This is a genomic window from Bradyrhizobium sp. 1200_D9_N1_1 (assembly GCF_052075915.1).
Taxonomy (GTDB): Bacteria; Pseudomonadota; Alphaproteobacteria; order Rhizobiales; family Xanthobacteraceae; genus Bradyrhizobium; species Bradyrhizobium diazoefficiens.
In genome coordinates this window covers 3,113,101-3,569,262 of record NZ_CP197226.1, presented here as the reverse complement: position 1 = coordinate 3,569,262, position 456,162 = coordinate 3,113,101, and the positions used below count along the sequence as shown (strand labels likewise).

The window sequence follows — 456,162 nt, the reverse complement described above, 5'->3', positions numbered from 1 at the left end:
ATGACGAAACCTGACGCCTTTACGCGTGAGACGCACCGTCGCGGTCCTTCCGAGCAGAGCGTCCAGACTGTGGTTGTCCGAGATGATGCGACGCGTCTTGAGCAAGCGTTTCCATGCGGAAGCTGGCGTCTCGCCGAGCGTCGAGTGCTCTTCGAGATGATACGTCTGGATCGCTTCGTGGATAAGCTCGTCGAGCATCCCCAATGAGATGGTCGCCTCCTTCCGCGGTTCGTGATCGACGAGGCGCGCCTCGCTCGGACCGAACGGGACGGCGCCGGGGATCTTGTGGAATAATTTCTGGTTCAAGGTTTTGAAAAACCTTTCGCCGATAGCCTTATAGGTGGGCCGCCGGACCGGCGACCAGATCGGCTCGATGCCGATGTCGCGCAGCGAATCCTGGAACGAAGGGCTTTTGAATTCCCACGCGCTGTCGACGAGCAAGATTCCGGGGAGACCCCAGCCGTCCCACGCGTCCGGTTCGTAGCCGATATCCGGAAACACATGTCTGACGTAGGATTTGGATCGGACGACGCGCTTGAGAGTCGTGATCACGCTGTAGATGGACGCATCTTCGTAGCTGATGAGATAGCCGAGGATCACCCGCGTGCAGACGTCGATCGCAACCGTCAGCGTCGGCCGGCGCAGCGGCAGGCCGGTCGCCGTGTCGAGGACCGTCCAGGCGTCGGCCCGCGTATGGTCCATGATGACGATCTCGAGCGGCGTGTCGGCCGTCGGGCTGTCCTTGATGCCGGCGAACTTCATCGTCGCTTCGTGGACGCTGTACTTCCTGGCCCAGTTCTCGCGGTTGATCGTCTTGTTGATGCGTCGGCGGATCGTCTCCGGTCGGCGCGGATATTTGTCGATCTCCGCCTCTCCGGCCTCTCGCCTGCGGGCGTTCTCCGCGGCGATCTTGGCCCGGAAAAATGCATGGGCGTCGTCGAAGGTGCGGGGCCGCAGCGCCCAATAGAAGGCGATGGTTTCGAGAAAGGCGTTGTCCACGAAGCGACCGAAGCGCTTGCGCGGGGTCTTGCCGCGGCGCGACCGGAACAGTCGGAGCGGCCTGTTGCCGGGCTCCCCGCACTTCGTGATCGCTTCGTAGAGGCGCTCCGGTTTGACCGGCCAGTCGAGATGGGCGGGCCGGCCCCTCTTCGCCTCGAGGATGAATTTCGCGAGTCCTTTCTTGCCGAGCGTCGCGCCCGGCGTGTTGTCCCAGCGACGGACGAACCACTGAAACGTCAGAGCCCTGACCGCGTCGGGCGAGTGCTCCTCGTTCGGACCGAACTCGGCGTTGTCGTTGCACGACTGCGGCCGGCCGTCCTTGCAAAGGAAGAGGTCGATCCTGCTTGCTGTGCCGAGATCGAGCATCTCGACGAGCTGCTGCTCGGTGAGAGGAAAGCGTCGTTTTGTGCTTTCCTTCACGAACCACAACGTTCCGTCTTCGAACCATTCCTCGTCGAAGCGAGCAGGTCCGTCCGGCATATTAAAGCGGGCGCCAACTTTGAGATCGAGAGTGGTCACGGCTAGGTCCCCGCTGTCCGCTTGCGCGAGCCGACCGTGGGGTCGGGCTTGGTAACGGCGCTGTCGTTGAGGATGCGGCGGCGAGGATCGACGGCGACTCGACGGGTGCACATCATGGCGCGCAGGATCGCGGTCGCACAATCAAGTGGAACGCGCGCCGCTTCCGCCACAATCTCTTCGGCCTTCCCGAGCGCGATCTCGCTTTCAACGTGGAATGCTTCCTCGATCGCGAGCACGGCCGGGCGAACGATGAGCGAGAAACGGTCCGAGCAGACCATCTTTGCGTTCGAGTAGACCGGGTCGACCTCGATTTCCTCTTCCGCGATGGCGACGCGGAAACGCCAGCCGATCGCCTTGTAGACGGCCGCGGCGCCGGCCAGTTTCTCGAGGTAGTCCGGATCTTCCAGTTCCTCCTCGATCTTCTTCACCTCCACGATCTCGGTGGTGCCGTCGGCGTAGTCGACCCGGACGTCGGGAAAGTAAACAAGCGGCCGCGGGCCGCCCGCCATCATCTCGAGGCGATGGGGCTGCGCAAGGAAGCGCTGGACTTTCGGATCCACCTCGCAACACCTGAAAAGATGCCGCTCGGCATAGGACTCCCAAGGAAGAGCGCGCCTGGACTTCCGCGACGTCCAGCGGCCGACGGGTTTCGAGTGCGCGGCCTCCACGAAAGTCCGGATCGGCCTGAATCCTTCCGCTTGCACGATGACGGCTTTCGCGGGCGCGAGGATTTCGGCGCGCAGGCTGATGTCGCTCATCGGCCTGCGCTCCCGATCTTTCCGGCCTTGCGCGCGGGCCTGGCGGAATCGAAGATCCGCTTGAGCTCGGCACCGCTCATGTAGCGGGAGCTTTTCATAGCCTGCGCGATGGCGATGACGGCGCCTAGATGCTCGGCGACGATCGCGTCGGCCCGCTTCTGCAGCCGCCGCAGGTCCTCTTCCACCAGCCGGCGCAGATGCGGATCGCAGCGGGCCGCTTCCACGGCCTCCTGCGGGGTACCGTGAAAGAACATCTCGTCGGCGACGCAGTAGGACAGCCGCAACGCCGAGATGACCTTGGTGGCGAGCCCGACGTCGGACTGCTCGTCGCCGCCGGCGCCGATGGAGCAGTCGCCGTAAAGCGCCATCTCCGCCGCCCGCCCACCGAGCGTCATGGTGACGCCGTCCTCGAGGGTGCTGCGGGTCGCGAGGCTTCCTTCGGGGACTTCGATCAGCGTACGGTTCGACGGCCCGACGCGGGCGCCGATCGCGCAATGACGGACCCGTCCGTAGGAAAGCGCCAGCGCCAGCACGACGTGGCCGGCTTCATGCGCGAAGACGCGGTCGTCGACGGCTGCTCCGTCGCCGAGCAGCGCCGACTTGAGATCGGCAGCTTCGAGCGGCCGCCCGGCCCGGCGCGCGATGGCCCGCCCCTCGCGCACCGTCGCCATGACTTCCGCGGCCGTGGCCCGTCCCATCAACTGGGCGACCTCTAGGAGATCGCTATCGCCGACCTCGCCGTTCACCTGGAATTTCAGCATGGAAAGGATGCCGGGCGCAGTTGCCGGCCCCAGCACGACCATGCGCTCCAGCCTTCCCGGACGCAGCAGGGCATCGTCCAGCGCCGACGGCCTGTTGGTCGCCGAGATCACGATGACGCCGGTGCGACTCGACGAGATCCCGCTATCCAGCCTCAGGAGCACCTCGGCCAGGATCGCAGACCAAAAGTCTGAATTGCGGCCGGTCGAAGCTCGGCTCGGGAGCGCATCAACCTCGTCGAGCATGAGAATCGCGACGCCATGTGCGAGCGCCGCGGCCGCTGCGGCGTTGAAGGTCTTCCGGACTGCGCGGAGGCAATCATCCAAATATCCGGTTTTTCCGGCCAGAAACCACTCGGGCACACTGCTGTAGATGATGGGGCAGTTGCAAAGACGCGCGAGAGCCCGAGCCCAGACCGACTTGCCGGTGCCGGGTGGGCCCGCCACGCAGATTCCATGGGGTAGGTCTGCCCAGGACGCCTCCTGCTGCCGGTACAATTGGACCAATTCTGCGAGCTGCACGGACCATCGTTGTAGCTCGCCGTACTCGACCGCATGGGCGAGGTCCGGCAGCCGCTCATCGGACTGCTCCGTCAGCATTTTCGTGGCTTGCGACAGGCGATCGACAATGCGCTGACAGCCCTGGCCTGGCCGGAAGGCCGCGACGAGATGGTGAAAGCTCAAGCCTTGGCCGGTGCCTTCTTCGACTTCGACGGACTCGCCGGCAAAGCGTGCGATGGCCCTGCGCAGAACTTGGGCGTTCGGCGGCGCGATGCGGACGGTGAGATCGGCGGTCAGGCGCAGCGACTGCGGAACGTCGGTCTCACCGACGCAGACCGCCGCGACGCAGCGTCCCTCGCTCAGGTGGTCGGCCGCCTGGGACGAGAGGTCGGGTCTATAGGGCATCAAACCTGAGGTGCTGCGGCCAATCATCACCCAGCGCGGGCCGAAAGCAGACCGGAACGCGCGCTCCACCGGCTCGACCCAGTCCGGGCCGGGCACCTGCACGACCACCGCGAGCGCCTGGACATGGCGCAATTGCCGCCGGAGATTTCGCGGGATGGAGGCATCCAGGACGGCGCTCATGATCGCTGCACCTGCGGACACCGGCCCCTTTCGGCTTTTCGAGGACGTATTCTCGTCGTCATGCTCGCCATCGAGTTCGAATGCGGGCGGGACCGAAAGTACCGAGGGAGCCGAGCGTTCGTACTTGTCGCACACGCGCTCGACGGCGCGCCGGAATGCTTCGCGAGACAGCGGCCTTGGTCTTTCCGATGAACCTAGAGACTTCTGCTTTTTGCTCATTGTTCTTCACCTCTTGCGTCGTCACTGGGAGCCGGCGCGCAGAGGGCTAGACCGCCCGACAGCCGGCAAAGCTCCTCCGGCCGCCGAAAACAGGCGTTTCCGGCGTCGGTATTGATCGATGGATTGTGATGAAGAGCTGGTAGGCGCGCGCTTGCGTTCCCCGAGTGCAGGTGTTTTGCTCGGAGCCGCACTTTGCGGTGCACGCGCCTACCAGAGAGAGCGGCCGCTGATCACGTCCGCTCTCTCGCTCTCACTTTCCTCCGCGTATGCGGGTAATCCCTTCCGATCCTCCATTTCCTTCTGCGGGTAGACCGGGGGTAGACCGCCGACGGGCCAGTGGACATCCAGCAAGTGTCGGCTCGTCCGTGTCCCGCGGGTGAATTCCACAATTCCACGACCTCGCTCTCGCGAAAAGGCCCACCTGGTTCCGCAGGGACGATCGTAAGTTGAGACGATCCGTCCCGCATGACGTGGTCGGCGTTCTCCTCGACTCACGCTCCTCCAAATCGAATCCTTTCGCATCGACGGCGCCGACCGGCTTCGCGAAGCGCGATCCGAATCTCGGGACGAGGCCGCGAGATTTGAGTCCGTCGACGGTGCGCAAAGGACTCGCCCTGTGCGGATTCCGCTCCGCCCCGCGGATTTTGAATCCTTTCTCGCGCACTCCGAGTCGATTGCGTCATCGCAACCTGAACGGGGATTCTCAACTTGGCGTGAGCGGGCTTCTGCGGGGGCGCCTGATCCGATCCTTGGGCCCCGTTCGAGGGCGAAGGATTGCTGAGGATGGATTCCCGTGCCGTTCCGGTCGTCATGTCCGCGCCCTCACCATGCTGCCAGGCCCCAGCCGCTGCGAGATGAGGTCGATCTCGATCAGGTCGTCGCAGGCCATAGCCAAGACGGCGGGGGCCGGATCGTGGTCGGCCTGCGATCCTTCGAGCAGGCGCCCCAGCTCCATAGGGCCGTCGTCTCGCAGCGCCTGAAGGACGCGCATCCGAATGCCGACCGGCACCGCCCGCTCTTTGTAGCTCCAGACGAACGCGCAATTTCCGCGACGCGGCTGCGCCCGCAGCTCTTCCATAGTGACAGTCCTCACCTGCAGGCCGAGGTCGCGCAACGCCAGGCGGACGAGACCCTCCTCCTCCAGGTCGCGCAACTGGCGCGCGGGGACGACGTCGAGCAGATACCGGCCGAGTCCTGCTGGATGATCACGGCATCGATGGTCACTTCAGCGGCACCCACGATCGCTTTCGCTTGGTAGCCGATCGAGCGCACCGAAGGATCAAGCGTAGCCTGCACCAAGGCTTCGTGCAGCGCGGGGTGGCGCGCGCGGATGGCGCACGCCGTCTTCGCGGACGTGAAGAGATCGAAGCGGCGGAGCAACCGGCTGTCGGACATCGGTGGGCCTCCTTAGATCTCGATCACGAAATCGGGCCTGAAGAAAGGATTCTCCCAGGTGTCGCCGGGGACACCGTATGGGCCATACCCCTTCGAACACGACACCACCCGGGTCTGACCGATGAAAATGTCGGTCGTTTCGTGGGTGTGCCCGAAGATCCATGCCTGTGCGGGCCGCAATGCGCCCTTCTCGTCGGTTGCCGGCTGCGGGTGCATCAGTGCCGTCAGGTCCGACCGGAAGGCCGCGCCCAGCATCGTCTCGTCGCTGATCGCCTCGCCAGGCTGATTCGGCGCGATTCGGAAACCGATTTCCGGCATCGGCGCGTGGTGAGTGACCACCACGAATTTCTGGCTGTCGTCGCGGGCCTTGCGCAGCTCGGCCTCTAAAAAGGCGCGCGAGGCGATGTGCCTGGCGAGCGCATCGGCGGGCCTGAAGCGTCGCGTGTAGCCGTTCGTCCTGATCCGCTTGTAGTCGTTCATCCGGTCGCCGGCGACCATGAGCGCCCGCCGCTGGTCGCCGAATAGATTGAAGTCGGTCCAGCCGCAGCAGCCGCCGAACACGGTGTCGCCGATGGTGACCGTCCGGTTCTGCAGCACGTGCACGTGGGTGCCCTCGGCGGCGGCCATGGCCTTCTCGACGGTCCGATCGAGATCGACGCCGTAGCTCTCATGGTTGCCGTGGACGTAAACGACTGGCCGGTCCGTCAGTCGCTCGCGGATCCACTTCACGCCGCGTTCCATGCGCACGTGGAGATCGCCGGGAATGACGACGACGTCGTGGTCCGGACGTTGCGAGGGCGGCGGCAGGTCCCATCCCCGCGTCGCCTCCATGTGAAGATCGCCCAGGACCCAGAGCCGCATGTCAGCGATCCTCCCCCTTCGAATGGTCCTCTAGGAGCTGATAAGGCGATACCGTCGCTAGGCTGCGCTTCGACATCAGGCTTTCACCACGGTCTGCGGACCAAGAGGCGCATCTCGGAGACCGAGCTGCACAAGATTTTCGCAGGCGAGGACGCAAACTGCGGCAACAATGTCCCAACCCGGACCAATTCGGGCCTCGAGCTCGATGATGCGGTGGGGCCCCTGTTCGAGAGCCATCGAGAGCCTGAGCCTCTCGGAAAGCGACACGCTCTGGCCAGAGTAAGACCAGACTTTGCGTACGTTCGAGAACATGGGTTCGCGGAAAATGTCCTGTGCACTTCTCTCGAGCAACTGCAATCCGTGACGCTTAAGCACAAACTTTAGGTGCGCTTCGTCCTCTGCGTTAACTTCAGAGCGGGTTTCGTGGACGCGAAGGAGAAACGCGCCGCCTTGCGTCCGAAGAACAGCGCCCGCCAGCGAAACGGATGGACAGTCTACGCGAGGACCAGTCTGATATCGGATCTCACGCACCGAGGGATCCAACGAAGCCTGTTCCAACGCGTGCAGCTCAAGGACATCGCGCACCGGGATTCCAACTCGGCACTTTCCCGATCTGAAGATCGAAGGTCGAGCATCACGATGAGTAGATGTTGAGAACCGAACAACCATCATCACAATCCTGAGGAGTGTATTGAAAAACCCGGCTGCTCCCGAGGCGAACCACCGCGCGTCCGGTCGCATTTCCGTTTGAGCGCCTAACGCCCGGCGATGTACGGTTTACCGTACATTCTGTTTTTCGTCAAAACACTCTTCAGCTTTCCATTCGAGGCTATCGGAAGTTGTCAAACTGATGGGAATATCTTTGGAGGTAGGCTCAGCGATCGTGAACCAGCAACTCGGAGGCGTTCACATGGAGCGCAATCGCGATGCGCACTATCGTGTCGAGAGTGGGATTGGCCCCTCCTCGTTCGATCTCAATCACTGACGCGCGGCGGATACCCGCCTTGCTGGCCAAGTCGGCTTGCGTAAGCTCGAGGGAACGCCTGAGGTCTCTGACCTTCCGCCCGAGGGCGGCTCGGATCTCCTCTTGAGTTTTCGCTAAGGACTTAGACCCGGCCACGGCTTCCCCGAAAATCCTTGCCCTTTCGTGGAGCAGATGCGCCCGGCCAGGAAATGAAGACAATCAATGCCACGGCTCTGTCACGCGCACCACAGCGAAATCGCGATATTCAAGGATTCGAATGCGCTCACATCAAACTTGCGCAATTTGGCTCCTCCTTACGACGGCATATATTATACGTATTTTCCGAATAACGATACACCGGTAACATTTTGGGAGCGCTCCCTTTGATGAAGATCGCCTTTGATTTCACGCGCGCTCCCCCGCCCCATCGCTCATGAGCCGCACAAGAAGTGCGCGCATCATCGGAATCATATCGAAAGTGCGGAGTTGCAACCGCTTGCGAGCTACAGGCGTAGGGGGAGCATTCTTCGAGGTGTGGAGGCAAGGTGATCACGGCGTCGCGAGTGCGAGGAGCACGGTTGGATGCAGGATCGTGCGGACCCGCACGCTCGCAAGCGGGTCTTCGACGTCGCCCGTCAGGGTTCTCCGCTCGGCTTCTCTCCGGAAGAGGCTGTCTGACCTCGGCTCTATCAAGGCTCTGGCGTCGCAAACAGCCGCTTTGGCAGCCACAACTGGTATCTGCCCCTTGGCACAAGCCACGCGTGCCGATACCCTCGCGCCGGGGCGACTCGCTGCGCTCCAAAATTTATTTCCAAGGTGATTCCGTTTTTTCTGCTCGCCTCCGATTAGCCCTTCATAAGGCGCCCTCACGAAGGAGACGGCCATGGCAAATTCGGGGGAGACCGATGACCCCAGCCACCTTGTGGCGGCGGACATCGCGGCACCCGCCCGTCCGACAAACGGCGCTGTGGAGTTAACCGGCGTACCGCCTCTCGTGAAATACAAGCGGCGCTCCGAGCTCACCGATGAGTTGCGCCGCTGGTACGCGTTGGAGGATGCGGCGCGACGCGACGAGCTCAGGCATGCCGCCGCCGGTGCGAAGCGATGGACCATCGAGGCACTCATGCACGCGGTCCGACAAGCGCACGCCAGCGGCGACCGTCGGTCCTATATTGAAGCTTTCAACGCCTTCGCTACGCGGGCCACGCCGCTGCTGATGCGTCAAGCCGTGAAGTACGACGCCGGCGAAGACGAAGACCATGCCCAGGACGTGCTGTTGCGAATCGCGAAGGAGGTTCAAGCCGGGAAGGCCGAGTACGCCGAGGTCAATTTTGCGCACTACGCCATGCGCAAGGCAATCGATGCTCACCGCCACAAGGATTCATCTATCGAAAGCAAGCGCGAGCGGGCCCAGCCGAGCTCCGCTAACGATGGCGATGAAAGCGATGCGGTGGATCCGCTCAATGAGATCGAAGATCGCATGGCGAGCCCCGAAGTGCAGGGTCTCTTGCGCCACGCGATCGGAAGACTTGAAGGTAAATTTCGCGACATCCTCATACAACGTTACATCGCCCGCCTGACGTACGAAGAGCTTGCCGAGCACTACGAGGTAGATGCGACCACCATCAGCAATTGGGTGCAGCAGGCCTTGAAAATCGCCGGGCGCCAGGGAGACAACGATGACGAAAATTGAGCCGCAACCGGACCTTGACGACGTGCTGACTGAGCTCGGGACGCTCGGCAAGCCTCCGACCGGTGACGGCCTCCGCATTTGGCTCGACCGGTATCCGGCATTCAGGAGCGAAATCATCCGGTATGTCACCGCCTGGATCGATGTCGAAACGCGCTCGGATTCGCCTGAGCCGGCGCCGGAAGCGGTCAACCGGGTCGTCAGCCGAACCATGAGCCGCGTGCAGCAGCTCCTCGATGAAGGCGATCGTCAGCAGACAATTCACGACCTTTCGGCCGAGATCACCAGGGCGGGGCATAGCCTTGAATCCTTCCAGCGCACGCTCGGAATCGACCAATCGATCTTGGCTTCGCTTGCCGCTCGGTTGGTCCGGCCCGCTACGATTCCGGCGCGTCTCGTGCGAGAGATTGCGGCAGCGCTGCACCGTCAGCTCGACGGCGTGCGAGAATTCTTCCGGTTGCCGCCGCAGATGGCGACCGCACACAAAGCGCGAAAGCGGCCGACCGCCAAGCAGGTCGACTTCGCCTACCTCGTCGAACATGCCGAATTACCCGAACCCGAGAAGAAGCAGTGGCTCTCGGAAGAGCCCGATCCCGTTTTGCAGGAATAGCGATGGACAGTTTCGGCGCCGTCAGGGCACTTGCCCGCGAGAAATATGCGTTGCTTCGCGCAAAGGCGGGCGGCAATGCCGCCGCTCTATTGCTCGCAGCGGCGCGCAAGGAGGCTGGCATCAAGGTACAAAGCCTGCCGCCCGACCATCCGCTGTTGGGTGGCGGAGACGGCGCGTTGCACCGCGCATCTAAGGCGATCTACATTTCCAACGAACTTTCGCCGGAAAGCGCGGCCTACGTCGAAGCGCATGAGTTCGGCCATTATTGGATCGAGACGCCGACCGACCCCGCGATCACGCCGCGCGGATCAGATCCGGGCGCTCCGGAAGAGGGCACATCGCTCGGCCTCAAGCGCGTCGAAGCTTATAGCCCCGAAGAACTGCGCGAGCGCCTCGCCAACGTTTTCGCTCGGGAGTTCCTGCTGCCGTGCCACGAGGCGCATAGGCTCTTCGTCGATCTGGAGCACTCAGCGCCAAGGATTGCTGAAGATCTGACGATCCCCCTGGGCCTTGTCCATCAGCAATTGGCCGCATCACTGCTTCTCCCGAATCCCCAGGCGACCGCCGCCGAAGAACCGATGCCCGCCGAGCGCCCGAGCCTTGATGACTCGCAGCGGGAGGCCGCGCATCATGAGGGCTCGCCCCTGCTGATCGAAGCAGGGCCCGGCACCGGCAAGACGCGAACCCTCATCGCTCGTCTTGAGTTTCTCGTTGGCAAAAAGCACCCGCCGGCGTCGATTCTTGCACTTACCTTCTCCAACAAGGCCGCCCGGGAAGTCCGCGAGCGGGTCACCTCCACGATGCCCGAGGCTGCCGCTGAAATCTGGACCGGTACTTTTCACGCTTTCGGCCTCGAACTACTTCGCAAATACGGTGAGCTAATTGGCATCGCCCAACCGGTCCGCCTTCTGGACCAAGCCGACATCTTGGCTCTTCTTGAAGAAGACCTTCTGGCGCTTGGACTCGACCACTACCTCCGTCTCCACGAGCCCTTATCCGACCTTCGCTTCGTACTCGGTGCCATAAGCCGCGCAAAAGATGAGGTGAAGTCTCCGGCCGACTATGCCGAGGCGGTCCGTCGCATGGCGGCCAGCGTGGCGAAAGGCGACGAAGAAGCGGAACTCAAGGTCTCCAAAGCACAAGAGGTGGCGCGCGTCTTCAAGCACTATGACGATAAGATGCGCGGGGCTGGCTGGGTCGACTTTGCCGATCTGATCAATCGACCGGTCGAGCTCTTGCGGGCGCGCCCAGAGGTACGCGATGAACTCCGGGGCCAGTATCAACACCTGCTCGTCGACGAATATCAGGACGTCAATCGCGCGAGCGCCTTGCTCGTAAAGGAGTTGGCGGGTGACGGCGAGCGGCTCTGGGTCGTCGGCGATGCGCGCCAATCAATCTACCGCTTCCGCGGCGCCGCGCCACAGAATGCGCTCGACTTCGAGAAGGATTATCCCAAGGGACAGCGTAAGCCCCTCACGGTGAACTACCGCTCACGCCAGCAGATCGTCGACACCTTCGACGGTTACGCCGGCCATATGCACGTTGGCGACATGAAGGCCGTGAAGCTCAATGCCTATCGCGGCCGGGGACCCGAAGCCGTCGACTGCAACGTCGCCTTGGACCGCGATGCCGAGATCCGGGGCATCGCGGATGCCATCATGAAACACCGCGCGAACGGCATCGACTTCCGGGAGCAAGCCGTGCTCTGCCGCGTGCACAGCAATCTTGAGCGGGTCGCGCTCGGTTTGGAGGCCGCCGGCGTGCCGGTCCTCTATCTCGGCGATCTTTTCGAGCGCCCCGAAGTGAGCGATCTTCTTTCGCTCGTCTCCTTCGTCGCCGAACCTCACCGTGGTGGCTTGCTTCGGGTCGCGGACCTCCCGCCCTACCGCACGTCGCTTGCCGACGTGCAGGCGTTCTTGGCCAACGCCCGTTATCACGAGAGGCGACCAGCCGAGGCGCTGGCGGATCTGGCAAACGTTCCAGGCCTGTCTCCGGACGGCAAAGCGAGCCTTGGCCGCCTGGCGGCCGACCTCAACGGCATCGGCTTCCGCACGGGACCCGGCGCGTTTCTATGTCATGTGCTCTTCGATCGCGGCATACTCCTGCGAAACTATCTCGGCGGCGACACCCCTGCCGATCAGCAGCGTCGCCTGGCGATTCATCAACTCATTCAGTTCGCGATCGAGAACAACAGCGGTGCGGGCGATCCAAAGCGCGCAATGCTGCAATGGATACGGCGACTTGAGGTATTCGGTGACGAGCGCGCGCTGCGCGAGCCACCTAACGCCGTCGACGGCATTGATGCGGTCCGTCTCATGACTGTCCATGCGAGCAAGGGTCTTGAGTTCAAGGTCGTGCATCTGCCGATGCTGGGTTCGGGCATGTTCCCGCTGCGGCGACAAGGCGACCGCTGTCCGCCGCCGGACGGCCTGCTTCCCACCTCGCCGATCACCGATCACGAGGAGGAGGAGGAGTGTCTATTCTACGTGGCGCTCTCGCGCGCCCGCGACCATCTTTCTCTATCTCGCGCGGAGCGCTATTCCGAGAAGCAGAGGTCCAATGCAGCGACGCCTTTTCTCCAGATCGCGCGTTTCCTCCCGCGCGAGCCGGACGGCGATCCGACTTGGGTCAAAAAATTGCCGCTGGCACCACCTGACGACCACCGCCCCGACCTCGCGCGAGACATGCCGGAGCACGATGGCCGCGACATCGAACTCTATATCGATTGCCCACGGCGCTATCTCTACCAACTCGTGCTCGGTCTCAGCGGCGGTCGCGACGACACGGCGTATGTCCGGTTCCACCGCGCTGTCTACCGCGTGCTCGATTGGCTGCGAGCACAGACCGGCTCCGTCGAGGCCGCGGCTCTCGCCGATGCGCTGGATGCGGCGTGGAACGACATAGGTCCGACCGGAGACCCGCTCGAGCCACTATACAAAACCTCGGCCACGAGCATCCTCGAGAACGCCAGGGGCCGTCAACGCGAATGCATCACGTTCGGGAGCACGGTGCCGCTCGAGCGTGGCGGCCGAACGATCAACGTGCCGATCGACGAGATCGACCGCAGCGGCGGACGTCTCGTCGTGCGGCGCGTTCGGACCGGGCGCGAGCCGTCGCGTCCCGATCAGCGTCATTTGCACGCGCTTATGCTCCAAGCGGTTCGTGACGCAATGGGCGGAAGCGCCACCTTCGAGGTGCAGTACCTCACGACGAACGAACCGTTTCCGGTCGCTCTCGACGGTGTCATGAAGGCGCGCCTCGCAGACACCGAAAACGCACTCGGTCGAATCGCGAAGGGCTTCTATCCGGCTCAGCCGAAGGACAAGGGCGAGAATTGTCCGCGCTGCCCACATTACTTCATCTGCGCGAGCGTTCCTTGCCGCCCCTAGCGATTCCGGTTTTTCGCGAAGTCTGCGACTTACCCTTTAGAGCGCAGGTTCTCAATCACGAGAGCCGCTTACTGAAAGGGTTGGTAGCATGAAGATCATTGACGTCCTGCTCCAGAGCCACGGGCTCGCCGACATCGCGGTCCTCGAGGCGAAGCCGGAAGAGACGCTCGCGGCAATCTTGTCCAAGATCGACTTGCCCGGCGAAAAGGAAGGCCGCCTCGTGTTCCTTGAAGATATCGACGGGGCCATCGACGGCCACGCCGTGATCGAGGAGCTGCTGCCGCTGCCGTCCGACGACGTCGCCACGGGTCCGCTGCGCGTGCACGTCTCGCATTGTCGCCATGTGGAGGTGTCGGTCCGCTTCAACGGCGAGACCGAGAAGCGTCCTTTCGCGCCCGGCGCCACCGTGGAACGCGTGAAGCGCTGGGCGGCTCGCCGCGCCTTTCACCTGTCACCGCGCGACGCCGCCGAGCACGTGCTCCAGATCAAGGACACGACCACGCGGCCGGACCGCGATGTACACGTCGGAACGCTCACGCAGCACCATACCTGCGCTGTCGCATTCGACCTCGTGCCCTGTCAGCGCGTGGAGGGATAAGTTGAGCACCTCCATGACCCCGGCAGAAGCGGTGTTCCGCGCACACCTCGCCGCCGGCCGCTATCGCAGCGGCGAGGCGGCGAGGCGGTGGCGCCTAGTCGCACACGCGTGGCCGCATGCCGAGTTTGCGGTCCGCGCACGCGACGGGCTGGAGTACGGGCTCCGCTTCGAACTCCACGACTACCCGCGCACGCCACCGACGGCGCGGCCGTGGGATCTTGACCTCGGCGGCCCGCTGGCCGCGAACAAGTGGCCGGCCGGGCAGAACCGTGTTTCGCTTGCGTTCAATCCCGACTGGAAGAACGGCGCATGCCTCTATCTGCCGTGCGACCGCGTATCCATTGAAGGGCACGCGAACTGGCACCAGCAGCATCCGAGCCTGATCTGGGATCCGGTGATCGGCATCGTGCACTACCTCCGCGTGGTGCATGACCTCCTGAACTCCGGCGACTACGGAGGTCGCCGTGCAGCCTGATCCGACCCTTCGCATGCGTCGCAACCTTTGGCTCGCTCTCGGTGCAGAACTGCACCGGCGCACCGAAGGACGGCACGAATCCGGCGCGTTTCTGCTCGGAACGCGCGCCGCAGCCGAACGTGAAGCGACCGCCCTCGTCTACTACGACGACCTCGACCCGCGCGCATATTCTACGGGAATTTGCGTGCTGCATGCCGATGCCTTCGGTCGGCTCTGGGACCGCTGCGCCGAGATGTCGCTGGTGGTGGTCGCGGACGCGCACGTGCATCCGCGGGGCGCCCGGCAGAGCTTGTCCGACCGCGACAACCCCATGATCGCACGACCTGGCCACCTTGCGCTCATACTGCCGCTATTGGCGCGGCCGCCGGTGCGCCGCTGGTCGATCGGTCTCTACGAATATCTAGGAGATCACCGCTGGCGCTCCCACGGAGGTCGTCAGGTTGACCGCGTACTCAAGATTGAGGATGAACAATGACGGGCCTTGAACAGATTGCCGATGAATTGCATCGCACGGCCAAGATCGCGCTCGACACCGGCGAGGTCGTGTCGATCGACGACGCGATGCGCATCTTCGCCGGCTATCAAGCGCAATTCGTTCTCGGCCCCGAGGTAGCCGACAGCGCCAGCCTGCAGGCGGCTATTCTCACCGCGGTAAACTGCGCCACGCGAACATTGCTGGGGGGCGTAACGGTCATCGGGGTGGACACGCCGTTGCGGGTCGCGCTGCCGCCCTTTGACAGTCTCATGGCCGCTCTGAAAGCATACGGTGCGAAGGTCGCTGAACGGCCTCAGATTGGCGTGCCGACGGCGGCTTTCGGCGCGCCTAACATCGATGATCTCGACCGGCTCGGTATTCGCGTCGTGCTGCGAGGATGGAGCGGTGGCGTCGTTCCGGCGGGGCAGAATGTTCCCGTATCGGCCGGTGCGGAAGTGACCCCGGCCGGGGTGCTCGCGGGGGCCCTAGCGGTCTCGGAGATATTCCAGCGCCTGCGCGGCCACCGGCTGGCGTGTCGCCGGACGATCGGGCTCAACCTCTGGCGTCCCGAACAGGATTGGCTCGGCGGCGGCGACGGGCCGGCCCTTGCTCGTTTGCCCTCATCCGCTTGGCTCGTCGGCCTTGGCAATCTCGGCCAGGCCTATCTCTGGACACTGGGACTTCTGCCCTATCGGTCCGGCGCGCTCGAGGTCGTGCTGCATGACTTCGACGTTATCGCAACGTCGAACGTTAGCACGTCGCTGCTTACGACGCCGAAGCTCGTCGGCCGTTACAAGTCGCGCGCGATGGCGGACTGGGCCGAAGAGCGCGGTTTCCGGACGTCGATCATTGAGCGCCGCTTCGCGAATGACTTTCGCGTGAGCCCGCGCGAACCGGTGGTCGCACTGATCGGGGTCGACAACGCGCTCGCGCGGCAAGCGATTGAGGATGTCGGATTCGAGCGCGTCATCGAGGCGGGCCTGGGCAAAGGCCCGCAGGACTATCTCGGCATCGACATGCACACTTTCCCCGGCGCGCGCGACGCGCGCTCGACTTGGCAGAGCACCGCGGCCGATGACGCAACCGTTTCTCAACCGGCCTATCGTTGTTTGCTTGAGAAGAGCGGCGACCAATGCGGAACCGTTCGCCTAGCGGGTCGGAGCATCGGCGCGCCATTTGTCGGTGCGATTGCCGCGACGCTCGTGATCGCCGAGTTCATGCGCCTCGCCATGGGTGCGCATCGGCACGAACTCATCTCGTGCCATTTGCGCGACCTCGGTAGCCGCACCATACTTAGCGGCGCGGCGTGGCTCCCCTGCAACCCAGGTACCATTTCGATCGTCGGCTGCGAAGATCGAGGATATCGCCAACCCTGCTCCCGCTGAACGTCCGACGCTTCCCAAGTGCGGTAAACTCCGCTGATTCGAAAAGATGCGAGTTGTTAGATGACTGCCTACCGTTTCGTCCATGCGGCGGATATCCACCTCGACTCGCCGCTGCGCTCGCTCGCGCTGCGGGATCGCGAACTGGCCGATTTCATCGGCAACGCCAGCCGGCAGGTCTTCGCGCGCATCATCGATCTCTGCCTCAATGAACGGGTACAAGCGCTCTTGCTCGCCGGCGATCTCTACGACGGCGATCAGACCTCGATGAAGACCGCGCGCTTTCTCGGCGAGCAACTTCGGCGCCTCGACGCTGCGGGCATCCGAATCTTCATCATCCGAGGCAACCATGACGCGTTGGCCAGGATCACGAAGGAGCTCGTCTTTCCGCCGAACGTGCATCTTTTCGGCGGACGTGCCGAAGCCGTCGAGGTAGAGCGGGACCGCGGAGAGCGATCGATCGTGATACACGGGCTCAGCTTCGCGAAACCGCACGCCCCCGAGGGGCTCCTCGCCAAGTACCGGCCACCGCTCCAGGACGCGATCAACATCGGAATGATGCATACCAGCCTGGGCGGTTCGCCCTCTCACGACGTGTATGCGCCATGCTCCACGAGCGACCTCCTCGCATCCGGCTTCCGCTATTGGGCGCTGGGGCACATCCACAAGCGATCGATGATCGAAGGACCTTGCGCCATCGTGATGCCCGGAATCCCGCAGGGACGGGACATCGGCGAAAGCGGACCCAAGTCCGTGACGTTGGCGAGCGTGCTAGACGACGGCTCCATTGCACTTGAAGAGCGGATCGTGAGCCTGGCCCAGTTCGAGCGGGTCGGACTCGATGCTTCCGGAACGGCAACTTGGCACGATCTGGTCGCGCGGCTCGATACGTCGCTTCAGGACGCTGCGACCCGATCCGTCAGCGATCATCTCGTCGTGCGGCTCGCGGTGTCCGGAACGACGCCGTTGGCGTGGAATATGAGACGGGACGCCGATCTCCTGCGGACCGAGGCCGAAACTCGCGCGAAATCGCTGGGCGACGTATGGATCGACAAACTCGAAATCGACTGCCGGCGCGCGCCAGCAGGCGCAACCGCGAGCACCGACCAACTAGATGCTCTTCGAAGGACGATGAACGACGAGGTCGTCGCGTCAGAAGGCTTCCGAACCGAGGCGACCGACACGGTCAAGGAGCTGCTGGCGCAGTTGCCGCCTGAGTGCCGGCGAACCATCGCTCCGGACGAGGCCGCCCTCGAGGATCTTGTCGCGCGGCTCGCGGGAGAGGGTGCGGAAGAGGTCCTGGCGCGCCTCTCGATCGGCGACTCGGACGGAGCGCGCTGATGCGCATCCGTAAACTCGGACTTCGTCGCTACGGCAAGTTCACGGACGCTTTCATCGACTTCGGTGAGCGGGTCGCGGGTTGCGCCGACCTGCACATCGTCTATGGACCGAACGAGGCCGGGAAATCCACCGCGATGTCGGCGTGCACGGATCTGATCTTCGGCATCCCAGCGCAGAGCAGGTTCAACTTCCTTCATCCCTACGCGGCCATGCGTATCGAAGCCGAAGTGGAGACCTCGGGCGGGACTCGCAGGTTCTGCCGCATCAAGCGTCCTCATAACAGCCTGCTGGACGAGGCCGACAATCCGGTTCCCGATACGCTGCTTCCCGGAGAACTGGGAGGCCTCGATCGCGGCGCCTACCACACCATGTTCTGTCTCGACGACGAGACCCTAGAGGCCGGTGGGGAAAGCATACTCGCCAGCAAGGGCGATCTCGGTCATCTGCTGTTTTCCGCAACCGCCGGTCTGGCCGATCTCAGCGCCCGTCTCGGGTCCGTGCAGGCGGAAGCGGAGGCGTTCTTCCGTCCAGGGAAGCGATCGGGAGGTCTCCTCGAGCTCAAGAAGAATCTGGCGGCTCTCAACGAGGAGCGAGAGCGCATAGATACCCTCGCTACCGAATACGCCCGCCTCGTGATCCAGCGCGACGACGCGGCCGCGGCCTACGCCGATGCCATCGCGCAACGTAGCCGCACGCAGGCACGGATGGATCAAGTGCAGAGCTTCATCAACGGCTTGCCGCGGTTGCGGAGCTTGCGCGTCCTCCGCACCGAACTGTCTCCGCTCGCACGGTTGCCCGTCGCACCGTCGTCGTGGGGGCGCGATCTTCCGGCGCTGACGAGCCGCCAGGCGGCCTTGGCGGTGCAGATGCGGTCGGCGACCGAGACAATAGTCGCTCTGCAGCGTGAGCTCGATGGGCTTGTCGTAAACGCCTCGACTTGCGCCCTGAACAGCCGCATGGAATTGCTGACGGACCTACGGGCACGGTACGTCACGGCGACGAAGGACCTTCCGGATCGTCGCCTCGCCCTTGGACTTGCCGAGCAGAAGATCGCGCATGTTTTGACGCTGCTCGATCGGGGGACCGAGCAGGATCCCGCGCGGCTCCTCCTCTCCACCGGCGTAACGGGAACTCTCCGAGACCTTATGGAGCGACGCTCTGGCGTCGAGGCGGCTCTTGCATCCGCCGAGGCCGAGTTCGCCAAAGCCGAGGGGGCGCTCGCGGAGGCCGAAGCGAGGTTATGTGAACACGGGGCGGGTCTGGACGATGCGACGACAGCCTTCCTGACAGCGACCATCGCGAGCGCCCGACAATCGGACGACGCGGCTCGGCTGCGGGAAGCCGACCGGTTGCGCCGCGAGCGTGCGGACGAATTCGCGGATCGCCTGCGCGAATTGTTTCCGTGGACCGGCGGCAGGGACGATCTATTCGCGGTTGTGGCGCCCGCGCCCGACCAGCTTCAACGTTGGGCATCGGCCGAAACGCAGCTTTCTCGCGAGATCGACGCTCGGCAGGTAGAATTCGAACGTATCGACACAGAAGCGAAGCGCCTCGAGGCGAAGATCGGGGCTCTCGGCGCCGCCACAGCCGTCGTCAGCGACCGAGAAACTGCGGAGGCCTGGTCCGCCCGCGAAGCCGCTTGGGCCGCGCACAAGAATGCGCTCGACGCAAGGACGGCCGCCGAGTTCGAGACCGCGATGCGGAAACTGGACCTGATGACGGAACAGCGATCTCGTCATGCCTCCGCAATCGCGGACCTCAATCGCGCGCTTCTGGACAGTGCCGATGTCCGCACGCGCCGGGAGCAGGTCCAGCGGCACCTGGAAGAGAGTCTCGCAAGACGTGCGACGTTGATCATGGACGTCGAAAAGGCGCTTCGCGCCATAGGTCACGGGCTGGACCACACGGTCGGTCTGAGCGGTTTGAATCTTTGGCTGCAGAAGCTAGACCGCGCGATCGGGGCCGAAGGAAAACTCGCGGCGGCCGAACGAGAATGGGAGCTAGTGCGGGACTCAGCCGCTTCTTCCTGCGAGCGCGTTGCCGAGACGCTCCACAGGTCGGGGGTGGAGCTTCCGCGGAGCGACGACCTAGCGGCGATGCTGTCCGCGGGACAAGCCGCTCTGGATCGCGCAGCGGGCGCCAAGAACCTACGAGCGATCCTCGAGGATCGAAAGCGGGACCTGAAGTTCCGCGAGACGCAGCTCGAGGGCGCGAGGATCGCAGACCGATCATGGAGCGAGGCTTGGCAAGAGGCTTGCGCAGCGTGCTGGCTGGGCGAGCGCGGCAGAGCGTCTACGACGGCGGTCGTGCGAGAAACGCTGGAGGCCCTTGCCGAATTGGGGTCGGCGCTGGAAAGGAAAGCAGAACTTGCCGATCGTATCGCTAAGATGCAGCGCGACCAAACCCAGTTCGAGGCCGAGGTGGAAGCGCTTGCTGGAGTGATCGGCCTCGCCGGAGGTCGCTCCGACGTTCTGGCGGTCTGCGAAGAAGTCGTGAACTCCGTCGCCTCCGCAACGAAGGCGCTGGACCGTCGGCAAGAACTCGAGGAGCGGCTCGGCACAGAGCAGGACAAGGCCCGTTCGCTCGAAAATGACGTGGCGGAGGTGCGAAGCCGAGCGGATCTCATGATGAAGCACTTCGATGTCGGTTCCCTTGCGGAAGTTGAAGGTTGTCTGCGCTCGCTCGAACGCAGGTCCGACCTCCAAACGCGTCTAGAGCAGACGCAGAGAGAGATAGTCGAGGTGATGAAGGTCGAAAAGATCGAGCAGGCCGAGGACGCGCTCGATGCGCTACAACAAGGTTCGCTGGAAAGTGAACTGATCGAACTGAAAGCTCGGTTCGAGGACGAGGACAGCCGAACCCGCGATCGCTTCGCCGCACTCGACAGGGCAGAAGCCGGCATAGCCGGGGTTGGCGGCGATGCGGCGGTGGCGGTCCTTGAATCCAAGCGACGCACGATATTGCTTACCATCGAAGAGCAGGCGCTCGAGTATCTCAAACTGAAGCTTGGGATGGCCGGCGCCGAGAGGGCCCTGCGCGCCTATCGCGAGCGTCATCGAAGTTCGATGATGGCACGGGCATCAGGGGCATTCGTGCTGATCAGCCGTGGCGCCTACTCCGGACTGGCCACTCAGCCCTCGAACGGCAGCGAACTGCTGATCGCCAAGGGATCCGACGGTGGGTCGAAGCTCGCTTCCGAGCTGTCGAAAGGAACGCGATTTCAGCTATACTTGGCCCTAAGGGTCGCCGGCTATCACGAGATCGCGCAAGCCCGCTCGCCAGCCCCCTTTCTTGCCGACGATATCATGGAGACATTCGACGACTTCCGGGCGGAGGAGGCCTTTCGGTTGCTCGCCGCGATGGCGCGCAGAGGTCAGGTAGTCTACTTCACCCATCACCGTCATCTCTGCGATATCGCGAAGGTCGTTGAGCCTTCCGTGAAGATCCACGTCCTAAAGACCGAGTCCCTTAGGGGGTGGGCCGTGTCTGTTCTCAGGGAGGCCGGCGCGATCCGCGAGTGCGAGGAGCATGGTTGGATGCAAGACCTCGGCGACCCGCATGCCCGCGAGCGAGCTTTGGATACCGCGCGTCGGGAGCCGCCGGCCGGTTTTTCCGACAGCGCAACCATGGCTCTGATCGAAGAGGTTCTGGACGATTTCGGCGACAGTTGCCCCGAGTGCAGCCGAGCATCGGGGTGATCATCCCTGTTCCGGCTATCCGGCGAGGCACGGTTCCGCCAAGTTATCGGAGGTTAGGACTTGCCGGCGCTGCGGCCGGACCGTCGAGATCCAAAAGGCCGATGCCATCCGGCTGTAGGGGCAGGTCGCGATCTGGCGAGGCTTGGGGCATCGGGGGGTCTCTTCGGTGGCGAGCCGCTCGTGTGGATCTTCCTCAGCGCGCCATCGGCAAGCGGCCGCTGCAGCCCCTTGGCTTGGTCCCGAGGCGCGCAGCCGCCGACGGTGTCTAACTTCTCGCGACTTGTCCGACCCGCGAAGCCGGAAGGCGCGAAATGAACGCTGTTTCATCTCGCAACCTGCCGACGATGTCGCAGACGCGTTCCAGGTATCGGCTCTTTTCGATGGGGTTCGTGCCTTGGCGTAGATAGCCCGGAATCTTGCCGAACCACTGGTCCGGATCGGTGATCCGCTGCCGAACGAACGTTTCGATCATGGCATCCCGCAGCAGCGATCTGTGCGATTCCCAGTCCGCGACTTCGACCGCGATTACGCCGTCGCGCAGACGCCGCAACGCCTCGAAACATTCCGCTTCCGAAAGGGCGCCATCTGCGAGCGGCCCGTCTGCATCCGGTTCGGCGAACGAGACGATGTGGGCGTTAGGCGGTCGGTGCTCGACCGGAAGGTCCTGAGCGGGCGTCGGCAAATCCTCGACGCGAGCTTCCGGCTCCGATCCCTTGGCGATGACGTAGTCGTCCTCGACGGCCGTCGGTCTGGCGCGCAGCGCCTCGAGCTTTGACGCGAGCCGATCGGTCTGCAGCGCCGGGTCGTCGAACCAATCGGTCGACCATACCCTGAGTATCTGCCAGCCTTTGTCGTTCAGAACCTCCTCTCTGAGCCGGTCGCGGTCCCGGGCGCTCTTGCTGCTGTGATACGCAGCTCCGTCGCATTCGATGCCGGCGAGGTAGCGTTCCGCAAAATCGGGATGGCGCACGCCGAGATCTATCTTGTAGCCCGACGCTCCCACCTGATAGTCGACGGTGAAGCCGCGCGCGCGGAGACGATCGGCGACCTCCGTCTCGAAGTCGCTGTCCGGCTCTCCGTCGCCCCCTGGATTCGTCGTCATCCTTCCCCGCGTTTCCGCGTATTCGAGGTACTTCTGAAGGACATGCACGCCTTCGGCGCTGTCCGACGTCGGTCTGACGTCGGAGGACGAGAAAGAGGTGAACAGGCCGATCCGCGTGCGCGCCCGCGAGAACAACACGTTCAGCCGGCGATGGCCTTGCTTGCGGTTGATGGGCCCGAAGCGCTGCTTCAGGACCGTGCTGCCCGGCTCGGGTCCGTAGGTCATCGATATGAATACGAAGTCGCGTTCGTCGCCCTGCACGTTTTCGAGGTTCTTGATGAAGAATTCTTCGCCCCTGCTGGCAACCTTCTCCCGATACTGCTCGACCAGGACATCGTCGGCGATCAGCCTGTTGAATTCTTCCTGTATGAGATCGCGCTGCTGGATGTTCAACGCGACGATGCCGAGCGAGGGGACTTCGTTTTCGTTCAGCGCCGCATGATGCCGCATGAAAGTGATCGCCTCTTCCGCGACCCGGCTCGCTTCGACGGGATTGCATCTGGCCTGGAACGTGCCCGTGACCCGAACCAGATCGATCGAGAAGGACGAGGGTTTCGACGCCGGAAAAGTGATCAGCTCGCGCTTGTAGAACCGCTCGTTGGAGAAGCGGATGAGGCTTTCGCATCGGCTGCGGTAATGCCACCGCAACGGGCGGCGAAGACCGAAGGTCTTTTGGCAGCTTTCGAGGATGGATTCGTCGTCGTAGTCGTCGAGGTCCTCGTCGTCGCCTCCCCCGTCTCCGGATCGCGCGAAGAAGTCCGTCGGGGGCAATTGCTTCTGGTCGCCCACGACCACGATCTGCTTCGACCTGAGCATCGCCCCGAGGGCGTCCTCCGATCGCATCTGAGAAGCTTCGTCGATGACGAGCATGTCGAAGGAAAGCGACCCTGCCTTCATGAACTTCGCGAGCGAGAGCGGCGACATCATGAAGCAAGGTTTGAGCGCCTGGACCGACTTGCCCGCTTGGGCCAGCAAGGTACGTACCGGAACGAAGCCTCTTTCCTTGCCGATCTCGTTGGCTATCAGGGCCATTTCGGTCCATGTTCGCCGTCTGCCGACGTTCGAGCCTGGTGAGGGCTTCTTCGTCATCAATTTCGCCTTGATGCGGATCCTATCGTCGCGGATCTTCGCCCGATCCTTCTCGGCGAATTGTCGCCTCCGCGCTTCCAGAGAGGCGCCGGTGTTGTTCTGAAGCGTTTGAGCCGACCGCCTGGCCAACGTCGCGCCGCGGCGCGAAATGGCACCTTCGAGCAGCTGCGGCAATCGGGAGGGAGCGATGCGTGCCGCGTCTGCCCGCTTCAGAAAATCGCCCAGACCGAGCTCTTCCAGTCCGCGTCGCTCGTGGCGCAAACCCAGGAATTCCGGCAATTCCTGCTTACGATCCAGAAGCGGCCGCAACTTCTCCGCGACCGAGGCCGGTTGGGCATCGTCAAGGTCGACGAAGCCGAACCCTGATCGCAGGGCCTGTATCTTGTCCGCGTACTGCCGAAGATACGGTGTCGCCTGTTCAGAGAGCAATGAAAGACGTTTGAATTCCTCCTCCGCGTCCGGCGAGCTCAGTTGTTGCAACAAAGACGACGCCGGGGCGACTTCTCTTAGAGTCTTGAGCCATTCGACGGCGACGGACATTTCGTCGACGCCGGCTTGCGCAGCGTCGAGGCGAGCCAGGTCGGCAGACAAGGGCGACTTCGCGAGTGCGTTGACTAAGGCCCGTCTATCGCTCTCGAGCTTCGCGGCCCCGGCAAGTTCCCGCACGGTGATGTCGAAAGTCTTGAGCAATCCGCGGGGATCGGCGGCAGCGACGCGTTCCATGCTCGCTATGCTGTCGGCCAGCATCGCCCCGGTGAGATTCACGAATCTTCCGACCAGACCGCCAGGCCTCGATGACACTTCGCGAACCAACGAAGCTGCTGCCGACTCGAAGCTCTGAAGACGCGGCGCGTCCTGGGCAGTAATCCCCATCAGGCGGGCAGCTATGTCGCCGCCGGCGTGGTCGGTGAGATATTTCCGCGCCCGGATGCCATACTCGATCATACGAAACTTGGTCTCCAGACCGAGCCAGCTCGCGCCGAGCAGGCTGGAGGCCTCGTCGTCCGATTCAAATTCTTCGAGCGCGTCGACATGACCGGCCAGGGCTACTAGCCGCGAGGAAGGATCCTGAGCTGCGGTCAGGCCCATGCGGGCAAGGAGCTCGTGGACCGGCTTGGTCCTGCCCTTCATCGCCTCGATGGCGAAGCCGACCTTGCCTTTCTTAAGCAGTTCGGAGGCGCTCCGCAGCGTGGCCGCCGTCGGCCAGGCCTGGTCGCCGTATACTGAGAGGCTGCGGCGCCACTCGGCCTCCTTCGCCAGGAGATCGTTCCAGCGCTTGAAGAGCCGGCCGAATGCGGCCTCGTCGATGCCCTGGTTCAAGAGCAGCGCCGGCCTATGTTCCGGCTGAATCTTCGCCCAAGCCACGATAGCCCTTGCGGCCGAGACGAACGTGTCTGTCGTGCATGCGCCGTCGAGACCGAAGAGTTCGAGCACTGGGCAGAACCGGTCGATGGCGTCCTTGAGACGTCGGTCGTTCTGGACGGTCTCGCTCGCTATCGAAATCAATTCGGACGGCGTGTTGTCCCGATAGATCTCCAACAATGGAAGCCTGCCGAGGGCGCTGGCCGTCATCAGCGTGTCGGCGCTCAACGTTCCGAAGGTCGGGTAGCTGGTCAGCTCCCGCTCCGTCTCGCGGAGGGTTCGTCGATCGTTCAAGTCTTTGCGAAGCTGATCCTGGTCCAGATGAGCGATGGCTGCGACCTTGGCGGGCGGAGGAGACTTTATCGCGCTTGCGATCCGCAAGGCCTCGTTCAACATGCTTAGCGACCGGACCCCTAGAGCGTTGCCCTGCAGGCAGGCGGACAAATGGGTGGCTGCTGTGGTGAGTTCGTACAGGACGGCGGGCAGTTCTTCGACATCGCCGCGTCCGACGTCCGAGAGCCCAGCACTTGCCCACGGCGAGTCGGCAGGATGCCCGAAGGTTTTCTCGAAATTGTCGCTCGCTTCGGCAAACCTGGCCAGACGCTCGTCGGCCTCTACGAGACGCTCGGAATCGCGCATGAGTTCGTCCGGAAACTGCATGCCTGCGAAAACGGCGGAGGCGTCTTGAGCTTCCGCTAGGCCGCGGATCGACCTCCAGATCAGGTCGAACGTCGTTTTTCCGCCCGGCTGGACCGCATGCAACGCCTGGAGGTATTTCGCGATCTCCGCACGATTCTCGTGGAGTGACCGGCCGGCATCCGCGGGCGGCGCTACGGGCGACATCTTCAGGCGTTCGGCCAGGCTCTCCAGAACGGCTCTCGGAGAAGCCTTTTCGGAGTGCAGTTCGAGGCAAAACCGTCCGAGATCGGCGCGCTCGAGCCTGCGTTTGACGACCTCGAGGGCGGCCTGCTTTTCCGCCACGAACAGGACCGTCTTATCCAACGCCAGTGCGTTTGCGATGATGTTCGAAATCGTTTGCGATTTTCCCGTGCCGGGCGGCCCCTGAATGACGAGGTTTTGGCCCTTCATCGCGTCGATCAGCGCGCTGTGCTGGGATGCGTCGGCGTCCTGTATGAGGAACGGCGCCACCGTCTCGAACTGCGCCTCGTCGATCGGGTAGTCGGAAGGATCGCCGAGCATGAGCGCCCCGTCGCCGCCCGAATTGTCGGTGCCTCGCAGGATGGCCCCAACCAACGAGTGGTCGACCGGATCCTGTACCCAGTTCTCAGGATTGAGGTCCGAATAGACGGCGAAGCGGCCGAAAGCGAAATGACCCAGGACCATCCAACGATGGATCTGCCACCGGTTCAATCCTTGGACCGCTTCCTTCACGCCTTCGAAATAATTTTCGATCGAAGCGACGCTCTCGTCTTCCCCGGTTTCGAACGAGGGCAGCTTGCGGTGAAACGCAGCATTGGTTTCTAGCAGCTTCTGCAGGCTCAGGTTCGTCTCGGCCGCGCCTTCGCTCGCCGCAAGCGAGTAGACGTTCTTGCCGTATTGCTTCTTGACCTCGACCTTGACCGGCAGCAGTAGGAGCGGCGCGAAGGCCTTCTTGTCCGATATGTCGGATTCGTACCACTCCAGGAATCCGAACGACAGGAACAGAGTCGAGATGCCCATTTCCTGCTCGGCAAGTCTCGCGTCCGCCACGAGCTTTCCCATGATCCGGTCCAGTTCGTCCGGAAACTTGAGCGTCTGAAGCGCGGCATCGCTGTGAGACGGTTTGGTTTTGGCGGGTCCGAGAGCGAAGTTCGGCTCGATGCCGATGCTTCGTGCGTGCTCCGCCCGGTTCAATTCGGCCCTTTTCGGCCTTGGTGCGAGCCCTAGCGTTTCCCGTACGCGATCCCGCAATTCCCGTTCGAGCTTCAGCAGTTCCGACTCGTCGTCGCGCCCGGAGCTTTCGAGCGCTTCCAGCTTCGTCAGATATTCGAGATTGGAGACTTTCGCATGGTCGAGAGCGGCGGCAAATTCCTCCGCCTTTTCTTCGGGAGGAGTGTCGTCCGGCTCTTGCAGAGCATCGATCCGGAGGGAGACTTCCTCCTTCACCAGCTTTCTGTAAGTTTCGTCGATGACCTCGTCGACGATCTGCAGGTGCCTCTTCGATCTGCTGCCCAAGCTGTAGTTCAGCATCCGGTTCTTTTTGGATAGATCGAGCAGCTTGAGCCGGAGTCGCCCGTACGCCTCGGTCAGCCGACCGTGTTCATCCAAAAGATCCATCCCGAAGGTACCCCCTACATCTCGAACGGAGTTCGAGCCCGCTGCCGCGCCGCCCTTGCGGTCTTCTCAGCCTGCTTTGACCTCTTCCGGACCTCGATAGGCGGCACTCGCGGCCGCCATCACATTCGAGGGTTGTCCTCAGAACTCAAGCTAACCAAGGCTGTAGGAGCATCGCAATAGCGTGCTGACTACAATACACGGCCAGGTTCTGCTGCGCCGGCGACCGAGCTGGGGTAGACGGCCGCCTCACCGAAATCCGACTCGACTCCTTTGTTCACGATATGTTCTAATTGGGCATGACCGACCGCTCCGCATCCTGGCGTATGCCGACCCGCAAGCAGATGGACGTGTTGGCCCGCCACGTCGGCAGAAACGCGCCTCCCGGGAGCGGATTGGCTCCGGACGACGACCTGCCGCCCGAATACTGGCAGGCGCTCCTGCACGACCCTCGCGTCGACCGAGCCAATTTAGCAGGCCGTCAGCCCGAGCGCTCGCTGCGGCTGGACCAAATTCCGAGGCACCTGCTGAGGGTGGGCTGCAGTCGCTGCGGAAGAGTGGTCGAGATCCAGAAAGTCGATGCCGTCCGCCTGCACGGTCCAGACGCGGCCTGGCGGGACGTCGGCCAGCGCCTGCTGGACAAAACCTGCACGAACCGGACCGGCCGCTATGAGGAAGACGGCTGCTGGCCGCAATTTGAGTAGGCGCCGGCGATGGCGCCGAAGCACCACCCGCCCCCCTTGTCCGGAGGCGACCGCAAGGCCCTTGCCAAAGAACTCGGTCGCGCTCGCGCTATGACTTCGATCCTGGCCGCGCAGTCCGCCGAGGCACGGGCGAAGGGCGAGGCCTTGATCCGCCAGGCCGACAAGCTCCTGTGCGAATCTTGGAACGAGCGGATTTGGAGCGACGGCGAGCCGATCGACCCGTCGCCGACGATCGATCAGGCTCTGAATGGTGGCTACCCATGGATCGAGATCGAGTGCTCCCGCTGCAGGACCAAGCGGGACGTCGACTTGGCCGCGCTGCCCCATCCGCCGACAACCTTCGTCCATGACTTGGCGAGCCGACTTCGCTGCAGCAAATGCGCCAAGGCTAATCGCCGGCCCGCTGCCACGCTGCTACAGTTGGCGCAGCGCCCTCGCCAGGCCGCTCCGGAGACCTGACGATGTGCAACCTCTACAGCATCACGACCAACCAGGCCGCGATCAGCGCGCTCTTCCGCGTCGTCAATCGGTACGTCGGCAACCTTGCGCCGATGCCCGGCGTCTTTCCGGACTATAAGGCGCCGATCGTGTGGAATGGCGCCGATGGCCGGGAGCTCGCGACCGCGCGCTGGGGCATGCCGTCGTCGTCGAAGGCGCTCATGGACGCGACGAAGAAGCGCGCAGAGAAACTGCAGGCCAAGGGCAAGGCCGTGGATTTCAAGGAATTGCTCCGGATGGAGCCCGACGGCGGCACGACCAACATCCGGAACGTGACGTCGAAGCATTGGACTCGCTGGCTAGGGCCGGAGCACCGCTGCGTCGTCCCCTTCAACTCGTTCAGCGAGTTCAATAAGGCCGAGGGCGGCGATATCTGGTTCGCGCTCGACGAGAGCCGTCCGCTCGTCTGCTTCGCCGGCATCTGGACCAACTGGACCTCGGTCCGGAAGGTCAAGGAAGGCGAGACCACCAACGACCTCTACGCGTTCCTGACGACGGAGACGAACGCGGAGGTCGGTGCAATCCATCCGAAGGCGATGCCGGTGATCTTGACGACGCCGGACGAGGTCGAGACCTGGATGACCGCGCCGGCCGACGAGGCCTTGAAGCTGCAGCGCCCGCTTCCGGACGGGACGCTTAAGATCGTTGCCCGCGGCGTCAAGGAAGATCAGGCCCTGACGCAATATGCATAAATAAAAAATAAATCGCATATTCCTCTTGCCTCAGGTCGATTTCTCGTTCATACAGACCATGCACAATGATTTGCATATTTGCATGGAGCTGAAATGGCCGAATTTACCAAGGAGCAGATGCTCGACGAGCTGCGGACGATCTTCCTGTTCGAAGCCGACCACGTCCTGATCAGTTCGGGCGCCGCCAAAGCGGCGGCGTTCATCGGCTTTCCGCCCGGCGACAAGGGCGAGTACGTCCACGAACCAGCCTCGAAGGTCGACCTTTCGCTGTTCGCCGACATCACGGCCTCGTTCGAGCGGGCCTACGAATTCGTGTTCAATCGCAGTCGCCTGAACACGTTCGGCGAGCACGAAGTGCAGGATCTCCAGGTCTTCATGGAAGGCACGCCTCGCGTCGGAGGCATCTCGTCGGGTGGCGAGATGCACCGGTTCATGACGCCGGAGGGCTGCTGCCGCGCCGTCGCGGACGCCGCTCTCGCCAGATGGAAGCTCGAATGGGCGGGCGACGAATCCGCGAAGTTCACGACCCGCGAGCTGGCCTTGCTCGCCAACATGAGCGAGGGCGCCGTGCGCATGGCGATCTCGGACAAGACCGAGGCACGTCTGAAGACCATTCCGGGATCGAAGCCGGTGGCGGTCGACTTCGCGGAAGCCAAGCGGTGGTTGTCCGGACGCCGCGGATTCGTGCCTTGGCCCGAGCGTGCTGCGGACGATCGCTTCCTGGCACGTGCGATCCGGGACGCCGAAACGCCGAAGGAGTTCGCGCGTCTCGTCGAAAGCATCGCAGGCGGCGGTGCCGCCGCTCGACTTGCGGCAGATCTGGGCTGGGCGGCGACGGATGTGCAGCCTTGGTTGGACGGGTCCTTCGACTTCGACGCCGATCGCGCCGGCCGGATCGCCAAGGCTCTGGATCTGGATGTCCCGTTGTTCGTCGGCAAGGCCCTAGAAGTCACCCTCCGCTCTTCGAAGGGAGGCTGCTGATGCATGCCGAGGCAATCAGCGATTTGCCGCTGACCGTGCATTCGCGGGCGCGCCTGCAGCAGCGCGCCATTCCGCCGCTCGTCGTCGACCTGTTGATGCAGTTCGGGTCGGCTTCGCGCGCCAACGGAGCGGAGCGGCTGATGTTCGACAAGACGGCAATCAAGCGGCTCCGCCATCACCTGGGCGGAGACCGCGGCTTGAAGCTCGTCGAGCGCTGGCTCGGCGTGTACGCGGTCGTCGGCGACAACGGTCTCCTGGTGACCGCCGCGCACAAGCAGGAACGCTTCCGGCGCCGCTGACAGGATCATCGCAACCAAGGGGGGCTCGAAATGGAAATCGCCGCCACATTCAAAAACGCCATCGCGAAATCCGGCAAAGACGCCGCGCCGCTGCTCATCGGCTCGGAGGGGCGCTACTCTCTCGAATACGTGCCGTTCGAGCACGTAAACACCGAGGCGCGGTTGGTGATCGTGGGCATCACGCCCGGACCGAAGCAGCGCGACGACGCCTACGTGGAGGCGAAGCTGCTGCTGCGCCGAGGACTGACAGACGAGGAAATCCTCCGCAGAACGAAGAAGCATGCGGCCTTCGGCGGACCGGCCATGCGTCCAAATCTCGAGCGCATGCTCGATGCGATGGGTGTCATGGACCTCGTCGCAGGCGGCCGGGCCGCCGAACTCTGGGCGGGCCGAGCCGATTTGCTTCACGCGACGTCGGTCGTCCCGCATGCGGCCTTCGTAGGCGGCAAGCCGTTCGCCGGATCGTTCGAGGAAATCCTGCGTGTCGAACTGCTGCGCCGTTGCTTCGAGCGGGACTTCCTGCCGACCTTGTCCCGCCTCGCCCGCGATGCGCACTACATCGCGCTCGGGCCGACGCCGTCCGCGGCGCTGTCGTTCGCCGCCGACAAGGGACTGATCGACCGAAGTCAGATACTCGGATGGTTGGCGCATCCGTCGAAGCGGGGCGGCAGCCAGGTTTCGGTCTATCTCGGCGAGAAGAAGATCTCGGAACTCGACCCGAAGGATCCCGTCCGACATCGCGCCGGTGCGCTCGTCGCCGCAGCGGAGGAATTGCGAAAGCGCTTGGGCGCAAGCCTCGAGGCGCGGGCGGTCGCATGAACCGATGCCGCGGCGCCTTTCCGCGCGAGGAGTTCTAGATCGAAGACCATGCGCTCGCCGTCCCCGATGGCGCCGATCATCATCGAGGGCCTCCTGTATGCGAACGGAACACGTGGACAAGCCGAAGCTCTGTCGATTGCGAATCCCTGACCCGTGCCAACCGCCCGGAACGAGCAGGAGGGCGGAAGGATTCGTCCAGGCAGGAGCGCTCTCGATGATGACGACGAAGGAACGACGACCGCCGATCCGGACGCTGCCCGGCTGGGCGATCTCCGTGCTGCAGGAGACCGGGTCATCCACGGGTGCGAGCAACACGGCCGAATGCAGGATCGTTCCGACCCGCACGCCGGGAGCGCGGCGTGGATATCGCACGGCAGCATCAGCCGTCCGGCGTTTCTCCGGAGGAGGCCGTGGCCGAGGTGCCCGATGTCCTGGATTCGATCGGCGACATCTGTCCGGAATGCGCACCCAAGCTATGATCCCGCAACGGCGGGAGGTGCGGGTTCCTCGGTGTCCACATAACGATCGAGAACCTGTTTGATGATCTTCCCGTCGTAAACCATGTACCTGCCTCGCCGAGCGTCGGTGATGATGCCGGCGAAGCCAACGTAGGCGAAGTTGCCGTCATCCAAGCCGATGAAGAAGACCGGTGCTCCACTGAAGCCATTCGGATCGTCTGGCTCCGCAGGATCGCGACGGTCTGGCACCATTGGACGTCGATTTTCCGTATCCATGAGCGCCGGTCCGTCCAACTGCAGGTAAACCCTCATCCAGCGCGCGACCACGTCCGCAGCCACGGCTACGTGCTCTTCATCGAAGACGATGTCGTAGGCGGCCTCATCAAGCGGATACCCGAACGTAAACATCAGCTTCAATCGATCGGGCGGACATGTGTCCAACGTACGCTCCAGGTCGAGCGACAGCGCTGCGCCCCTTATGTTGAACTCACCCCGCACATCTTCAAATTCGGCAAGGAACAGATCGCCGAAGTTCGCATGCTCTTCGGCTTTGAAGCTCAATTTGGTGATCCGATTGGGGTTCAACCCGTGAAGCTGCCCTTTGACGTCGCGGAACGTCAGCGTGAAATCCTCGCCACGCCTCTGCAGGGATCCTTTTCCGAATTGATGGCGAGTACAGAGGGCGAAATTCCGTCCACGGTACCTGAACACGAATGCAGAGCCGAACACCGCAAGATCAACAGGCCCCTCCTCGGAATGAACAAAAGCAGGCACACAAAAGCGCCTCAGCGCATCTGGCGCGCTTTTGAACGGCACCAGGACGCCGTTTATCTCGATAGCCAACTTCGCTGTTGCCGGCAGCATTCTGTCGCTCGATTTCAAACCAACTCCCATACGGCAATCGAGCAAAGGCAATCAAGCCGACTTCCGTTGGGGCCTCGCCGTCGTCTTCTTTGCCGCCAACCTTGCGCGTTACGAATTGCTCGGCGGCCGCAGCGGGCTCTCGGCCCAGCCGCGGGCGCCCGGATCATGGAGCGGGTCGATCCCGTCGCACTCTGCGCAAACATAGCGCTCCCGCCGGCCGTCTTCAGTCTCGTCCGCGACGCGCCTCATCGGGGCGCCGCAGACCGGACACGTCTTTCGCATCGCGTTCAGCATCGCCATGGCTGCGTCCCCTGCCGCCGAATTATTTATCCGGCGGTCGGCCCAGCACCTGCCCCTCGCCTTCGCTTAGGGCTAATGCCTGACCCTGGAGCCGACAGCCATCTTCACCGGCTCGCGAGACACCTGAAACTCCCCTTCGCCATCGAAGCGGAGGCCCATCGTGCCGAGCAGCGCCCGGCCGTGTTCGGCACTCACCGGATAGGCAGCCATCGGCTCCGGATCTTCCGGGAAGTCAGTGCCGACCACAGCGCGGGCGGCTTCGACGCTCAGCGTCTGGCTCGCGCCTTCGAAGAGGAGTTCGTCGGTCTCGGGATGCCAAACGCAAACCACCGTAGCGAGATATCGCATCAAGTTTCTCTTTCTGCCGCGGCCGCCGTCCACCGATCGTCGTCACGCCCCGTGCCTGGATGTCGAGCATTCCGTAGTGATGCCGCCGCGTTCTCCCGAGCCAACGAGGCATTTCAACGGCCCTTTGGGGACGGCGCCATCAACTCCGCGAAAGCGGCTAAAAGGGCGAACCGGATTCGCGCCTCGCGCGCTAATACCCGACCGCGGGGTCCGCGATGAAGAATAGCCCCACTGCGTTCTTCATCAGCAGAAAGTGGACCCGATCGAACTCGGCCTCGCTCTCCGTCTTGTCCTTCAGGCCATTGAGCAACGAAATCACCAACTCGCCCTGCTTCTGGCGGTCACCCGTCGGGTTCAGCATCCGTGCTACGATCATGAAGGTCGTCACCGCCTGTACCGTGGCCACCGAGACGGTGCCGTCCGGATTGTGCAGAACGGTGATTTCGGTTGCCAGCGGATCGTCGTTCTCCGATGCCGTGGTCACGAAAATCCGTTCGTTCACCTTGAAGCGGCACGCGGTCTTCACCATGGCGGCGCAGCCCAGGCTCGTGGCCCGCAGGTCAAAATTCATGGAAGCCGCCATCTCGTTGAACCTGAGATGAAAGTCGCCGGCGACGATTCCCAGCTTTGCGCTTTTGGCGCCGCCACCGAGCTCCTTCCGCTGAGAGAGCTCCGCGGCCCGCTGCCCGGCAATCGCCTCGCGGCGCGCCTTCTCCTGCACATCCACGCGACCTCTGATCTCCGCAAGCCGCTGCTCGGCCGCCTGTCGCGCTTGCCTGGCCGCCTCGGCCTCCTTCGCCACTTCGGCGATCTTCGGCTCCTCGACCTCGGCCCGCCGCAGCGCCTCCTCGGCGGCCTCACGGTCGCGCTTGGCCTGTTCCTGCAGCCGCTCTCGTTCCCGACGGGCACGATCTTCGGCGAGCCGACGAGCTTCCGCGGCCGCCTCCCTGTCACGCTCAGCCTGCTTCGCGAGCTGTTCCTGCTCCCGGAGGACCTGCTCCTCCGCAAGCTTGCGCTTCGCCTCCATCCCCGCCCGCTCGGCCGTCGCTTGGGCCCGCGCCGGTTCGATGAAGTTCCGCTTCAGGCGCGAAACCGTCTGCGAGATGTGCGCTTCGATCTTCTCGGGAGTCGGGTTTGCCGTACCGAGAGCGAATATCGCATTCCGTCGAACGCATGCCGAATAGACGCTCACGAATTCGTCGAGGTCTTCATCGGTCCATGCGTCCGCCGGACGCCCGAGGAAGGCTCTATCTCCCGGCCGCACGTAACCTTCCATGAGCTGCAACGGCCCGGGCTGGCAGCCGCCCTTGGAATCCAGCCACGACTGGACGTAGCCGGCGTCGGCGACGCCGGCTACGAAGAGCACGCCCAACGCCGCGCCCGACAAGATCATCAAATTCCGAAAGCTCATCCGAATCCCCGCACTTCCCGAGGCGAAGCCCAATCACGATTTGCGCGGGATGTCATCAGCTAGACGAATAGACGAGATCGAGGACGCCTTACGGATCGGACCCTTCGGGCCTTGCCTGCGCGAAGGCGCGGAACACACACGAACGGATCGGTGGCGGCGGCTCGCATTCGAGCCCACATCGATGACGACGAAAAAGGAAAAGCGAGACTCTGCGTCGTATCGTCAGGGTCCGGACGCAAAATGGCCGCAGACGCACGGCCTGCGGCCCACCGGAAAAATATGAACAGCGATGAAATGCGCCAGCCCCGGTGCTACAAGGACAAATAGCTCGTCCGCGCTTTTTTTGGATTCCGTGAATCTACGGATCACGGCGCTGCCATCACGGCGGCTCCAAGCTCGCGGTCACTCTCGTTGGTGCCCGAACCCGACGGCGCCCTGAAGATCGTCGCGACAGGCGAAAAGGAGGATCCCGCCTTTGACCGCCTAGGAGCCGCTGCGTGCAGGTCGGCGGAACACGTGGACAGCCGGAGCTACCGCGATCGCGAATCCCTGGCCCGTGCTAACCGCCCGGAACGAGCGGGCGGGCTGAAGGATTCGTCCCGGCAGGAGCGATCTCGATGCTGATGACGAAGGAACGACAACGGCCGGCGATCCGGACGCTGCGCGGGTGGGCGATCAACGTGCTGCAGGAGGCCGGCGCCATCCACGAATGCGAGGAGCACGGGTGGATGCGGGACCGGGCCGATCCGCATGCCCGCCAGCGTGCGCTCGATCTCGCCCGCCGGGAGCCGCCGCGGGGCGTCTCTCCGGAAGAGGCGCTCGCCGAGGTTCGCGACGTGCTGGACTCGATCGGCGATACCTGTCCCGACTGCCCGCCGGAATAGGCCGCGGCTTCAGCGACCGAGACGCTTCTCGACCCGCTTCCTGGAGCTTCTGACCTTCTTGACGGCCTTCTTCACCGCCGGAGCGGAACGGCCCGTCTTCTTCGCTTCGTACCGACCTCGTAGTCCTGCCCGCCGGCCACCCGAGCCCGGTCCTGCTTGCGCCCGCGCGCCGTCTTCTTCGCTGTCGCCATTTAGTCCTCCTTGCCGTTGAGTCGATGAAGGTCCAACGCGGCATAGGATTCACATGTTCCGGAACGAACGCAGCTGTGCCAGTTTGAATCACCGTTGGTGTTGCGTGGAGTTCGCGAGTGGCGTTGCCGCGAGGAAAACCGGCGATCGGTGTCAAGGCGCCTTTCCCGGGCTTCGTCGAACCGGCCCTGGCATCCTCGATCGAGAAGGTGCCGTCCGGAGCGCGGTGGATTCACGAAATCAAGTTTCGACGGCTACCGCGTCCAGGTCCACCTGGCCAACCAGGCGATCACGATCTTCACCCGGCGCGGGCACGACTGGACGAATCGCTTTCGCAAAGCGGCGGATGATGCCTGGCACATTAAGGCCGGATCGGCCATCATCGACGGCGAAATCGTGGTGCCGGCAGCAGACGGCAGCACCGACTTCTCCGTACTGCAGAACGAGCTCTAGGGCTCCTCGAAGAGCATCGTCCTGGTGGCGTTCGACCTGCTCTACCTGAACGGCCGCGACATCCGGAAGGAGCCGCTGCTCCGTCGCAAGGCCGAGCTCAAGAAGATCATCGCTGGCACCGACGTGCAATTCAGCGAAAGCTTTGAGATCGACGGGAAGGCGATGTTCGCGCACGCCTGCAAGCTCGGCCTCGAAGGCGTGGTTTCGAAGGTGCGCGACAGCGCTTATGCGAGCGGGCGCGGCAACGCTTGGGTCAAGAAGACGTGCGCCCAGCGGGAGACGCTGGCCATCGCCGGCTTCGCTCTCGACGAGGGCAAGTGGGACGGCATCTACCTTGGCCGGCGCAAGGGCGGCGACCTGGTCTACGCCGGCAAAGTCGACCACGGCTTCGACAAGGCTTCCGCCGCCGACCTGCAGAAGCGACTGAGACCCCTGATCCGGAAGACGCAGCCCTACGCCAAGCGCATTGCCCACAAGGGCGTCTGGGTCGAGCCAAAGCTGCTCGCCGAAATTGAGTACCGCGCAAAGTCTGCGGAAGGAAAGGTCCGCCACCCCTTTTTCAAGGGTTTGCGCGAAGATCTGTGATGTATTGACTTCGATTCGGTTCTGGAAGCGGACGACGGGATCAACGCAACGAGGTGGCGCCTCCCGGCCGGCCTCTAGCGGGCGGCGGCAGGGCAGGCGACGACAGCCATCGATCGATGCTGGCTGCCTTTTCGATGGCGCGATTTTTTGCTGCCGAAATCGGGATGGTTAATCCTTCGATGCCAGCCCAGAACTAGCCGGCGGCCGCGAAAAGATCCCACTTACCCGGCAGCCCCTTCAGCTCATACGAACCGCGTTCGCTGAACCGCAGTCCTGCACCCGCGACGAGGTCGGTCACTACGCGCGAGACCAGCACCTCGTCAGGGCCGGACTGGGACATGACGCGGGCCGCGGCATGGACCGCGATGCCGCCGATGTCGCCCCCTCTCATCTCGATCTCTCCGGTATGCAGACCCGCCCGCACCGGAAGACCGATCTGCCGGGCAGCATTGCTGAACGACAACGCGCAGCGGATAGCCCGGCCCGGCCCATCGAACGTCGCGAGCACCCCATCGCCGGTGGTCTTCACCAGATTGCCGCGATGTCGCTCGATCAACTGTCGGGCGAGCGCGTCATGCTGGTCCAGCCGGCTTCGCCACCGCTGGTCGCCGACCTCGGCTGCCTGCCGCGTCGAATCTACGATGTCCGTGAACATGACGGTCGCGAGGATGCGCTCCAGGTCGGCAGCTCCCGCATCGCGGTGGCCTGTCACGAACTCCTCGATATCGCCGACCACTGTCTCGGTATCGCCGGTCCAGAACGCGTGATCGCCGGTCGGATATTCGATGTACTTCGCGCCGGGGATTCCCGCCGCCATACGACGGCCCAGGGCGACCGGCACCTGCGCGTCCGTCGCCCGGTGCGGCGCCCGGACTGCTCGCCAGCTTCTCGAACTTGGCGATGCGCGCGACAGCCTCCGGATTGGAGGCGTCGCTCGCGAAGACGTTTCCCAGAAACGCTCCATTCCCCCAACGTTTCACAAGATTTGCCAGCCTTTCCTCGGCGGCCGACGGGGTCAGGTTGGGCGGAAAAAGATCGGCGACGCGAGCAAGCCCGCCGAACAGAACCAGGTGAGATACACGGTCCGGGTAGGTGGTCGCGAACAGAACGCTCATGGAGGCGCCCTCGGAGAATCCGACCAGCGCGGCACGCTGAGAGCCGACCGCATCCATGACCGCGCGGACATCATCAATACGCTCATCGAGAGAGGGTACGTCGGCCAGCCTGTCCGAGAGGCCCTGCCCTCTTTTGTCGAAGGCGATGACCCTGGAGAACTTGGCCAACCGGCGAAGAACCTGCGTGTAGCCCGGCAGCTCATGTTGATAGTCGATATGCGAGATGATGCCGGGGACCAGGACTATGTCGATCGGCCCGTTACCCATCACCTGGTAGGCGATGCTGAAATCGCCACTCTGCGCATATTGCGTCTCGGGCAATCCTAGTTCAGCCACGGCCAGCCCCGCTGCTCCCTGGTTCTGGCCGAACTATCGAGCATATCGCATAGAAGATCAACGGAGCTGTCGGATCTCCGCGTTCGATCAAAAGAGAGGGGACGGAAGCGGGCCCGTTCTAAGCGGACCTGCGTTGCGGCCGGGCCGACGCCTTCTTCGCCGCCGTCTCCTTCGGCTTTTTGCCCTCGATCGGCATCAGCATTTCCTTCTGGCCGCTCGACGCCTTGCGCGCGTTCTTGGCGGGCTTGCCGGCCTTCGCCGGCGCGGCCTCCTGGCCCACGCTTCGGCGCAGCGCCTCCATGAGATCGACGACGTTGCGGGCGGCGGGCCGCTCCTTCGGCGTGATCGGCTTGCCGGCGCGCTTCTGGTTGATGAGGTCGATCAGCGCGGTTTCGTAGTGGTCCTCGAATTTCTCCGGCTCGAACCGACCCGTCTTCTGGTTCACGATGTGCTTGGCGAGATCGAGCATGTCCTTCGTCAGCTTCACCTGCTGGATATCCTCGAAATACTCCTGCTCCGAACGTACTTCGTAGGGGTAGCGCAGCAGCGTGCCGACAAGTCCCTTGTCCAGCGGCTCGAGTGCGATGATGTGCTCGCGGTTGGTCAGCACGACCCTGCCGATCGCGATCTTGTCCATATCGCGGATGGTCTCGCGGATCACCGCGAAGGCGTCATGGCCGACCTTGCCGTCGGGACGCAGGTAGTAGGGGCGGATCAAGTATCTCGGGTCGATGTCCGCCTTGTCGACGAACTCGTCGATCTCGATCGTCCTGGTCGACTCCAGCGCGATCTCTTCGAGCTCCTCCTTGGTGACCTCGATGAACTGGTCCTTCTCGAGCTGATAGCCCTTGACGATGTCCTCGTTCGGCACCTCGTCGCCGGTGTCGGCGTCGACCTTCAGGTACTTGATGCGGTGGCCGGTCTGCCGGTTGAGCTGATTGAACGAGATCTTCTCGGACTCGGAGGTGGCCGGATAGAGCGCCACCGGACAGGTCACCAGGGACAGACGCAGGAAACCTTTCCAGTTGGCACGCGGGGCCATGTACGCAGAACTCCGTTGGGGAAGGCCTGGATTCAAGACGAACGGGCGGGGCCAGTTCCGACAAGGACACCTTCCCCGGCGAAGATTCATCCGCACGGACGGCCAGCGCCAGCGGAAATCCAGCGCACACCCGTTGACTCTCGTGGAACAAATCAAGAACATAGAGGCATGTCCGCCGCTGCCGAACCCGCCGCGCCCGCCGAGGGCGACCTTGAGATCGCCGCCGACCAGGCCATCGAGGCCTGCGGCGGAGACGTCCGGGAGGCGGTGAAGGCGCTGCTGGTGACCGTAAATTTTCTCGAGGCCGAGCTCGACGCGCTTCGGGCATCGGTCTCTACCGGCTATGCGCGAGGCCGGTTCGATCGGTCGCGCGATCGCAAGGAGTAACTGCGATGGACGTCACCTACTACGTCGCCCTGCCCTTCATGGCCGCCGACGACGGATTCGCCGCCGGCGAGGCGACCGAGTGCCTCTCGGCGAACGCCGCCGTGATGCGCGCCGAGGCGCTCTCGCGCAAGCCCGGCATCATGGGCGCGGTCGCCTTCTCGCGGACCGGCGACCCGTCGAGCGGCGAGTTCGGCGACGCCAAAGTGATCCGGAAGTTCGGCGAAGTGCCGGACGATCTCAGCGCCTTGTGACCTGCGGGTACGGCGGAGCGCAGACGCCTCAATCCCGGGCGCGAGTGCGCGCCCGATTTCGTGCTCCAGCGCGTCCAGCACTTCGACGCTTCCCTGTGCCCAATTGGGCTAGTTTTCCAGGGTAATCGAAACCTTTACGCCGAGACGCGTGAGGTAGCGGTAGAGGCGGTCGATGCTGTAGGTACCGAACCCTCCGTTGAGAAGTTCGGAAACTTTAGGCTGCGCCAGCCCCATGATTTCGCCGGCCTTTGCTTGCGTCAGCCCGCGGGCGTCAATCACATCGGAGAGTTTGCCGACGAGCGTGGACTTGAGCATCTCCTCATCTGGGTTCGGAAGCCCTAGATCGGCGAACACGTTACCGGATCCGATGGTCCAGTCGGATTCTTTCTTGCGCTCAGTGCGGTTCATGGTTCTTAGCCTTCTTTCGGTCTGTCTCCGCTTGCCCAAGCATCCAGCGCGCCCCCACGGCAGCGCTTTCGACAATCTACCTCCGAGCCCCCTCGAATACCGGTGCCGATTTCGTTCGGGCGCTACTTGGCCGGCGGGCGCAGCGGGCCGTCCGCCCACTTGCGGGCCGTCGGATCGTGCAGCGGGTCGTCGTCGCAATTGGTGCAAACGCGTAGCGCAAGCGCCTCTCGACGGCTTCGTCGGGCAAAGCCGTCATCGGCTTGCCGCATGCGGGCAGGCCTTCCTGACCGGATAGAGCACCGCCATCTGATTTCCCCTGCGATGGCCACTCTAGTTCCGGCAGCCTCGCCGGCACAAGCGGATCGCGCAAAGTTGTCCGAGACCGCCATGGCGCTCGCGCTGCTTGACTCCCCGGACACGGGCCACTCAACTCGCCGCAGCGATGTCGTGTGGGGTGCGTCATGGAGCAGGAGTTCTATCGGGGTCTCGCGCATCGGGTCCGGACTCTTGCCGAGAAGGCCGACCCGTTCACCAGGCGGCGCCTGCTGGAGCTGGCCAAGCGGTACGATGCGAAGGGCGGTCAGGAATCGCGACCCACGCCGCCCGAGCGTCCACTGCCCGCACCGCGCACCACGCCGCCGGCCTCGATCTTCTCCGGACCGGGCGAGGCCTGACCGGCCCTCGCAACGGAAGCCGCATCCCTGTCGGACGCATAGCCGTCAGGTCGTCGGCTCCTCTTCGAGCGGCACGTCGTCCTCGGTCAGCTTGGTCTCGATCCGCAGGCTGTTCAGCCTGGCGCTACGATGCCGAAACCGGGTGCCCCGCATCAGGACGAACTTGAACCGGCCGGCGATCAGCATCTGCAGGATCGGCGTCAGCGCGTCCCACGGGATTCCGATGTTGCCCAAGATGGCGTCCTCGGTGGCACTGAGCGACCCGAGCGCGATCGGCTTCAGGTCCTTGCGCCGCTCCTCTTCGAGGTCGGACGAAGGCAGCAGCGAGATCTCCGCCCTGTCGGTCTTCAGTCCCGCCGGCCGTAGCAGCCGCCCCTTGATCTGGAGATGGCGGAATTCGTGGTAGGGATCGATCGGCTGGCGCTCCATGTTGAGCGAAAACGAGTAGCCCCAGTCCCAACCGTCGATCTCGACGACGTAGTCGACGAACTCCTCCGGCAGCCGGCGCCGGCGCTCCTTCTTCGCAGGTCTCGTCGGCTTCGGCTCGGCGGTCATCCGCTTGGTCCGCGCTTCCTCGTCCGGCGCCAGGCTATCCGAGTCGGGCCCGGGCGTCGAAATCGGCTACGACGGCCCCGCACCCGCCGCCGCGACCTTGCGCAGCGTCGCGACCCACCTCTTCAGATCGGCGGCTCGGGTCTCGAACGCCGGACCGTCCATGCCGGCGAACTCGGCCCACCACCGCGACGCCTGCGGTTCGTAAAGCTGTTCGTCGAAGACCACCATGAACTGCGCTTGCACCGGCTCGTTCTCGCGCAGGCGGCCGCGCAGCACGGGGACGGCGCCTGCGGCCTCGGCCACCGCCCCTCTCCGCGAGGTATCGTTCTCGAGAGCCTCGTCGACTTTCTCCTCGATGAAATCGAGAAGGTCGAGGACGAATGCGGCGAAGTCGCTACGTCGGGGTGTCATTGCAGTTGCTCCGTTCGATGAAGGTACGGGACGGAGTAGCCGCCGAAGGTTTCACATGGGTCTCATTCGCAGTCGGCCTGCAAAGATTCTCGATTATCGGCGACCCCCATCCAGACCGGACCGGACCGGGACGAGTCGAAAACGCCGTGAATCGCCTGTTTTTCTGGTACCTCATGCAGCTGTCTTATGTCACACCGCTGTTGGACAGCCGAAATCCCGAGCACCGATGCTTCACGAGCCGACCGATCTGGCAGCGATGGCCCAGGCCTTGAGCCTGTCGCCCGACTACCGCGTGCTTCGTCGCCTCGTCGCCCGGCCGACGTACGTCCCAACCATCGGCCAAGAGGTCAGGACCGGCATTCTGCTCGACACCGAGACGACGGGCCTCGATCACGCCAAGGACGAGATTATTGAGCTCGGCATGGTCAAGTTCGACTACATGCAGGACGGGCGGATCGTCGGCGTCAGAGACACGTTTTCCGCCTTCAACGAGCCGAGTGCCCCGATTTCAGAGGAAGTGACAGCACTCACCGGCATCACCAACGAAATGGTTGCTGGCCACAAATTCGATGATGCCGCCGTAACGGCCTTCGCCGAAAGCGGGGTCATTACGATCGCGCATAACAGCGCTTTCGATAGGAGGTTCGCGGAGCGCTACTGGCCCGTGTTCGAGCACAAGGCCTGGGGCTGCAGCATGAGCGAGATCGACTGGCGCAAACATGGTTTCGCCGGATCGCAGCTCGGCTATCTGCTGCACGGCGCGGGCTTCTTCCATCAGGCGCACCGCGCCGTCGACGACTGCCACGCGCTGCTGGAAGTCCTCGCCTTCGAGCTTCCGACCACGGGCTCGACCGCGCTCGCGCTCCTGCTAGAGACCGCGCGCAAGGCGACCCTGCGGGTCTGGGCGGAGCAGACCGCGTTCGAGCTCAAGGATTCCTTGAAGCGCAGGGGCTATCGCTGGAACGACGGCAGCGACGGACGACCCAAGTCCTGGTTCATAGACGTCGACGAGACCGCTCTCGACGACGAGATCGCGTTCCTGCGGACGGAGATCTACATGCGGGACGTCGAGCCCAGCGTGCAGCGGTTGACCGCCTTCACTCGGTTCTCCGGGCGGATCTGAGCAGGCAAACCTCCGCCGTCAGGTAGCCAGGCATCCAAGTGCGCCGTATCAAGCCACCGGCACGCCGTAGTAGGCGTTCACGGAGCGCGTGGTGGCGGGGTCGCTCCAATTCCAACTGCTCTCGTCGGCATATTTGGGGGCGCCGCGGAGCTGGTCCTGGGTGATGCCGGTGACATAGCCGCCGAGGTTGGTGTCGTACTTCAGCGCCTGCCAGGGCAGCGGATAGTGATCGTCGCCGATGCCGAGCAGGCCGCCGAAGCTCAGCACCGCGTACGACACCTTGCCGCTGATCTTGTCGATCATGACGCGCTCGACGTAGCCGACCTTTTCGCCGTCGACCCCGTAGACATTCGTGCCCTCGACCTTGTCGCTTCCGATCAGGCTGAAGGTCTCGCGATCTTCCATGGTCATGTTGACCTCCCGGATGTTGTCTTCTGGAGTCAACGGGAGGACGATGGCCCCGTTCCTGGCTGAAAGCGTCGGTGGCCTTGTTCTGGATGAGCGGAGTTCGAGGATGGAGCTGGCCGAGCTGGAGCGCGAATTTTTGAGGAAGCTGCTCGGCGAATCCTGGGTCAGCCCGCCGATGTTCGACCATGAGATCGTGGCACGGCTGGTGGAGCTGGGTCTCGTGGAAACCGAGCCGCTTCCATCTGGCGATATCGAATACCGGATCACTGACGCGGGCCGAGCGGCGGCTACCGCGTAAACGTAGATCGGCAGATGCAGCAGGTCCTGAAGGGCATCGGCCGGTGATCAAAAGGGTGGAACGGAGGCAAGGCTGGGGCGGCATCGTCGGAGCTTGCACGGCACTAGGCCGCACACGCCTCAGGACCAGCCACGGGGAGTGCGGATCTTAGCGCCCTGTGATGGCGATCGCCGGACAAGGACGCCGACGGAATTCAGGCCTCCAGCCCCAGGCTCGCGCCACATCCTGAAGTTCGTTTTTGCTTCGCCCCCGCTGCGCCCTTCCGACGACCTTCTTCGGGTCGCATGATGACCTGTTCAAGCGCATCCAGCCGACCTATCGCGGGCGACCCTTCCAAACTACGCGCGGCCTTCGCGGATAAGGCGGCAACGGCCGAAATCTTGGTCTGCCGCGCAGCGTGGCTACGGAGAATGGAGTGGTAAATTTTCACGTAGTCCGATGCCATGCGACGGGAGGAGAACCGCTCCTCGAAGCGCATCCGGATCGCTTTCCGGTCCAACGCCAACAGCTCTGGAATGGCCTGCACCGCCTCATCGAGGCTTGAGACGATGCGCCCGGTCAGCCCGTCCTCGACGATCTCCGGGACCGATCCGCAGCGGAAGGCAAGCACCGGCGTTCCGCAGGCCATGGCCTCGATCATGACCAGCCCGAACGGCTCGGGCCAATCGATGGGGAAAAGCAATCCGGCCGCCCGGCCGAGAAACTCGGTCTTGGCGCTCTCGTTGATCTCGCCAACGAACTCGACGTCCGTCCCGTTCAAGAGTGGCGCGATGACCTGCTGGAAGTAGGCCTCGTCGACCTTATCAACCTTCGCCGCAATCTTAAGCGGCACGCCCGCAGCCCGCGCAATGGCAATGGCGCGGTCGGGCCGTTTCTCGGGCGAGATGCGACCAAGAAACGCAAGGTAGCCGCCCGCCGACGTCCAGGTCGACTTGTGAAGATCGACCGGGATGCCGTGATATACGGTTCCGACGAATTTCGCGCTGGGCAATGGCGCCCGTTGCGCGTTGGAGATGGAGATCAGCGGCATCTCCGAAAACCAGCGATAGAACGGCATGTGATCGGCAAGGTCCTGCCGGCCATGCAGCGTCGTCACTGCCCGTCCGGACTCCGATCGGAACAGAGGAAAGTGCAAGTAGTCGACGTGAAAGTGCAGGATGTCGAAATCGTCAGCGCGCTCCCGCACCTTGTCGAGCATCAGCGCGTGATGCGGGATCGGGTCGCGGGCGTCCGGATCGAGGCGCAACGCCCGGGGCACGCACGGAACGAGTTCGGCGGAGGTGATGGAATCGCCGCTGGCGAAAAGCGTGACCTGATGACCTTGCCTGATCAGCTCCTCGGTCAAATATGAAACGACCCGCTCCGTTCCGCCATACAGCCGTGGCGGGACGCTCTCGAAGAGCGGCGCAATCTGCGCGATCCTCATTCATTCCTCCCGTACAGCCAGTCACACCCGTTAAAGGCCGACGCCAGTTCAGTGGCCCCGAGCGCGGGGATGACCCGCGAGCCGTCGGTCTGGACGTGGCGCGCCTGCACGGGCTTCTTTCTGTCGATGCTCCAGGTCTTCGCATCCTGTTGCAACCGGCTCGTCCAGCGCTGCTCCAGACGGTCGATTACGTAACGGGGTAGACGGATATCTTCCATGGGATCCTCCTCACGCCGCCAGCACCCGCGACGTGGAAAACCGTCGCTTTGGCTTTCCGCCGGGCGGATTGCGCGGATTGCGTGGGCCGCCATCCAGATCGCATAATGCATCCAGGATGGCATCGATGCTGACAGGCGCCTTCAGTCCATGGGGCGCACGAAGCCCCGGACATGACGCAATCGCCGAAGCGTCGGAAGCCCAGGAGGCGAGGATCGCCCGCTTCTCGGCCAGCGAAAGCGACGGATGCCTAACCACGTCCTTGGGATGCTCGAAGACGGTGCCGGGGTGCAGGAGCGCTTGGAAGTCGAAGACGTTGTCGGTGGCGGTCGTCGGCCGCATGTTTTCCTCCCTTCGAAGACGAGTGGATGGACGGCCCGTAGACCGGGCCGCCGCAATACGTACTGGTTCAAGCCGCCCTGGATTCGAGCTTGTGCAGGTTGTCCGGCGTCGCTCCATTGATGGCGATCCGTCGCGGCTTCATGGCCTCGGGAATCTCCCGGACGAGTTCGATCTTGAGCAGACCGTTGTCGAAGGACGCGTTCTTGACCTGAACGTAGTCGGCCAGGTTGAACTGGCGCTTGAACGCGCGGGTCGAGATGCCGCGGTACATAAATTCGCGTTCAGTCTTGTCCGTCTTGTTGCCCTCGATCGTCACGACGTTCTGCTCGGCCGTCACCGAGATTTCGTCGGGAGAGAAGCCGGCCACCGCGAGCGAAATCTGGTAGCGATCGTCGCCGAGCCGTTCGATGTTGTAGGGCGGGTAATTGTCCTCGGTCGCGCGCTGGGCGGATTCAGCGAGGTCGAAAAGGCGGTCGAAACCGATGGTCGAACGCCAGAGCGGTGAGAAGTCGTAACTGCCATAGCCAGATCCTCCACGGAGCAAAATGGTTACGAGCGGCACCGGACACGACCGGTGCCCGTCTCTGGATTCGCCGAGCCCGTCAGGCGCCCGGAGAGCCGCCCTGCGGCGGCGACTCGAAAATTAGAGAAACCGAGTTTGGTTTCAAGGGAGGGCCGGAAAATTTTCAGCCATCCGGGGCCGTCTAGATAACGGGCTTCCGCAGTGCCACCAGGGCGGGGCTACATGAGGCCCGCTCCGAGTCTTTGCCCGTCGTCGGCCGACGCGGCGATGTTCGACTTTCCAGGAGCCTTCGTGTGGCATGACCGGTCCGTCGGCCGGTCGCTTCTCTGTCCTACACTCCTCTTGAAACAAAATCGCCCCATCCTAGTTTTTGTGCAGCCACGCGGGAGCGTGGCGCCGGATGCCTCTCGGGTCCGGCAGACGCCATCGGGCAGAATCCGATGTTGCTCCTATCCATATTGCTCAGAGGAGGATGTGGTTATGAGAACCTACGATCTATCACCCTTCTGGCGTTCGACCATCGGGTTCGACCGCCTCTTAAATCTGGTGAACGATACGGTAGACAACGGCGACACTTACCCGCCGTATGATATCGAGCGCACCAGCGAGGACCAGTACCGGATTTCGCTGGCGCTGGTCGGCTTCACCCCGGACGACGTGGCGATCACCGCAGAGCGCTCGACGCTCACGGTCGAAGGCCGCAAGACCGACGAGGATGAACGCGACTACCTGTATCGTGGAATCTCCGTCCGGCCCTTCCGGCGCGTATTCAACCTGGCCGACTACGTCCAGGTCAAGGACGCGACGTTCGAAGACGGCCTGCTCAGGATTGCCCTGACTCGGGAAATGCCGGAGGCGCTGAAGCCGCGTCAAATCGCGATCGACGTTGCCGGCAACGACCACCAGAGGAGCGATCGGACGCAGGCGGCCTGACACTGGCTGCTGCCCATCGAACCGCTGCGCGGCTAGGTCCGCGCTGCGGACTGCTGGCCCATTGACGACCAAACCCAAGAAAGGAGGACCACAATGGCACTACGCGAACTCATTCCGTGGAACAACGGCTCCCGCAATCTGCCTGCGCGACGCACCGAGGTAGACAACCCGTTTCTCTCGCTGCATCGCGAGATGAATCGGCTGTTCGACGACGTGTTTCGCGGCGTCGATATCGGCCAGTTCGCCCCGCCGGCGACAATGGGGTGGCCGAGCGTCGAGTTCAACGAGACCGACAAGGAAGTGAAAGTTATCGCCGAGCTTCCCGGCATCGAACAGAAAGACGTCGAGGTCGAACTTGCCGACGGCGTGCTGACGATCAGCGGCGAGAAGAAGAGCGAAACGAAAGACAAGGAGCGTCGCTTCAGCGAGCGCTACTACGGACGTTTCGAGCGGCGCATTCCCGTCGACGACGTCGACCAGGATAAAGTCGCCGCGTCCTTCAAGGACGGGATCCTCACCGTCACGCTGCCGAAGTCGCCTACGGAACAGCGGAAGGTGAAAAGGATCGCAATCAATGGAAAGTAAGACGAAGCGGACGGGAGCCCAGCTCCCGCCCGCCCGGCTCGAAGGAGGCGTTCATGAACGTCACGCCTTTATCGGCACATTCGGACTTTACGGCGCGCCGGCCCGTCCCGGAGCCGGTGGTGACGAAGTCGGTATTTCCGGCGGATGCGCAGGCCGTGATCTACAAGCCTACCCCCTCGCCGATGACTTCGGGACGTGCGCGCGCCCAGCGCTGGACGCTGCGTTTCGAGCGCCGCTCGGCCCCGTACATCGAACCCCTGATGGGTTGGACCGGCGACGACGATCCCCTCTCGCAGGTCGAACTTTCGTTCCCGTCCGCCGAAGCCGCCATCGCATATGCGCGCCGCCAAGGTCTGCAATACTCAGTGGAGGGCTTGCCGGCGCAGGGGGCGAAGCCGCGCCTGATTTCGGACAATCCCGACGTTGAGGGCCCAGCCGCCAGCCAGCAGCGCCGCCGGCGGCTGGAATGGATTGAGCGGACCCTTGGGCGGGAGGTGATCCGCCACGGGTTCGGGCCTGGGGCTGAACCTGCCGAGAGCTACGCGGATCCGCACCAGGTGCTGCTGGACAGCAATCTGTCGCCAACGCGAAAGCGCGACATCCTGCGGCGCTGGGCTCTTCATGCCTCTCAGATTGAGACGGAGCACTCGAAAGGCAACTTGCTGGCGACGCCTTCCCATCTCCAGGAGGTGATCGACGCGCTACTCGATCTCGAGGAGCCGCAGATTACGGAAGCATCCTTCGAGCATGTCGACAGAAAGGCAAGCTGACTTCGAGCGCAGGTGGTCGGCCCGCTCACGGCGGGGCGCCTAACTTGGCAAAGGCCTATCGCACTCAAGCGGACGTGTTGAAGGCTAAGCGAAAGCAGGAAAAGAAGCGACGACGACCCAGGCATCTGAAATTGGCCTTTGATCTTCAAGCCGCAGGATCGGCAACAATGGCGCGCTTTCTGATTACTCTCGGCATTGTAAGTCTAATGGCCGGCCTGCTGTGGCCTTATCTCAGCCGGATCGGTCTGGGTCGGTTGCCCGGCGACGTCGTGATCGAACGGGAGAGTATGACGTTCTATTTCCCTTTGATGACATGTTTGCTTTTGAGCGCAGTGCTCAGCCTGGTCTATTGGGTCCTGAACCGCTGAAGAGCGCAGCCCAAGCGGAGCTTGGTCTGGCCATGCGTGCACCTCGCCGGTGCTTCTGGCACCGCGCCTCAGTTTGCCTTCATCTGAAATTGGCGATCGAATGGTGCTTCGCCGGCGCCATCTCCAAAGGACTCGATGCAGCGACTTGCGGGCTTGGCGGCTCAATCTCCGCCGGTTTTGACCCGTCGGACGAACCCAGAATGTACAGGAGGCCGGCGACCAACATGAGACCTGCGCACAGCACCGCCAGACCAGCAGTCACCACGTCGCGATAGTCGTCCATGTTCGTCGTTCTTGGCGGGTTCTACATTCGCTGAAGCCTCAATCCGCAGTCAGCTCCGGAGCGAGGGCGATGAATGGAAGATCTCTTTCCAATTAACTGGTCGAGCCAAATCCGCCGTTCAAGACCGCGGTTGGCAGTCAGACGGCCGGGGTGACAAAAATTTTTAAAAGACCTCTTGAACGGCCGTTTTTCGGATCCTAGGTCGTTTTCGCCCGGGGGCCGGTTGCCCGGACCCGGTTTTTGGACATCGCTGAACTGACATGGAGGATGTGTATGCATTTCCGCCCGCTGCACGACCGCGTGCTTGTGCGCCGCATTGATGCCGAGGAAAAGACCGCCGGCGGCATCATCATTCCCGACACCGCAAAGGAGAAGCCGCAGGAAGGCGAGATCATCGCCGCGGGCTCCGGTGGCAGAAACGAGCAAGGCCAGTTGATCCCGATCGATGTCAAGCCGGGAGACCGCGTTTTGTTCGGCAAATGGTCGGGTACTGAAGTGAAGATCGACGGCCAGGACTACTTGATCATGAAGGAGAGCGATCTTCTGGGCGTGGTCGACAAGACCGGCTCGGTCAAAAAGGCCGCCTGAGCACAACTTGCGAAGCCGACAGTCATTGAGGAGAGAGGAGCAACGAACATGGCTGCCAAGGAAGTGAAATTCTCCACAGACGCCCGTGACCGGGTGTTGCGGGGAGTGGATACGCTGGCGAATGCGGTCAAGGTCACGCTCGGCCCCAAGGGGCGGAATGTCGTGATCGAGAAATCCTTCGGTGCGCCGCGCATCACCAAGGATGGCGTGACCGTCGCCAAGGAGATCGAACTGGAGGACAAGTTCGAGAACATGGGCGCGCAGATGGTGCGGGAGGTCGCCTCCAAGACGAGTGACCTCGCAGGCGACGGGACGACCACCGCGACCGTACTGGCCCAGGCCATCGTCAAGGAAGGCGCGAAATCCGTCGCCGCCGGCATGAACCCGATGGACCTCAAGCGCGGCATCGATCTGGCCGTAGAAGCCATCGTCAATGATTTGAAGGCGCACGCCAAGAAAGTCACCACCAACGAGGAGATCGCCCAGATCGCGACCATCTCGGCCAATGGCGATATTGAGATCGGCCGCTTTCTCGCCGACGCCATGCAGAAGGTCGGTAACGACGGGGTCATCACCGTCGAGGAGGCCAAGAGCCTCGATACCGAGCTCGAGGTGGTCGAAGGCATGCAGTTCGATCGCGGCTATGCGTCACCCTACTTCGTCACCAATGCCGAGAAGATGCGGGTCGAGTTCGAAGACCCCTACATCCTCATCCATGAGAAGAAGCTGTCGACCCTGCAGTCCATGCTGCCGCTGCTCGAAGCCGTCGTGCAGTCCGGCAAGCCGCTGCTCGTCGTTGCCGAGGATGTCGAAGGTGAAGCGCTCGCGACCCTCGTCGTCAACCGGCTGCGCGGCGGGTTGAAGGTCGCGGCCGTGAAGGCGCCCGGCTTCGGCGATCGCCGCAAAGCCATGCTGGAGGACATCGCGATCCTGACGGGTGGCCAGGCGATCTCGGAGGATCTCGGCATCAAGCTCGAGAACGTCACGCTCAAGATGCTCGGCCGCGCCAAGAAGGTCGTCATCGACAAGGAGAACACGACCATCGTCAACGGTGCGGGGTCCAAGAAGGACATCGAGGCCCGCGTCACCCAGATCAAGATGCAGATCGAGGAGACTACCTCCGACTACGATCGCGAGAAGTTGCAGGAGCGGCTTGCGAAGCTCGCCGGCGGCGTCGCGGTGATCCGCGTTGGTGGCGCGACCGAAGTCGAGGTCAAGGAACGCAAGGATCGCGTCGATGACGCGATGCACGCGACCAGGGCGGCAGTCGAGGAAGGCATCCTGCCCGGCGGCGGCGTCGCGCTGCTGCGCGGCCTGAAGGCGCTCGATGCCATCAAGACCGTGAATGCCGACCAGAAGGCCGGCGTCGACATCGTGCGCCGCGCGATCCAGGTGCCGGCGCGGCAGATTGTGCAGAACGCCGGCGAAGACGGCTCGCTGGTGGTCGGTAAGCTGCTGGAGAACTCCAGCTACAATTGGGGCTTCAATGCCGCCAGCGGCGAATACCAGGACCTGGCGAAGGCAGGCGTGATCGATCCCGCCAAGGTCGTTCGCACCGCGTTGCAGGATGCGGCTTCCGTCGCCGCGCTGCTGATCACGACGGAAGCGCTGATCGCCGAGAAGCCGAAGAAGTCCGAGCCGGCGCCCGCAGCGCCGCCGATGGACTTCTAGTCAAGATCGAGCCCGGCCGCCACCGGCCGGGCTCAACCACTAACCAAAAGAGAAAGGAACGCAAAGCACAAGGAGACCCAGATGAGCACACGCATGCAATCTCGATCGCGCAAGAGCGGGGCGACTGTAATGCATTGGCTCATGTTCGCCCTCAGCCTTCTCACGATCGCCTGGATCAGTTTTCGACCGATTGGAGGATGAGATGATCAGAGATCAAGCCATTGTCTCCGCTCATGCGGACCGCAAACAAGCCTTCGGACAGCGCGTGGTCCGCGGGATTCTAACGGCCTCGATGACAGCGGTCCTGGTCCTGCCGTCGCTGGCGGCTTGGGGGGTGGATGGCCCGCGCAGCAAGCCGGAGTCGGGGCAGGTTTTCGGGACGATCGCGCTGCCGCCGATCCCGTATCTGGATTCGATGCCCTGGTTGACGTGGGGCGCCGGCGTGAACACGTTGAAGGTCGACATGCTCCTTTCACCGATCCTGGACCCATCGGGAATCAAGCTTATGCCGGAAGACCGCAATAGGGAGAGACCAGCGATCGGCTAGTTTCATTCACTCACCGGGATGCGATCTCGACCGATTGCGCTGATCGCATCCCCCGGCCGGCTCCCCCCTCGCTATTCGATCATGTCGGACGTACTGACCAGCGTCCGGTTTCCGCCTGAGACGCTCGTATTTGAGCGGGCCGCCCCGATCCTTCGTGGTTGAGGGCCAACGCAGAGCAATCGAGCATTGCGGCGACTTCTCAAAGCACAGGATCTCGCTGCAGAACATCGCCAAAGGCTCACCCGGTTGGTCGAACTGGCCGAAGCGGAATTGCAGCGTTTACACGCCTGACGATCGAACTCAGTACGATATTGCCGCATCGCTTACCGACGCAGGGGCGTCTGGTAAGGCCCCTGAAGACCCCTCGATGGCTTTGCCTAATTTTGAAGACGTGCTCCGTGGCTCGGTAACATTGGGTTAGTTTTCGGACAAAAATTCTCCGCTCTCTACTTGAAACCGAAAGGCGATTTGCTAGTTTTCTGCTCGCCGCGACAAGCGGTCCGGGCGCCCTAGGGGCCCGGCGGAGACGGGCGCCGGAGGTGTCCGACGCCTGCTCGTACCCATCTTGCTCCTTGGAGGATTTGGCTATGAGGACTTACAACATCAGCCCCCTGTGGCGATCAACTATCGGCTTCGACCGCGTGTTCGATCTGGTCGACGCGGCCCGGCACACCGCCGGCGAAGCCAACTACCCACCCTGCAATGTAGAACGCCTGTCTGACGACCGGTATCGGATTTCGCTGGCTTTGGCCGGTTTCTCCCCCGATGAAATCACCGTGACGGCCGAACAGAGCGTGCTCACCATCGAAGGTCGCAAGGGCGAAAAAGGACGGCGGGACTTCGTCTATCGAGGCATCTCGTCGCGACCTTTCAAGCGGCAGTTCGGTCTGGCTGCCCACGTCCGGGTCGAGGGAGCACGGTTCGACAACGGCCTGCTGCAGATCGAGTTGGTTCGCGAGATTCCGGACGCCATGAAGCCTCGCCGGATCCCGATTGACAATCTGGCCGCATCCGACGTCCAGCAGATCGAGCGCGAAGCGGCCTGACGGCTTGGTTGTTCGACGGGCTCACCACAAGGCCGAGCCGCTTACCGGCCGCCGCACCTGTGCCGGCGTGTCCGTGCGCGTGCCCCTCGATCAAGCGAGATCGAGCCGGTCGATTGAGGCCCGATGAAACGAGTCCAATTCCTTAGCTCTAATGGGGGTTTGCAAGATGTTTAACAATGCCGCTCTACCTGCCCCGTCTGTCGACGCTGGGCTGTCGAAATATCTAGTCGAGATCCGTAAGTTTCCCTTGCTCACGCCCGAGCAGGAGCTCGCCTACGCAAGGCGCTGGCGCGAGCACCGGGATCGCGACGCAGCGTACCACCTGGTGACCAGTCATCTCAGGCTCGTCGCCAAGATAGCGATGCGCTATCGCGGTTACGGCCTCCCGATCGCGGAAATTGTCTCGGAAGGAAACATTGGCTTGATGCAGGCTGTGAGGCGGTTTGATCCGGATCGGGGCGTTCGCCTTGCCACCTATGCGATGTGGTGGATCAGGGCCTCCATCCAGGAGTACATCCTGCGGTCCTGGTCGCTGGTCAAGATCGCCGCGAGCGCCAGCCAGAAAAAGCTTTTCTTCAAACTGCGGAGGGCCAAAAGCGCGATCTCTGCGCTACAGGACGGCGATTTGCGTCCGGAGCAGGTCAGGCTAATTGCTGAGCGTCTCAAGGTGGCTGAACGAGACGTTGTCGCCATGGACCGCCGCCTGCGTGGAGACGCTTCCTTGAATGTACCGATCCACGACGAGGATGAGGGCGGACAAACGTTGGATTGGCTTGTCGATCCCGCGCCGACTTGTGAAATCACGTTGGCCGAGGAGCAGGAGGCCAAGCAGCGTCGTCTGGCCCTCGCTAACGCCCTCGCCAACCTCAACGCTCGCGAACGCAACATCTTCACCGCGCGCTGGCTGAACGAGGAGTCGACGACCCTTGAAGAACTTGCCGCGGAATATGGAGTATCCCGCGAACGGGTTCGCCAGATCGAGGAGCGAGCGTTTCAAAAGGTAAAGGCTGCGATGCTGACAAGTCGACATGAGGCCAATGGCCCGCCGTCTTCCCGCGCGAAAGAAATGAAGCAGGGGGTGGCGCGGGCCTAAGCCCGCAAAAAGATCACTGGACCGATCGCCATGTTTACTCCGTTGGTCATTCTTCTCGTGATGGCAAACACAGCCGCAGCGACTGGAGCAGTCGTTGTCGCCTTGCAGGCCGCGATGTTCGAGACAGGTTGTGCGGCTCGCCGGCGTTGACGGTGGAGGGAGCCGGCATCGCCAACACCGACTTGTCTTGACAACAGGTGGGATTGCGGGCGCAGCATGAGAGGCGGATCCCGTATCCTCTCCAATTCGCGGACGTCGAAAGCCAGACACGCGGTAGTTATGACTTGGTGAGGCCGGAAGGTGATCGCTCTTCGCGAGAATCCGGGCGACCGCGAGCAAAACCATATCGGCGGATTCCCCGGTCGCTGAAAATCGTTGATCGCCCACTTGAAATCGAATCGGCTTTTTCTAATTTTTAGCGTGCCGCGACAAGCGGTCCGGGCGCCCTTCGGGGGCCCGGCGGAGACGGGCGCCGGAGGTGTCCGACGCCTGCTCGTACCCATCTTGCTCAGTGGAGGATTTGGCTATGAGGACCACCTACGATTTCGCTCCCCTTTGGCGGTCGACCATCGGCTTTGACCGTCTGTTCGATCTTGTGGACGCCGCGCAACAGGCCGGCACGGAGGATAACTATCCCCCATGCAACGTCGAGCGACTGAGCGAAGACCGCTACCAGATTTCGCTGGCGGTGGCTGGCTTCTCGGCCGATGAAATCGCGATCACCGCAGAACAAAGCGTGTTGACGGTCGAAGGCCGGAAGTCGGAAAAACAGCAGCGCGAGTTCCTGTACCAGGGAATTTCGTCTCGGCCCTTTAAGCGGCAGTTCAATCTGGCGGACTATGTCCAGGTCAAGGGAGCCTCGTTCGACAACGGCTTGCTGCAGATCGAACTGGTGCGCGAGATCCCCGAGGCCATGAAGCCGCGCCGGATTTCGATCAGCGGTTCGTCCGCTTCGAACGTCCGGCAGATCGACGGCAAGGCGGCCTGACCGCCACGCAACGCGCACATCAGCGAAGAACAGACTTCCGCGGCGATTCGCGGCGGAAGTCGCCTGAATTGAGGAGAACACACCATGGGTATCAAGGACCTCATTCCGTGGAATAACGGCGGACGAGAGGTCGGCATTCACCGCGGAGCCGATGTGAATCCGTTTCTTACATTGCATCGCGAGATGAACCGGATGTTCGACGAGGTATTCCGCGGCTTTGATCTTGCGCCGTTCGGATCGAGCCGGGGACTGAGCGGGCTCGGCTGGCCCCAGATCGACATCGATGAAACGGACAAGGAGGTGCGCATCACCGCTGAGCTGCCCGGCCTGGAGGAGAAGGACGTCAGTCTCGAAATCGCGAATGGAGTTCTTTCGATCTCCGGCGAGAAAAAATCCGAATCGGAAGACAAGGCACGTCGTTTCAGCGAACGATACTACGGCCGATTCGAACGGCGTATCCCGCTGGAGGGCATCGACGAGGACAAAGTCTCGGCCGCGTTCAAGAACGGCGTCCTGACCATAACCGTGCCGAAATCCGCCGAAGCCAAAAATGTCCGCCGCATCGCGATCAATCGCAATGGCTGACACTTTCCAACGTCCGGGCGTGCGATCGTCGGGACGTTGGAATTCCCCCTCTACAAAACTCGTTTACTCACCATGTCGAAGAACTCATCAGTAATAAAGGATCGACGGTTCGCCGCTGTCTTGCTCCTTTGCGCCTCTATCGCGTGGTCGCCCGTGCTCGCACAGGTTCCGGACATCAGGGGCGGCCAAATCCCGACCCTTGCGCCTGTGGTAAGGGAAACCACCCCTTCGGTCGTCAACATTTCGGTGCACGCCCGGGTCAAGGAGGACAATCCGCTCTACCGCGATCCCGTCTTTCGAGAGTTTTTTGATCTTCCCAAGCAGCTTGAAAAGGAAGTCCAGGCAACCGGCTCGGGCGTAATCGTCGACGCCGAACGCGGCTATGTACTCACCGCCAATCACGTCGTTGCGCAGATCTCTAAGGCCCAAGTCACGACCAAAGACGGACGAAAGTTCGACGCGAAATTGGTTGGGCGTGACCCTGCAACCGACGTTGCCGTTCTTCAACTGCAAGGACTAAGAGGTAACCTCAAGGCCATCCCGTTGGGTGACAGCGATCGGATCGAGGTCGGTGATTTCGTGATCGCGATCGGGAACCCCTTCGGCTTGGGTCAGACCGTAACTTCGGGAATTGTCAGCGCCCTCGGCCGAACCGGCCTTGGCAAGCAAGGGTATGAGGACTTCATCCAGACCGACGCATCCATTAATCCCGGAAATTCGGGCGGCGCCCTGATTAACCTGAGGGGACAACTTGTCGGGATCAATACGGCGATCATTTCTCCGGGCGGGGGTAACGTCGGAATCGGATTCGCTGTGCCGATCAACATGGCCCGCCGCGTCATGGAGCAGCTTGTTCAATACGGCGAAGTTCGTCGCGGCCAGATCGGCATATCCATCCGCGATCTTGGAGTCGATCTTGCGGCCAAGGAGAGCTATCAAGGGGCGCTGATCGCGGAGATTGCCAGTGGTTCGCCGGCGGAGCAAGCGGGGCTGCAAAAGGGCGACATCGTGAAGGCTGTCGATGGCACGCCGATCCGGAGCGCGTCCCAGCTTCGCAATTTGATTGGCCTTACCCCAGTCGGTAGCCGCGTCGAGCTTCGGTTCGAACGCAATGGCGCTGCTCGCAGCGCGAGCGTCGAGGTGGGTCCAGCAAAAGCTGTGCCCGTGAGACGCACGGCCGATCAATGATAACGAATGGCGCGGCGACGGGTTTTCAAAGCAGTACGGCATGAGTACTCGGGGGAGATGTAGGTGGTCAAGGATCGCAAGAGTGAAGAAGAACTGCGCCAGATGATGCTGGCGGCCGCTCGCAAGCACGAAGAGTGCGGCGAGTTGGAGGATCTTTTCATATTTGGTCCTACGCCGCGCCCCGATGCAAATTGGGGCTTTGGGATCGCCGGAAAGGACAACAAGGTATCCGTGGCCTGTTATGCGCGCCTCGACCAGAGTGCCAGTGACCTGCAGGCTAAATACGAACTGCATCCGGTTAGGGCGAGCCGACGCGACATCGAAGCAAGGGTTTGGTCCCTGGTGCGTGACCATCCAACGCTCGGGGCGTCACTGTCGCGCACCGGAGGCGCTTACGAAGTCGCCACGTTCAGGGAACTGGAGGGTCGACCGAATTGGACAATGGAATGGCTCACTGATGATCGGCTGGCTAAAGCTGCCTTCGAACGGGTCGTCAGGTCCGTTCAAACGCAAATTGAGCTGGAATAAGCTGTTGCTCCTACGGTTTGAGGCGCTGGAGACCATTTGCCGGAAGCTCCCCGCGGCGTCGATCAAGAAACCCGCAAATACGTTGTCCAAGCGCTCCTGCGGGCCGCGAACGGCCATGCCAATCTGGGCGAGGTGGAGGCCGTCGCCCGGGAGGGCGTTGCGGGAAGCTGACGGCAAATCGGTGACGGACGACGCCTTCTTACGCTGGCCTGAGATGGGCTCCGTTACGAAGCCTTGGCCCTTGCCCGCGCTGCGACCAGATCGCGTCGACGCCGCTTCTGGTCCCGCTTGCGTCGGCCCGTCGCGACGGGGGATGCCGCCGGTGTCGCCGCAGGCGTCGAGGCATCGGTCGCCCGGATGGGAGGCTGCTCGGTAGCCGGCACGGCAACCGGCCGCGCCTCCATGATCTCGAGAACGGCGCGGCCTTTCTCGGTGATACGCCAGCCGCCGTCGAGCCTCTCGACGAGACCTTGCGAGAAGATGTCCAGCTCGGGCACGCGCGCAGCCAGCCGCTTGGTGCGTTCGGCCCAGTCACGTCCGCTGGTCGCCAGAATCGCCATGTCGCGCTTGAGGTCGGCCATGACGGCGAAGCCGTCCGGATAGCTCACCAGGATTTTCAGGACCGTGACCTGAAAATTCATCCCCGCCCCCTGCGCTCAGCGCCATATGGTTGGCGCCCAGGGCTTTGCGCCCGGCTCGCCTCAATCGTTCGTGGGAGATTTCGCCCTTCGTTGCGGCTTCCAAAATCTTCGAAGCGAGGTGCGCGCGCATCCCGATCTCGCACCCCGAGATGCTCTTGCAGACTTCATCGAGGACCGCACGCAAGAGTGCTGTGGTAGGCGCGTCGAACATTAGGCGACCTCCTACTTCGGAGGCGGCGGCTTGGGCATCGCCGACAGCAAACGAATCTTGAGCTTGCCGCCCTCGGTCACGTAGGTCGCCGTCCAGATACCTCCCGTCTCGATGGGCGCGCCGTTCTGATTTTTGCCTGCGAGGCGGTACGCCCCTATGGCAAGCGCCATGTCCGACCCCAGCGGCCATGCCTGGTCGACCGTGATCTCCTCGTGGTCGAACCCAGCCTTGAACGCGCCTTGGTAGAATTCCGCGATGTCGGAACGCGGACCGGCCGGATTGACGTGGATCCCGCCCGCCGCGAACAGGGCGGCAATTCCCGCACCGTCCTGCTTGTTGAAGCTTGCAGCATATTCCGAAGCGATCGCTTCGACCTTCTGCTTCGGATCACCGTCAGCGGCCATTGCTGACAGCGAAACGATCGCAACGAAGAGGCATGAGAAGCAGGCCCGCAGCATCGCAATTCCTCCCTGAAAATGGACATCAAAAAAGCTCGACCCAGAACAAGGATCAATTTGACATCAAATACGGATGGTCGGCAATCGTCGAGACCGCTGCGGTGCAGCATCAACGCCCATCCGTGGCGCCTCGATCTGGATTGGCGCTGGCACCAGGCCGCCCTCGACTTCGGCTGCATGCTCAGCATCAATCCGGACGCGCACTCGATCCCGGAGCTCGACCACATGCACTGGGGCGTCGAGATGACCCGCAAGGGCGGTGTCCCCGCCGCCAGGGTCTTGAACGCGATGCCTCTCTCGGACCTCACGCGCTACCTTCGGCAGAAGCGGCGCTCGCTCGCCCGGGCGGCCTGATGCAGCAGGCGCACGCGCTCTCGCTGGGGGGCACCGTGGTCGCGGTCGCCGCCGATCGCGGCCACCACTTCAGCAAGCCGCCTCAGGATCGGATCGTGCTGGTAGAGGGCCATGGTGTTGAATGCGATGCCCATGCCGGCCCGTTTGTCCGGCACCGCTATCTCGCCCGTCGCCGGCCTCGGCTTCCCAATCTGCGCCAGGTTCACCTGATCCGATCCGAGCTGTTCGCCTCGCTCTCGGAGGCTGGCTTCGAGGTCGCAGCGGGAGAGCTCGGCGAGAATATCACGACTGCCGGCCTGGACCTCGAGCTGCTGCCGCTCGGAACGCTCATCCAGCTCGGACCCGCGGCGATCGTAGAGCTGACCGGCCTCCGGACACCCTGCGTCCTCATCGACCGCTTCCGGACCGGCCTGAAACGGCAGGTGCTCTCGTCGGCGGAAACGGGCCCTCCATTCAAAAGTGGGGTGCTGGGCGTGGTTCGGGCCGGCGGACCGGTCGCGGCCGGCGACACCGCGCGGATTCTGCTCCCGTCCACCTCGGCTCGCGCCTTGCCGGCCTTGTAAGGACCTGGTGCACAACGCACCCCACCGCGGAATCGAAACACACTCGGTAGATCGGGCCGGCATGGCCGCAAACAAGGCGACGGCGGTACGCTTGGGGCTGGGGAGGCAATCGACAGTCCGGGACTAGCCAGGCCGCCGCGCCCAGCCGGCGCTTCTTCTTTGGTCTCGATGTCACCTCAAGAGGCGTTCGCTCTCGCGCGTTCGCGCGCCTCGCGACGACGTTCGCGCCGCCGCTTGGCACGGTCAACGGGCTGCCGCAGCGGACAGTTGTTCCCGCTCAGGTGCCGGACACGGAATACGACTCTCGCGGGCGCCTCCGGTCGTCTCGTCGCAACCAGATAAGAGCAGGCGGGGAATCTTCGGCTCGACGTCATTCCTGAGCCGCTTCGAAATCACCTGAAATTCGAGTCCTTGTCTGCCCCGTAAGGTGGTACACAGCGGTGGTCACAAAACTCGGCCGGGCGTTATAGGAATCCTTATTTTTCGGGGGGTTTTGCGCATCCGCGGCATCGGGGGAGAGAGTCCCACTTTCTCCGCCACTCCCGACCTCGGCAAGTGCTCGCTCGCGCCGACTGTTTGTGGAAGGACTCGACAGCAGCGACTTGTTGGCTTCGCCTTTCACCTCACACCGTGAAAGGCGTGCCTCACTCTAACGCTTCCAAATAAGTTGTGGCGCAGATGCAAGCGAATCCTTTCGGATGGACTCGTGATCTGAAACGACGTGTCGTCGATAGCCTATCTGCCTTTCGGTCCCAATCGAGTCCCTGATCGAGTCGAAGCGACGGCTCGTTTCACTCGTTCGCCGATTTCAACAGACTGCAAGCCGCGAACGAGGAACGATGCGCCTTCGAATAGCCTCGCACCAAGCTGCTCCGACGGCAGGCTCGCGAGAAACTATCGGGTCGACGCCCTTCGCGCAAAATGCTATCTTTTCAGGCCTAAACCCTTGTCTCTGAGAGAATCTTCGAGTCCCAGGTCGCATCCAGCGACCGGATGATGAGATCGCGTGAATGAATATTCGAACAAAGGCGGGTGGAGAGGATCCGCTTGTCGTAACGCAGTTCTACTACTCGCAGACGTTTCCGTATCTGATGTTCAAACATCACGCGGAAATTCGTCGGCGGCTCGTCGACGTTCCTCGCGAACTGCGACAACGGGAGTTGGCACCTCAGCTCATCCCGCTGGGCGAAGCCGCGGGCGATCAGGTGTGGCTCGTCTTCCGCGCGTATCTGGACAAAGTCGAGGCGGAGATCGCAGCGCTCGTTCGAGGTCACTCTCCTGGATTTTGGTTTCATCTCCATCGGCGTCTGCGCCCCATGCTCGCGGAGGCGCACGGGTTCAACAACGACGATGCCACCGTGATGTTGGTGCGCGGCATCGCCGAGCTCGCATACGCGAAGCACGGTGCGCTTAACAAAACCGATGACCTTGGTCCTGTCCGCCGGACGCGATTACAGACCCTACTCGACGGCGCCTGGTATGAAGCCATGGCCGAAGCGTATGGAGGGAAATTGAAGGCGAAGAAGGCCTACCAGGCTTTGCGCGAAACAGACCAGATCGTGATGACCGACTTCCGCCGGTCTGACTTGATAGACGTGTTCGCCATCGAGGGGCTTTGCTACGAATACTGGCGGGCATCGGCCGCGATGCGATGCATCGGCAAGGGATCGTTGATCAAGTGGGATCCTGCACTAGGGTCGCACCGCTACAAGGATAGCGTCGTCAACCCTCTCACGTTCGAGCTTCACGACGCGAGGAACGCCGAAACCTTTGGCTTTCATACGCGGCTTGGCACCTGGCTCGACGAAGAAAATGCCGGCGAGACTGAAGCCGAAGGTGGCGACACGATCAAGTTCGCCCAGTTGAAGCCGAACCCGAAGACGGAAGAGTATCCCGCCTGGAACAGCGTCGCGGGTCGCATCGGACGCGGGTACGGCGCCACCAACTTCGAGATCGGCACGTTCTCCTTGGCGCAGTTCCGAAAGGAGAATGCATTTATGGGCGAACCGTTCAGGCTGAAGTACGGGATCGATTTCGACGCGGTACTGTTCGCGGTGTGGGCTGCCGCGTTCTTTGGCACCTACGTCGGCATCACGATGCATCATTCGACGTGGGCGCAGCGCCGCGACCGGACGATGAACAACTTTACTAACCTGATGTTCCGCGGCTACACGATGGTCAGCTTCGACCTCGACGAATTCGCGAGTGAAGCGGTTTGGTTCGCAAAGCAACTAGGACACGAAAAGGTATTCACTGTCGAAGAGGTGCGCAAAGCCGTCGAGTTCATATCCTTGAGCGAAGAAGCTCAGAAGAACATTGGTCTCTGGAGTGGCGGTAAGCGCCCAATCCTTCTTCCATCGATGGGCAAGGTAATGATCGATCTGGCGGCGATCCTACCTGCCCTGCATACGATCTTCGTGGGTCTGCGCAAGGCGGCCGGCGGCGGCGAAAGCTTTGAGAACTCCGTACGCAGCGCGATCCGGGCTCGAGGACTTGACCTCTGCCTCGAAGGCGACCTCAAGTGGACAAGCGGCAATCCGCGCGAGGTCGACGCCGCCGTCCGGCTGAACGACCGGTTTATCTTGATCGAATGTTTCTCCTACGAGCTGCCTCTCGACTTCGAACTTGGAAAGCCGAGCGTCTTCGAGAAGAGAAAGAAGTTCATCCTGGAGAAGGTCGACCAGGCGCGGTCACTTGCAGACCGGGTCGCGAAGGAGCCAAAAGGCACAAACTTCGACGTGTCCTGGGCCAAATCGATCGAATGGCGTGTCGTGTCGCCATTCGTTGAGTTCGCGTGGCTGATCGACGAGCCACTTTACGACGAAGCGGGAATGCCGCGTGTTCTTCAAGTCCACGAGCTATTGGACCACCTGACAGATGGAAGGGTGCCGACCGAAGGCATGATCCCAATGATCAAGGAACTAAGAGGGGTCGAACTTCAAGGTAACTGGTACTGAAAGATCGACGCCCTGCACCGTCGCCCCTGCAGGTCCTGCTCGCGCTAATTCATTCTTAGCAAAAAATTCTTCGGCGCGCGCCCAACCGAGCGCGACCTAGAACGTTCCTCTAGGCGCGCGCCAACTGTCGGTTGAAGAGATGCCTTGGCACCAACCGACTCGTTCTTAATGCGCTACCGACTCGTTCTTTCGGTGGCGGCATAGTCCAAAAACAAAGAGCCGCATCGCTGCGGCTCTGACTCTATTCGTCGCGATAGACCTTCTCGCGTTTCTCGTGGCGCTCCTGCGCTTCCACCGAGAGTGTTGCGATGGGCCGGGCCTCGAGCCGTTTCAACGAGATCGGCTCGCCGGTGTCCTCGCAATAACCGTAGGTGTTGTCCTCGATACGCTGAAGCGCGGCGTCGATCTTGGCGATCAACTTGCGCTGGCGGTCGCGGGCGCGGAGTTCGATGGCGCGGTCGGTTTCGGACGATGCCCGATCAGCGAGATCGGGGTGGTTCACGTTCTCCTCCTGCAGGGCTTGCAGGGTGAGCTTGGACTCTTTGAGGATCTCATCCTTCCAGGCAAGGAGCTTCAACCGGAAGTACTCCTTCTGCCGGTCGTTCATGAAAGGCTCTTTTTCGGTCGGTCGGTAGTTTTTCAACTTTTCCAAGGGCGGCCTATCTGTCTAAGCAACGACTCGCAAACGGAACGGGGTCCGTTGAGCGGGGCGTTATATAGCGGCCTCCTGTGACAGACAATATTTCCCTGATCGCCCAGCCGGCGCCCCCAAGCCCTTGCACAGGAAGGTTTATCCGCAAGGGCCCGGGAGCGGCCGAAGGCCTAGTATCCGACCGTGAAACGCTGCCTCAAATGGGCCGGCCGCTCGACCTCGTCGGCAAGCGCAATGGCGTAGTCGGCGAAGCTGATCCAGCTCTTGCCGTTCGCATCTGCGAGAAGCTGATCGGTCCCGAGCCGGAACTTGGCCGTGCGCTCGCCCTCGACGAACAGCGCCGATGGCGAGATGAAGGTCCAGTTCAGTTCCTTTTCCTGCCGCAGCAGGTCGAGAAAGGCGGAGCCAGCCTCCGCCTCGGCCTTGTATTGGGCCGGAAAACCGGGAGTTGTGACCAGCTTCACGCCTGGTGCAACCTCCAGGCTGCCAGCCCCGCCAACGACGAGGTAGCGGCCGACCTTGGAGTCCTTGGCTGCCCCGATCAGCTTGAGCGCGTCGCTGGTCAGGAAGTGCACGGAACTCACGGCGACGTCGTGCCCGGCCCACAGCCTTGCGAGACCCGCCTGATCGAGCACATCCCCCTTGGTGGGTGTGACGTTCGGCAGGGCCGCGATCTTCTCGGGGTTCCGGGCGATGGCCGTGACGCTATGGCCGCGGCGGGACAGTTCCTTGGTGATCTCCGACCCGGCCCGGCCCGAGGCGCCGGCGACTGCGATTTTCATGGAAGGCTCCTTTGCTTCTGTGGTAACTAGCAGCGACTAGATATCTCAAAGAAAGCTGGTGTTAAGAGAGCACTTTGTGCTCACCTGATTACGCAGGAGTAACCGGCAAGCGAGCCGGCAAGCGACTTCAATGGATCGAGGACCCGAAGATGAAGCCCGACGTCTATGCAGCGAACTGCCCCACGCGCCAGATTCTCGATCGCGTCGGCGACAAATGGGCGGTGCTGATCCTCCTGCTGCTGCGCGAGGAGCCGATGCGCTTCAATCAGTTGCGTCGCACGATTGAAGGCATTTCGCAGAAGATGCTGAGCCAGGTTCTCAAATCGCTCGAACGCGACGGCCTGATCAAGCGCCGCGCCATCGCGACCGTACCGGTGACGGTGGAATATTCGATCACGCAGCTCGGGCTGACACTCGCCGCGGCCGTCGATCCGTTGCGCGATTGGGCCGAGCAGAACCTGAAGGACGTGCTCGCCGCCCAGCGCCGCTACGACGCGCAGAAGGAGGAGGAAGCGGCGTAAGCCCTTTCTCAAACGTACGCGGCGCGCTCACACGAAATTCCGCTGTCATGCCCCGGCTTGACCGGGGCATCCAGTACGCCGCGGCGTCTCGATTCAAAACTACTGTCTCTGGAATACTGGGTCGCCCGGTCAAGCCGGGCGACGACAGCCTGCCCGACTACGCCTGTCCCGCCTTCGCCAGCTCGACCTCGACGCGCAGCTCGATCTCGGAGAGCACGGAGTCCAGCCCGGGATCGCCCGAGGACGATTTCAGGTTCGCCGCAGCATCGCGCAGCCGCATCACGGTGGACGCGTCGAGATTGCCGGACAAGAGGCCCATCTTGAGATCGTCGAGCACGTCGAGCGCGGTCCTGCCGCGCGCGACCGAGCGCTTGCGGCGCTCGACCGGATCCTCCTCGATGCCTTGCAACGCGAGCAGGGCATCGATGTTGGCCGCTGCTTTCGGCGCCGCAGCCGCTCGCGTCTCCTGCGCCGACGAGGTGTCGGGCAAGACGAAGGTGCCGGAGCCCGTCCGCCTGGCCTGGCTGGCCGGCGTTCCAAGCGTGGTGCCGTTCGGTCCGTAGATGCGCATCGCAGCAATCCGGGTGATCGATGCCTCACCTTCGCTGTTTTATGGTTAACGGCGCGTAAACAGCCCGGCAAAATCTGCCGACGGGCGGCAGTTTCGCTCCTCAGGGACAACGCCCGCTGACACCGGTCGAAACAGATTTATTCAACCTATTCAGCGACCTACGCCCACTGCCCCGCGTTGGCACAGCACTCGCAAGGAAAGCGTCGGACCAGCTCGTCATGGGAGTGTCGAGGATGGTCCGAGATTTGAGGAGCCTCGGGGAGCAGAGGATGCCAGGCGTTCGTTGGGTGAGGATTGTTGGGGTGGCCTGCGCCGCGCTGTCAGCGCTGGCACTGTCGGTCACGTCCGCAAGCGCGACCTCGCGCATCAAGGACCTCGCCAATATCGAGGGCGTGCGGCAGAACCAGCTCATCGGCTACGGCCTCGTCGTCGGCCTCAACGGCACCGGCGACACGCTCAACAACATCCCCTTCACCAAGCAGTCGCTGCAAGCGATGCTCGAGCGCATGGGCGTCAACATCCGCGGCGCCACCATCCGCACCGGCAACGTCGCCGCCGTGATGGTGACAGGCAATCTGCCGGCCTTCGCCACCCAAGGCACGCGCATGGACGTCACCGTTTCCGCGCTCGGCGATGCCAAGAACCTCCAGGGCGGCACCCTGCTCGTCACGCCCCTCCTCGGCGCCGACGGCAACGTTTATGCGGTTGCGCAGGGTTCGCTCGCGATCTCCGGCTTCCAGGCCGAGGGCGAAGCGGCGAAGATCGTGCGCGGCGTTCCGACCGTGGGGCGCATCGCCAACGGCGCCATCATCGAGCGCGAGATCGAGTTCGCGCTCAACCGGCTGCCGAACGTGCGCCTGGCGCTCCGCAATGCCGACTTCACCACCGCCAAACGCATCGCGGCGGCTGTCAACGACTATCTCGGCGTCAAGACCGCCGAGCCGATCGATCCATCGACGGTGCAGCTTTCGATTCCGCCGGAGTTCAAGGGCAACGTCGTCGCCTTCCTCACCGAGATCGAGCAGCTCCAGGTCGACCCCGATCTCGCCGCCAAGATCGTCATCGACGAGCGCAGCGGCATCATCGTGATGGGCCGCGACGTTCGCGTCGCCACCGTCGCGGTGGCACAAGGCAACCTCACCGTCACGATCTCCGAAAGCCCGCAGGTGAGCCAGCCCAATCCGCTGTCCCGAGGGCGGACCGTGGTCGCACCGCGCAGCAGCGTCAGCGTCACCGAGGACGGCAGGAAGTTGGCACTCGTCAAGGATGGCGTCTCGCTCCAGCAGCTCGTCGACGGCCTCAACGGCCTCGGCATCGGCCCCCGCGACATGATCAGCATCCTCCAGGCGATCAAGGCCGCCGGCGCGATCGAAGCCGATATCGAGGTGATGTGATGCAGACGAGCATGATCAACACCCCGCGCGCCGCCGCCTCCTCGGCCTTCTCGGTGGAAAGCCGCAACGGCCGGCCCGACTTCGAGCTCGCCGCCGCGCTGCAAAAGGTCTCGCCGCAGCAGCAGGCCAAGGCGCAGAAGACCGCCACCGATTTCGAGGCGATGTTCCTCAACAGCATGTTCTCGCAGATGACCTCGGGCCTGAAGGGCGAAGGCCCGTTCGGCGACACGACGGGCACCGGCGTATGGCGCTCGATGCTGACCGAGCAGTATTCCAAGAACTTCGCCAAGGCCGGCGGCGTCGGCGTCGCCACCGAGGTCTACCGCACTCTCATCATGCAGCAGGCGAAAACCGTCCGCACGGCATAAGGTCAAACGAGATGAACCAGTTCACCGCCTCACGCCAGCCGATGCAAGCGCAGCGCCCGAACACCGCGCCCGGCAACGCCCAGGCGCGCAAGCTCGCCGAAGACCTGATGGATGCGATGAGCGCCCTGCTCGGACTGATCGAGCGTGAGACCGAACTCGTTCGCGCCGGCAACGTCCGCGAAGCGATGATGCTCGAGAGCAGGAAACAGGAGCTGTCGCGAAACTATGTCGGCGCCGTCAGCCAGTTGAAGGCCAACCAGGCCCAGCTCGCGAAATCGGCGCCCGAGCTGCTTTCGACGCTGCATCGGCATCACGATGCGTTCCGCGCGATGCTCCAGGTCAATCTCACCGTGCTCGCGACCGCGCACGCGGTCTCCGAGAGCGTCGTGCGCGGCGTCAATGCCGAGATCCAGAAGCGCAACGTGCCGAACACCTATACGGCCGCGGGACGCCGCGCCACTCCGGGCCCGCGCCACATCACCCCGCTCACCGTCAGCCGCTCGCTCTGAACGCGCAGAAAACAAGCGACAATTTTACGAAAAACCGCGCGGCGATATCGTCGCGCGGTTAGTCACGTTTCCTTACCGGGTCTTCAATCCTGGTGTTCCATGGTTGCGCATTGAGAGGGGTTGGGATTTGACTCGGACGAGGCAACCAGGAGGCTGCCATGAGTACAGATTTCAGCATCAGGCCGGTGGGGATACCGGCCCCCGCGCAGATCATAACGACGTCGAATGCGGCGGCGAACGAGGCCGTGCAAACCGATTTGCCGGTGAGCCAGACGGTCGCCGCGAGCGATACGAGCGCGCCCGTGCGCAATGATTTGCCGAACAGCGAGAACATCTCGCGGCAGGTGGTGTTCGACCAGGCCGCCGCATCCTTCGTCTTCCAGGTCGTCAACGACAGGACCGACGCCGTGGTCAATCAGTTCCCCGACGAAGCGATGCTGCGCCGGCGAGCTTATTTCCATGCAGAGGATCTGAAGTCCAAACCCTCGCGTCCGCTCAATACGGATGTCAGCGCCTGACGCTCAGGTATCGAGCGTGGCAACCGCGGTCTCGAGATAAGTCGAGTCCGTCGCAGGATCAGTGACGACGTTCTTGATCTGGGCCTTGCGCGCGTCAGTCAGCGTGAATTTGCTATTCCCGAAACGGAACGAGCCGTCTGGAAAGAACGTTCGGCTTATACGCGGTCGACAAAATGCTCATGATGTCGGCCACGACGGGCCTCCATCACGGCCGTCCGGACAGACCGGCAGCGATATTGCGATTGATCTCGATCAGCGGGCGGAAGTGATCGAACTGCGGGCTCATCTGCAGCGCCGCGGTCTGGCTCAGCACGAACACGCTGATGTTGGCGATCTTCTGGCGAACGTCAATCGGCTGCGGATTGTTGTCGCGCATCGCCTCGCTCAGGAAGATCGTCCAGAGCTTGCGGTTGAACATCAGCGCCTGCATGGTCTGCTCGCTGAGCGGATCGGCGTTGTTCACCGCATCCTGGAGCTTGTTGGCGGCCTTGAGCAGGGTCTGCGCCTCGATGTCGCGAGGAGATGCGGTGGTCGTTGCAACACGCGCGTAAGCCGAGGCAGCGGAATTCGACATCAATCACACCCTGGAGGTTACCTAGCCCGTTGAACGCGCTTAAGGATTTCTTTCCCAACCCTAGGCAGCACCGCTTAAGATTTGCTTACGTGTGCGCTTGGAAGCACTCCGGATAATTACGGGTCGCGGAGTTTCTTCGTCAGCGCAAAGCTAGATGCACGCACACACGCTGTAAACTTGCTTCGCGTGATGGGCATCAATCTCAGCTAATCCTGCCTTAGCGATCTCCGTAAAAAGAACGGCGGAGCGTTAGCCCCGCCGCGATATCTCGAGTAGCGGTCTTGCGCTGCGAAATTAGCGGAGCAGCTGCAGCACGCTCTGCTGCGACTGGTTGGCGAGCGACAGCGCGGAGACCGCGATCGACTGGCGGGTCGACAGCGCCTGGCTGTTGGCCGCTTCCTCATTGGTGTCGGCGAGCGTCAGGTTCGATGAGCCGGTCTGCAGCACGTTGATCAGGTTCTTGGAGAAGTCCTGACGCACCTGCACGATCGAGAGGTTCGAACCGAGCGCCGAACCTTCCGAGCGCAGCGTGCTCGAGGCCGCGTTCAGGCTGGTCAGCACCTTGTTGGTGGCGCCGTTGTCGATGAAGTCGACGCCGTTGACGAGGTTGCTGAGGCCGAGACCTGCCGCGTTGAACACCACGCCGTTGATGCCGAGCGTGGAGCTGCCGGTCTCGTTGAAGACGAGCTTCAGCGTGTCGCCGTTGAGCAGGTTGACGCCGTTGAACGAGGAGTCCTGCGACGTCGTGTCGATCTGCGCCAGAATGTTGTTGAACTGGTTGACCAGGTTCGAGCGCGCGGTCTGCGCGACGGGATCCTGGACCGGCGGCTGCGCGGTGGTGAAGGCCAGAATGCCGGTGATCGTGCCGCCGACCGTGCCGCCCGCAGCTGTCGAACCGAGCGTCGAGGAGGCATATTCATTGACGGTGGTCACCGTCAGCAAGCCATTGGCGTCGATCGTCGCCGTCAAATGGTTCGCCTGAAGCTGCGCGTTGAGCTGGTCGAGCGTCTTGACGGTGCCGTTGGTGCCGTCGCCGAAGGTGACGTTCACCGGCGTGCCGCCGTTGAAGGAGGTAAAGGTCAGGGTCTTGCCGCTGACACCGCCAACACCGGAGGTGCGCGCCGCGGTGAAGGCGGTCGCCGTTCCCGTGTTGCCGCTGAGGCCGAACGCGTGGAGCGCGTTGCCGGTGCCGGTGATCGACAAGTCGGCGTTGATGCCGGTGGAGAGCGCAAGTTGGCCGCTGCTGTTGACGGACGACGGGATCTGGCCCGCAGTGGTCGTCAGCGACGCCGCGCCGTTGAAGATGCTGGCGGTCTTGACGCCGGTGGCAAGGTCGATCGAGTTGAGCAGGTCGGTGAGCGTCGCGCTCTGGATATAGACGGTCGAGTTGCCGTTGCCGTCCGTGACGATGTTGCCGTTGACGCCACCCGAGGTCACGCTGGCCGCCGACTGTGGCGTCTGGGCGTTCTTGAAGGTGATGGTGTGACCATCGATGTTCAGCGTCGAGCCGTCCTGGACCAGGGTGCCGAGCGAGCCCGCGGTCGTCGACCGGTTCGCGGTCACGTTCGCATTGCCTGCGCCGGTCGCCGTGGTCAGACCGAGCTTATTGAGGAAATCAGCCTTGCCGGTCACGCTCAGATCGGCGCCGGTCGAGCTCTTCAGCGTGACCTGGCCGCCGCCCGAGATGGACGATGCCACCTGAAGCGTACCGATGGGACCGGTCGAACCGCTGACAGCGATGGCCGCCGCGCCTGCGCTGATCGTTGCGGTCTTGACGCCGCTGGCGAGGTCAATCGCGCTGAGGACGTCGTTGACGGTCGCCCTGGGCGCAACCGCGGTTCCCTCATAGACGATCGAGTTGCCATTGCCGTCGGTGGCGATGTGTCCACTGGCGTCGAGACCCCAGCCGGTCGGCTGCGTCGTCGGCGGGATACCGGTGCGGAAGGTGATGGTCTTGCCGTTCACCGTGATGGTGTCGCCGTCCGCGGGGGGCGCGCCGAAGGTGGTGGATGCCGTGGTGCCGAGCAGCGTGGCGGTACCTGACAGTACGGTGGTGCCGTCGGCGGCGGTCGCGGCAAAACCGACCGCCGAGCCGGCGTTCGAACCCAGTGAGGCGCCGAGCGCGGCAGTCCCCGTCACCGGGGTCACGCCACCGGCTGCACCGGTATAGAGCACGTTGCTGTTGGCGGTTGCGCTCGCGTAGGAGGTCGTTCCGCGCAGATCGGCGGGTGTCGCACCGGGAATCGTGGTGGAGACGTTCGATTTGGTGGAGTAACCGACCGTGGTCTGCAGCGCCTGATTGGCGATCGATTTCGCGCTGTCGATCAACTTTTGCAGCGAGGTGATGCCGGTGTTGGCGGCCTGGAGCACCTGCACACCGTTGTTGATGCCGTCGAGCAGGTTGCTGATGTCGCTCGCCCGGTTGTCCAACCCCTGCGCGGTGAAGAAGTTGGTGGGATTGTCGAGCGCCGTGTTGACCTTCTTGCCGGTTGACAGCCGCTCCTGCGTCGTGGCCAGCAAGTCGGCCGTCGACTGCAGCGACAACAGGTTCTGGCGAACTGACGCCGAGAGAACGATGTTGGACATTGGCGAGTCTTCCTCTTGAACCGGATACGAATCGGCCGCGCGGTCTCGAAAGCGGGCTTTGGTCCAGTTTTAGGAGGTGTCCTTTAAAGTATGGTTAACGCCGGTTTAAGCGATAGGGTTAATGGCGAATGAACGCCCCTGCCCGCCTCCGGACGCAAAAAAGCGGCGGGGCCAAGTGTCCCGCCGCCAGATTTTACTCAGTTATTTCAAATACTTGTTAGCGGAGCAGCTGGAGCACGCTCTGCTGCGACTGGTTGGCGAGCGACAGCGCGGAGACCGCGATCGACTGGCGGGTCGAGAGCGCCTGGCTGTTGGCCGCCTCGACGTTGGTGTCTGCCAGCGTCAGGTTGGACGAGCCGGTCTGCAGCACGTTGATCAGGTTCTTGTTGAAGTCCTGACGGATCTGCACCACCGAGAGGTTCGAGCCGAGGCTGGACGCCTCCGAGCGCAGCGTGCTCGACGCGGCGTTCAAATTGGTCAGCACCTTGTTGGCTGCGGCGTTGTCGATGAAGTCGACGCCGACGGTCAGCGCGGCGAGGCCCAGACCCTTGGAGTTGTAGGTCACGCCGGTGATGTTCAGGCTCGACTTGCCGGTCTCGTCGAACACCAGCTTGAGCTGATCGCCATTGAGCAGGTTGACACCGTTGAACGAGGAGTCCTGCGAGGTCGTGTCGATCTGGTTCAGGATGTTGTTGTACTGAGACACCAGGTTGGCACGGGCCGTCTGCGCAACGCCATCCTGGACGGGGTTGGAAGCCGTCGAGAACGTCAGTGCCGACGTCAGCGTGCCGCCGATCGCTCCGCCGGCGGTCGTCGAGCCGAGCGTCGAGGATGCGTAGTCGTTGGAGGCCGTGATGGTCAGCAGGCCGTTGGCGTCGATCGTCGCTGCCAGGTTATTGGCCTGAAGCTTGGTGTTGAGCTGATCGAGCGTCTTGACCGTACCGTTGGTGCCGTCGCCGAAGGTGACGTTGACCGCCGTGCCGCCGTTGAAGGAGGTGAAGGTCAAGGTCTTGCCGGCGATGCCGCCGATCCCGGAGGTGCGCGCCGCCGAGAACGCGGTCGCAGTCCCGGTGTTGCCGGCGAGGCCGAGCACGTTCAGCGCATTGCCGGTGCCGGTGATCGACAGGTCGGCATTGATGCCGGTCGAGAGCTTGAGCTGACCAGACGTATTGATCGTCGATGCAGCCTGCCCGACCGCGGTCGCGAGCGTGCCGCCACCGCTGCCGTTCAGCGAGAAGGTCTGCACGCCGGTGGCAAAGTCGATCGCTTTCAGCACGTCGGCAATGGTTCCGGTCTGCAGATAGACCGTCGAGTTGCCGTTGCCGTCGGTCAGGACATTGCCGCTGACACCGAAGCCGCTCGGAACTGCGGGGGCGTTGCTCGAGCCAGGGACCGGCGCGTTCTTGAAGGTGATGACGTGGCCATCGACATTCAGCGACGAGCCATCTTGCAGCAGCGAGCCGAGTGAGGAGGCACTGGTCGTGCGGGTCGCAGTCACGGTGGCATTGCCACCACCCGTCGCCCCCGTCAGACCGAGCTCAAACAGGAAGTCGGCTTTGCCCGTCACGGACAGATCGGCACCGACCGAGCTCTTGAGCGTCACGACGCCCGCAGCGGCAGTCGACGGCGATGCGCCGGAGGCGGCACCGATGGTCGCAGCACCGGCGGAGATCGTCGCGGTCTTGACACCGCTGGCGAGGTCGACCGCGGCCAGAATGTCGCCCACGGTCGCCAGCGTCGAAGTCGTGGCGGTGTCACCGAGATAGATCGTGGTGTTGCCGCTGCCGTCGGTGACGAGATGACCGCTGACGCCCGAACCGGTCGGAACGGCGCTTGAAGCCGGCGCAGTGCCGGTGCGGAAGGTGATGGTCTTGCCGTTCACCGTCAACGTGTCGCCGTCGCTGGGAGCGGTGGTCAGCTTGCCGCTGGCGGTGGTGCCGAGCAGCGTGGTGGCCGACGAGATGCCGGTCGTACCGTCAGCCGCAAGACCCCCGGTGCCCGCGAACGAGCCCTGGCTCGCACCGAGAGTGGCGGACGAACCTGCCGCGGTGGTGCCGCCGGCCGTGCCGTTGTACAGCACGTTACTGCTCGCCGTCGCGCTGGCGAAGCTCGTCGTGCCGCGCAAATCGGCCGCCGTCGCACCCGCGATCGTGGTGGAGACGTTGGACTTGGTGGAGTAGCCGACGGTGGTCTGCAGCGCCTGATTGGCGATCGACTTCGCGGAGTCGATCAGCTTCTGCAGCGAGGTCAGGCCGGTGTTGGCCGCCTGCAGCACCTGCACGCCGTTGGCAATGCCATCAAGCAGGTTGTTGATGTCGCTGGCGCGGTTGTCGAGCGACTGCGCGGTGAAGAAGTTGGTGGGATTGTCCAGGGCCGAGTTGACGCTCTTGCCGGTCGACAGACGGTTCTGTGTGGTGGCGAGAAGATCAGCGGTGGACTGGAGAGACAGGAGGTTCTGACGAACCGACGCAGAGAGAACAATACCGGACATGACTCTTACCCTTCTGGCTTACGCGTCTTCGTTCGATCGCTTCTGGATCGAGTGACGGGGCCAGCGTGCCGTGACATGGCTAACAAAGGGTGAAACGAACATCGCCTGCATAAGCGCCGGTTCACCATAGGAGGGTGGGAAGCTCAGAGTGAGATGGCAATCAGCCTGAAATCATTGGCAATTTTTTGCGCTTACGTTCCATTAACCATAACCGCTGGTTACTTTTCGGAGTGTCGCCTGCCCTCTCAAAATCTCGAGCGATAAAAGAAAAACGGCGGGGCCGAAGCCCCGCCGCCGGATCTTGCCTGCGATGTCTGCCGCTTGTTAGCGGAGCAACTGCAGCACGCTCTGCTGCGACTGGTTGGCCAGCGACAGCGCGGAGACTGCGATCGACTGGCGGGTCGACAGCGCCTGGCTGTTGGCGGCCTCGACGTTGGTGTCGGCCAGGGTCAGGTTGGACGAGCCGGTCTGCAGCACGTTGATCAGGTTCTTGTTGAAGTCCTGACGAACCTGCACGATCGTCAGGTTCGAACCCAGAGCCGAAGCTTCCGAGCGCAGCGTGCTCGACGCCGAGTTCAGGTTGGTCAGCACCTTGTTGGTGGCAGCGTTGTCGATGAAGTCGACACCGCTGGTCAGCGCAGCAAGGCCGAGACCCTTGGAGTTGTAGGTCACGCCCGTGATGCTCAGGCTGGACTTTGCAGTCTCGTCGAACACCAGCTTGAGCTGATCGCCGTTCAAGAGGTTGACACCGTTGAACGAGGAGTCCTGCGCAGTCGAGTCGATCTGGTTCAGGATGTTGTTGTACTGGTTGACCAGGTTGGCACGAGAGGTCTGCGCAACCGTGTCCTGGACGGGGGTGGAAGCCGTCGAGAAGGTCAGCGCCGTCGTCAGCGTACCGCCGATCGCACCACCCGCGGCGCTCGAACCGATGGTCGAGGACGCGTAGTCGTTGGTGGTGGAAACCGTCAGCAGGCCGTTGGCGTCGATCGTCGCCGTCAGGTTGTTGGCCTGAAGCTTCGAGTTGAGCTGATCGAGCGTCTTAACCGTGCCGTTGGTGCCGTCGCCGAAGGTGACATTGACCGCCGTGCCGCCGTTGAAGGAGGAGAAGGTCAAGGTCTTGCCGGTGAGACCGCCGACACCCGAGGTGCGTGCCGCCGAGAATGCGGAGGCCGTGCCGGTGTTGCCGGCAAGTCCAAGCACGTTCAGCGCATTGCCGGTGCCGGTGATCGACAGGTCGGCGTTGACGCCGGTGGACAGCTTGAGCTGGCCGGAGGCGTTGATCGACGAGGCGATCTGACCGGTTGCGGGGCTCAGCGTCGCCGTACCGTTGGCCGCGATCGAGGAGGTCTGCACGCCGGTGGCAAGGTCGATTGCGTTCAGCACGTCGGCAACCGTGCCGGACTGCAGATAGACCGTCGAGTTGCCGGCGCCATCGGTCAGGACGTTGCCGCTGACACCGAAGCCGCTCGGGATCGCCGGAGCGTTGCTCGATCCCGGAACCGGGGCGTTCTTGAAGGTGATGACGTGGCCATCGACATTCAGCGAGGAGCCGTCCGAGATCAGCGTGCTCAGGGAGCCCGAACTGGTCGTGCGGGTCGCAGTCACCGTGACATTTCCGCCTCCCGTCGCACCCGTCAGACCGAGCTCCTTCAGGAAGTCAGCCTTGCCCGTCAGGGACAGATCGGCACCAGCCGAGCTCTTGAGCGTCACAACGCCCGCGGCGGCAGTCGACGGCGATGCGCCGGAGGCGGCACCGATGGTCGCAGCACCGGCGGAGATCGTCGCGGTCTTGACACCGCTGGCGAGGTCGATCGCGGCCAGAATGTCGCCCACGGTCGCCAGCGTCGAAGTCGTGGCGGTGTCACCGAGATAGATCGTGGTGTTGCCGCCGCCGTCGGTGACGAGATGACCGCTGACACCAGAACCGCTCGGAACGGCGCTCGAAGCCGGCGCAGTGCCGGAACGGAAGGTGATGGTCTTGCCGTTCACCGTCAGCGTGTCGCCATCGGTCGGAGCGGTGGTCAGCTTGCCGCTGGCGGTGGTGCCGAGCAGCGTGGTGGCCGACGAGATGCCGGTCGTACCGTCAGCCGCAAGACCCCCGGTGCCCGCGAACGAGCCCTGGCTCGCACCGAGCGTGGCGGACGAACCTGCCGCGGTGGTGCCGCCGGCCGTGCCGTTGTACAGCACATTGCCGAGCGCCGTCGCGCTGGCAAAGGACGTCGTGCCGCGCAAATCGGCCGCCGTCGCACCCGAGATGGTGGTGGAGACGTTGGACTTCGTGGAATAGCCGACGGTGGTCTGCAGCGCCTGGTTGGCGATCGACTTCGCGGAATCGATCAGCTTCTGCAGCGAGGTGATGCCGGTGTTGGCGGCCTGCAGCACCTGCACGCCGTTGGCAATGCCGTCGAGCAGATTGTTGATGTCGCTGGCGCGGTTGTCGAGCGACTGTGCGGTGAAGAAGTTGGTGGGATTGTCCAGGGCCGAGTTGACGCTCTTGCCGGTCGACAGGCGGCTCTGCGTGGTGGCGAGAAGATCAGCGGTGGACTGGAGGGAGAGCAGGTTCTGACGAACCGAGGAAGAGAGAACGATACCGGACATTGAGTGTTACCCTTCTGGTACGCAACGCAACAAAACTTCGATTAGGATTAATCGATGCTCGGGACGGTGAACGCGGAGGGCTAACAAAGCATGAAGCGTGTCGCGGCAGTCCTTGTCGGGATTCACCATATGGGCGATCGACGCAGCATCTGGCTTCGCCGTATCGTCATGATCGGATGATGCTTTTTGATACACCGATGAAGCGTTTGCCACTTGTCAACCATAACTCAGAGTGAGCAATTCGCTGTACCGGAATGCATCGCTTTCATCAGCCGAGCGGCAGTCTGATGCCGGCACAAAAGAAAGCGGCGGGGCCGAAGCCCCGCCGCCATATTGGTTTTGCGATGTCTGCCGCTTGTTAGCGGAGCAGCTGCAGCACGCTCTGCTGCGACTGGTTGGCCAGCGACAGCGCGGAGACCGCGATCGACTGGCGGGTCGACAGCGCCTGGCTGTTGGCCGCTTCGGTATTGGTGTCGGCCAGCGTCAGGTTGGACGAGCCGGTCTGCAGCACGTTGATCAGGCTCTTGTTGAAGTCCTGACGCACCTGCACCACGGACAGGTTCGAACCGAGCGCCGAAGCTTCCGAGCGCAGCGTGCTCGACGCGGCGTTCAGGTTGGTCAGCACCTTGTTGGTGGCAGCGTTGTCGATGAAGTCGACACCGCTGGTCAGCGCAGCAAGGCCGAGACCCTTGGAGTTGTAGGTCACGCCCGTGATGCTGAGGTTCGACTTGCCGGTCTCGTCGAACACCAGCTTGAGCTGATCGCCGTTCAAGAGGTTGACGCCGTTGAACGAGGAGTCCTGCGAGGTCGTGTCGATCTGGTTCAGGATGTTGTTGTACTGGTTGACGAGGTTGGCACGAGAGGTCTGCGCAACCGTGTCCTGGACGGGGGTGGAAGCCGTCGAGAAGGTCAGCGCCGTCGTCAGCGTACCGCCGATCGCACCACCCGCGGCGCTCGAACCGATGGTCGAGGACGCGTAGTCGTTGGTGGTGGAAACCGTCAGCAGGCCGTTGGCGTCGATCGTCGCCGTCAGGTTGTTGGCCTGAAGCGCGGAGTTGAGCTGATCGAGCGTCTTGACCGTGCCGTTGGTGCCGTCGCCGAAGGTGACGTTGACCGCCGTGCCGCCGTTGAAGGAGGAGAAGGTCAGGGTCTTGCCGCTGATGCCGCCGATGCCGGAGGTGCGAGCCGCGGTGAAGGCGGTTGCCGTGCCGGTGTTGCCGGCAAGTCCAAGCACGTTCAGCGCATTGCCGGTGCCGGTGATCGACAGGTCGGCGTTGACGCCGGTGGACAGCTTGAGCTGGCCGGAGGCGTTGATCGACGAGGCGATCTGACCGGTTGCGGGGCTCAGCGTCGCCGTGCCGTTGGCCGCGATCGAGGAGGTCTGCACGCCGGTGGCAAGGTCGATTGCGTTCAGCACGTCGGCAACCGTGCCGGACTGCAGATAGACCGTCGAGTTGCCGTTGCCGTCGGTCAGGACATTGCCACTGACACCGAAGCCGCTCGGGATCGCCGGAGCGTTGCTCGATCCCGGAACCGGGGCGTTCTTGAAGGTGATGACGTGGCCATCGACATTCAGCGAGGAGCCGTCCGAGATCAGCGTGCTCAGGGAGCCCGAACTGGTCGTGCGGGTCGCAGTCACCGTGACATTTCCGCCGCCCGTCGCACCCGTCAGACCGAGCTCCTTCAGGAAGTCAGCCTTGCCCGTCAGGGACAGATCGGCACCAGCCGAGCTCTTGAGCGTCACAACGCCCGCGGCGGCAGTCGACGGCGATGCGCCGGAGGCGGCACCGATGGTCGCAGCACCGGCGGAGATCGTCGCGGTCTTGACACCGCTGGCGAGGTCGATCGCGGCCAGAATGTCGCCCACGGTCGCCAGCGTCGAAGTCGTGGCGGTGTCACCGAGATAGATCGTGGTGTTGCCGCCGCCGTCGGTGACGAGATGACCGCTGACACCAGAACCGCTCGGAACGGCGCTCGAAGCCGGCGCAGTGCCGGAACGGAAGGTGATGGTCTTGCCGTTCACCGTCAGCGTGTCGCCATCGGTCGGAGCGGTGGTCAGCTTGCCGCTGGCGGTGGTGCCGAGCAGCGTGGTGGCCGACGAGATGCCGGTCGTACCGTCAGCCGCAAGACCCCCGGTGCCCGCGAACGAGCCCTGGCTTGCGCCGAGCGTGGCGGACGAACCTGCCGCGGTGGTGCCGCCGGCCGTGCCGTTGTACAGCACATTGCCGAGCGCCGTCGCGCTGGCAAAGGACGTCGTGCCGCGCAAATCGGCCGCGGTCGCACCGGAGATCGTGGCGGAGACGTTCGACTTGGTGGAGTAACCGACGGTCGTCTGCAGCGCCTGGTTGGCGATCGACTTGGCGCTGTCGATCAGCTTCTGCAGCGAGGTGATGCCGGTGTTGGCAGCCTGCAGCACCTGCACGCCGTTGGCGATGCCATCGAGCAGGTTGTTGATGTCGCTGGCGCGGTTGTCGAGCGACTGTGCCGTGAAGAAGTTGGTGGGATTGTCCAGGGCCGAGTTGACGCTCTTGCCGGTCGACAGACGGTTCTGCGTGGTGGCGAGGAGGTCGGCGGTGGACTGGAGGGAGAGGAGGTTCTGACGAACCGACGCGGAGAGGACGATGCCTGACATGACGCTGTTACCCTTCTGGTAAACGACGCTACTGTTACGCGTCTGCTTGGATCGAGATTGACCCAGCGACCGGCGGACCCTGGCGTCGAGACCTCTAACGAAACATGAAATGAAACCCGTGCTTTTGCCGAACGCCGCGTGATTCGGCCGGGGGAAGCCCCGCACGTCGCCGCGCCGCCGCACGGACATGGCGTTGGGAAGATTGAGTTTTTTCGCGCAAATGCGGGAGATTTACAGCTCGTTAACTAATTCCGAGCGAGAATCACGCCCTGATAAGCCGCAACGAGCGCTCGGTTACGAAAGCGTTGATGGAGAACAGGCATGGCTCTCAAGGTCGAGCTCAAACCGCACGAACGCATCATCGTCGGCAACTCGGTGATCACTAATACGGACCAGCGCGCCCGCCTCCTGATCGACGGCGAGAACGTGCCGATCCTGCGCGAGCGCGACATCCTCACGCCGGAGACCGCAAACACGCCCGCCAAGCTCGTCTATCTGGCCGTCCAGCTCATGTATATCTCGCCGGATCCGCAGACCCAGCACGGCACCTATTTCAACCTCGTGCGGGACATCGTCACAGCGGTGCCGAGCTCCTGGCCGATCATCGAAGCCATCAACAACAACATCCTGAACGGCGACCTCTACCGGGCGCTGAAGGATGCCCGCAAGCTGATCGCCTATGAGGAGAAGCTGCGAGGCCAGTACGAGGCCACGCATCCCAAGGCGGAAGCGGACAAGGACGACGTCAGCACCGCCGCCTGATCACGGCGTTCACGCGGCCGAGCCGCGCGAACGACAACGCTGCCCAACGACAACGGCCCCGGATCGCCTCCGGGGCCGTTGTCGTTTCGGCCATGCATCGATGCTACTGCGCCGCGAGCGGCGGCGCCTCGACCTCGATCACTCCCTCGCCAACCCGCCGTGCGCCAAAATCCAGCACGGCCGCAATCAGCGCATCGATGTCCGTCTCGTCGGTGCGGTGATTGACGATCGCGGCGCGGATCGCGAACTTGCCGTCCAGCGTGGTGCTCGATGGCGCAGCGATGCCGGATTCCTGGACATCAGCGACGATCTCGCGATTGACCGTATCATTGGCGCGGTAACGGAAGCAGACGATGTTGAGGTTCACCGGCGCCAGCAACTCCAGCCGCGGCTCGACCAGCACGCGCGCTTCCAGATATTTTGCCAGTGCGCAGCTTCGCGCGATCACCGTGCCCAGCCGGTCGGTGCCGAACGTCTTCAGCGTGAACCAGGTCTTCAGCGCGCGGAAGCCGCGCGACAGATCGGGGCCGAGATCGCAGGGCCAGACCGTGCCCGCCGCAAGCCCCCTCGCCTCGCGGCTCAGATAGGCCGCCGGCTGCCCAAAGGCCTGCCGGTGCTGCTCGCCGTCGCGCACCAGCAGGAAGCCGGCGTCGTAGGGCACCTGTCCCCATTTGTGGAAATCGAGCGCAATGGAATCCGCAAGCTCGATGCCGCCGAGCAGCGGCGCGAGCTCGGGCGCCAGGATCGCGAGCGCACCGAACGCGCCGTCGACGTGAAACCAGATTCCTTCCTCGCGGCACAGCTCCGCGACGGCCTTGAGGTCGTCGATCGCGCCGATATCGACCGTGCCTGCGGAGGCGACGACGAGGAACGGCTTGAAGCCAACCTCGCGATCGACGGCGATCTGCGCACGCAGCGCGGCGACATCGATGCGATGATCGGCATCGACGTCGATCTTGCGCAGCGCATCGGTGCCGAGACCGGCAATGTCCATCGCCCGCGAAATACAGCCATGCGCGGCACGCGACGTGTAGGCGGTGAGCAGCGCGCCGTCATTGCCGATGCCGTACTGCCGCGCCAGTGTACCGAGTGCGCTGGTACGCGCCACCAGCACCGCCATCAGATTGGCCATCGACGTGCCCGTGACGAAGATGCCGCTCGCACTCTCCGGGAAGGCGAACAGGCGGCGCATCCAGTCGACGATCTGGCGCTCGACCTCGATGGGCATGTGGTCGCGGCCGCCGAGATTGGCGTTGAGGCCAGCGGCGAGCATTTCCGCGAGCATGCCGACCGCAGTGCCGCCGCCATGCACCCAGCCCATGAAGCCGGGGTGGACGTTGCCGGTCGCATAGGGCGCGACATGCTCGACGAATTCGCGATAGACATCGGCGAGATCGCTTGCCTCGCGTGGCACGTCGGCCTTGAATGCCGCGCGGGCGTCATCGGGGATCGGCTGCCACACCGGACGCGCACGAATGTTGGCGATGCCGTCGATCGTCTCGTCCAGCATGCGATGGGCGAGCGCACGAAACGCGCTCCAGTCCTGCGGATCGAGCGAGGTGTCAGTGGCGGCGGCTTGCGTCTTGCGGACGATCTCGTTCATGCTGCACTCTCCTCGCCGGCCCTTGCGTGCCGCGACAGCATTGCCGTGAACGCGGCAAAGATCTTGCGCATCTGCGGCGGCTTGTATGGAAACACGGCCGGCGGATCCATGTTGTGCACGACGGCGGTGTTGTCGGCCTCGAACACCAGCAGCTCGCCGTCCTGATTCTCGGCGCAATCGACGATGAAATAGTCGAGGCCGACGCGCCGGCTCATCTCGTCGAGCGCGTTGCGATGACGCGCGGCAAATGCATGATCGAACTCGAGCATGAAGGCGGCTTCTTCAGCTCGCTTCTCTTCACTGAACGCCATGTAGGCGTTGAGATACCAGATGTCCCAGCGGTCGGCGATCGCCATGTGGCAGGCGTAGGGTTTGCCGTCGACCATGGTAAGACGGTATTTGCGGTAAAGCCCGTCGGGGCTCGCGTAGTTGACGAAGCGCGCGACGAAGAAGTCCTGCTCCTGCCGATCAGAGAGATAGGCCGCGAGCGCCGCAGCATCGTCGATCTTCGCGAGCCCGACACCGGCATGCGTGCCACGCGGCCGCACGATCATCGGAAAGTGCAGTTCGCTCACGATGTCCTTGCAGGCGATCTTCCCTTCCGAAAGATCCGACAATTGCGCGCGCGTCACATGGACGGTCGCGGGAATGTCGAGACGGGGAATGCCCGCCAACAGCCGGTACAGCTTGTCGCGATCGAGATTGCCGATGAGCTCGGGGCGATTGAGCAACGGCCGCGGCCAGTGCGGCGCGGCCCGTTCGATGACGGCGAGCGCCTCCCGGCATTCCTCGGAATCGGATGCGACCACGATGGCGACGTCGTGATCAGGCAATGTCTCCGGCAGGCCGACGCCTTTGACCACGTAGAGCGTCAACAGCTCGATGTCGGAGCCTTCGAGCAGAAACTCGATCGGCGTGTTGCCGCCCATGTCGATATCGGCCGCCAGCGCGAGCACGCGCAGGCGGGGCTTCGCAACCGCGCAAGGCGTACGAAACAATTGGTGGAAGGCGAGCACCTCGGTCTGGATCACGAGCCCGGCCTCCTTCTCGCCGAGGAGCTGGGCGATCAGCGACAGATCCAGGCCTTCGCCCGCCTCCGCCGTCCCTTCCGCGATCCGCGCCAGAAGCCGCTCGCGCAACGGATGCAGATCGCCGCCCTCGAAGGCCCGGCGCGTCAACTGCGCAAAGCCGATGCGGTCGGAATAGTCCGGCGCCGTCGCGCCGTTCGGCGCTGAAACAGGATGCAACATCTTAGACCTCGAACACAGGCTTTCCCGGCGCAGCCGCGGCACTGTCAAGCAGCAGCTCGATCTTCACCACAGCGTGGGCGATGCGATCGAGGATATGCTGCAAATTGCGTTGCGCTTGCGCGGCGTCCGCGGACCAGGATTCGGTGACGAGCCGCGCGCCGACGCACAGCCGCAGCGCGGCCTGCGGCTTGCCGTCCGGCTGGTCAAACCGTACTGGCTGGCCGACGAGGCAGCGTTGCGCGGCAACCTGCCGATCCGCCGCACTGCCGTCGATGTCGCCGTTCATGTCACGGGCCAGGGCGCGATGCACGGCGCCGGTCTCGGCGATGGAGACCGGCTTGCCGTCGCGCAGCAGCGTGAACGGAAAGATCGTGGCTTGCGCGAATTCCTCGTCGTCCGTCCCGGACATCCCGATCGCGGCCGGAACGGCCCGAAGCGACGGGGACAGCGCGATCATGCTGTCGATGCCGGCCGCGAGCTCGGCCAGCGCCTTGGCGCGGAATGCGCCGGGCACGGCATAGTAGCTGCCGATCTCGCTGAGCGCCGCCTCCCAGCGCAGCCATTGACCGAAATTCGGCCGGCGCTCGAAGCGCGAGCGCAGCCCCGTCCAGGCCTTCGGCCAGTCGCTGCGGCCGGCATAATCGAAGAAGCCCGGCGCGATCTCGCCGATCCGGCCGAGCGAGCGCGACAGGCCTTTCGGCACCAGCAGCGCACCGCTGAAGGCGGGGCCGCCGAAAAATTTCGAGCCTGTCATCAGCACCATATAGCCGCGGTCGAGATAGGCGCGCAGCCGGCGACGGCCGAGCCGCGCCTGACAGGCATCGACGACGATTTGGACCTTGCCGGGCCAGCGTCGCGCAATCTCGTCGAGGCAGGCCACGCTCGGCGCGCGCCAGCCGAGTTTTGAAGAATCCATGATCTGCAACAGAACGCGCCGACCTTGCGCGAGGCTGGTCTCGACCGCGCGCAGCACCGCTTCATCCGCATCCGGGCGCATCGCAATGCCGGGCGCCGTGTCGAGCAGCGGCACCGCGACGCTGTCGCCGGCGAGCCCCGCCACCGCACCGTCCTTGCGGACCGAAAAGCCGCTCGCCGTCATCGTGCTGAAATGGTGCCCGCGTGCGGTATGGGGCGTCCCGCTTCCGGTCTGATCAGTGCCGACCACGATCGTCACCGGAGAGGCGCCGAGCACCGCGCGTGCCAGAAACAGGGCGTGGAGCTGGGAGTCGGTGCCGGACGGCGAGAACACGACGTCGACGCGCGGCGAGACCTGGAGGTGTCCGCGCAGCTCTTCGCGCATGTCCTCGCAGCGCGCATCGAAGGCGACCTCGACCTCGTCGAACAGGCACTTGTGCATCAGCTCTTCGCGCGCCAGCGCAGCGCGGTCATAGGCCGATTGCGAGATCACCGACGCGGTCGAGGAGGCGAAATTCCAGATCTCCGGCTCCGGAGAGGCCGCGCAGCCATAGGCGTTGACGCGGTCCTTCGGATCGAGCGTCAGGCGCGGATCTCCGCCGCAGACCAGCAGCGTGTCGAGCGGCGTGAACAGATCGCGCAAGCGGTAGCGCGAGCCGCCGTCGGAGGCTCGCTCCAGGTCTGCCAGACGGGATGCGCCGACGCTCATCCCGAGAGGCTCACGCCGCATCGGCCGCCGCCGCGGGCGCCGGCGCGAATTGCGAGGCAATGTCGCCGTGGAACACCGATGGCCCAACATGGTCGAGCGAGCTCTGGATGTCGGCCCAGATCTCGCCGCCGATATCGGTCCAGCGCTTGCAAAAGGCGAAGTCCTCGGAGAGATACGTGCCGGTGGCCGGATCGATCATGCATTCGAACAGCGCGAACCGGTTCTGGCTCGCCGCCAGCGTATCGTGCGAGTGCTCGCGGAAGAATTGCAGGCCGGCGTAATTCGGATGGCGGCACATCGCCTCCAGCACGTGGCGCCGGATCATCAGGAAGCCGGTGCCGGCGTAGCGCACGCGGGTGAAGCCGTTGACCACGACGATGCGGTCGGGGTCCTCGATCTCGAGCACGTAGTCGAGCGAAGCCGCCGGCACGTCGGCGCGGCCCGCCTCGACCGCGCGTTTCGCCTTGTCCCAGTTGACCCGCTTGATCGGATAGCAGCCCGCGACGACGTCGGCGCCGCATTCGATCAGCCGGAATACCTGCTCCGGCTTGAAGCCGATATCGGCATCGATGAACAGGAAATGCGTCGCCTTGGGATCGTCCAGGAACATCGCGGCCAGGTTGGCCCGCGCGCGCGTGATCAGGGCGTCGCCGTCGCGCAGCAGCACCTTGAGCTCGAGATTGGACATACCGTGCACGGCGCGCTGGAGCGCGAAGATCGAGCTCGCATAGATGCTCGACACCTGCCCGCCGAAGCAAGGCGTTGCCACCACCAGCTGCATCTTGTCCGACATCGAAAGCCCCGCCCCGCTCCAATCCTCACCAAGAGGTAAACAGGCATGGTTAACGGCGCCTTAACGCATCCTTACAGGAACTTGACGAGCGAGAGCTGCGCCAGCTTCGAGGTCACCTGGTAGGAGGCCTGGAGCGCGTTCTGGAGCGCCAGAATCTCGCTCGCGACCTGGTCCGGCGGGGCCGATTCCGCCTGGTCGATGATGGTCTGGAGCTGCGCCTTGGCCTGGGTCTGGCGCGTGCTCGCGTCCTTCATCGTGTTCTGGGCCATCGCGATGTCGGTCTGGATGTCCTCGATACGCTGCTGGCCCGGCTGCTGGGTCAGCGCCTGCGTCACCCGCAGGCTCAGCGCCGAGACCTGCCCGCCCGAATACTGCCCGGTCGGCGAGGTCGAGAACGTCCCGAACACGGCGATCGCCTGCAACTGCCGCCGGATCGCATCCTCGTCGGCCTGCGCGCCATATTGCACCGTGACGGAATCGTCGACCCGCGCCATCGCGGTGGAGCGCGGCGAACCCGGCCCGTCATTGCCGAGATACCATTTCACCGTCGTGGCCGAGCCGTTCACCAGCGTCGTCGCCGAGCTCGCGGGCGAGGAGCCGACGCGCAGCGGCGGCTGCGTCGCGGTGACCGGCGTCGCGCTGAAACCGAGCGAACCCAGCGCCCCGGTATTCGAGCTCGTGATGTTCAGGGTCGCCGCATCGTCCGTGTTGATCGTGATCGAACCGCCGTGGATCGTCGAGGGCTTCGAAGTCCCCGTGATCTGATCGATCTTGCTCATCAGGGTCTGGATGCTGTCGCCGACATTGAGCTGGTTGCCGGTCGCGCCCGAGCTGACGAAAGTGAGCGTGGTTCCGTTGACGGTGATGGTGTCGCCGGCGACGAAGCCCGGCGAGATCGAATCCGAGGGGCTCGTGCCGGACAGCGCCGTTGCCCCACTGATCGGTGCGGGTGGAGCCGCCTGGTTGCTCTTCGGAGTACCGATCGCAGAGCTGGCCGTGTTGAAGAAATTGTCGCCGGCGGTCACGGCCGACGCTGCCACAAGCGAGGTGTTGGAAAGCTTCTTGATCGCGGTGTTCAGCGCGTTGTTGAGGTTCGCCGCGGTATTGTTCGGGTTAACCGGGACGCTTGCATCGATCGCAAAGCTGCCGAGCGGCGTCGGCGTCGCCGTCGACGCCGTCAGGTCGATCTGCTCGGTCGTACCATCAGGCAGCGTGAACTGGACGCTCAGCTTGTCGCCGTTGCTGGGATTGGTTCCGTTGAGATCGACGGAGAACGACACCGGCGAGCCGCTCGGGCCGGTGACGGTCGCGCCCGTCAACGTCGAGGAGACCGCCTTGATCTTGAGCCCGAACGGCGATCCCGCGACGTCCTCCGATACCTGCACCGAGCTTGGCGTCGGCTGCGTCTGCACCAGCCGGCCCATGCCGGTGGCGCCGAGATCGGCGGCCTGGCGCTCCGCCATGACGGCTTTGAAACCCGCCTGCGTCGTGGTCCCGTTGATGATGTCGCCGGCATCCGCGACCGACTGCGTGTTGACGGCGGTTCCGGAGAACAGATAGCGGTTGCCCGTCTGCGTGTTGAGCACGCCGACCATCGAGCCAAACTGGGCGGCAGCGGTGTTCTGCGCGACCGTCTGTCCGTTGACGTTGAGATCCTGCGCGGTGTTGGCGGAGCCCGTCTGCACCGTGTTGCGGATCTTGGTCAGCGACTGCAGCGCGGTATTGGCGAGGTTGATGCTGACGTTGACGTTGGTGATGGTGTCGGTATAGGCGGCGATGTTGGAGAGCTGCGCGCGCCCGGCGATCGCAAAGCCCTCGTTGGTGCCCATGCCGGAATAGTTCTGCGACAGCTTGCCGGTCGAGAGCTGCGTCGACAGGTCGGTGAGCTGCTGATTGATGTTGCGGATCTGCGAGCCGAGAACCGACGAGGAGTAGTTGATGCTGCTGATCGACATGTTTCAGAGCCCTGTTACTTGTTACACTTGAGCCTGGATCAACGTGTTCATCATGCTCTGCACCACCGACATCACGTGAGCGTTGGCGGCATAGGCATTCTGGAGCTGGATCAGGTTCGACATCTCCGAGTCCAGGTTGACGCTGGAGGTCGAGTTGAATTTCGCTTGCAGCGTCGAGACCACGACGCTCTGGCCCTGCTGGAGCTGGGTCGCCTGGGTCGCGGCGTTGCCCTGGATGCTCAGGAACTGCTGGAGGTAGTTCGAAACGCTGCCGGTGAAGGGCTGGTTGGCCGAGCCGAGGCCGGTCGTCGGCGAATAGGAGAACACCGCGTTGGTGAGCTGCGAATAAAGATAGTCCGAACGCGTGGTGTCGCCCGCGGGCGTCACCGGCGAGGTGTTGTAGACCGACAGCCGCGTGGGATCGCTGACCAGCTGCGTGTTCACCGCGATGCGCCCGGCAAGGCCGGTCATCTGCGAGCCTGATGCGGTGATCGCGCCGGTGTAGAGCGCCTGCCCGCCGTCGGTGAAAACCGCCAGTTGCGGGTTGCCCGAGGTCAACGACGAGATCGTCTTGCTGATCGAGGACGAGTTGACCTTGGCGAGGCCGGTGTTGTCGTCGGTCACCCGCAGCGTCGTGGCGGTTGCCGGCGACGGGGCGGCGGAGAACGACAGGTGCGAGCCCGACAGCGCGGTGTTGAGCGCCGAGGCGATCGCGCCCATGCCGCCGGAGAAGTTGACGCCGATCCGCATCGGATTGGCGTTGGTCGCATTCTGAAGCGGCAGCGCCGCCGGGTCGGTCACGTTGACGAGCGTGACCTGGCGCTGCGTGTTGGTCGTCGTGTCCGTGTAGGTGATGTTGACCGTGTTGCCCGGCGCCGCCCCGGCAAGGTCCATGTCGAACCCGGCCGGCGGGCCGGAGACGGTGCTGCCGGCCGTGGTCTTGTCGGACAGCGCGCTCGACATCGTGGCGGCGAGCTGGTCGATCTGGTTCTGCGCCTGCACCAGCGTCTGGTCGCGCAGCTTGAGGTCGGCCGCGATCTGGCCCGAGGAAACCACGTTGTTGGCGACGACGTCGACCTGCGAGCCGTTCGGAAGCCTGATGTTCAACGCGCCGACACCGGACTTGGCCGGATCCATGTTGTAGAGCGAGGTCGCCGACAGCGCGCCGGCAGACGCAAAAGTAAATTGCGAGGCGAGCCCGGCGCCGACGAGCTGGATGCCTGTCGTGGTGTAGATGTTGGCCTGGTTCGAGCCGTCGGTGGTGACGCGGACGTCGACATATTTCGACAGCGTGTTGATGGCCTGGTCGCGCTGGTCCATCAGCGTCGCGGCCGAGGGGTCGTTTGCCGACAGGCCCTGGAGCTTGGTGTTGATGTCGGCGATCTGCTGCATCGACGCGTTGGCCTGCTGCGCCGAGGTGCCGAGATCCTGCTCGACGTTGGAGCGCAGCGACTGGATGCCCTTGGTGGTGACGTTGAGCTGCTGCGCCAGCGCCTGCGCCGCGCCCAGCGCAACGGTCTGCGCCGACGACGCACCCGCGCTGGTCGACAGCGCCTGCAGCGCGGTGGTGAACTTGTTCAGCGCGGTTTCGAGCGTGCCGCTGTTGCCGGGCGTGCCATAGACACTCTGAAGCTGCTTCAGGATGTTGGCCATCTGGTCGGCGTAACCGCTGCCGCCGGTCTCGGTGCGCAGCTGGTTCAGCACGTAGCTGTCGAGCTCCCGGCTGACGCCGGTCGTCATCGCCGTCGAGCCGAAGTCGCCGGTGGTGACCTCGATCTGGTTCGGCGTCTGGACGACGTAACCCGGCGTCTGCGAGTTGGCGACGTTCGAGGAGACGATCGAGAGCGCGGCCTGGTTGGCACGCAGACCACTCATCGCACTGGCGAGGGCTGAACTCAAACCCATGTGTACTGCCGCCTTTGGTTACGTCACGCGCCGATCAGCGCAATACGTTCAGGAGGTCCTGCACCATCGAATTCGCGGTCGTGATCACCTTGGTGTTGGCCGAATAGGCCTGCTGGGTCACGATCAGCTTGGTGAATTCGTCGGCGATGTCCGTGTTGGAGCCTTCCAGCGACGAGCCGCTGATGGTGCCCGAAGCGCCATCGATTGCCGGTCCCGACTGTTCGGTCGCGGCATAGGCGCCGCCGTCGAGCGCCTTCAGGTAGTTGGTGCCGTTGAAGTGCGACAGCGATACCTGTGCGAGGTCAAGGTTCTGGCCGTTGGAGAAGGTTCCGACCACGAGGCCGTTGTTGTTGACGGCGACCGAGCGGAGCTGACCAGCGGCGTAGCCGTTCTGGGTGATGGTGTTGATGGTCACTGCGCCGCTGGTGCTGGCATATTGCGTCAGCCCGCCCGAGGAGATGTTGAAGGCGACCGAGCCGAGCGCCTGTCCGCCGACGCTGACATTGTTGATGGTGATGCCCGAACCGCTCGGCGAGGTCAGCGAGCCGTCGGCGGCGAAGGTGAAGGCCTGCCCGGTGTTGACCCAGCCGACCGTCGTGCCGGTCGCATTCGGATCGGTCTGGTAGAACAGGTTCCAGGTATCGGAATGACCCGTGCCCAGCGACGCGCTGTCGGTCTTGGCCCAGCGCAATTGCAGGTTCACCGGCGTGCCCGCGGCGTTGTAGGCGGTGACCGCACCGCCGCTGATCGATTCCTTGGTGAAGGTCGCGATGTCGTTGCCGATCACGCCGCCGGTGCCGGCGGTGCCGCCACCGTCGCGGTTCTTGGTGATGGTCGAGGTGAAGCCGAGCGCGGCGAAAGCCGCACTGTTGGAGCTGGACACCGACAGGTTGGAAACGGTGCCGGTGTTCAGCGTGATCACGCCGCCGGGGCTGATCGAAGACCCCGAGGCGCCGGAGAGCGCGTCGATCTTGCCGAGCAGGGTCGTGATGTTGTCGGTGATGTTGATCTGGTTCGGACCGGAGGCACCCGAGGCCATGAAAGTCAGCGTCTGGCCGTTGACGGTGATGGTGTCGGCGGGCGGGCCTGCCGAAAAGCCGGACGAGAGCACCTCGGCGCCGCCGGCGGTCGCGCTGCCGCTCAGCACCGTGGCGCCGGTGAGCGCGGGCGAGGACAGCACGTTGCCGCCGCGCGTCACGCTGCTGATGCCGAGCGCCGTGGCTGCCGTGCCGCTGCCGATCGACACGTCGGTGCCGGTGCCGGTCGAGATCTGGATGTTGCCGCTGGCGGAGAGCGAGGCCGTAACGCCGGCGCCGCCGGCGGTCTGGATCGCGTTCAGGATGCTGGCCACCGTGGCCGTCGTGCCTGCGCCGAGACCGATCGTGGTGTTGTTGCCGACCGTCGAGACGGTGGTACCACCGTTGAAGGTGATCGTGTTGCTGCCGTTGATCGTCAGGACCTGGCCGCTCAGCGCGGTGAGAATGCTGGAGGCGAGATGCGTGCCCACGGTGTTGTCAAGGGACGTGGAGGTCGAAGCCACTGCGGACGAGTTGTTCTGGAGCGGAACCGTGCCCGTCCCCGTCGTCGACGAATAGGCCGAGCGGATGTTGCCGGTGGCGGCTGCACCGGACACCGTCGCGCTGGTATAGGGCGCGGGCGGCGTGCCCACCGGCAGCGGGTTGGCCTGGAAGTCCGACGGGTTCAGGCCGCCAGCCGCCAGCAGCGTCTTGCTGGCTGCGGTCGAGCTCGCCGCCGTGTTCGGCTGGGTCGGCAGGTTCGCCGCGTACTGGATCGAAGTGGTCGCCTGCGCCGGAATGAAGTTGTTCTGGAATTTCAGGACCGTCGCCACGTTGCCCTGAGGGTTGCCGGTCTTCGGGTCGACCGTGACGCCCATCAGGTAGTAGCCGGCGCCGTTGACCAGATTGCCGTTGGAATTGAGCTGGAAGTCGCCGCGGCGGGTGTAGTAGGTGACGCCGCCGAACTGCGGCAGGTTGTCGACGACGCTAGTCGCCTTCTGGATCGAGAAGAAGCCGTCGCCGGTGATCGCCATGTTGGTCGCGACGGAGGAGGACGAGATCGTGCCCTGGGTGGTGATGGTCGCTTTCGCGTTGGCCGTCACACCGCCCGCGACCTGCTTGCTCGGGACCGAGGCGTCCGGGATGAGATCGACGAAGCTGGTCCCGATGCCCTTGTAACCGGTGGTGGATGAGTTCGCGATGTTGCCGGAAATGTTCTGAAGCGCGTAGGACTGCGCCTGCAGACCACCCACAGAGGTGTTCATTGCATCGAAGATACCCATAACTTTGTCTCCAAATCCGATCTCGGCGGCCGGTCGACCAGGGCCGCAGTCGGGAGAGACAGTCGCAAGGGCTATGCCAAGGCGGGTATTTCTATGAAATCAATGGCTTAAATGAATGGACCCCGGTCGGATGACCGGGGCACAATTGCCGGGCCGGCAACAATTGCCGGGGCATCGGGTCATTCCGGGGCGGTCCGTAGGACCGAACCCGGAATCTCGAGATTCCGGATTCGATGCTCACGCATCGCTCCGGAATGACTCCAGCGAGTGCTATGTCGCGGACGCGGCGGCCGGGTGGAAAACCAGCCCGAAACCGTCGATGCAGTAGCGCAATCCAGTGGGCTTCGGACCGTCGTCGAAGACGTGGCCGAGATGGCCGCCGCAGCGCCGGCAATGCACCTCGGTGCGGAGCATGCCGTAGGTGCGGTCCTCGGTCTTGCCGACATTGCCCTCGATCGGCTGATAGAAGCTCGGCCAACCGGTGCCGCTCTCGAACTTGGTGTCGGACGCAAACAGCGGCAGGTCGCAGCCGGCGCAGGCGAAAACGCCCTTGCGGTGCTCCTTGAGCAGCGGGCTGGAGCCCGGCCGCTCGGTGCCGTGATTGCGCAAAATCTCGTATTGCTGCGGCGTGAGCTGGGCACGCCATTCGGCCTCGGTCTTCGTGATCTCGAACGTTTCCGCGGCCTTCTCGCCGGCCTCGGCAGGTGTCCCTCTCAGCCAGCGGAAGGCGGAAAGGCCGAACAGGCCGGCGACAGTCGTTAGCAGGATGCGGCGGTCAAACATCTCATTCTCCGTGCGCGAGTCCACGCCCTGAGATACGGGTTCTAGCGGCCGACGTTACACGTCCAGGCGCGATTTTTCTCAACTTATTGCGAGACGCTGTCGTCGTGCGAGGCCGGTTCCAAGGCTTCAGTCGCGGGTTTCCGCGGCGGGGCCGGCCGCGGCCGTACACCCGGCGGCGGACGGCGCGGACCGGTGCCGGCAGCCCGGTTGGCTTCGGCCAGCCGCGCCTCGCGTTCCCTGTCCTTGACCCGCGCCCGCTCGCGGTAGCGGGCGAGCGTACCTGCGGCGGCGGAGCTCGTCCTGCCCCAGATCCCGACCACTTGACCCGCGACCCGTCCGGTCGCGCCGCCCGCCCAGACCAGCTCGAACGGCGAAAACAGCCGCCAGCGCTCGTCGCCCCACAGGATGCTGCGCGCGATCATCTGCCCGGCCATGGCCGAGGTGTTCATGCCCTGGCGGCCGAACCCGCTCGCCACCCACAGGCCTTTGCGCAACTGGCCGATCTGCGGCATGCCGTGCACGGTCTGGCCGGTCGCGCCGCCGAACATATCGGTGATCTCGACATTGCCGAACTGGGGGAAGATCGTCCGGATCCGCCGCCTGACGCTGCCTGCAAAGCGCTGCGGCCGTGCGGCCCAGGTGGTCTCCGGGCTCTCCCACATCAGCCGGTCGCCGTCGACGATACGGAAATGATCGACGCCGTCGGAATCCATCACCGATCCCTTGAAGGCGATGATCTCGTGCACGCGCTCGCCGAGTGGCGCGGTGATGCCGGCATAGCGCCAGACCGGCAGCAGCGTCTCCGACAGGCGCCTCAAGGGCGCGCCGAGATGGATGTTGCCGGCGAGCACGATGTGCGTCGCGCGCAGCCGCGCCGACGGCGTGACGATCCGCTTGCGGATGCCGGAATGGTCGATGCTGACCACCGGCGTATCCTCGAAGATGCGGGCGCCAGCCCGCCGCGCCAGCGCCGCAAGACCATGCACGTATTTGCGGCCGTCGACCTGGAATGCCCTCGGATAGTACACGCCGTGGAAGTAATGATCGGTCTTGAGCACCTCGCGGACGCGATCGACCTGCCAGCCCTCGACCTCGGTGTCGAAATCCTCGTGCAGCATCTGCAACCGGCTGATCAACCTGTCGCCGGTGTCGACGTTGGAGACCTCGAGCACGCCGTCGCTCGGGGCGATCCCCGGCATGTTCTCTTCGGTGGCGTTGGCGCGGACGAACTCGGCTCCCTCCTTCGACAGCGTCCACAATTCGCGCGCGTCCTCGAAGCCGATGCGCTCGATCAGCTCGGTGAGCGGCAGCGCAAAGCCCGGCATCACGGTGCCGAGCTGGTTGCCGGAGGCGTTCCAGCCGATATGGCGGCCCTCGAGCACCGCGACACTGGCCCCGAGCCGGGCCGCCTCCAGTGCAATGGAGAGCCCGGCAAGCCCTGCCCCGATCACGCAGATATCGGCGTCGAGATCGAACGACAGCCGCGCGCGCTCGCGAAAGCCGGCTTCTTCCTGGGACACGCTTGTGAAAGTCTCGCTCATATCGTTTTCTTAGAGCATGATCCGGAAAAGTGTGCAGCGGTTTTCCGAAAAGATCATGCTCAGAACAAAAATTTAAAGCGCGATGAGGGTTTGTCCAAATCTCATCGCGCTTTAAAGGACCGATCGGGCGCTTGTCACCTTGTCCTCAACCGGCGCCTGTAGATTATTCTGGACGTGCAACGATTCGAGAGTGCCATGCGCCGTTTGATGCTGCTGCGTCACGCCAAGACCGAGACTGACGCGCCGAGCGGCCGTGACCAGGATCGCCGGCTCGACGACCGCGGCCACAGGGATGCCGCCGAAATCGGCGACTGGATCGCCTCCCATCCCCCCTTCCCCGATACCGTGCTGGTGTCGCATGCCGTCCGCGCCCGGCAGACCTGGGACATCGCCTGGGCGACGATGAAGGGCCGCGTCCCCGCGCCTGAGGTCGAGGTCCTGCCGGAACTCTACGGCGCCGATCCCGCGCAGATCCTAAAATCCATTCGCACTGCAACCAACCCGGGCAACCCGAAGCGGCTGCTGCTGGTCGGTCACAATCCCGGCATGCACGAGATCGCCTTGATGCTGATGGGCGGCGGCGATCCGGCCGGCGCCAAGGCGCTCACCCACAACCTGCCCACCGCGGGGCTTGCGATCTTCGACTTTGACGTCAAGGATTGGGGGGACGTGGCCTACCGCCGCGGCAAGCTGGTGCTGTTCGTCAGCCCCAAGCTGCTTCGATCGGGATGAGACCCGCGGGTCTCGACCGGTTGATGCAGCTGATCGAGAGCTGACTGGAAGATTTGGAGGCGCAGATGTTCAAGTCCATCCTCGTGCCCATCGACCTCGCCGACACCGATCTCGCCAAGCCGGCGATCGCGACCGCGGCAACGCTGTCGCAGACCTGGAGCGGCACGGTGCGCCTGCTCAACGTGCTGCCGATGACGCCGGTGATGCTGGCAGAATACGTGCCGGCCGATTTCGACGAACAGCAGCGCCAGACCTCGGAGGAAGCGCTCGCCATCGTCGCGCGCGAATCCGGCATCGAGGCCTCCCACATCTCCAGCGTGGTCCGCCAGGGCGGCATCTACCACGAGATTCTGGAGGAAGCCGTGCACATGAAGGCCGATCTGATCGTGATGACCTCGCACCGGCCGGCGATGCGCACCTACTTCCTCGGCTCCAATGCCGGGCACGTGGTGCGCTACGCGAAGTGCTCGGTGCTGGTGGTCAGGCACTGAGGGCTGCTCCGTAGCCTGTTGTTCCGGGCTACAAGCCCTTGCGTTGCCCGTCGGGCAAAACACCCAAACGGCAGGTCAATTCCCGCCGCCCAAAATATTCCACTTTACCGAAATTCGGAAACGGCGTATGTGTCGCCTCACTCCGGCCCAAGGAAGAGGGGCGTATCGCGATCGTCACGAACGCGGGCCGGGCGGCGGTGGACGCTAGTTGCATCGGCGCGAAGGGTTTCGCAGGGCGGGCAACCGTGAGCGAGGACGTCGCGCGCACGACCGGTGTGATCGGCGTACGGCCAAATCGTGTCGTCCTGGCGCCCGGGGTCTGTGCGCCAAGTCTTGCGGTGATGTGTGCGGCCCGACCGGACCGCGCGCGTCAGCCATCCGCAAGGCGACGGGGGCAATAGTGCATCGCTCCCCGGGGAGAGCACGACATAAGCCGTTCCAACCACTGCGCAGGGAAGGCCGGGATGTCTCCGGTTGCCCTGTTTCCCGCTGTGCATCGTAGCGCAATCCGCTTCTCGCATGGCGGTCAATGGGAGCCAGCCGGCTCCCGGTCTTCCCTGCGCCCTCTTTCGTTGGGCGTGACGCGACGAAGCAAAGCTCGGGCGAAACAAGCCGCGAGGATGCGAAAGTGTGTCTGCGAGTGAGATATCAGTTGATAGAGCGATGCCCGTGCCCGCACTCCGTCATTGCGAGGTCACCGCGCCCAGATCTACCGGGCACGGCGGACGTCAAAGCACGTTACAGATACCGCGTCATCTCGGCTTTGAACTGCCCGTAGACCGCGTCCTCGATCTGGCTGCGCGTGATCCCGATGTCGCGCAGGGCGTGGTCGTCGAGTTCGCTCAGCGTCTTGACGGCGGAGCGGCGCTCCAGGCGGTCGAACAGCGCATGGATGGCGCTGGCGAGAGCGCGGAAAAATCCGCTCGACGAGGATGGGCGTAAACTCCGCCCGGCAGCTTGCGAGATCGTGGTCATTTTTCTTCTCCGGCCTATTGTCCACGCGGCGAAGCGGGCGCCGTTGGCGCAGACGCTGGAGCGCCTGCACCTCATTTGCCATAGGATTGCTCTCGCTCTCCTCAGCTCAACGCGGACCTTGATGGAACTTAAATGCTCCAGTACACTTCTCGGAGCAAGGAAAACATTGCTCTCGGTGCAATAATGTCCAAGTTCGAGTATGTGAAGCTTGCCGATGCCATTGCCTCGGATATCTCTAATGGCACGTTAAGGCCCGGCGACCGGCTGCCTCCGCAGCGCAATTTTGCCTATGACCGTGGCATTGCGGTCTCGACCGCGAGCCGGGTTTATACGGAATTGCTCCGCCGCGGCCTCGTGGTCGGCGAAGTCGGCCGCGGCACCTTCATCTCCGGCGACATCAGGCGCGAAGTCGAGGCGCTGAGCGAGCCGCGCGACGCGCGGATCGACTTCGAGGTCAATTATCCGTTATTGCCGCAGCAATGGGCCATGATCGCCAAGAGCCTTGCCGGGCTCGAGCGCGTCGACGCGCTGGAATCCGCGCTGCGCGTCTCGACCAGCACCGGCACCAAGAGCGCGCGCAATGCGGCGGCCGCCTATCTCGGGCGCAAGGACTTTGCGCCGCAGGCCGAGCAGATCATCTTCACCGCCAACGGCAAGCAGTCGCTCGCGGCCGCGCTCACAGCGCTCGTCCCCACCGGCGGCCGCTGCGGCGTCGAGGCGCTCACCTACCCTTACGTCAAGAGCATCGCGGCGCGGCTCGGCGTGACGCTGGTCCCGATTTCGATGGACGAGCATGGCGCGCGGCCCGACGCCATCCAGAAGGCGCATCGCGAGGCACACCTGTCGGCGCTCTATCTCCAGCCCATCATCCAGAACCCGCTCGGCGTCACCATGAACGCGACGCGGCGCGCCGACATCATGCGCGTCGCCGAGAAGCTCGATCTGACCATCATCGAGGACGCCGTCTACGGCTTCCTCGCCGACGACACGCCGCTGGCCGCGCTCGGGCCGGACCGCTGCATCGTGATCGACAGCCTGTCGAAGAAGGTCGCGCCGGGCCTTGCGCTCGGCATCCTCGTCACCCCGCCGCGTCTGCGCGAGAGCGTGATGAGCGCGGTTCGCACCGGCGGCTGGATCGCCTCCGGCCATGCGCTCGCATCCGGGCAGCGGCTGATGGCCGACGGCACCGTCGCCGAGCTGACGCGCCTGAAGCGCATCGACGCCGCGCGCCGCCAGCAGACCGCGGCCAGGCTGCTGGCCGGCTACCAGTTCGCCGCCGACCCGCGCTCCTATCATCTCTGGCTCACGCTACCGCCGCACTGGCGTTCGCAGACCTTCGTTGCCGCAGCCGCCAGGCGCGGCATCGCGCTGACGCCGTCCTCGACTTTTGCAATCGCGCATGGTCACGCGCCGAATGCGGTGCGTCTCGCGCTCGCCCCGCCCACGTTCGAGCAGCTAGATTCAGGCCTGCGCACGCTCGTCTCGCTGCTCGGCACCAAGGAAGAGGACTTTGACTCGACGGAGTAACCTGAGCGTTTTCGAGCGAAGTGGATACCGGTTCGCGTAAAGAAAACGCGTCAAAACTAGAATCTTGCCCGTCAGCCCTCCGGCCATTCCGCGATAAAGCCCCTCGCCTTGTACGGCTCGATCTTGTCCCATTCATGCAGGACACGACGGCGAAATTCGACATCGGTGTGCCAGAGCGCGCGCGGCGTCGCAAAGCTGTCGACGGTGAGCAGCATCTTCTCGACCTCGGGCCAGTGCCGGTGCAGCGTCATCGGGTAGCGACGCGCGGTCCAGGTGTTGCCGAGGCAGATCACGCTGCGGATATTTTGCAGCCCAAGCGCCGCGTCGATGACCGGCAGCGAGAAGATCACGTTCTCGCCGGTATTCGTCGCGCCATGCTCCTCGAGGATCCGGTCCGCCGGAATGCCCGCCGCGACCATCGCCGCCTTGATGATGGTGCACTCGGATTGCTCCGAGCCCGGCGTCACGCCGCCGCTGACAATCGACCAGCGGAACAAGCCCTCGCGCCACAGCCTTGCGGCGGTGTCGGCGCGGAGTGCGGTGTCCTCGCGGGTGCCGAACATGAACAAGAGGTCGGCCGGCCGGAGCGGCGTGTCGATCAGATGCGTGCGGTTGATCCTGGCGATCTCATCCGCCGCAGGCCGGCGCGTGCTGCAATCCATCGCTGACATGGCAGCACGATGCGACACCGGCACCGGGGCGCGAAGTCACGTTTGATTGCGGCCGATTGCAGCTAAGGCAACAAGGCCTTCGGCACGCGATCGAAGCTGTAGCTCTGCGGCTGGTTGCGCCGCACGAAGCCGCCGACCTGCCAGGCGAACAGCGCGGCAAAGCCGAGGATGAACAACGCGCCGGCGAAGGCGTCGATCATGAGCGCGCGGATCAGGAGCCCAGTCATCGCCACCGTCAGCACCGCCATGAACGCCAGCACCGCGGCATAGGTGTTGCGGCCGAGGCCTGCCGTCAGCACCGCGCGGCTGCCTGCTTTCGCCATCCGCGCATGGAGCTCGACGATGAAGTCGCGAAAGCCATTGTCCTGCGGCGCCATCAGCGCCGCAGTCTGCCAGCTCGTCGACAGGATCGCGATGCGGCCGCCACCGCTGCGGCTGACATCGGCGCGAAAGCGGTGCTGCTGCATCGACACCGGGCGGAACGACAACCGGATTGCGCTGATCTCGTCGTAGCGCCACAGGCCGGAACGGCCGCCGATGTGCCAGGACAGCCCCGCGTCGGTCAGCTCGAAACGATGCGCCGAGCCGATCAGCGACGCCTTGTAGGCATAGCTCGCGCCTGGGGCGCCCTGCGCGTCCGAAACCCGCATCTCGACAATCGATCCCGTCTGCAATCCCGACCGCGCAATCCGGTCTGCGACCCGCTTGCGCGGTCGCCCTCGCCCATCCTACAAGCGGGGCATGGCTGAGACGACCTTTTTTCCGCGCCGCCTGATTCTCGGGGCTGCCGTGATCTGCGGCGTGCTGCTCGCGCTCGCGGTGCACATGCTGGGCGCGCGCTACGGGCTCGACCTCGGCGGCCTCTGGCGCTCCGACACGCATGAGTTCATTCCGGCGGGCGCTGCGATCGCCTGGTGGCTGATCGCCACGGTCGGCTTTTCCGGCGGGTATTTCACGGCGACATTGATGCAGAGCGCCGCCCACGGCCAGATCCCGCAACGGATGCGGCAATTCCTGATCGCGGTCGGCGTGCTCCTGCTTGCGGGCGCCGGCCAGGTGGCCTCGGCCCCGAGCCCGATCCCGACGGTCTCGGGCGTGCTTGCCGGGCTCGCCGCGCTGTGCCTTGGCGCCGTGATGGCATTCTGCGGCGCGCATTTCGCGCTGCGCCGCGGCTAGCCTTTCTAGGCCGAGGCGCGCAGCCGCGGGCGCTCCAGCATCAACGCCACATCCGAGGCAGGCCGCGGCTTGCTGAACAGATAGCCCTGCGCCTGGGTGCAGCCCTCGCGCCTGAGCAGCTCGAGCTGCGCGTCGTTCTCGACACCTTCCGCGGTGGTCACGATGCCGAGGCTGCGGCCGAGCCCGGTCACGGCGCGGATGATCGCCATGGAATCCTCCCGCGTCGCGAGCTCCGACACGAAGGAGCGGTCGATCTTGATCTTGTCGAACGGGAAGCTGCGCAAATAGCTCAGCGACGAATAGCCGGTGCCGAAATCGTCGAGCGAGATCCGCACCCCCATGGCGCGCAGCTCGTGCAGGGTGGTCAGCGTCGCCTCGCTATTCTGAAGCAGCACGGATTCGGTGATCTCGAGCTCGAGCCGGCGCGCCGGCAGTCCCGAGACGGTCAGCGCCGCGGTCACGGATGCGATCAGGTTCGGATTCCTGAACTGCACCGGCGACAGGTTGACCGCGACATCGACATCGTCGGGCCAGGTGGCCGCGTCGGTGCAGGCGGAACGCAGCACGAATTCGCCGAGCTGGACGATGAGTCCGGTCTCCTCGGCCAGCGGAATGAAGTTGATGGGGGCGATCAGGCCGCGCTGCGGATGGTTCCAGCGCAGCAACGCCTCGAAGACGACGACGCGACCACTGGCGACGTCGCGGATCGGCTGATAGTACGGCTGGAACTCGTCGCGTTGCAGCGCTGCGCGGAGATCCATCTCCAACAGACGGCGCGCCTGTGCGCGCGCATCCATGCCGGTCTCGAAGAAGCGGTAGGTGCCGCGGCCGTCCGCCTTTGCGCGGTACAGCGCAAGGTCGGCGTTCTTCAGAAGCTCGTCCGCGTTGCTGCCGTCCTGCGGCGACAGCGAGATGCCGATCGAGACACCGATGACGATCTGATGGTCGTCGATCTCGTAAGGCGCCGAGATCACCTCGACGAGGCGGCCGGCAAGGCACCTCGCTGCGGCTTCCTCCGACCGTCCGATCTGGACCACTGCGAATTCGTCGCCGCCAAGCCGCGCCACCGTGTCGCTCTCGCCGACGGTGGCCTTCAGCCTGCGGCCGACCTCCTTGAGCAGCGCGTCGCCGATGGGATGGCCGAGCGAGTCGTTGATGTCCTTGAAGTGATCGAGATCGAGGCAGAGCACCGCGAGCTGGTCGCCCGAACCCGTCCGGCGCAGTCCCTGCTCGAGCTGCTCGTGGAACAGCACGCGGTTCGGCAGACCGGTCAGCGCGTCATGACGCGCCATGTGCGAGATCTTCGCCTGCGCCTCCAGCCATTCGGTGATGTCCTCGAAGGTCGCGACCCAGCCGCCGCCCTGCATCGGCTGGTTGACGACCCGGATGGAGCGGCCAAACCGGTTGACGACCTGGCTGGTCGTGCGGCCCTCGCGCGCGTCGACCACGAGGCGCGCAAAGAATTCATCCGCATCGCCCTGCCACTGGCCCTTGGCCTGCTCTTCCCGCAGCACGTCGACCAAGAGGCGGCCGGTCAGCGCGATATCGGTGCGACGAAGCATCGCCGCGTAGCGCTCGTTGAACAGCATGATCTTGCCGTCCGCGTCGAACATGCACAGCCCCTGCGACATGTTCTCGAGCGCGGTATCGAGCACGACCTGCTGGCGTCCCAATTCGCCCTTGGCGCGGCGGTCGAGCACAGCCGCTGCGAGCGCGATCGCGATGATCGCGACGGCCGCGCTGGCGGTAAGGACCGACAAGGAGGCCGGCGGGATCGACATGCCGCTGATGACGATCGAAGGATCCGGCGTCAGCTCCACGGCGCCCATGGCGGTGAAATGATGCGAGACGATGGCGACGGTCAGCAGCACCGTCGCACCGAGCGCATTCGCCACGCCGTCGCGCCGCCCCGCGACGACCAGCGCAAGCGATCCAAAGACGATACCGAGAACGATCGAGACCGCCACGGTGTCGGTCGCCCAGCCGATGCGCGCGGGAATCTCGAGCGCCATCATGCCGGTGTAATGCATTGCGGCAACGCCGCCGCCAACGACGGCGCCACCGAGCGCGACCGGAATCGTCCGCGTCGCTGACACCGAGATGCTCAGCCCGACGAAGGTGACCGCAATCGCGAAGATCAGCGACAGAACGGTCACGGGGATGTTGTAGGCGCCGCCGGCGCCCGGCCCGTAGGCCTGCATCGCAATGAAATGGGTTGCCCAGATGCCGCAGCCTGCGACGACGGCGTCCAGCGCGATCCACGATACGCGAGCACCGCCGCTTGCCGCACGCGCGCGCTGGAACAGGCTGATCGCCGCCGCGCTCGCGAGCAGGCACACTGCGCCGCCGAGTGCGACGAGGCGCCAGTCATGCTGGTCCGTGAGACAGTAAAGAACTTGATACATTGCCGGCCCCTATCCGACCCGCACTAGAGCGGGCAGAGATGGACAGTCGGTAACCGGCTATGTGCTGGGTTCGGCGATGGTGAACGGAAGATGTGTGCGTTTGCTCACATTGTTCATCTTCGCGAAGGCGCGCCGATCCCGATCACGGCGGCGGCGAGCAGCAGGACGGTGGCCGATACCACCAGCGATGCGTGCAGGCCGGTCATGAATGCACCTTTCGAGGCCACCAGCGAGCCGAACAGCGCAACGCCGAGCACGCTGCCGGTCTGCCGCGTCGCGTTCAGGACGCCCGCCGCGATGCCGGAGCGCGCCTTCTCGACGCTGCCCAGCAGGGTCGAGGTCAGCGGCGGCACCAGCAGCCCAAGTCCGCCGCTGATCGCGATCATCTGCGCGCAGATCATCCAATAGCTCGTATCAGCCTCGATCCAGATCAGGCCGAGACAGCCGAGCGCCGAGATAAAGGCGCCGACGACAATGGTCGGGCACGGACCGACGCGCTCGGCGAGGCGCGGCGCCAGCAGATTGACCGGGAGCACCGCGGCCATCATCGGCACGAAGGCAAGTCCGGTCCACCACGCCGACAGCCCGTTGATCCTCTGGAAGTACAGGCTGAGCACGAAGATCAGGCCGTAGATCGCGATGTTCACGAGCAGGCCGACGAGCGCGGTCAAGGTAAACAGCCGGTGACCGAACAGGGACAAGGGCAGCATCGGCTGCGCCGCGCGGCTCTCCCGCCAGACGAACAGCACGGCGAGGACGAGGGCTGAAGCGAAGGCCGCGAGCACGGCCGGATGGTCCCAGCCAAGCGCGCCGCCCTCGATGATCGCGCCGGCGAGCGCCCCCAGCGCGCCGATTGCCGTAAGCTGGCCGGGCAGATCGATCTCGCGCGAGGGCGCGCGCGTGGTCTCCGTCGCATAACGCCAGCTCAGCCAAAGGCCCATGAGGCCGATCGGAAGGTTGACGAGAAAGATCGCGCGCCACCCGACCAGCGTGATCAGCGCGCCGCCGACGAAGGGGCCCGCGGTCAGCGCTAGGCTCGCTCCGGCAGCCCAGATCGCGACGGCGCGGCCGCGCGCGCGGTCGTCGGCATAGGCATGATTGAGCAACGCCAGCGAATTCGGCACCAGGATCGCCGCCGCTAGGCCCTGGACCAGTCGTGCCGCGATCAGCACGATTGCATTGGGGGACGACGCACAGGCGAGCGAGGCCGCAGTGAAGATAGCGAACCCGGCCATGAAGACGCGCTTGGCGCCGATCCGGTCGCCGAGTGCGCCGGCCGTCAGGATGAAGGCGGCAAAGGCAATGGTATAGGCGCTGACGACCCATTGCAGCTCGGCGACACCGCCGCCGAGCGCCCTGCCCATCGCGTCGAGCGCGGTGTTGACGATGGTGACGTCCAGCTGCACCACGCCATAGCCGAGACTCATCGCGGCCAACGTCAGGGAGGTCGCAGGACGCGATGAGGCGCGCGGCGCGCCGGCTCCGTCGTCGAAGGCTTCGTATTTGATGGTGCTTGCTCGCATGCTGCCACCTCGGTTGCAGCCCCACGCGACATATAGGCTTCCGGCCTGCCGTCATGTTTCGACAATGGCCGAAGGATGGATGTGTGGCGAGCGTGCCCACCCGAAACTCGGCGTCGTCGCCCGCGCAGGCGGGGAATGACGACGGCCGTGGCAAGCAAGGGCAAAAGCGCCGCGCGAACCACCGCGCGGCGCTTTCCAGGCTACACCAGCGCTAGCTCGCCGCGCGCAGATTCACCTTGCTCTCGGCGAGCGCCGTGAGCTTCTTGTCGGTCGCCTTCTCTTCCTCGAGCGTCTTGGCGAGCACGGCGGCGCAGTCGCTCCGGCCGAGCTGCTTGGCCCAGGCGATCAGGCTGCCGTAACGCACGATCTCGTAATGCTCGGCGGCCTGCGCCGCATTGATCAGCGCAGCGTCCAGCACCGCCTTGTCGGCGACCTCGCCGGCGGTCTCGTCGGCCTCCTCGATGATGCCGTCGATCGCCGGGCAGTCGACCGCCTTCACCTGTGCGCCGTGCATCTTGAACACTTCCTCGAGCCGCTTGACGTGCTGCTTCGTTTCCTCGAGGTGCGTCAAAAAGCCCTTTTTCAGCTGCGGGTCGGTGGCCTTGTCGGCCATCTTCGGCAGCGCCTTGGTGAGCTGCTGCTCGGCATAGTAGATGTCCTGGAGCTGGTGCACGAACAGGTCGTTCATGGTCTTGATGTCTTTTGTGAACAGTCCCATCGTTCCGATCCTCTTGGGTTTCGGGAACACGGGGGCACCGGCTCGCACGAATAGCCGCATATTCCCGCCATGTTCGATTGCTGATGGGGCGCTAACGGGCACGCGGCATCGACGTTCCAAAAAAGCCGGCATCGCTTGCGCTGGAACAATGCCGCGGACGGCACGATATGAAAGCATGCCAATATACGAACGCGCGGGCCTGGCCGGTTTGGCGACTCATATGCTTAACGCGCGTCCGATGTGAACCACATATGACAAAAGTCGCCGGTTCGGCACAGAACCTATCCTTGTCAAGGGCTGCACAAGTCACCGTTTTTGTCTTAAATGAACTGGATCATGCCTAGCGATCGACGCCTGCCTTTGGCAACCATCGCGCCCGACTGGCCAATGCCTGGCCTTGTCGGTCTTGCCCCCTGCCGGGAGGATGAATGCACGGACTGCTGCCCGCGTTGAAACGCGGCTTCAAGAGATGGATTGGCTGGCGACGGCTCGGAATTGCCGCGAGCGTCTTCATCATCGCCTTCGCAATCACCACGCTGGTGCGGACCCTCAAAGGTATCGATACCGGCGTCATCCTGACCGCATTGACCGAGATTCCCCGCGGGAATATCGGGCTGGCGGCGATCTGCGTCTTCTTCGCGTTCTGTACGCTGACCTTCTACGATTTTTTTGCACTGCGAACGATCGGCAAGAAGCACGTGCCCTATCGCATTGCAGCGCTCTCCAGCTTCACGTCCTATTCGATCGGCCACAACATCGGCGCCACCGTCTTTACCGGCGGCGCGATCCGCTTCCGGATCTATTCGGATTACGGGCTGAACGCGATCGACGTCGCAAAGATCTGCTTCCTGTCGGGCCTGACCTTCTGGCTCGGTAACATCTTCGTGCTCTCGATCGGCATGGCCGTCCATCCCGATGCCGCCTCCTACATGGATCAGCTGCCCTCGTCGATCAACCGGCTGATCGCGCTCGGCGGCCTCGCCTCGATCGGCGCCTATCTGGTCTGGCTCTGCATGGGCGAGAAACGCCGCGAGCTCGGCCAGAAGGGCTGGAAGGTGGTGTTGCCTTCGGCGCCGCTGACGCTGGTGCAGATCCTGATCGGCGTGGTCGATCTCGGCTTCTGCGCCACGGCAATGTACCTCTTGATACCGGCCACTCCGCCGATCGACTTCCTGTCGCTGGCGGTCGTGTTCATCCTGGCGACGCTGCTCGGCTTTGCCAGCCATGCCCCCGGCTCGATCGGCGTATTCGATGCCGCCATGCTGGTGGCGCTGCCGGAATTCGGCCGCGAGCAGCTTCTGGCGACGCTGCTGGTGTTCCGCCTGCTCTATTTCGTGATCCCGTTCGGCCTCGCCATCTCCATCATGGGCACGCGCGAGCTCTGGATGAACGTGGTCGAGCCCTGGCAGGAGCGACGGCGGCTGGCGGAGGCCTGCGCCCAGGCCAACCTGCCCAAGCAGGTGGCGGCAATGGAGCGCGAGCGGTCGCTGCGACAGGCCAGCAAGCGCTAGGGCGCTGGACGGCGCCCGCAAAAATCGTCAGACAAGGTTGCGGGCGGGGGGAGCAATCCTCTCTTATTTCCGCCTCAACTTTGCCGTTGAACACGCGGGCCATGATCCGACCATCTCTTCGCACCTTCTTCGCGGGCGCCCTGCTGCTTGCCGGGATTTTGACCGCTTTGCCGCCCGAGCGCGCAGTGGCGCAGGACGCCGGCGCCATGCAGATCAATTGGGAGGTGCGCAACCGCTTCCGCCTGTTCCGCGAGGAGCGCGACTTTCTGCTTCATGTGGAGAACGCGCGTAACCGCAGCATCCTCGCCGCCGAACAGTCGCTGGAGCTCCAGAGCGAGGGCCGCGGCTGGGCTCGCAACATGGTCAACCGGCTCTGCATCGACCTCCAGGGCCGGGTCAACCAGCCCTGCACCCGCGACAACGTCAAAGAGAATTACCTCACCCCGATCGACCATCCGGTGACCGTGCGCCTGACCGGCGCGGTGCCGGTCGGCGCCACCTGCGCCTGGTCGTTCGACGACGGCGACGGGCCGCAGACCTCGACCTTCGACTGTGCCGAGCCGGTCAATCTGCGCGTCCGCTACCTCCGGCAGACGGTCGCGAGCGTCGACGTCTCCTCCGGCTCCGATCCGACCCAGCGCGTTCAGACCGAGATCCAGGTCCGCGACATCTTCGTCGCCGGCCTCGGCGACAGCATCGCCTCGGGCGAAGGCAATCCCGACCGGCCGCTGGCGCTGTCGGACGAAGGTTTCTGCTTCCGCTCCTATCTCGGCACCGCCGGCGCGCAGTACTACCGGCCGAGCCGCGCCGGCTATAAAGGCGGCCGCGCCTGCGAGGCGCCGGATACGCTCGCCAACTGGCAGCGCTACGGCGCGCTCTGGTTCAACTCCCCCTGCCACCGCTCGCTCTACAGTTACCAGGCCCGCACCGCGCTGGCGCTCGCGGTGCGCTACACCCACATCGCGGTGACCTTTCTGCCGCTCGCCTGCACCGGCGCCAGCATCGGCGACGGGCTGCTCGGCTCGCAGCGCGCCCGCGAATGCGCGCCCAGCAAGAACGGCAATTGCCAGACCAGCGTGAACGCGCAGGTCGCCGAGCTTCGCGAGGCGATCACCGCGGCGAAGAAGCGCCAGCCGGACCGCACGCTCGATCTCGTGCTGCTCTCGGTCGGTGCCAATGATGTCTACTTCTCCGGTCTCGTCGCCGACGTCATCGTCGACACCGCGACCGAGCGCGCGCTGTTCCGCCGCTCCGGCGTGATGGCGAGCGTCGACGATTCCCGCGATGCGCTGGCGCGCGAGCTGCCGCAGAATTTCGTCAAGCTGCGCGAGGCGCTGAAGCCGCTGGTCGGCGGCGACCTCTCGCATGTGGTCTATGTCTCCTACGCCAATCCGGCGCTTGCCGATGGCGGCGTGCCCTGCCGCGGCGGCCGCGCCGGCTTCGACATTCATCCGTCCTTCAACGCCGATCCGCAGCGCCTCGCCCGCGTCTCGACCTTCGTCGACACCGAATTCCTGCCGCAGCTGAAGGGGCTCGCCACCTGCACCCGCGGCGCGCTGTGCCGCGATCCCGAAGCCGACCGCATGACCTTCGTCGATGCGCATCAGGCAGCGTTCGCCGATCACGGCTTCTGCGCGCATGCGGGCAACGATCCCGAATTCGACCGCACGTGTTTTGCCGAGAACGGCCAGAGCTTCAATCCCGATATCGTGAGCGCGGCGAGCCAGCCGATGCTGTGCGGCCGCGGCGCCTCCGAGTATCGCGCCTATCTGCCGCGCGCGCGCTGGATCCGCGACGCCAATGACAGCTACTTCGCCGCGATGACCTATCCGCAAGGCCTGCCGGCCGCGAGCCAGCCGACCGACATCCACGACGCCACCTGGGGCGTGCTCTCCGCCGTCTATGGCGGCGCCGTGCATCCAAGCGCCGAAGGCCACGCCGCGATGGCGGATGCGGCGCTGCCGGCCGCAAGCAGCGTGCTCGGGCTGGACGCAGTACCGCCGCCCGTGACGCGGGGACTGCTGCCGCAGCTGCTACCGAGCGCGCGGCAATAGAAGCAAGAGCGAGCGCTCTCCACACCGTCATTGCGAGCGCAGCGAAGCAATCCAGAGTCCATCCGCCGAAAGATTCTGGATTGCTTCGCTGCGCTCGCAATGACGCGCTGTGAGTACGAATACTATCTCCCCGAGTCGTCCTGGCTTTCGCCAGAACGACGATTGGGACGAGCGCGGTCTCCATCCTCACGATCGTTCCCTCCCACCTGCCGTTCCATCAATCCAAAAACGGCATCGATCGATACTCCCTTGAACTTGGACACTTTGCCGCGCGCGCCTCTAGGAGTCGTGGTGAGGAAACATTTCGAGTTCTAAGGAGGCGCGTGATGAGCGCAGTGGTGTCCGCAGCGGACGTGAGGAGGTCTCGCGTCAGGCTGTTCATCGTGACCATGTTGTTCCTGGTCACGACCGTCAACTACGCCGACCGCGCCACGCTCTCGATCGCGGGCCCCGCGCTCTCCAAGGAGCTGCATCTCGATCCCGTCGCGATGGGCTGGATCTTCTCGGCCTTCGGGTGGTCCTATGTGATCGCCCAAGTGCCGGGCGGCTGGCTGCTCGACCGCTGCGGCTCGCGCCTCGTCTATGCCTTCAGCATCATCGTCTGGTCGCTGTTCACGCTGATGCAGGGCTGGGTCGGCTTCCTCAGCGCCGGCGCTGCCATCGTCGTGCTGTTCGCACTCCGCCTCCTTGTCGGCGTCGCGGAAGCGCCGTCCTTCCCCGCCAATGCCCGCATCGTCGCCGCCTGGTTTCCCGGCAACGAGCGCGGCACCGCGTCCGCCTTCTTCAATTCGGGACAATATTTCGCGACCGTGATCTTCGCACCGCTGATGGGCTGGATCGCGCATGACTACGGCTGGCGCTACGTGTTCTTCGTGATGGGCGCGCTCGGCGTGATCATGGGTCTGGTCTGGATCAAGACCATCTACGGCCCGAAAGAGCACCCTGGGATCAACGAGGCGGAGTTCGACTACATCAAGGAGGGCGGCGCGCTGGTCGATCTCGACGCGCCCAAGGAAGAACGTGCGCCTCAGTCCGGCTCCGGGTGGGACCACATCCGCCAGCTGCTCTCCAACCGCATGATGCTCGGCGTCTATCTGGGCCAGTACTGCATCAACACGCTGACCTATTTCTTCCTGACCTGGTTCCCGGTCTACCTCGTCAAGGAGCGCGGCCTGTCGATCCTGCAAGCCGGCTTCGTCGCGACGCTGCCGGCGCTGTGCGGCTTCATCGGCGGTGTGCTCGGCGGCATCATCTCGGACGCGATCCTGCGCAGCACCGGTTCGCTGACCATGGCGCGCAAGATTCCGATCGTCGGCGGCATGCTGCTGTCGATGTCGATCATCGCCTGCAACTATGTCGACGGACATGCACTGGTGGTCGGCTTCATGGCGCTCGCCTTCTTCGGCAAGGGCATCGGCGCGCTCGGCTGGGCTGTCGTCTCCGACACCTCGCCGAAGGAAGCCGGCGGCGTCTCCGGCGGCCTGTTCAACACCTTCGGCAACCTCTCCTCGATCACCACCCCGATCGTGATCGGCTACATCCTGGCCGCGACCGGCTCCTTCAATGGCGCGCTGCTGTTCGTCGGCGCCAATGCGCTGGTCGCCGCGTTCGCCTATCTCGTCGTGGTGGGCAAGATCGAGCGGGTGGTGCTCAAACGTTCCTCCTGAGGGCTCCCGCGGGAGCTTGACCAGGCAACTCAACGGCGGCTCAAAAGCCGCCGTCTTTGTTTTGGGGATGATCGATGCTAGAAGTGCCGGGGAAACGCCTTATTCATCTAAGGCATGTATCGATGTTCGACCTCAACCAGCTCCGCTGTTTCGTCACGGTGGCGGAGGAACTGCATTTCGGCCGCGCCGCCGCGCGGCTGAACATGACCCAGCCGCCGTTGTCGCGGCAGATCCAGGTGCTCGAGCACATCATCGACGCGCCGCTGCTGGAGCGCACCAGCCGTTCGGTGCGCCTGACGCCGGCCGGCCGCAGCTTCCTGCCGGAGGCGCGCCGCATCCTGAAGCTTGCGGAAAGCGCCTCGCAGGTCGCCCGCCGCATCGCGCTGGGCAAGACCGGCTCGCTCAAGATCGGCTTTACGGCGGCGGCCGCCTACGGCTTCCTCCCCGAGCTGGTCGCGGCCTGCCGCGCCAAGCTGCCCGAAGTCGATTTCTCGCTGAAGGAGATGGTCTCCGGCGACCAGTTCGAGGCGCTCAGCTCCGGCCAGATCGACGCCGGCCTGCTCAGGCCGCCGATCGCGCGCCCCGAAGTGGCCAGCCGCCGCGTCGTCGCCGAGCCCCTGCTTGCCGCGATCCCGAAGAAGCATCCGCTGGCGAGCGCCGACAGCATCACCATCAAGGATTTCGACGACCAGCCGTTCGTGATGTACTCGCCCTATGAGAGCCGCTACTTCCACGATCTCCTGGTGGCGCTGTTCACCCGCGCCGACGTGCTGCCGCGCTATGTCCAGCATCTGAGCCAGATCCACTCGATCCTCGCCATGGTCCGGGCCGGCCTTGGCCTTGCCATCGTGCCGGCCGCGGCCGCAAGCCTGAAGATCTCCGACGTGCGGCTGCGGCCGCTCAAATTGCGCACGCGCGTCCCGGTCGAGCTGTTCATGGTCTGGCGCCGCGATGACGAGAATCCGCTGCTGTCGGCGCTGGTCAAAATCGCCGGTGAATTGTCCTCCGCGGAGACCATGGAAGATTGATGCTGATTTCGCATCGGTCGATATAGGCTTTGGCTTGGACGCGCATCGAACGGTCTCCTAAACCACGGCGCATGGACGCGCAGGCTTGCGTCCTCGACAACACGCAATTAGGGAGCCGCGCCCATGAGCAAGATGACCCCGCAGGAAATGGCCCAGACGATCGGATCGGGCCTCCTGTCCTTCCCCGTCACGCCGTTCAAGGCGGACTACTCCTTCGACGAGGCGACCTACCGCGCCAACATGGACTGGCTGTGCGGCTATGACGTCGCGGGCCTGTTCGCCGCAGGCGGCACCGGCGAGTTCTTCTCGCTGACGCCGACCGAGGTCCCGCAGATCGTCAAGATCGCCGTCGAGGAGACCAAGGGCCGCGTGCCCGTGCTCGCCGGCACCGGCTACGGCACGGCGATCGCCCGCGAGATCGCTGTTGGCGCCGAGAAGGCCGGCGCCGACGGCCTGTTGCTGCTGCCGCCCTATCTCACCCATTCCGAGCAGGACGGCCTTGCCGCCCATGTCGAGGCGGTCTGCGCCGCCGTGAAGATCGGCGTCATCGTCTACAACCGCGACAACGCCATCCTTCAGCCCGACACGCTCGCCCGTCTCGCCGAGCGCTGCCCGAACCTCGTCGGCTACAAGGACGGCATCGGCGACATCGAGCTGATGACCCGCGTCTACACCAAGCTCGGCGACCGCCTCACCTATATCGGCGGCCTGCCGACCGCGGAAACCTTCGCGCTGCCCTATCTCGACATGGGCGTGACGACCTACTCCTCGGCCGTGTTCAACTTCGTTCCGGAATTCGCGACCAACTTCTACGCCGCGGTGCGCAAGCGCGATCACGCCACGATCCATGCCGGGCTGAAGGATTTCATCCTGCCGCTGATCGCGATCCGCAACCGCAAGAAGGGCTATGCGGTCTCGATCATCAAGGCCGGCATGAAGGTGATCGGCCGCGACTCCGGCCCGGTCCGCCCGCCGCTGACCGATCTCACCGAGCAGGAGATTGCGGAGCTGACCGCGCTGGTCAAGAAGCTGCCCGCCATCCGATCGTCACAACAGGCTGCAGAATAACAAGACAACAGGGAGGAGCGTGCGATGGCCCAGACTGACATCTCCGGCGCGCCAGTCGCCGGCGCACCGGTCGTCACGGCGATGCAGGTGATCCCGGTCGCGGGCCGCGACAGCATGCTCCTCAACTTAAGCGGCGCGCACGCGCCGTTCTTCACCCGCAACATCGTCATCCTCACCGACAATGCCGGCCACACCGGCGTCGGCGAGGTGCCGGGCGGCCAGAAGATCTGGCAGACGCTCCAGGACGCGCGCGATCTCGTGATCGGCAAGACCGTCGGCGCGATGAACAACATCCTCGCCGACGTCCGCACCGCCTTCGCCGATCGTGACGCCGGCGGCCGCGGCAAGCAGACGTTCGACCTGCGCGTCATGATCCATGCGGTCACGGCGATCGAGTCCGCGCTGCTCGACCTGCTCGGTCAGCATCTCAACCTGCCGGTCGCCGCGCTGCTCGGCGAAGGCCAGCAGCGCAAGAGCGTCGAGACGCTCGGCTACCTCTTCTTCGTCGGCGATATCAGCAAGTCCAGGCTCGACTACGTCACGGGCGAGACCGGCAAGGCGGAGTGGTTCAACCTCCGCCATCAGGAGGCGATGACGCCGGAGACCGTGGTGCGGCTCGCGGAAGCCACCCACGATCATTACGGCTTCGCCGATTTCAAGCTCAAGGGCGGCGTGCTCCGCGGCGAGCAGGAGATCGAGGCCGTCACCGCGATCGCCAAGCGCTTCCCCAACGCGCGTGTCACGCTGGACCCGAACGGCGCCTGGTCGCTCGACGAGGCTGTCAGCCTCTGCAAGGACATGCACGGCATCCTCGCCTATGCCGAGGACCCCTGCGGCGCCGAGGCCGGCTTCTCCGGCCGCGAGATCATGGCCGAGTTCCGCCGCGCCACGGGTCTGCCCACAGCGACCAACATGATCGCCACCGACTGGCGCCAGCTCTCCCATGCGCTGCGTCTCGGCGCGGTGGACATTCCGCTGGCCGATCCCCACTTCTGGACCATGCAGGGCTCGGTGCGCGTGGCCCAGACCTGCCGCGACAACGGCCTGACCTGGGGCTCGCACTCCAACAACCATTTCGACATCTCGCTCGCGATGTTCACCCATGTCGGCGCCGCCGCCCCCGGCAAGGTCACCGCGATCGACACCCACTGGATCTGGCAGGATGGCCAGGCGCTGACCAGGGAGCCGCTCCGGATCAAGGGCGGCAAGATTGCGGTCCCCGACAGGCCGGGCCTGGGTATCGAAATCGACAGGGCGGCCATCGACGCCGCGCATGACCTCTACAAGCAGCATGGACTCGGCGCCCGCGATGACGCTATTGCCATGCAGGACCTGATCCCCGGCTGGACCTTCGACGACAAGCGTCCCTGCCTCGTTCGGTAAGAAACTTTCCCTGGAGGAATGATATGACTGCGATCCTGAAAAACTTCATCGGCGGCGAATGGGTCGACGGCTCCGGCGTCACCAGGAACATCAACCCCTCCAACACCAACGACCTCGTCGGCGAATACGCCAAGGCCGACAAGGCGCAGACCGAGAAGGCGATCGCGGCCGCCAAGGCCGCCTTCCCCGCCTGGGCGCAGTCGACCCCGCAGGTGCGCTACGACGCGCTGAACAAGATTTCTCTCGAAATCCTCTCCCGTAAGGAAGAGCTCGGCCGCCTGCTCGCCCGCGAGGAAGGCAAGACCCTGCCCGAAGGCATCGGCGAGGTCGCGCGTGCCGGCCAGATCTTTGCGTTCTTCGCCGGCGAAGCGCTGCGGCTGATCGGCGAGAAGGGCGCATCCGTCCGCCCCGGCCTCGACGTCGAGCTCACCCGCGAGCCGATGGGCGTCGTCGGCATGATCACGCCCTGGAATTTCCCGATCGCGATCCCGGCCTGGAAGATCGCGCCGGCGCTTTGCTACGGCAACACGGTCGTGTTCAAGCCTGCCGAGCTGGTGCCGGGCTCGGCGCATGCGCTGTCCGAGATCATCACCCGCTCCGGCATTCCGGCGGGTGTGTTCAACCTCGTCGTCGGCTCCGGCTCCGTGGTCGGCCAGACCCTGCTCGATCACCCCGACGTCGCCGCGATCTCCTTCACCGGCTCGGTGCAGACCGGCCGCAAGATCGCGCAGGCCTGCGTGCTGTCGAACCCGATGAAGAAATTCCAGCTCGAGATGGGCGGCAAGAATCCGCTGGTCGTGCTCGACGATGCGGACCTCAAGACCGCCGTCGAGGTCGCCGTCAACGGCTCCTACTTCTCGACTGGCCAGCGCTGCACCGCCTCCTCGCGTCTGATCGTCACCGAAGGCATCCATGACCGCTTCGTCGCCGCGATGGCCGAGCGCCTGAAGGGCCTGTCGGTGGACGACGCGCTCAAGGCCGGCGTGCATATCGGCCCCGTCGTCGACCAGAGCCAGCTCGACCAGGACCTGCGCTACATCAAGATCGGCCAGGACGAAGGCGCAAAGCTCGCCTTCGGCGGCGAGCTGCTCCAGCGCGAGACGCCCGGCCACTACCTCCAGCCGGCGCTGTTCACCGAAGCCAACAACAACATGCGCATTGCGCGCGAAGAGATCTTCGGCCCGGTCGCCGCCGTCATTCGCGCCAAGAACTACGAGGAAGCGCTCGCGATCTCGAACGACACCGAGTTCGGCCTCGCTTCCGGCATCTGCACCACCAGCCTGAAATACGCCTCGCACTACAAGCGCAACAGCGAGTCCGGCATGGTGATGGTCAACCTGCCGACCGCCGGCGTCGACTATCACGTGCCGTTCGGCGGCCGGAAGGGCTCGAGCTACGGCGCCCGCGAGCAGGGCTCCTATGCCCGCGAGTTCTACACGACGGTGAAGACCGCTTATACCTATCCGGGTTGAGACATCGTAGGGTGGGCAAAGCGAAGCGTGCCCACCACTTACGCTCGGTGTGAAGACGGTGGGCACGGCGCGTTGCGCCTTTGCCCACCCTACGATTTCGGAGGCAAGCGCAGATGGACCAGTCAGTCGCAGCGAAAGAGCAGCCCCGCTACATCAAGCTCAACGAGCGCGACAATGTCGCGATCGTGGTCAATGATTTCGGGCTTCCCGCCGGCTCCCGCTTCGCCTGCGGCCTGACACTGCGCGCCTTCGTGCCGCAGGGGCACAAGACGGCGCTGGTCGACATCGCGGAAGGCACACCGATCATCCGCTACGGCGAGGTGATCGGCTACGCGCTCTCGCCGATCCTGGCCGGCGAATGGGTGGATGAGGCGCGCATTCGCATGCCGGAGGCCCCTGCCCTCGACAAGCTGGAAATCTCGACCGCCGTGCCCGCTCCGCTGCCGCCGCTCGAAGGCTTCACCTTCGAGGGCTACCGCAATCCGGACGGCTCGGTCGGCACCAAGAGCATCCTCGGCATCTCCTCCTCCGTGCAATGCGTCAAGGGCACGATGGAATATGCGGTGAAGCGCATCCGCGCCGAGCTCTTGCCGAAATACCCGAACGTCGACGACGTCGTGCCGCTGACGCACGCCTATGGCTGCGGCGTCGCCATTAACGCGCCCGACGCGGTGGTGCCGATCCGCACGCTGCAGAACCTCGCGCTCAACCCCAATTTCGGCGGCGAAATTCTGGTCATCAGCCTCGGCTGCGAGAAGCTCGCGCCCGAGCGGCTGGTGCCGGAAGGCATCAGCGATGCCATCGTCCGCATGCAGGACGAAGCCTTCGACGGTTTTGGCGCGATCGTCGATGCGATCATGACACAGGCCGAAGCGCGCCTGAAGATTCTCAACAAGCGCACCCGCGAGACCTGCCCGGCCTCCGATCTCGTCATCGGCCTGCAATGCGGCGGCAGCGACGCGTTCTCCGGCGTCACCGCGAACCCCGCGGTCGGCTTTGCCGCCGACCTCCTAGTGCGCGCCGGCGCCACCGTGATGTTCTCGGAAGTCACCGAGGTGCGCGACGCGATTCAGCTCCTGACGCGACGCGCCATCAACGAGGATGTCGGGCGTGCCTTGGTGCGCGAGATGGCCTGGTACGATTCCTACCTAGCCCGCGGCGGCGCCGACCGCAGCGCCAACACCACGCCCGGCAACAAGAAGGGCGGCCTCGCCAACATCGTCGAGAAATCATTGGGCTCGATCGTGAAGTCCGGCTCGTCCGCGATCACCGGCGTGCTCTCGCCCGGCGAGAAGGCGACGCAGAAGGGCATGCTGTTCGCGGCAACGCCTGCCTCCGACTTCATCTGCGGCACGCTCCAGCTCGCCTCCGGCATGACCTTGCAGGTGTTCACCACCGGCCGCGGCACGCCCTACGGCCTTGCGGCAGCGCCTGTGATCAAGGTCGCGACCCGCAGCGAGCTCGCGCGGCGCTGGAAGGACCTGATCGACTTCGATTCAGGCAGCATCGCCACCGGCGAGAAGACCATCGAGGAATGCGGCTGGGACCTGTTCCGCCTGATCCTCGACGTCGCCTCCGGCCGCACAAAACCGTGGTCGGATCGCTGGGGCATCCACAACGACCTCACGCTGTTCAATCCGGCGCCGGTGACCTGAGAGTCACGGACTGTCGGTCAGGTGCATGTCGCCCAGCGTGATGGGCAGGCTGCGCGTGATGAGGTCCGCAATCGCCGCGCGCAGCCGTTCGCCCGAAGCCGAACCGCCGAACGTCTCGTCAACCGGCCCGCTCGGGCCGGCGAGCCGGAGGGTGCCGGTGTTGTCGAGCGGCGCAGCCGCCCGCTTCTCGATCACGTCGAATGACTTGCCGTCGATGACACGCACCTCGTACAGCGCGTGGATCAAACCGTAATCCGCAAGCAGCGTCCGGTATTCGGCGAGCCCGACACCCTCGACGTTGCGGCCGTTTCCAAGCTTCGATCTTGCCCTTGTGATGACGATGTACGCATCCAGCCCCTGTGGCGTGACATCGCTGCGAACCAGCTCCTTGAACGGATCGCTGCGCAGGAGATTGACGGGCGCGACCGCCGAATCCCTGATCGCGGCGAACGCGGCGCGCCTGTAGCTCACGGCCTGCACGCGGAAGCGTGGGCTCAGCAGCCTCGTCGCCTGCTGGACGATCATCTCGTCCAGCCCCCACGCGCTGATCGAGGTGCTTTGCCCGGTGTTGCCGAGCGCGGTCAGGCCGGCCTGCGTCAGGCTCATCTCCTCGCCGACGGCCGAGACGATGCCGACGGTCTTGATCGCCTGGAGCCGGCTCGCGCGCGTCTCGAACGCCGCGGCGGCACTGAGGACGACGGAAGTCACCGCAAGGGCGATCCATAGAACAACATGACGGCGCATGACGACTATCGAATCCTGAAGTCGAACGAATAGGACGCACCGAGGCCGATCGTGGTCTGGTTCGACGATCCACGCAGCCTCACCAGCGGACTGTCCGCGGCGTCGCCAAGCAGCTTCTCGTATTCGACATAGGCATGGACCTCCCACTGGGGATTGATGCGATAGGAGATCTGGCTGCCGAAGCCGACCGAGTGCGCACCGCCCCTGGCATCGTACGTCGGCAGTCCCGACGCCAGCGCCCGCGCCGCGTCGACGCCGAAATACGGCGCGGTCGCCTTGGTGCTCTTCCAGGTGAAGCGCGGGCCCGCCGAGATCGTGAGCCTTTGAATCAGCGGCACGATGACGTCGGCGGAAACGTCGGCCACCGTGCCGGTATGGCCACCCACGCCCTGACGCAGTTCGCTGCGCAGACGCAACCAGTCGACCGGATAGTATTCGACGAAGCCGCCGAGCTCGTATGCGGCCTTGACGTCGCCGAGACCTGTCAGCTCGGAATATTTGTCGCTCTTGCGCGACGAGACGTATTTGAACGCAGGCCCTGCGCGAAAATTGCCGACGTCGAGCAGCGCAATGCTGGCGCTGTCGCGGGGGCCGCGAAACTGGTCGAACGATCCGGCGCGGCGAATCGAGAAGATTGGAATCGGGCGGAATTTTCCGTTGTTCGACCCGACGAAGTCCGGCGTGTATTCGCCGCCGATGCCAACCATGACGGTCCAGTTGCCGGAGGGCGAGGGCAGCATCGGTACATCGAACGGCGGAGCCGGGAGCGTAAACGCGGTCTGCGCCGATGCAGACTGAGGGATCGCCATGATCGCGCCGAGTGCGGCAAGGAATACGCTCAGCAAGCTTTGCTGCGCGCGCGCGGCACGATCGAGAGCGGCTTCGTCAAGATGCTTCATTACTGGGCCCCGGACCGGCCCTGCTGGCCGGTCGACTGGTGTGGTCAGGAGCCCAGCATGTGATCCGGCAAAATTGCCCCAAGATTGCAACGGGCAACCGTCCCTGCGACATTCCGCGCGCCAGATGCGCCGCCGGATCAACATTGCCCGAACATTGCCCGGGCCACGTTCACGCTCCTAACTTTGACCGCGCGCGAAGTGAGCGCTCTCGTCCCTGCCTTTTATTCGCCAAGCTCGCTGCCTTAAAGGGAACCTCGCGCACGAACCGAACTGCCGGAATTCGGCCAGCGAGCGTCAAGGTCGGGGTTTTGTTGCCCCAGCAGAGTCAAGGACGACCCGCGTGCGCTCCCTCGTGATCGAAGACGAACCGCAGATCGGCGCCTATGTCAGCCGCCTGCTCGGGCAATTGCACGGCGTCGTCGACCTTGTCGGCTCGATTGCCGATGCCCGGCAGGCGCTGGACAACTTCAAATACGATCTCGCCATCGTCGACCGAATGCTGCCGGACGGCGATGCGCTCGAGGTGGTCACGGCGCTGAGCCGGTCGCCGGAACGCCCCGCCATCATCATGCTGACGTCCAAGGACGCCAAGGAGGATGTCGTCGACGGCCTCAACGGCGGCGCCGACGACTATCTCGGCAAGCCGTTCGAGCCGCAGGAGCTGATTGCGCGGGTGCGCGCCGTCTTGCGCCGGCCTCGCCTGCTCGCACCCGCGGTGCTGTCGCTCGGCAATGTCGAGCTGCATCTCGGCAGCAACGAGGCGGTGGTCGCCGACACCAAAATCCTGCTGCGGCGGCGCGAGGCGCTGATCCTCGGAGCGCTCCTCATGCGCCGCGACCGCGTCATCACCCGCTCCGCCCTGATCGAGGAGATCTACGGCTTCGACGACGAGATCGAATCCAACACGCTCGAAGCGCAGGTCTCGCGCCTCAGGAAGAAGCTGGCCGCGCTCGGCGGCGACGTCGAGATCCGCAGCATGCGCGGCATCGGCTACATCCTGCGGCTGGCAACGCCGCGATGACGTCGATCGCCCGGACCTTTGCGCTGTCGCTCGGCATCGCCGCGACGACGATTTTCCTGATCATGCTCGGCCTCTTCATCTGGCGCTATCCGATGGAGGAACGCGAGTTCAGGGCTTGCCGGGTCGTGGCCGCCGTTCTCGATCGCGCCACCATGGTCGAAGGGCAAAACCTGACGGTGCGCCCGACGCCCGCCCTCGAAGAGCTGAAGGCGGACAGCCCGAACCTCTGGTACGTCGTGTCCGCAGGCGACATGGTCAGCGAGTACGGCAGCGAACGCCGGCCGGCCCTCCCCTTCGCGTTTCCCTATCACGGGCCCGTCGGCTCATCGGTCTTCAGCACGCTCGACCAGAAGAGCACCTTCTGCCTCGCCGTCGTGCAAAGGGGTTCGCTGCAGCTCGCGATGATGGTCGGCGAGCCTCACGTCCGTTTCGCCCGGCTTGCAAGAAACTTTCTCATCCGCAGCGTCTTTTCGATCACGCTGCTGGCGCTGGCCTTTGCCGCGACCGTTGCCGTCGGCGCGGCGCTGGCCGCGCGTTTCGTCTCACGCGGTATCGAACGGGTGGCGCTTCGCGCGCTCGCAATCGACCCTGCAGCACCGCAAGGTCTGATCTCCCTGTGCGAGGTCCCTCGCGAGCTGAAGCCGCTGGTCGAGGCGCTGAACCGCGCCTTCGGCGAGATCGACGCCTATATCAGGATGCAGCGCCGCTTTCTCGGCAATGCTGCCCATCAGCTCCGCACGCCGCTCACACTGCTGCGCGCGAAGATCGACGACGTGCCCGATCCGGCACTGAAGGTCGAGCTGGTGCGGGATGTTCGCCGCCTCACCTCGCTGGTCTCCGCCATGCTCGACCTCGCGCGCCTGCAAAATCACGCGATCGAGAAGCGGCCGATCGATCTTGCGGAGATCACGCTGGACGTGCTGGCCGATTTCGGCCCCTCGGCGCTGGACGCCGGCATAGAGCTTGCGCTGGAGCGGGCCGACCAGGGACCGCTGCTGGTGCAGGGCGTGGACGCAGCCATTCGCAGCGCGCTCGCCAATCTCGTCGGCAACGCGCTCATCCACGCCCGTGGCGCGCGACGCATCACCGCCACGCTCGATCGCGGCAGCATCTCGATCCACGATGACGGCGCGGGCCTGCCCGACGATGCGGAGCACAAGCTGCTCGAGCCGTTTCAGACCGGCAACAGCGCGGGCGACGGCGCCGGCCTCGGCCTGTCGATCGTCCGCGAGATCATGGCCGCCCACGGCGGCGAGCTGGTCATCTCCTCCGAGCCCGGCCGCGGCACGACGATGCGCCTGTGCTTTCCCGAGGCCACAGCGACGACCAGATCCCGGCAGCTCGATCTGCAAACGCGCTAGCAAATCGCCTCGGCCTCCGTGAAACCGTCCGGAAACATTGGCGCGGAAAACTTCTTCCGCGTTTCGCGCCTGTCGCATCACGCAATCAAATAGAGCGCCGGCGGCGATCGAATGTTCGCACACCAGCGAACCTGTTGCGGCATCGATGCGACCAAACCTCCGATTGCCATCTTTCACGGAGATTTTCCAATGCGTGTTCTCTCGATGATTGCCATTGCCGGCGCGATGATTGCGAGCTCGGCCGGGGCGTTCGCCGGCGAGCTTCCTTCTTACGAAATCAAGTCGTTTCCGATCTCGGCAACGCAGGTGCAGGTGCTCGGCGGCGCCGGCGTCGAGGAGCAGTCGGCTTCGCCTGCGATGACCGTCGCCGGCATGCCCGCCTCGCCCGCGCAAGTCTCGGTGCTGTCGCCGCGGGTCAAACGGCTCGCGAGCGCCGGTTCGGCGAGCGAGGCGCGCTAAGCGTCCGTCACCGGACAACGATCGCATCGTTGAGCTGAAGTTTCCACAACGTCATGGCCGGGCTCGTCCCGGCCATGCACGTCTTGCCGAGGCCACTCAGAACGTGGATGCCCGGGACGAGCCCCCGGGCATGACGAACCTCTTCCGCGCCGTCAGGAGTTCGGCGCTCGCACGTTTCTACGTCATGCTGCCCGGCATGAAGCAGCGCACGCGCGGATGGCCGTCGATATAGTGCTTCCACACCATGGTGCGGCCGATCTTGTTCGGCTCGGTGATCACGGCACCGTCGGGCACGACCACCCATTCGTCGTCGAGATGCACACGGTAACGCCCCTTGTCGGATTCCCAATCGACATCGGCGACCACGTAGCCGTCGGCATCCGAGCAGCATTGTCCGTATTCGCTGCGCAGGCTCTCGAACCAGGGCTTGAGCGGCGAGTTGGCGTAGCGGCCGTCGTCGCGCGCCAGCGCCGAGGTCGCAAGCAGCGCCATCAGCCCCAGCGGCGCCGCCGCACATAGTCTGGCAAGTCGCATGTCGTCTTCCCGCAGATCGCAATCAGCGCCGCGAGGGATAGGCGCCGCCGTCGGCCCTCCGCACAGTGGCGGCAGGCGTGGAGACGGCGACTCGCTCCCCAGCGGCTTTGCGACAGCTATGCAAATCCGGCGCCAGCGCGCATTCCGGAGAACTACTGCTCGCACGGTGTTGCCCATGTCGGCACGCACGTCCTGCATGCTCCGGGTGCCGGCGATTTGTCGCGCATTTTCGAGGCTTTCCTTGTCGCACCTCAACGTGTACGAACGTGGCCGCGAAACCTATCGCATTTATTTAACCGGCTGTTTCGATTAGAGAAATCAGGTGACGGCGTGACTGGCATTGGACCGGCAGCGCTATGAGTTCGAGAGAGTTGCTCCCTGGCCAGCAGGACGCGACCGATTTGCCCGCAAACGAGGTGCAGTTTGCGCTGGTGATTTCGCGCATGCTGGAGACGGTGAAGGATGATCCGGAGTTCAGGCGGCAGCTCGTCTACGATCTTGCCCGCTACAAGCTCCAGGAGCAGTTCACCTACGCCGACGCCAAGAACATCGACCAGATGAAGCGGGCGCTCGAGGTCGCAATCGAGGAGGTCGAGAAGTTCTCGCGTGAAGAGGCGCCGCTGGAGCGGTTGCCGCAACATCAACTCACATCGTCGAAGGCGGGTGAGACAGGCGGCCCACTTCTGTCCGCCGACGCTCCCGTCCTGCGATCGGCGATCGAGACATCCAGGCGGCCTGCGATCTCAGGTCCGCTCTGGCCGGTGATGAAGCGTACGGGGGCCGTCCTGCTTGCCGCCGGCGCCATCGTTCTTCTCATCTCGCAGCGAGACCATATCGCCGCGCTGCGCCGGCTGGTTTCGTCCCAAGCCCAGGAGATCGCGCTGGTCCCGCCCAGACCGGAGACGACGATCACGGTCAGCAAGCCGGAAATGGTGACCGCCGTCGCACCGCCGTTGAAACCGACGCGCGTGCTTCCAGCCGACTACGGCGTCTACGCCTTGATCGACGACAAATCGCTGGCGGAGTTGAATGCGACCGGCGTCATGGCGCCGGACATGCGCGTCGCGATTTCACCGGAGTTCAAGAAGCCCGACCGGCCGCATCTGCCGAACGGCCGCGTCAAATTCATCGTGTTCCGCCGCGACGCCGCACACGCGATTCCCGAACGCGTCGAGGTTCGGGTCGTGGCGAAGATCGCCAGGGAGTTTTCGACCGACGCCGCAGGCAAGACGCTGAATGGCGGAGACGACGTCGGCGTCATCCGCAACTTCGCCTATCCGTTCCGGGTGTCACCGATTCCAGGGACACCCGAGATGCACGAGCTTCACACCGGCGATTCAGAGCTCGAACTTGCGCCCGGACATTACGTCCTGAGCCTGGGCACGCAGGCCTATTATTTCCAGGTCGACGGCGAGATCACCGATCCCCGGCAATGCCTCGAGCGGGTCGTTGCCGGCAACGGCACCTTCTATGCGCCGTGCAAGAAGGCGCGGACGTATTGACAATTCCGTAGCCCGGGTGAGCGCAGCGATATCAGGGACAAGTGGTCCCGCATATCCCTTCGCTCATGCGGGCGACAAGAGAATGCGGAAGCAACCTTACTGGATTGCTTCGCTACGCTCGCAATGACGAGATGAGGCGCGCACGTGCCACGCACTCAGCTGTCATCGCCCGCGAAGGCGGGCGATCCAGTACTCCGTGACGGACGTGATTGAATCGAGAGGCTGCGGCGTACTGGATTCCCCGCCTGCGCGGGGAATGACAGCGGCATGTGAAACAACGACTGTAGAGCCTACTGCTTCGGCGCCGGCGCCATCATTGCGCCGCCCTTCTTCGCCGCGGGCGCGGGTGCGGGCTTGGTCGCTGCGGCCTGTGCGGGCAGATATTTGGCAACGATGGCGGGATCGACCTGCGCGATGTTGGCGTCCGGCAGGCGCGTCCAGGTCTCGTCCTTGCCGAACAGGGAGATGCCGAGGAAGCCGCGCATGGTCAGGGTCTGGCCATCGGGGCTCACCGTCATCTTGGCCTTCCAGATATTGCCGTCGCGCGGATTGACCACGTTACCGCCATCATACTTCAACCCGTCGCGCTTCATGTCGCGGATGAAGGAAAGGCCTAGCACCGGCGCGTTCTTGCGATCGTCCGTGCACTTCGCACAGACCTCGTTCGGATCGTCGCCGGGCCGCGGGAACGTCTTGGCGATCACGCCTTCGAACACACCGTTGTGGTCGACGAAGAGGAACCATCCCACCGTCTTGCCGTCTTCGACCTTCTGCCAGAGCCCTGCGGCGGTTGGCTGGGCCGACGTCGCAACCGGGGCTTGCGCCGCAGCCGGGCTCACCGCGCCGAGCGACAGCGCGAGCGTGAGGAGCGAGAGCAGCCGAAAGCTGGGAAACGGATTCCGCATTATGATCACCTTGCTATTCCACGACTGGAATGGCCGCAGACTACGGCGATTTCGCGAACGGTTCCAGCACCAGAAACATGGGGCATCCTTCCCGCCCCGCTCGCGGTCAGCTGACCCCGAGCTTCTTTTGCAGGCTGGAGGACGAGGTCGTGTACTGGAACACGAGCCGCTTCTCCGGATAGACGTAGCGATGGGCTTTTTGCGACATCAGCGCGCCCTCGTGGAAGCCGCACAGGATCAGCTTGATCTTGCCGGGATAGGTGTTGATGTCGCCGATGGCGAAGATGCCTGATATGTTGGTCTCGAACGCGGATGTCTCGACCGGCACCAGATTGTTCTCCAGCGCAATGCCCCAGTTCGCGACCGGACCGAGCTTCATGGTCAGCCCGAAGAACGGCAGCATGGCGTCGCAGGCGATCTCGGTGACGTTGTTGTCGTTGCCCTTGATCGTCGCGCCGGTCAGCTTGCCGTCAGTGCCGGCGAGCGAAGTGACCTGGCCGAGCCGGAGATCCATCTTGCCGGCTGCGACCAGCGCGCGCATCTGCTCGACGCTGTGAGGGGCTGCGCGAAATTCGTCGCGACGGTGCAGAAGCGTGATGCGCTTGGCCACCGGATGCAGATTGAGCGTCCAGTCGAGCGCGGAATCGCCGCCGCCGACGATCAGCACGTTCTTGTCGCGGAACGTCTCCATCTTGCGCACGGCGTAATGCACCGAGGTGCCTTCATAGGCTTCGATGCCCGGCACCGGCGGACGCTTGGGCTGGAACGAGCCGCCGCCGGCCGCGATCACCAGCACCTTGCATTCGAACACCTTGCCGGCATCGGTGGTGCAGCGAAATGCGGGATCGCCGATCTTCTCCACCGTCTCGACCATCTCGCCGAGATGGAAGGTCGGATGGAACGGCTTGATCTGCTCCATCAGCGCGTCGGTGAGCCCCTGCCCCGAAACATGCGGAATGCCGGGAATGTCGTAGATCGGCTTTTCCGGATAGAGCTCGGCGCACTGGCCGCCGACCTTGTCGAGGATGTCGACGAAATGGGCCTTCATATCGAGAAGGCCGAGCTCGAAGGCGGCGAACAGACCGCAGGGGCCGGCGCCAATAATCAGCACATCGGTTTTGATCACGTCGCTCATGTCGTCTCTTTATCGTTATCGGTTGGACGGCGCCCTTTGGGCCGAGGTGACCCTGCCTGTCTAGCCAACGGGGATGGATCAGGGAAGGCATAAAAGCGGGAGCGCCCCGCAACCGCGCCCACTTGCCGGGTCAAAATAACTGGGCTGTAACGAGGCTGGATATGACGGAGATCAATCGGTGAACGCACCAAGCCGCCTCGATACGACGCCGCGCCTGGAGGACTACCCCTACCGCCTCAGCGACAACGTCCGCTTCGGCGATCTCGATCCCAACCAGCACGTCAACAACGCGGTCTATGCCACCTATTTCGAGACCGGCCGTGTCACCCTGATGAAGAGCCCGGACTACGGGCTGACGCCGCCGGGCCTCGCCTGGATCATGGTGCGGCTCGACATCCATTTCCGCGCCGAGCTGCACTGGCCGAACACGATCGAGCTCGGCCTCGGCGTGGTGAAACTGGGACGGACGTCAGTGACCTTCGAGCAGGTCGTGTTCTCGCAGGGAAAATGCATCGCCTCGGCGACGTCGGTCGGCGTCATGCTCGACGAGGCGACGCGGCGGCCGGCGCCGCTGGCCGCGGAGATCGTCGAGAAGCTCAGACCCTGGCACAAGCGCGGCATCGAGGTCGCGCCGCCTGGCACCTGATGCAGGGGGACGGTCGGATCAGGCCTGGCGTTCCGGCGTCGACACGACCAGCCCGTCGAGCTCGTCGGAGACCTTGATCTGGCAGGACAGGCGCGAGTTCGGGCGCACGTCGAAACCGAAGTCGAGCATGTCCTCTTCCATCGGCGTCGGGCTGCCGACCTTCTCGCGCCAGGCTTCGTCGACATAGACATGGCAGGTCGCGCAGGCACATGCGCCGCCGCATTCGGCCTCGATGCCGGGAATGCTGTTGCGGATGGCGGCTTCCATCACGGTTGCGCCGTTCTCGATTTCCACCGTACGGGTTTCGCCCTTGTGGTCGACAAAGTGAATCTTGGCCATGTGTGCTCGTGCTGCCGCGATGTTGGGAATGAAGGAGGGTCCGGGCTGTCCTATAACGGGTCGGTTAGCCCGGCGCCATAGCGTTTTGATGCGAGCTGGATCCCGGTTTGCGGGCAGAAAACGCGTCAAAACAAAAGACTAGAGACACCGCCGTTTGCGGGGGTCGCCGGCCTAGTGCTTCAGGATCGCCTCGATGGCGGCGCGGGCCTCGGCCACGGCCTCCTTCAGCGCGGCGAAGGCGTGGTGCCGGTCGTGGCCGGTCCGGATCGCGGTCTCCAGGTGAGCGGCGGCATCCGCTACCGCAAAGGCGCCGATTCCGCGGGCCGAGCCCTTGAGCTTGTGCGCGAGCGCGCCGGCCTCGGCCGGCAAATTGGTCATCGCGGCGAGCAGGCGAACCGCCTGCTCGGCGAACATTGCGAGCACTTCCTGCTCCAGCTCGGCGTCGCCGAGCGTCATGCGGGAGAGGTGGTCGAGATCGAGCGCGCTGTCGACGGGCGCAAGCGGGGGCGAGGGCATCCATTCCATCCGTTGCAGTTCAGGCGTCATGGCGCAGGACCCCGGCATCGCGCGACGGTTCCGCCGGTTCGGCGGTGCGGTTCCTCCCAGCCAAGCATGGAAGTGGTTAACGAAATGTTTGGGCCGCCTTACGTAAATCCGCCCGTTTATTGACGAAAAGTTGCCGCAATCGGCCGAGTCCGGTGGAGAATTGCATTTATTGCTAAGGCGTTACGGCCCGATCCTGTTAACGATGATTAAGATTGTCTTAATCGCGGGCATTTCATTCGCGACGCTCTGCCAATAGGATGTTGGAGAAATTGGCGGACAAGCCGTCCGGGTGGGGACGGCTGAAAGATCCGCGCAAGCGGCATGATCCGGTCTGTGGGCTTGCGTAGCGCGCGGGGCTCGCGGGGGGACGCGTACAAGTAACGAGGGCTCGGACTGAACATGGCGAACACTCCGAAAAAGGTCAAAGACCCGACAGAAGTTGCGCTTTCTGCGATCCAGGAAGCTCTGAACATCAGCGACACCGCTGCGGACACCAGCCGCAACGCCTCGATGCGCAACGAAACGGCGTCTTCGGTGGCGCCCCCGGAGCCCCCGATCTTTGACGAGCCGAGCTTCGAGCCGCGCCCTGCCGCGAACGAGCGGGCCACCGTGTTCGATACGATCGAGGAGCCGCGCTCGACGCGCCGCGCCGCCAATGACGACCGCGAGACCATCGGCCAGCTGCTCCAGGCGCTCCAGAAGGGCCGCCCTGCCCGCAGCGTCTATACCTTCGCCACCATCTTCGCCGGCGTCTGGCTCGCGGCCTGCGCCGCGCTGACCGTCGGCTTCCTGCCCTCGATCCAGGCCGCCATGGGCCAGAGCGGCGGCGTGCTCGTCATCGCCGGCCTGATCGCGATGTTCTTCGCGCCGATCATGCTGTTCTATTTCCTCGCGAGCCTGGTCTGGCGCGGCCAGGAAATGCGCATGATCGCACAGGCGATGGCGCAGGTTGCGATCCGCTTCTCCGAGCCGGAAGGCTCGGCCTCCGATTCCATGGTCACCGTCGGCCAGGCCATCCGCCGCGAGGTTGCGGCGATGGGCGACGGCATCGAGCGCGCGATCGCGCGCGCCGGCGAGCTCGAGACGCTGGTCGCCAACGAGGTCGCAGCGCTGGAGCGCGCCTACTCCGACAACGAGGTGCGTATCCGCGCCCTGCTCCAGGACATCGCGCATCAGCGCGACAACCTGGTCGGCCAGGCCGAGCAGGTCCGCAGCGCCATCTCCGGCGTGCAGATCGACCTGCGCCACGACATCGCGCTGATCTCGGACGCGATCGCCTCGCGCGTCGACGAGGTCGCCAAGAGCATCACCGGCGCTCTCGAAGAGCGCGGCGCCCACATCACCGGCGCCTTGAGCAATGCCGGCGACAACATGATCCTCGCGCTCGGCGAGCGCGGCGGCGACCTGCTCGACCGCCTCGAGGAAGCCAGCAACGAGACCACGCGCGCCGTGCTCGACGCCAGCGAGCGGCTGACCACCAGCCTCAACTTCAAGACCGGCCACGTCCACGACGAGTTCGTCGACCTCGCCGACCGCGTCCACGAGATGCTGAATGAGCGCATCGACCGCATCACCGGCGAGTTCGAGCAGCGCTCCGCCGCGATCGTCGACGGCATCTCCGAGCGCACCGAGCAGGTGCACGACAGCCTGAAGAATTCGTCGGACTCCCTGCTGCTCGAGCTCGAGCTGCGCTCCAACGACCTCTCTGCCAAGATCGACGATGCCGGCAACCGGCTCGCCAACCAGATCATGACCTCCGGCGACAAGGCGAGCGACGCGCTCGACGCCACCGTCAACACCCTGGTCGCCAAGGTCGTCAGCCAGACCGAGACCGCGCACGACTCGCTGTCGCTCCAGATGAGCGCGTTCGACGAACTGGTGAAGAACCAGGGCACCGAGCTGGTCGAGAAGTTCGCCCGCGATTCCGGCACGCTGGGCGCGCTGATCACCCGTCACATCTCCGAGTTCGACCGCACCGTGAAGACGTTCGGCGGCGAGGTCGTGGAGCGCATGGGCCAGCGCACGCAGGACATTGCCGAGACGCTGAAGACCTATGTCGACAATTTCGACACCCGCTTCACCTCGCACGGCGGCCGGATCACGGCCGTGCTAGACCAGCGCCTGATGCAGTTCGAGACCACGGTCGGCGAACGCGTCGCCAACCTCGATGACTCGCTGAACGGCAAGATCACCAGCCTCGACAGCACGATCGACGGCCACATCAAGACCTTCGACCAGCAGCTCGGCGGCCGCGTCACCGCGCTCGAACAGTCGTTCGACACCCGCGCGAGGTCCGTCACCGAGACCATCGACGGACGTCTCAACACGCTCGCCGCGTCACTGACCGACGGTGCCGCGCAGGCGATCCAGTCGATCGACTCCCGCCTCACCCATCTGACGACGTCGCTGACCGGAGGCGCCTCGCAGGCGCTCGAGTCCATCGACTCCCGCCTGACCAGCCTCACGACGACGCTGACCGACGGCGCATCCCAGACGATCCAGACGATCGATACGCGCCTGACGCACCTCACGACCACGCTCACCGGCGGCGCCTCGCAGGCGCTCGAATCCATCGACTCCCGCCTCACCTACCTGACCAGCGCAGTGACGAACGGCGCCTCGCAGGCCGTGCAGTCGATCGACTCGCGCCTCAGCCTCCTGACCTCGACCCTCACGGACGGCACCGCGCAGGCGATCGAGGCGGTCGACCGCCGCATCACCGGCGTCACCGAGATCATCGACGGTCGCAGCATGCACCTGACCGACACGGTCACGGCGCGCTTCCAGGACATCCACCAGGCCATCGAGACCAAGGTCGGCTCGGTCGCCAGCGACATCGACGTGCGCGTGGCGCAGTTCGAGGACCTGCTCGGCTCGCGCGTCGAGGCAGTCGCCGGCCGCATCGAGAGCAGCGGCCGCCAGGCCAGCGAGGACATGATGTCCCGCGCCGAGATGATCTCGACCGCGATCCGCTCGCATGTCGAGGACGCCGAGCGTTCGCTCACCAACCTCGTGGTCAACACCAGCGAGACCATCCAGACCGGGGCGCGCACGGCGCAGCAGTCGCTGATGACGGTCTCCTCCGACGTCAACGCCCAGCTCAAGATGACCTCCTCCGAGGTCGAGCGCGCGCTGACCGCGGTCGGCACCGGCGCCGCGAACTCGATCCTGACCAGCGCCCGCGAAGCGCAGTCGACGCTGGTTGCCGCCTCGGGCGATGCCTCCAACCAGATCAAGGGGCTCGCGGCCGACGTCGAACGCACGCTGTCGGCGGCCGGTTCTGCGACCGCAGCCTCGATCCTGGCCGGCGCCCGCGAGGTGCAGACCACGCTCGTCACCGCCTCCTCGGATGCCGCCACCCACGTCAAGACGCTCACCGCCGACGTGCAGCGCTCGCTGTCGCTGGCCGGCGCCACCACGGCGGAATCCATCACCGCCGGCGCCCGCGATGCGCAGAGCGCGCTGATCGCGGCCTCCAGCGAGACCGCCAACCAGATCAAGGCGCTGTCGTCGGACCTGCAGCGTTCGCTCTCGATGGCCGGCACCGCGACGGCCGAGACCATCACGACCGGCGCCCGCGAGGCGCAGAACACCCTGGTCACGGCGTCCTCGGATGCGGCGAGCCAGGTCAAGTCGCTCGCGGCCGAAGTGCACCGTTCGCTCTCGCAGGTCGGCCAGTCGACCGCCGAGACGATCACGACCAGCGCCCGCGACGCCCAGAGCACCCTGCTCGCGGTCTCGGCCGAACAGACCAGCCAGGTCCGTTCGCTCGCGGCCGAGATGCAGCGCGCGCTGGCGACCGCCGGCGGCGCCACCATCGAGGCGCTCACCAGCGGCGTGCGCGAGGCCCAGGGCACGCTGATCTCCGCTTCGACGGACGCGGCAGGCCAGATCAAGTCGCTGACCACGGACATCGAGCGCACGCTGACCGCGGTCGGCGCCGACACCGCCTCGACCATCCTCAACAGCGCGCGTGAGGCCCAGACCTCGCTGACCTCGACCTCGGCGGATGCCGCGAGCCAGATCCGCACGATCTCGACCGAGATCGAGCGCGCGCTGAGCGCGGCCACCGCGAACGCGACCAACGACATCCAGACCAGCGCGCTCAACGCCCAGAACGCGCTGATCTCCGCCTCCAACGAGGCGAGCTCGCGGGTCAAGTCGAGTTCGGCCGACGTCGAGCGCTCCGTGCTCGCCGCCAGCAGCAGCTTCGGCCAGGCCATGACCGGTAAGACCGACGAGATCGTCACCTATGTGCAGCAGCAGGCCGACCGTCTGTCGAACATGATCGACGCCAAGCGCGGCGCCCTGGTCGATGCGATCGGCTCCAAGACCAGCCAGCTCACGCTCGACATCGACCGCGTCACCTCGGACGCGCTGAAGTCGATCGAGACGCGCGGCCATGCGTTCTCGCAGACGATGATGGGCAACGGCTCCGAAGTCGCCCGCACCATCAATGCGGCGAGCGAGATGGCCACCGGCGCGGTCGGCAAGTCGCTCAAGGACCTCGAGCAGGCTTCGCGCGCGGCGATCGACCAGTCGCGCCAGGTCTCGATCGCGGCCGTCACCGAGATGCAGGAGACCAGCAAGATCCTGCGCACCGACACGGTCGCCCTGTTCGAGCGTCTGCGCGAAGGCAACATCCTCCTCCAGGAGGTGCTGACCGGTGCGCACGACAACCTCAACTCGCTCGAGCGGGCGCTGGTGACGCGTGTCGCCGACTTCGTCTCGGCGATGAACGACGTCACCTCGCGCAACGGCGCTGCGACGCAGAACCTGGAAGACCAGCTCAACGTCTTCAACACGAAGACCACGCGGGCGCTCCAGGATCTCGGCGAGCTGTCTACCCAGTTCGACGCGCACGGCAAGGCGCTCGTCGAAGCCGCCCAGGTCGTCGAGCTGAGCAACAAGAACACCACCGCCTCGCTCGCTGAACGCAAGCAGGCGCTGGAATCGCTCGTCACCACGATCGACCTGCGCACGGCCGATCTCGACCAGCGCCTGTCGCGCTTCACCGGCCTGCTCGATGAATCGCTGGCCGCGGCCGAAGAGCGCGCCCGCGACATCGCCCGCGTCGTCGCGGAGACCGCCGGCGCAGGTTCCGCCGCAATCACCCGCCAGTTCGAGGCGGTGCGCGCGGCCTCCGAGGAAGAGCACCGGCAGACCCTCGACGCCATGCACGACATCTACCGCCAGACCACGGACGAGGCGGATGCGATGTTCAAGCAGTCGACGGAGAAGTTCTCCAACCTCGTCTCCAGCATGAAGCAGATGGCCTTGGAGATGCACAACGAGCTCGAAGCCACCCGCAACGAGCTGCGCCGCGGCGTGCTCGAGATGCCGCAGGAGGCCGCCGAGAGCACTGCGCAGATGCGCAAGGTGATCGTCGACCAGATCGAGGCCCTCGCCGAGCTCAACCGCATCGTGGCCCAGCATGGCCGTGGCCTCGACGTCTCGACGGCGGGCCGCGCCAGCGTGCAGCGCCAGGAAGAGCCGTTGCTGGCGGCCGTCGGCGCTCGCAGCACCGAGACCCGCCTGCGCGACACCGGCAGCGCCTCGACGCTGCCGCCGCCGGACCTCGGCATGCCGGCCACTTCGCGCCGCACCGAAGCTCCGCCGGTTGCGCCGGCCGGCAACGACCAGGGCCGCGACGGCTGGCTGTCGGACCTCTTGAACCGCACGGACGCCAACCAGGGCGCTCCGAACGGCCGCGAGGCCCCGCGCGGCCGCCAGCCTGCACCGGCTCCGCAGCCGCAGGCTCCGCAAGGTAGCAGCAATCCGCTGGAATCGCTGTCGCTCGACATCGGCCGGCTGATGGACCGCAACCTCGCCGCCGAGATGTGGGACCGCTACCAGCGCGGCGAGAACAAGGCCTTCACCAAGCGCCTCTACACGCCCGCCGGCCAGAAGGCCTTCGACGAGGTCGCCCGCAAGTATCGCGCCGACCGCAACTTCAAGGGCACGGTCGACCGCTATGTCGCTGAGTTCGAACGCCTGCTCGACGAAGTCGCCCGCGACGGCCGCGGCCCGCAGGAGCTGCGCAGCCACCTGACCTCGGAGACCGGCCTGGTGTACACGCTGCTCGCGCACGCGGCGGGACGGCTGGGGTAACACTCAAGCCAATCGCGAATAAAAAACGGAGGCCTCGCGGCCTCCGTTTTCGTTTGGATGTCCTGGGCTCAATTGCCGCCGGGCTGGCCGAACGACAGCCGCTCGGCCAGGACGGCGGCCTGCGTGCGTGAGCCGACGCCGAGCTTGCGCAGGATGGTCGAGACATGGCCCTTCACCGTCTGCTCGGCAATGTCGAGCTCGCCCGCGATCTGCTTGTTGAGCTTGCCCTCGACGATCATCGCGAGAATGCGGAGCTGCTGCGCCGACAGCGTGGCCATGCGCGCGGCCAGCTCGACATCGGCGCTCTGGATCGAGCCCCGTCCCCCGACATTGGGCGGCATCCAGATTTCACCGGCGAGGATTTTTGTGATCGCGTCGGCCATCTCCGGCAGGCTGAGCGATTTCGGGATATAGCCGGACGCGCCGTAGGCAATAGCGCGGCGGATCGTGGCGGCATCCTGCCGCGCCGAGATGATCGCGACCGGCACCGTCGGGAACTGCGCCGACAAGATGAACAGCGCGGCAAATCCCTGAATGCCCGGCATCGTCAGGTCCCACAGGATCAGGTCGATCTCGTCGGACTGGGATGACAGCACGCTCAGCGCCTCGTCGAGCGACTGGCAGGCGACGATGTCGAGATCGGGCAGCACGGTCGAAAGCGCGCTGCGCAAAGCGGCCTGTACCAGCGGGTGATCGTCACCGATGAGGATGCGCATGGTCACGCCGGGGAAGTCCTCTGTTTCGCTCCGAACTGCCGGCTCAGGGCTTCGCCGCCGAGGAAGCGCCGCAGCGCCGCCGGTTTGACCGGCTTCGACAGGATCGCGCAGCCGCGTGCCCCCGCCTCCTTGCGCACCGCCTCACTGCGATCGGCGGTGACGACCAGCGCGCGGACGTCGCGACCCGACTTCTGCCTGAGATCATCGAGAAAGTCCAAGCCGCTGCGGCCGCCATCGAGGTGATAATCGAGCAGCACGATATCCGGCGGACTGGCCGCGGCAGCGAGCATCGCTCCGTCAGCGTCCGCAGCGACCAGCACATGGTGCCCCCATCCGCCGAGCAGTGCCGTCAGGCCATCGAGAATGGTCACATCATTGTCGAGGCACAGGATCGTCATCGCGCGCTCGGCGGCCGCGGGCGCCGGGCTTGCCGGCTTGCGCTGAAGCGATGTCCCCGCGCCGCGCGCCAGCGGCACCGTGACGGCAAAGCCGGAACCGCGTCCCGGCCGCGATCGGACGTCGACGGCATGGCCCAGCAGCCGGGAGACACGATCCACGATCGCAAGGCCGAGGCCCAGGCCCTTCTCCGGTCCGGGCGCGAGACGCTGAAACTCCTCGAAGATCCGCTTCTGATCCTCCGCCGCGATCCCGACGCCGGTGTCCCACACTTCGATGCGCAGGTCGCCGCCGCGCCGCCGGCAGCCGAGCAGGATACGGCCCTTGGGCGTGTAGCGCAGCGCGTTCGACAGCAGGTTCTGGAGGATCCGCCGCAACAGATGCGGGTCGCTGCGCACCGCGAGCCCGCAATCGACGACGCGCAGGACAAGCCCGCGCTCCCGCGCCATCGCCGAGAACTCCACCTTCAGCTGCACGAGCAGATCCGCGATCGGGAATTCGAACGGCTCGGCACGAACGGCGCCGGCATCATAGGAGGAGATGTCGAGCAGCCTGTCGAGCACATGTTCGGTCGAACGTAGCGCCGTGATCGCGCTGCTCGCCAGGTTGCGCTCCTTGTCGACTCCGCCCGATGACGCGGAGATGTGCAGACTCTCGTCGAGCGCGGACAGGAACAACCGCGCCGCGTTCAGCGGTTGCAGCAGATCGTGGCTGGCCGCCGCCAGGAAGCGGGTCTTGCCGAGATTGGCCTGCTCGGCCTCCGCCTTGGCCCGCTCGAGCGCCTCGGTCCGCTCACGGACACGCAGCTCGAGATCCTCGTTGGCCCGCCGCAGGGCTTCCGCCGCGCGGTGACGCTCGGTTACGTCGGTATAGGTCGAGACGTAGCCGCCCTCCGCGATGCGATCGTAGACGATCTCGAGCACGGTGCCATCCGGCCGCTTGCGCTCGTACAGATAGGGCCAGCTCTGCGTGGCGACGTCACGATTGACCAGGAGTGCGGCGAATTCGGATGCGGCATATTCGCCGCGCTCGACGTTGAAGGCGATCAGGTCCGCCAGCGGGAGGCCGACACGCACGAAGTCCGGAGGCAGGTCCAACAGCGCGATGAAGCGGCCGTTCCAGGCCGTGATGTTGAAATCGGCATCGAACGCGCAGATGCCCTGCGGTACGCTTTCGAGCGTGCTCTGCAAAAGCGTGCGGTTGAAGCGCAACGCCTCGGAGGCCTCGTCCAGCATCGCCATCGCCTCCCGCCGCGACAGCGAGTGCCCTTCCAGCGAAGCTGCGATCACCACGCGCGCCGACGCCGCGCCGATTGCGCCGGCGAGAAGGTTCTCCGTGAATCGGATCGAGTCGAGATCGACGAGACCCGATGGGTCGAGACGCGGCCCGGTACCGGTCGTGCGGGAGGCGAGATAGCCGTCGAAAGCCGCCGAGCCCCGCTCCACGCCGACAAAACGCAGCGTCAGCGCGCGGAGATCGTCGAGGCGAACCACCACGCGCGAGGACAGCTTCGGGACCATCTCGCGGACGACGCCGTCGGCGAATGCGGCGGCCTGGTTGCGCTCGACGGTCGACTGCCGTCCGAGCGTCGAGAATGCCAGAAAACAGACGAGGTTGGCCGCAAGGCTCCACAGCGTCGCATGCGAGATCGGATCGAGCCCGTCGATACCGAACAGCGCGTTTGGCTTGAGCCAGGCGAGCTGCCATGGGCCCAGGCGAACGATCTCTCCGACCGCGGGCCAGAGCGGCGCGGCCGAGGGAAGCAGCAGCGTATAGGCCCAGATGCAGAATCCGGCCGCGATCCCGACCGACGCGCCGACCTTGTTGGCGCGCGGCCAGTACAAGCCACCGACGAATGCCGGTCCGAACTGTGCGACGGCGACGAACGACAACAGACCGATCACGGTCAACGGATAGGCCTGGTTGACCAGGCGGTGCGTCAGATAGGCGAGCAGCAGGATGCCGAGGATCGAGAGCCGGCGCACCGCCACCAGCACGGAGGTCATCGGCCGGCTCTGCGCACGCAGGCCGAAGAACCGCGAGCGCAGCAGCAGCGGCATGATGACATCGTTGCAGAGCATGGTGCTGAGCGCGACGGATGTCATGATCACCATGCCGGTGGCGGCCGACAGACCGCCCAGGAAGGCGATCAGGCTGACGGTGCTCGCGTCCGCCGCGATCGGCAGCGAGATGACGTAGGTGTCGGGGTCCATCATGGCGCCGAACCTGGTCAGCCCCGCCGCAGCGATCGGCAGGATCAGCAGGCTGAACAGCGCAAGATAGGCCGGATAGAGCCACGCCGCGGTGCGCGTATGCGCCGGCGCCTCGTTCTCGACCACGGCCACGTGAAATGCCTGCGGCAGGCACAGGAAGGCGATAGCCGAGATGATGATCGTCGAAGGCCAGACCGGCTGCATCGGGTCGAAGCTCAGGATTCCCGTCAGTTGCGGATCCGATTGAAACTGCGACAGCAGGGCGCCCGGCCCGCCGGACAGCCCGAACAGCACGAACAGCGCGACAATCAGGAACGCGATCAGCTTGACGACGCTCTCGAACGCGATCGCGAGCATCAGCCCGCGATGATGCTCGCTGGCGTGGACATGCCGGACGCCGAACACGATCGCGAACAGCGCCATCGAGGCGGCGACGCCGAATGCGGAGTCCTGCCAGAACCGCAGCGCCTCGCCGCCCGCCCGCTCCGGCTGGAGGATCAGATAATCGAAGCTCTTGCCGACGGCCTTGAGCTGAAGCGCGATATAGGGAAGCACGCCAAGCAGCGATGCGAGCGTCACGAAGGCCGCGAGTACCTGGCTCTTGCCGTAGCGCGCGGCGATGAAGTCCGAAACGGAGGTGACGTTCTGCGCCTTCGCGATCGCGATGACCTTGGACAGGAGCGTCTGGCCGAACAACAGCACCAGGGTCGGGCCGATGTAGATCGTGGCGAAGTCCAGTCCGCTGGTGGCGGCACGCCCGACCGATCCGTAGAAGCTCCAGGAGGTGTTGTAGACCGCAAGCGTCAGGCAATAGCTGATCGCGGCCGCCCAGGAATTTGGCGAGACCAGCGGCCCACCTGCGCTCCGCCGATCGCCCCACCAGGCCACCAGGAACAGCGTGGTCACATAGCCGGCAGCGACCGCAAGAACGAACCACGCCTGCAAGACATCCTCACCCGAGACCATCCGATCCGCCCCCGACGAGCGGCCGGAGCGCCGGGGCGGATACTAGAGCGTTTTCAATCGCATGGAAGGCTATTCATGCCGGAGGGATTGGCGGCCGGAGATCTCCGGCCGCCGGTGAGGCCAACCTCAGGCTGCCTCGCGGGACAGCCGCTCCTGCGGCATGCGCTTGAGCACCAGGTTGACCACGACGGCAACCACGATGTTGAGGGCGAGCGCCAACAGACCGGTGTAGATCGCAACCGGGCCAGCCCCGAGGTCAATGCCGTGCAGCGGCTTCAACCCGTCCGACCAGGCCAGCCACGATCCGCCTGCGAGGCCGACGGCCCAGCCGGCCAGGAGCGCGGTGCTCGAGAACCAGTTCAGATAGAGGCCGAACACCAGCGCCGGCAGCGTCTGGAGGATCCAGAGCCCCCCGAGCAGCTGCAGGTCGAGCGCGAACTGCGTCGGCATCAGCAGGATGGCGAGCAGCGCGCCGACCTTCACCAGCATGGAAGTGATCTTGGCGACCTTCGCCTCGCCCGACGGCGTCACCTTCGGATCGATCCACACCTTCCAGAAGTTGCGGGTGAACAGGTTGGCCGCGCCGATGCTCATCACGGCCGCCGGCACCAGCGCGCCGATGGCGATGGCGGCGAAGGCAAAGCCCGCGAACCAGCTCGGAAACAGCGTCTTGAACAGCGCGGGCACGACGTCGTTGTTGCTCGCGAGCTTCAGTCCCGCCGCATGTCCCATGTAACCCAGCAGCGCAAGCAGGCCGAGCAGCAGCGTATAGGCCGGAAGCAGCATCGCATTCTTGCGAATGGTGTTGCCGCCGGACGAGGCAAAGATGCCGGTCAGCGTGTGCGGGTACATGAAGGCGGCGAGCGCCGAGCCGAGCGCCAGCGAGGCGTAGGGCACGACCTGTGCCGGTGACAGCAGGATGCCGCCCGAGCCCTTGGCGGCGAATGCCGCATCCGCCGCGGTGAAGATCGCGCCGTAGCCGCCGAGCTTCGACGGCACGATCGCGATCGCGGCGATCACCACGATGTAGATCATGATGTCCTTGACGAAGGCGATCAGCGCCGGCGCGCGCAGGCCCGACGAATAGGTGTAGAGCGCCAGCACCAGGAAGGCGAGGACGAGCGGCACCTCGCCGCTCAGCCCCAGCGCCTTGATCGCCACCTCCATGCCGATGAGCTGGAGTGCGATGTAAGGCATCGTCGCAAGCACGCCCGTCGCCGCAACGGCGAGCTCGAGCCCACGCGAGCCGTAAGCACCGCGAACCACGTCGCCTGCGGTGACGTAGCCGCGCTCCTTGGCGACCTTCCACAACACCGGCATCACCGCGAATACGAAGGGATAGACGATGATGGTGTAGGGAAGCGCGAAAAAGCCGTAGGCGCCGACCGCATAGACCAGAGCCGGAACGGCGATCACCGTGTAGGCGGTGTAGAAGTCGCCGCCGACCAGGAACCAGGTGATCCAGGTCCCGAACTTGCGGCCGCCGAGGCCCCACTCGTCGAGATGGGCGAGCGTCTCTGGCTTGCGCCAGCGCGCTGCGACGAAGCCCATGCCGGTGACGAGGACGAACAGTGCGAGGAAAACGGCGAACGCCGCGCTATCGACATTAGTCAGCACGACGCACGCTCCTGTAGACGATGTAGGTGAGCAGCGAGGTCAGCGGCACCCAGGCGAGCTGGTACCAGTAGAAGAACGGGAAGCCGAGCAGCTGGGGCTCCCGGATATTGTAGAACGGCACGATCATCAGGCCGACGAACGGCAACAACAGCAATAGGCGTACCACGCGCTCTCCTCCCCTGTGAGTGAAACGACGCGCGTCCTTGGCGCGCGACTTGAGCGCGATATAGCTGACATCGCCGCCGGCCCCGCCCCCTACCTTGGCTCGGCCAGACCCCCATACTTTCGTATCGTCACCGGACTCTCGCCGTCCTGAGCAGCGCGCACGCCGCGGTCATCGCGCGACGCCGATGCGTGTCGCGCGTGAGACGAATGATGGACGGAGGGACCGCTACTGCCGCTTGCGCTCGCTCGCCGCCGGCTTCGGCGGCTCGGCTGGCGGCGGGGCGGCTGCCGGCGCGCTGTTGCTGGCGCCGAACAGCACGCGGGTCGGGTTGCGGTCGAAATTGTTCACGGCGCGGCTGATGTCGCCGAGGGTGCGGCGGCCGTCCGAGATCAGCAATCCGGAGCGCTTGTCGAAATCGTCGGCGAGTTCGCGGATCGACTTCACCGCCTGGAACAGCTCGCCGCCGTCCTTGCCGCCGGCGAGCGTGTTGAGGCCGAGCATGAGGCTGTCGGCCTTGAGCATCACGCCGTCGACCTTGGCCATCACGCCGTCGATCTTCTCGGAGTTGCGCGCGAGCGAGTTGGTGAATGTCTCGAGGTTCTTCAGCGAGTTCTTCACCGATTCCTGATTGTCGGCGACGATCTTGTTGATGTTCTGGAGCGTGCCGCGGATCGCCTCGGTGACGTCCTGGAGCTTGTTGGGATCGGCCGTCAGCGTCGGGATGCCGTCCTCGTCGAGCGGCGGCGGGGGCGCTGCCTCCTCGCCGCCCTTGAGCGAGATTGCGGCGACGCCCGTCAGGCCCTGGAATTCGAGGCCGACCAGGGTGTCCTTGCGGATCGGGGCGTTGTTCTCGACCATGGCGAGTGCGACAACCCGCCGCGGGTTATCGAGCTTCACCGAGACCACTTCACCCACCCGGATACCGTTGAAATTGACACTGCCGCCGTTGCGCAGGCCCGCCGCCGGGCCTTCGAACACCACGCGCAGGGGACTGCGCTGCTTGGTGGTGTGCAGCGACTGGAACCACAGCACGAAGCCGATCGCCGCGGCAATCACTGCCAGCGTGAACGATCCGATCAATACGTAATTCGCCCGCGTTTCCATCAGGTACTCCGGCTACCACTCAGCCCATGACCGCGCGGGCGCGCTTGCCATGGAAATATTGCCTCAGCCAGGGATGCTGCGAGGCCTGCATGTCGGCGATCGACCCTGCCGCAATGATCTTACCGTTCCCTAAAACGGCGATGCGGTCGCAAGCGGTGTAAAGGCTGTCGAGGTCGTGCGTTACCATGAAAACGGTCAGGCCCAAAGTGCGCTGGAGCGTCCTGACCAGCTCGTCGAAGTCGCCGGCGCCGATCGGGTCGAGGCCCGAGGTCGGCTCGTCGAGGAAAACGAGGTCCGGATCGAGCGAAAGCGCGCGTGCGAGCGCCACACGCTTGATCATGCCGCCCGAGAGCTCCGACGGGAAACGCTCGGCGACCTCGGGCTTCAGGCCCACCATGGTCAGCTTGGCCATGGTGATCTCGTCCATCAGCCGCTGCGAGACGCGCAAGTATTCGCGCATCGGGAACTGGATGTTCTGCCGCACGGTCAGCGAGGAGAACAGCGCGCCCTGCTGGAACAGCACGCCCCAGCGCCGCTCGACGTTGCGGCGCTGCGAGGTGTTGGAGGAATCGAGGTCGACGCCGAATACCTCGATGGAGCCTGCGACCTTCGGCACGAGGCCGATGATGGTGCGCGTCAGCACCGACTTGCCCGCGCCCGATGGGCCGACGAAGCCGAGGATCTCACCGCGCTTGACGTCGAGGTTGAGGCCGTCGAGCACGCGCGTCGCGCCGAACTGCACGGTGATGTCGCGGACGCGGATGATGGGATTTTGGATCCCGTTTTGAGTTTCCTGGGCCATCGTCACATCCCGATCGAGGCGAAGAAGATGGCGAACACGCCGTCCATGACGATGACGAAGAAGATGCCCTTCACCACCGACGCGGTGGTGTGCTGTCCCAGCGATTCCGCGCTGCCCTGCACGGCGAGCCCTTCGACGCAGGCGACGATGCCGATCACGGCGGCCATGACCGGCGCCTTGACGATGCCGACGATGAAATGGTCGATCGAGATGGCATCGCGCAGCCGAAGCAGGAAGGCTTCGGGATCGACGCCGCCATAGAGCCAGGCGACGAGCCCGCCACCATAGAGCGCGGCCATGGCGCCGAGGAAGGCGAGGATCGGCAGCGCCAGCACCAGGGCCAGCATGCGCGGCAGCACCAGCACCTCGATCGGGTCGAAGCCCATGGTGCGCAGCGCGTCGATCTCCTCGCGCATCTTCATCGAGCCGAGCTCGGCGGTGTAGGCGCTGCCCGAGCGGCCCGCGACCATGATGGCGACCAGGAGCACGCCGATCTCGCGCAGCACCAGCACGCCGAGCATGTCGACGACGAAGATGTCGGCGCCGAACCTGCGGAAATGGAAGATGCCCTGCTGGGCGATGATGCAGCCGATCAGGAAGGTGATCAGCACGATGATCGGCACCGCGCGCCAGCAGACCTGCTCCATGTGGTGCACGGTCGAGGTCAGGCGGAACGAGCGCGGATGGATCAGCACGCGGCCGCCCGCCGCGAGCACCGCGCCGAGCATGTCGATCAGGCCCGCAACCGTTCCGGCGACACCGGCCACGGCCCGACCGATCTGCTCCAACATGCCGGTGATGGTGATCGTGCCGGCGTCGACCACCGGCGTCGCCCTCACCCGCCGGACCTCGTCGACGAGGCTCGAATAATTGGCCGAGAGACCCGCGATCTGCGCCTCGACGGTGCTGCCCTGGGTCAGGCTGCGGCGCAGCCGCTCGATCAGCCACGCACCGAAGGTGTCGAGCTTGGCGACCTCGGAGACGTCGATGAAGATGCTCTGGGGGCTGCCGGCCAACTTCTCGGCATCCGCCACCATCCGCTCCAGGACCGGCGCGAAGCTCGCGGTCCAGGTTCCGGTGGCGCAGAGTGCCAGCGCATTGCCCTTCGCAATCCGTTCCAGCTTCGGATCGCTGCTCAAGATGTCCGCTCCCGTGCCGGGGCGGAGGAAATCAGATAGTTGCGCACGCGCCCTTACCCGGAGAAGGTATCCCCAACTGGTTAATGTTAGTTGCTAGAGGTAACTAGCAGGTTCAGATTTCGCCAGAGTTCAAAATGACTTCCAGCAAAGTTCCGGCACTTCGGGCGCGAATCGAGCGCTTTCCCATCGCCGGCAGTTTCACCATCAGCCGGGGTGCCAAGACCGAGGCCGTGACCGTTGTGGCCGAAGTGAGCCAGAACGGCCTCACCGGCCGCGGCGAATGCGTGCCCTATCCCCGCTATGGCGAGACCCCCGAGGCAACCCTGGCCGCCGTCCAGGCCATGCAGGCAGCCGTGGCAGGCGGTATCACCCGGCAGGCGCTGCAAGCCGCCATGCCGCCGGGCGCCGCCCGCAACGCGCTGGATTGCGCCCTGATCGACCTCGAGGCCAAGGCGGCGGGCCTGCGGGCCTGGAGCCTGCTGGACCGCCCGATCCCGGGCGAGCGTACCACCGCCTACACGATCTCGCTGGGCACCCCTGAAGCCATGGCCGCGGCAACCGCGAAAGCGGCGCACCGGCCGCTGCTCAAGATCAAGCTCGGCGGCGACGGCGACGACGCCCGCATCGCAGCGGTGCGCAAGGCCGCCCCAGAGTCCGAGCTGATCGTGGATGCCAACGAGTCCTGGACCGAGGCCAATCTGGAGCACAATCTCGCCGCCTGCGACGCCGTCGGCGTCACCCTGGTCGAGCAGCCGCTGCCGGCCGGGAAGGACGACGCGCTGGCGCGGATCAGGCGGCCGCTCGTGGTCTGCGCCGACGAGAGCGTGCACGACCGCAGCTCCCTCGCTCCCCTGCGCGAGCGCTACGACGCCGTGAACATCAAGCTCGACAAGACCGGCGGCCTCACCGAGGCGCTTGCGATGGCGGATGCGGCGCAGTCGCTCGGCTTCGAGATCATGATCGGCTGCATGGTCGCAACCTCGCTGTCGATGGCCCCCGCGATGCTGGTGACGCCGCAGGCGCGCTTCGTCGATCTCGACGGCCCGCTGCTGCTGGCGCGCGACCGCGATCACGGCCTGCGCTATGACGACAGCCTGGTCTATCCGCCCTCCCCCTCGCTGTGGGGATGAGCCTTGAGCCGGTGCCGCGCCGACCAGATGACAAGCGCGCCGGCCGCGGCCATCGCCGCCATCACGTAATACAGGCCCTCGCCGATGCGGGCGTAGATCGCGCCTGACGCGATCGAGGTCGTCGCGCCCAGCAGCCCGTTGCAGGCGGCGTAGTAGCCCTGCCCCCGCGCGATCTGATGCGACGGCACGCGCTGCACCAAGAGATTCATGGTGCCGACCATGGTCAGGCCGAAGGAGAGGCCGTGGCCGAGCTGCACGATCGCGAGCAGCGGCAGCGACGGCTCGCTGGCGGTGACGATCCAGCGCACCACGGCGCTCAGTCCCCCGATCACCATCAGCGAGGACGGATGCAGCGAGAAGCGCGGCGACAGCGCGAACACGACGATCTCGGCGATCACACCCAGCGTCCACAGCCCCGCGATCGTCAGCCCGCCGTAACCATGGAGCTGCCAGGTGATGGCCGAGAACGTGTAGAAGGCGATATGGCTGCTCTGGATCAGCGCCGCCGAGGCGATCACGGCCCAGAAGCCGGCATCGTGCAGCAGCGCCTTGCCGGCATGCGTCTCCGTCGTCCTCCGCCTGAGATCGTCGAGCGGCTGAAGCCGCAGGCTGGCGAGAACCGCAACGAGGGCCCACGCGACGATCACCCAGATCAGGTCGCGCGCCGCGATGCTGTCGACGAGATAGCCGCAGGCGAGCGAGCCGGCGGCGAACGCCGCCGAGCCCCACAACCGCAAGGGTCCGTAATCGAGTCCGTAACGGGCGACACCGCGCAGCGCATAGGCGTCGGTCAGCGGCATCGTCGGCGTCCACATCATGCAGGTCAGCGCGTAGATCAGGAACAGCGCCAGCGGCTGCTGCTGCAGGCCGACGGCCGCAAATCCGATCGCGGTCGCCAGCACCGACACCATGATGCCGGCGCGAATGGCATGTCGCTTTTCGGCGAAGGCCGCGACCTGCGGCAGCGTGGTGAAGCGCGTGATCGCCGGCAGCGCGTTGATGAGGCCGATCCAGGCCGCGTCGATACCGATCGCCTTCAGCCAAACCGGGAAGAAGGGCATATGCGTGCCCAGGACCGCGAAGAAGGCCGAGTAGAACAGGGCAAGGCTCACGGCGAATCGCCGCTTCACGGCGGCTTGCGTGGGGATTTGTGATTCGCCTGCCATCAAACCAATTGCGATTCGGTCGATATCGTGGTGATCGTTACAGTAACGCGCGGTGATTTGCGCGACGAGATTGTCATGGCCAACGAAGCATTCGCCCTCTCGCCCATGTCTGCCCGCGCGGCCGAGCCGAACGAGCAGGATTACGACGCGATCCGCGAAGCCTTCATGGAGACCGCGCGCGGCCGCTGGTTCCTCGGCGAATATGCCAAGCGCAACCGCAATGCCGACACGAGCATGGTGCTCGATGCGGTCGCCAAAATCGAAGAAACCCTTGCGGCACAGCGACAACCCGTCGTCGAGGACCGTCTGCCCGAGGCGCTGGTCGAGATCCGCCGAGCGATCCGGGAAGCCGAGACGATCGCGATCGCGGCGTTCGACCCCGCGGCGATCGAGGCGAGCCTTGCCCCGATCCCGCGCGGCGTGCGCATCATCAAGGAGATCTCCTGGCGCTGGCGCGAGATCGGCGCCGACGGGCGAATCTGCGACCTCATTGATTCGCAGCTCGCCTCGATCGAGGCCGCCTGCGGACAGGTTTCGACCCTCGACCCCCGCGTCGAGCTCAAGGCCGCATTCGATCTGCTCAGGGATCGGGTCGAGCAGCTCGATGCCGACGGCGACGCAACGCCGCAGGCGACGGCAGTGCGTTCCTCGGCAGCTCCGGTGCGGGAAGCACCGCCGTCCGTCGCAGAAGCTTCGCCTCTCGAGGCTGCGCCCGCCGCGATGGCGAGCGAAACCGCCGTGGCTTTTACGGAGACGCCGCAGGACATCACGGTGGCTGCCGAGCCCGAAGCCGCCGCTGAGACGGCCGGCGACGCTGAAGCGTTCGCAATTGCCGAGCAGGCAATGGATGCCGCCGTCGAGCCGGAGATTGCAGCCGAAAGCCCGATCGCGCTCGAAGATGCCGCCCCGGAAGACGCCGCTTTCGAAGAGCCCGCGTTCGCGGAAGTCGCCGACGAGTTTTCACTCGACGCCGCCGCGGAAGCCGAGGACGACGCCGTGCTCGCAGCCATCGCGCTGGAGATGGCCGCGCCCGATCCTGATTTCGACGAGATCATCGAGCCGGTCGAGATGGCAGCGGCCATTCCCGAGCCGATGATCGCGGAGGTCGCCGCGCCAATTGCTGCCGTGCTTCGGGAGCCGGCCGCGCCGGAACCCGCCGCCGCGCCGATCGCGGAGGCGCACGCAGAAGAAGCGCCGATCGCGATGGAATCGCTGGCGCGCCTTACCAATGCCATCGCGGAAGCCGCCGCCGAAGTGATGGAGCAACCCGCCCCGGCCATGGCGGCCACGGCCTCATTCGCAGCCGCGCCGACCGCGCCGCTGCCGATGCCCTCGCCCTTGTCGGCGTCCTTGTCCGAGTCCTCGCTTGGCGCCACCATCCTCGCCAGCGGCATCCTGCAAAAACCCCGCGCGCCCGCCAACGACCCGCTCGCGCCGATCCGCCGCATGACCCAGGCCGAGAAGATCGCGTTCTTCTCGTAAGGCGGGCGCACTGGCTCTATCGTCATCGCGAGCGCAGCGAAGCAACCCAGAGTCTTTCCGCGGCGACCGACAGGATTGCTACGCTCGCGATGACCGTACGATCAGCCCATCACCCGCAATTCCACACCGCGCCGATCGGTGTCCGCGTCCAGCACGGGCCAAAGCTGCCGCCATTGTAGCGGCCGCCGCCGAAGCCGGGGCGGCCGAAATAATGCCACTCGCCGTCCCAGCGATAATATTGGGGAACCGGATCGATGTACCAGTGGCGCCGGTCGTTGCGCGCAAGGCGGCGCATCGCGTCCTTCTGCTTGTAGAGCGGAATGCTGTTGCTCAGCGGCTGGCGATAGCCCGGCAGGAAGCCGTAGCCGTGCCAGACCGGCTTGGGGCGCTTTTGAGCGGGCTCGGCGGGCGCAACGGCCGGCAGCAGAGACAGGATGACAGCAACGAATAGACACATAAGGCGCGACATGGATCGACCATAGACAGCCGGTTGCGAGATGACCATTCAAATTCGAGTGCAGAACTGTTTGCAGCCATGCGCAGGATATCGCAGACGGGAATTGCGTCACACCCTGCGTGAGGAGCGGCGATCTGTTGATCGAACGCAAGGCGTCCGCTAACCGATCACGCCCTTGCGGATCAGGAAGCATCCATAGCCCCTGCTGTCCCCGACCTGCACGACGCCAAAGCCCGCCGCCGCCGCGCGATAGAAATCCGGACGCGCCAGCTTGCCGGGAGCGACAGTGCGGCCGGCGGCGCGCTCGATTTCCGCGAGCACCGCACGCTGCACGTCGGGCACGCTATTGGGATCGTCCACCGGCATCATCACGCGCACCGGATCGGGATCGAAATCGTCGAGCGGATAGACCGACATGATGGCGCGGGCGGCGGTCTCCATGCGCATGCCCGGCAGCTGGATCAGGCGCAGCGAGGATGTCGCAGCGGCGATACGCGTTGCCGGATGATTGGCGTCGACGAAAACGAGGTCGTCGCCATGGCCCATCGAGGCCAGGAGCCAGAGCAGGTCGGGCGTCAGGATCGGATCGATCGATTTCAGCATGTGACGGCATTTCCCCTGAAGGCTTGTCTTTCGCCGGCGAAACCGGTCATTCACCATAGCAGGTTCCAAGCGTGATTCAGATCACGCTGCCACCCATGGTGACAGGGATCACGGACCCCGGGCCCGAACGCGGCCAGGCTTCCTCGCAACCAATCTCGCATCGAGATCAGTGCCAGAGGAGCACGCCATGTTCCGCCTAAAGCCTTTCCTGATGACTGCAGGCCTCCTGGGAAGCCTGCTCGGCTTTGCCTGCGGGCCTGTTTCCGCGCAAGTCGCCCCGGTCGAGCCGACCCCCACCGCGCTGCAAGGCCCGGAGCAGCGGGTGGCGCTGGTGATCGGCAATTCGAACTACCAGAACGCGCCGCAGCTCCAAAACCCCGACAACGACGCCGAGTCGATGGCGAAGTTCCTGAATTCGGCCGGCTTCGAGGTGGTCGCCGCGACCGACCTCACGCAGAACGACATGCTCCGCGTGGTGCAGGACTTTTCCGCCAAAGTCTCCGCGCGCGGTCCGAACACGGTGGCGATGGTCTATTACGCCGGTCACGGCGTGCAGCTCGCCGGCGAGAACTATCTCGTTCCCGTGGACGCCAGGGTCTCAAGCCCGACCGAGCTCGTCAACAATTCGGTGCGTCTGGTCGACGTGATGTCGACGCTGGAGACGATCCCGAGCCGCATGCGCATCGTCATCCTCGATGCCTGCCGCAACAACCCCTTCCCCTCCGTGAACGATGCCGGCCGCGGCTTGGCAATCGTCGATGCGCCGAACGGCTCGATCGTGGGTTACTCGACCGCGCCGGGCGCCGAGGCGCTCGACGGCACCGGCGGCCACAGCCCCTACACCCAGGCCTTCCTGAGCGTCGCGCGCGAGCCCAACGTGCCGATCGAGCAGCTGTTCAAGCGCGTGCGCCTCGCAGTGAACCAGACCACCAGCGGCGCACAGATCCCGTGGGAAAGCTCCTCGCTGACGAGCGACTTCACCTTCTTCGGCGACACGGCTGTCGCCGCCAACCGCGCGCCGGTGAATGCGCCGGTCGTGCAGATGGCCTCCAACCTGCCGAGCCGCTCGACCCGCCAGGCCTATGACTACGTCGTGTCGGAGGGACGGCCGGAGTACTATCAGGAGTTCATCCAGATGTATCCGCACGACCCTCTGTGCGACCACATCCGCTGGCTGCTGAACAACCTCCTGCTCACGCAGGCCTGGCACAAGGCGGTGCTCGCGAACTCGCCGCTCGGCTACCAGACCTTCTACGACAGCTATGGCAACAGCCCCTACGCCGTGTCCGCGCTGAAGCTCGCAGCGCAGCCGAAGCTGATCCCGCTGATGCAGGCGACGAAGTTCCTGGCGCCGCAGAACATTGCGCCGACCTTCAAGATCGGCAATCTCGGCCAGCCCAAATACATGCCGCTGCAGCAGGGCAATGGCGGTGGTCAGATGAATGGAAATCTGCCGGTCGTGCAGAAGCCCGTGGACGGCAACGTCATCGGCAAGCTCGGCAATGGCGGCCAGGTCGTCAACCTGCCGGCGGGCAACAACCAGCCGAGCCAGCCGAACGGCACGCCCTCGCAGACCCCGGGCAAGATCGTCACCCTGCCTGCACCGACCAACACCACCAACAACAATGGCGGCATCGGCAAGATCGTGACGCTGCCCGCGACCAACAACACGCCGAACCCCGGCAATGGCACCGGCACCCCCGGCAAGATCGTGAGCATGCCGGTGAATGTCGGCAAGGCCGGTTCAACTGTCGAGACCAAGCCTGTCAATGTTCAGACGCAGAACAACCCGAGCCGCGTCAACAACGGCAACACCGGCATCGTGAAGCTCAACAACAACCCGGTGAACAAGGTGCAGGTCCAGAACACCCAGCAGAACAACCACCCGCAGTTCAATGCGACCAACCGCATGGTCAACAACGGCGGCAACAACTTCCGGCAGTCGATGAACCAGGCGCCCGCCATGGGCGGCGGCAACAATCACCGCGGCCTCATGCACTGATCGCGGCAAGCGAAACGACAAAAGGGCAGAGCGGAAACGCTCTGCCCCTTTGTCATGTTCGCGGCACGAACTCTACGGGCTGGCTAGACGCGCACCGCTGCGATAGTCAAAAAGGTACACCGACTGATTGAAATCGATAACCTCGATGCCACTAGCTAGGCACCTGAACCCTTCGGAGAAAGTGTCTGCGCCTGTCGCACTCCAAATCTCTTCGCCCGTCAGGGAAAGACGAGAAATCTGCAGCTCACCGTGGGATATGAGAGCTTCGTGAGCGCAATCCCAATAGACGCCGAAGCACGTCGCCGGATCAACGCGTCGTGACCATTCCCTCGAACCTGTCGCAAGGTCTAAGCAGACGACTTGATCACCCACCGCGAGATATAGATGGCGGTCCACTTCGATGGCAGAGTGTTGATGGACGCCAGAACACCCTCCACTGGCGCCAAAGACCGCGGACCACTTCCCGTCCGCGCGGACTCCGTGAACGGAGTTTAGATGAGCGTTATCAAGACGGATTTCCGTACCGTACTTTCGCAGATTGTCCGCGGAGCCAAACGAATACGTCGGCTCATCGACGATCTCTACCTGGCCCTCGCGGGTTTCAAGAACGATGCTACGTCGCAGTAGCAGACTCTCCAAAAATCAAGCCACCAGCTCGGCAAACAAATCCGCATCGACGTTGCCGCCGGAGAGCACGATGACGACGTTCTTGCCGGCGACGTCGAGACGTCCCGCAAGCAGCGCGGCAAGGCCGACGGCACCGCCCGGCTCCACCACCAGCTTCAGCTCGCGATAGGCGAACGCGACCGCCGCACCGACTTCCTTGTCGGATGCGGTGACGCCGCGCGCGAGCAGCTTGCTGTTGATCGCAAACGTCATCTCGCCGGGGATCAGCGCCATCAGCGCGTCGCAGATGGTGCGGCCTGCCGGCCCATGCGGCTCGCGATGGCCTGCAGTCAGCGAAATGCCGTGATCGTCGAACGCCTCCGGCTCGGCCACCACGATCTGCGCCAGCGGATATCGCGCCTTCACGGCGGTCGCGACGCCGGCGATCAGGCCGCCGCCGGAGGCCGGTGCCACCACGATGTCGGGGCTGAGGCCCAGCGCTGCCATGTCGTCCGCGATCTCGCGGCCGGCGGTGCCTTGGCCAGCGATCACGAAGGGATCGTCATACGGCCTGACCAGCGTCGCGCCGCGCTTCTCGGCGATGCCGCGCGAGATCGCCTCGCGGTCGTCGCGGTCGCGGTCGTACAGCACGACCTCGGCGCCGTAGGATTTAGTGCGCTCGCGCTTGGACAGCGGCGCGTCCGCGGGCATCACGATGGTCGCCTGCATGTCGAGGATCTTGGCCGCCGCCGCCACGCCCTGGGCGTGGTTGCCGGAAGAGAATGCCACGACGCCGCCGGCGCGCTTGTCCTGCGGGATCGAGGCGACCTTGTTGAAGGCGCCGCGGAACTTGAAGGAGCCGGTGCGCTGGAGCATCTCCGGCTTCAGGAACACTTTTGCGCCGACGCGCTCGTTGAGCACGGGAAAGGACAACAGCGGGGTGCGGATGGCGAAGGGGGCGATCACCCGCGCTGCGGCATCGATATCGGCAGGGCCGATCGGAAGGGGCTGTTCGGTCATGGCCGACCTTATCGCGGCGGATGAGGCCCGGGCAAGACACCTCCGCGCGAGGGTTTTTCTTCTTCAGGCGACGAAGCGTGGCTGCTCCGCCCCGTTCCGGCCCGGCAGCACCGCACCGACCGCCCTTATGCTGTCGATAAAGGCCCTCGCCGAGGCCTCCCAGGTGTAATTGGCGGCGAATTCGACGCAATCCTGCCGGGAGATGCTGAGCGCGGTGAAGCAGGCGCTGCGCAGATCATGATCGAGGGCCCCGACCGGTGCATCGCCGATCACGTCGCGGGGGCCCTTCACCGGGAAGGCCGCGACCGGCAGGCCGCTTGCGAGCGCTTCCAGCAGGACCAGGCCGAACGTGTCGGTCTTGCTGGGGAACACGAAGACGTCGGCGGCCGCGTAGATTTCCGCCAGCGCCTCGCCGTGCTTCTCGCCGAGGAAGATCGCGTCGGGATAGGCCTCTTCGAGCGAAGCCCGCGCCGGGCCGTCGCCGACGACCACCTTGGTGCCGGGCAGCTTGAGGTCGAGGAACGCCTCGAGATTCTTCTCCACCGCGACGCGGCCGACCGAGAGGAACACCGGAGCCGGCAGGCAGAGATCGATCGCGCGGGGATGGAACAAGTGCGTGTCGACACCGCGCGGCCAGAGCACGACATTGTCAAAGCCGCGCTCGGTCAGCTCGCGGGCGAGCGCCGGGGTCGCCGCCATCACGGCGCGGCTGGGCGCATGGAAGCGACGCAGCGCCCGCCAGATCAGCGAGCCCGGAACCGGCACACGGGCGCGGACATACTCAGGGAAGCGGGTGTGGAAGCTGGTCGTGAACGGCAGCTTGCGCTGGCGGCAATAGCGGCGGACCATCAGGCCGATCGGCCCTTCGGTCGCGATATGGATGCTGTCGGGACGGGCTTCCGCGATCAGCTTCGCGATTCGCGCCGGGCGCGGCATCGCGAGCCGCACGTCGCGATAGCTCGGCATCGCGAAGGTGCGGAACGATTGCGGCGTCAGGAACGTGAACTCGACGCCAAGACCTTCAATGCCAAGACCTTCAACGCTAAGCCCTTTGGCGGCGTCAGCAAGCTTGGTCAGCGTCCGAACCACACCGTTGACTTGCGGGTGCCAGGCGTCGGTCGCGACCAGGATGCGCATCAGGCAGCCCTTGCTGCCACTTGCGGCACCTGCGCGGGCTTCTGCAACTGATCCGCCCAGGTGATGATCTCGAAATGGCCGTCGTCGTGCTCGACCAGCGCGGTGCAGCTCTCCACCCAGTCGCCGCAGTTCATGTAGCGGATGCCGGCCTCGTCGCGGATCACGGCATAGTGGATGTGGCCGCAGATCACGCCGTCGGCGTCGTGACGGCGCGCTTCTGCGGCGAGCGCCTGCTCGAACGCGCCGATATAGTTGACGGCGTTCTTGACCTTCTGCTTGGCCCATTGCGACAGCGACCAATAGGGCACCTTGAACATGCGCCGGAAGAAGTTGACGAAGCGATTCATCTGGATCGCGAAGTCGTAGGCCTTGTCGCCGAGATGGGCGAGCCAGCGCGCGTTCTGCACCACGAGGTCGAAGATGTCGCCGTGGATGACGAGATAGCGCTTGCCGTCCACGCCGGTGTGGACGGTGTTCTCGACCACGTCGATGCCGCCGAAATGCGTGCCGTAATAGTTGCGCAGAAACTCGTCGTGATTGCCGGGGATGTAGATCACCTTGGCACCCTTGCGCGCCTTGCGCAAAAGCTTCTGCACGAGGTCGTTATGCGATTGCGGCCAGTGCCAGCTCGATTTCAGCGCCCAGCCGTCGACGATGTCGCCGACGAGATAGATCGTCTCGGCGTCATGGTAGCGCAGGAAGTCCAACAGAAGGTCGGCTTGTGAACCGCGGGCTCCGAGATGAACGTCGGAGATGAACAAGGTGCGAAAGCGCCTTTCAGGGCTTTCGTCACTCACATCGTAGCTTCCCATGCGACAGCCTGTAACAATATCCCGTGACAGGGGGATGACCGATTGAACCTTTGAGGCACCCTCAGATACGAATCAAACCTCGCCTCGCCCTCCCCGCGAATATCAGTCGCATGCGACAATCAGGCGACACGAAGCGGCCATGGCTGTCCGCAAAAGCCCGGTCCCCGTCGCCTTGTTGGTTAACGGCCGGGGCCGGCGCGCAGCTCGAAGCCGGCGTCAGTAAAATTTGTGGAAATGATGGATCGGCCCGTGGCCGTGGCCGACGCCGAAGCGGTCGGCAGCGGCAATCGCGGCGCTGATCCAGGCCTTGGCGTTGCGCACCGCCTGCTCGAGAGTCTCGCCCTTGGCGAGACCCGCTGCCACGGCGGAGGACAGCGAACAGCCGGTGCCATGGGTGTTTTTGGTCGCGACGCGGGGCGCGGCGAGCGCGATCGTGCTTTCGGACGTGACGAGATAGTCGATGCTCTCGGCGCCCTCGCCGTGTCCGCCCTTGATCAGGACCGCACGGCAGCCGAGCGCCAGCAGCCGGCGCCCCTGGCCTTCGATCCCGGCCTCGCTGGCCGCGGCGGGCTCGCCGAGGAGAGCTGCCGCCTCCGGCAGGTTCGGCGTGATCACCGAGGCCAGCGGCATCAGTCGCATGCGCAGGGCTTCCACGGCTTCGGACGCCAGCAGGCGGTCGCCCGATGTCGCGACCATCACGGGATCGAGCACCACATGGCGCGGCTTCCAGTGCGCCAGCGCGGCTGCGATCGCATCGATGCTGGCGGCCTGGGCCACCATGCCGATCTTCACCGCGCCGACGTCGAGATCGGAGAACACCGCATCGATCTGCGCGGTGACGAAATCAGCCGGCACCGCATGAATGCCGGTGACGCCGCGCGTGTTCTGCGCCGTCAGCGCCGTGATCGCGGAGGCGCCGTAGACGCCGAGCGCCGCGAAGGTCTTCAGATCCGCCTGGATGCCGGCGCCGCCGCTTGAATCGGAACCGGCAATGGTGAGAGCCACGGGCGTCGTCATCGCTGGATACATTGGTTTGAGAGGGACACCGCCATGCCTTGTCCTAGCGTGCCGCGGATGCGCCAGCAAGCCGGGCCGGCCGCGGGCGCCGCGACGAGCTAACCCATGCCGGTCCGGCCCCGGCGAATCAGCCGGATAAGGGCCCGGCCCGCCTTGTCGTCCCGCGAGTGTGCACATCCCGCGAAAATATGCCCTCGGCATAGCCCGGCCTTGGCGCCCATCCCGGTGAGTGAGACGTTTATTGGCGGATTCGTCCAGCGATGCCATGTTGCGGGCCGGCCCCGGCCGCAATCCTCTCGGGAAGCAATCACATGTTGGCCTACCTCGAACGTATCCTCGACTCCTCGATGCTCTCCCCGCACGGCATCTGCCTGCTCTGGGAGCCCGAGCTGATATGGCTGCATGTCGTTTCGGATGCCTGCATTGCGCTTGCGTATTTCTCGATCCCGTTTGCACTCGCGATCCTCGTCACCAAGCGGCGCGACCTCGAATTCGGGTGGGTCTTCTGGGCGTTCGCCGTCTTCATCATGGCGTGCGGCCTGACGCATGTGCTGTCGATCTACACGCTCTGGGTGCCCGTCTACGGCGTCGAGGGCATCGTCAAGGCGCTCACCGCCGTGGCGTCGGTCATCACCGCGGGAGCGCTCTGGCCGCTTCTGCCGAAGATCCTGACCATCCCCTCGCCGTTCGAGCTCCGGCAGGTCCGGGCCGCGCTCGAGGAGGAGGAGACCAAGAACCGGGATGCGGCCCAGCTCCTCGGCCAGGTCCGTGAAGCCCAGCGCGCGCTGCGCGAGAGCATGACGCGCCTCACCGCCGTGGTCGAGACCGCGGTCGACGGCGTCATCCTGTTCGACGCGCAAGCCCGCATTCTCCTGTTCAATCCCGCCTGCGAACGGTTGTTCGGCTATCGCGCCGACGAGGTCATGAATCTCGACATCGGTATGCTGATGTCCAATGAGGAGAGGCCCTCACCCACGGGTCATACGCTGCGCATCGCAACCGGGGAAGCCGCCGGTGTGCGCAAGGACGGATCGACCTTTCCGATGGATCTGTCGGTGGGCCAGGCGTGGCAGGACGGCGAGCTGATCTACGTCGGCATCGTCCACGACCTGACCACGCGCAAGCTGACCGAGCAGCAGCTCCAGCAGGCGCAGAAGATGGAGACGGTCGGCCAGCTCTCCGGCGGCATCGCCCACGACTTCAACAATCTGCTCACCGTCATCATCGGCAACGCGGAGTTTCTCAGCGAGCAGCTCAGGTCCCGTCCCGACCTCAGGCGCTTCGCCGACGACATCTGCCAGTCGGGCGAACGCGGCGCGGAGCTGACGCAGCGGCTGCTGGCGTTCAGCCGGCGCCAATTGCTGCAACCCCGCGCGATCGAGTGCCGCGAGCTCTTGACCTCCATGCACAAGCTGCTCAAGCGCACCTTGCGCGAAAACATCGAGATCACGACGGCGTTCGGCGCCGGCTCCATCCTCGCCTTCGCCGACCGCGCCCAGCTCGAATCCGCCGTGCTCAATCTCGCGCTCAACGCGCAGGACGCCATGCCGGCGGGCGGGCATCTCACCCTCAGCACCGAGCTCACCGCGATCGACGAGCACTATCGCGTCCAGCATCCGGAGGTGGAGTCCGGCAGCTACGCCCTGATCTCGATCACCGATGACGGCGAGGGCATGACGCCTGACGTCATCGAGCGCGCCTTCGAGCCGTTCTTCACCACCAAGGAGGTCGGCAAGGGCTCGGGCCTCGGCCTCAGCATGGTCTACGGCTTCGCCAAGCAATCAGGCGGACACGTCTCGATCTACAGCGAGCCGGGCCTCGGCACGACGGTCCGCATCTACCTGCCGCATGCCGGCGGCGAGCAGTCGCTCGCCGACATCGAGGCGCGCGAGGAGGCTGCGCCCCGGGGCCACGAAACGATCCTGGTCGCCGAGGACGATCCGTTCGTCCGCTCCTCCGTCACGCTGCGCGTGGAGGCGCTGGGATATCGCGTGGTCGCGGCCGTCAACGGCAAGGAGGCCTTGCAGCAGCTTCGCACCAACCCGGCCATCGACCTGTTGTTCACCGACATCGTGATGCCCGGCGGAATGAGCGGCTGGGAGCTCGCCGACCAGGCCCGGCGCATCCGGCCCGGACTCCCGGTCGTGTTCTCCTCCGGCTATGCCCTGGAGACCCTGGTCGAGCAGGGTCGCGCGCACGCGCAATCGATCGTCCTGACCAAGCCCTATCGCAATGCCGAGCTGGCCCGGCGGCTGAGGGAGGCGTTTGCCGGCGCGCCCCTGCCCTCCTAGAGGGCCTTGTAGAGGGGCTTGGCCAGGACCAATCCCTCGGGCAGCCGCGAGGCGGCAAGTTCGCTTGCCAAGCCCCCCCGGTTTTGGCCTATTAGCCGCCAGATATGCCTTCGGAGTGACTGCAATGGTTCCCTTTTTCGTCCAGATCAAATGCAAGCTCGGCCAGTCCTATACGGTCGCCAATGCGCTCGCCGAAGCCGAGATCGCCTCCGAGATCTACTCCACGGCCGGCCATTACGACCTGCTGGTGAAGTTCTACGTCGACAAGGACACCGACATCGGCCACTTCATCAACGAAAAGGTGCAGGTGCTGCCCGGCATCCAGGACACGCTCACCATCATCACCTTCAAGGCGTTCGGCGCGAGCTAGCCTCTAACCAGCATCCTTGCGTTTCGGGCGCGGCGGTCCGTCCACCGGCGGCAGCGACTTGAGGTAATCCGCCATCGCCGCAATGTCCTCATCCGACAATTGCGAGGTGTTCTTGATCACGCGCGCCATCGCGCCGCCGGCGCTGTCGCCCTCGGGCAATTCGCCGGTCTTCAGGAAATTGGCGATATCCTTCACGCTCCATTCGCCAATGCCCTTTTGCGTGATGTTCGGCACCCACCCCTCGCCTTCCGGATTGGGCCCGCCGGCGAAACGCTGCGCGGTGATGATGCCGCCGAGCAGATTGCGCGGGCTGTGACACTCCGCGCAATGGCCGAAGCCGTTGACGAGATAGGCGCCGCGATTCCATTGCGGCGAGTGCGTCGCGTCCGCGACGAACGGCCCGCTCTGCATGAACAGCAATTTCCAGATGCCGACATTGCGGCGGATGTTGAAGGGAAACGGCAGGTCGTGGTCGCGCACCCTGCCGGACACCGGCGGCAGCGTCTTCAGATAGGCGAAGAGATCGCGAACGTCCTCCACCTTAGCCAGATGATAGGACGTGTAGGGAAATGCCGGGAAGTAGTGCTGGCCCTCGGGCGACACGCCGCGCATCACGGCGCTGACGAATTCGGTCTCGCTCCAGCGCCCGATGCCGTCGGCGGCATCGGGGGAAATGTTGGGCACGTAGAACGTGCCGAATGGCGAGCCGAGCGCCAGGCCCCCGCCGAGCCGCAAGCGGTCGGGCTGGTTGGGCACGGCATGGCAGGAGGAGCATCCGCCGGCATTGAAGATCTCCTGCCCGTTGGCAAGATCCGGCGCCCGGGATGGCAACGGCACGGCCGATGCGGCCGGCGCCGTCAACCACCAATAGACGCCGAAGCCTGCAACGGCAGCGATCAGCATGACAAGAATTGTTCGTCGCAGCATCGAGGTATCCCATGGAGATCGGCCGAACTTACGGATTCGCCGGTGGCCGCTCCAGCCACGAATAATTTAGATGGTTTGAGCTTGATCCGGGAATAAACTCCTGCGCGCACTGTTTGCAAGTTGACCGCAATCAGACGTCAACAGGGAGAGACCCATGAACAAAGCAATTTTTGCCACGCTGGCACTCGGAGCTGCCGTCGCGTTCGCCGCCCCGGCCAGCGCGGAGAAACTGAAGGCGACGCTGGACGGCAAGTCCGAGGTGCCCGCCACCACCACCAGCGGCACCGGAACGGCCGATCTCGACTATGACGCCGCCAGCAAGAAGCTCTCCTGGAAGGTGACCTATTCCGGCCTCTCCGGCCCCGCCACCGCCGCTCATTTCCACGGGCCCGCCGAGGCCGGCAAGAACGCCGGCGTAGCGATCGCGATCCCGAATGCGACGTCGAGCCCGGTCGAGGGCTCTGCGATGCTGACCGACGCGCAGGCCGCCGATCTGCTGGCCGGCAAGCTCTACGTCAACATCCACACGGCGGCGAATCCGGGCGGCGAGATCCGCGGCCAGGTGACGAAGTAAGCGAAAACGCGGCTTCGTCGCGGAAAGGCCGGACGCAAGGAGGGAGCGTCCGGCCTTTTCGATTCGGGCGAGGACCTTAACGTGCGGTAATGTCCGGACCTCGTGCCTTGCCAGCCTCGCGCGTTCCGCCGTAAACTTCGGCCTCACCAATCTCCAGAGTGGCACCGTGCGGCTCGTTTCCAGCGTTCTCGATCGGCCCGGCGACGCCGGCATCAGAAGATCGGCGCGGGCGCCGTGGCACGTTGTGCCAGGCCTCGTCGCCGCCGGAGCGCTTCTTTGCTTCTCCGGACCGGTGCTCGCGCAGAGCGACATGGAAAAGCAAGCTCAATGCGAGCTGTCCGCAATCCGCGATACACGATCGCCCCTTGCCGTGCAGTACATCCGCTCCGCCTGCAACTGGCTCGTCGTCAACGGCGATTCCCTGTTGAACGCATCCAGCAAGGGCTATTACGTCTGCCTCGTGCGGCAGCTCTCGGGCGCGCAGAGCAACGAGGCTGCCGCGGCGATCATGTCGGCATGCCGCGCGTCCAATCCGCTTTGATCCCCCCGTTCAAGCCGCATTCAGCGCCTGCGCGAGGTCCGCGATCAGATCCGACGGGTTCTCGATGCCGATCGACAACCGGATCGTGGAATCGAGCACGCCGATCTTCTGGCGGATGTCGGCGGGAACGCCGGAATGGGTCATCGTCGCCGGCAGGCTGGCCAGCGACTCCGTGCCGCCGAGGCTCACCGCCAGCTTGAGGATTTGCAGCGCGTTGAGGAATTTGACCGCGGCCTCCTTGCCGCCGGCGATGTCGAACGAGAACGTCGATCCCGCCCCCAGGCACTGCCTCGCAAACACACGCCCCGCCGGCGATGCCTCCTCGTGATGACCGAGATAGTGGACCTTGGCCACCTTGGGATGATCGCGCAAATAAGCCGCCACGAGGCGCGCATTCGCATCGGCTTTTTCCATGCGCAGGCTCAGCGTCTCGAGCGAGCGGTTGATCATCCAGCAGGAATGCGGATCGAGCTGGGTGCCGATGGCGCCGCGCAGCGCCTTGATGCCCTTCATGATCGCCTTCGCGCCGAGCGCGGCGCCCGCGATCAGGTCGGAGTGACCGCCGACATATTTGGTCAGCGAGTACAGCGAAAGGTCCGCGCCATGCTCGATCGGCCGCTGAAACACCGGCCCGAGCAGCGTATTGTCGCAGGCGATGATCGGCGTATGCCCCTGGGCCTTTCCGATCGCGTCGGCGATGCGGCGGATCATCGCGACGTCGACGAGGCCATTGGTCGGGTTGGCCGGGGTCTCGATCAGGATCATCGAAACCCGGCCCTTGCCCATCGCCTCCTCCGAGGCCTGCTTGACCGCCGCCTCGTCGATGCCGTCGGCAAAGCCGATAGCGCCGATCGACAGGCGCGCAAGCGTGTTGGTCAGCAGGGTTTCCGTCCCGCCATAGAGCGGCTGGGAGTGCAGGATGACGTCGCCGGGGCGCACGAAGGCGAGGATCGTGGTTGCGATGGCCGCCATGCCGGAGGAGAACAGCGCGCAGCTCTCGGTGCGCTCATAGACCGCGAGCCTGTCCTCGACGATTTCGCTGTTGGGGTGGTTGAAGCGCGAATAGACCAGGCCCGCGCCCATCCCCTCCGGCGGCTCGCGCCGGCCGGCGACGTAGTCGAAGAAGTCCTGCCCGTCTTCGGCGGTCTTGAACACGAAGGTCGAGGTCAGGAACACCGGCGGCTTGATGGCGCCTTCCGACAGTTGCGGATCATAGCCATAGGTCAGCATCAGCGTTTCCGGATGCAGCATATGGTTGCCGATGTGGGTCTTCGACGGAAAGGGTTTTACCATGGCCAGTCTCGCTGTTGACTAGGATCCGCGCCGCGCGTTGGAACTCCAAACATCGTGAGGCAATCGGGAGCGAGATGCGCCGGCATCCAGCAGGTCGAATCAACGCCGCGGCGGCTCGACCGAAGATAACCACTCTGAGAACGATCCGTCAGGCCTTCGGAACAGAATTTGCTCCGGACACCACGCCCGGAACAGGAAAAGCCCGGCACATCTCGACGCACTCTGACCTGAGGCGCGCGACGACCACATCGTTGCCGTTCGCCTGCAAAGCCGCCGCAATGAACTCGCCGATACGACGCATTTCGGGTTCTGCCATGCCACGCGTAGTCGCCGCCGGTGTCCCAAGGCGAATACCGCTCGGCCTGAGCGGCGGGCGCGGATCGTCCGGAATCACTTGCTTGTTCGTGGTGATGGCTATGGCATCAAGCACATCCTCGGCTGCCCGCCCGTCCAGTCCGACGGACGCTGCCGTATCGACGACCATCATGTGATTGTCCGTTCCGTCCGTGACCAGCTTCATCCCGCGCTCCATCAGCGCTCCGGCAAGAACCTTCGCGTTGCGCAAGACCTGCCGCGCGTAAACCTTGAAATCCGGGGTCGCCGCCTTCTTGAGCGTCACGGCAATCCCGGCCACGACGTTCATGTGAGGTCCGCCCTGCAAACCGGGAAATACGGAAGCATCGATCCGAGCGGCATTTTCTTTCCGGCATAGGATGATCCCGCCCCGGGGGCCGCGCAGTGTCTTGTGGGATGTCGTCGTCATGACGTCGAAGCCGGCATCAAGCGGATTGCGCATGACATTCGCGGCAACCAATCCGCCATAGTGGCTCACGTCAGCCATCGTGAGCGCGCCAACTTCGTCGGCAATACTCTTGAATGCCGCATAGTCCAGGTCGCGCGGATAGGAGCTGTAACCGCACAACACCATCTTCGGACGCGCTTCACGCGCAATCGCGCGCAATTCGTCGAAATCTATCGCGCCGCCGTTTGACGGGGCCGTCTTGTAGCGAATGAAGTTGAACAAACGCCCCATGTGGGATACCGGCGCGCCGTGGGTGAGATGACCGCCATGGGACAGGTCCATGGCGAGAATGGTGTCGCCGGGCTCCAACAGGCCGAGATAGACGGCCTGATTCATCGGTGATCCGGAAAGAGGCTGAACGTTGGCGTGCTCAGCACGAAAAAGCGAGCAAGCCCGCTCGCGTGCGAGGCTCTCGATTTCGTCCGTATACTGCTGGCCGCCGTAGTATCTGCGTCCCGGATATCCCTCGGAATATTTATTGGTGAAGACCGATCCGAGCAGCTCAAGCACCTCCGGGTAGGTGTAATTCTCGGACGGAATCAGCTCGACGCCGTCCTGTTGGCGGCGCTCTTCCCCCACAAGGGCAGCGGCGATCTCTTGATCGTTGATGGACAGTTCGTTGCGAAATGACGGCATGCTCGGGCTCCTCAACACGCTGTTTTTCCAGCAGATTGGTTGCCCAGGCGATCGGCGTCGGAACCCTTCGCGCTTCACCGTGGTCGATTCCACGTTAGCTCGCCAGTCGCGCGATAGGACGAATGAGCACGGAGGCTCTTCGTGAAGTACAACCTAGCTGACCTGCGCACCTGCCGCAACTACCAGGTCCGGCAGGCCGTGCTGATTGAAGCAACGCTCGGAGCCGCATGAGCGAAGCGACATGCGGGGTCGCCTTCCCCGGATATCGCTGCGCTCATCCGGGCTACGAGGTCGAGCGTGGAAAAAATTCAGGTGGCTACTTCAACTTCAGCCGATACGTCTCGTGGCAGTCGGTGCAACGATCGTTGATCGCGGTATAGGCGGCCTTGAGGCTCGCGACGTCGGTGATCTTGCCCTTGACCTGCGCGATCGCCTTCTGCACCGGCGGGATCTTGGAGTCGAAATCGGCCTTGTTCTTCCAGACCTTCGGCGATGCCCCGTAGGTCGCGTTCACCACGTCCTGCTTGGGATTGACCTCGAAGGTCTTGGCGATCTTGGCGACGTCGGTCTCGAGATTGGCGATCGCCTCGTCGGCGGCCTTCTGGTCGTAGGGGATATCGCCCTTGGTCATCTTCAGGATGACCGTATAGAGGCTCTTGGCCTGCGAGCGCATCAGATTATCCTGTTGAACCGCGACCTCCTGCTGCGCCATCACGGCGCCCGCGCCCAATAGCAGGGTCGTCACGACAATCATCGTCCGTTTCATTGGTTAGTTTCTCCGACTCGCAGATGCCTTGGGATTGGACCCGCCACCCGCTTCACGGGAGTCGCGATCCATCCATGGATAGAACCCCGCGCGGGGCGTTTATTCCCGCGCGGCAGGATTGTGGCTTACAGGCTGTGACGGCGACGGTGCTCGCTGATGGCGATCCACACCCGTTCCGGGGTCGCCGGCATGTCGATGTGGTCGATCTTGTACTCGCGCCAGAGCCCGTCGACGATGGCGTTGACGACGGCCGGACAGGAGCCGATCGCGCCGGCCTCGCCCGCCCCCTTCACGCCCATGGGATTGGTCTTGCATGGAACGTTGGCGGTCTCGAACACGAAGTCCGGACCATCAGCCGCCCGCGGCAGCGCGTAGTCCATGAACGTCGCGGTGATCAGCTGGCCGTCACCGGCGCCGTAGACCACCTGCTCCATCAAGGCCTGGCCGATGCCCTGCATGGCGCCGCCATGCACCTGCCCGGCGAGCAGCAGCGGGTTGAGCGTCTTGCCGAAATCGTCGACGATCACGTAGTTGACGATCTTGATGATGCCGGTCGCCGGATCGATCTCGACCTCCGCGACATGGGTGCCGTTGGGATAGGTGCCGTCGGCGCTGGCGAAGGTGGCGCTGCCGTTCAGCTTCGACGGATCGGCGCCCGGCCGCTTGGCGAGATCGGCGAACGAGATCGAACGGTCGGTGCCGGCGATGCGCAGCACGCCCTCCGATATCTCGAGGTCGCCGGCGCTGGCTTCCAGCGCCTGCGCCGCGATCTCCTTCAGCTTCTGCCCGAGCTCGCGCGTGGCGCGCTCGACGCTGACGCCGCCTGACGGGATCGAAGCCGAGCCGCCGGTGCCGAGACCGGTCGCGATCTCGTCGGTATCGCCCTGACGGACGTGGACGCGCTCCGGCGCCACGCCGAACTGCTCGGCGACGATCTGCGCATAGGCGGTCTGGTGCCCCTGTCCGCTCGACTGCGTGCCGATCAGGACGGTGACGTCGCCATTGGGATCGAGGCGGACGTTGGCCGTCTCCTCACCCATCACGCCGCAAATCTCGACATAGCTCGCAAGGCCGATGCCGCGAATGAGCCCCTGCTTCTTGGCCGCCTTGGCGCGCTTGGGAAACTCCTTCCACTCGGCGATCTCCATGGCGCGCTTGAGATGCGCGGCGAAGTCGCCGGAATCATAGACCTTGCCCGTGGCCGTCTTGTACGGCAGCGCCTTTGGCTGGATGAAGTTCTTGCGGCGGATGGCGTCCGGCGTCATGTCGAGCTTGCGGGCGCAGGCATCGACGAGGCGCTCGATCACATAGGCCGCCTCGGGCCGGCCCGCGCCGCGATAGGCGTCGACCGGCACGCTGTGGGTGAAGATGGTGCGCACCCGGCAGTGGAAGGCCTGGATGTCGTAGAGCCCCGGCAGCATGCCGGCGCCGCCATGCGGGATATAGGGCCCGAAGGTCGACAGATACGCGCCCATGTCGCCCATCAAGTCGCAATCCATGGCGAGGAACTTGCCGTCTTCAGTCAGCGCCATCTTCGCGGTGGTGACGTTGTCGCGGCCCTGCGCGTCGCCCATGAAATGCTCGGAGCGGTCGGCTGCCCATTTCACCGCCTTCTTCAGTTGCCGCGCGGCAACCGCCATCAGGGCGTATTCGCGGTACGGAAACAGTTTTGTGCCGAAGCCGCCGCCGACGTCGGGGCAGATCACCCGCATCTTCTCGGTCGGGATGTTCAGCACGTTCTGGCAGAGGATGTCGCGCAGACGATGGCTGCCCTGGCTGCCGACCGTCAGCGTCAGATGGTCGCGCTTGGCGTCATATTCGCAGACCGCCGCGCGCGTCTCCATGAAGCTTGCGACCACGCGCGGATTGACGATGGCGATCTCGGCGACCGCATGCGCCTTGGCAAAGGCAGCTTCGGTCGCGGCTTTGTCACCAATCGAAACATCGAACAGCACGTTGCCGGCCTTGTCCGGCCAGACCTGCGGCGCGCCCTTCTTCACGGCGTTGACGACGCCGGTCACCGCCGGCAGCGGGCTCCATTTGACCTCGATCGCCTCGATCGCGTCGCGGGCCTGGTCGATGGTCTCGGCGACCACGAAGGCGATGGAATCGCCGACATGGCGCACTTCATCCTTCGCGAGGATCGGGTATGGCGGGCCGGTGAAGGGATCGGTCTCGAGATTGAACAGGCAGGGCAGATTGCCGAGATCCCCAACGTCGGCGGCGGTCAGGATCAGTGCGACGCCGGGCAGCGTACGGGCGCGGCTCGCATCGATGGTGTATTTAGCATGCGCGTGCGGCGAGCGCAGCATCAAGCAGCGGAGCGCAGCCTGCGGCGCGTAATCGTCGGTATAGCGGCCCTTGCCGCGGATGAGCGCGTCATCCTCCTTGCGCAGCACACTTTGGCCAACGCCGAACTTGATGGGAGCAGCCATTTTTTATCCCGTTCTCATGGTTGTTTTGCCGGCATATTGCCGTGGAAAAAGTGGCAAGGCAAATGGGTTTAGACAGGCACATGGGTCGCAGGCGGCGAAAGCGTCGCGCCCCCGTCACCATGGCGTCCAGATTGCGCCGCGAAACAAGGCCTCACCCTGAAGAGCCCGCCAAAAGCGGGCGCCCCCGAAGGATCGGTCGCGAAGACGCAGCCCACCAAGCCCTTTGACTTAGCTACATCCCACCGCGCCGCCACGGATCCATCGCGCGATCTCTCAGCTTGTCGAGAGCCCTTGCGGACGTGAAGTAGTCGATCTCGCCGCGCGTCAGGCCGATATCCATCAGCTCCCTGTCGCTCAGGTCGTGCAAGGCAACCCGTCGGCTCCGGGACTGCTCCCAAAACGCGCGACAGTAGCGCTTGAGCAGGCTCAAGACGGCAGAGGGGTCGAGGCGAAGCCTCGCGGCATCACCCCCCGTCTCGGAGGTGATGTTAGTCTGTTGCGGTGGCATGGGACGCTCCTGCTGTTGTGCCGGCAGGGAGCGTGGCCAAACAAAAGGCCCCGTCCGATGCCGGCGGGGCCTGGTGGAAAAGATGTCGTCGTCGAATTCCTAGCGCGCGACTCCTCCCACGGCCCAGCCGAAGCGGGTCATGTGCATCGAGTTGGTGTTGCGCACTGATTTGATCATGAGGCGACACTACCACGGCAATCGCATAAAATCAAGGGATGTGCGGAGGCTGTCTGCATCCTGGAGGCGAGCCCTTCGCGCTGCCACTTTCGGAGGCTGTGCGGCACTCTCTTGACCGCCTCGGCATTGCCAGATGGAAATGAGCCGGAACGATTGATACGGTGGCGCGATGTTCACTGACGCAGATATGGATCGAGCCGATTGGGATTTTCTGCAAAACGGAGCTGTTACGTTATTTTGGAATCCGGCCGTTCTCGGCGCAGCAAAAGAAGACCTAAGGCAACTGGGTTATGAAGTTGCCGAGGTTGCTTGCGACAATGGTCTGCCGAACTTTCTTATGCAGCTATCGGAGGTGCTCCATTGGAGGGAGCAATTCGGCTACGGTCCATGGCGAGGCAACCTAGACGCGCTGAATGATGGCTTCGGGGAGTATCCATTCGCCAATACTGGTCGAAGCGTTCTTGCTCTAGAAGGCTTTCACGGGCTCGTCTCGATTGACCGCGACTTTGCTCATGGGGTTCTAGACATCATTGAGTCGCGAGCGAGATATCATTTGCTCTTGGGCAAAGTCCTGATCTGCTTGGTTCAAACAGACGACAATCGATACTATTGCGCTCCAATCGGCTGCCGCAGCGCCAATTGGAATCGTCGCGAATGGCTTCATGCGGCTCGCGGTCTTTGAACCAATCTCCCGTAAAGGCTCAGCTTCGGCTGCTCAGTCACTGATGCCCGCTTATGGCTCCGCAGTCGACGCGCACTCTGGCTTGCCGCAGGTCTGCCCTTACAGGCGGAGCGGACGAACCTACCGATCTCGCCTAGCCGCGCACCAGCGACATCAGCCACTTGCGGCCGAACAGGATGAGGATCGCGAGCGCGTAGACGATCGTGCCTCCGACGGCGAGCAGAGCCAACGTCGCTTCGTCCCGGAAGGCATGCACGGAGGCAAGAGCGGCCGGGCTGAAGCGCGCGATCAGCCAGAAGGCTGCGGCGAGGATCAATCCGGTCAGCAGGAACTTCGCGAGCGACAGCAGCCACGCGCGGTCCAGCACCAGAAAGCCACGCCGCACGGCGAAGAACAGCACCAGCAAGAGATTGGTCCAGACGCCGACGGCGGTCGCCAGCGCGAGGCCGATCTGGGCGAGCGATCCCATCAGGGCGAGCTTCAGCGCGACGTTGACGGCGATGCCGGTCAGCGACGCCCGCACCGGCGTCGCGGTGTCCTTGCGCGCGTAGAAAGTCGCGACCGCGCTGCGGATCAGCACGAAGGGGATCAGGCCGATGGCGTAGGCGGCGAGCGTGCTGCCTGCGGCAACCGCATCGGCCTTCGAGAACGCGCCGCGGGCGAACAGCGCGCGCATGATCTCGTCGGGCACGGTGAGGAAGGCCGCGACGAACGGGATCGAGAACAGCAGCGTGAAGTCGAACGCGCGGCGTTGCGCCTTCATCGCGCCGTCATGGTCGTTGGCGGTGATGCGCCGCGACATCTCCGGCAGCAGCACCGTGCCGATGGCGATGCCGATGACGCCGATCGGCAGCTGGTTGAGACGGTCGGCATAATACAGCGCCGACAGCGCGCCCGCGGGCAGGAAGGTCGCGATGATGGTGTCGGCAAACAGCGCGACCTGCGTGCCCATCGAGCCCAGCGTCGCAGGCCCCAGCGCCTTGAAGAAGCCGCGGACGTCTTCGTCGAGCTTCAAGGGCGCAAAGCGCGGCAGGCCGCCATGGCGGGCGAGATCGCCGGCGAGCAGGAAATATTGCAGGAAGCCCGAGATCAGGACGCCCCAGGCCGCGGCGTGGCCCGCGGTCGGAAACCAGACGGCAACTGCCAGCGTCATCATCATCGCGACGTTGAGGAAGATCGACGCGGCCGCGGCGCTGGCAAAGCGCTGCATCACGTTGAGCATGCCGCCATAGAGCGTCACCAGCGTGATCAGCAGCAGATAGGGAAAGGTGATCCGGGTCAGCTCGATCGCAAGCTTGCGCTGCTCGGCATCCTCACTGAAGCCGGGCGCCAAAATGCTCATGGCCTGCGGCATGAACAGCCAGGCGGCGATGAGCAGCACGACTTGCGAAGCCAAGAGCAGCGTGAAGATGCGGTCGGCGAACAATTTGGCCGCCCCCTCCCCGCGCTCGCCATGGACATGCGCATAGGCCGGCACCCAGGCGGCGTTGAACGCGCCCTCGGCGAAGATCGCGCGGAAATGGTTCGGCAACCGCAGCGCCACGAAAAAGGCGTCGGCCACCGGGCCGGCGCCGAGGATCGCCGCGAGCATGATGTCGCGGGCAAATCCCGTCAGCCGCGAAAGCAGCGTGTAACCACCGACCGTGAAGATGCGTCCGAGCATGCGTCTGTTTTAGAGCATGGCGAGATCAGGTCTAGGTGCAAACCGCGGGGACGGTCTGCTCCCTCCCCCGCTCGCGGGGGAGGGTTGGGGAGAGGGTGTCTCAACAAGAAAGACTCCCCCAGAGGAGAGAACCCTCACCCGGCGCTTCGCGCCGACCTCTCCCGCGAGCGGGAGAGGTGAACCAAGATCAACCCGCAATCGCCCCGCGCACGGCGGCGATGATTCGCTCCTGGTCGGCTTCGGTCAGGTAGGCGTGCATCGGCAGGCTGATGACGTCCTGCGACAGGCTCTCGCAACCCGGCAACCCGCCCTCGGCGACCGGATACTGCTTGTAGGCGGTCTGCTGATGCATCGACTTGCCGTAATAGATCGCGGTCGGCACGCCCTGGGCCTTCAGCGCCGCGGCAAAGCCGTCACGGTCGGTCCCCTCGGGCAGGCGGATGGTGTACTGCGCCCAGACCGAGGTGTTGCCGGGGCTAAGGCGCGGCACGGTGACCACGTTGCTGAGCCCGCGCTCATAGCGTTCGGCAACCCGGTTGCGAGCAGCGATCTCGTCGTCAAAAATCTTCAGCTTCTCGATCAGGACCGCAGCCTGCATGGTGTCGAGCCGGCCGGTGAGGCCAAGACGGACGTTGTCGTATTTGTCGATGCCCTGCCCGTGCACGCGGATGCTGCGCAGCGTCGCCGCGAGTTCGTCGTCATCGGTGAAGATCGCGCCGCCGTCGCCAAAGCAGCCGAGCGGTTTTGCGGGGAAGAAGCTGGTGGCGGTAGCAAGCGCAAGGGTGCCGAGCTTGCGGCCCTTGTAGCTCGCGCCAAACCCCTGGGCGGCGTCGTCGAGCACGAACAGGCCTTCGGCCTTTGCGATCTCGGCGATGGCGTCGTGATCGGCGGGCTGGCCGAACAGGTCGACCGGAATGACCGCTGCCGGCTTGAGGCCGGCCTTGCGGGCGGACGCGATGCCGCGCTTGAGCGATTCCGGGCTCATGTTGAAGGTCGCCTCGTCCACGTCGACATAAACAGGCGTCGCGCCGGTCCGCGCCACCGGTGAGGCGGTCGCGATGAAGGTGAAGGACGGACACAGCACGGCATCGCCGGGCCCGACATTCTTCGCCATCATCACCATCAGGATCGCGTCGGTGCCGCTGGCGCAGCCGATGACGTGCTTGGCGCCGCAATAGGCCGCGAGCTGCTTCTCGAGCTCGGCGACCTCAGGGCCGTTGACGAACTGGCAATGGTCGAGCACGCGCTTGACGGCCGCATCGAGCGAGGCGCCGAGCCGGCGGCGCTGCGAGCCGACGTCGATGAAGGGAATGGGTTCGGACCGCAGATGCTGGTTCATGGCGCCTTGCTGATTGTCTTGCGAAGTTTGGGAAGCCGACATGGATGGAGATCAGCCGGCGACGCGGCGCGGACCCTTGCGGGCGGGCGACGTCGCGGCGGGACGCGACGGCGTCTCCAGGCACTGCGTGGCGATCTCGAGGCTGGCAACGCCCTCATCGCCCGTGACCGCCGGCGTCTCGCCGTGGCGTACGGCCTTGAGGAACGCGATCAGCTCGGCGCGCAGCGGCTCGTCATGGCCGACAGGCAGATGCCGCATCGAGTAGCTGCCGTCGGGCTTGAAGCCGAAGCACTCGGTGACCTGGCGCGTCAACAGATCGCCCATCACGTATTTGCCGCGGGTCGCGACCGTGACGCTGCGTGCCTTGAACGGCGTCAGCCAGTTGGTGTTGATGTGGGCGAGCACGCCGTTGGCGGTGCGGAACTGGAGCAGCGCGATGTCCTCGCGCTCGGCGACCGCGCTCGACAATTGCGGCTGCACCTCAACGATGTCGGATTCGGTGAACCAGCGGATCAGGTCGATGTCGTGCACGGCGAGGTCGATGACGACGCCGACATTGGACATGCGCGGCGGGAACGGACCGACGCGGGTGATCGCGATCGAGAGGATGTCCTCGCCCGCGATCGCCTGCTTGACCGCGGCGACCGCCGGATTGAAGCGCTCGACATGGCCGACCATCAGCGTGACGCCAGCCTTTTGCGCGGCGGCGACGATCTCGCGGCCTTCGGCGACCGTGGAGGCGATCGGCTTCTCGACCAGTACGTGGATGTTCTTGGCGATGCAGGCGAGCGCAACCTCGTGATGCAGATGGGTGGGCGCTGCGATGGTGACGGCATCGACGCCGGCGGCCAGGAGCTGGTCGAGCGTCTCGAAGCCCTGGCAGTTGGCAAGCTCGGTGGTGCGCGTCAGGTGCGTCGGCGAGGGATCGACCACGCCGACGAGGGTGACGCCGGGAAGACCCGCGAGCACGCGCGCATGGTTGCTGCCCATCACGCCCGCGCCCACGACACCGACGCGCAAGCCTGCTTTGGCAGGTGCTGACCCTTTGGAACTCATCTGAGCAAACCCCGATTCAACCGCAAATCCCCGGGCCGCTTCTAGCACGGGCGCCACATTTGTGGCGAATGCAGAGCTTCCGGCCCGGACACGATTTGATTCAAAAAGTTACACGTTCCCCGGGCCTTAAGCCGCTGAAAGATACTGCTCTTTCGGCCCGGGTCGCGTGATTCGGAGCCTGCTGGTTACGACCTTTGATAGTCGTCTTCAATCCGGATGATGTCGTCTTCCCCGAGATAGCTGCCGGTCTGGACCTCGATGAGTTCCAGCATGATTTTACCGGGATTCTCCATCCGGTGCACCGCGCCCATCGGGATGTAGATCGACTCGTTCTCGTGCACCGTCTTCACGGTCTCGTTGACGGTGACCCGCGCCGCGCCGCGAACCACGATCCAGTGCTCGGCACGGTGATGGTGCTTCTGCAGCGACAGCCGCCCGCCGGGCTTGACCACGATGCGCTTGACCTGGTGACGCTCGCCATTGTCCACCGACTGGTAGCTGCCCCAGGGCCGGTGCACCTTGAGATGCTCCTCGGTGACCTTCGGCGCGACCGCCTTGAGCTTGGTCACTAGGCGCTTCAGGCCGTTGGCATCCTTCTGGCGCGAGACCAGGACCGCATCGGCGGTCGCGACCACGACGAGATCGTCGACGCCTTCGAGCGCGACCAGCGCGGAATCGGTGGTGACGTTGCAGTTGCGCGAATCCTCGAACACGGCGGCGCCGTGCGCGGCGTTGCCCTGCGCGTCCTTCTCCGACAATTCCCACACCGCGTGCCACGAGCCGACGTCGGACCAGCCGCATGACACCGGCACGACGGCCGCGCGCGAGGTCTTCTCCATCACCGCGTAGTCGATCGAGATCGCCTTCGCCGAACCGAACGCCTCGGGCTCCAGCGTCACGAAGCCGAGATCGCGGCCGGCGTTGGTGACCGCATTGGAGACCGCCTCCACGCTCGCCGCATCGACCTTGCGGTATTCGTCGAGCAGGACGGTCGCCGGGAACATGAAGTTGCCGCTGTTCCACAGGTAGCCCGAATTGACGTAGTCGGCCGCCTTCACCGCGTCCGGCTTCTCGACGAAGCGTGCGACTGCGTGCACCTCACCGGAGATCACCTCGCCCAGGCTGATATAGCCGTATTCGGTCGCCGGCCGCTCCGGCTTGACGCCGAAGGTGACGATGCGCCCGGCGCTCGCGGCGGTGAGGCCTTCGCGGCAGGCCGCGACGAAGGCGGCCTTGTCCTGCACCACGTGGTCGGCGGCGAGCGCGAGCACGATCGCTTCACTGGCGCGGTTCTGCGCGAACACCGCGCCGGCGGCGATCGCAGGGCCGGAGTCGCGGCGCATCGGCTCGAGGATCACGTCGGCCTCGATGCCGATCTCGGCGAGCTGCTCCAGCACCATGAAGCGATAGGACGCATTGGTGATGACGATCGGACGATCGAACAGCGAGGCGTCCGAGACGCGCAGCAGCGTGTCCTGGAAGGTCGAGCGCGAACCGAACAGCGGCAGGAACTGCTTGGGGCGCACCTCGCGCGAGGCCGGCCACAGCCGCGTGCCGGCACCGCCGCACATGATCAGGGGGATAATGCGTTTGTCCATCGTCATCTCAAACCTTGAAGTAGTCCCGATACCAGGTGACAAAATTACGAACCCCGTGCTCGATCGGCGTTGACGGTGCAAAGCCGGTGTCGCGCATCAGGTCCTCGACATCCGCGAACGTTTCCAAAACGTCTCCCGGCTGCATCGGCAGCAATTCTTTGATCGCCGTCCGACCCAGCTCCTGCTCCAGAAGTCCGACGACATGCATCAGCTCCTCGGGGCGGTGGTTGCCGACATTGTAGACCTTAGACGGCGCATTTGCGGCAGCCGGGTCATCGGCGGGCACCCGATCGATCAGCTTGGACACGACACGGGTTACGTCGTCAATATAGGTGAAGTCGCGTCGCATCCTGCCATGGTTAAAGAGCCGGATCGGCATCCCCGCCATGATGGCGTTCACGAACAGAAACATGGCCATATCGGGCCGTCCCCACGGGCCGTATATGGTAAAGAATCGCAAGGCCGTGACCGGCAGCCGGTAGAGATGGCTGTAGGACTGCGCCATCACTTCGTTGGCCTTCTTGGTCGCGGCGTAGAAGCTCACCGGATGATCGGTCCGGTCCTGCACGGCAAATGGCAGTTTTGTGTTGGCGCCGTAAACGGAGGATGACGAGGCGTAGACCAGATGACGACAGCCGTTGTTGCGGCAGCCCTCCAGCACGTTGAGAAAGCCCTGGAGATTGGAATCGGCGTAAGCCTGCGGATGCTCGATCGAGTAGCGCACGCCGGCCTGGGCGGCCAGATGCACGACCTTGGCAAACGCGTGTTGTCCAAACAACGCCGCAATGGTCTCGCGGTCGGCCAGATCGGCCTTGACGAACGAGAAGCGGGAATCGCTGCGCAACAGCTCGAGCCGCGCCTGCTTCAGCGCCGGGTCGTAATAGCTGTTGAGATTGTCGAGCCCGATCACGGGCCGACCTTCGGCGAGCAGCTGCCGGGCGACGTGAAAGCCGATGAAGCCGGCGGCACCCGTGACCAAAATCGCCTGATCCATCATCCTGTTCCCAAGGGATCCCTAGCTCGATCACCTGCGGCGCTTCTTTAGCCGCCGCATCGAGGGGGTCGCAATAGCCCCGCCGCCCGCCATGACGGGTCGCGATAACCGCTCATGATAACCGCTATTGCAAGATCGGCGCCAAGACCATACCAAAGCGGCCTAATTCGGCGCCTCGCGTCGGGTTGCCTCAAATCTTCGCAAACCCTGTTCATGCGGGCGAGATGCGCCGAATCCTGCTGTCGACGGCCAAGATCCTGATTTCCGCAGCGCTGCTCTACCTGGCGCTGCGCAAGGTCGATCTGTCCGAACTTTTGTCGCGCTTCACCGTAACCAGCCTGTTCTGGATCGGCATCGCGATCGCCGTCACGTTCCTGCAAATCTTCGTCGGCGTGCTGCGCTGGCGCCAGATCAGCGCCGAATGCGGTGCGCCGCTCGAGCTCGGCCGGGCCATGCGCTACAACGTGATCGGATCCTTCTTCAACCAAACCCTGCCGTCCGCGATCGGCGGCGATGCGGTCCGGCTGTGGCTGGTCGCGCGCGCCGGCGCCGGATGGCGAGCGGCCACCTACTCCATCTTCGTCGATCGCGCGATCGGCCTCGTCGCACTCGCGATCCTCATCGTCGCGAGCCTGCCGTGGAGCTACACCCTCATCACCGATCCGCACGGACGCTCGGCATTGCTGCTCGTCGACCTTGCCGCGCTCGCGGGCGGCCTCGGCTTCCTGGTCTTCGGCGCGCTGAAATGGCAATGGCTGAAGAGGTGGTGGGCCACCCACCACATCCACGCCTGCGCGGTGATCGCGAACCGCGTGATCTTCAGCCGCAGGCGCGGACCGATCGTTGCGATCCTGTCGCTGACCGTGCATGGGCTCGCCGCCGTCGTCGCCTGGTGCGTCGTGCAGTCGATCGCCGCTCCGGTCCGCTTCAGCGACGTCTTCCTGCTCGTGCCGCCGGTGATGCTGATCACGATGATGCCGATCTCGATCGCCGGCTGGGGCCTGCGTGAAGCCACGATGGGCCTGGCGTTTGGCTTCGCGGGACTGGCCGCAAGCGAGGGCGTCAACGTCTCGCTGCTGTTCGGCGCCGTGTATTTCATCGTCGGCGCGATCGGCGGCCTGGTCTGGATCGTCAGCGCGGAGAAAGCCGCGCAAGGGTCGGCTCCGATCGGAGTGCCGGAGTGAACCCGGCCGCCGATACGCTCGCCGCCGTCCCCTCGCTGCTTGCCGTTGCGATCGCCGCGCTGGTGTCGGCCGTCATCACCTGGACCAGCCGTCCCCTGCTCCAGCGCTACGCACTGGCGCGGCCGAACGCGCGGTCCTCGCATCGCGTTCCGACTCCGCAGGGCGCGGGCATCGCGGTGATATCAGCGACGCTGCTGGTCGCATCGGCCTGGGCAGCCTGGGCAAATGTCGCGATCCCGCCGGCGCTGATCGCTGCGACGGTCCTGATCGCCCTGGTGGGATTTGCCGACGACATCGTCTCGCTGCCGGTGCTGGTTCGGCTCGTGCTGCAAGCCGCCGCCGTCGGAGCCGTCGTGTTCACCGCGCCCGAAACGGCGCGCATCGTCCCGGCGCTGCCGCTCGCGCTGGAGCGCGGCCTCGTCCTGCTCGCCGGAATCTGGTTCGTGAACCTCGTCAATTTCATGGACGGGCTCGACCTGATGACGGTCGTGGAAGTGGTGCCGATCACCGCGGCGCTGCTGCTGCTGGGATGGCTCGGCGACCTGTCCTGGCCCGCCGCCCTGCTCGCCACCACCCTGTGCGGCGCAACGCTCGGCTTTGCGCCGTTCAATCGTCCCGTCGCCAAGGTGTTTCTCGGCGATGTCGGCAGCCTGCCGATCGGCCTTCTGCTCGGCTGGTGCCTGCTGGAGCTCGCCTGGCACGGGCAGCCGGTCGCGGCGCTGCTGCTGCCGGCCTATTACCTCGCGGATGCCACCATCACGCTGTTTCGCCGCATCGTCCGCCGCGAACAATTCTGGTCGGCGCACCGCTCGCACTTTTACCAGCGCGCGACCGACCATGGCTTCAAGGTCCGGCGGGTGGTCGGCGAGGTGTTCGCGCTCAATCTCGTGCTGGCACTGCTGGCGATCCTCACCGTTCGCGCCGGTTCGATCACGGTCACGATCGCCTGCCTGCTCGCAGGCGCGATCGCCGTCGGCTTCGTCCTGCGGCGCTTCTCCCACCCTCAGGCGTCCTGAGCCGACAGCGCGAGCTGCAAGCCCCCGTCGAGGGAGACCTGCGGCTCCCAGCCGGACAAGTTCTGCACGGCCGGGAAGGCGCGGTGATTGCGAATCGCGGCAAAGGGCAGCCGCAGTTCCAGGCTCACCGCGCGCGTTAGCAGCGCGAAATTGCCCTTGGCGTCTGCGCCATAGATCAGCGGCGGCCTGATTCCCAAGATCTCATGTCGTTGGCGCGCTAGCGTCCTCAAGCCCGCCTCGGCGTGGCCTTGGACATGCCGTAGAGACCGCGCGGCGTCACAATGTCTTCTCGCTGAATGGGGTGCAGCCGTCATTGCTACGGCCGTGCACGAGCACCGTGCTGATGAAGATGAACTGGCGGACGCCGGCCATCGCCGCGCAGCGAGTCGGGTGCAGCGTGCCGGCAATGTTGATGTTGCGGATAGAGCTGGACCGAGTGCTTCTCCCGCTTGTGATGCACGTGCGCGGCGACTGCGTCGACGCCTTCGAGTGCGGTCTGCCAATGGGTTTCAGGACCGGTCGATTTGATCACGACCTCGTCGACGCTCCCCTTCCGGGCTGAGCACGGCACGGCGGACCGACCAGCCCTCGCGCGCTAGCGCCGCGGTTGTGCTAAGGTAAGGCGGCAACAATGCTGCCAACTATATGGTCAGGCAGCGGTGGACCCGAATTCCGGAACTGCATCCTTCAGGATGGTCCTGATGGTGGCGCGATCGTCGCGCGCGATCGCCTGCTCGAGCGCCGCAATCCACTTACGCAGCGTCTGCATCGGCGGCTCGTTCGGCTGCGCGGCCATGATGCCGGCGACGCCGATCTCGCGGGTCGGCTCCTCGGAGGCGAACAGGATCTCGTGCAGGCGCTCGCCGGGCCGCATGCCCGTGAATACGATCTCGATGTCGTAGCCGGGTTGGAGGCCGGAGAGACGGATCATGCGCTCGGCGAGATCGACGATCTTCACCGGCTGACCCATGTTGAGCACGTAGACCGAGACGTCCGAACGCTGCGTTCCGAACGCGTGCGCCGCCGCCGTAATGACGAGATCGCAGGCCTCGCGGATGGTCATGAAGTAGCGGACCATGTCGGGATGCGTCACCGTCACGGGGCCGCCGGCCTCGATCTGGGCCTTGAACTTCGGCACCACTGACCCGTTCGACGCGAGCACATTGCCGAACCGGACCGAGATAAGCCGCATCGGCGGCTTGGCGCCGCCGCTGCCTGCGGCGAGATCATGGTCGAGCGCCTGGCAGTACATCTCGGCGAAGCGCTTGGTCAGGCCGAGCATCGACACCGGCTCGATCGCCTTGTCGGTCGAGATCATCACCATGGCTTCGGCGCCGGCGTTGTGCGCGGCATCGGCAACGTTGATCGAGCCGAAGATGTTGGTCTTGACGCCCTCGCTCCAGTCGCGCTCCAGGATCGGCACGTGCTTGAGCGCTGCGGCGTGAAACACGATGTCCGGCTTGAACTCGGCCATCAGGCGCATGATGCGCTCGCGGTCGCGGATGTCGGCTATGCGCCCTTCGATCGCGGCAGCCGAGCCCTGCACGGCCAGCGCCTCCGTCACCGCGTAGAGCGCCGGCTCGGAATTTTCAACGATCAGGAGGCGCGCGGCGCCGAACGCGACGACGCGCTCGCAGATCTCGGAACCGATCGACCCGCCGCCGCCGGTGACGATCACTGCCTTGCCCCTGATCAGGGCTTCGAGCCGCGCATAGTCGATTGTCTCGCTCGGCCGCAGCAGCAGGTCCTCGACCGCGACGGCGGTGAGGCGCGGCGTATCGCCGCTCTCCAGCGACGGCATGCGGTTGACGATCACCCCTAACTTGCGCGCCCGCATCAGGATCGATTCCGGGTGCGCCTCCGGCTCGAACGCCGACGGCATCATGACGAGGCGCGCAATTGCCTTGTTGCGCTTGGCAAAGTCGCCGATGACGTCCTCGATATCATCGATGCCGCCCAGCACCGGAACGTTGCGGATGAGCTGCCCGCGATCCGAGCTTGACGGCGACAGCATGCCGACCGGCCAGATCCGCTTGGTCGCTCCGCTCTCGATGCCGCGGAGCAGCACCTCGGCATCCGCAGCGCGGCCGATCAGCAGCGTCGGCGCGGTATCCTGGGTCCTCGCGTGGCGCCGCACCCGCGTATAGCGGAAGTAGCGGTAAGTCACGCGCAACGCGCTGAGGAAGGAGATCTCAAGGAACCAGTAGAGGACGATCGTCACCTTGCCGAGGAAGAAGGCACCGCGCACATTGGGGGCGACGAAGATGTAGTCGAGCACCAGGAGGGCAACCGTCAGCACGCTCGCGACGCGGATGATGTTCAGCGCGTCGGGCAGCGAGATGAAGCGCCATTTCGTCGTGGTCAGGTTGAAGACGAAGAAGACGACCACGCTGAAGGCGAGGAAATAGGGCAGGATCTGGAACAGCAGCGGCAGGCGGTCGTAGAAGCCATCGCCGCCCTCGAAGCGCAGGTAGAATGCTGCGAACAGCGCCGCGGTGGTCGCCAGCAGGTCGTGGAGCGCGATCAGGAAATTGCGCAAGGTGAGATGCGAAAGACGCGTCATCCGCCGACCGATGAATATCCCGTTAGGTGCAACCTGACCGCGCTGATAGCTCATCTCGACAAGACTTGCCAGCCGCCCGGGCCGTTCAGGAACCAGCTTCTCCTACATTTGCGGCTGGCGGTTGAGCCCGGATCACCATGCCGGCGGCGACCCCGACGCCGATGACGTACATCCAGCCCTCGTGGAAGTCGAACAGATGGGAGTTGAACAGCGAGGTGAAGATATTCTGCACGACGACGAGCAGGCCGACCCAGCTGGCAAGCCCGTCGCCACGAAACAGGAGAAGATGGAGGATCCAGATCGCGTAGAGGACGACGACGCCGATGACACCCCATTGCACGGCGACGTTCAGCGTCTGGTTGTGCGGATTGCCGATCACCTCTGCGGAAGCCAGGTACTGTCCGCTGGGTGTCGCGGCGCGCTCGAACAATCCGCGCGTTGAACCCGTGCCGTGTCCCACGATCGGCGCCTCAACGAAGAAGCCGAGAGATTTGCGCCAGAACTCGAGCCGCAAGCCCGCCGAGGTCGGCTCGCCCTTCTCAACATAGCGCGTGTACTCGTCGGCAAACCTGTCGGCGGTCTTGCGCAATTGCGTCGAGGCCTGCCAGGCGAGAACGGCGCTGGCGAGCAGGATGGCGGGGATGATCGCGATGCCGCGCCCCTTCAGGTGAAGCAGCGCGAATACGCCGACCATGATCGGAACGGTGACGAGCGCGGTGCGCGACACCACCACGAAGGCCATGTTGACGAAGAAGCTCAGCGCCAGCGCCGCGAGCAGCCCGGCGAACCAGTAGCGCTTCTGGCGCAGCAGCATCACGATCGGATAGGCAAGCGCCACCGCGCAAAGCGTGAATTCCTGGCTCTGGTCGATGTAGTTCTTGACGAAGATGCCGCGCTCCATGGGGTCGGTCTTTAGCGCGAGGCTCGGGTAGAAAACGACCAGCCACGACATCACCGACAACAACCCGCAAGACACCAGGAAAGCGATGAACACCCATTGTCCGCGCCGCGAGCGCTCGAAATGATAGAGCAGGACCGGAAGCACGAGCAGCTTGACGGTCGGATTGACAGCATAGAAACGCGCGCCCCAGGCCGCGTCCGACCACAGCGTTCCCACCAGCGCGAGCAGAACCAGCGCGATCGGCGCAACGCAGATCGGACGCTTGAGCGATTGCACGAACGCACGGACGTCGAAGAACGGCACCATGCACAGCAGCATCAGGGCGTTGAAGATGCCCGCAAGCGACGTCGACCAGGGCAGCGAGGCCGCGGTGAGGATGGCGAACAGATCGACGGTCTCGCTCCAGGCCGCCGGGCTGCGCAGGCGCCGCCACAGCATCTGGCTCGCCGTCTCGCGGGCAAGTGCCGTCACTTCGTCCCTCCCCGGGCGCGATGCACCAGCGCCGTGGTGCTGAAACCCTGGAGGATGTCGACCAGCACGACCACCCCGCCGGCGGCCTCGACGACCTCATGGCCGACCACCTGCTCGCGGGTGTAGTCGCCGCCCTTCACCAGTGCAGCGGGCTTGATCCGGGTGATCAGGTCGATCGGCGTGTCCTCCTCGAAGATGACGACGAGATCGACCGCTTCGAGCGCGGCCAGCACCTCGGCACGGGCGCGCTCGTCCTGGACCGGACGGTCGGCGCCCTTCAGCCGCCGCACCGAGGCGTCGCTGTTGAGGCCAACGACCAGGCGGTCGCAGGCGCCGCGCGCCGCGGTCAGCACCTTGACGTGGCCGGGATGCAGGATGTCGAAGCAGCCATTGGTGAAACCGACCCGCAAGCCCTGCGTGCGCCATTCCGCGAGCTGCGCGTCGAGCGCCGCCGGCTCGAGCACGATCTTCTCCTCGGCCGCGAGATAGGCGTGCGGCAGGATCTTTCGCCGCAGCTCGGCCGTGCTCACAATGGCGGTGCCCAGCTTGCTGACGGCGACGGAAGCGGCGGCATTGGCCACGCGCAGCGCCGTGTCCCAGTCCGCGCCCGCCGCGAGCGAGACCGCGAGCGCGGCGGCGACGGTGTCACCGGCGCCGGAGACGTCGCGCACCTTCACCGGGACGGCCGGAACGTGAACGGCCGCGCCGTTGCGCGGCACCAGCGTCATGCCGTGCTCGCCTTGCGTGACCAGGATCGCCTCGCAATCGGCGAGCCGCATCACGTCCTCGCTGGCATCGACGATGCTCTGCGGCGTGTCGGCGCGGCTGCGGGTGGCTTCGGCAAATTCCTTGCGATTGGGCGTGAGCAGCGTCGCGCCGCGATAGATCGCCCAGTTCAGGCTCTTGGGATCGACGATCACCGGCTTGCCGAGCTTTCGTGCGGCGTCGATGGTGTGGCGGATCACCCGCGCCGTCAGCACGCCCTTGGCGTAGTCGGACAGCAGCACGATGTCGGCGCGCGCGATCTGCGGCAGGATCGCCTCGATCAGCTTCGCCTCGACCTCGTCGGAAGCAGGCTGCGCCTGCTCCCAATCCGCGCGCAGCATGTGGGTGGAGAAATGCTCGGAAACGAAGCGGACTTTTCGCGTGGTCGGCCGCGACGGGTCGCACACCAGCACGCTTTCGATGGCAGCCTGGTCGGCAAGCGCAGCCGCGAGCCGCTTGCCCGCATCGTCCTCGCCGACGAGGCCGACGAAGATGCAGCGCGCACCGAGCGAGGCGACATTGCGCGCGACGTTGCCGGCGCCGCCGATATGGATCTCGCTGCGCTGGGCAACGATGACCGGCGTCGGCGCTTCAGGCGAGATCCGCGACACCTCGCCATAGACGAACTCGTCCAGCATGATGTCGCCGATACAGAGCACCGTGCGGCCTGAGATCGTTTGCGCGAGGGCGTCGAAATCGAGAATGGGCGTCGGCATGATCCTGGAGCCTCAGCGGAAGCGGTCGGGCCGGTCGAGATAATCCCCGACATAGGCCTTCACCGCATCCTCGAGCGTCGTGAAGCCGCCGTTATAGCCGGCGCGGCAGAGGCGATCGACCTCGCTCTGGGTGAAGTATTGATAGTTGTTGCGGATCTGTTCGGGCATGTCGATATATTCGATGTTGGGCCTCGCCCCGAGCGCCGCATAGGCAGCCAGCATCAGATCCCTGAAGCTGCGCGCCTTGCCGGTGCCGACGTTGAACAGCCCGGACACCGAGGGCGTTGCCAGCAGCCACATGATGACGCGCACGACGTCGTCGACATAGATGAAATCGCGGCGCTGGTCGCCGTCGGCAATGCCTTCGCGATGCGACTTGAACAATTGCACGACGCGGCCCGCCTTGACGTCGTCGAAGCGCCGCGCCAGCACGCTCATCATCGAGCCCTTGTGGTACTCGTTGGGGCCGAACACGTTGAAGAATTTCAGGCCGGCCCATTGCGGCGGGAGCTTCTCGCCGCGCGCGACGCGCTCGGCAACAGCGAGATCGAACATGTGCTTGCTCCAGCCGTAGAGATTCATCGGCCGCAGTTTTTTCAGCGCAGGGACCGACGCGTCGTCGTCAAAGCCTGCCTCGCCGTCGCCATAGGTGGCGGCCGAGGAGGCGTAGATCAGCGGCACCGCATTCGCCGTGCACCAGTCGAGCAGGCGCATGGAGAGGCGGAAATTGGTTTCGAACACGAGGTCGCCGTCGGTCGCGGTGGTCGCGGAAATCGCCCCGAGATGGATCACGGCGTCGAGCCTGCGGCCCTTCAGCCAGTCGGGCAGCTCGGCCGGGGGGACGATATCCACAAGCTGGCGCTTGGCGAGATTGCGCCACTTGCCGTCGGTACCGAGGAAATCACAGACGGCGACGTCGCTGCGGCCGGCGTCGTTCAACGCAGCCACGACATTCGACCCGATAAAACCGGCTCCGCCGGTCACCAGCAACATTCCAACTACCCTGCCCGATGTTTGCGGCCCGATCCCTGCCGTAGCGCATCATTTGCCAAAGTGTAAGCATTTTGGGACCAGCGCTCTCCCGGCTTTACCTACCGGCCCGGAGCGGCTAACCGAACCGCCACATCAGCTCGCCTTCGGTCCTATTAACGAATGAACATAGATTCGCAACTTAGTGGAAGCGCAGATCGGAGCGACACCCGCCCGATCCTGATCGTTCCCTACATGTGGATCGGCGATTTCGTCCGGAATCACACCGTGGTGCGGGTCCTGAAGCAGCGCTGGCCGAACCGGCCGGTCGATCTGCTGACCACGTCCCTGTGCGCGCCGCTGGTCGATTACATGCCCGGCGTGCGCGCAGGGATCGTCTGGGACTTGCCGCGCAGCCGGCTCGCCGTCGGCCGCCAGCTCGGCCTGGCAAAGCTCCTGCGCGAGCGGAACTACGGCACGGCCCTGGTGCTGCCCCGGACCTGGAAGGCCGCCATCGCGCCCGCGCTGGCCGGCATCCCGGAGCGGGTCGGCTTCGTCGGCGAGTTCCGGTTCGGCCTCCTCAACCGCTGGCGCTGGGGCGAAAAAAAGCTGCCCCGCTTCATCGACAAGAACGCCGCCCTCGCCCAGCCCGACGGCGCGCCCCTGCCCCCGGAATGGCCGGTGCCGCAATTGCGGGTCCCGGCCGAGGACATCGTCCGTTGGCGGCAGGCCAATGGTCTCAGCGCCGGGGCAGCCGTGGCGCTTGCCCCCGGCTCGGTCGGCGTCTCAAAGCGCTGGACCTACTATCCGGAGGCCGCCCGCTTGCTGGTCGAGCGCGGCCTGGAGGTCTGGGTGGTCGGCGGGCCCGCCGAAAAGGGCCTCGCCCAGGAGATCGTCGCGGCCGGCGGCCCTGATGTCCGCGACCTCACCGGCACCGATTTGCGCAACGGCGTGCTGGCCATGGCGGCCGCCGGCGTCGCGATCTCCAACGATTCCGGCCTGATGCACATCGCGGCCGCGCTCGGCACGCCCACCATGGGCATCTTCGGCCCGACCAGCCCCTACCTCTGGGCCCCCCTCAACGGCCTTGCCGCGACCGTGGTCCAGGACAAGAGCGTGCTGTCCTGCCAGCCTTGCCAGAGCACCATATGCAGGATGAACGACCACCGCTGCATGCGGGATATCGCGGCGTCGGAGGTGGTGGCGATCGCGCAAAGGGTGCTGAGTGAGGCGGGCGCGCGCGTTACGACTTGAGGCCATTGGGGCTGCGCCGATGATGACATCCTGCCAGTGTCTTGCCCGACGAGTCAAATCGGCTTCGTAAAATCCGCAGCGCGGCGACCCCGCCGCCAAGCCATTGATTCTGCTGGCACCGGCTACTGTGCATGGGGTTGTTTTCGCGGTTTTTGTTTGGGGACGCGACAGCGGCGCCTCAGAGCAGCGGCCGATAGACCTCGCCGATCCGCGCCGCTTCGGCATCGAGACTGAACTTTGCGAGCACCCGCGCCCGTCCGCGCTCGCCCATCGCAGTGGCCGCAGTGACGTCCTGCATCAGCGGCTCGAGCGCCGCCGCGAGCGCATCGGCATCGCCCGTCGGGATCAGCACGCCCGTCACGCCATTCTCCACCACGAGCTCGGCCGCACCGGCGCGCGCGGCGACCAGCGCGCTGCCGGCCGCCATCGCCTCGATCAGCGTGAGGCCAAAGCCCTCGTTGCGCGAGGTGAAGGCGTAGATCGTCAGCCGCTGGTACCAGCGCTGCACCGCTTCGATCGGCAGCTCGCCGGTGATGACGATGCGCGACTGAAGGTTGGCTGCCTCGATGCGCTTCTTCAGGTCGTTCGCGAAGGGCGTCTGCTCGGGCGTGACCTGACCGACGATGACGGCGGTGAAATCCGGATAGCGCGGCAGCAACCGGCACATCGCATCGACGAACACGTCAGTACCCTTCTGCGCGCGCACCCGGCCAAAGCAGCCGATCGCGTAGCGGCCCGGCAGCGCGGCTTCCGCGAAGGCAGCCGTGCGATCGGTCGGCGGCGCATAGACGTCGGTGTCGACGCCATGCGGGATCACGGTGGCCTTCACCTTCAGGAACGAGGCCGAGATGTCCGAAGTCGCGATGATCGCGTCCATCCGCCGGATCAGCCATCGCGTGATCCAGCTGTGGTGCCGCTGCGCCGCCGAGGTGAAGACGAGTTTCAACGGCCAGCCGAGCGCGCGCAGCACGACGCCGGCGATCATCTCGTTGTTGCGGCGCGCATGCCAGATCAGAGGCGTCTTGCGGCGCCATAGCTTGAGGAAATCGGCACCGCTCAGGCGCGCGATCCCCTCCGGCGCGTCGGAGCCGAACCACGCCGCGCGATACAGTCTTGCCAGCCGCGGCGCCACCATCCGGTTGGTCGCGGTGACCCCGGAATAGCGCCTGTGCAGATTTGGCACGATCACTTGCAGATCGTCCGGGGGATTCGCCACGTCACGCTCCGTTTAGCGGACCCCCTATACGCAACATTAAGCATAGTGACCAGTTCAGCCGCGCCGAAACCCCCTCTTCACCGCGCAAACGTTAACTTGGCGCGTTGCTCGAAGACGGGTGAGATCAATGACTGTTCTAGTCACCGGCGGCGCCGGCTATATCGGAAGTCACACGGTCCTGGCGCTGGCGGAAGCCGGCGAGGACGTCGTCGTGATCGACGATCTCTCCACCGGTTTCTCCGCCTATCTGCCGGAGGGCGTGCCGCTGTTCATTGGCGATGCCGGCGACGAGAACCTGCTCGAGGGTGTGATCGCCCAGCACAACATCGAGAGCATCATCCATTTCGCCGGTTCGGTGGTCGTGCCGGATTCGATGCGCGATCCGCTCGGCTACTACCGCAACAACTTCATGACTGCGCGCAACCTGCTCAACGTCGCGGTCAAGCGCGGCATTGGCCGCTTCATCTTCTCCTCGACCGCCGCCGTCTACGGCGATCCGGACCAGGTGCCGGTGCCCGAGCACGCGCCGACGCGGCCGCTGTCGCCCTACGGCTCGTCCAAGCTGATGACCGAGATCATGCTGCACGACGTCGCCGCCGCCTACGGCATGCAGTACGTGACCTTGCGTTATTTCAACGTCGCGGGCGCCGATCCGCAGGCCCGCATCGGTCTAGCCACCGTCGGCGCCACGCATCTGCTCAAGATCGCAGTCGAGGCTGCGACTGGCCAGCGCGCCAAGATCGACGTGTTCGGCACCGACTATCCGACCCCGGACGGAAGCTGCATCCGGGACTTCATCCACGTCACGGACCTCTCGCAGGCGCACCGCTCGGCGCTGGCTTACCTGCGCAATGGCGGCGCCTCGACGACGCTGAATTGCGGCTATGGCCGCGGCTATTCGGTGCTGGAGACCATCGACGCGGTGCGCCGGGTGTCCGGGCGCAGCTTCGCCGTGCAATACGCCCCGCGCCGGCCCGGCGACATCATGACCATGGTCGCCGACACCAGCCGCATCCGCGGCCTGCTCGACTGGAAGCCGCAATATGACGACCTCGAGACCATCGCAGCCCATGCGCTGGCCTGGGAGGACAAGCTGTACCGCGAGCGCCATGGCGAGCTCCGCCACGCCGTCTCGGCCTAGATTCCATCCGGACGCAAGCCCTTAATTGGGCTTGAAAAACCCCGCTTTAGCGGGCACAGAGGCCCTTCGATCCCTGACGCGCGGGCAGGCTTTGTCCTGCGCCGTCAATGGACTACGGATGGCCCAGTTTCCAAAGAAAATCACCGACGATCCCTATACGGCCGCGGTCCTGATTCGCCGCCTGGTCACGGAACAGGGGATCGTCTATTGGCGGCGTTACCTTGCCGCCTTCGCGCTGATGGCGCTTGCCGCCGGATCGACCGCGGGCGCGACCTACGTGCTCGGCCAGGTCATCAACCAGGCCTATGTCGACAAGAACATCCCGGGCATCGCGATGTTCTCGGGCATCACGGTGATCCTGCTGTTCATCAAGGGCGTGGCGACCTACGGCCACATGGTGATCCTGACCAAGATCTCCAACGCGATCCTCGCCACCAACCAGCGCCAGCTGTTCGCCAAGCTGATGCGCGAGAGCATCGGTTTCTTCTCCGAGCGGCACTCCTCGGAATTCCTGGCGCGGCTGACGGCTGGCGCCAAGTCCATCACCGACGTGCTCAACATGCTGGTCAACGCCATCGGGCGTGACCTCTTGATGCTGCTCGCCATGATCGGCGTGATGGTGTGGCAGGACCCGCTGATGTCGTTCATCGGCCTCGTCGCAGTTCCGCCGGCGATGCTGGTGCTGCGCAAGTTGGTCAAGCGCATCAAGGGCCTCGCCTTCAACCAGTTCACCGGCACCGCCGACATCATGGAGACGATGCAGGAATCGCTGCAAGGCATCCGCACCGTCAAGGCCTTCACGCTCGAAGAGACCATGCAGAAGCGCATCGACGAGAACATCGCGATCGTCGAGCGCAACGCCAACAAGATGGCCCGCGTCGCCAACCGGTCGAATCCGCTGATGGAGATGCTCGGCGGCTTCGCGGTCGCCGGCTGTCTCCTTTACGGCGGCTACAGCGTGGTCGCGCTCAACGCCACGCCCGGCGCGTTCTTCTCCTTCATGACCGCCTTCCTGATGGCGACCGAGCCGGCCAAGCGGCTGGCGCGGCTCAACATCGACCTCAACAGCCAGCTCGTCGGCGCGCGCATGCTGCTGGAGGTCGTCGACAGCCCGGCGAGCGAGCACTCCGACGACGACAAGCCGGCGCTGAAGCTGTCGGACGCGCGGATCGAGCTGCGCGACGTCAGCTTTTCTTATCGCGCTGGCGAGACCGTCCTCAACCGCATGAGCTTCACCGCCGAGCCCGGCAAGGTCACCGCGCTGGTTGGCCCCTCCGGCGGCGGCAAGTCGACCGTGCTGGGGCTGCTGTTGCGCTTCTACGAGGTGACGCAGGGCGACATCGTCATCGACGGCCAGTCGATCGGCGCGGTCTCGCGCAAGTCGCTGCGGGCTCAGACCGCCTATGTCGGCCAGGACGTCTATCTGTTCCGCGACACCATCCGCAACAACATCGCCTTCGGCAAGCCGGGCGCGACCGAAGACCAGATCATCGACGCCGCGAAAGCGGCCTGCGCGCATGATTTCATCATGAGCTTCCCGCTCGGCTACGACACGCCGGTCGGCGAGCACGGCACGCAGCTTTCGGGCGGTCAGCGCCAGCGCATCGCGGTCGCGCGCGCGCTGGTCAAGAACGCACCGATCATCCTGCTGGACGAAGCCACCGCCGCGCTCGATTCCGAGTCCGAGAAGCAGGTGCAGGAAGCGATCGAGCATCTCTGCCAGAACCGCACCACCATCGTGATCGCGCACCGCCTGCACACCATCATGCACGCAGATAGCATCCTGGTGGTCGAGGGCGGCGAGATCGTCGAGCGGGGCCGGCACGACGAGTTGCTGCGCCGCTCGGGCCGCTACGCCTCGTTCTTCCGGTTGCAACATCACGACGCCGGCACTCTGGCGCCGATCAGCGCAACCGCATAGAGTTCCCTTTACCCCAAGAGCAGCGAGACCGCTTCATGAACGCCGCCTCCTACGTCATCCCGCTTCCGCCCCAGGCTTCGCTTCCCGTCGTCGGTGAAAGCGGCCGCTATCCGGTGCGCCGCATCTGGTGCGTCGGCCGCAACTATCTCGAGCACATCCGCGAGATGGGCAATGACGAGCGCGCGCCGCCGTTCTTCTTCGCCAAGCACGCCGACATGCTGGTGCCCGATGGCGCCACCATCCCCTATCCGCCGCTAACCAAGGACCTGCATCACGAGGTCGAACTGATCGTCGCGATGAAGAGCGGCGGGCTGAACATTCCCGCCGACAAGGCGCTCGACCATGTCTACGGCTACGCCGTCGGCATCGACCTCACCCGCCGCGACCTCCAGATAGCCTCGCGCAAGAAGGAGCGTCCGTGGGAGATCGGCAAGTCGTTCGACTATTCCGCGCCCTGCTCCGCCGTGCAGCCGGCCGCGAAGATCGGCCATCCCGCCAAGGGCAAGATCTGGCTCACGGTCAACGGCAAGGAGGCGCAAAAGGGCGACCTCACCGAGCTGATCTGGAACGTGCCTGAAATCATCTGGCAGCTCTCGCAGCAGGTGAAGCTCGCCGCCGGCGACATCATCATGACGGGCACGCCGGCCGGCGTGTCGCAACTCCAGCCCGGCGACAAGCTCGAATGCGGCGTCGACGGCGTCGGCACCCTGAAGGTCTCGATCGGTCAGCCGGAATAGGCTGCACGACATCTCGAAATCGAAAAGGCCCCGGACATGTCCGGGGCCTTTTCTGTTCGGATCGCATCTACCGGGCCTTCACCGGCCGATTGGCGTGGCTCGCCTGCGGCACACCGCGATTGAGCGACATGTGGGAATGCACGCACAGCCAGCCGTCGGCGGTTTTGGAGAACACCATCGTCGCCCGGCCCGGACGCGGAAACGCGCTGCCGTCGGGATGATAGCCCGTGCTCGTCCACGGCGCGATCACGGTTGCCATCGCGCCGTCGGGGGATGCCAGAACCGAGGTCTGCTCGAGCACGAAACGGAAGTCGGCCGTCTTCGGCCAGACGTTGTCCCATTGCGTTGAGACCCATTGGTCGAGGCCCGGGATGACATCGTTGTGCGTGCCGAAAGCAAGCACCTCGGGATGAAACAGCGGCCTCGCCGAAGCGTAGTCGACCTCACGGACATAGCCCGCGAAGGTTTCCAGCCACTGGCGGAAGAATTGCACTATCTCGGTGTTCGCGGTCGGCAAGGGGACCATTCGCACCTCGGTTTACCGCAACGCCGACATCACGATCAGACCGAGGATCAGCGCCGTCAGCGAGTATTTCAGCGTGTAGTAGACGTTGCGGTTCCACTCCTTGACCTTGCGGCTGGCGAGATGGATCTCGTAAAGCTTGCCGAACACCTTGTTGAGCACGCCGACGCTTTCGCCGTCGACGTTCTGGGTCGCCGATGCCTTGACGATGTGATGGCTGACCCAGCGGTTGATCGCGGTCATGAAGCCGAACTTCATCGGGCGCTCGACGTCGCAGAACAGGATGATGCGATTGACGTCGGTCGCGTTCTCCGCGCTGTGGATGAAGGTCTCGTCGAACATGAAGGCCTCGCCGTCACGCCAGACGCATTCGACGCCATCGACCAGGATGCGGCACTTGTTCGAGTTCGGCGTGACGAGGCCGAGGTGATAGCGCAGCGAGCCGGCAAAGGGATCGCGGTGCGCGCCCAGCCTGCCGCCGGGCGGCAGCATCGCGAACATCGCGCCGTGCACGCTCGGAATCGAATTGAGCAGCTCCACCGTCTTCGGGCACAGCGTGCGCGCCGACGGCAGGAAGTCGTCGTACCATTTCAGGTAAAACCGCTTCCAGCCGCTCTTGAAAAACGAGTAGAAACCCCAGTCGTTGTTCTTGGCGGCTGCGCGGATGAAGCCTTCGTCGAACAGGCGCACGGCCTCGTCGCGGATGGTCTCCCAATTCTCGCTGAGCGGCTTGAGTTCGGGAAACTGCTCGACCGGGATCACCGGCTTGTTCGGCACCGCCGAGCCCGCATACATCAGCAAATTGTAGGGGGCGAGATAGGTCGAGTGATCGCCAAGCTGGCGCGCGAAGCGCAGCCGTTGCTTGCCGCGGAAGTGAACGTAGATTGTCGATGCCGCGAGTACATACAGAATGACGAGTTGCGGCGCAAAAAGCTGTTTCAGCATTTCCCCAGTTCCCGAGTGACCCAGCCGGGGACGTGATCTACTCCGAGCCGGCCCGAGCGGCAAGATATTCGCCGGTAGGTTGCAATCACGCTGGGGAGAGCGGGGGTACGGAACCTGGGGCTGAAACCGGCCGAAACGAGCCGAATTACGCCCGCGCCAGTGCCTGGAGACCCTTGAAGGTCAGGCGCTTGGGGTCGGTTACGCCGGCGAGATAGAGCCGGCGGATGAACGCGATGACGGCGTCGCGGTCGCAATCGGTCAGCGCGACGACGGCGTCGACCGCGATCTTCTGGGCTTCCATTGGGCTCACCTCGGCCTTGCGAGTAACCCCGGCCGAGACAGGCTAGGACTCATCCGTTAAATCCGCGTTAACCGTCAGGGCAGCATCGCCGATTCAGCCCGGCAGCCGTATACGCAAAACAACGCATTGCCGGGCGCGCAGCGGCTCAGCGCGCATTGATGCTCTTCTTCAGCAGCGCGAACTGCTTCTTCAGCCGAGGCACGGCAAAGTCGGTGAACGCCCGCACCTTGGGCACCGAGAGCCGCCCCTGCGGGCAGATCAAATGCGCGGGCATCTCCGGATCCCGGTCGGCGGCCAGTACGATCTCGAGCTCGCCGCGCGCGACCTGCTCGGCGACTTGGTACGAATACATCCGCGCGACGCCGCGCCCGGCGACCGCGGACGCCACGGCCGCATAGGTGCTGTTGACGACGAGCCGCGGCGTGAATTGAACCGTGCGGGCTGCCGACGAGCCCGCCTGTGGCGCGAAGGTCCAGGAATTGGGCAGATGCGCCATCGCCACGATCTGATGCTTGGCGAGATCGCCGGGCTCGGTGATGCGCGGATGCTGCTTCAGATAGCGGGGAGCAGCCACCACGACACGGCTGATCTCGCCGATCCGCATCGCCACCATCGCCGAATCCGCGAGATGGCCAATGCGAAGCGCGATGTCGACGCCCTCCTCGATCAGGTTGACCGCGCGGTCGAACAGCAGGAGCTTTGCCGACACGGTCGGATAGGCGTCGAGAAACGCATCGAGGATCGGCCGCAGCACCATCTCCCCCGAGACCACCGGCGCCGTGATCGTGAGCAGGCCACGAGGCGCCGCGCGCGGTCCGGCCGCGATGTCGTCGGCCTCCTCCAGCTCGGTGAGCACGCGGCGGCAGATCGCGACATAGCGCTCGCCTTCCTCGCTCAACTTGATCGACCGCGTCGTCCGGTGCAGCAGCTCGGCGCCGACCCGCTCCTCCAGGAAGGCGATGGCGCGGCTGACCGCCGCCGGCGAGCGGCCGAGCTTGCGCCCCGCGGCGGCGAGGCTGCCCTCGTCCACCGCAAGGACGAACACCTTCATCGCATCCAGACGATCCATACGCTTCCCGCCGCACCATCAAATTCCGGTGACAAGCTAGGCGTTCGCCCGTGCCGCGACAACCGCCGCCGCGGCCGATCCGGCATTCGTTCGCGCCGCGTAACAGTGTCTGCCGGACAACGTGTATTCGCAGCCGGGCCGCCGCGGCGTACCTCAGCGCCCAGGCCAGCAGCCGCTGGCACAGGTTCTGAAACCCAACAACAGGAGTCCGTCATGGGTATCGAGCAGAAGGTCGCCATCATCACCGGTGCATCGCAGGGCATCGGCGCCGCCCTGGTCCAGGGTTTTCGCGATCGCAATTATCGCGTCGTCGCAACGGCGCGCTCCATCAAGCCGTCGGGCGACGACGACGTCCTCGCCGTTCCCGGCGACATCGCCGACCGGGCCACCGCCGAGCGCGTGGTTTCGCAAGCCGTCGCCCGCTTCGGCCGCGTCGACACGCTGGTCAACAATGCCGGCATCTTCGTCGCAAAGCCGTTCACGCAGTACACCGCCGAGGACTACGCGGCGGTGATGGGCACCAACGTCGCCGGGTTCTTCAACATCACGCAGCTCGCCATCGCCGAGATGGAGAAGCAGGGTTCTGGCCATATCGTGCAGATCACGACGACCCTGGTCGATCACGCCAATTCCAACGTGCCCTCGGTGCTGGCCTCACTGAGCAAGGGCGGCCTCAACGCCGCGACCAAGTCGCTCGCGATCGAATACGCGAGGCGCGGCATCCGCGTGAACGCAGTGGCGCCCGGCGTCATCAGGTCGCCGATGCATCCGGTTTCGACGCATGCCGAGCTCAGCGCGCTGCATCCGGTCGGCCACATGGGCGAGATGTCCGACATCGTCGATGCCGTGCTCTATCTCGAGGGTGCGTCCTTCGTCACCGGCGAGATCCTGCATGTCGACGGCGGCCAGAGCGCCGGCCACTGAGCGCGAGAGGAGAGACACCATGCCCATCGTCACCATTCAAGTGACCCGCGAAGGAACGACGCCGGGCGCGGCGTCGCTCACGGCGGAAGAGAAGGCCGCGCTGATCAAGGGATCGAGCCAGCTCCTGCTCGACGTGCTCGGCAAGCCGCTCGATTCCACCTTCGTCGTGATCGAGGAAGTCGACACCGACAATTGGGGCTGGGGCGGCCTGCCCGTGCCCGAATTCCGGCGTCGCCGCGCCGCGCAGACTGGATGATCCGCGCGCGATCGAGCGCGCAGGAGGATGACATGACCAACGCAGATACGAAGCAGCACGCCCAGACCCGGCCGCATCAGCGGCCGGGATCGGAATCATGGCAGATTTGGCGATATGCGGTGGCGGGCTTGTCCGCCTCGCTGGTCGGACTTGGCCTCGCCCGCTTCTCCTACACGCCTCTGATCCCGGCGCTGATCGCGGCAAAGTGGTTCAGCGCGTCGGATGTCGTCTATCTCGGCGCGGCGAATCTTGCCGGTTACCTTGCGGGCGCACTCGCGGCCCGGGCCGTCGCCACCCGCGTCGGCGCGGTCGGCGCGTTGCGTGCGATGATGCTGCTCGCAACGCTCTCTTTCTTTGCCAGCTCCGCCCCGGTGTCGTTCTCCTGGTTCTTCGCCTGGCGCTTCCTGTCGGGTCTCACCGGCGGCGTCATCATGGTGCTGGCGGCGTCCGTCATCCTGCCGCACATTTCTGCCGCGAGGCGCGGCATCGTCGGCGGCGTGATCTTCGCGGGTGTCGGCCTTGGCGTCGCCGCGTCGGGCACGCTGGTGCCGCTGCTGCTGCAACAAGGCTTGCAGCAGAGCTGGTATGGTCTCGGCGCCCTCTCCGCCCTGCTCACCCTCGCAAGCTGGTGGAACTGGCCTGCGGAAACGAAGGCTAGTGCTGCGCCTTTGCATCACGCGAAGCACCACCATGCATCGACGGCGGCCCGCGCGCTGCTGGTCCAATACGGCCTCAACGCGGTGGCGCTGGTGCCGCACATGGTGTTCATCGTCGATTTCGTGGCGCGCGGGCTCGGCCAGGGCATTGCCGCGGGATCGCGCTACTGGGTGCTGTATGGTCTCGGCGCGATCGTCGGCCCGCTCGTCACCGGCCATCTTGGCGACCGGTCAGGCTTCGGTCCGGCGCTGCGCGCAGCCTTCCTGATCGAGGCGGCGGCCGTGCTGCTGCCGACCGTCAGCACCGCGCCGGTTTCGCTGATCGTGTCGAGCGTCGTGGTCGGCGGCTTCACGCCCGGCATCGTGCCGCTGGTGCTCGGACGAATCCACGAGCTAGTCCCGCACGCAACCGAGCAGCAGCGCGCGACATGGAGCCATGCCACCACCAGCTTTGCGCTGTTCCAGGCGGCCGCGGCTTACGGCTTCTCCTGGATCTATGCGCAGACCGGGGGCGACTATCTCGTGCTGTTCGGTTTAGGCGGCGGCGCAGCGGTCCTGGCGCTCGCGATTGATCTCGGCCTCGCACTGATCGTCCCGCGCAGATCCTGAGCGCGATGACGGCAGGCGAGCGGTGCTACCCGGCACCGGGCTTTGTCATGATTTGAGCAAGCGATCGCAGCAGCTCGGTTTGCTTCAGGACCAACTCACATTGCTGTCGCGCATGCGTGCTCGACAGCTCAACCAACTCCGCCAGGGTTCTCGCACGGCCCAACTCCCGCGCATACTCCAAGGTCGCGCCCGCATTGACTTTCATCAGTTCGAGCACGACGACGCGACACTCAGCCGCCGTTCCAATTGCCTCGATGAGGTGGCCTTCTCCGGCGGCGATTCCATTGGCCTCCGATGCCACATCGGCCAGCCGTGGCTTGGCGAGGTCCCTGGCATAATCCAGCGCAGCGTGAGCACCAGTCTTCATGCCGTCCAAAGCACGCGCCTGACAATCCTTGGCGATGTCCACGATGAGATCAATGGTGGTAGTGCCCGGAGGTTCAGGTCTTGCAGCGATGACGCCGGCCGCTTCTTGTACCGGAACAGTCATCGGAGCGGGCGCAGCTTGCGCGATCTGCGGCGCATCTTGCAGGACGGCGGAGACCGAGCCCGGCGGCATCGCCAAGCCCTCGTCGACGGCGCGGCTCACTTCGGCCGCCAGCTCCACCAGCGAGCGACGCCCGGCGCGTGCAACGTCAGCAGGCTGTCTTGAGCGCGGCTTGCCCATGATCATTCGACTCCACGATAAGGCGCTCCGAGATCCAACCCCACAGGGCCGCAATTTCCTCCGAGGCTTTTCCCTCCGGCGCGTACTCGGTTACGCCCAGCCCTGCCCCGAGCGCATCCTGGTGGTCGTTGCGCTGCCCAATGAAGGGGAGCGCAAGCAAGCCGAGCGAGTTGAGCGACGTGGCAGCTTCGCTCAACCGGCCCCCCCGTGTGGGCGCCTGATTGAGGATGAAGGCAAACCGGCGATCGAGCCTGCGGGTAGCGATCAGCGTTGGTATTGCGGCTTCGATATCGGCCGGGCTCGGACGAGCCGGGATGAGACAAAGATCGGCACTGGCAATGGCGCGCGTCGCCAAGGCATTGTTCGTGGCAGCTGTGTCGATGATTGCGAGCCAAACCCCTTCGGCCTTGAGGCGGGATATCACCGGCTCGATTTCGCTGGGATCGGTGACGCAATCGACGCGAGGATAGGGCTTCTCACGGCGCCCTTTCCATCTCGAGATCGTACCTTGCGCATCCGCCTCAATGAGAGCGACGCGCTCGCCGCGCTGCATCGCTGCCACCGCCAGCCCAACGGACAGCGTACTCTTGCCGCTTCCGCCTTTCTGCGTGACCAGAGCAAGGATGTACATGTTCCGCGTTCTCCTCAGGACGGCAACAACGTGGAACTCAGACACCGCCGGAAATAAACTTCTTGCAGCGCAAAAATTCTACCCCAAGTCGCGATTCGTCTCAAGCGATCGCGAGCCTCTCCCGGTAATTTACGTAGCAAGATCAGGAGTATTGCATCACACCGTCGTCGATCCGGCCGAAGCGCAAGGAGACGATGTCGAGGGCATAGTTCTGGTACAGCCGCCACGGCTGCTTCGAGCCCTGCTTCGGCATCTTGGCGACCGAGCGCTGCACGTAACCCGAGGTGAAATCGAGCGACGGCTGCGCGGTGATCGTCGGATCGTCATTGTGCGGCATGCACTGGCGGAAATTGTGCCGGTCCATGTAGTTGATGAGCCGGCAGACATATTCGCAGGTGAGATCGCATTTCAGCGTCCAGGACGCGTTGGTGTAGCCGAAAGCCGACGCCATGTTGGGCACGTCGGCATACATCATGCCCTTGTAAGTCAGCGTATTGGCGAAATCGACAGCGCGGCCGTCGACGCTGATCTCGAGACCGCCGACGACCTGGAGCACCAGCCCCGTCGCGGTGACGATGATATCGGCCGCGAGCTCCCGGCCGTCCTTCAGGCGGATCCCGTCGCGGGTAAAATTGTCGATCTCGCTCGTGACGACGGAAGCCCGCTGCTCGCGGATCGCCTTGAACAGGTCGCCATCCGGCACGAGGCACAGCCGCTGGTCCCAGGGATTGTAGCGCGGCGTGAAATGGGTCGCGACGTCGTAGTCCGGGCCGAGCGCCATCTGCACGCCTTTGAGAATGAGGTCCTTCACCTTCGCGGGCTTGCGCCGGCTGAGCTGGAAGAAGAACATCCCCCACATCACGTTGCGCCAGCGGATCAGATGATAGGCAAGCCGCGCCGGCAGGTTGCGGCGCAATTTGTTGGCGACGGGGTCCTGCGCCGGACGCGACACCACATAGGTCGGCGAGCGCTGGAGCATGGTGACCTGCGCCGCCTTCTTGGCGAGCTCCGGCACCAGCGTCACCGCGGTCGCGCCCGAGCCGATCACGACGACGCGCTTGCCAGCGTAGTCGATGTCCTCGGTCCATTTCTGCGGATGCACGATGCGGCCGGCGAAATCCGCCGCGCCCTTGAACTCCGGCGTATAGCCCGCCTCGTATTTGTAATAGCCCGAGCACATGAACAGGAAATTGCAGGTGAAGCGCACCAGCTCGGTCGCGCCCTCGCCCGTGATGCGCTCGGCCTCCACGGTCCAGCGCGCGTCCGGCGTCGACCACGCCGCACGCTTGACGCGATGGCGGAAGCGGATGTGCTTCGCGATGCCGTTCTCGGCCGCGGTTTCGCGCACATAGTTCAGGATCTGCGGCCCGTCGGCGATCGCCTTCGGATCAGTCCAAGGCTTGAACGAATAGCCGAGCGTGAACATGTCGCTGTCCGAACGGATGCCGGGATAGCGGAACAGATCCCAGGTGCCGCCGATGCAGTCGCGGCCCTCGAGAATGACGTAGCTCTTGCCCGGGCACTTCGCCTGAAGATGATAGCCCGCGCCGATGCCGGACAGGCCGGCACCGACGATCAGCACGTCGACATGTTCTTTGGCTTCGGCCATCGCGTTTCTCCCTCCACACAGGATGGGCGGCGCCGCGCCGAATCGCAACCGTCAGGTCGCTGCGGCGACTACGCAGGCCGTATCGAAATACTCGTAGAATTCGATCGCCTTGCCGTCCTTGAAGCGCCAGAAATCGAGCTTGGGCGTTTCGGCGAGTTTTCCGGTCCGCTTGTTGATCCAGGCGCAGGAGCCTCGCGCGACGACCGCGTCGCCCTGCGCCACGTATTCATTTATCGTGTAATGCTGCATGCTCCACTCGGACAGCAGCGTGTCGAAATAATCGCGGAGCTTCACGCTGTCGTGGTATTCCGTGGCAAATGCCAGCGGCTCGACGCCGCGCGGGATCGAGGCAAAGTTGATCTTCGGAGCAACGACGACGTCGAACCAATGGTCGACGCTACCTCCCTTGCTCTCGTTCCACCGGTGATAGGCGTCCTGCAAGATCTTGACGTTAGCGGCCTCGTTGGACATCGCACTTCCTCCACAATGCTTTCGGTGTCAGACAATATGTGCCGGGCAATGGGCCGCCCGCTGCGAAGGTGGCAGGCTTTTTCTGGCTCTACCTGAGAGCGTATCAGACGGGTGGGCAACAAAAAAGCCCCGGATCGCTCCGGGGCTTTGATGTTTCGATGAGGTCGGATCAGTAGCGGTAGTGATCGCTCTTGTACGGGCCTTCCTGCTTCACGCCGATATAGTCGGCCTGATCCTTGCGCAGCTCGGTGAGCTTGACGCCGATCTTGGCGAGGTGCAGGCGCGCGACCTTCTCGTCGAGGGTCTTCGGCAGCACGTAGACTTCCTTCTTGTACTTGCCGTCCTTGTTGTTGGCGAACAGCTCGATCTGCGCCAGCGTCTGGTTGGTGAAGGACGCCGACATCACGAAGGACGGATGCCCCATCGCGTTGCCGAGGTTCACGAGGCGCCCCTCCGACAGCATGATGATGCGGTGCTTGTCGGGGAATTCGATCTCGTCGACCTGCGGCTTGATGTTGGTCCACTTCAGGTTACGCAGACCCGCGATCTGGATCTCGTTGTCGAAGTGGCCGATGTTGCAGACGATGGCGCGATCCTTCATCGCGCGCATGTGCTCGATGGTGATGATGTCCTTGTTGCCGGTCGCGGTGACGAAGATGTCGGCGCGCGGGGCAGCGTCCTCCATGGTCACGACCTCGTAGCCTTCCATCGCGGCCTGGAGCGCGCAGATCGGATCGACTTCGGAGACCATCACGCGGCAGCCGGCCTGGCGCAGCGAGGCGGCCGAGCCCTTGCCGACGTCGCCGAAGCCCGCGACCATCGCGACCTTGCCCGACATCATCACGTCGGTGCCGCGGCGGATGCCGTCGACCAGCGATTCACGGCAGCCATAGAGGTTGTCGAACTTGGACTTGGTGACGCTGTCGTTGACGTTGATCGCCGGCCACAGCAGCGTGCCGGCCTTCTGCATGTCATAGAGACGATGCACGCCCGTGGTGGTCTCTTCGGAAACGCCCTTGATGCTCTTGGCGATCTCGGCGAAGTAGCCCTTCGGCTTTTCCTTGAGCTGCTTCTTCAGAAGCGCGAAGAAGACTTCCTCTTCCTCGGAGCCGGGCTTGTCGAGGAAGGCGGTGTCGCCGTTCTCGGCACGCAGACCGAGATGGACGTACATGGTGGCATCACCGCCGTCATCGAGGATCATGTTCGGATGACCGCCGCCGTGCCAGTCGAACAGCTTGGCGGTGTAGTCCCAGTATTCGGTCAGCGTCTCGCCCTTGACGGCGAAGACGGGAATGCCAGCGGCCGCGATCGCGGCGGCAGCGTGGTCCTGCGTCGAATAGATGTTGCAGGAGACCCAGCGAATGTCGGCGCCGAGTGCTGCCAGCGTCTCGATCAGCACCCCGGTCTGGATCGTCATGTGCAGCGAGCCGGCGATGCGCGCGCCCTTCAGCGGCTGCTTCGGGCCGAACTCCTCGCGGGTGGCCATCAGGCCGGGCATCTCGGTCTCGGCGAGCGAGAGTTCCTTGCGGCCGAAATCGGCGAGCGAAATGTCCTTGACGATGTAATCGGTGAAGCCGGGCTTCGCGTTCATAGGGGGTTCCTGTTTGTTTGACTCGTCATTCCGGGGCGCTCGCGAAAAGAGCGAACCCGGAATCCGGAGGATCGAGATTCCGGGTTCGCCGCTGTCGCGGCGCCCCGGAATGACGCAAGTGAACTAGAGCGCGCGCTTCAGCTGCTCGACGAGATCGGTCTTCTCCCAGGAGAAGCCGCCCTCGTTGTCGGGCGTGCGGCCGAAATGGCCGTAGGCCGAGGTGCGCGCGTAGATCGGGCGGTTGAGGTCGAGATGGCTGCGGATGCCGCGGGGCGTGAGATCCATCGCCTGCGCCGCCGCCTTCTCGAGCTGTTCCTCCGGCACTTTGCCGGTGCCGTGGGTGTCGATGTAGATCGACAGCGGCCGCGCCACGCCGATGGCATAGGCAAGCTGCAGCGTGCAGCGGTCGGCAAGACCGGCGGCAACGATGTTCTTGGCGACGTAGCGCGCGGCGTAGGCCGCAGAACGGTCGACCTTGGTCGGATCCTTGCCGGAGAACGCACCGCCGCCATGCGGGGCCGCGCCACCATAGGTGTCGACGATGATCTTGCGGCCGGTCAGGCCGGCGTCGCCGTCGGGACCGCCGATGTAGAACTTGCCGGTCGGGTTGATGTGCCAGATGGTCTTCGGCGTGATCCAGTCCTTCGGCAGCGCCTCGCGCACATAGGGCTCGACGATGTCGCGCACCTGGCTGGAGGTGAGGTCCGGCACCAGATGCTGGTGGGAGACCACGATCTCGCGCACGCCAACCGGCTTGCCGTTCTCGTACTGCACGGTGACCTGGCTCTTGGAATCCGGGCCCAGCACCTTCTCGCGGCCGGAGTGGCGCGCTTCGGAGATGAGGCGCAGGATCTTGTGGGCGTAGAAGATCGGCGCCGGCATCAAGTCAGGCGTCTCGTTGGTGGCGTAACCGAACATGATGCCCTGGTCGCCCGCGCCTTCTTCCTTGACCTCACCCGGCTGAAGCGCATCGACGCCCTGGGCGATGTCGGCCGACTGCGGATGCAGCAGAATCTCGATGTCGCAGGTCTTCCAGTGGAAACCTTCCTGCTCGTAGCCGATGTCCTTGATCGCGGCGCGCACGACGCCCTCGATCTGCTCGTTCGTGACGGACTTCGGGCCGCGGGTCTCGCCGGCGATCACGACCTTGTTGGTGGTCGCAAGCGTTTCGCAGGCGGCGCGGATTTGCCACGGGTCGATGCCGGCTTTCGGCCCCTCGCGGTAGAACAGATCGACGATTTCATCGGAGATCCGGTCGCAGACCTTGTCCGGATGGCCCTCGGACACGGACTCGCTGGTGAAGAGATAGGACGCGCGCATCAAGAAACCCCTTGTTCCGCCACTGCACGGCGGTTCGTTTGCGATGTTTACCTTTGGATTATGTCAATCACGCCGGCGCGAGATGACGTAGGATTCGTCAAGAAACCAGAGCCCGTTGTACTTTCTCAGCACGTCCCTGGCGGCATCCAGAGTGCGGCCGTTTTGAGTCATTTCTGCCAACCGGTCGTCCTCGATCTGAGCGACATACACCGCCGCATTCCACGCTGCAAAGGCCGTCGAGGTTCCGATAGTACCCGTCACCTCGTTGGGCAGCGCTTCCATATCATACCTGAAGATCGAGCGGTTGTCCGCGTAGGCATTAAAATTTAGGTCGCGGCCCAACGATCCGAGCTCGTACTTAACTGCGCGCAATAGCTCATGACGACTGACCGCGAAAGGATTTTCTCCGGGCCAGATTGCCTGGATCATTTCCATGCCCGGATCGTGACCATGGGAGTGAATACCGATCAGGCGCCCCCCCGGCCGCAATGCCCGCGCCAGAGGCGCAATGATCCGCTTTGCCCGGAAATTGACCGAGGACAGCGCACGGTATGGCTGGGATGCAATAACGAGGTCGAAATTGGCCTCGGTCTGGCCCGGCCGCGGAATGGTCGAATCCAGCAGGAACCGGTGATCCTCGCGATAGAGCACCAGGACGACCGGCCGCTCGTAGAGCGGCATGGCCGTGCGCGGGCTGATCGCGGCGCGCCAGTTCTGCTCCAGGAACGGCCGCAGCTCTGCGATCTGCTGCTCGAACTCGCCCGACGAGGCGCCACGTAGCGGAACCTCGTGCCAGACGGTGGCGGCCGCCGCTGCGGGCGATGCCGGCGTGAGCCAGGGCGCCTCCGAATAGAACATGTTGGTGAAGACGAACACCGACGCAGGATGCTCGAAAATGCGATCCGGCACCTTCTCCAGCGTCAGGCGCAGGTCCTCGAGACTGAGCTCCTTGCCGGCGACATAGAACGGCATGTGCGGAAAGCGCTGGTGCGTCGCGCGCAGCACCCGCGCCAGCACCGTGCCGTCGCCGACGCCGGCGTCGAACAGGCGCAGCGCCGGCGGGCGCGGATGGATGGCGGCCAGTTCCAGCGCAACCCGGTCCGCGATCACCCGCTTTTCGCTACAGGTGTGGACGAACAGCAGATATTTCTGCCGGTTCTCGAAGAAACGGAAATTACCACGCGGATCGCGCTTTTCCGGAGGCACCTGAAGGCCTCGTGGCGGCGGCACGCCGCCGGCCATCGACGCCGCCATATAGGCCTGGATCCGCTCCAGCGTGTCGATGGTGATGCGCTTTCCCTCGCGCAGGCGATGCACCAGCTTCCCATCGTTCACCGCGCGCCGGCCAAACGTCGATTCCGCCATATCCGCCTTGCGGCAGAACTCGGTGATCTGGCTCAGGATTTCGTCGTTTTTCATGAGTGGGAAGGTGGTGGGCAGCGATGTTGGGTCCCACCTCTTAGCAAAGTCTGCCCACCGGGGGAATACCCTCGCTTGCTTTACCCCAGGTCCAACGACGGGAGCGTGAACCCCGGCGTACCGCCGGGCAACAAACAAGCACTTCTCCTCTTACGGGACGACCGCCATGCGCCGCCTGCTCGTCGCGCTCTGCCTGCTCACCGTCGTGCTGGGGTCAACGTCGGCCCAGGCGCAGGCGCGCAACCAGCTCGGGCCGCTCTGCACCACCGAGACCACCCCGGCGGACAAGATGGTCGACGCCTGCACCAAGATCATCGCGCTGAAGGTGTTCAAGGGCGAACAGCTCGCGACCGTCTATTTCTGGCGCGCGGTGGGCTGGAACAAGAAGGGCGACTACGCCAAGGTCATCACTGATGCCACGGAGGCGATCCGGCTGCAGCCGAGCCAGGCGGTCTATAACCTCAGGGGCTCGGCCTATTACGACAAGGGCGACTACGACATCGCGATCGCCGATTTCGACGATGCGCTGAAGCTCGGACCTCCCAGCGGCATCATCTTCCACAATCGCGGCAACGCCTGGCGGGGCAAGCACGACTACACCAAGGCGATCGCCGACTACGACATGTCGATCAAAGCCGATCCGAAATCGGCGTTCTCGTTCCAGAACCGCGGCATCTCGAAAGAAGCACTCGGCGATCTCGACGGCGCCCTCGCCGACATCAACCAAGCGATCCGGCTCGACCCGACGCTGCCGCAGCCGCTGATCAACCGTACTTCGATCTGGCGCGCCAAGGGCGATCTCGATCGCGCCATCGCCGATGGCAGCGAGGCGATCCGGCTCGCCAAGGAAAAGCCGCCGGCCAACATCATGACGCCGCCGAACAGCGTGCTGATCTCGGGCTATACCCATCGCGCGATGGCCTATGAAGCGAAAGGCGACTACGCCCGCGCACGCGACGACTACAAGGCGACGCTGGCGATCGTGGCGTCGGACGCCGGCAGCAAGGCCAACCAGGCGACCGCAAAAGTGCGGCTGTCGCTGGTGAGCGATGCAGCTGTGCCGATCCCGCGCGATGCGCCCTCGCCCACGACGCAGCCGACAGCGGCCCCTGCCCCGCAGCAGACCGGCGCGGCATCCGCGCCCTCGCCTGCTCCGGCCGTGCGCGGCACGCGCATGGCGCTGATTATCGGCAACGGCGCCTATGCGCATGTGAAGGCGCTGCCCAATCCACCCAACGACGCCCGCGCTGTCGCCAAGAGCCTGCGCGACATCGGCTTCACCGTGTCGGAGGGCGTCGACCTCGACCGCGCAGCGATGCAGAAGATGACGCGCGACTTCCTGCGCGATGCGGCCCGGGCGCAAGTCGCCGTGGTCTACTATGCCGGCCATGGCGTGCAGGTGGACGGCCGCAACTATCTCATTCCCGTCGACGTCGAACTCAAGCCGGGCACGGCCATGACAGAGGCGATGATCGACATGGACACGATCATGGCCGGCCTCGACGATCAGGTCCGCACCAACATTTTGATTTTCGATGCCTGCCGCAACAACCCGATGGCACAGCAGGTGGCTTCAGCCTCTGCCAATCGCGGCATCGAGGGCGCCTCGGGCCTCGCAGCTCCGACGAGCCTCGGCGCCGGGGCGACACTCGGCGCCGGCACGCTGATCGCTTTCGCCACCGCACCGGGCCAGGTCGCGCTCGACGGCGACGGCGCCAACTCGCCGTTCTCCGCCGCGCTGTCCCGTCACATCGGCACGCCCGGGCTGGAGGTGCAGCAGATGCTCACGCGGGTGCGGGCGGAAGTGGTGTCGACTACGAAGAACAAGCAGGTGCCGTGGTCGAACTCGTCGCTGCTGGGTGAGGTTTACCTGGCGGAGAAGTGACGACGCGCTTGCGCGTCGTCATCCCGGGGTGGTGCGCAAGCACCAGACCCGGGATCTCGAGATCCTCAGGTGCGCAAGCGCGCACCATAGTTCGCGCTACGCGCGCCCCGGGATGACGCTGTGCCTCAGTTGCCCCACACTTCCTTCGCGATCTCCACCGCAAGGCTCAGCTTGGCCCACTGCTCTTCCTCGGAGAGGATGTTGCCTTCCTCGGTCGAGGCGAAGCCGCATTGCGGGGACAGTGCGAGCTGCTCAAGCGGCGCGAACTTGGCGGCCTCTTCCAGACGGCGCTTGATGTCGTCCTTCTTCTCGAGCTCACCGAACTTCGAGGTGATGACGCCGACCACGACGACCTTGTTGCCCTTGGGCAGGAAGCGCAGCGGCTCGAAACCGCCGGCGCGGTCGCTGTCGTACTCCAGGAAGTAGCCGTCGTAATTGGTGCCGGCGAGCATGGTCTCGGCCACCGGCTCGTAGCCGCCCGAGGAGATCCAGGTCGAGCGGAAATTGCCGCGGCAGACATGTGTCGTCACCACCATGTCGGCGGGCTTCTCGGCCAGCGCGTAGTTGATGATGCGCGCATAGATCTGCTGGAGACCATCCGGATTGTCGCCGCGCTCGCGCGCCTTCTGCAATTCGTCCGGCGAGCAGAGATAGGCCCACACGGTGTCGTCGAACTGGAGATAGCGGCAGCCGGCGTCATAGAACGCGTTCACGGCCTTCCGATAGGTCTTGCCGAGGTCCTCGTAGAAGGCATCGAGATCGGGATAGACGTCCTTGGAGATCGACTTGCGGCCACCGCGGAAGTGCAGCACCGCCGGCGAGGGGATCGTCATCTTGGCGGTGACGTGGGCCTGGTCGGCGCACTTCTTCAGGAAGCGGAAATGGTCCAGCATCGGGTGGTCGTCGGGGAAGTCGAGCTTGCTGATCACGCGGACCGCATCGTGACGGGTCTGCACGCCGGCGAACTGGATGCCGGTGTCGGGGTGAAACAGCTCGCAGCCGGTGAGCTTGGCCAGAAAGTCGAAATGCCACCAGGAGCGGCGGAATTCGCCGTCGGTCGCAAGCTTCAGCCCGACCGAGGCCTGCTTGTGCACGACCTTCTCGATCTCCATGTCCTCGATCTTGCGCAGATCGTCGGCCGAGATCTCTCCCTTCTCAAGCCTGGCGCGGGCTTCCTTGATCTTGGCGGGGCGCAGGAGGCTGCCGACCTCATCGGCACGGAAGGGGGCTTTGGTTCGCTGCATTCTTGAACTCCCGAGGATTTTTTAGTGGGCCGCCGCCCCTGCGACTCCGAGGTGGCGCTCCAGGACCGAGGGGTCGGCCTTCAGCGCGGCGCTCGGGGCGTCGTGGACGATCGTTCCGCGTTCCAATATCACAACACGGTCGGCGAGCCCCAGAATCTTTTGCGCATTCTGCTCGACGATGATCGAGCAGATGCCGCCGGCGCGGGTGATGGCCCCGATCGCCTTCAACAGCTCCTCGACGATGATGGGGGCAAGGCCCTCGGTCGGCTCGTCCAGCAGCAGGACCTTCGGGTTGAGGGTCAGCGCGCGGCCGATCGCCAGCATCTGCTGCTCGCCGCCGGAGAGCTGGTTGCCAAAATTGCCCCGCCGCTCCTTCAGCCGCGGAAACATCTCGTAGACCTTCTCGACCGTCCAGGGACCGGGCTGGGCCACCGCGGTCATGTTCTCCTCGACCGTGAGCGAGCGGAAGATATTGCGCTCCTGCGGCACCCAGCCGATGCCAGCGCGCGCCCGCTGGTCGGGTCGGAGTGTGGTGACATCCGTGCCGGCGAGCGCGACGGTGCCGGAGAAGCGGCGGGTGACGCCGACGATGGAGTTGATCAGCGTGGTCTTGCCGGTGCCGTTGCGTCCGAGCAGCGCCAGCACCTGCCCTTCGGCGAGGCGCAGGGACATCTTCGGCAACACCACCGCCTCGCCATAGCCCGCGCGCAAGGCTTCGATCTCGAGCAGGTCAGACATTGACCGCCTCCTCGCCGAGATAGACCGCCTTGACCTGCGGGTCGCGCGCAACCTGCTCGGGCGGGCCTTCTGTGAGCAGCGCGCCGGAGACCAGAACCGAAATCCGGTCGGCGAAGGAGAACACCAGATCCATGTCGTGCTCGATCAGCAGCACCGTGACGTCGCGCGGCAACGCGCCGACCACGGCGAGAATGTCGTGGCGCTCGCTCTCGGGCACGCCGGCGGCGGGCTCGTCGAGCAGCAGCACGCGCGGCTTGGCCGCGATCGCGACCGCGATCTCGAGCAGGCGCTGCTTGCCGTAAGGCAGGGTCACGGTCTCTTCGTTCATCACATCGAGAAGATGGAAGCGCGTCAGGAGATCGGCGATCTCGCCATTGACCTCGCTGCGCGTGCCCATCCGCCGCCACCAGTCGCCGCCATGGCCGAGGCGCTCGGAGACGGCAAGGCCGATGGTCTCGAGCGGGGTCAGGTCGGGATAGAGCTGGTTGATCTGGAACGTGCGCGACAGGCCGCGCAGCACGCGCTTGTGCACCGGCACGTCCGTGATGTCCTGGCCTTCCAGCAGGATGCGCCCGGAGTTCGGCTTCAGCACGCCGGTGAGCTGGTTGATGACAGTGGTCTTGCCGGCGCCGTTCGGGCCGATCAGCGCGTGGCGGGCGCCCTGCTCGATTCTGAGCGAGAGATCGCGGGTGACGCGCAGGCCGCCGAACTGCTTTTCGAGGTTCTGGGTTTCGAGCGCGATGGTCATGCGTCGCTCTCCGGCACGGCGACGACCGCTTTACGGCCCGCGACCTGCTTGATGATCAGGTTCGGCACATACAGCACGCAGCGATGCAGGCGCTGGCGGCCGACCAGCACAATCACGACCAGCACGAGGCCGATCCAGAACTGCCAGTATTGCGGGGTGATGGTGGAGAACAATTCCTGGAGCATACGGAACACCACCGCGCCGACCAGCCCGCCATAGAGATAGCCGGTGCCGCCGATGACGAGCACCAGCATCAGGTCGGCGGAGCGCTCGAAGGCGAACACGTCGAGCGAGGCGATCGCGGTGGTCTGGGTGAACAGCGCGCCTGCGATGCCGGCATAGAACGCCGCCAGCGTATAGATCGCGATCAGGCGGCGGTTGACGGGGATGCCGATCGCCGCGGCCCGCAGCGGATTGTTCTTGATCGCACGCAGCGACAGGCCGAACGGCGAATGCACGACGCGGCGGGCGAACAGGAACAACACGAACAGCACGGCCAATGAATAGAAGAAGCCGGCCTTGCCGAACATGTCGAACGGAATCTCGCCAAAGATCGGCTGCATCTCGATGCCCTGAAGGCCGTCGGTCCCGCCGGTGATGTTGGAGAAGCGCTCGGCGAGCGCCTCCAGCAGCAGCGCGATGCCGAGCGTCACCATCAGCCGGGTGAGATCGACGCCGCGGATCACGAGGAAGCTGGTGGCGAAGCCCAGCACCATCGCGGCAAGGCCGGCCACGATCAGCGCGAGCACGGGCTCGTTGATGATCCCGTGAAGAGCAAGCAGCCCCGACGCATAGGCACCGACGCCGAAGAAGGCGGCGTGGCCGAGCGAGACGATGCCGGCATAGCCGAGGATGAGATCGAGCGACATCGCAAACAGCGCCAGCCGCAGGATGTCGGTCATGATCAGATAGCGCGTGGGAAATGCAAAGCCGCAGGCCAGCACGATCAGCCAGAACGCGACTTCGCCATAGTGCCAGCGCGCATGCCGCTGGGCGTGATAACCGACGTCGGAGGAAGCGCTCATCGGCAAACTCAACGCGCGGCCGCGCGGCCGAACAGGCCGTTCGGGCGCCAGATCAGGATCACGATCATCATGGTGTAGATCACGAAGGGGCCCATCTTCGGCACGTAGTACTTGCCGGCGACGTCGCCGATGCCGAGCAGGAGCGAGGCCAGGAACGGGCCGGTGATCGAGGACGAGCCGCCGACGGTGACCACGATCAGGAAGTAGATCATGAACTTCAGCGGGAAATACGGGTCGAGGCCGAGGATCTCGGCGCTGAGCGCGCCACCGAGGCCGGCGAGCCCGCAACCGAATGCAAACGTGAAAGCGAACACCTGCGGCACGTTGATGCCGAGGCCGCTGGCGGCGCGCGGATCGTCAACGGCGGCGCGCAGCCGGCTGCCGAAACGGGTCTTGGCCAGCACCATCTGGAGCGCGATGGTGAGCAGGCCGCAGATCACGATGATCATCAGCCGGTAGCGGCCGATGCCGACGCCGAACAGGTCGAACTGGCCCTGGAGCGCGGCCGGCAGGTTGATGAAGACCCGCGACGAGCCCTGGATGTAGTCGACCGCCGCGACCGACATGAAGGTCAGGCCGATGGTGAACAGCACCTGGTCGAGATGGCTGCGCGTATAGAGATGGCGGTAGAGCGTACGCTCGAGCACGATGCCGATCGCCGCCGACGAGACGAAAGCGAGCGGCAGCGCGGCGAAGAACGGCCAGCCCATCCGGTTGACCAGCACCATGCAGACATAGCCGCCGGTCATGGCGAAGGCGCCGTGAGCGAGGTTGACGAAGTTCATCAGGCCGAGCGTGACCGCGAGCCCGCAAGCGAGCACGAACAGCAGCATGCCGTAGGCAACGCCATCGAACAGGTTGGTGAGGATAGAGGTCATCGTCTCAGCTTGGTGTTATCGGTCATGGCCGGGCAAAAGCACGAAGTGCGTCTTCAAACAAATGTCCCGGCCATCCACGTTCCTGTTTCGGCTCTCGCGTGGATGCACCGGTCAAGCCCGGGCATGACGAGAGCGGGGCGCGAGATCCCGGGCTCGCGCCAATGCGCGCCCCGGGATGACGCGCTTTCGCGCGTCACTTCTTGGTCTTGCCGAGGTCCTTGACGGCTTCGAAGGTCGCGAACTCGACGTTGTAGAGCTCGCCGTCGACCTTCTCGACCTTGCGGATGTAGATGTTCTGCACGATGTCGCGCGTCTCGGGGTCGATCGAGATCGGGCCGCGCGGGCTCTCCCACTTCTGGCCCTTCATCGCCTCGACCAGCTTGGTGCCGTCGGTGTCGCCACCGGTCTTCTTCAGCGCCTCGTAGATGAGGTGGATGCCGTCATAGCCGCTCACCGCCATGAAGCCCGGACGAGTGCCGAAGGCCTTCTTGTAGGCCGCGACAAAATCCTTGTTCATCGCGGACGGATGCGCCGCCGAATAAAGGTGCGCGGTGACCGTGCCGAGCACGGCATCGCCCATGTTGTTGAGGAGATCGTCGTCGGTGACGTCGCCCGGTCCGATCACCTTGATGCCGGCCTTGTCGAGGCCACGCTCGGCATACTGCTTCATGAAGTTGCCGCCCTGACCGGCCGGCACGAACACGAAGATTGCGTCGGGCTTGGCGTCCTTCATGCGCTGAAGGAACGGCGCGAAATCGGGATTCGCGAGCGGCGTCTTGACCTCTTCGACCACCTCACCGCCGCCGGCGGTGAAATTCTGCTTGAAGAAGTTCAGCGCGTCGTTGCCCGGCGCGTAGTCCGAGGTCAGCGTCGCCACCTTCTTGATGCCGTTCTTCACCGCCCAGTCGGCGATGATGGTCGAGGACTGCGCCAGGGTGAAGCTGGTGCGCACGATGTAGGGCGAGCGCTCGGTGATGATGGAGGTGCCGGCCGCCATCACGACTTCCGGAATCTTGGCCTGCGTTGCCAGCGGCGCGGCGGCGAGGGCTGCCGGCGTCACGCCGAAGCCGGCGATGAAATTGACCTTGTCGTTGACGATCAGCTCTTGCGCAGCGGTCTTGGTCTTGTCGGGAATCGCGGCGTCGTCCTTGAGGATGATCTCGATCTTCTTGCCAGCGACGGTGTCGCCCTTCTGCTGCATGTAGAGCTTGATCGCGTTCTCGATCTGCTTGCCGGTCGAGGCCTGGCCGCCGGTCATCGGCAGGATCAGGCCGACCTTGACGGTGTCCTCGGCCCTGGCCGGCGCGACGGCCACAAAGCCTGCGACGGCGGCCACCGCGGCTGCCCAAGAAAGTTGTTTGCGTTCGAACATCAGAGTGTCCCTCCCCTTGATTCCTGACCTCTTGTGCGGCGAACCGAGTGCCCGGTCCTTGCCTCACTCTAGCTCACGCGCGAGCCTTATCGCGCGCCACATGGCGTCCTTGGCGCCCCCCTTGTCAATCGGACGTTTGGCGACCATTCGGCGCAAGCCGAGCGTCCCGATTTCCGACGGCGGGGAGTGATGTCGCGGTTACGTCGAGGTGACCCGAACGCCCCGACCTTGGCTGCTTTTATTTGTACGATTGTACAAATAAAATGGACCTGTCAACGAAAAAGCCCCCTCGCCGGGCCAAGCCACGTTGTCGCGAGGCCGGCGCCGCAGTCTAGAAACGCGACGGGCCGCGTGGATGGAAGATTTCGTCTTTCTTTTGCAGAATTGGTACATCCGGGGCCTCGCGCCGGCTCCAACCCGGTAACTGATTACCTACCTCGAATAAGTCTATTTTACCTTGTTGAAGGCTACTCTCGCGGCGCCAGCCTGACCCGGCGTCCAACCAGACCGAACCAGCGCGCCCCCACAATGCCCAAGCCTTTCCGCTCCCTCCTGCCCCTCCTCGCGCTTGCCGTGGGGCTGTCCGGCTGCGGCACGGTCAATGAGAAGCTGTCGGCCGGCGTCGGCGATTACGTCCCGCAATGGGCCGGCGGCCTACCGGCCGACGCCCCGCCGCGGGCAGGCACGCCGCAATACGACGCCTACATGAAGGAGCGCGAGCGCAAGCGGCTGCTGCCGGCGGCCGATCGCGAGAAGGAAGAGCAGGCGCAGAAGGGCGCGACGGGCACTCCGTCGAGCGGCGCGGTGCGCTAGGTCGGTGCGCTCCCTCGCCCGCTTGCGGGGAGAGGGTTGGGGTGAGGGGGAGTCTCCACGGGGACGGTGACAGTTGGAGTCGCGGAGAGTCCCCCTCACCCGGATTGCATCGTCGATGCAATCCGACCTCTCCCCGCAAGCGGGGAGAGGTGAAACAACATCAATCCATAAACACCACGGTCTTGCGGCCGTTGGGGATGACGCGGTCGTCGAGATGGTAGCGGATCGCGCGCGCCAGCACGCGGCGCTCGATGTCGCGGCCCTTGCGGACGAGATCTTCGGGCGTGTCGCGGTGGCTGATGCGCTCGACGTCCTGGTCGATGATCGGGCCCTCGTCGAGATCGCGCGTGACGTAATGCGCGGTGGCGCCGATCAGCTTCACGCCGCGCTCATGGGCCTGGTGATAGGGTTTTGCGCCCTTGAAGCCGGGCAGGAACGAGTGGTGGATGTTGATGCAGCGCCCCGACAGTTTGGCCGACAGATCGTCCGACAGGATCTGCATGTAGCGCGCGAGCACGACGAGATCAGTTCCGGTCTTGGCGACGAGATCGAGGATCTGCGTCTCCTGCTCGCGCTTGCTCTCCTTGGTCACAGGCAGATGATGGAACGGGATGCCGCCGAAATCGAGCCCGGCATAGACCTCGCGCGGATGGTTGGAGACGATCGCGGTCGGGACCATCGGCAATTCGCCGGTGCGCCAGCGATAGAGGATGTCGACCAGGCAATGGTCGGACTTCGACACCAGCAACATCACCTTGCGATGCGCGGCGCGGTCGCGCATCTGCCACTCCATGCCGAAGCGCTCCGCGATCGCGGCAAAGCCGGTCTGGAGCGCGGTAAGCTCCACGGCGAGATCGGCCGCGGTGAACACCACCCGCATGAAGAACTTCTTGGTCTCGACGTCGTCGAACTGCTGGGCGTCGAGAATGTTCTGTCCGTTATGGGCCAGGAAGGTCGACACCGCCGAGACGATGCCGGGGCGATCCGGACAGGACAGGGTCAGGACATATTGGTGATCGGGCATGGCTCTTGATGAAGGTTTGGGCAAATGATGCGGAACAACTCGCGATTTGCGCCCTGCTCTATCACCGACCCCGCCCTTGCGCCAATCCCAAGACTTGCTTCTACGTAAAGTGCAGAGTCAGGATGAACGGACCATTGCGATTTGTACTGGAGCACGCCCATGGCCGACCGCTTGAACGGCTACCGCATCCTGATCCTGGAAACGCGCGAGGAGGCGCAGTTCTCAAAGCTCCTCGCCGAGCAAGGCGCCGATGTCGTGCAGTGCCCGATGTTCACCATCCACGATGCGCCGGACCCAGCCCCGGTCGAGGCCTGGATCCGCCGCGCCATCGACAGGCCCTTCGACGATCTCGTGCTGATGACCGGCGAAGGCCTGCGGCGGATCATGAAGCTCGCGCGGACCCGTGGTCTCGACCAGGCTCTGGTCGCGGCCCTCGCCAAATCGCGAAAATTCACCCGCGGGCCGAAGCCCGGCAAGGCGCTGCGCGAGATCTCGCTCGAGGCGCAGCAGACCACGGAGAAGCCGACCACCGAGGGCGTGATCGAGATGCTGGGCAAGCTCGACCTGAAGGGGCGGCGCCTCGGCCTCCAGCTTTATCCGGACAAGGACCACAGCACCCTGACCGGCGCACTCTCGGCGCAAGGCGCCGAGGTCGATACCGTGCTGCCCTATGTCTACGATTCAAAGGCGGCGGATGCCAACATCGTCGCCGCCATCGACGACATGGCGGAGGGACGGATCGATTCCATCGCGCTGACCAATCTCGGCCAGGTCCGCCGCCTGATCGAAGCCGCAAAGGCACATGGCAGCGAAGCGAAGTTGCGCGCAGGGTTGGAGCGGACGCTGATTGCGTCGGTGGGCCCTGCGGTGTCGGGGGAGCTCGCCGCGCATGGCCTGCGCACGGACATCGCACCGGCGGAAGATGCGTATTTCATGCGGCCGCTGATTTCGGCGATGGCCGCAGCGCTCGCCGAGAAACGGCCGAAGGTGGCGGGTTAATCACCAGGCGACGATGCCTAGCTTGCCACCTGCGAGGCGGCCGACATCAACTCCTGGGGGCTCGGAGCCCCGAACATGCGCTGGCCGCCTTCAGGAACCTCGGTAAAGGTCCAGCGCACGATCCCCTCGCGATCGAGCAGGAACTGGCCGAACAGCTGGCCCTGGCCGGTTGCCGCCATGCGCTGATCGGCCTCCATCATCTCGTAGCCGTCCTTGTTGTTGAGGTATTCGGCAGCCGCCAGCCGATTCATCGGCCCCGGCGTTTCGCCGGGCATATCGACCTGCATGCTCATGACGACGTCCATACCCACCTTGCGCGGCCACTCGGTCTCGTGGTCCGTAAACTCGAGATTGGGCAGGCCGAACGCGCGGTGCGAGACCCGCTCGGGGTCGGACGCGGCGAGCAGATTGGGCAAGGGATGATAGCGGAAGTAGAGCCGCGCGCGTTCGATGGGCGTGTTCACGACCGTGAGACTTTCGACGCCCTTGTCGCGCAGCGCTGCGCCAAGTTGCGCCTGTGCCGCGATATGGCGCCGACAGAACGGGCAGTGCAGCCCTCGAAACAAGCCGATCAATATCGGGCTATGCCCGCGAAAATCCTGGAGCGCGATCGTTCCATCGCGGGTGATGGCGTCCAGCACGACGTTCGGTGCGCGATCGCCCGGTTGAAGCGGTCCGTCGACATGAAGTTCTGACATGGTTGAACTCCTTCATATGACCTAGTCGAGAAACGGCAGTACGATCAGCCCGGCGGGATCAAGCCCGTGGCGGGCGCAGACATCATGGGCCAGCGCGAAATATCGGTCGGCCTCGGGCATGTGGCCTCGATCAAGGCTCAGCGTGGCGAGACCATCATAGCATGGAAAAAGCTGCTGCGGTTCGCCGGTTTCGTTCGCCACCTCGATTGCCTCGTTGTAGCAGAGGGCGGCCAGATCGGGGCGGAAATGGCATTGATGGATTTGCCCGAGCACGATCAAGGGCACGGCGAGATGCTCGCGCTGATCGAGCGCGCGGTCGATTTCGATCGCCTTTTCGGCAGCCGGCACCCCTTCTTCGGTACATCTGTCCGTGAAGGTGCAACAGGCAACGGCAAAATTGGCAAGAAGACGCGCCTGGAAGCCGAGATCCCCGATCCGACGCGCGACATCGAGTCCACGCCGGCAGACCTCCACGGCTTTCGCCGGGTCGACAATCGTGTAGAGCACACCGAGATTGGTGTAGCCGCGGCAGGCTACGTTGAGGAGGCCGGCTGTTTCGGCGGCTGCAACACTCTGCTCCACCTCGCGCACCGCCTCCTCGTGTCGTCCAAGCCGCGCCAGCGCAACCCCCTTGGTGTTGAGGGCCTCCGCAATGGCACGTGCCGCCTCGAGCCCTCCCTGCTTGTCCGCGTCCGCCGGTACGGACCGTGCATAGCCGAGCGCCTCGTCTGCCCATCTTGCGGCGGCCACGTGATCGCCCGTCCGAAACGCGAGACGGCCGCGCTCCTGCAAGAGATGCGCCCACTCGATGGGCGCGTCGATCCCTCCAAGCAGGTTGGCCGCCTCGGCGTAACGCGTCTCTGCCTTGATCCGCTTGCCGGCGTCCCACAGCAATCGGCCAAGCTTGCGAAGAATTCGCGCTTCGCTGATCCGGTCCTGTAGGGCGCGGTGCCCCTCCAACGCGCTCTGATAGTGCTCCTCGGCCGTATTCCGGCGGCCAGCCGCGCCACAGAGGTCCGCGATCCGCTCGTATAGGACCAGACGTTCCGGCTCCCGTTCGCCGCCGGCCAACAGCACGGCGAGGGCCTGCTGGTAGAGACGGATGGCATCGTCATTGGCATAGCTGGCGCGTGCGCGATCGCCTGCCGCGCGCAGATAGCGCGCGCCTTTCGGCTTGCTCGCGCTCAGACTGAAGTGATGTCCGAGCAGTATGAGATCTTCGAGGCGCTCGGGCTCATGGCCATACAGCCTCTCGAGCGCCCCACCAATCCGTCCATGAAGCTCGATCCGGCGCTGCAGAAGCAGGTTTTGATAGATCACGTCCTGAAGCATGGTTTGCGTGAAGCGGTAGGTCCGCAGCGAAATCGAATTCGAGCCCGCGATCTCCTCGACGATTTCCGCGTCGCACAGAAGTTCGAGCCCTGCTTCGACCCTTGCCGGCTCGGTTGCCGCCGCACCGAGAGCAGCCGCATCAAAACGCGGGCCGATCACTGCGGCCTCCTGTGCCAGGCGGCGCACCTGATGCGGCAACCGGTCGAGACGCGCCAGCAACAACGCCTGAATGCTTGCCGGAATATCGGCGGCGGCTTCATCCGACGTCATCCGCCACTGCACGCCGTCGCGCTCCAGGGTGCCGGCTTCGATCAGGCCGCGTATGATCTCCTCGAGGAAAAGCGGATTGCCGCCGGCGCGATCGAGGATTCGACTGAACAGACGTCCCGGTGGTTCACGCCAACCGTGACTGAAATAGGCCGCGAGCAGCCTTTGTCCGTCGGCGTCCCCAAGCGGGGGCAGCCGGAGGGTTGCGTGACTGATCCTGCTCGAACCGAACTGGTCCAGTTCCAGCATCGGCCGATGCGTAAACAACAGCATCAGCCGCGTCCGCTCCAGTCGGTCCATCAGGAAGCGCAACGCTTCAAGCGACACCGCATCGGCCCAATGCAGATCCTCGACGATGATCAGCAGTGGCGACAGTGCCAGGCGGCGTTCGAAGACGGTGCGGATCGCGAAGAATATCTGGCGGCGGAGCTGTTCGGGCTCGACATGCCTGAGCACGGCGTTGGGGTCGCCGAGGCCGAGTACGTGCAGATAGAGGGGCATCAGGCGGTCGGCCTCGTCAGTCGCGAGGCCAAGCTCCGACAGCGCTTCGGCGACCTTCGCCTCCGCCTCGGTGGCGCCCGCCTTCTGCGCGATGCCATAGGCGCTGCGCAGCACGGCGGCGAGTGTGCCGTAGGACTGTTCGCCGAGCGGCGAGCACGCCGCCTGCCGGATCGCCACGCCTGCGAATCGATCCTGATCGCGCATGCGGGCGACGAACTCCCTGACCAGGCGCGTCTTCCCGATGCCGGCCTCACCGACCAGCCGCACCAGTTGAGCCGCGCCGCCGCACGCGAGATCAAGGCTGCCGATCATGCGCGCAAGCTCGGCGTCGCGCCCGATCAACGGCGCATTGAGGCCCAGCGTGTCGAGACCTCGCGCCGCACGGGGCGTGTCGAGCGGCTCCTTCAGACGGTGGACCAGTACGCTGCCCATCTTGCCCTTGAGCGAGACCTCGCCAAGCGAGTCATAGGAGAACGCATGCCGCGTCAGACGGTGGGTCAACGGCCCGACCAGCACCTCGCCCGGAGCCGCCATCGATTGTAGTCGCTGGGCGGTATTCACCGTGTCGCCGGTCACCGAATAGGATTTGGCAACGCCCGCACCGAGCCCGCCCGCGACGACGTGCCCGGTGTTGATGCCGACATGGAGCAGCAGCGGTGAACCTGCATACGCCTTCGCGCGTTCGCTGAGGCGCGCCGTCCGGTCGATCATGTCGAGAGCAGCGCGCACCGCCCGCTCTGGGTCGTCCTCGTGCGCCGCTGGCGCACCAAACAGAGCAAGCAGCGCATCGCCGATGAATTTGTCCACGAAGCCGCCGAAGCTTTGCACCGCGGCCGTCAACTCCTCGAACAACCCGTTTTGAAGCGTCTGCATGACCTCGGGGTCGAGCCGCTCGCTCATCGCAGTGAAGCCGCTGAGGTCGGCAAACAGCACGGTGATGGTGCGGCGGTTCGCCTCGCTGTCGATCTTGTCCAACTGAGGTCGAAATGCGGCTTGAGCCTCCTCCGCCGGCGCGAGCGGCGGAGAGGAGGACCGGATCGGGAACGTCGTCGGGCTCGTCCGCGCCGATGCCTGCCCGCCTGTGGGGGTCTCAGAGACGAAGGCGCCGCATTTCGGGCAATAGGCGAAATCCGGCGCGCATGGAAAGCCGCAGCCAGGGCACACGTTCGGCTGCTTCGTGCCGCACTTCGGGCAGAAGGCAAAGCCGCTCTGGACCTCTAAACCACAGCAAGAGCAGTTCATGGGTCAAGACCTCGCGGAAGCCGCGATGGTGCAATCTCCTGGACCTGCCGGACGGGCCCAGGAACCGGGCAAGCATGGGCTCGTCGCACGGGAAGAGCAAGCGGTGGTCGGTTAACGGCCGCGCGCGCGGCCTCACCCCTCCCCGCAACCGGACCGTCTTTCGGTGCTGAGGATAGACACCCCCGGCGATCGTCGCCCGCACTTATCTCGGCCTCTCCGACGAGCTTTCGCGCAAGCCACACCGCCTCGCCATAGCGGTCTCCTTCGCGAGCGACGTAGTGCGCTGCATCAAGGCGAGCATGTCCTGCGGACCCGCCTGGGAAGGCGACACGACGACGCTCACGAGAAACAGCGCCCCCAGAAGCCGCGCGGCAAACCTTGTGGCGTTCGAGCGGGTTGGTATGCGGCAGCGCTGATTGACACGAGCAGTGTCAGCGCTACGTTGCCGGATTAGAAAGAACAAGAATAAGGGCAGGGAATCGCCGTGAAACCCGTCATTGCATCTTGAGCACATCCGCGCTCGCGCCATTCCGCATCCGCAACTATCGCTTCCAGTGGCCGTCCGACCTGCTCACCTCCTGGGCCTTCGAGATCGAAACGCTGGTGCTCGGCTGGTACATCCTGGTCGAGACCGGATCGGTGCTGCTGCTGACCATTCTCGCCTCGCTGCAATATGTGGGAACGCTGGTCGCACCGGTGCTCGGGATGATCGGCGACCGCATGGGTCATCGCGATCTCCTTGTCGTGCTGCGCCTCACCTATACGGCGCTCGCCTCGACCATCATGGTGCTGGCACTGACCGGCCGTCTGGCGCCACTCAACGTCATGATCATCGTTGCAATCATGGGCCTGATCCGCTCCTCCGATCTCGGCATTCGCAGCGCGCTGCTCGCCGACATCATGCCGGCCAAGCAGTTGGTGGGCGCGATCGGCCTGTCACGGACGACCCAGGACAGCGCCCGCATTGCCGGAGCGCTGACAGGCGCCGGCCTCTTCGCCGTGCTCGGCATTGGGTTGGTGTATGCGGCAGTCGCCAGCCTCTACCTCGTGGCCGCGATTCTCATGTCCTGCCTGACCCGACCGGAAAGGACCGTTGCCACGATGGACCTGCCGGCGAACAGCCGCGCCGTTTCAAAACTGCTCGACGAGCTGAAGGAAGGGATTGTCTACGCCTGGAATGGCCCCGGAATGGGCGCCGCGCTGTGTGTCGCCTTCCTCGCCAATCTCACCGCATTTCCCTTCACGGGCGGATTGCTGCCCTACATCGCGCGCGAAATCTTTCACACCGACCAGACCGGGCTCGGCTATCTCTCGGCCAGCTTCGCCGTCGGCTCGCTGATCGGCTCCATCACGCTCAGCCTGGTCGGCGGCCTGCGCATTGCCCGGCTTCTGATCGGCGCGACGCTGGCCTGGTACGCCATGCTGCTGGTGTTCGTCGAAATCAGGACCATGCCCGTCGCCATGGCCTGCCTCGCTCTCGCCGGCATCGCCCAGAGCATGTCGATGATATCGGCCGCCGTGATCCTGATGCGCACGGCGAGCGCGCATCTGCGCGGCCGTGTCATGGGCGTCCGCATGATGGTGATCTACGGCTTGCCGCTCGGATTGCTCGCGGCCGGCAGCCTGATCGACCTCATCGGCTACTCCGCGACGGGCTCGCTCTATGCCCTCTCGGGGTTCATCGCGATGGCGGCGATCGCGGTGCGCTGGCGCGCCGATCTCTGGCCCCTGCACGCCCCCGCCAATGCGCGATGACGGGGCGCCCTAGTCCCCGTACCCGCGCAGCCGCTCGATATCGAGGATGGTGACGCCGCCATATTCGAGTCGCAGCAGGCCCTCCTTCTCCAGCCGGTTCAGCGCGCGATTGGCGTTCTGGCGGGACATGCCGGAGAGCGCCCCGATCTCCTCCTGGGTGATCTCCAGATGCGCGGTCGATTCCGGATAGAGGATCGGGTTGAACAGCGAGGCGATGCCGCGCGCGAGGCGCGAGGTCGCATCGAGCGTACGGTTGACCTCGAGCATGCCGATGAACTGGCCGAGCCGCTCGTTGAGCTGGCGGACCAGGAAGCGGTTGAAGCCGACGCTGTTCTCGAACAGCCACATGAAGGCGCTGCGCTCCATCAGCGCGACACGGCTGTTGCGCAGCGCGACCACGTCGTAGCGGCGCGGCTCGTTCTTGAGCACGCTGCCCTCGCCGAACCAGGCCCCCGCAGTCAGCCCGGCAAGGCTCGCCTCCTTGCCGTCGCGCGACACCCCGCCCATCCGGGCAAGGCCAAAAACCATGCCGGCCCAATAGCCGAACGTGTCGCCGCGCATGAACACAGCCTCGCCGATGCCGTAGGACCGCTCCGTGATTCCGGCGCGAGCGACCTCGATCTCCGCTTGCGTGAGCTCGCGCGACCAAGCGGCGATGCGCTTCAGTTGATCCTCTGAAATCATGATCCCGAAGCCAGCCGCACCGTTTCGTCACTCCGCCCTTCTGTTGCACTGCAACACGACCGCATCGACCGCCATCCGACGAAAGATAAAGGCCGCCTCGCCTGAAAAACTTTGTCGCAGAATTGTCAGGCCGGAGACATTTCAAAATAGCGCTTTCCCCTATTGAGGGCCACCTCGGGCGATGCGGCTTTTGATCCCTAACGGGAGCGAGAGCCTCGCGGGTCCGGTCGAGACCAATAGCTGCATGGTCTGGCCGGCACGACCGTACTAGGATCGCCCGACAGGAACCGACGAAGAGCGCCACAGAAAGCGCCATCACCGGGGAGGGACTTGTTTGGTGGCTACCAGTCTTGAAGTGCGCGGCGTGTCTTTGCGGTTCGGCGGCGTCCGTGCGCTGACCGATGTCGGCTTCGCCATCAAGGAGGGCGAGCTATTCTCGATCATCGGCCCCAACGGGGCCGGCAAGACCTCGATCGTGAACTGTATTTCCGGCCGCTACAAGCCGACCGAGGGCCAGCTGTTCTATCAGGGCCGCGACATCACCGGCCTGACGCCGAACGCCCGCGCCTCACTCGGCATCGGCCGCACCTTCCAGAACCTAGCCCTGTTCCACCACATGAGCGTGCTCGACAACATCATGGTCGGCCGCCATCACCTGTTGAAGAACAATTTCCTCACGGGCTCGCTCTACTGGCTCACCGGCGCGCGCAAGGAAGAGCTCGCGCATCGCCGCAAGGTCGAGGAGATCATCGACTTCCTCGACCTCCAGTCGGTGCGGAAAGCGCAAGCCGGCACCCTCTCCTATGGCCTGCGCAAGCGCGTCGAGCTCGCCCGCGCCATGGCGCTGGAGCCGCGCCTCATCCTCCTCGACGAGCCGATGGCAGGCATGAACTTCGAGGAGAAGGAGGACATGGCCCGCTACATCGTCGATCTCAACGAGGAATTCGGGATGACGGTGGTGATGATCGAGCACGACATGGGCGTGGTGATGGACATCTCCCACCGCGTCATGGTGCTGGATTTCGGCCGCAAGATCGCCGAGGGCGATCCGGGTGCGGTGCTCGCCGATCCCCACGTCAGGCGCGCCTATCTCGGCGAGGAGGACGAGGTGCTGGTCGATCCGGACGATGCGCCGCCGGCGCAGGAGAGCGCGGCATGATGGATTATGCAGGCCGCGTCGCGCAGGCCGATACCTATCCCAAAATGCTCCGGCTCAACGCCAGGGAGCATGGCAACGAGATTGCGCTGCGCGAAAAGGATCTCGGGCTGTGGCGTGTCTTCACCTGGAACGATTACCAGACGCGCGTGCGCGATTTCGCGCTCGGCCTCGTCGAGCTCGGCCTTGGCCACAACGACGTCATCGGCATCATCGGCGACAACCGGCCGGACTGGGTCGCCGCGGAAATCGCCACCCACGCGATCGGCGGCCTGAGCCTCGGGCTCTACCGCGACGTACTGGACGAAGAGGCCTCCTATCTCCTCAATTACGGCGAGGCGCAGCTGGTCTTCGCCGAGGATGAGGAGCAGGTCGACAAGCTGCTCACCCTTGCCGACCGCGTGCCGCGGCTGAAGCACATCGTCTATTCCGACCCGCGCGGGATGCGGAAATATGACGATCCCAGGCTGCTGTCGGCAGAGAAATTCGCCGAACTCGGCCGCGCCCGCGCTGCGCGCGAGCCTGGGCTTTACGACAAGCTCGTCGACGCGACCAAGGGCGAGGATGTCGCGATCCTCTGCACCACGTCAGGCACCACCTCGCATCCAAAACTCGCAATGCTCGCCGCCGGCCGCGTGCTCGGCCATTGCGCGACCTATCTCACCTTCGATCCGAAGGGACCCGACGACGAATACGTCTCGGTGCTGCCGCTGCCGTGGATCATGGAGCAAGTCTATGTGCTCGGCAAAGGCCTCTTGTGCCGGATGAAGATCAACTTCGTCGAAGAGCCCGACACGATGATGAACGATCTGCGCGAGATCGCGCCGACCTTCGTGCTGTTCGCCCCGCGCGTCTGGGAATCCATCGCCGCCGACGTCCGCGCCAAGGTGATGGACGCCACGCCCTTCAAGCAGCGCCTGTTCGATATCGGGATGAAGTCGGGCCTGGCCGCGCTTGCCGACGGCAAGCGCTCGGGTTTTGCCGACGCCATCCTGTTTCGCGCGCTGCGCGACCGGCTCGGCTTCACCCGCCTGCGCTCGGCTGCGACGGGCGGCGCGGCGCTCGGGCCCGATACCTTCAAGTTCTTCCAGGCGATGGGCGTGCCGCTGCGCACGCTCTACGGCCAGACCGAACTGTTGGGGGCCTATACGCTGCATCCCGAGGGCAAGGTCGATCCTGACACGACGGGCGTGCCGATGGCCGACAGCGTCGAGATTCGCATCGACAATGCCGACGTCCACGGCGTCGGCGAGATCGTGGTGCGGCATCCCAACATGTTCCTCGGCTATTACAAGAACCCGGAGGCAAGCGTTGCCGACATCAAGGACGGCTGGATGCTGTCGGGCGATGCCGGCTATTTCAACTCCAACCGGCAGCTCGTCGTCATCGACCGCATCAAGGATCTCGCCGAGACCTCGCGCGGCGAGCGCTTCTCGCCGCAATTCATCGAGAACAAGCTGAAGTTCTCGCCCTATATCGCCGAAGCCGTGGTGCTCGGCGCGGGCCGCGACGCGCTCGCGGCGATGATCTGCATCCGCTACTCCATCATCTCGAAATGGGCGGAGAAGAACCGCCTCTCCTTCACGACCTACAGCGACCTCGCCTCGCGGCCCGAGGTTTACACGCTGCTCCAGAAGGAGGTCGAGACCGTCAACGCCACGCTGCCGCCGGCGCAACGCATCTCGCGCTTCCTGCTGCTCTACAAGGAGCTCGATGCCGATGACGGCGAACTCACCCGCACGCGAAAAGTGCGGCGCAGCGTCATCAACGAGAAATACGCCGGCATCATCGACGCGATCTACCGCGGCGATGCCGTCATCCCCGTCGACACCGTGATCCGCTTCCAGGACGGCACCACGCAGAGGGTGCGCACCGCGCTGCGGGTGGTGGATCTGGGCCGACCCGGGCAATTGGCGGAGGCGGCGGAGTGATGCAGTCGGTTACTCGGCGCGCCGCTGCCCTTCGCCTCTCCCCGCTTGCGGGGAGAGGCCGGAGCGCGTCAGCGATCCGGGTGAGGGGGAGCCTCCGCGAGGGCGGTGACAATCATCTCAAGGACGCCTGCCAGGTTGCGGGACACATCGTTGTTCCAGAAGCGCAAGATCCGATAGTTGCGGTCGGCAAGCCATTTGTCGCGAACGGCGTCACGCGGGTTGTCTGCATGCTGCCCACCATCCACCTCAATGATCAGGCGGGCTTCGCGGCAAATGAAGTCTACGGTGTACGGGCCGATCGGCTCTTGCCGGATGAACTTGTAGCCATTCAGCCTGCGGGCGCGCAGGCGATACCAGAGCGTACCCTCCGCGTCCGTCGAAGCGGCTCGCAGACTTCTGGCGCGCTCTGTCTTGGACTCATCAGCACCGCGCATGCGGAGACTCCCCCTCACCCGCCGCGCGTTCCGCGCGTCGGCCTCTCCCCGCAAGCGGGGAGAGGCGAAGGACAGCATATAACATGAACACCGCCTTCCTCATCCAGCTCCTGGTTAACGGCCTCGTGGTCGGCACGCTCTATGGCGTGGTCGCAATGTCATTCGTGCTGATCTACAAGGCGACGCAGGTCGTCAATTTCGCGCAAGGCGAGCTGCTGCTGGTCGGCGCCTGGGTGTGCTGGGCCCTGCTTGCGAAATACCAGGTGCCGTTCTGGATCGGCATGCCGATGACGCTGGTGTTCATGTTCGTGTTCGGCATCGCCATCCAGGTCCTGATCCTGCGGCCGATGATCGGCGAGCCCATCATCTCGGTGATCATGGTGACGATCGGCCTCTCGACGGTGCTCCAGGCCACGCTGAAATGGATGTTCGGCGTCAACCCGCAGCCGTTCCCGCGCGTGTTCGAGAGCCAGTCCGTCAGCTTGTTCGGGCTTCAGATCCAGACCGTCTATGTCATGAGCCTGGTGGTCTCGGTCGCCATGATGATCGGCATGGCCTGGTTCTTCCGCGCATCCAAATACGGCCTTGCGATGCGCGCCACCGCGTTCAACCAGCAGGTCGCGCAGTCGCTCGGCATTTCCGTGAAAAGCGTGTTCGCGATGGCCTGGGCGATCTCGGCAACGGTGTCAGCGGTCGCCGGTGTGGTGGTCGCCGTGGTGAACGGGGTGTCCTCGGGCCTCGCCGCCTACGGCATCAAGGTGTTTCCGGCGGCGATCCTCGGCGGGCTCGATTCCGTCGGCGGCGCCGTGCTCGGCGGCATCATCATCGGCTTGCTCGAGAACGTCGCGCAATATGTCGACAGCGAGTATCTGCACTGGGGCAATCTCTACGAGATCGCACCGTTCTACGTCCTCATCATCGTGCTGATGATCAAGCCCTACGGCTTGTTCGGCACCCACGACATCGAGCGGATCTGATCCATGGCCGGCCCTGCCCTCATCCCTGCTGGTGATTTCCGCACCTCCTATGCGGCCGACACCACGATCTTCCCGACGGCGACCAGCCGCAATTTTGCGATCGTAGGCGTGCTGCTGCTCTGCCTCGTGCCGCAATTCCTTGGCGGCTACTGGCTCAGCATTCTGATCCAGATCGGCATCTTCTCGATCGCGGCGCTCGGGTTGAACATCCTGGTCGGCTTCACCGGCCAGATCTCGATCGGGCATGCCGCCTTCTTCCTGCTCGGTGCCTTCACCTCGGCCTACATCTCCAACAATGCGCCGATCCCGGTGTTTTTCGCGATTCCGCTCGCAGGCGTCGTCACCGCGCTGGTCGGGCTGGTCTTCGGCATTCCGGCGGCGCGGCTGAAGGGCCTTTACCTCGTCATCGCGACGCTCGCCGCGCAATATATCCTGCTCGACTTCTTCTCGCGCGCCGAATGGTTCACCGGCGGCTCGGTGCCGGCCAGCGCCAATCCGTTCTCGATCTTTGGCTTCACGTTGCGCGGCGACAAGCAGTACTTCTACGTCGTGCTGGCCTATGTGCTGGCGAGCTACATCCTCGTCACCAATCTGATGCGCACGCGCGACGGCCGCGCGCTGGTGGCGATCCGCGACCATTATCTCTCCGCGGAGATCATGGGCATCAACCTCACCAAATACCGCACGCTGTCGTTCGGCCTCGCCGCCTTCTTCGCCGGCATCGCCGGCGCGCTCTATGCGCACTACCAGCTCGTGGTCTCCCAGGAAGGTTTCGGCATCGAGCGCTCGATCCTGTTCCTAGCGATGATCATCATCGGCGGCACCGGCTCTATCATGGGCACGCTGATGGGTACCGCCTTCGTGGTGCTGCTGCCGGAGTCGATGGAATTCCTCAGCATCTATTTGAAGGGCGGCGCGATCGACAAGGCGCTGTCGCTCAACAACAACATCACCTTCCTGCGCGAGATCGCGATCGGGGTGATCATCATCGCGTTCCTGATGTTCGAGCCTGACGGGCTCGCGCATCGCTGGCGGCAGATCAAGGCGTACTGGAAACTCTACCCGTTCTCGCATTGAGAACGGGCAACTTACTAACCAACGAATAAACAGGAGGAGGCAACCAATGAAGACAAAATCCCTTTTGAGCACTGCATCGCTCGCGCTGGTGATCGCCGCATTCTCGGCGAGCGCGCAGGCGCAGATCGCGATCGGGCATCTTGCCGACTATTCCGGCGGCACCTCCGACGTCGGCACGCCCTACGGCCAGGCGGTCGCCGACACCTTCGCCTGGGTCAACAAGAACGGCGGCGTCGGCGGCAAGCAGCTCAACGTCGACACCAACGACTACGGCTACCAGGTGCCGCGCGCGATCGCGCTCTACAAGAAATGGTCGGCTCCGGACAGCAAGGTCGCAGCGATCATGGGCTGGGGCACCGCCGACACCGAGGCGCTGACCGGCTTCCTCGCCCAGGACAAGATCCCCGATCTCTCCGGCTCCTATGCCGCCGCGCTGACCGATCCCGAAGGCGTCAGCGGCAAGGCCAAACCCGCTCCTTACAATTTCTTCTACGGCCCAAGCTATTCGGACTCGCTGCGCGCGATGCTGATGTGGGCGGCCGAGGACTGGAAGGCCAAGGGCAAGCCCGGCAAGCCGAAATTCGTGCACATGGGCGCCAACCATCCTTATCCGAACGCGCCGAAGGCCGCAGGCGAAGCCATGGCGCAGGAGCTCGGCTTCGAGGTGCTGCCGCCGCTGGTGTTCGCGCTCACACCGGGTGACTACAGCGCGCAGTGCCTGAGCCTGAAATCCTCCGGTGCCAACTACGCCTATCTCGGCAACACCGCGGCTTCCAACATCTCCGTCCTGAAGGCTTGCAAGACCGCCGGCGTCGAGATTCAGTTCCTCGGCAATGTCTGGGGCATGGACGAGAACGCCGCCAAGACCGCCGGAGACGCCGCCAACGGCGTGATCTTCCCGCTGCGCACCGCGGTGAGCTGGGGCGGCGATGCGCCCGGCATGAAGACGGTGATGGAGATCTCCAAGATATCCGACCCCACCGGCAAGGTCTACCGGCCCGTGCATTACGTCGCGGCGGTCTGCTCGGCGCTCTACATGAGGGAGGCGCTCGATTGGGCTGCCAAGAACGGCGGCGCCACCGGTGAGAACGTCGCCAAGGGCTTCTATCAGAAGAAGGATTGGGTGCCCGCCGGAATGGAAGGCGTCTGCAATCCCTCGACCTGGACCGACAAGGACCATCGCGGCACCCTGAAGGTCGATCTCTATCGCACCAAGATCTCGGGCGCGACCGACGGCGACCTCAACGATCTCATGGCCAAGGGCACGATCAAGCTCGAGAAGGTCAAGACCGTCGAGCTGCCGCGCAAACCGGAACTGCTGGGCTGGTGAGCCTCGCTGTTCCCCCACACACAACGGTCATCCCCCGCCTTGTGCGCAACGCGCACTGGAGCGGGGGATCCAGTACGCCGCGGCTTCTCAGTAATGCTTCGGTGTCTCTGGAATACTGGGTCGCCCGGTCAAGCCGGGCGACGACAGCGGAGTAACAAAGCATGACCGAAACCGCAGAAGCCGTTCGTCTCTCCCCCAGCATCGTGCCCGCGCCTCCCCTCCTCGCCGTGCGCAACATCGAGGTCGTCTATGACGACGTCATCCTGGTGCTGCGCGGCCTCAGCTTAGAGGTGCCCAAGGGAGCGATCGTGGCGCTGCTGGGCGCCAACGGCGCCGGCAAGTCGACGACACTGAAGGCGATCTCGGGGCTACTCAAGACCGAGGACGGCGAGGTCACGCGTGGCGAAATCCTGTTCGAAGGCGAGCGGATCAACGGCATCGACCCCGACAAGATCGTCCGCCGCGGCATCTTCCAGGTGATGGAGGGACGGCGCATCGTCGCCGACATGACCTCGCTGGAGAACCTCAGGCTGGGCGCGTTCACGCGACGGGACCGCGAGGTCGATGCCGACCTCGACATGGTCTTCAGCTACTTCCCGCGCCTGAAGGAGCGCACCGGTCTCGCCGGCTATCTCTCCGGCGGCGAGCAGCAGATGCTCGCGATCGGCCGCGCGCTGATGGCCCGCCCGAAGATGATCCTGATGGATGAACCCTCGATGGGCCTGTCGCCGCTGCTGGTGAAAGAGGTGTTCTCGATCATCCAGAAGATCAACCGCGACCTCGGCGTCACCATCCTCCTGGTGGAGCAGAACGCGCGCGCCGCGCTGTCGGTGGCGAGCCACGGCTACATCATGGAGCAGGGCAAGGTCGTGCTCGACGGCAGCGCCGACGAATTGCGCGACAACGAGGACGTCAAGGAATTCTATCTCGGCGGCGCCGGCGACCAGCGCAAGAGCTTCAAGAACCTCAAGAGCTTCAAGCGGCGCAAGCGGTGGCTATAGCGTTTTCAAGCGAAGTGGAAACCGGTTCGCGTGAAGAAAACGCTTCAAAGCAAGATGGCTCTAACCCAACACCTGCTCCGCTTCCGTGACCGCGCAGAGAACATGATAGAACGACGACGCAGGAATGGTGTCGATCAGCGATTTGCCGTCGCGATCGAACTGGTCGTACCAGCCGCCCCTCACGGGATGGCTGAGATAATGCCGTTCGAGCCGCGCCAGCGCCGCGCGCGCTTCGTCGGCCGCGCCGGTCTCGCCGGATTCGGCCTGCGCGATCCACGCCTTTGCGATCTCTGTCTGCGGCCACAGCCGGCGCGAGTGACGGCGGATGTTGCCGCTGTCGTCCCCCTCGTCGATCAGGCAGCCCGTCGCCTCGTCGCGATAGCGCAGCGCGGTCGCCAGCAGTTCCGCACGCCGCTGCCCGGTCGGGCAGCCCGTGATGCGCTCAAATCCCTTCAGCAGCCAGACCCACTCCGCCTGATGGCCAGGCTCGACGCTGACCGGCTCGATCTTCGACCAGTCCTCCTCGAAATACTCCGACAACACGTGCTTCTGCTTGTCGTAGAGGTTGGCGAGGAACAGCGCGAAGAACTCGCCGGCGCGATTCTGGAACGACAGATCGTGGGTCGCGTCGAAGCACGCGATCATCGCCTCGAACAGGTGCATGTGCGGGTTCTGCCGTCGCGGCAGCGAGACCGGCAGCCCCTCGTGCACGCCCCCATGCGGCGAACGGAGATGGCCGTCGAGGAAAGCGAGCAGCGCGTCGATCTCGGCTCGAACCTGCGCGTCCTGGTCGAGCGCGTAGACGGTCGCGAGAGCAAACAGGATGAAGGCGTGGTCGTAGGCATCGCGCCGGCCGTCCAGCACGGTCCCCTCCGGCGACAGCCGGTGCACGAAGCCCGGCCGGCCGTCGGGCGCTTTGGCTTTGACCAGCAGATGTTCCAGTCCCTTCAGCGCGATGGCACGCGCCTCAGGATACCAGCCCATCTGTGCCGCCTTGGCGTAGCAATAGATCTGGCGGGCCTGCACGAACACGCGCCGCGGCGCGGCTGTATCGGCGGTACCGTCGCGGTGCAGCCGGTCGATGAAGCTGCCCGTGGCCTGATCCCAGCCGACCGTCGACCACAGCGGCAGCGCCTCGTCGATCATGCGGCGCTTCAGGCGCGCGACGACGTCCGCAGCTTCATCCGCCGCAATGTTTCCCATGTCCTCCATCGGGTCCACTCCAAGCCTCACCAATGGCGGTCTGATACCCATGCCGGTGGCGGTGCGCAACGGATGCCAACACGGAAAGAACAGCCATGACCGCCCATTACGACGCCCGCGAGACGCGTGACCCGACAGCCCGCGAGGCCGATCTGTTCTCCCGCCTGCCGGAGATCCTGCGAGCCGCGATGGCCGCACCGGCCTACGCCGAGCGGTTGAGCGGTCTTGATCCCGCCTCCGTGACCTCCAGGACCGCGCTGGCGGGCCTGCCGGTGTTGCGCAAATCGGAACTGCCCGCTCTGCACAAGGCCTCTACGCCCTTCGGTGGCTTCGTGGCGGCGGCCCCCGGCTCATTTGCCCGCCTCTTCACCTCGCCCGGCCCCATCTTCGAGCCGGAGGGACGGCAGGCCGATCCCTGGCGCGGCGCAAGGGCGCTGTTCGCGGCCGGATTCCGGCCCGATGACATCGTCCTCAACACCTTCAGCTACCATCTCACCCCCGGCGGCTTCATCTTCGACGCGTCCGCGCGAGCGCTCGGCTGCGCCGTGATCCCGGCGGGCCCCGGCAATACCGAGCAGCAATTCGAGCTGATCGAGGCCTACCGCCCGGTTGGCTATAGCGGTACGCCGGACTTCCTCAAGATATTGCTCGATGCCGCAGCAAGCTCGGGCCGCGACGTCTCCTCGATCAAGTGCGCATTGGTTTCGGGTGCCGCGTTCCCGCCGTCGCTCCAGGCCGAGATCAAGGCGCGCGGCATCGACGCCTACCAGGCCTTTGGCACCGCCGATCTCGGCCTCATTGCGTTCGAGACCGGCGCGCGCGAGGGCATGGTCGTGAACGAGGACCTGATCCTGGAGATCGTCAAGCCCGGCACCGGCGATCCCGTGGCGCCCGGCGACGTCGGCGAGATCGTGGTGACGTCGCTCGACCCGCATCATCCCTGGATCCGTCTTGCGCTCGGCGACCTCACCGCCGCTGTGCCAGGGCCAAGCAAATGCGGACGCACCAATATGCGCATCAAGGGCTGGATGGGCCGTGCCGACCAGTCCACCAAGGTCAAGGGCATGTTCGTCCGTCCCGAGCAGATCGCTGAGATCGGCAAGCGTCATTCCTCCCTCGGAAGACTGCGCCTCGTCGTCACACGACAGGGCGAGACCGACGCGATGACGTTGAGAGCGGAAACGTCGACCGCGAGCGACGCGCTCCGCGAAGAGATCGCCGGTACTTTGCGCGCCGTGACGAAGCTCGGTGGCACCGTCGAACTGCTCAGCCCCGGCGTGCTGCCGAATGACGGCAAGGTGATCGCGGACGAACGGTGAGGAGACTTGCTTTGAAAACGCCTCCAGAGATGGTCCAGGATCGGCTCAACGGCGAAGTAGAGCGTACGACAGAGCGGGCGGACCTCCCAGCCGGCAACCAGGGGCCCCCAAGGAGCGTGAGAAGCGCCTACTCGACCCTAACATTCGTCGTCGCGCTGGGCGGTTTCGCCATTGCGATTTGGGTGCTCGGCAAACTTTGGCAGATCTTGCTCGCTCTCGGCGGCTGAACTCATTTATAAGATAACAAGAGCCGTGGCGACTTTGTGAGCCTTCGGAAGGCCCTGCCGAGCGTATCCTGCGTTCAGGTCCAGCGCACTGCCGGAACTTTGGTCAAAGGGGGGAGCCGGATCGGTGGGTCTTAACCAAATTTTAAGATCTACTGTGCGGCGGCATCCCTTCTGGGTAAAAGGGGGCAGCTTCAAAGTCAGTTGCGTTCAAGGGTCATGATTACGTACAAGCAGTACCACATCCAGCGAGTTGAGCACGGCCATAGGCGCTGGACTGCCCGTATCACGCGAGCCGATGGCCAGAACATCCGCACCATCTTACCGGCTTCCGAACGTCCCTACCTTGATACGAAGCCGGCCGCGTCCGCCGAGGAAGCCGAGGAGCTCGCCAAGGAAGGCATAGACTTCGGCGGAATGGTTTAGGCCGGCCGCGCCATCGATACGATGCTTCCGTAAGTTGCGCGCGAGAACTAGCCGCAGCGAAAAAATTGTTCAGGCCTCGTGAGGCCCAGTAGCCTTTGCGATTTTTCAAGAACGGCGGGAACGCTGCAGAAGTCATGCGCGTCGATACGGCCAATTGCCTTCCGATCTGTCGTCTGCAGTTCACAACGATACACCCCGCCTACCCAGCCACGCCAGCGCTGCGGAGCAAGCAGCTGAAAGCAAGGTAGTCCAAAGCCAGGGTCGTCCACGGACGGCGCTAATAGAGCGCAGATACAAGAATGCTCCGAGAAGCGTCCCGTAGTTCCTTCGAAATTCTCCATTGAGCTTAGCTATTTCCGGCAGATCGGAAGAAAAAGCCTTGCATTCCTTGGCCATAGGCTCGGCTCCATCTGAGGCTGGACGAGCATCCCAGAAACTACTGTTTTGCCCGACAATGCAAGCTTCCATTTCGGTTTTTCAGACGACCGAATGCACATGCAGAATCCGGCGCCAAGTATCGACGTGCCTACCTCAGGTTCGCATCCGGCCAGAGAGGACCCCTGTCGGCGGCGCTGTACGCAAATTCTGTCGCACCATTGGTTAGACGCACAAATGCCGATCGCGACACAGCAAGCGATGGGAGATGAAATTTTATCCTGTCATTGAACTCGGGCCCGCTATCAGCGTCTCCTGAACCGTCCCATCGACGCAACACGCACCGCGGTTTGAGCCCTCCGCTTGAGGTCCCGGTTCCACGAGCCACTCAGCTTGTGGTCCTCGTCAGTTGTTGAGCTTCACGCGTTTCAACCCTCGCCGCTGCCGGGATAGGGCAGCCTTCTCATAACGCTCCAAGCTCGACAGAAATCTCAATTGCTTTGGCTCAGCATCTTCAATCACGGACAAGATCAGAGCAAGCTTGAGGCTTCGCAAACGATCCCGACGAATCCTGGCCTGAGCCAGATCCTGAAGCACGATCTCCATCCCCGCGCCATTGAACTCCCCCGCAAAAGCCGCAGCGAACCTTGCGCAAGCAGAACCTGAGGCTTCCTCCCAGCGAGACAAACCATGCCGATAGGCGTTGCGGCTCGATACTGTTTTCCCAGCGTTTGTTCGCGGACCGGTACTCTTCGCTGCGTTTGCTCGATTGGCTTCGATTTGTCGCTTTGACGCCAACTTGCCTCCTCGATCCTCTACTCAGCGATCTAGCGATCCGTTGGTCGCGACTATCACGGACTCAGTCCTGCTTTCCCGCGCCTCCGGGATGCCGCCGTAACTGATCCGGAGGATGAGACCGATCCGCCAACAACTGGGCAATGAACGTATGGAGGTTTGCTCCACCAAACAAATAGGCCGCCATTCCGGCCGCTTGCGCCGCAGCAAGGTCGCTCTGCTTGTCGCCGATCATGAAGCTAGCATCGAGATCCACTGGGTACCGTTCAAGCAGGGCTCTAATCATCCCCGGCTGCGGCTTGCGGCAGTTGCAGAGGACACGGTATCGCTCGATCAGTCCATCGGGGTGATGTGGGCAGAACTCAAACGCATCGATATGCGCACCCACGACAGCAAGTTCACGCGACATCCAATCGTGCAAATTGCGAACGTGTCGTTCCTCATAAAACCCCCTCGCGATTCCTGATTGGTTCGTCACGACAAAGGCAAGATAACCGGCGTCATTGACTGCCTTTACGGCTTGTTGCGCTCCTTCTACCCACCGGATCTTGTCCGGATCAAAAGCATAGCCATCGTCCTCGTTGAGGACGCCATCGCGATCAAAAAACACTGCCGGACGCATCAAGCTCTTCAGCCCGCGCTGGAGGGATATTGCCGATCTTCCGACAATCGCTGCCCCATTTCAACAAGTCGCGGTCGGACAAGATCCTCCTCTGCGCCCGCGCCTTGCATCCAGCTGTTTGCTGTTGAAGCGTAAATTGGCTTCGTTTTGTCGCTTTGATGCTGGGCCGCCTCCCGTCACCCCCGCCCCAAACGCGTGAGAACAAGAGCCATTCTTCCCCCTAAAGGGAGCAACAATGTTGCTGCTGAAAGGACTGGCATTCCGGTGCGATTGGAGCGTTACTGAGTCGGCTGGCCTCCGCGAGTTTGGTCTTCTGGCTGATCAGACCAAGCTTGGCGCGCAGCCAGAGTTCGAACTCGTCGACGATCGGCGGCTCTTCTATTGGCGGACGGCGCGACGCTCGTCGGCGGTGCGGCCGCGGATCTCGGCTTCGATGACGTAGAGCCCGGCGATACGTTCGAGCGCCTCGCTGGCGATCGGTGCGGGACCGGCCGCGGCGAGTTCGTAGAAGCGCCGGCGCACATGGGACCAGCAGAACGCCAGTTCAACGTCACCGCGCTCGGCCAGGACCCGATAGCCGGCATAGCCGTCGACCTGGAGGATGCCGGCAAAACCCGCGAGGTGGACGATCGGCCGTTCGGCCTTGCGATCGGGGGCGTAGACATAGGCGACGGCGGGCGGGTCCGTGCCGCCCCAGGGCCGGTCGTCGCGGGCATAGGCCCAGAGCTGGCCGGTCTTGGTGCGGCCGCGTCCGGGATCGAGCACCGGGGCGGTGGTCTCGTCGGCAAATAGTTTTGTCGAATGCTTCAGCAGAACGAACCGGTCTCAAGCCGCTTGGCGAACAAGCACACACCCGTGCCGTCCCAATAGATCAGCTTCACCCGGTCGGCGCGCTTGGCGCGGAACACATACACGGCGCCGGAGAACGGATCGGCCTGGATGCTCTCACGCACCAGGGCCGCGAGCCCTTCGGCACCCGGCCTGGTCGCCACCATCACCCGCACCGCGCCCGTCGGTCCGATCACGTGCAGGTCTTCAGCGCATGGATCACGGCCGCAACCGTCACGGCATCCGCGCCGCGGCCGACCCGGACCGCGACGCCGTTGATCTCGAGCTCGATGATGCCGCTGTTCTCGGCGCCCTCGGGCGCCTTCCGGAGGCGTCGGCGCTGCCGCGGTGAGCACTCCGGCGGCATGGACGATGGGGTAACGACAGCGGGCACGAACGTCTGCGGCTCGGGAGCCACAGGGATCGCAACCGGCTGTCGCATTTGCCGGCGCCACGTAAACAGCTGTTGCGGCGACAATCCGTGCCGCCGCGCGACCTCCGATACCACGGCTCCCGGGGCCAGCGTCTCCTCGACGAACCGAGCCTTCTCGTCGGCCGAGAACTGCCGGCGTCGGCCGGTCTCGGTGATGACCTCGACCCGACGAACCGAGGTCCTAGGCTCAAGCATATGGTCAAGCTTAGACACAAGCCGATCTCCAATCAGAGATCGATCATTCCTCGCTCGACGCCTTCAATGGAAGATGGGGCCGAAACAGCGCTTACGTTACGGGGCCTCTAGCAGCCATCGAACCCCGGACCGCAGGACCGAAAAGAAGGCCGCCTGGCGGCGTCCTAAACTGGCCCCGGTGTTGCCACCTGAAAGCTCCGCCGATCTCCTGGACAGGCTCCTGAGCGAGCTGGCCCTACAGGAGGACCACGACGGACTGCTCTGAGGCGGACGCTCGGGTGCTCGAGGCCGCCTACCAAAGGAGGGTCGAGGATGCCCCTCTGCCCGACATCCATTCGGCGGACCAGCAGCCTGCGTCCTCCACACGCGTTCCATCCGATGAAGGCCTTACGACGGCATCCAGCGACACCGATGTGGCTGCTGCCCTCGCTCGGCGAGAGCAAGCCGGCCTCGCCTTTCCGAAAGAGCCGCCTCGAAGACGGAGCAAGGATCACCTGGCCTTCATCCGCAGCCAGGGGTGTCTCGTCTGCCAGAAGACCCCCGCCGACGCGCATCACCTTAAGTTCGCCCAGCCACGAACATTGGGACGCAAAGTCAGCGACGAGTTCACCGTCCCGCTTTGCCGATCCCATCATCAATCTCTGCACCGACACGGCAACGAAAGGGCCTGGTGGACCAACCTGCAAATTGCGCCCCTTCCTATCGCGAAGGAGCTTTGGGATGCCAGCCCTGTCCATGTGATAAACGGGGAAACGGTTGTTGCACCGCCCTCGCGTCCGCTATCGGAGGGGCAAGGTCAATGAATGGTCCTGTCGACCTCCGTAAATCGCAACAGGCGAGCGTCTTGCCGCCTCAATTCGAAGCGTTGTGTCCTCCGCCCCAACTGCTTCCTGGAGAAAGGATCGATCACTATCAGGCTCTTCAAACCGTGATCTTCCGCGACCTCAATCCTCAATCCGCCATCGAGTGGCTGCTCGCCATCGACATCGCAGAACTCTCTTGGGAGATGCAACGCTACCGGGTTTTGCGGCATAGGCTCTTGAACACCTATCGCCAAAAGGCGGTCGAGATGACGCTTCGCCGCGTCGATCTAGCTGGCATTGCTCCAGACTTTCAGGATGTAGCCGAAATCTACACCATCAATAACGCCCTGGATTGGCAAATGGATGCTTCGGCCGCGCACGATATCGAAGCCCGTCTCAGATCGCACGGCTTCGATCAGCACGCTATCAGCATGGAGGTTTACGTTCAGGCGCACGAGATCCTGACGCTATTTGAATCACTCCTGAACGGAGCGCGGCTTCGGCGCCTACTACTGATAAGAGAATTCAATGCTTCGCGGAACCCAGCCAGACGGCACCCAATCCGCGGTGCGCATCGAACCGCTTTGCAGCAGGGCGGAGCGTAAAGAAGGCCGTAAGCGATGACACCAATATAGACCTCCCGCGAAGTGATCGATGCAGACCAACGCGAGCGCCGCTCTGCTTTCGGGGACGAGGCAAACATCGCCAAGGCAATTTGAGTATTGCAGGATCTGATCGGATCGTATTTGAAGTAACAACCTTCAAACGATCACAGCTCCCTTGGACAGCTTACGATGGATTAAGCGAGAGTAACCGCTCTATCAGCCGAGCGACAGATATGCCGCGTACGCCTGTTTCAGACCGTCCGCGAGAGCGGTCTTCGCACGCCAGCCGAGCCCTTCGAGGCAACTGACGTCAAGTAGCTTGCGCGGCGTGCCGTCCGGCCTTGATGTGTCGAAAGCGATTTCACCCTTGTAGTCAATGACGTCTGCGACGAGCCGGGCGAACTCAGCAACGGCGATGTCCTTTCCGGTGCCGATATTGACCAGCCCGGCGCCGGAATAGGTCTTCATGAGGTACACGCAGGCATCTGCCATGTCGTCGACATAGAGGAACTCGCGCCGCGGCGTGCCGGTGCCCCAAACCTCGACGGTCTTTGCGCCCGACAGCTTGGCCTCATGAAAGCGGCGGATGAGCGCGGCAACGACGTGGCTCAATTCAGGATGATAATTGTCGCCGGGCCCGTAGAGGTTGGTCGGCATCACGCTGATGAAGTCGCTGCCATACTGGCTGCGATAGGCTTCCGCCATCTTTATGCCAGCGATCTTGGAAATGGCATAGGGCTCGTTGGTCGGCTCCAGCGGGCCCGTCAGCACCGAGTGTTCCCGCAGCGGCTGCGACGCCAGCTTGGGATAGATGCAGGACGAGCCGAGGAACATCAGCTTCTCGGCATGGTTCACATGCGCAGCATGGATCACATTGGTGGCCATCGCGATGTTGTCGTAGATGAACTCGGCGCGCAGCGTGTTGTTGGCGACGATCCCCCCGACCTTGGCGGCGGCGAGGAAGATCACTTGCGGCCGCACTTTCGCGAACCAGTCGAATACTTGCGCCTGGTTGCAGAGATCGAGCTCGCGACGCTCGACGGTGACGAGATTCACATCCTCCCGCGCCAGCCGGCGCACGATCGCGCTGCCGACCATGCCGCGATGGCCGGCGACGTAGACGCTTTTGCCCTTCAGCTCAAACGGTATGCTTGCCATGAGCTGCTTCCTGTTTCGCCTCGGCCAGATCGCCCGTCATCATCTCGTCGACGAGCTGCGCAAAAGTCCGCCTCGGCTTCCAGCCGAGCACCTTCTGGGCCTTGCTGGCATCGCCGACGAGCAGATCGACCTCGGTCGGGCGGAAATAGGTTGGATCGATCTTCACCACCGTCTTGCCGCTGATGGCATCGACGCCGGTCTCGTCGACGCCCTTCCCGCGCCATTCGATGCGGCGGCCGACATGGGCGAAGGACAGCTCCACCATCTCGCGCACCGAGCGCGTCTCGCCGGTGGCGAGTACGAAGTCGTCGGGCTTGTCGGCCTGCAGGATCATGTGCATGCCCTCAACGTAATCCCTGGCATGGCCCCAGTCGCGCTTAGCCTCGAGATTGCCGAGATAGAGCGTCTGCTCCAGCCCAACCTCGATCCGCGAGACGCCGCGGGTGATCTTGCGGGTGACGAAGGTCTCGCCGCGGATCGGGCTCTCGTGGTTGAACAGGATTCCGTTGGAAGCGAACATGCCGTAGGCTTCGCGGTAGTTCACCGTGATCCAGTAGCCGTAGAGCTTGGCGACGCCATAGGGCGAGCGCGGATAGAACGGCGTGGTCTCCTTCTGCGGGATCTCCTGCACGAGGCCGTAGAGCTCGGAAGTCGAGGCCTGGTAGAACCGCGTCTCTTTCTCCATGCCCAGGATGCGGATCGCCTCCAACAGGCGCAGCACGCCGACGGCATCGGCGTTAGCAGTGTATTCCGGGCTTTCGAAGCTGACGGCGACGTGGCTCTGGGCGGCGAGATTGTAGATCTCGGTCGGCCTTATCTGCTGCACCAAGCGAATCAGGTTGGTCGAATCCGTCATGTCACCGTAGTGCATCAGGAAAGGCACGTATCCGACATGCGGGTCTTTGTAGAGATGGTCCACGCGCGCGGTGTTGAAGGACGACGAGCGCCGCTTGATGCCGTGCACGGTATAGCCTAACGACAGCAGATACTCGGCGAGATAGGCCCCGTCCTGACCCGTCACGCCGGTGATTAAAGCGACTCGTTTGGTCATGGCCTACCTTGTTCCCGCGCATCTCAGATAAAACAGGCGCGACGAGGCGCCAGCGAAGCATGTTCACGCATGTCTTCTTGGACAGATCACCATTCGCACGTCAACCCCCTGGTCCCGGCGCCTGTCAAACGACTGCAAGCTGATCGGAAACGGTGACATGGCCAACCGACGGGACATTGGCCAGGTGGTCGCAGCCCGCCTTTCCCACTCGGCCTCCACACGACTTCAGTTCCTCAACCTGCTATGGATGCACAGTTCCTCGTTCGTCGTCCCGGCCTAGAGGTTGCGTGAACCGCCGCGTTGTACCTACTTCGATATACCTTGAATTGATGGCATTTGTGGTTCCGCTAACTCTCCCCATTCCGGACTAGATACTGGTTCGCAGCCGAGAGAAGATTGGTTACGGCAAGAGGATCGTGGCCGCACTAGCTGTAAGCAGCAAGTGAGTCTCGCCACCATCTAGATCACCCCGATCGAGCAGCGCACCGGTCACACCATCTTACCACCCTGCTTACCCCGCCTCCGGAGAGTTGATCTCCTCCGACCTGCTGGTCTGAGCCTCCAAGGCAGTCGAGGCGCGGCACCGGATGGGCTCGGCTGACCTATGCCCGCCGGTATGCCTTGTTCACATTGGATCTTGCCGGAGCGGCGATGGATGCGCCTGAGGTGGCCACAGCTGCGCCAGGAGCGAACGGAAGGCCTACGGTCATTTCTGAACCGGCCTCCGTCGAGCTCCTGGAACGGCTCCGGGGCGAGCTGGCCGCCCAGCAGGACAGTGACCGGTTACTTGCCTGGGCCAGGGTTGGCCTGCCGCTCAAGAACATTCTTCTGGAGGTCGACGCCCGTACCGTTGACGCGGCCTACAGAAGCGCATGTAGGAAGCTGTCCTCACCAATCTAGCCGAAGCAGACCAGCCGCCCGACCCAGTGAACGTTCCACTTATGGCCACCCAGCTTCCCGGCCCGGCATCCGACGAAGTTCACCCAGCTGATACTCAGCTTCAAAAGCGTGCCGAGCTCGCCATCCCAAAGGAGCCGCCCGCCGGCGAAGCAAGAGCCCTTGCTCATCCGCAGAAGGCTGCGTTGTTGTCTGCCTATCTTGGAAATCGAACGGGCAGTCGGAGTCGGCAACGTGAGCCGGCTCTTCATCGAATTGATCAACGGGCATTTCGACTTCGCGAGCTAGACTCCGTTGAGCCGTATTCATGAGCCGCTTCCGCATTTCATTTGACGACTTCAGCAAGCTGTTTGACCAACTCGGCCGAATAAACCTGCTGCCCCCAGCGGTTGAGATGCGTGAGGCTGGCGAAATATGCCGCAAACATTGTCGCCGGAGTGCCGAGAATGCGGTTACTTCCGATCCCAAGCGCGAGGGCAATTTCTAGTGCTCGCTCAGAGCGCTGGTCCACCGAACCCGGACCGGAAGTGTAGTCGGCCAAAGGCGAAACGACTAGATAGACCGGTGTTGATTGGGGCAGCTTTTGGACGGTCTCACCTAGTACCTAGAGGGCGTCTCGGTAGGCCTGATTGATGTTCAAATCGAATGCCGTGCCAGAGGGCGGCGTTGGAACCCCGACGGATAGCCCGTGAAGATTACCTTCGGCCTGATCCGCGAGATGGGCGTGCGCGGCGTCCTGGTCTACTGCCATTGTGGCCATGACGTTGCTCCGGCCGCCGACCGCTGTCCGGCTGTCCGAGGTCGAGCCGCGGCTCGTCTGTTGATCCTGGGATCGCGGTGCGAAACATCGCGGATGCGGTTTCCGACCAGTTGTCGAGCTTGCCGCTGAGTTTGCGGAAAAAGCGTTCCGGAAGACCCGCGCGTCCTGTGAGGCCCTGCAAAGCCCTGGCGTGCCGGAAGGAGTGAACATTGCCAACGCTATAAGGTTTGGCAAGACATCAATCGCTCAAGCATTTCAAGCGCCATCGCTCCCCGACATGGTGCCCTCCTCTTGCGTATGTCCAAACTACGGGCAATAAACCACGGAGGCGCCACACAAGCCGAAACCACAATGACTTAGCAATCCGAGTTGAGCAGCCCCAAGAGTTTCCTGTAAGTCGAAGGAAAAGCAATTGCGTTGCCCGGTCCTACCTCGGTCGAGTTGGCAACCTTTCTAAGGTGCACGACAGCTATAGAAGGAAACAGAAGTGCGTGATGAAATTAGGATTGGCGTCGTTGGACTCGGCTACGTCGGGCTACCGATTGCTGTTGCGTTCGCACGCGCGGGATTTCAAACTGTAGGCTTCGATATAAACCCGCAACGCATAGATGAGCTCGTCAGAGGTTACGACCGGACCAGGGAAGTTGAGTCAGGCGATCTCAAAGAAGCCGATGTGGTCTATTCGAACAACGTTCGGAGTCTAGCGGCGATAAACTTTTTCATCGTGACTGTTCCAACTCCCTTGGATCACGCCAAGCGGCCTGATCTTAGTATGTTGTTTAGCGCTTCGGAGTTGGTCGGCTCGGTGCTTTCCCGGGGCGATATCGTTGTTTACGAGTCAACTGTGTATCCTGGTGTCACGGAGAATGAATGTGCGCCCTATCTGGAGAAAGCATCCGGGTTGGTAGCAGGTAGAGATTTCTTTCTTGGCTACTCGCCTGAGCGGATAAATCCTGGCGATAAAGAGCATCGCTTCGAAAACATCGCCAAGATAGTTGCCGGTCAGAATAAAAAGACGCTGGAAACGATGACGCGGGTCTATGGCGCGGTCATTAACGCACCTATCCATGAAGCGCCAAACATCATGACCGCCGAAGCGGCAAAGGTCATTGAGAACACACAACGCGACTTGAACATCGCGTTGATCAACGAACTGTCGCTGATCTTTAAACGCCTTGGTATCGACACGGGCGACGTGCTGGCGGCCGCAAAAACAAAATGGAATTTCCTGCCCTTCTCGCCAGGCCTGGTCGGCGGGCACTGCATCGGCGTCGATCCGTACTATTTGACCCATATGGCAGAGCAGATCGGATACCACCCGGAAGTCATACTTGCAGGGCGCCGCGTAAACGATTCCATGAGTAAGTCCGTAGCTGACGAATGCGCTCGTGTGATGATGATGAAGAAACTTGGGCAGCCGCTGACAGTGACGATCTTGGGATTGGCATTCAAAGAGAACGTGCCTGACATACGAAACAGTCGCGTTGGAGATACGGTGAAAGAGCTTGAAAAATACGGGATCAACGTTCAGGTGCATGACCCCGTTGTAGATCGGCTCGAGGCAATGAAGGAATACGGCTTGAGTCTTTTTGAGTTTGATGATCTTGCCCCGGCCGATGCGGTGATCATTGCTGTCCCGCACAAGATCTTCAGTGAGTATGGATGGCGTCGCGTCTCCGGCTTGCTCAAGCTGGCCGATCAAGGCATTGTTTTCGATTTAAAGGGCATGTTGCCGCGGAGTGATGTGCCTAGCGGAGTCCATCTCTCCCGCCTTTGACGGATGAACTGGTTGACTGTCTGTGCAGTCTGAGATGGATATTGGACGTCTAATGCAGTTGGGGCGACTTGGAAAAAACTGCGTGCCTGTTTCTTTCTCTCCGGGAGAGCAGAGCCTGAATTGTTTGAGCCCGGAGAAGCGATCTTTCATTTTTTTGATAGTGCTTCTGCACCTCTTCTTCTTCTGGTTGCAGGGTGCGGTCATATGGGCGGATGCGTCAAGCTACATCAATATATCTGATGCGCTCTTAACCTCACAGCGTGGCGTCGGCATCATCACGGGGGAGCCCCTTTGGTGGCACAATTACGTCCCATTGGGCTTGCCGTTGCTTTGGAACGCCTTGACGTTGTTGCCTATCAAGCTGATCTGGCCTTGCCTTGCGGTCGGACAACATGCAATTGCCGCTTCTGCACTCGTCTATTGCACCCGATGCTTTTACTCTGCTTGGCCGTCAAGATGGTTTGCGGTTGCGGCGGTGGCGCTTTGTCTCATTCCATTCTATCAATCGATGCATAATGCGCTTTTGACGGAGTCGCTATCTTCGTCGTTTTTGCTGATATCCTTGGGAACATCGGTCGCTGCAATCAATAGCCGAAACATGAGCGCTCGAGCTTCGGTTCTCTTTTGCATTTGCATCTTCTTCGCAACTCAATTGAGAAGCACGGTAGCAGTATTCTGTCTTGGCATCGCTTGCGCGACGCTTATTCGGCAAGGCCGGCTGCTCTCCGGGTATCTTGCGGCATTCAGCTTGGTTTTCATCTTCGGCATTTTGCTTTTCCCGTCCATCAGAGCACTTGATGGAGGCGAGTTCATTTGGCCCCGACTGGGTCCGAGCAAGTTGTGGGCGGGGCTGTATGCAAATCCCAATCCGAGCCCGGAATTGACCGAGACATTTAGAAGCTACCAGTTGCCCCCCTCGATCAGTGCGGAAAGGCTGCTCAAGCAGGGAGCTTCGTTTGGCGACGTTACGACCGTCATGCGCTTCTGGATTGATGCCGGCGCCTCCAACACAGAAGGCATCGGCAGAATCGAGGACATGGGCCGGGCGCTGATTGCCGACGGCTATCGACCTCGACTGAACTCGATCGGCTACGGTCTTTCTTCGAGCGGTTTCAATTTTTATCTTTTAGCTCTTCCAGCCGACTATGAGATTTTCCGCGGCTTCAATGGCAGGAAGCTCTTTGCGCATGAACGTAATCACTATCTTTACCTGTCCTGGGTTCGGCCAAACGTTGGCGCCTTCGACAGTCAAATCGCCGAATTCTTTGAGAAGGATGGCAAGTCCGAACTTCATCGGCTATTTGCTGCATCGATGAAACCATACTTCAGAAGCCAGCCGACTTACCTTCATTTTATCATGGGGTTGGTCGCCTATATTCCGCTTGACCTCTTATTTCTTCTTTCATTAGCGGCATCGGCGGTTCTCCTGAGAAAGGACGTTCTGCTTGGCTCGATATTTCTCGGGATACCCCTGATCAATATCTACATCACGGGAAGCTCGTTGTTCGCGGACGTCCGCTATAGTTACGCTTTGCTCGGGACGTTTCTTTTTTCCATAGCAACTTGCGTTGCCCTTTTGCCTCTGCCTCCAAGCCCGGTTCTTCTTCAGATCTCCGCGATCGTTAAGAGGAACCTTTCATTCGCGAGGAAGGGGGTGGAATTGCGGAAATAGTCCAATTCCGACTGAAGGCGCTCGCTCGCTGGAGCCTTCGGGCATGACTCGAACACCGTGTACAGGCCGCCGATCGTCCGTTGCTCCACCCGCGCCATTTGGCGTACAACACTGAAGGACTCTAACTGGCTCTGGATGAACGTTCAGGGCGCCCCAAAGCAAAGTTATGCTCGGGGCCGGCTTTGGAAGCCAAGACCATATCGAGGGCACGAACCCTGAGTTCGTGAAGTCAAAGATGCCGACGCTGATAACCGGCGCAGCTGGTTTCATTGGATATCACACCGCCCACCGTCTGTTGGAGGCAGGTCACGACGTCGTTACGATCGATAATATTTGCGATTATTATGATGTGAATTTGAAAAGAGCCAGACTAAGCCGGCTTTCTGCCTTTCGGAATTTTCACTTTGTAGAAGCGAATATCGAAGATTGCGCCGCCGTTTCGGGCTTGTTTTCAAAGTTCAAGCCGGAGAAGGTCATCCATTTGGCGGCCCAGGCTGGCGTACGCTATTCGCTGGAAGCGCCACATGCTTACATCAACTCAAATATCATAGGCTTCTTGAACATATTGGAGGGCTGTCGCCACAACGGCGTCAAGCATCTCGTCTTTGCGTCGTCTTCGTCGGTATACGGCGCAAATACCAAGATGCCGTTTTCTGTCAGTCATAACGTTGATCATCCTCTCAGCCTCTACGCGGCGACCAAAAAATCCAATGAGCTAATGGCGCACTCGTATGCCCATTTATACAACCTGCCTGTAAGTGGATTGCGATTCTTCACCGTGTACGGTCCTTGGGGTCGGCCAGATATGGCTCTGTTTCTCTTTACGCGCAGTATTATTTCCGGAACCCCCATCGACGTATTCAACAACGGGCAGCATGAGCGAGACTTCACCTATATTGATGATATTGTCGAAGGCGTCGTTCGGGTTGCAGACAAGATTGCAACGCCCAGCGCGGTCCGAAATTACGAGGCGCCCGATCCGGCAACTTCATCGGCGCCCTACCGAATTTACAATATTGGGAACAGAAATCCGATTAAGCTGACTTCATTTATCGAGTGTATCGAGGCGAAAATCGGCAGGAAGGCCATTAAACGATTTCTTCCGATGCAGCCGGGCGACGTAGCCAGCACATATGCCGACGTTGATAGTCTCGTTGAAGCCGTTGAGTTTCAACCGAAGACCTCGATTGAAGAGGGAGTCGGGAAGTTCGTCGATTGGTATTTAAGCTACTACAAGCCCGACCAGTCCGCCTAACCACGTTGCGAGGGGCCGCCAGGAGTTTTCATCGTACCCCGGTCACACTCCAGCTGTAGCCGTGCCGGTGATGGGTACGAACGTTCGTGAAGCCGTTATTCTCCAACAGGCTCCGCGCCTCGTCTTCGTTATAATACTTGGCGTATGCTGGATTGAGCTGGTCATAGATCACCAGGCGTCGCTTATCTGGGGGCAGCCGGCGATAGACCTTTTGCAAATATTGGCGCATCGGAAGCGGCAGGATTCGCGAAGCCGCGGTGTACGACATCGCAATGAAGTCCAAGACGTGGCACAGAATGGCTAGCAGGCGATGCGGCATTCGCTTGGTGACGGCTCGCAAGGGCTCAAACAGCGCCAGGTATATGCCATTGCCTTCCCGACCGTAGAGCCAAATGAAAATCACGCCTCCCGGTCTTAGCGCGCATCTCGCCGCCTTGACGATCGGTGCGGGATCTTCGACGTGATGCAGCACGCCGATCGATACCACGAGGTCGAAATCACGATCCTGCGGAATGGCCGTCCCATCGCAGCGTATCACCTCGACCCGGCTGGCGCGATCCGCGGTGTTGGCAGCGACAACAGAGAAGGATTCCGAGGGCTCAAGTGCGGTCACGTGCGCGGCGCCCGCATCCAGCAGCATATTTACTATTCGGCCAGTACCGGATCCGATATCCGCAACAGTGCGTCCGCGCACATTGTCGAGGCTCAGTAGCGGCTCGCAGATATCGGCAAAGAGTCCGAGCGAGCCATAGTAGCCGGAATTGTCCGTGTAACGGGTCCATTGATCGCCGAAATCGGCAATCGTCCGCTGACCGACGTCCGACTTGGATGTTGCTGAATGCGAGGATGTCATTGCCCGTTTCCCGCTTCCGGCGCGCGCCGCGCTTTCTGGATCAGGTGCGCGTAGCCAGATAGAGATAGTTCATTCCATAGACAAACCGCTTTACCGAAACCTGCCTGAAGCCGGCTTGCTCAAGAAGCCGTAGCATCTCAGTCTTGTCTATTCCCATGACCTCGCCTTCGGCAACGTCGCGGTGCTTGTCTTCGCTGTACCACCAGATGGCATGTCCAACATCGCCGATCAGCCGCCCGATCATCGTCGCTACCAGCAAACCGCCGGGCTTGAGCACACGATGCGCTTCCTTCAGAGCACCGATCCGCTCAGGGATATGATTGAGGCATGCGACAAAGGCGACCGTATCGAAGCTTTCCGCTTCGAACGGAAGACTGTCCGAGGATGCGATCTTTAGTGTATCCCCGCCCCAATCGACGACATCGACGCCGACGCTGTCGTCCGCGCCGGCGTCATCCTTGCCTGAGCGGAGCAGCCTTTGTCGATAGAGACGTATCAGCGCATTGTCGCCGGCGCCGATGTCGAGAACCCGTCCCCTGAGCTGCGGCAACACGGCGGCATAGCGCTCGGCTCGCAGCGATGTCAGGTGCAGCCGCTCGTTCCGTGAATCTGGCAGCAGCACCATCCGCAGGGGGGCACCGGCTAGGTCCCAGGCCGACTGCAGCAGGCTCTTGCGCGGGGCGAGCGCCCAGTTGGGCGGGAGAGTTCCATCATGTGTCGTCGCATTGGGATTCATGGCTGAACCCGTGTCCCTTTCGCTATCAGGGGAGGCAATGGGCGATCATTTCACCGCCGGCGCGATCGCCTTCCCCCGCAACGCCTGCAGCAGCGGCCAGGCGAAAATCACTCCTGGGACACTGGCCGCCAGATTGCAAAGACCTATGCTCAAGCTGAGGGCGACCGCATCCGAGTCGACCAGAACGCCACTAGGCACGAGCAAAGCGGCGAACGCAATCTCGCGCGAGCCAAATCCAGCATAAAAGATCGGAACAACCTGCGAAAGATAGATGGCCGGCGTCGTCGTGAACGCGACCCAGAGCGGAATGCGCAAGCCGAGCCCGAGCCCGAGCAGCACCAGCATCGCTGCGAACAGGCCGGTGCTGACGGCCCCGAGGCCAAGCTGCCAGCCGAAGCTATGGCACGTCGCGATATGTCCCAAAAACCGTCGCGCGGCTTCTGCTGCGGACTTGAAGAACCGCACGTGCAAGGTCAAGCCGAAGGCTGCGACTCCGAGGAGCACGAGCAGCCCGCCAAAGGTCGCGGCCTGAGCCATGACGATCCGCCAGGGCCAGTGCATCGAGATCTGCAGCGGAAGCAACAGCAGTCCAAAAAGCGCAAATCCGGCCACCGCCAGTGAGCGATCTGCGATCACGCCCTCCACCGCCTTGCCGACCGGCATTTTTAGGAGCTTGCGCGAAACCAGCGCGCGCATGCCATCCGCCAGCGCGCCGAAGGGGACAAAATGCGCGCTGAAGAGCGTCAGGAGGTTGAGCTTGAGCAACGGGAAGTAATGCACCGGACCGTCAGGACAAAGGGTTTGAAGCACCGACCGATAGCGCAAGGTTCCGACTGCGATGCTCAGCAACATCAGCATCACGGCGGCGACGAAGAAGCCCGGCCGCATCGCCGACAATTGCCGCAACACCTGGCTCGAATCGACCGCGTATGACACCAGCCAGAGCAGCAACGAGGTCAATAGCAGCGGCGCGGCGGATCGGCCGACCTTCAAGGCATGGCTTCTCAAGACAGTCCCGGCGGTAATTTCGCTTCGCGGTCCTTTGCAAGCGGCAGCGCGCGATAGGGTGTGATGGTCTCGTATTGTACGAGCCGCATCTGGCTGAGCTGGTCGGCGATCAGCCCCAGCATGCCGATGAGAAGGCTGGCGAGCATCAGGAAGATGCCGAACGTGGGAAACCCTTCGCCGTGCAGGATTGCCAGGGTCGCGCCGTAGACCGCGCCGATGCTGAACATTGCCAATGCGAAGGGCAGGAAAATCCGCATCGGGGCGAACATCATGATCACCCGCATCACCAGCAGCAGACTCGCAAAGCCCGCGCGGAGGGTGACCTTGCTGGTTCCGATGCGGGCGGCGAGCTCCACGGGATGGTATCCGATGGGATAACCACGCTCGAGCATCACCAGCAGGCTCGTCATCGACGCGCTGTAACCATTCGGAAGCAGCGGCAAATATCGACAGATCACCTCAGTGCGGAACACGCGAAGCCCGCAGTTCATGTCGCGACCGCCGCGGAACCCAAGCGACCGGGCGAGCATCAGGATCACCGCCTTGCCGACGCCGCGGACCGCGGAGGCGCCGCCCGATATTCGCTGGCCGATCACCGCCGCCAGACCACCCTGGCGAATGGCACCTATCATCGAAACCAGATCGCTGACGCGATGCTCGTTATCGGCGTCGAACCAGGCGACCAGCGGACGGCTGGCGTGGGCCATGCCGGTTTTCAACGCCGCTCCGTATCCCCGGTTGAAGCCATGCCGCATCAGGGTCACGTTCGGATATTTTTCGACAATCTCGGCGGTGCTGTCGGTCGAGCCATCATCGACGACGATGATCTCGGCGCCCGGCACAGCAAGCGAAAGCTGCTCCAGAGTCGGACCAATCCCGCCCGCTTCATTGAACGCCGGAATGACGACTGAAACGTCTTCGAACGGTCCCAAAATTGTTTCCTAAATTAGGCTCGGAAAGCACTGCTAGACATTGGCCGTTGTTCGCCACGTCGCCAAGGTCAGCAAGGTCCAGAGGGTGTAACTATAACGGGAATTTCCGTCAACGTGCTCTCGCCAGAGTCGCCGCACGGCATCCGGCTGCAGGAAGGGCGCCAGACAATCAGCCTCCCTGTCCAGCAGCCTTTCTCCAAGCGACCTCAGGCCATGGCGGAGATAGCTTGCCACCGGAATATTGAAGCCCTTTTTAGTCCCCTGTGTCAGGTCCTTTGGCAGACCGTGTCTCTCGAGATAGGCGCGCAGAATGCGCTTGTCCGGACCGCGAAGCGGGCTGATCACCGCCACGTCGAGGCCATTGGCGAATTCCATGATGCGCCGGTCGAGGAACGGCACCCGCACCTCAACGCCGTGCGCCATGCTCATCGAATCGGTCTTCATCAGCATATCGCCAGGAAGATAGTAACGCTGATCCGCTTCTAGGGCCCGGTCCGCCGCGGAGCCTTCGGTGCCGAGTGCCGCGGCATATTCGTCGAGGGCGTCAGCCTCGCGATCGACGTCCTTCATCCCGGTGCCATAGAGGGTATGGATCTGTTCGGGAAATAGATATCGCCGCCATTGCGGGTGTGGCCGCGCGCCGCCGTTCGCCATGCCGGCGAGCAATCGCGCGAATTTTTCCGCGGCTCCCACCTTGGCCTGGCTCGCCGCCGCTTTCGCAAACAGCGCGTCTGAAAGATGTCGCATCGCGAATTTCGGAAACAAAGGCCCCACGGCCGTTGCAAGGCGGGTGGCGCGATAGGTTTCATAGCCGGCGAAGAACTCGTCGGCGCCATCACCGGTCAGCAGGACGCGGACTTCCTGGCCGGCCTTCTGGCAAAGCGAATAAAATGCCAAAGCGCTCGAATCGGCCAGCTGGCCATCGACCTTGGCGACAACGTCCAGAAAGCGAACCTCGATATCTTCCCCGGTATCGATCGAAACAAAACGCTGGCGTAGATTGGTGTGCTTGGCGGTGACCGCGGCGAGTCCACTTTCGTCGAAGGCGGCTTCGCCGAAACTGGCGGTATAGGCCGACAGGTCCGAGCGACCAGGCAGCGCGGTGGCGATCAGCGCGCTGTCGATTCCGCCGCTCAACAACAGAGCGACCGGCACGTCGCTAATGAGCTGATCATCAACCACCTCGGGCCAGAGCTGGTCGAAACCGGAAAGGGCTTCTTCGAAGCTCATGATCTTGGTGTGCCGCTTGGGTTGCCAGAAATGTTCGACACGCCAACCGTTCCGGTCCGCGACGAGCGTGCTGCCGGGCGGAAGCGGCTCGATCCCGTCGATCAGGCTGCGCGCCGGTCCGGGATAGCCCTGCGCAAAGAACCGATGCAGGCTTTGCGGTGAAAGTTGCCGCGGCTGATCTTGCAGCGCCAGCAGAGCTTTGATCTCGCTTGCAAACCGCAACGACCGCCCAACGAAGGAAAAATAAAGGGGTTTGATCCCGATCGGATCTCTCGCCAGAATGAGGCGCTCGTTCTCCTGATCCCAAAGCGCAATCGCGTACATGCCTTCGAATTTCAGGAACGCGTTTTTGCCCCAGAGACGATAACTGGGAGCGATGACTTCGGTATCACAACTGGTGTGGAACCTGGCACCCGCTGTTTGGCCGAGTGCTCGCCGAAGTTCAACGTCGTTGTAGAGTTCGCCATTGTAGGAGACCGCGATCTTCGCACCTGGATCGATCATTGGTTGGGCGCCGGCGGGCGAGAGGTCCCGGATCGCGAGCCTGCGATGTCCAAGACCGACGTGGTCCTCGACCCAGATCCCGGAGCTGTCCGGGCCCCTGTGTGCCAGGGTTTCAGTCATTTGAACGATGGACTGACGGGCGATGGGTTCACCATCGAAATTTACGATACCGGTAATTCCGCACATTTCAATCGATCGCTTTCGCCCTGAAGCTGCAGCCCTTAGCATAGCGGCAAATGTACCGCTAGCGAGAGCAGGTGCGGGATCGGGAAGGATGCCGGGAGCGCCGCTCCCGCAAATCGGAATACACGATGCGATCACCGTGATTGGAGGGTTGGTACGAGAATAAACGAATTGGTATGGAGATAGACCGGAAGACCCGTAAAGCTGTCGAGAAGGGTAGAACCCAACCAGTGCGAGCCGCTATAACCGTGCCATGGCCTAGATCTCCATGCCCATCAAGGGAGCCTCGAATCGATCCTCAGACTGTAGTTAGAATGTGGGCGATTGCGGAAAGAGCCCCGCCAGCGTGAACCGGCGGCCTTTGATTTTGTGGGTAATCAAACGTCTGCGAGTCCGTCAACCTGCCCTTGGTGATAAGTGCTCTTGTATCGGAGGGAATCGGATGTTCAAGGAAAACTGGCGGGTAATTTTGGTGACGTTGCTTGCGGCAAACCTCGTCTTCATGGGCCTCCTAGAAATGCAGAGGCTCGCGATATGGCGGACCGAAGAAGCATATTTTAAGCAGATCCAGCAACCATCAACCGAACGATTTGACTTCTTGGCCAAGGAATTAGCTGAGGCCAAGAAGAGCGAAACAATGTATCTGGACCTGATCTACAGGGGATTGGCCGAATTGAATCTTCGCATGACCAAGGTAGAAAAAGCGACGGAAGAAATCCCGGCCAACGTCGCGGAAACAAGAGCAATTCGAGCCGACGTGGACGCGTTGAAAGCTACAGTAGAGCGAGCCGCCGCCGTTAAACCATAGTTGTCCAAAGGCGGGCGCTATCGGCTTTGAAACCCTGCCGATGGAGGTCGCTCATGCATCAGTCCAGTCAGCGTATCGGTGCGATTGCTGCCGCTTTGGCCAAGGCCTGGCCGATCCCGAGAAGACACTGACGCAAGGTAGCACAAGGTCTCATGGCGTTCAATAAATTGTCCTCAAGGAACCTGCTCAGATTGGTCAATTGCGGAGGCAGCTTCACTGGCAATCTCGGTCTTAGGCGATCGTCAGATGCGATTTAGCCCTTTCGAACCTTGCGATCGCTGATGGAACGTGGGATTTCACATGGAGGTCATTCTCTTAGGCAAGAGCCGTAGCACCGGTAGATCCGAAGTCCGAGACCAGTGAGCTAATGACGCGTCTTTCGCATCTCACCTCGCGCAATTTCCTGATTGCGCTCCACGACCTGCTGGCGACCGCGGCGGCGCTTTTCGCGGCCTTCTATGTGCGATTCGAGGGTGGCCCCGGCTTTTACGCCCGCTTGCCGCTGCTGTTCCAGATCCTCCCCTATTTTCTTGCCTTCAGCGTGGTCGTGTTCTTCATCTCCAACCTGACCACGACGAAATGGCGCTTCATCTCGCTGCCTGACGCGCTGAACATCATCCGGGTCGCGACCGTGCTGACGGTTGCCCTGCTCGTGCTCGACTACATCTTCGTCGCCCCCAACGTCCGCGGCGCCTTTTTCCTCGGCAAGATGACGATCGTCCTCTACTGGTTCCTCGAGGTCTCCTTCCTCAGCGCGCTGCGCATGACCTATCGTTACTTCCGTTATACGCGGGTGCGGCGGCATGCGAGGACCGATGAAGCCGCCCCGACGCTGCTGATCGGCCGGGCCGCGGATGCGGAGGTGCTGTTGCGCGGCATCGAAAGCGGGGCGATCAAGCGCATCTGGCCGGTCGGCGTATTGTCGCCGTCGCTTGCGGACCGGGGCCAGTTCATCCGCAACGTGCCGGTGCTGGGCGGCCTCGACGATGTCGAGGACGTCATCGCGGACTTCGCCAAGCGCAACAAGCCGATCATCCGCATCATCATGACACCGTCGGCGTTCGAGCCGGAGGCGCATCCGGAGTCGATCCTGATGCGGGCGCGCAAGCTCGGCGTGATCGTCAACCGGATGCCTTCGCTCGAGAGCGGCGATACGCCGCGACTCACGGCCGTCGCGGTCGAGGACCTCCTGCTGCGGCCGAGCGAGAACATCGACTATGCGCGGCTCGAAGCCCTGATCAGGGGCAAGGCGGTGATCGTCACCGGCGGCGGCGGCTCGATCGGTTCGGAGATCTGCGAGCGCGTCGTCGCCTTCGGCGCCGCGCGTCTGCTGATCGTGGAAAATTCCGAACCGGCGCTCTACGCGATCACCGAAGCTCTCACCTGCAAGGCAGCCGAGGTTGAAGGGCGGATTGCCGACATTCGCGACCGCGAGCGCATCATGCGCCTGATGACCGAGTTCAGGCCGGACATCGTGTTCCACGCCGCTGCGCTCAAGCACGTGCCGATCCTCGAGCGCGACTGGAGCGAGGGCGTCAAGACCAACATTTTCGGCTCCATCAATGTGGCGGATGCCGCCGTTGCCGCCGGCGCGGAAGCCATGGTGATGATCTCGACCGACAAGGCGATCGAGCCGGTGTCGATGCTCGGCCTGACCAAACGGTTTGCCGAGATGTACTGCCAGGCGCTGGATCACGACCTCGCGGCGGCGGCGCGCGGCGCCAAGTCGCCGATGCGGCTGATCTCGGTCCGGTTTGGTAACGTGCTGGCCTCGAACGGCTCGGTGGTGCCGAAATTCAAGGCGCAGATCGAGGCCGGCGGCCCGGTGACGGTGACGCATCCCGATATGGTCCGTTACTTCATGACCATCCGCGAAGCCTGTGATCTCGTCATCACCGCGGCCACCCACGCGCTCGGAACGCCGCGTCCCGACGTCTCGGTCTACGTGCTCAACATGGGCCAGCCGGTCAAGATCGTCGATCTCGCCGAGCGTATGATCCGCCTCTCCGGCCTGCAACCCGGCTACGACATCGAGATCGTGTTCACCGGCATGCGGCCGGGCGAGCGGCTGCATGAAATCCTGTTCGCCTCCGAGGAGCCGACCGGCGAGATCGGCGTGGCGGGCATTATGGCCGCGCAGCCGAAGGAGCCGCCGATGCTGACGGTGCGCAAATGGATCGCGGCGCTCGAGCAGGCCGTCGCGCGCGAGGATCGCGCGACCATCAGGGCCATCCTGAGGGATGCGGTGCCGGAATTCGGGTCGACCGCGGCCTGACCATGCAGCCTCGAGGCAAGATCGTCGTAGCGAGCCAGCATTATCCACCGGACACCAGCACGACGGCCGTAATCATGGCTGAGATAGCCTGCCGTCTCGCCGCCGAGCACGAGGTCGTCGTGCTCTCGGGCTGGCCGGGCGCATTGTCGGCTTCGCAGACCAGTCCCGGCAGGCCGCGCGTCGTCGCAATCAAGAACCACATGGCAGGCAAGGCGGCGCTGGTGCGGCGTGCGGTGTCGGAGCTCATGTTCGCGGCGCGCACGTTCTTCGCATTGATACGGCAGCTGAGGCGAGGGGACGTCGTGCTCACGGTCACCGCGCCGTTCATGCTGCCCTACGCGGTGGCCGCGGCAGCCAGGCTCAGGGGCGCGCGCTCGGCGCTGATCATGCACGACCTCTTTCCGGACGTCTTGGTGATGGCGGGCCTGCTGAAGCCCGGCTCGTTCGTGACGCGGACGATGCGGGCCGCCAACGGCCTGATGTTCCGCGCGCTCAATGTGGTCATCACCATCGGTCGCGATGCGGAGCGGCCGCTGCTGAGCTATTCCGGAATGACGCGGAACAAGATCCGCTTCATCCCGAACTGGGCGACGCTGGTGCCCGGCGCCCGCCCGATCACACCGGAGAATCCGTTCCGCAAGGCACTGTCGGCGCGCTTCGTCGTCGGCCTGTCGGGCAATCTCGGCTTCACCCATGATCCGGAGATCGTGTTCGAGGCGGCGCGCCTCTTGAAGGATCAGTCGGAGATTCATTTTCTGCTTTCCGGCTGGGGCATCGGCTTCGAGCAGTTGAAGCAGTTGCAGGCTGAGGCGAAGCTCACCAATGTCACCTTCGTGGCGCGGGTCGAGGATGCCGAGCTCGAAGCATTCCTGGCGGCGGCCAATCTCTGGATCATTCCATACCGGAAGGACGTTGCGGGGGTGTCGGTGCCGAGCCGGTTCTATAATCTGCTGGCGGTTGGCCGTCCCGTGGCGCTGGTGTCCGAGCCGGAGGCCGAGGCCGCGTTGACGGTGGTGGAGAACGGGCTCGGCTGGGTGGTGACGCCCGGCCGCGCCGATCAGCTGGCCGACGCGATCCGTGCGGCATCCCGTTCCGACGAGGGAGCCATGGCGGGGCGCGCGGTGAAGGCGGCTGCAAAGTTTGACCGGACCGCCGCGATGAACGCCTATGCCGGCCTGATCGGCGAATTGTTGCGGCACCCTGTTCTGGCAGAGCAAACGCACGGCCATATTACGCCGGTGTCGATGGAGTAGTTGCCGAGCTCGCCGATGAGGTGCTTAGGAAGAGGTGCCCACAGCCAGACGCAATCCCTGCGTCATGCTGAGCGGCGGCGTCCAGCCGGTCGACAGCGCGGCGGAAGGGTCAATCTCCATGGATCCTACCAAGCTATGGCGCAGCTCCGGCCTTATAGCTTGGAGGGCGAGCGTCAGGACCCCCGAAGGCACCGGCAACAGGATAGCGGTCCGGTTCATCGCCTGTCCGATCCGGCGAACGAAAGCAGTCGTCGAAATCTGCTCGTCGTCCGCGACCAGGAAAATGCGGTAAGGAGGGGCCACCGGAAGGGCGATCAAATGTGCGACAAAGGACGCAAGATTCTGCACGCTGATGAACGCCCGCTTGTTATCGACCAGACCAAGCGGAAGCGGGATCCGCCGTCTGATTGCGCCAACGAGGTGACGGAAATTACCAAGCGCTTCGCGTCCATAGACCAGTGGCGGGCGCACAACAGCTACTCGCATCTCGGATTGAGACGCCAGGCTCTGCAGGGCGGCCTCAGCCGCCGCCTTGGACCGTCCATAAACGCCGCGCGGCACCACGGCGTCGTCCGGCGTGAATGGCCCTCGACCATCGGTCGAGCTTCCGTTGACCAGGATTGTGCTCAGAAACACGAACGTGGACACCCCTGCCCGCGCGGCGGCTTGGGCCAGTTGCATCGTACCCTGCGCATTCACCGCGTCGTACAGCTCAGCCGCACGCTCGTCGTTCGGGTGGTGTACGCGGGCAGCCAGATGGACCACCGCGTCTACTCCCGCGAGTGCTGCATCCCAACTGAGGGGCGACTCAATCGAACCGACCACGACATCGTTCTCTCCGGTCCGGCCGGCACGTAGCGCCCGGCGCACGCGATAGCCGCGGCTCTCAAGCAACGGGACAAGATTGCGTCCGATAAATCCGGTTGCACCGGTGACGAGGACGACCGGTTGGTTCATGGCGGTGCGCGCTCCAGCAGATTCCGCTCAATATCGATGCGTTCGAACGACCCTTTTGATCGTCGAGGCGAAGCTCTCCGCGAACTCCCGCACCCGCTCGCTCAGCTGCTCGTTCATCTCGCGCACCACAAAGGCGGGGCGCACGAAAGCCTGCAAATGGGCGGCAAGCGCAGCAACATCGTCCGTGCCAAAATATCGTGCGCGCTCTCCAGCCTGCTCACGGTGCACGTCGATATCTGACAGCATCATCGGCACGCCGAACGACTTTGCTTCCTCGACCGTGGTGCTCCAGCCCTCGAAGCGAGATGGATTGATCAGCGCGGCACTGGCACGCAGAAGGGCATAGACTTCGGCGAGCGGAATCATGCCGAGGTAGCGGAACTGCTGCGCCAGGCCGCGGCCTGCCGCTTCACCCACTATTTGATCGAGATATCCCGGATCATTCGGATCACCACCGCCGGATACAACGACAACCGGATTGACGCCTCGCTGCGCAAGCAGCGCAAGCGCGTCTATGACAATCCTGTGATTCTTGTGACGCCAGAACTGGTTGGGGACATAGAAAAACGTTCTCGGCAGATCATACTTCTGGAGCACCTGCACCGGATCCAGCTTGAGCAGTTCGGCCGAAGGCTCGCTGGCGAACCTCACGACTGCGGTTCGGCCCGTGGTGCTCGGATAGTAGGAAAGGCAGTCGCGCTCGGCGCTGCGGCTGCTCAGAATGATGGTGCGGCCGGACAGGACCTGCAGCTGAAAACCCAGTTCACGCCGGCGCCTCGCCTTGTTTGAGAACAAATGTGGCAACTGCCGATGCTGGAAGTCCGGGATCCAGGCCACGGTCGGATAGGGAGACTTCCATCCGAAGAAGCGGGCGTTCTCCCAGATCGCATCGATTTTGTGGCTGCGAAAGCTGGATATAGCACCGCGATCCTGGGCGAACATGGTTGGCAGCAACGAAATCATCGCAGAGCGATCGAAACGCACCGAGCAAACGGTCTCGGTCGCCGGCACCTGTCGAATGGACGCGAGTTCGCTGGCATCGTGACCTTCGCCCGCGAACACCACAGGCGTAATCACGCCCGGGCAGTATTTTGCAAGGGCGTGGAACAGGTTCAGCTGATAATTGTAACCGCCCGCCCAAGCGTTGCGAGAAATCAAGGTGAAGGCGAGCCGGATGGGGGGAGCGATGCTCAATGCGACTGCCCCTTGAACCAGCTTACATATTGGGCGATGCCGTCATGCACCGGAATGCGCCAGTTGAACGGAAGGACGGCAAGTTGCCCGGCGTCGGCGACCAGGCTAAAGGGATCGCCAGCGCGGACAATGCCCGAAAACCGCACCGCTATATTGCCACCCCAGGCGTTCGTCACGATTTGGGCGATCTCAGCGACGCTGGTCGGGATGCCGCTGCCGCCATTCAGCACCTTCAGGGGCGTACTGTCACCGTGCTGGAGCCTCGCAAGGAGCCGCACGACATCCCGTACATCGATCCAGTCACGCGTCTCGTTGCCGGTGCCCCCGAGCATGAGCTCGCGTTGACCTTGTCCAAGCCGCACACAGAGGTCCCACAACAGCTGCTTGCGCAGCGAGGGACCATAGACCGAGAATAAGCGGACAATGGTCACGCGGATACCGAAGGAATCTGCGTAGCTGCGGCAAAGCTGCTCCATAATCAGCTTGTGATGACCATAGGGCGACATGGGCTGCGTGCTGGCCTGCTCCGAAATCGCGCAAGCATGATGCGCACCGTACACCGCCGCGCTAGAGGCGACGACCAGCCGGCACTCGCGCGCGGAATAGCGCAGCCACTCCAGCAGGCTCGCCGTCGCGCCGACGGTGCGAGAGAAGTCTTCATAAGGTTGCTCGATCGAACGCGCGACCGATGAACCGCCGGCGAGATGGAAGATGGCGCCGGGAGCGCCCCCGCGCTCAACAAGGCCGTCCAGATTCGGCGCGCTGATCTCGCCATTAATCCAGTCAGACAGCCCAAGCTTCCGTCGATCCGTCTCGTCGATAGCACCGTGACCGATGCCATACACTCTTTCGCCCTCCCGTGCGAGATGAGCGATGAGATGACGCCCGATGAAGCCATTGCCGCCGGTGACCCAAACGCTCATGGGGCACCCTCGTGGCAGGTCAGATGGATGCGGTCGGCCGGATTACACATAAGACTCGTCCACCCGTCCTACCATCACAGCCGGATTGCCTGCGACGATGGTATCCGCCGCGACATCCTTGGTGACGACCGCGCCCGCACCAATCACAGCGCGCGCGCCGATCTGAACGCCTCGAAGAATATACGCGCCCGCCCCCACCCAGGTGTCGTCTCCGATCGCTATTGGCCGGTCGTCCAGATCGATTTCAGCAGGATGGCCTTTCGTGAAGATCTCCCTGATCTGCTTATGCCTGTCATGATGATTGATCGGATGCGTAAGATTGTCGAACAGGTTGGCTCCATGTGCAATCAGCACGCGATCACCGAGCGATATCGAGCAGCCCGACCAGATGCGCGCGCCTTCGCCGACGTAGCACCAGGAGCCGATTTCGATTCGTCCGCCGTGAGCAAACGTCAGCAGTTCGCCGCGGATGATGCTGTGCTCGCCGATGCGGATAGATTTGGCATCGCGACGGATGTTCCGAATCCTCGCGGTCCTTAGAAGGCGCGCGCCGGCGGCGAGCTCGCAAGTGGGTCGCCCTAATAGCCGTTGCAGCAGGAGATCGAGGTTCATCTGGTCATTTGGATGCAGGCGATTGCACGCGCACACCCGGCCTTATCTTCTGTTCGCCCCCTCCCGCTGTGAGGATCGAATGCGGTCGCGCTCTCGACGGTCGCCTGCGTCGCCCTTTCCCAGCCCTGCCGGCGGTAGCTGAAGAACTCGACCTGATGAGTTGACGGTCCGAACGAATTGATAAGCCGCTCCAGCATTTGGGCATCGAACAGCTGAAACCAGCCGAAATCCTCATACTGTCCGTAAGGAACAGTGACGAAGCAGCGGCCACCCGGCCGGACGATGCGCCTGAATTCGGACATTGCAGCTGAAAACCCGAACTGGTCGCTTTCGGCCTTGCTACGATCATTGGTGTACAACAACGTGTTGTCCAGTCCAACGTGCTCGAGCGTTGAGATAGAAATCAGCGTGTCGAACAACGCGTCCTGAAACGGACTTTTGCGGAAGTCTCCGAAAACGTAGGAGTAGCCCATGTGCCAGTAGCACCGCTTTTCCGGCGCCAGGGTCATCAAGGTCAAATCCGCCTTATCGAGAGGATCACGGCTCAAAATGTACTCGTGATTGAGGGTCGAGCCCGCGTCCAATACCTTTCCGAGCTGACCGGATGCTCTGAGGCACGAAAAAAGCCATGGGTATTCCACCACGCGCTCATCTAGCCCGATGCCGAAGCCCGCTGGAAGGGGGGCATTCGGACGAACCACGTTCTGGTCGATTGCATCCACGATAGCGCGCTTTTTCCGGGTGTAGTATCCAAGGCTCCATGGCGGACAGCCTCTCAAGGCATGTACCGGCAGCAGCGTCGCGTCCAGCAGCTCTTTCGCCTTGAATAAGGCACCGTCCACGTGCATCCGTTGATCTCCTGTGCGGCGATGGCCGAGAGGAGCATGAGGTGCCCGTTCCCTATAGTTATCGCCCGCCTGCTTGAACAGCATCATATAATATCATGCAAGCGGAACCAGCGACATGGGTCCGCACGCCCCTTGTTTGTACCGACATCTGGCTATATGCGTTCCACCAGGTTGACGAAGTCACGCCATTGGCGCGTCTTTGTGTAGAAGCGGTTCAATTCGTTCCGGCCGCGCGCTGCGATCTCAGCCGACCGAGGCCAGTTCATCAGGGCCTGCGAAATTGTTGATGCCGCAACCTCGGCTGACCCATAGGTCTCGATAGTCACGCCCGGAGTCATGCCAGGCGGATAATTCCCATTGTCCGAAACCAGAAGGGCGCCGCAGCCCATCGCCTCGAAACACCGCATGTTTCCGCGGTCGGCTCCAGCCATGTCAATCGCGCCGTTGAGCGCAATTTGAAGCTCCGAGAAGCTCGTAGAAGCGCCGTCCGAATACCGGCGGGCGGGCGATCATGGCAACTGCCCGCGGTCGCCTGTGCTTCCCGAGGCCAGGGAGCAAGCGGCCGAGTGTGGATTCGGCCAACCGGGTCAGACGCGACGAATCCAGGTGAAACGCCACTTCATAGGCATTGGAAAGTGCCGCGACTTGCTCCAACGTCCTAGCGCGCGCAGAATGGTGTCGCGAGTAGCCGCCGACGATGACGACGTCGATCGGCCTCCAAGGGCCCACGTAGCTCGTCAAGTGCGCCTCGCCAGCATCCATTTCATGTTCAGATACGGCCAAACCCGTCCGACCGATTCCCAATCCCAGGCCTTCGATGTTGTCAAGCGGCCGACCGCCCGGCGCAATGCAGGCTCGTCCACCAACTCGGCGAATGCCGGAACGTTCTGATCGAGCAGGCTGGCCGTCCAGCCGGCAAGAGGCCCGTTCAACCACTCCGGCATCGGCGAGTTAAACCCCACCTTCCGGCGTCCCATGCGGATGGACTCCGGCATCTGGTTTTCCATTGCCCGCCGCGCAATGACTTTCGTGAGACCACTGGAGGATTTGCTGCTCTCCGGCAACGCCATCGTGTAGGTCACCAGGCGCCAGTCCATGAACGGCATCCGGACCTCGATGCCATGGGCCATAGAGAGGCGATCGTAGTTTCGCAGAATTGTCGGCAATACGGTGCCGTGAAACATTCGATAGAGGCGGCGATTGAACGAGCCCCAATCGCGCGGCAGCACGTCGTCATCGCCCACAAGACTGAGCTGGCCGGGAACCTGGCGCAGTCCGCCGCGCAGGAAATACTGCCCCTGACGCTTGATCATCAGCGCCCTCAACAGATCGACGCCGCGCCTGGTCAACGCTGAATTCGAGGAAATTCCCGCAAGGGCATTTCTAATCCAGAAAGCGCCGTATTGCCCTCCCTGGAAATAGCCCCCCATCAACTCATCGGCCCCGTGGCCATCGATCGACACCGGCACGTTCTGACGTCTGAGTTCACGATAGATCAACCAGATCGCACTCGGGAGCCCGATATAGACGTCATCATTGTCGTCGAGGATCTGGTCCAGCTCCGTCAGTGCGTCCGCCCGACCGATCTCGAGATAGGTCGGGTTGACTTCCGCCCACGCGGCCGCCTCCTCGGCCATTGGCCGCTCATCATTCGATGCGCCCGGAAATGTTGCGACGAAGGCGTGGCGCCATGACGTACTGTCGCGCGGTCCCATCCCGGCCTTTTCGTGCGAAGCCATGGTGCAAATCACCGCTGACGAATCGAACCCTCCCGACAAGCAGGTCCCGATTGGCACGTCGCTGCGCATCCTCAGCGCGACGGCATCCTGGAACAACTCGCGAAAACGTTCGACGCGCTCGGCTTCGGTTTTCGGCACCTCCGGCAAGTGATCGATGGTGCGCCACCAGCGTCGGATCTCCAGCTGCCCGTGACGCAACCACAAGCAATGGCCGCTCTGCAAGCGGCGCGCGTCCTGGCAGAGGGTCCGTTCGCTACCTTCGACTCCGAAGGCATCCAGCAACAGCCGCCGCGCTACGTCGACATCCAGCGACGTCCCGATCAGACCGCTTCGCACCAGAGCGCGCTGCTCCGATGCGAAAACAAAGCGCTCCGGCGACATCGCATAGAGCAGCGGCTTGATGCCGAAGCGGTCGCGCGCGAGGAACAGTTCCCTTGTTTCGGTGTCGTAGATTGCCAGCGCCCACATACCGTTGAAGCGCGACAACATCCCTTCCCGCCATTCCCGCCACGCAGCAAGAATGACCTCGGTATCCGATTGAGTGCGGAAGATCGCGCCCCGCTCCTCGAGTTCGCGCCGAAGCTCGAGGAAATTGTAGATTTCGCCATTGAAGACGATCACATGGCGACGATCAGCCGACAACATCGGCTGGTAGCCGCCCTCTCCCGGATCGATAACCGCCAGCCGGCGATGCCCCATGGCGACATCGCGATCGGCACTGAACCAGGTCCCCGCGCCGTTCGGGCCGCGATGGGCCAGGAGATTCGTCAAGCGCGATATCGCCTCCTGCTCAATCGCGTTGCCACGGAAATCAACGATACCCGCAATCCCACACATGGCTAGAAGACCTTCGCTGACAAAAGGCGGCTCGCAATCACACGCGTATCCTTCCGACATGTCGCGTCATACGGCCGGCTTCGCGAAACGGCAACGACTATCACGAAATGCTGGCCGCCAAGGCAGTGTCTCATCCTTCTGTCGCCGAGGATTATCCGAGCTTCTTGAACAGTGCGTCCATGAAGATGACGTGGCCGTCCCCTGCAGTGAATTGCTCTATGGCTCCGGCGAAACGATGTCCCGTCTCACCCAGAAGTTTACTCAGGTCTTCAAAGGTTGGAGCTCCCTTGTAGAGCTCGTCAAAGGAAATCTCGACGATCACCGCCTTCGCCGCCGCTATCGTTTTCCTGCCTCCCGCAATGACTTCGGCTTCATAACCCTGAACATCTATCTTGATCACGAGATCTTCGAGCGGTGGCGTCGGGAATTCGGCGCACACGCCGTCCAACGTCCTGACTTCGACGGGAAAGTTGGTCTGAGCACGAGTTTGGGGAAAGAGCTCCTCACACATCCCAGTCGTCGGCATCAGTGACGACGACGGCGAGTGCTCGCTATGGAAGTGCATGTTCACCACACCTGGCCTGGCCCCGAGCGCGAAGTTCAGGGCGGTCATGCGATCGTCACTGTCCTGTTCCATGCATTTCAAGAGCTTGTATGCCGCGGGAAGCGGCTCGAAGCACCAGATCTTCGCGCGGGGAAATCGGTTGAGCGCCACACGCGCGAACTGTCCCGTATTGGCTCCGATATCCAGCACATTTCGTACGTTTTCGCCCGAAATTCCGAGAAGCGTTTCTTTCGGGTGCTTGGACAAGCGTTCGATGTGAAGATCAAACTTGGCGAGAAATGCAGTGGCGAGGTGCTTCATGCTCATATGTCAACGGCCTTCGTTCCGCCATGCCGCTTTAGCGACGGCAGCAAACTATCGCGTATCAGCCTTGTTGAGGGATTGGTCAAGACGGCCAATCCGATCACGAGCGTCCCGCCAGCCAACCCCGCCAGCGCACTTGTCGATGTGCCGAGCGACGCGCGCATAGCGAAATAGAATGTCAGGCTTGCTATCGGCGCAACGACGCAAAGAATTGCAAAGCGCAGATCCGAAGGCCGCCACAGATGTTCCGACCCGCCAAGGTTCTTGGCATGCACCATTCGCATGCACCAAACGCTTCCGACGACGAGCCCGGACGTGACGCCGACAACAACTCCGCGCTCACCCGCGAGCAGGCTGAATGCATACGCAAGAACGGAACTGCCAACGGAGATCAGCAGGTGGGAAACGATGACGGGAGACAGGTATCCCGCGGCGGTCGCCAGGAAGTAGGAGGGCGCGCTCAAAATGTTGATGGTCCAACCTACGCTGAGTACCGCAACGAAGACGACAAAAGAATCGTTGCTCTTGCCTATCCACAGTATTGCGATCAGGGGAGCCGACACGACAAGGAATGCCATCGTCGGCAGCGAGAAGAAGAGCGTCATGGACAAGGCGGAGCGGTAGGCAGCCAGAAGCTCTACGCGAGAGAGCGCGGAAAGCCGGGCAAAGTAGGGCGACATGACCTGATTTGCCATGACGATCAGGTTTCTCGCCTGCTGGAGCAAGCGAGAGGCCATATCGTAGTAGGCGACGGCGTCGAGCGTTTCGACCCTGGCCAAGATGATCCTGGTAGCTGGCTCAAATACCAACATGGCAAGGCCTGCAACATGCAACTTCAATCCGTAAGCGAAAAGCAGGCGCATGTCCTTGCGCCCGGCTCTTCGTGGCACAAAGCGAAATCCCGGAAGGCTGCGCTTCAGATGCAAGGCAGAAACTGCGATCGAAACAACGTGTTGGATGATCTGCGCCGATGCGACACCGAGAAGTCCGTAGACCGGCACAAGGGATACGGTTGCTGAGAGCATGACCAGGGTCGCGGTGATGTTTGCATAGGATCGCTGGTCGGTACGAAAAACCGCCGTAAGCGCATTCAAATAAACCTGCCCCATCGTCATGACCGCAAGCAGCACCAGCGCCCATGGGACCAGCGCCCGCGCTTCATGCAAGGAACCTTGGACGGATAACGGGATCAAGAACCACAATGCTGCGGCCGAGACGAGGCCCAACGGCGCAAGTAGAACGAGAGTCCCCACGACTGCGGAATCGACCAGATCCGGGGATCGCCGAGGGTCATCGGTCTGCAATGGAAGGTAACGTATCAATCCCCTCGACAGCCCGAGATCGGCTCCGCGTCCAATCGCGGCGATGCTGAAAACGACTGCCCAAAGACCGACCTGATCCGAGCCGAGAGCACGCAGGAGGTACCCGTACAGAAATGCGAGTGCGACGCCCTGGATAGCAACATCGGCCAGGGAGGCTATCGCCTGCCTAGTGACTGTCGCGCGCATCGATAAGCCCCAGCTTGTCGCGCGGCACAAACATCAGATTGGTATAACCATACCTAACCTGGGTCTGGTGTGGCCTGGGGCCACTTCTTGATGCCTCAAACGCGACGTAACCGCGGGGAAGCAGCCATTCAACGATGGATCGCGAAGCGGGAACGTTTGGAAGGTCGAAATCGCCGAATTCTGCGATGACGACAGGCTTGTATTTCGCAAGCGATTGTTCGGCACCGATCAAGACCCTCAGCTCGGCGCTCTCCGCATCGATCTTCATGACGTCGATGCGTTGATGTCCCAGCTCGTTCCAGATATCGTCGAAGCGGCGTGCCCGAACATCGACAGGGATTCCGGTTCGCTCGAGCCCGCGTCCAACGAATGCAGAGTTGAACGATGAATGCGCATCCCCGTAGTCGCGAAACTCGAGCGTTTTTTCCTCATCGAAAGCGGCGTACTCGACGACGCTTGCGCAACCAGCTCCGATGGAGCCGGAAAGGTTCGCGCTCAGCAGGCTGCGTGTCCGCGGCATGGGCTCGAACGCGACCACATGCCCGCTCCCTCCAATGAGCCGCACGGCAAGTTTCGAAAAGAAACCAAAGTGAGCGCCAATGTCCACAAACGTGTTGCCCTCGTGCAGAGCTGCAAGCAAGAAACGGCAAACGTTCTCATCGTAATAACCGAAGCGATAGATCATTGCCGAAACCGGCTCGGGAACCACAACCCGCATCGTCTCGCCCCAGAACGTTTGGGCAGGAACTTCCTTGACGCGCCCGAGCCTCCGTAGAAAAGCAGGCGTCACAGCGCGCAGGGGGTCGGCGACCAGTCGCTGTATCCGTGACGCATTCCGCCGGGCGACTGCAGCCTCAAAAGCTTCGGCAAGTTCTCCGCTCAGGCTTCGCGACACGACCAACTCCTAGTCACCACCTGCCCCTCAAGGTCTATGTGTGGGTCATAACGAGGTTCGCTTGGATCGTCTACCGCGAATAATTGCCGCTAACGGTCCGCCTGATCGATGACCTCATGGGATCGTTGGGGACCTTCCTTGCCGAGATCGCAGGAGGTCCCGCCGAGGTCGGGGCCAATCTAGGATGCGCTGGTCCCCCGAGTTCTTGGACCAGCCTCAGTGCGATTTTTTCCGGCTCAGCTAGCCTTGGCAAGGGCCTCGGCCATCGATAAAGTCCCGGTTGCAGCGCACAGATCGAGCTGGCTTGCAGCCGACGGAGGCAGGACCCTCGGATGAGGAGGAGCCGATCTCGCGCACACGCCCTGGAGTTGGGGCGCGCTTCGCAGTCTCGATCAGAAGCGGCCCGTCCCGCGGTTCCCGCTTGTCGCGGCACTCATCACGGACCTTCGGTACCACAGTCAGGCCCGGCTGCGCCGACGTATTCGAGAGACCGCGGCACACCAAGGCTGCCGGCGGATCCATGATCATCATGCGGCGCGACGGCTAGGGGATCAACGTGAAGTGCGCGCATCAATTGAAGACTACATACTGCAACTTCAAGTGCCACGACCTAGAGCAAGAGATCGCTGCGAACTTCATTTAAATCTTCTCCAACAGCCCGCACTTCTTGACACATGGTCGCAAGCGGCCGAAGTATGGATGGGTAAGTCCTGAATTCGGGAGAACGGAACAACTCCAAAATGGCTGCTCCGATTGCACTTTTCGTTTTTCGCCGACCTGACAAGACGAGAGCCACGCTAGCATCGCTCGCTCGCTGCAGGGGAATAGAAAACATTGATTTGTATATTTTCTGCGACGGCCCTCGCGACACGCGCGACGAGCAGGCGGTTGCGGATGTGCGCGCCATCGTCGAAGCCTTCGACCATCCACGAAAGACCCTCGTCATCTCGACCGAGAACCAGGGCCTCGCCCGCTCGATCATCGCCGGTGTCACTCGCTTGTGCGAACAATACGGCCGCGTCATTGTTGTCGAAGACGACCTGACCGTCTCACCTGCATTTCTTGACTATATGAATACCGGCCTTGATACCTTTGCAGGTGATCCACGCGTTATGCAGATCTCCGGATTTGCGTTTGCGCGAAGCAACGCATCGCCGAACTCAACAGCACGGTTTTTGCCAATCACGACGTCTTGGGGCTGGGCTACATGGGAACGATCGTGGCACGATTTTGATCCCGATGCCCGAGATACCGATGCCTTGCGCTCCAACTACGCACTTAGATCGCGCTTCGACCTTGGTGGGCTATTCGGCTATTACGACATGCTACAAAGGCAAGAAGCGGGCCGCATAGATAGTTGGGCAATCCGATGGTACTGGTCGGTGTTCCGCCGAGATGGGCTAGTGCTCTACCCTCCCATCAGCCTCGTTCGGAATGATGGGCTCGACAGCTCGGGAACTCATACGTCACGTTCAAAATTGCTATGGCGAGGCCTAAATCACGAGTTACCGGAATCGTCGCCGCCGATGCCGGACCAGGTTGCAATCAATCAAGCATCGCTTGCCGAGCTCGCGAGCATCGTAGATCCGCTATTCTATCGAAGAGCAAGAAACCTTTTGCGCGGCCTGCTTTTCCGCGTCAATCTGATGATGCAAACCTCAATGCGAGGACCAAGGTAACTTTCGGAAGAGAGCTTGTGAACGATGAGCGGCGTTTTACTTCGATCACTCAGCCTCACTTTGTTGAGCCTCCTGCCGATCGCATCGCTAGTGTATTTTCTCTCATTACAATTGTTAGGTATCAACCACGAATCCTCATATTTTACTGTCTGGTCCGTAGCTGTTTGGTTTATACCTTTGGCTCTCCTTCTGCCGAACCTCATCCGTCGCCAGGTGAGCATTACAGCAATAGACGTTACATTCTGCCTCGTTTCCGTCTTGCTTGCGGTCCATCTCAAGGTTTTCACACTCCATGCAGGCCTACGCGACTGGGCCCTCCTCGTGACGTTCTGGGTCGGCCCCTATGCTGCAGCAAGGCTCGTTTCCGCGCAGGACATAACGCGCATTCTCAAGATCCTCGGAGCGATAGCGCTGACAGTAAGCGCAGCAGTGTTCACGTGGCAGTTCTCGCTGCAGTTGACGGCGGGCGATAATTTACGACCGGTCATGCTGGGCCTCAACCATGGCGTACTAATCGTGGCCGTTGCGCTCGGCATCTCCGTTGTGATCCAAGTCAGCGACGCGTCCGCAAAATATTCGCTCGCAACCTATGCGAGGCCGATGATCGCCGCGCTGGTCACCGCTGATCTCGTGGTACTCGGGGCGCGCGGCGTCGTTATCGCGGACATCGCGACTGCCTTGCTAATGGTACTGGCTCCCACTCGCGATGGACGCCGCGGGCGCATTGTCGTTTTCGCCGCCATACTTGTCGGAGCCACGCTCGCACTGATATTGAACCACGTTGCCCGCGACTTCATGGTGCGCACCTATCTGCCGCTAGAACCGCCGGCGGGCGCTGGCGTTCCGGACTTCGGAGTTCCGGGCTTGGGAGTTCCGGGCTTGGGACGAGACTCGCGGGCGGAGTGTGATCAACTCAATAAAATGGTTGATTCGACGCCGATTCGGATTTGGCTGCTTCAACAAGGCTTCTTACTTTTTCAAGAAACGCCAGTATTCGGAATCGGGCTCGAAAACTTCGCCGCCCACACTTGCCCAGGCAGCTTTCCGCATAGCACGATTTTACAAGCCTTCGTCGAGATGGGCGCTGTTGGGGGCATCGCGTACGCACTATTGCTCGCCACAGCGATATTCTCGTTAATCGGCTTGACGATTAATCGTCTCCCTTGCAAAAGTCGCCCAGTGATTGTTGTGCTCGCATTGCTCTCATTCTTCATAATTCTCGATCAATTCTATGGACGGATTCTTTTGTCGTCGACAGCTAGTCTCTTGCTGGGCTTTTCAGCATCACTGGTCACGCGATCCGAGCATCCGCACCTGCGCGGCAGGCCTATTCCAAATTCTGAAAACTCTCGGTGAGATGATTATGAGGAATGACCAAGCTTTCCACGGGACGACCGCCTCCTTCCCGACCCTGTCGATCGTCACGCCGTCCTTCAATCAAGCACCTTTCCTGCAGCAGACGCTCGACAGCGTTCTTGACCAGAAATATCCTGGGCTCGAATACATCGTCATCGACGGCGGCTCCACAGATGGATCCCGCGAGATCCTCGAAAGCTACAGTGACCGCTTAACATTTTGGGTTAGCGAGAAAGATCGCGGCCAAGTGCACGCTCTCAACAAGGGGTTCGAGCGCGCTACCGGCGACTGGGTAGGCTGGCAAAATTCCGACGATTTCTATTTGCCCGGAGCTTTCGAATCCTTTGCCGTCGCCACTCGACGCTTTCCCGATGCCGACATCGTTCTGGCCGATATCGTCCTCGTCGATGAAGCTGGCACGCCGATCCGTGATGTCAGATATGTCAAGCCAACCTACGGAAGCCTATTCGCAGAGGGCATGGTGCTCGCGAACCAGGCGGCATTCTGGCGCCGCGCCCTGCATGAGCGCGTTGGATTTCTCGATGAGCAGTACAATTGCTCGTTCGACTATGATTGGTTCATGCGCCTCCTCAAGTCTGGACGCGCGGTCCACGTTCGGGAGCATTGGGGCTGCCTCCGGTATCATGGTCAATCGAAAACGAGTGTCCTCACCGAACGTTTTGCGAAGGAGAACATGGCAATTCGCGGTGGACGCGCACCATCAGGCTTGAGCGTCGCCTACTCCCAATTGCGCCGCCTCGCCCTGATGCTTGCCCACCGCGATATCGGATACGTCATGCGCGGCTTATGGCGGCGCGCTGGCCGGAATTAAAGCATGATCCGGAAAAGTACGCAGCGGTTTTCCGAAAAGATCTTGCAAACAATAACCTAAAGCGCGATGACGATTCATCGAATCTCATTGCGTTTTAGGTGGGGTCGCGTTCCCAGATCATGCTGTCGCCCGCTGGTCACCGACCGACGGCGACAGCAAGAAGAATCCCCCGTTGATCCAGCCGCCGTCGTCGCCTGGCTTCTCTCGAAATTGACGACACGATCGCCCTCGATCGCGATCGCCGCGAACCGCTTGGCCGGCCGCACCACCGAGACGGTGCCCGGCGCCCGTGCGCCTTGTGAAAGGCGGTCTCGGCGCCGAGATCGATGTCGGCGACGTCGTCGCCATAGATCAACGCAAAAAACGGGACATCCGCCACATAGCCGCTTCGGCTTGCCGCCGGTCTGGGTGTTGTCGCCGGTATCGACCAGCGTGACCCCGCCAGGGCTCGGTGGTTTCGCGGTTGACCTCCATCCGGTTCCCGGCAAGATGGAGGGTCACGTCGGACATGCCGCCGATCTCGACCATGGGCTTGCGTCGCGTCGGTCTCTTCGGAGATTCGGGTGCGAGACCTCCCGCGAGAATGACGACTTTCATTGAGTGCCTGCTGCGGTCTGGGATCGGCCCCGGTTTCCGCAAACACCTGGCGACCGGGCATCGTTGCTTCACGCAGCTTATGTGAACGTCGACGACCGTGCCGACACGAAAGCGAACTGCGAGGCGCTGAATATCACCGGGTTGGCTAGCCGTCCCTCGCCTTTGGGAAACAGAGGGTTCAGGGCCGAATGACCCGCCGCAGCCACTCTTCCACCGTATCGCGGCAGTCGCTGCTGTCCCATGCGATGGGGCTCAGTGTTCAAACATGGAGATGCCAGTCGATTGCGTGAGACGCAACCGGCCCGATCGTCCCGTCGGCATTGAGATCCTGATGAAACCGGGCCTCCGCCAGCAGCAGCGTGGCGCTGGTACCTGACACCTGACCGGTGCTGGTGGCGAAGTTGCCGCTGCTGTCGGTCGTCCAGATCGCGAACTGATCGCTGCCCGAGTACTTCCACGCCACCTCGTAACCGCTCGAGGTCTGCTCCGCGGCGATCGGCGTCCAGGCGCCGAACTGACTGGCCACCACCGGCGAGCCGACGTATTTCAGCGCAGGTCCGAAGCCGTCGGCTACAGGATTCATGTAGAAATTGCTGCCGCTCTGCACCAGGCTCGTGCTGCCGAACGCTTCGATGCTGGTCGTGGGCATGCCGATGACGCCATCGCCGTTGAGGTCCTGGTGGAAGCGGCTCTCGGCTTGCTCCAGCGTGGCGCTGGTGTCTGACACCTGACCGGTGCTGGTGGCGAAGTTGCCGCTGCTGTCGGTCGTCCAGATCGCGAACTGATCGCTGCCCGAGTACTTCCACGCCACCTCGTAACCGCTCGAGGTCTGCTCCGCGGCGATCGGCGTCCAGGCGCCGAACTGGCCGGCCACCACCGGCGAGCCGACGTATTTCAGCGCAGGTCCGAAGCCGTCGGCTACAGGATTCATGTAGAAATTGCTGCCGCTCTGCACCAGGCTCGTGCTGCCGAACGCTTCGATGCTGGTCGTGGGCATGCCGATGACGCCATCGCCGTTGAGGTCCTGGTGGAAGCGGCTCTCGGCTTGCTCCAGCGTGGCGCTGGTGTCTGACACCTGACCGGTGCTGGTGGCGAAGTTGCCGCTGCTGTCGGTCGTCCAGATCGCGAACTGATCGCTGCCCGAGTACTTCCACGCCACCTCGTAACCGCTCGAGGTCTGCTCCGCGGCGATCGGCGTCCAGGCGCCGAACTGACTGGCCACCACCGGCGAGCCGACGTATTTCAGCGCAGGTCCGAAGCCGTCGGCTACAGGATTCATGTAGAAATTGCTGCCGCTCTGCACCAGGCTCGTGCTGCCGAACGCTTCGATGCTGGTCGTGGGCATGCCGATGACGCCATCGCCGTTGAGGTCCTGGTGGAAGCGGCTCTCGGCTTGCTCCAGCGTGGCGCTGGTGTCTGACACCTGACCGGTGCTGGTGGCGAAGTTGCCGCTGCTGTCGGTCGTCCAGATCGCGAACTGATCGCTGCCCGAGTACTTCCACGCCACCTCGTAACCGCTCGAGGTCTGCTCCGCGGCGATCGGCGTCCAGGCGCCGAACTGGCCGGCCACCACCGGCGAGCCGACGTATTTCAGCGTAGGTCCGAAGCCGGCCGCCGGGTTCATGTAGAAATTGCTGCCGACCTGGACGAGGCTCGTCGCCCCCACGGCTTCGATGGAGACCGGCGGGCTCACGAGCGCGGCGCTCGGGGCCGTGGTATCGGCAAACTGGAAGTTCTCGATCCCGGTCAAGGTGTCGGTGCCGTCCGGCGCGCCCGCGCGCTGGTCGACAACGATGAAGGTCTGGGTGGCCGCGTTGTACGCAATCGCGTAGTTCGCCATGTTGCCCGAATAGACCGCCGTATCGGTCCCCGCGCCGCCCGCGATGGTGTCGTTACCGCCAGCGCCGGCCAGCATGTCGTTGCCGGATCCGCCGTTGAGCACGTTGGCGATGGCGTTGCCGACGATGGTGTCGTTGCCGGATCCGCCGATGGCGTTGTCTATGTAGGAGCGGGCGTCGCCGCTATAGAGATAGGCGTTGTAGACGTTGCCCGACGCGTAATGGCCGTCGCCGAGATACGCCAGCTGCACCGAGGAGAACACCGACGAGGCGCCGGGATTGAGGTTGATGCTGAGGTTGGTTGTGTAGTTCGACAGGTCGTAGGTATCGACGCCGCCGCCGTCCCAGACCGTCTCGTAGATGCGGTTGGCCGAGCCGCCGAGGCCGCCGCCCGGCGCGAGCTGCCCAACACCGTTGATGAACTCCTGGCCGGTGGTCGGATTCCAGGTGTAGACGGTGTTGCCGCTTTGGGTCGTGTAGTCCGCGCCGTACATCGTCTGCAGCGCGAGGATATCGTTGGCCATGTAGGTCTGAGGATATCCGTACGCTTCGTTGGTGTACCCGCCCGTGGTCGACGCGCCCACATAGCTGCGGTAGCTCATGACGGTGTATTCGCTGTCGTCATGCGCGCTCGGCACCGCGACATTGGCGGGGCCACCGGCCTCCTGGCTGTGCTTGAGGCCGACGGCATGGCCGAGCTCGTGCAATGCTGTCGTGAAGTAATAATTCCCGAGCTTGGCCAGCGAGAAATTGTACTGAGTGCCGAACCAGACGTCGCCGCCGGGCGCGTAGTTGCCGGGATAGTAGGCATAGGCGGTCGGATTGGCCGCCGGCGACTGCGCGATCATGATGTCAGCGCCGTTCGTGCCCGCGTACTGGATATTGGCGTTGGTGTAGCTGAGGATCAGACCGATCGCGTAATTGATCGCCGCCTGGATCTGGGTGGGCGCCGAGGCAAAGCCCGAAGTGGTCGGCTCGCTGTCGCCGCCGCTGTAGGGATTGGCGTAGTCGTTCGGTGCGTCGGGAAAGCTGTAGGTGATCGTACCGGACCATTTGTAGCCCGACAGCAGGCCGTCGATCTCGGCGTTGTTGGTGGCACTGACATTCACAGCGGTAGCCAATTGAATCTCCAAAGCAACGCGTCGTGTGATTCGCCGCGGGGGCACATAATTCTAGCTAGAGAGTTAAACGTTTGGTTTAAATGGGGCAGCGGCGTTCGCGGCGCTTCCATAAGGCTGTATTAGCCATCAGATTCCGTAGTCATACGGAAGACGAACGTGGGGTTTCGTTCCCGGAACACCCCTCATTTGTAGGGTCTTCATGAAACGACATTCACTCCCGGCCGGCCTGTTTGGCGCGCTGATCGCGCTTGCCGGACTGCCCCTGCAACCCCTCGGAGGACTGCCTGTCATGGTGGAGAAGGCCAAGGCGGACGACAACGGCAAGGCGGGGCGCGCGCCCTCCATGCCGATGGCTCGCGATCCCGCCGTTGCGGTGGCGGAGGAATACGAAGCTGCACGCCGCAAGGGAACTCGGGAGGCGCTCGAGCTCTTCATTGCGCGTCACGGCGATGATCCCCTGGCCGAGCAGGCGCGGGCCGGGTTGAAGCGCCTGCCGCGCTGATCTCGCAGGTACCGCATCAGGCATGGCATTTCGGCAGGCGGGACCGGCGCCGGGCCGGGCTTGTCGCGTGGTCTTTCGGCACTATGGTAGGCCCGCAATCTGTCCTGGAGCCCTGCAAGATGCCCTTTCCGCATGCCTCGGAAGCCCTGTCGCGCTTTACCGTGCTCGATCTGACCCGCGTCCGATCCGGGCCGACCTGCGTGAGGCAGCTGGCGGACTGGGGGGCGAATGTCATCAAGATCGATGCACTGACCGAAGACGCCGGCGGCGAGCAGCCGGGCGGCCCCCGGCGAGGCTCCGACTTTCAGAATTTGCATCGCAACAAGCGGGCCATGACGCTGAACCTGAAGGACGAGCGCGGGCTCGCCGTGTTCAAGCGCCTCGCAGTCAAGGCCGACGTCGTGGTCGAGAATTTCCGGCCCGATGTGAAGAAGAAGCTCGGCATCGACTACGACAGCCTCGCCAAGATCAACCCGCGCATCGTCTATGGCAGCATCTCCGGCTTCGGCCAGGATGGCCCCTACCACAAGCGGCCCGGCTTCGATCAGATCGCGCAAGGCATGGGCGGGCTGATGTCGATCACCGGAGCGCCGGGCGAAGGCCCGATGCGCGTCGGCATTCCCGTCGCCGACCTGACGGCCGGCCTGTTCTGCGCCATGGGCATCCTCACCGCGCTGCTCGAGCGCGAGGTCTCGGGCAAGGGCCAGTGGGTGCAGACCTCGCTGCTCCAGGCACAGATCTTCATGCTCGACTTCCAGGCCGCGCGCTGGCTGATGGAGAAAGAGGTCGCCAAGCAGGCCGGCAACAACCATCCGACCAGCATCCCGACCGGCGTGTTCAAGACCTCTGACGGCTACATCAACATCGCCACCACCGGCGGACGGATCTGGGAGCGCTGTGCGCAGGCGATCAGCGCACCGGAGCTCTATGCCCATCCCGACTATGCGACCGCCCCTGCCCGCTCCAAGAACCGCGACGCACTCAATGCCGAGATCGAGAAGCGCACCGTGACGAAATCGACCGAAACCTGGGTCCGCGAGCTCAACGAGGCCGGGGTGCCCTGCGGGCCGATCTACGCCATCGACCAGATGTTCGATGACGCCCAGGTCAAGCATCTTGGCATCGCCCAGGATGTGCCGAACGAGGAGGGCCGCCATATCCGCCTGGTCGGCCAGCCCGTGACGCTGTCACGCACGCCGAGCAGGATGGTGGCGCGGCCGCCGGAATTCGGCGAGCAAACCGACGAGGTGCTGAAAGAGTTCGGCTTCGAGTCCTACGAGATCGCAAGCTTGAGAGAAGCTGGCATCGTCTGATTTACTCAAGTCATTGAGCTGCGATCATGGTGCGCGTTCGGAAAAGCGCGCCAGTGCATACTGATTGAGGGACTATGAAAAACCAGCTTAGCTCATCTACCGTAGAGAGGAAGCAGTGTGGCTGGGCCCGACATTTCCGGCGCGATCTGACGCTACCGAACTCGACAGCCATAAGCGATCTTCTTGCTGTGGTCACGGTCGCGTCGCTGCCATGGTCCACAACCATCACCTCTATCTTCAGCGCTCTCTTGGTTCTTAGTGTATGTCCGAGGATACGCGTTGAAGAACTTATAAATTTGGTACGCCACTCCAGAAGCAGGCGCTTGCTTTGTTAGGCACTTTGTGGGCGACCGACGTCTCTGTGGCCGCTCGCCTGCCGGGTGTAAATCCCGCACTAAAGTTCCTTATGATGCCTTTCTTACTATATTCCTCCATAAGTCGTCGCGTCCGGTTTGGGTACTTTGGGCATTCCTCGGATCCTGTACCGCCCTCTTGATCCTGTCCTGGGTCACAGTTTTCGTGCCAAATCTCACTCCGACTGCAAATTTGCGGCCTGGAGTTCCCGTAAAGAACTATATTGATCAAAGCCAATCGTTTGCCCTGTGCGCCGTAGTGCTTGCTTGGCCGATCTTAGAGCTGATTAAGGCTCGCAAACTTCACTTAGCTCTGCCTCTGCTTGCGCTATCGATCGCGTTTCTCGCCGACCTATCCTTCGTGGTAGTCGCTCGGACAGCTCTAATAGAGCCGGCTCCGCAAATTTGAACAGGTCGCTAAGTGGAGTTTCTGCCTGAAGGCGGCGATAATCGCCGTGAACAGGAGAGACCATGAGCAGACGACCGCGCCGGAACCACACACCGGCCTTCAAGGCGAAGGTGGCACTGGCGGCCCTCAAGGGTGATCGGACGATAGTCCAGCTGGCCGAGCATTTCGACGTTCACCCCAATCAGATCACGGCTTGGAAGTCACAGCTTGAGGGCAGCGCTTCGGAGGTTTTCGGACCGGGAGGCGGCGTGCTGGCGATGCCCGCGGTCGATGTGAAGTCGCTCCACGCCAAAATCGGAGAGCTGACGCTGGAGAACGATTTTTTAGAAGGCGCGCTCACCAAGGCGGGATTGCTGAGCGCAAAGCGATGATCGACCGTGAGCACGATCTGTCGATCACCAGGCAAGCGGAAGTTTTGCAGATCAGCCGGAGCAGCGTTTATTACCTGCCGCGGTCGGTGCCGGCCGCCGATCTCGCGATCATGCGCCGTCTCGACCAGCTGCATCTGGAGTTTCCCTTCGCCGGTTCGCGGATGTTGAGAGGCCTGCTGGCTGCCGAGGGGTGCAAGATCGGCCGCCGGCATGTCAAAACGCTCACGCGGCGGATGGGGATAGAGGCTCTCTATCGCCGTCCCCGCACCACCAAACCCGAGCCCGGCCACAAGATCCATCCGTACCTGCTGCGCGGCATGGCGATCACGCGGCCGAACCAAGTCTGGGCGATGGATATCACCTACATCCCCATGGAGCGCGGTTTCGTCTACCTTGCTGTCGTGCTCGATTGGGCGACCCGCCGGGTTCTGTCGTGGCGGCTGTCGATCACCATGGAAGCCGCCTTCTGCGTCGAGACGCTGGAGGATGCGTTAGCCCGTCACGGCAAGGTCCATGGAACAACTTCCTCCGAAATCGGCTCGACCTTCCATAGACTTGCGGTACCGGCGCGCACGGTTGCAGCTACCTGAGCATGCCTCGGTTGATATAGTCACCGAACAATGCAAAATCTCGAGCCTTTTATCGGTGAAGCTTTGGTCGTGCTGGCCAATCAAATAGAATTCCGCACCGATCAGGGCGTGAAGGCGGTCCGCTACGCGGCGAATTTCCTCCCGGAGGTTTGCGCCGTCTTTGCGCGCGCCCAACGGGCCGGAGTCTTAAAGGTCGCCCAGCGTAACATTGCTCACCGCGCCGGAATTATCGCCGAGCACCTCCAACGCTCAGGCACGACGTCTCTCATTGATGAAGCCACTGGTTACCGAGAAATCTCGCGAGCTGTAGACGCGCCGGGTGGTTATGGCCGCGGAGAATACATCCAAGCGCGCCCACAATCTTAGTTCTGCGATAGACTACTTCCGTCCAGATGGGCTTGCGCTGTTGAAGAGTGCATCCAAGCCCCTCGGGATCTTTGCTCATATAGGCCTTACGGCGAACCGCTATTGTCACTTTCTACGTGGGACGCGGGACGGGCGAGAACTCGGCGCAAATGGATCGCCATTCATTGCAGGCCGTTGCGGCGCCATGGGAACGGACGCCAGTACGCGCCCCGGTTGCATATTCGCGATGATTTCTTTGCTAATTTGAGAAGATTGAGATGGCCGGACCGACAAAGGCAGGTGGGCGGATCGGGTACGGGCTGAGATCCATCGTGCGCCATTCCCTGGCGACGCTCCTCGCCACCACCGCGCTCGGCGGCGTCACCGCGCATGCCGTGGACGGCACCTGGACCGGCGGCTCCTCGGACTGGACCGCCCCGACCAACTGGTCGTCCAACCCGAGCGTGCCGAACGGGACCGCGACCTTCGCCAACCCCGGCAGCACGGCGGTCGACAACAACAACGGCGCCGTCAGCATCGGCACGATCCAGTTCGCGAACACCTCGCAGGCCTATACGTTCACGATCGGCAATCCGTTCATCGTCAACGGAACGGGCATCATCAACAACGACACGGTCAATACCCAGAACTTCGAGGTCACCTCCGGCAACAATCTGGTGTTCCAGAACAGCAGCACCGCGAGCGGCGGCGCCGGAATCGTGATCATCACGAACGACGTCGGCGGCAACGTCAATTTCATCCAGATCAGCACGGCCGGAACGGCAAGGCTCATCAACAACGGCGTCGTCACGTTCGGGAATTCGGCCTCTGCCGGCAGCGCCACGATCACCACTAACAACGGCGCAACGACGAACTTCACCGGCGCGGCCACCGGCGGCAGCGCCAGATTCATCGCCAATGCCGGCGGCACCGTCGATATCTCAGGCCTGACTAGCGGCGGAATGACGGCCGGATCGATCGAAGGCGCCGGCAATTATGTTCTCGGCGCCAACACACTCAGCACCGGCAGTCTCAACACCTCGACCCAGGTCGACGGCATCATCTCCGGCACCGGCGGCCTGACCAAGGTCGGCACGGGTACGCTGACGCTGGCCGGCACCAACACCTACACGGGCGCGACGACGATCTCGGCCGGAACACTGGCAATCTCGGGCTTTGGCAGTATTTCGTCATCCAGCGTCGTCACGGTGGACGCGACGTTCGACATCTCGGCCTCCGCCGTTCCGTTCAACGCAATCACGACGCTGGCCGGCAGCGCTTCTGGCGTCGTCAACATGGGTGGCAACGGGCTGGTGATCACCAATGGCTCGACCGAGTTTGCCGGCGTGATCCAGGGCACTGGCGGGATCGAGGTGTTCGGCGGCACACAGACGCTCTCCGGAGTGAATACTTATTCGAATGCCACGCAGATCGATGCCGGAGCCACTTTGGCGATGAAAGGCGCCGGCTCGATCGCGAATTCGGCGTTCGTCTCGTTCAGCGCGGCGAACGCCACGCTCGACGTATCGCAGACCACCTCCGGCACATCCGTCCGCGGCCTTGGTTCGCCCGCTGGCAGCGGCATCGTCGCGTTGGGATCGAAGACGCTGACGATCACGTCCGGCAGCGTCTTCGGCGGCGTGATCCGAGACGGCGGCATTGCCGGTGGTAGCGGCGGCGGCATTGTCATCTCGGCCGGTGCCGTTCAGGCTCTCGGGGGCGTCAACACCTATACCGGAGCGACCACTATCCAAGCCCTTGGGGAGCTGGACCTCGTCAACTCGGGGGGGGGACCGACGGCAGCATCGCGACCTCGAGCAATGTCATTGCCAATGGCATCTTGGACATCACGGGCTTGAGCATTGGCACCTCGATCAAATCGCTGTCGGGCTCGGGCAACGTCAATCTCGGCGCCAACACGCTGACGATCACGAACGGCAACGGCACCTTCGCGGGTGTGATCGATGATGCCGGCGCGGGGGGCGGCCTTACACTGACGGGCGGCACGCAGAGGCTCACGGGCGCCAACACCTATACGGGCGCCACCAATGTGAATGGCGGCACGCTGGTGGTGGACGGCTCGATCCTGAACAGCCCGACCACCGTCAATGCCGGCGGCACGCTCGCCGGCACCGGCACGATCGCGGGCGTCGCGGTCAACGGCGGTACGCTGGCGCCCGGCAGCACGACGAACCCGTTCGGCCCGATGACGATCGGCGGATCGCTGACCTTTACCGCCGCCTCGACCTATCTGGTGCAGGTCTCCTCGGCCAATGCGAGCCTCACTCGGGTCACGGGCGCAGCCGGTCTCGGCGGCGCGGCGGTGAGCGTCAACTTCACATCGGGTACGATCAAGAAACAGTATACGATCCTGACCGCGGCCGGCACCCTGGCCGGCAGCACCTTCAACCCGAACGTCGCCTCCAACACGCCGACGCTCAACGCGACGCTGAGCTACGACCTCAATAACGTGTTCCTCAACGGCAACGTCAATTTCGCGCAAGGTGGCGGGCTCAACATCAACCAACAGAACGTCGCGAACACACTGACCAACTTCTTCAACACCACCGGCGGTATTTCCCTCGGCCTTCGCGACACTGTCGCCAGCGGGGCTGACCACCGCCTCGGGCGAGCTCGGCACCGGTATCATCCAGTCGGCGATCAATGCCGACGGCCAGTTCCTCAACCTGATGCTCGACCCGACCGTCGTCGGACGCAGCGGCGGCTTCGCCAAGGCGGGCAGCGTCGCACAGTTCGCCGAAAGCGATGAGGCAGCCGCCTACGCCGCGATGCGGCCGGCCACCGCGCGCGAGCGCGAGGCTTACGCGATGGCGACCAAGGCGCCGCTTTTTTCCTCGCAGCCAAGCAGCCGCTGGAGCGTCTGGGCGGCCGGCTATGGCGGTTCGGCCGAGGTCGGCGGCAACGCACTGGTCGGCTCGCAGGATCTGACGGCGCGGGCCTGGGGCGGCGCGGCCGGCGCAGACTACAGGATCTCGGCGGACACGCTGGTCGGCTTTGCGCTCGGCGGCGGCGGACTGAATTACTCGCTCGCCAATGCGATGGGTTCGGGCTCGGCCGACCTGTTCCAGGCCGGCGTCTATGGCCGACACAATTTCGGACCGACCTACGTCTCGGCTGCGCTCTCCTATGGCTGGCACGACGTCACGACCCACCGCACCGTGACGCCCGGCGGCTTCGACCAGCTCCAGGGCCGTTTCAAGGCCGACACGTTCTCGGCGCGCTTCGAGGGCGGCTATCGTTTCACGACGCCGCTGATCGGCATCACGCCCTACGCTGCGGCGCAGGTGACGAATTTCAATCTTCCCAATTACTCAGAAGTCAGCCTCAACGGCGGGCTGTTCGCCCTGAACTACGCTTCACAATCGCTGACCGATACCCGCTCCGAGCTCGGCCTGCGTACCGACAAGTCCTACGCCATGCAGAACGGCGTGCTGACGCTGCGTGGCCGCGCCGCCTGGGCGCACGACTACAATCCGAGCCGCGCCGTCACCGCGCTGTTCCAGACCTTGCCGGGCACCAGCTTCGTCGTCAACGGCGCCAAGGTCGATGCCGAGTCCGCGCTCGTGAGCGGCAGCGCCGAGATGAAATGGCTGAGCGGCTTCTCGATCGCCGCCACCTTCGACGGCGAGTTCTCAGGCAACGTCACCAGCTATTCCGGCAGGGGCGTGTTCAAGTACGCCTGGTGAGCTGACGCAGCCGCGGCCCGGGGGCGGTCCCGACCGGCGTGTTCAAGACCTCGGACGGCTACATCAACATCGCCACGACCGGTGGGCGGATCTGGGAACGCTGCGCGCAGGCGATCGGCGCACCTGAGCTCTATACCCATCCCGACTATGCGACGGCCCCTGCCCGCTCCAAGAACCGCGACGCACTCAACGCCGAGATCGAGAAGCGCACGGTAACGAAGTCGACCGAGACCTGGGTCCGCGAACTCAACGAGGCCGGCGTGCCCTGTGGGCCGATCTATGCCATCGACCAGATGTTCGAGGACGCCCAGGTCAAGCATCTCGGCATCGCGCAGGACGTGCCGAACGAGGAGGGCCGCCATATCCGCCTGGTCGGCCAGCCCGTGACGCTGTCACGCACGCCGAGCAGGATGGTGGCGCGGCCGCCGGAATTCGGCGAGCAGAGAGGAAGTGCTGAAGGAGTTCGGCTTCGGCACGGACGAGATTGCCAAGCTCAAGGACGCCAAGGTGGTGTGACCGTCTCACACCAGTCGAACGACAAAGCCCGGCGCGAGGCCGGGCTTAGCTTCTCGTTGACGCCTTCTGGATTTCAGTACTTCGCGACCACCGGAGTCGGGCTGAAAGCGTAGTTGAATCCAGCTCGCAAGACATGATCGTGGAACGAGACGCTGGTCGAATTGACGGTCCCGCCAAAATAGGTGGACGATCCCAAGTCTATGTAGAGATATTCGAGCTTGGCTGACCAGTTGCGGTTAAACTTCTTCTCGACACCTGCCCCTGCGGTCCAACCCCAGCGAGTCTTGCTCTCTGAAACCGCCGTTCCAACGACCGTGATGGGCGCACCGATGGGCGTATTGCTGTTTCCATCGAATAGCTGTGCGGTCAGCGTCGCCTGAGTGCCGAACTTGACCTCACCAACAGCCAAACCACCCGTCGCATAGAGTAGCAGGCTCGGATCAGCCAAAAGCCCGGCTCGACCGCGGAAGGTCGCAAACTACGGGAAATCTGTGCTGCTGTTGGTCGAGCCGGAAAATCCAACTGAACCGATCCTGACCGCCAGAAGCGGATCAATCGAACGTCCACGCGAGCCCGTGCCCTGAATATCGGCCTCAACACCCAAAACCCATTTTGGATCGACCTGCCAGTTGTAGCCGACCTGAACGCCGCCAAGTCCTCCATCAACGTTCTGTCGGATGTTCACCGAGGCATTCGACCGGCCCCAGCCATAGCCACCATTGGCGCCGGCTTAGAAGCCGGTCCAGCTCCAGATCGGATCGGCCATGGCGGGGGCCTTCACATACGGCTTCGACGCCAGATCAGCGGCCAATGCACTGGTCGCGACCAGCGATGCCGCCACAATTCCCATCACAACCTGCTTCATTGCAATGCCCCGTGAAAAACAAGAAAGTCTACGGGGAGCATAAGCACAAAGCCCGGCCCCGGCTGTCGCGCCACAGCAACATCGGGAAACAACCGCTAGGCGCCAGCGACCGGACTACGGCGACATGGTAGAACTAAGGCTTTGATCTAACTCAATCTTTTATTGCCGATTTGTCCCGCTGCCGCCAACCGACCCGGCCGAGCAAGCCGTCGATCACGGGCCAGAACAGCAGCACGATCGCCAGTGTCGTGATCGAGCCGACCAGCCCATTCGACCAAAACACCTTCAGGGTGCCGCCGGAGCCGATCATCGACAGGCGGAAGGCATCCTCGGCGCGGTTGCCGAGCACGAGGGCGAGCGTAAACGGCGCCAGCGGAATTCCGATCTTCTTGAAAACGTAGCCAACGACGCCGAAGCCCAGCATCAGCCAGATGTCGAACATCGCGTTCTGGATCGCATAGGCGCCGATCGCGCAGGATACCACGATCATCGGCGCCACCGCCGCAAAGGGCACGCGCAGGATCGATGCGAAGATCGGCACCGTCGTCAGCACCAGCACGAGGCCGACAACGTTGCCGAGATACATCGAGGCGATCAGGCCCCAGACGAAATCCTTGTGCTCGACGAACAGCAGCGGCCCCGGATTGAGCCCCCATACCATCAACCCGCCGAGCAGGATCGCGGCTGTGCCGGAGCCGGGAATGCCGAGCGCCAGCATCGGCAGCAGCGCCGCGGTGCCGGAGGCGTGCGCCGCCGTTTCCGGCGCAAACACGCCCTCGATGCGACCCTTGCCAAAACTCTCCGGATCCTTGGAAAAGCGCTTGGCGAGATTGTAGCCCATGAAGGAGGCCGCGATCGCCCCGCCCGGGGTGATGCCGAGCCAGCAGCCGATGAAGGAGGAGCGCAGCAACGTCACCCAGTATTTCGGCAGGTCCTTCCAGACACCGAGCACGACGCGCAGCGAGATGCTTGCCGCGTGGCCGCGCAGTGCCAGCCGCTCCTCCATCGTCAGCAGGATCTCGCTGATTCCGAACAGGCCGATGACGGCGACGAGGAAGTTGATACCGCGCAAGAGCTCGGCCGAGCCGAAAGTCATGCGCAGATTGCCCGACACCGTGTCCATACCGATGCCGGCGAGCAGCAGCCCCAGCGACATCGAGATGACCGTCTTGTGCTTGGCCTCGCGCCCCAGGCCAACGAAGGAGCCGAAGGTGAGCAGATACACCGCGAAGAACTCGGGCGGGCCGAACTTCAACGCAAAGGACGAGATCATCGGCGCGAGGAAGGTGATCAGGAGCACTGCGACCAGCGAGCCGATGAAGGAGGACGTGAACGCCGCGGTCAGCGCCTCCGCCGCCCTGCCCTGCTGCGCCATCGGATAGCCGTCGAAGGTGGTCGCGACCGACCAGGCCTCGCCCGGGATGTTGAACAGGATCGAGGTGATCGCGCCGCCGAACAGCGCGCCCCAGTAGATACAGGACAGCATCACGATGGCGGAGGTCGGGTCCATCGTGAAGGTCAGCGGCAACAGGATCGCAACGCCGTTGGGGCCGCCGAGGCCCGGCAGCACGCCGACGAAGATGCCGAGCACCAGCCCGACCATCATCAGCACGAGCGTCTTCCACGTCAGCAGGACGGCGAAGCCGTGAAGCAGGAGACCGAGAGCTTCCATCGCGGGTCCGTCCTAGTGGCCGAAGGCCGCTTCGAGCGGCCCCTTCGGCATGATGACGTCGAAGGCGATGTCGAAGGTGACGAACATGATCGCCGTGAACAGGAAGGCGGTGAGCAGCGACTTCCACAGCGCGATCTTGCCGACGAGGCGCATGAAGGCCGCAATCAGCAAGAAGCTCGCGACATAGAGGCCGAGGAACTGCGTCACCAGACAGAACAGCAGCGTCGGCACGAACACCGCCATCACGCGGCGGGCCTGCGCGCGCGTGACGAAGCTTCCGGATGCCGCGCGGCGCGCGACGAGCGCCGCGATCAGGCCGTAGAGGCTGCCGCCGCCGAGGATGACGGAGAGATAGAACGGGAAATAGCCGGGCTCTGGCCCGGTTGCGTCCCAGGAAGCCCCGGTGCGCCAATTGTCGTAGCCGAGCGTGATGGCCAGCGCGAGCAGCAGGAGGCAGACAAGGATTTCGATCGTGCCTGAGCTGACGATGGAGGGCGAGTCCTCTTCAGGCGCGGTCGGATCGTCGACGACGATTTCTATATCGGTTTGGGACATGTGCTGCTTTGCAAAGCCGGAATGATGTCACCTCGCCCCCGCTTGCCGGGAGAGGCAGAGGCCACTGCCATTTTCTAGGACGCCGAAGCGAAGCCTCGACTATGGCGAAGCGCCGGGTGAGGGGGACTCTCCGCGGGGACGGGGAAAGCTGGACTCGCCGAGACCGCCCCTCACCCTGCCCTCTCCCCGTAAGAACGGGGAGAGGGCAAGAGAGACGGCTACTTCGCGACGAATCCGGCTTCCGTCATCAGCGCCTTGTTGATGGCATCGTCCTCCTCGAGGAATTGCACCATGTCCTTGCCGGTGAGGAAGATCGGCTTCAACGCCTGTTTCTCCATGTAGTCCTTGTACTCGGCGGTCTGCGTCACCTTGTGGAACAGCTCGACATAGAAGGCCTGCTGCTCGGCCGTGACCTTGCCGGGCAGGAACATCGCGCGCAGCATCAGATACTGGACGTCGACGCCCTCCTCCTTGCAGGTCGGGATGTCGGCCCAGGACTGCGTGTCCGTCACCTTGCTGGTGTAGGAGATGCGCTCCTTGTCGAACACGCAGAGCGGACGCACCTGGCCGGCGCGCCAGACTTCGAGGTTTTCGCTGGGGTTGTTGACGTTGGCCTCGGTATGGTTGCCAACGAGCTGGGTCGCGGCCTCGCCGCCGGACTTGTAGGGCAGATAGGAGAATTTCGCGCCGGTCTTCTGCTCCAGGAACACGGTCAGCACGTGATCCTCGCGCTTGGAGCCGGTGCCGCCCATCTTGAACGGCGAGCTCGCCGCCTTCGCGGCCTCGACGAATTCCTTCACCGTCTTGGGACCGGCGCTGTTGTCCCACAGCACGAACTGGTCGAGCGCGATCACCGAAACCGGGGTCAGCTCACGCCAGTTGAACGGGATCTTCGCCGACAGCGGCAGCATGTAGATCAGCGAATAGGCGATCAGCACCTTGTTGGGGTCACCCTCGCTGGACTTCATGTACATCAGCGCTTCCGCGCCCGAGGCGCCGCCCTTGAGCGAGACGACCATCGGCTGCTTCATCAGATTGTTCTTCTGGATCGCGGCCTGCATCATTCGCGCCATCTGATCGGAAGCACCGCCCGCACCGGCCGCCACCACGATCTCGACCGGTTTGGTCGGTTCCCAGCCGGCAAAAGCCGGCGTGCCACAAAGCGCGGCCGCCAGCACGATCGTGGCCTTCATTCCATGTCCCACGTGCGTCTTCCCTAATTTCTTGTTCGGATTGGAAATTCAGAGATGAATTCAGCGCCCATTGTGCTGGCGAATTCGGCTGGATTCAAGCCACGCGGCGCAACATTGCTTATGACTTTGGGATGAGAACAACTTATTCAAAAATTGAGTAGAATAAGTCAATTACTACATTGAGCAGCAAGCGCGCGGTCCATGAGTGTCGTTGTGCCGGCAACAGAAACTCAGATGTTGATGAGGTCTGAGCAAGACCTGCGACCGCCCCCCTGATCCACGGAGTGTCGACGTCCGGAGGGGCTAGGGAGACGGTCGCTATGGGCGCGCGTGCGAAGGATTAAGGCCCAGTTGCGAATAAATGATGACAAGTATCGGAGCCTATGCCGCCCGTTCGATCGAATTCAAGACGACGGCTTGACGAAAGAAAGAACGATGCGATACCCGCGCCCCGCGCTGGACTCGGCAGCACCGCAGTTCGCCGACAGCCTTATCGCAGATCGGTTACCCCCCGAAGTGTCGGTTCAAGCGGATTTGTCGAAGACAATAGTTGGTAGAAATATGCCGCAGCTTCTCTACATTAACGAGAGATTTGGCCACGACGCGACAATTGTCTTAGACAGCGGAGACGCCTGTTGGATCTCTGTTGGTAAAAAGGGAGTCCTAATACGGTCTCACAAGCATAGCTTTTGGGGCGGATTGCTGGGAGGCCTTTTTGGTCCGAAGCTCTATGAGGAGCGGGATGTCTACCAAGCGCTACGGGTTGCGCAAGCTCTCACGGCAACGTATCCGCCGGTTCCACAAATTGGGTGCAAGGACGTGATATTGAAAGCTTTCTGTACAGCAGTTTGGCACTGCTCTTCACCCGCACGAGTTAAGGTCGCATTAGATGAGCCGGCGCGGCCCGAGGAGTAACGTTGCTGTCCGTCAGCTCCGCTTCGTAAGGCCAATTTTGGTTCCGTGCCCCGAAACGTCCTACAGCCGAACAGCTCCCCGCATCAGCTTGTATACGTCTGTGCAATTTCGTGCTTGCGATTGTCTGGCCCAACCACACTCCTGAAATATGGGTGCAAGGGAGAGTGTTAGCTCGGATCGCAACCCCGAGCGGAGGAAAACGCGGTGGAGAGTGCAGTGGGGAGTGCCCGCCCGTGCCGCTGGCGGCATGGCAAGAGCAGCTGCGCTATCAGATGACGAGCGGAGGGAGATTGCTCGCAAGGCCGTTAAAGCCCGTTGGGCGAGACATTTGCCGCAGGCGACGCATGAAGGCGACATTCGATTTGGAGACACGAGATTGAGGCTGCCGTTCTGACTGAACGATGGGCAGCGAGTGATCACGTACAGTGGCTTCATGATGGGCCTAGGTCGCCTCTCCAAAGGACGTCAGCATCACCGGGGCGGCGTCAAACTGCCTTCTCTTTTGACATTGCAGAACCTAGAACCCTTCATCGGCGAAGACTTTGCTGTGATCGCTAAGCAGATTGAATTCCGCACTAAGCAAGGCGCTAAGGCGTTCGGCTACTCAGCGAACTTGCTTCCGGAGGTCTGTGATGTCTTTGCGCGCGCCCAACGCGCCGGAGTCCTAAACGCCACCCAGCGCTACATCGCTGACCGCGTACGAATTATCTCAGAGCAGCTCCAAGGCTCTGGTACGATACGCCTCATTGATAAAGCTACGGGTTATCAAAAAGTTCGTGAGAAATAGGCGCAGTAAAGGGCCTGAACGCCAATCCACCCAGGAACTCCCGGACGGGAACAGCGGGCTTCGATAGTTGCAGTATCAATCTGGTTTTTACTTACCCTTCCAGACCGGCGTCCGCTTGTTGAGGAAGGCGTCCATGCCTTCGCGGAAATCTTCGCTCATATAGGCCTTGAGGATCAGATCCTCGCCTTCCTCGCGCGACAGCGTGCGGCGGATGCGGCGGACCGCCTCCTTGGTCGCCTCGAGCGTCAGCGGCGCGTGGCTCGCGACGAGCTTTGCGGTCTCGTCGGCGCGACGCTGAAGCGTCTCGACGTCGGGCACGACCTCGTTGAGCAGGCCGAGGGCGAGCGCTTCCGGCGCCTCGACCAGCCGCGCCTTGAAGATCAGATCCTTGGTGCGGGCGGGTCCCACCAGCGCGACGACGCGGCTGATGTTGGACATCGACAGGCAGTTGCCGAGCGTACGCGCGATCGGAAAGCCCATTCGCGTCGTCTCAGTCCCGATGCGGAGGTCGCAGCAGGCCGCAATGCCGGCGCCGCCGCCGGTGCAGGCGCCGGCGATCGCCGCGATCACGGGCACGCGGCACTGCTCGAGCGTGCCGAGCACGCGGTCGATGCGGGCCTCGTAATCGAGTGCATCCTGCGCGGTCTCGAACGCACGAAACTGAGAAATGTCGGTGCCGGAGGCGAACGCCTTGTCGCCGGCGCCGGTCAGGATCAGCGCCTTGATCGAGCGGTCGGCGTTGATCTCCAGGCAGATCTCCGCCATGCGGTCATACATGGCAAAGGTCATTGCGTTGCGCGCCTGGGGGCGGTTGAAGGTGATCCGCGCGATGCCGTCCTGGACGGAGTAGAGCAGGTCTTCGTTGGTCGTCGTCGGTGCGTTCATCGCGCGCTCACTTTCTGGGTTAGTTCAGGCCACCTGCGCCTTTAAGCTACTTGGGCCTTGGCCATCGGCACCACATCGCGTCCCTTCAGGACGTCCATGGCCGCCAGCACGCCGCCGCTCCGGTGCGGAATCTTTGCAAGATCCAGGCCCATCTCGACGCCGGCGAGCGTGCCCATCAGCATCAGATCGTTGAAATGGCCGATATGGCCGATGCGGAACACCTTGCCCTTGACCTTGTTCAGGCCGGTGCCGAGCGACATGTCGAAGTTTTCCAGCACCACCTTGCGGAAGGCGTCGGCGTCGTGTCCATCCGGCACGCGCACGCCGGTCAGCGCAGGGGAATGCGCGGCAGGATCGGCGCATTGCGTCTCCAGGCCCCAGACCTTGACCGCGGCGCGGGTCGCCGCGCTGTGGCGCTTGTGGCGGGTCCAGACGTTCTCCAGCCCTTCCTCTTCCAGCATCTTGACCGCTTCGCGCAGGCCGTAGAGCAGATTGGTCGCGGGCGTATAGGGGAAGGTGCCGAGCTTGTTGAAGCTGATGACCTCCTGCCAGTCCCAATAGGAGCGCATGCCCGGGTTGGCCTTGGCGACAGCGAGCGCCTTCTCCGAGACGGCGTTGAAGCCGAGGCCGGGCGGCAGCATCAGACCCTTCTGTGAGCCTGCGACCGAGACGTCGATACCCCAGGCGTCGTGCTCGTATTCCATCGAGCCGAGGCCGGAGATGGTGTCGACCATCAGCAGCGCCGGATGCTTGACGCGATCGAGCAGCTTGCGCACCTCCAGCGGCGGCGTCACGCAGCCGGTCGAGGTCTCGTTGTGCACGACGCAGACCGCCTTGATCGTGTGCTGCTTGTCGGCGGCAAGGCGCTGCTCGATCTCGGCGAGATCGGCACCATGGCGCCAGTCGCTCGGGATGAAGTCGACGTCGAGCTTGAACTTGTCGGCGATGCCGCGCCACAGCACGGCGAACTGGCCGGTCTCGCACATCAGGACCTTGTCGCCGGGCGAAAACACGTTGACCATCGCCGCTTCCCAGGCGCCGGTGCCGGACGAGGGGAAGATGATCACGGGCTGCTTGGTGCGGAACACGCGCTGCATCGCGGCAAGCACGCCGAAGCCGAGCTCGGCGAACTCCGGACCGCGATGGTCCAGCGTCGGCATGTCCATCGCCCGCAGCACGCGGTCGGGCACGTTGGTCGGTCCTGGAATCTGTAGGAAATGCCTTCCAGTATGCACGGTCATCGGCGTCCTTCCCGGTCTTGCCTTAATTTTGATGGCCGCCGAATAGCACCATTTGACCGGCTTGTCCCCTCTCCTTAAGGCTCCTCCCATGCACAGGCGGCGGGCCTCCGCCGCCCCCTATTCCGCGGCCACCACCCTTCCGGACGGCAGCCTCCCCTCGGCCTCCGCGAACGGACGCTCCGGATGCATCAGGAAGGCGGAAAAGCCGCCGAGCAGCAGCAGCCCCATCGACATCAGGAACGGCAGGTACCAGTTGCCGGTCACGTCGATCACGAAACCCGCGACCAGCGGGGAGACGATGGCCGCGAAGGCCGAGCCGGTGTTCATGATTCCCGCGGCGGTCCCGGAATATTTCGGGGCGATGTCCATCGGGATCGACCACATCGGGCCGATCACGAGCTCGGCGCAGAAGAAGCCGGCCGACAGGCACAGCGCGACGATGGTAATGTCGTGGACGAACAGGATCGGAAACAACAAGAGCAGCGCCCCCGTAAATCCCGCAACGGTGACGCTCAGCCGCGCCAGGCGGACATTGCCGGTGCGGTCGAGGATCTTGTCCGACAGCACGCCGCCCACGCTGTCGCCGACCACGCCGGCGAAGAACACGCCGGAGGCGAACAGCGCCGAGTTCTTGATGTCGAGACTGTAGTTGTTCTTGAAGAACAGCGGCAGCCAGTTGAGATAAAGCCACAGGCACCAGCCGTAGCAGAAATAGGTCAGCGTCACCGGCCACATCCGGCCGAGCAGCGGGCCCCACGGCACGCGCGGCCGCTCGCCGGTCGGGCGCGGCGGCAACGCGGCGAGCTCGGCTTCGGTGATCGAGGCATGTTCTTTCGGCTCGTTGCGGAAGTACCAGACCCAGATCACGCCCCAGATGAGGCTGACGAAGCCGAGCACGACGAAGGCGCCGCGCCAGGTCAGCCAGAGGATCAGCAGCGCCACCACGGGCGGCGTCACGGCATTGCCGAGCCGGGCGAAGGAATGGGTCAGGCCTTGCGCGAAGCCACGGCGGTTGGCCGGCGTCCAGTATTGCATCGCGCGCGTCGCGGTCGGGAACGTCGCGCCCTCGCCGAAGCCGAGCGCGAAGCGCGCGACGAACAGCGCGGCGAGACCGTTGACGAAGCCGGTCATGATGGTCGCGGCCGCCCAGATCATGCCGCACCAGAACAGCGTCTTGCGCGGGCCGAAATGATCACCGACCCAGCCGCCGATCACCTGGAACAGGAGATAAGGATAGGCGAAGGCCGAGAAGACGAGGCCGAGCTGGGTGTTCGACAGGCCCAGCTCCTTCTGGATCTCGCCCGCCGCCGTTCCGATGTTCACCCGGTCGACATAGGTGATGAAATACATCGCGCAGAGCATCGCCAGCACGACATGCGTGGCCTTGAACCGAACTCCCATCTCACCCCTCCCGAATTGCTGTTGTTATGATTGCTGCCCGCGTGTCCCGCGCGACTTAAGTGCCGACCACCTTCAGATGCGGCGACGCATTGCCCTGCGGGCGCTCCAAAAGCTTCATCGCGACATCGACGCCGCCGGAGCGATGTGGCACGCCCGCAACCGAAAGGCCCATCTCCACGCCGGTGAGCGCGCCGAGCAGCGTCAGCGTGTTGCATTCGCCGAGATGGCCGATGCGGAAGACTTTTCCGGCGACCTTCGACAGGCCCGAGCCGAGCGACATGTTGTAGTTGTCGAGCACGATCTGGCGGAACTGGTCGGCGTCATGTCCTGGCGGCATCAGCACGGCCGTGAGCACCGGCGAGAACTCTGAAGGCTCCTGGCACAGCACCTCGAGGCCCCAATGATTGACGGCGGCGCGCGTGGCCGCCGCAAGCCGCTGATGCCTGGCGAAGACGTTGTCGAGCCCCTCTTCGAGCAGCATCGCGATCGCCTCGCGCAGGCCGTAGAGCAGGTTGGTCGCCGGCGTGTAGGGGAAGAAGCCTTTTGCGTTCGGCTTCAGCATCTCCTCCCAGTCGAAATAGGAGCGCGGCATCTTGTTGGTCTTCGCGCCTGCGCGTGCCTTCTCCGAGATCGCGTTGAAGCCGAGGCCGGGCGGCAGCATGAAGCCCTTCTGCGAGCAGCTCACGCTGACGTCGACCTTCCATTCGTCGTGCCGGTAGTCGACCGAGCCGAGCGAGGAGATGGTGTCCACCATCAGCAGCGCGGGATGGCCCGTGCGATCAATCGCGGCGCGGATCTCGGCGATGCGGCTGGTTGCGCCGGTCGAGGTCTCGTTGTGCACGACCATGACGGCCTTGATCGCGCGCGCCTTGTCCTCGGTGAGCCTGGCCTCGATCACGGCGGGATCGGCGCCACGGCGCCAGTCGCCGGGAACGAAGTCGACCTCGATGCCGAAGCGTCCCGCCATCTGGCGCCACAGGGTGGCGAAATGGCCGGTCTCGACCATCAGCACGCGGTCGCCCGGCGACAGCGTGTTGACGATCGCGGCCTCCCAGGCGCCGGTCCCCGACGAGGGGAAGATCACCACCGGCCCCGCGGTCTGGAAAATCTTCTGGCTGCCCTCGAGCACGGTGCGGCCGAGCTCGCCGAATTCGGCGCTCCGGTGGTCGATGACCGGCATGTCCATGGCGCGCAGGACGCGCTCGGGGACCGGGCTCGGGCCCGGAATCTGAAGGAAATGGCGTCCTTGGTGCATGAAAACCTCCCTGTCGGCGGGTTCTGGCCGGCTCTGGCGATTATTTTGCATTCATTTTTTGTCCTTTCAATCGAAATTTGGTATTCGATTGTAAACGTCGACGTGACCAAACGGGCAAACTACTGTGCTGCAAATGAAATCCACGATTCCCGACACCGGGGTTCCGATCACCCCGCCCGCCGGAAACGGCGGCGACCGCCAGGAGGCATCGCTCCACGGCGAGATCCTGCTGCGGCTGCGCGATTACGTGGTGGAAGGCAACATTCCCGACGGCGCGCGCGTTCCAGAGCGCCAGCTCTGCGAGATGTTCGGCATCTCCCGCACACCCTTGCGCGAGGCGCTCAAAGTGCTCGCCGCCGAAGGCCTGATCGAGCTGCTGCCGAACCGCGGCGCGCGGGTGCGCCAGCTCAGCCAGCGCGACCTCGAGGAGCTGTTCGACGTGATGGCAGGGCTGGAAAGCCTTGCCGGGCGCCTCGCCTGCGAGGCCATTACGGACGAGGAAATCACCGCGATCGAGCAGCTGCATTACGAGATGTACGGCCACTATCTGCACCGCGACATGCACGGCTATTTCCAGACCAACCAGCGCATTCACGAGAGCATCGTCGCGGCCGCGCGCAACGAGACGCTGAAGACGGCCTACGCCAACTTCGCAGGAAGGATCCGCCGCGTCCGCTACTCCGCCAATTTCGCCCGCAAGCGGCAGCGCTGGGCGGAAGCCATGCGCGAGCACGAGGCCATCCTCGACGCGCTGCGCCGCCGCGCCGGCAGCGAGCTCAGCGACATCCTGTTCCAGCACCTGCGCAACAAGCGGACGGCCGCGATCGAGCACCTGACCGAGCCCCAAGAGGACGCGCCGGCCTCGCCCTGACGGCGGCCGGCTTGCTCATTTTGAATTCATAATATAATCGGTCATGAACAATAATGAATAACCCAACAAGGCTGAGCCTCGCTGGGTCAGTCCGGGATCAGGGATGACAAACGCCTCCTCGCTCGAACGGCGCCTGCGGTCGGAATTAACCGGCGACGTCCTGTTCGACCGCTTCAGCCGCGGCCGCTACGCCACCGACGCCTCGTTCTACCAGATCGTGCCAGCAGGCGTGGTCGTGCCCAAGACCATGGACGAGGCACTGCGGGCCCTGGCAATTGCCCGCGACGAGGGGCTGAAGGTCACCCCGCGCGGCGGCGGCACCTCGCAATGCGGCCAGACCGTCAATGACGGCCTCGTCGTCGATCTCTCCAAGCACCTCAACCGCATCCCGTCGCTCGACGTCGCGAACCGCACCTGCGTGGTCGAGCCCGGCATCGTGCTGGACGACCTCAACCGCCAGCTCAGGAAGTACGGCCTGTGGTTTCCGGTCGACGTCTCCACCGCCTCCCGCGCCACCATCGGCGGCATGGCCGGCAACAATTCCTGCGGCGGCCGCAGCTTGCGCTACGGCACCATGCGCGACAACACGCTGTCGATGGAGGCGGCGCTTGCCGACGGCACGCTCAGCCGCTTCGGCGAGGTGTCGCGCGATCTCTCCGACGTCGAGGCCAGCGACAGCGCGCGCGCCTTGTTCCGCGACATGCTCGATCTCGGCACCCGCGAGGCCGACGAGATCGCCGCGCGCTTCCCAAAGGTGCAGCGCCGCGTCGGCGGCTACAATCTCGATGCGCTGGTGCCGCGCAATGCGCCGAACAACATGGCGCACCTGCTGGTCGGCTCCGAAGGCACCCTGGCCTTCACCACCAAGGTCGAGCTGAAGCTCTGGCCCGTCATCCGCAACAAGGCGCTCGGCGTCTGCCATTTCGGCAGCTTCTACGAGGCGATGGATGCGGCCCAGCATCTGGTCAAGCTCAAGCCGATCGCGGTCGAGCTGGTCGACCGCACCATGATCGCGCTCGGCCGCGACATCGCGATGTTCAGGCCGATCATCTCGGCCGCGATCAAGGGCGATCCGGACGCCGTGCTGGTGGTCGAGTTCGCCGAAGAGGACCAGGCCGACAATCTCCTGCGCCTGAAGCAGCTCGGCGAGCTGATGGGCGATCTCGGCTTCGGCTGGAATAACGATAAGCGCAAATGGGGCGGCGTGGTCGAAATCATCGAGCCCGCGCTCCAGAGCGGCATCGCCGATTTCCGCGCCGCCGGCCTCAACGTCATGATGTCGATGAAGCAGGAGGGCAAGCCGGTCTCCTTCGTCGAGGACTGCGCCGTGCCGCTGCCACATCTCGCCGACTACACCGCGCGCTTGAACGAGGTTTTTGCCAAGCATGGCACCAGCGGCACGATGTACGCGCATGCCTCTGAGGGCTGCCTGCATGTGCGCCCGGTGCTGAATTTGAAGCTGGAGAAGGACGTCAAGGCGATGCGCGCCATCGCCGAAGAGGCCTTCGCGCTGGTGCGCGAATACAAGGGCTCGCATTCCGGCGAGCATGGCGATGGCCTCGTGCGCTCGGAGTTCCACGAGACGATGTTCGGCGAGCGCCTCGTCGCCGACTTCAGGGAGGTGAAGCAGCGCTTCGATCCCGAGGGCGTCCTCAATCCCGGCAAGATCGTCGATGCGCCCAGGATGGACGATCGCTCGCTGTTCCGCTTCAAGCCCGACTATCGCGTCGCTGAGCTCAAGACAAAACTCGACTGGTCCGCCTATCCCGGCGCCGGCGGCGGTTTCCAGGGCGCGGTCGAGATGTGCAACAACAACGGCGCCTGCCGCAAGCTCGAGGGCGGCGTGATGTGCCCGTCCTACCGCGCCACGCGCAACGAGAAGGACGTGACGCGGGGGCGCGCGAACACCTTGCGGCTCGCGATCTCCGGCCAGCTCGGCCCCGATGCGTTGTCCTCCGACGAAATGATGGAGACGCTAAAGCTCTGCGTCTCCTGCAAGGCCTGCCGCCACGAATGCCCAACCGGCGTCGACATGGCCAAGATGAAGATCGAGGTGCTCGCGGCACGCGCAGCCACCCACGGCCTGACGCTGCGCGATCGCCTGGTCGGCTATCTTCCGCGCTATGCCGGTCTCGCCTCGCGCCTCGCGCCGCTCGCGAATTTGCGCAATCGGAGCCCGCTGCTGCGAAAACTGTTCGAGCGCTTTGCCGGCATCAGCGCGCGGCGGGCGCTACCCGCCTTCCGCAGCGACGTGTTCGCGCCGCCTGCGGAAACGGTCGGCCCGGAGAGCGGTCGCGAGGTCGTGCTGTTCGCCGACACGTTCAATCGCATCTATGAGCGCGAAAACCTCGACGCCGCGCTGCGCGTACTCGCGGCCGGCGGTTATCGCGTGCATCTGCCCAAGCCCGCAAGCGGCAGCCGCCCGCTGTGCTGCGGCCGCACCTTCCTCTCGGCGGGTCTCGTCGACGAGGCCAGGTCCGAGCTCGATCGGCTGATGGCCGCCTTTGCCCCCTTCGCTGCACGTGGCGTGCCGATCATCGGTCTCGAGCCGAGCTGCCTGCTGACGCTGCGCGACGAGCTTGCCTCGCTGCGCAAGGACGATGACGCCAAGGCCATCAGCGCCCATGCGCTGACCTTCGAGGAATTCCTGGTGCGCGAGGCCCAGGCCGGCCGGCTGCAACTGCCGCTCGGCACCGTCGCCGACAAGGCCGTGGTGCACGGCCATTGCCACCAAAAATCCTTCGGCGCCTTCAAGCCCGTCGAGCAGGTGCTGCGGCTCGTTCCCGGCCTTGAGGTCGAGACCATCGAGTCCAGCTGCTGCGGCATGGCCGGTGCCTTCGGCTATGGCACTGAGACCTATGACGCCTCGATCGAGATGGCCGAGCTGTCGCTGCTGCCCGCCGTGCGGCGCGCAGACGAGGCGACGCTGGTCGTCGCCGACGGCACTTCCTGCCGGCACCAGATCCACGACGGCACAAAGCGCGAAGCGCTTCACGTCGCGCGCGTGCTGGCGATGAGCCTCGATCGCGCCAAGACCAATTCCCCTTCTCCAGCTGCAAAGGAACCCAACCATGGCTGAACTGACGCTCGACACCGCCCGCAAGATCCTCGACGCCGCCTTCGCAAAGTCCACCGAGCTGAAGCTGAAGCCGCTCGTCGTCACCGTCCTGGACGCGCGCGGCGTGCTCAAGATCGCAGCAGCCCAGGACGGCACCAGCCTGATGCGCGCCGAGATCGCGCACGGCAAGGCCTATGGCGCCCTCGCCATGGGCATGGGTTCGCGCGCGCTGTACCAGCGCGCGCAGGAGCAGACCTATTTCATCGACTCCGTAAACACGATTGCCAAGGGCGCGCTGGTGCCGGTCCCCGGCGGCGTGCTGATCATAGACGGCACAACGCTGCTCGGCGCCGTCGGCGTGTCCGGCGACACCTCCGACAATGACGAAGCCTGTGCCATAGCCGGCATCGAGGCCGCGGGGCTAGACGCCAAACCGGGATAGCGCGCGCCCGCTTCGTACGCCACGCACAAGAGTGCGTCTATGCCGAAAGTTGCCTGCCGGTTGAGGGAAAACAACATAAGCAGCTCACGCCCAGCTACAGGACAGCCCGACCGCCTGGCACGGCATGGCGAGAGGTTGCCGTCGGCGGGCAGGTTCGGACCATCGATAGGGGCCGCGATCTCAAAAACCACGCTTGTCTCGTCACTAAGACCCGCCGTGTGAGAATTACGGACCGGCTGAAGAAGCTCACCTGTCGAAGTCTGCCAGAGTGTTGGTAGCGGCCGACTGTAGTGACCTAACCGTACGCCACCGGCACATTCGTCTAGATCGCGGCCACGCCAACCTGTCGCCGTCCTCTCCATCGCAGTCGCGTGGCGCGCCGGGCACGAGCTCCCGGTTGGGATAAGCCTCCACCAGAGGATCCGTTGCCTGTGACCGTCTTGGCATTGAAACCGCAGCCGGCGGACGTTTGCTTGGACTTTAGATTGCGATCGGGAGCACCGATTGCAAGCGTCTGCGGCACAGCGGCCAAGCCAAGTGGAATCCAGCCAATCCAAAGTCAGCGCTTGGCCGCGCTGCCAGCTAACTCCATCGCTAAATCTAGAGCTGCGATCCCGATTTGGTCTGCAGGATGCGATTTGCAGCGTCGATCCATCCAACCGACGATCGCGGCGAAATCGCCGCCACCTACAATTTCCCTATCACCACTAACATTTAGTCCGCTAATAAAGCCAACGACCCAAGATTCAAAAGCGCCCTTGACAACGGCGCTCTTGGCTCTGTTCGTCCAGGCCGTGCACGATTGAGACCCAGCACCGACAATCGTAGCGCCGGCCCCGAGTGGATTTGTCGGCAGCAGCAACAAGGCGACTAACACTAACAACCTCAGCATCTGATCGGTGACCTATCGCTAGAAGCAACCTACTGGTCTATAGCGCATCTGCCAGTCTTATCGATTGGCCGTTCTGGGCCGCGAGAACGGCGATCCGATCGTAAATTTACTCGGCAACCGGCCCCGAAGGCGTCTCCAGCCCGCCTCGATTGGCGCGACGTCCTGCTCCACCTGAGCGATCGAGGACTGGCGATGCGGTTGCTGTCGCTCGAGTAAAGCAGAAAATGGGCCTGCGTGGCATCCTAGTCTATTGCCATTGCGGCCATCATGTTGCTCTGAGCACTGATCGCTGGTCGGATGATGTTCGGTCATCAGCCGCTCAATTTCGTCACGGGCGGCCTGTCGGGCGCGCCCGAGCGCTTGGAAGAACTGCTCGGAGGAAATGTCGGTTCGACCGTAAAGCTCACCAGCAGAATCCGCTGGCCGTTCTATGGGCGAGTTTGCAAGTGGCGTGCTATACACGCTGTCAGCCTTGGCATCTTGAAAACCCTTTATGGTGCAGGTTAGGCCGAGCGGAATTGCAACTTCCGTTTCGGCTCGATTTTCTGTAAACTGAAAATATGAAGAAATCAATTTCCGTAAACAAAAAATCTCGAGGGCGTCCGAAGAAGGCTGGTGGGGTCTATCCCGTCTCCGCTGTCCGATTGTCGCCCGATGTCGCTACTGCCGTCGACAAATGGGCCAGCGCACAGGCGGACCTTCCCTCACGCTCCGAAGCCATCCGCCGGCTGGTCAAGATTGGGCTGAAAGCAAAAAAATGAACTTGTTGCGACGCGGCCTTTTTTGATTTGAGCATCATGATAAACGTCACCGGAACTACTCGATTCTAGCCGTGCTGAACCCGAACACAATTGTGGCCGTCGATGGAGCCGGAGAAGGCAGGCGATAGGAGACGCATCGCCAAGAGACTGAGGCGGCCGCGCGTCGCAAGGCCACCGCGAGCCGCGCCAGCCGCAGAACCGGCCGGGCCAGCGGTGCTAGCCCCTGCGGATCTATCCCATTTGCTCATCGATCGCATCCGGCGGGCACAACTTTGGATGTTCAAAGATGTCAGCCGCCGGCTCGCGGCCTTTGGGATCGGCCCGTCGCAATTCTTCGTGCTGTCCATGATCGAGGCCAATCCGGGCGCCAATCAGTTCGCCATCGCGCAATCGCTATCGATTAATCGCGCTGGAATCGGAAGGCTAGTGGACCATCTGGAGCGGCACGGTCTGGTGCAGCGCTCCGCCTCTGCCGTCAACCGCCGCTACTACGTGCTTTATCTGACCGAAGCCGGCGCCGCACTCTTAGGCCGCTTACGGCCGGCGATCGCCGGATGCGAGACGGCGATCGCCGAAAGGATTGGACCGCGCCGCTTCAGGGAAATGCAACGTGCGCTGGACCGGATGCGGGATCCCTGAAGGAAGCGCAGCCATCATCCGCGCGGCATTCTCGTCAGAAAGCGGACCTCTAGCTGCGACCATAGCTTGCCTCGATCGAGCGCATGATTGCGCATGCGGAGCCAACTCCTGAGTCGCGGTGTGGGTCAAAGGCTGAGCGGCGTCAATCCACTGTCCAAGCGAGTTTTTCTTGCGGTCTCCTAGCAAGGTCAGGTCGAGTAATGCGCCAACGTCAGCATCGTTTGAATCCGTCAAACCGCTCCCTTCACCGCCTTTTGGTACAGCAGGACGGCTTCACGCTCGTTGAAATGCTCGTCGTGATTACCATCATAGGTCTCGTCGTGGGCCTCGTCGGCCCGCGTGTGCTCAACCATCTTTCGGAATCGAAAATCAAGGCAGCCAGAATTCAAATCGAAGGCTTCGCCCAGGCGCTTGACCTGCATTATCTCGACAATGGCACGTATCCGGCGACTGGTGTTGGATTGGCTGCGCTTGTGCAGAAGCCGACCAATGTCGAGCGCCGGAACGGCCCTTACTTGAAAGGCAACGTGGTTCCGAACGATCCCTGGGGCAAACCCCTATACGTATGCATTCCCGGGGACGCATGGGTTAGCGTATGACCTCGCATCCCTTGGAGCTGACAGTCGCGAGGGGGGCACCGAGCAAGCTGCCGATATTGCCAACTGGCAGAAATAGTGCGCGTCGCCCGACGACTCACAATTGGGACACATGATGTGCTATCGGCAGAGCTCTGGGCGCCCGGCCGTTCGATTTCGAGCACGATACGCCCGTCCCCATCACGTGACCCATCGCGGCTTCGATCTCCGCCGGTGCAGGGCTTCTACTCTGCCCGAATCGTCGTTGGTGCTTCTTAAATCGGGAAACACCGCCCCGCGACAGCTACAGCGGCCGCCGAGCCGACTAGCGAACTCGTGGGGCCGCCACGCCTCGTCGGGGACGTTTGGCATTCGCCATCACGTGCTGCGCGAGGAGGCGGCGTGCACTCTTCTCCTCGCTATAGGTCTTATCGGTCGGGATCAGCCTGGCTCCGTCTACGATGTACCAATATTTGACCCAGTTTGGACGTCCGTCCTTGAATGGGGGCGTATGGAGTACAAGCTTGGGCCGAGCCGCAACGGGCTTGGCAGCATTTCGACTCATCGGACAACTCCTTGGCGACATCAGGGGATTGAGGATCACTTGGCGGCTTAGTCGGACCTCTGTAGCGAGAAGAGTCAATAACGCCCGACGAGGGATGCGGGGAAAACCGATATTTTGCGCCGCTTCGCGGCCGGGGCACTCCGGTTCACGTTCCGGAGGCCGGGAGCGAGCTTATTCGGCCACAATGAACATCCCGGTAGCGTGCCGAGCGACCGCCTTTTCGGGCCCGAGGTGGCGGCGACCAACAATCTCCACTCTGGTTCGACAATCACAGGGACCGGAGCCGAGTCGAGGTAGGGTTGCCGACGTGTTTGTTACAGTCGGCCGGATCGGCTCCCATTGCGACAACCTCTTCGACGGCAGCCGGCAGTTCGCATATTTCTTCGTCGGAGTTCATTCGTAGCCTGCTTGCGTGCTAAGTTGCACGAGCGTGGTCAAGCTCAGCGGCTGGGCGGAGAGATCGAGATGGACGAGATTGGCGCAGGCGAGCGCCATCACCGTCGGCGCGGGATCGCTTACTTGAGCAGTTGGCCGAGCGGCATTGGCCCCTCGTCGAGGAGGACCTGCATGATGCGAATGCGCAGCCCGATCGGAATAGTCACGTCGCAGTAGGACCAGACCAGGTTCGCGTTGGCGCGGCGCGGTTCGCGCCGAATATCTTCGGCCGTCAAAACAAGCGGCTTGAGCTGGAGTTCACTTAGCGCGATCAACATGAGGCCCTCGTCCTCGAGGTCGCGCATGCGCCGCGCTGGGACAACGTCAAGGAAATAGGGGCCATCCTCATAGTTGACGACGACCGCATCGATCGTGACCTGCGCCAACGCAACGCGGGCTGAGGCGACGTAATCGATGGACCGCACCCGCGGATCGAGGGAGGCCTGGACCAGTGCATCGCGCAACGCCGGGTGTCGCACCGGGATCGCGGTCGTGGTCTTGATCCAGACGAAGAGAGCGGTGAGGCCCTCGGCCTCTTTTGTGTCGTACATGACCTTGAACGTTCACTCATAAGTGCTCTGCCTTCAGATCTCGTTGATCAGGTTGGGATCAAAGCTCCGGTTGTCCCAGGTACGCTGTTGTGGCATCCAGGGTCCGTAGCCCTTGGCGTTCGACGCCACACGCGTTGCACCGATGACGGTATCATCGGACTCGTGGGTATGGCCGTAGACCCAGAGATCGGCGGGCCTCAAGGCGCCGCGCCCGTCATCCGCCGCCGGCCGCATCAAGGCCGTCGCTGCGGCAGGCCGCATTGAGGATATCGTCCGGCCTCGGGGGATCTGACGGTGCCAAAGCAGCGCCAGGATGCGGGGCGTGATGGGTGATCACGACCAGCTTGCCCACGCGCGGCTTGCGCATCTCCAGTTCGAGGAACGCGCGGGCCTGCCGGTGCCGGGCCAGCGCGTGGCTTGGCCGGAAGCGCTCGACATAGCGGCCGATCCTAACCTTGCGGAAATCATTCATCCGTTCGACCGCGACCATCATGGCGCGATGCGGATCGCCGAACAGGTCGAAGTCCGTCCAGATGGTTGCGCCGGCGATCGAGTCGTATCCCTCGGCCGGAACGCGCCGCACCAGGGCGCCCACCAGAGATATTTTGGCTTCCGCGGAATCAATCGCAGTCTCCTTCATTGGAAGCAAGATTTGTGATCTCCTTCGAGGCCCCTGCAACCAAAGCCCAAGCCGACTGGGCATGCGTGGCCGTGAGCGACGCGTTGGGCCTTTGCGTGAAGGCAGGTGTTCGAAGACGCGAAATGGATCTCAGAGGCTCAATAAGTCAGCGAGCAACTTTATTACCTCGGTTAGTGTCTATCGCGCAGGCATAATGCCGGTATTATACAGGCATCATACGGTGCGATCGGATTTTTGCGAATCAACGCAGACACTTGCGAGGCTAGAATGATGTCTCCAAGCGCGCACGAAAATTGCCCGAGATCCTGATTTCGACGTGAACGAAGCACGCAGCTCGGCAAGACGTCCTCTTCCCTTCCCAAAGTCGCGATCGGGCCTCGGGTGCAAGCCAGGACTGAGCTTCGATCTTGGGGGTGATGATATCTGCGCCCGTGGTCCGGCTCGGCGAAGGGCCGGCCGGGGATTTCGTCGCGGCTGCCGCCGGTCGCGAGTTCAATGGCTTGCGCTTCGGGTTCGTCGCGCACGATCCCGAGGAGCGCGGACAGTGATGCGAGAGAGGATCGCGGCGCCCAGCGGATAGGTACGGCTCCTTCGACTGCTTGTCTTTGCGATTTTGCGGGAAGCGATCTTGCTCGCCGCGAAGGCGTTCGAGCCCCAGCGGCCGTGAGCTATTCTCCATGGAGGAGACCCAATGCAGCCGTGAGGTCGTTTAACCCGAAAACGTCCATCTGTACCTAAGCTCTCCCTCTCCGAGCCGAACATTGTGACGTAGCCGTGTGCAGGTAGTCCGGTCGCTCTTGGTGGAGACAAGGGTCATTTCAGCCCCGCTTCACCACCGGCGCATCGCGCTCGAGCAGACGGCAGGCCTGCTGCAGGGCAGTTTTGATCTCATCCGGTGAGAGCGAGGGATAGTCCACGCGCACGATCTCGTCGGCCGATCTGTTGGCCAGTGTCGCGAAGACCGGCCCCGGCGGCACGCGCGTGCCCCGGAAGACCGGATTGCCGCTCATTACGCCGGAGTACCGCACGATGACCGGCTCATCCGCCGAGAGGCTGCCGGCAATGGTCTCGATAATTGCGATCCGAGCGAGGAACTCCAGCGTGGATTCGCCGGCTTTGCTCTGGCCGCTCCTGATCCGGCGCATCATTCCCGGCGTGACGAGATGAACCCTAGTTCCGAGAATATCGGCGATCATCGCCTTAGCGGTGAACATCTCGGCGGAATCTCCGCGGAGGACGAGCAGCAACTCGCCCTCGCATACTTGGGCATCCAGCAATCTCATAATAAGACCTTGCATAAACGGCTTGTCCGAATTTCATCGGCTTGCCGACGCTGGACGGGGCGCTCTGGGAGGCCATCGCTAACGTCGAGGGCGATACTACCGGCCCGTGGGGAGCGTTCTGCAGGCACATTGACGAGGCCGATATTCACAGAGCCCACCATCTTCAATTTCTCGCCGCCCGCAGATCGCGCTCGCGCAGGATCGCCTCCACCATGCGGCGCAGCTGCCGCAACGAGCCGCCCCTCCAGTTGTGCGCGATCGCCGCGCGCTCGGTGCCGTCCAGCGGCGGGACCCAAACGGCATCGAGGCCGCGCTCCCGCGCGAGATCGACCATCACGGCCGGCAGCAGGGCGTCGAGGTCGTCGGGAGCCGGGCTCGGAAACGTCACCACGCGAAACCTGTCGCGGATCGGCGAGGGCAGCGGATCGAGGCTGTTCGCCGTAGCTATGTAGGAAACGTGCGAGACATCGACGAGCGTGAGCAAGGCCGGATCGGGAAAACGGGCACTGGTCTCGGGCTCGAGAAAGGCGAGCAAGGCGTCCCAAAGCCGGCCATAGTCGGAGCGCGTGCCGGCCTTCTCCAATTCGTCGATCAACACGAGCGGATTGGCGATTTTGCCTTGTGCGATAGCCAGAAATGCGTGGCAGGGTTCGGCGGAATTCCAGCGCCTGTCCGTGCCGCCGAACACGGCGCCGTCGGCGCGCGCGGCATCCTCCCGCCAAATGCTGACGCCGAGGGTCTCACCGAGCCGTCGGGCGAATCGGCTCTTGGCAGCGCCGGGCGGGCCGACCAACAGCAGGGGGCGCAGGTGGACCGTCGCACGGCCGACGAGATCGGCGAGCGCGAAGTCGATCACGTTCATCGCCCAGGGAAACTCGAATGCCAGCGCGTTGCGGACCTTGTGCAACGGCGGCGCCTCGATCAGCGGCAGGGGCGTGTTGATGGCATGCTTGAGAGGGACCAGGATTTCCTTGAGCTTGGTGTTCTTCATCTCGAGTTCGGACAGGCGGGCGACCATGACGTGGCGCTTGGGAATGGCTTTCGCGTCGACGCTCGCCGGCGCCTCCCCGCCGGCGGACTTCTCGTCCTCCTTCTCAGCTTTCTGCCGGTACTCTTCCTCGAACTGCTGCCGGATCTTTGCCTTTGCAGCAGCGAGGCGGCGCTCGACTATGCGGCCTCCGAGGTAGATCGCGTTCGCCGCTGCCGAAAGGCTGCCGGACAGCATTCCTGTGCAAGCCGGCAGCGCTGCCCAACCGGAGGTGAACTGCTCGATATCGCAGCTGAGCTCCTTCTCCACATGCCCAAGGGTCTCATAAAGAGCGTGAACCAGTGCTTTGCCGACCCTTTGGTGCTCCTCAAGCTGATGAGAACTGCGCGGCGTCGGCAGCGACAGCAACCGGACGCAGTCGGCCAGGCTCCGCAAGTTCGGCTCGTCTCGCGTGACGGCACGATGATCGAGTTCGGCTGCGAGTGCCACTCCGGCATCAAACGTTCGCTCCGAGGCCCAGGCGGCGCTGTGCGGCAGCTGCGGGCACAACTCATGGATCTCTGCGATCAGTCGCTCCGCGACATGCTGGGCTCCGTTGGTGCTCAGCACGGCGTAGCGCAGAAGGCGTGGTAGTCCCTTCAGGCGCTCGTCACAGTCGACGGAATCCGCCGCCGCGCCTGTCGAGACGGCGTCTTCCACGACAGCCGGAAGATCGGCTGTCTCATCCTCAGAGTTCATGCGCGCTCCGCCTGCACGCAGAGCCGGACAAGCGTGGTCGGGCTCAGCGGCTGGGAGAAGAGATCGAGACAGACGAGATTGGCGCAGGCGAGCGCCATCACTGCCACCGCGGCATCACCTTCTCCGTCCAAAGACTTCAGGAGCTGGCCGAGCGCCATCGGCCCCTCCTCGAGCAGGACTTGCTGGATGTGCAGGCGCAAGCCGACCGGAACTGCCACGCCGCTATACGCCCAGACCAGGTTCGCATTGCTGCGGCGCGGCTCGCGCCGGATTTCCTCAAGGGTCAGCTCAAGCGGCTCGAGCTTGAGCTCATCCCATGCGATCAGCACGAGGCCTCCCTCGTCGAGGTCGACGGTGCGTCGCGCCGGCACGATGTCGAGGACATAACGACCATCCTCGCGCTGGAGGACGACGGCATCGAGCGCGACCTGCGCGGAGGCAACCTGGGCGCTCGCGACGTAATCGATGGAGCGCACCTGCGGATCGAGGGACGCCTGAATCAGCGCATCCCGGAGTGCCGGGTGCCGTACAGGGATCGCAGTCGCGGTCTTGGCCGAGATAAAAGAATCGTTGGGGCTCTGGGCGTCTGTCGTGTCACACATACTCTTGCACCTTGTTTTACCGTCATGGAAAGGACGTAAGCACGTCCGCCTGCGTCCGGCCGTCTTCGATATCCGTCATGGCATTCTCGCTGCCCCTTCAGATCTCGATAGTCAGTTTTGGATCGAAGCTCCGGTTGTCCCAGGCGCGCTGCTGCGGCGGCCAGGGTCCGTAGCCCTTTGCGTTCGAAACCACGCGCGTTGCGCCGATCACGGTGTCGTCGGACTCGTGGGTATGGCCGTAGATCCAGAGGTCAGCGGGCTTCAGCGCGCGGCCTCCATCATTGGCCGCCGGGCGCATGAGAGCGGTCAGGTCGCTGCGATAGGCGGCGCTGAGCATGTCGTCCGGCCTCGGGGGATCGGACGGCAGCAAAGTCGCGCCGGGATGAGGGGCGTGATGGGAGATCACGACAAGCCTGCCCGGACGGGGCCCGCGCATCTGCGATTCGAAGAACGCACGGGCCTGCTGGTGCCGGATCAGCGCGTTGGACGGTCGGAATCGCCTGGCATAGCCGCCGATCCGGATCTTCCGGAAATCATTCATCCGCTCGCCCGCGAGAAACATGGCGCGATCCGCGTCGCCGAACAGATCGAAATCCGTCCACATTGTTGCGCCGGCGAAAGTGACATCGCCGATCCGGACGCAGTCGTGCTGCAGCACATGAATGTTCGTGCCGGCTGCCGCCGCTCTCGCCTTCTCGACCGTCCGATCGATATCGGCACCATAGAATTCGTGGTTGCCGGGCACGTAGATCACCGGCCGATCAGGGACGCGTTCGAGCAGCCACCTTACGCCCCGCTCCATGCGCGGGATCAGATCGCCGGCGACCACGAGGACGTCGAACCGCGGCCGCGCATCGGGAGCCGGCAGGTCCCAGCCACGCGTTAGTTCCACATGCAGATCCGACACAACCCATAGACGCACGTCAGTCCTCATCATTGTCGTGGTCATCAAGATGCTCGACATCAAGCAGCGCCGCCACGAGCTCGTCCGGCAACTCATCGATGCCAAGCGCGAACACGACGTCCGCCGCTCCGCAGAGCGGACATTCATGGCGGTGCGGCTCATAATCGCACGCGCCCTCGCGCTCACAGGCCGCGCACCGGAATCCAGCCATCCTATCGCTCCATTCCTCGCGCAGGCGGGGTGCCCCTTCCGGGGGCACGCGAAGCAAGGCCCCTGCGGTCGACGGATGTTCTCGCTCCGCCCATGGCTTGGCCTTCTGGCAATGCCCATGGTGTGTTCGGAAAGCACCGTGTTGAAGGCGTCAGCATGCTGAGGCCGATCTCTCCAGGCCGCAGATGTCACAGGTCGAGCCCGCGCGCTGGAGGGCGAGGCTGATGGCGTCTTCGATCTTCGCGCGGCTCTCGCCCGAGACCTCGCCCTCCCACTTGATCCAGAGCAGGCCCAGTTTGGTGCCGATGCGGACGAACTTGAAGGTCTCATTGTGCGCCAATGCGGCTTCAATTCTCCGGCAAAGCTGGTCGAGAACATCGCGCCACCCTGCGTTGCAGGATGGATAGCCGAACGACGCTTGAGGCTTGGACTGGACGATCGCGAACAGCTTCGGATGAGCCTGCATGAGATCGATGCGCCAATTCGCTGTGACAGTTGTCTCAGGCCTCCTCGTTTCTCGAACGGCCGGGTCTTCGTCAGCGAAACGGTCGGCCAGGCGATCGTAGCGCCGCGCCACAATCCGGTAGCCGTCCGCCATCGAGACACGGACAAGGTGGACGTTCTCCCGGCCAGACGGGGTTGGAATCAGCTCGCCTTGGACGTGGGCGGCGCAACGGATCATGTAGCCACTGCCGACAAAGCAAGGCTGCCCCTCCGCGCCGCACGACTCGCAGGTGCAGGTGGAGCGTGCCTTGGCAAGCGCAATCGCCTCGTACAGCCTGGCGGCGGTCTGCGGCGTCACGTCCCCGCGCCAGTAGACCCGCAGGCTGCCGGATTTCTTGTCGATCTGGATGATCCGGATCGTCTCGCCCGGCTGCAGCGCCGCTTGCATGCGCGCGCAGACGCGCTCCAGCAAATCGCGCCAGCCGTCGGCGACGTCCGGCAAGGTCCGCGCTGGCGGCGGATCGCCCGCCGGGTGAAATAAATCCGGATAGGCCAGCACGAGCTCCCTCCGCCAATCCCTCTCGTCACGCGCCATCACAATCCCTCGCTACCACCGCCGCGACCGGGAACGAACCATAAACAAACATACATGTCAACGTTCATCTGTATCCATATGAACATAGGATATGTCCATATCCAACAAGTTACCTATGGCCATTTGGCTGAGCCCGGCCTACATTCGGCCTGGCTTCAAGGATTCGACTACCGGCGAATCCTTGCCCCTGATCACCCACGGAGAGCCCATGGCCGAGCAAGGAAAACCCGCAAAAGCAGGCAAGACGGCGGTCCCGCAGCCAAGACGCAACTTCTTCGCAACCCTCGACGCCGAGCTGATCAAATCGATCAAGCGCGTCGCGCTTGAGGACGACACCAGCGCCTCGGAGATTCTTGAGGAAGCTGCGAGAGACTGGCTCGAGCGGCGTAAGAAGGCGCCCAAGCGCTAGCCTTGCTGGTGGGTCGGCAGCGAGGGCGCGATCGGCTTGTGCGACTTGGAGCGCACCCTCGCAACGAGTTCGATCCCCTCGGGCGTCCTTTGCGCAGCATACATCCGCGCCATGCTCCGCATGCTTCCGCACGGTGCGCCTTCGATCAGCCTTGCGACCTCCTCGAGGGCGGACCGGACCGCGAGGTACTCCGCCGCCCGAAAGGCGTCGGCCGACATCGACCGCCACCAGCTGAGCGGCGAGATCTCGACGAGCGCACGGATGATCGGCGATGAGGCATCAAGCATGCGACCGTCACGGCCCGCGCGCGGATGCGTCGTCGCCCCGCCGGACGGCTCGGTGCTCCTGATCGGCGCGCCGCCTTCACCATGATGGCAGGGAAGACGGGCCTCGCCATCTTGCCGGGGCTGGTGCCCCGGCATCGTCGTGGAATTGGACATCTGGCCGCTCCCCTAGTCCGCGCGCGCGATCGGCCAGGGAGTGCGCGGGCGCACCCACTTGGTGCCGGAGACATGCGCTCCCGCAACGAACTTGGCCGCGACCGCGGCAGAAAAGAAGTGCCAGTCGACCTGAAAGCGCAGGCGATCCTTGATGCCGGCGATCGGCACCACGACACCCATGGCGAGGAGATCTGCGCGGAGCTTTTTGATGTTCTTCCTGAGGCTCGGGGTCTCGACGTTGCGCACCTCTGAGCCGGACCGGACCACGAACCCCTCTTGGTCGTGGTGGCCGCGCGCCCAGATACCGCAATAATCGAATTCGAGCTCGCCTTCGGGCGGCGGCGCAATCGGCAAGCCGATCTCGACGATCTCGTTCACATCCTGGTTGTCATCGGATTCGACTTCCGCGGGCAGCTCGCCCACAACGTTGGCGTTGAAGATCCGGCAACCGGCATCGAACAGCAGGCAACGGCCATCGGCCACCAGCCGCTCCATCGCTGCGGCCTGTTCGACCAGGCAAGGAAGCCCCCGCGGCTCAACGGTGTTGGCCAAGGTGACCAGACCCACCTGTTTGGCGAGTTCGTTCAGACGGTGTGCAAGGCGGAGCCGCGCCGACCATGGCAGTGTATGCGGCTCCTGCGCGTGGAGCAGGTAGGCCTCCGCGCCAAAGACGTTGGAGGAGTCCGCGGCATGCTCGGCGACGCACCTGACCGCCCGGTTGCTCTCCCCGATATAGGCTTCGTCTCGCCCGACAATGACGTAGCACGCGGACCACAGATTGCAGGTCGCCGCCAGGCTCCTGGCCATCGCCAGGGGAAAGGCGGTGACGACGAGCCGGCCGGCCGGATCGTGGATCTGGCGATAGCCTTCGACGCCACCGAACGGGCGATAGATCGTGTGGGTGCAGGGCTGCACCATCGGGATGGTCTCGTTGGGAAATTTCATGGATCGATCTCTCTGTCCTCTGGGAGATCGCGAGGTCGACTTCGGACCGGCTGACGCACCACGGGACGTCCTGCCAGACATCGCAGGGCGCAGGCGTCATTGCAGCTTGCGTGACATGATCCGCAGAGATCGCGGCCGCCAGGATTGGCGTCCCCGACCCACGGGATTGCCAACGCAAGGCAACGGACCGGGACCGATTCATGCGACGCCGGCGCGCCGCATGACGTCGGGCCTCGCGATCCGTGCCTAGCTGATGGTGATGGTAAAGGTAATGGCGAGGAGGGAGATGCCGCCCACCATGGGCCCGAGATCGGGCATGAATGAGCCGCCGCTCCCATCGGACAGCGCACATTGCATCGGAGAGGACGGAAGAAGGATCGCCGAATCGGCGATATAGTGGCGCTTAGCCATGGCTGACTCCGTGATAGTCGGTTGTGGTTAGGCTGCCGGCGGTGTTGGAAGCACCGGCGGCGGCCGCCTCGCAGGGATCCGCGAGGTGAGCTGCAATATGCGCTTGTTCTCGGAATATTCCAGCCGAACAGAGCGCTCGTTCAATACGTATGGTTAACGACAGCCCCTTGAGGCAGGCTGGTGTTGCATGCCGAGCATGAGCTGATGCACGAGCGCAAGACCGCAGTGTCGGCGCGTCAGGGACGCGGCGCCTGGTAGTCGGGCTCCTCCGTCTCGACCACCTGACCGACGGCGGGAATTTCGGCAGGCCACTGCGGGATCGGCTGGGGACGCCTCGTCGGCTGCTGAAGCTTCGCGTTCCCAGGCGAAACGGCGCCCTCACGCCGAAGCCCGGACGATTGCCGCGTCTTCCGACGCAGGAATTCGTCAAGCTCTTCGTGAGTTTGCCGCTGCCGCCTGAAACCGACCTCGAGTGCAAGCGCATCGCGCGCCGACCTGCTTGGATCGGGTGCGACCTTCCAGGAATCGTCCTGCGGGAGCATTTCGAGGCCTTCGAAGGGTTGGGACGACGAACCGGCGGTTCGCCGCGCATCGGCACCAGCGGCCCCGCGTGGGCTGTCGTTGCCCGACGTCGCCATGGGCGCAACCGCTGAAGCCAGGCCGGCGACCTCGTTCGGCCGGAGCGGAGCGGTGCTCGGCGCCCTCAGGTCTGCCGGCGATCGAGGAGGGTTGGAGGTCACGCCCACTCTGGGCGGCCGGCGAGCCTCACTGCGATCTCCAGACGTTCGAGCGATCGCCTTGGACGAGAAAGCAGCGGTTCGCCTCACATCATCCCAACCGGCGGCCACGCGCTTCTCACTGTCCGACGTTGCGATCGGCGCAACGACGGATGCCGGCTCGGCGACATTGCTCCACCCGGCCGGGGCGGTGTTCGGCACCACCAGGTTTGCCGGCGATTGAGGATCGCAGCCCACATTCACCTGCAGAGCAGCATCGAGCACCTCCGCCGGCTGCGCGGCAACCTTGTTCGCCTCAGAGTTCGCGAAGAACCCTGCAGCGATCCCGAGCGGATCGTGGTGCGCAATGTCGTCCTTCATCTCGCTATAGTACGCCCGCGCAATGCGATCACGGGCTTCGGCCGAGGGAGCTCGATTGATCATGAACACGCCCTCGGCGGCGCCAGCGATCGCGATCAGATCGGCAAGGCGTGCACCTCCCTCGACCACCAGGCCCGGCCATTCGAGCCGGCGCGCAAACCGCGCGACGATTGCAGCATCTTCCGAGCTGCCGATGTCTGCGATCGTGAAGGCCCGACCGTCGAAGGCAACAGCCGTCCCGCTCAGCGCCAACGCCGGCGAGCCCGATGCCAGCTCCAGCTCATAACCGGCCTCCTGCGCGGCATCCGCAAACCGCCTCAGGAGTTCGGCAGCCTCCTCATCATCGTCACGGTAATACACGGCTGCGTTCGTTATCCTTACACTCGCAACCACCGGCCCCGGGGCATGCTTCGCTGCCATGCGATCTCCCTTCGGCTGGCGGCTCGCCTTCAACTGCTCGATCGCCTCGACATGCCTACCTTCACTGTACATGCTCCACAGCACCCGCGTCAGCCGCAGCTCCGGAGCGCCAGCTCCTCTCACATCATTGCGGCGCGGATCGACGTAGGCTTCTACGCCGAGGATCGCACAGCCCAACGTCAGCCTCGCCGCGACAAGGGCCCGTATGTGCCTGCAGCCGTCGCGCCGGAACAGCGTGTTCCAAGGTCGCACCTTCAGACCGAAACCGCCCTGCTTCAGCTCACGTTGCGAGAGCCAGGCGTGAGCGTGCGGATTGGGCTCACCGTCGCTCGCGTCCACGCACTCGATATCGAGCCGCACCGCCATCCCGAGTTCGACGAACGGCAACAGCGCAAACGCCGCAAGCGGCAGCAGCAGCTCACGGGCGACCCCGCGCGGTAACGCAAAATCGAGAACTCTGCCTTCTTGTGCGTTCCGCCGCGTCTCCCTGGAAATGACGGCTTTGGAGAAATTCTCCCACTCGGCGAGCTCCGCTGGCGCCCCCATCGGCAGCAACACGCAGCCTCCGACACGGTAAGGCGCATAGCACCGGTAGTCGACGTGCCCGAAACGATCGTCTGCGGTCGAGCAAGTCTGGTAAGCGAACCGCGCCGCAGCGGTATTACCCTTGCTGGGTTGAATGACGCGGGTGTGGATGGAGCAATGCGACACGTTGTCTCCAAACGTATAATGGACGACGCGCCAACATCGCATCCGCTCCTGCAAGTCGGAAATTGCACCCAATTCCCGCTGAGGGCCGCCCTGTTCATCGGCCGCGCGCAATCCAGGCCATATCCATAGCAATCCGTCTCCGCAGAGGCGCTTTCACAAATAGATTGGAAAGGCTCGCTGACGAGCTGAACAGATCTCCGCGCCATCATGGCCGGCCGTCGGAGCAAAGCTCGCGTGCCCGAAGGCATACACATAAGGTCGCGGCCGAAGACGCCCGGCCCAACCCGTCGTGACCTCAAGTTGCATCACCAGGTGAGCAAGACACGCCGCTCAGGCTGCGGGCAGCCGGTGGGTCAATGGCATGCGCACGCGCACACTGTTCTGACGCAGGTCTTTCGCGATGCGCTCCCGAAAGCTCTTCATGAAGAGCCGATCATGTGCCCCCGGGCTAGCCCCGAGGTACTTCTGCAGCGCCATCTTCGTGGCGATGCCGATCTCGTTCGCAAGCATGTTGGATATCGCGGCAGCACCCTCGGACACTGACTCGTCGGGGTTGCCCGCCTTGCTCTTTGCCCGCCGAATGCATTCCTTCACGAACTCGACCGTCAGCCGTTCGCCACGGCGGGCCCGCGCCAGGATGTCGACACAGGTGGCCTCGTCAACCGACGGCGCGGCGAGATCCAGCGCAGCGCTGAGCGGCACGTGATACACATCCTCTCCGTAGCGCTCGTATAGAGCCGCAAGATTCATGTAGAGCTGGGCCGTGCGCGGCTCGAAGCCCGCTTCCAGACGGCACCACTTCAGGAACACCCGACCTGGCAGGCCGGCCTTTGCCTCGGTCAGCGATCTGCCTATTTCCACGGCCGTCCGCGTCAGCAGTCTCACACCCAGGCGGATCACGCCAGCAAGCTCACGCAGCTCCTCCGCCTTGTCCGGCTCAACCTGATCATAGTTGAACTGCTCCGCGCTCGTCACGATGAGTACTCCTGATGACATCTCTCGTCGCAAACCTCGCTTCAATAATGACAGAGCCTTTTCGAATTTGTCAACAATATCAAAATGATGGCACCTTGCGACAGCCTCAGTGGAGCGCATCGCGCCGAATGCGAAAAATTTTCGCATTCCCTGCCTCGGACAAGGAGCGTGCAGCGGAATCGACTGATCGAAGGAAAGAGTTGCGCGAGGACTGCAGGGACGGCCGCGCCTGCTTGATCGGCCTTACTTGTTGAGGAGGGCCGAACATTCAGACTTGATGGCGACATCCGTCAGCCGATTAACCATCGATTCAAGATGGTCCAGGCAGCCTGGCTGTGCGTAACTACATCATCAATTGCAGCCAGGCGCACGGCGAGTACGGTGGTAGCGGCCTGCTCGATGGCCTCGGGGGATACGTCAGCCCCCCGCACTTTGTCAAAACTGAACAGAACCTGCGTTGGTAGTTCGCGCTTAACGATATACAGCCACTTCTCACGAATACGGCTGGCCCATTCGATCTGCTTCTTGCTGCCAATCAGCTTGGTCGCGGCGGCCGCCTCTTTGGTTCGCTGAACCGAATTGGAGACCATGCAATCTCGCTTTGCCTTATGCGCAGTGAGGCAGGCCTCGCACAAAGTACGTCTGGCAGTGCGGATCCTGATCTCCATTAGTGTATCATGCTGAGACTTGACGCGCATTGCAGAGTGCCCACACGCGTGCGTGACCTGCATCTGGGGAGTATTGGCAACCATATCCTTCAGTTCCTGTTAAGAGGACGCCTGGTTGAGCGTCCGGATCTACATCAGATCGCATCTTGATGAAGATGAGCTTTTCAACGTCGCGCCTCTAGAGTGCGGATCGGCAGTCCTCGCGCAGCGCATTGGCTCGTTGGCCTCACCCTCAACGTGCGAACCACCTCTTTCGACACGGCTGTTTCACCGCTCGGCGCGGGAGTCCTCCAGCGTCTGCAGCTCGTCCAAATCATGTCCATCCAGCGCCCCAGTCGGCTCAGCGCACGTTCGCACGGATCAGTGTGCTCACAATCCAGAAGTGACGCGAGGCACTTGCGGTGCGACGCCTTGATCAGTTGCAGGCTGAAAGGAGCATCGCTCAACAGCTTGAGACTGCTGGTCGAGCAGGCGAGACGCTGAACTAACTCCTCGACCGCTTCGTCACCCGGTGCGTGAGCCGTTCGAGGCCCGCGCCGAGCCTCGTCGGCGCGGGGGAAACTAAGGCCTTGTGGGCCGCCTCCATCATGGTAGCGATCCAGCTTGCGATGCGCCCCTGCGCTACAGATGCCGTCTTCAACCGACGCGCAGCCAAGGCTTGCAGGCGCGCGCCAGCTTCAAGAGAAACTGCGCATCGGTTTTCGCTTGAGCGGCCGCTGCAAGATCGAGCGTGGCTACCGGCAATCCGGTCGCGCGCGCCTTCGGTGCGATCGCCATTTTCCCCTTCGTTCTGCGGGGGTTTCGGTTGTTCCCAAGTTGCCACACCTGGTGATGGTCGCCCATACGGGCGCGAGGCACGAGTTCAGCAATCGAATCCATCACCACTGCGTGACACGCCCGCCAAAGGCGTCGCCGGCGCCGCTGGCGCGGCAATTCCGCCTCGCCGGGACGTCCATCCAGCATTACCGAGAGCCGCTGCCCAACCACCAAGTGATCATTGAGTGACACCCAGATCGTCAGCATGGACCCGATCACGTCTTGCCGCACGCAATCCGAATTTGGATCGTCAATCAACACATTGATGATCCCGGTCACAAGCTTTTGCACCGCGGCCTTCGGCCGCAACGTATAATGGACGACGCGGACGCACCAGCATCGCTTGCTCCTGCAAGACGAAATTGCACCCATTGCCGTTGAGGACCACCCTATTCATCCCTCAGGGCTCCAAGGGCGACCTACGCGCCTCCGGCCTGCGTTCTCGCGGCCGCGAGTTGAGTTTTCAACACGCGCCAGATCCCATGGTAAGCTTTTGAGTCAAAAGCTCGAATTCCGATCGCACCGTATAATGCCGGCATTATACCCGCATAATGCCGGCACGATCGGACCTTGAATGACAACCGAATTGGCACCGGGGGACACCCCGCGCGACCTACTGGTTTTCAATCCGCGCATCCGCGACCCAGGCAAGCTGGCTCTCAATCACGGCCTGGCGAAATCGAGCAATACTGGACGCCATCCCGAATTACAGAGAGAGCCAATTCGAGAACGTCGCGAGCAGACGCCAACTGCCGGCGCAGACCATGTGTCGTCGTCTCGACAGATGCGCGTGGCAATTGGCTTTCAAAACGATCGATGCCAGGCGGCAGGCTATACCTCTCTAGCGCCTGGCATGCGCATCGCGCTCAAGCCGCCGGCTGGAGATTGTAATCAGGATCGAGCGACGACCGTGATCATGACGGCCTCAAATAATTCGTTCCCTACAGAAAAAATCCCCGTGCTAAATGCTGCCGGCGAACACGCCACGTGAACAGCCTGCGTGCGAGGCGCGAATACGGACTGGGCATTTCGCTCCGGATCAGAACGAGCCAGCCCGAACATAGCACGCTCTGACGTGGGCACCCGCCCGCACTATACTGTGCGACGCCCGCCTCTTAAATCAAGACAAGCGCCTACCGGCTACCCAACTAGTACTATCATAAAGAAATCTGACGATACTCCATTGGGATTTGATCTCACCAACTGTCCTGATTAGCGCCACCACCGCCGGCTCTTCGCCTGTATCGATGATCCGCAAAGGGCAGTGAATCGTGAAATGCTGCCCATCAGATCGGAGTCCCCTACAGCACCGGCTCGAGCCTTGGAAGGATAGCTCCGCCTCTCATCTCGGAAGTGTGCTCCCAGTTCGCGAGCGTCCCAGATTTTCCGGCGTGGTTAACCATTTGCATTGAGATGTTGTTGTTCGAGCTAATCTCGTTGGCTACTTAGGTGCCCGATTGTGGAACCCCTTATGTGAGGCGTGGGGGAGTTGAAGTGCGATAACGTAGTGCTTTCTGTGCAATCGCATGTGTTGACCGAGCGTCTCTCCGGAGGCGCTTTTGTTGCTTTCGTCTAATGCATCGCAACGCTGCCTTCTGCCAGCCCGAATAATAGGGTCAGGCGCGCATCGACCGTGATCCCGCATCCGCCACTTCGCTCGTTAGAATTTCGCCGCAAAGGGCAGTGAATCGTAAAATGCTGCCCATCAGATCGGAGTTCCTAGGAGCACCCAGCTTGAGCCTTGGAAGAGCCCCGCCTCTCATCTCGGAACTGTGCTCCGCGTTCATGGGCATCTCGAGACTTTCCTGCGTTGTTAACCATTAGCATTTAGATGTTGTTGTTCGAGCTAATCCCGTGTGCCACCTGGCAATTCGACTGAAGAATCCCTTATGCCACGTGAGGCGTGGGGGAAGTTGAAAGTGCGATAGCGTAGTGCTTTCTGTGCAATCGGATGTCCTAACCCCGGAATGGGGTGGCAAAAGAGCGTCTCTCCGGAGGCGCTCTTTCTTGCTTTCCAGCCGGAAAGGCGGGCGAGCGCATCGCAAAGGCCCGTTTTGTCCGTTCAAGTAAGTCGTGTCGGGCACGCCTCCACTGCCCTCTAGCATCGTCACGGCCGCGCTTCGACTGCTTCGCCTGATCGTTCGAGGCGCGAATCTCGCTGGCGTCAGGCATCAGTGGCGCACACAACATCCTCTTCGGCTGGCGGCTTCCCTTAGAAGCGGATCCGGATCTCTGAGCCCCCGAGCCTCCTTCAGCTTTATCGTCTGCTCGCCGACTTGTTGACCAGCCGCTTTTGTTCGACCGGAAAATCCCATGTTTAGCTAGCGCCAATGGATAAGATGCGCTTTCCTGACGCTGCCAGCCGAGACGGAGGCTGCAGCACGGCATCTATCTTCCCGGCCAACTCGGCTTGCGCTTCTCGCTGAAGGCCTTCAGGCCCTCCTTGGCGTCCTCGGTCATCGCCAGCAGTGCGATCTGGCTCTCGGTGTAGGCGATGCTTTCGTCGAACGACATCGAGGCAATCGCACGCATGGCGTATTTGCCTCGGCGGATCGCGGTCGGGGATTTGTCGACGATACGGCCGATCAGCCAGTCGACCTTGGCATCGAGCTCGGCCGTCGGCACGACGTAGTTGAGCAGGCCGGCGTCCTTCGCCGCCTTCGCATCGAACGGCTCGCCTGTGAGTGCCCATTCATTGACGAGGCGCCGCGATGCGATCTCCTGCAACAGGCTCAGCACCTGCATCGGAAACACGCCGACCTTCACCTCCGGCAGGCCGAAGATGACGTGATCGGCCGCCACAGCCATATCGGTCATGCACAGCAAGCCAATGCCGCCGGCCATGCAGACGCCGCCGACCCGCGCGATCGCGGGCTTGGTCGCGTTCTGCGACAGGCGCAACAGATCGGCGTAGTCGACATTCGGCCTGGAGAAATCCATCGCAAAGGCCGCACCGGAATTCTGCAAGTCCGCGCCAGCGCAGAACGCCTTGTCGCCCGCGCCCGTCAGCACGATGACGCGGACGTCCTTGTCGTCATGCGCATCGCGATAGCCTTTGGTGATGCCGGCGATGACGTCGCCGTTCAGCGCGTTGCGCTTCTCCGGCCGGTTGATGGTGATCCAGAACGCCTGCCCGCGCTTCTCGGTGACGACGGCTGTGGTGTCGGTCATGGCACGCTCGCTTCCTTGCTCCCGTTTTGCTGCCATTTGCGGCAGGTCGGGCGAGAGGTGCAAGCGCAAACTGCGGCGCAGCGCCGCTTTAGCGCCTCGACACAAATTGCAAGGCAATCGCCATGCGCGCTCAGATGGCCGCTTTCCTGATCCAGACCTTGTTGTCGTGGAATGCAGCGCCGCCGATCGGGGCGATGGTGTCCGCACCGGTCAGCGTGTTGATGCCGCGACCGCCGATATGATTCTTGTTCGGATGCACGGATTCCGCGATCAGGACTCCCCGCCGCACGCCCTCGAACAGCACCGCATTCAGCGTGGTCTCGCCGCGGGTGTTGCCGAGCGTCACGGCGTCGCCGTCGACGATATCGAGGGGGGCTGCGTCCAGCGGGTGGATCATCACGCTCGCTTTGCCCTCGCGCGCCTGTGAGGACGGCGTCTCGTTGAACGTGGTGTTGAGGAAGCTGCGCGAGGGGCTGGTCGCAAGCCGGAACGGATGGGCCTGGTCGGCATGCTCGATCACCGCCCAATGGTCGGGCAGTGACGGCATCTGGTCGACATCGCCCATCGTCTGGCCGAACGGCGGATGCGCCCAGTCCGCCCTGAAATGGAATTTGCCGTCGGCATGGCCAAAGCCGTCGAGGAAATGCGCGGTGCGGAAATCCGGTTGCAGATCGCGCCAGATGTCGGCTTCGAGGCCGGCGATGTCGCCGTGGTTGCTGAGCTTCAGCGTTGCGTCGATCAGTTCGCGCGGCGTCATCTCGAAGCCCTGATGCCTGGCGCCAAGCCGCGGTGCCAGCGCCTGCAACACCTGGTGGTTTGAGCGGCATTCGTCGGGCGGGTCGATCAGCTTGGGTCCAACCGAGATGTGTTGATGGCCGCCGCCGTAATAGAGGTCGTCGTGCTCCATGAACATGGTCGCCGGCAGCACGATGTCGGCCATCATCGCTGTCTCGGTCATGAACTGCTCGTGCACCGCGACGAACAGATCCTCGCGCGCAAAGCCTTGGGCTACCAGCGCCTGCTCCGGCGCCACCGTCATCGGATTGGTGTTCTGGATCAGCATCGCCTTGACCGGTCCCTTGCCGAGCAGGGCCTCGGCGTCGCCGGTGAGGATGCGGCCGATCTTCGACTGGTCGAGCGCACGCGTGGTCCGGTCGATCGCGTCGTGGCCCTCGATGATGGCCTCGTTGAAGTGCCACAGCGCGTAATTGTTGAAGAAGGCGCCGCCGCCTTCATACTGCCAGGCCCCGGTCACCGCGGGGATGCACAGCGCGGCATGCATCTGCGTCGCGCCGTTGCGCGAGCGGGTGAAGCCGTAGCCGAGGCGGAGGAAAGTTCGCTGGGTCTCGCCGACCAGCTTGGCAAACGCCTCGATCTCGGACACCGGCACGCCGCAGATCGCCGAAGCCCATTCCGGCGTGCGCGTCTTCAGATGCGCCTCGAGCTCGGCAGGGCAATCGGTGTACTTGTCCATGTAGGCGCGGTCGGCATAGCCGTCGCGGAACAGGACATGCATGACGCCGCAGGCGAAGGCGCCGTCGGTGCCGGGACGCAGGATGATCTTGATGTCAGCCTGCTTCATGGTCTCGTTGTCGTAGATGTCGACGGCCGCGATCTTGGCGCCGCGCTCCTTGCGCGCCCGCGCGGCGTGCGTCATCACGTTGACCTGGGTGTTGACCGGATTGGTGCCCCAGATCACGACGAGGTCGGAGAGCGCCATCTCGCGCGGATCGACGCCGGCGATCTTGCCGGTGCCGATCGCATATCCAATCCGCGCGACATTGGCGCAGATCGTCTGATAGAAGCGCGAATATTTCTTCACATGCGTGAGGCGATTGAGACCGTCGCGCATCACCAGCCCCATCGTGCCGGCGTAGTAGTAGGGCCAGACCGATTCCGCGCCGAACTCGCGCTCGGCCTGGTTGAACCGATGTCCGATCTCGTCCAGCGCCTCGTCCCAGGAGATGCGCGCGAACTGCCCGGAGCCCTTCGGCCCGGTGCGGCGCATCGGATACATCACCCGTTCGGGGTGATGGATACGCTCGGCATAGCGGGCGACCTTGGCGCAGACGACGCCGGCCGTATAGGTCTGCTTCTTCGAACCGCGGACGCGGCCGATGCTGCGGCCTTCGACCACCTCGACATCGAGGGCGCAGGCTGAGGGGCAATCGTGCGGACAGGTCGAATGGCGGATTTCGATCTTGGCGTGCTGGTTCATGTCCCAGTTCGTAACACCAAAATACCGGCCGGCCGAGAGCATTTATCCGGCAACGCCCATGCGATTTGCTCAAACCGCACGCGCGGCCGGTTCCTGCCGAAAGCACGAAATCCGGCCCGGCCACACCGAAAGCCGCCCGATATTCCCGGCGCGATCGACGTTGTGAGGCGTCGACAGTCCGCGTTCCCTGCCGCTACAGTGCGCCCAACAAGAACGATATCAGGGAGGTGGGCGTGACGGCCCGACAATTCATGCTGGCGCTGGCCGCCGGCCTGCTCGGCGTAGCCGCCGCAGCCCCCTCATTGGCGCAGGATTATCCCACGCACGCGGTCCGAATCGTCGTGCCCTTCGGCGCCGGCGGGCCGGCCGACGTCGCGGCCCGGCTGATCGGCAACGCGCTCCAGGAGAGTTTTGGCCAGCCCTTCGTGGTCGAGAACCGCACCGGCGCGGGGGGCGTCATCGGCACCGTCGAAGCGGCGAAGTCGCCGGCCGACGGCTACACGCTGTTGATGATGTCCAACTCCCAGACCGCAAATGAATCGCTGCTGACGCCGGAGCAACGCAAATACGAGCTGATGCGCGACCTCGCGCCGATCGCGCCAGTGAATTATTCCGATCTCGTCATCGTGGTGAACCCGCAGGTTCCAGCCAAGACGCTGCAAGAGTTCATCACGCTCGCCAAATCGCAACCGGGGAAGTTGAACTACGCCTCCTCCGGCCAGGGCACGCCCTATCACATGGCCGGCGAGCTGTTCAAAGCGATGGCGGGCATCAACGTCGTCCACGTGCCCTACCGCAACAGCGGCGAGGCGCGCAGCGGCGTGATCGGCGGGCAGGTGCAGATGATGATCGACGCCGTGCCGGCGATGGCGCCGAACATCGCCGAGAACCAGGTCCGCGCGCTGGCCACCACCGGCAAGCAGCGTTCAGCGGTGCTGCCGAACGTGCCGACCGCTGGCGAGGCCGGCACAGCAGGCTATGAGGCCACGATCTGGCTTGGCCTGATGGCACCGACCGGTACGCCGAAGCCTGTCATCGACAAGCTCAACGCCGCCGTGAACGCGATGGTGAAACGTCCGGACATCGTCAGGCTCTGGACCGCGCAGGGTGCCGTGCCCATGTCGATGACGCCGGAGGAATTCGACAAGTTCCTGCGCGGCGACATCGAGAAATGGGCCGATGTCGTCAAGAAGTTCGACAAGTCCTGAGGCCGTAGAACGACCATGCCGATTCAATTCCAGCTCAACGGCACGGCGACGGCTGTGGACGCTGATCCAGATCAGAGGCTGCTCGATGTTCTGCGCGGCCGCCTCGGCGTTACCGGTCCGCATTTTGGCTGTGGTGCCAATGAGTGCGGGGCCTGTTACGTCATGGTGGACGGCCGCGCGATGGCCTCCTGCGACATGCCGATGTGGTCGGTTGCCGGCAAAGACGTCGTCACGATCGAAGGTCTCGGCACGGCTGAGCAGCCACACGCCTTGCAACGCGCCTTCATCTCCAAACAGGCGATGCAATGCGGCTATTGTGTTTCGGGAATCCTGATCAGTGCGGCGGCCCTGCTGAAGCGCAATCCGTCGCCGACGGAGGCTGAGGTCAGAACGGCGCTTGACCGCAACCTGTGCCGCTGCGGATCGCATAACCGCATGGTCCGCGCCGTGCTGCGCGCGGCCTCGGAGATGGCCAACCCATGACGCCCCCTGCCCCGAAACTGCCGGTCAGCCTCGTGACCAGTCCAAGACTGTCGTCCTGGGTGCGGTTCACTGGCGACGGCCGCGTCGCGATCTCGCCCGGCAAGGTCGAGATCGGCCAGGGCATCGTCACGGCGCTGGCCCAGATCGCCGCGGACGAGCTCGACGTCGATATCGGCCGAATCGAAATGATCCGCGCCTCGACCGCAACCAGCCCGAACGAAGGCGTCACCTCGGGCAGCCTTTCGATCCAGCAATCCGGCCGCGCGCTGCGACACGTTTGCGCCGAGGTGCGCCAGATCTTCCTCGCTGCAGCGTCGGAGCGGCTCGGCGTCGGGGCAACGCAGCTCGGCATCGATGACGGCACGATCTCGGGTCCCGGCAATGTCAGGACCAGCTATTGGGAGCTGGCGGGCGACGTCTCGCTCGACCAGGATGCCTCTGCTGGCGCGACTGCGAAGACCGCCGTAATGCGTGCCGTGGCAGGGCATTCGATCCAGCGCGTGGACATTCCCGACAAGGTGTTCGCACGGCCGCGCTTCATCCACGACCATGCGCTGCCGGAGCTGTTGCACGGCCGCGTGCTGCGGCCGGACATCTCGGGCGCCAAATTGACAGCGCTCGACGAAACAGCCGTGCGCACCGTTCCGGGCCTCGCCGCGATCGCTCGCGACGGCAGTTTCGCCGGCGCGGTCGCCGACAGCGAGGTGGCGGCGGAAGCCGCGCTGAATGCCCTGCGCAAGGGCGCGACATGGTCGGCCGGCGAGCCGCTGCCCGACGAAAACGATCTGGCGGGCTTCCTGAAGAGCCAACCGGTCGAGACGACCACCATCGACACCAGATCGGCCGCGTCGCCACAGAAGGCCGCGCGCACTCTCCGCCGGCAATACACCCGCCCCTATATCGCGCATGCCTCGATCGCGCCGTCCTGTGCGATGGCGCGGTGGGGGGGCGATCGTGTCCACGTCTGGACCCACAGCCAGGGCGTCTATCTGCTGCGCGCCGATCTCGCGATCGTGCTCAGGCTGCCGGCAGAAAACATCGTCGTCGAGCACATGGAGGGCGCCGGCTGCTACGGGCACAATGCGGCCGACGACGTCGCGCTCGATGCCGTGCTGCTGGCGAAAGCGGTCGACGGCCGTCCGGTCCGGGTGCAGTGGTCGCGCCACGACGAGATGTCCCACGCGCCGTTCGGCGCGGCCATGGCCATCGAGATCGAGGCCGATCTCGATGCGGACAACGAGATCGTCGGCTGGCGCCATGCGATCTGGAGCAACGGCCACGCGGCGCGGCCGGGACGCGCGGCACAGCCGGCGCTGCTCGCGGCAACCGAGATCGCAAATCCCTATCCGCGCATGATCTCGATGAACCCGCCGGCGGCCAATGGCGGCGGCGGCGACCGCAATTCCGTTCCGCTCTATGACCTCCCGGCCTGGACGATCACGAGCCACCGCTTGCTGACCATGCCGGTGCGCACCTCGGCGCTGCGGACCCTGGGCGGGCAAGGCAACGTGTTCGCCATCGAATCCCTGCTCGACGAGATCGCCGCCCTGCGCGGCGAAGACCCGATCGCGTTTCGGCTGCGCCATCTGCGCGACGAGCGTGCGAAGGACGTCATTCGCGCCGCCGCCCGACGCGCGCGGTGGAAGCCCGAAAAGCGAACCGGTATCGGCTACGGCGCCGGTTTTGCCCGCTACAAGAACACGGGCGCCTATTGCGCCGCGATTGCCGAGATCGAAGGCACTGACGATATCCACGTGAGGCGGCTGACGCTGGCGGTCGATGTCGGCGAAGCCATCAACCCGGACGGCGTGATCAACCAGATCGAGGGCGGCGCGATCCAGGCGACGAGCTGGGTGTTGAAGGAGCGCGTCCGCTTCGACCGGACGCGCATCACATCGACATCGTGGACCGACTATCCGATCCTGACCTTCAGCGAGGTGCCGGCGGTGGATGTCGAGATCATCCAGCGGCCGGAGATCGAGCCGGTCGGCGCCGGCGAAGCCGCACACGGCCCGGTGACGGCGGCGATCGCGAACGCGGTCCACGATTGCCTCGGCGTGCGCGTGCGCGACCTGCCGATCACGCGCGACAAGATCATCGCAGCCATGGAGCTTGCATCGTGACGACAGTGAATATTCTGAGCGGCGGCGCGGCGCAAGGCCTGGTGCGCGGCCTCAGCGAGGCCTTCAAGACGCAGACCGGGTTCGGCATCGACGGCGAGTTCGGCGCGGTCGGCATCATGGCCGACAAGCTGCGTGCGAGCACGCCGGCCGATCTCGTCATATTAACGCAGGCGTTGCTCGCGAAACTTGCCGAGGAGAAGCTCGTCGTCCCCTCCTCGATCGCAGATGTCGGCAGCGTTGAAACCGCGCTGGCGGTCCGCAACCGCGATCCCAAGGTGGCCGTGAAGACTGAAGCCGACCTGCGCGAGGTCCTGCGTGCCGCAGACGCCATCTATGTGCCCGACACCAGGGCTTCGACCGCGGGCCAGCACGTCGCAAAGGTCCTGGATCAACTCGGCATCGCCTACGAGGTCGCATCGCGTCTCAAGATATTCCCGAACGGCGCGACCGCGATGCGGGAGCTTGCGACATCCACCGCGCAAAGGCCGCTCGGTTGCACCCAGGCGACCGAGATCATCGCGACCGACGGCATTGCGCTATCGGGATCGCTGCCGCCGGGCTGCGAACTGGTGACGACGTACACGGCCGGCGTGACCACGCGCGCCGCACACCCGAAGGAAGCCGCCGCGCTGATCGCTTTGCTGACCGGCGCGGACCGAAAGGAGCTGCGCCAGCGCGCGGGTTTTGCCGGCTAGGGCGGGCGCGCACTCATAAACTTGCGCTGCACTTCGTATGAGGTCCGCTCTGCCTCTGATAGCGGCGCGTTGGCGCACCTCACCTCAGGTCCGAGATGGGCCAAGAGCAGCCATTGGAATAGTCTGCAAGCCAAATTTGTCCAGCTGGTCGTCGCAGCCGAATGCCCGCGCTTTGACGTAGATCAAATCAGACTTAGCCATTAGTAGTAATTTAGTTTTCGCATGGCGCGCATAGTTTAACGCGGCACGGTGTTCAAGCGTCTGTGTCAAACCAATAGGCGGCCTGCTGGGAAACGACGCTTTTCGAAGGGCGGAGAATTTCGATGACGGTCCGCCAGTTACTCAATGAAAAAGGGCATGATGTTTTTACAATTGGCCCGGACAACACCGTCCTTGAGGCCATACAAAAGATGGCTGACCAGAATGCTGGTTCTTTAGTTGTAATCGAGGACGGAAACCCCATTGGCATCATTACCGAACGACATTACGCACGGAACGTGTTTTTGAAAGGACGTGCATCCCCTACAACTCGTGTCCGTGACATTATGGAGGCGAAGGTTTTATACGCTCACCTTGATCAAACTGTGGAAGAATGCATGGCCGTTATGACTGAGAAGAGAGTTCGCCACCTTCCCGTTATTGATCAGGGCAAATTGATCGGAATTGTATCGATTGGAGATTTGGTAAAAAGCATAATCAGTAAACAAGAATTCGTCATTGACCAGTTGGTACAATTTATTCACCGCTAATGCGGATCGACTATCGCGCCGATCGCGCTTCTGATGTTTTCCGCTTTTGGTGATGGTTAATCGCGAAGAAATCGCCTTGTTTCCTGCAATCGAAGTTGAGTGTAGCCCTGCTCGGGCGGGGCTTCATAGAGTCCGCTAATGGGATGGTCCGGCCGTGCTCCTGCCCCGCCAGCGATAAGCTGGCCAGGGGCGCCAAGACAAGGAGCACGCCATGTCCCAGACACCCAGTACTGCGATCGCCGTGATCGGCATCGATATCGGCAAAAACTCGTTCCACGTCGTGGGCCACGATACGCGCGGCACCGTCGTGCTGCGGCAAAAGTGGTCGCGTGGCCAGGTGGAGGCGCGGCTCGCCAATATACCGCCTTGCCTGATCGGCATGGAAGCCTGCGTCGGCGCACATCATTTGAGCCGCAAACTCGCATCGCTTGGTCACGATGCCAGGCTGATGCCGGCCAAATATGTCCGCCCCTATAGCAAGGGACCGAAGAACGACTTCAATGATGCCGAAGCGATTGCCGAAGCCGTGCAACGCCCAACGATGAAGTTCGTGGCGACCAAGACTGTAGAGCAACTGGATCTGCAGGCGCTGCATCGGGTGCGCGAGCGCCTGGTGTCGCAACGCACCGGCATCATCAACCAGATTCGCGCCTTCATGCTCGAACGCGGGATCGCGGTGCGCCAGGGTATCGGCTTCCTGCGCACAGAATTGCCCACCATCCTTGCGACGCGCACCGATGCCCTGTCGCCACGCATGTTGCGTGTCATCGAGGAGTTGGCAGGCGACTGGCGTCGGCTGGATCAGCGCATCGATAGCCTCTCCGGCGAGATCGAAGCACTGGCCCGTCAAGATCAGGCATGTTCGCGCCTGATGACGGTGCCTGGCATCGGGCCGATCATTTCGAGCGCCATGGTGGCCGCGATCGGCACTGGAGACGTCTTCTCCAAAGGCCGTGACTTCGGCGCCTGGCTCGGGCTGGTGCCCAAGCAGATCTCGACGGGAGACCGCACGATCCTCGGCAAAATCTCACGGCGCGGCAATCGCTACCTGCGCGTTCTGTTCGTGCAGGCGGCATGGGTTGTGCTGGTCAGGATCAAGAACTGGGAACGTTACGGACTCAGATCCTGGATCGAAGCCGCCAAGAAGCGATTGCACCACAACGTGCTGGCGATCGCACTCGCCAACAAGCTTGCCCGCATCGCCTGGGCGGTGCTGGCTAAAGGACGCGCCTTCGAGCTGACAAGGACCAACGATGCAGGCGTCCGACCCGCTTGATCGTCGCGCCGTGCTCGGCGCGGTCAAGGCGCGGCCTGGCAACGCCGGAGCCAGCCGCAAGCCAAGCGCAACGGCCGGCCTTGACCGCCCGTGCGCGCGACGCGACGCACGTTCTGCGGGCCGGGACGAAGGAACGGCCCCTGGCTCGAACACAGGAACTGCGAGGTAGGAGGAGCATGCGATGACGTAACCCCATCAACAAGTTCCAGCCGAGGTCTGCGAGAGGATGAGACGAGATGGAGGTTCGGTCTTCCCGGCGCATGCGAACACTGGTGACCCAAATGGCCCAATCGAGGCCTGTCCGCTAATGAGAACGCGCGCGCGCTGATATCCATGATGGCCCGGAGCAAATGCTCCAATCAAAGGCCGGATACATTGATGCAAGACCACTCACCACCTGATCGACGAATCTCTTGCTACGCACGGCCGGACCATACACTGGGTCACAAGCCGCCGATCACGCTCAAGGTGGCAGACTTCCGCTTTGCGTTGGTAAGCCGACTTTATGAGTATACGCCCTAGGCGCAGATCGTCGCCCTATTTGTGCAGCTGGGTGAGACCGGTCGGCGGCCCGTCGACGGCGGTCCAGCCGCCATCGACGAACAGCGTGCTGCCGCTGACATAGCTGGCGGCGTCCGAGGCGAGATAGGCCACCGCCGTTGCGACCTCGTCGGCGCTGCTCCAGCGGTTGAACACGGTGTGGCCGGCGTAGAGATTGTAGATGTCGGGCCGCTGCTTGAACGGGCCGGTCAGCGCGGTCTCGGCGATGCTCGGCGCGATGGCGTTGACGCGCACGCCGGCATGACCGACCTCGGAGGCAAAGCCCTTCACCAGGAGGCCGATCGCCGCCTTGGTCGAGCCGTAGACGCCAAGGCCCGGTTCGATGGTCACCGCACGCACCGACGAGCAGGCGATGATGCTGCCGCCCTTCTGCCCGACCATGATGCGGCCGAAAGCCTGGAAGAACCAGACCGTGCCCTTGACGTTGAGGTTAAGGACACGGTCGAGATCCTCCTCGGTGTAGTCGAGGATGGTCTTGCGGATGTTGAGCCCGGGCGTCGTCACGGCAATGTCGAGCCGCGGGAACTTCTGCATCACGCTCTTGGCGAGCGCGTTGACGTCCGCAGCGATCGCGGCGTCGCAGCTAGCAGCTTCCGCCCAACCACCCTTGTCGCGAATGCCCGCGGCGGTCGCTTCCGCTGCATCGAGCGCCCGATCGGCGCAGACGACACGGGCGCCGAGCCCGGCCAGTGCTTCGGCCGACGACTTGCCGATGCCCGAGGCGGCGCCGAGCACGACGGCCGTCTTGCCGGTGAGATCGAAGAGCTTGCGATAGTCGGTCACGGACAGATTCTCCCTGTTGTTGTGACGCAAACTACGCAAGCGCGGTGCGCCGGCCAAGTGCCGGCGCACGCACGGCAGCTATCCCTTGTATCCCATCAGCAGGCGCGGCAGCCACAGCGAGAATGCGGGAACGTAAGTGACGAACATCAGCGCCGCGATCAGTGCGGCGTAGAACGGCAGGATGGTGCGCATCACCGCGCCCACCGAGATGCCGCCGATGGCGCAGCCCACGAACTGCGTCGTTCCGACCGGCGGAGTGTTCAGCCCCAGCGCGCAGTTGATCAGCATCAGCATGCCGAACTGCACGGGATCCATGCCCGCCTTCATCGCGATCGGCAGGAAGATCGGGGTGCAGATCAGGATGGTCGCAGCCATGTCCATGAACGTGCCGAGCACGAACAGGATGACGTTGATGAGCAGGAAGATGATCCAGGGCTGTGTGGATACCTTGCTCATCAGGTCGCCGGCGAAATCGGCCACCTCGTAGAGCCCCATCAGATACTGGAACATGGTGGAGACGCCGATCAGCAGCAGCACCACGCCCGTCGTCTTCACCGCCTTCGCCGCGGCCCGCAGGAAGTTCGGCAGGGTCATGGTGCGGTAGATGAAGAACGTCAGCAGGATCGTGTAGGTGACCGCGACCGCTGCGGATTCAGTTGCCGTGAAGACGCCGGACAGGATGCCGGCCAGAATGATGCCGACGATCAGCAGGCCGGGCAGCGCCGCCGCGAACGAGCGGAAAACCTCGGCCCAGCCGGGGAACTTGCCGGCCGGATAGCCGCGCTTCACCGCGACCGCGTAAGCGGCGACCAGCATGCACACCATCAGCACGAGCGCCGGCAGAAGGCCTGCGGCGATCAGCGCGCCGATCGATACCTTGCCGCCGGCGGCCAGGGCATAGATGATCATGTTGTGGCTGGTCGGCATCAAGGCTCCGACCAGCGAGGCGTGGGTGGTGACGTTGACGGCGTAGTCGGTGTCGAAACCTTCCTTTTTCATCATCGGGATCATCACCGCGCCCATCGCCGACACGTCGGCCACGGGCGAACCGGATACGCCGCCGAACAGCGTGCAGGCGACCACGTTCGACATGCCGAGCCCGCCGCGGATGTGTCCGACGAGATTCTTGGCGAGTTGCACGATCTTGTCGGCGACGCCGCCATGCAGCATCAGCTCACCGCTGAAGACGAAGAACGGAATGGCGAGGAACGAGAAGATGTTCATCCCCGACATCATCTGCTGGAAGATGACGGCAACCGGCAGCCCCTCGTAGAGGATGGTGCAGATCGCCGAGAGGCCGATCGCGAAGGCGACCGGAACGCCGAGGATCAGGAAGCCGAAGAAGGAGGCGCCGAGGATGATCAGTTCCATGAGGGGACGACCTCTTCGCCGCGCAGGAGAGCAATGATGTGCTCGATTGAAAAGGACACGATCAGGACGCCGGAGGCGATCAGCGGGACGTAGCGGATGACCTCGGGAAGGCCGAGATTGGGAATCTTCACGGTGCCGACCGATGCCCCGAGGATCCAGCCATTGTAGGCCATCGCAACGCCGAACAGGGCGACCAGAACGTGGATCACGAGCTCGATCTTCTCACGCACATTATCCGGAAGCATCACCAGCAGGCTGTCCATGCCGATGTGTCCGGCATCGCGCACGCCGACAGCGGCGCCGATCAGCGTGACGTACAGGATCAGGACCAGCGCAAGGTTCTCCGTCCAGGTCGGGCTGGAGTTGAGCACGTAGCGTCCGAACACCTGGTAGAACACGATGGTGACGATGACGAGCAGGCCGGTCACGGACAGGTACGTGCCCACGCGCGCAACGGGGGCATTGATCCGCGACAGCAGGCCGGTGGACGGGCGTCCGGCGACCTCCTGCTCGTGGCTTGCGACGTGAGGGTCGGTCATTCCCGCATCTCCCTGCGAGGGTCCGGTGTCACCTCGCGGCGACGCCGGACCCGACGCTGTGGCCTTACTTCGTGTCCTGGATACGCTTGACGAGGCCCTGCAGCTTCTCGTCGCCGGCGAACTTGGCGTAGACCGGCTTCATCGCGTCGACGAATTCCGCCTTGTTGGCGATCGTGACGACCTGGACACCGGCCGCCTCGACGGTCTTGCGGGACGCCTGCTCACGCTCGTCCCAGAGCTTGCGCATGACGGGCACCGATTCCTTGGCCGCCTTGCGGATCATCGCCTGATCCTCCTTGCTCAGCGTGTCCCAGACCTTCTTGGACATCACGAGAACCTCGGGCGCCAGGGAGTGCTCGGTGATGTTGTAGAACTTGGCTGCCTCGAAATGGCGCGAGGACTCGTAGGAAGGCCAGTTGTTCTCGGCCGCGTCCACGAGACCGGTCTTGAGCGCGGTATAGACCTCGCCATACGGCATCGGCGTCGGGTTGGCCCCGAGGCTCTGGATCATGCCGACCCACAGGTCGGATTGCTGGACGCGAATCTTCAGACCCTTGAGGTCCGCGAGCGACTTGACCGGTGCCTTGACGGTGTAGATGGACCGGGCGCCGCTGTCGTAATAGGCAAGGCCGACCAGGCCCGCGGGCTCCATCGCCGCCAGGATCTCGTCGCCGATCGGCCCGTCAAGGACGGTGCGCATGTGCTGCGTGTCGCGGAAGACGAAGGGCAGGCACAACGCGATGGTCTCAGGCACGAAGTTGTTGAGCGGCGATGCGTTGATCCGCATCATGTCGAGCGCGCCGATCTTGAGCTGCTCGATGGTGTCCTTCTCGGAGCCCAGGGCGCCGTTGGGAAACACCTTCACGCCGAGCTTGCCGCCGCTCGCCGTCGCGAGCTGCTTGCCCATGAACTTGACGGCCTCGACGGTCGGATAGTCGGCGGGATGGATGTCGGCGGAGCGGAAATCGCGTGCGATCGCCAAGGGCGCTGAGACCGCGAGCACAGCGGCTGCGATGATACCGGTGAGTGTCTTCATCTGGGCTTCCTCCTGAGTTTGATTATGTCGTTGTCGGGCAGTTGCTGCGCGCCGCCTTGGGTCGCTCCACTTCAGGTGTAAAGTCAAGCGTTACAAACGCACCACCTTGGTAGGATTGCGCGGCGGAGTCGAGCGGATTTGACTGGCTGGTGATCGCGGCGACGGAAGGTGCGAGCTTCATCGCGCCGTCTCCGGCGGGGACTTGCGCGGCAGGTGCCGGCTTCCCTGAAATCCCGCCCCGCCATCGGCCGATGCCGGATGCGAGGTGACGATGCTCGTCATACCCATCGACGTTCCTCTGGTTCTAGGCTCGGCCGCTATTGGCTGCGGCTTAGAGGTGCGGACGAGACGCTCGCCCCATCCTTGTGCGATGCGCGCTTCATCAGCGCAATGTCGCCAGTCTCGTCCCTAGGGCGGGCGGCATTCTGAGTCCAAGCCAAATCCAGCATCGATCAATGCTGGAGTTGCATCGATCGGCCACGCCGTCGCTCCACGAAGGCGATCGGGAAAATGCCCGTTTTTCCGAATATTAACGCACCGACGCGTTACTTGACGCCGCCAGCGCAGCCCCGACAAAATGCTCCGAAACAGACCGGAACATCTCTCGAAGGGAATGCCCATGCCGCGGACGCTGATCGATATCTCCGTGCCGCTCAGAAACGACGTGACGTCCGACCCGCCGGGCAATCACCCGACGATCCACTACATCGATCACCAGCAGGGCCTGCCGCGCATGCTCCAGTTCTTCGACGGCCTCAAGGCGCAGGACCTGCCGGACGGCCAGGGCTGGGCCGTCGAGCAGGTCTCGTTGTCGACGCATAACGGCACGCATCTCGATGCGCCCTGGCACTTCCACCCGACCATGAATCGCGGCGAGCGGTCATGGACGATCGACGAGGTGCCGCTGGAATGGTGCTTTCAGCCCGGCGTGAAGCTCGACTTCCGGCACCTGCCCGATGGTTACGTCGTGACCGCCGCCGACGTCGAAAAGGAGCTCAAGCGCATCGGCCACACGCTGTCGCCGCTGGAGATCGTCGTCGTCAACACCAGCGCGGGCGCCAAATTCGGCCAGGCCGACTACGTCAATTCCGGCTGCGGCATGGGTTACGAGGCCACCATGTATCTGCTCGAGCGCGGCGTGCGGCTGACCGGCACCGACGGCTGGAGCTGGGACGCTCCGTTCGTCTACACCGCGAAGAGATATGCCGAAACAAAAGACGCCGGCCTGATCTGGGAAGGCCACAAGGCAGGACGTCACATCGGCTATTGCCATCTCGAGAAGCTGCACAATCTCGATCGATTGCCGTCGGCCGGCTTCACGGTCTCGTGCTTTCCGGTGAAGATCGAACGCGCCTCCGCCGGCTGGACCCGCGCGGTCGCCATCATCGACGGTTAAGCGAACGCAATCACTCGCCGCCGAGGCCGCTTTCCGCGAGCTCGCGCAGCGCATCGGTATCGAGCACCACGATGGCGCCGTGCTCGAGGCGAACCCAGTTGCGTCCGGCCCAGGCGCGCAATTGCTTGTTGATGCTCTCGCGCGTCATCCCCACCATCTCGCTGATTTCCTGCTGGGTGATGGCGAGCGTACCGCTGCCGGAGTCAAACTTGCGCTCTTCGGTGAGACCGAGCAGTGCGCTTGCGAGCCGGCCCGGAAGATTTTGCAGGATCACCTGCTCGACCTGCTGGCTGGTCCAGCGCAGCCGCGCGCAGAGCAGCTCGATGAATTTCATCGCCAGCGCCGGCTGGCTCTTCACGAACGGCAGGAAGTCCCGGCGATCGATGATGTAGAGCTCGCAATTGGTGTTGGCGGTCGCATCCGCCGAACGCGGCGCACCGTCGAGAACCGCGATCTCGCCAAAGATTTCTCCGGGACCGATGAGATTGAGAATGGCATTCCGCCCGTCGGGCGAGGAGGAGGATATCTTTACCGTCCCCGAGATCACCGCGAACAGGTTGTTGCCGGGGTCGCCCTTGGCGGCGATCGTCGCACCGCGCTTGACGGTGGTGTGCTTGGCGTAGCGGCAGAGCTGATCGAGCGCATCCGGCTCCAGATCCGCGAAGATCGGGTGCTTGCGCAGGACCGATAATTTGTTCGCCGCCGATTGTCGGGGGTCGCCGGTCTTGTCCTGAGGCACGCCGCTGGGCTCCTAAGACTGCGAGGACTGGAGTTCCTGCGTAGTCAGTGTTGCCCGGCATTTCAACCGGAAAGCATGCGCGCGCTTTAAGGCAAATGCGGCGAAAATGCCCGCCGCCCGGCTCAAGGGCGGCATCCGAAGGATGCGCCAATGCGTCCCAGTCGATGCAGAGTTGCAGGCACCGCACGCCGCGATTGCGTTGAGGCGCTGCCGGACAGCCAAGAGCCGGCCGGGCGAGCGTCGGCGCTCAGCGCGTCAGAGGAGGCTTACGATCAGGGGCTTCAGCGCTTGGAATCGGGGTCGAGCCGGCCCGCGCTGGTTTGTCGGTCCGCCCATGCCAGAGCTGCGGCGAAAGTGACGAAGATCGCCACGACGACAATGGTCATCAGCAACGCGTCAATAGGCATCATGCTCCTCCCGGGTGTTTGAGGGGCATTATTTGCGGGCGGTGGCCGGCGTCATTGATCGGGATCAAAAATCCGAGAGCATCGTGAAAAGCCTGTCAGGCCGCGGCCAAGGCCTCGACGCGAGCCGGGTCGAGCAGGCTGATACCGCCATGAATGATGGCGATCGCTCCGTGGCGTTCAAGCTTGGTAAAGGTGCGACTGACGGTCTCGATGGTCAGGCCGAGATAATCGGCGATGTCCTGCCGGCTCATCGGAAGTGGAACCGTGTCGGACGCCCCCTTGAGCGCGAGCAGCCGCTCGCGCCAGCCAAGCAGAAAAGCCGCAACCTTCTCGTCCGCCGAGCGGCGGCCGAGCAAGACCATATGGTCGCGCGCCTGGCTCAACTCGCGAATGGCCAGCTCGTTGATCCGCCTGAGCAGTTGCGGCCGCTCCTCGATGAAACGCCCGAAGGGCGCCTTCGCGAACTGGCACACGGTCACCGCGCCGATTGCATCGGCGGAAAAATTGTGGCGGCCGGACAGATTCATCCCCAGGAAATCGCCGGGCAGGGCGAAGCCGACGATTTGCCGCCGGCCGTCGGGGAGCAGCTTGTACAGCCGCATGACGCCTTCGAGAACGTTGTAGAACGAGGTCGTGATGTCCTCCTCGGAGAACACGGTCTCGCCTGAGGAAAAATGGACACGGCGTCCGAGATGCTCGAATTCCCTGAGCTCGGCCGCATCCAGCGACGAACAAACCGCCGATGTGCGTATGGCACAATCGCTGCAGAAATGCCCGTTTGGTTCAATCATGACCACGGAAGGCTTCATCCACCGCTCCTAGCGTCGGTCCAGCTCCGCCCCCCGGCCGAGTCCGCCATACGCACCCGCATTTTACTGCACCCTCACAAACGCGGTTGACCCAGATCAATTCTGGCGGGTCTCCTCTCTCTATTCTGCGCCGAGAGTTCGACGGGATCCCGCCTTCCATGCTTCACCATGCGCTCCGCCAGGGCCTGATTGGCCTCTTTCTGATCACGCCTGCGCTGGCGGCACCGACCGCCGAACAACGCGGAAAGGCCTTTGCACGGGCCAATTGCGCGCGCTGCCACGCGATCGACCGCGTCTCCGAGAGCCCGCTCAAGATCGCCCCGCCGCTGCGCACGCTGCACCGGAATTATCCGATCGCGACCCTTGGCGAGGCGCTGGCCGAAGGCATCTACACGGGCCACGCCGACATGCCCGCCTTCGAGCTCAGTCCGGACCAGATCCACGACCTCCTGTCCTACCTCAAAACGCTGGAATAGGCGGCCTCACACCGCCAGCACCGTCCAGCCGATCAGTTCCTTGGCGATGCGGGCGAAAGCCGCGTCGAACGCTGCGACCGCAGCGGCCGGTTCGACCTTGTCGAGCTTCTCGCTGGTCTCGACGAGGCGGGACGCGACCACCTTGCCGTTCTTGTCGACGATCCGCGCCGATAGTCCGATCTCGACCCTTGTCTCGCCGTCCGTGGCAATCCGGAAGCGTCTGATGTCGATCAGCAGTTGGTAGTCCGCCTGCCCGAGATCGCTCGTGCGCAACGGCGCATGGGCGATGTCGTAGTTCTCGAAGCTGTCGATCAGCCGCGCCTGCACCAGCTTTGGAATGCTGTCGGCCCAGAGGAAATCGGCAAAGCCTGGATTATCCCCGACCGGCGCAAACAGCATGCGCTGGGTCTGGAGCATCGCGACCGCGGTCGGCTCGGGAATGGCCAGCGACGCAGAAAGCGTCTTGGCGGCCGGTCCGAGGTTCTGCGGCGTGCGCAGGTCATAGGTGATCTTCTGCGCCGGCGCGCCGCCGCCGGTCATCTTCTCGAGACCCGCCAGGATGCCGTCGAGCTTGCCGGTGTTGCGCGCGAGCCCGTCGGAGAACGTCTTGAAATTCGCGATGGTGTCCTTCAGCGGGCCGGAATTGTCCTCCAGCACCGAATCCACCCGTCGCAGCGCATCGCGCGCCGCCTGCGTCATGCTCTGGCCGGCGCCGGCCTCGGCGATCAAGGTCAGGGGCTCGCCGGATTTGGCGACGATCATGCCGCCCTCCAGCGTCACCACCGGCACGCCGGTCAGCCCCTGGAAATCGAGCCCGACCCTGGTGTCGGCGCGCACCGGCGTGGCGGAGGCAACCGAAATCGTCGCATTGACGAAGCGTGGATTGTCCGGCGCGAGCCCAAGCTGGGCCACCTCGCCGACACGGATGCCGTTGAACAACACGCCGGCGCCAACCAGGAGCCCCGGTACCGGTCCCTGGAATTGCACATGGTAGTTCGTGCGCGGCCCGATGCCGCCGGTGTTGTTCAGCCAATAGATGAAGCCGAACACCGCGAGGATCGCGGCCAGCACGAAGGTGCCGATCAGCACGTAGGGAGCGCGGGTTTCCATGTCTCATCTCATCTCGTGTTGCAGCATCTGCGAGCGCTTGCCGTGGAAATAGGCGCGCACCCAGGGATGCTCGGATTGCAGCAGGTCGCGCATCGGGCCGATCGCAACGATCTTGCCGTCGGCGAGCGCGGCCACGCGGTCGCAGACCGTGGTGAGGCTGGCAAGATCATGGGTGACCATGAACACGGTCAGTCCCAGGGTCTTTTGCAGCGTCTTAATGAGCGCGTCGAAATCGCCGGCGGCGATCGGATCGAGGCCGGAGGTGGGCTCGTCCAGGAACAGGATCGGCGGATCGAGCGCGAGCGCGCGCGCCAGCGCCACGCGCTTGGTCATGCCGCCGGACAGCTCCGCCGGATATTTGTCGGCGTCCTGCGCCCGCAGCCCGACCATTTCGAGCTTGGCGATCGCGATCTCGTCCATCAGCTCCTGCGACAGGACGAGATTTTCGCGCAGCGGAAACTGGACGTTCTGGCGGACCGTCAGCGAGGAGAACAGCGCGCCCTGCTGGAAGAGGATGCCCCATGTCGCGGCCGCGCCTCGCGTGCCGCGGTCCTGCGTGCCGCCAATCTCGTGCCCCATGACCTCAATGGTACCGCTTCGGCGCGGGATGAGGCCGATGATGGTTCGCATCAAGACCGACTTGCCGCCGCCGGACGCTCCCACCAGCCCGAGAATCTCGCCCTTGCGGACGTCGAGCGAGAGATGGTCGAGCACCGTCTGGCGGCCGAAGCCGACCACGAGGTCGCGGACGCGGATCGCGAACTGTTCCTGCGGTTCGCCCATCGTCACATCCCGATCGAGGCAAAGAAGATTGCGAACAGGCCGTCGAGCACGATCACCAGGAAGATTGACTTGACCACCGACGTCGTCGTCTGCCGCCCCAGCGACTCGGCACTGCCCTTGACGCGCAAGCCCTCGCTACAGGCGACAATCCCGATCACCAGCGCCATGAACGGCGCCTTCAGGATGCCCACCTCGAAATGGGTGACGGAAATGGCCTCATGCAGCCGTGCGATGTAGATCGCCGGCCCCATGTCGCCGTAGAACTGCGCGACCAGGCCGCCGCCATAGAGCGCGGCAATCGATCCGATGAAGGCGAGAATCGGCAGCGCGATGACCAGCGCCGCAACACGCGGCAGGATCAGGACGCCGACGGGATCGAGCCCCATGGTCGACAGCGCGTCGATCTCCTCGCGCATCTTCATCGAACCGAGCTCGGCGGTGTAGGCGCTCCCCGACCGGCCGGCGACCATGATGGCGACGATCAGAACGCCGAGCTCGCGCAGCACGAGGATGCCCACCATATCGACGGTATAGGACTCAGCACCGAACCTGCGGAAATGGAAGAATCCCTGCTGGGCGATAATGGCGCCGATCAGGAAGGTGATCAGCGCGACGATGGGAATCGCCTGCCATCCGATGCGGTAGAGCTGGTAGACCAGCGACGTCAGCCGCAGCGACCGCGGCCGGCGCAGCACACCGAAAATGGCCATGAACAATGCGCCGAGCATTTGCAGGAAGATCGTAATGTCTTCCCGCGCGCCGACCGTGGACTTGCCGAGATCGCCGAGCCTGAGCAGAAGCGGATTTGGCGCAGCTGCCGGCGCCGGCGTGTGGCGGTTAACCTCACGCACCTCGTCCATCAGGCCGCTGAAATGATCGGCGACGCCGACGAATTCGGCCGATCTGCCTGACGTTGCGGCCCTGCGCGACAGCTTCTCCAGGACCCAGGCGCCGAGCGTATCCAGCGCGCTGACGCCCGACATGTCCAGCGTCACGGCCCTGGATCGATCGACATCCGCGCCGACCGAGCGGGACAGAGTTTCGAGCATCGCCACATTCGCCGCGGTCCAGGACCCTTGCGGGCGCAATTTCAGCCCGTCGCCAGACGGCGTTGCCAGCAACAGCGGTTCGGAGTTCACGCTTCCACCTCATCGGGACAATCGGTCCCCATTCAGCCGCCACTTCTAGGCCAGCGTGTGGCGGGCGGTTTGACCTGTCTCAAGGGCAGGCCCCTGCCCACCCCTTGACGCAAATCAAGCGCGGTCACGCCGGCGGGTCTTAGTTTCGCTCCATTCAATGGAGACATCAAATCCATGTTCGACAGCGACAGGATGAGCGAAGAACTGCGGACGTTGAAGGTGGACGTCACCCGCCTGCTGAGCACGGCCGGCGAGGAAATGTTCGAGAGTTCGAAGGACCGCGCCGAGGCTCTGGCCGATCAGATCAAGGCCGCGCTTGCCGAGCTCGGCGAAACCGTCAGCGACGAGCAGGAGCAGCTTCAGGGCCTCATCGCGGAGCGCCCGATGACGTCGCTCGCCTCCGCCTTCGCGCTCGGCGTCGTCGTCGGCTTCATGCTGAGGAGACACTAGGTGAATACCGAGAACGTCGTCAAACATCTGCGCGTGCTGTGGCGGACCGACAGGATCATCGCAGACATCAGGCTGCGCCATCTGCTGGTAGGCCTCGGCCTGCGCGCCTTTGCGGCATTGATCGCGGCATTCGGGCTCCTGATGCTGGAGCTGTCGGCCTATTTCGCGCTGGTCCAGATCTGGAGCGCCATTGCGGCAGCGGCCATCCTCGGCGCCGTCAATTTTGCCATCGCGGCGGTCCTCTTCGTCATCGCCGGGCGGGCTCCGTCCGGCCGCGACATCGAGCTCGCCAATGAAATTCATGGCGCATCCATCGAGGCCCTTCAGCTCGAGGCGCGCGCGCTCCAGACCCAGGTGTCGGGAGCGGTGCATCATCCGCTGAGCACGATCGTGCCGGTGCTGGTGCCGCTGATCGCGATCATCGTCAAGAGCCTGCGGAAAACGACCAAGGAGACTGCCGCCGCAACCTCGGCCGAAGCGCGCTCCTGAAGCGCGATGAGATTGGGATGAATCGTCATCGTGCGTTGGGTTGTTGTTTGAGCATGATCTTTTCGGAAAACCGACACGCGCTTTTCCGGATCATGCTTTAGCCGGCGCGCTCAGAGCTTCAGCCGGACGTCGCAGATATCGGGCTCGGTCGGATCCGGCTTGACCTCGAAACCGAGCTGCCGGCACATTTCGAGCATCACGGTGTTCTCCTGAAGCACGTCGCCCGATATGGCCTTCAGCCCTTCGGATCTCGCATAGTCGATGATCAGTTGCATCAGGGCCCATCCAAGCCCCCTGCCCTTGAGATCGGACCGCAGCAGGATCGCGTATTCACCGCTCTCGTAGATCGAGTCCGAATGGAGCCGGACCACGCCGACCATCTCGCCGGTAGCCTCGTCGAATGCGATGAAAGCCATCGCGCGCGCGTAGTCGAGCTGGGTCAGGCGCGCGATGAATTCGTGGGTGAACTCCTTCATCGGCGCGAAGAAGCGAAGGCGTAGGTCGTGAGGCGTCACATGACGCAGGAACTCGTGGATGGTCGGCTCGTCGTCGGGGCGCAACGGCCGCGCGAAGATGCGCCAATCGTCCTTGAGCTTGAGGCGGCGCTCCCACTGCGAGGGATAGGCGCGAACGGCGAAATTGGCGGGGCCTGAGCCGGCAAACTTCCGCTGCGACGGCCCCACCGCGACACGGGCGTCGACTGCCGTCACACCGGTCTCGTCCGCGAGCAGCGGGTTGATGTCGAACTCGCGGATCTCAGGGAGATCGGCCGCCATCTGGGCGAGCTTGACCAGCACCATGGCGACGGCGTCCTGCTTGACGGCCGGCACGTCCCGGTAGGCGCGCAGCAGCCGCGAGACCCGCGTGCGGTCGATCAAGTCGCGGGCGAGTTGCAGATCGAGCGGCGGCAGCGCCAGCGCCCTGTCATTGATGATCTCCACCGCCGTTCCGCCCCGGCCGAAGACGACGACGGTGCCGAACGTGGGATCGTCGGCAAGACCGAGGATCAGCTCGCGCGCCTTCGCCTTGACGACCATCGCCTGGACGATGACGCCGCCGATACGGGCCTCGGGCCGCAGCTTCCTTGCCCGGGCGAGAATATCGGAGGCAGCCGCACGCACCGCCTCCGGCGTCGTCAGATTGAGAACGACGCCGCCGACATCTGATTTGTGCACGATGTCGCGCGACATGATCTTCAGCACGACGGTGGCACCTTGCGCGAACATCTCGTTCGCGTACGCCACGGCCTGCTCGACGTCGGCCGCGGCATAGGTCGGCACCATCGCGATGTCGTAGGCTTCGAGCAGGTGCTTGATCTCGACAGGCTCGAGCCATTTGCGGTCATCGGCGATGGCTGCGGCTACGATCTGCCTGGCCGCCCGGGCGTCAGGCACGAACGTGTCGGGCATTGCAGGGGGAACCTGGCTCAGTTCCTCGACCACTTCGCGGTGCCGGACCAGATGCATGAAACCGCGCACCGCATCGTCCTCGGTCGGATAGTTCGGAATGCCCCCGCCGGAGAGCGTCTGAATGATCGCTTGATCGGCCCCGACCCAGGCGGCAAGCACCGGCTTTGCCCAACTGCGGTGCTTCTCGCGATATTTGCCGACGAGCTCCGTCACGGTCCTCGCGATGTCGGAAGCCGAGGCGATCGCCGTCTGCACGTTGAGGACGAGAACTGCGTCATTGTCGGGGTCGGCGAGCAGCACCTCGAGCGCCGCCGCGTAGCGCGCTGCATCGGCATCGCCCACGATGTCGACGGGATTTGCGCCGGACCAGGTCGGCGGCAGCGCGTCATCGAGTTTCTTGCGGGCATCCGCCGAGATGGACGCGGGAATTCCGCCAAGCTCGACCAGTCGATCGACGGCGAGGACACCGATGCCGCCGCCATTGGTCAGAATGGCGAGGCGCTTTCCGGTCGGCGATTCGACGCGGCCGAGCGTCTCGGCGCAGTCGAACAGCTCGCGCAGATCGGAGACCCGCAGGATACCCGCGCGGCGGAACGCCGCATCATAGACGGCGTCGGCACCCGCAAGCGCGCCGGTGTGGGTCGCTGCCGCCTTCGCACCCTGCGCCATGCGGCCGGACTTCACCACGACAACCGGCTTCACACGCGCCGCGGCGCGTGCCGCCGACATGAATTTACGCGCGTCCTTGATGGCCTCGATATAGAGCAGGATCGCGCGGGTCTTGTGATCCATCGCGAAATAGTCGAGCAGATCGGCAATATCGACGTCGATCTGGTCGCCGATCGAGACGATGCCGGAGAAGCCGACGCCGCGCTGCGCGGCCCAGTCCACCATGCCGGCGGCGATCGCGCCGGATTGCGAAATCAGCGCGAGATTTCCAGCTCCCGGCATGTGCGCGGCAAAACTGGCATTGAGGCTCACGCCGGGCATCATGATGCCGAGGCAGTTCGGCCCGATCAGCCGCATGCCGTATTTGCGAGCCGCGGCGATCACGGCCTCTTGCAGCGATCCCGGCCCATGGCCGAGTCCGGCCGTGACGATCAGTGCGCCCGCCGAGCCGCGCCGTCCGGCCTGGTCGATGATGCCGGGAACCTCCCGGGCCGGCGCGGTGATGACCACGAGCTCGGGCACGAATGCCAGCCTGTCGAGGCTCGCCACTGCGGCAACGCCGCTGATCTCGGCATGACGCGGATTGACGAGGCCGAACTGTCCCGTGAATTCAGCCTTGCGAATGTTCTCCAGAACGGCGCGCCCCACGGAAACCGGACGGGCGCTCGCCCCGACAAGCGCAACCGAACGCGGCGACAGCAGGTTCTTCAGGCGATAGGTGGACATGAAAGCAAATGCGCCCCGTCGGTGGTGGTTCCGATGGTTGAAAGATCAGGCCGGCAAGCTTGCGGCGAGCCTAGTGCGAGATCATAACCCAGCACGGTGGCTGGCCAATGACAGTCTTTGTCACACCACCCCAGACGATCTCGTTCAGGCGCGAATGATGATAGGCGCCCATCACGATCGCATCGATGGCATTGGAATTTGCCCAACTTCCGAGCACCTTGCCGATCGAGCTGCCGCCGCCTTTCGCCGTCTCGAACGAGGCCTGGACACCGTGCTCGCTCAAATGATCGACGAGGGCGGTCCCGGATTGCACGATCGCGTCGGTCCTGTCGTCGGCCACGGTCACCACGCGGACCGAGGCCGCAGCCTGAAGGATCGGCAGCGCGTCACCGACCGCCCGCGCCGCGCGCGCGGAGTGATCCCAAGCGATCATGACTTTCTCGAATTCCGGTCGCAGCACGTCCACATGCTGCTCCGGGCAGAGCAGCAGCGGCCGCCCGGATTCAAACAGGATCGTCTCGATGATGTGCTCCGTTCGGCTGTCGTGCGACTTCACGGGAACCAGCGTGAGATCGCTGAAACGCGCCTGTTCGGCCAGTATCGACGCAATCTGGTCCGCCGGCACCTTGCCCGACCGGCTTTGGGTCCGAACGTTGGCGCGAGCCGCCGCATCAGTGAAGGCATTCAGAAGATGCTGCACATCGTCCGCTCCAAGGGGCCCCTTTGCCACGGCGGCATCGGGATCATCGGGGAGCAGCACCATCGGCCGCACGAAAACGTCTTCCTCGAGCGCGAGCGCGGTGATCCTGGCGCCGAGGTCGGCGGCGACTGCCACGCATTTCTCGATCGCAGCAACAGCCGGTCCGCGCGGCTGGCCGACAAGCGGCAGAAAAACGTCCTTCAGGGGCATCGGGGTTCTCCTTGCCACCAGAATAGGCCGGCTTTCGTCAACACCATTGATCCTCATCAAGCCTTTTGATCCTCAACAAGCCTTGGGGATCCCGTCCAGACGGGCAAAGGCGAGCATTGAGGGAGGTCAAGGACTGGCCCCGCGCTGTCATTCTATGGATAGTTCGATCGGAGCGGTTCGCCCCGGAGAGACTGATGCGTGCGATGGTGTTGGCTGCCCCACGAGCACGGCTGCGGATGGAGGAGCGCCCCGATCCAATCCCCGGCGAAGGTCAGATCCGGGTGAGAGTCAGCGCCTGCGGCGTCTGCCGGACCGATCTTCACGTCGTCGACGCCGAATTGCCCGACATCCGCTACCCGATCGTACCTGGCCATGAAATCGTCGGCCGTATCGATCTCGTCGGCCCCGATGTCGCAACGCATGCGCTGGGTGACCGGGTCGGCATTCCCTGGCTCGGGTTCACCTGCGGAAACTGCCGGTTTTGCCGGGAGGGCATGGAGAACCTCTGCGACCGCCCGCTCTTCACCGGTTATACAAGGGACGGCGGCTATGCAACGCACGTGGTCGCCGATGCGCGCTATGCCTTTCCGCTGGGCGAGGCCGGCGGCGACGTGGCTCTCGCCCCTCTGCTGTGTGCAGGCCTGATCGGCTGGCGTTCGCTGGTCCTCGCCGGCCAGGCTGAGAGGCTGGGCATCTACGGCTTCGGCGCCGCCGGCCATATCGTCGCGCAAGTCGCGGTCTGGCAGGGGCGCTCTGTCCACGCGTTTACACGGCGCGGCGATCTGGCCGCACAGGACCTCGCCCGCCGGCTCGGCGCCGTCTGGGCGGGCGCCTCGGACGAAATTCCCGACACACCGCTCGACGCCGCCATCATCTACGCCCCCGCCGGCGAGCTCGTGCCGGCCGCGCTGCGCGCCGTTCGCAAGGGTGGCCGCGTGGTCTGCGCCGGCATCCATATGAGCGACATTCCGAGCTTTCCGTACGACCTGCTCTGGCAGGAACGGCAGCTGATCTCCGTTGCCAATCTCACCCGACAGGACGGTCTCGATTTTCTCAGGATCGCTCCGCAGGCGGGCGTGCGCACCGAGACGACCGCATTCCCGCTCGATCAGGCCAACGAAGTTCTGGACATGCTGCGGAATGGACAGATTCTTGGCGCCGCCGTGCTCAGACCCTGACCTTATCTCGGAATACCAGCTTCGATGACAGACGAAACGGCTGCCCAGGAACGGATCTTCACGGCGCTCTGCGCGCATCCCGGCGTGATACGGATCGATACGCATGCCGCGTCGGTGTTTCTCGACGGCGGCCGCGCGCTGAAGATCAAGCGGGCTGTCCGGTTTCCGTTCCTCGACTATTCGACGCTCGAGAAACGCAAGACGGCCTGCGAGGAGGAGATCAGGATCAACCGGCCGCTGGCGCCGCAGATCTATCACCGCGTCGTGGCGATCACCGAGGAGCCGGACGGATCGCTGCAGGTCGACGGCCGCGGCCGGCCGGTCGAGTATGCCGTCGACATGTCCCGCTTCGACGAAACCCGGACGCTGGATCATCTGGCGAAGGCCGGCCCGCTGGATGCGAACCTCGCTTCGGCTGCCGCTGATGCCATCGTGGCGTCGCACGCGATGGCACCTCGCGCCGACGGCACGGCATGGGTTGCCTCCATCCCCGGCCTCGTCGATGGAAACGGCGACGGCTTGCGGAAGGGCAACCATCTCGAAGCCGAAGAGATCGAGCAACTCGGCGAAGCCTCGCACGCGGTATTGCAGCGCCTGCGGCCGCTGCTCGAAGAACGCGGCCGTCAGGGATACGTGCGCCGCTGCCACGGCGACCTGCATCTTGCGAATATCGTTGCGATCAACGACCAGCCGGTGCTGTTCGACGCGATCGAGTTCGATGCGAGAATCGCAACTGTCGACGTGCTCTACGACCTCGCGTTCACGCTGATGGACATGCTGCACCACGATCAACCGCTCGCAGCCAATATCGTCCTGAACCGGTATCTCGCCGCGACGCCGCCCGAAAACCTCGATGCGCTCTCGGTCCTGCCGCTGTTCATGTCCATTCGCGCGGCAATCCGCGCCCAGGTGGCGCTGGCGCGGCTGACGCGGCCCGATGCCGACCGGACAGGAATTCTTCACGAGGCGCGCCGCTACTTCGATCTCGCGAGGGCTCTGATCCACCCGCCCACCCCGCGCCTAATTGCGGTCGGCGGACTATCGGGCACCGGCAAGTCCGCCCTCGCCCGCGCGCTGGCACCCAACGTCGCGCCGCAACCGGGAGCCGTCGTGCTGCGCAGCGACATCATTCGCAAGCAGCTGTTTCAGGTGGAACACACCCACCGGCTGCCGCCGTCCACCTACCGGCCCGAGGTCACGGCACGCGTCTACGAGGTGCTGGTGCAGAGCGCCCGACAGGTGCTGGCGCAAGGCCATTCCGCACTCGTCGATGCCGTCTTTGCAAGCGAGTCCGAACGGGAGCAACTGGCCGCCATGGCCCGCCAATGCAACGTGCCGCTGAGCGGACTATTCCTCGTCGCCGACCTCGCGACCCGTCAGGCGCGCATCGGCGGCCGCCACGGCGATGCCTCCGACGCCACGCAAGAGGTTGCTGCGCAGCAAGAGCACTATAATATCGGCCATGTCGATTGGGCGACCATCGATGCATCCGGGACACAAGAGCAGACGCTCCAGCGCTGCCGGGACGCAATCGCAGCGCAAAATAAGGCAATCTGATTGACGCGGGCAAGGATGTCGCAACCCACCACGAGTTCGACCGCGACCGCGCGCGCCAAGCCGGCGACGCGGCGCAATGCCCTGCCCGGCCGCCTCAGCCCCGGCATGGCCTGCGATACGGCGTTCCGGATCATCGCCCGCCGCCACCTCGGTGCGGTCCTTGCCCAGCACGACGGCACTTGCCGCGGCGATCCCGACGCGCTGCACCAGATCCGCATCGCACTGACGCATCTGCGCACCGCCATCCGCTTCTTCTCGCCCATGGTGGACGACACGCTGCGGCCGAACGTCTGGGCCGAGCTGAAATGGCTCAACAGCCAGCTCGGCCTGGTGCGGGATCTCGACGTGGCGATCGAGCGGGTCGTCGCCGAGAGTGGCGACGAGCTCGCCGTGATCGCCGAGCTCCAGCACTGGGACGAGAAGCGCGCCGAGAGCCACCGCCTGCTCGCGCGCGCGCTGCAATCCGCGCGCTACAAGCGCCTGGTCGAGCAGACCTCGGCGTGGATCGAGAGCGGGCCCTGGTCGACCCGGCGCAGCAAGGAAGCCGTCAGGTTGCGCCGTTGCTCGCTCGCCGACCACGCGACGGCGCGGCTGACCGAGTGGGAAGAGACGCTGCTCAGGAAGGCCAGGAAGCTGCGCAAGCTCGATGTCGAGAAACGACACAGGTTGCGGCTTCTCAACAAGCGGCTGACCTATTCGATCGAGTCGCTCACGGACCTGTTCGATGACGATTCCCTGGCGAAGCAGAAGTCCATCCTCAAGCAATTGCGCAAGGCACAGAGGTCCCTCGGGCAATTGAACGACGATGCGCGCGGGCAAGCGCTGGCAGCGTCGTTGAACGGCGCCGGCCCCGAGGCCGGCATTCGCTTCCTCGACCGCAAGCGGGAAAAGAGGCTGCTGCGAACCGCCTCTACGGCCTACCGGAAACTGGACAAGGCCAAGCCCTTCCGCTCGTCAGACCTTGCTCCGAACGCGGAGCCCAAGGATTAGCTGTGGACGTAGTCTCCCGGCGCGTCGGGCAGACCGTCAGCACCCCCGACACCGATCGACGGTGGATCACAGGGCTCACCTGAGCGCGCCGCCAGCCATTGGGCCCATTCCGGCCACCACGATCCCTCAACACGCGGCGCCAGCTTCAGCCACTCGTCCGGGCCGACATACGGCGCATCCGCGGCCTTGGTCATGACCTGATAGGTGTGCCAGGGCTCGTCAGGAGGCGCGACGACGCCGGCATTATGGCCGCCGTTGGTCAACAGGAAGGTTACGTCGGCATCAGCCTGATAGTGGATCTTGTAGACGGATCGCCACGGCGCCACGTGGTCGGCGAGCGTGCCCACCACGAACATCGGCGCGTGAATGTCGGAGAGCGAGACGCTCCTGCCCTCGACGCGATAGCGGCCTTCGGCCAGATCGTTGTCGAGGAACAGCTTGCGCAAGTACTCCGAGTGCATGCGATAAGGCAGCCGCGTGGCATCGGCGTTCCAGGCCATCAGATCGCTCGGCTGCGAACTCTCGCCCATCAGATAGTCACGCGACAGCCGCGACCAGATCAGCTCGTTGGAGCGCAGCAGCTGGAACGCACCGGCCATCTGTGTCGTGTCGAGATAGCCGCGCTGCCACATCATGTCTTCGAGGAAGGCGACCTGGCTCTCGTTGATGAAGAGCGTCAATTCGCCGGCCTCGGTGAAGTCGGTCTGGCCGGCAAGGAGCGTGATGGTGCCGAGACGGCCATCGCCGTCGCGCGCCATGGCCGCCGCGGCGATCGACAGCAACGTGCCGCCCAGACAGTAGCCGAGCGCATGGGTCTTCCGATCGGGCATGATCCGGCCGATCGTGTCCAGCGCGGCCATCACTCCCAGCTTGCGATAGTCGTCGAAGGCAACATCCCTGTCCTTCGCATCCGGATTGCGCCAGGAGATCGCGAACACGGTGAAGCCTTGACCGGTCAGATACCGGACCAGGGAATTTTGCGGCGACAGATCGAGGATGTAATACTTCATGATCCAGGCCGGCACGATCAGGATCGGCTCGGGTCGCACTTGCGCGGTCGTGGGATGATACTGGATCAGCTCGATCAGATCGTTGCGGTAGACGACCTTGCCGGGCGTAGCTGCCACCGTCTTGCCGACGACGAACTGCTCGTCACCCGCCGTCTTTGAGACAGAGAGCAGCCGCATCAGATCGCTGCACCAGTTCTGCCAGCCGAACACAAAATTCTCGCCGCCGCTCTGGAACGCCTTTTCGAGAACCTGCGGATTGGTGGCCGCGAAATTCGACGGCGCCAGCATGTCGAGCATCTGGCGCACAGAGAACTCGACGACGGCTTCATTTGCATGCGACACGCCACGCACGCCGGTCGTGGCATCGTGCCACCAGCGCTCCGACAGCAGGAACGCCTGCGCAAGCAGATTGAACGGCGCGGTCTCCCATTGCGGGTCCTTGAAGCGACGATCGCGTCCCTGCGGCTCAATCACGGACCACGGCTTTTGTGAGGTCGCGTGCGCGACGGCTTGCAGGAGCATACCGGTATCGCGAAGACCGTTACGGAACATCTGCATCCGGCGCTCCGGCGCCGCGGCAAGATGCGTGCTCCAGTCGAGCCAGGCGAGCGACAAGGCCACAGGCGAAATCCCGCCCGTGAACCGCGCCAGCACCGCATGAAACGCGCGGTCGAAAGGGTACGGCTCCGATGCAGGCAGGGAATTGGCGACGACCGGCTTCTCAGGGATCCTTTCGGGGATCGTCGCAGGGGCTTCGGCAGCCGAATTGGCGGGGAGAGCCTGTGCCGGCGGCTCTTCGGCCCGTGGAAATACCTTCACGACGCTCATGGCTGAATGATCCTGCGGGCTTCTGGTCTATCTCGGCAGCAGGATATGGCGACGCTTCCGATACGTGTTGAGCTGCATCAAATCCGGGCACGGATCACAATCGCTCAACCAGGGAGAAACGGCCTGGATCGCTTGACCTGAGTCAAACCACACCCCGACGGCCGGGCTAGGTTTTGCGCATTGAAATTCGACAAGCCAGCGGAGTCGTCTATGCGCGCCCATCAGATCATGACCCGGTCGGTCATCTCGGTCACCCCCGATACCAGCATCGTCGAGGCGGCCAACATCATGCTGAAGCGGCACGTCAGCGGCCTCACGGTGGTCGACGACACCGGCAAGCTCGTCGGCGTCGTCTCGGAAGGAGACTTCATCCGCCGCAGCGAGATCGGCACCGGGCGCAAGCGGGGGCGCTGGTTGCGGTTCATCCTCGGTCCGGGCAAATCGGCCAGCGACTTCGTCCATGAGCACGGCCGCAAGGTCTCGGAGGTGATGACCGCCTCGCCCGTGACCATCACCGAGGACACGGCGCTCGCGGAGATCGTCGACCTCATGGAACTGAACAACGTGAAGCGCCTGCCGGTGGTACGCGGCGACATGGTCGTCGGGATCGTGTCCCGCGCCAACCTGTTGCAGGCTGTCGCAGGGCTCGCCCGCGAGGTGCCGGATCCGACGGCCGATGACGATCATATTCGCAACCGCATCATCGATACCATGGAGAAGAACGATTGGTGCCCGTTCGGACTCAACGTCATCGTTCGCGACGGCATCGTTCACCTCAGCGGCGTCATCACCGAAGAACGCGCACGGCAGGCCGCGGTCGTCGCGGCGGAGAACGTCGAGGGCGTGAAGAAGGTGCACGACCATTTGTGCTGGGTCGACACCATGTCCGGCGTTTATCTAAACTCGCCCGAGGACGACGACCTCGCCAAAGCGAGCTAACAAGGCAAGCTGAGGAGCAACCGCGGCTCAGCGGGGAATGACGGCGGTGGCCTCGATCTCGACGCGCGCCGCCTTCTCGACCAGCCGTACCACCTGAAGCAGAGCCATTGCCGGATAGTGCGCACCGAAGACGGCACGGTAGACCTTGCCGAGCTCCTTCAGGTTCGCGAGGTATTCGTCCATGTCGACGACGTACCAGGTCAGGCGCACGAGATGCTCAGGGCGTGCGCCGGCCTCAGTCAGGATCGCGGCAATGTTGCTCAGGGCCTGCTGGACCTGCGCGACAAAGCCGTCCGCGAGACGCTCGTCGGCATCCCAACCGATCACGCCGCCGGTGACGACGATCCTCCCCTCGGCGGCCATGCCGTTGGCGTAGCCTTTCGGCACCGGCCAGCCGGCCGGCTGGAGGATCTGCGCCGCCGAAGGCGTGACCTTCTCATCGGCGGTCGACAGCACCGCGAGCTGCGGGCCTTTCGGCGTTGTCACGGACAAATGCTCCGTCCTTCCCTCATTCTGCCGCAACGCCCGACGACGTCGCCGCAGCCTGAGCCAGTTGCCGCAGGGCAAAACGCTTCAACTTGCCGGTCTCGGTCTTCGGCAATTGCGTCACAAACTCGATCGCGCGCGGGTACTTGTAGGGCGCGATCTCGCGTTTGACATATTCCTGCAACTCGGCCGCAAGTTGGGCATCCGGCGTTACGCCGGGCGCGGCGATGATATAAGCCTTCACGATCATTCCGCGTGCCTCGTCCGGTGCGCCAACCACACCGCACTCGGCGACGGAGGGATGCGTCAGCAGCACCGCCTCGACATCAGTGCCTGCGATGTTGTAGCCGGCCGACACGATCATGTCGTCGGAGCGCGACTGGTACCAGAAATAGCCGTCGTCATCCATCAGGTAGGTGTCGCCGGTGATGTTCCAGCCATTCTGGACGTATTTGCGCTGCCGTTCGTCCGCGAGATAGCGGCACCCGGTCGGACCGCGAACCACAAGGCGCCCCATCGTCCCAGGCGGCACGTCATTGCCGGCGTCGTCGACGATCTTCGCCTCATAACCCGGCACCGGCTTGCCGGTTGCGCCCGGACGGATCTCGTCCTCGGTCGCGCTGATGAAGATGTGCAGCATCTCGGTCGAGCCAATGCCGTCCATCAGCTTGATGCCGGTGGCCTTGAACCAGGCATCGAATGTCGGCTTGGGCAGTATCTCGCCGGCGGAGACGCACTTGCGAAGCGAAGAAATATCCCGGCCCGGAAGCTTGCCGATCATGGCGCGATACGCGGTCGGCGCGGTGAAACAGACCGTGGTCTTGTACTGCTCGATCGCCGTCAGGATGTCGTCCGGCGTCGTCTTCTCCAGCACGACGAAGGAGGCGCCGATATGCATGGGGAACAGCACGCCGCCGAAGCCAAACGTGAAGGCGAGCGGTGCGGAGCCGACGAAACGATCCTTCTGCTCGGCGCGCAAGATGTTGCGCGCGTAGCCGTCGCAGACGGCCAGCATGTCGCGGTGGAAATGCATGGTGCCCTTGGGATCGCCGGTCGTGCCCGACGTGAAGGCGATCAGGCAGACGTCGTCGGAGGCGGTATCGACGGCCTTGAACTCCGGGCTTGCGTCGGCGATCAGCGCCTCGAGCGAGTCGGCCGCGCCGTTGCCCCAATAGACGGCCTGCTTGAGACCGGGCGCTGCAGCTTTCGCCTTCTCCATCTCGTCGGCGAGCTTTCCGTCGCAGAGCGCCAGCGTGATCTCCGCCTTCTGGATCGGATAGGACAGCTCCTTGGCGCGCAGCAGCGGCATCGTCGCGACGCAAATGCCTCCGGCCTTGATCACCGCAAGATAGGTTGCGACCATCATCGGATTGTTGGCAGAGCGCAGCAGCACGCGCCCGCCGGTCACGAGACCAAGCTTGCCGACCAGAACATTGGCGATACGGTTCACGAGCGCTTGCAGCTCGCGATAGCTGTAGCTGACCGCGGGGCTGATGACGCAAGGCGCGTCGCCATGGCCCTCGTCGACCCAGCGATCGAGGAAATAGCCGACGCAGTTCAATCGCGGCGGATATTGCAGCTCAGGCCGTGTGAAGATGAAGTCGGGCCACAGCTCGCGCGGCGGCAGATGTTGCCGTGCGAACGTATCGACATGGGCCGTCGCAGCATTGCCGTCAGACGAGCCCGACATTTGAACCTTGGCGGCGTTGGCCATCGCACGCTCCTTTGCGCATGGAAGCACCCGGCAGCACTAACTGGGAAACATTTTAGGCTTAAAACAATTTGGTGCAATAGTGGATTTTGGGCATCCCGTGCATTTTCCTGCGGCAAGGTGGGATTGACGGGCGCATCGGCCCGCGGGACCTACGCCCGGCGGCGGCCAGCCGACTTCTGCGCCGACGCCTTGGTCTTTGCGAGGAGCCGCATCAGCTCGCGCACATCCTTCGGCGTCAGGTCGGCGAAGAGATCGGCGATCCAGGTCTCGTGTTCCGCCGCCATCCGGCGAAACTCGGCGCGCCCGAGCTTTGTCAGGCGGATCACCTGGACCCGGCGGTCGGTCTCCGACGTGCGCCGGTCGAGATGGCCGGATTCCACCAGACGCTCGACGAGGCCGGTGACATTGCCGTTGGAGACCATCATGCGCTTGGAGACATCGGACAGCGTCATGCCATCGGGCGCCTTGTCGAGCTGTGCCATCAGATCGAAACGGGGCAGCGTGACGTCGAACCGCTGCCGCAGGCGGCCGCGGATTTCGCCCTCGATCAGGGTCGTGCAGGTAAGCATACGCAGCCACAGCCGAAGCTCTTCGGCGTGGTCCTCCGGCGTCTCGACGGCCTTGGTCTCGGAATCAAGCATCTGATGCAGTCATTGACGGCAGGCATTGGCGCCAGCACGGATTCCCAACGTTTTGAGCTTCAAATAAATTGAAGCCGGCCGCAAGTCCAAAGCTGCAGCAATCGACCGCACGTCGATTTCTTTAGGCTTCAAGTAATTGGCGCGCCGCTTGCATGCTCGCTGCCTCGCGAGATGGCGGCGTCTTGGGCTTTGCTTGCCGCGGCAGCCATCATCGGCATAAGCTTGTATTGGAGTACGCGGCTTGCAGCGCAGGCCCTGATGTCACGGGGGACAGACCATGAAGACGCAAACGACCTTGGCCGCAGCCGCCTTGCTGCTCGGCACGGCAATGAGCCCCGCCCTCGCCCAGGAGAAGATCAAGCTCGGTGTGATCGTGACCCTGTCGGGACCCGCCGCCGCACTCGGCCAGCAGGTTCGCGACGGCTTTGCACTCGCGGTGAAGGATCTCGGCAGCAAGATGGGCGGCCGCGATGTCGAGGTCGTGGTGGTCGACGACGAGCTCAAGCCGGACGCAGCGGTGACCAAGGTCAAGGGCCTTCTGGAACGCGACAAGGTCGACTTCGTGGTCGGGCCGATCTTCTCCAACATTCTCCAGGCGATCCACCGCCCCGTGACGGAATCGAAAGTCTTCCTGATCAGCCCCAATGCCGGCCCGTCGACCTTTGCCGGCAAGGACTGCAGCCCGTTCTTCTATGTGACCTCGTACCAGAACGATCAGGTTCACGAGATCCTCGGCAAGGTCGCGCAGGATCGCGGCTACAAGCGCATGTACCTGATGGTGCCGAACTATCAGGCCGGCAAGGACTCGGTCGCCGGCTTCAAGCTCGACTACAAGGGCGAGATCGTCGAGGAATCCTACATGCCGCTGAACACGCTGGACTTCCAGCCGGAGCTTTCCAAGATTTCCTCGCAGAAGCCCGATGCGCTCTTCACGTTCATGCCGGGCGGTCTCGGGGTTAATCTCGTGAAGCAGTACAGGCAGGCCGGCCTTGCCGATAGCATTCCGGTGCTCTCGGCTTTCACGGTGGATGAATCGACCCTGCCGGCGCAACAGGACGCGGCCGTCGGCATGTTCGGCGGCGCGAACTGGGCACCCAATCTCGACAATCCCCAGAACAAGAAGTTCGTCGCAGCCTATGAGGCCGCCTACAACGGCGTGCCCGGCACCTACGCCTTCCAAGCCTATGACGCCGCCATGCTGATCGACAGCGCCATCAAGGGTGTGAAGGGCGACCTCTCCAACAAGGATGCCGTCGCAGCCGCCCTGAAGAAGGCCGACTTCACCTCGCTGCGCGGCGCCTTCAAGTTCAACACCAACGGCTATCCGATCCAGGATTTCTACCTCACCAAGGTTGCCAAGCGCCCGGACGGCAAGTTCCAGACCGAGATCGTCCAGAGGGTCTTTGAGAACTACGGCGACCGCTATGCCAAGGACTGCAAGGCGGCAAACTAAGCCGCATCGCGTTACGGGAGGACTGCAATGAAGAGCGAAATCACCGGCATCACACGGGCTAATGAGGGCATCCAGGGCATTTCCTGGAACATCCTCGGCCAGACCTATGTGCCGAAGAGCTATGCCGAGAACAGCTTCTCCTGGCACGCAACGCTGCCGCCGGGCACATTCGTGCCGCCGCACATTCATCCCGACCAGGATGAGTATCTCTACATGCTGGAGGGCAAGCTCGATTTCATGCTCGGCAATTCGGAGTCACAGGCAACCGCGGGCGACCTGATCCGCCTCGGCATGGGCGTGCCGCACGGCATCTTCAACAAGTCGGAACAGACCGCAAAAGTGCTGTTCTGGGTGGCGCCGAGCCGCAAGCTGTTCGACCTGTTCTGGGGCCTTCACAACATGAAGGAGCAGAAGCCTGAGGACGTGGTGGCGATGGCCGCCGAGTTCAACATCCACTTCCTGCCGCCGCCTCCCGGCGGCTAGCGGCATGCCCCCGGAAAAGCGCGAGGCGGTTTTCCGGAAAGGTCTTGCTCAATCAAAAAGCCAAAGGGCGATGACGGTTCATCGCCCCTTTGCGTCTCAGGCGCGCACCGCTGCGAGCCCCGGCACCGCAGCGAAGCCGGCCTTGGTGGCATAGCCGCGCACGATCGCCTCGCGCTGGGAATAGCTCAGGACGTTGTCGACATTGTCGAAGCCATCAGGCGCAAGCTGCTCGACGGCGTCGATGACCCCTTCGGGGCCGCCACGCCGGTTGGAGCGAACGATATCGGCGGTCATCGGCAAGCGCTTCTTCTCATATTCGACCAGCGCCTGACGCGGATGCTCGGCGCGCACCAGCGCGTCGGCAAGGCACCGCGCATCGAGGATCGCCTGCGAGGCGCCGTTCGAGCCGACCGGATACATGGGATGCGCGGCATCGCCGAGTAGCGTGACGCGTCCCGAGGACCAATAGGGCAAGGGATCGCGGTCGCAGGTCGGATATTCGTAGAACTCAGGCGTTGCCGAGATCAGGCTTTTCACATCGATATAGGGCACCGAGAAGCGCGCCACATGCGGCATCAGTTCCTCGCGCCGGCCCGGACGCGACCAGTCCTCTTTCCGCGGCGGCGGGGCGTTGCCCTCGCCGACCTTCACCAGCACCGCCCAGTTTGTGAGACGGCTCGCGGGGCTCGAGCCTTCCGCGATCGGGTAGATCACGACCTTGGCGTTGAGGCCACCGGCCACGATCATGGATTTGCCGGTGAGGAACAGCGGCCAGTCGCGCGCGCCGCGCCACAGCATCAGGCCGTTCCAGCACGGCGGTCCTTCGTTCGGGAACAGCGTGTCGCGCACGCGCGAATGGATGCCATCGGCACCGATCAGGATATCGCCGCGCGCCGTGTGGATGTGTGCGCCTGAGCGATCGAAGAAGTAAGCCGTAACGCCGCCTTCGTCCTGTGTGAACGCACCAAGACGGCAGCCGGTGTGGATTGCCTCCGCCCCGAGCCGCTCCTCGACGGCGCGATGGATGACGCCCTGAAGGCGACCGCGGTGGATCGAGAATTGCGGCACGTCGTGCCCCGCGTCGATGCCGCGGGCTTCGCGCCAGACCTCCTGGCCATGGCGGTTGAGGTAGTAGAGCTGATCGGTGCGGATCGCGACGTCGTCAAGCTTTTGCAACAGGCCAAGGCCGGCAAGCTCTCGCATGGCGTGCGGCAGCGTGTTGATGCCGACACCAAGCTCGCGAATGGTGTCGGCCTGCTCGAAAACCTCGCAAGCGATGCCGCGCGAGCGCAGCATCAATGCCGTGGTGAGACCTCCGATACCGCCACCGACGATAATCGCCTTCATCGCCCTTACTCCACTCGAAATACGCCAGGCAATGGGGTTAACGTCGCATGGGCGGTCACTCCGCCGCAAGCGGCTTTGTCGCCTCCACCTTGAGCTTGGCCGGGGTCTTGGGCTTAGCCTTAATTCTCAGCTCCCAATTTCGCGCAAGTCCCCATTGCTGGCCCCTCCACGGGTAAAAGCAACCGCCTTAGTCGCCCCTGAAGACCGGCTTGACCTTGTTGGCGAAGGCCTGGAAGGCACGCTCGAAATCCGCTGTGGTCATGCACAGGGCCTGAGCAACGGCCTCCGCCTCGATCGCCTCCTCCACCGACATCGCCCATTCCATCGCCAGCATCCGCTTGGTCATGGTGTTGGCGAAGGTCGGCCCTTCGGCGATCTGCTTTGCCAGGAGCTGCGCCTGGGGCAGCACCTGCTCCGGCGTGACGATGCGGCTGAAGAAGCCCCAGCGCTCGCCCTCCTCCGCGGTCATGAACCGGCCGGTATAGAGCAGCTCGGAGGCCCGGGACTGGCCGATGATCCGCGGCAGGATCGCGCAGGCCCCCATGTCGCAGCCGGCGAGGCCCACCTTGTTGAACAGGAACGCGACCTTGGCCCCGCTCGCGGCAAGGCGCATGTCCGACGCCATGGCGACGATCGCACCGGCGCCCGCGCAAATGCCCTCGACCGCGGCCACGATCGGCTGCGGGCACGCCCGCATCGCCTTGACGAGATCTCCCGTCATGCGGGTAAAGGCAGTGAGCCCCTTGGTATCCATCTTCACGAGCGGGCCGATGATCTCGAATACATCGCCGCCGGACGAAAAGTTGCCGCCGGCGCCGCTGACAACGATCGTCTTGACCGCATCGTCGAACGCGCAGGCGCGGAAGAAATCAGTGAGTTCCCGGTAGCTCTCGAAGGTCAGCGGGTTCTTCCGCTCGGGACGATTGAGCGTCACCGTGGCAACGCCGTCGACCACGGCCAGCAGGAAGTGCTGCGGCGAATAGTCCGCGAGCGGCAGGGTCACGGGATTGGCTGGTCTGCTCATACGATCTCCTTAGCTTCCTCGTTCTGGGCCTGCGTCGCGCACGCTAGATCTCACCGCCGGCAACGGCAATCGCCTGCCCCGTGATCGCGCCGGCACCCTCGCCGCACAACCAAAGCACGGCGTCGGCCACCTGCTGAGGCGAGATCAGCCGCCCTTGCGGGTTGTGCTTGGCGAGCTCGGCGATCGCCTGCTCGCGGGTTCGCCCTGTCTTCTTCATGATGTTTTCGATGCTGCCGGCGACCAGATCGGTGTCCGTGAAGCCGGGACACACCGCATTCACGGTCACGTTGCTGCCGGCCATCTCGAGGGCGAGCGAACGCACGAGACCGACCACTGCATGCTTGGCCGCGGTGTACGCGCTGACATAGGCGTAACCCTTCAGCCCCGCCGTCGACGCCACCGCGACGATGCGGCCATAGGGGCGATCCTTCATCCCCGGCAGTACGGCGCGAACGGCATGGACCACACCCATGAAATTGACGTCCATCATGCGCGCAAACAGGGCGCTGTCCGATTTGGAGAACGGTGCGGACTCCGCACTGCCCGCGTTGGCGATCAGAATGTCGATCGGCTTTCGCGCATGCGCCTCCGCGATGGCTGCCTTCAGCGCAGCTTCGTCCGAGACATCGGCGACAGCTGCAAAATGCGCCGCACCCGCGCGGACCGCCTCGTCCAGAACTGCGGCATTCCGGCCGAGCACCGTCACGGTGGCGCCGGCGCCGACGAGGGATGCTGCAATCGCGCGGCCGATTCCACGGCCGCCACCGGTTACCAGTGCGTGCGGCGAGTGCGGCAATCCGGACATGCGCTGGCTCCTTGGGATCTGCTGATCGTGCCTCCGATATATTTTAACCTTCAAACTTTTGCAACGACGGCGCCAGTCGACGTCGCGAAAGCCCACGCGGGAAAGACCGGCCCGAAAATTGCTTTAAGTATAAAATTATCTCTTCCCATCGACGATAGGCCTGTTAGCATCGCCGGGCTCAGCAAGAGGATATCGCGTGCCGCAACCTGCGCCGATGATAACAAAGGACGGACGCTTCGCCTATGAAGCCACCGGCGATCCGGGCGCGATACCCTTGATTTTCCTGCATGGGATTGGCGGCGCGGCGCGCGCCTGGTGGCACCAGCTTGCCACATTCGGCGACCGCTTCCGCGCGATCGCATGGGACATGCCGGGCTATGGCGGATCGGCGCCGCTTGCCCGCGTCAGCATCGCTGCCCTGGCCGATGCGCTCCAGCAATTCATCGAGCAGCTCGGCGTAACAAGGCCCATTCTGGTCGGACATTCGATCGGCGGCATGATCGTCCAGAAATGGCTGGAGCAATCGCCGAAACTGGCGCGCGCGGTCGTGCTGGCGCAGACCAGCCCGGCGTTCGGCAAGGCCGATGGCGACTGGCAGAAATCGTTCATCGCAGCGCGGCTCGGACCGCTCGATCGCGGCGAGACGATGAGGTCGCTGGCGCCCTCGCTGGTGAAGGAGCTTGTGGGGGACACTCCTGATCCGGAAGGGATGGAACTTGCGCGTGCCTGCATGGGAAGCGTGCCCGAAGCGAGCTATCGCGCCATGATGCTGGCCTTGATCGGGTTCGATCAGCGCAGCACGCTCAAGGATATTTCCGTGCCGACGCTGCTGCTGTCCGGCTCCAAGGACAACAACGCACCGGCACCCATGATGGCGAAGACGGCGACCTACATTCCCTCGGCTCAATATGTCGAGCTGGCCGGCGTCGGCCATCTCGCGAACCTTGAACGTCCCGAGGCCTTTGACGAGGCGCTCGGCAAGTTCCTGGACTCAGTCGTTGCAAAACACAGGTGACTGCGCAATGACCATGCAAGTCAGCAAGACGATCGGCGCGAGTGACAAGGTCGTGCTGGATGCACCGATCTTCGATCCCGTCGCGTTCCGCCTGAGCGACGAACAGGCCGGCATCATCGCGCGCGCCCGCGAGATCGGCCAGAGCGTGTTCGCCGGGCGCGCTGCGACCTACGACCGCGAGGCGATCTTTCCGACCGAGAATTATCGCGACCTGCATCGCGTCGGCCTGCTCGGCATCGCCGTCCCCAAGAAGCACGGCGGCCTCGGCGCGAACTACCAGACTTATGCGTTGGCCGCAGCCGAGATTGGCCGCTATTGCGGCGCGACAGCACTGACCTGGAACATGCATGTCTGCTCCACCCTGTGGTCGGGCCCCCTCGCGGACGATCTCGACATGGACGCGGAGACCCGCGCCGAGCACGAGCGGCGGCGCGCCGTCCACTACAAGCGCATCGTAGAGGACGGCGCGATCTATTCGCAGCCCTTCTCCGAAGGCGGTGCGGCGGCCGCCGGCGGCGTCGCCTTCGGAACGCAGGCAAAGCCCGTGAAGGGCGGCTGGATCGTCAACGGCAAGAAGATCTTTGCATCGCTGTCCGGTCACGCCGACTATTACGGCGTGCTCTGCACCGAAATCGAGGAAGGCCATAAGGCCTCGCGCCGCAACACGCTTTACCTCGCAATTCCGGCGAAGTCGCAGGGCGTTTCCGTCGTCGGCGATTGGGATCCGCTCGGCATGCGCGGAACGGTATCGCGAACGCTGCTGTTCGAGGACGTGTTCGTCCCGGAGGATTCCGCGCTGATGCCACGCGGCGTCTATTTCCAGGCCGCGATGCGCTGGCCGCACATGTTCCTGACGCTGTCGCCGACCTATATGGGTCTCGCGCAAGCGGCCTATGATTTCACCGTGCGTTACTTGCGCGGCGAGGTGCCGGGCATGCCGCCGGTCAAGCGACGGATGTACCCGACCAAGCAGATCGCGGTCGCGCAGATGCAGATCAAGCTCGAGCAGATCAAGTCGATCTGGTTCCAGGCCGTCACGGAGGCGCGCGCCAATCCGAGCAAGGAGCAGGTGCTGCGCGCCTACGCCGCGCAATATTCGGTGATGGAGGGGGCCAATGAGCTCGCCGCACTCGCGATCCGCACCTGCGGCGGCCAGGCGATGCTTCGCTCGCTCCCGCTGGAGCGGATCTATCGCGACAGCCGCTGCGGCTCGCTGATGCTGCCCTGGACGGCCGAGCTCTGTCTCGACCGTATCGGGCGCGAGGCGCTGTATGAGGCTGGCGAAACGGACGACTGACGGTGGACCTCTGTAGTCTGATCGACCGCAACGCGGCGTTCGCGCCAGACAAGACGGCTATCGCCTTCGAGGGGGAGCGGCTGAGCTACGCGGCGTTTGCCGCGCGTATCGAGCAGACCGCCACTGCCTTGAAGCAGGAGCTCGGCGTCGGCCGGGGCGATCGCGTCGCGATCCTCAGCCTGAACCGGCCGGACTATCTGGTTCTGCTCTATGCCTGCGCGCGGCTCGGGGCGATGCTGGTGCCCTTGAACTGGCGGCTGGCGATCGCCGAACAGCTCTTCATTCTCACCGATGCGGGCGCCAAGGTCCTGGTGCTCGAGCAGGCATTTGAGGGAGTTCTTTCCGAGCTCGTGCGGGCAGCGCCGGGGACATCCGTTGTCGGCCTCGACTTTGCGCCGCCGCGCGGCACGACTTTCGAAAGCCTGCTGGCGCATAGCGACGGCTCCAGCCGAAATCCGCACACCGACCTCTCTTGCCCGCTCCTCATCGTCTACACATCAGGGACCACCGGCCGGCCGAAGGGCGCGGTGCTGCGTCAGGAAGCGCTGTTCTGGAACGGCGTCATGAGCCAGCACATGCACAGCATGACGTCCGACGATCACGTGCTGACGGTGCTGCCGTTGTTCCACGTCGGAGGTCTCAATATCCAGACCACGCCGGCGCTTCAGCTCGGCGCGACCGTCACGATCCACGCCCGCTTCGCGCCGGATACGGCGCTCGCATCGATCGCGCGCGATCGCCCCACGCTGACGGTGATGGTGCCGGCCATCATTCAGGCCGTCAGCGAGCATCCCGCCTGGACCACGGCCGATCTCTCATCGCTCAAGGCCGTGGCCACCGGTTCGACCATCGTGCCGCCGCACCTGATCGACCGCTTTGTCGCGCGCGGCGTTCCCGTGCTTCAGGTTTATGGCTCGACCGAAACCTGCCCCATCGCGATCTATACGCGGCTTGGCGGCGATCTCTCGCGAGAGGGATCAACCGGACTTGCGGGCCTGTGCTGCGAAGCGCAAGTGATTGATCAGGCCGGCCGTGAGGTGCCGGCGGGCACGCCAGGGGAGATCGCGGTGCGCGGCCCCAACGTGTTCTTCGAATATTGGGGGAATGCGGACGCCACGCACGATGCGCTGAGCGATGGCTGGTATCGCACCGGCGATATCGGCCTGTGCGATGCCGACGGCTATTTCTGGATCCGCGACCGCAAGAAGAACTTGATCATTTCCGGCGGGGAGAATGTCTACCCGGCCGAGGTCGAGCGCGTCCTGTTGGAACACCCCGATGTCAGCGAATGCGCCGTGATCGGCAGGCCGGACCCGCGCTGGGACGAGGTACCGATCGCCTATGTGATCCGGCGATCCGGCTGTCGGCTCGAAGCGGAGGAACTGAGGGCGCATCTCCAGGCGCAGCTTGCTCGCTTCAAGGTTCCGCGCGAGATCGTCTTCGTCACCGACCTGCCGCGCACGGCGCTGGGCAAGGTCCAGCATTTTCTGCTGAAGCAGCTTGACGCGCAGTCGCGCGCACGGGGAGAAACCTCTTGAAGATTGCAGTTCTGGGCGGGGGAAACGGCTCTTTCGCGGCCGCGGGCGATTTGGCGCTGTCGGGACATGAGGTCCGGCTCTGGCGCCGCGACGCGGATCAGGTCGCCGCGCATCGCGCCGACGGCTCGCGCATCCTGGTGAAGGACCATAACGGCCGCCACGACATGAAGCTGGCGCTGGTGACGACCGACATCGCCGAAGCCATGGACGGTGTCGAACTGATCCTGTGCCCTGCCCCTGCCTTCGCACAGCCGGATATTGCCAGGCTCGTCGCACCGCACCTGCGGGACGGCCAAGTCGTGTTTCTGCCGCCCGCGACATTCGGCTCGATGATCTTCGCGAAGGCTGCGCAGGACGCCGGCAACCAGGCCAAGGCGAGCTTTGCCGAAACCGGCACGCTGCCCTGGCTCACCCGCAAGCACGGGCCGTTCGAGGTCGCGATCACGATCCGCGCGAAGCGGCTACCGGTTGGCGTCTTTCCGCTCGACCGGGCGCCGCACGCGCTCGACGTGATCGGACGCGCCTTCCCCGACGCAATCGAACCATGCGGAGATGCGCTGTCCGGCGCGCTGATGAATGCAGGTCCCATCATCCATCCGCCACTGATCGTGATGAACACCGGCCCGATCGAACATTTCGAGCGATGGGACATCCACAAGGAAGGAACGCAGGCCTCGATCCGCCGGGTGACCGACGCGCTCGACGCCGAGCGGATCGCGGTGCGGGAGGCGCTCGGCTACGGTGCACCGCATTTCCCGCTCGCTCACCACTACGCGAAGAAGGGCGAAATCTGGATGTATGGTCGCGGCTCGCATGACCGGCTGACGGACTCCGGCGACTGGCGCGAACGCATCGTGCTGACCGAGCACCGCTACATGCGTGAGGATTTGCGGCTTGGATTGTCGCTGCTGGTGTCCGTCGCCGGCCTCGCGGGCGTGGCTACGCCGCTGGCTAAGGCTTTCCTCGCCATCGGTGGCGCGATCTGCGGTGAAGATTTTGCCCAAGGCGGCCGAACCCTCGATACGCTGGGTCTCGGCGGCCTCGGCAAGGCCGAATTGCAGACGCTGCTTCGCAATGGATTCTAATCGATGACCAGTCGCGCCAACATCGCATGTCTCGGGGCCGGCCGCATGGGGCGCGGCATCGCCGTCGCGTTCGCCTATGCCGGGCACAGGGTCACGATGATCGACGTCAAGCCCCGTTCCGCCGAGGACTTCGCCAAGCTCGAAGCGGATGCGCTCGGCGAAATCAGGAAGACATTCGCGAGCCTCTCGAACCTGGGGCTGCTGACCGAGGCAGATGTCGATCCGCTCATCGCGCGCGTCTCGGTTGTGACGGCTAGCCAGAGCGGCGCAGCGCTTGCCGACGCCGGAATGGTTTTTGAGGGCGTCCCTGAAGTCGTCGAACTCAAGCGGGAGGTGCTGGGGGCGGCCTCAAGACAGGTAAAGCCCGACACGATCATTGCATCGACCACGTCGACCATTCTGGTCGACGATCTGTCCGGCGCGATCGTGAACCCTCGCCGCTTTCTCAACGTCCACTGGCTCAACCCGGCCTATCTGATCCCGCTGGTCGAGGTTTCGCCCGGCAAAGCCACCGATCCAGCCATCATCGAGGAGGTCAAGGCGCTGCTTGAAGGGATCGGCAAGGTTCCGGTGGTCTGCGCGGCGACGCCCGGCTTCATCGTCCCGCGCATCCAGGCGCTGGCCATGAACGAGGCCGCGCGCATGGTCGAGGAAGGCGTCGCCAGCGCGGAGGAGATCGACAAGGCGATCCGCTACGGCTTCGGCTTCCGCTACGCCGTGCTAGGGCTGCTCGAGTTCATCGACTGGGGCGGCGGCGATATCCTCTACTATGCGAGCCGTTATCTCGAAGGTGCCCTCGGCAACGACCGCTATCGCGCGCCGGACGTCATCTCGCGCAACATGCACGAAGGCCGGATCGGCCTGCGAACCGGCGCAGGCTTTCTCGATTATTCCGGGCTCGATGTCGACGCCTATCGGGCAAAGCGGCTCCAGGCCATGGTCGACCTGCTCCGGCATTTCGAGCTGGCTCGCCCGCCAGTGCTCGACCGCGACTAGCCGAAGACGTCCTGAAGCACGCCGTCCCGCACAACCGCGACGCCGTCCAGCTCGATAGTGGTTCCCATCATCGGCAGGTCGAAATGACCTGCGGTGTAGCGGCCGGCGAATTCGTTCGCGCCGGTCGAGAACAGGAAATTGCCGGAGACCGCACGTATCTCCGTGCCATTGGTGTCGCGCTGATCGTACATCGACAGCGCTTCATAGCGCGCGCCAGGGTTCATGCCGAAACCGACATGCGATACGGCGTAAGCCTCGCGATCGCCCCAGGCCGCGAGATAAGCACGCATCATTGCGGCATCCGTGCCCTCCCCTTCCAGCTCGACGACGTAATCGTCCTTCAACGTCATCTTCACAGGTGACGTCAGGTAGCGCTTGAATGTCAGGTTGATGTCGCCGGGCGCCATCACCAGCGTACCGTTGATCGTCCCGCTCTTGGGAAAGCTGACGACGATGCCGCCCGGCCAATGCGCGAGCGTGCCGGGCTTGTCGGTCCAGCCCCACACGCCGACCGTTGAAGCACCGATCATGTCCACGTCGAGCGCCGAGCCGGCTTTCGAGGTGACCCGCATCCGCTTGGTCCCGCGCAGCATCTTCGCCGCCGCGCGAACGCGCTTCTCGAGTGCGGGGTCCGGCACCATCCGCTCCAGCGCCTCCGGGTGCTCGTTGGAGATCACCAGGATCCGCGCGCCTGCCTTGAGGATCTCGGGCGTCTCCACCGCGTGCATCAGGCCCTCGATGGTGCAATCAACCACAAAGCCGGCCTGCTGAAGCGCGCTGATTACCGGGCCGAGCCGTTGGATCGCCTCGCTCGCGCCTGTCGAACGAACCGGAACGATATTGCGATTGCGCGGCGTCGGCATCACCGCATGAAATGGCCGCGCGCCCATCCGCAGCAGCGCGAGTTCCGCCAGATGTACATTCAGCGCACGCGATTGCGTCTCCGAGAGGATCGCCGCGGTATCGCCGGCCTTGACGGCGCATCGTTCGAAAATCTCACAAAATGCGTCGATCCATTTTGCTTCGATGCGATCAGCCAGCATGGTTCACTCCCGGTATCGTGGTTTCTTGTTCCGTCAGATCACGCTTCGGGAAAGCCCCGTAGGAGGTACGATCGCACGACGCCCAGCAGCGCGTTCAGGATCAACCCGAGCAGCGAGATCGTGATCAGCGGCACGAACATGTCGACGGCCTGGAACGTCCGGGCCGCCGTGACGAGGGCATGGCCCAGCCCGTCCGTCGACGTGATCATCTCGGCCAGAAACACCACGATGCAGGAAATGACAAGGCCGATCCGGCAGCCGGTCAGGATCGACGGCATCGCCGCCGGCAGCACCACCTTGAAAAGGACTTCATAGCGCGGCGTTCCCGCCGCCATGGCCGACCAGATCAGCTTCTGCTCGACGGTCGAGGCGCCGTAATAGGTGGACAACAGAATAGGGAACAGCGCATCCGCGGCCACCAGCGTGATCTTCGATCCGTGGCCGAAGCCGAGCAGCAGCAGGAGCGCCGGATAGAGCGCAACCTTTGGCAACGGCGCCAACACGCGGACGATCGGCCGAACCACAGCATCGATCGCGGGACTGGCAGCGGCAGCGATGCCGATGCTGACACCAAGTACGACCGCAATCGCGAAGCCGGCAAACAACCGGATCAAGGTCGCCGCGATCTCCTGCTGAAATGTCCACGTCACGAGCTGCTGGAGCAACCGGCTGAAGACGAACCCGGGCGGCGGCAGCAGGACCGCAGGCGCAAAGCCGAATGACACCAGGCCTTGCCAAACCGCGATCACCAGCACGATTGGCGCGATTCCGAGAAGGACATTTGATGGGAGAATACGCGGCGTCATGAGAAGCTCAACGGTATGTCGAACTGAGGCTCGGACCAGCGCACGAGCCTTGCGCGGACCCGCTCGAAGATCGCATCGAGGCAGATTCCCATCGCTCCCACGATGATGATCATCGCAAAGACGGTGTCGTATTGACCCATGTCGAGCGCGTTGAACAGGATGTTGCCGGCGCCGGACTGGCGGGCAATCATTTCGCTGGTGATCATTGTGATCAGCGCTAGCACCAAGCCCGTGCGGCAGCCAGTCAGGATCTCCGGCAGCGCCGCCGGCAACACGATGCGAACCAACCGTTGCAAGGGCGAGAGCCCCATGGCCGCACCTGACCACAGCATCTTCTCCTCGACCGCCCTGGCGCCCTCGAAGCTATGATAGATCACGGGCAGGCTGACGCCGAGGAAGATCACCAGCGTCTTGGCGATATCACCGACCCCCAGCCACAGCATGATGATCGGCATCAAGGCCGCTTTCGGTACCGGGTAGATCACCATCAGAAGCGGATTGAAGAAGGCCGCAACTGCGCGGCTGCGTCCCATCAGCAGGCCGAGAGGAATCGAAACAAGCACTGCAACACCGAACCCGATTGCCATGCGGCGGAGCGAGGCCAGGATATTGATCAGCGACTCCTTGTCGCCGAGAATATCCGGAATCGCCCGGATCGCCTCGATCGCCGTCGGAAAGCTGTCGTTCTTCAGCGCGAGCGAGGCGACCTGCCATATCGCCAGCAGCCCGATGCAGGCGAACACCGGGGCAGCACGTCTGGCGGAGGTAGCCAGCAATGTCATGACGGCGATCCGGTCTCGTCGACCTCGTCGAACATGCGCTCGATGTCGACGACGTACTTCTGGTAGCGCGGATCGAGCAACAGCTCGTTGCGGCGGCGCGGCCGCGGCAGATCGATATCGATCACCTGCCGGATGCGGCCGGGCGACTTCGACATCATCACGACCTTGTCCGACAGAAAGACGGCTTCGTCCACCGAATGTGTGACGAACAGCACCGTCTTGCGGTCGCGCTCCCAAATGTTCAGGAGATCGTTCTGCAAGCGCGTCCGGGTGTGGGCGTCGAGCGCGCCGAACGGCTCGTCCATCAACAGCACTTCGGGATGGTAGGCAAGCGTTCGGGCCAGCGCCACGCGCTGCTTCATGCCGCCCGACAATTCCTTGGGATAGAAGTTCTCGTAGCCCTTGAGGCCAACCATCTCGATCAGCGCCCGGCTCTGCGCTTCGGCCTCAGGGGTCCGCACGCCCTGCTGACGCGGCCCGTACATCACATTGCCCAGCACGGTCTTCCAGGGGAAGAGCGCAAACTCCTGGAACACCGGCCCGCGATCAGGACCGGGTCCTGTGATCGCCCGTCCCTTGATCTTCGCCGCGCCGCTGGTCGGGCTGACGAAGCCCCCGACGATGTAGAGCAGTGTCGACTTGCCGCACCCCGACGGACCAAGGATGGAGACAAAGGCGCCCTCGGCGATCGTCAGCGAGATGTCCGATAGCGCCAGATGATCCTTGCGCGCCGAGGTCTGAAAAACCTGCGAGACGCGGTCGATCTCGATGATCGCAGAAGCCGGCTTTTGTGACGTCACCGGTCCCACCCATTCGCTCGATCTCGAAGGCACGACCTTCATCCCGTCTCCCACTTCACCCGCGCACGAACGTCGCGCAACTTGTCTGCTGGATGTCCTCCGTCAGCGGCAGGAGCTTAGCAAGAAACTTGCCAGACAGGTGGCCGTTCTCGCACAGGTACGCCGCGTCATTCGAACCAGGGCCATTCTGCCGGCCCCTCATGGGTAACCGCTCCGCCCGGCGCCTGGCCGACCAGTCGCGCATATTTTGCGAGCGCGCCTGCGCGGTGACGCGGCGGGCGTGGTTTCCAATCACGTCGGCGCGCCGCGAGCTCCGGCTCGTCGACCAGCATATCCATACGCCGATTTGTAGCATCAATCCGGATCTTGTCGCCGTCGCGAACGAGGGCCAACGGACCGCCAACGAATGCTTCGGGGGACACGTAGCCGATGCACATGCCGCGGGTCGCGCCGGAGAACCGCCCGTCGGTGATCAGGGCCACCTTTTCGCCCATGCCCTGCCCGTAGATCAGCGCGGTGACGCCGAGCATCTCGCGCATGCCGGGGCCGCCGACCGGCCCTTCGTTGCGGATCACCAGGACCTCACCTGCCTTGTAGCTGCGGTCACGAACCGCTGCGACACAGGCCTCCTCGTCCTCGAAAACGCGCGCGACACCCTCGAAGAACTGGCTCTTCAAACCTGCGACCTTGATGACCGCACCGTCCGGACAGAGGTTGCCCTTCAGCACCGCGACACCGCCATCCGGCATGATCGGCGCACTTGCCGCGTAAACGACCTCGCCGTCCGGCGCGTTGGCCGCGCCATATTCTTCGGCAAGCGTCCGGCCGGTGATGGTGATGCAGTTACCGTCGATGTGACCGCTTCTGATCAACTCCTGGATCACCACGGCGGCGCCACCTATGTCGTAGACATCCTTCGCCGTGTATTTGCCTCCGGGCCGCAGGTTTCCGATCAGCGGCGTCCTGGCAAAGACCTCGCCGACATCGTCGATCGTGAATGCGATGCCGGCCTCGTTCGCGATGGCGGGCAGATGCAGCGCGGCGTTGGTCGAGCCGCCCGTAGCGGCGACGATCGCCGCGCCATTCTCCAGGGATTTCCGCGTCACGATGTCCCGTGGCAGAGGCCCGCCACGTTCCAGCATTTCCATGATCAGCCGCCCGGCGCGTCGCGAGATCTGCGCGCGCTCGGCGTAGACACCAGGCACCATCGAGACGTTGGGAATGGTGAGCCCCATCGCCTCCGACACCATTCCCATGGTGTTCGCAGTAAACTGGCCGGCGCACGCACCGATGGTCGGCAGGCAGGCGCGCTCGATCCGCTCCAGTGTGGCGCCGTCGATCTCTCCGGTCATGAAGCTGCCGACAGCCTCGTAGGAGTCGAGCACGGTCAGCGTTCGCCCGTCCACGCGCCCCGGCAGCGAACTGCCGCCGTAGATGAAAATCGACGGCACGTTGCAACGAACCATGCCCATCATCACGCCGGGAAGCGTCTTGTCGCATCCGCCGTATCCGATCAACGCGTCATAGGCGAGACCATGAACGACAGCCTCGATCGAGTCGGCGATCAGCTCGCGCGAAAAGAGGGAGAACTTCATTCCCTCGTGATTCATGCTGATCCCGTCGGAGACCGACACGGTGGAGAATTCGCGCGGCGTGCCGCCGGCCTCCTCGATACCCGTCTTGGCCGCGGCCACCTGGAAGTCGTGGGTCATGTTGCAGGGCGTCTGCTCGCCCTTCATGCTGACAATGCCAACCATCGGCTTGGCGATTGCCGCATCGTCCAGCCCCATTGCGCGCATGAATGCGCGGTGCGGGGCCCGGTCGAGGCCGTCGGTCGTTATCCGTGATCGCAACTTCTTCATATTTGCATCATCTTCGTGCGATGTCCCACACGCGGCGGGACATTGCCACTTCGTCTCTCAAAAGACGGCGCGAACACTTATTGCAGCGGTGCGACGATCGTCGGATGTTTGAATTGTGCGACGTCCAGCTTCGGCAGCATTCCTGTCTCCGCGTAGATGTCCAGCATCTTCTGGATCGCGGGGAAGTTCGGTGCCGCCCCCGGATCACGGCCAAAGTCGTTGTCCTTGAGCAGGTAGGTCTCGAGCACCGGAACAGGCGCTTTCAGCACCTCGGACACGACCTTCAGGGTCTCTTCGCGGTTCGCCAGCGCCTTCTTCATGCCCGAAGTGATGTCGCGAACATAGGCTTTGACCAGCTCCGGGTTCTTGTCGACGAAATCGGCACGGCAGGCTTCCAGGATGTGCACGATGTTCGGCATCGCCTGGGACAGCGAGAACAGTTTCCTTGTGCCACCCTTTGCTTCAGCGCGGGCGGCAAACGGCTGATTCATGTTGACCGCGTCGACGCGGCCCTGGCGCAACGCGTCCTCGGAGACGGCAAAGCCGACCTCGACCAGCTTGATATCCTTGGCCGGATCGACGCCATTCTGCTTCAGGAGCAGGTTGAAAGGCCCTTGCGTGCCGCCGCCGATCACGGAAATGCCGACGGTCTTGCCCTTGAGATCGGCAATGGTCTTGATTGGCGAGTCATCCATGACAGCCCAGTAGACCGAGAAGCCGCCGGGCTTCTCAAAGACGTGCTGAGCCACGATGTAAGCCTTGAGATTGCCGCCGACCACGCCGTTGGAGAGCGACAGCGGTGCCTGCGTCGCGCAATCCAGTGCGCCTGCCGCCAATGCCTGCGTCATCGGCGCGGTGCCCTGAAATTGGGTCCATTCAATGTTGTAGGTCTTGCCGATATTGGGAAATTCAGCCGGCCTGCGCATCATCCAGTATTTGGATTCCTCGGCCGGGATGGTCCAGCCAACGCGGATCGTCTGCTGCGCCCGCGAGGGGCTTGCGCCCGCAATCAGGGCCGCCACCGCCCCCGTCGCCAGCATCAACCTCGAAACCGTTCGCATCGCGCCCACTCCGTTGCTCCGGCGCCGACCGGCGCCACCCAACCCGACCGGCCCAAATGTTTCATGGTTCAAACAATCAGGCAAGCCATGCAAGCGGTCCGGTTTCGCCGCGGGACGCGCCATGTATGGTAAAGCGGCGGTCGCGTGACGTTGTGCTGCGACAGGAGGAGGCAACCTATGGCTGATGCGAGCAAGGCAAACCCGCAACGCGACGAGCGGTTCGGCTATCTCGGCCTTGGACTCATGGGAACGCCCATGACCCGGCGCCTGCTCAAGGCCGGCTATCAGGTCAGTGTTTGGAACCGATCAGAGGGCAAGGTCGCTCCACTCGTCGAAGCTGGCGCAAGGCACGGAGCCAGGCCCCGCGACGTTATGGCGAGCTCGGACATCGTCTTCATGTGCGTGACGGATGCCGCGGCCGTGGAAGAGGTGATTTTCGGAGCCGAAGGTCTTTCAACCGCTCCCGGCGCGGGCAAGCTCATCGTCGATTTCTCGTCAATCCATCCCGACGCCGCGCGCGACCTCGCAACGCGACTGAAAGCTGCGAACGGCGCAGGCTGGATCGATGCACCGGTGTCCGGTGGCACCAAGGGCGCCGAGGAAGGCACGCTTGCCATCATGGCCGGTGGAGACGCTTCCGACATCGAGAGGGTGAGGCCCTATGTGCTGACTATGGCCCGCAGGTTCACTCACATGGGCCCCACCGGCGCCGGTCAGACCGCAAAGCTCTGCAACCAGGTGATCGTCGGATGCGCCATGGCCGTTCTCGCGGAAGCAACGCGTCTCGCCGTGAACGCCGGAATTGATGCCAATAGGCTGCCCGAAGCACTCGCGGGCGGATTTGCGGATTCGATCCCGCTTCAGCTCTTCGTCCCGAGGATGGTCCAGGGCATTCACTCACCGCCGCTCGGCCATATCGCCACGATGCTCAAGGACCTCGATACGGTTGCCGATGTTGCGCAGACGACGTCGACACCGGTGCCGATGGCTACGCTTGCGGGACAGCTCTTCAGGCTGGCCAAGGCCGCGCGAGGCGCGGATGCGGACGCGCTGGAGATCTACAAGCTTTCAGCAACGGAATATTGAGCCACCGGGTGCGACCTGAAACGCGTTACGGTGTTTTCTTGCGTTCATCGTTGGCCACGAACCGGCCATACGCCCCGCGTGCAAACAGCAATGTATCCTTGGCATTGTAGGCATAGGCCTCGACCGCCCCAAGAAAGATCACATGATCGCCGCCATAATAGCGGTTGACGGAACGGCATTGAAAATTGGCGACGCTCTCGGCAAGCACGGGAGCGTTGCCGAGCCCTGGCGTCCAGTCGACGCCAGCGAATTTATCGTCGGACGATTTCGCGAATATATTTGCGAGCGCCTGTTGCGAAGCGCCGAGCACGTGGACGGCAAAATGGCTCGCGTTCTGAAACACGGTCAGGCTCGAAGAATAAACTCCGAGGCTCCAGAGGACGAGAGGAGGATTCAAGGAGACCGATGCAAAGGAATTGCAGGTGATGCCATAGGGTCTTCCGTCGGGGGCCACGGCAGTGATGATCGTGACGCCTGTTCCGTAGGTGCCGAGCGCGCTACGAAAATCACGGGGATCAATTGGCGAGCTGTCGCTCGCGAGCTCGTTGGCTGGATCTGGAACGGCCGGCTGCTTCGGCAGATCATTCATCGGCCGGCCTCACAGCGTGAGATTCTCGGACGGCAGGCCCAGTGCCACGCGTCCATAATTGGTCCCGGCCGCATCGAAATTGAATGCGAGATGCGCGTTGATCGCGTGCGCATCGCGAAACTGCCGCTGCAACACGCCCGCCGTGAAGAGCCCGCGCGCCCCGCTCGCCGCAAATAGCATTGAGACCGCGTCGGTACATAGATTGACCGAGAAAGCACCGTCACGTCGGTACCTGGTCTTGGTCGCCATGTCTGGAATGTGGCTGCGTCGTGCATCCTCCATGGCATCGATACACGCCGAACGCATGGTCCGACGTGCAGCATCGATCTTGGCCGAGGCCTCCGCGATCTTGATCTGCGTGCTTTGGAAGTCGCTCAGCTTGGCGCGGTTGTAGGTGGAAATGCGATGACGGACGACCTCGATATAGTCGTTCAGGCACGCCTGCGCGTTCCCCAGCGCGACGCCGGACAGGACGTAGGGAAACAGCGAGAACACGGGTAGCGCGTATAACGGATTGGGATTGACCTTGCTTCCGGGCGTCGGGCCGCCGGCAAGCTCACCGACGGCAACCGTCATATGGTCGGCCACGAAGGCTTCCCTGACCTCCACGTCGCAAGACCCCGTACCGCGCAATCCTGCGACATTCCAGGTGTCGAGCACCTTGTAGTCATGTTTCGGAAGCAAGAAGATCCGGTATTCGATGCCGTCTGCTTCATCATCAGAGGAAACCACGCTTGCGAGCATGTTCCATTCGCAAGACGCAACGCCCGAGGAGAACGGCCAGCTTCCGTGCAATTGGTATCCGCCCTCGACCCTCGTGGCGCGGCCCGCAGGAAAGATGAATGAGGATGCAATCAGCACATCCGGGTCGCTGCCCCAGACCAGATCCTGCGCCTTTTGCTCGAACATGCCGAGCATCCAATGATGGCTCGCCAGATTGGCGAGATTCCAGGCCGCCGACGCGTCCGCTTGTCCGAGAAGATCGGCGCAATCAATCAGGGCGACATAGTCGAGTTCGGCGCCGCCAATGCGCTTGGGCTGGAGCATCCGGAACAGGCCGGAGTCGTGCAGATCCCGTTCGGTCTCGGGCGGAAGGTAGCGTAGCTCTTCGGTTCGGGCTGCCCGCTCTCGCAGTCGTGGCACGAGCGCCCGAGCCTTCGCGATCATTGCCGCATAGGCGCGTTCGCCGGATTCCGGCCCCGCAGGCTGGCCCACGCTGGGTTCTTGACCAGGCGCCATTCGCATCCCTCGCTTTCCCACACTTATGCGGCGGGAACCTTGCCAAATCAAGCCGATGCAACACTAACACAGTGGCGTCGCCTGAACCCGGGCTGCTTGAAAGGATGCGATGTCGCGAACAGCCGTGTTGCAAAGCAGCGATCGGTACGCCGCGATGCCCGCCCCTCAAGGTTAACCACTCGGGCTCAGACCGAGGGCTTGCCTGATCCAAAGACACCCCTCTGGGTGAGCTCCGTGATCCGACGCTGGTCGTAACCCAGCGTGTCGCGCAAGACGTTCTCGGTATGCTCGCCCAACAGGGGGGCGGCAACCGGATCAATCGCGCCGGTCAGACTCATGGAAATCGGCGTTTCGATGTTGGGGACCCAGTCTGCCGTAGGATGCGGAATCCGGCTCAAGCGATGGCGGTCGCGGGCCTCGGGTGCATTAAAGCCCTCTTCGACGGTGCGGAGATAGCCGACCGGAATATTGGCCAGCTTCATTTTCGTCATCCAGTTCTCGAGGGTATCGCTCGCAAAGACCTCCGCAATGGCTGCCCGCAAGAGCTCCTTGTTCTCGGAGCGTGCTTTGCGCGTCGCAAATTGCGGATCGGTGATGAGGTCGGGCCGGTTCAGCACCTCGACGACCAGCCGGCGATAGAGCCGGTCGTTGGCGCAGGCCATGTAGAGCGGTCCATCGGAAGCCTCGTAGACGCCGACGGTGGGAGACCCGCTCGGCGAATTGCCGAACCGTCCGGGGTTCTCACCGTTGATCAGATAGGCCATGCCGTAGAAGCTCGTCATCGCCATGGCGATGTCGAACAGGGCCACCTCGACATGCTGGCCGCGGCCGAACCGATCCCGCGCCAGCAGGGCCAAAAGGATAGCGTTACAGGCCGTCATCCCCGTCGCAATATCCACGATGGGCGGGCCGGTGCGGACTGGAGGACCGTCGGCAAATCCGTTGAGGGACATGAAGCCGCTTTCCGCCTGTGTGATCGGGTCAAAACCGGGACGCGAAGCGAACGGCCCGGTGCGCCCATAGGCGGAAATCGAGCAATAGACCAGCCGAGAATTGAGCGGCGCGACCGCTTCGTAGTCTAGGCCAAATTTCTTCATGACCCCGCTCGAAAAATTCTCGACGACCACGTCGGCTTTGCGGATCAGATCCAGCGCGATCTCGCGGGCTTCGGGCACGGCGAGGTCGAGTGCGATACCGCGCTTGTTGCGGTTCAGGCTGAGATAAGCGGCGCTCTCGCCGCCGGTTTCGGCGTGTTCATACGCGCGCGTGTCGTCGCCGCCGTCCGGGTTCTCGATCTTGATGACGCGCGCGCCGAAATCGGCAAGCGTCTGGGTGCACGCCGGCCCAGCAACCACCCGCGTGAAGTCGACGACCAGCAGACCATCGAGCGCCGTAGGCCCTCCCGCCACTCGCGACGAACGTTCCGGCAATTGAGGCTTGGTGGACATCGATAGCGCTCCCTTACATCGGCTTATAATCGCCGAATTTCCTGCAAGGGGAAACTTAAAGCCCGGCGCCGCCGACTTCGCAAGTGCTTCAGCCACGTCGTCTGAAAACGCAAAAAAGGCCCGGCAGCTGTCAAGCTGCCGGGCCTCTCGACATTATGGGCGTGCAGGCCGGCACCGCGTCTCGCGCGCCCAGTTCCGCCGCGTTCCGCATCACGGGAAACACCGGCGCCCCCAAACTCGGCGCAGCCGTTTTCGCCAGTAAAGCGTATGCGACCAGGCCCAGGGTACCTCGGGCTCATAGAGCCGATAGCCAGCCTGCCGGGTTGTCCGTTGTATCCGAGACGATGCTGCCCCATCCGATGCGCCGCCCCCTCGCCTCGATCGCCCGCATCAGCCTGAGTTGAAGCCCCCGCCCCCAATGCCGACGTAGGACACCGACCTGGAGAAGTACCCGCTGTTTCGCGCATACGTCGACGTCAGAACGCCGGCGAAGGCGACCGGATCATCATTGTGATAGGCGAGCCACCACGTACCCAACTCGAATTGCGGCATGACGGCACAATCGAAGAATGTGAGCAGGTGCAGATCGCCGAGGGTCTCGGCGGTCTCCTCGTCGTCCGCATGGACGATGCGAATTCTGTACATCGAATGCCCATACATCGGTTGCCCAACGGGATTGGCTGCTCCTGAGCGCGAACGACGGCGGCCTCGCGTCGTGTACATCTATTTGCCCAATACGACCTTGACGCCGAGCCAGACGGCCCCCATCAGACCGGTGGCAATCACCGTGATCACCGCCTTGAATGTGTAGCTTTGCGCCTGCTCCACACTCTTCCGCCAGCGTCGCAGGTGCTGAAAATCCGCCCGCAACTCCTTCCGGTCATCATCTTCGATTCCAAAAGTAGCCAGCACCGACGCCACCGCCTTCAATACGATCGCATCGATGCTGTCCTGCTGGAATCTCTGCTGCTCAGCCAGCGTTTCGACGACAAGTGCCTTGATTTCGTCTTCCGGCATCTTCACCGCTCGATGATCCTTGCAACATTTTCGAAGCCGCGCTTGGCGAAGTAGAAGGAGACCACGAGATTGGCGGTAATCGCCGCAAAGCCCGCCAGAGCATCAGTGGAGCCAAAGCCAAGAACAGACCGGGAGCTTTGCGAAATAGAGCGCCACGCAATAGCCCATCAGCTTGCCCGGCTCGTACCAGTGCCCGATCTCCGCACCCCAAAGGTCGCAGCGGCGCGGCGCACGTTGCTCGCGCCGCGGGCCGGCACGTTCGCGCGTGCACGGCCAGCAATGGTTCGGACGACGGCGCGCCGATCGGCGCTCCAGGTTTGTCGAGTGCGTGGCCGCAATGCGTTGCCGCCGTCCGATTCCGATCGAGAACGAAAAAACCCGCGGCGGATGCTCTCCGCGCGGGTCAATCAAACTCGTCTCGATGATGTCATTCTGCCGGTGTCTTGCCCGACGAGTCAAATCCTGTGTTGAACGAAATTGTCGTCACACCAGGTGGACATGAAAAAGCCCGCCGCGGATTGTCCCGCGCGGGCCGAACCAAACTCGTTTCGATGATGGCATTCTGCCCGTGTCTTGCCCGACGTGTCAAACACCGTGGGCCGCAACAGGAGAATGACCTTCCTCCCACTTAGATATGTGGTGCGCCAGGGGCTTGCTTCAAGTCCCCGACCTTCGCGTACAACCCCCGCCCGAGCAACAAGTCGAGGGATCACGACATGCCCGTACTGCTTCCGACATCCCGCTCACGCGGCCGGACCGAGCAAGCCCGCGCCGGCAACCCAGCGCCGACCGATCATGCCGTGGTGATCGCCGGCGGCGGCCCGACCGGCCTGATGCTGGCCGCCGAGCTCGCGCTCGCGGAGGTCGACGTCGCCATCGTCGAGCGGCGCGCGGATCAGGCCCTCGTCGGCACGCGCGCCGGCGGGTTGCACGCCCGCAGCATCGAGATCCTCGATCAGCGCGGCGTCGCGGATCGCTTCCTGCGCGAAGGGCAAGTCACGCAGCTCGCCGGCTTCGCCTGGACCAGGCTCGACATCAGCGACCTCCCCACCCGCCACGCTTACGGGCTGGCGCTGCGGCAGAGCCACATCGAGCGCATCCTGGCCGACTGGGTCGGCGAGCTCGCGGTCCCGATCTATCGGAACTTCGAGGTGACGGGCTTCGTTCAGGACGAGACCGGCGTCAACGTCGCGCTGTCCGGCGGCGAGACGTTGCGGGCGAACTATCTGGTCGGCTGCGACGGCGGCCGCAGCCTGGTGCGCAAGACCGCCGGCATCGATTTCGTTGGCTCTGGTCCCACGCTCAGCAACCTCATGGCCGAGGTCGAGATGAGCGAGGCGCCGGCCTGGGGCCTGCGTCACGACGCGCTCGGCTTTCACGGCCTCAGCAAAACGGAGAGCGGGCGCGTGCTGGTCGTCGTGACGGAAGCGACACTCGACCGCAGCGGCGAGCCCACGCTTTCCGATCTCAGCGAGGCCCTCGTCGCCGTCTACGGCAACGACTCCGGCCTCAAGAATCCCGCCTGGATCGCCCGCTTCACCGATGCGGCGCGGCAGGCCGCCTCCTATCGCAGGGGACGCGTGCTGGTCGCCGGCGATGCCGCGCATATCCATCACTCTGTGGGCGGACAAGGCCTCAACACCGGCCTGCAGGACGCCGTCAATCTCGGCTGGAAGCTGGCGCAGGTCGTCAAGGGCACGGCACCCGGCAGCCTGCTCGACAGCTACCATGCCGAACGCCATCCCGTTGCCGCGCGCGTGCTGCGCAACACCATGGCGCAAATCGCCCTGCTCCGCCGCGGCGACGACAGCCTCAAGGCCGCGCGTGAGGTGGTGTCCGACCTGCTCGGCATGGACGAGCCGCGCAAGCGCTTTGCCGCGATGATGAGCGGCCTCGACATTCGCTACGATCTCGGCGAGGGCCATCCGCTGCTTGGGCGCCGCATGCCCGACCTCGACCTCGTCACACCAGGCGGTTCGCAAAGACTGTTCACCCTGCTGCAGGGCGCGCGTCCCCTGCTGCTCAATTTTGACAAGCCGGGCTGCATCGCCATCGCACCCTGGGCGGATCGCGTCGGCGTCGTCGACACCAGCTACCAGGGCCCCTGGGAGCTGCCAGCGATCGGGCCGGTCGCAGCGCCCGAAGCCGTATTGGTGCGACCCGACGGACACGTGGCGTGGACGGGCGACGCGCGCCAGCGCGGGCTTGAGGACGTGCTGACACTATGGTTCGGGCCGGCAGCGCGACATAGCAAACCGAACTCATGCGCCCCCTCGAAACGAACAAAGCCCGCGGCATCCCCGCGGGCTTGATCCAAATTCATTTCGACGATGCCATTCTGCCAGTGTTTTGCCCGACGAGTCAAACCTTGGCTGCCAGCACACCCTCCAGGATGTCCGGTTTGCATTCACGAGTGGACGCAAGGTCAGTTACCCGCCTTGTCAGCGAAGGGCCACTTTCGGACTCATGCGCCGCAACAAAAAGCGCCTTCAATATCGCCCCTCGATCATCAATATCCGGGATATATTCGGGGGATACTGACCGCTTTGTGAGAGATGATCCAATGGAGCCCATCAGTGCAGATCTTTCCACGATACTAAACCGCATCCTTGATACGGCGGCAGATAATCTCAGGATTGCAAAGATTCTCGTTCAAATGGGGCTTGATCCCAACAACATCACCTACGACGCACTGTTTGATCGGCTGCTGGAAATTGTGTTGGCCAACATCACGCTCGCCAACATGTTTGCCTTGGTCGGCGCAATCTTCTTTGTCGCTACCTTGCTGATGCAGAGAATGGTGCCGCTGCGGGTCGCGAATATGGTCGGCTGTGCATTCTTCGCAACCTTTGGCGCGCTTTCCGGAAGCGTCGCCACCTTTCTGCTTTATCTGCTGTTGCTGCCGGTCAATGCCCTTCGTCTCCGTCAACTGCTCAGGCTCGTTAAGAAGGCACGTAACGCGACGCAAGGTGACATGTCGATGGAATGGCTCAAACCGTTCATGACCGAACGCAGATATCGCCATGGCGACCGATTATTTAGGAAGGGTGATGCGGCGGCCGAAATGTTTCTCACCGTCACCGGGAAGTTTCTCGTCAAAGAAATCGGCGTCGAGCTTCCCCCAGGGCGTCTCATGGGAGAACTTGGCTTCCTTGCGCCCGATAAGCGACGAACCGGAACGGTCGAGTGCATAGAAGACGGACAAGTCCTGACTATAACTTATGAAAGGTTGCTTGAAATCTACTTTCAAAGTAATCAGCAATTCGGCTACTATATCCTCCTCCTCACCAGTCAGCGTCTGCTGGAAAACAACCAGCGCCTCCAGGAAAACATCTCGCGGCTGGAAGCAACTCTCGCGCAGGAGAAAGCGGCGCGACAGACCCCAGCCGCGGATGGCACGGCTTAAAACTTGGCTCTTGATTGCTCCACTATTGGTGACAGAACTGTCGCGACGCGGTGCAGGTCTCGCGAGGCAACGACGTCCGCTCGGGGTCATGAGCGCCCTTCGGAGGGGCGGCCTGTTGCTTCCGGTTTACCCCCATGAGCCGACGGCCGGGGACGCTGCTTAGACTTCGCATTCGGGCCAGCAGGCGACATCAAAGCGAGCGCATGAAGCATCTTCTGGCGCGCTCATCGCCGAGCTGAGTGCAGCAGGCCAACAACTCAATGGACAGGGCCCGGGTGCTCGGTCGACGCAACAGACTGCAGTCACAACGATTTCGCGTGGAACGCCACTTGCGGCCGTCACTCACCGACCCCACACCAGTCGGCAGCCGCTTCGTATTCGACGGTAGCTACCTCGATTGGAGCCAACCTGCGCTGCTCTCGTGGAATTCGAAGCAGAACGAGTTATCTACAGGGATTGCTGGTCCCGCTCGCATGCACGGCGCCATTTCCAATGCCCCCTCGGTACTCCAGTTGGCACCCTTTCGGCACCGGCCTGCATCCTTGCATGTCACAGAAGATCTGGCCACTCGCCTGCTGCTTTGTCGGCGCGCTTTCGGTCTGCCTTCGTTCCTGATCTCGCTTCGCCTCATCTCGCGTTGCGACGGGCTTCTTGTCCTGTACCTTCTCGCATTCATTGTCGCCATTGACGCGATAGCCGGCGCGGCAAGCGATCTTCACGCATGCGTCGCCATCCGCCTTAAAGCCATGGTCGCAAACCAGCGGGCAGACGCGACCCGGCTTGGCCTTGATGGCGTCGAGCACGTCGAAGCTTGCGAGCTTGGTGTCGAATGTCATCCCGGCATACTTGTTGAACAGCGTCAGCGAGCGCTGTGACGAGGCGTTCCAGTCGCCGTCCGCTGCGGCGTTCAGGCAGCCGACGCGGCGCAGCTCCGACTGGACCAGCTTCGTCCCCTCCTGCGGCGACATTGCCGGAGGAGTTGTGGTGGGGGCGACCGCCGCCACCTTCTGCTCCGCGGCGACGGCGGCTTGCTTCTCTGTTGCCTGCTTCGCGGCGAGCTCGGCTGCGGCCTTGTCGCTGGCGAGCTTGTCAGCCAAGGCCTTCTCGGCGGCTTGCTTATCAGCCAGCGCCTTGGCCGCGTCGGCTTCCGCTTCCTTGCGCCGCTGTTCGGCTGCGGCGGCCTTGGCCTCCTCGATCTGCTTGGCCTTCTCAGCCGCGAGCCGCGCATCCTCGGCCGCTTTGGCGGCGGCCGCCGCTTTGTCCTGTTCGGCCTTCCTGGCGCGCTCAGACGCCAGCCGCGCCTTTTCCTCTTCTGCCTGGCGGGCCTTGTCCGCTGCCGCAGCACGGGCGTCCTCGGCGGCAATCCTGCTCAATTGCCCCTTGGCGAGGCTCGCGTAGAAGCCGTCCGGGTATCTTGCCAGGAAAGCCGACCACACCTCCCTCGTGCCGATCTGCAGAGCCAGTTCATAGTCCCGGCGGATCGCATCGTCTGGGCTCGCCTGCGGCCCGGTCCCAGTTGGCTTTGCCGGCACCAGCGGGACATCATTGCCGCCGAGTGAGCCGTAGACATAGGGCTCCTGCTTGTAGCTGGTGTTCTTCAAGACGTCGTCGCGCACGAAGCCGAACGCCTTGCGCAGATCAAGACCGGGTGTCGGCAGTCGCTCGACCAGTGCTGCGGCAAACGGACTGTTCTTGGCATCCCCGTCCGACGCCGTCGAGCCGGCCTTGGCGGCGAAGGCGATCATGGTGTTCGGGCTTGTCGGCTCGACCTTGGCAAGGCCGCGTCCGACCGCGCGAGCAGCCACAGTTCGCTTTATCGTCTTGGCGAAGGGATTGTCGCGGCAGGCGTCCAGAATGATGAGCCGAAGCTGCTTCGCGGGCTCGACAGCGAATAGCGCCCGATCAAGCGCCACAGTTTCGTCCAGAACGTCGCTGTCCGTGTCTAAGGCCGCATCGGTCGGGATCAGGTAATTCGTCCCCTCCAACTCGATGCCGTGGCCGGCATAGTAAATGACGGCGACCTCAGCCTCTCGTGCTCGTCCACCAAAGTCGCGCAGAGCCTTGCGCATCTCGGTAGCATTGAGATCGGTCTTGATCTCAATCCAGTCGAACCCGGCCTTTTTAAACATGCTGCCGACTAAGTCTGCATCGTTTGCGGGATTGGCAAGTCGCGGCACGCTCTTATAGGCGGAATTGCCGATCACCAACGCAACGCGGCGCTCGGCGTGGGCTGAACCGCAGGTCAGCCAGATGAAAAACACCAATGAAAACCAGCGAAGTGCGCCCATGGTAGCCCCGATAATATGTGCGCAGGGTAAGCGGAGCCTGTCAAAAGGCAAGCTTCGACTCCGTGATGGCCGTCACGTTCATTCGGGCGACGGCGGCTTCGGGTCATTTGCGACCGACATGGGTTATCCGCTCCATGTCCGATCTATCCCCGATAGCGACCGAACGGCGGACGCGCCCAGACCATGCGGGTGGTAGCAGAGCAGCGCGAGATCGGCGAGCACGGCATCACTTTAGGGCGCGGGCTCTTAAGTCCGATCAGCCGGCGAAAGCATGCCACTCCCAGAGCCTTCACAAGCCTAAGCCGGAAGCCAGTCTTGATATGCGTCAATCTATCGGAGCGCAAAGCGGCTAGTAGTAAAGCCTTTCTAGCCAGCGTCGGAGCGCGACATGGTAAAGTGTGGTTGGTTGATAATTGCCGGCCTTACCGCTGCTTTCGCTGCCGCGGCTCAGGCTGAAGACCTCGACATCGGCAAGTCAGAATTTCAGTCTTCGTGCGCGAGTTGTCATGGCGCGGATGCAAAGGGCAAAGGACCGGTCAGCGACCAGCTCAAGATCCCGCCTCCCGATTTGACGGTGTTGGCCAAGAACAGCAACGGGGTCTTTCCCACGAACGCTGTCTATGAAACCATAGATGGATCGAAAACAATTCCTGCTCGCGGCACTCGTGAGATGCCAATTTGGGGGGAACGATTCAACCCCATTGTCAACTTGCCTCACTATGTTGATCCGTCTTATTGGAAGATGGCCGGGCCGGAGCAAAGCCCCGAAGTCGTCGTGCGAAAACGCATCCTCGCTGTTGTCGATTATCTCAGCCGCGTTCAGCAAAAGTAGCAACCGACGAGCATAAGATTGCTTGCCCATCCCGCTTAGCGCCCGCTAAAGCGGAAACAGTTTGCTTGCGCCACAACCGGCGAAGCAGCTGCACCACCAACCAGCCCGATGAACTCCCGCCGCCTCATATTGCCTCGTGATGCGCCCGGGAGTCTTACTGCCCTGCTTGCCAAACCGCGATGTCCGAAGCGGGTCGAGGCCGACATCTGCCCGGCCCGATGCCGTGCCTTCTTGGAGTCAAAACGCGGAAAACTCAACGTGAGCAAGCTCAGTCCGCTACGCCCCATTGAACGGACCTCAATGAGGCGTGCTACCACTTCGCTGATGGGCCACAAGCGGACATAGGTGCGGGATGTCTCGTCACTGACTGGTCTCGTTTTGTCTTCGGATCAGAGACATATCCGAGACGCGGGTAGTGATGGACAATCCATGCTGTCTAAGACCACTCCATCCGACCCATAACCCGACGAGGCCGAACAAACTGGCCGCAGGAAGAACCCAGGTCATTCTTCTGGCGCCGAACGCAGCGGCTATCGCAGCGCAAAATACAGCGACTAACACAATAGGAAGGACATATGGCCAGTTTCCGACAACTCCGTCCAACCCCCTTCGGCCAATAAGCAATACCGCAATCACTCCGAAGCAACTCATGCCTAAAAGGAGGACATTCCCGCCGATGTCCAACACAAGGCTTACCCCGTGCTGTGGGATGGATCGGCCCCCGAGCACGTGTTCGTAAAGACGAACGCCCGAAGCATAGGTCATAAGAAGACAGAACAACCCGAATACTAAGCCGATCGTCTTGAAGAGAGGCCTTGCTGTGTGTACTTCCATGCCGGGCACCCATCGCGCCTGTGAGGCGTTATTGAAAACAACCTTAGTTCTCGGCGAAAGAGTCGAGGAGCGCACGAAACCGTTTCCTGATCTCGTCCGCTTGGTAAACGTATTTGCGACTAAATTCCAAATTCAGAACGCCGTATTCCGCGCCGGTGTGCTCGGCGAGAGTGCAATAAGGATTCTTGTCGGAGATCTTGTTGCAGGCAAAAATCAGAGGCCCCTCGGTCGTACCTCTCATAAATAGATCGGAATCCGCCTGGCATAGCTTGTAGCCGGATTCGACCTCTCGAAACTCGCCTTGGCCTTTCTGTTCACACCGACGCTCCCACTGTCCCTTTCGCTCGGAAAAATCCAACTCTTCCTGTCCTCCTCGGATCGTTGCGCTCACCTGATCATGGAAGCCGTCGCGATATGGATGCTCGATAAATCCATCAGCATTGTTCGCGTTCCTAGGCGTCAAGCCGGGGAGCAGGACGTGAATTTCGAACGTCGTCGTTCGAGGATTGGGGGCGACAGCTGATCGATCAAGATCCACGAGGTAATTGCGCGGCACCCTGTATACCTTGTTGCCAAAACGGATCGAAACCACCGCGGTGCTAATGGACGGATGCTCAAGTAGTTGATCTGCGCTAAATGCATTCCGTTGTACCATCTCTGCAAATGACCCCCGTTTATTCAAAAGTGGATCTGGATTGCCGGGATGAATGAGCAATCGGTAACTGAAGAATAGGCCAGCTATCAGCACCGCGACCGCGGAAGAAATGACCCACTTCATCATGTCGGATGTTTCGGCGCGGGTCTCGCGGTATTGCCTACGTCCAAATTCGGGCATGTTCCCTGCTCGGCTCGCCCCCACTGAGGCACACTTTCTTGGTTGCAGTTCGTCGGTCGTCAACCAAGAGCCGGGCAATTACTCAATTTTCCATGAACAGCGTGGTCCGCTAATGGGATGGTCCGGCCGTGCTCCTGCCCCGCCAGCGATAAGCTGGCCAGGGGCGCCAAGACAAGGAGCACGCCATGTCCCAGACACCCAGTACCGCGATCGCCGTGATCGGCATCGATATCGGCAAAAACTCGTTCCACGTCGTGGGCCACGATACGCGCGGCACCGTCGTGCTGCGGCAAAAGTGGTCGCGTGGCCAGGTCGAGGCGCGGCTCGCCAATATGCCGCCTTGCCTGATCGGCATGGAAGCCTGCGTCGGCGCACATCATTTGAGCCGCAAACTCGCATCGTTAGGTCACGATGCCAGGTTGATGCCGGCCAAATATGTCCGCCCTTATAGCAAAGGACCGAAGAACGACTTCAATGACGCCGAAGCGATTGCCGAAGCCGTGCAGCGCCCGACGATGAAGTTCGTGGCGACCAAGACCGCGGAGCAACTGGATCTGCAGGCGCTGCATCGGGTGCGCGAGCGGCTGGTGTCGCAACGCACCGGCATCATCAACCAGATTCGCGCCTTCATGCTGGAACGCGGGATCGCGGTGCGCCAGGGTATCGGCTTCCTGCGCACAGAACTGCCCACCATCCTTGCGACGCGCACCGATGCCCTGTCGCCACGCATGTTGTGTGTCATCGAGGAGTTGGCAGGCGACTGGCGTCGGCTGGATCAGCGCATCGATAGGCTCTCCGGCGAGATCGAAGCACTGGCCCGTCAAGATCAGGCATGTTCGCGCCTGATGACGGTGCCTGGCATCGGGCCGATCATTTCGAGCGCCATGGTGGCCGCGATCGGCACTGGAGACGTCTTCTCCAAAGGCCGTGACTTCGGCGCCTGGCTCGGGCTGGTGCCCAAGCAGATCTCGACGGGAGACCGCACGATCCTCGGCAAAATCTCACGGCGCGGCAATCGCTACCTGCGCGTTCTGTTCGTGCAGGCGGCATGGGTTGTGCTGGTCAGGATCAAGAACTGGGAACGTTACGGACTCAGATCCTGGATCGAAGCCGCCAAGAAGCGATTGCACCACAACGTGCTGGCGATCGCACTCGCCAACAAGCTTGCCCGCATCGCCTGGGCGGTGCTGGCTAAAGGACGCGCCTTCGAGCTGACAAGGACCAACGATGCAGGCGTCCGACCCGCTTGATCGTCGCGCCGTGCTCGGCGCGGTCAAGGCGCGGCCTGGCAACGCCGGAGCCAGCCGCAAGCAAAGCGCAACGGCCGGCCTTGACCGCCCGTGCGCGCGACGCGACGCACGTCCTGCGGGCCGGGACGAAGGAACGGCCCCTGGCTCGAACACAGGAACTGCGAGGTAGGAGGAGCAAGCGATGACGTAACCCCATCAACAGGTTCCAGCCGAGGTCTGCGAGAGGATGAGACGAGATGGAGGTTCGGTCTTCCCGGCGCATGCGAACACTGGTGACCCAAATGGCCCAATCGAGGCCTGTCCGCTAATGAGAACGCACGCGCGCTGATATCCATGATGGCCCGGAGAAAATGCTCCAATCAAAGGCCGGATACATTGATGCAAGACCACACCACCTGATCGACGAACCTCTTGCTACGCACGGCCGGACCATACATGTGGGTCAAACTCGGAAGTCAGGCCGTCCGGCTCCTACGTCTGCTTTATCCTCGCGAACGGACATCGCCAGACGCATTCTTTGGGCATCCTGCTCGCCACGTCATAGCGGCGCAGCGCAACCGTCTTCGTTCTCTCGCACGAAGCAGCGTAGCTTGTCCGGCGTAGCCGCTTGCGAAGCCGGACGCTCAGTTCATCGCTTGGCACGGCCAATCGGCTCTAAGCCGCCTGTACTTCCAGGAAACGCTCGGCGTAGTGGCAGGCGACGAGCCGGCTGTCGAGCGGGCGCAAGAGCGGACGCTGCGTGCGGCAGAGATCCGTCACATAGGGACAGCGGGTCGAGAACACGCAGCCTTTCGGCGGATCGAGCGGCGAAGGCAACTCGCCCTTCGGAACGATGCGCTGGCGTTTGCGACCGAGGCCCGGCGTCGCGTCAAGCAAGGCCTGAGTATAGGGATGCAACGACCGCGCAAAGATGCGCTCTTTCGGCCCATGCTCCACTGCGATCCCCAGATACATGATCATCACGTCTTCGGCAATGTGACGCACCACGGCGAGATCGTGCGAGATGAAGAGATAAGCCAGCCCCAGTTCGCGCTGCAGATCGACCAGGAGGTTGAGAACCTGCGCCTGCACCGACATGTCGAGCGCGGACACAGGCTCATCGGCAACGAGCAGCTTCGGCCGCAGCATCAAGGCGCGCGCGATTGCGATGCGCTGACGCTGGCCACCCGAGAACATGTGCGGATAGCGGCCATATTGCTCCGGTCGCAGCCCGACCTTCGCCATCATGTCGAGCGCCTGCGCCCGCCGGTCTTGCTTGGAAAGTCTGGTGTTGATGATCAGCGGCTCTTCGAGTATGTGGCCAACGCGCTTGCGGGGGTTGAGCGACCCATAGGGGTTTTGAAACACGATCTGCACGGTGCGGCGCAATGTCTTCACAGCGCTGGCCGGAGGATTGACCGCATCGACGCCGTCGAGCATCAGCGTGCCGCCGCTCGGCTTCTCGATGAGAGTCACAAGCCTTGCGAGCGTCGACTTGCCGCAGCCGGATTCGCCGACGACCGCCAGCGTCTTGCCGGCTTCAAGCGCGAACGATACTCCGCCCACGGCCTGCAGATGCGCCGGTGGGCGAAACCAGCCCTGCTTGATCTCGTAACTGCGCCTGAGATCGGTGGCGGTGACAAGCGCCGTCATGACACGGACTCGCGCTTGAGGATCGACGCGCCGCCCCCATCGGCCGCGATGCGCTCATCCCGTGTCGGATCGCCGAGCGGATAATGACAACGGATCAGGCCGTCCATCCAGGGGCGCAGATCGGGACGCACCTTGTCGGCCAGCGGCGTTGCATGGATGCAACGCGGACTAAACAGGCACCCCGGCGGTCGATCATTGAGCCCCGGCACCACGCCAGGAATGGTGGCGAGCCGTCCGCCATCACTCGCCTCCGGGCGTGCCGCCAGCAACGCGGCTGTATAGGGATGCTGCGGCGACGCAAACAGGCTCTGCGTCGGGCGCTGTTCCATGATCTGTCCCGCATACATGACAGCGACTCGCTCAGTCGTGTCCGAAACCACACCCATGTTATGCGTGATGAGGATCAGCGCCATGCCACGATCGCGTTGCAGAGACAGCAGAAGATCGAGGATCTGCGCCTGAATGGTGACATCGAGCGCCGTCGTCGGCTCATCCGCGATCAGGAGCTTCGGATTGCAGGCGATCGCCATCGCAATCATGACGCGTTGATTCATGCCGCCCGAGAGCTGGTGCGGGTAGGCCGACAGCCGGCTCTCCGGGGCCGGAATGCCGACTTGCTCCAAGAGCTCGATTACGCGGCGCCACGCGGCCTTGCGATCCATCCCTTCATGGACGTGCAACGTCTCGGCCAACTGATAGCCGATCGTGAAAGAGGGATTGAGCGATGTCGTCGGCTCCTGGAAGATCATCGCGACGTCCTTGCCGGTGAGCGCGCACCGCTCGCGGTCGGACAAAGTCTGCAGATTCCGCCCCTCGAACAGCAGCTTGTCGGCTCGGACACGCCCCGGATAGGGCACGAGTCCCATCAGGGCCAACATGCCGACGCTCTTGCCGGAGCCGGATTCGCCGACGATTCCCAGCACCTCGCCTTTTTCGAGCGTGATGTTGACGCCATCCACGGCGCGCACCATCCCGTTCTGGAATGGAAACTCAACCGATAGATTTTCAATCTCGAGCAGCGGCATCAGATCGACTTCAGGAAGCTATCGCTTGAGCTTGGGATCGAGCGCGTCGCGCAATCCGTCGCCCAGAAGGTTGAAGGCCAGCACGGTCACGAGGATCGCCAGGCCCGGAAGCGTGACGACCCACCAGGCCCGGAGTACGAATTCGCGCGCGTCCGCCAGCATGGTTCCCCACTCTGGCAGGGGCGGTTGCGCACCGAGACCCAGAAAGCCGAGCGCGGCCGCGTCCAGGATTGCGGTCGAAATGCCGAGCGTCGCCTGCACGATCAGGGGCGCTGCGCAATTCGGCAATACCTCCCTGAACATCAACCGAAGCCGGCCGGCTCCTGCGACTTTGGCCGCGGTGACGTAGTCCTTCGACACTTCGCTGATCACGGCGGCGCGCGCGATCCGCACGTAGTGCGGCAGCAGCACGATCGTGACCGCCAGCATCGCATTCATCAGGCCCGGCCCGAGGATCGCAACGATCACGATGGCGAGCAAAAGGCTTGGCAGCGTCAAGGTGATGTCCATCAGCCGCATGATCGCGATCTCGATCAGGCCGCGGAAAAAACCCGCGACCAAACCGAGAATCGTCCCGGCGACCACCGACAACGTCACCACCGCGATGCCAATCAGAAGCGAAAGCCGTGCTCCGTGAATGAGACGGGATAGAATATCGCGGCCGATCGCGTCGGTACCGAGCGGATAGACGGTCGATCCGCCCTGCTGCCAGAAGGGGGGCTTGAGAAAGATGGTACTGTTAGTGAGGATCGGGGAATGTGGCGCAACGAAATCGGCAAAGAGCGCGAGCAGAACCAGAACCACGATCACGACGAGGCCTGCCACGGCACCGAAATTTGCTTTGAAATCTGACCAGAATTGCAACAGCGGATGCGGCGGCGCGTTTTCTTGCGCCACGACGACGGGAGTTTCCAAGACTTCGGCGGTCATCTTGTGTACCGGATGCGGGGATTTATCAGCCCATAGGCGACGTCAACCAGCAGATTGACGATCATGACGATCGCACCGATCAAGAGCGTGCCGCCCTGCAGCACCGGATAGTCGCGGCGGTTGATGCCCTCGATCAGCCATTTGCCGACGCCCGGCCAGGAGAATATGGTCTCCGTGAGGATCGCGCCGGTAAACAGGACGCCGACCTGCAGCCCAATCACCGTCACCACCGGGATCAGCGCATTGCGCAATGCATGGATCGCTATCACCCGGGAACGCGGCAACCCCTTGGCGCGGGCGGTGCGGATGTAATCTTCGCCCAGGACCTCCAGCATGGCGGACCGCGTCATACGGGCGATTACGGCGAGCGGCACCGTGCCGAGCACAATCATCGGCAGCACAAGGTGAGACAGGGCCGAGCGGAACGCGCCGAAATCACCAGCCAGCAGCGCATCGATCAGCAGGAAGCCGGTCACCGGTTCGATGTAGTATTGCACGGCGATCCGGCCCGATACCGGCGTCCATCCGAGCTGCACGGAAAAAAGCAGGATCAGCAGCAATCCCCACCAGAAGATCGGCATCGAATATCCGGTGAGCGAGATGCCCATCACGCCGTGATCGAAGATGGAGTTGCGCCGGACCGCCGCGATAATCCCGGCTGGTAACCCGAGGCCTAACGCAAACAGGATCGCGCAGACCGATAGTTCGATCGTCGCCGGGAACAACGTCCCAAATTCGGTAATCACCGGCTCATGGGTGACGATCGAGCGGCCGAGGTCACCATGCACCAGCCGCGACAGATAGAGGCCGTATTGCACCAGAACCGGCTGATCGAAGCCGTACTCCTTGCGCAATTGCGCGTGCCGGGCCGGATCGATGCCGCGTTCGCCCGCCATCGTCTCGATGGGGTCGCCGGGGATCAGGCGGATCAGCACGAACACAAGCAGCGTAATCCCGATAAAGGTCGGAACCACGAGGCTCAGTCGGGTAAAGATGAACCGGATCATGCCGTGCCCTGCCACCCTCCCCCGGAAAGGAAAGGGTAAAGAAAAATGGGCGGAGTCATGCCAAGCTACTCCGCCCCTGTCTCCTGCTATTCCTTGACGTCGACGCCGTAGAAGTTGTGGCGCCCGAACGGCGACAGCTTGAAGTCAATCACTCTCTTGGTGACGGGCTTCAACTGCACCGCGTGCGCGATGGTGAACCACGGCACCTGCTCCTTGAAAATCACCTGCGCCTGCTCGTACAGCTTGGTCCGCTCGGCCTGATCACTGACCGTCTTGGCCTTCACGACCAGGTCGTCGAACGGCTTGTAGCAGAATTTGGCGATATTCGAGCCCGATGCCGTTTGCGCCGAGGCGCAGCCCAGCAATGTGTGCAGGAAGTTGTCAGGGTCGCCGTTGTCGCCGGTCCAGCCGAACATGCCCATCTGATGCTCGCCGGTCTGCAACCGCTTGCGGTATTCGCCCCATTCAAACGACTTGATCTCGGCCTTGACGCCGATCTTGGCGAGGTCGGCCTGCATCAACTCGGCAATGCGCTTGGCGTTCGGATTGTAGGGGCGCTGCACCGGCATGGCCCATAGATCGGTTTCGAAACCGTTCGGGTAGCCGGCGTCGGCCAGAAGCTTCTTGGCTTGCTCCGGATCAAAGGGATCGTCCTTGATGCTGTCGTTGTACGACCACATGGTGGGCGGGATCGGGTTCTTGGCCGCGATGCCGGTCGACAGATAGACGGCATCGATGATCGCCTTCCTGTCGATCGCCATGCTGATGGCCTTGCGCACGCGCACGTCGTCGAAGGGCTTCTTCTGTGTCTGGAACGCGAGATAACCGATGTTGAGGCCGGGCTGCTCCAGCATCGTGACGTTCGGATCCTTCTTGATCGCGTCGATGTCGGCCGGGTTCGGATAGGGCATCACGTCGCATTCGCCCTTCTGGAGTTTGGCCCAGCGAACGGATGCATCCGGCGTGATCGCATAGACGAGGTCGTCGATCTTGGCCTTGCCGCCCCAGAATTCAGGGAATGCCTTGTAACGAATCACGGCGTCCTTCTGGTACTGCACCAGATAGAATGGGCCGGTGCCGATCGGATCCTGGTCGATCTTCTCAGGCGTGCCGGCCTTCAGCATGGCATCCGCATACTCCTTCGACTGGATGGCTGCGTAGGGCATCGCGAGATCGGCGAGGAAAGGCGCTTCCGGCTGGTTGAGCGTTATCTTGATGGTGTAGTCGTCGAGCTTCTCGACCGACTTCAACAATTTCGGCATGCCCATGTCGCCGAAATAGGAATGGTTCGGACTCGTTACCTTGAAATACGGATTGTCGTCCTTCCATTGCCGCTCGATTGAGAATAGGACGTCGTCAGCATTGAACTCCCGCGTCGGCTTGAACGACTTCGACGTCGCATGCCACTTCACGCCCTTGCGCAGGTTGAAAGTATAGGTGACGCCGTCAGGCGAGATCGTCCATTTTTCCGCGAGGCCCGGCACCACTTTCGTGCCGCCGCGCTCGAATTCGACAATGCGGTTGTAGATCGGCTCATTGCCGTCGAACGACGTGCCGGTGGTGTTGACGCCGGGATAGAAGTTCTCTGGGCTGCCCTCCGAGCAGTAAATCAAGGTTTTGGCAGACGCGGTCGAGGCCACAGCGAGCGCCGCAGCGCAGACGCCGGCGAGCAGGGTTGATCTGTTCACTGTCGGAACTCCTGGTGAATTCTCTCGGCGCGGTTGACGCAGGCTGCGCCAAAGACGTCAGAAACGAGATTGCGATTGTGTATTGCAGCTGTCAATGCGTCCTGGGGTGACGGGATGACGTTTCGAAGAAAAGTCATCCGACTCTGAAATCGTGCGCAGGTGGGACAGCGGCGATTTTCTGCTTTAGGCCCGAAGGCGGACAAGAACCCGACCCGGTACGATGGGGTCAAGGCGGCGGTCGAGACAAGCGCCCCTCATGTCCGGACCAGCTCAGACAGCCGACATCGTGAGAGTTAGAGCGCCGTTCGGCTCTGGGTCGATGCTGTTGAAGAAGTCAGTTGAGTTGATGAGGTGATGGGGCGCCAGCGGGCGGGTCAGGCCCAGTTCTCCTACTCTTTCCATTTGGAGGAGCGCGTTCCGGCCTCCGACCTCCTACGCAAGATCGATGTGTTCGTCAGTCAGGCATTGGCAGACGTTCATCGCGAGATGGCTGCGTTCTACAGCCATATCGGTCGCCCATCGATCGATCCCGAGTACGGTCTTTTCAAGCCGGCCAGCTCGACCCGCGTTAACCCTGTCTCTGATCTTCTCACGTAACCGCGCCTGCAGGTTCACTTCTGCCGCTAAGCCGCCTTATTGGATGTTTGCAATTGTTCGCCGATTTTCGGGAGCTTATTTCCGGCAGGCTTTGAGCGAGGCTTCTCGTTCGGAAAGCGTGAAATCAGATGAGAGTGGCTCTCATCCTTGTTGGCCTCGGTACACTCGCGGTGATGGAGCTCGAGACACCACCGCGCACCACAAAGCCTGTGAACGAGCCGCCCGCTCAGGCAACCGTCGGGTTACGCGCCTCACACGATACACTGACGACGGCAGACCGGCTCGAAATCCCGCACATGCAATTTGAAGCGCTGCAGCCCTCGAGCGAGCCGATGCCTCCGCCGCATCTAACAGCGATTGTTGCGCAAGAGCCGTCGAAGATCATCGAGCAACACAAGCGCAGCGCAAGCGAAGAAAAATCCGCAGTCATGCTGCCCAGACCTCGGCCTCGGCAGGAAACTTCCAAGGCAACTGCGAATGCCAATCGCGCCAAATCGGTCGCGGAGGTCAAGCCCTGCCGGTCAGCTGCCTTCGAAGGCCTATTCAAAGCATTGAACCTGTCAACGGGATGCCAGACCTAGCCCAACGATTTCCCTTTATCGGCGAGATAGCCGACGGCAATCCGCGGCTCCTCGCGCGTTCGTCAGAGCAAACAAGCCGTGCCGACGAAATCCGGCCGCCTCGCCCCGATGAGCGTGGATCCGTTGTCGCCGCGCGGGACTGGCTGTCGGCGGAATCCATCACGCTCGTTCTTGGAGTGGCGATCGGCGTGGCTTTCGTCGTAAGTTTCGTCCTGTTTCGCGACGCGCATTTGAACGGAAAATCGATCGACAGGACGGCCGCCAAGGCGTTGGTCGAGCGCATTATCATAGCCGAGTCCAATGGTGACCCGAATGCAAGGAACAAGCGGTCGAGCGCGACTGGCGCCGCCCAGTTTCTCGATGACACGTGGCTCGAAGCCGTTCGAAGGCACCGACGCGATCTGATCCAGGGCCGCACCGACAAGCAAGTGTTGGACTTGCGGCGAGATGCCGAGCTTGCGCGAGAGATCGCCGCACGGCTGGTCGAGGAATATGCCGCGATGCTGAACAAGCGCAGTCTGCCGATCACACCCGGTTCTCTCTACCTTGCCCATTTCGCGGGACCGGCGGGCGCCGTGGCGCTATTGGCCGGCGCAGAAAGTGCCGATGCTGCTTCCCTTATGGCCGCTGCTGACGCGACGGGTCGGACCACGCGCGAAAAGCTGGTCAACGCCAATCCGTTCCTCAAGGCGATGACGGTCGGCGATATCAAGAGCTGGGCCGAACGCAAGATGGCAGTAGGCAACTCGGCGGGGCGCTCGTGAAGGCCACGTTTCAAGTACTCCACACGTTCCGACCGTTCAGGGTCACAAGCTGCGGTCGATGCACGTTCAGCTCGGTGTCCGGTTTACCAGCGACAGCGGACATCACGGCGTCTCAGGCGCTCTTCGGCTTAGGGTCAATAGGCGCCGTCCTGACCGCCGCCGGTCACGTCTGGTCTATCGCGACAACCGGACGATTTCAGAGCCGGTCTGGGCTTCGCGTTCGGGCCAATAGGGTGCATCGCGTTCGTGCAAGATATTCCGTTCCCACGGTGGTCAACCATGTAAGATGCCGCACCATCAGACCGAGAAATCCAAACGATCATCTTCGGAAGGAATTGCCATGAATCGGCGTAGCATTCTAATGGGTGCCGCGGCGTCAGCTACAGGGCTAGCCCTGACCTTGGGCACGTTGCACGCCCAGCAAGCCGGCAAAGTATATCGGATTGGCGTACTCCTGAACCGTAACAACCCCAGCCCGGAAACCGAATCGCTTCGTACTGGTTTGACGCAACTCGACTATGTCGAAGGAACCAATGTCTTCTATGAGGTGCGTGCTGCTGAAGGACAGCTCGACCGCCTGCCTGGCTTCGCCGCTGAATTGGTCAGCAAGGGCGTAGACGTCATTGTCAGCTATGGCGGTCCGCCAACAAACGCGGCGCGAAAAGCGACCACGACGATCCCGATCGTGTTTACCCTTGTCGCCGATCCGGTCGCCATTGGCGCCGCGACTACGCTTGAGCGGCCTGGCGGAAACCTCACGGGAGTCACCAACAACGATCCCGAACTCCCCGTTCGGCACATGGCACTCCTCAAGGAGATGATTCCGAAACTCGCCCGGGTCGCGATTTTCAGCGACGCAGACATTCCCGGCGCCGACGCCAACGGTTTGGCGCCCATCGACCGCGCCAATGTGGCCGCCGCCAGCGCGGCCGGCCTCAAGCCTCAGGTCCTGAAATTGCGCGGCCCAAAGCCCGATTTTGATGCTGCGTTCAAGGCCATAGCGAACGAGGGCGCCGAGGCGCTGGTGGTGCTGGAAGTCCCAGCCGTTTTCGCTATTCCTAAAACCGTCGCGGAATTGGCCACGTCGCGGCGCATCCCGACGATGTTGTGGGGTGGACAGGCGGACGCGGGCGGCCTGATGTCCTACGGTACAAGTTACACGTCCACATATACGCGCGTACCGGTGTATGTCGACAAGATCCTCAAGGGCGCAAAGCCCGCGGACACCGCGATTGAAGTCTTCTCGAAGCACCAGCTCGTGATCAACCTCAAGACCGCGCGCGAACTGGGAGTGACCGTCCCGGCCGACATGCTGAAACGCGCCGACCGCGTCATCGAGTGAAGATGGGCGTGGATGTTGCCGGTCGTCATGAAGGTTGGATTGCGCAGCGCATGACGAATTAACATTTGTTGCCGCCAGAGACGAGCCGTCCGTTTCGGGTCATTCGCGTCGATTTAGCATGCCCGCAACTACGTCCGGTCTTCCCCAAACAGCCGACGCCAGAGTGAACGTCACGGTTCGATGCTGTGGGCCACTTTCAGACATGGCTCGCTTGCTTCCTCTCTGAGATGGTAACGACCCGGATTGGTGAGCAGCATGCTTTCCCAAGTGAGGTCTGGCTCTCACCAAATGCCCGGAACGAGCCGCCATCGGACCCGCGCGGCGTAATAATGCGTAGGGCCCCGTGGTGACGACGTGCTGGCCGCGGTCGGTCTGGATGCGAATGGCAGAGGAGAAAAACCGGTTCACGCGCATGGCCCATAGTGCCAAGGCATAGCCGGCTGCGAACGTGAACAGGCAAACCCCTTGCAGCCAGTCAGGCACGTTGTCGCTCCAATGGAAACGGCCACGATCGAGCCCCGCAACGATCCAATGCATAAACAGAACGAGCGAGAAGACCCTCAACGCGAGCGGCGGCTTCTTGCCGCCCGGCCGCATGCGTTCGCGCAGGAGGTCCGGATCGAGCGCCGCAAACGAAACGATCATGACGACGGCGAAAATTGCGAGATACGCCCAAAAGCCCGGGATGGCGACCGTGCCGGCTGCCGCGAACAATGCGGCGGCTGCGGCAACCACGAACAAGCCTGCCTTGAGGTAAGCCGAGACTGGCATCCGCTAATTTACCATTTCGGAGGAAGCGAAGTGGTGCCACACGTGACCCTAGATCCACCGCCGCACACGCCCGGCGTAATCCGCATAGGTCCTCCCGAATCGCGCCTGGAGATGCCTTTCCTCCCTCTCGATGGCGAGCTTTTGCACCGCGAAGGCAGCGAGGACGGCAAGCAGCAAAAACCACGCGATCCCTGAGACCAGTCCAATCCCCAGTACAAGTATCGTGCCGGCGAGGTAGAGCGGATTGCGGGCAGCTGATCTACCTCGGATTTTCCGCAAAACAGACGGCCCCAGCTAGGCTGGGGGGCGGGGCTGGGGCCGCCATTCCGCACCGGATGGTAATCGGCGGTAAGGCATCCGGTGAACTGGACCAACCCCCGGTGGAACCTTTGGTTCCCAGGTGTTCGATTCCCTCCGCGAGCGCTGCCAGCATCGAACATACACGGACATACCTACCCCTTTAGAGGTAGAAGAGCGTCACAAACGCGAACGCCCGCAGACCATGGGCAGAACTTGAAGTGGCCGCATTAGGGCAGCACCCGGGATCCGCGAAACGCCCTCCAGCCTTTGGTCATTTAGTGTTTCGATACCCTCGCAGCAACCGTTGGTTGGCTCCACTCGAAGTCCGGGCGGACAAGCGACGTCCCTGACCGCCCGCCGGTTCACGCTGGCGGGCTTAATCAGCCCATTTATTATCCAACGGAATGGTGCAAACAGCTGCGCCATCATCGTTAATCACAGAGACCGAATAGTGATGGCCGATCAGCTCCGGGCGAGTTTCGCGCAGCGACCGAGCAAGCCTGATAGCTTCTATCTGCGCCTCCGCTTCGCCTGGAAGTTCATGCACTCCGAAATCCGAGACAAGGCGGGTATTGATGAGCTTGAATGAATACAGAGGCATGGAAAATGTCCGACGAACGCCAAAGCCCCTGCTACCGATAGGAAGCAGGGGCTCGCGGATGGATGGTCCGAGGCTGGGATGTTCCAGGTGTCGCACCAAGGACCCGCGTGATCAGAACGCTTTCGCCGCACAGATGGCCCGCGGAAATGTTGTGCAATTCGCGCAAACAATAGGCCCGGCGCCTCTTTGCCGGGTGAGAAGCGCCGGGCCGATCGCCAACAACGCCCTGATCAGCCTTGACCGCCCCGTCGGCGCGAGCTCCCACATGACTTCCGGTGCGCCCCGGCGAGCGGACATGTTCAGTGCCCATCGTAAGGTCTCAAACGGGCCAACAGGCGACATCATCGCAGGATCTGTTTCTCAGGAATGGGCGCTATGACTTCCACGGGGAATCGGCATCACCCCGTCGTTGAGGACGCATCTGCTAATGGCGGGAAACTGCATCTATTCACATTGTGGTGTCACCCCAATTCCTCCAGTAAGGCCTTCGCCTCCTGCAAATCCGGCGTGTCGAACCCCTCGGTGAACCAGCTGTAGACCGGCGTGAGGAGTTCGCGGGCTTCGGCGTAGCGGCCCTGATCGCGGTGGAGCCGGGCCAGGTCTGCGGCGGCGCGCAGTTCGAGCGACCGGGCTTTTTGACTCTGCGCGAGCGCCCGCGACTCTTCGAGCAGTTTTTGCGCGTCGGTCAACACACCGGGTCCACCTTCGATGACCAGTGCGCGTGCCTTCTGGCGCAGGAGCTCCGCTTCAAGAAAACGCTCGCTCGTCTGCTCGGCGGTTGCCAAACCCTTGCCGACGATTTCTCGGGCGGACATCAGCTGACGCCTTGCCAAAAATGCCTGCGACAGCAGGGCGTAAAGCGCCGTGCTGCTGATCTGATAGCCGGTGCCGACGAACTCGGCCAACTCGCCGCTCACTGCTGCCAGCGAATCCGACGACGGGTCGAACTGGTTCGCGCAAATTCTGCGAACGGCGCGTGACCGGTTGCGCCACAACTCGAAGCCGTGCTCTTCCGACAATGCGAGGCAACGCTCGGCGTGCGCGTGCGCAACGGCCGGCGCGCGGCAGAAGGCGTGGAGAACGGATGCGTAATATGCGCCATAAGCCTCGGTGTGCGGATGCCCGATCGCCTCGGCGCGCTGAAGGGCTACGCCCATCCTGGCCCTGGCCATATCCGGGTAGCCAAGCGCCCACAATGTCCAGCTCAGCTGCAAATTGCCCGCTACACCGGCATCCCAAGCGGTCGCCCGAGTTGCCAAGCTTTCGGCTTCGTCGCACATATCGAACTCGGCGAGACTGCGCTCGAGCATCCGCCGTCCTTCGACGAGACGTCCCATAAACAGCAGCGTCGCTCCGACTGTACGCATCGCGTTGACCGCAGCCGGCCGGTTTTCGGCCGCTTCGGCAAGCCCGAGCGCAGCCGTGAATCCGTCCAGCGCCTGGGGCAACTCGGCGCGGACGAAATGCATATATGCTGACCACTGAATGACGTGCGGATACTCAGGCGTATCACCGAGCCGCTCACAAAGCTCGCGGGCGCGAGTGACGGTTGCCGCATAGGCGTTCGAGCGCACACCTTGGGTGGCGATCAGGCAAGGTCCCAGCACGAACTGCAAGTCGAGCTCGAGCCGGTCATTGGTTGCGCCGCTTGGGAAGCGGCGGACAGCCTCGATGCCCCGGCGCATATGGGCGATCGTCTCGATATTGGCATAGCGCGAGGCGGCGATTTTGCCGGCGCGCAGCCAGTAACCCGCCGCCTTTTCGGGCAGCCCCGCCTCGGTCAGATGATGTGCCAAGGTTTCCGGCTCGGTCTCGACGAGGTGCGCGAAGGATTGCTCGATCGCGCGGGCGATGGCTGCGTGAAGCTGCACGCGGCGGCTCTTCAGGAGCCCGGCATAAGCGGCGTCGCGGACAAGAGCATGCTTGAAGCTGAATAATTCGCCAGACAGCCCGCGGGGGATCACGAGCTCGGCGTGCCGCAATGCCTCGAGGGCGGAACGGAGGCCGTCTTCGGGCATGCCCGAAACCGCCGCGAGAAGATCGTAGTCGAAATCACGCCCGATACAAGCCGCGATCTGCGCCACCTCCTTGACCGGCGCCAAGCGATCCAGCCGGGCCATCAACGAATCGTGCAGGGTCGTCGGGATGGCCAGCGACGGCAGCGGCCCCGCCATCGTGTATCGATCACCCATATCGATCAGCATGTCGCCTTCGATGACAGTCTTGGTCAACTCCTCGATGAACAGTGCGACACCATCGGTGCGGGCGAGGATCTGCTCCAGAATCTCGTCCGGCAGCACCTTGCCGCCAGTGATCTGCTCAACCAATGCCACACACTCACGCCGGCTCAGGCGGGTCAGCGACAATGCCGTGACGTGGGCGTGGCTAGGCCAGGGCGGCATAAACTCCGGACGGGCGGTCGCCAGCAGCAGCACCGGCAGACGCTGCACCCGATCGACGATCGCCGTCAACAATTCGAGCGAGGTCGGGTCGATCCAGTGCAAGTCCTCGAACAAGATCAGCACCGGCTGCTCCTGCGCCAGTCCGTCGACTTGGGCGAGCAATGCCGCGAGCGTCTTCTCCTTGCGCTGCTGCGGGCTCGGCTCCGGTGCAGGGTGGCTCGCCGGCAAAGACAGCAAGTCGGTGATCAGGTCGACCGCCTCGGGCTCGGCGGCTGCGCGAGCCAGCAGTAAATCGAGCTTAGCCAGCTTCTGCTCGGCGGGTGTTATCGCGGAGGAAGCCGGCGGCGTGCTCGATCTGGCTGATCACCGGGAACAAGGCGCTGTTCCGGTGATGCGGCGAGCAGAAGTAGCGCAGTCGGAGGTGCGGCTCGGCGGCCAGCCCCTCCAGCAGCGCGCGGGTCAATCGCGACTTGCCGATGCCAGCCTCACCGACCAGCAGCACCACTCGGCCTTCGCCCTTCTCGGCTTGACGCCAGCGGCGGCGCAGCAGCTCGACTTCCTCCTCACGCCCAATCAGCGGGGTCAGCGCGATCTCGTGCTGTGCGTCAAATCGGCTTTCGACCGCGCTCTCGGCCACCACCTGCCAAGCGCTGACAGGTTCGCCAAAGCCTTTGAGCGCGACGCCGCCAAGCTCGCGGTAGTCGAAGTAGCCGCCGGTCAGCCGTCGCGTGCTCGGCGCGATCACCACCATGCCGGGCTGCGCCAGCGTCTGCAGGCGGGCGGCGAGATTGGGGGTTTCGCCAACGACACCGCGTTCCTGCGCCTCGCCCGATCCGGTCAGATCGCCGACGACGACAAGACCGGTAGCGATGCCGATGCGGACCTGCAGGCCACATTCGGTGATCAGCTCCAGCCTCGGTACCGCTTCGACCAATGCCAGACCGGCGCGGACCGCCCTCTCGGCATCGTGTTCATGGGCTCGGGGATATCCGAAATAGGCCAGCACCCCGTCGCCCATATATTTGGCAACGAACCCTTCGAACCTTGCAATGATCTCGGCGACGGCACGGTGGTACGCACCGATGACGTCGCGCAGATCCTCGGGATCGAGCCGCGCGGACAGTTGTGTCGAGCCGACGAGATCGCAGAACATCACCGTTAACTGCCGCCGCTCGGCGGATGCGGCAACTGGAGCGATCGGACAGGCCGCCGCAAACAGCGGCGCCTCACGGGTGGTCGAGGCTCTCGCGGTGAGAGGCCTGCCGCACTCGGCGCAGAACTTGGCATTTGGACGGTTTGCACTACCGCAGAAGGGGCAGCGCGCTTCGACCGCGGCGCCGCAAGCTATGCAGAACTTGCCGGTGTCCGGTGTGTCGGAATGGCAATTTGGACACTCCATGAGCGCCCCCTATCCGACGAGCCGTGTCTACTGTTTCAGAGTTATTGTGGCGCGGCAAGCCAGGACAACTGAGGGCTGCCGCATTCCTCGGTTTCTCAGCATGGCTCCTGCTTTGTCGGCTAACTCGGATTCGACGTCCATTTTCGCGGAATTCGCGGCCAGGATCTTTGCATTGCGGGATGTCGGTTTAGGGTCATTTCGGGCTTGGGCACGCTCTGTTGCGAAGTCCACTTTACCCCGATGAGCTGACATCGCGAGTGTCAGCTGCAGCAGGATATCGGGTGCCAAGCTTGCGATCGAAGGTTCGTGCCTCTCGCAAGTGGAACCCGAATTGCGCTTGTTCTGTTAGGTATAGGGCGCGCGGCCCCCAACCAGTAAGATTTCCGAGCGAGTCCTATGCCCAAGATCCGCGTTTCAATCCAGGAATTGCAGCGTCGAGCGTTGTTAGAAGTGAGAAAGCAGCCTGGCTGTCATAACGTCCTGGAAATAGCGATCAATCGCGTTACAAAGCACGCTGAAAATAACTGGTCGCTCTGTGTGATCGTAGCGGGCGCGGCAGATGCCAATACCGCCGCGCGCGCCGCGGTTCACGTCCAAACTGTTTTGCGCCGGGACTATGATCTGCTGACGGATTGATCTGCAGTCCATCAAGGGAAGGCGGACATCAAATGGACCGCTAGTGTCCGCTTTGCTGCGCATCACGGACGCAATGCGGACATCGCGCGAGGTCCAAGAAAGGTGCCACTTTCGGACCAAACGACCACCTCGTCGGCATGCGCGGGGAATGCCGCGCATCGTCTGTCTCGGCGGGGCGTGCTGGCAGAATTCCAAGACGTAAGCTTCCAGTAGCTTGTGCGCATCATCGTGCAGAACGCGACGATCGCGATCCGGGGCATGGTTCGCGCACACTCTTCCGACATCGCCGCGGCGTTTGCCGCGCCCCGGAAATTGGAACTCCCTATGATGTTACCCATACGCATTTTGCAATTGTGCCGCGTAACGCTGGAATCTAAGTCCTCAATGATCCGGCGAGACAAAAATTCGCCTCGCGATCGCGTGTGTTTGGAGTTCAATTTTTGACATTGAGAGCTTCCGCAGCTGAATTGGATTTCGGGGGCGAAGCGTAGGCGGATTCAAACAAAGTTCGAGGTTGCCGCCCTATGCCGCTCGAAATGCGATGCGGCGGATGGTTCGCGGCGGGCTACAGTGACGCTTTCCAGCGGGATCGGTAACCGACTTTTGGCAGCACTACCGGCGGCGGATCTCGATCTGCTGGCACCCGACCTAGAGATGGTCGCGCTCGATCGGGACTCGGTCGTCTCGCGGGCGGGTGACCAGACCGAGCACGTCCTCTTCCCCCATAGTGGCGCCATTTCTGTGATGATCGACATGGCGAACGGGCAGACGGTCGCCAGCGCCGCAATAGGGCGCGAGGGAGCAGTAGGCACTCTTTCCGTGCTCGGGCCGTCTCCTGCGGCCGTTACCGCCATCGTTCGTGCCGCGGGCACCGCCTCGCGGATCCCCGCATCGCGATTCCACGCCGCTTTCAGCCGGAGCCCCGCGATCCGTCACGCAGTCCAGATTCACTTCAAGGCGATGCTGATACAGCTACAAATCGGCGGGGCCTGCAATGCGCTGCATCCGGTCCAAGCCCGCATGGCGCGCTGGCTGCTCCATCTTCGCGACCGCGTCGACCACGATGTCCTCCCGCTCACCCAGGAGGCGCTTTCGCAAATACTGGGTGTGCGACGAACGACGGTGACGCTCCTGATGCGGAATCTGCGCGCTTCCGGAGCGATCATATCTGAACGGCGAGGCGAGATCGAGATCGACCCTTCGCGGCTCGCAGCGCTGGCGTGCGAATGCCGCGACACCATGCATCTCGAAATCGAGGGGATCTTCTCTATGAATGCAACCCAATCTCGCGTTTTGGCTCTGCCGACGCAGTAAATGAAACGGGCGATGTAGCCGCTTCGGCGCGGCCGGTGAAGTCGGCGAAGACGGTGCTGGATAGCGGATCCTTCGGGCCGATCAGGCCGCCGCCCCATGCCTTGAGCGGGACCTCCCACCTAATGTCCGTTGCGGGGTCAATAGCGTCGGTTTGGCGCTCGGTTACGAACTTCCGGTCTGCCCCTATGAACCGACATGTGGTTGTGCCGCGTCAACGGAAGCGATCGGCCAGAACCGGAAATAGGTCCTGCTATTGCAAACATCTTAATATTTGAGTGCCTCCTGATCGCATCGATCACTACGCCCTTCGGGCCTAGCGGCCGATGGTTCAGTTACGTCCCGTGTCGCGGTGCACTCGCGCTGCTCCGATGCAGGAATGAAGACGAGCTTCTCATTCCTGAAATCAAACGCTCCGAAATAGGTCCAAGTGTCGGAAGGTGTTCCGTTCCACAGGGTCTCGATGGTGCGCCTCTTTGGATCAACGATGTAGTCGTCATAGGTTGGCCCCAAAACGGCGACCCGTCCGTCATTGATGAGGTAGACGCTCGTTCTGGGCCAGTGCGTCCAATCAAAGGCGGACAGGTGCTGTCTGACCACACCTGCGGAGTTTCTTACGACGAGGTAGCGCCCCGAGTCGGAGCTCCAGTGCAAGTAAAATTCAAGTCCGAGTGTGGCTTCCAAATCAGCAAGCTCGATCTCTGCAGCTTTGGTGGGGATAAGCATCGATCTGACGACGTACCAGGAAGCAGGAATACACAGTGCCAAGATCGGCACCGTGATCAGCACGAGAGCGACTAGCGATAGACGAGCTTCCGTCCGCTGCACTCGCGCGAGGATCAATATCAACAGAACGGCAATGCCAACTGCGCTGACAATCACAATTGAGGCGGACTGTTCCTCGAGGATTAAGGCTCCCGCGTTCCCGAGATTGATTTGCAAACTCATTGCCTGCATCGAAATGCCAGAGGTCCACTTGGTTGCATAATGCCAATATATCAACCCTTCGCGGCGTGGAATGCTCAATTTTTAAGGATCGGACGATGTCCGCGATGGGTCAAAATGCGAAGAACTCAGAGTGAGCAAAGTCAGTCCGCTCTACCCCACCAAGCGGACCTCAATGAAACGTGTCGCCACTTCGCTCATGGGCCACTAGCTGAAATTGGATCAATCATCGCTAGGTGTCGGCTACGTGCGCTGTAGCGGGCCGAAGGTCGAGCTGGTGTGTCGGCGCGAACGCACACTGGCCTACAGTAGAGGTGCGGAGTCATCAGAAAGACGATTGATCACCGCAAGTGCTCCATCAACGAACGCTTGGCACTCCGCGTGGGTCTTGAAAGTGCCCTTGTACTTCCCCATCAGGAAGACGGTTCGTCCATGGCCCTTTCCGAAGAAGTATTGGCCTACATCTCTCCCGTCTTCGTCCTTGAGCGCAACACTGTCGACGCTTTGGGCTGCCTTGAGATCGGTCATAGGAAGCTTAATCTGCATTAAATACCCCGTGGACTCGCGGCCCGAGAACGCTTCCTAAAGTTAAGGTCACGCTTCCCGAATGATTCTGCCGAGCCCCTGATCTAACAAAAAAGCCCGGCTAAAGGGTTGCCGGGAGTACCCCGTTAGCGCCATTGGCTGACCGCCTCCCAAAGCATACCCTCCGGCCCTCTACACGGGTAGGGGGGCATCATTATGCGTCTGGTGATTATCGCTTTTGGCCTGCTCATGGCCGGACCCGCGCTGGCTCAGCCGCCGGAAATCCTTGAACCAAAGGACACGATCGATCTGGCGGTCGGGGAATCCAGAACGCTGGTATTTGAAAAGCCGTTCAAAGACCCCACGGTCGTTACCCACGGCACGGCAGAACTGATACCGCAGACCGACCGGAAACTTACCGTATCCGGACTCGCCCCTGGTCGCACCCTGATGATTGTCAACCAGCCCGGCGAGGAGCCGTATATGGCGGCCATCAACGTCACGCCGTCTAGCGGACATCTCATCAAGCTCTACGGGACGGGCGGCAAGGATTACATCGGCTGGTATTGCAGTGAAACCGGGTGCGGGCGCACGGACCTCGACAAGAAGCTGGCGAACGGCGGGCGCGACCCGGATGAACCATCTGCTGAATCTGTCACAGTGACAAGGCCCACGCAGGACGGCGGCACGGTGTCGACAACCAAGCAATATGGGCGGTAGCGGTCCCTCGGGGACAGCGCACCTGATCCAGTCGTCGAAGTCAGCTATGGGGTCAAAAGCGGCGGTCGGGCGTTCGCATGCGGCAGGTCCGATCTACCTTTCATAGCGGGCCTACTTACGCCCGCGACGCCAACTATCCGTGCGCCGATTCGATCCCCAATAGAGTTCACGCAATAGCCGGGACGCCGCACAAGCCCCTCTCGCGAGGGCCAAATCCGCCGTAGCGCTGAGCCTCGTGATGGAAGGCATGATCCGTAAATTTCCCAAGTGTTGGCAACTAGGCGCGCTGGTTAACTCGGCAGGTTCTGAGGTAAGCCCCCGGTGACGGCCACCTTGCGTCGGCAGTGAGGCTTCGCGAAGCCATAGGACTAGTCCTGGAGCTAGTCCTATGGCCAAAGCGGAAGTGGAAGTGATCACGTCGGAGCGGCGACGGCGGCATTGGTCGCGGGCTGACAAGGAGCGCATCGTCGCTGCAGCGTTGCAGCCGGGTGCGACGATCCTGGGCGTGGCGCGCGCGTTTGGTGTGCATTCCAGCCAGGTGTTCCGCTGGCGCCAGCAGCTGTGCGGCGAGGAGACTGCCGTGCCCGGCTTCGCCGCTGTGACGATTGCAGCCGATCCCGATCTTCACGCAGCGGCAGCTCCGCCTCAGGGGCTGATCGAAGTCGAGATCGGGACTGAGACCAAGATCCGGATCAGCGGCGCGGCGGATGCCGCGACGGTGACGGCGGTGATCACGGCGCTCCGGGCGGGTTCGCGATGACGATCCCGATCCCCTCCGGCACACAGGTCTGGCTGGCGAGCGGCCATACCGACATGCGCAAGGGCTTCGACGGCCTGGCGCTGCTGGTCCAGGAGACCTTGAAGCGCGATCCGCATGGCGGCCATCTGTTCGTGTTCCGCGGCCGCAGCGGCGGGCTGATCAAGGTGCTGTGGCACGACGGCCAGGGCATGTGCCTGTTCGCCAAGCGGCTGGAGCGCGGCCGCTTCATCTGGCCACAGGCTGTGGACGGAGCCGTGACGATCACGCCGGCCCAGCTCGGCTATCTGCTCCAAGGCATCGACTGGCGGCATCCGCAGCGGACGTGGCGCCCGGAAGCTGTTGGTTGAGCGCTCGAACGTAACGGCACTGATGCGTACCGGGCGGAGCTGTGATTCCATCTTCTGCGATGATCACAGCCGATTCGCTCCCTGATGATGTCGCGACGCTGAAGGCGCTGGTGCTCGCCGGCCAGGCGGCCCAGCTTGCGGCGGAAGCCAAGGCACGCAATCTCGAAGCCGAGGTCCGCGCCCGCACGCTGCTGATCGAGCAGATGAAGTTCACGATCGCCAAGCTCAAGCACGAACAGCACGGCCAATCCTCCGAACGAGCCTCGGTGCTCGATCAGCTCGAGCTAGAACTCGCCGACCTCGAGGAGGATGCATCGGAGGCCGAAGCCGATGCGCAGCTGGCAGCCGAACGGGCCAAGGCCGCGAAGATAGACGTGCAGCCATTCGAGCGGCGGCGTCCGGCGCGGCGGCCGCTGCCCGAGGACCTGCCGCGGGAGCGCGTCGTTCATCCCGCGCCGGCCCATTGCCCGTGTTGCGGCGGCGACAGGTTGCGCAAGATCGGCGAGGACGTGACCGAGACGCTGGAGCTCGTGCCGCGGCAGTGGAAGGTGATCCAGCACGTCCGTGAGAAGTTCTCCTGCCGCGCCTGCGAGGCGATCAGCCAGCCGCCGGCGCCGTTCCATCCGATCTCGCGCGGGCGCGCTGGACCGCGTCTGCTCGCGCACATCCTATTCGCCAAATACGGATTGCACCTGCCCCTCAACCGGCAGAGCACGACGTATGCGCATGAAGGTGTGATCCTGGACGTCTCCACGCTGGCCGACTGGGTCGGCGCGGCGGCGGCGACATTGATGCCGCTGGTCGATGCGATCAAGGCGCATGTCCTCGCTGCCGAGCGCATCCATGCCGACGACACCACGGTGCCGGTTCTGGCCAAGGGCAAGACGCGCACGGGGCGCGTCTGGACCTATGTGCGCGACGATCGGCCCTTCGCCGGGCACGCGCCGCCGGCCGCCGTGTTCTTCTACTCGCCCGACCGCTCCGGCACCCATCCAGAGGCGCATCTTGCGACCTATGCCGGACCGATGCAGGCGGACGCCTATGCCGGCTTCAACAGGCTCTACGATCCATCGCGGAAGCCGGGCCCGATCATCGAGGTCGGCTGCTGGGCGCATGCACGGCGCAAGTTCTTCGAGATCGCACGGCTGAAGAAGGCGCCGATCGCGATCGAAGCGATCGCGAAGATCGACGCCCTGTTTGCGATCGAGCGCGACATCAACGGTCTGCCGGCCCACGAGCGCAAAGCCGCGCGCCATGCGCGCAGCCGCCCGCTGGTCGATGAGCTTCATACCTTCCTGCACGAGCGCCGCGCCAAGCTCTCCGGCAAGAGCGAGACCGCCAAGGCGATCGACTACAGCCTCAAGCGCTGGGAGGTGTTCACGCGCTTCATCGACGATGGCCGGCTGTGCATGACCAACAACGCGGCCGAACGCGAGCTACGCGCCGTGGCCGTCGGCCGCAAGAACTGGACCTTCGCCGGCTCCGACGATGGCGGCCGCCGTGCCGCCGTCATCTACACCCTGATCCAGACCGCCAAGCTCAACGATCTCGATCCGCCGGCCTGGTTGGCGGACGTGCTGCTGCGGATCAATGATCATCCGGCGTCGAGGCTCGACGAGCTGCTGCCGTGGAATTGGTCAAAACCCAGAACCCTTGTCGCCGCTGCCTGATCAGATGAAGATCACGTTTAACGGAACTGACTTGTCGATTGCCACTGTCGAGCATCTGAGCCTTGCTCTGGATCGCATCGACAAGCAACCGCAGTTCGAACTCTGGATATCGGTACCGAACGGTCAGTCCTTAGCCATGCTGCGCAATGGTAGCCACGCTTGGCTTATGTATCTGCGGTTCAATGGTGATAGCGGCGTCGTGACAAAGGGTAACCCAGACCATCAGGGAACCTGCGCTTACACACTCTCCAACGGGCAGGTCGACGAGCATCCCCTATCCTGGTGCATAGATCTAGAAGAATGCTACAAAGCGATTGCGTACTTCTTCGTCAATGACGGAGCACGATACGATCACGTCGCGTGGCAAATCGCGTAACAGATCTGCCGCGGTCTTGGCCGGATGGATACGTTCTGAGCGCCGTACCCATGAAAGCACCGAAGCCAAAGCAATGGGCCCAGCAGGAGCTCCGACGATTGATTAGGCTGGCGCGGCAGGGAGTTGGCGCGTCAAAGAGAGCCGCCGAGCTGGGCCGCCACGCCGGATCAGTTAGGCGGATGGCCCGAACGGTTGGAATACTGGTGAAGAAGTAGCCGTCGCACGCGCTGGTCTGATGAACGAGGCGCTCGCGTGCGGTGCCTTGTAACCCAAAGCCTCGGCTGATCTCCCGCACAAGCCTGATCGCAGCATCAGTGCTGCGGCCATAGAAGAGCGCCCGATCAAATTGCGAAAAATGCTTATTCCAAATAGCGCGATGGCAATGCCCTTGAACATGCTCGTGGACCGGGTTTGAACGATTTAGTCAAAGTTCAAAATGGCCCCAGCCGCAGGATGGGGGCAAACAGCCAGGGCCGGCATTCCCATTCCAAATGCCGCAAATCGGCGGTGAGCGGCACTTTATATTTCAGGCACACAGAAGCTAACGAACTATTTCGCAGGAGTCTTTCGCCGGGGCACTCATCTCACAAGGGCCGCTTCCGATTGCGTGGTACTCCGCTCTCCGGTTGGCTGAAGTGATGGGCCAACTGAGCATTGTTCGAAATAATCGAGGCGCGCATCATTGGCCAAATGCTCCCAAAACTCAGCTTCGGCGAGCAGTTTCCAACTTCGATCAGGGTGATGCGCGGCGGTCTGACGGCACAGCGATGCCATTGCGCGCAGGCGACTTACAGTATCCACCACTACTCCTCCCATTATTTTGTTTTTTGCACCCTATTTTCTATTTTTGCGTCGGAGTCATTATAGTTATTACGCAGAACCAATTTTTACTTCTCGAAGCGCGATTCGGCTTTCGTTACGCTTCAAATCGCGTCCCGAAAACAACGGGCGCAATCCGGCGCTTCTCATTCGCGCTCAATTGTCGAGCGGCGGCCAAAGGTGGTTGTCGAGCATGCCGCATATGCAGTGCAAAGGCCTCGTTATGGCCCGTAATTCTACGGAGATTGCGCATCCGTAGCGTTTGGCATCTACTTCAGATTGTTATTATGGCGATTAGCTTTTCAGGCGAGAGGTAATGAGCGTTAAAGCCATGATGGCGACGATCCTCCAGAACCAACTGGCATTGCGCGGCGTGCATTCACTGACGCCATCTGACTGTGAAGAGATCGTGGAGCAGTTGGTCGAACAGCTTAGAGAGCTGGAGCTTAGCTTGGCTGCTCGCGAATTGGCTGGCAAGCAAGAGCCGAAGTAGCGTGATCGAAGGCTAGGGCGCGGACTCATAACGAGCGGCGAGCCATAGCCGGATAGATGCAAGTTGGATGAAGGCAAGGTAGTTTCCAGCAAGCCTGTCGTAGCGCGTCGCCACCCGACGGCATTGTTTGATCCTGTTGAAGAACCGCTCGACGCGGTTGCGGGCGCGGTAGAGATACGGGCTGAAGCAGATCGGATCGGTCCGATTGCTTTTCGGCGGGATATTGGCCCATGCGCCCTTTTTCATGGCAAGCTCCCTGATCCAGTCAGCGTCGTAGCCGCGGTCGGCGAGCAGCATTGATCCGGATCTCAAACGAGAGAGCAGTTTACCGGCAAGTCGAACGTCGTGCGCCTCGCCAGGACTCAACGCAAGTTGTACCGGTAGACCATTGCTGTCGACCACCGCGTGGATTTTGCTCGTCAGACCGCCGCGTGACCTTCCCATCGATTGACGCCAGTTTCTTGTGATGCAGGCCCCATGTTGATGTACGCGAACAATGGAAGTGTCGATCATCTGCACGGCAGCATCATGGGCGCCGGCCAGTGCGCTCATGAGCTTGGCCCACACGCCGGCCCGTCGCCAGCGAACGAATCGATTGTAGCAAGTGGTGTACGGACCGAAGTTTTCTGGCAGGTCGCGCCATGGCGCTCCGGATCGCAAGACCCAGAAGATGCCGTTGAGGACACGACGGTCATTCACCCGCGGCACGCCGCGCGACTTATTCGGCAACATCGGCTTAATGACGGACCACTCATAGTCCGTGAGTTCGTAGCGCATGATTCGGCCCCTTCCGTTGTGTGGCTTGAATCATGGCTCGGCTGTCGGGCTCAACTGGTCGCTATGCACTCGAAAGCCGACCGATTATGCTCACCTTGAGTTTTGTCGTTCCTGACCCAATGTATGGTCCGGCCGTGCGTAGCAAGAGGTTCGTCGATCAGGTGGTGAGTGGTCTTGCATCAATGTATCCGGCCTTTGATTGGAGCATTCTCTCCGGGCCATCATGGATATCAGCGCGCGTGCGTTCTCATTAGCGGACAGGCCTCGATTGGGCCATTTGGGTCACCAGTGTTCGCATGCGCCGGGAAGACCGAACCTCCATCTCGTCTCATCCTCTCGCAGACCTTGGCTGGAACCTGTTGATGGGGTTACGTCATCGCTTGCTCCTCCTACCTCGCAGTTCCTGTGTTCGAGCCGGGGGCCGTTCCTTCGTCCCGGCCCGCAGGACGTGCGTCGCGTCGCGCGCACGGGCGGTCAAGGCCGGCCGTTGCGCTTTGCTTGCGGCTGGCTCCGGCGTTGCCAGGCCGCGCCTTGACCGCCCCGAGCACGGCGCGACGATCAAGCGGATTGGACGTCTGCATCGTTGGTCCTTGTCAGCTCGAAGGCGCGTCCTTTAGCCAGCACCGCCCAGGCGATGCGGGCAAGCTTGTTGGCGAGTGCGATCGCTAGCACGTTGTGGTGCAATCGCTTCTTGGCGGCTTCGATCCAGGATCTGAGTCCGTAACGTTCCCAGTTCTTGATCCTGACCAGCACCACCCATGCCGCCTGCACGAACAGAACGCGCAGGTAGCGATTGCCGCGCCTTGAGATTTTGCCGAGGATCGTGCGGTCTCCCGTCGAGATCTGCTTGGGCACCAGTCCGAGCCAGGCGCCGAAGTCACGGCCTTTGGAGAAGACGTCTCCAGTGCCGATCGCGGCTACCATGGCGCTCGAAATGATCGGCCCGATGCCAGGCACCGTCATCAGGCGCGAACATGCCTGATCTTGACGGGCCAGTGCTTCGATCTCGCCGGAGAGGCTATCGATGCGCTGATCCAGCCGGCGCCAGTCGCCTGCCAACTCCTCGATGACACGCAACATGCGTGGCGACAGGGCATCGGTGCGCGTGGCAAGGATGGTGGGCAGTTCTGTGCGCAGGAAGCCGATACCCTGGCGCACCGCGATCCCGCGTTCCAGCATGAAGGCGCGAATCTGGTTGATGATGCCGGTGCGTTGCGACACCAGCCGCTCGCGCACCCGATGCAGCGCCTGCAGATCCAGTTGCTCCGCGGTCTTGGTCGCCACGAACTTCATCGTCGGGCGTTGCACGGCTTCGGCAATCGCTTCGGCATCATTGAAGTCGTTCTTCGGTCCTTTGCTATAAGGGCGGACATATTTGGCCGGCATCAACCTGGCATCGTGACCTAGCGATGCGAGTTTGCGGCTCAAATGATGTGCGCCGACGCAGGCTTCCATGCCGATCAGGCAAGGCTGCATATTGGCGAGCCGCGCCTCCACCTGGCCACGCGACCACTTTTGCCGCAGCACGATGGCGCCGCGCGTATCGTGGCCCACGACGTGGAACGAGTTTTTGCCGATATCGATGCCGATCACGGCGATCGCAGTACTGGGTGTCTGGGACATGGCGTGCTCCTTGTCTTGGCGCCCCTGGCCAGCTTATCGCTGGCGGGGCAGGAGCACGGCCGGACCATCCCATTAGCAGATCTGAGGCGTTGCGCCGAGCCCCGCGAAGTAGCCAACGTGGTGATCTTTCTCGATAGGACGGCGCCAGCGCGATGGCTGGGCCGTCCTGACGGCTGATGCGGGGACCATCAATCGGCTAACCGGCGGTATCGAAGACAGCTGCCGGTCCTTCATGATGAAGGTCCGTCAAACGTGTGCTACGCAGTGGTTTGCACAGAAGAGCGACGCAAGCCGGTGCTCCATAGCCAAACGGCCGAAACCATAAAGTAGAAGGCACCGAACGCGGCGTAGCCGGCAACGTCACTAATCCCGACATTGGTAACAACCCCCGCCCGGTAGACGAAGAAGCACCCCGCCAGCGCCGACTGTGCGCCGCTGAGGATCATCGCCCATTGTGCGCCGGCCGATCCCCAGCGGCCCACGCCGGTCGCAAGCTGAAGAAGCCCCGCGACGACCGCCCATGCCCCGAAGATCAAAAGCACGGCATTCATGCTCCGCGTCAGCGCGATGGTGACCGCTATTGCAGTAATAATGCTAATGATGACATTGACCATCTGGCTCTTGCTCGAAGCAAGCCCACTGCTGCGTTGCGCGTCGAGATAGTTGGCGAGGGCATCCCACAAGGGATAGGCAACCAGCAGGATGGCCGCGAGATGGGAACGGTCTCTGGCGATCGTCAAGGCCGCAACCGCCCATAGAGCCGCGACGGCAGAGCGAATGAAATAGTAGCGCTTGAGCCAGGCATTGGCTTTCGGAGAAGGACGTGTAGTGCTGAGCGTCATGTGGTCTCTTCCTGGATGGCAGTTACCCGTCCGCCTGGTCATTATGTTTTCACGCCACGGCGTAGCAGAGGGGAAGCATCATGATTGTCGTTTCGCCTCCTTTGCGAGGCGGCGTCGGACAGGATGTAACCAACTACGAGGCGATGCCGGGAGCCGTTACTGAGGCCGAACGAAAATTTTGGACGGTCCTCACAGCCTGAGCAACGCAGGCCTGCATATAAATCGACTATTGCAATTAGGAACCGTTTGGTTTATATTGCCCGTATGATGACCATCAATACCAAACTTCCTGTGGGACGCCCCCGTGAATTCGATCTCGACGAGGCGGTGAGGCGAGCGATGCAAATCTTTTGGGATCGTGGGTTTCACGACGCATCGTTGCCTGATCTGCTTGCCGGAATGCAGCTTTCGAAGGGCAGCTTCTACAAGGCTTTCGGTGACAAGAAATCTGTCTTCCTGCGCGCCCTCGAGTTCTACACCGACGATGGCGTACGAAACGTCCAGGAGGTTCTGCGATCAGCCCCCTCGCCGAAGGCGGCAATCCGCAACGCGTTGGTGCGGTATGCGGATTTGTCGTCTGGGAAAAAAGGGGTGCGCGGTTGTTTCGGTGTGTTGACGGCTGCCGAGATGTTGCCGGGAGATCCCGACATCGCAGAGGTGATCAAGCGTCTTTTCTCCAGGCTTCAAGCCCTGTTCGCTGCAACGATCGCGAAAGGACAGGCCGCCGGCGAAATCGCCAATAGGTCCGATCCTGAAGTCATCGCGCACTTTATCGTCTCACATGCACAAGGCATGCGGGTGCTTGGTAAAGTTGGATCACGCCGCGACGAGATGCTGAAAGATGCCGATCTCCTGATGGAGATGCTTTTTTAAAAGCAAAATTAGGAACCAATTGGTTCCTATTGCAGTTGTGCCGATGGCACGCTTGGCTTTCCTGGGAGCTTCAATGTTCGGATATCAGCAACAGAGTCACCGATTGGACTGCGGCGAAGGTTACGGTTCGATATGAGGAACTCAGATGCCAGGCGCTCTATGCGGTTCTCGGTATTCGGTGCAATGGCGATCGTTCTCTCGGGTTGTGCCAGTCGCAGCGGCCTCGTCGAGGCCGATATCATCAGCACGCCGAGTGAGTACGCGCAACTCGTCGACGGAGTTTACACCTTACCAGCCGTCGACATATCCGGCGTCGATCCGGCGATGTTGCGCCAGCGCGTGGACTATACGACGAATGAGCCTGTCGGGACGATTGTCATCGATACGGCTGCTCATCAGCTCTATCTTGTCGAGGGCGACGGAAAGGCCATGCGCTACGGCATTGGCGTTGGCAAGGATGGTCTCGCTTTCGCAGGCACCGCGACCATTAGGCGAAAGGCGGAATGGCCGCATTGGACTCCGACCAAGAACATGATGAATCGGGAGCCTGCGCGCTATGGCCATCTCGCCAGCGGAATGGCCGGCGGGCTTGGCAATCCCCTTGGACCACGCGCGCTGTACCTCTTTCAGGGCGAACGGGACACGATGTTCCGCATTCATGGGACGACCGAGCCGGAGACGATCGGTCGCGCCGTTTCGAGCGGATGCATTCGACTCATCAACCAAGACATCATCGATCTCTATAGCCGGGTCAAGATCGGCAGCCGCGTCGTCGTCATCCAGGGCGGCCGAGCGGTGAGTTCTTGAGCATGGCCTCTGATCGCAGAGAGTCGGTCGGCCTTGGCCGATATCACGGGTCGCAATAGCGGCGAACGATTTGCATCGTCTGATAACAACTCGGAGAAGAAAGCATGAAGACTTGGCTCATCACAGGCTGCTCAAGCGGCTTCGGCCAGCGGCTCGCGCTCGCGGCGGCGGAGCGCGGCGATCAGGTCGTCGCGACGGCCCGCAGTGTCAAGACGATCGAGGATATGGCCGAGCCTTTCGACGGCCGCATGATCACCGTGCCACTGGACGTGACCGATGCGGCGGCAGCCAAGGCCGCGGTCGCAAAAGCGGTCGAGACCTTCGGCGGGTTCGACGTGCTCGTCAACAATGCCGGATACGGACTGCATGGCGCGATTGAGGAGGGGACGTCTGACGAATACCGGCCGATGTTCGAGGTAAACCTCTTCGGTTTGATCGAAGCCACCAGAGCCGCCCTGCCCGTCATGCGGCGCTCGGGCGGAGCGATCGTCAATATGTCGTCCGTCGCCGGCATCTCGGGCGGCGGAGGCGGCGGTTACTACAACGCCGCCAAGTTCGCCGTGGAAGGGATTTCCGAAGCGCTCGCCAGCGAGTTGAAGCCGTTCGGCATCCGAGTGCTGATCGTGGAGCCTGGGCCGTTTCGCACCGATTTCCTCGGCCGTTCGATCACAGTCGCCGCCAACGAGATGCCGGAATATGCCGGGACCTCGCGCAGGCACTATCGCGAAACCAATAACGGCAATCAGGCGGGCGACCCCGACAAGGCGATCGCAGTGATCCTGCGCGCCGTCGACGACGACGACGCCCCGCTTCACCTGCCGCTCGGCCCGGTCGCGCATGCTGCCGCCGAGCGAAAGCTGGCTGCCTTCCGCAGCGATATCGACGCCTGGCACGACATCACGATCGCTACCGATTTCGACCCGCCCGGAACGCGGGTCGCGAGCTCCGATCGAACGTCAACATCGACGGGACAGCGACCATGATCGCGACTCTGAAGGGTTTTGCCCAACAGCTGGTGCCGGTGAACGGCATCAAGATCAACGCCGTCACGGGCGGCTCAGGCCCGTCGATTCTTCTGCTGCATGGCTGGCCGGAAACATGGTGGGAATGGCACCATGTGATGCCGCAACTGGCCGCGCATTTCAGCGTGGTCGCGATCGATCTGCGCGGCGCCGGCTTTTCCGACTGTCCGCTCGGCGGCTACGACAAGGCGACAATGGCGCGCGACGCGCACGAAGTGATGGCTGCCCTTGGCCATCAACGCTACGCAGTGTGCGGCCATGATATCGGCGGAATGGTGGCCTTGCCGCTGGCTGCTGTCTATCGAGAGGCCGTAACCCACCTGGCCGTTCTGGACGTTCCGCTTCCCGGCTGGAGCGGATGGGAGGCGACGATCGCAACGCTCTGGCACTTTGGTTTCCACATGAGCCGGGATCTCCCCGAGCGCCTGATCCATGGCCGTGAATACGACTATGTTTCGAGCTTCATGGCCGAGCGGTTCTACGATCACAGCAGCTTCGATCCGGCGGATGTCGAGATCTACGCCAAAGCAATGGCGCTCCCCGGCCGCACCCGCGGCGGCATGGAATGGTATCGCACCCTCGCCGCCGACCACGCAGCGGCGCTTGAGTACAAGAAGCAACCGCTCGAGATCCCGGTGCTGGCTCTCGGCGGGGATCATCGCTTTGGTCCGCATATGGTGCCGATGGTCGAGGAATTCGCCAGCAACGTAACGGGCGGCTCGATCGCCCGCTGTAGCCACTATGTCGCGGACGAGCGGCCGGATGCAGTCGCAGCCGCTCTGATCGAGTTCATCGGAGCCCATTGAAACTCGGCGCCCGTGTCGTTGTGGGCCGGAGAAATCGCGACACTGCGGCAACAGAGCCCCGCACTCATCACGATCGATCAATTCAATCAGAAAGGACAACCCGTCATGACCACACCTATCATCCGCGGCGTCAACCATATCGGCATCACGGTGCCCGACATAGAAGCCGCGAAATCGTTCCTGGTGCAAGCTTTCGGCGGCCAGGTGATCTATCAGTCCTTCGGGCCGCAGGATCCGCCGCGGCAAGGCCCCGAATTCGAGCGGGCCGTCGGAGCGTTCCCGGGAACGGTCGTGCGTGGACAGGCGATGGTCAAGATCGGCACCGGACCCGACATCGAGCTGTTCGAAATGCACGGCCCCCAACAAGCCCAGCCGATCCGAGCGAGCGACTTCGGCATCACGCATTTCGGTGTCTACACCGACGACATCGACGCCTCGGTCACGCGCTTCGAAAAGGCCGGAGGCACACGCCTCACCGCGCCGCGCGCGATTCCTTACGCAACCGAGAAAGGTCTTGGAAACAAGGTCTGTTACTGCCGAATGCCATGGGGCACCACGATGGAATTCATCACCACGCCAGATCGCATGCCTTACCACGACCAGACGGCCTTGCGGAGGTGGCAAGACGAGGATTGAGATGAGCGGGACGGCGCCGGCTCGCGCCGTCGACATGCAGGTTGCACGGCACCGGCTGGGCGCTCGGTCCTCCGCGCGTCTTTTCGAAACAGAGTCCAAGCCGCCGTCTCATCCTCGATATGTGCCCGAATCGGCGGGGCAGCGCGATGCCGGACGATTCACACGGTTCGCGTAAACCGGGCAAGGGCCGTCCGGCGGCCGACATACATATCGATCGCAATCATAAACAGCGGACGCGCGCTGAATGCGAAGGTTCTGTAGAAAGTCGTCTGATGGCAAATGCAACAATGGTCGTGACCTGCAGCGGCGGCACATACTTCGATCGCGACTATTATGTCGACGTGCATCTACCGTTGGCGCTCGCATGCTGGCAGAAGCATGGCCTCGAAAGCGCCGCCGCCTTCTTCCCTCGAGACGTCAATTCGGTAGATGTTTCCGTCGGGTTTTATCGGTTTCGCGATGAGGCTTCGCTTCACGCTGCGCTTGCATCCGCCGACACCGACGCAATTATGGACGATGTCCCCCGATTTACTGACGCCAACGTTACCCGAATGATCGGAGCCCCGCTCTGACGGGCGGATGTCGCGATGCATCCCGTTAACTCGTCAATTCCGACTGGCAGGATCATACGCCTTACCAGTGGACGAAATTCCTGACATTGACGCCGGTCGCGGCCAAGCGTCGACCCATCTCGGAAGTCCGACAATGTCCGCTTTCGCGCCGTTGTTGGGGGACAAGCGGACATAGGTGCGCCTACTCTCAGCGGCAGAGTTTATGAGTACGCACCCTAACACCGCCGATGCGGTTGGTCAGTCACGGCGACGCAATGGTATTGCTCGCCACCATGAAATACACTTCAGCTCGCCCTTTAGCCAATCCGGAAAACGCCGCTCCCAAGCTGGTTGAGATCGCCAGCGGCATCCAATCCGTTCAGGACGGGCGCGTCTTGGTGCAACCACATCACACCACTTTGCGAACTCGCCACCGCGCAGGCCTCTGCCCGGTCGAATACAAGACAACCAACAATCAAACAAAGCGCGCAAAGCCCTGTGGTCTACCGCGACAACCGGACGATTTCAGAGCCGGTCTGTGCTTCGCGTTCGGGCCAGAAGAGACTTATGCATTGAGCAGATTGCGAGTTGAATGACAGCGCCCCATTCATCGCACTTTCGTGCCGTGGAGGAGCTGTTCGCAGGACCAACCTCACATTGGCCTATGACTTGTTCGATCGCCTCGTTTCGAAAACGGCGTCAGCGTGGGAAAGCAGGAAATACTTCGAAACGAAATGTCAGGCAGCACGCTGCCATTCTCCCCGTCACCGGTGACATAGGGCCGGTTTAGAAGGAAGCCTCCGTTGCCGAGAGCTGCCTCGGGTGTTGGGGTATTTTTAGTCGGCGAGCTACTTCCCTCCTGACTCTTGTTTCAGGCTCATATACGTGATGAACCGTATGAGGTCAGCGTCAGCCGCGGCGTAGACTGTGCAAGGTAATTTCCGGCGGGCAATTGATGCGCACGGGAACGACGCTCGAGCCCGCACCAACGGAAGTATAGCCGGTCATATCTCTGTACTGCCAAGGCCCAGCCCCCATCCGTCTTGGTAGCACCGCCTCGAGCTTGATGGGAATGGATCCGGGGAGACAAATCTGACCGCCGTGGGTGTGTCCGCTCAGCATCAGATCAAAGTTGGCATGCGCAGCCTGACGATAGACCTCCGGTGTGTGAGACAACAAGATCGAGAACTCACCGCGGGGTATCGAGAGAGCGGCCTTTTCGATGTTGTCCACTCTGAAGAAATGTGCATCGTCGATTCCCGCCAGATAGATCCGTTGGTCCTTGCGAACGATTGTTTCGCATTCGTTGAGCAGCACGCGAATGCCCATAGCTTCAAGCCCTGGGACCATTTGAATCGTATCGTGGTTGCCGAGCACCGCATAGATTGGCTGTTTCAGATGAGTTGCCACTCGCGCGACGCCATCCAGCGCGGGCTGGAACGGCCCAACAGTCCGCCCCCGATAATCGCCAGTAAGGACACACACATCGTACTGCATGCTGCCAACCAGCTCGATGAGCCTGCTCATGGCAACTTCATTCATATCCACGTGAAGGTCGCTAATGTGCAGAATGGTGAAGCCCTCAAAGAGGGGCGGTAATGTCTTAAACCTCATTTCGTTTCGTTTGACGAGAATGCGTCCTGCGTTCTGTCGTGCACGCCAGTAGAGCCCTGTTGCCTTCAGAACATTTCGAATGATCCACTCGGCCCAAGATGAGTTTTCAAGGTGAAAAAATGTGAGGCCCTGGCCAAATACCTGAGCTTCGTGATCTCGTTCAATCCCCAATCGCTGCCGGGCGTGGAGCGGCCCGAGACGGATCTCGAGTTTGTGCAGAATGTCTTCGTCCACCAGCTAGTCCTTTCGAACGGCCTCCGGGCAGATATGGCGAATTCTCATGAGGCCAAGGTCAACCCGACAGTGGCTAATTCCCACGCTTCCATTGAATGTCGCGCTGGGTCATTTGGCTCGTGCACTGCAGCAAACTGCATCGCTATTCGATCACGTCGGCGCAGCCGAGCAGCGACGGCTTCAAGGATGAGCAACTATAAGCTAAGCTGAAGAAATGCAACTTCTGCATATTCTGCAATTATTAGTTTTAATGACGTTAGCGAACGGCGCACCGATCGTTGCAAAGAAGATTTTTGGCCTACGTTTTTCCTTTCCGCTGGATACCGGCACCGTATTTTTTGATGGGAGGCCGTTGTTTGGGCCATCGAAAACCATCCGCGGTATTTTGATTTCAGTCCTCATCACGACAGCAAGCGCCCCGCTTATCGGTCTGGATCTGACGATCGGTGCAATCGTAGCGGGCGCGACTATGGCGGGCGATTTGTTCTCCAGTTTCGTGAAGCGCCGCCTAAACTACCCGCCGAGCAGCCAGGCGCTCGGGCTCGATCAGGTTCCCGAATCCCTATTTCCGATGCTGGCATGCCGCGACGCGCTTTCATTGACGATCGCAGACATAGCGCTTGGCATCGGGATCTTTTTTATCGGCGCGCTACTTCTGTCTCGTTTTCTATTCCGAGCCCACCTGCGCGACGAACCATATTAGCCCCCGTTAGCCCGAACGAAGGCAGTGCAGGGTGATTTCTGGTGGACAGTTGAGACGAACAGGAACGACGCTCGATCCAGCCCCCACAGAGGTGTAACCAGCCATGTCGTGATACCGCCAAGCTCCTGCCCCCATCCGTCGAGGCAATACTGCATCAAGTATGATCGGAATAGATCCTGGCAGACAGATCTGCCCACCGTGCGTATGCCCGCTCAGCAACAACTTAAAATCGGCATGAGCCGCCTGACGATAGATCTCCGGTGTATGTGACAATAAAATGGAGAACTCGCCATACGGGATTTGCAATGCAGCCTTTTCGATATCGTCGGCCTTGAAGCAGTGGGCGTCATCGATCCCGGCTAGATAGATTTGCTGATCGCCGCGCACAATCGCCTCACTCTCGTTGAGCAGCATACGTATTCCCATGGCCTCCAGCCCCGGAACCATTTGGATGGTATCATGGTCGCCCAGAACTCCATAAACGGGCTCCTTTAGATGAGCTCGCAGTCGTGCGACGCCGTTCAAGGTTGCCTCGAACGGTCCAAAGTTCTTCCCCCGATAGTCGCCGGTTAGAACACATAGATCGTAGCGCATGTCGCCGACGAGTTCGATCAGGCGCTGCATGGCAGCTTCATTCATGTCCACATGCATGTCGCTAAGGTGGAGTATGGTGAAGCCGTCGAAAAGCGGTGGCAACTCCTTGAATATAACATCATTGCGTTTGACGAGAATGCTTCCTGTATTTCGGTGTCCCCGCCAGTAGAGACCGGTCAGCTTAAGTGCAGTTCGAATGACCGAATGGACTGGATACCAGCTCCTTATGTGAAAGGAGAGGAGGCCTCGGCCGAAGATTTGTGCCTCGTGGTCCGTCTCGATACCCAATCGCTGTCTGGCATGGAGCGGTCCGAGACGCTCCTCCAATTTGCGCAAGATCACTTCGTCCATGGAACAACTTCCTCCGAAATCGGCTCGACCTTCCATAGACTTGCGGTACCGGCGCACGGTTTCACGCTGCCTTGAGCAGGCCTCGGTTGATATAGTCACCGAGATGGCAAAGCCTGGCTCTCCTTTCCGCGCAATAGACATCGTGAATTCATAAGCCATCAGCTCCGGTCCGCTTTGGTTTACCAGATCCCTTAAGCCTTCTCGTCCGCGAGCATGCAATGGTGGCTGCAGATCGGGGACAAATCCCGACAGGGAAGCGCCAGGGTCAGGCCGCATGGCGGCCTGGCCCGCCATCTCTGAAATGCAATGCCTACAAAACAACGCCACAAACGTCAAAAGGCAAGAAATCAAAAGCGCGCTCGTTGCCATCCTCCTCGGCACCGACGCTATCGGTGCCACGCGAAACCTGATTAATATGGTCGCAGTATCCGTCGTCTCGGGCACAGTTCTGCTCGGGCTTCTTGCTGCCAAGCATTTTTGACGAGCAGCAATCGCGTATGCTTTGTTATGGCAGAACTCTGCCTTTGGGCGACTAGTCGCGTTCTCATCTTGACCGGACTGCTTGGGCTGCCACTATCGAGGTGGGGTTAACCCCTTCATTTTTACAGGAAATAATTGCGACTACGCCCGTCGGGAGATGGACGATGACCGAAGAAAGAATTGCTCGTCTACGGCCCCATAAGAACAACATCGATCGGTATCGGCGCTTGCTCAAGACCAAGTTGAGTGAGGTTGAACGGCAATACCTCGAAAAGAGGCTTTCCGAAGAACAAGCTGCAATGAGAATACATTTGAGCGCGGCTGAGCCGCCACCGATTATGGTCGCCCCGAAATGACCACCTCCGCTCGAATACGATCTTACGTTAGCCACACCACGATCTGCGCCGCGGGCAAGTCGTCCCGCTGCATACATACGGCTCGGCACGCCCCTCTTTAATCACGATCTGAGCCGCGTCGCGCCCGGCGACCGTTAGCACTCCGCAAAGGCGCCCGTAATTGCAGAGCTTTGTACCCTCCAGAGCCGGTTTGCATGCGCAAGCGACGCGGCTTAAGCGCGCATCGCTCGTTGCGATGAGAGCTTTCAGCCAATGAGTAGCGGCATCCGCTCTTTTCCGCTCGTCGTCGCAACGAACCAGATCGCCCGTTTCTGGAGTGTTAAAGCCGACAAGACGGTAGGTCCTACCTTCAATCCTTACGGTCTCGCCGTCGATCACCTCGATTGCTTGAGATACTCCGTCATAGCGCGGTGTCGCGCGAGGCGTATCTGGCCAGGCCAAGAACTTTGCGACGGCAACAAACGCGAAAACGCTCGCGGCTGACGCGCCTAAGATTGTGAGCCAGCCTAGGAATGTGCGGCGGCTTCGAAAGGGAATCACGGTCATTGTTTGCCATGCTGATCGGGGCCTCTGCAAGAAATTCTGGCTGTCTCTTCTCTGATAGCTAGATAAGAAACCGCCCCTGCTTTGAGTACCTCTTAATGGTACGCGCACGGTCTACCGTTTGTGCGCCACGAGCGGCATGATGGCGGCACAGTACGCCTTGAGGTAACGACCATGGCCAACGACCGCCTCGTGGAGCCGCCGCCGATCCCCCGCATCCGCAAAATCGGCATCGTCGGGACTGCACTCCTCTTGCTCGTGCCAATGGGCGCCTCCAGCGATCTTGGCGCGGGAGCGCGCATTTCTGAAGGGTTCGGACCGTTCGAGAAATCAGCGAATGAGCGCGTCGCGCATGCCTTCGATGAGTTTAAGGATCTCACATCTATCCCTGACGAGCTGAAGACTGCACTGGCGTCGCTGAGCGAGAGCTTTCAGAGCCCGAAGAAACCGCAGGTTCAGGCTGAAGGCAATGAATGACCTGATCTGAAGGCTGCTACCGTTCGCACATCAGATGCCTTGGAAGAAGTGGCCCATTGGACGACTCGGGACAGCTGAAACGTCCGCTACGCGCGCGTACTGCGATTGCCGCATCTAACTCAGAAGCAGACATCGGATTTCACCTTTCGCGAGTCTGAGAAGGGCCCAATAGGCGACCTCGGATTAACTTCCGAACATGCCCGCGGCAGCGATCTTGAATACTGTACCGTCGTTGGACACCGCTCCTTGCGCCACCTTCGGTCGTGCCAAACACGTTTCCGGAAGCGTCGCGTATCAATGTTCCTGTCGGCCTTCCGCCATCGGCGGATCCCGTAAAACAATGCAGCACGACCTCACGCCAGCCTGTCGGTGTAGGGACCAATTTGAAGACCGTGCCAAAACCGTTCATATCGGGCTTGTCGCCCCCGGATTTGGTCGTGCCGTAAAGTGCGCCGGATTCCCCGACAACGAGCCGACTGTTCGGGACCTGGCCATCGCCAACTTCGCGCTTGAAATGATAGAGCACCTGTTCGGACCACTCGCCGCTGACAGATGGCGTCAGCGAAAACCCGACACCCCCGCCAAATTTGCCGCCGCCGCCTGTCGTGCCATACAGCGTTCCGCCAGTGCCAAAGGTCAGTCCCGCCATTGGTAGGCATCCACCAAAGCAATTTGAACCATCCAACTGCCGAAATGTTTGGATCACCGATTCCTCCCATCCGTGATCAGTTGGAGTGAGTTTGAAGACGGTGCCAAGCCCATCCTTCCCGCCGCCGCTCGTCGTGCCGTAAAGTACGCCTGTACGGTCCATCGCAAGACCACCGTTCGGATAGGCCCCGTCGTTGTCACCGGCAGAACGATGGAGGACCGTCATCGTCCATCCCTCCTGGCCGGGACTCAGCTTGAAGACGATGCCGGCATCCGCTCCGCCCTGGCCTGTTGTCGTGCCATAGAGCGATCCAGAAGTATCGGGGATGAGTTCAGGACGCGCAGTCCCAGAGCATCACGCCATACAAGTGGGGGTTCACCCAAACGAAGAGCGCTAGAGTCCCAAGTGTCAGACCTTCCAAGTAGGCAGTTATGTGCAATCTCTATTCGATCGCCACCAACCAGGCCGCGATCGCCGACCTCTTCCGAATCGTCCGCCGTTATGAAGGCAACCTCCCGCCGATGCCGGGCGTGTTTCCGGATTATCCTGCGCCAGTCATCCGGGACGTAGGCAACGGCGAACGCGAACTGGTGATGATGCGATGGGGCATGCCGCCGCCGCCGCGCACTGGTGGCCCGCCTGTGACCAACATTCGCAACACCTCGTCACCGCATTAGCGCTTGACTCAAGCCGGAGCGCCGCTGCCTCGTGCCGGTTAATAGCTTTGCCGAATATGCGCCGGAGCCCAATCAGGAGACGAAGAAGAAAGATGTCGTGTGGCTTGCACTCGCCGAGGCACGACCGCTGTTCGCGTTCGCCGGCATCTGGACGACCTTCAACGGTGACCGCGGCACGAAGTCAAAGCCGATTCCCGGACCGCATCAGGTCTATGGCTTCCTCACCACGACGCCGAACGCGATCGTCGAGCCGATTCATCCGAAGGCGATGCCGGTGATACTAACTACAAACGAGGAGCGCGACGTTTGGCGGGCGCGGTGGGATGAAGCCAAGGCGCTGCAACGGCCCCTCCCCGACGAGCGGTTAACGATCGTGGCTCGCGGAGCCGATAAGGAAGATGTGGCGGCTATTGGTGTGGGATAGCTGGCCCAAGTGCAGATCGCCGGCCCCGCCTCGATGGCAGCGAGCGCGGCAGTATTGGAGCAACGGGTGATGTGCGGGAACATTGGCCGCGGACGTCCCTACTCCTCCGCCAGCTTCCGCTCGATATAAGCGTCCACCGTTTCGGCAAACGAGCGCTGCACGCCGACCGCGAGGTCGTGCTGGTCGAGCGCATCGCGCTGGAGCACACGCAGGCCGCGCCCGCGGGCGCTGACCGGCGCCGTGTTCAGATATTGATCGATGGCGCCCTTGGCGATCGGGATGGCCTTCGGATCTCCCCTTGCGATCAGGAGCCGCAAGAGGCTCTGGCATTCGGCCAAGCCGGGCATGGGATCAGCGCCTTCAGCCTTGCTGTGATTTCGGCTTCGGCCGCTTGACCGGCTGGGTGTGGGTGCCGAACAGCGCCAACAGGAACGCGACTTCTTCCTTCGAACCGATCTGGATCATGATTGTCTCCTTATCGCTTGGTTGGTCGAGGCCGACGGAAAAGGAGTTCAGGACAATCGGGTTTCAGGATTGTTTCAGGCGTGTTTCGTCGGGGCCGCCACGTTGCAGATGGCCGCCTGGAGACAAAGCGGAACATCCGCACCGTCGGCCACCACGTCCGCCAAGGACCACGGGCGGAAGTAGTCGGCGACCCGGCAGCCGTGTATGCTGGTTGTTTTCGCTTTGGAGAATTGCCATGACCGCCAATACTCCTGAACAGCTGCCGCCGCACATCCAATTGATCCAAATGGGAGCGGCGGCTACTTCAAGAACCGTTTGCGTCGCTGCAAAGTTGGGACTAGCCGATCAGCTCGCATCTGGGCCGAAGAGCGCTTCGGAACTAGCTGGTCCGATGCAGGTGCATGCACCGTCACTGCATCGATTGATGCGCACTCTAGCGAGCCTGGGCATCCTGACAGAGCAATCGGCGCAGCGTTTTGCGTTGACTACCTTGGGCGAGGCTCTGAAGACCGGTGCGCCGGGCTCTGCAAGATCGTCCCTGCTTGTTTTCGGGAGTGCCTGGCAGCGCGGTGCTTGGGATTATATGGAATACTCTGTTCAAACGGGCAAACCAGGCTTTGACAAAGCGCACGGTATGCCATTTTTCGAATATCTCGCACATCATCCAGAGCAGGCATCGCTATTTAGCGAGACAATGATCGGCCTCCATAATCAGGAACCTCCTGCCGTCGCTGCTGCATATGGATTTTCGGCTTTCAAGACCATCGTTGACGTTGGCGGTGCGACCGGCAACATGCTGACCACTGTGCTTTCCCGTCATGATGGACCGCGCGGCATCCTGTTCGATCGTCCGCATGTCGTGACTGACGCGCCGGCATTGCTAACTGCCCGGGGTGTAAGCGACCGGGTGACGATAGTGCCTGGTGATTTTTTCCAGAGCGTCCCTGCCGGGGCGGACGCCTACATTCTTTCGCACATCATTCATGACTGGGACGAGGACCAGTGTCTCACGATCCTTGGCCACGTCCGCAAGGCAATGCCCCCCGACGCACGGCTGCTTGTCGTCGAAATGGTTCTTCCATCCGGCGATGCAGCTCATCAGGGAAAGATGCTCGATATGGCAATGCTGGTGCTGCTGGGAGGGCAGGAAAGAACGGAGTCCGAGTATGCATCACTTCTTGGCAAAGCCGGTCTTCGCCTGACGAGGGTCGTGCCCACCAATTCAACGGCAAGCATCCTCGAAGCAGTGGTGGCTTGAGCGAGAGACGTTTGACGGATGTCCGCTGTGGGTCTTGGTCGTGTAAAAACACCGTTCCCTGGGGAAGTCGGTGAGAAGCTAGGACCGGCTTGGTCTCAGGCCACGATCGCAGCCATCAGCTGCTTGCTCCCGACGATGTTCAAGACTCGCGTCAGATTATAGGCCAGGACCGAGAGTGCCATCTCGGCGGCTACTTTTGGGAGGGTTTTGGTGAGGAAGTGTGTCGCTCCCATGCGAGCCTTTATCGTGCCGAACGGATGCTCGACTGTCCTCGCGACGCTGTCGCATGGCCTGTGGGTTTGCATCGAGTCGCTGCTGCACCGCCTCGAGCAGATGCTCATGCTCCCATCGCGTAATCCGCCGCTCTGGCCCGGTCGTACATCGCGATTTGAGCGAACAATTTTGACAGACTGTGGTCCAGTAACGCCGCAGCATCTTGCCGTCTTCTTCGTTTGTGTAGCGATACGGCAGTCGCTCCCCAGCTGGACCGCGATAGGCGTCCTCCCCTGGCAAATACGCAAAGTCCTGCTTACCGAAGCGCCCCTCGGATTTGGCGCCAGACGTCTGCGGCTTAGGCAGCGTTACCGTGATGCCGGCCTCGTGGCACGCGAGAATCTCCGGGCTGTTGAAGTAGCCGCGATCGGCTACAGCTTCGAGTGTCTCGGTCTTTAGAACAGCCTTCGCCTGCTTGGCCATATTGGTGAGTTGTGCCCGATCTGAACCGCTGTTCGTCACCTCGTGCGTCACGATCAAATGATGTTCGGTGTCGACGGCGACCTGCACGTTGTAACCGACGACGCCGGAGCCGCGGCCGCTGGTTGCCATCGAGCGGCTGTCGGGATCAGTCAGGGAGATTTGCTGATCCAGCGAAGCAAGCATCTGCTTCTCGTAGACAGCAAGCTTGCCCATTTCCTCCTTCAGCTTCGTCAGCTTCTCGGTCAGCCTCGTCACCTTGGCGGCCAGCGCCTCCGTCGGCTCCTGCCGGTCGGCCACGTCAAGTTGGCTCAGTTAGCGCGCAACGCTCTCCTCCAGCCGGGCTCGCCGCCGCTCCACCTTCGCCCGCGTGAAGTTCTTGTTCCCGGTTGTTCGCCGCTTTGAATTTGCTGCCATCGATGGCGACGCTCGATGTCGCGAGGAGACCCATTTCACGGCAGAGTTCGACGAAGCGTGCACATACCTTGCGCCAAGCCATTGTCTTTGCGGAAGTCCGCGATCGTCTTGTGATCGGGAGTGAGCCGGCCCAGCAGCCACATGGCCTCGACATTGCGTCCGGCCTCTCGTTCGAGCCGTCGGCTCGACTGCACCCGGTTCAGATAGCCGTAGATGTAAAGCTTCAGGAGAACCGAGGGATGGTATGACGGCCGACCGGTCGCCGCCGGCGCCACTCCCTCGAAGCTTAACTCGGCCAAATCGAGCGCATCGACGAATACGTCGATCACGCGAACAGGGTTGCTCTCGTCAATGAAATCATCGAGGCATTCGGGCAATGCGTCCGCTGCCCACGATCCGCCTGCTCAACGAAGCGCCTCATCAGCTTCCCCCGCAGAATCACGAGGGAATCATAGCAAAGCAGCGGCGTTTTCACACAGCCAGGGTCAAAAGCTGGCGTCGCAGTCGCAGCGGCTAAGTCCGCAAGGGTGAGAAGCGGCCATGCGGAGCTCTCTGGAAATGCCCGATGCTGCCATCATGCCAGTGTTTTACCCGACGGAGCGCCAAGGCTGAAAGCTTCATGAAAACACTCAAGGCCGAACAGATTAACGGCAAAGCCTTTGCCGACCTCAGCGACGCCCGCCGCCACATCAACAGCTTCATCGCGGAGGTCTACAACAAGGAGCGCCTGCACTCGGCGCTCGGATATCAGTCGCCTCTTGAGTTCGAAACCGCGTTCGCGCAAAACAACGTGCGGTAACGCACGTGACAACCCCACTGTCACTGTAATTATCGTGTCTCACTTCAGGGGTGCAGTCCAGCACTGTCACCGTAATCACAGGAGCGGACCATCTGACCTAAATCATGAACAGAATAAGAGCCCAGCTGTGGTGGGCTAGGCTCTCGTTCAGCGATTGATGGCCGCCTCAACACCATCTTTACGGCGACATCGGGTTCAGGATCACTTGATTTCCCAGGACGTGTTGTGCGGGATGTCCATCGCAAAATAATCGCCAGAGCCAGCCAACGCAGGCATAGCTATGCACGCAAATGGTTCGCTTCCGGTGATGCCCTTATACTTACCGGTGCCGCCGGTGATGATATGCGTTCCACAATCCATCTTCGGCTGGGCCTTGTCGAGGTCTCGAGTATCGAAGGTCGAGAAAATCTTGTCGCCGTCGCTGTCGGCGAGCACGCAAGCTCCGTCAATGTATTTCTTGTCTCCGGACGCGACGTTCAGCGCCACGCAGCGTGCTGACATCTTGTCCAGCATCTTCTCCCCCTTCATGTTTTGAGTGGTCCCGACCGCCTCCAGCGTAGTGGCCTTGCCGAGTTCGGCGGTGTCAATGCTCATCAAGGGCCGAAAAATAAAGTGCGTCACATAAGGAGTAGTCCCCTTCTTTTCAATCGGCTCTCCCGCCACAGCCGCGGGGGCAAAGGACACGAGCGCTACAGCAAAAGCCGTTGCTTTGGTGAGTCTCATCGCTGCGGTGAATGTGGGGACTCTGCGCACGTTGATGAAGTTCATGAGTGCCTCCTTAGATCAAGCGGCGGCTCAGGTCTCCGCCGTGAACTGCCGCGAGTTGAAATCGACCTGCGTATGCTTTCTCCTGTCAAATCGAGTTGCACGCCGGCGCCGAGCGTCAACGTGATCATGCTTTCATAATGCTTCGCCTTGGACTGACGAAGTATGTGGGGATGGTGGCTCCAATCATCGGTTTTGACCTCAATACAAGGCTCGACCGAACGACCTGGAATATTCACATAATAGCACGGAACGCGGCAGACGTCAGCGTCATGCCCAGAAAACGCAGCGCGCACCGTCAGCTATCCTGACCGAATGCGCTATACAAAATGCAATTCTCCTGCTGTTCGGATGAAGCACGGTGCACATGGGTGCAGCGACTCTGTGCCGCTCTTCATGCTTTGCGTCGTTCCGCTTGCAACTCAGGAGGTGAGCATTGAGCGACGTCGATTTCCGCAGCCACCAATAACCGCAATATCCGCTATTGGGATGGTCCGGCCGTGCTCCTGCCCCGCCAGCGATAAGCTGGCCAGGGGCGCCAAGACAAGGAGCACGCCATGTCCCAGACACCCAGTACCGCGATCGCCGTGATCGGCATCGATATCGGCAAAAACTCGTTCCACGTCGTGGGCCACGATACGCGCGGCACCGTCGTGCTGCGGCAAAAGTGGTCGCGTGGCCAGGTCGAGGCGCGGCTCGCCAATATGCCGCCTTGCCTGATCGGCATGGAAGCCTGCGTCGGCGCACATCATTTGAGCCGCAAACTCGCATCGTTAGGTCACGATGCCAGGTTGATGCCGGCCAAATATGTCCGCCCTTATAGCAAAGGACCGAAGAACGACTTCAATGACGCCGAAGCGATTGCCGAAGCCGTGCAGCGCCCGACGATGAAGTTCGTGGCGACCAAGACCGCGGAGCAACTGGATCTGCAGGCGCTGCATCGGGTGCGCGAGCGGCTGGTGTCGCAACGCACCGGCATCATCAACCAGATTCGCGCCTTCATGCTGGAACGCGGGATCGCGGTGCGCCAGGGTATCGGCTTCCTGCGCACAGAACTGCCCACCATCCTTGCGACGCGCACCGATGCCCTGTCGCCACGCATGTTGTGTGTCATCGAGGAGTTGGCAGGCGACTGGCGTCGGCTGGATCAGCGCATCGATAGGCTCTCCGGCGAGATCGAAGCACTGGCCCGTCAAGATCAGGCATGTTCGCGCCTGATGACGGTGCCTGGCATCGGGCCGATCATTTCGAGCGCCATGGTGGCCGCGATCGGCACTGGAGACGTCTTCTCCAAAGGCCGTGACTTCGGCGCCTGGCTCGGGCTGGTGCCCAAGCAGATCTCGACGGGAGACCGCACGATCCTCGGCAAAATCTCAAGGCGCGGCAATCGCTACCTCCGCGTTCTGTTCGTCCAGGCGGCATGGGTGGTGCTGGTCAGGATCAAGAACTGGGAACGTTACGGACTCAGATCCTGGATCGAAGCCGCCAAGAAGCGATTGCACCACAACGTGCTGGCGATCGCACTCGCCAACAAGCTTGCCCGCATCGCCTGGGCGGTGCTGGCTAAAGGACGCGCCTTCGAGCTGACAAGGACCAACGATGCAGGCGTCCGACCCGCTTGATCGTCGCGCCGTGCTCGGCGCGGTCAAGGCGCGGCCTGGCAACGCCGGAGCCAGCCGCAAGCCAAGCGCAACGGCCGGCCTTGACCGCCCGTGCGCGCGACGCGACGCACGTCCTGCGGGCCGGGACGAAGGAACGGCCCCTGGCTCGAACACAGGAACTGCGAGGTAGGAGGAGCAAGCGATGACGTAACCCCATCAACAGGTTCCAGCCGAGGTCTGCGAGAGGATGAGACGAGATGGAGGTTCGGTCTTCCCGGCGCATGCGAACACTGGTGACCCAAATGGCCCAATCGAGGCCTGTCCGCTAATGAGAACGCACGCGCGCTGATATCCATGATGGCCCGGAGAAAATGCTCCAATCAAAGGCCGGATACATTGATGCAAGACCACACCACCTGATCGACGAACCTCTTGCTACGCACGGCCGGACCATACATGTGGGTCAAAAGCTGGCGTCGCAGTCGCAGCAGCCAAGTCCGCAAGTGTGAGAAGCGGCCACGCGGGGCTCTCGAGAGTGGTCGATGGACATGGGCTAGTTGGCGAGAACCTTGGTCATGCACCAGAACGGAACATCGGTTTGCCCGTGCTCACCGGCAACCTGCTCCATGATGTCCGCTTTGTGATGCCAGCCCATGCGCTCGTAGAAGCGGCGCGCACGGTCATTGCCAACGACACAGTGCAGTTCTGCCTCCGCAATGCCGCCCTTGGCCATCTCAATTTCAGCGGCTGTCAGCAGACTTGACGCAACGCGCGTCCCTCGATGTGGCATCGCCACAAAAAGTTGGCCCAAAAGCTGGCCTCTCCACGCCGAAAACGCCACGACCTCTTCGTTCAACTCCGTTACCAAAGTCGAATGCAGGAGTGCCGTCATCCTTTCCAGGAAAAATTCCATGGACCGACGGATAATTTCTGCGTGGGGCATGAAGGGAGCCTGGGTCTCGTGCCAAACCGCGTGATAGAGAGCGGCCACCCGAGAGATATCTGACGCGTGGGCACGACGGATCATCGCGCTTTCTCCGGTAAGCCGAAGGGCGGGTAGAGCGCAGCGAAACCCATCATCCGCTGCATGTGACCGAGCACGCCGCTATCGTCTTCATCGGGTGGGACCGAGCGATGGGTTTCGCAAGTGCTCTACCCATCCTACGCGCTGTGGCAATCCTGACATCATGCCAGTGTTTTGCCCGACGGAGCAAACTCTATTTAAATGCAGCAAATCGGATTTGGCGGAATGACAAGGCGGAACATCCGCCCGTCGGCCACCATGTGCGCGAAGGGCCCCAAGAGGCGAGATCCGAAACCGTCAACGATCGCGCTCTCACTGCCTCTGGATGATGTTGGCCGAGCTGGTTGGCTGCGGTGGCGACGCTTCCTGGACCTGCGCAAGGTAGGCCTTGTCGTAATACTCCAGGGCGAGGATATGCATGGCCCTCGCTTTTTCCGGGTCGGATTCTGCCAGAGCCATCCGGGACGCGATTTCGGCTTGCTTCAAATAGTACTCGGCGGTCGGCACGATGGTTTCCCCCAACGACGCCACCTAACGCACAGAATTGCAACTTGTTCCCGGGATGAATTCAAATTTCCGAGGCGGGCTTACCTATTCTGTTCGGGGTCAAGAGCTGGCGTCGCAGTCGCAACGGCCAAAGTCCGCAAGGGCGAGAAGCGGCCATGCGGGGCTCGCTGGGAAATGCCCGATGCTGCCATCATGCCAGTGATTTGCCCGACGGAGCAAACTTTATTCAAATGCAGCAAATCGGATTTGGCGGAATGAAATCTGTTCGCGTCAGGCTGGGACATGCCCTCCCAGGAGGGCGCAACCGGAAAGGTTTTCGGAGAGATCGCCGATGTACTACGTCGCCGCCGCACTGCTGGGGTTGTCGGGACTGTTCTATTCCGCGAGCCATCACGAGCTCGGCCAGTTCGGCGCGGACGTGTGCCGCTACGGCGGCACGTTCTGCGACAATCCGGTGGTCGTCTTCACCGGCGCGGCGCTGGCCGCGGTCTGGGGCATGTTCGTCAGCGTCAAGTAGCCGGACGCGGAGTTCACGTCTCGTTGTTCTCATGGCGCTCGCGCACGGTGCTGTCGGCGACATGCCCTACCCTGCGAGCTCCTTGCGGACGGCCGCGGCCGAATTGCCGACCTTGTCGACGGCCTTTTGCAGCTCCTCCTTCGACACGCCGAGCGCATGGGTCCAGTATTTGACCTCGAAGGCCTCGTCCATGTTGATCTTGCTGCGGTCCGGCTGCTCGCGCTTCGTCAGATTGTCCATCGGCCAATTCCTCGCTTCCTGAAAACGGGAAACGTCGTCATCGGCGCGCCGTTCCTAAATCCGGCCGTTCGCCGGCGGCGTCTGTCAGGCCGGCGGCTTACGCCTCCTGCTTGCCGGGTCGCGCGCCGGCCGCTTCCTTGACGAGGGCCGAGATCGAATTACCAGACTTGCGAAGGGCGTCGGCGAACTGATCGGGCGACAGCTTGAGGCGCTTGCGCAGGGTCTTCACCTGCACCTTGTCGCTCAAGTCGAGCGCATTGCGAAAATTGGCCGGCTTGAGCCTGTTCATGACTGTCTCTGCTGGTGAGGGGTGAGGCCGAACCGCGACAAGGCGGGCTTGACGCCGCCGTCGCCGCGATGGTGACTGTCCCGCTCCTTGCGAAGATTCCGTCGCCGCGGAGACAACATGCGCGATGAAGCGACGTTCCTCCGCATCCGGAATTATCGCTCAGGAGGGGATAAACACCTCGCTGGTGTCCATGCGCACGTTGCGGACGGCGCGACAGGCCTCAATGCTCGCCCGATCGCCCACCGGCATGAAGCTCAGCAACAGCGAGCGCCGCCGCGCGCCGGAGCGGTTGCAGGTCGCCCCATGCGGCAGATCGGCGTCGAACACCAGGATGTCCCCCGCCTCGCCGGCCGTCACGAGCGACAGGGTCTCGTCGGGCGCGCCGCGGTCGAGATGACGCGGGACCACGCGCGTTGAGCCATTGTCCGGCCCGTAAGCATCGAGGAAGACCAGGGCGGCGACGGCCTTCATGCCGGCGCCATCGCGATGCAGGGGCTGGTGGCCGCCGCCCGGAAGCGGCTCGCGGCCCTCGACCTGGGAGAGGAAGAAGGGACCGCCCAGCATCTGCGCCCCTGCCGCCAGCAGCGGCTGCAGGCGACAGGTCCGCTGCACCGTCGGATCGAGATCGACAAGGGCGTGTCGCCAGCCGGCGCCCCGGGGGGGCCGCCCACTGGTCGCCGGTGCCCACGCCGGACTCGAAAGCCGCGCGCAGCGCATCGCGCCACGCCGCGGGGACTGCGCCGCGCAGCAGGAGATAACCGTCACGGTCGAGAGCCGCAGCCTGCTCAGGCTTCAGGGGATCGACCTTCGTGGGTGCCGGATCACGGTTCATGGCGCTCCCTACAACCTCAACGTGCCGTTCGCAAGGGCTGGCAGCATCGGCTTCAGCAGACGCACGACGCTCATCGTGCAGGAACTTTGCGGCCATGAACGCGCTTAAGATCAGGATTCGCAATTCCGGAAGGTCCGCCCTGAAACACCGCCCCGCCAAGCACGACAGCGCCGACGCACCGACGAAGTCCGAGCCGACGCTGCTGCAACGACTGGGTCCCGGCCTCGTCACCGGGGCGGCGGACGACGATCCATCCGGCATCGCCACCTATTCGCAGGCCGGCGCGCAATTCGGCTACGGGCTGCTCTGGACGGTGTTTCTGACCACGCCGTTCATGATCGCCATTCAACTCGTCAGCGCGCAGATCGGCCGGGTCACCGGAAAGGGGCTTGCCGCCAACGTAATGCGGATCGCGCCGCGCTGGGCGGTGCTGGCGCTCGTCGCCATGCTCGTCGCCGCCAACACGTTCAACATCGCCGCCGACATCGCCGCGATGGCCGAGGCGCTCTCGCTCGTCATCGGCGGTCTCAACCACGAGCACGCGCTGATCTTCGCGGCGGGCTCGACCCTGCTCCAGGTGTTCCTGCCCTATCGCCGCTATTCGCCGGTGCTGAAATTCCTCACCCTGGCGCTGTTCGCCTATGTCGCGACCGCCTTCACCGTGGAGATCCCGTGGAGCACCGCGCTGCTCGCCGCGGTGTGGCCGAAGGCGAACGTCAGCGCCGACTATTTCATGATGGTGGTCGCCGTGCTCGGCACCACCATCAGCCCCTATCTGTTCTTCTGGCAGGCCTCGCAAGAGGTCGAGGAGATGAACCAGGGCAAGCGCGACCAGCCGCTGCGCGAGGAGACGCGGCGCGGCGGCGCCCCTGAAATCGCGCGCATCAAGGCCGACACCACGTTCGGCATGCTGCTGTCGAACGGCATCGCCTTCTTCATCATCCTGACCACGGCCGCCGTGCTGAACGCCAACGGCGTCACCCACATCAATTCGGCGACGGAAGCGGCCGAAGCGCTGCGGCCGCTCGCCGGCGACTTCACCTTCGCTTTGTTCGCGCTCGGCATCATCGGCACGGGCCTGCTCGCGATCCCGGTGCTGGCGGGGTCGGCGGCTTACGGTGTCGCGGAAATCTTCGGCTGGCGTGCCACGCTCGAGGCAAAGCCCGACGAGGCCGCCGGCTTCTACACCATCATCGCGGCCGCGACCGCGATCGGCTTCGGCCTCGGCTTCACCGGGATCGACTCGATCCACATGCTGGTCTGGAGCGCCGTGCTCAACGGCATCGTCGCCGTTCCGATCATGGCGATGATGATGCTGATCGTCTCGAGCCGCGCGATCATGGGCCGTTTCAGGGCCCGGACGTGGCTGGTCGCGCTGGGCTGGCTCGGCACCGCGCTGATGGCGCTGGCAGTCCTCGCTCTGCTCGGCTCGTCAGTGGTTCGCTGACCAACCTTGCGACAGTGCCGCCGAAACCTGCGATGCGATGATGAAGGCCGCAAACACGGCCGGCACGCTGATGAGCCGCAAGAACTGGTCTATCGAAAGCATCGCTGTCCCCCCAAGACAACTGCAAAGACAAAAGCGCCTTCGCTCGCCGCGCTACTTCACCCCTTGCGCAACGTGCTGATCGGCCGTCAGAAACTGATCGGAAATAGCGGCCCCGCTGATTGTGAGCAGCGCCAGAAGCGAGATCATGCCCAGAAATTTCATGGGTGGAGGGTCGGTCCCGATTGTGGCCAAAAACGTCAGCGCCCGGCGCATTTTCGCGACGATCCCCGGAAAGATCATGGCCGTCCCGCCGGATCCCACGGCATTTCCCCGCCAAAGAGGGGCGAGAGGCAGCCTCGGCCGCAGAGCTGCGGGCTTCACGCCGGTCCATGGTTGGCCTAACAGTTGCCGTCAGGACCGGGCCTTGCGACCTGGCCACAAGAAAAACAAAGTCCCGCTGGGCGACAGGGAGCGACATGACCAAATCGTCAAAAGCAACAAGCCTCGAAATCCTTGCCTGCGATGCCGGCTGGAGAAACTACCACTTCGTCAAGCTGACGACCGACGACGGCATCGTCGGCTGGAGCGAGTTCGATGAAGGCTTTGGCTCACCGGGCGTCGGCGCGGCGATCCAGCGCCTATCCACCCGCATCATCGGGCAGAATATCTTCCAGCATGAGCGCATCTACGCCGAGCTGTTCGCCGCTACGCGCCCCGCCGCTGGCGGCGTGGTGGCCCAAGCCCTCGGGGCGATCGAGAACGCCCTGCTCGATGCCAAGGCGAAGTGCCTCGGTGTACCGTGCTATGAGCTGCTCGGCGGCAAGATCCGCGACCGTGTCCGGGTCTACTGGTCGCATTGCGCGACGTGGCGGATCAATCATCCGTCCTGGTACAAGCCGCCGATCGAAAGCCTCGACGGCGTCAAGGCGATGGGCCGCGAGGTGCGCGAGAAGAAGTTCACTGCGCTCAAGACCAACATCTTCTCCTACGACGACGGCAAGCCGACCGGCTGGCGGCCCGGCTTCGGCTCACCTTTCACACCCGAGATCAACGTCGACCGCAAGATCCTGCGCGACCTGCGCATGCATCTGGAAGCGATCCGCGACGGCGCGGGCCCCGACGTCGACATCCTGCTCGATTGCAATTTCAACGCCAAGACCGAGGGTTACCTGAAGATCCTGCGCACCATCGCGGACCTCGACATGTTCTGGATCGAGATCGACAGTTTCAATCCGGAAGCGCTCGGCTACATCCGCAGGCAGAGCCCGCATCCGATCTCGTCCTGCGAGACGCTGCTGGGCCTGCGCGAATTCCTGCCCTATTTCCATGAGCAAGCGATGGACGTCGCGATCATCGACACGCCCTGGAACGGCGTCTGGCAATCGATGAAGATCGCATCAGCCGCGGAAGCGTTCGAGGTCAACGTCGCGCCGCATAATTTCTATGGCCATCTCTGCTCGATGATGAACGCGCATTTCTGCGCGGCCGTTCCGAACCTGCGGATCATGGAGATCGACATCGATCGCCTGTCCTGGGACCGCGAGCTGTTCACGCATGAGCCGGAAATCCAGAACGGCCATCTGATCATTCCGGACCGGCCCGGCTGGGGCACCGAGCCGAACGAAGAAGCGCTGCGCGCGCATCCGCCGAAGACGAACGGCGGTCTTCTCAACTATGGTCGCAAGAGCTAACGGGGACTACGGCGTCACGGGATTGACGGTCGGGGACGTCTTCGGCCCCGGCCGCTCCGGCTCGACCGGCGATTTCGGTTCGGTGGGAAGCACCTTGGCGCCAGCGGCGTCTGCAGCCTCGCCCGTGGTTGCATACATCGCGACATGGGCCGGCTGCGTCTTGGCCCGGCTCCACGGCCCATGATCCACGATCAGCATCGCAGCAATCGTCAAGGCGGCCACGATCAACGCGATCACGCCGGGATGGCGAGCCGCCTTGGACATGGAGTGAGCGAAGCGATCAGCTGCCATCGAAGGATCCGTGCTTTTTTCCTCTCGCAGGTTAATTCAATGACGTCCCGCGAGTTCCGCCTTCGCCGAAGCAAGTTCCAAGCCAACGCAGGGAACCTCGTCCCCCGCGCGCGTTCACTTTTTGACGTCGGGCCGCGCATCGCCGACAAACCTGTCGCGGTTCGGCATCTTCACGGCCGCAAGCAATTTCGCGTCGAGCGTCGCGTCCGCTCCCACTAGCCCGTTCAGGTTCAGGACATAGGCCGAAACCGCATAGACATCCTCATCGCTTAGCGATTGCGGCGCGTTCTGCGGCATGGCGCGACGGATATAATCAAACAGCGTCGGCGCATAAGGCCAATAGCTGCCGACGGTGCGAATGGGCCTGGCTGTTCCGATCGTACCTTGCCCGCCGGCGAGCCGATCACCCAAGCCGCCCTCGCCTTTGTCGCCGTGACACGAGGCGCATTGTTGAGCGAACACTTCACGGCCACGGCTGACTGAACCACTCCCGTTCGGCAGATTGCTGCCGTCGCGCCCGATATCGATATTCCAACCCGCGATCTCGGCGGACGTCGCCGGCCGACCGATGCCATAAGGGCTTTGCGCCTGCGCAACGCTCCCAAAGGTGCACAGCATGATTGCTAATGCGATGCCGCAAATCTCACGCCAGCGCATTGGTCACCTCGCCGTCCGCCGCGATGAGCCAGGGCCAGATCGCATTGTTGTGGTAGAAATAATTCTCGCCGCGCACTGCGAGCAGTTCGGCCAGCGTCGGCTGCACATAGCCGGTCTCGTCAATGGCGCGGCTCTGGATCACCGCGGGCTTGCCGTCCCATTGCCACGGCAAACGGAAGCGTGTCAGCGCACGCGTCAGCACCGGCTCTTGCAATCGCGCGTCCTGCCAGCTCCTCCCGTCGTCGACGGACACCTCGACGCGGGCGATCTTGCCGTGCCCGCTCCAGGCGATGCCGGTGACCTCGTGGAAGCCGGGCGCGCTCAGACGCTGACCGCCGGAGGGACGGGTGATGATCGACTTCGCTTCCATGTAGAAGGAGAACTCCCGCGCCGTGCCGTCGGACAGGAGATCGGTGTATTTCGAAGTCTCCTCGCGCGAATACACGGGCTCGGCAGTCACATGCAGGCGGCGCAGCCATTTCACGCTCATGTTGCCTTCGAAGCCCGGCAGGAACAATCGCAGCGGATACCCTTGCTGCGGTCGCAGCCGCTCGCCGTTCTGGCTGTAGACCAGCATGGCGTCCTCGAGGCATTTCTCGATCGGAATGCTGCGCGTCAGCGCGGCCGAGTCGGCCCCCTCGGCAACCAACCATTTGGCCTCCGGCTTCAGCCCCGCCTCCTGAAGCACCAGCTTAAGGCTGACGCCGGTCCATTCCGCGCAGCTCACCAGGCCGACGAGATCCGATGCCGTCTTGCCATACGGCTTGGTGTAACCGGGATTGCCGGAGCATTCGAGAAAGTGGATGCGCGACTCTGACGGGAAGCGCCGCAGATCGTCGATGGTGAAGATCAGGGGCCGTTCGACAAGGCCGTGGAGCATCAACCGGTGCTGCGCCGGATCAATGGTCGGGACGCCGCCATGATGCCGCTCATAGAACAGCCCGTTCGGCGTAATGATGCCGTCGAGCTCCTGCAAGGGCGTCCGGCTGGACGCCGAGATGTATTGCTTGAGAGCCTTCGAGATGTTCTTGACGACGCCCTTCTCGAAGGGCGATGGCGCACCATAGAGCTGACCTCCCGTCGGCTCGCCCGGTGCCTTCATCCATTCGGGAACATTGGGCGGAAGATTGTCGGTCTCCGCAGCAGCAGTGCTTGTGCCGAGAACGGCGCCGCCGACCGCGGCCGAGCCGGCAGTCAGGAAGCGACGACGAGTGGTCGTCACGGGATCATCGTTGGCATGTGTCGTGCTGCTCATTGCGGGCCCCCGGCTGGCGCTGAGACCGCATCAAACATTCTGACGACGGCATTTGCAATTCGCAGCTATTTCAAAAGCAGGCGATTTCGATCAGCGTTGATCTAAATCGCCCGGCAACAACAGCAGTTCCTTTCCTTGCAGCGCACAATCGCCGGCCGCCCGATTCACTCGCCCGGCGCGATCGCATTGCTTGGCGTTGGCCGGTCGGTGATCTGCTGCCCGAACAGGCTGCCGATCAGCTCGACCGCGGTCCGCGCGGTTCGACCACGTTCGTCCAGGAATGGATTGAGCTCAACGATGTCGACCGACCCCACCACGCCGGAATCGTGCAGCAGCTCCATGATCAGATGTGCCTCGCGATAGGTCGCTCCGCCCGGCACCGTGGTTCCGACCCCGGGCGCCACGCATGGATCGAGGAAATCGACATCGAAGCTGACATGCAGCACGCCATTGCTCGCCTTGACCCGCTCGATCACACGGCGGATCAGCACGGCGACGCCGAACTCGTCGATCTGGCGCATGTCGACAACCCTGATCCGGCGTGCGCGCATCAGCTCCTTTTCGAGCTTGTCGATCGACCGCGCGCCGAACAGATCGAGCCTGTCAGGATCGATCGACGCACGCGGGTCATCGCCGAGCAGGCCGTCGAGGCCCGGCTCGCCACACAGAAACGCGGCGGACATGCCATGCATGTTCGCCGTGATCGTCGTTTCCGGCGTATTGTAGTCGGCATGCGCATCGAGCCAGAGCACGAACAGCTCGCGTCCGCGCTCCTGCCAATGGCGCGCCATGGCATTGACCGAGCCCATCGACAGCGTGTGATCGCCGCCAAGGAAGATCGGGAGCGCACCGGTTTTCGCGATCTCGTAGCCTCTGCGGCTCAGCACGCGTGTCCAGCGCTGGATTTCGCGGTAATGATTGGCTTTTTCGGGCGGCCTGTCTGCGAGGTCCCTGACCTCGGCCGCCGTGAGATCGCCGTAGTCGACGACCTCGAAGTCCAGGCTCTCGAGCAGCGTCGCAAGGCCGGCGGTGCGCAGCGCCGCCGGGCCCATCAGGGTGCCGCGCTGCGAGGCCCCCATGTCGATGGGCGCGCCGAGCAAGGCGATGCGCCGGGCTCGATCCGGCATGGTCCGATCGGTCACGGCAGTCTCCTGACATCCACAAGATCGTGCCAGCCTAACAGAGATTCGTACCCGTCGTTTCACGGGTATTTCCCGGAGAAAAGACGCCGAGCGAGAAGCCGTCCCGGAACAAAATCCCGCGCGCCGCATTTCCCCTGCAAGGCCGGCACCCGCCGTACATTACGGCGCCTGTCGCGGATAGCCAAAGGTCTTCGGACCCGCTGTTCAAAACGAGCGCTCGCGCGGATAGCCAAAGGTGCCGGCCTCATTCACCTCGTCAGAGCGGAGTTTACGAATTTGAGCACCGAAATTCCGCAGCCCCCGTCCCAGCCCGGCATGGCCGAGCGCGCCATCGACGCCGCGGCCGACGTCTCCCACACGATCGGCGAGGTCGCGGGAGGCTTGCGCGCCGCTGTCGACCGCTTGGCGCATGTCATCGACGAAGCTCGAAAGCCGGGTAAACCGCTCGCGACGGTCGCCGCGATCACACGTGAAGCGCCGCTCGCGAGCCTGTTCGTCGCCTTCCTGTTCGGGGTTGCCATCGCCCGCCGGCGTTAGCAATGAAGCTTGCGTGGCGTGAGTCAGCTAGGCAGCGGTGACGGATCGGGGCTGCGTCAGGAACTGCCGTTCGAACGCATCCGCGGGCATCGGTCGACCGAAGAAATAGCCCTGCCCTTCCTCGCATCCCATGCTGACCAGGAAGTCGGCCGTGGCACGGTTCTCGATGCCCTCGGCCACGACGGTGAGCCCGAGTTGCTTGCTGAGGCCGATGGTCGAACTGACGATCGCGGCATCGTCGGAATCGGCGAGCAGATCGAGCACGAACGACCGGTCGATCTTGAGCCCGTCGAGCGGAAATTTCTTCAGATAGCTCAGGCTTGCGTAGCCGGTGCCGAAGTCATCGAACAGGACGCGGACGCCGAGCTCCTGGATCCGCTTGAACATGTCGAGCACGCGGCCCTCGTCATGGAGCAGGATATCTTCGGTGACTTCGAGCTCGAGCAGCGCCGGCGTCAGCCCTGTTGCGCCGAGCAAGGCCGCAGCCGCATGCGCGAGATCGCCGGATTGTAGCTGCGACGGCGAGAGGTTGATCGCGACGCGCACGCTGTTGCCGGACAATTCCCACGCACGCGCCTGCCGGCAGGCCGTCTCCATCACCCAGTTCGCGATCCGCTCGGACAGCGCTGAGGTATTGACCACCGGCATGAACTCCCCGGGGGAGACGTAGCCGCGCACGGGATGCCGCCAACGGATGAGCGCTTCAGCCCCGACCAGGCCGCCGTCGACCAGGCGAACCTGCGGCTGGTAGAACAGTTCGAATTCGCCGCGATCCGCGGCAAGCGCCAGTTCGCTCTCAAGCGTCAGACGGTTCTGCAATTCCTGCCTGATCGCACTCTCGAAGATCACGTGGCTGCCGCGTCGCGTCGCCTTGGCGCGGCTCAGCGCGAGATGGCCGTTGCTCAGGAGGTCGTCCGCGTTGTGTCCACCGTCGGGATAGACGGCAACGCCGATGCTGATCCGGACTCGGTGCTGCCGTGTGCCCGTTACAAGCGGCGCTTCGAACGCGCGCGCGATCCGCTCGGCGAACGCCACAATCGGCTCGCCAGCCTCCGCACAATCAAGTGCGATGGCGAATTCGTCGCCGCTGAGCCGGGCGACCACCGCCTTACCAGCGATTTCGGTCCGGAGCCGCTCGGCGACGGACTGCAGCACGAGGTCGCCGGCCGAATGTCCAAGCATGTTGTTGATCTGCTGGAAGCCGTCGAGCCCCAGCACGAGCAGTGCGACGTCGGAAGACCGCCGCTCCGCCGCGGCGATCAGACCGGTAAGGCCGGCATGCAGCATGTTGCGGTTGGCAAGACCCGTCAGCGCGTCGTGTTCGGCGAGATATCTGACGCGTTCGACCTCGCGCTTGCGGACCGAGATGTCGCGCAGGATCGCTCCATACTGGAAACCGTCCGTTCCCTGCCAGCCCGAGAAGCTCGCTTCGACGGGGAAGGTTTCACCGTTCTTGCGCCGGCCCTCGAACTCGACGACGACCGCCCCGCCGGGCACGAGGAGCGCCTGGCGTGCGGCATCGCGCATGGACGGCCTTGCGTCGCCGTCCGTCGGCACGGCGCACAGCGTGTCGAATGGGCGGCCGATGATCTCGGCCGGCATGTAGCCGAAGATCACGCTCGCGCCGGGATTCCAGACCGTGATCCGGTGATCCTCGTCGGTGCAGACGAGACCGTCGCCGAGCGACATGGCGATGCGATGAAAGCGGCTCTCGGCGATGCGTCCCAGGAGACCGCGGAAATCGATCTCGTCCAGCGCGATCGCCGTCAGATAAGCGATGATCGCGATGTGGAATAGCGATGTGTCGACGACGAAGGGCCATCTTGCCTGCACGAGGGCCGCGGTCAGCTCGACCGCCGCTCCGGCCGCGATGAGGACCGCAACGCGATATCCCGATGCGAAGCGGCGCCACGAATACATCATGAGCAGGCAGATCACACCCAGGCCGAGGATCATGCCGGCATCGGACGTCCAGCGCAGCATCCGGTGCTGGAGGATCGATTCCGCCGCCAGCGCCTGGAGGACGGGCCCCGAGACGATGCCGCCATTCGGAACGCTGAACCGGTCGCCCAGCTCGAGCGCGGTCGCACCGACGATGATCTTCTTGTCTCTGAGCTTGTCGAGTGTCGCGGTATCGCCATGCAGCACGTCGACAAAGGAGACACGCGGAATGGAGGTCGCCCGAATACTGAAGTCGATCAGGAAGGAGGATCGCCGATTGGCGTCCTGCCCAGCCAGCACGATGGCCATCGACGGCATAAAGGCGTCGCCGAGCCTCTCGCCGACCGGATAACGGCGAACGAGCCCGTCGGATTCGACCGCGACATTGACGACGGCCGGCCACGACTGGTTGCTGAACGGCTTCAGGGGGCGATTGACGTGAGCTGGGCCACCATTCGGCGCCGGCTGCTTGAAGGACGGCAGGATCGTCGAGCCGCCGACCTCCCGAAGCGCCTTGACGAACGCCTCGTCGGAGGCCGGCTCCGAGGGCGTGCTGAAATCGACATCGAAAGCCACCTCCTGCGCGCCGGCGCTTTCGAGTTTGTGCAACAGCTCTGCGTGGAGCCGGCGCGGCCAGGGCCACACCCCGATCTGGTCGATCGAGGGCGCGTCGATGGACACCACGACGACATTGCCGCTTGCGGCACGCGATTGCCAGGCAAACCGCAGATCGGTGAGCGCATTGCGCAGCGCGCCATGCCATCCCGTGGACAGCACGACCGCCAGCGCGATCACGACAAGAATATGCGGCCGATGGCGTTTCACTTTGTTCCCCTGCACCGGCGGTACCTGCCGCCAGGCGCTCCCCTATGCCGACGACACGGTCCTAGTGATGACCCCTGCCCCAATACCAACCGTAGTGGTGGCCATGACTGCCGTTACCGTTGTCGCCGTTATTCCCGTTCCCGCTGTTCCCGTTGCCGTTGTTGCCATTATTGCCGGTGCCACCGCTTCCATTGCTGGTCGCGCCAGTCCCGTTGCTTCCGCTCCCAGAGCTTCCTCCGGACACATCGCCGGTCGACCCGGCAGTGGTCGCAACGGTCGTCGTCGCACTTGACGACGAAGATGTGGCACTGGCCGCAGATACACTGCTGCTGACGGTGACCGCCGTTACGGTGGAGCTGTTGGCGGCTGTGGTCGTGGTGCTCGCCTTCGTGTCGCTCCAGACCGTCTCGGTACCGGTGCTGGCGTTGGCGTTGCGCACGTGCCCCGGCGCAATTGCACCGTGGGCGAGCCCATGCGTGACCTTGTGGACGTTCAGCTTGACCTCGCCGAGCGAGCTGGAGATGCGCACGACGCCGCCTTTGGGCGCCTGACCGCCAGCCGCCTTGGTCCCCTTGTCGATCGGACCCAGCGCATGGATCGCATGGCCGCTCGCCGCGTTGCGCGGCGCCGACAATCCCGATTTCGGCACAGGAATTCGCTCGATCGTCGAGGCGCGCGGCTTGCCATGTTCGATCGGATTGAACGTCCCCGCGCCGCTCAGGCTGAGGCCGGGCTTGCCATGCTCAAAGGCCGTGGCCGCTTGTCCGGGCATGACCTGAGCGATCTGTCCCGTCTTGAAGTCTGAGACTTCGACCTGGCCGCGGAGCACGCCGACCCTGGTGCTGCCCGCATTCACGGTGACGCTGAACTGCGTTCCCTTGACCACGGCGGCGAGGTAGGGCGTCTCGACCTCGAAATGCTTGACGTTACGCTTCTCCACCTCGAGCAGGATCGAACCTGACTGCTGGATGATCGTGGTCGAGAGACCTTCCTTCTTCTCGGCCGGCAAGCCGACCACCGAGTTGGGAGATATCAGTATCGTTTCCTCGCCGCGGACAAGCAGCACGCGTCCGGTACGTCCGGTGCGAATGGTATCGCCGGGCTTGAGCGCCTCCTGCTGATTCAACGACACCTGCTGCGCGCCGTTGGTGGCGACCCAGACCTCGCCGGCGGCTTTGCTGACCGACCAGACGCCATCCTCCGCCGCGAGTGCACCGGAAGCCATTCCCAGGATCAGCGCCGCCGCGAAGGCGCACCGCATTCCAATTCTGCCGAGCATCACGATCCTCAGTCCGCGTTACGTCCGGGCCTGAGGGGTATTCGAAATCACTCAAGAGAGGATTAGCAGGAAGAGGTCAGTGGAACTGCCGCATTAACCATTCATTGACCATAAAAACCTATGAAAAATCATGCGGCTAACGAACCCTTACCGCCCCGTGGCGATCGCTCCGTCAAATTACGGAGAGAGGTTTGCTGCGCGCGTTGAGAAGCGGCATTTCGCTACCACATTGGCGTTGCTGGTACCGCTTTTTGCGGGAAGTCCGCAATCATTCGCACAACAGGCGAACCAGCCGGGTTTTGATCCGCGCCAGCCCGAGAAATACTTTGAAAACCAAACCGAGCGGGAAACACTGAGCCGGCCTCCGGTCAAGCTACCGACGGTCGGCCAGGCCAACACCGGTGGCGATACCAAGCCTCAGTTCGTGCTGCGCGGTCTCAAGGTCAGCGGCGCCCACGCCATCTCTCGCGACCGCATCGCCGCGGTCTATCAGCCTTATCTCGGCAAGAAGGTCTCGCAGTCGGATCTCGCCGCGATCGCCGGCGCGATCAGCGACCTCTACCGCGCCGACGGCTTCCATCTGAGCCGGGCCGTCGTGCCGCCGCAGGACATCGCCGACGGCATGGTCCGGATTCAGGTGATCGAGGGCGCCATTGTCCAGGCCGATCTGAAAGGCGATGGCGCCGAGCAGTTCGGCGTGAGGCCGATGCTCGGACCGGTTCTGGCCGAGCAGCCATCGCGCCTGGCAACGCTCGAACGCCAGCTTTTCCTCATCAACGGCAGGCCGGGTGTCCGGATCATCGATACCGCGTTGGAGGAGATCGGCGGTGCGACCGGCCGCTTCCGCCTCACCGTCTATTTGAAGACGTGGCACGTGTTCACATCGTTCGGCCTGGACAATCTCGGCTCGTCCTCGGTCGGCCCCTGGCAGACCTATGCGACCGGCGCGTTCAACTCCTACCTCACGCCCGGCGATACGCTGGCGGTCAACCTGTCGACCATTGCCAACGACCCGCGCGAGCTCGGCTTTGCGCGGCTGTCCTATGACGCACCCGTCGGCGTCGACGGCGTGCGCCTCGGCGCGTCCGTCCTCTACAGTGCGGTCCGGCCAGGCGACGCCCGCCGCCTCGACAGCGACATCACCACGACCGAAGCTTTCGAGGTGCGGGCAAGCACCGTGCCCTTCATGTCGCAATCGTCGGCACTGACACTTACCGTGGCTGGGACCTTCAGCAACGTGTCCGAGCATGACCTTTACGGTCCCTGGTACAACGACCATGTCCGGACCGCGAGCCTGACCGCCGACTATCGGCTCCAGGATCGCTTCGGCGGTACCAATTTCGCGACGCTGACCTACCGTCAGGGCCTCGACGTCTTCGGCGCATCGCATTTCGACGACGATCTGTTGTCGCGCGACGGTGCGTCATCGAACTTCTCGGTGCTGAATCTCTGGTTCACGCGCTACCAGTCGCTCAACGATGCCTGGTCGCTCAAGCTCTCGGCGGCGAGCCAGACTGCATCGCGGCCGCTGTTCACCTCGCAGCAGTTCTATCTCGGCGGCGCGGCCTTCGGCCGGGGCTACGGCGCAGCCGAGATCAGCGGCGACAACGGTCTTGCCGGCTCGCTCGAGTTGCGCTTCGACCAGAAGCTCAATTTCCGCTACTGGACCGGCTACCAGCTCTACGCCTTCGGCGACGCCGGCGCAGTCTGGAACGACGGCTACCGCCTGAGCGACGGCCTGTCGCTGACATCAGCCGGAGCCGGCGCACGGTTCTTCCTGTGGGACGATCTCCAGGCCGATCTCGGCGTGGCCGTCCCCTTGAGCTACCGGGCGCCGGACAACGAGCGCCGCAGCCCGCGTTTCCTGTTCACGCTGTCGAGCGCATTCCGGCTCTGCCCCGAACGCGGCAGGAGCGGCTGCCTCTAGCTGCAAAGCCCTCATGCCGCGTACCCGGCATGCGGCCCTTTTGCGGCCTTGCGCACAGACTTGCCTAAATTTAATCCCGTAACCTGCTCACGATCGCTCGATCCGGGCGCTTGCAGTGACCATTTTCAGTCGAAAGCGATTGGGACGGAACCATGAAGAGGGTGTTTGCAATTCTGGCGTTTCTTTGCGTCCTCGGCGTCGGCGAATATTTCGTCGTCAGCCGGTTTGCGATCCGCCATGAGCTTTTGACCCTGTTCGATGCCTCGCGCCAGCGGCCGATCTCGGTCGAAATCGCGGTGCGGCGCGACTACGAGACCAAGGCCAATCTCGGTCTCTGGAAGCTGCCGCTCGCCATCATCAGCAACGGCAATACCGTCAAGGCCACCGAGTATTCCTTCCTCGCCAACGCGCTCGCGGCGCGCGGCTATCTCGTTGCCAGCATCCAGCAGGACCTACCCAGCGATCCACCACTAATGACCCATGTCGGCCAGCAATATGTCGGCCGGCGTGAAGTCTATATCCGCTGCGAGGCCAACATCCTCTTCGCCCTGGGCGAACTTAAGAGGCGGCAGGAGAACGCCGACTACGACCACATCACCCTCGTCGGCCATTCCAACGGCGGCGACGTGTCCATGTATGTCGCCCATCAGCACCCGGAGCTGGTGTCGAAAGTGATCACGCTCGACAATCTTCGGGTGCCTTTCGTGCTCAGCGACAACTTGAAGATCCTGTCGTTCCGCTCGAAGGATCCGCATTTCCTGACCGACCCGGGCGTGCTGCCGACGCCGGAAGAGGCCAAGGCGCGCGGCATCGACATCGTCCACACCGGTGCGCAGCACACCGAGATGAGCGATCGCGGGCCCGACGCGGTCAAGGAGAAGATCCAGGCGACGCTCGACCGCTTCCTGCGCGACAGCGCCAGCAGCGCGCTCGCGCCGGCCGATACGAAAAGTCCGATGATCATGAACCCCGGCGACTATTAGCCGGGGACGCCTTGCGGCAGATCAAGGCGGCTCCGGGCCGGCCACGATAGACAGGGTCTCACAATCTCGGAGAGGCACGTGTCGCACTACATCGAAAGCCTTGATACGAAACGGCTGGGCCTGCCCGCGACAAGGACGCCTGGATTCGTGCGGCATCTGTATCGTTCGACCCGCAGGCTGCTGCGGTCGATCATCGCCCGCATCGATCTCTCCCAATTTCCGGGCTCGTGCTGCGGATGAGCACAGTGGCTGCAAGCGAACGCACGAGGGTTGCCCGATGCACCTGCATTTGAGAGGAATTTGCCTGGTACTTGCCGTGGCCTCGAGTTCCTCGTCCGCTCTCGCCGCCGATGCCGGTCACGGTGCCGACCTCGCCAAGCGCTGGTGCGCAAGTTGCCATGTCGTGGCCAATGGCCAGGCGGTAGCCAGCGCCGACGTCCCTTCCTTTGCATCCGTTGCGCGCCGGCCGGACTTCAGTTCGGAGAAGCTCGCCTTCTTCCTGCTCGACCCGCATCCGAAGATGCCGAGCTTTCCCTTGAGCAGGACCGAAGCCGGCGACATCGCGGCCTATATCGGATCACTGCGTCCATAGAGCGCCGGCCAATCGCGACACTTGTCGCAAAATACAAATCCCTGCCGGAGGACCGACAGGGATCAGCAGAAAGGATGATGGACGGCGAATGAGAAACCATTCGGTGGCCCATCATGGACCTGCACCAGCATCGAAATGCGGATCTCAATGCTGCGCAAGATCAATTTGTAGGCACGCAGCGCACAAACCAGGAATCAGGATTTGCCCTTGCCCGGCTGCATGAGACTGCCGGTCATCTGGCGCATGTGATCTCCGGCGCTGGTGAACTGGCTACGCAGGAAGTCGGACTGGATTCGCATCGCTTCCTGAAGGTCGGTGGCATGAACAAGCTTGCGCGCGTGCTCGAACGCCGACTTCATGTTCTGCTCGGTAAAAGCGAGCGCCTGCTTTGACACCTCCGTCCCTGCTCCCGGAACGGATGACATCGATTTGGTGGCGGCATCGAAAAACATGCCGAATGCCTGTTCCGCCTGGTCGATCGTCTTTTCGGCTAGGTCGCGCAGTTCGGCCGGAACTTCGATTTTCGGTTCGATCATGGTCGCACTCCTCCCTTTTTCTTAGCTGAATACCACACTTGCCGGACCACCTTCCAGCGGCGCCCCCGGGGCAAACGTCCCCGGCGGCCCGGCTCGGGCAGGAAAATCAAGGAAAAGGCGTAAGATGCGCGGTCCAGCTCAGGACAGGGGGTGTTCGGGAAGGACTTCTTCGGTGGCGAGGTCTTCAACGAGCTTGATGACCTCGAAACGCTGGCGAGGCGCGAGCTTCAAAAAAGCACGGAGCAGGCGCAGGCTTTCGACAGTGCCGCTCGCCGGCGCGCCGAGCTTGAGGTGCAGTTCAGCCGCGAAATTGAGGTTCTTCATCTCGCACCTATGACCAGCATCGGCCTTCCTGATCCGACATCGTCCCACTCGAGAGCCGAACACCATAAGCGGGCGCCATGGTGAGGACGAACTTTCGGCCAAGGGGGCCCCGGCGGGTTAGCACGCTCAACTACATATCCGAATGGGCGGGCTCAACCGAACAGGTTGTAGTTATGCCAAGAAACAACCCTTCCGGCAAGCCCGACCAGCGGCCTAGCGATGCTTCGTCTGCATCGCACCACCGCAATTCCGGATAACAGGAATATGGACCGTCGTCACCCACCTGCGTCAAGAAGCGGCATCAGTCACGCACACGGCCCTGATCGCTGTCAACCTGCGCAGCATTTCGCCTTGTTTCCGGCGTGAATGGGCATTGACGGAGGCGATCTAACGCTTCTTGAGCGTATACACGTAATTGTTGAGTCCCACCTCGGCGGTTGTATCGTCGACGAAATGAACGTCGATCTCGCAGCCGGTCTCCAAAGTCCGGATCGGGGCGCCAGCGAAGCCGAGCGAGGCGGCAAGCGCCTTGGGATCGGCCTTCTTGTCGGCACGTCGCATCTCGTCGAATGCGCCCTGGAAGATCATGTCCGGGCCATAATCCGTCACCTTGTACTGCGGCTTGGCGCAGGCAAAGGGGCGCGGTCCCGAGATTTCATTCGCCTTCAGGACGACTGTCTTGCCCATCAGACGTGCCCGCTCGGTGTCGTCGGGCTTGCGTTGCGGATCGGCCCATGGCGCGACCACGGCAGCCGTGAATGTCCAGCTTCCGATGTAGAAGGGATCTGCCGCCGCAGCGGCGCCTGCGGCACCGACAGACACGAGAAGGCAAACAGTTGCGGCGAATTTCATCTGACGTATCCCCTTGAGCCTTCGGCTTGGACTCGCCTCTTCGCTTCAAGGTTCATCGCTTCCGACATGTTTCTGCCGATGAACCGCTGTTCAAGATCGGACGACCAAGCGTTGCGATACGGCCACGCAGATCACGGGCGCCATGGCTGACGGATTCAACCGATTCGGGCGCGCGTCAGCACCAAAGGACGACGGCATGCTTTCTCGCTGCGATCTCATCAAGGGCGCCGCGGTTGCGCTTCTCACCCTCTCGATACAAGGCGCATGGGCGCAGGAGACCAAGATGAATCTGTTCAAGATCGTGACCATCAAGGACGAAATCGTCGTCGGACTGTCGGCGGAGGAGCTTCAGGCGCTCGGCGGCAATGATGCGAGCGCGATTGCGCACGCGCTGGCGCAGAAGGGTGACCTCACCGTCTGGCAATACAACGTGCATCGCGGCCCGAACGGCGAATTGCAGCAGGCGCCGACCGCCAGGATCGGGCTTTTGGCCAACGCCTCGCTCCGTGTCGAGCCCTACACGACGCCTTACCAGATTGTACCGCATCCGTAAGCAGCAGGCAGACCGGCACGCCGGCGGCCGAGACCGCCGGCGTACCGCGATCATCTGCGCTGGTCTGCACGCTGTGTCCCGGCCTCCGTCGCAAAGCCGTAGATCAGTGCCAGCCGGTCCAGGCATTCGCGAAACCGCCGCGCAAAATAGTCGTTCCAGCGCTGCGTACGGACGGCGCGACGCTGCCCGATCTGATCCATGGTCAGACCCAGGACCAGCACGTCGTGCACCAGCGCGGCGCCGTCGGTGCCGAGTTCGCGCTCGACCCGGTTCAGCCGCAGCACCGCCTGCCGCTGGCTCTCGGTGACGGGCTCGCGTGAGCGGGCGCCATCGACATATTCGCGGGTTGGGTCCATGGCCTGAGGCCCCCGCTCCGCCCGCTCCCAATCGTTCTGGAAGGCGCGCCCGCCGCGGTATTGAGCCTCGTCGATCTGGTGGTGCGAGTGCAGACGGCCGAGCGGATCGCTGCGGATCGACCGGATCGCCATAATCTTCTCGCCGGGATCGAGCGCCAGCGGATTGTCGACCTCGACTTCCGCCACTTCCGCATTGAATGGCACCTCGCGCGACCGCCGGTCGTAGATCTGTGCCAGTTTGTAGGATCTGTTGCGTCGGACACGTCCCACTCGGATACTCCTTGCAAGATTGACGATTGAACGGCTGAGCGCACTTTCAGGCGGCGGAGACCAGCCTCAGCACGACGGGACCCGCGACACGGGCGGAGGCAGCCCCGGAGCGGCGCGTCAGGCGCGCATGCGGCGCGCAATAGCTGGAGCCCGGCTGGCGCGGGTGGCCGCAGAAGGCGATCTCCTCCCCGTCCTTGTCGCCGCCATAGGGGTAGCGGCAGTCGGCCTTCGCAAGTTCGACCAGCTGGACAAGGCGCGGCTGGACGCCGACACAGCGCAACTTGACCTGCGCGGCCGGCTTCAGTGCGGACTTCGGTGGCAGATTCAGTAACGCCGGCCGGCGCGGCGAGAGCAGACCGGCCTCGCCCGGCAGAGACGGCGCGATCGACGGGCTCATCACCCATTGCGGCGCAACGAGTCCGAGCCGCTTGGCGCGGCCGGCGACTGCGCTGCGCGTGTAAGCCGTTCCAAACCTTGCGTTAATCTGTCTTCCGATCTCCGCATAAGACATTCCCTTGAGAAAATAGTCGCGAAGCGCGTCGGAGTGCTCCGACGGCCAATGACCCGGTTCCATGCTGCTGTCCTGTGATGCACCCCCTCCAATCGCACGACCGGGAGGCGAAACACACATTCCGGTATTCCGAATCGAGAGTCAAGACGTAATTCTGATATTCATAATTGCATCAATTCCGAATTTCGGATTACAAGAGGCGAGACGATGGACAATCGAGGGAATCACCATGTTGGACGTTGCGATGATCGAGCGGGGCCTGGAAAAGACAGGTAAAAGCAAGGGCGGCCTGGCGGCAGCCATGGGCGTGCGCCCCGGCGCGGTCTCGGAGATTCTTGGCGGCGAGCGCCTGGTGAAGGCCTCGGAGATCATTCCGATCATGGAATATCTCGAGCTCAATCTCGCGCCGATCATGGGGCGCGTGGGCGCCGGCGCCGTGATTGAGCCGGATTATGAGCAGGTTCCCCCGGAGGGGCTCGGCGACATCGCGCTGCCGTTCCCGATCATGGAAGAGACGATTGCATTCGAGATCGTGGGCGATTCGATGCTGCCCAAATACGAGAGTGGCGACGTGATCGTGGTCTACAAGGACCAGCGTCATCCGCTGTCGAGCTTCTACGGCGAAGAGGCCGTGGTCCGGCTCAAGACCGGCGAACGCTATTTGAAGACCATCGAGCGGGGCAAATCCCCTTCCGTCGTCAATCTCAACAGCTTCAACGCCAAGCCGATCGTCGGCGTCAAGCTCGACTGGGTCGGGGAGATCTGCCTCTCCATGCCCAAGGGTCAGCTCGAACGGCTGCGCGCCAAGTCGGCGCGCCCCCGCAAGAAGGGCAAGTAGGCTACCGATTTCTGATTTTTGGAAATCGAACTTGACTTAATTCTGCTTTTCGGAAATAATCTGCCGTGCTCCCGACCGTCGGGGCACGGCAGGATCGTTCCATGCAGTATTTCGTCGTGATGATCGACTACGGGCGGCGCGGCCGCGAGGCGGTCGTCGACCCTGAAATCACGAGGCGCGAGGTCATCTCCCGTGTGGCCTCGGGTGAATACCGGAACATCTCGTTCATCCACGAGATCGCGGAGAACTCGGTCGAGGACGTCACCGAGGCCATCCTGGCCGAGGCCACCCTTCCCCACGTTCCGCCTGGAGATGTCGACCTCCAGGCAAGCCGCCTCGATCACGCCCGCGACCTGCGCAAGCACGAACGGACGTGACGCGGGCCCGGTCGGTCTGCGTCAGCGTCCGGCAGAACGTCACACAAGGAGCACGGTCGATCCCGTCGTCTTGCGCGCGGCGAGATCGGCATGCGCCTTGGCCGCGTCCTTCAGCGGATAGGTCTGGTGAACCTCGATCTTGACCGCGCCGGACTTGACGACGTCGAACAACTCGCCCGCCATCGCCACCAGGCTCTCGCGCTTGGCGGCATAGGTGAACAGCGTCGGACGGGTGACGTAGAGCGAGCCCTTCTGGGCGAGCAGGCCGAGATTGAGCGGCTCGACCGCGCCGGAAGACTGGCCGAACAGCGCAGCGACGCCGAGCGGTGCGAGGCAGTCCAGCGATTTCAGGAACGTATCCTTGCCGACGGAGTCGTAGACCACCGGCACCTTCTTGCCGCCCGTGATCTCGTCGACGCGCTTCACGAAATCCTCGCGCGTGTAGATGATGACATGGTCGCAGCCATGCGCCTTGGCCAGCTTTGCCTTCTCGTCGTTGCTGACGGTGCCGATCACGGTCGCGCCGAGATGCTTGGCCCACTGGCTCAGGATCAGGCCAACACCACCGGCCGCGGCATGGAGCAGGATCGTGTCGCCGGCTTTCACCCGGTAGGTCTGCCGGATCAGATATTGCGTCGTCAGCCCCTTCAGCATCATCGCCGCCGCCGTCTTGTCGTCGACGCCGTCAGGCAACTTCAGCAGACGATCGGCGGGGATCAGCCGCGCCTCGGAATAGGCGCCAAGCGGCGAGGCGCCATAGGCGACGCGATCGCCCGGCTTCAGATCGGTGACACCCGGGCCGATCTCCTCGACGATGCCCGCCGCCTCGCTGCCGAGCCCGCTCGGAAGCTGCGCCGGATAAAGACCCGAACGGTTGTAGATGTCGACGAAGTTGAGACCCACGGCGGTGTGGCGGATACGCGCTTCGCCCGGTCCGGGCTTGCCGACACTGACCTCCTCCCAGACCAGGACTTCCGGCCCGCCGGTCTTGTGAAAGCGAATGGCATGCGTCATGGGGTTGCTCCCTTATCGTTGCAGTGAGGGTCCGAGAACCGGATCGGCCTGTGAAATAGGCATTTGATCTGCCCGTTACAGTACAGAGACGTAACAAGAATGTCACAGCAAACGACAAACGCGCGCCGTTCCGCCTCTGTTCGAAAGAGTTGATGACGGCTCCGGGGCAACCGGCAGTAGCTTTTGCGCGGGGTTTGGTGGTCGCCTGCGAAGGAGAGCCGAGATGCCAGCTTATGTACAGCATCATCAGGATATCGAGATCGCGCCTGTGATTTGCCCCACGTGCATGGGGTTCCTGCCGATGTATGTGCGCGAGGTCGAACCGCATTGGAGCCTTGCCAAGATCGACTTCGTCTATGAATGCGCCGATTGCGGCGCCGAGGTCCGGCAGACGATCCGGAAGCCGGCGCTGCTCCGGCACTGACCGCGCGATCGGCAGACCGCTCAAGTATTTGCGTTAAGCGGAAAAAACGCCGTTCACGCGGGTCTGATGTCTCCCAAACGAGACTTGTTCTTTGCCCGGAACGCAGGCAGAACAAGCCTCAAGCAAGACCTTTGGGAGCGCCAATTCGTGGCTGAACAGAAGCCCTCGACCGCGATCGAGGCAGTGGAGAGCGGCCTCGCCGCGCAAGGCTATATTGCCAGCCGGCAGATCGCGACCGCCGTCTATTTGTCGCAGCAGATCGAGAAACCGATCCTGGTCGAGGGCCCTGCAGGCGTCGGCAAGACCGAGCTTGCCAAGGCGATCGCTGCCTGGCGCGGCATGAAGATGATCCGCCTGCAGTGCTACGAAGGCCTCGACGAGGCCAAGGCGCTCTATGAGTGGAAATACGCCAAGCAGCTTCTCTATACGCAGATCCTCAAGGACAAGCTCGGCGAGGTCCTCGGCGGCGCGCAGACGTTGCACGCTGCGCTCGATCAGCTCCACGATTTCGGCGACGTGTTCTTCTCCAAGGAGTTCGTCGAGCCGCGGCCGCTGCTCCAGGCGCTCGAGCAGCCGGGCGGCTGCGTGCTGCTGATCGACGAGATCGACAAGTCGGACGCCGAGTTTGAATCGCTGCTGCTGGAAATCCTGTCCGACTTCCAGGTCACGATCCCCGAGCTCGGCACCGTCTCCGCCGTTACACCACCGACCGTGATCCTCACCTCCAACAGCGAGCGCGACCTGGGCGATGCCCTGAAGCGGCGCTGCCTGCATCTGCGTATCGGCTTCCCCGAGCAGCGGCTGGAGGAGCGCATCGTCGAGAGCCGCGTGCCCGGCATCTCGCAGACGCTGCGCCGGCAGATGGTCGGGTTCATCCACGACATCCGCTCGCTGGACTTGAAGAAGCTGCCCTCGGTCAGCGAGACCATCGACTGGGCGCGCGTGCTGGTGCTGCTTCAGGCCTCCGAGCTCGACACGGAGATCGTCAAGGACACGCTTAACGTGCTCCTGAAATACGAAGCCGATATCGAGGCGGCCCAGCCCCAGGTCACGACCTTCATTGCCAAGGCAGCACGATCCAACGTCTTCGGTTGACGCCGATGCGCGAGAACATCCATCGTTTCTTTCGGGCCGCACGTGGCGCGGGCGTACACGTCTCGCCCGCCGAAAGCATCGACGCGATGCGCGCGGTCGCGCAGGTCGGCTTTTCAGACCGAACCATCCTGCGCGACACCCTGCTTCTGACGCTCGCCAAATCGCAGGACGAGAAACTCGCGCTCGGCGACTGCTTTGATCTGTTCTTCAGCCAGCCGGAGCCGCGGCAGGAGCAGCCCGAAGGCACCGACGAGGATGCGTCGCAGGAGACGGATCAAGCCCCCTCTTCCAGCGCGTCCAGTGATGCGGGCGGCGGTTCGCCGCAGGAGGGACTAGGCCCGCTCGCGCAGATGCTGCTGTCGCAGGATCGCAATGCGATCGCGGCAGCGATCGCCAGCGGGGCCGGCGCCGCGTCCCTGTCCGACATCCGCTATTCCACACAGCGCGGCATCTTCTCCAGCCGCATCCTCGATGCCATGGGCCTGCAGCGCCTGCGCGACGAACTCGATGAGCTGACCGCAACCAATCCCGCGCTGGCCGAGCGCCTGCGCGCCGCGCTCGACGCCTTGCGCGAAGCGGTCCGCGACACCGTCTCCCAGGGGCTTGCGCTCTATGCCCGCGAAGAGGCCGAAAACCTGCGCAACGAGATCCTGCGCAACGCGCCGCTTGCGCGGATCGAGCGGCGCCAGGTCGCCGAGATGCGCGCCCTCATCCGCCAGATCGCGCGCCGCCTGCGCGAGCGCTATTCCAAGCCGCGCAAGCGCCAGCGCCGCGGGCATCTCGACGTCCGCCGCACGCTGCGCCGCAATGCGGCCTGGGGTGGTGTGCCCTTCCTCACGGCGTGGAAGCGCAAGCATCGCGACCGGCCGAAAATCGTCGCGCTCTGCGACGTCTCCGGCTCGGTCGCGCAGGTCTCCGATTTCTTCCTGCTCCTGATCCACTCGCTGCACGAGGTGGTCGACGACGTCCGCTCCTTCGCCTTCTCCTCACATCTGATCGAGGTCAGCGACATTCTGGAATCGAAGTCGCCGGAAGAGGCGATGGCCGAGATCATGTCCAAAGTCGGCTTCGGCTCATCCGACTACGGCTCGTCGCTGGTCGATTTCGAGAAGGATTTCATGAGCGCGCTGACGCCGCAGACCACGGTGATCGTGCTCGGCGATGCCCGCAGCAACAATCTCGATCCGCGCGCCGACATCCTGCGCCGGATCTCCGAGCGCTCGAAGCGGCTGGTCTGGCTCAATCCCGAGGGGCGGCTCGCCTGGGGTTTTGGCGATTCGGAGATGCCCCGCTATGCGACCTTTTGCAGCGTGGTGCGCCAATGCGCCACCGCGCACCAGCTCGAGCGCGCAGTGTCCGATATCGTGGCGACTTATCAGTAGACGGGGATCACGTCCGTCGTCTGGCGTCAGGCGGCAGCCAACTCGGCCTGGACGAGGTTGCACTCTCGAAAGTGATAGGCGATTTCGTCGAGCGCGCGCTGCTCCCATTCCTGGGCCTGCGCGAGCCAGAACATCCGGCGCTCCGAATCCAGCGCGGCGCGCTCCCGGCACAGGAATTCCTGACTGCGAATTTCCACCAGCCTGTTCATGCACTCACACTCCAGTTGTGTGAAGCCAATCCCCTGCGAATCAACCTAGCAGAGTCCCGTACCCCTCGCCTCACGATTTCTGTGCATATTGCGACGCAGAATGGGACAGCAATGCTTGCCGTGCACTGCGGTAGCTTTCACCACACGATCAACAGCCAATCATCAATTAGTGATCGCAGGTCGGGACGATAGTCGTGCGCGAACGATCTTAACTCTTGTGGCGCAACGAAGTGCGGCAATTCGTGAAGAGATGTTCCAAGCAGCTCACCGAATTCCCGACTCATTGTCGTCGCATGGTCTTCATGCAGCGCCGTTAACAGAGGCGCGCGAACGGTACGATCGCTTGAGGCAATATGAGCAACGATTTCGACTTCGATCTTTCACCCGACCAGTGGGAAGCACTGAAGGCGCTTCGCAATCCGGTGTCGAATGGTCGCCTCGCGAAGGCTTATGTCGTCGAAAGCCTCGTCAAGCTCGGCCTTGTCGTCGTCGATGACGGCGCGCCCGCGATGACACCGGCCGGCCGCAAGGCGCTGGTGCGCGGATCGTGCAAATTGCTGGATCTCGCGGCGTAGGCGAACATCAAAAGATCTGGGCGATCACGATCGCGTAAGCGATGAACACGGCGCCGAGCCCCCACACCATCGCCGGAATCTGCGACCGCCGGCCGACTGTCACTTCCAGGGCGATGTAGCTCAGCGTTCCCAGGGCCATTCCGTTGATGAGGTTGTTGGTCAGAACGGTGACGAGCAGCGTCAGCACGATCGGAACCGCGTTGCCGAGATCGGTCATGTCGATGCGGGCAAGCCCCTGCATCATCAGCACACCGACGAGCACCAGCGCGGGCGCAGTCGCTTGCGGCGGGATGATGACGAAGATCGGCCAGAAGAACAGCGCAAGGAAGAAGAGCCCCGCAACGGTCAGCGAAGTCAGCCCCGTTCGGCCGCCGGCCTGCACGCCGGTGATGGACTCGATGTACGCCGTGACGACGGAGGTGCCGAGCAGCGGGCCGACGATGGATGCCGTCGCATCGGTGGCAAACGCAGCGGTGGCGTTCGGGATCGAGCCATCGGGCTTGCGCAGGTTGGCGGCGCCCGTCACGCCGATCAGCGTGCCAAGCGTCGAGAAGAATTCGGCACACAGGAAATAGAACAGCAGCGGCAGCGCGACGACGAAATGGCTGAAGAGATAGCCGAAATCGAGCGCCATGAACGTGCTGCTCGGCCAGCGGGGCCATGACATGATCGCCGAAGGCACCGACGTCACCATCTTGCCGTTGCCGCCGGGAACGAAGAAGCCGATCAGGGTGAGTACCGCGATCGACAGCATCAGCGCCGCCGGAACCCGGCGCGCCACCAGCACCGGCGTGAGCAGGAGGCCAAACAGCGTCAACAGCACCGGCGGGCTGCGCAGCGATCCCATCGCGATGTAGGTCGACGGGTTCTGGACCACGAAGCCGGCGCCGCGCAACGCAATGAAGACGATGAGCGTGCCGACGGCCGCCTGGATGCCGATCTTCAGCGCTTCCGGCACATCCTTCGCGACTTTCTCGCGCAGCTTCGACAGGCTGAGGATCAGGAACAGAACGCCGGTGAAGGCGACCATGGCGAGCGCACCTTGCCAAGGCATGCCCATCTGCTTGACGATGACATAGGTGAAGATGACGTTCGACCCCATAGCCGGCGCAACCGCGAGCGGCAGATTGGCCCACAGCCCCATCATCATCGAACCGAAAATCGCGGCGAGTGCCGTGGCGCTGACCAGATCGCCACGATCCATTCCGGCGTTGGACATGATCGCCGGGTTCACGGCGATGATATAGGCCATCGCAGCGAACGTGGTCGCGCCGGCCATCACCTCGCGGCCGACACTCGTGCCACGCTCGGTGAGGCCAAAGATGCGATCGAGCAGTCCGGCGGCTGCGCGCGGCGCCGGCTCTGCGGAGGCGGCTTGCGGCTTCGTCATCTCGTTCATCCGGTCCTCCCCCCTACCAGATCACCGGGTGCGCTTCGCCGGTCTGCACGTTGATGAAGCCGAGCGGCGCCTGCTCACACGGCGCCACCAGCACCCAGCTCCAGGGCGCGCAGGTCAGCGTCGCGAACATCAGCCGCTCGGGGAATCCCGGATACCAGCGTGGCCGGTAGGTCGGCTCATACATCCAGTCGACCTTGCGCCCCTCCGCGTAGAGCGCCTGCATCTCGGCATCGAGCGCTTGCGCCGAGCGGCAGCTCATCAGCCCGCCGACCTCGAAGCGCACGGTTGCAACGAGCTCTCCCTCACGCACCAGCGCCCACCCGCCCTGAAGTTCGATAAGCGCGTTCACCGCCTTCGCCATGGCCGCGTCTGAGGAGCCGACCACCCAGATATTGTGCTTGTCGTGCGCCACCGAACAGGCAACCGCCGTCTCCGGCGTGCGCGGTCCACAACCGCGCCAGAACATCTTTGCGATGCGCCCGTCGCCCGAAAAGCGGTCGACGATCGCAAATTTGGTGATGGCCTCGCTCTCGTCGCGCTGCACGGCACCGTCACGCACCGGCAGTTCGAGGGTGTAGAATTCGGGATGCCAATGGAAGGGACGGATCACGGCCGCCTTCATCGTGGCACGGCCGGGCTCGGCTCGCAGTTCGAAATCCTGAGGCTTGATCGAGCGCTTGATGTTGACCGTCTTCGTTGCCCAGTCCGGCCAGACGATCTCGGGCACTTGGCCGATGTAGCGCTCGCCTTCGGAGATTTGGACGCCGTCGGCCCACACTTCGGCGATCGTGAGTTTGCCAACATCCGAAAGCAGCACCACGTCGCCGAAACGGCCTGGAGCCAGGCTGCCGACGAACGGCGTAAGCCGCATGTGGCGCGCCGGATTGATGGTGAGACACTGGATGGCGATTTCCGGCGCGAGGCCGGCCTCGATCGCGAGCCGCGCATTGTGGTCGCTGGCGCCGAGCTCGAGCGTGTGGCTGGCACTGCGGTCATCCGTCGTGAACGCGATCTGCGACCAGTCCTGCAAACCCTTCGCGAGCAGCCATCTGACGATCTCGTCCATGGCATAGACGCGCAGCTCGACGAACAGGCCGCGGGTGAGCTTGTCCCAGGTTTCTTCCGGAGTCTGCACTTCGTGGTCGGACGCGAGCCCGGCCGCCGCAAAGGCGTTGATAGAGGGCAGATCCCGCAAGCCGGAGGCATGGCCTTCGACGACGCCGCGCGCCGCGAATGTCGCCTCGATCATGCCCCAGAGCCGCTTGTAGGACGGATTGTCGGGATTCCAGACCGCTGGCCAGTCCATGACCTCGTCGAGCCCGGTCACCATCAGGCTCTCGGCCATGAAGCGCGCCTGCTCGTCGCGGCCATACCAGCCGCCACCCCATTCATAGGCCGTGGGTGGCACCGCCGAACCAGGCTGCGGAAAGATCTTGAGCGGCGAGCCGCGGCGACGCGCTTCGAACCAGAACTCGAGATTGCGCGCACCGTTGACGTTGGAGAACTCGTGGCTTGCCTCGCAGGTCCAGGTATTGCCATGCGGCAGCACCAGCGCGGCCTCCCATTCCGGCGTCAGATGCGAGCTCTCGATATGCTTGTGCACCTCGCCGAAGCCGGGCACGGCGGCAACATCGGGCCGATGCACCCGCTCGCGGACCTCGCCCGGGTAGCTGCCGGCGGGCCCGACCCAGGCGATGCGGCGGCCCTTGAAGACGATCACCTGATCTTCGCTCCAGGTACGGCTGTGCACATCGAGCAGCCTGCCGACCCGCAAGGAGCGATCGGCCGGCCGGTGGCCGAGCGCCGTCAGCACCAGGTCCTGGCGGATGCGAACCTCGTCGGGCGCATTGATCAGAAGATCGTCGGGTATCGCATTCATGACCTGCCTCACTCTACGCCGGTACGTTCGCGGCTCGTGGTCCGCGTCCGCGAAGATTTGCCGGCCTTGCCGCCCCGCGCCGCAGCGGCATCGCGCTGCCGGACATCCTTCAGGAGGGTCGTGAGCGCCCACTCGATGGCATCGGCGATCTCGCTGCTGGTCATGCCGAAATCCTCGCGCATCGCATTCCAGGCCAGCACGTTGTTGAGATAGGACGCGAGCGCCTCCGCCTGGCGAACCTCCTTCGCGGGGAGATGTCGCACCAGCGGCGCCATCGCCTTGCGATGCTGGTCGATCAGGTGCCGCCGGAAGCCGGCGCGCACCCGGCGGCCGGCCCGCGTCATCGCAATGGCGCGCGCCAGATGCGGATGGCGGTCGAACCGCTTGCACAGTTTGCGGAAAATCTCCGGCAGCTCGTCAGGCGAGGTGAAGGGAATGTAGCTGAAGACGTTGTCCTCGATCCACTCGCCGGCCGCAGCAAACAGTTCCGCGCGGGTCTTGAAGTGCCGATAGATGGTTCGTTCGGCCACCTTCGCGCGCTTGGCCACCGCGGCCATGGAGATGTCGTCGGCCGCCTCGTCCTCCAGCGTTTCGACGAAAGCCGCAACGATGCGCTGCCGCGTCATCTCGGCATATTCGTCACGAAGACTGGCGATATGTCGCTTTGCTGTACTCATGTCAGAAGTCTGACATCAGGCGATTTGGAGGGTCAAGCCGAGACTTGAGGCACGCCGCGCCGCAACAATGGGCGTCGGCACGCTCGGCCGCCCGCCTGAAAAATGGACTTTTGCGCGTCGCCAAAATCGGATTTGCTCTTCCACGAAACGATCGCACGCAGCGGCGCGGCGCTCTGGTTCCAGCAAGGGAGCTGATCATGAACGGGCTTGGCGGGTTGAACAAATCGCCTGAGGGCGTGGTCATCGGGCTCGTGCAGCTGCAACTGCCGAACGTCGTCACGCGGGCCGATCTGGCAAGGCAGACCGAGCGTATCGTCTGGATGGTCGGCAAGGCGCGCCGCAACCTTTCCACCATGGATCTGGTGGTGTTCCCCGAATATTCGCTGCACGGCCTCTCGATGGACACCAATCCCGAGATCATGTGCCGGCTCGACGGACCCGAAGTCACGGCCTTCAAGAAGGCCTGCGTCGACAACAGGATCTGGGGCTGCTTCTCCATCATGGAGTTCAACCCGCACGGCAATCCCTACAATTCCGGCCTGATCATCGACGACCACGGCGAGATCAAGCTGTACTACCGCAAGCTCCATCCCTGGATTCCGGTCGAGCCGTGGGAGCCCGGCGACATCGGCATTCCCGTGATCGAGGGTCCGAAAGGCGCCAGGATCGCGCTGATCATCTGCCATGACGGCATGTTCCCGGAGATGGCGCGGGAATGCGCCTACAAGGGCGCCGAGATCATGATCCGCACTGCGGGCTACACCGCGCCGATCCGCGAGGCCTGGCGCTTCACCAACCAGGCCAATTCGTTCCAGAATCTGATGGTGACGGCCAATGTCTGCATGTGCGGCAGCGATGGCTCGTTCGATTCCATGGGCGAAGGCATGATCGTCAATTTCGACGGCGCGGTGCTGGCGCACGGCACCACCGGTCGCGCCGACGAGATCATCACCGCCGAGGTGCGGCCCGATCTCGTGCGCGAGGCGCGGATCAATTGGGGCGTCGAGAACAACATCTACCAGCTCTGGCACCGCGGCTATGTCGCGGTGAAAGGCGGCGCGATGGACTGCCCCTATACCTTCATGCAGGACATGGTCGCTGGCACCTTCCGCCTGCCGTGGGAAGACCAGGTCAAGGTCACCGACGGCAGTTCCTGTGGCTTCCCGGCACCGACACGGATGTACGGCAAGACGGCGAAGGCGGCGGAATAGAGCCGTTTTCGGCTCCGACCGCGACATTCTGGCACGGTAGTTGCTCCTTTTGACGCCCGAGACGCGCCAAATTGGGGGAGTTCACCATGTCGACCATTGCCGCGGCCCCGGCCGCCGAGCGCAAGCCGCTTTACGCCTCACTGTTCGTCCAGGTCCTGGCCGCGCTGGCGCTTGGTGTCATCCTGGGAATGGCCGTTCCGGACTTCGCGATCGGGCTCAAGATCCTCAGCGACGCCTTCCTGAAGCTGATCTCGATGATCGTGGCGCCGATCGTGTTCTGTGTCGTCGTCCACGGCATTGCCGGCGCCGGCGACCTCAAGAAGGTCGGCCGGGTCGGCGTCAAGGCGCTGGTCTATTTCGAGGTCATGACGACGGTCGCCCTCGTGGTCGGCTTGCTGCTCGCCTACCTGTTCGGCCCCGGCCACGGCATGAACATCGATCCGTCGACGTTAGATGCGAAGGCGCTCAACACCTACGCCGACAACGCCCACAAGCTGTCCGGCGGCGGCATCGGCGCCTTTCTGATGAACGTGATCCCGACCACCTCCTTCGATGCGCTGTCGCGCAACGACGTGCTCCAGGTGCTGTTCTTCGCGGTGCTGTTCGGCGTCGGTCTTGCGCTCGTCGGCGGCGAGAAGGGCGCGCTCGTCACCTCCATCATCGACGCAGCCTCCACCGTGCTGTTCCGCGTCATGGGGCTTATCGTCCGTGTCGCTCCACTCGGCGTGCTCGGCGCAGTCGCCTACACCGTCGGCAAATACGGCGTCGGCTCGCTGAAGCAGCTCGTCTCACTGGTGATGCTGTTCTACGTCTCGGTCGGCATCTTCGTGCTTGGCGTGCTCGGGGGCGTGATGGCGCTTGCCGGAATCAACATCCTCAAATTCCTCGCCTACCTGCGCGAGGAGCTCACCATCGTGCTCGCAACGGCGTCCTCCGACGCGGTGCTGCCCCAGATCATGAAGAAGCTGGAGCGCATGGGCGTGAAGGATTCCGTGGTCGGCCTCGTGATCCCGACCGGCTATTCGTTCAACCTCGATGCCTTCTCGATCTACCTCACACTTGCCGTCGTGTTCATCGCGCAAGCGACCAACACGCCGCTGTCGTTCGGCGATCTCCTCCTGGTGCTCGGCGTTTCGCTGATCACCTCAAAGGGCGCACACGGCGTGCCGGGCTCCGCCATCGTGATCCTGGCCGCGACGCTCAACGCGGTGCCGAGCATTCC

General features: G+C 63.3%; 413 protein-coding genes, 13 pseudogenes and 1 riboswitch (1 of these 427 only partly in view). Of the genes and pseudogenes, 189 read left to right on the top strand and 237 right to left on the bottom strand.

The window, feature by feature from the left end; genetic code table 11:
* Nucleotides 1–1,520: 1,520 nt before the first annotated feature.
* The 6 genes from AB5K84_RS17030 to AB5K84_RS17005 form a co-directional block, all read right to left on the bottom strand.
* Nucleotides 1,521–2,276 carry a TnsA endonuclease N-terminal domain-containing protein gene (locus AB5K84_RS17030; RefSeq protein ID WP_110116585.1) on the bottom strand — a complete coding sequence of 252 codons (756 nt, stop codon included), beginning with the start codon at nt 2,274–2,276 and terminating at the stop codon, nt 1,521–1,523.
* Nucleotides 2,273–4,120 carry an AAA family ATPase gene (locus tag AB5K84_RS17025; protein ID WP_441232548.1) on the bottom strand — a complete coding sequence of 616 codons (1,848 nt, stop codon included), beginning with the start codon at nt 4,118–4,120 and terminating at the stop codon, nt 2,273–2,275. Before AB5K84_RS17025 ends, AB5K84_RS17030 begins: the two co-directional genes overlap by 4 nt.
* A 1,027-nt stretch (nt 4,121–5,147) precedes the next feature.
* Entirely contained in the window at nt 5,148–5,417 is a 270-nt protein-coding gene (locus tag AB5K84_RS17020; RefSeq protein WP_246790630.1) for a hypothetical protein, read from the bottom strand.
* Nucleotides 5,418–5,428: 11 nt separating this feature from the next.
* Nucleotides 5,429–5,734 (bottom strand): hypothetical protein, encoded by a 306-nt coding sequence (locus AB5K84_RS17015; protein ID WP_246790631.1) that lies wholly within the window; start codon nt 5,732–5,734, stop codon nt 5,429–5,431.
* A 12-nt stretch (nt 5,735–5,746) separates the two neighbouring features.
* Entirely contained in the window at nt 5,747–6,595 is an 849-nt protein-coding gene (locus tag AB5K84_RS17010) for a metallophosphoesterase (RefSeq protein ID WP_110116587.1), read from the bottom strand.
* An 874-nt stretch (nt 6,596–7,469) separates the two neighbouring features.
* A complete protein-coding gene (locus AB5K84_RS17005; RefSeq protein WP_110116589.1) occupies nt 7,470–7,715 on the bottom strand; it encodes a helix-turn-helix domain-containing protein in 246 nt (81 codons plus the stop codon).
* Nucleotides 7,716–8,442: 727 nt separating this feature from the next.
* Between AB5K84_RS17005 and AB5K84_RS17000 the strand changes: the two genes are divergently transcribed.
* From AB5K84_RS17000 to AB5K84_RS16955, 10 genes and pseudogenes are all read left to right on the top strand, one after another.
* On the top strand, nt 8,443–9,252 hold the full coding sequence (locus AB5K84_RS17000) for an RNA polymerase sigma factor (protein ID WP_110116590.1): 810 nt from the start codon (nt 8,443–8,445) through the stop codon (nt 9,250–9,252).
* A complete protein-coding gene (locus AB5K84_RS16995) occupies nt 9,239–9,859 on the top strand; it encodes a hypothetical protein (protein WP_110116591.1) in 621 nt (206 codons plus the stop codon). Before AB5K84_RS17000 ends, AB5K84_RS16995 begins: the two co-directional genes overlap by 14 nt.
* A gap of 2 nt (nt 9,860–9,861) precedes the next feature.
* Entirely contained in the window at nt 9,862–13,248 is a 3,387-nt protein-coding gene (locus AB5K84_RS16990) for an ATP-dependent helicase (protein ID WP_110116592.1), read from the top strand.
* A gap of 88 nt (nt 13,249–13,336) precedes the next feature.
* Nucleotides 13,337–13,846, top strand: a complete 510-nt coding sequence (locus tag AB5K84_RS16985; protein WP_110116593.1) for a hypothetical protein — start codon at nt 13,337–13,339, stop codon at nt 13,844–13,846.
* Nucleotide 13,847: 1 nt separating this feature from the next.
* Nucleotides 13,848–14,321 carry a DUF7665 family protein gene (locus AB5K84_RS16980; RefSeq protein ID WP_246790632.1) on the top strand — a complete coding sequence of 158 codons (474 nt, stop codon included), beginning with the start codon at nt 13,848–13,850 and terminating at the stop codon, nt 14,319–14,321.
* The gene (locus AB5K84_RS16975) at nt 14,311–14,796 is read left to right on the top strand and encodes a hypothetical protein (RefSeq protein ID WP_110116594.1); all 486 of its coding nucleotides are present in this window, start codon (nt 14,311–14,313) and stop codon (nt 14,794–14,796) included. The genes AB5K84_RS16980 and AB5K84_RS16975 overlap by 11 nt, the downstream gene beginning before the upstream one ends.
* Complete coding sequence (locus AB5K84_RS16970; RefSeq protein WP_171463787.1) at nt 14,793–16,181, top strand: ThiF family adenylyltransferase; 1,389 nt, start codon at nt 14,793–14,795, stop codon at nt 16,179–16,181. The genes AB5K84_RS16975 and AB5K84_RS16970 overlap by 4 nt, the downstream gene beginning before the upstream one ends.
* 60 nt (nt 16,182–16,241) lie before the next feature.
* Nucleotides 16,242–17,519 carry a metallophosphoesterase family protein gene (locus tag AB5K84_RS16965; RefSeq protein WP_171463788.1) on the top strand — a complete coding sequence of 426 codons (1,278 nt, stop codon included), beginning with the start codon at nt 16,242–16,244 and terminating at the stop codon, nt 17,517–17,519.
* Nucleotides 17,519–18,109: pseudogene (locus tag AB5K84_RS16960) on the top strand (ATP-binding protein); the annotation flags it as partial. The gene AB5K84_RS16965 and the pseudogene AB5K84_RS16960, both read left to right, overlap by 1 nt.
* A gap of 2,847 nt (nt 18,110–20,956) precedes the next feature.
* Nucleotides 20,957–21,217, top strand: a complete 261-nt coding sequence (locus tag AB5K84_RS16955; RefSeq protein WP_246790691.1) for a hypothetical protein — start codon at nt 20,957–20,959, stop codon at nt 21,215–21,217.
* 265 nt (nt 21,218–21,482) lie between these two features.
* Here AB5K84_RS16955 and AB5K84_RS16950 read toward each other — a convergent pair whose 3' ends face one another.
* The gene (locus AB5K84_RS16950; RefSeq protein WP_441232547.1) at nt 21,483–27,047 is read right to left on the bottom strand and encodes a DUF4011 domain-containing protein; all 5,565 of its coding nucleotides are present in this window, start codon (nt 27,045–27,047) and stop codon (nt 21,483–21,485) included.
* Nucleotides 27,048–27,343: 296 nt separating this feature from the next.
* On the opposite strand from AB5K84_RS16950, the gene AB5K84_RS16945 reads away from it, so the two are divergent.
* The 6 genes from AB5K84_RS16945 (at nt 27,344) to AB5K84_RS16920 (ending at nt 31,037) form a co-directional block, all read left to right on the top strand.
* On the top strand, nt 27,344–27,748 hold the full coding sequence (locus AB5K84_RS16945; protein ID WP_110117334.1) for a hypothetical protein: 405 nt from the start codon (nt 27,344–27,346) through the stop codon (nt 27,746–27,748).
* A gap of 9 nt (nt 27,749–27,757) precedes the next feature.
* A complete protein-coding gene (locus AB5K84_RS16940; RefSeq protein ID WP_110116599.1) occupies nt 27,758–28,207 on the top strand; it encodes a hypothetical protein in 450 nt (149 codons plus the stop codon).
* A 2-nt stretch (nt 28,208–28,209) separates the two neighbouring features.
* On the top strand, nt 28,210–28,938 hold the full coding sequence (locus AB5K84_RS16935; protein ID WP_110116600.1) for an SOS response-associated peptidase: 729 nt from the start codon (nt 28,210–28,212) through the stop codon (nt 28,936–28,938).
* 117 nt (nt 28,939–29,055) lie between these two features.
* Nucleotides 29,056–29,919 carry a hypothetical protein gene (locus tag AB5K84_RS16930; protein ID WP_162603643.1) on the top strand — a complete coding sequence of 288 codons (864 nt, stop codon included), beginning with the start codon at nt 29,056–29,058 and terminating at the stop codon, nt 29,917–29,919.
* Nucleotides 29,919–30,218: a hypothetical protein gene (locus tag AB5K84_RS16925; protein WP_110116602.1), complete on the top strand. Its 300-nt coding sequence runs from the start codon at nt 29,919–29,921 to the stop codon at nt 30,216–30,218. The genes AB5K84_RS16930 and AB5K84_RS16925 overlap by 1 nt, the downstream gene beginning before the upstream one ends.
* A gap of 30 nt (nt 30,219–30,248) precedes the next feature.
* Nucleotides 30,249–31,037, top strand: a complete 789-nt coding sequence (locus AB5K84_RS16920; RefSeq protein ID WP_110116603.1) for a hypothetical protein — start codon at nt 30,249–30,251, stop codon at nt 31,035–31,037.
* A gap of 473 nt (nt 31,038–31,510) precedes the next feature.
* On the opposite strand, the gene AB5K84_RS16915 is transcribed toward AB5K84_RS16920, so the two are convergent.
* The 3 genes from AB5K84_RS16915 to AB5K84_RS16905 all read right to left on the bottom strand — a co-directional run bounded on the left by AB5K84_RS16915 (nt 31,511) and on the right by AB5K84_RS16905 (nt 34,418).
* Nucleotides 31,511–32,359 (bottom strand): hypothetical protein, encoded by an 849-nt coding sequence (locus AB5K84_RS16915; protein ID WP_110116604.1) that lies wholly within the window; start codon nt 32,357–32,359, stop codon nt 31,511–31,513.
* A 372-nt stretch (nt 32,360–32,731) separates the two neighbouring features.
* Complete coding sequence (locus AB5K84_RS16910) at nt 32,732–33,007, bottom strand: hypothetical protein (protein WP_110116606.1); 276 nt, start codon at nt 33,005–33,007, stop codon at nt 32,732–32,734.
* Between the two features lie 190 nt (nt 33,008–33,197).
* Complete coding sequence (locus tag AB5K84_RS16905; protein WP_110116607.1) at nt 33,198–34,418, bottom strand: hypothetical protein; 1,221 nt, start codon at nt 34,416–34,418, stop codon at nt 33,198–33,200.
* A 617-nt stretch (nt 34,419–35,035) separates the two neighbouring features.
* Between AB5K84_RS16905 and AB5K84_RS16900 the strand changes: the two genes are divergently transcribed.
* Nucleotides 35,036–35,302, top strand: coding sequence for a hypothetical protein (locus AB5K84_RS16900; protein WP_110116609.1), 267 nt, complete (start codon nt 35,036–35,038; stop codon nt 35,300–35,302).
* A gap of 9 nt (nt 35,303–35,311) precedes the next feature.
* On the opposite strand, the pseudogene AB5K84_RS16895 reads toward AB5K84_RS16900, so the two are convergent.
* Nucleotides 35,312–35,493 (bottom strand): annotated as a pseudogene (locus AB5K84_RS16895) (DUF3606 domain-containing protein).
* A 117-nt stretch (nt 35,494–35,610) separates the two neighbouring features.
* Here AB5K84_RS16895 and ligD point away from each other — a divergent pair.
* Nucleotides 35,611–36,529: pseudogene (gene ligD / locus AB5K84_RS16890) on the top strand (non-homologous end-joining DNA ligase).
* A gap of 193 nt (nt 36,530–36,722) precedes the next feature.
* Here ligD and AB5K84_RS16885 read toward each other — a convergent pair.
* The 3 genes and pseudogenes from AB5K84_RS16885 to ku form a co-directional block, all read right to left on the bottom strand.
* Nucleotides 36,723–37,370, bottom strand: a complete 648-nt coding sequence (locus tag AB5K84_RS16885; RefSeq protein WP_441232546.1) for an adenylate/guanylate cyclase domain-containing protein — start codon at nt 37,368–37,370, stop codon at nt 36,723–36,725.
* 34 nt (nt 37,371–37,404) lie between these two features.
* A pseudogene (locus AB5K84_RS16880) lies at nt 37,405–37,911 on the bottom strand (alpha/beta fold hydrolase); the annotation flags it as partial.
* 187 nt (nt 37,912–38,098) lie between these two features.
* Nucleotides 38,099–39,022, bottom strand: a complete 924-nt coding sequence (gene ku / locus AB5K84_RS16875) for a non-homologous end joining protein Ku (RefSeq protein WP_110116611.1) — start codon at nt 39,020–39,022, stop codon at nt 38,099–38,101.
* A 168-nt stretch (nt 39,023–39,190) separates the two neighbouring features.
* Between ku and AB5K84_RS16870 the strand changes: the two genes are divergently transcribed.
* Together AB5K84_RS16870 and AB5K84_RS16865 are read left to right on the top strand one after the other, a co-directional pair.
* A complete protein-coding gene (locus AB5K84_RS16870) occupies nt 39,191–39,409 on the top strand; it encodes a hypothetical protein (protein WP_110116612.1) in 219 nt (72 codons plus the stop codon).
* 5 nt (nt 39,410–39,414) lie between these two features.
* Nucleotides 39,415–39,660, top strand: coding sequence for a hypothetical protein (locus tag AB5K84_RS16865; RefSeq protein WP_110116613.1), 246 nt, complete (start codon nt 39,415–39,417; stop codon nt 39,658–39,660).
* A 108-nt stretch (nt 39,661–39,768) separates the two neighbouring features.
* On the opposite strand, the gene AB5K84_RS16860 is transcribed toward AB5K84_RS16865, so the two are convergent.
* Entirely contained in the window at nt 39,769–40,068 is a 300-nt protein-coding gene (locus tag AB5K84_RS16860; RefSeq protein WP_110116614.1) for a helix-turn-helix domain-containing protein, read from the bottom strand.
* Nucleotides 40,069–40,529: 461 nt separating this feature from the next.
* Here AB5K84_RS16860 and AB5K84_RS16855 point away from each other — a divergent pair, with 461 nt between their 5' ends.
* Nucleotides 40,530–40,742 carry a hypothetical protein gene (locus tag AB5K84_RS16855; RefSeq protein WP_110116615.1) on the top strand — a complete coding sequence of 71 codons (213 nt, stop codon included), beginning with the start codon at nt 40,530–40,532 and terminating at the stop codon, nt 40,740–40,742.
* Between the two features lie 45 nt (nt 40,743–40,787).
* Here the strand turns inward: AB5K84_RS16855 and AB5K84_RS16850 are convergent, their stop codons facing one another.
* Nucleotides 40,788–41,297, bottom strand: a complete 510-nt coding sequence (locus AB5K84_RS16850) for a hypothetical protein (RefSeq protein WP_110116616.1) — start codon at nt 41,295–41,297, stop codon at nt 40,788–40,790.
* A gap of 66 nt (nt 41,298–41,363) precedes the next feature.
* Nucleotides 41,364–41,708, bottom strand: coding sequence for a hypothetical protein (locus AB5K84_RS16845; RefSeq protein WP_110116617.1), 345 nt, complete (start codon nt 41,706–41,708; stop codon nt 41,364–41,366).
* Nucleotides 41,709–41,934: 226 nt separating this feature from the next.
* On the opposite strand from AB5K84_RS16845, the gene AB5K84_RS16840 reads away from it, so the two are divergent.
* On the top strand, nt 41,935–42,831 hold the full coding sequence (locus tag AB5K84_RS16840) for a 3'-5' exonuclease (RefSeq protein ID WP_110116618.1): 897 nt from the start codon (nt 41,935–41,937) through the stop codon (nt 42,829–42,831).
* 48 nt (nt 42,832–42,879) lie between these two features.
* Here the strand turns inward: AB5K84_RS16840 and AB5K84_RS16835 are convergent, their stop codons facing one another.
* Nucleotides 42,880–43,242 carry a PRC-barrel domain-containing protein gene (locus tag AB5K84_RS16835; RefSeq protein ID WP_304548181.1) on the bottom strand — a complete coding sequence of 121 codons (363 nt, stop codon included), beginning with the start codon at nt 43,240–43,242 and terminating at the stop codon, nt 42,880–42,882.
* Between the two features lie 43 nt (nt 43,243–43,285).
* On the opposite strand from AB5K84_RS16835, the gene AB5K84_RS16830 reads away from it, so the two are divergent.
* The gene (locus tag AB5K84_RS16830; protein WP_231166504.1) at nt 43,286–43,537 is read left to right on the top strand and encodes a hypothetical protein; all 252 of its coding nucleotides are present in this window, start codon (nt 43,286–43,288) and stop codon (nt 43,535–43,537) included.
* Between the two features lie 193 nt (nt 43,538–43,730).
* Here the strand turns inward: AB5K84_RS16830 and AB5K84_RS16825 are convergent, their stop codons facing one another.
* From AB5K84_RS16825 to hspD, 4 genes are all read right to left on the bottom strand, one after another.
* Entirely contained in the window at nt 43,731–44,963 is a 1,233-nt protein-coding gene (locus AB5K84_RS16825) for a glycosyltransferase family 4 protein (protein ID WP_441232545.1), read from the bottom strand.
* Nucleotides 44,960–45,181, bottom strand: a complete 222-nt coding sequence (locus AB5K84_RS16820) for a hypothetical protein (RefSeq protein ID WP_028160473.1) — start codon at nt 45,179–45,181, stop codon at nt 44,960–44,962. Before AB5K84_RS16820 ends, AB5K84_RS16825 begins: the two co-directional genes overlap by 4 nt.
* A gap of 10 nt (nt 45,182–45,191) precedes the next feature.
* A complete protein-coding gene (locus tag AB5K84_RS16815; protein ID WP_011087974.1) occupies nt 45,192–45,521 on the bottom strand; it encodes a hypothetical protein in 330 nt (109 codons plus the stop codon).
* Nucleotides 45,522–45,588: 67 nt separating this feature from the next.
* Nucleotides 45,589–46,065, bottom strand: a complete 477-nt coding sequence (gene hspD, locus AB5K84_RS16810) for a small heat shock protein HspD (protein ID WP_441232793.1) — start codon at nt 46,063–46,065, stop codon at nt 45,589–45,591.
* A 459-nt stretch (nt 46,066–46,524) separates the two neighbouring features.
* On the opposite strand from hspD, the gene hspE reads away from it, so the two are divergent.
* The 4 genes from hspE to AB5K84_RS16790 all read left to right on the top strand — a co-directional run bounded on the left by hspE (nt 46,525) and on the right by AB5K84_RS16790 (nt 48,700).
* Nucleotides 46,525–46,977 (top strand): small heat shock protein HspE, encoded by a 453-nt coding sequence (gene hspE, locus AB5K84_RS16805; protein WP_028160471.1) that lies wholly within the window; start codon nt 46,525–46,527, stop codon nt 46,975–46,977.
* 93 nt (nt 46,978–47,070) lie between these two features.
* Complete coding sequence (locus AB5K84_RS16800) at nt 47,071–47,562, top strand: Hsp20/alpha crystallin family protein (RefSeq protein WP_011087977.1); 492 nt, start codon at nt 47,071–47,073, stop codon at nt 47,560–47,562.
* A gap of 53 nt (nt 47,563–47,615) precedes the next feature.
* Complete coding sequence (locus AB5K84_RS16795; protein ID WP_011087978.1) at nt 47,616–48,332, top strand: ETC complex I subunit; 717 nt, start codon at nt 47,616–47,618, stop codon at nt 48,330–48,332.
* Nucleotides 48,333–48,376: 44 nt separating this feature from the next.
* Entirely contained in the window at nt 48,377–48,700 is a 324-nt protein-coding gene (locus tag AB5K84_RS16790) for a DUF2905 domain-containing protein (RefSeq protein WP_231166505.1), read from the top strand.
* A 79-nt stretch (nt 48,701–48,779) separates the two neighbouring features.
* On the opposite strand, the gene AB5K84_RS16785 is transcribed toward AB5K84_RS16790, so the two are convergent.
* On the bottom strand, nt 48,780–48,983 hold the full coding sequence (locus AB5K84_RS16785) for a hypothetical protein (RefSeq protein ID WP_011087980.1): 204 nt from the start codon (nt 48,981–48,983) through the stop codon (nt 48,780–48,782).
* Nucleotides 48,984–49,256: 273 nt separating this feature from the next.
* Between AB5K84_RS16785 and groES the strand changes: the two genes are divergently transcribed.
* The 9 genes from groES to AB5K84_RS16740 all read left to right on the top strand — a co-directional run bounded on the left by groES (nt 49,257) and on the right by AB5K84_RS16740 (nt 57,217).
* Nucleotides 49,257–49,571, top strand: coding sequence for a co-chaperone GroES (gene groES, locus AB5K84_RS16780; RefSeq protein ID WP_028171493.1), 315 nt, complete (start codon nt 49,257–49,259; stop codon nt 49,569–49,571).
* Between the two features lie 48 nt (nt 49,572–49,619).
* Nucleotides 49,620–51,242: a chaperonin GroEL gene (groL, locus tag AB5K84_RS16775; RefSeq protein ID WP_011087983.1), complete on the top strand. Its 1,623-nt coding sequence runs from the start codon at nt 49,620–49,622 to the stop codon at nt 51,240–51,242.
* Nucleotides 51,243–51,444: 202 nt separating this feature from the next.
* The gene (locus AB5K84_RS16770) at nt 51,445–51,789 is read left to right on the top strand and encodes a hypothetical protein (protein ID WP_110117335.1); all 345 of its coding nucleotides are present in this window, start codon (nt 51,445–51,447) and stop codon (nt 51,787–51,789) included.
* Between the two features lie 587 nt (nt 51,790–52,376).
* Nucleotides 52,377–52,835, top strand: coding sequence for a small heat shock protein HspA (hspA, locus tag AB5K84_RS16765; protein WP_011087986.1), 459 nt, complete (start codon nt 52,377–52,379; stop codon nt 52,833–52,835).
* Nucleotides 52,836–53,001: 166 nt separating this feature from the next.
* Entirely contained in the window at nt 53,002–53,928 is a 927-nt protein-coding gene (rpoH, locus tag AB5K84_RS16760) for an RNA polymerase sigma factor RpoH (protein ID WP_011087987.1), read from the top strand.
* Nucleotides 53,929–54,454: 526 nt separating this feature from the next.
* Complete coding sequence (gene hspB, locus AB5K84_RS16755) at nt 54,455–54,916, top strand: small heat shock protein HspB (RefSeq protein WP_011087989.1); 462 nt, start codon at nt 54,455–54,457, stop codon at nt 54,914–54,916.
* A gap of 84 nt (nt 54,917–55,000) precedes the next feature.
* Nucleotides 55,001–55,501: an Hsp20/alpha crystallin family protein gene (locus tag AB5K84_RS16750; RefSeq protein ID WP_011087990.1), complete on the top strand. Its 501-nt coding sequence runs from the start codon at nt 55,001–55,003 to the stop codon at nt 55,499–55,501.
* Nucleotides 55,502–55,573: 72 nt separating this feature from the next.
* The gene (locus tag AB5K84_RS16745; protein ID WP_011087991.1) at nt 55,574–56,689 is read left to right on the top strand and encodes a trypsin-like peptidase domain-containing protein; all 1,116 of its coding nucleotides are present in this window, start codon (nt 55,574–55,576) and stop codon (nt 56,687–56,689) included.
* 63 nt (nt 56,690–56,752) lie between these two features.
* Nucleotides 56,753–57,217 carry a hypothetical protein gene (locus AB5K84_RS16740; RefSeq protein WP_441232544.1) on the top strand — a complete coding sequence of 155 codons (465 nt, stop codon included), beginning with the start codon at nt 56,753–56,755 and terminating at the stop codon, nt 57,215–57,217.
* Between the two features lie 224 nt (nt 57,218–57,441).
* On the opposite strand, the gene AB5K84_RS16735 is transcribed toward AB5K84_RS16740, so the two are convergent.
* From AB5K84_RS16735 to AB5K84_RS16725, 3 genes and pseudogenes are all read right to left on the bottom strand, one after another.
* A complete protein-coding gene (locus tag AB5K84_RS16735) occupies nt 57,442–57,858 on the bottom strand; it encodes a hypothetical protein (RefSeq protein WP_011087993.1) in 417 nt (138 codons plus the stop codon).
* Between the two features lie 15 nt (nt 57,859–57,873).
* Nucleotides 57,874–58,069: pseudogene (locus AB5K84_RS16730) on the bottom strand (hypothetical protein).
* Between the two features lie 11 nt (nt 58,070–58,080).
* Entirely contained in the window at nt 58,081–58,527 is a 447-nt protein-coding gene (locus tag AB5K84_RS16725) for a YybH family protein (RefSeq protein ID WP_011087994.1), read from the bottom strand.
* 108 nt (nt 58,528–58,635) lie between these two features.
* Between AB5K84_RS16725 and AB5K84_RS16720 the strand changes: the two are divergent.
* From AB5K84_RS16720 to AB5K84_RS16710, 3 genes and pseudogenes are all read left to right on the top strand, one after another.
* A pseudogene (locus AB5K84_RS16720) lies at nt 58,636–58,881 on the top strand (DNA polymerase/3'-5' exonuclease PolX); the annotation flags it as partial.
* Nucleotides 58,881–59,444, top strand: a complete 564-nt coding sequence (locus AB5K84_RS16715) for an MOSC domain-containing protein (RefSeq protein WP_110116622.1) — start codon at nt 58,881–58,883, stop codon at nt 59,442–59,444. The pseudogene AB5K84_RS16720 and the gene AB5K84_RS16715, both read left to right, overlap by 1 nt.
* A 1,010-nt stretch (nt 59,445–60,454) precedes the next feature.
* Nucleotides 60,455–62,401, top strand: coding sequence for a hypothetical protein (locus AB5K84_RS16710; protein ID WP_162603646.1), 1,947 nt, complete (start codon nt 60,455–60,457; stop codon nt 62,399–62,401).
* Between the two features lie 241 nt (nt 62,402–62,642).
* Here the strand turns inward: AB5K84_RS16710 and dksA are convergent, their stop codons facing one another.
* Nucleotides 62,643–63,008 carry an RNA polymerase-binding protein DksA gene (dksA, locus tag AB5K84_RS16705; protein ID WP_008554760.1) on the bottom strand — a complete coding sequence of 122 codons (366 nt, stop codon included), beginning with the start codon at nt 63,006–63,008 and terminating at the stop codon, nt 62,643–62,645.
* Between the two features lie 215 nt (nt 63,009–63,223).
* Nucleotides 63,224–63,835 (bottom strand): NAD(P)-dependent oxidoreductase, encoded by a 612-nt coding sequence (locus AB5K84_RS16700; protein ID WP_110116626.1) that lies wholly within the window; start codon nt 63,833–63,835, stop codon nt 63,224–63,226.
* A gap of 149 nt (nt 63,836–63,984) precedes the next feature.
* Between AB5K84_RS16700 and AB5K84_RS16695 the strand changes: the two genes are divergently transcribed.
* Complete coding sequence (locus AB5K84_RS16695) at nt 63,985–64,356, top strand: winged helix-turn-helix transcriptional regulator (RefSeq protein ID WP_028173285.1); 372 nt, start codon at nt 63,985–63,987, stop codon at nt 64,354–64,356.
* Between the two features lie 157 nt (nt 64,357–64,513).
* On the opposite strand, the gene AB5K84_RS16690 is transcribed toward AB5K84_RS16695, so the two are convergent.
* A complete protein-coding gene (locus AB5K84_RS16690; RefSeq protein WP_028173284.1) occupies nt 64,514–64,927 on the bottom strand; it encodes a flagellar assembly protein FliX in 414 nt (137 codons plus the stop codon).
* Nucleotides 64,928–65,196: 269 nt separating this feature from the next.
* On the opposite strand from AB5K84_RS16690, the gene AB5K84_RS16685 reads away from it, so the two are divergent.
* The 4 genes from AB5K84_RS16685 (at nt 65,197) to AB5K84_RS16670 (ending at nt 67,716) form a co-directional block, all read left to right on the top strand.
* Nucleotides 65,197–66,321 carry a flagellar basal body P-ring protein FlgI gene (locus tag AB5K84_RS16685; protein WP_028173283.1) on the top strand — a complete coding sequence of 375 codons (1,125 nt, stop codon included), beginning with the start codon at nt 65,197–65,199 and terminating at the stop codon, nt 66,319–66,321.
* Complete coding sequence (flgJ, locus tag AB5K84_RS16680) at nt 66,321–66,689, top strand: flagellar assembly peptidoglycan hydrolase FlgJ (RefSeq protein WP_038967161.1); 369 nt, start codon at nt 66,321–66,323, stop codon at nt 66,687–66,689. The genes AB5K84_RS16685 and flgJ overlap by 1 nt, the downstream gene beginning before the upstream one ends.
* Before the next feature lie 11 nt (nt 66,690–66,700).
* On the top strand, nt 66,701–67,198 hold the full coding sequence (locus tag AB5K84_RS16675; protein WP_011088582.1) for a hypothetical protein: 498 nt from the start codon (nt 66,701–66,703) through the stop codon (nt 67,196–67,198).
* 158 nt (nt 67,199–67,356) lie between these two features.
* A complete protein-coding gene (locus AB5K84_RS16670) occupies nt 67,357–67,716 on the top strand; it encodes a hypothetical protein (RefSeq protein WP_011088583.1) in 360 nt (119 codons plus the stop codon).
* Nucleotides 67,717–67,921: 205 nt separating this feature from the next.
* Here the strand turns inward: AB5K84_RS16670 and flaF are convergent, their stop codons facing one another.
* From flaF to AB5K84_RS16645, 5 genes are all read right to left on the bottom strand, one after another.
* Nucleotides 67,922–68,290 carry a flagellar biosynthesis regulator FlaF gene (gene flaF / locus AB5K84_RS16665; protein WP_008554779.1) on the bottom strand — a complete coding sequence of 123 codons (369 nt, stop codon included), beginning with the start codon at nt 68,288–68,290 and terminating at the stop codon, nt 67,922–67,924.
* Nucleotides 68,291–68,584: 294 nt separating this feature from the next.
* Nucleotides 68,585–70,876: a DUF1522 domain-containing protein gene (locus AB5K84_RS16660; protein ID WP_110116627.1), complete on the bottom strand. Its 2,292-nt coding sequence runs from the start codon at nt 70,874–70,876 to the stop codon at nt 68,585–68,587.
* A 217-nt stretch (nt 70,877–71,093) separates the two neighbouring features.
* Nucleotides 71,094–73,367, bottom strand: a complete 2,274-nt coding sequence (locus tag AB5K84_RS16655) for a DUF1522 domain-containing protein (protein WP_110116628.1) — start codon at nt 73,365–73,367, stop codon at nt 71,094–71,096.
* Nucleotides 73,368–73,691: 324 nt separating this feature from the next.
* Nucleotides 73,692–75,965: a DUF1522 domain-containing protein gene (locus AB5K84_RS16650; RefSeq protein ID WP_039185603.1), complete on the bottom strand. Its 2,274-nt coding sequence runs from the start codon at nt 75,963–75,965 to the stop codon at nt 73,692–73,694.
* 358 nt (nt 75,966–76,323) lie between these two features.
* A complete protein-coding gene (locus AB5K84_RS16645; RefSeq protein ID WP_110116629.1) occupies nt 76,324–78,597 on the bottom strand; it encodes a DUF1522 domain-containing protein in 2,274 nt (757 codons plus the stop codon).
* Between the two features lie 321 nt (nt 78,598–78,918).
* Here AB5K84_RS16645 and flbT point away from each other — a divergent pair, with 321 nt between their 5' ends.
* The gene (flbT, locus tag AB5K84_RS16640) at nt 78,919–79,359 is read left to right on the top strand and encodes a flagellar biosynthesis repressor FlbT (protein WP_011088588.1); all 441 of its coding nucleotides are present in this window, start codon (nt 78,919–78,921) and stop codon (nt 79,357–79,359) included.
* Nucleotides 79,360–79,462: 103 nt separating this feature from the next.
* Here flbT and AB5K84_RS16635 read toward each other — a convergent pair whose 3' ends face one another.
* The 9 genes from AB5K84_RS16635 to AB5K84_RS16595 all read right to left on the bottom strand — a co-directional run bounded on the left by AB5K84_RS16635 (nt 79,463) and on the right by AB5K84_RS16595 (nt 93,112).
* Complete coding sequence (locus tag AB5K84_RS16635; RefSeq protein WP_110116630.1) at nt 79,463–80,962, bottom strand: pyridoxal phosphate-dependent decarboxylase family protein; 1,500 nt, start codon at nt 80,960–80,962, stop codon at nt 79,463–79,465.
* Nucleotides 80,959–82,212: an ATP-grasp domain-containing protein gene (locus AB5K84_RS16630; RefSeq protein ID WP_162603647.1), complete on the bottom strand. Its 1,254-nt coding sequence runs from the start codon at nt 82,210–82,212 to the stop codon at nt 80,959–80,961. The genes AB5K84_RS16635 and AB5K84_RS16630 overlap by 4 nt, the downstream gene beginning before the upstream one ends.
* Before the next feature lies 1 nt (nt 82,213).
* Entirely contained in the window at nt 82,214–83,857 is a 1,644-nt protein-coding gene (locus AB5K84_RS16625) for a hypothetical protein (protein ID WP_162603648.1), read from the bottom strand.
* Nucleotides 83,847–84,629, bottom strand: a complete 783-nt coding sequence (locus tag AB5K84_RS16620; protein ID WP_110116633.1) for a hypothetical protein — start codon at nt 84,627–84,629, stop codon at nt 83,847–83,849. The genes AB5K84_RS16625 and AB5K84_RS16620 overlap by 11 nt, the downstream gene beginning before the upstream one ends.
* A 71-nt stretch (nt 84,630–84,700) precedes the next feature.
* On the bottom strand, nt 84,701–86,584 hold the full coding sequence (locus tag AB5K84_RS16615; RefSeq protein ID WP_110116634.1) for a flagellar protein: 1,884 nt from the start codon (nt 86,582–86,584) through the stop codon (nt 84,701–84,703).
* A 21-nt stretch (nt 86,585–86,605) separates the two neighbouring features.
* Complete coding sequence (gene flgK, locus AB5K84_RS16610; protein ID WP_060908213.1) at nt 86,606–88,489, bottom strand: flagellar hook-associated protein FlgK; 1,884 nt, start codon at nt 88,487–88,489, stop codon at nt 86,606–86,608.
* 34 nt (nt 88,490–88,523) lie between these two features.
* On the bottom strand, nt 88,524–90,788 hold the full coding sequence (locus AB5K84_RS16605) for a flagellar hook-basal body complex protein (protein ID WP_011088595.1): 2,265 nt from the start codon (nt 90,786–90,788) through the stop codon (nt 88,524–88,526).
* 270 nt (nt 90,789–91,058) lie between these two features.
* A complete protein-coding gene (gene msrB / locus AB5K84_RS16600; protein WP_038967753.1) occupies nt 91,059–91,571 on the bottom strand; it encodes a peptide-methionine (R)-S-oxide reductase MsrB in 513 nt (170 codons plus the stop codon).
* 83 nt (nt 91,572–91,654) lie between these two features.
* The gene (locus AB5K84_RS16595; RefSeq protein WP_110116635.1) at nt 91,655–93,112 is read right to left on the bottom strand and encodes an NAD(P)/FAD-dependent oxidoreductase; all 1,458 of its coding nucleotides are present in this window, start codon (nt 93,110–93,112) and stop codon (nt 91,655–91,657) included.
* Nucleotides 93,113–93,307: 195 nt separating this feature from the next.
* On the opposite strand from AB5K84_RS16595, the gene AB5K84_RS16590 reads away from it, so the two are divergent.
* On the top strand, nt 93,308–93,844 hold the full coding sequence (locus tag AB5K84_RS16590; RefSeq protein ID WP_028173270.1) for a SixA phosphatase family protein: 537 nt from the start codon (nt 93,308–93,310) through the stop codon (nt 93,842–93,844).
* Nucleotides 93,845–93,909: 65 nt separating this feature from the next.
* Nucleotides 93,910–94,335, top strand: coding sequence for a universal stress protein (locus AB5K84_RS16585; protein ID WP_011088599.1), 426 nt, complete (start codon nt 93,910–93,912; stop codon nt 94,333–94,335).
* A gap of 738 nt (nt 94,336–95,073) precedes the next feature.
* On the opposite strand, the gene AB5K84_RS16580 is transcribed toward AB5K84_RS16585, so the two are convergent.
* Nucleotides 95,074–95,310, bottom strand: coding sequence for a DUF1127 domain-containing protein (locus AB5K84_RS16580; protein ID WP_028173269.1), 237 nt, complete (start codon nt 95,308–95,310; stop codon nt 95,074–95,076).
* Nucleotides 95,311–95,493: 183 nt separating this feature from the next.
* On the opposite strand from AB5K84_RS16580, the gene AB5K84_RS16575 reads away from it, so the two are divergent.
* Nucleotides 95,494–96,837, top strand: a complete 1,344-nt coding sequence (locus AB5K84_RS16575) for an aminotransferase-like domain-containing protein (protein WP_162603649.1) — start codon at nt 95,494–95,496, stop codon at nt 96,835–96,837.
* Nucleotides 96,838–96,908: 71 nt separating this feature from the next.
* On the opposite strand, the gene AB5K84_RS16570 is transcribed toward AB5K84_RS16575, so the two are convergent.
* Together AB5K84_RS16570 and AB5K84_RS16565 are read right to left on the bottom strand one after the other, a co-directional pair.
* Nucleotides 96,909–97,508 (bottom strand): YdcF family protein, encoded by a 600-nt coding sequence (locus AB5K84_RS16570; RefSeq protein WP_038967747.1) that lies wholly within the window; start codon nt 97,506–97,508, stop codon nt 96,909–96,911.
* A gap of 62 nt (nt 97,509–97,570) precedes the next feature.
* Nucleotides 97,571–98,158, bottom strand: coding sequence for a hypothetical protein (locus tag AB5K84_RS16565; RefSeq protein WP_011088603.1), 588 nt, complete (start codon nt 98,156–98,158; stop codon nt 97,571–97,573).
* A gap of 91 nt (nt 98,159–98,249) precedes the next feature.
* Between AB5K84_RS16565 and AB5K84_RS16560 the strand changes: the two genes are divergently transcribed.
* A complete protein-coding gene (locus AB5K84_RS16560) occupies nt 98,250–98,684 on the top strand; it encodes a hypothetical protein (RefSeq protein ID WP_011088604.1) in 435 nt (144 codons plus the stop codon).
* A gap of 5 nt (nt 98,685–98,689) precedes the next feature.
* Here the strand turns inward: AB5K84_RS16560 and AB5K84_RS16555 are convergent, their stop codons facing one another.
* The 3 genes from AB5K84_RS16555 to AB5K84_RS16545 form a co-directional block, all read right to left on the bottom strand.
* Complete coding sequence (locus AB5K84_RS16555; protein ID WP_304564318.1) at nt 98,690–101,089, bottom strand: bifunctional diguanylate cyclase/phosphodiesterase; 2,400 nt, start codon at nt 101,087–101,089, stop codon at nt 98,690–98,692.
* A 113-nt stretch (nt 101,090–101,202) separates the two neighbouring features.
* Nucleotides 101,203–102,612, bottom strand: a complete 1,410-nt coding sequence (locus AB5K84_RS16550; protein WP_110116638.1) for an MFS transporter — start codon at nt 102,610–102,612, stop codon at nt 101,203–101,205.
* A gap of 211 nt (nt 102,613–102,823) precedes the next feature.
* Nucleotides 102,824–103,330, bottom strand: coding sequence for a YciE/YciF ferroxidase family protein (locus tag AB5K84_RS16545; RefSeq protein ID WP_011088607.1), 507 nt, complete (start codon nt 103,328–103,330; stop codon nt 102,824–102,826).
* Between the two features lie 428 nt (nt 103,331–103,758).
* Here AB5K84_RS16545 and AB5K84_RS16540 point away from each other — a divergent pair, with 428 nt between their 5' ends.
* The 8 genes from AB5K84_RS16540 to garD all read left to right on the top strand — a co-directional run bounded on the left by AB5K84_RS16540 (nt 103,759) and on the right by garD (nt 115,168).
* Nucleotides 103,759–104,841: a lysylphosphatidylglycerol synthase transmembrane domain-containing protein gene (locus AB5K84_RS16540; protein ID WP_110116639.1), complete on the top strand. Its 1,083-nt coding sequence runs from the start codon at nt 103,759–103,761 to the stop codon at nt 104,839–104,841.
* 101 nt (nt 104,842–104,942) lie between these two features.
* On the top strand, nt 104,943–106,895 hold the full coding sequence (locus tag AB5K84_RS16535) for a hypothetical protein (protein WP_110117336.1): 1,953 nt from the start codon (nt 104,943–104,945) through the stop codon (nt 106,893–106,895).
* A 326-nt stretch (nt 106,896–107,221) separates the two neighbouring features.
* A complete protein-coding gene (locus AB5K84_RS16530; RefSeq protein WP_162603650.1) occupies nt 107,222–108,562 on the top strand; it encodes an MFS transporter in 1,341 nt (446 codons plus the stop codon).
* Between the two features lie 122 nt (nt 108,563–108,684).
* Nucleotides 108,685–109,590, top strand: a complete 906-nt coding sequence (locus AB5K84_RS16525) for a LysR substrate-binding domain-containing protein (RefSeq protein WP_011088611.1) — start codon at nt 108,685–108,687, stop codon at nt 109,588–109,590.
* A gap of 123 nt (nt 109,591–109,713) precedes the next feature.
* Nucleotides 109,714–110,658: a 5-dehydro-4-deoxyglucarate dehydratase gene (gene kdgD / locus AB5K84_RS16520; RefSeq protein WP_011088612.1), complete on the top strand. Its 945-nt coding sequence runs from the start codon at nt 109,714–109,716 to the stop codon at nt 110,656–110,658.
* A gap of 24 nt (nt 110,659–110,682) precedes the next feature.
* Complete coding sequence (gudD, locus tag AB5K84_RS16515) at nt 110,683–112,041, top strand: glucarate dehydratase (protein WP_011088613.1); 1,359 nt, start codon at nt 110,683–110,685, stop codon at nt 112,039–112,041.
* Nucleotides 112,042–112,064: 23 nt separating this feature from the next.
* The gene (locus AB5K84_RS16510) at nt 112,065–113,513 is read left to right on the top strand and encodes an aldehyde dehydrogenase family protein (protein ID WP_110116641.1); all 1,449 of its coding nucleotides are present in this window, start codon (nt 112,065–112,067) and stop codon (nt 113,511–113,513) included.
* Nucleotides 113,514–113,626: 113 nt separating this feature from the next.
* Nucleotides 113,627–115,168, top strand: coding sequence for a galactarate dehydratase (gene garD / locus AB5K84_RS16505; RefSeq protein ID WP_110116642.1), 1,542 nt, complete (start codon nt 113,627–113,629; stop codon nt 115,166–115,168).
* Between the two features lie 3 nt (nt 115,169–115,171).
* Here garD and AB5K84_RS16500 read toward each other — a convergent pair whose 3' ends face one another.
* Nucleotides 115,172–115,912, bottom strand: a complete 741-nt coding sequence (locus AB5K84_RS16500) for a hypothetical protein (protein ID WP_110116643.1) — start codon at nt 115,910–115,912, stop codon at nt 115,172–115,174.
* A gap of 5 nt (nt 115,913–115,917) precedes the next feature.
* The gene (locus AB5K84_RS16495; protein WP_246790633.1) at nt 115,918–116,811 is read right to left on the bottom strand and encodes a MipA/OmpV family protein; all 894 of its coding nucleotides are present in this window, start codon (nt 116,809–116,811) and stop codon (nt 115,918–115,920) included.
* A gap of 340 nt (nt 116,812–117,151) precedes the next feature.
* Between AB5K84_RS16495 and AB5K84_RS16490 the strand changes: the two genes are divergently transcribed.
* The 3 genes from AB5K84_RS16490 to AB5K84_RS16480 all read left to right on the top strand — a co-directional run bounded on the left by AB5K84_RS16490 (nt 117,152) and on the right by AB5K84_RS16480 (nt 119,652).
* A complete protein-coding gene (locus tag AB5K84_RS16490; protein ID WP_110116645.1) occupies nt 117,152–117,832 on the top strand; it encodes a response regulator transcription factor in 681 nt (226 codons plus the stop codon).
* A complete protein-coding gene (locus AB5K84_RS16485; protein ID WP_110116646.1) occupies nt 117,829–119,193 on the top strand; it encodes a sensor histidine kinase in 1,365 nt (454 codons plus the stop codon). Before AB5K84_RS16490 ends, AB5K84_RS16485 begins: the two co-directional genes overlap by 4 nt.
* Nucleotides 119,194–119,382: 189 nt before the next feature.
* Nucleotides 119,383–119,652 carry a hypothetical protein gene (locus tag AB5K84_RS16480; protein WP_038967743.1) on the top strand — a complete coding sequence of 90 codons (270 nt, stop codon included), beginning with the start codon at nt 119,383–119,385 and terminating at the stop codon, nt 119,650–119,652.
* Between the two features lie 177 nt (nt 119,653–119,829).
* Here AB5K84_RS16480 and AB5K84_RS16475 read toward each other — a convergent pair whose 3' ends face one another.
* Nucleotides 119,830–120,186 (bottom strand): hypothetical protein, encoded by a 357-nt coding sequence (locus AB5K84_RS16475; protein WP_028173251.1) that lies wholly within the window; start codon nt 120,184–120,186, stop codon nt 119,830–119,832.
* A gap of 401 nt (nt 120,187–120,587) precedes the next feature.
* On the opposite strand from AB5K84_RS16475, the gene AB5K84_RS16470 reads away from it, so the two are divergent.
* The gene (locus AB5K84_RS16470) at nt 120,588–121,688 is read left to right on the top strand and encodes a hypothetical protein (protein WP_441232543.1); all 1,101 of its coding nucleotides are present in this window, start codon (nt 120,588–120,590) and stop codon (nt 121,686–121,688) included.
* Nucleotides 121,689–121,978: 290 nt separating this feature from the next.
* Here AB5K84_RS16470 and AB5K84_RS16465 read toward each other — a convergent pair whose 3' ends face one another.
* The gene (locus tag AB5K84_RS16465; protein ID WP_028173249.1) at nt 121,979–122,593 is read right to left on the bottom strand and encodes a DUF2147 domain-containing protein; all 615 of its coding nucleotides are present in this window, start codon (nt 122,591–122,593) and stop codon (nt 121,979–121,981) included.
* Nucleotides 122,594–122,699: 106 nt separating this feature from the next.
* Nucleotides 122,700–123,728: an NAD(P)/FAD-dependent oxidoreductase gene (locus tag AB5K84_RS16460; protein ID WP_011088624.1), complete on the bottom strand. Its 1,029-nt coding sequence runs from the start codon at nt 123,726–123,728 to the stop codon at nt 122,700–122,702.
* Between the two features lie 178 nt (nt 123,729–123,906).
* Here AB5K84_RS16460 and AB5K84_RS16455 point away from each other — a divergent pair, with 178 nt between their 5' ends.
* Nucleotides 123,907–124,374 (top strand): acyl-CoA thioesterase, encoded by a 468-nt coding sequence (locus AB5K84_RS16455; RefSeq protein ID WP_060908223.1) that lies wholly within the window; start codon nt 123,907–123,909, stop codon nt 124,372–124,374.
* Nucleotides 124,375–124,392: 18 nt separating this feature from the next.
* Here AB5K84_RS16455 and AB5K84_RS16450 read toward each other — a convergent pair whose 3' ends face one another.
* On the bottom strand, nt 124,393–124,713 hold the full coding sequence (locus tag AB5K84_RS16450) for a 2Fe-2S iron-sulfur cluster-binding protein (RefSeq protein WP_011088626.1): 321 nt from the start codon (nt 124,711–124,713) through the stop codon (nt 124,393–124,395).
* 171 nt (nt 124,714–124,884) lie between these two features.
* Entirely contained in the window at nt 124,885–125,259 is a 375-nt protein-coding gene (locus tag AB5K84_RS16445) for an Hpt domain-containing protein (RefSeq protein ID WP_097532223.1), read from the bottom strand.
* Nucleotides 125,260–125,658: 399 nt separating this feature from the next.
* Between AB5K84_RS16445 and AB5K84_RS16440 the strand changes: the two genes are divergently transcribed.
* Nucleotides 125,659–131,370, top strand: coding sequence for a negative regulator of septation ring formation (locus AB5K84_RS16440; RefSeq protein WP_110116648.1), 5,712 nt, complete (start codon nt 125,659–125,661; stop codon nt 131,368–131,370).
* 68 nt (nt 131,371–131,438) lie between these two features.
* On the opposite strand, the gene AB5K84_RS16435 is transcribed toward AB5K84_RS16440, so the two are convergent.
* From AB5K84_RS16435 to AB5K84_RS16405, 7 genes are all read right to left on the bottom strand, one after another.
* Nucleotides 131,439–132,092 carry a response regulator transcription factor gene (locus AB5K84_RS16435; RefSeq protein ID WP_011088629.1) on the bottom strand — a complete coding sequence of 218 codons (654 nt, stop codon included), beginning with the start codon at nt 132,090–132,092 and terminating at the stop codon, nt 131,439–131,441.
* A complete protein-coding gene (locus tag AB5K84_RS16430; RefSeq protein ID WP_171463851.1) occupies nt 132,089–135,640 on the bottom strand; it encodes a hybrid sensor histidine kinase/response regulator in 3,552 nt (1,183 codons plus the stop codon). Before AB5K84_RS16430 ends, AB5K84_RS16435 begins: the two co-directional genes overlap by 4 nt.
* A 147-nt stretch (nt 135,641–135,787) precedes the next feature.
* Nucleotides 135,788–137,278, bottom strand: coding sequence for a monocarboxylate uptake permease MctP (gene mctP, locus AB5K84_RS16425; RefSeq protein WP_028173244.1), 1,491 nt, complete (start codon nt 137,276–137,278; stop codon nt 135,788–135,790).
* Nucleotides 137,268–137,444, bottom strand: coding sequence for a DUF3311 domain-containing protein (locus AB5K84_RS16420; protein ID WP_028173432.1), 177 nt, complete (start codon nt 137,442–137,444; stop codon nt 137,268–137,270). Before AB5K84_RS16420 ends, mctP begins: the two co-directional genes overlap by 11 nt.
* A gap of 225 nt (nt 137,445–137,669) precedes the next feature.
* Nucleotides 137,670–138,548, bottom strand: coding sequence for an MlaD family protein (locus AB5K84_RS16415; RefSeq protein ID WP_110116650.1), 879 nt, complete (start codon nt 138,546–138,548; stop codon nt 137,670–137,672).
* Between the two features lie 19 nt (nt 138,549–138,567).
* A complete protein-coding gene (locus AB5K84_RS16410; RefSeq protein WP_028173242.1) occupies nt 138,568–139,350 on the bottom strand; it encodes an ABC transporter ATP-binding protein in 783 nt (260 codons plus the stop codon).
* A gap of 2 nt (nt 139,351–139,352) precedes the next feature.
* On the bottom strand, nt 139,353–140,489 hold the full coding sequence (locus tag AB5K84_RS16405; RefSeq protein WP_110116651.1) for an MlaE family ABC transporter permease: 1,137 nt from the start codon (nt 140,487–140,489) through the stop codon (nt 139,353–139,355).
* A gap of 134 nt (nt 140,490–140,623) precedes the next feature.
* On the opposite strand from AB5K84_RS16405, the gene dgcA reads away from it, so the two are divergent.
* Nucleotides 140,624–141,619, top strand: a complete 996-nt coding sequence (dgcA, locus tag AB5K84_RS16400) for an N-acetyl-D-Glu racemase DgcA (RefSeq protein ID WP_011088636.1) — start codon at nt 140,624–140,626, stop codon at nt 141,617–141,619.
* Here the strand turns inward: dgcA and AB5K84_RS16395 are convergent.
* Nucleotides 141,589–142,785 (bottom strand): MFS transporter, encoded by a 1,197-nt coding sequence (locus AB5K84_RS16395; RefSeq protein WP_110116652.1) that lies wholly within the window; start codon nt 142,783–142,785, stop codon nt 141,589–141,591. The genes dgcA and AB5K84_RS16395 overlap by 31 nt on opposite strands.
* A 75-nt stretch (nt 142,786–142,860) precedes the next feature.
* Here AB5K84_RS16395 and AB5K84_RS16390 point away from each other — a divergent pair, with 75 nt between their 5' ends.
* Complete coding sequence (locus AB5K84_RS16390) at nt 142,861–144,267, top strand: hypothetical protein (RefSeq protein ID WP_162603652.1); 1,407 nt, start codon at nt 142,861–142,863, stop codon at nt 144,265–144,267.
* 109 nt (nt 144,268–144,376) lie between these two features.
* Here AB5K84_RS16390 and AB5K84_RS16385 read toward each other — a convergent pair whose 3' ends face one another.
* Both AB5K84_RS16385 and AB5K84_RS16380 read right to left on the bottom strand, forming a co-directional pair.
* Complete coding sequence (locus tag AB5K84_RS16385; protein WP_039185965.1) at nt 144,377–144,736, bottom strand: hypothetical protein; 360 nt, start codon at nt 144,734–144,736, stop codon at nt 144,377–144,379.
* Nucleotides 144,737–144,883: 147 nt separating this feature from the next.
* Nucleotides 144,884–145,327, bottom strand: a complete 444-nt coding sequence (locus AB5K84_RS16380; protein ID WP_110116654.1) for an RbsD/FucU family protein — start codon at nt 145,325–145,327, stop codon at nt 144,884–144,886.
* A gap of 187 nt (nt 145,328–145,514) precedes the next feature.
* On the opposite strand from AB5K84_RS16380, the gene AB5K84_RS16375 reads away from it, so the two are divergent.
* Nucleotides 145,515–147,329 (top strand): caspase family protein, encoded by a 1,815-nt coding sequence (locus tag AB5K84_RS16375; RefSeq protein ID WP_162603653.1) that lies wholly within the window; start codon nt 145,515–145,517, stop codon nt 147,327–147,329.
* A 642-nt stretch (nt 147,330–147,971) separates the two neighbouring features.
* Here the strand turns inward: AB5K84_RS16375 and AB5K84_RS16370 are convergent.
* The 4 genes from AB5K84_RS16370 to thiD all read right to left on the bottom strand — a co-directional run bounded on the left by AB5K84_RS16370 (nt 147,972) and on the right by thiD (nt 151,921).
* Nucleotides 147,972–148,955 (bottom strand): threonine/serine dehydratase, encoded by a 984-nt coding sequence (locus AB5K84_RS16370; RefSeq protein ID WP_028173236.1) that lies wholly within the window; start codon nt 148,953–148,955, stop codon nt 147,972–147,974.
* Nucleotides 148,956–149,018: 63 nt separating this feature from the next.
* Nucleotides 149,019–150,092: a glycosyltransferase family 4 protein gene (locus AB5K84_RS16365; RefSeq protein ID WP_110116656.1), complete on the bottom strand. Its 1,074-nt coding sequence runs from the start codon at nt 150,090–150,092 to the stop codon at nt 149,019–149,021.
* A complete protein-coding gene (locus AB5K84_RS16360) occupies nt 150,092–150,904 on the bottom strand; it encodes a UDP-2,3-diacylglucosamine diphosphatase (protein WP_060908231.1) in 813 nt (270 codons plus the stop codon). Before AB5K84_RS16360 ends, AB5K84_RS16365 begins: the two co-directional genes overlap by 1 nt.
* A 216-nt stretch (nt 150,905–151,120) precedes the next feature.
* The gene (gene thiD, locus AB5K84_RS16355) at nt 151,121–151,921 is read right to left on the bottom strand and encodes a bifunctional hydroxymethylpyrimidine kinase/phosphomethylpyrimidine kinase (RefSeq protein ID WP_011088646.1); all 801 of its coding nucleotides are present in this window, start codon (nt 151,919–151,921) and stop codon (nt 151,121–151,123) included.
* 311 nt (nt 151,922–152,232) lie between these two features.
* On the opposite strand from thiD, the gene AB5K84_RS16350 reads away from it, so the two are divergent.
* Both AB5K84_RS16350 and AB5K84_RS16345 read left to right on the top strand, forming a co-directional pair.
* A complete protein-coding gene (locus AB5K84_RS16350; RefSeq protein ID WP_246790635.1) occupies nt 152,233–154,212 on the top strand; it encodes a hybrid sensor histidine kinase/response regulator in 1,980 nt (659 codons plus the stop codon).
* Nucleotides 154,213–154,336: 124 nt separating this feature from the next.
* Nucleotides 154,337–154,582 carry an Lrp/AsnC ligand binding domain-containing protein gene (locus AB5K84_RS16345; RefSeq protein ID WP_014493934.1) on the top strand — a complete coding sequence of 82 codons (246 nt, stop codon included), beginning with the start codon at nt 154,337–154,339 and terminating at the stop codon, nt 154,580–154,582.
* Nucleotides 154,583–154,585: 3 nt separating this feature from the next.
* Here the strand turns inward: AB5K84_RS16345 and AB5K84_RS16340 are convergent, their stop codons facing one another.
* A complete protein-coding gene (locus tag AB5K84_RS16340; protein ID WP_110116658.1) occupies nt 154,586–155,509 on the bottom strand; it encodes a c-type cytochrome in 924 nt (307 codons plus the stop codon).
* Nucleotides 155,510–155,663: 154 nt separating this feature from the next.
* Between AB5K84_RS16340 and AB5K84_RS16335 the strand changes: the two genes are divergently transcribed.
* Both AB5K84_RS16335 and AB5K84_RS16330 read left to right on the top strand, forming a co-directional pair.
* The gene (locus AB5K84_RS16335; RefSeq protein WP_110116659.1) at nt 155,664–156,083 is read left to right on the top strand and encodes a CHRD domain-containing protein; all 420 of its coding nucleotides are present in this window, start codon (nt 155,664–155,666) and stop codon (nt 156,081–156,083) included.
* Between the two features lie 166 nt (nt 156,084–156,249).
* Nucleotides 156,250–156,624 carry a VF_A0006 family four-cysteine protein gene (locus tag AB5K84_RS16330; protein WP_110116660.1) on the top strand — a complete coding sequence of 125 codons (375 nt, stop codon included), beginning with the start codon at nt 156,250–156,252 and terminating at the stop codon, nt 156,622–156,624.
* Between the two features lie 9 nt (nt 156,625–156,633).
* Here the strand turns inward: AB5K84_RS16330 and AB5K84_RS16325 are convergent, their stop codons facing one another.
* The 5 genes from AB5K84_RS16325 to AB5K84_RS16305 all read right to left on the bottom strand — a co-directional run bounded on the left by AB5K84_RS16325 (nt 156,634) and on the right by AB5K84_RS16305 (nt 163,064).
* Nucleotides 156,634–157,917, bottom strand: coding sequence for a cystathionine gamma-synthase family protein (locus tag AB5K84_RS16325; RefSeq protein ID WP_110116661.1), 1,284 nt, complete (start codon nt 157,915–157,917; stop codon nt 156,634–156,636).
* A gap of 148 nt (nt 157,918–158,065) precedes the next feature.
* Nucleotides 158,066–159,355 (bottom strand): serine hydroxymethyltransferase, encoded by a 1,290-nt coding sequence (glyA, locus tag AB5K84_RS16320; protein WP_162603654.1) that lies wholly within the window; start codon nt 159,353–159,355, stop codon nt 158,066–158,068.
* Nucleotides 159,356–159,389: 34 nt separating this feature from the next.
* Nucleotides 159,390–159,475, bottom strand: a riboswitch (ZMP/ZTP riboswitch).
* 196 nt (nt 159,476–159,671) lie between these two features.
* Complete coding sequence (locus AB5K84_RS16315; RefSeq protein WP_028173227.1) at nt 159,672–160,121, bottom strand: cytochrome c; 450 nt, start codon at nt 160,119–160,121, stop codon at nt 159,672–159,674.
* 125 nt (nt 160,122–160,246) lie between these two features.
* Entirely contained in the window at nt 160,247–162,556 is a 2,310-nt protein-coding gene (locus tag AB5K84_RS16310) for a xanthine dehydrogenase family protein molybdopterin-binding subunit (RefSeq protein WP_110116663.1), read from the bottom strand.
* Between the two features lie 232 nt (nt 162,557–162,788).
* On the bottom strand, nt 162,789–163,064 hold the full coding sequence (locus tag AB5K84_RS16305; RefSeq protein ID WP_038967038.1) for a DUF1127 domain-containing protein: 276 nt from the start codon (nt 163,062–163,064) through the stop codon (nt 162,789–162,791).
* A 346-nt stretch (nt 163,065–163,410) separates the two neighbouring features.
* Between AB5K84_RS16305 and AB5K84_RS16300 the strand changes: the two genes are divergently transcribed.
* Nucleotides 163,411–163,923 carry a hypothetical protein gene (locus AB5K84_RS16300; protein ID WP_011088656.1) on the top strand — a complete coding sequence of 171 codons (513 nt, stop codon included), beginning with the start codon at nt 163,411–163,413 and terminating at the stop codon, nt 163,921–163,923.
* 133 nt (nt 163,924–164,056) lie between these two features.
* Here the strand turns inward: AB5K84_RS16300 and murJ are convergent, their stop codons facing one another.
* The 5 genes from murJ to AB5K84_RS16275 form a co-directional block, all read right to left on the bottom strand.
* Entirely contained in the window at nt 164,057–165,586 is a 1,530-nt protein-coding gene (gene murJ, locus AB5K84_RS16295; RefSeq protein ID WP_011088657.1) for a murein biosynthesis integral membrane protein MurJ, read from the bottom strand.
* 187 nt (nt 165,587–165,773) lie between these two features.
* A complete protein-coding gene (locus tag AB5K84_RS16290; RefSeq protein WP_038967037.1) occupies nt 165,774–166,925 on the bottom strand; it encodes a DegT/DnrJ/EryC1/StrS family aminotransferase in 1,152 nt (383 codons plus the stop codon).
* A gap of 51 nt (nt 166,926–166,976) precedes the next feature.
* Nucleotides 166,977–167,981, bottom strand: a complete 1,005-nt coding sequence (locus AB5K84_RS16285; protein ID WP_028173222.1) for a Gfo/Idh/MocA family protein — start codon at nt 167,979–167,981, stop codon at nt 166,977–166,979.
* A 185-nt stretch (nt 167,982–168,166) separates the two neighbouring features.
* Nucleotides 168,167–169,579, bottom strand: a complete 1,413-nt coding sequence (locus tag AB5K84_RS16280) for a mannose-1-phosphate guanylyltransferase/mannose-6-phosphate isomerase (protein WP_028173221.1) — start codon at nt 169,577–169,579, stop codon at nt 168,167–168,169.
* 7 nt (nt 169,580–169,586) lie between these two features.
* Nucleotides 169,587–170,576, bottom strand: a complete 990-nt coding sequence (locus tag AB5K84_RS16275) for an SDR family NAD(P)-dependent oxidoreductase (RefSeq protein ID WP_110116664.1) — start codon at nt 170,574–170,576, stop codon at nt 169,587–169,589.
* Nucleotides 170,577–170,797: 221 nt separating this feature from the next.
* Here AB5K84_RS16275 and AB5K84_RS16270 point away from each other — a divergent pair, with 221 nt between their 5' ends.
* Nucleotides 170,798–171,757 (top strand): lysylphosphatidylglycerol synthase transmembrane domain-containing protein, encoded by a 960-nt coding sequence (locus AB5K84_RS16270; RefSeq protein ID WP_110116665.1) that lies wholly within the window; start codon nt 170,798–170,800, stop codon nt 171,755–171,757.
* Nucleotides 171,754–172,773, top strand: a complete 1,020-nt coding sequence (locus tag AB5K84_RS16265) for an MraY family glycosyltransferase (protein WP_110116666.1) — start codon at nt 171,754–171,756, stop codon at nt 172,771–172,773. Before AB5K84_RS16270 ends, AB5K84_RS16265 begins: the two co-directional genes overlap by 4 nt.
* On the opposite strand, the gene AB5K84_RS16260 is transcribed toward AB5K84_RS16265, so the two are convergent.
* The 5 genes from AB5K84_RS16260 to rfaD form a co-directional block, all read right to left on the bottom strand.
* On the bottom strand, nt 172,761–172,970 hold the full coding sequence (locus AB5K84_RS16260) for a hypothetical protein (RefSeq protein ID WP_244651815.1): 210 nt from the start codon (nt 172,968–172,970) through the stop codon (nt 172,761–172,763). The genes AB5K84_RS16265 and AB5K84_RS16260 overlap by 13 nt on opposite strands.
* A gap of 452 nt (nt 172,971–173,422) precedes the next feature.
* Nucleotides 173,423–175,336, bottom strand: a complete 1,914-nt coding sequence (locus AB5K84_RS16255) for a nucleoside-diphosphate sugar epimerase/dehydratase (RefSeq protein WP_162603655.1) — start codon at nt 175,334–175,336, stop codon at nt 173,423–173,425.
* A gap of 85 nt (nt 175,337–175,421) precedes the next feature.
* The gene (locus AB5K84_RS16250; protein ID WP_110116668.1) at nt 175,422–176,708 is read right to left on the bottom strand and encodes an O-antigen ligase family protein; all 1,287 of its coding nucleotides are present in this window, start codon (nt 176,706–176,708) and stop codon (nt 175,422–175,424) included.
* On the bottom strand, nt 176,705–178,189 hold the full coding sequence (gene rfaE1, locus AB5K84_RS16245) for a D-glycero-beta-D-manno-heptose-7-phosphate kinase (RefSeq protein WP_110116669.1): 1,485 nt from the start codon (nt 178,187–178,189) through the stop codon (nt 176,705–176,707). Before rfaE1 ends, AB5K84_RS16250 begins: the two co-directional genes overlap by 4 nt.
* Before the next feature lie 12 nt (nt 178,190–178,201).
* Nucleotides 178,202–179,182, bottom strand: a complete 981-nt coding sequence (gene rfaD / locus AB5K84_RS16240; protein WP_110116670.1) for an ADP-glyceromanno-heptose 6-epimerase — start codon at nt 179,180–179,182, stop codon at nt 178,202–178,204.
* Between the two features lie 159 nt (nt 179,183–179,341).
* On the opposite strand from rfaD, the gene waaF reads away from it, so the two are divergent.
* A complete protein-coding gene (gene waaF, locus AB5K84_RS16235) occupies nt 179,342–180,412 on the top strand; it encodes a lipopolysaccharide heptosyltransferase II (RefSeq protein ID WP_171463789.1) in 1,071 nt (356 codons plus the stop codon).
* A gap of 178 nt (nt 180,413–180,590) precedes the next feature.
* Here waaF and AB5K84_RS16230 read toward each other — a convergent pair whose 3' ends face one another.
* Nucleotides 180,591–181,628: a glycosyltransferase family 4 protein gene (locus AB5K84_RS16230; protein WP_110116671.1), complete on the bottom strand. Its 1,038-nt coding sequence runs from the start codon at nt 181,626–181,628 to the stop codon at nt 180,591–180,593.
* A gap of 127 nt (nt 181,629–181,755) precedes the next feature.
* Here AB5K84_RS16230 and galE point away from each other — a divergent pair, with 127 nt between their 5' ends.
* The 3 genes from galE to AB5K84_RS16215 all read left to right on the top strand — a co-directional run bounded on the left by galE (nt 181,756) and on the right by AB5K84_RS16215 (nt 185,427).
* Entirely contained in the window at nt 181,756–182,769 is a 1,014-nt protein-coding gene (gene galE / locus AB5K84_RS16225; RefSeq protein WP_028173210.1) for a UDP-glucose 4-epimerase GalE, read from the top strand.
* Between the two features lie 118 nt (nt 182,770–182,887).
* Nucleotides 182,888–184,690, top strand: a complete 1,803-nt coding sequence (locus AB5K84_RS16220) for an ABC transporter ATP-binding protein (protein WP_110116672.1) — start codon at nt 182,888–182,890, stop codon at nt 184,688–184,690.
* A gap of 35 nt (nt 184,691–184,725) precedes the next feature.
* Nucleotides 184,726–185,427 carry a fumarylacetoacetate hydrolase family protein gene (locus tag AB5K84_RS16215; RefSeq protein WP_110116673.1) on the top strand — a complete coding sequence of 234 codons (702 nt, stop codon included), beginning with the start codon at nt 184,726–184,728 and terminating at the stop codon, nt 185,425–185,427.
* A 67-nt stretch (nt 185,428–185,494) separates the two neighbouring features.
* On the opposite strand, the gene AB5K84_RS16210 is transcribed toward AB5K84_RS16215, so the two are convergent.
* The 4 genes from AB5K84_RS16210 to AB5K84_RS16195 form a co-directional block, all read right to left on the bottom strand.
* Nucleotides 185,495–185,953 carry a YybH family protein gene (locus tag AB5K84_RS16210; RefSeq protein ID WP_162603656.1) on the bottom strand — a complete coding sequence of 153 codons (459 nt, stop codon included), beginning with the start codon at nt 185,951–185,953 and terminating at the stop codon, nt 185,495–185,497.
* Nucleotides 185,954–185,965: 12 nt separating this feature from the next.
* Nucleotides 185,966–186,895: an aspartyl/asparaginyl beta-hydroxylase domain-containing protein gene (locus tag AB5K84_RS16205; RefSeq protein WP_110116675.1), complete on the bottom strand. Its 930-nt coding sequence runs from the start codon at nt 186,893–186,895 to the stop codon at nt 185,966–185,968.
* Nucleotides 186,896–187,040: 145 nt separating this feature from the next.
* Entirely contained in the window at nt 187,041–187,196 is a 156-nt protein-coding gene (locus AB5K84_RS16200) for a hypothetical protein (RefSeq protein ID WP_165448167.1), read from the bottom strand.
* Nucleotides 187,197–187,341: 145 nt separating this feature from the next.
* Nucleotides 187,342–188,265 carry a LysR family transcriptional regulator gene (locus AB5K84_RS16195; RefSeq protein WP_110116676.1) on the bottom strand — a complete coding sequence of 308 codons (924 nt, stop codon included), beginning with the start codon at nt 188,263–188,265 and terminating at the stop codon, nt 187,342–187,344.
* 213 nt (nt 188,266–188,478) lie between these two features.
* Between AB5K84_RS16195 and AB5K84_RS16190 the strand changes: the two genes are divergently transcribed.
* Genes AB5K84_RS16190 through AB5K84_RS16180 form a run of 3 tightly spaced genes read left to right on the top strand, consistent with a single transcriptional unit; the run spans nt 188,479 to nt 190,710 of the window.
* Complete coding sequence (locus AB5K84_RS16190) at nt 188,479–189,189, top strand: SDR family NAD(P)-dependent oxidoreductase (RefSeq protein ID WP_110116677.1); 711 nt, start codon at nt 188,479–188,481, stop codon at nt 189,187–189,189.
* A gap of 19 nt (nt 189,190–189,208) precedes the next feature.
* Nucleotides 189,209–189,445, top strand: a complete 237-nt coding sequence (locus AB5K84_RS16185; RefSeq protein WP_028173203.1) for a tautomerase family protein — start codon at nt 189,209–189,211, stop codon at nt 189,443–189,445.
* Nucleotides 189,446–189,477: 32 nt separating this feature from the next.
* A complete protein-coding gene (locus tag AB5K84_RS16180) occupies nt 189,478–190,710 on the top strand; it encodes a YbfB/YjiJ family MFS transporter (RefSeq protein ID WP_162603657.1) in 1,233 nt (410 codons plus the stop codon).
* Between the two features lie 25 nt (nt 190,711–190,735).
* Here the strand turns inward: AB5K84_RS16180 and AB5K84_RS16175 are convergent, their stop codons facing one another.
* The 7 genes from AB5K84_RS16175 to AB5K84_RS16145 all read right to left on the bottom strand — a co-directional run bounded on the left by AB5K84_RS16175 (nt 190,736) and on the right by AB5K84_RS16145 (nt 198,418).
* Entirely contained in the window at nt 190,736–191,383 is a 648-nt protein-coding gene (locus AB5K84_RS16175) for a phasin family protein (protein WP_060908250.1), read from the bottom strand.
* On the bottom strand, nt 191,346–192,008 hold the full coding sequence (locus tag AB5K84_RS16170; RefSeq protein WP_011088682.1) for a nucleotide-binding protein: 663 nt from the start codon (nt 192,006–192,008) through the stop codon (nt 191,346–191,348). Before AB5K84_RS16170 ends, AB5K84_RS16175 begins: the two co-directional genes overlap by 38 nt.
* Before the next feature lie 142 nt (nt 192,009–192,150).
* Nucleotides 192,151–193,617, bottom strand: a complete 1,467-nt coding sequence (locus AB5K84_RS16165; RefSeq protein WP_110116679.1) for a flavin-containing monooxygenase — start codon at nt 193,615–193,617, stop codon at nt 192,151–192,153.
* Between the two features lie 51 nt (nt 193,618–193,668).
* A complete protein-coding gene (locus tag AB5K84_RS16160; RefSeq protein WP_011088684.1) occupies nt 193,669–194,088 on the bottom strand; it encodes a nuclear transport factor 2 family protein in 420 nt (139 codons plus the stop codon).
* 169 nt (nt 194,089–194,257) lie between these two features.
* A complete protein-coding gene (gene ahcY / locus AB5K84_RS16155; protein ID WP_011088685.1) occupies nt 194,258–195,679 on the bottom strand; it encodes an adenosylhomocysteinase in 1,422 nt (473 codons plus the stop codon).
* Nucleotides 195,680–195,802: 123 nt separating this feature from the next.
* A complete protein-coding gene (metK, locus tag AB5K84_RS16150) occupies nt 195,803–196,999 on the bottom strand; it encodes a methionine adenosyltransferase (RefSeq protein ID WP_011088686.1) in 1,197 nt (398 codons plus the stop codon).
* Nucleotides 197,000–197,062: 63 nt separating this feature from the next.
* Nucleotides 197,063–198,418 carry a hypothetical protein gene (locus AB5K84_RS16145; protein ID WP_028173200.1) on the bottom strand — a complete coding sequence of 452 codons (1,356 nt, stop codon included), beginning with the start codon at nt 198,416–198,418 and terminating at the stop codon, nt 197,063–197,065.
* Nucleotides 198,419–198,584: 166 nt separating this feature from the next.
* Here AB5K84_RS16145 and AB5K84_RS16140 point away from each other — a divergent pair, with 166 nt between their 5' ends.
* Entirely contained in the window at nt 198,585–200,303 is a 1,719-nt protein-coding gene (locus AB5K84_RS16140) for a caspase family protein (RefSeq protein WP_110116680.1), read from the top strand.
* Between the two features lie 125 nt (nt 200,304–200,428).
* On the opposite strand, the gene AB5K84_RS16135 is transcribed toward AB5K84_RS16140, so the two are convergent.
* From AB5K84_RS16135 to AB5K84_RS16110, 6 genes are all read right to left on the bottom strand, one after another.
* A complete protein-coding gene (locus tag AB5K84_RS16135) occupies nt 200,429–201,547 on the bottom strand; it encodes a cobalamin-independent methionine synthase II family protein (RefSeq protein ID WP_304564259.1) in 1,119 nt (372 codons plus the stop codon).
* A gap of 21 nt (nt 201,548–201,568) precedes the next feature.
* A complete protein-coding gene (locus tag AB5K84_RS16130) occupies nt 201,569–202,285 on the bottom strand; it encodes an ABC transporter ATP-binding protein (RefSeq protein WP_110116682.1) in 717 nt (238 codons plus the stop codon).
* Entirely contained in the window at nt 202,278–203,033 is a 756-nt protein-coding gene (locus AB5K84_RS16125; protein WP_110116683.1) for an ABC transporter ATP-binding protein, read from the bottom strand. The genes AB5K84_RS16130 and AB5K84_RS16125 overlap by 8 nt, the downstream gene beginning before the upstream one ends.
* Entirely contained in the window at nt 203,030–204,058 is a 1,029-nt protein-coding gene (locus AB5K84_RS16120) for a branched-chain amino acid ABC transporter permease (RefSeq protein WP_110116684.1), read from the bottom strand. The genes AB5K84_RS16125 and AB5K84_RS16120 overlap by 4 nt, the downstream gene beginning before the upstream one ends.
* 8 nt (nt 204,059–204,066) lie before the next feature.
* A complete protein-coding gene (locus AB5K84_RS16115) occupies nt 204,067–204,936 on the bottom strand; it encodes a branched-chain amino acid ABC transporter permease (protein WP_110116685.1) in 870 nt (289 codons plus the stop codon).
* A gap of 193 nt (nt 204,937–205,129) precedes the next feature.
* Nucleotides 205,130–206,308 carry an ABC transporter substrate-binding protein gene (locus AB5K84_RS16110; RefSeq protein WP_011088694.1) on the bottom strand — a complete coding sequence of 393 codons (1,179 nt, stop codon included), beginning with the start codon at nt 206,306–206,308 and terminating at the stop codon, nt 205,130–205,132.
* A gap of 528 nt (nt 206,309–206,836) precedes the next feature.
* On the opposite strand from AB5K84_RS16110, the gene AB5K84_RS16105 reads away from it, so the two are divergent.
* Nucleotides 206,837–207,121, top strand: a complete 285-nt coding sequence (locus AB5K84_RS16105) for a hypothetical protein (RefSeq protein WP_060908259.1) — start codon at nt 206,837–206,839, stop codon at nt 207,119–207,121.
* Nucleotides 207,122–207,281: 160 nt separating this feature from the next.
* Here AB5K84_RS16105 and purU read toward each other — a convergent pair whose 3' ends face one another.
* On the bottom strand, nt 207,282–208,145 hold the full coding sequence (gene purU / locus AB5K84_RS16100) for a formyltetrahydrofolate deformylase (protein WP_110116687.1): 864 nt from the start codon (nt 208,143–208,145) through the stop codon (nt 207,282–207,284).
* Nucleotides 208,146–208,304: 159 nt separating this feature from the next.
* Between purU and AB5K84_RS16095 the strand changes: the two genes are divergently transcribed.
* Entirely contained in the window at nt 208,305–209,144 is an 840-nt protein-coding gene (locus AB5K84_RS16095) for a uroporphyrinogen-III synthase (RefSeq protein ID WP_011088697.1), read from the top strand.
* A 17-nt stretch (nt 209,145–209,161) separates the two neighbouring features.
* Here AB5K84_RS16095 and AB5K84_RS16090 read toward each other — a convergent pair whose 3' ends face one another.
* Together AB5K84_RS16090 and AB5K84_RS16085 are read right to left on the bottom strand one after the other, a co-directional pair.
* A complete protein-coding gene (locus AB5K84_RS16090; protein WP_110116688.1) occupies nt 209,162–209,842 on the bottom strand; it encodes a redoxin domain-containing protein in 681 nt (226 codons plus the stop codon).
* A gap of 21 nt (nt 209,843–209,863) precedes the next feature.
* Complete coding sequence (locus AB5K84_RS16085; RefSeq protein ID WP_110116689.1) at nt 209,864–213,184, bottom strand: adenylate/guanylate cyclase domain-containing protein; 3,321 nt, start codon at nt 213,182–213,184, stop codon at nt 209,864–209,866.
* A 504-nt stretch (nt 213,185–213,688) separates the two neighbouring features.
* On the opposite strand from AB5K84_RS16085, the gene AB5K84_RS16080 reads away from it, so the two are divergent.
* Complete coding sequence (locus AB5K84_RS16080) at nt 213,689–214,939, top strand: MFS transporter (RefSeq protein ID WP_110116690.1); 1,251 nt, start codon at nt 213,689–213,691, stop codon at nt 214,937–214,939.
* Nucleotides 214,940–214,948: 9 nt separating this feature from the next.
* Here the strand turns inward: AB5K84_RS16080 and AB5K84_RS16075 are convergent, their stop codons facing one another.
* The gene (locus tag AB5K84_RS16075; RefSeq protein ID WP_011088702.1) at nt 214,949–215,623 is read right to left on the bottom strand and encodes a Crp/Fnr family transcriptional regulator; all 675 of its coding nucleotides are present in this window, start codon (nt 215,621–215,623) and stop codon (nt 214,949–214,951) included.
* A gap of 337 nt (nt 215,624–215,960) precedes the next feature.
* On the opposite strand from AB5K84_RS16075, the gene AB5K84_RS16070 reads away from it, so the two are divergent.
* Both AB5K84_RS16070 and AB5K84_RS16065 read left to right on the top strand, forming a co-directional pair.
* Nucleotides 215,961–216,782, top strand: coding sequence for an ABC transporter ATP-binding protein (locus tag AB5K84_RS16070; RefSeq protein ID WP_011088703.1), 822 nt, complete (start codon nt 215,961–215,963; stop codon nt 216,780–216,782).
* Nucleotides 216,779–218,710 (top strand): long-chain fatty acid--CoA ligase, encoded by a 1,932-nt coding sequence (locus AB5K84_RS16065; protein ID WP_110116691.1) that lies wholly within the window; start codon nt 216,779–216,781, stop codon nt 218,708–218,710. The genes AB5K84_RS16070 and AB5K84_RS16065 overlap by 4 nt, the downstream gene beginning before the upstream one ends.
* Before the next feature lie 68 nt (nt 218,711–218,778).
* On the opposite strand, the gene AB5K84_RS16060 is transcribed toward AB5K84_RS16065, so the two are convergent.
* Entirely contained in the window at nt 218,779–219,144 is a 366-nt protein-coding gene (locus tag AB5K84_RS16060; protein WP_110117338.1) for an endonuclease domain-containing protein, read from the bottom strand.
* An 83-nt stretch (nt 219,145–219,227) separates the two neighbouring features.
* On the opposite strand from AB5K84_RS16060, the gene AB5K84_RS16055 reads away from it, so the two are divergent.
* From AB5K84_RS16055 to AB5K84_RS16040, 4 genes are all read left to right on the top strand, one after another.
* The gene (locus tag AB5K84_RS16055) at nt 219,228–220,121 is read left to right on the top strand and encodes a branched-chain amino acid ABC transporter permease (protein ID WP_011088705.1); all 894 of its coding nucleotides are present in this window, start codon (nt 219,228–219,230) and stop codon (nt 220,119–220,121) included.
* Nucleotides 220,122–220,124: 3 nt separating this feature from the next.
* On the top strand, nt 220,125–221,198 hold the full coding sequence (locus AB5K84_RS16050; RefSeq protein ID WP_011088706.1) for a branched-chain amino acid ABC transporter permease: 1,074 nt from the start codon (nt 220,125–220,127) through the stop codon (nt 221,196–221,198).
* A 46-nt stretch (nt 221,199–221,244) separates the two neighbouring features.
* Nucleotides 221,245–222,528, top strand: coding sequence for an ABC transporter substrate-binding protein (locus AB5K84_RS16045; protein WP_441232542.1), 1,284 nt, complete (start codon nt 221,245–221,247; stop codon nt 222,526–222,528).
* Nucleotides 222,529–222,689: 161 nt separating this feature from the next.
* Nucleotides 222,690–223,529 carry an ABC transporter ATP-binding protein gene (locus tag AB5K84_RS16040; protein WP_110116693.1) on the top strand — a complete coding sequence of 280 codons (840 nt, stop codon included), beginning with the start codon at nt 222,690–222,692 and terminating at the stop codon, nt 223,527–223,529.
* Between the two features lie 60 nt (nt 223,530–223,589).
* On the opposite strand, the gene AB5K84_RS16035 is transcribed toward AB5K84_RS16040, so the two are convergent.
* Nucleotides 223,590–224,741, bottom strand: a complete 1,152-nt coding sequence (locus tag AB5K84_RS16035; RefSeq protein WP_162603658.1) for an AGE family epimerase/isomerase — start codon at nt 224,739–224,741, stop codon at nt 223,590–223,592.
* A gap of 86 nt (nt 224,742–224,827) precedes the next feature.
* Between AB5K84_RS16035 and AB5K84_RS16030 the strand changes: the two genes are divergently transcribed.
* Together AB5K84_RS16030 and AB5K84_RS16025 are read left to right on the top strand one after the other, a co-directional pair.
* Nucleotides 224,828–226,051: a phenylacetate--CoA ligase family protein gene (locus AB5K84_RS16030; RefSeq protein WP_110116694.1), complete on the top strand. Its 1,224-nt coding sequence runs from the start codon at nt 224,828–224,830 to the stop codon at nt 226,049–226,051.
* A 443-nt stretch (nt 226,052–226,494) separates the two neighbouring features.
* Nucleotides 226,495–226,701: a hypothetical protein gene (locus tag AB5K84_RS16025; protein ID WP_110116696.1), complete on the top strand. Its 207-nt coding sequence runs from the start codon at nt 226,495–226,497 to the stop codon at nt 226,699–226,701.
* A gap of 780 nt (nt 226,702–227,481) precedes the next feature.
* On the opposite strand, the gene AB5K84_RS16020 is transcribed toward AB5K84_RS16025, so the two are convergent.
* The 4 genes and pseudogenes from AB5K84_RS16020 to tnpA (AB5K84_RS16005) form a co-directional block, all read right to left on the bottom strand.
* Nucleotides 227,482–227,874 (bottom strand): hypothetical protein, encoded by a 393-nt coding sequence (locus AB5K84_RS16020; protein ID WP_162603659.1) that lies wholly within the window; start codon nt 227,872–227,874, stop codon nt 227,482–227,484.
* Nucleotides 227,875–227,935: 61 nt separating this feature from the next.
* Complete coding sequence (locus AB5K84_RS16015) at nt 227,936–228,496, bottom strand: D-glycero-alpha-D-manno-heptose-1,7-bisphosphate 7-phosphatase (RefSeq protein ID WP_110116699.1); 561 nt, start codon at nt 228,494–228,496, stop codon at nt 227,936–227,938.
* 283 nt (nt 228,497–228,779) lie between these two features.
* A pseudogene (gene tnpB, locus AB5K84_RS16010) lies at nt 228,780–229,578 on the bottom strand (IS66 family insertion sequence element accessory protein TnpB); the annotation flags it as partial.
* Nucleotides 229,515–229,949 carry an IS66-like element accessory protein TnpA gene (gene tnpA / locus AB5K84_RS16005; RefSeq protein WP_097668529.1) on the bottom strand — a complete coding sequence of 145 codons (435 nt, stop codon included), beginning with the start codon at nt 229,947–229,949 and terminating at the stop codon, nt 229,515–229,517. The pseudogene tnpB (AB5K84_RS16010) and the gene tnpA (AB5K84_RS16005), both read right to left, overlap by 64 nt.
* A 278-nt stretch (nt 229,950–230,227) precedes the next feature.
* Here tnpA (AB5K84_RS16005) and AB5K84_RS16000 point away from each other — a divergent pair, with 278 nt between their 5' ends.
* Nucleotides 230,228–230,752, top strand: a complete 525-nt coding sequence (locus AB5K84_RS16000) for a DUF968 domain-containing protein (RefSeq protein WP_441232541.1) — start codon at nt 230,228–230,230, stop codon at nt 230,750–230,752.
* Nucleotides 230,749–231,357, top strand: a complete 609-nt coding sequence (locus AB5K84_RS15995) for a hypothetical protein (protein WP_110116700.1) — start codon at nt 230,749–230,751, stop codon at nt 231,355–231,357. The genes AB5K84_RS16000 and AB5K84_RS15995 overlap by 4 nt, the downstream gene beginning before the upstream one ends.
* Nucleotides 231,358–231,573: 216 nt before the next feature.
* Here AB5K84_RS15995 and AB5K84_RS15990 read toward each other — a convergent pair whose 3' ends face one another.
* From AB5K84_RS15990 to AB5K84_RS15980, 3 genes are all read right to left on the bottom strand, one after another.
* A complete protein-coding gene (locus tag AB5K84_RS15990; RefSeq protein WP_110116701.1) occupies nt 231,574–232,515 on the bottom strand; it encodes a GDP-L-fucose synthase family protein in 942 nt (313 codons plus the stop codon).
* The gene (gmd, locus tag AB5K84_RS15985) at nt 232,496–233,566 is read right to left on the bottom strand and encodes a GDP-mannose 4,6-dehydratase (protein ID WP_110116702.1); all 1,071 of its coding nucleotides are present in this window, start codon (nt 233,564–233,566) and stop codon (nt 232,496–232,498) included. The genes AB5K84_RS15990 and gmd overlap by 20 nt, the downstream gene beginning before the upstream one ends.
* A 1,222-nt stretch (nt 233,567–234,788) precedes the next feature.
* Nucleotides 234,789–235,004 carry a hypothetical protein gene (locus AB5K84_RS15980; protein ID WP_162603661.1) on the bottom strand — a complete coding sequence of 72 codons (216 nt, stop codon included), beginning with the start codon at nt 235,002–235,004 and terminating at the stop codon, nt 234,789–234,791.
* A gap of 706 nt (nt 235,005–235,710) precedes the next feature.
* Between AB5K84_RS15980 and AB5K84_RS15975 the strand changes: the two genes are divergently transcribed.
* From AB5K84_RS15975 to AB5K84_RS15965, 3 genes are all read left to right on the top strand, one after another.
* Nucleotides 235,711–237,000 (top strand): nucleotide sugar dehydrogenase, encoded by a 1,290-nt coding sequence (locus AB5K84_RS15975; RefSeq protein ID WP_171463791.1) that lies wholly within the window; start codon nt 235,711–235,713, stop codon nt 236,998–237,000.
* 34 nt (nt 237,001–237,034) lie between these two features.
* The gene (locus AB5K84_RS15970) at nt 237,035–238,672 is read left to right on the top strand and encodes a hypothetical protein (protein ID WP_162603662.1); all 1,638 of its coding nucleotides are present in this window, start codon (nt 237,035–237,037) and stop codon (nt 238,670–238,672) included.
* 235 nt (nt 238,673–238,907) lie between these two features.
* Nucleotides 238,908–239,927 (top strand): NAD-dependent epimerase, encoded by a 1,020-nt coding sequence (locus AB5K84_RS15965; RefSeq protein WP_110117341.1) that lies wholly within the window; start codon nt 238,908–238,910, stop codon nt 239,925–239,927.
* Nucleotides 239,928–239,955: 28 nt separating this feature from the next.
* On the opposite strand, the gene AB5K84_RS15960 is transcribed toward AB5K84_RS15965, so the two are convergent.
* The 5 genes from AB5K84_RS15960 to asnB (AB5K84_RS15940) are packed head-to-tail and all read right to left on the bottom strand — an operon-like array spanning nt 239,956 to nt 245,376.
* Nucleotides 239,956–240,780 carry a class I SAM-dependent methyltransferase gene (locus tag AB5K84_RS15960; RefSeq protein ID WP_110116705.1) on the bottom strand — a complete coding sequence of 275 codons (825 nt, stop codon included), beginning with the start codon at nt 240,778–240,780 and terminating at the stop codon, nt 239,956–239,958.
* 40 nt (nt 240,781–240,820) lie between these two features.
* Entirely contained in the window at nt 240,821–241,516 is a 696-nt protein-coding gene (locus AB5K84_RS15955; RefSeq protein WP_110116706.1) for a class I SAM-dependent methyltransferase, read from the bottom strand.
* Nucleotides 241,517–241,561: 45 nt separating this feature from the next.
* Entirely contained in the window at nt 241,562–242,509 is a 948-nt protein-coding gene (locus AB5K84_RS15950) for a lysylphosphatidylglycerol synthase transmembrane domain-containing protein (RefSeq protein WP_162603663.1), read from the bottom strand.
* Nucleotides 242,510–242,520: 11 nt separating this feature from the next.
* Nucleotides 242,521–243,456, bottom strand: coding sequence for a glycosyltransferase family 2 protein (locus AB5K84_RS15945; protein WP_162603664.1), 936 nt, complete (start codon nt 243,454–243,456; stop codon nt 242,521–242,523).
* Nucleotides 243,457–243,489: 33 nt separating this feature from the next.
* A complete protein-coding gene (gene asnB, locus AB5K84_RS15940) occupies nt 243,490–245,376 on the bottom strand; it encodes an asparagine synthase (glutamine-hydrolyzing) (RefSeq protein ID WP_162603665.1) in 1,887 nt (628 codons plus the stop codon).
* A gap of 439 nt (nt 245,377–245,815) precedes the next feature.
* On the opposite strand from asnB (AB5K84_RS15940), the gene AB5K84_RS15935 reads away from it, so the two are divergent.
* The 3 genes from AB5K84_RS15935 to AB5K84_RS15925 all read left to right on the top strand — a co-directional run bounded on the left by AB5K84_RS15935 (nt 245,816) and on the right by AB5K84_RS15925 (nt 249,709).
* Nucleotides 245,816–246,181: a hypothetical protein gene (locus AB5K84_RS15935; protein WP_110116710.1), complete on the top strand. Its 366-nt coding sequence runs from the start codon at nt 245,816–245,818 to the stop codon at nt 246,179–246,181.
* Nucleotides 246,182–246,548: 367 nt separating this feature from the next.
* Complete coding sequence (locus AB5K84_RS15930; protein ID WP_110116711.1) at nt 246,549–248,456, top strand: SDR family NAD(P)-dependent oxidoreductase; 1,908 nt, start codon at nt 246,549–246,551, stop codon at nt 248,454–248,456.
* Between the two features lie 2 nt (nt 248,457–248,458).
* Entirely contained in the window at nt 248,459–249,709 is a 1,251-nt protein-coding gene (locus AB5K84_RS15925) for a glycosyltransferase family 4 protein (protein ID WP_162603666.1), read from the top strand.
* A 24-nt stretch (nt 249,710–249,733) separates the two neighbouring features.
* Here the strand turns inward: AB5K84_RS15925 and AB5K84_RS15920 are convergent, their stop codons facing one another.
* The 10 genes from AB5K84_RS15920 to AB5K84_RS15875 all read right to left on the bottom strand — a co-directional run bounded on the left by AB5K84_RS15920 (nt 249,734) and on the right by AB5K84_RS15875 (nt 260,090).
* Nucleotides 249,734–250,666 (bottom strand): NAD-dependent epimerase/dehydratase family protein, encoded by a 933-nt coding sequence (locus tag AB5K84_RS15920; RefSeq protein ID WP_110116713.1) that lies wholly within the window; start codon nt 250,664–250,666, stop codon nt 249,734–249,736.
* Between the two features lie 27 nt (nt 250,667–250,693).
* Nucleotides 250,694–251,860, bottom strand: a complete 1,167-nt coding sequence (locus AB5K84_RS15915) for a glycosyltransferase family 4 protein (RefSeq protein ID WP_110116714.1) — start codon at nt 251,858–251,860, stop codon at nt 250,694–250,696.
* A complete protein-coding gene (locus tag AB5K84_RS15910) occupies nt 251,857–252,783 on the bottom strand; it encodes an NAD-dependent epimerase/dehydratase family protein (protein ID WP_110116715.1) in 927 nt (308 codons plus the stop codon). Before AB5K84_RS15910 ends, AB5K84_RS15915 begins: the two co-directional genes overlap by 4 nt.
* A 42-nt stretch (nt 252,784–252,825) precedes the next feature.
* Nucleotides 252,826–253,395: an acyltransferase gene (locus AB5K84_RS15905; RefSeq protein ID WP_110116716.1), complete on the bottom strand. Its 570-nt coding sequence runs from the start codon at nt 253,393–253,395 to the stop codon at nt 252,826–252,828.
* Nucleotides 253,392–254,330: a methyltransferase domain-containing protein gene (locus AB5K84_RS15900; RefSeq protein ID WP_110116717.1), complete on the bottom strand. Its 939-nt coding sequence runs from the start codon at nt 254,328–254,330 to the stop codon at nt 253,392–253,394. The genes AB5K84_RS15905 and AB5K84_RS15900 overlap by 4 nt, the downstream gene beginning before the upstream one ends.
* Nucleotides 254,331–254,395: 65 nt before the next feature.
* Nucleotides 254,396–254,674, bottom strand: a complete 279-nt coding sequence (locus AB5K84_RS15895) for a glycosyltransferase (protein ID WP_246790636.1) — start codon at nt 254,672–254,674, stop codon at nt 254,396–254,398.
* Nucleotides 254,675–254,980: 306 nt separating this feature from the next.
* A complete protein-coding gene (gene asnB, locus AB5K84_RS15890) occupies nt 254,981–256,879 on the bottom strand; it encodes an asparagine synthase (glutamine-hydrolyzing) (protein WP_246790637.1) in 1,899 nt (632 codons plus the stop codon).
* Between the two features lie 91 nt (nt 256,880–256,970).
* Nucleotides 256,971–257,684 (bottom strand): FkbM family methyltransferase, encoded by a 714-nt coding sequence (locus AB5K84_RS15885; RefSeq protein WP_162603667.1) that lies wholly within the window; start codon nt 257,682–257,684, stop codon nt 256,971–256,973.
* 2 nt (nt 257,685–257,686) lie between these two features.
* Nucleotides 257,687–259,195, bottom strand: a complete 1,509-nt coding sequence (locus AB5K84_RS15880) for an oligosaccharide flippase family protein (RefSeq protein ID WP_110116719.1) — start codon at nt 259,193–259,195, stop codon at nt 257,687–257,689.
* Entirely contained in the window at nt 259,176–260,090 is a 915-nt protein-coding gene (locus AB5K84_RS15875; protein WP_162603668.1) for an FkbM family methyltransferase, read from the bottom strand. Before AB5K84_RS15875 ends, AB5K84_RS15880 begins: the two co-directional genes overlap by 20 nt.
* 740 nt (nt 260,091–260,830) lie before the next feature.
* On the opposite strand from AB5K84_RS15875, the gene AB5K84_RS15870 reads away from it, so the two are divergent.
* Genes AB5K84_RS15870 through AB5K84_RS15860 form a run of 3 tightly spaced genes read left to right on the top strand, consistent with a single transcriptional unit; the run spans nt 260,831 to nt 263,957 of the window.
* A complete protein-coding gene (locus AB5K84_RS15870) occupies nt 260,831–261,769 on the top strand; it encodes a glycosyltransferase (RefSeq protein ID WP_110116721.1) in 939 nt (312 codons plus the stop codon).
* Between the two features lie 24 nt (nt 261,770–261,793).
* Entirely contained in the window at nt 261,794–263,125 is a 1,332-nt protein-coding gene (locus AB5K84_RS15865; protein ID WP_162603669.1) for an O-antigen ligase family protein, read from the top strand.
* Nucleotides 263,126–263,132: 7 nt separating this feature from the next.
* Nucleotides 263,133–263,957, top strand: a complete 825-nt coding sequence (locus AB5K84_RS15860; protein ID WP_162603670.1) for a glycosyltransferase family 2 protein — start codon at nt 263,133–263,135, stop codon at nt 263,955–263,957.
* Nucleotides 263,958–264,813: 856 nt separating this feature from the next.
* Here AB5K84_RS15860 and AB5K84_RS15855 read toward each other — a convergent pair.
* On the bottom strand, nt 264,814–267,513 hold the full coding sequence (locus AB5K84_RS15855) for a M10 family metallopeptidase C-terminal domain-containing protein (protein WP_110116724.1): 2,700 nt from the start codon (nt 267,511–267,513) through the stop codon (nt 264,814–264,816).
* Nucleotides 267,514–267,712: 199 nt separating this feature from the next.
* On the opposite strand from AB5K84_RS15855, the gene AB5K84_RS15850 reads away from it, so the two are divergent.
* From AB5K84_RS15850 to AB5K84_RS15815, 8 genes and pseudogenes are all read left to right on the top strand, one after another.
* Complete coding sequence (locus AB5K84_RS15850) at nt 267,713–268,015, top strand: hypothetical protein (RefSeq protein WP_110116725.1); 303 nt, start codon at nt 267,713–267,715, stop codon at nt 268,013–268,015.
* 119 nt (nt 268,016–268,134) lie between these two features.
* Complete coding sequence (locus AB5K84_RS15845) at nt 268,135–269,328, top strand: CaiB/BaiF CoA transferase family protein (RefSeq protein ID WP_162603671.1); 1,194 nt, start codon at nt 268,135–268,137, stop codon at nt 269,326–269,328.
* 824 nt (nt 269,329–270,152) lie between these two features.
* Nucleotides 270,153–270,970 (top strand): annotated as a pseudogene (locus AB5K84_RS15840) (IS3 family transposase); the annotation flags it as partial.
* Nucleotides 270,971–271,081: 111 nt separating this feature from the next.
* Nucleotides 271,082–271,417, top strand: a complete 336-nt coding sequence (locus tag AB5K84_RS15835; protein ID WP_110116727.1) for a hypothetical protein — start codon at nt 271,082–271,084, stop codon at nt 271,415–271,417.
* Between the two features lie 257 nt (nt 271,418–271,674).
* Nucleotides 271,675–273,255, top strand: a complete 1,581-nt coding sequence (locus AB5K84_RS15830) for a beta strand repeat-containing protein (protein ID WP_246790638.1) — start codon at nt 271,675–271,677, stop codon at nt 273,253–273,255.
* Nucleotides 273,252–274,166, top strand: a complete 915-nt coding sequence (locus tag AB5K84_RS15825; protein ID WP_246790639.1) for an autotransporter-associated beta strand repeat-containing protein — start codon at nt 273,252–273,254, stop codon at nt 274,164–274,166. The genes AB5K84_RS15830 and AB5K84_RS15825 overlap by 4 nt, the downstream gene beginning before the upstream one ends.
* A complete protein-coding gene (locus tag AB5K84_RS15820; RefSeq protein ID WP_246790640.1) occupies nt 274,087–275,103 on the top strand; it encodes an autotransporter outer membrane beta-barrel domain-containing protein in 1,017 nt (338 codons plus the stop codon). The genes AB5K84_RS15825 and AB5K84_RS15820 overlap by 80 nt, the downstream gene beginning before the upstream one ends.
* Nucleotides 275,104–275,120: 17 nt before the next feature.
* Nucleotides 275,121–275,619: pseudogene (locus tag AB5K84_RS15815) on the top strand (CoA transferase); the annotation flags it as partial.
* Nucleotides 275,620–275,692: 73 nt separating this feature from the next.
* On the opposite strand, the gene AB5K84_RS15810 reads toward AB5K84_RS15815, so the two are convergent.
* From AB5K84_RS15810 to AB5K84_RS15785, 6 genes are all read right to left on the bottom strand, one after another.
* Nucleotides 275,693–276,067 carry an outer membrane protein gene (locus tag AB5K84_RS15810; protein WP_246790641.1) on the bottom strand — a complete coding sequence of 125 codons (375 nt, stop codon included), beginning with the start codon at nt 276,065–276,067 and terminating at the stop codon, nt 275,693–275,695.
* 30 nt (nt 276,068–276,097) lie between these two features.
* Nucleotides 276,098–276,304: an outer membrane protein gene (locus AB5K84_RS15805; protein WP_246790642.1), complete on the bottom strand. Its 207-nt coding sequence runs from the start codon at nt 276,302–276,304 to the stop codon at nt 276,098–276,100.
* 45 nt (nt 276,305–276,349) lie between these two features.
* Nucleotides 276,350–276,484 (bottom strand): hypothetical protein, encoded by a 135-nt coding sequence (locus tag AB5K84_RS15800; RefSeq protein WP_441232540.1) that lies wholly within the window; start codon nt 276,482–276,484, stop codon nt 276,350–276,352.
* Nucleotides 276,485–276,635: 151 nt separating this feature from the next.
* Nucleotides 276,636–278,156, bottom strand: a complete 1,521-nt coding sequence (locus AB5K84_RS15795) for a tripartite tricarboxylate transporter permease (RefSeq protein WP_110116728.1) — start codon at nt 278,154–278,156, stop codon at nt 276,636–276,638.
* A 12-nt stretch (nt 278,157–278,168) separates the two neighbouring features.
* Complete coding sequence (locus AB5K84_RS15790; protein WP_028173161.1) at nt 278,169–278,711, bottom strand: tripartite tricarboxylate transporter TctB family protein; 543 nt, start codon at nt 278,709–278,711, stop codon at nt 278,169–278,171.
* Nucleotides 278,712–278,929: 218 nt separating this feature from the next.
* The gene (locus AB5K84_RS15785; RefSeq protein ID WP_162603672.1) at nt 278,930–279,904 is read right to left on the bottom strand and encodes a Bug family tripartite tricarboxylate transporter substrate binding protein; all 975 of its coding nucleotides are present in this window, start codon (nt 279,902–279,904) and stop codon (nt 278,930–278,932) included.
* Nucleotides 279,905–281,231: 1,327 nt separating this feature from the next.
* Between AB5K84_RS15785 and AB5K84_RS15780 the strand changes: the two genes are divergently transcribed.
* The gene (locus tag AB5K84_RS15780; protein WP_060908279.1) at nt 281,232–281,606 is read left to right on the top strand and encodes a hypothetical protein; all 375 of its coding nucleotides are present in this window, start codon (nt 281,232–281,234) and stop codon (nt 281,604–281,606) included.
* Nucleotides 281,607–281,693: 87 nt separating this feature from the next.
* Here AB5K84_RS15780 and AB5K84_RS15775 read toward each other — a convergent pair whose 3' ends face one another.
* The 4 genes from AB5K84_RS15775 to AB5K84_RS15760 all read right to left on the bottom strand — a co-directional run bounded on the left by AB5K84_RS15775 (nt 281,694) and on the right by AB5K84_RS15760 (nt 286,388).
* Nucleotides 281,694–282,491 (bottom strand): enoyl-CoA hydratase/isomerase family protein, encoded by a 798-nt coding sequence (locus AB5K84_RS15775; RefSeq protein WP_110116730.1) that lies wholly within the window; start codon nt 282,489–282,491, stop codon nt 281,694–281,696.
* Nucleotides 282,492–282,532: 41 nt separating this feature from the next.
* The gene (locus AB5K84_RS15770; RefSeq protein WP_028173158.1) at nt 282,533–283,732 is read right to left on the bottom strand and encodes a pyridoxal-phosphate-dependent aminotransferase family protein; all 1,200 of its coding nucleotides are present in this window, start codon (nt 283,730–283,732) and stop codon (nt 282,533–282,535) included.
* Between the two features lie 117 nt (nt 283,733–283,849).
* Nucleotides 283,850–285,133 carry an MFS transporter gene (locus AB5K84_RS15765; protein WP_110116731.1) on the bottom strand — a complete coding sequence of 428 codons (1,284 nt, stop codon included), beginning with the start codon at nt 285,131–285,133 and terminating at the stop codon, nt 283,850–283,852.
* A gap of 55 nt (nt 285,134–285,188) precedes the next feature.
* Nucleotides 285,189–286,388: a pyridoxal-phosphate-dependent aminotransferase family protein gene (locus AB5K84_RS15760; RefSeq protein WP_430640712.1), complete on the bottom strand. Its 1,200-nt coding sequence runs from the start codon at nt 286,386–286,388 to the stop codon at nt 285,189–285,191.
* A 133-nt stretch (nt 286,389–286,521) separates the two neighbouring features.
* On the opposite strand from AB5K84_RS15760, the gene AB5K84_RS15755 reads away from it, so the two are divergent.
* From AB5K84_RS15755 to gspG, 5 genes and pseudogenes are all read left to right on the top strand, one after another.
* On the top strand, nt 286,522–287,259 hold the full coding sequence (locus tag AB5K84_RS15755; protein ID WP_162603673.1) for a GntR family transcriptional regulator: 738 nt from the start codon (nt 286,522–286,524) through the stop codon (nt 287,257–287,259).
* A gap of 103 nt (nt 287,260–287,362) precedes the next feature.
* The gene (locus tag AB5K84_RS15750) at nt 287,363–290,338 is read left to right on the top strand and encodes an FAD-binding and (Fe-S)-binding domain-containing protein (protein ID WP_110116734.1); all 2,976 of its coding nucleotides are present in this window, start codon (nt 287,363–287,365) and stop codon (nt 290,336–290,338) included.
* Nucleotides 290,331–290,759: a GlcG/HbpS family heme-binding protein gene (locus tag AB5K84_RS15745; protein ID WP_110116735.1), complete on the top strand. Its 429-nt coding sequence runs from the start codon at nt 290,331–290,333 to the stop codon at nt 290,757–290,759. The genes AB5K84_RS15750 and AB5K84_RS15745 overlap by 8 nt, the downstream gene beginning before the upstream one ends.
* A 1,893-nt stretch (nt 290,760–292,652) precedes the next feature.
* Nucleotides 292,653–293,051 carry a MarR family winged helix-turn-helix transcriptional regulator gene (locus AB5K84_RS15740; RefSeq protein WP_246790643.1) on the top strand — a complete coding sequence of 133 codons (399 nt, stop codon included), beginning with the start codon at nt 292,653–292,655 and terminating at the stop codon, nt 293,049–293,051.
* A 200-nt stretch (nt 293,052–293,251) separates the two neighbouring features.
* Nucleotides 293,252–293,726: pseudogene (gene gspG / locus AB5K84_RS15735) on the top strand (type II secretion system major pseudopilin GspG).
* A 980-nt stretch (nt 293,727–294,706) separates the two neighbouring features.
* On the opposite strand, the gene AB5K84_RS15730 reads toward gspG, so the two are convergent.
* The 3 genes from AB5K84_RS15730 to AB5K84_RS15720 are packed head-to-tail and all read right to left on the bottom strand — an operon-like array spanning nt 294,707 to nt 295,772.
* Nucleotides 294,707–295,177 carry a hypothetical protein gene (locus tag AB5K84_RS15730; protein ID WP_244647617.1) on the bottom strand — a complete coding sequence of 157 codons (471 nt, stop codon included), beginning with the start codon at nt 295,175–295,177 and terminating at the stop codon, nt 294,707–294,709.
* A gap of 33 nt (nt 295,178–295,210) precedes the next feature.
* Nucleotides 295,211–295,438: a hypothetical protein gene (locus AB5K84_RS15725; protein WP_162603674.1), complete on the bottom strand. Its 228-nt coding sequence runs from the start codon at nt 295,436–295,438 to the stop codon at nt 295,211–295,213.
* Nucleotides 295,392–295,772, bottom strand: a complete 381-nt coding sequence (locus tag AB5K84_RS15720) for a hypothetical protein (RefSeq protein WP_162603675.1) — start codon at nt 295,770–295,772, stop codon at nt 295,392–295,394. The genes AB5K84_RS15725 and AB5K84_RS15720 overlap by 47 nt, the downstream gene beginning before the upstream one ends.
* A gap of 461 nt (nt 295,773–296,233) precedes the next feature.
* Between AB5K84_RS15720 and AB5K84_RS15715 the strand changes: the two genes are divergently transcribed.
* Nucleotides 296,234–296,365, top strand: coding sequence for a hypothetical protein (locus AB5K84_RS15715; protein ID WP_257787575.1), 132 nt, complete (start codon nt 296,234–296,236; stop codon nt 296,363–296,365).
* Nucleotides 296,366–296,635: 270 nt separating this feature from the next.
* Here the strand turns inward: AB5K84_RS15715 and AB5K84_RS15710 are convergent, their stop codons facing one another.
* The 6 genes from AB5K84_RS15710 to AB5K84_RS15685 all read right to left on the bottom strand — a co-directional run bounded on the left by AB5K84_RS15710 (nt 296,636) and on the right by AB5K84_RS15685 (nt 301,545).
* Nucleotides 296,636–297,094, bottom strand: coding sequence for a DUF433 domain-containing protein (locus AB5K84_RS15710; RefSeq protein WP_182869028.1), 459 nt, complete (start codon nt 297,092–297,094; stop codon nt 296,636–296,638).
* A 169-nt stretch (nt 297,095–297,263) separates the two neighbouring features.
* Nucleotides 297,264–298,826 (bottom strand): AAA family ATPase, encoded by a 1,563-nt coding sequence (locus AB5K84_RS15705; RefSeq protein ID WP_028173145.1) that lies wholly within the window; start codon nt 298,824–298,826, stop codon nt 297,264–297,266.
* Nucleotides 298,823–299,428, bottom strand: a complete 606-nt coding sequence (locus AB5K84_RS15700) for a hypothetical protein (protein ID WP_110116739.1) — start codon at nt 299,426–299,428, stop codon at nt 298,823–298,825. Before AB5K84_RS15700 ends, AB5K84_RS15705 begins: the two co-directional genes overlap by 4 nt.
* A 97-nt stretch (nt 299,429–299,525) precedes the next feature.
* Complete coding sequence (locus AB5K84_RS15695) at nt 299,526–300,350, bottom strand: metallophosphoesterase (protein ID WP_039186016.1); 825 nt, start codon at nt 300,348–300,350, stop codon at nt 299,526–299,528.
* Nucleotide 300,351: 1 nt separating this feature from the next.
* Nucleotides 300,352–300,543 carry a hypothetical protein gene (locus tag AB5K84_RS15690; RefSeq protein WP_110116740.1) on the bottom strand — a complete coding sequence of 64 codons (192 nt, stop codon included), beginning with the start codon at nt 300,541–300,543 and terminating at the stop codon, nt 300,352–300,354.
* Between the two features lie 150 nt (nt 300,544–300,693).
* Nucleotides 300,694–301,545, bottom strand: coding sequence for a hypothetical protein (locus AB5K84_RS15685; RefSeq protein ID WP_210268982.1), 852 nt, complete (start codon nt 301,543–301,545; stop codon nt 300,694–300,696).
* A 151-nt stretch (nt 301,546–301,696) separates the two neighbouring features.
* Here AB5K84_RS15685 and AB5K84_RS15680 point away from each other — a divergent pair, with 151 nt between their 5' ends.
* Nucleotides 301,697–301,990: a ribbon-helix-helix domain-containing protein gene (locus AB5K84_RS15680; RefSeq protein WP_049832459.1), complete on the top strand. Its 294-nt coding sequence runs from the start codon at nt 301,697–301,699 to the stop codon at nt 301,988–301,990.
* Here the strand turns inward: AB5K84_RS15680 and AB5K84_RS15675 are convergent.
* The 7 genes from AB5K84_RS15675 to AB5K84_RS15645 all read right to left on the bottom strand — a co-directional run bounded on the left by AB5K84_RS15675 (nt 301,987) and on the right by AB5K84_RS15645 (nt 308,764).
* Nucleotides 301,987–302,430: a hypothetical protein gene (locus AB5K84_RS15675; protein WP_028173140.1), complete on the bottom strand. Its 444-nt coding sequence runs from the start codon at nt 302,428–302,430 to the stop codon at nt 301,987–301,989. The genes AB5K84_RS15680 and AB5K84_RS15675 overlap by 4 nt on opposite strands.
* 12 nt (nt 302,431–302,442) lie before the next feature.
* Nucleotides 302,443–303,375, bottom strand: coding sequence for a DUF4357 domain-containing protein (locus tag AB5K84_RS15670; protein WP_110116742.1), 933 nt, complete (start codon nt 303,373–303,375; stop codon nt 302,443–302,445).
* 246 nt (nt 303,376–303,621) lie between these two features.
* Nucleotides 303,622–303,786: a hypothetical protein gene (locus AB5K84_RS15665; RefSeq protein ID WP_156149850.1), complete on the bottom strand. Its 165-nt coding sequence runs from the start codon at nt 303,784–303,786 to the stop codon at nt 303,622–303,624.
* Between the two features lie 236 nt (nt 303,787–304,022).
* Nucleotides 304,023–306,125: a MobA/MobL family protein gene (locus tag AB5K84_RS15660; RefSeq protein WP_162603676.1), complete on the bottom strand. Its 2,103-nt coding sequence runs from the start codon at nt 306,123–306,125 to the stop codon at nt 304,023–304,025.
* 219 nt (nt 306,126–306,344) lie between these two features.
* Nucleotides 306,345–307,136, bottom strand: coding sequence for a DUF3102 domain-containing protein (locus tag AB5K84_RS15655; protein WP_097532295.1), 792 nt, complete (start codon nt 307,134–307,136; stop codon nt 306,345–306,347).
* Between the two features lie 143 nt (nt 307,137–307,279).
* Entirely contained in the window at nt 307,280–307,579 is a 300-nt protein-coding gene (locus AB5K84_RS15650) for a hypothetical protein (protein ID WP_162603677.1), read from the bottom strand.
* Between the two features lie 714 nt (nt 307,580–308,293).
* Nucleotides 308,294–308,764 (bottom strand): hypothetical protein, encoded by a 471-nt coding sequence (locus AB5K84_RS15645; RefSeq protein WP_131234204.1) that lies wholly within the window; start codon nt 308,762–308,764, stop codon nt 308,294–308,296.
* Between the two features lie 283 nt (nt 308,765–309,047).
* On the opposite strand from AB5K84_RS15645, the gene AB5K84_RS15640 reads away from it, so the two are divergent.
* A complete protein-coding gene (locus AB5K84_RS15640) occupies nt 309,048–309,464 on the top strand; it encodes a hypothetical protein (protein WP_162603678.1) in 417 nt (138 codons plus the stop codon).
* Between the two features lie 1,397 nt (nt 309,465–310,861).
* Here the strand turns inward: AB5K84_RS15640 and AB5K84_RS15635 are convergent.
* On the bottom strand, nt 310,862–311,644 hold the full coding sequence (locus tag AB5K84_RS15635; RefSeq protein WP_028173134.1) for an enoyl-CoA hydratase/isomerase family protein: 783 nt from the start codon (nt 311,642–311,644) through the stop codon (nt 310,862–310,864).
* 130 nt (nt 311,645–311,774) lie between these two features.
* Nucleotides 311,775–313,862 (bottom strand): molybdopterin-dependent oxidoreductase, encoded by a 2,088-nt coding sequence (locus AB5K84_RS15630; RefSeq protein ID WP_171463792.1) that lies wholly within the window; start codon nt 313,860–313,862, stop codon nt 311,775–311,777.
* Between the two features lie 251 nt (nt 313,863–314,113).
* Here AB5K84_RS15630 and AB5K84_RS15625 point away from each other — a divergent pair, with 251 nt between their 5' ends.
* The 6 genes from AB5K84_RS15625 to AB5K84_RS15600 all read left to right on the top strand — a co-directional run bounded on the left by AB5K84_RS15625 (nt 314,114) and on the right by AB5K84_RS15600 (nt 320,396).
* Nucleotides 314,114–315,070: a tripartite tricarboxylate transporter substrate binding protein gene (locus AB5K84_RS15625; RefSeq protein ID WP_171463854.1), complete on the top strand. Its 957-nt coding sequence runs from the start codon at nt 314,114–314,116 to the stop codon at nt 315,068–315,070.
* A 15-nt stretch (nt 315,071–315,085) separates the two neighbouring features.
* Nucleotides 315,086–315,553, top strand: coding sequence for a (2Fe-2S)-binding protein (locus tag AB5K84_RS15620; RefSeq protein WP_110116745.1), 468 nt, complete (start codon nt 315,086–315,088; stop codon nt 315,551–315,553).
* Nucleotides 315,550–317,676 (top strand): xanthine dehydrogenase family protein molybdopterin-binding subunit, encoded by a 2,127-nt coding sequence (locus AB5K84_RS15615; RefSeq protein WP_171463793.1) that lies wholly within the window; start codon nt 315,550–315,552, stop codon nt 317,674–317,676. The genes AB5K84_RS15620 and AB5K84_RS15615 overlap by 4 nt, the downstream gene beginning before the upstream one ends.
* Nucleotides 317,673–318,371, top strand: coding sequence for a molybdate ABC transporter substrate-binding protein (locus AB5K84_RS15610; RefSeq protein WP_060908297.1), 699 nt, complete (start codon nt 317,673–317,675; stop codon nt 318,369–318,371). The genes AB5K84_RS15615 and AB5K84_RS15610 overlap by 4 nt, the downstream gene beginning before the upstream one ends.
* A 323-nt stretch (nt 318,372–318,694) precedes the next feature.
* Entirely contained in the window at nt 318,695–319,120 is a 426-nt protein-coding gene (locus tag AB5K84_RS15605; protein WP_110116746.1) for a CBS domain-containing protein, read from the top strand.
* Nucleotides 319,121–319,331: 211 nt separating this feature from the next.
* Nucleotides 319,332–320,396, top strand: coding sequence for an IS110-like element ISBj4 family transposase (locus AB5K84_RS15600; protein ID WP_110116747.1), 1,065 nt, complete (start codon nt 319,332–319,334; stop codon nt 320,394–320,396).
* Between the two features lie 537 nt (nt 320,397–320,933).
* Here the strand turns inward: AB5K84_RS15600 and AB5K84_RS15595 are convergent.
* The 5 genes from AB5K84_RS15595 to AB5K84_RS15575 form a co-directional block, all read right to left on the bottom strand.
* A complete protein-coding gene (locus tag AB5K84_RS15595; protein ID WP_011088796.1) occupies nt 320,934–321,740 on the bottom strand; it encodes an SDR family NAD(P)-dependent oxidoreductase in 807 nt (268 codons plus the stop codon).
* Nucleotides 321,741–321,818: 78 nt separating this feature from the next.
* The gene (locus tag AB5K84_RS15590; RefSeq protein WP_110116748.1) at nt 321,819–323,111 is read right to left on the bottom strand and encodes a TRAP transporter large permease; all 1,293 of its coding nucleotides are present in this window, start codon (nt 323,109–323,111) and stop codon (nt 321,819–321,821) included.
* On the bottom strand, nt 323,102–323,650 hold the full coding sequence (locus tag AB5K84_RS15585) for a TRAP transporter small permease (protein ID WP_171463794.1): 549 nt from the start codon (nt 323,648–323,650) through the stop codon (nt 323,102–323,104). The genes AB5K84_RS15590 and AB5K84_RS15585 overlap by 10 nt, the downstream gene beginning before the upstream one ends.
* A gap of 64 nt (nt 323,651–323,714) precedes the next feature.
* Nucleotides 323,715–324,686: a TRAP transporter substrate-binding protein gene (locus AB5K84_RS15580; RefSeq protein ID WP_110116749.1), complete on the bottom strand. Its 972-nt coding sequence runs from the start codon at nt 324,684–324,686 to the stop codon at nt 323,715–323,717.
* A gap of 22 nt (nt 324,687–324,708) precedes the next feature.
* Nucleotides 324,709–324,867, bottom strand: a complete 159-nt coding sequence (locus AB5K84_RS15575; RefSeq protein ID WP_161534105.1) for a hypothetical protein — start codon at nt 324,865–324,867, stop codon at nt 324,709–324,711.
* Nucleotides 324,868–325,305: 438 nt separating this feature from the next.
* Here AB5K84_RS15575 and AB5K84_RS15570 point away from each other — a divergent pair, with 438 nt between their 5' ends.
* Nucleotides 325,306–326,082 (top strand): cyclase family protein, encoded by a 777-nt coding sequence (locus AB5K84_RS15570; RefSeq protein ID WP_110117343.1) that lies wholly within the window; start codon nt 325,306–325,308, stop codon nt 326,080–326,082.
* A 10-nt stretch (nt 326,083–326,092) separates the two neighbouring features.
* On the opposite strand, the gene AB5K84_RS15565 is transcribed toward AB5K84_RS15570, so the two are convergent.
* The 3 genes from AB5K84_RS15565 to AB5K84_RS15555 all read right to left on the bottom strand — a co-directional run bounded on the left by AB5K84_RS15565 (nt 326,093) and on the right by AB5K84_RS15555 (nt 328,037).
* Entirely contained in the window at nt 326,093–326,821 is a 729-nt protein-coding gene (locus AB5K84_RS15565; protein WP_011088801.1) for a Crp/Fnr family transcriptional regulator, read from the bottom strand.
* A gap of 281 nt (nt 326,822–327,102) precedes the next feature.
* Nucleotides 327,103–327,228 (bottom strand): hypothetical protein, encoded by a 126-nt coding sequence (locus tag AB5K84_RS15560; protein ID WP_256380426.1) that lies wholly within the window; start codon nt 327,226–327,228, stop codon nt 327,103–327,105.
* A gap of 95 nt (nt 327,229–327,323) precedes the next feature.
* Nucleotides 327,324–328,037, bottom strand: coding sequence for a helix-turn-helix domain-containing protein (locus AB5K84_RS15555; protein WP_011088802.1), 714 nt, complete (start codon nt 328,035–328,037; stop codon nt 327,324–327,326).
* 158 nt (nt 328,038–328,195) lie between these two features.
* Between AB5K84_RS15555 and AB5K84_RS15550 the strand changes: the two genes are divergently transcribed.
* Nucleotides 328,196–328,513 (top strand): c-type cytochrome, encoded by a 318-nt coding sequence (locus tag AB5K84_RS15550; RefSeq protein ID WP_011088803.1) that lies wholly within the window; start codon nt 328,196–328,198, stop codon nt 328,511–328,513.
* A 6-nt stretch (nt 328,514–328,519) separates the two neighbouring features.
* Here AB5K84_RS15550 and AB5K84_RS15545 read toward each other — a convergent pair whose 3' ends face one another.
* Genes AB5K84_RS15545 through AB5K84_RS15535 form a run of 3 tightly spaced genes read right to left on the bottom strand, consistent with a single transcriptional unit; the run spans nt 328,520 to nt 331,545 of the window.
* Complete coding sequence (locus AB5K84_RS15545) at nt 328,520–329,623, bottom strand: ABC-type transport auxiliary lipoprotein family protein (protein ID WP_011088804.1); 1,104 nt, start codon at nt 329,621–329,623, stop codon at nt 328,520–328,522.
* A 3-nt stretch (nt 329,624–329,626) separates the two neighbouring features.
* Complete coding sequence (locus tag AB5K84_RS15540; RefSeq protein WP_038966693.1) at nt 329,627–330,406, bottom strand: ABC transporter ATP-binding protein; 780 nt, start codon at nt 330,404–330,406, stop codon at nt 329,627–329,629.
* A 2-nt stretch (nt 330,407–330,408) separates the two neighbouring features.
* Complete coding sequence (locus AB5K84_RS15535) at nt 330,409–331,545, bottom strand: ABC transporter permease (RefSeq protein WP_011088806.1); 1,137 nt, start codon at nt 331,543–331,545, stop codon at nt 330,409–330,411.
* Nucleotides 331,546–331,719: 174 nt separating this feature from the next.
* On the opposite strand from AB5K84_RS15535, the gene AB5K84_RS15530 reads away from it, so the two are divergent.
* Entirely contained in the window at nt 331,720–331,995 is a 276-nt protein-coding gene (locus AB5K84_RS15530; RefSeq protein ID WP_011088807.1) for a hypothetical protein, read from the top strand.
* Nucleotides 331,996–332,484 carry a phage holin family protein gene (locus tag AB5K84_RS15525; RefSeq protein ID WP_028174474.1) on the top strand — a complete coding sequence of 163 codons (489 nt, stop codon included), beginning with the start codon at nt 331,996–331,998 and terminating at the stop codon, nt 332,482–332,484.
* A gap of 110 nt (nt 332,485–332,594) precedes the next feature.
* Here the strand turns inward: AB5K84_RS15525 and AB5K84_RS15520 are convergent, their stop codons facing one another.
* A complete protein-coding gene (locus AB5K84_RS15520) occupies nt 332,595–335,288 on the bottom strand; it encodes a bifunctional acetate--CoA ligase family protein/GNAT family N-acetyltransferase (protein WP_110116752.1) in 2,694 nt (897 codons plus the stop codon).
* Nucleotides 335,289–335,358: 70 nt separating this feature from the next.
* On the bottom strand, nt 335,359–336,198 hold the full coding sequence (locus tag AB5K84_RS15515) for a universal stress protein (RefSeq protein ID WP_162603680.1): 840 nt from the start codon (nt 336,196–336,198) through the stop codon (nt 335,359–335,361).
* Between the two features lie 194 nt (nt 336,199–336,392).
* Here AB5K84_RS15515 and AB5K84_RS15510 point away from each other — a divergent pair, with 194 nt between their 5' ends.
* Genes AB5K84_RS15510 through AB5K84_RS15500 form a run of 3 tightly spaced genes read left to right on the top strand, consistent with a single transcriptional unit; the run spans nt 336,393 to nt 339,923 of the window.
* Nucleotides 336,393–337,376 (top strand): zinc-dependent alcohol dehydrogenase family protein, encoded by a 984-nt coding sequence (locus tag AB5K84_RS15510; protein ID WP_110116754.1) that lies wholly within the window; start codon nt 336,393–336,395, stop codon nt 337,374–337,376.
* A gap of 24 nt (nt 337,377–337,400) precedes the next feature.
* Nucleotides 337,401–338,933, top strand: a complete 1,533-nt coding sequence (locus tag AB5K84_RS15505) for a bifunctional aminoglycoside phosphotransferase/ATP-binding protein (protein WP_110116755.1) — start codon at nt 337,401–337,403, stop codon at nt 338,931–338,933.
* A gap of 15 nt (nt 338,934–338,948) precedes the next feature.
* The gene (locus tag AB5K84_RS15500) at nt 338,949–339,923 is read left to right on the top strand and encodes a CHAD domain-containing protein (RefSeq protein WP_011088813.1); all 975 of its coding nucleotides are present in this window, start codon (nt 338,949–338,951) and stop codon (nt 339,921–339,923) included.
* On the opposite strand, the gene AB5K84_RS15495 is transcribed toward AB5K84_RS15500, so the two are convergent.
* Nucleotides 339,920–341,761 carry a PHA/PHB synthase family protein gene (locus tag AB5K84_RS15495; RefSeq protein WP_110116756.1) on the bottom strand — a complete coding sequence of 614 codons (1,842 nt, stop codon included), beginning with the start codon at nt 341,759–341,761 and terminating at the stop codon, nt 339,920–339,922. The two genes, AB5K84_RS15500 and AB5K84_RS15495, sit on opposite strands and share 4 nt — an antisense overlap.
* Nucleotides 341,762–341,971: 210 nt before the next feature.
* Between AB5K84_RS15495 and AB5K84_RS15490 the strand changes: the two genes are divergently transcribed.
* Nucleotides 341,972–342,700 (top strand): CBS domain-containing protein, encoded by a 729-nt coding sequence (locus AB5K84_RS15490; RefSeq protein WP_110116757.1) that lies wholly within the window; start codon nt 341,972–341,974, stop codon nt 342,698–342,700.
* A gap of 27 nt (nt 342,701–342,727) precedes the next feature.
* Here AB5K84_RS15490 and AB5K84_RS15485 read toward each other — a convergent pair whose 3' ends face one another.
* The 3 genes from AB5K84_RS15485 to AB5K84_RS15475 form a co-directional block, all read right to left on the bottom strand.
* Nucleotides 342,728–343,186 carry a RidA family protein gene (locus AB5K84_RS15485; RefSeq protein ID WP_110117344.1) on the bottom strand — a complete coding sequence of 153 codons (459 nt, stop codon included), beginning with the start codon at nt 343,184–343,186 and terminating at the stop codon, nt 342,728–342,730.
* A 22-nt stretch (nt 343,187–343,208) separates the two neighbouring features.
* Nucleotides 343,209–344,900, bottom strand: a complete 1,692-nt coding sequence (locus AB5K84_RS15480) for a benzoate-CoA ligase family protein (protein WP_441232539.1) — start codon at nt 344,898–344,900, stop codon at nt 343,209–343,211.
* Nucleotides 344,901–345,049: 149 nt separating this feature from the next.
* Nucleotides 345,050–345,541, bottom strand: coding sequence for a MarR family winged helix-turn-helix transcriptional regulator (locus AB5K84_RS15475; protein WP_060908314.1), 492 nt, complete (start codon nt 345,539–345,541; stop codon nt 345,050–345,052).
* 277 nt (nt 345,542–345,818) lie between these two features.
* Here AB5K84_RS15475 and AB5K84_RS15470 point away from each other — a divergent pair, with 277 nt between their 5' ends.
* Entirely contained in the window at nt 345,819–346,994 is a 1,176-nt protein-coding gene (locus AB5K84_RS15470; protein WP_110116759.1) for an ABC transporter substrate-binding protein, read from the top strand.
* Between the two features lie 27 nt (nt 346,995–347,021).
* Complete coding sequence (locus AB5K84_RS15465) at nt 347,022–347,477, top strand: cupin domain-containing protein (RefSeq protein ID WP_011088820.1); 456 nt, start codon at nt 347,022–347,024, stop codon at nt 347,475–347,477.
* Nucleotides 347,478–347,573: 96 nt separating this feature from the next.
* Here the strand turns inward: AB5K84_RS15465 and AB5K84_RS15460 are convergent, their stop codons facing one another.
* From AB5K84_RS15460 to AB5K84_RS15450, 3 genes are all read right to left on the bottom strand, one after another.
* Nucleotides 347,574–348,824 carry a flavin-dependent oxidoreductase gene (locus AB5K84_RS15460; protein ID WP_161534088.1) on the bottom strand — a complete coding sequence of 417 codons (1,251 nt, stop codon included), beginning with the start codon at nt 348,822–348,824 and terminating at the stop codon, nt 347,574–347,576.
* Between the two features lie 187 nt (nt 348,825–349,011).
* A complete protein-coding gene (locus tag AB5K84_RS15455; RefSeq protein WP_011088822.1) occupies nt 349,012–349,848 on the bottom strand; it encodes an enoyl-CoA hydratase family protein in 837 nt (278 codons plus the stop codon).
* 43 nt (nt 349,849–349,891) lie between these two features.
* Complete coding sequence (locus tag AB5K84_RS15450; RefSeq protein ID WP_110116760.1) at nt 349,892–350,653, bottom strand: SDR family NAD(P)-dependent oxidoreductase; 762 nt, start codon at nt 350,651–350,653, stop codon at nt 349,892–349,894.
* A 196-nt stretch (nt 350,654–350,849) separates the two neighbouring features.
* Here AB5K84_RS15450 and AB5K84_RS15445 point away from each other — a divergent pair, with 196 nt between their 5' ends.
* Genes AB5K84_RS15445 through AB5K84_RS15425 form a run of 5 tightly spaced genes read left to right on the top strand, consistent with a single transcriptional unit; the run spans nt 350,850 to nt 356,584 of the window.
* Nucleotides 350,850–351,668, top strand: a complete 819-nt coding sequence (locus AB5K84_RS15445) for an alpha/beta fold hydrolase (protein ID WP_110116761.1) — start codon at nt 350,850–350,852, stop codon at nt 351,666–351,668.
* Between the two features lie 7 nt (nt 351,669–351,675).
* A complete protein-coding gene (locus tag AB5K84_RS15440) occupies nt 351,676–352,965 on the top strand; it encodes an acyl-CoA dehydrogenase family protein (protein ID WP_110116762.1) in 1,290 nt (429 codons plus the stop codon).
* A gap of 2 nt (nt 352,966–352,967) precedes the next feature.
* Complete coding sequence (locus AB5K84_RS15435; protein WP_110116763.1) at nt 352,968–354,503, top strand: class I adenylate-forming enzyme family protein; 1,536 nt, start codon at nt 352,968–352,970, stop codon at nt 354,501–354,503.
* The gene (locus tag AB5K84_RS15430; RefSeq protein WP_110116764.1) at nt 354,500–355,588 is read left to right on the top strand and encodes an NAD/NADP-dependent octopine/nopaline dehydrogenase family protein; all 1,089 of its coding nucleotides are present in this window, start codon (nt 354,500–354,502) and stop codon (nt 355,586–355,588) included. The genes AB5K84_RS15435 and AB5K84_RS15430 overlap by 4 nt, the downstream gene beginning before the upstream one ends.
* A 3-nt stretch (nt 355,589–355,591) precedes the next feature.
* Complete coding sequence (locus tag AB5K84_RS15425; RefSeq protein WP_110116765.1) at nt 355,592–356,584, top strand: 3-hydroxybutyryl-CoA dehydrogenase; 993 nt, start codon at nt 355,592–355,594, stop codon at nt 356,582–356,584.
* Here the strand turns inward: AB5K84_RS15425 and AB5K84_RS15420 are convergent.
* From AB5K84_RS15420 to AB5K84_RS15395, 6 genes are all read right to left on the bottom strand, one after another.
* Nucleotides 356,581–357,627 carry a peptidase M29 gene (locus AB5K84_RS15420; RefSeq protein ID WP_110116766.1) on the bottom strand — a complete coding sequence of 349 codons (1,047 nt, stop codon included), beginning with the start codon at nt 357,625–357,627 and terminating at the stop codon, nt 356,581–356,583. The two genes, AB5K84_RS15425 and AB5K84_RS15420, sit on opposite strands and share 4 nt — an antisense overlap.
* 38 nt (nt 357,628–357,665) lie before the next feature.
* Nucleotides 357,666–358,433: an ABC transporter permease gene (locus tag AB5K84_RS15415; RefSeq protein ID WP_011088830.1), complete on the bottom strand. Its 768-nt coding sequence runs from the start codon at nt 358,431–358,433 to the stop codon at nt 357,666–357,668.
* Nucleotides 358,430–359,215 (bottom strand): ABC transporter permease, encoded by a 786-nt coding sequence (locus AB5K84_RS15410; protein ID WP_110116767.1) that lies wholly within the window; start codon nt 359,213–359,215, stop codon nt 358,430–358,432. The genes AB5K84_RS15415 and AB5K84_RS15410 overlap by 4 nt, the downstream gene beginning before the upstream one ends.
* On the bottom strand, nt 359,212–360,057 hold the full coding sequence (locus AB5K84_RS15405) for an ABC transporter ATP-binding protein (RefSeq protein WP_110116768.1): 846 nt from the start codon (nt 360,055–360,057) through the stop codon (nt 359,212–359,214). Before AB5K84_RS15405 ends, AB5K84_RS15410 begins: the two co-directional genes overlap by 4 nt.
* Before the next feature lie 125 nt (nt 360,058–360,182).
* Nucleotides 360,183–361,877: a dihydroxy-acid dehydratase gene (gene ilvD / locus AB5K84_RS15400; protein WP_110116769.1), complete on the bottom strand. Its 1,695-nt coding sequence runs from the start codon at nt 361,875–361,877 to the stop codon at nt 360,183–360,185.
* Between the two features lie 77 nt (nt 361,878–361,954).
* Nucleotides 361,955–362,938, bottom strand: a complete 984-nt coding sequence (locus tag AB5K84_RS15395) for an ABC transporter substrate-binding protein (RefSeq protein WP_161537025.1) — start codon at nt 362,936–362,938, stop codon at nt 361,955–361,957.
* A gap of 177 nt (nt 362,939–363,115) precedes the next feature.
* Here AB5K84_RS15395 and AB5K84_RS15390 point away from each other — a divergent pair, with 177 nt between their 5' ends.
* Nucleotides 363,116–364,024, top strand: coding sequence for an NAD(P)-dependent oxidoreductase (locus AB5K84_RS15390; protein WP_162603682.1), 909 nt, complete (start codon nt 363,116–363,118; stop codon nt 364,022–364,024).
* Nucleotides 364,025–364,049: 25 nt separating this feature from the next.
* Here AB5K84_RS15390 and AB5K84_RS15385 read toward each other — a convergent pair whose 3' ends face one another.
* The 5 genes and pseudogenes from AB5K84_RS15385 to AB5K84_RS15365 form a co-directional block, all read right to left on the bottom strand.
* Complete coding sequence (locus AB5K84_RS15385) at nt 364,050–364,613, bottom strand: flavin reductase family protein (protein ID WP_011088836.1); 564 nt, start codon at nt 364,611–364,613, stop codon at nt 364,050–364,052.
* 9 nt (nt 364,614–364,622) lie between these two features.
* Entirely contained in the window at nt 364,623–365,852 is a 1,230-nt protein-coding gene (locus AB5K84_RS15380) for an acyl-CoA dehydrogenase family protein (RefSeq protein ID WP_162603683.1), read from the bottom strand.
* 185 nt (nt 365,853–366,037) lie between these two features.
* Nucleotides 366,038–367,300, bottom strand: coding sequence for a CaiB/BaiF CoA transferase family protein (locus AB5K84_RS15375; RefSeq protein WP_060908324.1), 1,263 nt, complete (start codon nt 367,298–367,300; stop codon nt 366,038–366,040).
* A gap of 210 nt (nt 367,301–367,510) precedes the next feature.
* Nucleotides 367,511–367,945 (bottom strand): annotated as a pseudogene (locus AB5K84_RS15370) (GNAT family N-acetyltransferase).
* 78 nt (nt 367,946–368,023) lie between these two features.
* On the bottom strand, nt 368,024–368,323 hold the full coding sequence (locus AB5K84_RS15365) for a hypothetical protein (protein WP_110116773.1): 300 nt from the start codon (nt 368,321–368,323) through the stop codon (nt 368,024–368,026).
* Between the two features lie 710 nt (nt 368,324–369,033).
* Here AB5K84_RS15365 and AB5K84_RS15360 point away from each other — a divergent pair.
* Together AB5K84_RS15360 and AB5K84_RS15355 are read left to right on the top strand one after the other, a co-directional pair.
* On the top strand, nt 369,034–370,629 hold the full coding sequence (locus tag AB5K84_RS15360) for an FAD-dependent monooxygenase (RefSeq protein WP_246790644.1): 1,596 nt from the start codon (nt 369,034–369,036) through the stop codon (nt 370,627–370,629).
* Between the two features lie 251 nt (nt 370,630–370,880).
* A complete protein-coding gene (locus tag AB5K84_RS15355) occupies nt 370,881–371,723 on the top strand; it encodes a Crp/Fnr family transcriptional regulator (protein ID WP_097532518.1) in 843 nt (280 codons plus the stop codon).
* A 443-nt stretch (nt 371,724–372,166) separates the two neighbouring features.
* Here AB5K84_RS15355 and AB5K84_RS15350 read toward each other — a convergent pair whose 3' ends face one another.
* Complete coding sequence (locus AB5K84_RS15350) at nt 372,167–374,011, bottom strand: caspase family protein (RefSeq protein ID WP_110116774.1); 1,845 nt, start codon at nt 374,009–374,011, stop codon at nt 372,167–372,169.
* 388 nt (nt 374,012–374,399) lie between these two features.
* Between AB5K84_RS15350 and AB5K84_RS15345 the strand changes: the two genes are divergently transcribed.
* Nucleotides 374,400–374,843 (top strand): c-type cytochrome, encoded by a 444-nt coding sequence (locus tag AB5K84_RS15345; protein ID WP_110116775.1) that lies wholly within the window; start codon nt 374,400–374,402, stop codon nt 374,841–374,843.
* A gap of 877 nt (nt 374,844–375,720) precedes the next feature.
* Here AB5K84_RS15345 and AB5K84_RS15340 read toward each other — a convergent pair.
* On the bottom strand, nt 375,721–376,512 hold the full coding sequence (locus AB5K84_RS15340; protein WP_110116777.1) for a hypothetical protein: 792 nt from the start codon (nt 376,510–376,512) through the stop codon (nt 375,721–375,723).
* A gap of 185 nt (nt 376,513–376,697) precedes the next feature.
* Between AB5K84_RS15340 and AB5K84_RS15335 the strand changes: the two genes are divergently transcribed.
* A complete protein-coding gene (locus AB5K84_RS15335; protein WP_011087397.1) occupies nt 376,698–377,762 on the top strand; it encodes an IS110-like element ISBj4 family transposase in 1,065 nt (354 codons plus the stop codon).
* A gap of 654 nt (nt 377,763–378,416) precedes the next feature.
* Here the strand turns inward: AB5K84_RS15335 and AB5K84_RS15330 are convergent.
* The 5 genes from AB5K84_RS15330 to AB5K84_RS15310 form a co-directional block, all read right to left on the bottom strand.
* Nucleotides 378,417–379,394, bottom strand: coding sequence for a peptide ABC transporter ATP-binding protein (locus tag AB5K84_RS15330; RefSeq protein WP_060908327.1), 978 nt, complete (start codon nt 379,392–379,394; stop codon nt 378,417–378,419).
* On the bottom strand, nt 379,391–380,419 hold the full coding sequence (locus tag AB5K84_RS15325; RefSeq protein WP_110116778.1) for an ABC transporter ATP-binding protein: 1,029 nt from the start codon (nt 380,417–380,419) through the stop codon (nt 379,391–379,393). The genes AB5K84_RS15330 and AB5K84_RS15325 overlap by 4 nt, the downstream gene beginning before the upstream one ends.
* A gap of 18 nt (nt 380,420–380,437) precedes the next feature.
* Nucleotides 380,438–381,349 (bottom strand): ABC transporter permease subunit, encoded by a 912-nt coding sequence (locus AB5K84_RS15320; RefSeq protein WP_060908329.1) that lies wholly within the window; start codon nt 381,347–381,349, stop codon nt 380,438–380,440.
* A complete protein-coding gene (locus tag AB5K84_RS15315) occupies nt 381,346–382,356 on the bottom strand; it encodes an ABC transporter permease subunit (RefSeq protein WP_097532595.1) in 1,011 nt (336 codons plus the stop codon). Before AB5K84_RS15315 ends, AB5K84_RS15320 begins: the two co-directional genes overlap by 4 nt.
* A gap of 86 nt (nt 382,357–382,442) precedes the next feature.
* Entirely contained in the window at nt 382,443–384,044 is a 1,602-nt protein-coding gene (locus AB5K84_RS15310; protein ID WP_060908331.1) for an ABC transporter substrate-binding protein, read from the bottom strand.
* A gap of 351 nt (nt 384,045–384,395) precedes the next feature.
* On the opposite strand from AB5K84_RS15310, the gene AB5K84_RS15305 reads away from it, so the two are divergent.
* The 4 genes from AB5K84_RS15305 (at nt 384,396) to AB5K84_RS15290 (ending at nt 387,328) form a co-directional block, all read left to right on the top strand.
* A complete protein-coding gene (locus AB5K84_RS15305; protein WP_143279781.1) occupies nt 384,396–384,641 on the top strand; it encodes a hypothetical protein in 246 nt (81 codons plus the stop codon).
* A 128-nt stretch (nt 384,642–384,769) separates the two neighbouring features.
* On the top strand, nt 384,770–385,222 hold the full coding sequence (locus AB5K84_RS15300) for a hypothetical protein (RefSeq protein ID WP_060908333.1): 453 nt from the start codon (nt 384,770–384,772) through the stop codon (nt 385,220–385,222).
* A complete protein-coding gene (locus AB5K84_RS15295; RefSeq protein ID WP_049823476.1) occupies nt 385,210–385,986 on the top strand; it encodes a lytic transglycosylase domain-containing protein in 777 nt (258 codons plus the stop codon). The genes AB5K84_RS15300 and AB5K84_RS15295 overlap by 13 nt, the downstream gene beginning before the upstream one ends.
* Nucleotides 385,987–386,326: 340 nt before the next feature.
* Nucleotides 386,327–387,328 carry an ABC transporter substrate-binding protein gene (locus AB5K84_RS15290; RefSeq protein ID WP_097532597.1) on the top strand — a complete coding sequence of 334 codons (1,002 nt, stop codon included), beginning with the start codon at nt 386,327–386,329 and terminating at the stop codon, nt 387,326–387,328.
* Between the two features lie 99 nt (nt 387,329–387,427).
* Here the strand turns inward: AB5K84_RS15290 and AB5K84_RS15285 are convergent, their stop codons facing one another.
* The 5 genes from AB5K84_RS15285 to AB5K84_RS15265 all read right to left on the bottom strand — a co-directional run bounded on the left by AB5K84_RS15285 (nt 387,428) and on the right by AB5K84_RS15265 (nt 392,801).
* Entirely contained in the window at nt 387,428–388,069 is a 642-nt protein-coding gene (locus tag AB5K84_RS15285; protein ID WP_129557354.1) for a hypothetical protein, read from the bottom strand.
* Nucleotides 388,070–388,147: 78 nt separating this feature from the next.
* On the bottom strand, nt 388,148–388,378 hold the full coding sequence (locus AB5K84_RS15280; protein WP_370204558.1) for a methyltransferase family protein: 231 nt from the start codon (nt 388,376–388,378) through the stop codon (nt 388,148–388,150).
* Nucleotides 388,379–388,775: 397 nt separating this feature from the next.
* Nucleotides 388,776–389,000, bottom strand: a complete 225-nt coding sequence (locus tag AB5K84_RS15275) for a DUF6894 family protein (RefSeq protein ID WP_129557355.1) — start codon at nt 388,998–389,000, stop codon at nt 388,776–388,778.
* 461 nt (nt 389,001–389,461) lie between these two features.
* A complete protein-coding gene (locus AB5K84_RS15270) occupies nt 389,462–391,687 on the bottom strand; it encodes a hypothetical protein (RefSeq protein WP_441232792.1) in 2,226 nt (741 codons plus the stop codon).
* Nucleotides 391,688–391,700: 13 nt separating this feature from the next.
* A complete protein-coding gene (locus AB5K84_RS15265; RefSeq protein ID WP_110116780.1) occupies nt 391,701–392,801 on the bottom strand; it encodes an adenylate/guanylate cyclase domain-containing protein in 1,101 nt (366 codons plus the stop codon).
* 396 nt (nt 392,802–393,197) lie between these two features.
* Between AB5K84_RS15265 and AB5K84_RS15260 the strand changes: the two genes are divergently transcribed.
* Both AB5K84_RS15260 and AB5K84_RS15255 read left to right on the top strand, forming a co-directional pair.
* Nucleotides 393,198–393,437 carry a hypothetical protein gene (locus AB5K84_RS15260; RefSeq protein ID WP_162603685.1) on the top strand — a complete coding sequence of 80 codons (240 nt, stop codon included), beginning with the start codon at nt 393,198–393,200 and terminating at the stop codon, nt 393,435–393,437.
* A 570-nt stretch (nt 393,438–394,007) separates the two neighbouring features.
* Nucleotides 394,008–394,751 carry a Crp/Fnr family transcriptional regulator gene (locus AB5K84_RS15255; RefSeq protein ID WP_110116781.1) on the top strand — a complete coding sequence of 248 codons (744 nt, stop codon included), beginning with the start codon at nt 394,008–394,010 and terminating at the stop codon, nt 394,749–394,751.
* Between the two features lie 264 nt (nt 394,752–395,015).
* Here AB5K84_RS15255 and AB5K84_RS15250 read toward each other — a convergent pair whose 3' ends face one another.
* Nucleotides 395,016–395,774, bottom strand: coding sequence for a hypothetical protein (locus AB5K84_RS15250; RefSeq protein ID WP_162603686.1), 759 nt, complete (start codon nt 395,772–395,774; stop codon nt 395,016–395,018).
* Between the two features lie 222 nt (nt 395,775–395,996).
* Entirely contained in the window at nt 395,997–396,221 is a 225-nt protein-coding gene (locus AB5K84_RS15245) for a hypothetical protein (protein WP_244647628.1), read from the bottom strand.
* A gap of 213 nt (nt 396,222–396,434) precedes the next feature.
* Between AB5K84_RS15245 and AB5K84_RS15240 the strand changes: the two genes are divergently transcribed.
* The 6 genes from AB5K84_RS15240 (at nt 396,435) to AB5K84_RS15215 (ending at nt 401,403) form a co-directional block, all read left to right on the top strand.
* Nucleotides 396,435–396,938, top strand: a complete 504-nt coding sequence (locus AB5K84_RS15240) for a pilus assembly protein N-terminal domain-containing protein (protein WP_110116783.1) — start codon at nt 396,435–396,437, stop codon at nt 396,936–396,938.
* A gap of 388 nt (nt 396,939–397,326) precedes the next feature.
* A complete protein-coding gene (gene tnpA, locus AB5K84_RS15235) occupies nt 397,327–397,698 on the top strand; it encodes an IS66-like element accessory protein TnpA (protein WP_039187448.1) in 372 nt (123 codons plus the stop codon).
* Nucleotides 397,695–398,045 carry an IS66 family insertion sequence element accessory protein TnpB gene (tnpB, locus tag AB5K84_RS15230; RefSeq protein ID WP_441232538.1) on the top strand — a complete coding sequence of 117 codons (351 nt, stop codon included), beginning with the start codon at nt 397,695–397,697 and terminating at the stop codon, nt 398,043–398,045. Before tnpA (AB5K84_RS15235) ends, tnpB (AB5K84_RS15230) begins: the two co-directional genes overlap by 4 nt.
* Nucleotides 398,046–398,104: 59 nt before the next feature.
* The gene (tnpC, locus tag AB5K84_RS15225; RefSeq protein WP_441232537.1) at nt 398,105–399,715 is read left to right on the top strand and encodes an IS66 family transposase; all 1,611 of its coding nucleotides are present in this window, start codon (nt 398,105–398,107) and stop codon (nt 399,713–399,715) included.
* Between the two features lie 4 nt (nt 399,716–399,719).
* Nucleotides 399,720–400,091 carry an Imm1 family immunity protein gene (locus tag AB5K84_RS15220; protein WP_075969264.1) on the top strand — a complete coding sequence of 124 codons (372 nt, stop codon included), beginning with the start codon at nt 399,720–399,722 and terminating at the stop codon, nt 400,089–400,091.
* A gap of 1,135 nt (nt 400,092–401,226) precedes the next feature.
* The gene (locus AB5K84_RS15215; protein WP_171463796.1) at nt 401,227–401,403 is read left to right on the top strand and encodes a hypothetical protein; all 177 of its coding nucleotides are present in this window, start codon (nt 401,227–401,229) and stop codon (nt 401,401–401,403) included.
* 12 nt (nt 401,404–401,415) lie between these two features.
* On the opposite strand, the gene AB5K84_RS15210 is transcribed toward AB5K84_RS15215, so the two are convergent.
* The 3 genes from AB5K84_RS15210 to AB5K84_RS15200 all read right to left on the bottom strand — a co-directional run bounded on the left by AB5K84_RS15210 (nt 401,416) and on the right by AB5K84_RS15200 (nt 404,645).
* Nucleotides 401,416–402,180 carry an IS5 family transposase gene (locus tag AB5K84_RS15210; RefSeq protein ID WP_014498598.1) on the bottom strand — a complete coding sequence of 255 codons (765 nt, stop codon included), beginning with the start codon at nt 402,178–402,180 and terminating at the stop codon, nt 401,416–401,418.
* 558 nt (nt 402,181–402,738) lie between these two features.
* Nucleotides 402,739–403,803 carry an IS110 family transposase gene (locus AB5K84_RS15205; protein WP_011088795.1) on the bottom strand — a complete coding sequence of 355 codons (1,065 nt, stop codon included), beginning with the start codon at nt 403,801–403,803 and terminating at the stop codon, nt 402,739–402,741.
* 257 nt (nt 403,804–404,060) lie between these two features.
* The gene (locus AB5K84_RS15200) at nt 404,061–404,645 is read right to left on the bottom strand and encodes a DUF308 domain-containing protein (protein ID WP_009734588.1); all 585 of its coding nucleotides are present in this window, start codon (nt 404,643–404,645) and stop codon (nt 404,061–404,063) included.
* A gap of 246 nt (nt 404,646–404,891) precedes the next feature.
* On the opposite strand from AB5K84_RS15200, the gene AB5K84_RS15195 reads away from it, so the two are divergent.
* The 7 genes from AB5K84_RS15195 (at nt 404,892) to AB5K84_RS15165 (ending at nt 409,936) form a co-directional block, all read left to right on the top strand.
* On the top strand, nt 404,892–405,518 hold the full coding sequence (locus tag AB5K84_RS15195) for a TetR/AcrR family transcriptional regulator (RefSeq protein WP_223153791.1): 627 nt from the start codon (nt 404,892–404,894) through the stop codon (nt 405,516–405,518).
* A 159-nt stretch (nt 405,519–405,677) separates the two neighbouring features.
* A complete protein-coding gene (locus AB5K84_RS15190) occupies nt 405,678–406,325 on the top strand; it encodes a L,D-transpeptidase (RefSeq protein ID WP_014498601.1) in 648 nt (215 codons plus the stop codon).
* Nucleotides 406,326–406,429: 104 nt separating this feature from the next.
* Complete coding sequence (locus AB5K84_RS15185) at nt 406,430–407,308, top strand: oxidoreductase (protein WP_011090906.1); 879 nt, start codon at nt 406,430–406,432, stop codon at nt 407,306–407,308.
* Entirely contained in the window at nt 407,305–408,153 is an 849-nt protein-coding gene (locus AB5K84_RS15180) for an alpha/beta fold hydrolase (RefSeq protein WP_011090907.1), read from the top strand. Before AB5K84_RS15185 ends, AB5K84_RS15180 begins: the two co-directional genes overlap by 4 nt.
* 105 nt (nt 408,154–408,258) lie before the next feature.
* Nucleotides 408,259–408,789, top strand: a complete 531-nt coding sequence (locus AB5K84_RS15175) for a VOC family protein (RefSeq protein WP_026192141.1) — start codon at nt 408,259–408,261, stop codon at nt 408,787–408,789.
* Between the two features lie 146 nt (nt 408,790–408,935).
* Nucleotides 408,936–409,361 (top strand): hypothetical protein, encoded by a 426-nt coding sequence (locus tag AB5K84_RS15170; protein ID WP_223153792.1) that lies wholly within the window; start codon nt 408,936–408,938, stop codon nt 409,359–409,361.
* Between the two features lie 254 nt (nt 409,362–409,615).
* Nucleotides 409,616–409,936, top strand: coding sequence for a hypothetical protein (locus AB5K84_RS15165; protein ID WP_162603687.1), 321 nt, complete (start codon nt 409,616–409,618; stop codon nt 409,934–409,936).
* Nucleotides 409,937–410,249: 313 nt separating this feature from the next.
* Here the strand turns inward: AB5K84_RS15165 and AB5K84_RS15160 are convergent, their stop codons facing one another.
* Nucleotides 410,250–411,188 carry a metallophosphoesterase gene (locus AB5K84_RS15160; RefSeq protein ID WP_097532616.1) on the bottom strand — a complete coding sequence of 313 codons (939 nt, stop codon included), beginning with the start codon at nt 411,186–411,188 and terminating at the stop codon, nt 410,250–410,252.
* A 214-nt stretch (nt 411,189–411,402) separates the two neighbouring features.
* On the opposite strand from AB5K84_RS15160, the gene AB5K84_RS15155 reads away from it, so the two are divergent.
* A complete protein-coding gene (locus tag AB5K84_RS15155) occupies nt 411,403–411,891 on the top strand; it encodes a CDP-archaeol synthase (protein ID WP_110116784.1) in 489 nt (162 codons plus the stop codon).
* A gap of 6 nt (nt 411,892–411,897) precedes the next feature.
* Here the strand turns inward: AB5K84_RS15155 and AB5K84_RS15150 are convergent, their stop codons facing one another.
* Nucleotides 411,898–412,836, bottom strand: a complete 939-nt coding sequence (locus tag AB5K84_RS15150) for a metallophosphoesterase (RefSeq protein WP_097532614.1) — start codon at nt 412,834–412,836, stop codon at nt 411,898–411,900.
* 274 nt (nt 412,837–413,110) lie between these two features.
* On the opposite strand from AB5K84_RS15150, the gene AB5K84_RS15145 reads away from it, so the two are divergent.
* From AB5K84_RS15145 to AB5K84_RS15135, 3 genes are all read left to right on the top strand, one after another.
* The gene (locus tag AB5K84_RS15145; RefSeq protein WP_110116785.1) at nt 413,111–413,317 is read left to right on the top strand and encodes a hypothetical protein; all 207 of its coding nucleotides are present in this window, start codon (nt 413,111–413,113) and stop codon (nt 413,315–413,317) included.
* A gap of 163 nt (nt 413,318–413,480) precedes the next feature.
* Nucleotides 413,481–413,672, top strand: coding sequence for a hypothetical protein (locus AB5K84_RS15140; RefSeq protein ID WP_082755303.1), 192 nt, complete (start codon nt 413,481–413,483; stop codon nt 413,670–413,672).
* Between the two features lie 717 nt (nt 413,673–414,389).
* The gene (locus AB5K84_RS15135) at nt 414,390–414,692 is read left to right on the top strand and encodes a hypothetical protein (RefSeq protein WP_060908346.1); all 303 of its coding nucleotides are present in this window, start codon (nt 414,390–414,392) and stop codon (nt 414,690–414,692) included.
* Nucleotides 414,693–414,831: 139 nt separating this feature from the next.
* Here AB5K84_RS15135 and AB5K84_RS15130 read toward each other — a convergent pair whose 3' ends face one another.
* Complete coding sequence (locus tag AB5K84_RS15130; RefSeq protein ID WP_347340213.1) at nt 414,832–415,668, bottom strand: choice-of-anchor tandem repeat GloVer-containing protein; 837 nt, start codon at nt 415,666–415,668, stop codon at nt 414,832–414,834.
* Nucleotides 415,669–415,772: 104 nt separating this feature from the next.
* On the opposite strand from AB5K84_RS15130, the pseudogene AB5K84_RS15125 reads away from it, so the two are divergent.
* Nucleotides 415,773–416,442 (top strand): annotated as a pseudogene (locus tag AB5K84_RS15125) (SOS response-associated peptidase).
* Between the two features lie 98 nt (nt 416,443–416,540).
* On the opposite strand, the gene AB5K84_RS15120 reads toward AB5K84_RS15125, so the two are convergent.
* On the bottom strand, nt 416,541–416,789 hold the full coding sequence (locus AB5K84_RS15120) for a hypothetical protein (protein WP_027545907.1): 249 nt from the start codon (nt 416,787–416,789) through the stop codon (nt 416,541–416,543).
* A 353-nt stretch (nt 416,790–417,142) separates the two neighbouring features.
* Here AB5K84_RS15120 and AB5K84_RS15115 point away from each other — a divergent pair, with 353 nt between their 5' ends.
* Nucleotides 417,143–418,165: a methyltransferase gene (locus tag AB5K84_RS15115; protein WP_441232536.1), complete on the top strand. Its 1,023-nt coding sequence runs from the start codon at nt 417,143–417,145 to the stop codon at nt 418,163–418,165.
* Between the two features lie 95 nt (nt 418,166–418,260).
* On the opposite strand, the pseudogene AB5K84_RS15110 reads toward AB5K84_RS15115, so the two are convergent.
* Nucleotides 418,261–419,696 (bottom strand): annotated as a pseudogene (locus AB5K84_RS15110) (IS1182 family transposase).
* Nucleotides 419,697–419,840: 144 nt separating this feature from the next.
* On the opposite strand from AB5K84_RS15110, the gene AB5K84_RS15105 reads away from it, so the two are divergent.
* Nucleotides 419,841–420,074 carry an integrase core domain-containing protein gene (locus tag AB5K84_RS15105; RefSeq protein ID WP_060908349.1) on the top strand — a complete coding sequence of 78 codons (234 nt, stop codon included), beginning with the start codon at nt 419,841–419,843 and terminating at the stop codon, nt 420,072–420,074.
* Nucleotides 420,075–420,275: 201 nt separating this feature from the next.
* Here the strand turns inward: AB5K84_RS15105 and AB5K84_RS15100 are convergent, their stop codons facing one another.
* Nucleotides 420,276–420,842 (bottom strand): hypothetical protein, encoded by a 567-nt coding sequence (locus tag AB5K84_RS15100; protein ID WP_097532620.1) that lies wholly within the window; start codon nt 420,840–420,842, stop codon nt 420,276–420,278.
* Between the two features lie 554 nt (nt 420,843–421,396).
* Between AB5K84_RS15100 and AB5K84_RS15095 the strand changes: the two genes are divergently transcribed.
* The gene (locus tag AB5K84_RS15095) at nt 421,397–422,461 is read left to right on the top strand and encodes an IS110-like element ISBj4 family transposase (RefSeq protein WP_011087397.1); all 1,065 of its coding nucleotides are present in this window, start codon (nt 421,397–421,399) and stop codon (nt 422,459–422,461) included.
* Nucleotides 422,462–422,993: 532 nt separating this feature from the next.
* On the opposite strand, the gene AB5K84_RS15090 is transcribed toward AB5K84_RS15095, so the two are convergent.
* Nucleotides 422,994–423,467, bottom strand: coding sequence for a GNAT family N-acetyltransferase (locus tag AB5K84_RS15090; protein ID WP_162603689.1), 474 nt, complete (start codon nt 423,465–423,467; stop codon nt 422,994–422,996).
* 309 nt (nt 423,468–423,776) lie between these two features.
* Nucleotides 423,777–423,971, bottom strand: a complete 195-nt coding sequence (locus AB5K84_RS15085; protein ID WP_161534046.1) for a hypothetical protein — start codon at nt 423,969–423,971, stop codon at nt 423,777–423,779.
* A 331-nt stretch (nt 423,972–424,302) separates the two neighbouring features.
* On the opposite strand from AB5K84_RS15085, the gene AB5K84_RS15080 reads away from it, so the two are divergent.
* Nucleotides 424,303–424,488 (top strand): hypothetical protein, encoded by a 186-nt coding sequence (locus tag AB5K84_RS15080; protein WP_028174439.1) that lies wholly within the window; start codon nt 424,303–424,305, stop codon nt 424,486–424,488.
* A gap of 66 nt (nt 424,489–424,554) precedes the next feature.
* Here AB5K84_RS15080 and AB5K84_RS15075 read toward each other — a convergent pair whose 3' ends face one another.
* The 3 genes from AB5K84_RS15075 to AB5K84_RS15065 form a co-directional block, all read right to left on the bottom strand.
* Nucleotides 424,555–424,728: a DUF3606 domain-containing protein gene (locus tag AB5K84_RS15075; protein ID WP_011088855.1), complete on the bottom strand. Its 174-nt coding sequence runs from the start codon at nt 424,726–424,728 to the stop codon at nt 424,555–424,557.
* 97 nt (nt 424,729–424,825) lie between these two features.
* Entirely contained in the window at nt 424,826–425,017 is a 192-nt protein-coding gene (locus AB5K84_RS15070; protein WP_110116787.1) for a DUF3606 domain-containing protein, read from the bottom strand.
* 159 nt (nt 425,018–425,176) lie between these two features.
* Entirely contained in the window at nt 425,177–425,581 is a 405-nt protein-coding gene (locus AB5K84_RS15065; RefSeq protein WP_246790646.1) for a phytanoyl-CoA dioxygenase family protein, read from the bottom strand.
* Between the two features lie 362 nt (nt 425,582–425,943).
* Here AB5K84_RS15065 and AB5K84_RS15060 point away from each other — a divergent pair, with 362 nt between their 5' ends.
* Complete coding sequence (locus tag AB5K84_RS15060; protein ID WP_110116789.1) at nt 425,944–427,296, top strand: NRAMP family divalent metal transporter; 1,353 nt, start codon at nt 425,944–425,946, stop codon at nt 427,294–427,296.
* Between the two features lie 153 nt (nt 427,297–427,449).
* Here AB5K84_RS15060 and AB5K84_RS15055 read toward each other — a convergent pair whose 3' ends face one another.
* On the bottom strand, nt 427,450–427,638 hold the full coding sequence (locus AB5K84_RS15055) for a hypothetical protein (RefSeq protein WP_028174437.1): 189 nt from the start codon (nt 427,636–427,638) through the stop codon (nt 427,450–427,452).
* Between the two features lie 176 nt (nt 427,639–427,814).
* On the opposite strand from AB5K84_RS15055, the gene AB5K84_RS15050 reads away from it, so the two are divergent.
* Entirely contained in the window at nt 427,815–429,029 is a 1,215-nt protein-coding gene (locus AB5K84_RS15050) for a mandelate racemase/muconate lactonizing enzyme family protein (RefSeq protein WP_162603690.1), read from the top strand.
* 6 nt (nt 429,030–429,035) lie between these two features.
* Here the strand turns inward: AB5K84_RS15050 and AB5K84_RS15045 are convergent, their stop codons facing one another.
* From AB5K84_RS15045 to rocF, 4 genes are all read right to left on the bottom strand, one after another.
* Nucleotides 429,036–429,320, bottom strand: coding sequence for a hypothetical protein (locus tag AB5K84_RS15045; RefSeq protein WP_110116791.1), 285 nt, complete (start codon nt 429,318–429,320; stop codon nt 429,036–429,038).
* Between the two features lie 114 nt (nt 429,321–429,434).
* On the bottom strand, nt 429,435–429,977 hold the full coding sequence (locus tag AB5K84_RS15040) for a c-type cytochrome (RefSeq protein WP_110116792.1): 543 nt from the start codon (nt 429,975–429,977) through the stop codon (nt 429,435–429,437).
* Complete coding sequence (soxC, locus tag AB5K84_RS15035) at nt 429,964–431,232, bottom strand: sulfite dehydrogenase (protein WP_110116793.1); 1,269 nt, start codon at nt 431,230–431,232, stop codon at nt 429,964–429,966. The genes AB5K84_RS15040 and soxC overlap by 14 nt, the downstream gene beginning before the upstream one ends.
* Nucleotides 431,233–431,396: 164 nt before the next feature.
* Complete coding sequence (gene rocF / locus AB5K84_RS15030) at nt 431,397–432,374, bottom strand: arginase (RefSeq protein ID WP_028174433.1); 978 nt, start codon at nt 432,372–432,374, stop codon at nt 431,397–431,399.
* 276 nt (nt 432,375–432,650) lie between these two features.
* Between rocF and AB5K84_RS15025 the strand changes: the two genes are divergently transcribed.
* Nucleotides 432,651–432,911, top strand: coding sequence for a hypothetical protein (locus AB5K84_RS15025; protein ID WP_097532407.1), 261 nt, complete (start codon nt 432,651–432,653; stop codon nt 432,909–432,911).
* A 27-nt stretch (nt 432,912–432,938) separates the two neighbouring features.
* On the opposite strand, the gene AB5K84_RS15020 is transcribed toward AB5K84_RS15025, so the two are convergent.
* Nucleotides 432,939–435,677, bottom strand: coding sequence for an EAL domain-containing protein (locus AB5K84_RS15020; protein WP_162603691.1), 2,739 nt, complete (start codon nt 435,675–435,677; stop codon nt 432,939–432,941).
* A 61-nt stretch (nt 435,678–435,738) separates the two neighbouring features.
* The gene (locus AB5K84_RS15015; RefSeq protein ID WP_039185675.1) at nt 435,739–436,956 is read right to left on the bottom strand and encodes a FecR family protein; all 1,218 of its coding nucleotides are present in this window, start codon (nt 436,954–436,956) and stop codon (nt 435,739–435,741) included.
* Between the two features lie 130 nt (nt 436,957–437,086).
* On the opposite strand from AB5K84_RS15015, the gene AB5K84_RS15010 reads away from it, so the two are divergent.
* The 3 genes from AB5K84_RS15010 (at nt 437,087) to AB5K84_RS15000 (ending at nt 440,458) form a co-directional block, all read left to right on the top strand.
* Complete coding sequence (locus AB5K84_RS15010; protein ID WP_110116795.1) at nt 437,087–438,883, top strand: ShlB/FhaC/HecB family hemolysin secretion/activation protein; 1,797 nt, start codon at nt 437,087–437,089, stop codon at nt 438,881–438,883.
* 152 nt (nt 438,884–439,035) lie between these two features.
* Nucleotides 439,036–439,866 carry an alpha/beta fold hydrolase gene (locus tag AB5K84_RS15005; protein WP_011088868.1) on the top strand — a complete coding sequence of 277 codons (831 nt, stop codon included), beginning with the start codon at nt 439,036–439,038 and terminating at the stop codon, nt 439,864–439,866.
* Nucleotides 439,867–440,143: 277 nt separating this feature from the next.
* Complete coding sequence (locus AB5K84_RS15000; protein ID WP_011088869.1) at nt 440,144–440,458, top strand: c-type cytochrome; 315 nt, start codon at nt 440,144–440,146, stop codon at nt 440,456–440,458.
* Nucleotides 440,459–440,652: 194 nt separating this feature from the next.
* Here the strand turns inward: AB5K84_RS15000 and AB5K84_RS14995 are convergent, their stop codons facing one another.
* The 3 genes from AB5K84_RS14995 to AB5K84_RS14985 all read right to left on the bottom strand — a co-directional run bounded on the left by AB5K84_RS14995 (nt 440,653) and on the right by AB5K84_RS14985 (nt 442,170).
* On the bottom strand, nt 440,653–440,994 hold the full coding sequence (locus tag AB5K84_RS14995; RefSeq protein ID WP_011088870.1) for a phasin: 342 nt from the start codon (nt 440,992–440,994) through the stop codon (nt 440,653–440,655).
* 138 nt (nt 440,995–441,132) lie between these two features.
* A complete protein-coding gene (locus AB5K84_RS14990; protein ID WP_028174427.1) occupies nt 441,133–441,318 on the bottom strand; it encodes a hypothetical protein in 186 nt (61 codons plus the stop codon).
* A gap of 387 nt (nt 441,319–441,705) precedes the next feature.
* Complete coding sequence (locus AB5K84_RS14985) at nt 441,706–442,170, bottom strand: hypothetical protein (RefSeq protein ID WP_028174426.1); 465 nt, start codon at nt 442,168–442,170, stop codon at nt 441,706–441,708.
* A gap of 196 nt (nt 442,171–442,366) precedes the next feature.
* Here AB5K84_RS14985 and AB5K84_RS14980 point away from each other — a divergent pair, with 196 nt between their 5' ends.
* Nucleotides 442,367–442,723, top strand: a complete 357-nt coding sequence (locus tag AB5K84_RS14980; RefSeq protein WP_028174425.1) for a hypothetical protein — start codon at nt 442,367–442,369, stop codon at nt 442,721–442,723.
* Between the two features lie 50 nt (nt 442,724–442,773).
* On the opposite strand, the gene AB5K84_RS14975 is transcribed toward AB5K84_RS14980, so the two are convergent.
* Nucleotides 442,774–443,349, bottom strand: coding sequence for a hypothetical protein (locus tag AB5K84_RS14975; RefSeq protein ID WP_028174424.1), 576 nt, complete (start codon nt 443,347–443,349; stop codon nt 442,774–442,776).
* A gap of 46 nt (nt 443,350–443,395) precedes the next feature.
* Entirely contained in the window at nt 443,396–443,923 is a 528-nt protein-coding gene (locus AB5K84_RS14970) for a GcrA family cell cycle regulator (RefSeq protein ID WP_028174423.1), read from the bottom strand.
* Nucleotides 443,924–444,089: 166 nt separating this feature from the next.
* Here AB5K84_RS14970 and AB5K84_RS14965 point away from each other — a divergent pair, with 166 nt between their 5' ends.
* Nucleotides 444,090–444,698: a S24 family peptidase gene (locus AB5K84_RS14965; protein ID WP_011088876.1), complete on the top strand. Its 609-nt coding sequence runs from the start codon at nt 444,090–444,092 to the stop codon at nt 444,696–444,698.
* Between the two features lie 101 nt (nt 444,699–444,799).
* Entirely contained in the window at nt 444,800–445,075 is a 276-nt protein-coding gene (locus AB5K84_RS14960) for a hypothetical protein (RefSeq protein ID WP_028174422.1), read from the top strand.
* Nucleotides 445,076–445,114: 39 nt separating this feature from the next.
* On the opposite strand, the gene AB5K84_RS14955 is transcribed toward AB5K84_RS14960, so the two are convergent.
* Entirely contained in the window at nt 445,115–446,089 is a 975-nt protein-coding gene (locus AB5K84_RS14955; protein WP_011088878.1) for a quinone oxidoreductase family protein, read from the bottom strand.
* Nucleotides 446,090–446,312: 223 nt separating this feature from the next.
* Here AB5K84_RS14955 and AB5K84_RS14950 point away from each other — a divergent pair, with 223 nt between their 5' ends.
* The 3 genes from AB5K84_RS14950 to AB5K84_RS14940 all read left to right on the top strand — a co-directional run bounded on the left by AB5K84_RS14950 (nt 446,313) and on the right by AB5K84_RS14940 (nt 448,990).
* Nucleotides 446,313–446,513: a hypothetical protein gene (locus AB5K84_RS14950; RefSeq protein ID WP_028174421.1), complete on the top strand. Its 201-nt coding sequence runs from the start codon at nt 446,313–446,315 to the stop codon at nt 446,511–446,513.
* Between the two features lie 147 nt (nt 446,514–446,660).
* Entirely contained in the window at nt 446,661–447,608 is a 948-nt protein-coding gene (locus tag AB5K84_RS14945) for an AAA family ATPase (protein ID WP_441232535.1), read from the top strand.
* 5 nt (nt 447,609–447,613) lie between these two features.
* Nucleotides 447,614–448,990: a vWA domain-containing protein gene (locus AB5K84_RS14940; protein ID WP_011088880.1), complete on the top strand. Its 1,377-nt coding sequence runs from the start codon at nt 447,614–447,616 to the stop codon at nt 448,988–448,990.
* Nucleotides 448,991–449,016: 26 nt separating this feature from the next.
* Here the strand turns inward: AB5K84_RS14940 and AB5K84_RS14935 are convergent, their stop codons facing one another.
* Nucleotides 449,017–449,199 (bottom strand): hypothetical protein, encoded by a 183-nt coding sequence (locus AB5K84_RS14935; RefSeq protein WP_025576443.1) that lies wholly within the window; start codon nt 449,197–449,199, stop codon nt 449,017–449,019.
* A gap of 353 nt (nt 449,200–449,552) precedes the next feature.
* On the opposite strand from AB5K84_RS14935, the gene AB5K84_RS14930 reads away from it, so the two are divergent.
* Nucleotides 449,553–449,774 (top strand): hypothetical protein, encoded by a 222-nt coding sequence (locus AB5K84_RS14930; RefSeq protein ID WP_038966715.1) that lies wholly within the window; start codon nt 449,553–449,555, stop codon nt 449,772–449,774.
* A 7-nt stretch (nt 449,775–449,781) separates the two neighbouring features.
* Here AB5K84_RS14930 and AB5K84_RS14925 read toward each other — a convergent pair whose 3' ends face one another.
* From AB5K84_RS14925 to AB5K84_RS14915, 3 genes are read right to left on the bottom strand one after another with little or no spacing between them, the layout of a single operon-like run.
* On the bottom strand, nt 449,782–451,173 hold the full coding sequence (locus tag AB5K84_RS14925) for an NCS2 family permease (protein ID WP_011088882.1): 1,392 nt from the start codon (nt 451,171–451,173) through the stop codon (nt 449,782–449,784).
* 13 nt (nt 451,174–451,186) lie between these two features.
* Entirely contained in the window at nt 451,187–453,052 is a 1,866-nt protein-coding gene (locus AB5K84_RS14920; protein WP_162603693.1) for an adenine deaminase, read from the bottom strand.
* Nucleotides 453,053–453,060: 8 nt separating this feature from the next.
* A complete protein-coding gene (locus tag AB5K84_RS14915; protein ID WP_028174416.1) occupies nt 453,061–453,729 on the bottom strand; it encodes a TetR/AcrR family transcriptional regulator in 669 nt (222 codons plus the stop codon).
* 197 nt (nt 453,730–453,926) lie between these two features.
* On the opposite strand from AB5K84_RS14915, the gene AB5K84_RS14910 reads away from it, so the two are divergent.
* A complete protein-coding gene (locus AB5K84_RS14910; protein ID WP_011088885.1) occupies nt 453,927–454,940 on the top strand; it encodes a formamidase in 1,014 nt (337 codons plus the stop codon).
* Between the two features lie 86 nt (nt 454,941–455,026).
* On the top strand, nt 455,027–456,162 hold the 5' portion of the coding sequence (locus tag AB5K84_RS14905; RefSeq protein WP_028174415.1) for a dicarboxylate/amino acid:cation symporter. It continues 184 nt past the right edge of the window; 1,136 of the gene's 1,320 nt are visible here — the first part of the coding sequence; its start codon is at nt 455,027–455,029; the stop codon falls past the right edge of the window.

Excerpts from the sequence above, each read along its gene's own strand:
- AB5K84_RS17030 (WP_110116585.1), bottom strand. The coding sequence starts at position 2,276 with ATGAGCGACATCAGCCTGCGCGCCGAAATCCTCGCGCCCGCGAAAGCC.
- AB5K84_RS17025 (WP_441232548.1), bottom strand. The coding sequence starts at position 4,120 with ATGAGCGCCGTCCTGGATGCCTCCATCCCGCGAAATCTCCGGCGGCAA.
- AB5K84_RS17020 (WP_246790630.1), bottom strand. The coding sequence starts at position 5,417 with ATGGAAGAGCTGCGGGCGCAGCCGCGTCGCGGAAATTGCGCGTTCGTC.
- AB5K84_RS17015 (WP_246790631.1), bottom strand. The coding sequence starts at position 5,734 with ATGTCCGACAGCCGGTTGCTCCGCCGCTTCGATCTCTTCACGTCCGCG.
- AB5K84_RS17010 (WP_110116587.1), bottom strand. The coding sequence starts at position 6,595 with ATGCGGCTCTGGGTCCTGGGCGATCTTCACATGGAGGCGACGCGGGGA.
- AB5K84_RS17000 (WP_110116590.1), top strand. The coding sequence starts at position 8,443 with ATGGCAAATTCGGGGGAGACCGATGACCCCAGCCACCTTGTGGCGGCG.
- AB5K84_RS16995 (WP_110116591.1), top strand. The coding sequence starts at position 9,239 with ATGACGAAAATTGAGCCGCAACCGGACCTTGACGACGTGCTGACTGAG.
- AB5K84_RS16990 (WP_110116592.1), top strand. The coding sequence starts at position 9,862 with ATGGACAGTTTCGGCGCCGTCAGGGCACTTGCCCGCGAGAAATATGCG.
- AB5K84_RS16985 (WP_110116593.1), top strand. The coding sequence starts at position 13,337 with ATGAAGATCATTGACGTCCTGCTCCAGAGCCACGGGCTCGCCGACATC.
- AB5K84_RS16970 (WP_171463787.1), top strand. The coding sequence starts at position 14,793 with ATGACGGGCCTTGAACAGATTGCCGATGAATTGCATCGCACGGCCAAG.
- AB5K84_RS16965 (WP_171463788.1), top strand. The coding sequence starts at position 16,242 with ATGACTGCCTACCGTTTCGTCCATGCGGCGGATATCCACCTCGACTCG.
- AB5K84_RS16950 (WP_441232547.1), bottom strand. The coding sequence starts at position 27,047 with ATGGATCTTTTGGATGAACACGGTCGGCTGACCGAGGCGTACGGGCGA.
- AB5K84_RS16945 (WP_110117334.1), top strand. The coding sequence starts at position 27,344 with ATGACCGACCGCTCCGCATCCTGGCGTATGCCGACCCGCAAGCAGATG.
- AB5K84_RS16940 (WP_110116599.1), top strand. The coding sequence starts at position 27,758 with ATGGCGCCGAAGCACCACCCGCCCCCCTTGTCCGGAGGCGACCGCAAG.
- AB5K84_RS16935 (WP_110116600.1), top strand. The coding sequence starts at position 28,210 with ATGTGCAACCTCTACAGCATCACGACCAACCAGGCCGCGATCAGCGCG.
- AB5K84_RS16930 (WP_162603643.1), top strand. The coding sequence starts at position 29,056 with ATGCTCGACGAGCTGCGGACGATCTTCCTGTTCGAAGCCGACCACGTC.
- AB5K84_RS16925 (WP_110116602.1), top strand. The coding sequence starts at position 29,919 with ATGCATGCCGAGGCAATCAGCGATTTGCCGCTGACCGTGCATTCGCGG.
- AB5K84_RS16920 (WP_110116603.1), top strand. The coding sequence starts at position 30,249 with ATGGAAATCGCCGCCACATTCAAAAACGCCATCGCGAAATCCGGCAAA.
- AB5K84_RS16915 (WP_110116604.1), bottom strand. The coding sequence starts at position 32,359 with ATGCTGCCGGCAACAGCGAAGTTGGCTATCGAGATAAACGGCGTCCTG.
- AB5K84_RS16910 (WP_110116606.1), bottom strand. The coding sequence starts at position 33,007 with ATGCGATATCTCGCTACGGTGGTTTGCGTTTGGCATCCCGAGACCGAC.
- AB5K84_RS16905 (WP_110116607.1), bottom strand. The coding sequence starts at position 34,418 with ATGAGCTTTCGGAATTTGATGATCTTGTCGGGCGCGGCGTTGGGCGTG.
- AB5K84_RS16900 (WP_110116609.1), top strand. The coding sequence starts at position 35,036 with ATGCTGATGACGAAGGAACGACAACGGCCGGCGATCCGGACGCTGCGC.
- ku (WP_110116611.1), bottom strand. The coding sequence starts at position 39,022 with ATGGCCCCGCGTGCCAACTGGAAAGGTTTCCTGCGTCTGTCCCTGGTG.
- AB5K84_RS16870 (WP_110116612.1), top strand. The coding sequence starts at position 39,191 with ATGTCCGCCGCTGCCGAACCCGCCGCGCCCGCCGAGGGCGACCTTGAG.
- AB5K84_RS16865 (WP_110116613.1), top strand. The coding sequence starts at position 39,415 with ATGGACGTCACCTACTACGTCGCCCTGCCCTTCATGGCCGCCGACGAC.
- AB5K84_RS16860 (WP_110116614.1), bottom strand. The coding sequence starts at position 40,068 with ATGAACCGCACTGAGCGCAAGAAAGAATCCGACTGGACCATCGGATCC.
- AB5K84_RS16855 (WP_110116615.1), top strand. The coding sequence starts at position 40,530 with ATGGAGCAGGAGTTCTATCGGGGTCTCGCGCATCGGGTCCGGACTCTT.
- AB5K84_RS16850 (WP_110116616.1), bottom strand. The coding sequence starts at position 41,297 with ATGACCGCCGAGCCGAAGCCGACGAGACCTGCGAAGAAGGAGCGCCGG.
- AB5K84_RS16845 (WP_110116617.1), bottom strand. The coding sequence starts at position 41,708 with ATGACACCCCGACGTAGCGACTTCGCCGCATTCGTCCTCGACCTTCTC.
- AB5K84_RS16840 (WP_110116618.1), top strand. The coding sequence starts at position 41,935 with ATGCTTCACGAGCCGACCGATCTGGCAGCGATGGCCCAGGCCTTGAGC.
- AB5K84_RS16835 (WP_304548181.1), bottom strand. The coding sequence starts at position 43,242 with ATGACCATGGAAGATCGCGAGACCTTCAGCCTGATCGGAAGCGACAAG.
- AB5K84_RS16830 (WP_231166504.1), top strand. The coding sequence starts at position 43,286 with ATGGCCCCGTTCCTGGCTGAAAGCGTCGGTGGCCTTGTTCTGGATGAG.
- AB5K84_RS16825 (WP_441232545.1), bottom strand. The coding sequence starts at position 44,963 with ATGAGGATCGCGCAGATTGCGCCGCTCTTCGAGAGCGTCCCGCCACGG.
- AB5K84_RS16820 (WP_028160473.1), bottom strand. The coding sequence starts at position 45,181 with ATGGAAGATATCCGTCTACCCCGTTACGTAATCGACCGTCTGGAGCAG.
- AB5K84_RS16815 (WP_011087974.1), bottom strand. The coding sequence starts at position 45,521 with ATGCGGCCGACGACCGCCACCGACAACGTCTTCGACTTCCAAGCGCTC.
- hspE (WP_028160471.1), top strand. The coding sequence starts at position 46,525 with ATGAGAACCTACGATCTATCACCCTTCTGGCGTTCGACCATCGGGTTC.
- AB5K84_RS16800 (WP_011087977.1), top strand. The coding sequence starts at position 47,071 with ATGGCACTACGCGAACTCATTCCGTGGAACAACGGCTCCCGCAATCTG.
- AB5K84_RS16795 (WP_011087978.1), top strand. The coding sequence starts at position 47,616 with ATGAACGTCACGCCTTTATCGGCACATTCGGACTTTACGGCGCGCCGG.
- AB5K84_RS16785 (WP_011087980.1), bottom strand. The coding sequence starts at position 48,983 with ATGGACGACTATCGCGACGTGGTGACTGCTGGTCTGGCGGTGCTGTGC.
- groES (WP_028171493.1), top strand. The coding sequence starts at position 49,257 with ATGCATTTCCGCCCGCTGCACGACCGCGTGCTTGTGCGCCGCATTGAT.
- groL (WP_011087983.1), top strand. The coding sequence starts at position 49,620 with ATGGCTGCCAAGGAAGTGAAATTCTCCACAGACGCCCGTGACCGGGTG.
- AB5K84_RS16770 (WP_110117335.1), top strand. The coding sequence starts at position 51,445 with ATGATCAGAGATCAAGCCATTGTCTCCGCTCATGCGGACCGCAAACAA.
- hspA (WP_011087986.1), top strand. The coding sequence starts at position 52,377 with ATGAGGACTTACAACATCAGCCCCCTGTGGCGATCAACTATCGGCTTC.
- rpoH (WP_011087987.1), top strand. The coding sequence starts at position 53,002 with ATGTTTAACAATGCCGCTCTACCTGCCCCGTCTGTCGACGCTGGGCTG.
- hspB (WP_011087989.1), top strand. The coding sequence starts at position 54,455 with ATGAGGACCACCTACGATTTCGCTCCCCTTTGGCGGTCGACCATCGGC.
- AB5K84_RS16750 (WP_011087990.1), top strand. The coding sequence starts at position 55,001 with ATGGGTATCAAGGACCTCATTCCGTGGAATAACGGCGGACGAGAGGTC.
- AB5K84_RS16745 (WP_011087991.1), top strand. The coding sequence starts at position 55,574 with ATGTCGAAGAACTCATCAGTAATAAAGGATCGACGGTTCGCCGCTGTC.
- AB5K84_RS16735 (WP_011087993.1), bottom strand. The coding sequence starts at position 57,858 with ATGAATTTTCAGGTCACGGTCCTGAAAATCCTGGTGAGCTATCCGGAC.
- AB5K84_RS16725 (WP_011087994.1), bottom strand. The coding sequence starts at position 58,527 with ATGCTGCGGGCCTGCTTCTCATGCCTCTTCGTTGCGATCGTTTCGCTG.
- AB5K84_RS16715 (WP_110116622.1), top strand. The coding sequence starts at position 58,881 with ATGCAGCAGGCGCACGCGCTCTCGCTGGGGGGCACCGTGGTCGCGGTC.
- AB5K84_RS16710 (WP_162603646.1), top strand. The coding sequence starts at position 60,455 with ATGAATATTCGAACAAAGGCGGGTGGAGAGGATCCGCTTGTCGTAACG.
- dksA (WP_008554760.1), bottom strand. The coding sequence starts at position 63,008 with ATGAACGACCGGCAGAAGGAGTACTTCCGGTTGAAGCTCCTTGCCTGG.
- AB5K84_RS16700 (WP_110116626.1), bottom strand. The coding sequence starts at position 63,835 with ATGAAAATCGCAGTCGCCGGCGCCTCGGGCCGGGCCGGGTCGGAGATC.
- AB5K84_RS16695 (WP_028173285.1), top strand. The coding sequence starts at position 63,985 with ATGAAGCCCGACGTCTATGCAGCGAACTGCCCCACGCGCCAGATTCTC.
- AB5K84_RS16690 (WP_028173284.1), bottom strand. The coding sequence starts at position 64,927 with ATGCGCATCTACGGACCGAACGGCACCACGCTTGGAACGCCGGCCAGC.
- AB5K84_RS16685 (WP_028173283.1), top strand. The coding sequence starts at position 65,197 with ATGCCAGGCGTTCGTTGGGTGAGGATTGTTGGGGTGGCCTGCGCCGCG.
- flgJ (WP_038967161.1), top strand. The coding sequence starts at position 66,321 with ATGCAGACGAGCATGATCAACACCCCGCGCGCCGCCGCCTCCTCGGCC.
- AB5K84_RS16675 (WP_011088582.1), top strand. The coding sequence starts at position 66,701 with ATGAACCAGTTCACCGCCTCACGCCAGCCGATGCAAGCGCAGCGCCCG.
- AB5K84_RS16670 (WP_011088583.1), top strand. The coding sequence starts at position 67,357 with ATGAGTACAGATTTCAGCATCAGGCCGGTGGGGATACCGGCCCCCGCG.
- flaF (WP_008554779.1), bottom strand. The coding sequence starts at position 68,290 with ATGTCGAATTCCGCTGCCTCGGCTTACGCGCGTGTTGCAACGACCACC.
- AB5K84_RS16660 (WP_110116627.1), bottom strand. The coding sequence starts at position 70,876 with ATGTCCAACATCGTTCTCTCGGCGTCAGTTCGCCAGAACCTGTTGTCG.
- AB5K84_RS16655 (WP_110116628.1), bottom strand. The coding sequence starts at position 73,367 with ATGTCCGGTATTGTTCTCTCTGCGTCGGTTCGTCAGAACCTCCTGTCT.
- AB5K84_RS16650 (WP_039185603.1), bottom strand. The coding sequence starts at position 75,965 with ATGTCCGGTATCGTTCTCTCTTCCTCGGTTCGTCAGAACCTGCTCTCC.
- AB5K84_RS16645 (WP_110116629.1), bottom strand. The coding sequence starts at position 78,597 with ATGTCAGGCATCGTCCTCTCCGCGTCGGTTCGTCAGAACCTCCTCTCC.
- flbT (WP_011088588.1), top strand. The coding sequence starts at position 78,919 with ATGGCTCTCAAGGTCGAGCTCAAACCGCACGAACGCATCATCGTCGGC.
- AB5K84_RS16635 (WP_110116630.1), bottom strand. The coding sequence starts at position 80,962 with ATGAACGAGATCGTCCGCAAGACGCAAGCCGCCGCCACTGACACCTCG.
- AB5K84_RS16630 (WP_162603647.1), bottom strand. The coding sequence starts at position 82,212 with ATGTTGCATCCTGTTTCAGCGCCGAACGGCGCGACGGCGCCGGACTAT.
- AB5K84_RS16625 (WP_162603648.1), bottom strand. The coding sequence starts at position 83,857 with ATGCGGCGTGAGCCTCTCGGGATGAGCGTCGGCGCATCCCGTCTGGCA.
- AB5K84_RS16620 (WP_110116633.1), bottom strand. The coding sequence starts at position 84,629 with ATGTCGGACAAGATGCAGCTGGTGGTGGCAACGCCTTGCTTCGGCGGG.
- AB5K84_RS16615 (WP_110116634.1), bottom strand. The coding sequence starts at position 86,584 with ATGTCGATCAGCAGCATCAACTACTCCTCGTCGGTTCTCGGCTCGCAG.
- flgK (WP_060908213.1), bottom strand. The coding sequence starts at position 88,489 with ATGGGTTTGAGTTCAGCCCTCGCCAGTGCGATGAGTGGTCTGCGTGCC.
- AB5K84_RS16605 (WP_011088595.1), bottom strand. The coding sequence starts at position 90,788 with ATGGGTATCTTCGATGCAATGAACACCTCTGTGGGTGGTCTGCAGGCG.
- msrB (WP_038967753.1), bottom strand. The coding sequence starts at position 91,571 with ATGTTTGACCGCCGCATCCTGCTAACGACTGTCGCCGGCCTGTTCGGC.
- AB5K84_RS16595 (WP_110116635.1), bottom strand. The coding sequence starts at position 93,112 with ATGAGCGAGACTTTCACAAGCGTGTCCCAGGAAGAAGCCGGCTTTCGC.
- AB5K84_RS16590 (WP_028173270.1), top strand. The coding sequence starts at position 93,308 with ATGCGCCGTTTGATGCTGCTGCGTCACGCCAAGACCGAGACTGACGCG.
- AB5K84_RS16585 (WP_011088599.1), top strand. The coding sequence starts at position 93,910 with ATGTTCAAGTCCATCCTCGTGCCCATCGACCTCGCCGACACCGATCTC.
- AB5K84_RS16580 (WP_028173269.1), bottom strand. The coding sequence starts at position 95,310 with ATGACCACGATCTCGCAAGCTGCCGGGCGGAGTTTACGCCCATCCTCG.
- AB5K84_RS16575 (WP_162603649.1), top strand. The coding sequence starts at position 95,494 with ATGTCCAAGTTCGAGTATGTGAAGCTTGCCGATGCCATTGCCTCGGAT.
- AB5K84_RS16570 (WP_038967747.1), bottom strand. The coding sequence starts at position 97,508 with ATGTCAGCGATGGATTGCAGCACGCGCCGGCCTGCGGCGGATGAGATC.
- AB5K84_RS16565 (WP_011088603.1), bottom strand. The coding sequence starts at position 98,158 with ATGCGGGTTTCGGACGCGCAGGGCGCCCCAGGCGCGAGCTATGCCTAC.
- AB5K84_RS16560 (WP_011088604.1), top strand. The coding sequence starts at position 98,250 with ATGGCTGAGACGACCTTTTTTCCGCGCCGCCTGATTCTCGGGGCTGCC.
- AB5K84_RS16555 (WP_304564318.1), bottom strand. The coding sequence starts at position 101,089 with ATGTATCAAGTTCTTTACTGTCTCACGGACCAGCATGACTGGCGCCTC.
- AB5K84_RS16550 (WP_110116638.1), bottom strand. The coding sequence starts at position 102,612 with ATGCGAGCAAGCACCATCAAATACGAAGCCTTCGACGACGGAGCCGGC.
- AB5K84_RS16545 (WP_011088607.1), bottom strand. The coding sequence starts at position 103,330 with ATGGGACTGTTCACAAAAGACATCAAGACCATGAACGACCTGTTCGTG.
- AB5K84_RS16540 (WP_110116639.1), top strand. The coding sequence starts at position 103,759 with ATGCACGGACTGCTGCCCGCGTTGAAACGCGGCTTCAAGAGATGGATT.
- AB5K84_RS16535 (WP_110117336.1), top strand. The coding sequence starts at position 104,943 with ATGATCCGACCATCTCTTCGCACCTTCTTCGCGGGCGCCCTGCTGCTT.
- AB5K84_RS16530 (WP_162603650.1), top strand. The coding sequence starts at position 107,222 with ATGAGCGCAGTGGTGTCCGCAGCGGACGTGAGGAGGTCTCGCGTCAGG.
- AB5K84_RS16525 (WP_011088611.1), top strand. The coding sequence starts at position 108,685 with ATGTTCGACCTCAACCAGCTCCGCTGTTTCGTCACGGTGGCGGAGGAA.
- kdgD (WP_011088612.1), top strand. The coding sequence starts at position 109,714 with ATGAGCAAGATGACCCCGCAGGAAATGGCCCAGACGATCGGATCGGGC.
- gudD (WP_011088613.1), top strand. The coding sequence starts at position 110,683 with ATGGCCCAGACTGACATCTCCGGCGCGCCAGTCGCCGGCGCACCGGTC.
- AB5K84_RS16510 (WP_110116641.1), top strand. The coding sequence starts at position 112,065 with ATGACTGCGATCCTGAAAAACTTCATCGGCGGCGAATGGGTCGACGGC.
- garD (WP_110116642.1), top strand. The coding sequence starts at position 113,627 with ATGGACCAGTCAGTCGCAGCGAAAGAGCAGCCCCGCTACATCAAGCTC.
- AB5K84_RS16500 (WP_110116643.1), bottom strand. The coding sequence starts at position 115,912 with ATGCGCCGTCATGTTGTTCTATGGATCGCCCTTGCGGTGACTTCCGTC.
- AB5K84_RS16495 (WP_246790633.1), bottom strand. The coding sequence starts at position 116,811 with ATGAAGCATCTTGACGAAGCCGCTCTCGATCGTGCCGCGCGCGCGCAG.
- AB5K84_RS16485 (WP_110116646.1), top strand. The coding sequence starts at position 117,829 with ATGACGTCGATCGCCCGGACCTTTGCGCTGTCGCTCGGCATCGCCGCG.
- AB5K84_RS16480 (WP_038967743.1), top strand. The coding sequence starts at position 119,383 with ATGCGTGTTCTCTCGATGATTGCCATTGCCGGCGCGATGATTGCGAGC.
- AB5K84_RS16475 (WP_028173251.1), bottom strand. The coding sequence starts at position 120,186 with ATGCGACTTGCCAGACTATGTGCGGCGGCGCCGCTGGGGCTGATGGCG.
- AB5K84_RS16465 (WP_028173249.1), bottom strand. The coding sequence starts at position 122,593 with ATGCGGAATCCGTTTCCCAGCTTTCGGCTGCTCTCGCTCCTCACGCTC.
- AB5K84_RS16460 (WP_011088624.1), bottom strand. The coding sequence starts at position 123,728 with ATGAGCGACGTGATCAAAACCGATGTGCTGATTATTGGCGCCGGCCCC.
- AB5K84_RS16450 (WP_011088626.1), bottom strand. The coding sequence starts at position 124,713 with ATGGCCAAGATTCACTTTGTCGACCACAAGGGCGAAACCCGTACGGTG.
- AB5K84_RS16445 (WP_097532223.1), bottom strand. The coding sequence starts at position 125,259 with ATGACGCCTGAACTGCAACGGATGGAATGGATGCCCTCGCCCCCGCTT.
- AB5K84_RS16440 (WP_110116648.1), top strand. The coding sequence starts at position 125,659 with ATGGCGAACACTCCGAAAAAGGTCAAAGACCCGACAGAAGTTGCGCTT.
- AB5K84_RS16415 (WP_110116650.1), bottom strand. The coding sequence starts at position 138,548 with ATGGAAACGCGGGCGAATTACGTATTGATCGGATCGTTCACGCTGGCA.
- AB5K84_RS16410 (WP_028173242.1), bottom strand. The coding sequence starts at position 139,350 with ATGGCCCAGGAAACTCAAAACGGGATCCAAAATCCCATCATCCGCGTC.
- dgcA (WP_011088636.1), top strand. The coding sequence starts at position 140,624 with ATGACTTCCAGCAAAGTTCCGGCACTTCGGGCGCGAATCGAGCGCTTT.
- AB5K84_RS16395 (WP_110116652.1), bottom strand. The coding sequence starts at position 142,785 with ATGGCAGGCGAATCACAAATCCCCACGCAAGCCGCCGTGAAGCGGCGA.
- AB5K84_RS16390 (WP_162603652.1), top strand. The coding sequence starts at position 142,861 with ATGGCCAACGAAGCATTCGCCCTCTCGCCCATGTCTGCCCGCGCGGCC.
- AB5K84_RS16385 (WP_039185965.1), bottom strand. The coding sequence starts at position 144,736 with ATGTCGCGCCTTATGTGTCTATTCGTTGCTGTCATCCTGTCTCTGCTG.
- AB5K84_RS16380 (WP_110116654.1), bottom strand. The coding sequence starts at position 145,327 with ATGCTGAAATCGATCGATCCGATCCTGACGCCCGACCTGCTCTGGCTC.
- AB5K84_RS16375 (WP_162603653.1), top strand. The coding sequence starts at position 145,515 with ATGTTCCGCCTAAAGCCTTTCCTGATGACTGCAGGCCTCCTGGGAAGC.
- AB5K84_RS16370 (WP_028173236.1), bottom strand. The coding sequence starts at position 148,955 with ATGACCGAACAGCCCCTTCCGATCGGCCCTGCCGATATCGATGCCGCA.
- AB5K84_RS16365 (WP_110116656.1), bottom strand. The coding sequence starts at position 150,092 with ATGCGCATCCTGGTCGCGACCGACGCCTGGCACCCGCAAGTCAACGGT.
- AB5K84_RS16360 (WP_060908231.1), bottom strand. The coding sequence starts at position 150,904 with ATGGGAAGCTACGATGTGAGTGACGAAAGCCCTGAAAGGCGCTTTCGC.
- thiD (WP_011088646.1), bottom strand. The coding sequence starts at position 151,921 with ATGACGACGCCCGTGGCTCTCACCATTGCCGGTTCCGATTCAAGCGGC.
- AB5K84_RS16350 (WP_246790635.1), top strand. The coding sequence starts at position 152,233 with ATGTTGGCCTACCTCGAACGTATCCTCGACTCCTCGATGCTCTCCCCG.
- AB5K84_RS16345 (WP_014493934.1), top strand. The coding sequence starts at position 154,337 with ATGGTTCCCTTTTTCGTCCAGATCAAATGCAAGCTCGGCCAGTCCTAT.
- AB5K84_RS16340 (WP_110116658.1), bottom strand. The coding sequence starts at position 155,509 with ATGCTGCGACGAACAATTCTTGTCATGCTGATCGCTGCCGTTGCAGGC.
- AB5K84_RS16335 (WP_110116659.1), top strand. The coding sequence starts at position 155,664 with ATGAACAAAGCAATTTTTGCCACGCTGGCACTCGGAGCTGCCGTCGCG.
- AB5K84_RS16325 (WP_110116661.1), bottom strand. The coding sequence starts at position 157,917 with ATGGTAAAACCCTTTCCGTCGAAGACCCACATCGGCAACCATATGCTG.
- glyA (WP_162603654.1), bottom strand. The coding sequence starts at position 159,355 with ATGCCGTCATTTCGCAACGAACTGTCCATCAACGATCAAGAGATCGCC.
- AB5K84_RS16315 (WP_028173227.1), bottom strand. The coding sequence starts at position 160,121 with ATGAAACGGACGATGATTGTCGTGACGACCCTGCTATTGGGCGCGGGC.
- AB5K84_RS16310 (WP_110116663.1), bottom strand. The coding sequence starts at position 162,556 with ATGGCTGCTCCCATCAAGTTCGGCGTTGGCCAAAGTGTGCTGCGCAAG.
- AB5K84_RS16305 (WP_038967038.1), bottom strand. The coding sequence starts at position 163,064 with ATGCCACCGCAACAGACTAACATCACCTCCGAGACGGGGGGTGATGCC.
- AB5K84_RS16300 (WP_011088656.1), top strand. The coding sequence starts at position 163,411 with ATGTTCACTGACGCAGATATGGATCGAGCCGATTGGGATTTTCTGCAA.
- murJ (WP_011088657.1), bottom strand. The coding sequence starts at position 165,586 with ATGCTCGGACGCATCTTCACGGTCGGTGGTTACACGCTGCTTTCGCGG.
- AB5K84_RS16290 (WP_038967037.1), bottom strand. The coding sequence starts at position 166,925 with ATGAACCAGCATCTGCGGTCCGAACCCATTCCCTTCATCGACGTCGGC.
- AB5K84_RS16285 (WP_028173222.1), bottom strand. The coding sequence starts at position 167,981 with ATGAGTTCCAAAGGGTCAGCACCTGCCAAAGCAGGCTTGCGCGTCGGT.
- AB5K84_RS16280 (WP_028173221.1), bottom strand. The coding sequence starts at position 169,579 with ATGGACAAACGCATTATCCCCCTGATCATGTGCGGCGGTGCCGGCACG.
- AB5K84_RS16275 (WP_110116664.1), bottom strand. The coding sequence starts at position 170,576 with ATGATGGATCAGGCGATTTTGGTCACGGGTGCCGCCGGCTTCATCGGC.
- AB5K84_RS16270 (WP_110116665.1), top strand. The coding sequence starts at position 170,798 with ATGCGCCGAATCCTGCTGTCGACGGCCAAGATCCTGATTTCCGCAGCG.
- AB5K84_RS16255 (WP_162603655.1), bottom strand. The coding sequence starts at position 175,336 with ATGACGCGTCTTTCGCATCTCACCTTGCGCAATTTCCTGATCGCGCTC.
- rfaE1 (WP_110116669.1), bottom strand. The coding sequence starts at position 178,189 with ATGCCGACGCCCATTCTCGATTTCGACGCCCTCGCGCAAACGATCTCA.
- rfaD (WP_110116670.1), bottom strand. The coding sequence starts at position 179,182 with ATGTTGCTGGTGACCGGCGGAGCCGGTTTTATCGGGTCGAATGTCGTG.
- waaF (WP_171463789.1), top strand. The coding sequence starts at position 179,342 with ATGAACATAGATTCGCAACTTAGTGGAAGCGCAGATCGGAGCGACACC.
- galE (WP_028173210.1), top strand. The coding sequence starts at position 181,756 with ATGACTGTTCTAGTCACCGGCGGCGCCGGCTATATCGGAAGTCACACG.
- AB5K84_RS16220 (WP_110116672.1), top strand. The coding sequence starts at position 182,888 with ATGGCCCAGTTTCCAAAGAAAATCACCGACGATCCCTATACGGCCGCG.
- AB5K84_RS16215 (WP_110116673.1), top strand. The coding sequence starts at position 184,726 with ATGAACGCCGCCTCCTACGTCATCCCGCTTCCGCCCCAGGCTTCGCTT.
- AB5K84_RS16210 (WP_162603656.1), bottom strand. The coding sequence starts at position 185,953 with ATGGTCCCCTTGCCGACCGCGAACACCGAGATAGTGCAATTCTTCCGC.
- AB5K84_RS16205 (WP_110116675.1), bottom strand. The coding sequence starts at position 186,895 with ATGCTGAAACAGCTTTTTGCGCCGCAACTCGTCATTCTGTATGTACTC.
- AB5K84_RS16200 (WP_165448167.1), bottom strand. The coding sequence starts at position 187,196 with ATGGAAGCCCAGAAGATCGCGGTCGACGCCGTCGTCGCGCTGACCGAT.
- AB5K84_RS16195 (WP_110116676.1), bottom strand. The coding sequence starts at position 188,265 with ATGGATCGTCTGGATGCGATGAAGGTGTTCGTCCTTGCGGTGGACGAG.
- AB5K84_RS16190 (WP_110116677.1), top strand. The coding sequence starts at position 188,479 with ATGGGTATCGAGCAGAAGGTCGCCATCATCACCGGTGCATCGCAGGGC.
- AB5K84_RS16185 (WP_028173203.1), top strand. The coding sequence starts at position 189,209 with ATGCCCATCGTCACCATTCAAGTGACCCGCGAAGGAACGACGCCGGGC.
- AB5K84_RS16180 (WP_162603657.1), top strand. The coding sequence starts at position 189,478 with ATGACCAACGCAGATACGAAGCAGCACGCCCAGACCCGGCCGCATCAG.
- AB5K84_RS16175 (WP_060908250.1), bottom strand. The coding sequence starts at position 191,383 with ATGATCATGGGCAAGCCGCGCTCAAGACAGCCTGCTGACGTTGCACGC.
- AB5K84_RS16170 (WP_011088682.1), bottom strand. The coding sequence starts at position 192,008 with ATGTACATCCTTGCTCTGGTCACGCAGAAAGGCGGAAGCGGCAAGAGT.
- AB5K84_RS16165 (WP_110116679.1), bottom strand. The coding sequence starts at position 193,617 with ATGGCCGAAGCCAAAGAACATGTCGACGTGCTGATCGTCGGTGCCGGC.
- AB5K84_RS16160 (WP_011088684.1), bottom strand. The coding sequence starts at position 194,088 with ATGTCCAACGAGGCCGCTAACGTCAAGATCTTGCAGGACGCCTATCAC.
- ahcY (WP_011088685.1), bottom strand. The coding sequence starts at position 195,679 with ATGAACGCGAAGCCCGGCTTCACCGATTACATCGTCAAGGACATTTCG.
- metK (WP_011088686.1), bottom strand. The coding sequence starts at position 196,999 with ATGCGCGCGTCCTATCTCTTCACCAGCGAGTCCGTGTCCGAGGGCCAT.
- AB5K84_RS16145 (WP_028173200.1), bottom strand. The coding sequence starts at position 198,418 with ATGAAAAACGACGAAATCCTGAGCCAGATCACCGAGTTCTGCCGCAAG.
- AB5K84_RS16140 (WP_110116680.1), top strand. The coding sequence starts at position 198,585 with ATGCGCCGCCTGCTCGTCGCGCTCTGCCTGCTCACCGTCGTGCTGGGG.
- AB5K84_RS16135 (WP_304564259.1), bottom strand. The coding sequence starts at position 201,547 with ATGCAGCGAACCAAAGCCCCCTTCCGTGCCGATGAGGTCGGCAGCCTC.
- AB5K84_RS16130 (WP_110116682.1), bottom strand. The coding sequence starts at position 202,285 with ATGTCTGACCTGCTCGAGATCGAAGCCTTGCGCGCGGGCTATGGCGAG.
- AB5K84_RS16125 (WP_110116683.1), bottom strand. The coding sequence starts at position 203,033 with ATGACCATCGCGCTCGAAACCCAGAACCTCGAAAAGCAGTTCGGCGGC.
- AB5K84_RS16120 (WP_110116684.1), bottom strand. The coding sequence starts at position 204,058 with ATGAGCGCTTCCTCCGACGTCGGTTATCACGCCCAGCGGCATGCGCGC.
- AB5K84_RS16115 (WP_110116685.1), bottom strand. The coding sequence starts at position 204,936 with ATGACCTCTATCCTCACCAACCTGTTCGATGGCGTTGCCTACGGCATG.
- AB5K84_RS16110 (WP_011088694.1), bottom strand. The coding sequence starts at position 206,308 with ATGTTCGAACGCAAACAACTTTCTTGGGCAGCCGCGGTGGCCGCCGTC.
- AB5K84_RS16105 (WP_060908259.1), top strand. The coding sequence starts at position 206,837 with ATGCCCAAGCCTTTCCGCTCCCTCCTGCCCCTCCTCGCGCTTGCCGTG.
- purU (WP_110116687.1), bottom strand. The coding sequence starts at position 208,145 with ATGCCCGATCACCAATATGTCCTGACCCTGTCCTGTCCGGATCGCCCC.
- AB5K84_RS16095 (WP_011088697.1), top strand. The coding sequence starts at position 208,305 with ATGGCCGACCGCTTGAACGGCTACCGCATCCTGATCCTGGAAACGCGC.
- AB5K84_RS16090 (WP_110116688.1), bottom strand. The coding sequence starts at position 209,842 with ATGTCAGAACTTCATGTCGACGGACCGCTTCAACCGGGCGATCGCGCA.
- AB5K84_RS16085 (WP_110116689.1), bottom strand. The coding sequence starts at position 213,184 with ATGAACTGCTCTTGCTGTGGTTTAGAGGTCCAGAGCGGCTTTGCCTTC.
- AB5K84_RS16075 (WP_011088702.1), bottom strand. The coding sequence starts at position 215,623 with ATGATTTCAGAGGATCAACTGAAGCGCATCGCCGCTTGGTCGCGCGAG.
- AB5K84_RS16065 (WP_110116691.1), top strand. The coding sequence starts at position 216,779 with ATGATGGATTATGCAGGCCGCGTCGCGCAGGCCGATACCTATCCCAAA.
- AB5K84_RS16060 (WP_110117338.1), bottom strand. The coding sequence starts at position 219,144 with ATGCGCGGTGCTGATGAGTCCAAGACAGAGCGCGCCAGAAGTCTGCGA.
- AB5K84_RS16055 (WP_011088705.1), top strand. The coding sequence starts at position 219,228 with ATGAACACCGCCTTCCTCATCCAGCTCCTGGTTAACGGCCTCGTGGTC.
- AB5K84_RS16050 (WP_011088706.1), top strand. The coding sequence starts at position 220,125 with ATGGCCGGCCCTGCCCTCATCCCTGCTGGTGATTTCCGCACCTCCTAT.
- AB5K84_RS16045 (WP_441232542.1), top strand. The coding sequence starts at position 221,245 with ATGAAGACAAAATCCCTTTTGAGCACTGCATCGCTCGCGCTGGTGATC.
- AB5K84_RS16040 (WP_110116693.1), top strand. The coding sequence starts at position 222,690 with ATGACCGAAACCGCAGAAGCCGTTCGTCTCTCCCCCAGCATCGTGCCC.
- AB5K84_RS16035 (WP_162603658.1), bottom strand. The coding sequence starts at position 224,741 with ATGGAGGACATGGGAAACATTGCGGCGGATGAAGCTGCGGACGTCGTC.
- AB5K84_RS16030 (WP_110116694.1), top strand. The coding sequence starts at position 224,828 with ATGACCGCCCATTACGACGCCCGCGAGACGCGTGACCCGACAGCCCGC.
- AB5K84_RS16025 (WP_110116696.1), top strand. The coding sequence starts at position 226,495 with ATGATTACGTACAAGCAGTACCACATCCAGCGAGTTGAGCACGGCCAT.
- tnpA (WP_097668529.1), bottom strand. The coding sequence starts at position 229,949 with ATGCTTGAGCCTAGGACCTCGGTTCGTCGGGTCGAGGTCATCACCGAG.
- AB5K84_RS15995 (WP_110116700.1), top strand. The coding sequence starts at position 230,749 with ATGAATGGTCCTGTCGACCTCCGTAAATCGCAACAGGCGAGCGTCTTG.
- AB5K84_RS15990 (WP_110116701.1), bottom strand. The coding sequence starts at position 232,515 with ATGGCAAGCATACCGTTTGAGCTGAAGGGCAAAAGCGTCTACGTCGCC.
- gmd (WP_110116702.1), bottom strand. The coding sequence starts at position 233,566 with ATGACCAAACGAGTCGCTTTAATCACCGGCGTGACGGGTCAGGACGGG.
- AB5K84_RS15970 (WP_162603662.1), top strand. The coding sequence starts at position 237,035 with ATGGATATTGGACGTCTAATGCAGTTGGGGCGACTTGGAAAAAACTGC.
- AB5K84_RS15965 (WP_110117341.1), top strand. The coding sequence starts at position 238,908 with ATGCCGACGCTGATAACCGGCGCAGCTGGTTTCATTGGATATCACACC.
- AB5K84_RS15960 (WP_110116705.1), bottom strand. The coding sequence starts at position 240,780 with ATGACATCCTCGCATTCAGCAACATCCAAGTCGGACGTCGGTCAGCGG.
- AB5K84_RS15955 (WP_110116706.1), bottom strand. The coding sequence starts at position 241,516 with ATGAATCCCAATGCGACGACACATGATGGAACTCTCCCGCCCAACTGG.
- asnB (WP_162603665.1), bottom strand. The coding sequence starts at position 245,376 with ATGTGCGGAATTACCGGTATCGTAAATTTCGATGGTGAACCCATCGCC.
- AB5K84_RS15935 (WP_110116710.1), top strand. The coding sequence starts at position 245,816 with ATGTTCAAGGAAAACTGGCGGGTAATTTTGGTGACGTTGCTTGCGGCA.
- AB5K84_RS15930 (WP_110116711.1), top strand. The coding sequence starts at position 246,549 with ATGACGCGTCTTTCGCATCTCACCTCGCGCAATTTCCTGATTGCGCTC.
- AB5K84_RS15925 (WP_162603666.1), top strand. The coding sequence starts at position 248,459 with ATGCAGCCTCGAGGCAAGATCGTCGTAGCGAGCCAGCATTATCCACCG.
- AB5K84_RS15920 (WP_110116713.1), bottom strand. The coding sequence starts at position 250,666 with ATGAACCAACCGGTCGTCCTCGTCACCGGTGCAACCGGATTTATCGGA.
- AB5K84_RS15910 (WP_110116715.1), bottom strand. The coding sequence starts at position 252,783 with ATGAGCGTTTGGGTCACCGGCGGCAATGGCTTCATCGGGCGTCATCTC.
- AB5K84_RS15905 (WP_110116716.1), bottom strand. The coding sequence starts at position 253,395 with ATGAACCTCGATCTCCTGCTGCAACGGCTATTAGGGCGACCCACTTGC.
- AB5K84_RS15900 (WP_110116717.1), bottom strand. The coding sequence starts at position 254,330 with ATGATGCTGTTCAAGCAGGCGGGCGATAACTATAGGGAACGGGCACCT.
- AB5K84_RS15895 (WP_246790636.1), bottom strand. The coding sequence starts at position 254,674 with ATGGCTGGAGCCGACCGCGGAAACATGCGGTGTTTCGAGGCGATGGGC.
- asnB (WP_246790637.1), bottom strand. The coding sequence starts at position 256,879 with ATGTCGGAAGGATACGCGTGTGATTGCGAGCCGCCTTTTGTCAGCGAA.
- AB5K84_RS15885 (WP_162603667.1), bottom strand. The coding sequence starts at position 257,684 with ATGAAGCACCTCGCCACTGCATTTCTCGCCAAGTTTGATCTTCACATC.
- AB5K84_RS15880 (WP_110116719.1), bottom strand. The coding sequence starts at position 259,195 with ATGCGCGCGACAGTCACTAGGCAGGCGATAGCCTCCCTGGCCGATGTT.
- AB5K84_RS15870 (WP_110116721.1), top strand. The coding sequence starts at position 260,831 with ATGGCTGCTCCGATTGCACTTTTCGTTTTTCGCCGACCTGACAAGACG.
- AB5K84_RS15865 (WP_162603669.1), top strand. The coding sequence starts at position 261,794 with ATGAGCGGCGTTTTACTTCGATCACTCAGCCTCACTTTGTTGAGCCTC.
- AB5K84_RS15860 (WP_162603670.1), top strand. The coding sequence starts at position 263,133 with ATGAGGAATGACCAAGCTTTCCACGGGACGACCGCCTCCTTCCCGACC.
- AB5K84_RS15850 (WP_110116725.1), top strand. The coding sequence starts at position 267,713 with ATGAAACGACATTCACTCCCGGCCGGCCTGTTTGGCGCGCTGATCGCG.
- AB5K84_RS15845 (WP_162603671.1), top strand. The coding sequence starts at position 268,135 with ATGCCCTTTCCGCATGCCTCGGAAGCCCTGTCGCGCTTTACCGTGCTC.
- AB5K84_RS15835 (WP_110116727.1), top strand. The coding sequence starts at position 271,082 with ATGCAAAATCTCGAGCCTTTTATCGGTGAAGCTTTGGTCGTGCTGGCC.
- AB5K84_RS15830 (WP_246790638.1), top strand. The coding sequence starts at position 271,675 with ATGGCCGGACCGACAAAGGCAGGTGGGCGGATCGGGTACGGGCTGAGA.
- AB5K84_RS15820 (WP_246790640.1), top strand. The coding sequence starts at position 274,087 with ATGCTCGACCCGACCGTCGTCGGACGCAGCGGCGGCTTCGCCAAGGCG.
- AB5K84_RS15800 (WP_441232540.1), bottom strand. The coding sequence starts at position 276,484 with ATGAAGCAGGTTGTGATGGGAATTGTGGCGGCATCGCTGGTCGCGACC.
- AB5K84_RS15795 (WP_110116728.1), bottom strand. The coding sequence starts at position 278,156 with ATGGAAGCTCTCGGTCTCCTGCTTCACGGCTTCGCCGTCCTGCTGACG.
- AB5K84_RS15790 (WP_028173161.1), bottom strand. The coding sequence starts at position 278,711 with ATGTCCCAAACCGATATAGAAATCGTCGTCGACGATCCGACCGCGCCT.
- AB5K84_RS15785 (WP_162603672.1), bottom strand. The coding sequence starts at position 279,904 with ATGAAGGCCACGATCGTGCTGGCGGCCGCGCTTTGTGGCACGCCGGCT.
- AB5K84_RS15775 (WP_110116730.1), bottom strand. The coding sequence starts at position 282,491 with ATGAACGCACCGACGACGACCAACGAAGACCTGCTCTACTCCGTCCAG.
- AB5K84_RS15770 (WP_028173158.1), bottom strand. The coding sequence starts at position 283,732 with ATGACCGTGCATACTGGAAGGCATTTCCTACAGATTCCAGGACCGACC.
- AB5K84_RS15765 (WP_110116731.1), bottom strand. The coding sequence starts at position 285,133 with ATGGGAGTTCGGTTCAAGGCCACGCATGTCGTGCTGGCGATGCTCTGC.
- AB5K84_RS15760 (WP_430640712.1), bottom strand. The coding sequence starts at position 286,388 with ATGCACCAAGGACGCCATTTCCTTCAGATTCCGGGCCCGAGCCCGGTC.
- AB5K84_RS15755 (WP_162603673.1), top strand. The coding sequence starts at position 286,522 with ATGAAATCCACGATTCCCGACACCGGGGTTCCGATCACCCCGCCCGCC.
- AB5K84_RS15750 (WP_110116734.1), top strand. The coding sequence starts at position 287,363 with ATGACAAACGCCTCCTCGCTCGAACGGCGCCTGCGGTCGGAATTAACC.
- AB5K84_RS15745 (WP_110116735.1), top strand. The coding sequence starts at position 290,331 with ATGGCTGAACTGACGCTCGACACCGCCCGCAAGATCCTCGACGCCGCC.
- AB5K84_RS15730 (WP_244647617.1), bottom strand. The coding sequence starts at position 295,177 with ATGTACGACACAAAAGAGGCCGAGGGCCTCACCGCTCTCTTCGTCTGG.
- AB5K84_RS15725 (WP_162603674.1), bottom strand. The coding sequence starts at position 295,438 with ATGCGGCCTGCCGCAGCGACGGCCTTGATGCGGCCGGCGGCGGATGAC.
- AB5K84_RS15715 (WP_257787575.1), top strand. The coding sequence starts at position 296,234 with ATGATATCTGCGCCCGTGGTCCGGCTCGGCGAAGGGCCGGCCGGGGAT.
- AB5K84_RS15705 (WP_028173145.1), bottom strand. The coding sequence starts at position 298,826 with ATGAACTCTGAGGATGAGACAGCCGATCTTCCGGCTGTCGTGGAAGAC.
- AB5K84_RS15700 (WP_110116739.1), bottom strand. The coding sequence starts at position 299,428 with ATGTGTGACACGACAGACGCCCAGAGCCCCAACGATTCTTTTATCTCG.
- AB5K84_RS15690 (WP_110116740.1), bottom strand. The coding sequence starts at position 300,543 with ATGGCTGGATTCCGGTGCGCGGCCTGTGAGCGCGAGGGCGCGTGCGAT.
- AB5K84_RS15680 (WP_049832459.1), top strand. The coding sequence starts at position 301,697 with ATGGCCATTTGGCTGAGCCCGGCCTACATTCGGCCTGGCTTCAAGGAT.
- AB5K84_RS15675 (WP_028173140.1), bottom strand. The coding sequence starts at position 302,430 with ATGTCCAATTCCACGACGATGCCGGGGCACCAGCCCCGGCAAGATGGC.
- AB5K84_RS15670 (WP_110116742.1), bottom strand. The coding sequence starts at position 303,375 with ATGAAATTTCCCAACGAGACCATCCCGATGGTGCAGCCCTGCACCCAC.
- AB5K84_RS15665 (WP_156149850.1), bottom strand. The coding sequence starts at position 303,786 with ATGGCTAAGCGCCACTATATCGCCGATTCGGCGATCCTTCTTCCGTCC.
- AB5K84_RS15655 (WP_097532295.1), bottom strand. The coding sequence starts at position 307,136 with ATGCGAAAATTTTTCGCATTCGGCGCGATGCGCTCCACTGAGGCTGTC.
- AB5K84_RS15650 (WP_162603677.1), bottom strand. The coding sequence starts at position 307,579 with ATGGTCTCCAATTCGGTTCAGCGAACCAAAGAGGCGGCCGCCGCGACC.
- AB5K84_RS15640 (WP_162603678.1), top strand. The coding sequence starts at position 309,048 with ATGACAACCGAATTGGCACCGGGGGACACCCCGCGCGACCTACTGGTT.
- AB5K84_RS15635 (WP_028173134.1), bottom strand. The coding sequence starts at position 311,644 with ATGACCGACACCACAGCCGTCGTCACCGAGAAGCGCGGGCAGGCGTTC.
- AB5K84_RS15630 (WP_171463792.1), bottom strand. The coding sequence starts at position 313,862 with ATGAACCAGCACGCCAAGATCGAAATCCGCCATTCGACCTGTCCGCAC.
- AB5K84_RS15625 (WP_171463854.1), top strand. The coding sequence starts at position 314,114 with ATGCTGGCGCTGGCCGCCGGCCTGCTCGGCGTAGCCGCCGCAGCCCCC.
- AB5K84_RS15620 (WP_110116745.1), top strand. The coding sequence starts at position 315,086 with ATGCCGATTCAATTCCAGCTCAACGGCACGGCGACGGCTGTGGACGCT.
- AB5K84_RS15615 (WP_171463793.1), top strand. The coding sequence starts at position 315,550 with ATGACGCCCCCTGCCCCGAAACTGCCGGTCAGCCTCGTGACCAGTCCA.
- AB5K84_RS15605 (WP_110116746.1), top strand. The coding sequence starts at position 318,695 with ATGACGGTCCGCCAGTTACTCAATGAAAAAGGGCATGATGTTTTTACA.
- AB5K84_RS15600 (WP_110116747.1), top strand. The coding sequence starts at position 319,332 with ATGTCCCAGACACCCAGTACTGCGATCGCCGTGATCGGCATCGATATC.
- AB5K84_RS15590 (WP_110116748.1), bottom strand. The coding sequence starts at position 323,111 with ATGGAACTGATCATCCTCGGCGCCTCCTTCTTCGGCTTCCTGATCCTC.
- AB5K84_RS15585 (WP_171463794.1), bottom strand. The coding sequence starts at position 323,650 with ATGACCGACCCTCACGTCGCAAGCCACGAGCAGGAGGTCGCCGGACGC.
- AB5K84_RS15580 (WP_110116749.1), bottom strand. The coding sequence starts at position 324,686 with ATGAAGACACTCACCGGTATCATCGCAGCCGCTGTGCTCGCGGTCTCA.
- AB5K84_RS15575 (WP_161534105.1), bottom strand. The coding sequence starts at position 324,867 with ATGAAGCTCGCACCTTCCGTCGCCGCGATCACCAGCCAGTCAAATCCG.
- AB5K84_RS15570 (WP_110117343.1), top strand. The coding sequence starts at position 325,306 with ATGCCGCGGACGCTGATCGATATCTCCGTGCCGCTCAGAAACGACGTG.
- AB5K84_RS15560 (WP_256380426.1), bottom strand. The coding sequence starts at position 327,228 with ATGCCTATTGACGCGTTGCTGATGACCATTGTCGTCGTGGCGATCTTC.
- AB5K84_RS15555 (WP_011088802.1), bottom strand. The coding sequence starts at position 328,037 with ATGAAGCCTTCCGTGGTCATGATTGAACCAAACGGGCATTTCTGCAGC.
- AB5K84_RS15550 (WP_011088803.1), top strand. The coding sequence starts at position 328,196 with ATGCTTCACCATGCGCTCCGCCAGGGCCTGATTGGCCTCTTTCTGATC.
- AB5K84_RS15545 (WP_011088804.1), bottom strand. The coding sequence starts at position 329,623 with ATGGAAACCCGCGCTCCCTACGTGCTGATCGGCACCTTCGTGCTGGCC.
- AB5K84_RS15540 (WP_038966693.1), bottom strand. The coding sequence starts at position 330,406 with ATGGGCGAACCGCAGGAACAGTTCGCGATCCGCGTCCGCGACCTCGTG.
- AB5K84_RS15530 (WP_011088807.1), top strand. The coding sequence starts at position 331,720 with ATGTTCGACAGCGACAGGATGAGCGAAGAACTGCGGACGTTGAAGGTG.
- AB5K84_RS15520 (WP_110116752.1), bottom strand. The coding sequence starts at position 335,288 with ATGTCCACCTATCGCCTGAAGAACCTGCTGTCGCCGCGTTCGGTTGCG.
- AB5K84_RS15515 (WP_162603680.1), bottom strand. The coding sequence starts at position 336,198 with ATGCCCCTGAAGGACGTTTTTCTGCCGCTTGTCGGCCAGCCGCGCGGA.
- AB5K84_RS15510 (WP_110116754.1), top strand. The coding sequence starts at position 336,393 with ATGCGTGCGATGGTGTTGGCTGCCCCACGAGCACGGCTGCGGATGGAG.
- AB5K84_RS15505 (WP_110116755.1), top strand. The coding sequence starts at position 337,401 with ATGACAGACGAAACGGCTGCCCAGGAACGGATCTTCACGGCGCTCTGC.
- AB5K84_RS15500 (WP_011088813.1), top strand. The coding sequence starts at position 338,949 with ATGTCGCAACCCACCACGAGTTCGACCGCGACCGCGCGCGCCAAGCCG.
- AB5K84_RS15495 (WP_110116756.1), bottom strand. The coding sequence starts at position 341,761 with ATGAGCGTCGTGAAGGTATTTCCACGGGCCGAAGAGCCGCCGGCACAG.
- AB5K84_RS15490 (WP_110116757.1), top strand. The coding sequence starts at position 341,972 with ATGCGCGCCCATCAGATCATGACCCGGTCGGTCATCTCGGTCACCCCC.
- AB5K84_RS15480 (WP_441232539.1), bottom strand. The coding sequence starts at position 344,900 with ATGGCCAACGCCGCCAAGGTTCAAATGTCGGGCTCGTCTGACGGCAAT.
- AB5K84_RS15475 (WP_060908314.1), bottom strand. The coding sequence starts at position 345,541 with ATGCTTGATTCCGAGACCAAGGCCGTCGAGACGCCGGAGGACCACGCC.
- AB5K84_RS15470 (WP_110116759.1), top strand. The coding sequence starts at position 345,819 with ATGAAGACGCAAACGACCTTGGCCGCAGCCGCCTTGCTGCTCGGCACG.
- AB5K84_RS15465 (WP_011088820.1), top strand. The coding sequence starts at position 347,022 with ATGAAGAGCGAAATCACCGGCATCACACGGGCTAATGAGGGCATCCAG.
- AB5K84_RS15460 (WP_161534088.1), bottom strand. The coding sequence starts at position 348,824 with ATGAAGGCGATTATCGTCGGTGGCGGTATCGGAGGTCTCACCACGGCA.
- AB5K84_RS15455 (WP_011088822.1), bottom strand. The coding sequence starts at position 349,848 with ATGAGCAGACCAGCCAATCCCGTGACCCTGCCGCTCGCGGACTATTCG.
- AB5K84_RS15450 (WP_110116760.1), bottom strand. The coding sequence starts at position 350,653 with ATGTCCGGATTGCCGCACTCGCCGCACGCACTGGTAACCGGTGGCGGC.
- AB5K84_RS15440 (WP_110116762.1), top strand. The coding sequence starts at position 351,676 with ATGACCATGCAAGTCAGCAAGACGATCGGCGCGAGTGACAAGGTCGTG.
- AB5K84_RS15425 (WP_110116765.1), top strand. The coding sequence starts at position 355,592 with ATGACCAGTCGCGCCAACATCGCATGTCTCGGGGCCGGCCGCATGGGG.
- AB5K84_RS15420 (WP_110116766.1), bottom strand. The coding sequence starts at position 357,627 with ATGCTGGCTGATCGCATCGAAGCAAAATGGATCGACGCATTTTGTGAG.
- AB5K84_RS15415 (WP_011088830.1), bottom strand. The coding sequence starts at position 358,433 with ATGACGCCGCGTATTCTCCCATCAAATGTCCTTCTCGGAATCGCGCCA.
- AB5K84_RS15410 (WP_110116767.1), bottom strand. The coding sequence starts at position 359,215 with ATGACATTGCTGGCTACCTCCGCCAGACGTGCTGCCCCGGTGTTCGCC.
- AB5K84_RS15405 (WP_110116768.1), bottom strand. The coding sequence starts at position 360,057 with ATGAAGGTCGTGCCTTCGAGATCGAGCGAATGGGTGGGACCGGTGACG.
- ilvD (WP_110116769.1), bottom strand. The coding sequence starts at position 361,877 with ATGAAGAAGTTGCGATCACGGATAACGACCGACGGCCTCGACCGGGCC.
- AB5K84_RS15395 (WP_161537025.1), bottom strand. The coding sequence starts at position 362,938 with ATGCGAACGGTTTCGAGGTTGATGCTGGCGACGGGGGCGGTGGCGGCC.
- AB5K84_RS15390 (WP_162603682.1), top strand. The coding sequence starts at position 363,116 with ATGGCTGATGCGAGCAAGGCAAACCCGCAACGCGACGAGCGGTTCGGC.
- AB5K84_RS15385 (WP_011088836.1), bottom strand. The coding sequence starts at position 364,613 with ATGAATGATCTGCCGAAGCAGCCGGCCGTTCCAGATCCAGCCAACGAG.
- AB5K84_RS15380 (WP_162603683.1), bottom strand. The coding sequence starts at position 365,852 with ATGGCGCCTGGTCAAGAACCCAGCGTGGGCCAGCCTGCGGGGCCGGAA.
- AB5K84_RS15375 (WP_060908324.1), bottom strand. The coding sequence starts at position 367,300 with ATGTCCACCAAGCCTCAATTGCCGGAACGTTCGTCGCGAGTGGCGGGA.
- AB5K84_RS15360 (WP_246790644.1), top strand. The coding sequence starts at position 369,034 with ATGCCCGTACTGCTTCCGACATCCCGCTCACGCGGCCGGACCGAGCAA.
- AB5K84_RS15355 (WP_097532518.1), top strand. The coding sequence starts at position 370,881 with ATGGAGCCCATCAGTGCAGATCTTTCCACGATACTAAACCGCATCCTT.
- AB5K84_RS15350 (WP_110116774.1), bottom strand. The coding sequence starts at position 374,011 with ATGGGCGCACTTCGCTGGTTTTCATTGGTGTTTTTCATCTGGCTGACC.
- AB5K84_RS15345 (WP_110116775.1), top strand. The coding sequence starts at position 374,400 with ATGGTAAAGTGTGGTTGGTTGATAATTGCCGGCCTTACCGCTGCTTTC.
- AB5K84_RS15340 (WP_110116777.1), bottom strand. The coding sequence starts at position 376,512 with ATGCCCGAATTTGGACGTAGGCAATACCGCGAGACCCGCGCCGAAACA.
- AB5K84_RS15335 (WP_011087397.1), top strand. The coding sequence starts at position 376,698 with ATGTCCCAGACACCCAGTACCGCGATCGCCGTGATCGGCATCGATATC.
- AB5K84_RS15330 (WP_060908327.1), bottom strand. The coding sequence starts at position 379,394 with ATGACGGCGCTTGTCACCGCCACCGATCTCAGGCGCAGTTACGAGATC.
- AB5K84_RS15325 (WP_110116778.1), bottom strand. The coding sequence starts at position 380,419 with ATGCCGCTGCTCGAGATTGAAAATCTATCGGTTGAGTTTCCATTCCAG.
- AB5K84_RS15320 (WP_060908329.1), bottom strand. The coding sequence starts at position 381,349 with ATGACCGCCGAAGTCTTGGAAACTCCCGTCGTCGTGGCGCAAGAAAAC.
- AB5K84_RS15315 (WP_097532595.1), bottom strand. The coding sequence starts at position 382,356 with ATGATCCGGTTCATCTTTACCCGACTGAGCCTCGTGGTTCCGACCTTT.
- AB5K84_RS15300 (WP_060908333.1), top strand. The coding sequence starts at position 384,770 with ATGAGAGTGGCTCTCATCCTTGTTGGCCTCGGTACACTCGCGGTGATG.
- AB5K84_RS15295 (WP_049823476.1), top strand. The coding sequence starts at position 385,210 with ATGCCAGACCTAGCCCAACGATTTCCCTTTATCGGCGAGATAGCCGAC.
- AB5K84_RS15290 (WP_097532597.1), top strand. The coding sequence starts at position 386,327 with ATGAATCGGCGTAGCATTCTAATGGGTGCCGCGGCGTCAGCTACAGGG.
- AB5K84_RS15275 (WP_129557355.1), bottom strand. The coding sequence starts at position 389,000 with ATGCCTCTGTATTCATTCAAGCTCATCAATACCCGCCTTGTCTCGGAT.
- AB5K84_RS15265 (WP_110116780.1), bottom strand. The coding sequence starts at position 392,801 with ATGGAGTGTCCAAATTGCCATTCCGACACACCGGACACCGGCAAGTTC.
- AB5K84_RS15260 (WP_162603685.1), top strand. The coding sequence starts at position 393,198 with ATGCCCAAGATCCGCGTTTCAATCCAGGAATTGCAGCGTCGAGCGTTG.
- AB5K84_RS15245 (WP_244647628.1), bottom strand. The coding sequence starts at position 396,221 with ATGACCGATCTCAAGGCAGCCCAAAGCGTCGACAGTGTTGCGCTCAAG.
- AB5K84_RS15240 (WP_110116783.1), top strand. The coding sequence starts at position 396,435 with ATGCGTCTGGTGATTATCGCTTTTGGCCTGCTCATGGCCGGACCCGCG.
- tnpA (WP_039187448.1), top strand. The coding sequence starts at position 397,327 with ATGGCCAAAGCGGAAGTGGAAGTGATCACGTCGGAGCGGCGACGGCGG.
- tnpB (WP_441232538.1), top strand. The coding sequence starts at position 397,695 with ATGACGATCCCGATCCCCTCCGGCACACAGGTCTGGCTGGCGAGCGGC.
- tnpC (WP_441232537.1), top strand. The coding sequence starts at position 398,105 with ATGATCACAGCCGATTCGCTCCCTGATGATGTCGCGACGCTGAAGGCG.
- AB5K84_RS15220 (WP_075969264.1), top strand. The coding sequence starts at position 399,720 with ATGAAGATCACGTTTAACGGAACTGACTTGTCGATTGCCACTGTCGAG.
- AB5K84_RS15215 (WP_171463796.1), top strand. The coding sequence starts at position 401,227 with ATGAGCGTTAAAGCCATGATGGCGACGATCCTCCAGAACCAACTGGCA.
- AB5K84_RS15210 (WP_014498598.1), bottom strand. The coding sequence starts at position 402,180 with ATGCGCTACGAACTCACGGACTATGAGTGGTCCGTCATTAAGCCGATG.
- AB5K84_RS15205 (WP_011088795.1), bottom strand. The coding sequence starts at position 403,803 with ATGTCCCAGACACCCAGTACTGCGATCGCCGTGATCGGCATCGATATC.
- AB5K84_RS15200 (WP_009734588.1), bottom strand. The coding sequence starts at position 404,645 with ATGACGCTCAGCACTACACGTCCTTCTCCGAAAGCCAATGCCTGGCTC.
- AB5K84_RS15190 (WP_014498601.1), top strand. The coding sequence starts at position 405,678 with ATGCGGTTCTCGGTATTCGGTGCAATGGCGATCGTTCTCTCGGGTTGT.
- AB5K84_RS15185 (WP_011090906.1), top strand. The coding sequence starts at position 406,430 with ATGAAGACTTGGCTCATCACAGGCTGCTCAAGCGGCTTCGGCCAGCGG.
- AB5K84_RS15180 (WP_011090907.1), top strand. The coding sequence starts at position 407,305 with ATGATCGCGACTCTGAAGGGTTTTGCCCAACAGCTGGTGCCGGTGAAC.
- AB5K84_RS15175 (WP_026192141.1), top strand. The coding sequence starts at position 408,259 with ATGACCACACCTATCATCCGCGGCGTCAACCATATCGGCATCACGGTG.
- AB5K84_RS15170 (WP_223153792.1), top strand. The coding sequence starts at position 408,936 with ATGCCGGACGATTCACACGGTTCGCGTAAACCGGGCAAGGGCCGTCCG.
- AB5K84_RS15165 (WP_162603687.1), top strand. The coding sequence starts at position 409,616 with ATGGTATTGCTCGCCACCATGAAATACACTTCAGCTCGCCCTTTAGCC.
- AB5K84_RS15155 (WP_110116784.1), top strand. The coding sequence starts at position 411,403 with ATGCAACTTCTGCATATTCTGCAATTATTAGTTTTAATGACGTTAGCG.
- AB5K84_RS15150 (WP_097532614.1), bottom strand. The coding sequence starts at position 412,836 with ATGGACGAAGTGATCTTGCGCAAATTGGAGGAGCGTCTCGGACCGCTC.
- AB5K84_RS15145 (WP_110116785.1), top strand. The coding sequence starts at position 413,111 with ATGGCGGCCTGGCCCGCCATCTCTGAAATGCAATGCCTACAAAACAAC.
- AB5K84_RS15140 (WP_082755303.1), top strand. The coding sequence starts at position 413,481 with ATGACCGAAGAAAGAATTGCTCGTCTACGGCCCCATAAGAACAACATC.
- AB5K84_RS15135 (WP_060908346.1), top strand. The coding sequence starts at position 414,390 with ATGGCCAACGACCGCCTCGTGGAGCCGCCGCCGATCCCCCGCATCCGC.
- AB5K84_RS15120 (WP_027545907.1), bottom strand. The coding sequence starts at position 416,789 with ATGCCCGGCTTGGCCGAATGCCAGAGCCTCTTGCGGCTCCTGATCGCA.
- AB5K84_RS15115 (WP_441232536.1), top strand. The coding sequence starts at position 417,143 with ATGACCGCCAATACTCCTGAACAGCTGCCGCCGCACATCCAATTGATC.
- AB5K84_RS15105 (WP_060908349.1), top strand. The coding sequence starts at position 419,841 with ATGCTGCCATCATGCCAGTGTTTTACCCGACGGAGCGCCAAGGCTGAA.
- AB5K84_RS15100 (WP_097532620.1), bottom strand. The coding sequence starts at position 420,842 with ATGAACTTCATCAACGTGCGCAGAGTCCCCACATTCACCGCAGCGATG.
- AB5K84_RS15095 (WP_011087397.1), top strand. The coding sequence starts at position 421,397 with ATGTCCCAGACACCCAGTACCGCGATCGCCGTGATCGGCATCGATATC.
- AB5K84_RS15090 (WP_162603689.1), bottom strand. The coding sequence starts at position 423,467 with ATGATCCGTCGTGCCCACGCGTCAGATATCTCTCGGGTGGCCGCTCTC.
- AB5K84_RS15080 (WP_028174439.1), top strand. The coding sequence starts at position 424,303 with ATGTACTACGTCGCCGCCGCACTGCTGGGGTTGTCGGGACTGTTCTAT.
- AB5K84_RS15075 (WP_011088855.1), bottom strand. The coding sequence starts at position 424,728 with ATGGACAATCTGACGAAGCGCGAGCAGCCGGACCGCAGCAAGATCAAC.
- AB5K84_RS15070 (WP_110116787.1), bottom strand. The coding sequence starts at position 425,017 with ATGAACAGGCTCAAGCCGGCCAATTTTCGCAATGCGCTCGACTTGAGC.
- AB5K84_RS15065 (WP_246790646.1), bottom strand. The coding sequence starts at position 425,581 with ATGCTGGGCGGTCCCTTCTTCCTCTCCCAGGTCGAGGGCCGCGAGCCG.
- AB5K84_RS15060 (WP_110116789.1), top strand. The coding sequence starts at position 425,944 with ATGAACGCGCTTAAGATCAGGATTCGCAATTCCGGAAGGTCCGCCCTG.
- AB5K84_RS15055 (WP_028174437.1), bottom strand. The coding sequence starts at position 427,638 with ATGATCTTTCCGGGGATCGTCGCGAAAATGCGCCGGGCGCTGACGTTT.
- AB5K84_RS15050 (WP_162603690.1), top strand. The coding sequence starts at position 427,815 with ATGACCAAATCGTCAAAAGCAACAAGCCTCGAAATCCTTGCCTGCGAT.
- AB5K84_RS15045 (WP_110116791.1), bottom strand. The coding sequence starts at position 429,320 with ATGGCAGCTGATCGCTTCGCTCACTCCATGTCCAAGGCGGCTCGCCAT.
- AB5K84_RS15040 (WP_110116792.1), bottom strand. The coding sequence starts at position 429,977 with ATGCGCTGGCGTGAGATTTGCGGCATCGCATTAGCAATCATGCTGTGC.
- soxC (WP_110116793.1), bottom strand. The coding sequence starts at position 431,232 with ATGAGCAGCACGACACATGCCAACGATGATCCCGTGACGACCACTCGT.
- AB5K84_RS15015 (WP_039185675.1), bottom strand. The coding sequence starts at position 436,956 with ATGCTCGGCAGAATTGGAATGCGGTGCGCCTTCGCGGCGGCGCTGATC.
- AB5K84_RS15010 (WP_110116795.1), top strand. The coding sequence starts at position 437,087 with ATGCGGCTAACGAACCCTTACCGCCCCGTGGCGATCGCTCCGTCAAAT.
- AB5K84_RS15005 (WP_011088868.1), top strand. The coding sequence starts at position 439,036 with ATGAAGAGGGTGTTTGCAATTCTGGCGTTTCTTTGCGTCCTCGGCGTC.
- AB5K84_RS15000 (WP_011088869.1), top strand. The coding sequence starts at position 440,144 with ATGCACCTGCATTTGAGAGGAATTTGCCTGGTACTTGCCGTGGCCTCG.
- AB5K84_RS14995 (WP_011088870.1), bottom strand. The coding sequence starts at position 440,994 with ATGATCGAACCGAAAATCGAAGTTCCGGCCGAACTGCGCGACCTAGCC.
- AB5K84_RS14990 (WP_028174427.1), bottom strand. The coding sequence starts at position 441,318 with ATGAAGAACCTCAATTTCGCGGCTGAACTGCACCTCAAGCTCGGCGCG.
- AB5K84_RS14985 (WP_028174426.1), bottom strand. The coding sequence starts at position 442,170 with ATGAAATTCGCCGCAACTGTTTGCCTTCTCGTGTCTGTCGGTGCCGCA.
- AB5K84_RS14980 (WP_028174425.1), top strand. The coding sequence starts at position 442,367 with ATGCTTTCTCGCTGCGATCTCATCAAGGGCGCCGCGGTTGCGCTTCTC.
- AB5K84_RS14970 (WP_028174423.1), bottom strand. The coding sequence starts at position 443,923 with ATGGAACCGGGTCATTGGCCGTCGGAGCACTCCGACGCGCTTCGCGAC.
- AB5K84_RS14965 (WP_011088876.1), top strand. The coding sequence starts at position 444,090 with ATGTTGGACGTTGCGATGATCGAGCGGGGCCTGGAAAAGACAGGTAAA.
- AB5K84_RS14960 (WP_028174422.1), top strand. The coding sequence starts at position 444,800 with ATGCAGTATTTCGTCGTGATGATCGACTACGGGCGGCGCGGCCGCGAG.
- AB5K84_RS14955 (WP_011088878.1), bottom strand. The coding sequence starts at position 446,089 with ATGACGCATGCCATTCGCTTTCACAAGACCGGCGGGCCGGAAGTCCTG.
- AB5K84_RS14950 (WP_028174421.1), top strand. The coding sequence starts at position 446,313 with ATGCCAGCTTATGTACAGCATCATCAGGATATCGAGATCGCGCCTGTG.
- AB5K84_RS14940 (WP_011088880.1), top strand. The coding sequence starts at position 447,614 with ATGCGCGAGAACATCCATCGTTTCTTTCGGGCCGCACGTGGCGCGGGC.
- AB5K84_RS14935 (WP_025576443.1), bottom strand. The coding sequence starts at position 449,199 with ATGAACAGGCTGGTGGAAATTCGCAGTCAGGAATTCCTGTGCCGGGAG.
- AB5K84_RS14930 (WP_038966715.1), top strand. The coding sequence starts at position 449,553 with ATGAGCAACGATTTCGACTTCGATCTTTCACCCGACCAGTGGGAAGCA.
- AB5K84_RS14925 (WP_011088882.1), bottom strand. The coding sequence starts at position 451,173 with ATGAACGAGATGACGAAGCCGCAAGCCGCCTCCGCAGAGCCGGCGCCG.
- AB5K84_RS14920 (WP_162603693.1), bottom strand. The coding sequence starts at position 453,052 with ATGAATGCGATACCCGACGATCTTCTGATCAATGCGCCCGACGAGGTT.
- AB5K84_RS14915 (WP_028174416.1), bottom strand. The coding sequence starts at position 453,729 with ATGAGTACAGCAAAGCGACATATCGCCAGTCTTCGTGACGAATATGCC.
- AB5K84_RS14910 (WP_011088885.1), top strand. The coding sequence starts at position 453,927 with ATGAACGGGCTTGGCGGGTTGAACAAATCGCCTGAGGGCGTGGTCATC.